432 protein-coding genes, 4 tRNA genes, 2 other RNA genes, 6 pseudogenes and 2 other annotated features (1 of these 446 only partly in view) are annotated in these 461373 nt (G+C 51.4%); of the genes and pseudogenes, 244 read left to right on the top strand and 200 right to left on the bottom strand.

Annotated elements, in window-relative coordinates; all coding sequences use genetic code 11:
• Together GW591_RS09650 and GW591_RS09645 are read left to right on the top strand one after the other, a co-directional pair.
• A protein-coding gene (locus GW591_RS09650; protein ID WP_166860502.1) for an efflux RND transporter permease subunit crosses the window boundary here: on the top strand, positions 1-3019 show its 3' portion. Its footprint begins 77 nt before the window's first position; 3019 of the gene's 3096 nt are visible here — the last part of the coding sequence; its start codon lies beyond the left edge, outside the window; it ends in the stop codon at positions 3017-3019.
• Positions 3020-3048: 29 nt separating this feature from the next.
• A complete protein-coding gene (locus GW591_RS09645) occupies positions 3049-4092 on the top strand; it encodes an AI-2E family transporter (protein ID WP_037037317.1) in 1044 nt (347 codons plus the stop codon).
• A gap of 292 nt (positions 4093-4384) precedes the next feature.
• Here GW591_RS09645 and GW591_RS09640 read toward each other — a convergent pair whose 3' ends face one another.
• The 5 genes from GW591_RS09640 to pyrC form a co-directional block, all read right to left on the bottom strand.
• Entirely contained in the window at positions 4385-5053 is a 669-nt protein-coding gene (locus tag GW591_RS09640; protein ID WP_166860499.1) for a LuxR C-terminal-related transcriptional regulator, read from the bottom strand.
• Positions 5054-5252: 199 nt separating this feature from the next.
• Positions 5253-6368, bottom strand: coding sequence for an N-methyl-L-tryptophan oxidase (gene solA / locus GW591_RS09635; protein WP_166860497.1), 1116 nt, complete (start codon positions 6366-6368; stop codon positions 5253-5255).
• Between the two features lie 144 nt (positions 6369-6512).
• On the bottom strand, positions 6513-6767 hold the full coding sequence (gene bssS, locus GW591_RS09630; RefSeq protein ID WP_013576258.1) for a biofilm formation regulator BssS: 255 nt from the start codon (positions 6765-6767) through the stop codon (positions 6513-6515).
• Positions 6768-7113: 346 nt separating this feature from the next.
• Positions 7114-7368, bottom strand: coding sequence for a DNA damage-inducible protein I (dinI, locus tag GW591_RS09625; protein WP_013576257.1), 255 nt, complete (start codon positions 7366-7368; stop codon positions 7114-7116).
• An 81-nt stretch (positions 7369-7449) separates the two neighbouring features.
• Complete coding sequence (gene pyrC / locus GW591_RS09620; RefSeq protein WP_037037326.1) at positions 7450-8499, bottom strand: dihydroorotase; 1050 nt, start codon at positions 8497-8499, stop codon at positions 7450-7452.
• Between the two features lie 223 nt (positions 8500-8722).
• Between pyrC and GW591_RS09615 the strand changes: the two genes are divergently transcribed.
• Positions 8723-9010 carry a putative quinol monooxygenase gene (locus GW591_RS09615; protein ID WP_013576254.1) on the top strand — a complete coding sequence of 96 codons (288 nt, stop codon included), beginning with the start codon at positions 8723-8725 and terminating at the stop codon, positions 9008-9010.
• Between the two features lie 73 nt (positions 9011-9083).
• Here the strand turns inward: GW591_RS09615 and rne are convergent, their stop codons facing one another.
• Entirely contained in the window at positions 9084-12368 is a 3285-nt protein-coding gene (gene rne / locus GW591_RS09610; RefSeq protein WP_166860495.1) for a ribonuclease E, read from the bottom strand.
• Positions 12369-12968: 600 nt separating this feature from the next.
• Between rne and rluC the strand changes: the two genes are divergently transcribed.
• Complete coding sequence (gene rluC / locus GW591_RS09605; protein WP_013576252.1) at positions 12969-13931, top strand: 23S rRNA pseudouridine(955/2504/2580) synthase RluC; 963 nt, start codon at positions 12969-12971, stop codon at positions 13929-13931.
• A 49-nt stretch (positions 13932-13980) separates the two neighbouring features.
• On the opposite strand, the gene GW591_RS09600 is transcribed toward rluC, so the two are convergent.
• Positions 13981-14574, bottom strand: coding sequence for a Maf family protein (locus GW591_RS09600; protein WP_013576251.1), 594 nt, complete (start codon positions 14572-14574; stop codon positions 13981-13983).
• A gap of 142 nt (positions 14575-14716) precedes the next feature.
• Between GW591_RS09600 and yceD the strand changes: the two genes are divergently transcribed.
• The 22 genes from yceD to GW591_RS09490 all read left to right on the top strand — a co-directional run bounded on the left by yceD (position 14717) and on the right by GW591_RS09490 (position 33799).
• Positions 14717-15241: a 23S rRNA accumulation protein YceD gene (gene yceD, locus GW591_RS09595; RefSeq protein ID WP_013576250.1), complete on the top strand. Its 525-nt coding sequence runs from the start codon at positions 14717-14719 to the stop codon at positions 15239-15241.
• A 12-nt stretch (positions 15242-15253) separates the two neighbouring features.
• Positions 15254-15421 carry a 50S ribosomal protein L32 gene (gene rpmF, locus GW591_RS09590; RefSeq protein WP_013576249.1) on the top strand — a complete coding sequence of 56 codons (168 nt, stop codon included), beginning with the start codon at positions 15254-15256 and terminating at the stop codon, positions 15419-15421.
• Between the two features lie 48 nt (positions 15422-15469).
• Entirely contained in the window at positions 15470-16504 is a 1035-nt protein-coding gene (plsX, locus tag GW591_RS09585) for a phosphate acyltransferase PlsX (RefSeq protein WP_013576248.1), read from the top strand.
• Between the two features lie 6 nt (positions 16505-16510).
• Complete coding sequence (locus GW591_RS09580) at positions 16511-17464, top strand: beta-ketoacyl-ACP synthase III (protein WP_013576247.1); 954 nt, start codon at positions 16511-16513, stop codon at positions 17462-17464.
• An 18-nt stretch (positions 17465-17482) separates the two neighbouring features.
• Positions 17483-18412: an ACP S-malonyltransferase gene (gene fabD / locus GW591_RS09575; protein WP_037037332.1), complete on the top strand. Its 930-nt coding sequence runs from the start codon at positions 17483-17485 to the stop codon at positions 18410-18412.
• A gap of 13 nt (positions 18413-18425) precedes the next feature.
• Positions 18426-19160 carry a 3-oxoacyl-ACP reductase FabG gene (gene fabG / locus GW591_RS09570; protein WP_013576245.1) on the top strand — a complete coding sequence of 245 codons (735 nt, stop codon included), beginning with the start codon at positions 18426-18428 and terminating at the stop codon, positions 19158-19160.
• 153 nt (positions 19161-19313) lie between these two features.
• Positions 19314-19550, top strand: a complete 237-nt coding sequence (gene acpP, locus GW591_RS09565) for an acyl carrier protein (RefSeq protein WP_015690190.1) — start codon at positions 19314-19316, stop codon at positions 19548-19550.
• A 101-nt stretch (positions 19551-19651) separates the two neighbouring features.
• Entirely contained in the window at positions 19652-20893 is a 1242-nt protein-coding gene (gene fabF / locus GW591_RS09560; protein WP_013576244.1) for a beta-ketoacyl-ACP synthase II, read from the top strand.
• Positions 20894-21119: 226 nt separating this feature from the next.
• Entirely contained in the window at positions 21120-21917 is a 798-nt protein-coding gene (pabC, locus tag GW591_RS09555; RefSeq protein ID WP_112151609.1) for an aminodeoxychorismate lyase, read from the top strand.
• A gap of 17 nt (positions 21918-21934) precedes the next feature.
• Complete coding sequence (mltG, locus tag GW591_RS09550) at positions 21935-22960, top strand: endolytic transglycosylase MltG (protein ID WP_013576242.1); 1026 nt, start codon at positions 21935-21937, stop codon at positions 22958-22960.
• A complete protein-coding gene (gene tmk / locus GW591_RS09545; RefSeq protein ID WP_013576241.1) occupies positions 22950-23600 on the top strand; it encodes a dTMP kinase in 651 nt (216 codons plus the stop codon). The genes mltG and tmk overlap by 11 nt, the downstream gene beginning before the upstream one ends.
• On the top strand, positions 23597-24616 hold the full coding sequence (holB, locus tag GW591_RS09540; protein ID WP_112198440.1) for a DNA polymerase III subunit delta': 1020 nt from the start codon (positions 23597-23599) through the stop codon (positions 24614-24616). Before tmk ends, holB begins: the two co-directional genes overlap by 4 nt.
• 41 nt (positions 24617-24657) lie before the next feature.
• Entirely contained in the window at positions 24658-25458 is an 801-nt protein-coding gene (locus GW591_RS09535; protein ID WP_015690189.1) for a metal-dependent hydrolase, read from the top strand.
• 332 nt (positions 25459-25790) lie between these two features.
• A complete protein-coding gene (gene ptsG, locus GW591_RS09530) occupies positions 25791-27224 on the top strand; it encodes a PTS glucose transporter subunit IIBC (protein WP_013576238.1) in 1434 nt (477 codons plus the stop codon).
• A 187-nt stretch (positions 27225-27411) separates the two neighbouring features.
• Entirely contained in the window at positions 27412-27765 is a 354-nt protein-coding gene (gene hinT / locus GW591_RS09525) for a purine nucleoside phosphoramidase (protein ID WP_013576236.1), read from the top strand.
• 8 nt (positions 27766-27773) lie between these two features.
• Complete coding sequence (locus GW591_RS09520; protein WP_013576235.1) at positions 27774-28142, top strand: YcfL family protein; 369 nt, start codon at positions 27774-27776, stop codon at positions 28140-28142.
• Positions 28143-28163: 21 nt separating this feature from the next.
• Positions 28164-28766, top strand: a complete 603-nt coding sequence (gene lpoB / locus GW591_RS09515; protein ID WP_013576234.1) for a penicillin-binding protein activator LpoB — start codon at positions 28164-28166, stop codon at positions 28764-28766.
• On the top strand, positions 28750-29607 hold the full coding sequence (locus tag GW591_RS09510) for a phosphotransferase (RefSeq protein ID WP_013576233.1): 858 nt from the start codon (positions 28750-28752) through the stop codon (positions 29605-29607). The genes lpoB and GW591_RS09510 overlap by 17 nt, the downstream gene beginning before the upstream one ends.
• 48 nt (positions 29608-29655) lie before the next feature.
• The gene (gene nagZ, locus GW591_RS09505; protein ID WP_013576232.1) at positions 29656-30684 is read left to right on the top strand and encodes a beta-N-acetylhexosaminidase; all 1029 of its coding nucleotides are present in this window, start codon (positions 29656-29658) and stop codon (positions 30682-30684) included.
• A 52-nt stretch (positions 30685-30736) separates the two neighbouring features.
• Complete coding sequence (gene ycfP / locus GW591_RS09500) at positions 30737-31279, top strand: alpha/beta hydrolase YcfP (protein ID WP_013576231.1); 543 nt, start codon at positions 30737-30739, stop codon at positions 31277-31279.
• A 322-nt stretch (positions 31280-31601) separates the two neighbouring features.
• Positions 31602-32906: an NAD(P)/FAD-dependent oxidoreductase gene (locus GW591_RS09495; RefSeq protein WP_112151606.1), complete on the top strand. Its 1305-nt coding sequence runs from the start codon at positions 31602-31604 to the stop codon at positions 32904-32906.
• A gap of 356 nt (positions 32907-33262) precedes the next feature.
• On the top strand, positions 33263-33799 hold the full coding sequence (locus tag GW591_RS09490) for a glycine zipper 2TM domain-containing protein (protein ID WP_013576229.1): 537 nt from the start codon (positions 33263-33265) through the stop codon (positions 33797-33799).
• Between the two features lie 74 nt (positions 33800-33873).
• On the opposite strand, the gene mfd is transcribed toward GW591_RS09490, so the two are convergent.
• On the bottom strand, positions 33874-37317 hold the full coding sequence (gene mfd, locus GW591_RS09485) for a transcription-repair coupling factor (protein WP_013576228.1): 3444 nt from the start codon (positions 37315-37317) through the stop codon (positions 33874-33876).
• A gap of 238 nt (positions 37318-37555) precedes the next feature.
• On the opposite strand from mfd, the gene lolC reads away from it, so the two are divergent.
• The 6 genes from lolC (at position 37556) to GW591_RS09455 (ending at position 43786) form a co-directional block, all read left to right on the top strand.
• Positions 37556-38758, top strand: a complete 1203-nt coding sequence (lolC, locus tag GW591_RS09480) for a lipoprotein-releasing ABC transporter permease subunit LolC (protein WP_013576227.1) — start codon at positions 37556-37558, stop codon at positions 38756-38758.
• Positions 38751-39455, top strand: coding sequence for a lipoprotein-releasing ABC transporter ATP-binding protein LolD (lolD, locus tag GW591_RS09475; RefSeq protein WP_013576226.1), 705 nt, complete (start codon positions 38751-38753; stop codon positions 39453-39455). The genes lolC and lolD overlap by 8 nt, the downstream gene beginning before the upstream one ends.
• On the top strand, positions 39455-40705 hold the full coding sequence (lolE, locus tag GW591_RS09470) for a lipoprotein-releasing ABC transporter permease subunit LolE (RefSeq protein WP_153376802.1): 1251 nt from the start codon (positions 39455-39457) through the stop codon (positions 40703-40705). Before lolD ends, lolE begins: the two co-directional genes overlap by 1 nt.
• A gap of 50 nt (positions 40706-40755) precedes the next feature.
• Positions 40756-41583, top strand: coding sequence for a Sir2 family NAD+-dependent deacetylase (gene cobB, locus GW591_RS09465; RefSeq protein WP_013576224.1), 828 nt, complete (start codon positions 40756-40758; stop codon positions 41581-41583).
• A gap of 146 nt (positions 41584-41729) precedes the next feature.
• Positions 41730-42959, top strand: a complete 1230-nt coding sequence (gene pepT / locus GW591_RS09460) for a peptidase T (protein ID WP_013576223.1) — start codon at positions 41730-41732, stop codon at positions 42957-42959.
• 200 nt (positions 42960-43159) lie between these two features.
• Positions 43160-43786 carry a hypothetical protein gene (locus GW591_RS09455; protein WP_166860492.1) on the top strand — a complete coding sequence of 209 codons (627 nt, stop codon included), beginning with the start codon at positions 43160-43162 and terminating at the stop codon, positions 43784-43786.
• Between the two features lie 939 nt (positions 43787-44725).
• Here GW591_RS09455 and GW591_RS09450 read toward each other — a convergent pair.
• The 8 genes from GW591_RS09450 to rluE all read right to left on the bottom strand — a co-directional run bounded on the left by GW591_RS09450 (position 44726) and on the right by rluE (position 53148).
• Positions 44726-45847, bottom strand: a complete 1122-nt coding sequence (locus GW591_RS09450) for a ribosomal protein uL16 3-hydroxylase (protein WP_119261809.1) — start codon at positions 45845-45847, stop codon at positions 44726-44728.
• 160 nt (positions 45848-46007) lie between these two features.
• Positions 46008-47465: a two-component system sensor histidine kinase PhoQ gene (phoQ, locus tag GW591_RS09445; RefSeq protein ID WP_013576219.1), complete on the bottom strand. Its 1458-nt coding sequence runs from the start codon at positions 47463-47465 to the stop codon at positions 46008-46010.
• A gap of 26 nt (positions 47466-47491) precedes the next feature.
• Positions 47492-48166, bottom strand: coding sequence for a two-component system response regulator PhoP (gene phoP, locus GW591_RS09440; protein ID WP_013576218.1), 675 nt, complete (start codon positions 48164-48166; stop codon positions 47492-47494).
• Between the two features lie 359 nt (positions 48167-48525).
• Positions 48526-49896 carry an adenylosuccinate lyase gene (gene purB / locus GW591_RS09435; RefSeq protein WP_013576215.1) on the bottom strand — a complete coding sequence of 457 codons (1371 nt, stop codon included), beginning with the start codon at positions 49894-49896 and terminating at the stop codon, positions 48526-48528.
• A 23-nt stretch (positions 49897-49919) separates the two neighbouring features.
• Positions 49920-50546 carry a high frequency lysogenization protein HflD gene (gene hflD / locus GW591_RS09430; RefSeq protein ID WP_013576214.1) on the bottom strand — a complete coding sequence of 209 codons (627 nt, stop codon included), beginning with the start codon at positions 50544-50546 and terminating at the stop codon, positions 49920-49922.
• A 190-nt stretch (positions 50547-50736) separates the two neighbouring features.
• On the bottom strand, positions 50737-51846 hold the full coding sequence (gene mnmA, locus GW591_RS09425; RefSeq protein ID WP_013576213.1) for a tRNA 2-thiouridine(34) synthase MnmA: 1110 nt from the start codon (positions 51844-51846) through the stop codon (positions 50737-50739).
• A 236-nt stretch (positions 51847-52082) separates the two neighbouring features.
• Positions 52083-52529, bottom strand: coding sequence for an NUDIX hydrolase (locus GW591_RS09420; protein ID WP_013576212.1), 447 nt, complete (start codon positions 52527-52529; stop codon positions 52083-52085).
• A complete protein-coding gene (rluE, locus tag GW591_RS09415; RefSeq protein WP_121020071.1) occupies positions 52522-53148 on the bottom strand; it encodes a 23S rRNA pseudouridine(2457) synthase RluE in 627 nt (208 codons plus the stop codon). Before rluE ends, GW591_RS09420 begins: the two co-directional genes overlap by 8 nt.
• 132 nt (positions 53149-53280) lie before the next feature.
• Between rluE and icd the strand changes: the two genes are divergently transcribed.
• Both icd and GW591_RS09405 read left to right on the top strand, forming a co-directional pair.
• Complete coding sequence (icd, locus tag GW591_RS09410) at positions 53281-54534, top strand: NADP-dependent isocitrate dehydrogenase (protein WP_013576210.1); 1254 nt, start codon at positions 53281-53283, stop codon at positions 54532-54534.
• A 341-nt stretch (positions 54535-54875) separates the two neighbouring features.
• Positions 54876-55385, top strand: coding sequence for an anti-virulence regulator CigR family protein (locus GW591_RS09405; protein WP_013576209.1), 510 nt, complete (start codon positions 54876-54878; stop codon positions 55383-55385).
• Between the two features lie 152 nt (positions 55386-55537).
• Here GW591_RS09405 and GW591_RS09400 read toward each other — a convergent pair whose 3' ends face one another.
• Positions 55538-55735: a hypothetical protein gene (locus GW591_RS09400; protein WP_225444919.1), complete on the bottom strand. Its 198-nt coding sequence runs from the start codon at positions 55733-55735 to the stop codon at positions 55538-55540.
• Positions 55736-56068: 333 nt separating this feature from the next.
• On the opposite strand from GW591_RS09400, the gene GW591_RS09395 reads away from it, so the two are divergent.
• Entirely contained in the window at positions 56069-56356 is a 288-nt protein-coding gene (locus GW591_RS09395; RefSeq protein ID WP_013576208.1) for a hypothetical protein, read from the top strand.
• 68 nt (positions 56357-56424) lie between these two features.
• Here the strand turns inward: GW591_RS09395 and GW591_RS09390 are convergent, their stop codons facing one another.
• The 3 genes from GW591_RS09390 to GW591_RS09380 all read right to left on the bottom strand — a co-directional run bounded on the left by GW591_RS09390 (position 56425) and on the right by GW591_RS09380 (position 58739).
• A complete protein-coding gene (locus GW591_RS09390; RefSeq protein ID WP_013576207.1) occupies positions 56425-56640 on the bottom strand; it encodes a hypothetical protein in 216 nt (71 codons plus the stop codon).
• A 139-nt stretch (positions 56641-56779) separates the two neighbouring features.
• Positions 56780-58420, bottom strand: coding sequence for an ABC transporter substrate-binding protein (locus GW591_RS09385; protein ID WP_013576206.1), 1641 nt, complete (start codon positions 58418-58420; stop codon positions 56780-56782).
• Positions 58421-58547: 127 nt separating this feature from the next.
• Positions 58548-58739 carry a YdfD/YebW family protein gene (locus tag GW591_RS09380; RefSeq protein WP_013576205.1) on the bottom strand — a complete coding sequence of 64 codons (192 nt, stop codon included), beginning with the start codon at positions 58737-58739 and terminating at the stop codon, positions 58548-58550.
• Between the two features lie 201 nt (positions 58740-58940).
• Between GW591_RS09380 and GW591_RS09375 the strand changes: the two genes are divergently transcribed.
• Positions 58941-59186 (top strand): DUF2766 family protein, encoded by a 246-nt coding sequence (locus GW591_RS09375; RefSeq protein WP_013576204.1) that lies wholly within the window; start codon positions 58941-58943, stop codon positions 59184-59186.
• A gap of 63 nt (positions 59187-59249) precedes the next feature.
• Here the strand turns inward: GW591_RS09375 and GW591_RS09370 are convergent, their stop codons facing one another.
• Both GW591_RS09370 and GW591_RS09365 read right to left on the bottom strand, forming a co-directional pair.
• Positions 59250-59486 carry a YobH family protein gene (locus GW591_RS09370; protein ID WP_013576203.1) on the bottom strand — a complete coding sequence of 79 codons (237 nt, stop codon included), beginning with the start codon at positions 59484-59486 and terminating at the stop codon, positions 59250-59252.
• A 183-nt stretch (positions 59487-59669) separates the two neighbouring features.
• On the bottom strand, positions 59670-62363 hold the full coding sequence (locus tag GW591_RS09365; RefSeq protein WP_013576202.1) for an autotransporter outer membrane beta-barrel domain-containing protein: 2694 nt from the start codon (positions 62361-62363) through the stop codon (positions 59670-59672).
• Positions 62364-63068: 705 nt separating this feature from the next.
• On the opposite strand from GW591_RS09365, the gene mgrB reads away from it, so the two are divergent.
• From mgrB to GW591_RS09345, 4 genes are all read left to right on the top strand, one after another.
• Positions 63069-63197, top strand: a complete 129-nt coding sequence (gene mgrB / locus GW591_RS24280; protein WP_437127735.1) for a PhoP/PhoQ regulator MgrB — start codon at positions 63069-63071, stop codon at positions 63195-63197.
• 144 nt (positions 63198-63341) lie between these two features.
• Positions 63342-63614 carry a YebO family protein gene (locus GW591_RS09355; protein WP_013576201.1) on the top strand — a complete coding sequence of 91 codons (273 nt, stop codon included), beginning with the start codon at positions 63342-63344 and terminating at the stop codon, positions 63612-63614.
• Between the two features lie 149 nt (positions 63615-63763).
• The gene (locus GW591_RS09350) at positions 63764-64066 is read left to right on the top strand and encodes a phage protein NinX family protein (RefSeq protein WP_013576200.1); all 303 of its coding nucleotides are present in this window, start codon (positions 63764-63766) and stop codon (positions 64064-64066) included.
• Between the two features lie 135 nt (positions 64067-64201).
• Positions 64202-64438 carry a DUF4060 family protein gene (locus tag GW591_RS09345; protein WP_013576199.1) on the top strand — a complete coding sequence of 79 codons (237 nt, stop codon included), beginning with the start codon at positions 64202-64204 and terminating at the stop codon, positions 64436-64438.
• Positions 64439-64498: 60 nt separating this feature from the next.
• Here the strand turns inward: GW591_RS09345 and GW591_RS09340 are convergent, their stop codons facing one another.
• Positions 64499-64789, bottom strand: coding sequence for a hypothetical protein (locus GW591_RS09340; protein WP_013576198.1), 291 nt, complete (start codon positions 64787-64789; stop codon positions 64499-64501).
• 187 nt (positions 64790-64976) lie between these two features.
• On the opposite strand from GW591_RS09340, the gene GW591_RS09335 reads away from it, so the two are divergent.
• The 3 genes from GW591_RS09335 to cspE all read left to right on the top strand — a co-directional run bounded on the left by GW591_RS09335 (position 64977) and on the right by cspE (position 67457).
• The gene (locus tag GW591_RS09335; protein ID WP_013576197.1) at positions 64977-65966 is read left to right on the top strand and encodes an MBL fold metallo-hydrolase; all 990 of its coding nucleotides are present in this window, start codon (positions 64977-64979) and stop codon (positions 65964-65966) included.
• A 1123-nt stretch (positions 65967-67089) separates the two neighbouring features.
• A complete protein-coding gene (locus GW591_RS09330; protein ID WP_071823629.1) occupies positions 67090-67206 on the top strand; it encodes a DUF2627 domain-containing protein in 117 nt (38 codons plus the stop codon).
• A 41-nt stretch (positions 67207-67247) separates the two neighbouring features.
• Positions 67248-67457 (top strand): transcription antiterminator/RNA stability regulator CspE, encoded by a 210-nt coding sequence (gene cspE, locus GW591_RS09325; protein ID WP_002221949.1) that lies wholly within the window; start codon positions 67248-67250, stop codon positions 67455-67457.
• A 59-nt stretch (positions 67458-67516) separates the two neighbouring features.
• On the opposite strand, the gene pgeF is transcribed toward cspE, so the two are convergent.
• Positions 67517-68218: a peptidoglycan editing factor PgeF gene (gene pgeF, locus GW591_RS09320; RefSeq protein ID WP_013576196.1), complete on the bottom strand. Its 702-nt coding sequence runs from the start codon at positions 68216-68218 to the stop codon at positions 67517-67519.
• Positions 68219-68365: 147 nt separating this feature from the next.
• On the opposite strand from pgeF, the gene rlmA reads away from it, so the two are divergent.
• Positions 68366-69187, top strand: a complete 822-nt coding sequence (gene rlmA / locus GW591_RS09315) for a 23S rRNA (guanine(745)-N(1))-methyltransferase (RefSeq protein ID WP_112152148.1) — start codon at positions 68366-68368, stop codon at positions 69185-69187.
• On the opposite strand, the gene mntP is transcribed toward rlmA, so the two are convergent.
• From mntP to manX, 5 genes are all read right to left on the bottom strand, one after another.
• On the bottom strand, positions 69179-69751 hold the full coding sequence (mntP, locus tag GW591_RS09310) for a manganese efflux pump MntP (protein WP_119261805.1): 573 nt from the start codon (positions 69749-69751) through the stop codon (positions 69179-69181). The genes rlmA and mntP overlap by 9 nt on opposite strands.
• Positions 69752-69961: 210 nt before the next feature.
• Positions 69962-70420: a DUF986 family protein gene (locus GW591_RS09305; RefSeq protein WP_013576193.1), complete on the bottom strand. Its 459-nt coding sequence runs from the start codon at positions 70418-70420 to the stop codon at positions 69962-69964.
• Between the two features lie 106 nt (positions 70421-70526).
• The gene (locus tag GW591_RS09300) at positions 70527-71369 is read right to left on the bottom strand and encodes a PTS mannose transporter subunit IID (RefSeq protein ID WP_013576192.1); all 843 of its coding nucleotides are present in this window, start codon (positions 71367-71369) and stop codon (positions 70527-70529) included.
• 11 nt (positions 71370-71380) lie between these two features.
• Positions 71381-72178, bottom strand: coding sequence for a PTS mannose/fructose/sorbose transporter subunit IIC (locus GW591_RS09295; RefSeq protein WP_013576191.1), 798 nt, complete (start codon positions 72176-72178; stop codon positions 71381-71383).
• A 90-nt stretch (positions 72179-72268) separates the two neighbouring features.
• A complete protein-coding gene (manX, locus tag GW591_RS09290) occupies positions 72269-73231 on the bottom strand; it encodes a PTS mannose transporter subunit IIAB (protein WP_112152149.1) in 963 nt (320 codons plus the stop codon).
• A gap of 591 nt (positions 73232-73822) precedes the next feature.
• On the opposite strand from manX, the gene GW591_RS09285 reads away from it, so the two are divergent.
• A complete protein-coding gene (locus GW591_RS09285; protein ID WP_013576189.1) occupies positions 73823-75382 on the top strand; it encodes a TerC family protein in 1560 nt (519 codons plus the stop codon).
• 76 nt (positions 75383-75458) lie between these two features.
• On the opposite strand, the gene GW591_RS09280 is transcribed toward GW591_RS09285, so the two are convergent.
• From GW591_RS09280 to pabB, 4 genes are all read right to left on the bottom strand, one after another.
• The gene (locus GW591_RS09280; RefSeq protein WP_013576188.1) at positions 75459-77051 is read right to left on the bottom strand and encodes an EAL domain-containing protein; all 1593 of its coding nucleotides are present in this window, start codon (positions 77049-77051) and stop codon (positions 75459-75461) included.
• Between the two features lie 456 nt (positions 77052-77507).
• The gene (locus tag GW591_RS09275; protein WP_013576187.1) at positions 77508-78872 is read right to left on the bottom strand and encodes an L-serine ammonia-lyase; all 1365 of its coding nucleotides are present in this window, start codon (positions 78870-78872) and stop codon (positions 77508-77510) included.
• A 207-nt stretch (positions 78873-79079) separates the two neighbouring features.
• Complete coding sequence (locus GW591_RS09270) at positions 79080-79682, bottom strand: CoA pyrophosphatase (RefSeq protein WP_013576186.1); 603 nt, start codon at positions 79680-79682, stop codon at positions 79080-79082.
• Positions 79679-81055 (bottom strand): aminodeoxychorismate synthase component 1, encoded by a 1377-nt coding sequence (gene pabB / locus GW591_RS09265; protein WP_166860490.1) that lies wholly within the window; start codon positions 81053-81055, stop codon positions 79679-79681. Before pabB ends, GW591_RS09270 begins: the two co-directional genes overlap by 4 nt.
• 161 nt (positions 81056-81216) lie before the next feature.
• Between pabB and GW591_RS09260 the strand changes: the two genes are divergently transcribed.
• The gene (locus tag GW591_RS09260) at positions 81217-81399 is read left to right on the top strand and encodes a YoaH family protein (RefSeq protein ID WP_013576184.1); all 183 of its coding nucleotides are present in this window, start codon (positions 81217-81219) and stop codon (positions 81397-81399) included.
• 90 nt (positions 81400-81489) lie between these two features.
• Here the strand turns inward: GW591_RS09260 and purT are convergent, their stop codons facing one another.
• Positions 81490-82668, bottom strand: a complete 1179-nt coding sequence (gene purT, locus GW591_RS09255) for a formate-dependent phosphoribosylglycinamide formyltransferase (protein ID WP_121020075.1) — start codon at positions 82666-82668, stop codon at positions 81490-81492.
• 250 nt (positions 82669-82918) lie between these two features.
• On the opposite strand from purT, the gene dbpA reads away from it, so the two are divergent.
• From dbpA to pip, 4 genes are all read left to right on the top strand, one after another.
• Complete coding sequence (gene dbpA / locus GW591_RS09250; RefSeq protein ID WP_013576182.1) at positions 82919-84301, top strand: ATP-dependent RNA helicase DbpA; 1383 nt, start codon at positions 82919-82921, stop codon at positions 84299-84301.
• A 161-nt stretch (positions 84302-84462) separates the two neighbouring features.
• Positions 84463-84828 (top strand): protein YebF, encoded by a 366-nt coding sequence (yebF, locus tag GW591_RS09245; protein ID WP_013576181.1) that lies wholly within the window; start codon positions 84463-84465, stop codon positions 84826-84828.
• Between the two features lie 131 nt (positions 84829-84959).
• Positions 84960-86999: a S9 family peptidase gene (locus tag GW591_RS09240; RefSeq protein WP_121020076.1), complete on the top strand. Its 2040-nt coding sequence runs from the start codon at positions 84960-84962 to the stop codon at positions 86997-86999.
• 495 nt (positions 87000-87494) lie between these two features.
• On the top strand, positions 87495-88451 hold the full coding sequence (gene pip, locus GW591_RS09235) for a prolyl aminopeptidase (protein WP_013576178.1): 957 nt from the start codon (positions 87495-87497) through the stop codon (positions 88449-88451).
• A 19-nt stretch (positions 88452-88470) separates the two neighbouring features.
• On the opposite strand, the gene GW591_RS09230 is transcribed toward pip, so the two are convergent.
• Positions 88471-88701: a DNA polymerase III subunit theta gene (locus GW591_RS09230; protein ID WP_013576177.1), complete on the bottom strand. Its 231-nt coding sequence runs from the start codon at positions 88699-88701 to the stop codon at positions 88471-88473.
• Positions 88702-89107: 406 nt separating this feature from the next.
• On the opposite strand from GW591_RS09230, the gene ftnA reads away from it, so the two are divergent.
• The 4 genes from ftnA to GW591_RS09210 all read left to right on the top strand — a co-directional run bounded on the left by ftnA (position 89108) and on the right by GW591_RS09210 (position 91414).
• On the top strand, positions 89108-89614 hold the full coding sequence (gene ftnA, locus GW591_RS09225; protein WP_013576176.1) for a non-heme ferritin: 507 nt from the start codon (positions 89108-89110) through the stop codon (positions 89612-89614).
• A 138-nt stretch (positions 89615-89752) separates the two neighbouring features.
• Positions 89753-90139, top strand: a complete 387-nt coding sequence (copC, locus tag GW591_RS09220) for a copper homeostasis periplasmic binding protein CopC (RefSeq protein ID WP_369794827.1) — start codon at positions 89753-89755, stop codon at positions 90137-90139.
• Between the two features lie 3 nt (positions 90140-90142).
• Positions 90143-91027, top strand: a complete 885-nt coding sequence (gene copD, locus GW591_RS09215; protein ID WP_037037430.1) for a copper homeostasis membrane protein CopD — start codon at positions 90143-90145, stop codon at positions 91025-91027.
• Positions 91028-91078: 51 nt separating this feature from the next.
• A complete protein-coding gene (locus tag GW591_RS09210; RefSeq protein ID WP_013576173.1) occupies positions 91079-91414 on the top strand; it encodes a YebY family protein in 336 nt (111 codons plus the stop codon).
• 313 nt (positions 91415-91727) lie between these two features.
• On the opposite strand, the gene GW591_RS09205 is transcribed toward GW591_RS09210, so the two are convergent.
• Positions 91728-91880 (bottom strand): tyrosine-type recombinase/integrase, encoded by a 153-nt coding sequence (locus GW591_RS09205; protein ID WP_072012305.1) that lies wholly within the window; start codon positions 91878-91880, stop codon positions 91728-91730.
• Between the two features lie 665 nt (positions 91881-92545).
• Here GW591_RS09205 and GW591_RS09195 point away from each other — a divergent pair.
• Positions 92546-93457: a cation diffusion facilitator family transporter gene (locus GW591_RS09195; RefSeq protein WP_119261801.1), complete on the top strand. Its 912-nt coding sequence runs from the start codon at positions 92546-92548 to the stop codon at positions 93455-93457.
• Between the two features lie 200 nt (positions 93458-93657).
• Here GW591_RS09195 and GW591_RS09190 read toward each other — a convergent pair whose 3' ends face one another.
• From GW591_RS09190 to GW591_RS09180, 3 genes are all read right to left on the bottom strand, one after another.
• Positions 93658-94446 carry a hypothetical protein gene (locus tag GW591_RS09190; RefSeq protein ID WP_112152161.1) on the bottom strand — a complete coding sequence of 263 codons (789 nt, stop codon included), beginning with the start codon at positions 94444-94446 and terminating at the stop codon, positions 93658-93660.
• Between the two features lie 58 nt (positions 94447-94504).
• Complete coding sequence (locus GW591_RS09185; RefSeq protein WP_121020110.1) at positions 94505-96484, bottom strand: alkyl/aryl-sulfatase; 1980 nt, start codon at positions 96482-96484, stop codon at positions 94505-94507.
• 379 nt (positions 96485-96863) lie between these two features.
• Positions 96864-98519 carry a methyl-accepting chemotaxis protein gene (locus tag GW591_RS09180; RefSeq protein ID WP_013576166.1) on the bottom strand — a complete coding sequence of 552 codons (1656 nt, stop codon included), beginning with the start codon at positions 98517-98519 and terminating at the stop codon, positions 96864-96866.
• A gap of 599 nt (positions 98520-99118) precedes the next feature.
• Between GW591_RS09180 and GW591_RS09175 the strand changes: the two genes are divergently transcribed.
• Together GW591_RS09175 and GW591_RS09170 are read left to right on the top strand one after the other, a co-directional pair.
• Positions 99119-99745 (top strand): zinc-binding dehydrogenase, encoded by a 627-nt coding sequence (locus GW591_RS09175; RefSeq protein ID WP_013576165.1) that lies wholly within the window; start codon positions 99119-99121, stop codon positions 99743-99745.
• A 342-nt stretch (positions 99746-100087) separates the two neighbouring features.
• Positions 100088-100786, top strand: a complete 699-nt coding sequence (locus tag GW591_RS09170) for an extensin-like domain-containing protein (protein ID WP_013576164.1) — start codon at positions 100088-100090, stop codon at positions 100784-100786.
• Here GW591_RS09170 and GW591_RS09165 read toward each other — a convergent pair.
• Together GW591_RS09165 and GW591_RS09160 are read right to left on the bottom strand one after the other, a co-directional pair.
• Entirely contained in the window at positions 100783-101961 is a 1179-nt protein-coding gene (locus GW591_RS09165) for a M20 aminoacylase family protein (protein ID WP_119262245.1), read from the bottom strand. The two genes, GW591_RS09170 and GW591_RS09165, sit on opposite strands and share 4 nt — an antisense overlap.
• Positions 101962-102325: 364 nt before the next feature.
• Positions 102326-102583 (bottom strand): DUF1883 domain-containing protein, encoded by a 258-nt coding sequence (locus tag GW591_RS09160; protein WP_013576162.1) that lies wholly within the window; start codon positions 102581-102583, stop codon positions 102326-102328.
• 516 nt (positions 102584-103099) lie between these two features.
• Here GW591_RS09160 and GW591_RS09155 point away from each other — a divergent pair.
• The 4 genes from GW591_RS09155 to GW591_RS09140 all read left to right on the top strand — a co-directional run bounded on the left by GW591_RS09155 (position 103100) and on the right by GW591_RS09140 (position 109941).
• Positions 103100-105862 (top strand): WG repeat-containing protein, encoded by a 2763-nt coding sequence (locus tag GW591_RS09155; protein ID WP_119261798.1) that lies wholly within the window; start codon positions 103100-103102, stop codon positions 105860-105862.
• Positions 105862-108702: a WG repeat-containing protein gene (locus GW591_RS09150; RefSeq protein ID WP_121020112.1), complete on the top strand. Its 2841-nt coding sequence runs from the start codon at positions 105862-105864 to the stop codon at positions 108700-108702. Before GW591_RS09155 ends, GW591_RS09150 begins: the two co-directional genes overlap by 1 nt.
• Positions 108703-108799: 97 nt before the next feature.
• Positions 108800-109192: an ASCH domain-containing protein gene (locus tag GW591_RS09145; protein WP_013576159.1), complete on the top strand. Its 393-nt coding sequence runs from the start codon at positions 108800-108802 to the stop codon at positions 109190-109192.
• Between the two features lie 98 nt (positions 109193-109290).
• Positions 109291-109941, top strand: a complete 651-nt coding sequence (locus tag GW591_RS09140) for a hypothetical protein (protein WP_112152166.1) — start codon at positions 109291-109293, stop codon at positions 109939-109941.
• 43 nt (positions 109942-109984) lie between these two features.
• On the opposite strand, the gene GW591_RS09135 is transcribed toward GW591_RS09140, so the two are convergent.
• The 5 genes from GW591_RS09135 to yebS form a co-directional block, all read right to left on the bottom strand.
• Entirely contained in the window at positions 109985-110227 is a 243-nt protein-coding gene (locus GW591_RS09135) for a YebV family protein (RefSeq protein WP_013576157.1), read from the bottom strand.
• 197 nt (positions 110228-110424) lie between these two features.
• The gene (locus GW591_RS09130; RefSeq protein WP_013576156.1) at positions 110425-112146 is read right to left on the bottom strand and encodes a sensor domain-containing diguanylate cyclase; all 1722 of its coding nucleotides are present in this window, start codon (positions 112144-112146) and stop codon (positions 110425-110427) included.
• 371 nt (positions 112147-112517) lie between these two features.
• Positions 112518-114035, bottom strand: coding sequence for a 16S rRNA (cytosine(1407)-C(5))-methyltransferase RsmF (gene rsmF / locus GW591_RS09125; RefSeq protein ID WP_037037450.1), 1518 nt, complete (start codon positions 114033-114035; stop codon positions 112518-112520).
• 84 nt (positions 114036-114119) lie between these two features.
• Complete coding sequence (locus tag GW591_RS09120; RefSeq protein WP_013576154.1) at positions 114120-116750, bottom strand: PqiB family protein; 2631 nt, start codon at positions 116748-116750, stop codon at positions 114120-114122.
• Positions 116719-117966, bottom strand: coding sequence for a membrane integrity lipid transport subunit YebS (yebS, locus tag GW591_RS09115; RefSeq protein ID WP_112197718.1), 1248 nt, complete (start codon positions 117964-117966; stop codon positions 116719-116721). Before yebS ends, GW591_RS09120 begins: the two co-directional genes overlap by 32 nt.
• A 257-nt stretch (positions 117967-118223) precedes the next feature.
• On the opposite strand from yebS, the gene GW591_RS09110 reads away from it, so the two are divergent.
• From GW591_RS09110 to htpX, 4 genes are all read left to right on the top strand, one after another.
• The gene (locus tag GW591_RS09110; RefSeq protein WP_013576152.1) at positions 118224-118721 is read left to right on the top strand and encodes a GAF domain-containing protein; all 498 of its coding nucleotides are present in this window, start codon (positions 118224-118226) and stop codon (positions 118719-118721) included.
• Between the two features lie 95 nt (positions 118722-118816).
• Entirely contained in the window at positions 118817-119506 is a 690-nt protein-coding gene (proQ, locus tag GW591_RS09105) for an RNA chaperone ProQ (protein ID WP_013576151.1), read from the top strand.
• 19 nt (positions 119507-119525) lie between these two features.
• On the top strand, positions 119526-121598 hold the full coding sequence (gene prc, locus GW591_RS09100; RefSeq protein ID WP_013576150.1) for a carboxy terminal-processing peptidase: 2073 nt from the start codon (positions 119526-119528) through the stop codon (positions 121596-121598).
• A gap of 258 nt (positions 121599-121856) precedes the next feature.
• On the top strand, positions 121857-122738 hold the full coding sequence (gene htpX, locus GW591_RS09095; protein ID WP_013576149.1) for a protease HtpX: 882 nt from the start codon (positions 121857-121859) through the stop codon (positions 122736-122738).
• A gap of 56 nt (positions 122739-122794) precedes the next feature.
• Here the strand turns inward: htpX and GW591_RS09090 are convergent, their stop codons facing one another.
• The gene (locus GW591_RS09090) at positions 122795-124192 is read right to left on the bottom strand and encodes an MFS transporter (RefSeq protein WP_037037455.1); all 1398 of its coding nucleotides are present in this window, start codon (positions 124190-124192) and stop codon (positions 122795-122797) included.
• A 239-nt stretch (positions 124193-124431) separates the two neighbouring features.
• Here GW591_RS09090 and kdgR point away from each other — a divergent pair, with 239 nt between their 5' ends.
• Entirely contained in the window at positions 124432-125223 is a 792-nt protein-coding gene (gene kdgR / locus GW591_RS09085) for a DNA-binding transcriptional regulator KdgR (protein ID WP_013576147.1), read from the top strand.
• A 319-nt stretch (positions 125224-125542) separates the two neighbouring features.
• Here kdgR and GW591_RS09080 read toward each other — a convergent pair whose 3' ends face one another.
• From GW591_RS09080 to sapA, 8 genes are all read right to left on the bottom strand, one after another.
• Positions 125543-126547 carry an IS110 family RNA-guided transposase gene (locus GW591_RS09080; RefSeq protein ID WP_119261795.1) on the bottom strand — a complete coding sequence of 335 codons (1005 nt, stop codon included), beginning with the start codon at positions 126545-126547 and terminating at the stop codon, positions 125543-125545.
• A gap of 121 nt (positions 126548-126668) precedes the next feature.
• Entirely contained in the window at positions 126669-128180 is a 1512-nt protein-coding gene (gene dtpA / locus GW591_RS09075) for a dipeptide/tripeptide permease DtpA (RefSeq protein ID WP_013576060.1), read from the bottom strand.
• A 582-nt stretch (positions 128181-128762) separates the two neighbouring features.
• Positions 128763-129965, bottom strand: coding sequence for a CMD domain-containing protein (locus tag GW591_RS09070; RefSeq protein WP_013576059.1), 1203 nt, complete (start codon positions 129963-129965; stop codon positions 128763-128765).
• Between the two features lie 207 nt (positions 129966-130172).
• Positions 130173-130982, bottom strand: coding sequence for a putrescine export ABC transporter ATP-binding protein SapF (gene sapF / locus GW591_RS09065; protein WP_013576058.1), 810 nt, complete (start codon positions 130980-130982; stop codon positions 130173-130175).
• Positions 130982-131974: a putrescine export ABC transporter ATP-binding protein SapD gene (gene sapD, locus GW591_RS09060; RefSeq protein ID WP_013576057.1), complete on the bottom strand. Its 993-nt coding sequence runs from the start codon at positions 131972-131974 to the stop codon at positions 130982-130984. The genes sapF and sapD overlap by 1 nt, the downstream gene beginning before the upstream one ends.
• Positions 131974-132864, bottom strand: coding sequence for a putrescine export ABC transporter permease SapC (gene sapC / locus GW591_RS09055; protein WP_013576056.1), 891 nt, complete (start codon positions 132862-132864; stop codon positions 131974-131976). Before sapC ends, sapD begins: the two co-directional genes overlap by 1 nt.
• Positions 132851-133816 carry a putrescine export ABC transporter permease SapB gene (gene sapB, locus GW591_RS09050; protein ID WP_013576055.1) on the bottom strand — a complete coding sequence of 322 codons (966 nt, stop codon included), beginning with the start codon at positions 133814-133816 and terminating at the stop codon, positions 132851-132853. The genes sapC and sapB overlap by 14 nt, the downstream gene beginning before the upstream one ends.
• Positions 133813-135495 (bottom strand): ABC transporter substrate-binding protein SapA, encoded by a 1683-nt coding sequence (sapA, locus tag GW591_RS09045; RefSeq protein WP_037035550.1) that lies wholly within the window; start codon positions 135493-135495, stop codon positions 133813-133815. The genes sapB and sapA overlap by 4 nt, the downstream gene beginning before the upstream one ends.
• 239 nt (positions 135496-135734) lie before the next feature.
• Between sapA and zigA the strand changes: the two genes are divergently transcribed.
• Positions 135735-136922 carry a zinc metallochaperone GTPase ZigA gene (gene zigA, locus GW591_RS09040; protein ID WP_037035554.1) on the top strand — a complete coding sequence of 396 codons (1188 nt, stop codon included), beginning with the start codon at positions 135735-135737 and terminating at the stop codon, positions 136920-136922.
• Positions 136923-137143: 221 nt separating this feature from the next.
• On the opposite strand, the gene pspF is transcribed toward zigA, so the two are convergent.
• Positions 137144-138151: a phage shock protein operon transcriptional activator gene (gene pspF, locus GW591_RS09035; RefSeq protein ID WP_013576052.1), complete on the bottom strand. Its 1008-nt coding sequence runs from the start codon at positions 138149-138151 to the stop codon at positions 137144-137146.
• 232 nt (positions 138152-138383) lie between these two features.
• On the opposite strand from pspF, the gene pspA reads away from it, so the two are divergent.
• The 6 genes from pspA to GW591_RS09005 all read left to right on the top strand — a co-directional run bounded on the left by pspA (position 138384) and on the right by GW591_RS09005 (position 142503).
• Positions 138384-139055, top strand: a complete 672-nt coding sequence (pspA, locus tag GW591_RS09030; RefSeq protein ID WP_013576051.1) for a phage shock protein PspA — start codon at positions 138384-138386, stop codon at positions 139053-139055.
• Between the two features lie 89 nt (positions 139056-139144).
• Positions 139145-139372 carry an envelope stress response membrane protein PspB gene (gene pspB, locus GW591_RS09025; protein WP_112152186.1) on the top strand — a complete coding sequence of 76 codons (228 nt, stop codon included), beginning with the start codon at positions 139145-139147 and terminating at the stop codon, positions 139370-139372.
• Positions 139372-139731 carry an envelope stress response membrane protein PspC gene (gene pspC / locus GW591_RS09020; protein WP_037035549.1) on the top strand — a complete coding sequence of 120 codons (360 nt, stop codon included), beginning with the start codon at positions 139372-139374 and terminating at the stop codon, positions 139729-139731. Before pspB ends, pspC begins: the two co-directional genes overlap by 1 nt.
• An 84-nt stretch (positions 139732-139815) precedes the next feature.
• Positions 139816-140061 (top strand): phage shock protein PspD, encoded by a 246-nt coding sequence (locus GW591_RS09015; RefSeq protein WP_037035548.1) that lies wholly within the window; start codon positions 139816-139818, stop codon positions 140059-140061.
• Positions 140042-141439: a YcjX family GTP-binding protein gene (locus tag GW591_RS09010; RefSeq protein WP_121020116.1), complete on the top strand. Its 1398-nt coding sequence runs from the start codon at positions 140042-140044 to the stop codon at positions 141437-141439. The genes GW591_RS09015 and GW591_RS09010 overlap by 20 nt, the downstream gene beginning before the upstream one ends.
• Positions 141436-142503, top strand: a complete 1068-nt coding sequence (locus tag GW591_RS09005) for a YcjF family protein (protein ID WP_112152188.1) — start codon at positions 141436-141438, stop codon at positions 142501-142503. The genes GW591_RS09010 and GW591_RS09005 overlap by 4 nt, the downstream gene beginning before the upstream one ends.
• A gap of 115 nt (positions 142504-142618) precedes the next feature.
• Here the strand turns inward: GW591_RS09005 and GW591_RS09000 are convergent, their stop codons facing one another.
• Positions 142619-142810, bottom strand: coding sequence for a hypothetical protein (locus GW591_RS09000; protein WP_013576041.1), 192 nt, complete (start codon positions 142808-142810; stop codon positions 142619-142621).
• 426 nt (positions 142811-143236) lie between these two features.
• Here GW591_RS09000 and GW591_RS08995 point away from each other — a divergent pair, with 426 nt between their 5' ends.
• The 4 genes from GW591_RS08995 (at position 143237) to GW591_RS08980 (ending at position 149971) form a co-directional block, all read left to right on the top strand.
• Positions 143237-144523, top strand: coding sequence for an HlyD family secretion protein (locus GW591_RS08995; protein WP_225444889.1), 1287 nt, complete (start codon positions 143237-143239; stop codon positions 144521-144523).
• On the top strand, positions 144510-146609 hold the full coding sequence (locus tag GW591_RS08990) for a peptidase domain-containing ABC transporter (RefSeq protein ID WP_013576039.1): 2100 nt from the start codon (positions 144510-144512) through the stop codon (positions 146607-146609). Before GW591_RS08995 ends, GW591_RS08990 begins: the two co-directional genes overlap by 14 nt.
• A 215-nt stretch (positions 146610-146824) precedes the next feature.
• Positions 146825-147799, top strand: coding sequence for a porphobilinogen synthase (hemB, locus tag GW591_RS08985; protein WP_013576038.1), 975 nt, complete (start codon positions 146825-146827; stop codon positions 147797-147799).
• 342 nt (positions 147800-148141) lie between these two features.
• Positions 148142-149971: a methyl-accepting chemotaxis protein gene (locus GW591_RS08980; protein WP_037035541.1), complete on the top strand. Its 1830-nt coding sequence runs from the start codon at positions 148142-148144 to the stop codon at positions 149969-149971.
• A gap of 126 nt (positions 149972-150097) precedes the next feature.
• Here GW591_RS08980 and GW591_RS08975 read toward each other — a convergent pair whose 3' ends face one another.
• Positions 150098-150313 carry a YgdI/YgdR family lipoprotein gene (locus GW591_RS08975; RefSeq protein WP_013576036.1) on the bottom strand — a complete coding sequence of 72 codons (216 nt, stop codon included), beginning with the start codon at positions 150311-150313 and terminating at the stop codon, positions 150098-150100.
• 415 nt (positions 150314-150728) lie between these two features.
• On the opposite strand from GW591_RS08975, the gene GW591_RS08970 reads away from it, so the two are divergent.
• The 9 genes from GW591_RS08970 to GW591_RS08930 all read left to right on the top strand — a co-directional run bounded on the left by GW591_RS08970 (position 150729) and on the right by GW591_RS08930 (position 161482).
• On the top strand, positions 150729-151853 hold the full coding sequence (locus tag GW591_RS08970; RefSeq protein ID WP_112152190.1) for a branched-chain amino acid ABC transporter substrate-binding protein: 1125 nt from the start codon (positions 150729-150731) through the stop codon (positions 151851-151853).
• A 189-nt stretch (positions 151854-152042) separates the two neighbouring features.
• A complete protein-coding gene (locus GW591_RS08965) occupies positions 152043-152957 on the top strand; it encodes an ABC transporter permease subunit (protein WP_013576034.1) in 915 nt (304 codons plus the stop codon).
• 13 nt (positions 152958-152970) lie between these two features.
• Positions 152971-154257, top strand: coding sequence for a high-affinity branched-chain amino acid ABC transporter permease LivM (gene livM, locus GW591_RS08960; RefSeq protein ID WP_173362108.1), 1287 nt, complete (start codon positions 152971-152973; stop codon positions 154255-154257).
• Positions 154254-155147 carry an ABC transporter ATP-binding protein gene (locus GW591_RS08955; protein ID WP_013576032.1) on the top strand — a complete coding sequence of 298 codons (894 nt, stop codon included), beginning with the start codon at positions 154254-154256 and terminating at the stop codon, positions 155145-155147. The genes livM and GW591_RS08955 overlap by 4 nt, the downstream gene beginning before the upstream one ends.
• Complete coding sequence (locus GW591_RS08950; RefSeq protein ID WP_015690111.1) at positions 155144-155860, top strand: ABC transporter ATP-binding protein; 717 nt, start codon at positions 155144-155146, stop codon at positions 155858-155860. The genes GW591_RS08955 and GW591_RS08950 overlap by 4 nt, the downstream gene beginning before the upstream one ends.
• Positions 155861-156279: 419 nt before the next feature.
• Positions 156280-158586 (top strand): phosphatidylglycerol--membrane-oligosaccharide glycerophosphotransferase, encoded by a 2307-nt coding sequence (gene opgB / locus GW591_RS08945; protein ID WP_013576030.1) that lies wholly within the window; start codon positions 156280-156282, stop codon positions 158584-158586.
• A 250-nt stretch (positions 158587-158836) separates the two neighbouring features.
• Positions 158837-159679, top strand: coding sequence for a MetQ/NlpA family ABC transporter substrate-binding protein (locus tag GW591_RS08940; protein ID WP_112198551.1), 843 nt, complete (start codon positions 158837-158839; stop codon positions 159677-159679).
• 11 nt (positions 159680-159690) lie between these two features.
• Positions 159691-160845, top strand: coding sequence for a methionine ABC transporter ATP-binding protein (locus tag GW591_RS08935; RefSeq protein WP_112198550.1), 1155 nt, complete (start codon positions 159691-159693; stop codon positions 160843-160845).
• Complete coding sequence (locus GW591_RS08930) at positions 160826-161482, top strand: methionine ABC transporter permease (protein WP_112152193.1); 657 nt, start codon at positions 160826-160828, stop codon at positions 161480-161482. Before GW591_RS08935 ends, GW591_RS08930 begins: the two co-directional genes overlap by 20 nt.
• 36 nt (positions 161483-161518) lie before the next feature.
• On the opposite strand, the gene GW591_RS08925 is transcribed toward GW591_RS08930, so the two are convergent.
• Both GW591_RS08925 and GW591_RS08920 read right to left on the bottom strand, forming a co-directional pair.
• Positions 161519-162832: an NAD(P)/FAD-dependent oxidoreductase gene (locus GW591_RS08925; protein ID WP_121020118.1), complete on the bottom strand. Its 1314-nt coding sequence runs from the start codon at positions 162830-162832 to the stop codon at positions 161519-161521.
• A gap of 223 nt (positions 162833-163055) precedes the next feature.
• Positions 163056-163931: a LysR family transcriptional regulator gene (locus GW591_RS08920; RefSeq protein ID WP_166860487.1), complete on the bottom strand. Its 876-nt coding sequence runs from the start codon at positions 163929-163931 to the stop codon at positions 163056-163058.
• Between the two features lie 146 nt (positions 163932-164077).
• Between GW591_RS08920 and GW591_RS08915 the strand changes: the two genes are divergently transcribed.
• From GW591_RS08915 to GW591_RS08905, 3 genes are all read left to right on the top strand, one after another.
• Entirely contained in the window at positions 164078-164248 is a 171-nt protein-coding gene (locus GW591_RS08915; protein WP_015690107.1) for an NADPH:quinone reductase, read from the top strand.
• A gap of 29 nt (positions 164249-164277) precedes the next feature.
• Positions 164278-165147, top strand: a complete 870-nt coding sequence (locus tag GW591_RS08910; protein WP_013576024.1) for an NmrA/HSCARG family protein — start codon at positions 164278-164280, stop codon at positions 165145-165147.
• A 237-nt stretch (positions 165148-165384) separates the two neighbouring features.
• Positions 165385-165738, top strand: a complete 354-nt coding sequence (locus tag GW591_RS08905; RefSeq protein ID WP_112152197.1) for an MmcQ/YjbR family DNA-binding protein — start codon at positions 165385-165387, stop codon at positions 165736-165738.
• A 109-nt stretch (positions 165739-165847) separates the two neighbouring features.
• Here the strand turns inward: GW591_RS08905 and GW591_RS08900 are convergent, their stop codons facing one another.
• The 7 genes from GW591_RS08900 to nac all read right to left on the bottom strand — a co-directional run bounded on the left by GW591_RS08900 (position 165848) and on the right by nac (position 171263).
• Positions 165848-166585, bottom strand: coding sequence for an amino acid ABC transporter ATP-binding protein (locus tag GW591_RS08900; RefSeq protein WP_013576021.1), 738 nt, complete (start codon positions 166583-166585; stop codon positions 165848-165850).
• A 12-nt stretch (positions 166586-166597) separates the two neighbouring features.
• On the bottom strand, positions 166598-167347 hold the full coding sequence (locus GW591_RS08895) for an amino acid ABC transporter permease (protein ID WP_013576020.1): 750 nt from the start codon (positions 167345-167347) through the stop codon (positions 166598-166600).
• Positions 167348-167351: 4 nt separating this feature from the next.
• The gene (locus GW591_RS08890) at positions 167352-168047 is read right to left on the bottom strand and encodes an amino acid ABC transporter permease (protein ID WP_166860485.1); all 696 of its coding nucleotides are present in this window, start codon (positions 168045-168047) and stop codon (positions 167352-167354) included.
• Positions 168048-168097: 50 nt separating this feature from the next.
• Entirely contained in the window at positions 168098-168847 is a 750-nt protein-coding gene (locus GW591_RS08885) for an SDR family oxidoreductase (RefSeq protein WP_013576018.1), read from the bottom strand.
• A gap of 133 nt (positions 168848-168980) precedes the next feature.
• Positions 168981-169763 carry a LamB/YcsF family protein gene (locus GW591_RS08880; RefSeq protein ID WP_112152198.1) on the bottom strand — a complete coding sequence of 261 codons (783 nt, stop codon included), beginning with the start codon at positions 169761-169763 and terminating at the stop codon, positions 168981-168983.
• Positions 169760-170200, bottom strand: a complete 441-nt coding sequence (locus GW591_RS08875; protein ID WP_166860483.1) for an acetyl-CoA carboxylase biotin carboxyl carrier protein — start codon at positions 170198-170200, stop codon at positions 169760-169762. Before GW591_RS08875 ends, GW591_RS08880 begins: the two co-directional genes overlap by 4 nt.
• Positions 170201-170339: 139 nt before the next feature.
• Complete coding sequence (nac, locus tag GW591_RS08870; protein ID WP_013576015.1) at positions 170340-171263, bottom strand: nitrogen assimilation transcriptional regulator NAC; 924 nt, start codon at positions 171261-171263, stop codon at positions 170340-170342.
• A gap of 369 nt (positions 171264-171632) precedes the next feature.
• On the opposite strand from nac, the gene GW591_RS08865 reads away from it, so the two are divergent.
• Entirely contained in the window at positions 171633-172838 is a 1206-nt protein-coding gene (locus tag GW591_RS08865) for a pyridoxal phosphate-dependent aminotransferase (RefSeq protein ID WP_037035530.1), read from the top strand.
• A gap of 466 nt (positions 172839-173304) precedes the next feature.
• On the opposite strand, the pseudogene GW591_RS08860 reads toward GW591_RS08865, so the two are convergent.
• The 6 genes and pseudogenes from GW591_RS08860 to hxpB form a co-directional block, all read right to left on the bottom strand.
• Positions 173305-173625, bottom strand: a pseudogene (locus tag GW591_RS08860) (IS110 family transposase); the annotation flags it as partial.
• Positions 173626-173741: 116 nt separating this feature from the next.
• Positions 173742-175133 carry an L-cystine transporter gene (locus GW591_RS08855; RefSeq protein ID WP_037035298.1) on the bottom strand — a complete coding sequence of 464 codons (1392 nt, stop codon included), beginning with the start codon at positions 175131-175133 and terminating at the stop codon, positions 173742-173744.
• 189 nt (positions 175134-175322) lie between these two features.
• Complete coding sequence (locus tag GW591_RS08850; RefSeq protein ID WP_013576145.1) at positions 175323-175880, bottom strand: metal-dependent hydrolase; 558 nt, start codon at positions 175878-175880, stop codon at positions 175323-175325.
• 152 nt (positions 175881-176032) lie between these two features.
• The gene (gene kduD / locus GW591_RS08845) at positions 176033-176794 is read right to left on the bottom strand and encodes a 2-dehydro-3-deoxy-D-gluconate 5-dehydrogenase KduD (protein WP_013576144.1); all 762 of its coding nucleotides are present in this window, start codon (positions 176792-176794) and stop codon (positions 176033-176035) included.
• Positions 176795-176871: 77 nt separating this feature from the next.
• On the bottom strand, positions 176872-177708 hold the full coding sequence (gene kduI / locus GW591_RS08840; RefSeq protein WP_013576143.1) for a 5-dehydro-4-deoxy-D-glucuronate isomerase: 837 nt from the start codon (positions 177706-177708) through the stop codon (positions 176872-176874).
• A 308-nt stretch (positions 177709-178016) separates the two neighbouring features.
• Positions 178017-178682, bottom strand: a complete 666-nt coding sequence (gene hxpB / locus GW591_RS08835; RefSeq protein WP_013576142.1) for a hexitol phosphatase HxpB — start codon at positions 178680-178682, stop codon at positions 178017-178019.
• A 193-nt stretch (positions 178683-178875) separates the two neighbouring features.
• Here hxpB and GW591_RS08830 point away from each other — a divergent pair, with 193 nt between their 5' ends.
• Positions 178876-179424, top strand: coding sequence for a YniB family protein (locus GW591_RS08830; RefSeq protein WP_013576141.1), 549 nt, complete (start codon positions 178876-178878; stop codon positions 179422-179424).
• A gap of 105 nt (positions 179425-179529) precedes the next feature.
• Here the strand turns inward: GW591_RS08830 and GW591_RS08825 are convergent, their stop codons facing one another.
• Positions 179530-180399 carry a fructosamine kinase family protein gene (locus GW591_RS08825; RefSeq protein WP_037035297.1) on the bottom strand — a complete coding sequence of 290 codons (870 nt, stop codon included), beginning with the start codon at positions 180397-180399 and terminating at the stop codon, positions 179530-179532.
• 322 nt (positions 180400-180721) lie between these two features.
• Here GW591_RS08825 and GW591_RS08820 point away from each other — a divergent pair, with 322 nt between their 5' ends.
• On the top strand, positions 180722-181357 hold the full coding sequence (locus GW591_RS08820; protein ID WP_013576139.1) for a transglycosylase SLT domain-containing protein: 636 nt from the start codon (positions 180722-180724) through the stop codon (positions 181355-181357).
• A 23-nt stretch (positions 181358-181380) separates the two neighbouring features.
• Here the strand turns inward: GW591_RS08820 and GW591_RS08815 are convergent, their stop codons facing one another.
• Positions 181381-182061 (bottom strand): MarC family NAAT transporter, encoded by a 681-nt coding sequence (locus GW591_RS08815; protein WP_013576138.1) that lies wholly within the window; start codon positions 182059-182061, stop codon positions 181381-181383.
• A gap of 289 nt (positions 182062-182350) precedes the next feature.
• On the opposite strand from GW591_RS08815, the gene thrS reads away from it, so the two are divergent.
• The 23 genes from thrS to GW591_RS08700 all read left to right on the top strand — a co-directional run bounded on the left by thrS (position 182351) and on the right by GW591_RS08700 (position 205631).
• The gene (gene thrS, locus GW591_RS08810) at positions 182351-184279 is read left to right on the top strand and encodes a threonine--tRNA ligase (protein ID WP_013576137.1); all 1929 of its coding nucleotides are present in this window, start codon (positions 182351-182353) and stop codon (positions 184277-184279) included.
• A 3-nt stretch (positions 184280-184282) separates the two neighbouring features.
• Positions 184283-184834 carry a translation initiation factor IF-3 gene (infC, locus tag GW591_RS08805; RefSeq protein WP_013576136.1) on the top strand — a complete coding sequence of 184 codons (552 nt, stop codon included), beginning with the start codon at positions 184283-184285 and terminating at the stop codon, positions 184832-184834.
• 95 nt (positions 184835-184929) lie between these two features.
• Positions 184930-185127, top strand: coding sequence for a 50S ribosomal protein L35 (rpmI, locus tag GW591_RS08800; protein WP_013576135.1), 198 nt, complete (start codon positions 184930-184932; stop codon positions 185125-185127).
• A gap of 42 nt (positions 185128-185169) precedes the next feature.
• Complete coding sequence (gene rplT / locus GW591_RS08795) at positions 185170-185526, top strand: 50S ribosomal protein L20 (protein ID WP_013576134.1); 357 nt, start codon at positions 185170-185172, stop codon at positions 185524-185526.
• A gap of 125 nt (positions 185527-185651) precedes the next feature.
• Positions 185652-185776: a sequence feature (Phe leader region), on the top strand.
• The gene (pheM, locus tag GW591_RS24095; protein WP_121626058.1) at positions 185657-185701 is read left to right on the top strand and encodes a pheST operon leader peptide PheM; all 45 of its coding nucleotides are present in this window, start codon (positions 185657-185659) and stop codon (positions 185699-185701) included. (Overlaps the previous feature by 45 nt.)
• 99 nt (positions 185777-185875) lie before the next feature.
• Complete coding sequence (pheS, locus tag GW591_RS08785) at positions 185876-186859, top strand: phenylalanine--tRNA ligase subunit alpha (protein ID WP_013576133.1); 984 nt, start codon at positions 185876-185878, stop codon at positions 186857-186859.
• Positions 186860-186873: 14 nt separating this feature from the next.
• On the top strand, positions 186874-189261 hold the full coding sequence (gene pheT / locus GW591_RS08780) for a phenylalanine--tRNA ligase subunit beta (RefSeq protein WP_013576132.1): 2388 nt from the start codon (positions 186874-186876) through the stop codon (positions 189259-189261).
• 4 nt (positions 189262-189265) lie between these two features.
• Positions 189266-189562, top strand: a complete 297-nt coding sequence (ihfA, locus tag GW591_RS08775) for an integration host factor subunit alpha (protein WP_004089944.1) — start codon at positions 189266-189268, stop codon at positions 189560-189562.
• A gap of 779 nt (positions 189563-190341) precedes the next feature.
• Complete coding sequence (locus tag GW591_RS08770; RefSeq protein ID WP_013576130.1) at positions 190342-190740, top strand: DUF2502 domain-containing protein; 399 nt, start codon at positions 190342-190344, stop codon at positions 190738-190740.
• A gap of 153 nt (positions 190741-190893) precedes the next feature.
• Positions 190894-191901, top strand: a complete 1008-nt coding sequence (btuC, locus tag GW591_RS08765; protein WP_037035293.1) for a vitamin B12 ABC transporter permease BtuC — start codon at positions 190894-190896, stop codon at positions 191899-191901.
• A gap of 72 nt (positions 191902-191973) precedes the next feature.
• Entirely contained in the window at positions 191974-192525 is a 552-nt protein-coding gene (locus tag GW591_RS08760; protein ID WP_112197121.1) for a glutathione peroxidase, read from the top strand.
• A gap of 19 nt (positions 192526-192544) precedes the next feature.
• On the top strand, positions 192545-193294 hold the full coding sequence (btuD, locus tag GW591_RS08755) for a vitamin B12 ABC transporter ATP-binding protein BtuD (RefSeq protein ID WP_013576127.1): 750 nt from the start codon (positions 192545-192547) through the stop codon (positions 193292-193294).
• 348 nt (positions 193295-193642) lie between these two features.
• Positions 193643-194785, top strand: a complete 1143-nt coding sequence (gene arnB / locus GW591_RS08750) for a UDP-4-amino-4-deoxy-L-arabinose aminotransferase (protein WP_013576125.1) — start codon at positions 193643-193645, stop codon at positions 194783-194785.
• Positions 194785-195765 carry an undecaprenyl-phosphate 4-deoxy-4-formamido-L-arabinose transferase gene (arnC, locus tag GW591_RS08745; RefSeq protein ID WP_112197122.1) on the top strand — a complete coding sequence of 327 codons (981 nt, stop codon included), beginning with the start codon at positions 194785-194787 and terminating at the stop codon, positions 195763-195765. The genes arnB and arnC overlap by 1 nt, the downstream gene beginning before the upstream one ends.
• Positions 195765-197747 (top strand): bifunctional UDP-4-amino-4-deoxy-L-arabinose formyltransferase/UDP-glucuronic acid oxidase ArnA, encoded by a 1983-nt coding sequence (arnA, locus tag GW591_RS08740; protein WP_112197123.1) that lies wholly within the window; start codon positions 195765-195767, stop codon positions 197745-197747. The genes arnC and arnA overlap by 1 nt, the downstream gene beginning before the upstream one ends.
• Positions 197748-197760: 13 nt before the next feature.
• A complete protein-coding gene (gene arnD, locus GW591_RS08735) occupies positions 197761-198660 on the top strand; it encodes a 4-deoxy-4-formamido-L-arabinose-phosphoundecaprenol deformylase (RefSeq protein WP_013576122.1) in 900 nt (299 codons plus the stop codon).
• Complete coding sequence (gene arnT, locus GW591_RS08730; protein ID WP_166860481.1) at positions 198660-200330, top strand: lipid IV(A) 4-amino-4-deoxy-L-arabinosyltransferase; 1671 nt, start codon at positions 198660-198662, stop codon at positions 200328-200330. The genes arnD and arnT overlap by 1 nt, the downstream gene beginning before the upstream one ends.
• Positions 200327-200659, top strand: a complete 333-nt coding sequence (arnE, locus tag GW591_RS08725; RefSeq protein WP_013576120.1) for a 4-amino-4-deoxy-L-arabinose-phosphoundecaprenol flippase subunit ArnE — start codon at positions 200327-200329, stop codon at positions 200657-200659. The genes arnT and arnE overlap by 4 nt, the downstream gene beginning before the upstream one ends.
• Entirely contained in the window at positions 200656-201045 is a 390-nt protein-coding gene (arnF, locus tag GW591_RS08720) for a 4-amino-4-deoxy-L-arabinose-phosphoundecaprenol flippase subunit ArnF (RefSeq protein WP_013576119.1), read from the top strand. The genes arnE and arnF overlap by 4 nt, the downstream gene beginning before the upstream one ends.
• A gap of 154 nt (positions 201046-201199) precedes the next feature.
• Positions 201200-201679, top strand: coding sequence for an NlpC/P60 family protein (locus GW591_RS08715; RefSeq protein WP_013576118.1), 480 nt, complete (start codon positions 201200-201202; stop codon positions 201677-201679).
• A gap of 96 nt (positions 201680-201775) precedes the next feature.
• Positions 201776-202789 (top strand): lipoate--protein ligase A, encoded by a 1014-nt coding sequence (locus GW591_RS08710; RefSeq protein WP_013576117.1) that lies wholly within the window; start codon positions 201776-201778, stop codon positions 202787-202789.
• Between the two features lie 516 nt (positions 202790-203305).
• Positions 203306-204034, top strand: coding sequence for an EAL domain-containing protein (locus GW591_RS08705; protein ID WP_013576115.1), 729 nt, complete (start codon positions 203306-203308; stop codon positions 204032-204034).
• A gap of 142 nt (positions 204035-204176) precedes the next feature.
• A complete protein-coding gene (locus GW591_RS08700) occupies positions 204177-205631 on the top strand; it encodes a protein adenylyltransferase SelO (RefSeq protein ID WP_013576114.1) in 1455 nt (484 codons plus the stop codon).
• A gap of 46 nt (positions 205632-205677) precedes the next feature.
• Here GW591_RS08700 and GW591_RS08695 read toward each other — a convergent pair whose 3' ends face one another.
• The 6 genes from GW591_RS08695 to ppsR all read right to left on the bottom strand — a co-directional run bounded on the left by GW591_RS08695 (position 205678) and on the right by ppsR (position 211695).
• Positions 205678-206466: a heme ABC transporter ATP-binding protein gene (locus GW591_RS08695; RefSeq protein ID WP_013576113.1), complete on the bottom strand. Its 789-nt coding sequence runs from the start codon at positions 206464-206466 to the stop codon at positions 205678-205680.
• Positions 206459-207487, bottom strand: a complete 1029-nt coding sequence (locus GW591_RS08690) for a FecCD family ABC transporter permease (protein WP_013576112.1) — start codon at positions 207485-207487, stop codon at positions 206459-206461. The genes GW591_RS08695 and GW591_RS08690 overlap by 8 nt, the downstream gene beginning before the upstream one ends.
• A complete protein-coding gene (locus GW591_RS08685; RefSeq protein ID WP_013576111.1) occupies positions 207484-208314 on the bottom strand; it encodes a heme/hemin ABC transporter substrate-binding protein in 831 nt (276 codons plus the stop codon). The genes GW591_RS08690 and GW591_RS08685 overlap by 4 nt, the downstream gene beginning before the upstream one ends.
• On the bottom strand, positions 208311-209348 hold the full coding sequence (locus GW591_RS08680; RefSeq protein WP_013576110.1) for a hemin-degrading factor: 1038 nt from the start codon (positions 209346-209348) through the stop codon (positions 208311-208313). The genes GW591_RS08685 and GW591_RS08680 overlap by 4 nt, the downstream gene beginning before the upstream one ends.
• Before the next feature lie 349 nt (positions 209349-209697).
• Positions 209698-210744: a 3-deoxy-7-phosphoheptulonate synthase gene (locus GW591_RS08675; RefSeq protein ID WP_013576109.1), complete on the bottom strand. Its 1047-nt coding sequence runs from the start codon at positions 210742-210744 to the stop codon at positions 209698-209700.
• A 129-nt stretch (positions 210745-210873) separates the two neighbouring features.
• Positions 210874-211695, bottom strand: coding sequence for a posphoenolpyruvate synthetase regulatory kinase/phosphorylase PpsR (gene ppsR, locus GW591_RS08670; RefSeq protein WP_013576108.1), 822 nt, complete (start codon positions 211693-211695; stop codon positions 210874-210876).
• A gap of 508 nt (positions 211696-212203) precedes the next feature.
• On the opposite strand from ppsR, the gene ppsA reads away from it, so the two are divergent.
• Positions 212204-214579 (top strand): phosphoenolpyruvate synthase, encoded by a 2376-nt coding sequence (gene ppsA, locus GW591_RS08665; RefSeq protein ID WP_121019050.1) that lies wholly within the window; start codon positions 212204-212206, stop codon positions 214577-214579.
• A 136-nt stretch (positions 214580-214715) separates the two neighbouring features.
• On the opposite strand, the gene rprA is transcribed toward ppsA, so the two are convergent.
• Positions 214716-214826, bottom strand: an RNA gene (gene rprA, locus GW591_RS08660) — antisense sRNA RprA.
• A 188-nt stretch (positions 214827-215014) separates the two neighbouring features.
• A complete protein-coding gene (gene ydiK / locus GW591_RS08655) occupies positions 215015-216112 on the bottom strand; it encodes an AI-2E family transporter YdiK (RefSeq protein ID WP_013576106.1) in 1098 nt (365 codons plus the stop codon).
• Positions 216113-216439: 327 nt separating this feature from the next.
• Between ydiK and ydiJ the strand changes: the two genes are divergently transcribed.
• Positions 216440-219496 (top strand): D-2-hydroxyglutarate dehydrogenase YdiJ, encoded by a 3057-nt coding sequence (gene ydiJ / locus GW591_RS08650; protein WP_013576104.1) that lies wholly within the window; start codon positions 216440-216442, stop codon positions 219494-219496.
• 15 nt (positions 219497-219511) lie between these two features.
• Complete coding sequence (locus GW591_RS08645) at positions 219512-219931, top strand: hotdog fold thioesterase (RefSeq protein WP_013576103.1); 420 nt, start codon at positions 219512-219514, stop codon at positions 219929-219931.
• 116 nt (positions 219932-220047) lie between these two features.
• Here GW591_RS08645 and GW591_RS08640 read toward each other — a convergent pair whose 3' ends face one another.
• Positions 220048-220452: a hypothetical protein gene (locus GW591_RS08640; protein ID WP_013576102.1), complete on the bottom strand. Its 405-nt coding sequence runs from the start codon at positions 220450-220452 to the stop codon at positions 220048-220050.
• A gap of 456 nt (positions 220453-220908) precedes the next feature.
• Here GW591_RS08640 and sufA point away from each other — a divergent pair, with 456 nt between their 5' ends.
• The 7 genes from sufA (at position 220909) to GW591_RS08605 (ending at position 227933) form a co-directional block, all read left to right on the top strand.
• A complete protein-coding gene (sufA, locus tag GW591_RS08635) occupies positions 220909-221280 on the top strand; it encodes a Fe-S cluster assembly scaffold SufA (RefSeq protein ID WP_013576101.1) in 372 nt (123 codons plus the stop codon).
• Positions 221281-221326: 46 nt separating this feature from the next.
• Positions 221327-222850 (top strand): Fe-S cluster assembly protein SufB, encoded by a 1524-nt coding sequence (sufB, locus tag GW591_RS08630; protein WP_013576100.1) that lies wholly within the window; start codon positions 221327-221329, stop codon positions 222848-222850.
• A 123-nt stretch (positions 222851-222973) separates the two neighbouring features.
• Complete coding sequence (sufC, locus tag GW591_RS08625; RefSeq protein WP_013576099.1) at positions 222974-223720, top strand: Fe-S cluster assembly ATPase SufC; 747 nt, start codon at positions 222974-222976, stop codon at positions 223718-223720.
• Positions 223695-224996 (top strand): Fe-S cluster assembly protein SufD, encoded by a 1302-nt coding sequence (gene sufD, locus GW591_RS08620; protein ID WP_013576098.1) that lies wholly within the window; start codon positions 223695-223697, stop codon positions 224994-224996. The genes sufC and sufD overlap by 26 nt, the downstream gene beginning before the upstream one ends.
• Positions 224996-226216, top strand: coding sequence for a cysteine desulfurase SufS (gene sufS / locus GW591_RS08615; RefSeq protein ID WP_013576097.1), 1221 nt, complete (start codon positions 224996-224998; stop codon positions 226214-226216). The genes sufD and sufS overlap by 1 nt, the downstream gene beginning before the upstream one ends.
• Before the next feature lie 28 nt (positions 226217-226244).
• The gene (gene sufE / locus GW591_RS08610; RefSeq protein ID WP_013576096.1) at positions 226245-226658 is read left to right on the top strand and encodes a cysteine desulfuration protein SufE; all 414 of its coding nucleotides are present in this window, start codon (positions 226245-226247) and stop codon (positions 226656-226658) included.
• 261 nt (positions 226659-226919) lie between these two features.
• The gene (locus GW591_RS08605; protein ID WP_013576095.1) at positions 226920-227933 is read left to right on the top strand and encodes a L,D-transpeptidase family protein; all 1014 of its coding nucleotides are present in this window, start codon (positions 226920-226922) and stop codon (positions 227931-227933) included.
• 214 nt (positions 227934-228147) lie between these two features.
• Here GW591_RS08605 and GW591_RS08600 read toward each other — a convergent pair whose 3' ends face one another.
• The 5 genes from GW591_RS08600 to GW591_RS08580 all read right to left on the bottom strand — a co-directional run bounded on the left by GW591_RS08600 (position 228148) and on the right by GW591_RS08580 (position 232415).
• Positions 228148-228384 (bottom strand): major outer membrane lipoprotein, encoded by a 237-nt coding sequence (locus GW591_RS08600; RefSeq protein ID WP_013576093.1) that lies wholly within the window; start codon positions 228382-228384, stop codon positions 228148-228150.
• 293 nt (positions 228385-228677) lie between these two features.
• Positions 228678-230090 (bottom strand): pyruvate kinase PykF, encoded by a 1413-nt coding sequence (pykF, locus tag GW591_RS08595; protein WP_037035301.1) that lies wholly within the window; start codon positions 230088-230090, stop codon positions 228678-228680.
• 547 nt (positions 230091-230637) lie between these two features.
• A tRNA-Val gene (locus GW591_RS08590) sits at positions 230638-230714 on the bottom strand.
• 29 nt (positions 230715-230743) lie between these two features.
• Positions 230744-230820: transfer RNA gene (locus tag GW591_RS08585), tRNA-Val, on the bottom strand.
• Between the two features lie 221 nt (positions 230821-231041).
• Complete coding sequence (locus GW591_RS08580) at positions 231042-232415, bottom strand: MATE family efflux transporter (protein ID WP_013576091.1); 1374 nt, start codon at positions 232413-232415, stop codon at positions 231042-231044.
• A 254-nt stretch (positions 232416-232669) separates the two neighbouring features.
• On the opposite strand from GW591_RS08580, the gene GW591_RS08575 reads away from it, so the two are divergent.
• Positions 232670-233323: a riboflavin synthase gene (locus tag GW591_RS08575; RefSeq protein WP_013576090.1), complete on the top strand. Its 654-nt coding sequence runs from the start codon at positions 232670-232672 to the stop codon at positions 233321-233323.
• Between the two features lie 78 nt (positions 233324-233401).
• Here GW591_RS08575 and cfa read toward each other — a convergent pair whose 3' ends face one another.
• A complete protein-coding gene (gene cfa / locus GW591_RS08570; protein ID WP_013576089.1) occupies positions 233402-234553 on the bottom strand; it encodes a cyclopropane fatty acyl phospholipid synthase in 1152 nt (383 codons plus the stop codon).
• A 360-nt stretch (positions 234554-234913) separates the two neighbouring features.
• Positions 234914-236125, bottom strand: a complete 1212-nt coding sequence (gene punC / locus GW591_RS08565; RefSeq protein WP_013576088.1) for a purine nucleoside transporter PunC — start codon at positions 236123-236125, stop codon at positions 234914-234916.
• 136 nt (positions 236126-236261) lie between these two features.
• On the opposite strand from punC, the gene punR reads away from it, so the two are divergent.
• Positions 236262-237167 (top strand): DNA-binding transcriptional activator PunR, encoded by a 906-nt coding sequence (gene punR / locus GW591_RS08560; RefSeq protein ID WP_013576087.1) that lies wholly within the window; start codon positions 236262-236264, stop codon positions 237165-237167.
• Between the two features lie 36 nt (positions 237168-237203).
• Here the strand turns inward: punR and purR are convergent, their stop codons facing one another.
• Positions 237204-238229, bottom strand: coding sequence for an HTH-type transcriptional repressor PurR (gene purR, locus GW591_RS08555; protein WP_013576086.1), 1026 nt, complete (start codon positions 238227-238229; stop codon positions 237204-237206).
• A 253-nt stretch (positions 238230-238482) separates the two neighbouring features.
• Between purR and cydH the strand changes: the two genes are divergently transcribed.
• On the top strand, positions 238483-238653 hold the full coding sequence (gene cydH, locus GW591_RS08550; protein WP_112152178.1) for a cytochrome bd-I oxidase subunit CydH: 171 nt from the start codon (positions 238483-238485) through the stop codon (positions 238651-238653).
• 165 nt (positions 238654-238818) lie between these two features.
• On the opposite strand, the gene GW591_RS08545 is transcribed toward cydH, so the two are convergent.
• Positions 238819-239718: a C40 family peptidase gene (locus GW591_RS08545; RefSeq protein WP_013576084.1), complete on the bottom strand. Its 900-nt coding sequence runs from the start codon at positions 239716-239718 to the stop codon at positions 238819-238821.
• A gap of 353 nt (positions 239719-240071) precedes the next feature.
• On the opposite strand from GW591_RS08545, the gene GW591_RS24190 reads away from it, so the two are divergent.
• Both GW591_RS24190 and GW591_RS08540 read left to right on the top strand, forming a co-directional pair.
• On the top strand, positions 240072-240200 hold the full coding sequence (locus GW591_RS24190; protein WP_255347866.1) for a hypothetical protein: 129 nt from the start codon (positions 240072-240074) through the stop codon (positions 240198-240200).
• Positions 240181-240540 carry a Grx4 family monothiol glutaredoxin gene (locus GW591_RS08540; RefSeq protein ID WP_013576083.1) on the top strand — a complete coding sequence of 120 codons (360 nt, stop codon included), beginning with the start codon at positions 240181-240183 and terminating at the stop codon, positions 240538-240540. The genes GW591_RS24190 and GW591_RS08540 overlap by 20 nt, the downstream gene beginning before the upstream one ends.
• 75 nt (positions 240541-240615) lie before the next feature.
• On the opposite strand, the gene rnt is transcribed toward GW591_RS08540, so the two are convergent.
• The 3 genes from rnt to nemA all read right to left on the bottom strand — a co-directional run bounded on the left by rnt (position 240616) and on the right by nemA (position 243091).
• Entirely contained in the window at positions 240616-241332 is a 717-nt protein-coding gene (rnt, locus tag GW591_RS08535; protein ID WP_013576082.1) for a ribonuclease T, read from the bottom strand.
• Between the two features lie 92 nt (positions 241333-241424).
• Positions 241425-241832, bottom strand: a complete 408-nt coding sequence (gloA, locus tag GW591_RS08530) for a lactoylglutathione lyase (RefSeq protein WP_013576081.1) — start codon at positions 241830-241832, stop codon at positions 241425-241427.
• A gap of 161 nt (positions 241833-241993) precedes the next feature.
• Positions 241994-243091, bottom strand: coding sequence for an alkene reductase (gene nemA / locus GW591_RS08525; RefSeq protein ID WP_121019056.1), 1098 nt, complete (start codon positions 243089-243091; stop codon positions 241994-241996).
• Positions 243092-243497: 406 nt separating this feature from the next.
• On the opposite strand from nemA, the gene GW591_RS08520 reads away from it, so the two are divergent.
• Both GW591_RS08520 and GW591_RS08515 read left to right on the top strand, forming a co-directional pair.
• Entirely contained in the window at positions 243498-243737 is a 240-nt protein-coding gene (locus GW591_RS08520; protein ID WP_121019057.1) for a DUF1289 domain-containing protein, read from the top strand.
• Positions 243738-243866: 129 nt separating this feature from the next.
• Positions 243867-244763 (top strand): aldo/keto reductase, encoded by an 897-nt coding sequence (locus GW591_RS08515; protein WP_112152180.1) that lies wholly within the window; start codon positions 243867-243869, stop codon positions 244761-244763.
• 5 nt (positions 244764-244768) lie between these two features.
• On the opposite strand, the gene GW591_RS08510 is transcribed toward GW591_RS08515, so the two are convergent.
• From GW591_RS08510 to GW591_RS08500, 3 genes are read right to left on the bottom strand one after another with little or no spacing between them, the layout of a single operon-like run.
• The gene (locus GW591_RS08510; RefSeq protein ID WP_166860480.1) at positions 244769-246820 is read right to left on the bottom strand and encodes an FUSC family protein; all 2052 of its coding nucleotides are present in this window, start codon (positions 246818-246820) and stop codon (positions 244769-244771) included.
• Positions 246821-246829: 9 nt separating this feature from the next.
• Positions 246830-247687 carry an efflux RND transporter periplasmic adaptor subunit gene (locus GW591_RS08505; protein WP_013576076.1) on the bottom strand — a complete coding sequence of 286 codons (858 nt, stop codon included), beginning with the start codon at positions 247685-247687 and terminating at the stop codon, positions 246830-246832.
• Between the two features lies 1 nt (position 247688).
• Positions 247689-247913, bottom strand: coding sequence for a DUF1656 domain-containing protein (locus tag GW591_RS08500; RefSeq protein ID WP_015690122.1), 225 nt, complete (start codon positions 247911-247913; stop codon positions 247689-247691).
• A gap of 194 nt (positions 247914-248107) precedes the next feature.
• Between GW591_RS08500 and slyA the strand changes: the two genes are divergently transcribed.
• Positions 248108-248542: a transcriptional regulator SlyA gene (slyA, locus tag GW591_RS08495; protein WP_013576074.1), complete on the top strand. Its 435-nt coding sequence runs from the start codon at positions 248108-248110 to the stop codon at positions 248540-248542.
• Between the two features lie 111 nt (positions 248543-248653).
• Here the strand turns inward: slyA and GW591_RS08490 are convergent, their stop codons facing one another.
• A complete protein-coding gene (locus tag GW591_RS08490) occupies positions 248654-249124 on the bottom strand; it encodes an outer membrane lipoprotein (protein ID WP_013576073.1) in 471 nt (156 codons plus the stop codon).
• Positions 249125-249521: 397 nt separating this feature from the next.
• Between GW591_RS08490 and anmK the strand changes: the two genes are divergently transcribed.
• From anmK to pdxY, 5 genes are all read left to right on the top strand, one after another.
• Positions 249522-250640: an anhydro-N-acetylmuramic acid kinase gene (anmK, locus tag GW591_RS08485; RefSeq protein WP_015690121.1), complete on the top strand. Its 1119-nt coding sequence runs from the start codon at positions 249522-249524 to the stop codon at positions 250638-250640.
• Between the two features lie 84 nt (positions 250641-250724).
• A complete protein-coding gene (locus GW591_RS08480) occupies positions 250725-251036 on the top strand; it encodes an MliC family protein (RefSeq protein ID WP_013576071.1) in 312 nt (103 codons plus the stop codon).
• A gap of 127 nt (positions 251037-251163) precedes the next feature.
• Positions 251164-251829 (top strand): pyridoxamine 5'-phosphate oxidase, encoded by a 666-nt coding sequence (gene pdxH / locus GW591_RS08475; RefSeq protein ID WP_013576070.1) that lies wholly within the window; start codon positions 251164-251166, stop codon positions 251827-251829.
• A gap of 162 nt (positions 251830-251991) precedes the next feature.
• Complete coding sequence (gene tyrS, locus GW591_RS08470) at positions 251992-253266, top strand: tyrosine--tRNA ligase (RefSeq protein WP_013576069.1); 1275 nt, start codon at positions 251992-251994, stop codon at positions 253264-253266.
• A gap of 103 nt (positions 253267-253369) precedes the next feature.
• On the top strand, positions 253370-254230 hold the full coding sequence (gene pdxY, locus GW591_RS08465; RefSeq protein ID WP_013576068.1) for a pyridoxal kinase PdxY: 861 nt from the start codon (positions 253370-253372) through the stop codon (positions 254228-254230).
• A gap of 92 nt (positions 254231-254322) precedes the next feature.
• Here pdxY and gstA read toward each other — a convergent pair whose 3' ends face one another.
• The 4 genes from gstA to GW591_RS08445 form a co-directional block, all read right to left on the bottom strand.
• Entirely contained in the window at positions 254323-254928 is a 606-nt protein-coding gene (gstA, locus tag GW591_RS08460) for a glutathione transferase GstA (RefSeq protein WP_013576067.1), read from the bottom strand.
• 173 nt (positions 254929-255101) lie between these two features.
• On the bottom strand, positions 255102-255968 hold the full coding sequence (gene dapA / locus GW591_RS08455) for a 4-hydroxy-tetrahydrodipicolinate synthase (protein WP_013576066.1): 867 nt from the start codon (positions 255966-255968) through the stop codon (positions 255102-255104).
• Between the two features lie 124 nt (positions 255969-256092).
• Positions 256093-257766, bottom strand: a complete 1674-nt coding sequence (locus GW591_RS08450) for a putative bifunctional diguanylate cyclase/phosphodiesterase (RefSeq protein WP_013576065.1) — start codon at positions 257764-257766, stop codon at positions 256093-256095.
• A 558-nt stretch (positions 257767-258324) separates the two neighbouring features.
• Positions 258325-258594 carry a hypothetical protein gene (locus GW591_RS08445; protein ID WP_013576064.1) on the bottom strand — a complete coding sequence of 90 codons (270 nt, stop codon included), beginning with the start codon at positions 258592-258594 and terminating at the stop codon, positions 258325-258327.
• 307 nt (positions 258595-258901) lie between these two features.
• Here GW591_RS08445 and GW591_RS08440 point away from each other — a divergent pair, with 307 nt between their 5' ends.
• Complete coding sequence (locus tag GW591_RS08440; protein WP_013576063.1) at positions 258902-259933, top strand: helix-turn-helix domain-containing protein; 1032 nt, start codon at positions 258902-258904, stop codon at positions 259931-259933.
• A 164-nt stretch (positions 259934-260097) separates the two neighbouring features.
• A complete protein-coding gene (locus GW591_RS08435; protein WP_013576062.1) occupies positions 260098-261993 on the top strand; it encodes a diguanylate cyclase domain-containing protein in 1896 nt (631 codons plus the stop codon).
• Between the two features lie 93 nt (positions 261994-262086).
• On the opposite strand, the gene GW591_RS08430 is transcribed toward GW591_RS08435, so the two are convergent.
• From GW591_RS08430 to GW591_RS08410, 5 genes and pseudogenes are all read right to left on the bottom strand, one after another.
• Positions 262087-262641, bottom strand: a complete 555-nt coding sequence (locus tag GW591_RS08430; RefSeq protein ID WP_037035265.1) for a serine acetyltransferase — start codon at positions 262639-262641, stop codon at positions 262087-262089.
• 357 nt (positions 262642-262998) lie between these two features.
• A pseudogene (locus GW591_RS08425) lies at positions 262999-264003 on the bottom strand (IS110 family RNA-guided transposase).
• 116 nt (positions 264004-264119) lie between these two features.
• On the bottom strand, positions 264120-265106 hold the full coding sequence (locus GW591_RS08420) for a 5-oxoprolinase subunit C family protein (RefSeq protein ID WP_217243672.1): 987 nt from the start codon (positions 265104-265106) through the stop codon (positions 264120-264122).
• Between the two features lie 11 nt (positions 265107-265117).
• Complete coding sequence (gene pxpB, locus GW591_RS08415) at positions 265118-265828, bottom strand: 5-oxoprolinase subunit PxpB (protein ID WP_166860478.1); 711 nt, start codon at positions 265826-265828, stop codon at positions 265118-265120.
• Between the two features lie 3 nt (positions 265829-265831).
• Positions 265832-266671 carry a transporter substrate-binding domain-containing protein gene (locus GW591_RS08410; protein ID WP_041689107.1) on the bottom strand — a complete coding sequence of 280 codons (840 nt, stop codon included), beginning with the start codon at positions 266669-266671 and terminating at the stop codon, positions 265832-265834.
• 239 nt (positions 266672-266910) lie between these two features.
• Here GW591_RS08410 and GW591_RS08405 point away from each other — a divergent pair, with 239 nt between their 5' ends.
• Positions 266911-267831 carry a DMT family transporter gene (locus tag GW591_RS08405; protein ID WP_166860477.1) on the top strand — a complete coding sequence of 307 codons (921 nt, stop codon included), beginning with the start codon at positions 266911-266913 and terminating at the stop codon, positions 267829-267831.
• 103 nt (positions 267832-267934) lie between these two features.
• On the opposite strand, the gene GW591_RS08400 is transcribed toward GW591_RS08405, so the two are convergent.
• Positions 267935-269371, bottom strand: a complete 1437-nt coding sequence (locus tag GW591_RS08400) for an aminotransferase-like domain-containing protein (protein WP_112152202.1) — start codon at positions 269369-269371, stop codon at positions 267935-267937.
• 98 nt (positions 269372-269469) lie between these two features.
• On the opposite strand from GW591_RS08400, the gene GW591_RS08395 reads away from it, so the two are divergent.
• A complete protein-coding gene (locus tag GW591_RS08395; protein ID WP_015690096.1) occupies positions 269470-270258 on the top strand; it encodes an arylamine N-acetyltransferase family protein in 789 nt (262 codons plus the stop codon).
• 298 nt (positions 270259-270556) lie between these two features.
• Positions 270557-270913, top strand: coding sequence for a nuclear transport factor 2 family protein (locus GW591_RS08390; RefSeq protein WP_037034580.1), 357 nt, complete (start codon positions 270557-270559; stop codon positions 270911-270913).
• A gap of 93 nt (positions 270914-271006) precedes the next feature.
• On the opposite strand, the gene GW591_RS08385 is transcribed toward GW591_RS08390, so the two are convergent.
• From GW591_RS08385 to GW591_RS08370, 4 genes are all read right to left on the bottom strand, one after another.
• Positions 271007-271249 (bottom strand): hypothetical protein, encoded by a 243-nt coding sequence (locus GW591_RS08385; protein ID WP_225444888.1) that lies wholly within the window; start codon positions 271247-271249, stop codon positions 271007-271009.
• 502 nt (positions 271250-271751) lie between these two features.
• Complete coding sequence (locus GW591_RS08380; RefSeq protein ID WP_013575645.1) at positions 271752-271970, bottom strand: DUF7661 family protein; 219 nt, start codon at positions 271968-271970, stop codon at positions 271752-271754.
• A gap of 55 nt (positions 271971-272025) precedes the next feature.
• Entirely contained in the window at positions 272026-272580 is a 555-nt protein-coding gene (locus tag GW591_RS08375; protein ID WP_166860476.1) for a ClbS/DfsB family four-helix bundle protein, read from the bottom strand.
• Positions 272581-272815: 235 nt separating this feature from the next.
• Positions 272816-273256 (bottom strand): NUDIX hydrolase, encoded by a 441-nt coding sequence (locus GW591_RS08370; protein WP_119261772.1) that lies wholly within the window; start codon positions 273254-273256, stop codon positions 272816-272818.
• A 1256-nt stretch (positions 273257-274512) separates the two neighbouring features.
• Between GW591_RS08370 and GW591_RS08365 the strand changes: the two genes are divergently transcribed.
• On the top strand, positions 274513-275028 hold the full coding sequence (locus tag GW591_RS08365; RefSeq protein ID WP_166860475.1) for a GNAT family N-acetyltransferase: 516 nt from the start codon (positions 274513-274515) through the stop codon (positions 275026-275028).
• A 194-nt stretch (positions 275029-275222) separates the two neighbouring features.
• Here GW591_RS08365 and GW591_RS08360 read toward each other — a convergent pair.
• The 3 genes and pseudogenes from GW591_RS08360 to GW591_RS08350 form a co-directional block, all read right to left on the bottom strand.
• Positions 275223-275440, bottom strand: a pseudogene (locus GW591_RS08360) (DUF7661 family protein).
• Positions 275440-275970 carry a GNAT family N-acetyltransferase gene (locus GW591_RS08355; RefSeq protein ID WP_013578392.1) on the bottom strand — a complete coding sequence of 177 codons (531 nt, stop codon included), beginning with the start codon at positions 275968-275970 and terminating at the stop codon, positions 275440-275442. The pseudogene GW591_RS08360 and the gene GW591_RS08355 overlap by 1 nt, the downstream one beginning before the upstream one ends.
• Positions 275971-276242: 272 nt before the next feature.
• Entirely contained in the window at positions 276243-276680 is a 438-nt protein-coding gene (locus tag GW591_RS08350; RefSeq protein ID WP_112198480.1) for a GNAT family N-acetyltransferase, read from the bottom strand.
• Positions 276681-276811: 131 nt separating this feature from the next.
• On the opposite strand from GW591_RS08350, the pseudogene GW591_RS24085 reads away from it, so the two are divergent.
• The 8 genes and pseudogenes from GW591_RS24085 to GW591_RS08315 form a co-directional block, all read left to right on the top strand.
• Positions 276812-277021 (top strand): annotated as a pseudogene (locus GW591_RS24085) (GNAT family N-acetyltransferase); the annotation flags it as partial.
• A gap of 322 nt (positions 277022-277343) precedes the next feature.
• Entirely contained in the window at positions 277344-278042 is a 699-nt protein-coding gene (gene dgoR, locus GW591_RS08345; RefSeq protein WP_013575998.1) for a D-galactonate utilization transcriptional regulator DgoR, read from the top strand.
• Complete coding sequence (locus GW591_RS08340; protein WP_013575997.1) at positions 278039-278935, top strand: 2-dehydro-3-deoxygalactonokinase; 897 nt, start codon at positions 278039-278041, stop codon at positions 278933-278935. Before dgoR ends, GW591_RS08340 begins: the two co-directional genes overlap by 4 nt.
• On the top strand, positions 278919-279536 hold the full coding sequence (locus tag GW591_RS08335; protein WP_166860474.1) for a 2-dehydro-3-deoxy-6-phosphogalactonate aldolase: 618 nt from the start codon (positions 278919-278921) through the stop codon (positions 279534-279536). Before GW591_RS08340 ends, GW591_RS08335 begins: the two co-directional genes overlap by 17 nt.
• Positions 279533-280681 carry a galactonate dehydratase gene (dgoD, locus tag GW591_RS08330; RefSeq protein WP_013575995.1) on the top strand — a complete coding sequence of 383 codons (1149 nt, stop codon included), beginning with the start codon at positions 279533-279535 and terminating at the stop codon, positions 280679-280681. The genes GW591_RS08335 and dgoD overlap by 4 nt, the downstream gene beginning before the upstream one ends.
• Positions 280682-280843: 162 nt before the next feature.
• Positions 280844-282160 (top strand): MFS transporter, encoded by a 1317-nt coding sequence (locus GW591_RS08325; RefSeq protein ID WP_013575994.1) that lies wholly within the window; start codon positions 280844-280846, stop codon positions 282158-282160.
• Between the two features lie 9 nt (positions 282161-282169).
• Positions 282170-283120 (top strand): 2-hydroxyacid dehydrogenase, encoded by a 951-nt coding sequence (locus tag GW591_RS08320; protein WP_013575993.1) that lies wholly within the window; start codon positions 282170-282172, stop codon positions 283118-283120.
• Between the two features lie 262 nt (positions 283121-283382).
• Positions 283383-283649: a PTS transporter subunit EIIB gene (locus tag GW591_RS08315; RefSeq protein ID WP_013575992.1), complete on the top strand. Its 267-nt coding sequence runs from the start codon at positions 283383-283385 to the stop codon at positions 283647-283649.
• Here GW591_RS08315 and GW591_RS08310 read toward each other — a convergent pair whose 3' ends face one another.
• Positions 283650-284585, bottom strand: coding sequence for a LysR family transcriptional regulator (locus tag GW591_RS08310; protein WP_013575991.1), 936 nt, complete (start codon positions 284583-284585; stop codon positions 283650-283652). It lies immediately after the preceding gene.
• Positions 284586-284707: 122 nt separating this feature from the next.
• Here GW591_RS08310 and GW591_RS08305 point away from each other — a divergent pair, with 122 nt between their 5' ends.
• The 7 genes from GW591_RS08305 (at position 284708) to GW591_RS08275 (ending at position 293743) form a co-directional block, all read left to right on the top strand.
• Entirely contained in the window at positions 284708-285973 is a 1266-nt protein-coding gene (locus tag GW591_RS08305; protein ID WP_119261760.1) for an ABC transporter substrate-binding protein, read from the top strand.
• Between the two features lie 36 nt (positions 285974-286009).
• A complete protein-coding gene (locus tag GW591_RS08300; RefSeq protein ID WP_013575989.1) occupies positions 286010-286990 on the top strand; it encodes a carbohydrate ABC transporter permease in 981 nt (326 codons plus the stop codon).
• 2 nt (positions 286991-286992) lie between these two features.
• The gene (locus tag GW591_RS08295; protein WP_166860473.1) at positions 286993-287838 is read left to right on the top strand and encodes a carbohydrate ABC transporter permease; all 846 of its coding nucleotides are present in this window, start codon (positions 286993-286995) and stop codon (positions 287836-287838) included.
• A 35-nt stretch (positions 287839-287873) separates the two neighbouring features.
• Positions 287874-289235, top strand: a complete 1362-nt coding sequence (locus GW591_RS08290) for a family 4 glycosyl hydrolase (RefSeq protein WP_166860472.1) — start codon at positions 287874-287876, stop codon at positions 289233-289235.
• 62 nt (positions 289236-289297) lie between these two features.
• Positions 289298-290407: an ABC transporter ATP-binding protein gene (locus tag GW591_RS08285; RefSeq protein WP_037034544.1), complete on the top strand. Its 1110-nt coding sequence runs from the start codon at positions 289298-289300 to the stop codon at positions 290405-290407.
• A gap of 22 nt (positions 290408-290429) precedes the next feature.
• The gene (locus GW591_RS08280) at positions 290430-292085 is read left to right on the top strand and encodes a glycoside hydrolase family 13 protein (protein ID WP_166860471.1); all 1656 of its coding nucleotides are present in this window, start codon (positions 290430-290432) and stop codon (positions 292083-292085) included.
• On the top strand, positions 292085-293743 hold the full coding sequence (locus GW591_RS08275; RefSeq protein WP_166860469.1) for a glycoside hydrolase family 13 protein: 1659 nt from the start codon (positions 292085-292087) through the stop codon (positions 293741-293743). Before GW591_RS08280 ends, GW591_RS08275 begins: the two co-directional genes overlap by 1 nt.
• Positions 293744-294006: 263 nt before the next feature.
• On the opposite strand, the gene GW591_RS08270 is transcribed toward GW591_RS08275, so the two are convergent.
• Positions 294007-294082: transfer RNA gene (locus GW591_RS08270), tRNA-Asn, on the bottom strand.
• A 394-nt stretch (positions 294083-294476) separates the two neighbouring features.
• Here GW591_RS08270 and GW591_RS08265 point away from each other — a divergent pair.
• The 7 genes from GW591_RS08265 (at position 294477) to GW591_RS08235 (ending at position 301567) form a co-directional block, all read left to right on the top strand.
• Positions 294477-295349, top strand: coding sequence for a MurR/RpiR family transcriptional regulator (locus GW591_RS08265; protein WP_013575983.1), 873 nt, complete (start codon positions 294477-294479; stop codon positions 295347-295349).
• Between the two features lie 28 nt (positions 295350-295377).
• On the top strand, positions 295378-295959 hold the full coding sequence (gene ddpX / locus GW591_RS08260) for a D-alanyl-D-alanine dipeptidase (protein ID WP_013575982.1): 582 nt from the start codon (positions 295378-295380) through the stop codon (positions 295957-295959).
• A 47-nt stretch (positions 295960-296006) separates the two neighbouring features.
• The gene (locus GW591_RS08255) at positions 296007-297587 is read left to right on the top strand and encodes an ABC transporter substrate-binding protein (protein ID WP_131637888.1); all 1581 of its coding nucleotides are present in this window, start codon (positions 296007-296009) and stop codon (positions 297585-297587) included.
• Between the two features lie 61 nt (positions 297588-297648).
• On the top strand, positions 297649-298665 hold the full coding sequence (locus tag GW591_RS08250) for an ABC transporter permease (protein WP_015690085.1): 1017 nt from the start codon (positions 297649-297651) through the stop codon (positions 298663-298665).
• Between the two features lie 4 nt (positions 298666-298669).
• On the top strand, positions 298670-299581 hold the full coding sequence (ddpC, locus tag GW591_RS08245; RefSeq protein WP_013575979.1) for a D,D-dipeptide ABC transporter permease: 912 nt from the start codon (positions 298670-298672) through the stop codon (positions 299579-299581).
• A gap of 1 nt (position 299582) precedes the next feature.
• A complete protein-coding gene (locus GW591_RS08240) occupies positions 299583-300611 on the top strand; it encodes an ABC transporter ATP-binding protein (RefSeq protein ID WP_013575978.1) in 1029 nt (342 codons plus the stop codon).
• On the top strand, positions 300611-301567 hold the full coding sequence (locus tag GW591_RS08235) for an oligopeptide/dipeptide ABC transporter ATP-binding protein (protein WP_166860467.1): 957 nt from the start codon (positions 300611-300613) through the stop codon (positions 301565-301567). The genes GW591_RS08240 and GW591_RS08235 overlap by 1 nt, the downstream gene beginning before the upstream one ends.
• A gap of 268 nt (positions 301568-301835) precedes the next feature.
• Here GW591_RS08235 and GW591_RS08230 read toward each other — a convergent pair whose 3' ends face one another.
• The 4 genes from GW591_RS08230 to galB are packed head-to-tail and all read right to left on the bottom strand — an operon-like array spanning position 301836 to position 305315.
• Entirely contained in the window at positions 301836-302720 is an 885-nt protein-coding gene (locus tag GW591_RS08230) for an NAD(P)-dependent oxidoreductase (RefSeq protein WP_166860466.1), read from the bottom strand.
• Positions 302713-303837, bottom strand: coding sequence for a 4-oxalomesaconate tautomerase (locus GW591_RS08225; RefSeq protein ID WP_166860464.1), 1125 nt, complete (start codon positions 303835-303837; stop codon positions 302713-302715). The genes GW591_RS08230 and GW591_RS08225 overlap by 8 nt, the downstream gene beginning before the upstream one ends.
• A 9-nt stretch (positions 303838-303846) precedes the next feature.
• Positions 303847-304572, bottom strand: coding sequence for a 4-carboxy-4-hydroxy-2-oxoadipate aldolase/oxaloacetate decarboxylase (locus GW591_RS08220; RefSeq protein WP_013575974.1), 726 nt, complete (start codon positions 304570-304572; stop codon positions 303847-303849).
• Positions 304569-305315, bottom strand: a complete 747-nt coding sequence (galB, locus tag GW591_RS08215) for a 4-oxalmesaconate hydratase (protein ID WP_134706695.1) — start codon at positions 305313-305315, stop codon at positions 304569-304571. The genes GW591_RS08220 and galB overlap by 4 nt, the downstream gene beginning before the upstream one ends.
• Before the next feature lie 151 nt (positions 305316-305466).
• Here galB and GW591_RS08210 point away from each other — a divergent pair, with 151 nt between their 5' ends.
• From GW591_RS08210 to GW591_RS08200, 3 genes are all read left to right on the top strand, one after another.
• A complete protein-coding gene (locus GW591_RS08210; protein ID WP_166860462.1) occupies positions 305467-306696 on the top strand; it encodes a LysR family transcriptional regulator in 1230 nt (409 codons plus the stop codon).
• A 361-nt stretch (positions 306697-307057) separates the two neighbouring features.
• Positions 307058-308170 carry a glycosyltransferase gene (locus GW591_RS08205; RefSeq protein WP_166860460.1) on the top strand — a complete coding sequence of 371 codons (1113 nt, stop codon included), beginning with the start codon at positions 307058-307060 and terminating at the stop codon, positions 308168-308170.
• Complete coding sequence (locus GW591_RS08200) at positions 308163-309416, top strand: O-antigen ligase family protein (protein WP_166860458.1); 1254 nt, start codon at positions 308163-308165, stop codon at positions 309414-309416. Before GW591_RS08205 ends, GW591_RS08200 begins: the two co-directional genes overlap by 8 nt.
• Positions 309417-309487: 71 nt before the next feature.
• On the opposite strand, the gene aroQ is transcribed toward GW591_RS08200, so the two are convergent.
• The 5 genes from aroQ to dapF form a co-directional block, all read right to left on the bottom strand.
• Positions 309488-309928, bottom strand: a complete 441-nt coding sequence (gene aroQ / locus GW591_RS08195; RefSeq protein ID WP_015690079.1) for a type II 3-dehydroquinate dehydratase — start codon at positions 309926-309928, stop codon at positions 309488-309490.
• 16 nt (positions 309929-309944) lie between these two features.
• The gene (locus GW591_RS08190) at positions 309945-310778 is read right to left on the bottom strand and encodes an amidohydrolase family protein (protein ID WP_166860456.1); all 834 of its coding nucleotides are present in this window, start codon (positions 310776-310778) and stop codon (positions 309945-309947) included.
• Positions 310775-312037, bottom strand: coding sequence for a gallate dioxygenase (locus tag GW591_RS08185; protein ID WP_153376532.1), 1263 nt, complete (start codon positions 312035-312037; stop codon positions 310775-310777). Before GW591_RS08185 ends, GW591_RS08190 begins: the two co-directional genes overlap by 4 nt.
• Before the next feature lie 105 nt (positions 312038-312142).
• Positions 312143-313522: an MFS transporter gene (locus tag GW591_RS08180; RefSeq protein WP_166860454.1), complete on the bottom strand. Its 1380-nt coding sequence runs from the start codon at positions 313520-313522 to the stop codon at positions 312143-312145.
• Between the two features lie 323 nt (positions 313523-313845).
• Positions 313846-314685, bottom strand: coding sequence for a diaminopimelate epimerase (dapF, locus tag GW591_RS08175; RefSeq protein WP_166860453.1), 840 nt, complete (start codon positions 314683-314685; stop codon positions 313846-313848).
• A 101-nt stretch (positions 314686-314786) separates the two neighbouring features.
• Here dapF and GW591_RS08170 point away from each other — a divergent pair, with 101 nt between their 5' ends.
• Complete coding sequence (locus tag GW591_RS08170) at positions 314787-315356, top strand: GNAT family N-acetyltransferase (RefSeq protein ID WP_013575964.1); 570 nt, start codon at positions 314787-314789, stop codon at positions 315354-315356.
• 174 nt (positions 315357-315530) lie between these two features.
• Here the strand turns inward: GW591_RS08170 and GW591_RS08165 are convergent, their stop codons facing one another.
• From GW591_RS08165 to GW591_RS08150, 4 genes are read right to left on the bottom strand one after another with little or no spacing between them, the layout of a single operon-like run.
• Positions 315531-316460 carry an ROK family protein gene (locus GW591_RS08165; protein ID WP_166860450.1) on the bottom strand — a complete coding sequence of 310 codons (930 nt, stop codon included), beginning with the start codon at positions 316458-316460 and terminating at the stop codon, positions 315531-315533.
• On the bottom strand, positions 316457-317323 hold the full coding sequence (locus GW591_RS08160; protein WP_121019210.1) for an ABC transporter permease: 867 nt from the start codon (positions 317321-317323) through the stop codon (positions 316457-316459). The genes GW591_RS08165 and GW591_RS08160 overlap by 4 nt, the downstream gene beginning before the upstream one ends.
• Positions 317323-318243 (bottom strand): ABC transporter permease, encoded by a 921-nt coding sequence (locus GW591_RS08155; protein ID WP_013575961.1) that lies wholly within the window; start codon positions 318241-318243, stop codon positions 317323-317325. The genes GW591_RS08160 and GW591_RS08155 overlap by 1 nt, the downstream gene beginning before the upstream one ends.
• 27 nt (positions 318244-318270) lie before the next feature.
• The gene (locus tag GW591_RS08150; RefSeq protein ID WP_013575960.1) at positions 318271-319815 is read right to left on the bottom strand and encodes an ABC transporter substrate-binding protein; all 1545 of its coding nucleotides are present in this window, start codon (positions 319813-319815) and stop codon (positions 318271-318273) included.
• A 235-nt stretch (positions 319816-320050) separates the two neighbouring features.
• Here GW591_RS08150 and GW591_RS08145 point away from each other — a divergent pair, with 235 nt between their 5' ends.
• From GW591_RS08145 to GW591_RS08135, 3 genes are read left to right on the top strand one after another with little or no spacing between them, the layout of a single operon-like run.
• Positions 320051-321190: an ROK family transcriptional regulator gene (locus GW591_RS08145; protein WP_013575959.1), complete on the top strand. Its 1140-nt coding sequence runs from the start codon at positions 320051-320053 to the stop codon at positions 321188-321190.
• A 12-nt stretch (positions 321191-321202) separates the two neighbouring features.
• Positions 321203-322636, top strand: coding sequence for a M81 family metallopeptidase (locus GW591_RS08140; RefSeq protein WP_121019211.1), 1434 nt, complete (start codon positions 321203-321205; stop codon positions 322634-322636).
• A gap of 1 nt (position 322637) precedes the next feature.
• The gene (locus GW591_RS08135; RefSeq protein ID WP_015690072.1) at positions 322638-324470 is read left to right on the top strand and encodes an ABC transporter ATP-binding protein; all 1833 of its coding nucleotides are present in this window, start codon (positions 322638-322640) and stop codon (positions 324468-324470) included.
• Positions 324471-324526: 56 nt separating this feature from the next.
• Here GW591_RS08135 and GW591_RS08130 read toward each other — a convergent pair.
• From GW591_RS08130 to GW591_RS08115, 4 genes are all read right to left on the bottom strand, one after another.
• A non-coding RNA gene (locus tag GW591_RS08130) (RtT sRNA) lies at positions 324527-324656 on the bottom strand.
• 43 nt (positions 324657-324699) lie between these two features.
• A tRNA-Tyr gene (locus GW591_RS08125) sits at positions 324700-324784 on the bottom strand.
• A gap of 213 nt (positions 324785-324997) precedes the next feature.
• Positions 324998-325846, bottom strand: coding sequence for a formyltetrahydrofolate deformylase (purU, locus tag GW591_RS08120; protein ID WP_013575956.1), 849 nt, complete (start codon positions 325844-325846; stop codon positions 324998-325000).
• Between the two features lie 43 nt (positions 325847-325889).
• Positions 325890-326354, bottom strand: a complete 465-nt coding sequence (locus tag GW591_RS08115) for a YchJ family protein (RefSeq protein ID WP_119261744.1) — start codon at positions 326352-326354, stop codon at positions 325890-325892.
• A gap of 148 nt (positions 326355-326502) precedes the next feature.
• On the opposite strand from GW591_RS08115, the gene rssA reads away from it, so the two are divergent.
• From rssA to GW591_RS08095, 4 genes are all read left to right on the top strand, one after another.
• Positions 326503-327414 (top strand): patatin-like phospholipase RssA, encoded by a 912-nt coding sequence (rssA, locus tag GW591_RS08110; RefSeq protein ID WP_013575954.1) that lies wholly within the window; start codon positions 326503-326505, stop codon positions 327412-327414.
• Between the two features lie 96 nt (positions 327415-327510).
• Complete coding sequence (rssB, locus tag GW591_RS08105) at positions 327511-328524, top strand: two-component system response regulator RssB (RefSeq protein WP_134707140.1); 1014 nt, start codon at positions 327511-327513, stop codon at positions 328522-328524.
• Positions 328525-328739: 215 nt separating this feature from the next.
• Positions 328740-330083, top strand: coding sequence for a UDP-glucose dehydrogenase family protein (locus tag GW591_RS08100; RefSeq protein ID WP_013575952.1), 1344 nt, complete (start codon positions 328740-328742; stop codon positions 330081-330083).
• A gap of 9 nt (positions 330084-330092) precedes the next feature.
• On the top strand, positions 330093-331100 hold the full coding sequence (locus GW591_RS08095) for an NAD-dependent epimerase (RefSeq protein ID WP_013575951.1): 1008 nt from the start codon (positions 330093-330095) through the stop codon (positions 331098-331100).
• A gap of 201 nt (positions 331101-331301) precedes the next feature.
• Here the strand turns inward: GW591_RS08095 and hns are convergent, their stop codons facing one another.
• On the bottom strand, positions 331302-331709 hold the full coding sequence (hns, locus tag GW591_RS08090) for a histone-like nucleoid-structuring protein H-NS (RefSeq protein WP_013575950.1): 408 nt from the start codon (positions 331707-331709) through the stop codon (positions 331302-331304).
• A gap of 623 nt (positions 331710-332332) precedes the next feature.
• On the opposite strand from hns, the gene GW591_RS08085 reads away from it, so the two are divergent.
• Positions 332333-332941 (top strand): thymidine kinase, encoded by a 609-nt coding sequence (locus GW591_RS08085; RefSeq protein WP_013575949.1) that lies wholly within the window; start codon positions 332333-332335, stop codon positions 332939-332941.
• Positions 332942-333053: 112 nt separating this feature from the next.
• On the opposite strand, the gene adhE is transcribed toward GW591_RS08085, so the two are convergent.
• Positions 333054-335723 (bottom strand): bifunctional acetaldehyde-CoA/alcohol dehydrogenase, encoded by a 2670-nt coding sequence (adhE, locus tag GW591_RS08080; RefSeq protein WP_013575948.1) that lies wholly within the window; start codon positions 335721-335723, stop codon positions 333054-333056.
• 535 nt (positions 335724-336258) lie between these two features.
• On the opposite strand from adhE, the gene GW591_RS08075 reads away from it, so the two are divergent.
• The 6 genes from GW591_RS08075 to oppF all read left to right on the top strand — a co-directional run bounded on the left by GW591_RS08075 (position 336259) and on the right by oppF (position 343821).
• Complete coding sequence (locus GW591_RS08075) at positions 336259-336903, top strand: YchE family NAAT transporter (RefSeq protein ID WP_013575947.1); 645 nt, start codon at positions 336259-336261, stop codon at positions 336901-336903.
• Between the two features lie 1174 nt (positions 336904-338077).
• Positions 338078-339718: an oligopeptide ABC transporter substrate-binding protein OppA gene (oppA, locus tag GW591_RS08070; RefSeq protein ID WP_013575946.1), complete on the top strand. Its 1641-nt coding sequence runs from the start codon at positions 338078-338080 to the stop codon at positions 339716-339718.
• Between the two features lie 187 nt (positions 339719-339905).
• On the top strand, positions 339906-340826 hold the full coding sequence (oppB, locus tag GW591_RS08065) for an oligopeptide ABC transporter permease OppB (RefSeq protein WP_013575945.1): 921 nt from the start codon (positions 339906-339908) through the stop codon (positions 340824-340826).
• 15 nt (positions 340827-340841) lie between these two features.
• Positions 340842-341750, top strand: a complete 909-nt coding sequence (oppC, locus tag GW591_RS08060; RefSeq protein WP_013575944.1) for an oligopeptide ABC transporter permease OppC — start codon at positions 340842-340844, stop codon at positions 341748-341750.
• A gap of 11 nt (positions 341751-341761) precedes the next feature.
• Positions 341762-342787 (top strand): ABC transporter ATP-binding protein, encoded by a 1026-nt coding sequence (gene oppD, locus GW591_RS08055; RefSeq protein ID WP_153376529.1) that lies wholly within the window; start codon positions 341762-341764, stop codon positions 342785-342787.
• Between the two features lie 29 nt (positions 342788-342816).
• Positions 342817-343821, top strand: coding sequence for a murein tripeptide/oligopeptide ABC transporter ATP binding protein OppF (oppF, locus tag GW591_RS08050; RefSeq protein WP_015690069.1), 1005 nt, complete (start codon positions 342817-342819; stop codon positions 343819-343821).
• A gap of 135 nt (positions 343822-343956) precedes the next feature.
• Here the strand turns inward: oppF and GW591_RS08045 are convergent, their stop codons facing one another.
• Both GW591_RS08045 and cls read right to left on the bottom strand, forming a co-directional pair.
• Positions 343957-344280: an HI1450 family dsDNA-mimic protein gene (locus GW591_RS08045; RefSeq protein WP_013575941.1), complete on the bottom strand. Its 324-nt coding sequence runs from the start codon at positions 344278-344280 to the stop codon at positions 343957-343959.
• An 80-nt stretch (positions 344281-344360) separates the two neighbouring features.
• The gene (gene cls / locus GW591_RS08040) at positions 344361-345821 is read right to left on the bottom strand and encodes a cardiolipin synthase (RefSeq protein ID WP_013575940.1); all 1461 of its coding nucleotides are present in this window, start codon (positions 345819-345821) and stop codon (positions 344361-344363) included.
• Between the two features lie 297 nt (positions 345822-346118).
• Between cls and GW591_RS08035 the strand changes: the two genes are divergently transcribed.
• Positions 346119-346301: a YciY family protein gene (locus GW591_RS08035; RefSeq protein WP_037034487.1), complete on the top strand. Its 183-nt coding sequence runs from the start codon at positions 346119-346121 to the stop codon at positions 346299-346301.
• On the opposite strand, the gene GW591_RS08030 is transcribed toward GW591_RS08035, so the two are convergent.
• From GW591_RS08030 to GW591_RS08020, 3 genes are all read right to left on the bottom strand, one after another.
• The gene (locus GW591_RS08030; RefSeq protein WP_013575939.1) at positions 346302-346463 is read right to left on the bottom strand and encodes a YnfU family zinc-binding protein; all 162 of its coding nucleotides are present in this window, start codon (positions 346461-346463) and stop codon (positions 346302-346304) included.
• Between the two features lie 116 nt (positions 346464-346579).
• Positions 346580-346870 (bottom strand): TFIIB-type zinc ribbon-containing protein, encoded by a 291-nt coding sequence (locus GW591_RS08025; protein ID WP_013575938.1) that lies wholly within the window; start codon positions 346868-346870, stop codon positions 346580-346582.
• Positions 346871-347033: 163 nt separating this feature from the next.
• Complete coding sequence (locus GW591_RS08020; protein WP_037034485.1) at positions 347034-347330, bottom strand: YciI family protein; 297 nt, start codon at positions 347328-347330, stop codon at positions 347034-347036.
• Positions 347331-347543: 213 nt separating this feature from the next.
• Here GW591_RS08020 and GW591_RS08015 point away from each other — a divergent pair, with 213 nt between their 5' ends.
• Positions 347544-348269, top strand: a complete 726-nt coding sequence (locus GW591_RS08015) for an energy transducer TonB (protein WP_112198629.1) — start codon at positions 347544-347546, stop codon at positions 348267-348269.
• 101 nt (positions 348270-348370) lie between these two features.
• Here the strand turns inward: GW591_RS08015 and yciA are convergent, their stop codons facing one another.
• The 4 genes from yciA to GW591_RS07995 all read right to left on the bottom strand — a co-directional run bounded on the left by yciA (position 348371) and on the right by GW591_RS07995 (position 350770).
• Positions 348371-348811: an acyl-CoA thioester hydrolase YciA gene (yciA, locus tag GW591_RS08010; protein ID WP_013575935.1), complete on the bottom strand. Its 441-nt coding sequence runs from the start codon at positions 348809-348811 to the stop codon at positions 348371-348373.
• 73 nt (positions 348812-348884) lie between these two features.
• Positions 348885-349424, bottom strand: coding sequence for a septation protein A (locus GW591_RS08005; RefSeq protein ID WP_013575934.1), 540 nt, complete (start codon positions 349422-349424; stop codon positions 348885-348887).
• 99 nt (positions 349425-349523) lie between these two features.
• The gene (locus tag GW591_RS08000; protein ID WP_013575933.1) at positions 349524-350279 is read right to left on the bottom strand and encodes a YciC family protein; all 756 of its coding nucleotides are present in this window, start codon (positions 350277-350279) and stop codon (positions 349524-349526) included.
• Positions 350280-350392: 113 nt separating this feature from the next.
• Positions 350393-350770: a YkgJ family cysteine cluster protein gene (locus GW591_RS07995; RefSeq protein ID WP_126124961.1), complete on the bottom strand. Its 378-nt coding sequence runs from the start codon at positions 350768-350770 to the stop codon at positions 350393-350395.
• A gap of 291 nt (positions 350771-351061) precedes the next feature.
• Between GW591_RS07995 and ompW the strand changes: the two genes are divergently transcribed.
• Positions 351062-351694 (top strand): outer membrane protein OmpW, encoded by a 633-nt coding sequence (gene ompW / locus GW591_RS07990; RefSeq protein WP_013575931.1) that lies wholly within the window; start codon positions 351062-351064, stop codon positions 351692-351694.
• A gap of 70 nt (positions 351695-351764) precedes the next feature.
• Here the strand turns inward: ompW and GW591_RS07985 are convergent, their stop codons facing one another.
• The 6 genes and pseudogenes from GW591_RS07985 to GW591_RS07955 all read right to left on the bottom strand — a co-directional run bounded on the left by GW591_RS07985 (position 351765) and on the right by GW591_RS07955 (position 358871).
• Positions 351765-352079, bottom strand: a complete 315-nt coding sequence (locus GW591_RS07985) for a BON domain-containing protein (protein WP_013575930.1) — start codon at positions 352077-352079, stop codon at positions 351765-351767.
• A 215-nt stretch (positions 352080-352294) separates the two neighbouring features.
• The gene (gene trpA, locus GW591_RS07980) at positions 352295-353101 is read right to left on the bottom strand and encodes a tryptophan synthase subunit alpha (RefSeq protein ID WP_121019216.1); all 807 of its coding nucleotides are present in this window, start codon (positions 353099-353101) and stop codon (positions 352295-352297) included.
• On the bottom strand, positions 353101-354291 hold the full coding sequence (gene trpB, locus GW591_RS07975) for a tryptophan synthase subunit beta (RefSeq protein WP_121019217.1): 1191 nt from the start codon (positions 354289-354291) through the stop codon (positions 353101-353103). Before trpB ends, trpA begins: the two co-directional genes overlap by 1 nt.
• A 44-nt stretch (positions 354292-354335) precedes the next feature.
• Positions 354336-355700: a bifunctional indole-3-glycerol-phosphate synthase TrpC/phosphoribosylanthranilate isomerase TrpF gene (gene trpCF, locus GW591_RS07970; RefSeq protein ID WP_121019218.1), complete on the bottom strand. Its 1365-nt coding sequence runs from the start codon at positions 355698-355700 to the stop codon at positions 354336-354338.
• A gap of 3 nt (positions 355701-355703) precedes the next feature.
• Positions 355704-357307 (bottom strand): annotated as a pseudogene (gene trpD, locus GW591_RS24080) (bifunctional anthranilate synthase glutamate amidotransferase component TrpG/anthranilate phosphoribosyltransferase TrpD).
• Between the two features lies 1 nt (position 357308).
• Complete coding sequence (locus GW591_RS07955; RefSeq protein ID WP_112197966.1) at positions 357309-358871, bottom strand: anthranilate synthase component 1; 1563 nt, start codon at positions 358869-358871, stop codon at positions 357309-357311.
• Positions 358872-358928: 57 nt separating this feature from the next.
• Positions 358929-359031: a sequence feature (Trp leader region), on the bottom strand.
• Positions 359032-359361: 330 nt separating this feature from the next.
• On the opposite strand from GW591_RS07955, the gene rnm reads away from it, so the two are divergent.
• From rnm to cobT, 7 genes are all read left to right on the top strand, one after another.
• Entirely contained in the window at positions 359362-360285 is a 924-nt protein-coding gene (gene rnm, locus GW591_RS07950; protein WP_013575923.1) for an RNase RNM, read from the top strand.
• A 34-nt stretch (positions 360286-360319) separates the two neighbouring features.
• The gene (locus GW591_RS07945; protein ID WP_013575922.1) at positions 360320-360940 is read left to right on the top strand and encodes an L-threonylcarbamoyladenylate synthase; all 621 of its coding nucleotides are present in this window, start codon (positions 360320-360322) and stop codon (positions 360938-360940) included.
• A 597-nt stretch (positions 360941-361537) separates the two neighbouring features.
• Positions 361538-362458, top strand: a complete 921-nt coding sequence (gene rluB, locus GW591_RS07940) for a 23S rRNA pseudouridine(2605) synthase RluB (protein ID WP_223509797.1) — start codon at positions 361538-361540, stop codon at positions 362456-362458.
• A gap of 148 nt (positions 362459-362606) precedes the next feature.
• Positions 362607-363161 (top strand): bifunctional adenosylcobinamide kinase/adenosylcobinamide-phosphate guanylyltransferase, encoded by a 555-nt coding sequence (gene cobU, locus GW591_RS07935; RefSeq protein ID WP_013575920.1) that lies wholly within the window; start codon positions 362607-362609, stop codon positions 363159-363161.
• A gap of 25 nt (positions 363162-363186) precedes the next feature.
• Positions 363187-363939, top strand: coding sequence for an adenosylcobinamide-GDP ribazoletransferase (gene cobS, locus GW591_RS07930; protein WP_121019221.1), 753 nt, complete (start codon positions 363187-363189; stop codon positions 363937-363939).
• A 16-nt stretch (positions 363940-363955) separates the two neighbouring features.
• On the top strand, positions 363956-364552 hold the full coding sequence (cobC, locus tag GW591_RS07925) for an alpha-ribazole phosphatase (RefSeq protein ID WP_013575918.1): 597 nt from the start codon (positions 363956-363958) through the stop codon (positions 364550-364552).
• Positions 364553-364577: 25 nt separating this feature from the next.
• Complete coding sequence (gene cobT / locus GW591_RS07920) at positions 364578-365621, top strand: nicotinate-nucleotide--dimethylbenzimidazole phosphoribosyltransferase (protein ID WP_037034471.1); 1044 nt, start codon at positions 364578-364580, stop codon at positions 365619-365621.
• 16 nt (positions 365622-365637) lie between these two features.
• Here the strand turns inward: cobT and cobO are convergent, their stop codons facing one another.
• Both cobO and GW591_RS07910 read right to left on the bottom strand, forming a co-directional pair.
• Complete coding sequence (gene cobO / locus GW591_RS07915; RefSeq protein WP_013575916.1) at positions 365638-366228, bottom strand: cob(I)yrinic acid a,c-diamide adenosyltransferase; 591 nt, start codon at positions 366226-366228, stop codon at positions 365638-365640.
• 18 nt (positions 366229-366246) lie between these two features.
• On the bottom strand, positions 366247-367008 hold the full coding sequence (locus tag GW591_RS07910) for a YciK family oxidoreductase (RefSeq protein ID WP_015690068.1): 762 nt from the start codon (positions 367006-367008) through the stop codon (positions 366247-366249).
• 28 nt (positions 367009-367036) lie between these two features.
• Here GW591_RS07910 and GW591_RS07905 point away from each other — a divergent pair, with 28 nt between their 5' ends.
• Together GW591_RS07905 and sohB are read left to right on the top strand one after the other, a co-directional pair.
• On the top strand, positions 367037-367201 hold the full coding sequence (locus GW591_RS07905) for a hypothetical protein (RefSeq protein WP_157962111.1): 165 nt from the start codon (positions 367037-367039) through the stop codon (positions 367199-367201).
• A gap of 167 nt (positions 367202-367368) precedes the next feature.
• The gene (gene sohB / locus GW591_RS07900) at positions 367369-368412 is read left to right on the top strand and encodes a protease SohB (protein ID WP_126124959.1); all 1044 of its coding nucleotides are present in this window, start codon (positions 367369-367371) and stop codon (positions 368410-368412) included.
• Between the two features lie 114 nt (positions 368413-368526).
• Here sohB and GW591_RS07895 read toward each other — a convergent pair whose 3' ends face one another.
• Positions 368527-368778 carry a YciN family protein gene (locus GW591_RS07895; protein ID WP_013575913.1) on the bottom strand — a complete coding sequence of 84 codons (252 nt, stop codon included), beginning with the start codon at positions 368776-368778 and terminating at the stop codon, positions 368527-368529.
• 463 nt (positions 368779-369241) lie between these two features.
• Between GW591_RS07895 and topA the strand changes: the two genes are divergently transcribed.
• The 3 genes from topA to acnA all read left to right on the top strand — a co-directional run bounded on the left by topA (position 369242) and on the right by acnA (position 376027).
• Positions 369242-371839 (top strand): type I DNA topoisomerase, encoded by a 2598-nt coding sequence (gene topA, locus GW591_RS07890; RefSeq protein ID WP_013575912.1) that lies wholly within the window; start codon positions 369242-369244, stop codon positions 371837-371839.
• Between the two features lie 350 nt (positions 371840-372189).
• Positions 372190-373164 carry an HTH-type transcriptional regulator CysB gene (gene cysB, locus GW591_RS07885; RefSeq protein ID WP_013575911.1) on the top strand — a complete coding sequence of 325 codons (975 nt, stop codon included), beginning with the start codon at positions 372190-372192 and terminating at the stop codon, positions 373162-373164.
• 190 nt (positions 373165-373354) lie between these two features.
• Complete coding sequence (gene acnA, locus GW591_RS07880; protein ID WP_166860447.1) at positions 373355-376027, top strand: aconitate hydratase AcnA; 2673 nt, start codon at positions 373355-373357, stop codon at positions 376025-376027.
• 73 nt (positions 376028-376100) lie between these two features.
• Here the strand turns inward: acnA and ribA are convergent, their stop codons facing one another.
• Positions 376101-376691 (bottom strand): GTP cyclohydrolase II, encoded by a 591-nt coding sequence (gene ribA / locus GW591_RS07875; RefSeq protein ID WP_015690066.1) that lies wholly within the window; start codon positions 376689-376691, stop codon positions 376101-376103.
• Positions 376692-376981: 290 nt separating this feature from the next.
• On the opposite strand from ribA, the gene pgpB reads away from it, so the two are divergent.
• The 3 genes from pgpB to lapB all read left to right on the top strand — a co-directional run bounded on the left by pgpB (position 376982) and on the right by lapB (position 379492).
• Entirely contained in the window at positions 376982-377737 is a 756-nt protein-coding gene (gene pgpB, locus GW591_RS07870; protein WP_126124958.1) for a phosphatidylglycerophosphatase B, read from the top strand.
• 267 nt (positions 377738-378004) lie between these two features.
• Positions 378005-378316 carry a LapA family protein gene (locus GW591_RS07865; RefSeq protein WP_013575907.1) on the top strand — a complete coding sequence of 104 codons (312 nt, stop codon included), beginning with the start codon at positions 378005-378007 and terminating at the stop codon, positions 378314-378316.
• Positions 378317-378322: 6 nt separating this feature from the next.
• The gene (gene lapB / locus GW591_RS07860; protein WP_013575906.1) at positions 378323-379492 is read left to right on the top strand and encodes a lipopolysaccharide assembly protein LapB; all 1170 of its coding nucleotides are present in this window, start codon (positions 378323-378325) and stop codon (positions 379490-379492) included.
• A gap of 94 nt (positions 379493-379586) precedes the next feature.
• Here the strand turns inward: lapB and GW591_RS07855 are convergent, their stop codons facing one another.
• Positions 379587-379874: an Arc family DNA-binding protein gene (locus GW591_RS07855; protein WP_015690064.1), complete on the bottom strand. Its 288-nt coding sequence runs from the start codon at positions 379872-379874 to the stop codon at positions 379587-379589.
• Between the two features lie 191 nt (positions 379875-380065).
• Here GW591_RS07855 and pyrF point away from each other — a divergent pair, with 191 nt between their 5' ends.
• Both pyrF and yciH read left to right on the top strand, forming a co-directional pair.
• A complete protein-coding gene (pyrF, locus tag GW591_RS07850; protein ID WP_126124957.1) occupies positions 380066-380794 on the top strand; it encodes an orotidine-5'-phosphate decarboxylase in 729 nt (242 codons plus the stop codon).
• Positions 380795-380806: 12 nt separating this feature from the next.
• Positions 380807-381136: a stress response translation initiation inhibitor YciH gene (yciH, locus tag GW591_RS07845; protein ID WP_013575903.1), complete on the top strand. Its 330-nt coding sequence runs from the start codon at positions 380807-380809 to the stop codon at positions 381134-381136.
• A gap of 230 nt (positions 381137-381366) precedes the next feature.
• Here yciH and osmB read toward each other — a convergent pair whose 3' ends face one another.
• Positions 381367-381585: an osmotically-inducible lipoprotein OsmB gene (gene osmB / locus GW591_RS07840; RefSeq protein ID WP_013575902.1), complete on the bottom strand. Its 219-nt coding sequence runs from the start codon at positions 381583-381585 to the stop codon at positions 381367-381369.
• Positions 381586-381857: 272 nt separating this feature from the next.
• On the opposite strand from osmB, the gene araD reads away from it, so the two are divergent.
• Positions 381858-382553 (top strand): L-ribulose-5-phosphate 4-epimerase, encoded by a 696-nt coding sequence (gene araD, locus GW591_RS07835; RefSeq protein ID WP_013575901.1) that lies wholly within the window; start codon positions 381858-381860, stop codon positions 382551-382553.
• Positions 382554-382596: 43 nt separating this feature from the next.
• On the opposite strand, the gene GW591_RS07830 is transcribed toward araD, so the two are convergent.
• From GW591_RS07830 to GW591_RS07820, 3 genes are read right to left on the bottom strand one after another with little or no spacing between them, the layout of a single operon-like run.
• Positions 382597-383340: a DeoR/GlpR family DNA-binding transcription regulator gene (locus GW591_RS07830; protein WP_013575900.1), complete on the bottom strand. Its 744-nt coding sequence runs from the start codon at positions 383338-383340 to the stop codon at positions 382597-382599.
• Between the two features lie 60 nt (positions 383341-383400).
• Entirely contained in the window at positions 383401-385833 is a 2433-nt protein-coding gene (locus tag GW591_RS07825; protein ID WP_013575899.1) for a formate C-acetyltransferase/glycerol dehydratase family glycyl radical enzyme, read from the bottom strand.
• Between the two features lie 5 nt (positions 385834-385838).
• Entirely contained in the window at positions 385839-386738 is a 900-nt protein-coding gene (locus GW591_RS07820) for a glycyl-radical enzyme activating protein (RefSeq protein WP_121019239.1), read from the bottom strand.
• Between the two features lie 147 nt (positions 386739-386885).
• Here GW591_RS07820 and fsa point away from each other — a divergent pair, with 147 nt between their 5' ends.
• Positions 386886-387551 (top strand): fructose-6-phosphate aldolase, encoded by a 666-nt coding sequence (gene fsa, locus GW591_RS07815; RefSeq protein ID WP_037034458.1) that lies wholly within the window; start codon positions 386886-386888, stop codon positions 387549-387551.
• Between the two features lie 259 nt (positions 387552-387810).
• Entirely contained in the window at positions 387811-388809 is a 999-nt protein-coding gene (gene kdgT, locus GW591_RS07810) for a 2-keto-3-deoxygluconate transporter (protein ID WP_013575896.1), read from the top strand.
• A gap of 57 nt (positions 388810-388866) precedes the next feature.
• On the opposite strand, the gene lsrK is transcribed toward kdgT, so the two are convergent.
• Entirely contained in the window at positions 388867-390459 is a 1593-nt protein-coding gene (lsrK, locus tag GW591_RS07805; protein WP_166860703.1) for an autoinducer-2 kinase, read from the bottom strand.
• A 70-nt stretch (positions 390460-390529) separates the two neighbouring features.
• On the bottom strand, positions 390530-391504 hold the full coding sequence (gene lsrR / locus GW591_RS07800; RefSeq protein WP_013575894.1) for a transcriptional regulator LsrR: 975 nt from the start codon (positions 391502-391504) through the stop codon (positions 390530-390532).
• Positions 391505-391735: 231 nt separating this feature from the next.
• Between lsrR and lsrA the strand changes: the two genes are divergently transcribed.
• From lsrA to lsrG, 6 genes are read left to right on the top strand one after another with little or no spacing between them, the layout of a single operon-like run.
• Positions 391736-393298, top strand: coding sequence for an autoinducer 2 ABC transporter ATP-binding protein LsrA (lsrA, locus tag GW591_RS07795; RefSeq protein ID WP_126124955.1), 1563 nt, complete (start codon positions 391736-391738; stop codon positions 393296-393298).
• A complete protein-coding gene (gene lsrC, locus GW591_RS07790; protein WP_126124954.1) occupies positions 393292-394368 on the top strand; it encodes an autoinducer 2 ABC transporter permease LsrC in 1077 nt (358 codons plus the stop codon). The genes lsrA and lsrC overlap by 7 nt, the downstream gene beginning before the upstream one ends.
• Positions 394368-395393 carry an autoinducer 2 ABC transporter permease LsrD gene (lsrD, locus tag GW591_RS07785; RefSeq protein WP_126124953.1) on the top strand — a complete coding sequence of 342 codons (1026 nt, stop codon included), beginning with the start codon at positions 394368-394370 and terminating at the stop codon, positions 395391-395393. The genes lsrC and lsrD overlap by 1 nt, the downstream gene beginning before the upstream one ends.
• A 28-nt stretch (positions 395394-395421) precedes the next feature.
• Positions 395422-396423: an autoinducer 2 ABC transporter substrate-binding protein LsrB gene (lsrB, locus tag GW591_RS07780; RefSeq protein ID WP_369794782.1), complete on the top strand. Its 1002-nt coding sequence runs from the start codon at positions 395422-395424 to the stop codon at positions 396421-396423.
• Between the two features lie 19 nt (positions 396424-396442).
• On the top strand, positions 396443-397318 hold the full coding sequence (gene lsrF / locus GW591_RS07775) for a 3-hydroxy-5-phosphonooxypentane-2,4-dione thiolase (protein WP_013575889.1): 876 nt from the start codon (positions 396443-396445) through the stop codon (positions 397316-397318).
• Between the two features lie 3 nt (positions 397319-397321).
• Positions 397322-397612, top strand: a complete 291-nt coding sequence (lsrG, locus tag GW591_RS07770; RefSeq protein ID WP_037034453.1) for a (4S)-4-hydroxy-5-phosphonooxypentane-2,3-dione isomerase — start codon at positions 397322-397324, stop codon at positions 397610-397612.
• 197 nt (positions 397613-397809) lie between these two features.
• Here lsrG and xylB read toward each other — a convergent pair whose 3' ends face one another.
• Together xylB and xylA are read right to left on the bottom strand one after the other, a co-directional pair.
• Entirely contained in the window at positions 397810-399261 is a 1452-nt protein-coding gene (gene xylB / locus GW591_RS07765) for a xylulokinase (RefSeq protein ID WP_126124952.1), read from the bottom strand.
• 91 nt (positions 399262-399352) lie between these two features.
• Entirely contained in the window at positions 399353-400672 is a 1320-nt protein-coding gene (gene xylA, locus GW591_RS07760; protein ID WP_126124951.1) for a xylose isomerase, read from the bottom strand.
• Between the two features lie 381 nt (positions 400673-401053).
• On the opposite strand from xylA, the gene xylF reads away from it, so the two are divergent.
• The 4 genes from xylF to xylR all read left to right on the top strand — a co-directional run bounded on the left by xylF (position 401054) and on the right by xylR (position 406214).
• Positions 401054-402046 (top strand): D-xylose ABC transporter substrate-binding protein, encoded by a 993-nt coding sequence (gene xylF, locus GW591_RS07755; RefSeq protein ID WP_015690054.1) that lies wholly within the window; start codon positions 401054-401056, stop codon positions 402044-402046.
• Between the two features lie 101 nt (positions 402047-402147).
• The gene (locus GW591_RS07750; protein ID WP_119262242.1) at positions 402148-403653 is read left to right on the top strand and encodes a xylose ABC transporter ATP-binding protein; all 1506 of its coding nucleotides are present in this window, start codon (positions 402148-402150) and stop codon (positions 403651-403653) included.
• Positions 403646-404845, top strand: a complete 1200-nt coding sequence (gene xylH / locus GW591_RS07745) for a xylose ABC transporter permease XylH (RefSeq protein ID WP_013575883.1) — start codon at positions 403646-403648, stop codon at positions 404843-404845. Before GW591_RS07750 ends, xylH begins: the two co-directional genes overlap by 8 nt.
• A 181-nt stretch (positions 404846-405026) precedes the next feature.
• A complete protein-coding gene (gene xylR, locus GW591_RS07740) occupies positions 405027-406214 on the top strand; it encodes a D-xylose utilization transcriptional activator XylR (RefSeq protein ID WP_013575882.1) in 1188 nt (395 codons plus the stop codon).
• 68 nt (positions 406215-406282) lie between these two features.
• On the opposite strand, the gene yicI is transcribed toward xylR, so the two are convergent.
• From yicI to GW591_RS07725, 3 genes are all read right to left on the bottom strand, one after another.
• A complete protein-coding gene (gene yicI / locus GW591_RS07735) occupies positions 406283-408607 on the bottom strand; it encodes an alpha-xylosidase (RefSeq protein WP_126124950.1) in 2325 nt (774 codons plus the stop codon).
• Positions 408608-408637: 30 nt separating this feature from the next.
• Positions 408638-410005 (bottom strand): glycoside-pentoside-hexuronide family transporter, encoded by a 1368-nt coding sequence (locus tag GW591_RS07730; RefSeq protein ID WP_013575880.1) that lies wholly within the window; start codon positions 410003-410005, stop codon positions 408638-408640.
• A 215-nt stretch (positions 410006-410220) separates the two neighbouring features.
• Positions 410221-411294 carry a sugar ABC transporter substrate-binding protein gene (locus tag GW591_RS07725; protein WP_166860446.1) on the bottom strand — a complete coding sequence of 358 codons (1074 nt, stop codon included), beginning with the start codon at positions 411292-411294 and terminating at the stop codon, positions 410221-410223.
• Between the two features lie 318 nt (positions 411295-411612).
• Here GW591_RS07725 and GW591_RS07720 point away from each other — a divergent pair, with 318 nt between their 5' ends.
• Complete coding sequence (locus tag GW591_RS07720; RefSeq protein ID WP_166860443.1) at positions 411613-412764, top strand: PQQ-dependent sugar dehydrogenase; 1152 nt, start codon at positions 411613-411615, stop codon at positions 412762-412764.
• Positions 412765-412830: 66 nt separating this feature from the next.
• On the opposite strand, the gene GW591_RS07715 is transcribed toward GW591_RS07720, so the two are convergent.
• Positions 412831-414114 carry an MFS transporter gene (locus GW591_RS07715; RefSeq protein WP_037034447.1) on the bottom strand — a complete coding sequence of 428 codons (1284 nt, stop codon included), beginning with the start codon at positions 414112-414114 and terminating at the stop codon, positions 412831-412833.
• The gene (locus GW591_RS07710) at positions 414111-415532 is read right to left on the bottom strand and encodes a M20 family metallopeptidase (RefSeq protein ID WP_166860440.1); all 1422 of its coding nucleotides are present in this window, start codon (positions 415530-415532) and stop codon (positions 414111-414113) included. Before GW591_RS07710 ends, GW591_RS07715 begins: the two co-directional genes overlap by 4 nt.
• Positions 415533-415688: 156 nt before the next feature.
• Here GW591_RS07710 and GW591_RS07705 point away from each other — a divergent pair, with 156 nt between their 5' ends.
• Entirely contained in the window at positions 415689-416612 is a 924-nt protein-coding gene (locus GW591_RS07705) for a LysR family transcriptional regulator (protein ID WP_013575875.1), read from the top strand.
• Positions 416613-416615: 3 nt separating this feature from the next.
• On the opposite strand, the gene GW591_RS07700 is transcribed toward GW591_RS07705, so the two are convergent.
• Together GW591_RS07700 and GW591_RS07695 are read right to left on the bottom strand one after the other, a co-directional pair.
• Positions 416616-417329, bottom strand: a complete 714-nt coding sequence (locus GW591_RS07700) for an HAD family hydrolase (protein WP_112152301.1) — start codon at positions 417327-417329, stop codon at positions 416616-416618.
• 92 nt (positions 417330-417421) lie between these two features.
• The gene (locus GW591_RS07695) at positions 417422-417763 is read right to left on the bottom strand and encodes a GlpM family protein (RefSeq protein WP_013575873.1); all 342 of its coding nucleotides are present in this window, start codon (positions 417761-417763) and stop codon (positions 417422-417424) included.
• A 308-nt stretch (positions 417764-418071) separates the two neighbouring features.
• Between GW591_RS07695 and GW591_RS07690 the strand changes: the two genes are divergently transcribed.
• Positions 418072-419283 carry a serine hydrolase gene (locus GW591_RS07690; RefSeq protein WP_013575872.1) on the top strand — a complete coding sequence of 404 codons (1212 nt, stop codon included), beginning with the start codon at positions 418072-418074 and terminating at the stop codon, positions 419281-419283.
• 71 nt (positions 419284-419354) lie between these two features.
• Here the strand turns inward: GW591_RS07690 and ybjG are convergent, their stop codons facing one another.
• Positions 419355-419960, bottom strand: a complete 606-nt coding sequence (gene ybjG / locus GW591_RS07685; RefSeq protein WP_166860438.1) for an undecaprenyl-diphosphate phosphatase — start codon at positions 419958-419960, stop codon at positions 419355-419357.
• Between the two features lie 269 nt (positions 419961-420229).
• Between ybjG and GW591_RS07680 the strand changes: the two genes are divergently transcribed.
• From GW591_RS07680 to GW591_RS07650, 7 genes and pseudogenes are all read left to right on the top strand, one after another.
• Positions 420230-420745 carry a GNAT family N-acetyltransferase gene (locus GW591_RS07680; protein WP_013575870.1) on the top strand — a complete coding sequence of 172 codons (516 nt, stop codon included), beginning with the start codon at positions 420230-420232 and terminating at the stop codon, positions 420743-420745.
• On the top strand, positions 420738-421025 hold the full coding sequence (locus GW591_RS07675; protein ID WP_121019244.1) for a hypothetical protein: 288 nt from the start codon (positions 420738-420740) through the stop codon (positions 421023-421025). Before GW591_RS07680 ends, GW591_RS07675 begins: the two co-directional genes overlap by 8 nt.
• Before the next feature lie 446 nt (positions 421026-421471).
• The gene (ompC, locus tag GW591_RS07670) at positions 421472-422581 is read left to right on the top strand and encodes a porin OmpC (protein ID WP_015690049.1); all 1110 of its coding nucleotides are present in this window, start codon (positions 421472-421474) and stop codon (positions 422579-422581) included.
• 161 nt (positions 422582-422742) lie between these two features.
• Complete coding sequence (locus tag GW591_RS07665; RefSeq protein ID WP_013575867.1) at positions 422743-423108, top strand: bleomycin resistance protein; 366 nt, start codon at positions 422743-422745, stop codon at positions 423106-423108.
• 85 nt (positions 423109-423193) lie between these two features.
• On the top strand, positions 423194-423514 hold the full coding sequence (locus tag GW591_RS07660) for a hypothetical protein (RefSeq protein WP_121019246.1): 321 nt from the start codon (positions 423194-423196) through the stop codon (positions 423512-423514).
• Complete coding sequence (locus tag GW591_RS07655) at positions 423505-424308, top strand: FRG domain-containing protein (RefSeq protein WP_121019247.1); 804 nt, start codon at positions 423505-423507, stop codon at positions 424306-424308. The genes GW591_RS07660 and GW591_RS07655 overlap by 10 nt, the downstream gene beginning before the upstream one ends.
• A gap of 785 nt (positions 424309-425093) precedes the next feature.
• A pseudogene (locus GW591_RS07650) lies at positions 425094-425381 on the top strand (ISL3 family transposase); the annotation flags it as partial.
• A 22-nt stretch (positions 425382-425403) separates the two neighbouring features.
• On the opposite strand, the gene GW591_RS07645 reads toward GW591_RS07650, so the two are convergent.
• Positions 425404-427101 carry a DUF4041 domain-containing protein gene (locus tag GW591_RS07645; RefSeq protein ID WP_121019248.1) on the bottom strand — a complete coding sequence of 566 codons (1698 nt, stop codon included), beginning with the start codon at positions 427099-427101 and terminating at the stop codon, positions 425404-425406.
• An 875-nt stretch (positions 427102-427976) separates the two neighbouring features.
• Positions 427977-429659 carry an aspartate:alanine antiporter gene (locus tag GW591_RS07640; RefSeq protein WP_013575820.1) on the bottom strand — a complete coding sequence of 561 codons (1683 nt, stop codon included), beginning with the start codon at positions 429657-429659 and terminating at the stop codon, positions 427977-427979.
• Between the two features lie 323 nt (positions 429660-429982).
• Here GW591_RS07640 and ybjM point away from each other — a divergent pair, with 323 nt between their 5' ends.
• Positions 429983-430354 (top strand): inner membrane protein YbjM, encoded by a 372-nt coding sequence (gene ybjM, locus GW591_RS07635; RefSeq protein WP_013575819.1) that lies wholly within the window; start codon positions 429983-429985, stop codon positions 430352-430354.
• 78 nt (positions 430355-430432) lie between these two features.
• On the opposite strand, the gene GW591_RS07630 is transcribed toward ybjM, so the two are convergent.
• Positions 430433-430699, bottom strand: coding sequence for a GrxA family glutaredoxin (locus GW591_RS07630; RefSeq protein ID WP_013575818.1), 267 nt, complete (start codon positions 430697-430699; stop codon positions 430433-430435).
• A 285-nt stretch (positions 430700-430984) separates the two neighbouring features.
• On the opposite strand from GW591_RS07630, the gene nfsA reads away from it, so the two are divergent.
• From nfsA to rlmC, 9 genes are all read left to right on the top strand, one after another.
• Positions 430985-431707 carry an oxygen-insensitive NADPH nitroreductase gene (gene nfsA / locus GW591_RS07625; protein WP_013575817.1) on the top strand — a complete coding sequence of 241 codons (723 nt, stop codon included), beginning with the start codon at positions 430985-430987 and terminating at the stop codon, positions 431705-431707.
• Positions 431708-431725: 18 nt separating this feature from the next.
• Positions 431726-432628, top strand: coding sequence for a 30S ribosomal protein S6--L-glutamate ligase (gene rimK, locus GW591_RS07620; protein ID WP_013575816.1), 903 nt, complete (start codon positions 431726-431728; stop codon positions 432626-432628).
• A gap of 148 nt (positions 432629-432776) precedes the next feature.
• Positions 432777-433259 (top strand): type III secretion system chaperone family protein, encoded by a 483-nt coding sequence (locus GW591_RS07615; RefSeq protein WP_013575815.1) that lies wholly within the window; start codon positions 432777-432779, stop codon positions 433257-433259.
• Positions 433260-433690: 431 nt separating this feature from the next.
• A complete protein-coding gene (gene potF, locus GW591_RS07610) occupies positions 433691-434800 on the top strand; it encodes a spermidine/putrescine ABC transporter substrate-binding protein PotF (RefSeq protein ID WP_013575814.1) in 1110 nt (369 codons plus the stop codon).
• Positions 434801-435067: 267 nt separating this feature from the next.
• Complete coding sequence (potG, locus tag GW591_RS07605) at positions 435068-436201, top strand: putrescine ABC transporter ATP-binding subunit PotG (RefSeq protein WP_013575813.1); 1134 nt, start codon at positions 435068-435070, stop codon at positions 436199-436201.
• 12 nt (positions 436202-436213) lie between these two features.
• The gene (potH, locus tag GW591_RS07600; protein WP_013575812.1) at positions 436214-437167 is read left to right on the top strand and encodes a putrescine ABC transporter permease PotH; all 954 of its coding nucleotides are present in this window, start codon (positions 436214-436216) and stop codon (positions 437165-437167) included.
• A complete protein-coding gene (potI, locus tag GW591_RS07595) occupies positions 437164-438009 on the top strand; it encodes a putrescine ABC transporter permease PotI (RefSeq protein WP_013575811.1) in 846 nt (281 codons plus the stop codon). Before potH ends, potI begins: the two co-directional genes overlap by 4 nt.
• Before the next feature lie 67 nt (positions 438010-438076).
• Positions 438077-438523 carry a YbjO family protein gene (locus tag GW591_RS07590; RefSeq protein ID WP_013575810.1) on the top strand — a complete coding sequence of 149 codons (447 nt, stop codon included), beginning with the start codon at positions 438077-438079 and terminating at the stop codon, positions 438521-438523.
• A gap of 84 nt (positions 438524-438607) precedes the next feature.
• Positions 438608-439738, top strand: coding sequence for a 23S rRNA (uracil(747)-C(5))-methyltransferase RlmC (gene rlmC, locus GW591_RS07585; RefSeq protein WP_119261721.1), 1131 nt, complete (start codon positions 438608-438610; stop codon positions 439736-439738).
• 5 nt (positions 439739-439743) lie between these two features.
• On the opposite strand, the gene fliR is transcribed toward rlmC, so the two are convergent.
• From fliR to fliF, 13 genes are all read right to left on the bottom strand, one after another.
• Positions 439744-440529, bottom strand: coding sequence for a flagellar biosynthetic protein FliR (gene fliR / locus GW591_RS07580; RefSeq protein ID WP_013575808.1), 786 nt, complete (start codon positions 440527-440529; stop codon positions 439744-439746).
• 3 nt (positions 440530-440532) lie between these two features.
• A complete protein-coding gene (gene fliQ / locus GW591_RS07575; protein WP_013575807.1) occupies positions 440533-440802 on the bottom strand; it encodes a flagellar biosynthesis protein FliQ in 270 nt (89 codons plus the stop codon).
• A 167-nt stretch (positions 440803-440969) separates the two neighbouring features.
• The gene (gene fliP / locus GW591_RS07570) at positions 440970-441752 is read right to left on the bottom strand and encodes a flagellar type III secretion system pore protein FliP (protein WP_013575806.1); all 783 of its coding nucleotides are present in this window, start codon (positions 441750-441752) and stop codon (positions 440970-440972) included.
• The gene (gene fliO / locus GW591_RS07565) at positions 441749-442186 is read right to left on the bottom strand and encodes a flagellar biosynthetic protein FliO (protein WP_013575805.1); all 438 of its coding nucleotides are present in this window, start codon (positions 442184-442186) and stop codon (positions 441749-441751) included. The genes fliP and fliO overlap by 4 nt, the downstream gene beginning before the upstream one ends.
• On the bottom strand, positions 442186-442602 hold the full coding sequence (gene fliN, locus GW591_RS07560; RefSeq protein ID WP_013575804.1) for a flagellar motor switch protein FliN: 417 nt from the start codon (positions 442600-442602) through the stop codon (positions 442186-442188). The genes fliO and fliN overlap by 1 nt, the downstream gene beginning before the upstream one ends.
• Positions 442595-443617 (bottom strand): flagellar motor switch protein FliM, encoded by a 1023-nt coding sequence (fliM, locus tag GW591_RS07555; RefSeq protein WP_013575803.1) that lies wholly within the window; start codon positions 443615-443617, stop codon positions 442595-442597. The genes fliN and fliM overlap by 8 nt, the downstream gene beginning before the upstream one ends.
• Before the next feature lie 7 nt (positions 443618-443624).
• Positions 443625-444125, bottom strand: coding sequence for a flagellar basal body-associated protein FliL (gene fliL, locus GW591_RS07550; protein WP_013575802.1), 501 nt, complete (start codon positions 444123-444125; stop codon positions 443625-443627).
• A 208-nt stretch (positions 444126-444333) separates the two neighbouring features.
• Complete coding sequence (locus GW591_RS07545) at positions 444334-445722, bottom strand: flagellar hook-length control protein FliK (protein ID WP_015690045.1); 1389 nt, start codon at positions 445720-445722, stop codon at positions 444334-444336.
• The gene (fliJ, locus tag GW591_RS07540; protein WP_013575800.1) at positions 445719-446165 is read right to left on the bottom strand and encodes a flagellar export protein FliJ; all 447 of its coding nucleotides are present in this window, start codon (positions 446163-446165) and stop codon (positions 445719-445721) included. The genes GW591_RS07545 and fliJ overlap by 4 nt, the downstream gene beginning before the upstream one ends.
• Positions 446166-446186: 21 nt before the next feature.
• Positions 446187-447551, bottom strand: coding sequence for a flagellar protein export ATPase FliI (gene fliI / locus GW591_RS07535; RefSeq protein ID WP_013575799.1), 1365 nt, complete (start codon positions 447549-447551; stop codon positions 446187-446189).
• Entirely contained in the window at positions 447551-448204 is a 654-nt protein-coding gene (gene fliH, locus GW591_RS07530; RefSeq protein ID WP_370447467.1) for a flagellar assembly protein FliH, read from the bottom strand. The genes fliI and fliH overlap by 1 nt, the downstream gene beginning before the upstream one ends.
• 124 nt (positions 448205-448328) lie before the next feature.
• A complete protein-coding gene (fliG, locus tag GW591_RS07525; protein ID WP_013575797.1) occupies positions 448329-449321 on the bottom strand; it encodes a flagellar motor switch protein FliG in 993 nt (330 codons plus the stop codon).
• Positions 449318-451027, bottom strand: a complete 1710-nt coding sequence (gene fliF / locus GW591_RS07520) for a flagellar basal-body MS-ring/collar protein FliF (RefSeq protein WP_015690044.1) — start codon at positions 451025-451027, stop codon at positions 449318-449320. Before fliF ends, fliG begins: the two co-directional genes overlap by 4 nt.
• Positions 451028-451309: 282 nt before the next feature.
• Between fliF and fliE the strand changes: the two genes are divergently transcribed.
• A complete protein-coding gene (gene fliE / locus GW591_RS07515) occupies positions 451310-451624 on the top strand; it encodes a flagellar hook-basal body complex protein FliE (RefSeq protein WP_013575795.1) in 315 nt (104 codons plus the stop codon).
• An 855-nt stretch (positions 451625-452479) separates the two neighbouring features.
• Here the strand turns inward: fliE and GW591_RS07510 are convergent.
• A complete protein-coding gene (locus GW591_RS07510; protein WP_191996173.1) occupies positions 452480-452779 on the bottom strand; it encodes a hypothetical protein in 300 nt (99 codons plus the stop codon).
• On the opposite strand from GW591_RS07510, the gene GW591_RS07505 reads away from it, so the two are divergent.
• Both GW591_RS07505 and GW591_RS07500 read left to right on the top strand, forming a co-directional pair.
• Positions 452729-453634 carry a bestrophin family protein gene (locus tag GW591_RS07505; RefSeq protein WP_037034430.1) on the top strand — a complete coding sequence of 302 codons (906 nt, stop codon included), beginning with the start codon at positions 452729-452731 and terminating at the stop codon, positions 453632-453634. The two genes, GW591_RS07510 and GW591_RS07505, sit on opposite strands and share 51 nt — an antisense overlap.
• A gap of 144 nt (positions 453635-453778) precedes the next feature.
• Positions 453779-454018 carry a hypothetical protein gene (locus GW591_RS07500; RefSeq protein WP_013575792.1) on the top strand — a complete coding sequence of 80 codons (240 nt, stop codon included), beginning with the start codon at positions 453779-453781 and terminating at the stop codon, positions 454016-454018.
• Between the two features lie 80 nt (positions 454019-454098).
• On the opposite strand, the gene GW591_RS07495 is transcribed toward GW591_RS07500, so the two are convergent.
• Entirely contained in the window at positions 454099-454563 is a 465-nt protein-coding gene (locus GW591_RS07495) for a GNAT family N-acetyltransferase (RefSeq protein ID WP_013575791.1), read from the bottom strand.
• 330 nt (positions 454564-454893) lie between these two features.
• On the opposite strand from GW591_RS07495, the gene GW591_RS07490 reads away from it, so the two are divergent.
• Positions 454894-455067 (top strand): hypothetical protein, encoded by a 174-nt coding sequence (locus GW591_RS07490; RefSeq protein WP_013575790.1) that lies wholly within the window; start codon positions 454894-454896, stop codon positions 455065-455067.
• Between the two features lie 63 nt (positions 455068-455130).
• On the opposite strand, the gene GW591_RS07485 is transcribed toward GW591_RS07490, so the two are convergent.
• Positions 455131-455331 carry a DUF7736 domain-containing protein gene (locus GW591_RS07485; RefSeq protein WP_013575789.1) on the bottom strand — a complete coding sequence of 67 codons (201 nt, stop codon included), beginning with the start codon at positions 455329-455331 and terminating at the stop codon, positions 455131-455133.
• A gap of 158 nt (positions 455332-455489) precedes the next feature.
• Here GW591_RS07485 and GW591_RS07480 point away from each other — a divergent pair, with 158 nt between their 5' ends.
• A complete protein-coding gene (locus GW591_RS07480) occupies positions 455490-455759 on the top strand; it encodes a hypothetical protein (RefSeq protein WP_013575788.1) in 270 nt (89 codons plus the stop codon).
• Between the two features lie 69 nt (positions 455760-455828).
• On the opposite strand, the gene GW591_RS07475 is transcribed toward GW591_RS07480, so the two are convergent.
• Together GW591_RS07475 and GW591_RS07470 are read right to left on the bottom strand one after the other, a co-directional pair.
• A complete protein-coding gene (locus GW591_RS07475) occupies positions 455829-456104 on the bottom strand; it encodes a hypothetical protein (RefSeq protein ID WP_013575787.1) in 276 nt (91 codons plus the stop codon).
• A 233-nt stretch (positions 456105-456337) separates the two neighbouring features.
• Positions 456338-456859, bottom strand: coding sequence for a DUF4186 domain-containing protein (locus GW591_RS07470; protein WP_166860435.1), 522 nt, complete (start codon positions 456857-456859; stop codon positions 456338-456340).
• Between the two features lie 41 nt (positions 456860-456900).
• Here GW591_RS07470 and GW591_RS07465 point away from each other — a divergent pair, with 41 nt between their 5' ends.
• Entirely contained in the window at positions 456901-457155 is a 255-nt protein-coding gene (locus tag GW591_RS07465; RefSeq protein WP_037034427.1) for a hypothetical protein, read from the top strand.
• 70 nt (positions 457156-457225) lie between these two features.
• Positions 457226-457384, top strand: coding sequence for a YqaE/Pmp3 family membrane protein (locus GW591_RS07460; protein ID WP_015690040.1), 159 nt, complete (start codon positions 457226-457228; stop codon positions 457382-457384).
• Positions 457385-457478: 94 nt separating this feature from the next.
• Here the strand turns inward: GW591_RS07460 and GW591_RS07455 are convergent, their stop codons facing one another.
• The 5 genes from GW591_RS07455 to fliD all read right to left on the bottom strand — a co-directional run bounded on the left by GW591_RS07455 (position 457479) and on the right by fliD (position 461066).
• Positions 457479-457655: a GhoT/OrtT family toxin gene (locus tag GW591_RS07455; protein ID WP_013575783.1), complete on the bottom strand. Its 177-nt coding sequence runs from the start codon at positions 457653-457655 to the stop codon at positions 457479-457481.
• A gap of 118 nt (positions 457656-457773) precedes the next feature.
• Entirely contained in the window at positions 457774-458421 is a 648-nt protein-coding gene (locus tag GW591_RS07450; protein WP_225444887.1) for a helix-turn-helix transcriptional regulator, read from the bottom strand.
• 419 nt (positions 458422-458840) lie between these two features.
• Positions 458841-459203: a flagella biosynthesis regulatory protein FliT gene (gene fliT, locus GW591_RS07445; RefSeq protein WP_013575781.1), complete on the bottom strand. Its 363-nt coding sequence runs from the start codon at positions 459201-459203 to the stop codon at positions 458841-458843.
• On the bottom strand, positions 459178-459615 hold the full coding sequence (fliS, locus tag GW591_RS07440; protein WP_013575780.1) for a flagellar export chaperone FliS: 438 nt from the start codon (positions 459613-459615) through the stop codon (positions 459178-459180). The genes fliT and fliS overlap by 26 nt, the downstream gene beginning before the upstream one ends.
• A 14-nt stretch (positions 459616-459629) precedes the next feature.
• Complete coding sequence (gene fliD, locus GW591_RS07435) at positions 459630-461066, bottom strand: flagellar filament capping protein FliD (RefSeq protein WP_013575779.1); 1437 nt, start codon at positions 461064-461066, stop codon at positions 459630-459632.
• Between the last annotated feature and the right edge of the window lie 307 nt (positions 461067-461373).

Raw genomic sequence — 461373 nt, 5'->3', positions numbered from 1 at the left:
CCTGAAGGTCATTCCGGTTGAGCAATATCCGGATATCACGCCACCCGTGGTGTCAGTCAGTGCTATTTATCCCGGTGCGAGTGCACGGGACGTAGCGGAATCCGTTGCCGCGCCGATTGAGGCGCAGGTTAACGGTGTCAGTAACATGCTGTATATGTCGTCGAATAGCGGCAATAACGGCAGCTACACCCTGACTATTACGTTCGCCAGCGGTACGGATCCGGATACGGCGGCTGTTGAAGTACAAAACCGTATTTCACAGGTCAGCTCACGTCTTCCGCCGGAAGTGCTGAACACGGGCGTGTCGGTGCGCAAACAGGCTTCTAATATTCTGATGGGCATCAGCCTCCTTTCACCGGAAAATACCCATGACATGCTGTTTATCAGCAACTTTGCCAGCATTCAGTTGCGTGATGCGCTGGCACGTGTGGATGGTGTGGGTGATGTCCGGGTTTTCGGTTCCCGTGATTACAGCATGCGTATCTGGCTGGACCCGCGCAAAATGGAAGCGCTGGATGTCAGCAGTATGGAAATCAGCGCCGCTATTCAGAATCAGAATGTGCAGGCGGCGGCCGGGCAGATTGGCGCGTCACCGAGTCCGTCAATGCAGCAGCAAACCCTGACCATCAGCGGCGCGGGGCGTCTGAGTTCGCCGGAAGCGTTCGGCAATATTATTGTGCGTAAAAATGCTCATGGCGGTACGGTGCGTTTGCGCGATGTCGCGCGTATTGAACTGGGTGCGCAGGATTATCAGGTGAATGCGACACTGAATCAGACGCCGTCTGCCTTCCTGTCAGTCTATCCCGCACCGGGGGCAAATGCGCTGAATGTGGCGAATGCTGTGCGCGAAGAAATGTCGCGTCAGGCACGCAATTTCCCGGATGATCTTACCTATGAAATCAAATTCGACTCGACTCGTTTTGTCAGTGCTACTCTTGATGAGATTGCCGTTTCACTGGTACTGACCTTCGTCGTCGTCCTGTCGATTGTTTATCTGTTCCTGCAAAGTATGCGGGCGACATTCATCGTCGCACTGACCATTCCGGTGTCTTTACTGGGGACGTTTGCCGTGCTTTATGCCTTTGGCTATTCCGCCAATACCCTCAGCTTATTTGCCATTATTTTGGCGCTGACGGTAGTGGTCGATGACGCCATCGTGGTGGTGGAAAACGTTGAGCGCCTGATGATGGAGGATCCGTCGCTCGGGCGTGTGGCCGCAACCCGCAAAGCTCTGAAGCAAATTGCCGGGCCGGTCATCGCCACTACTGTGGTTCTGCTGGCGGTATTTGTGCCCATTGCGGTTCTGCCGGGTATTACCGGTGCGCTGTATCGTCAGTTTGCTGTCACTCTGTCGGCGGCCGTTGTTCTTTCAAGTATCAACGCGCTGACCCTGACCTCTGCGCTGTGCGCAACCCTTCTCAAGCCGCGACCTGCGAAGCCGGCCCGTGTTTTCCACTGGTTTAATCAGGGGCTGGACGCTGTTCGCGATGTCTATGTGAAAGCCGCACGGGGCATCAGTAAAAATGTGTTCACCAGCGTTGTAACGGTTCTGGTGATCGGCGGAGCCTGTGTATGGGGCTACAGCAGTTTGCCAAAATCCTTCCTGCCGGATGAAGATCAGGGCTACTTCTTCGTGAATGTGCAGTTACCCGACGGGGCGTCATTAAACCGCACCGATGCCGTGCTCGGGCAGATGCAGCAGATTATGCAAAAAGACCCGGCGGTCGAGGATGTGATCGCCATCAGTGGCTTCAGCCTGCTGAGTGGCGGGAGTTCGCCAAACGCCGCCTTTGGTATCGTGTTGCTCAAGCCGTGGGGGGATCGCGACAGTGTGGATCAGGTGATTGGTCGCCTGCAACCGGCGATGGCGGGCATTCCCTCTGCAATGATTAGGGCAATAAATCCGCCCGCGATTTCCGGATTAGGTACGGCCTCAGGGCTGGATTTACGTTTGCAGGCGTTACAGGGGCAATCGCCACAGGAACTGGCTGTCACCGGACAGGCGCTGATCCAGGCCGCTAACCAGGATCCTCATCTGAGCCGTGTGTTTACTACCTTCAGTGCATCCGTGCCGGAAATCGCCCTGAGTGTGGATCGTGACCGTGCGGCGCTGTTACAGGTACCGGTCAGCCGTATTTTCGGTACGTTGCAGACATCACTTGGTGGCGTGAACGTCAGCGATTTCATCATCAATAACCGTCTGTTCAATGTGCAGATGCAAAACGAAATGGAAGATCGTCAGCGCGCAGACCAGATATCCACACTCACGGTACGCAGCGACAACGGCTCACTGGTTAGCCTGGCGAAGATGGTTGAACTGACACCGTCGCTGGGTGCACCGTTTATCACGCAATATAATCAGTTCCCTTCACTGGCTATCAGCGGCTCGGCGGCACCCGGCATCAGTTCCGGTGAGGCGATGGCGCAGATGGAACATATCCTGAGCGAGAAGCTGCCTGCGGGTTACGGCTATGAATGGACCGGCATGTCATTGCAGGAAATTCAGGCTGGTGGCCAGGCCATCCTTATCTATGCCGCGGCACTGCTGTTTGCGTATCTGTTTCTGGTGGCGCAATACGAGAGCTGGAGCATTCCTCTTGCTGTGATGATTTCTGTGATTTTCGCGGTGTTTGGTGCAATCGGCGGCCTGCACATGGCGGGGCTGAGCAACGACGTATATGCTCAGATTGGTATGGTCTTGTTAATCGGCCTCGCGGCGAAAAATGCCATTCTGATTGTTGAATTCTCAAAAGCCAGAAGAGAAGAGGGGGCATCCGTTAGCGAAGCGGCACAGGACGGCGCGAAACAGCGTTTCCGCGCGGTAATGATGACGGCAATCTCGTTCATTCTCGGGGTGTTACCGCTGGTCATGGCATCCGGTGCAGGTGCCATGAGTCGGCATATCATCGGCGTTACGGTGTTCAGTGGTATGTTGCTATCCACGACGGTGGGGATCCTGTTTATTCCTGCGCTGTATCTGCATATCCAGCGTCTGCGTGAGTGGGTGAAATCTCGCTAAGGATCCGGCCAGCTTCAGGAGAGAAAGGCTTGCGTAAAACGATCGTGACAACTCAGGGTCTGAAAATTGTTGTAATGATGGCGATGCTGGTAGTGATCTTCGCGGGGATTAAATCTGCTGCAGATATCATTGTGCCCTTTATTCTGGCGCTGTTTCTGGCTTTCGTATTGAATCCGCTGATTGTCTTACTGGAAAAATGGCGGGTGCCCCGGGCACTCGCTGTTTTGCTGGTGGCAACGCTGGTGATTTGCATGATGGTTTTTCTGACCACCAAACTGCTGGTGACGCTCAATGAATTTGCCCGCACATTGCCACAATATCGCGGACTTATTGTCGACAAACTCAGTGATATTGAGGCCTGGTTTCCGCAAAGCGAACTGACGTTATCTCCCGAGCAACTGGCCAGTTACATCGATCCGGCGGCGACGCTGAATATGGTCAGTAAGTTAATCAGCTATTTGTCCAACGCCATGGCCGGTCTGTTCTTACTGCTGATGACCGTGGCATTCATGCTGCTTGAAGTCCCGCAACTGCCCTACAAAGTGGAGCAGATGTCTGAGGACCCGGGCAAAGGAATGGCTAATATTCAGCGTGCCCTGGACAGCGTGACACGCTATCTGGTGATCAAAACGCTGATAAGTGTGGTGACGGGGCTGGCAGTTTGGGCCTTGCTGGCAGTTACCGGCATCCGTTTTGCGTTCCTGTGGGGGATGCTGGCTTTCGCCCTGAATTACATTCCCAATATTGGTTCTTTTATCGCGGCTATTCCGCCGATCATTCAGGCATTTTTGTTTAACGGTTTCAGTGAAGGGTTGATCCTGGCAGGGGGCTATATCCTCATCAATCTGATTTTCGGCAGCATTATTGATCCGAAAATTCTGGGGCGCGGATTGGGGTTATCGACGCTTGTGGTCTTTATGTCGCTGATATTCTGGGGATGGCTGATGGGGCCGGTCGGCATGTTGCTTTCGGTGCCGCTGACGATTGTGCTCAAAATAGCCCTTGAACCTACGGCGGCAGGTCACAAAATTGCCGTGCTTCTGGGCGATGGTCCGCCAGAACATAAAAGTTAGCTTTTCTCTTCAAAATGATGAGCAAACATTTCAATTTTTTATGCATTAAGCGAATCACTGAAAGCAGGATGTTTGTGATCTTTGTGGGAGTCGCGTGACGAGAAATTATGCTTGTCATTGGTGAGGCTGCTCAAGATGAGTCTGCTAACATTAAGTCCATCGTCGGCTTCTGTCGTCATAGTGCAACCTGGCGAGAGAGAAGGGATACAAACAAGATATTTAAAAAGATGGGTGAAGAATATCACGATATAAAATGCCCTGAATTATCAGGGCATTTAGGGTTTTTGCAGGTTTAGCTATAAGTTTTGTAAATCATCTGCAAGTCGTCTTTAATTTGTCGGCTGATTGGCGTCGCAGAAATATCATCAATGGGCCAGAATAAATACTTAATCAGGTTGTAAATGAAACAAAACTCCAACCGGTTACGGACTTTGATTTTCTGCGCCAGATGTCGTTTATGGACATATACCGTACGGCTGCTGATGTTTAATTTTCTGGCAATACGGTAGTTCGGCATCTCAGACATCCAGTAGCTCATTACCAGAATTTCCTGATCGCTAAGTAACATTTTTGGCAAACCGAAGTTATTTATCGGCATAAATGCTTCGGGATCTGCTGCAATCTGCTGCAAGAGGGAGGTGAGTGCCTGCTTGTTGAGAATAGAGACTTCGCGGGTAACGGCAATCGGTGTTTCAGAATCCGGGTAACTGGCGTCAACGTAGCAGTATATTCGGGCGCTTTTACGAAATTCAAAAAACGCTTTTAATTCCTCAGATACTTCTGCGTTATGGCAATGGTTTGTCATATTCACAAGAATAATATCAGGTTGAAATTCAGGAATTAGATTGAGGGAGTGAGAAATATTCACAGTGTCGATAATATCGAGGCTGTTATTTTCAATAAGATAAGAGAAAATTCCTAAACGCGTAAAACCACAGGGTTCAATTATACAAATTTTCATACCACGTCCTTGTCATGCGTAACATTACGCGCCGAAACCACTCCTGTGATTTCTGTATCCAGCATAGATTCTTTTCTATAATGCTGTCAATTCGTAAATTCCAGTCTATTGATCTTGTTCAAACTGGAATTGAAAAATCGTATCGTAAATAAAATGATAACCCTCGATGAATATTCACGAGGGTTGAAATTATTTTACGTTAATTGAACCGCGTAAGAGAAAAGGGGGTGAGATCAAAAGGAATAGGATGATTGTTACCGAAGTGAGTAACTATTTCCCCTAATACGCTGGCGAATTTAAAACCGTGACCACTTAATCCCGAAATCACTAAGGTATTTTCTCTGTCCGGCAGGGTATCAATAATGAAATCTTCATCAGTCGTCATGTCATAAGTGCATGACGCACCACGCAAACTGACACCTACACCCGGCAGGAAATGGCGGAAGAAATTGAAGGACTCTGTGCCATCCTGACTGACGCTGCCATAAGGTTTACGCTGCTCGGGTTCCGTTATCCATTGACCACCGTTATGCTTACCTAACTTAAGTTCATCCTTCACTGAGGGGAATCCATAGTACTGATCGCCCTGCAGAGTTTCGAGCGTAAAGGCTGGAAAATGGTTTTCTTCACTGTAGCGGCCATCTGCATGGAACCAGGCAAACACCTTACGCAGAGGTTTCACGGGTAATTCCGGGAGGATTTTCGTGACCCAGGTTCCCGCCGTTACTACCAGTTTTGCCCCGCGGTAGACTCCGTCAATCGTTGAGACTTCAATGCCATCATCCAGCCAGTTAATACTTTCAACGGGACAGTTGAATAATTGCGCACAACCCGCTTCCCGTGCGAGACGAATGTATGCCGCAACCGCCATTTCACTTTGCAGAAAACCCGAGTTGGGTTCGTATACACCGCAATAGCCGTCGTGCAGCGTGAACAGAGGCCACTTTTCACGAATTTCAGCCGCACTGAGGGATTGTATGACGAGATTGTAGGTTTCTGCGCTGTTCTTAACGTTACCGATAAATTCAGAGTTTTCAGGACCAATATTCAGGACGCCGCTACGATGGAAAATCTTATCGCTGCTCAGTTCTGCCAGCTCATCCCAAAGCGTTTGAGCTCTCAGCAGCATTGGCACATAACGGGAACCTTCGCCGTAAGCGTGGCGGATAAGGCGTGTTTCGCCATGGTGACTGCCCGCCTGATGGGGTGGCATTGCGCTATCTATCATCAGCACTTTCAAGCCGGAACGGGTGGCGTAGTAGCCTGCGGCTGAACCGACCGAACCGCTGCCTACGATAATGAGATCGTAATCCATAATTCAAACGTTCCTGTGGTGAGAATTTTTAACAAACTGGCTACTGGCATGATAGAGAGTTTAAGGCGAAGAAGGCAAGCAGCGCGGAGGCAAAGAAAAAGGCACCAGGATAAATCGCTGGTGCCTCAGACTGGCAGGTAAAGATTAGTGTTTTCGGTGATCACTGTATTCGTACTCGTTAGATTCTATCTTTTCGATGCCGGCTTCAAGAATGTTAATGAGTTGCCGTGCAACGTCGGTAGTTAACCACAAGGTTCTGTCTACCTGAGCATCCTCGGGTGTCTGGTCTTTTGAAGACAGGTAATGAAGGCGTATCATCATGGCATCATAAGAGTCGACGGTACTGATATCCCAACCAACAAGCGGGTGTGTCTGAATAACTTCATCATTTCTGTCCATATAGACCCCTTATATTGTAGTGACTGACGTGAGTGACTATCTGAGGATCAAGGCGGCTCATTATCATGTGAGCAATTTCAGTATAAACAGATAAACCGATTTATGGAGTGATTTAAGCGTATTAAATTGTAAATAATTTGTGTTGATTATTTATTCAGCGGAATAATCTGAGATTAACTTAAATTTTATTTTTCAGAAGAGTCTGTTTTATGCAGTAAAAAAGAATAAAAAACCGGACTGCGACGCCCGGTGAAATACACCAATAGCCTTGCGGCGTGGTTTTAATAAACCTGATTATTATAGATAGGGAGTAAAAAGTGAATGGCTTTTCAGGGATTTCATCGGGTTACTCATCGTTCTGATTTGAGAACCAGTCATCAGCGCTTTCCCAGGTTTCCTGAAGAATTTCCTCGATAAGGTCACGGTCAGTTTTTGCGCCACCCAAAACGGACAGGCTATTTGCCCCCGCATAGCGGACCTGAATTTTATTTTCGCGGTCAGAAAACTGTTTGTTAATTCTTTTACTCAATTCACCTGATAACGCGTCCAGCGCGCCAGCAGGCAGAGGCTTGGTTTTATCGATTGTGACTTCAACACGCATAGGACCTCCTGAATAGGTTTGACTGTATATTTATACAGTCAAATCATGATCAGTGCAATACACGCTTGTGAGAATTTGTATTTAGTTCGACGTCACTTTCCAGTTCAGTGTCTGACCTGCGAGGAATGGCACAACAGATTCATTGCCCAATGCAATTTCTTCCGGCTGCGTCACCGGTATACGAGACATTTCGATGAAGTCTTCATTGAGCGGCAGGCCATAGAAACGCGGGCCGTTAAGGGAGCAAAACGCCTCAAAGTGTTGCAGTGCATTCATTTCTTCAAAGACGGTCGCATAAGCCGATAACGCCAGTGGGGCATTGAAGCAACCTGCACATCCGCAGCTCGATTCTTTACGGTCTTTGGTGTGCGGCGCAGAGTCGGTACCGAGGAAGAAGCGATCCGCGCCGCTGGCGATGACCTCACGCAATGCTTCCTGATGAACGTTGCGTTTGAGAATGGGGAGACAGAACAGGTGAGGGCGCACGCCGCCAACCAGCATGTGATTGCGGTTGAACATCAGATGCTGCGGCGTAATGGTTGCGCCCAGATACTGATTGCCGGAAAGAACATACTGCGCGGCTTCTTTGGTGGTGATGTGCTCGAAGACAATTTTCAATTCAGGGAACTGACGACGCACCGGATCCATAACTTCATCAATGAAGCGGGCTTCACGATCAAAAATATCAACATGGTTGTGAGTGACTTCACCGTGGATCAGCAAAGGCATACCGATTTTCTGCATACGTTCCAAAACAGGGTAAATCATTTTGGTATCAGAAACGCCATGCTGGGAATTTGTTGTCGCGTTGGCCGGATACAGTTTTGCTGCTGTGAACACGCCTTGCTCGAAACCGCGGGCAATTTCTTCCGGATCCAGAGAATCGGTCAGATAGCAGGTCATCAGAGGGGTAAAATTATGTCCGACAGGCAACGCGGCCATAATCCGTTCACGATATGCTATCGCAGCCGCCACGGTGGTTACGGGAGGGCTCAAGTTTGGCATGACAATCGCACGACCAAATACTTCACTGGTGAAAGGTAACACCGTGCTGAGCATTTGGTCGTCACGAAGGTGAATATGCCAGTCATCTGGACGGCGGATTTTCAAAACTTGCGGTGTTGCGGTCATCAGGCAAAACTCCGGCATTGAGAGACAAGATATTGGGATCAGGTGCGGTAATGGGAGCATTAACGGCGGGGAACAAGAATAAGCGTAAAAGCGATGTGTTGCATCTGTTAAATAAAGTTCGTATTGAAATCAATGTGTCGAAAGGTTCATAGTGGGGACAGATTTTAGTCAGAGTGCTTACCGGTTCGCCGCTAAGCATGACCAAAAAAACAGGAGAACCATTATGGAAATCAGAGTTGTTGCCACTATTGTCGCTAAAAAAGAGTTTACGGCAAAAGTGACAGAAGCGTTGCTTGACGTAATTGAACCAAGCCGACAGGAAGTAGGGTGCCTGCAATATGAGTTGCATCAGGATCTCGATACAGAAGGGACTTTTGTTTTCTACGAGCGATGGGCCTCTGAAGAAGCGCTGAATCAGCACAACAAAACTGAACATTTCCAGCATTTTGCAAAAAGCCTGGAAGGTAAACTGGAGGAACTCACGATTCGCCGGTTGAAAAGTCTGGCCTGATGAGATTGAATCTTCAACAGTTTCTATAAAAAAACCCGCCGAGGCGGGTTTTTTTAGACTGAGTGGTCAGCGATTACTCGGCTGGCATCTCAGGTTTGGTGGCCGGGGCTGTTGCAGTGGTGGCTGCCGCATGGCCGCCTGCAGAGCCCTTACCCTCAAAGTTGAACTCAGGACGAATCCAGTCACTGTGACGAGGTGGCTCTGGCACATAGGCAGGTGCTGGCGCCTTCGTCATTGGCGCGGTTGCGAGGTGCTTGAAGCGAGGTGCAACAACCGCAGCTTCAGTACCTGTCGGAGCGGCTGCGACTGGCGCAGTTTCCACAGCAGGTTTAACTTCAGCAACAGGTTCAGCTTTCACTTCGGGTTCGGCGACTGGCGCAGGTGCCTGAACTTCAGATGCAGCGAGAACATCTGTGGGTTCAACGATCGCAGGCTCGAGCGCTTCTGGCGCAACATCAACCACAGGTGTTTCTGCAACAGGTTCAGCTGTTGCCGGTTCGACCAGCACTGGCTCGTCGGCTACAGGTTGTGCAACGTCTGCTGCTGCGATTTCGGCCGGCACCTCTTGTGGTGCAGCGTCAACAACATCATTGACAGGCTCTGCGACTGGCTGTTGCGTAACTTCAGTGATGTCAGATATGACCGGTGTATTCGCCTGTGCAATCTCGACCTGCTCAGTCAGCACTTCAGGAGTTTCTGTTTCAGTAACCTGTTGTTCAGAGGACTGAGCAACCGGATAAGTGACCCAGACTTTACCCGAAGCCATTTCCGGAGAAACGAACGCACCTGCAAGTGGCATTGGTGACTGGGTCGGATAACGCTCATCACGATAACGACGACGACGTTGGCCGCTTACACGCAGATGGCGTGGAGAACGACGTGAACGACGTGGCATGCCATTTTCACGGGCGTTGTCATTCTGATTATCTTCGCTATCAGCAACGTTTGCGGTTTCAGCATCAGAAGGTTCCTGCTCAGCAATCGCTGGCGCCGCAGGGCGAGTGCCGGTGATCAATAACTGAGCTGCAGCTTCTTCTTCATGATCTACTTCTGCTTCAGATTCGAAACGGATTTTATGCGACAACTGACGACGCTGACGGCGCTGAGTTGGCTGACGATCTTCCTGCTCAGTGTCATCGGCAACCACCGGAGCAGCAACTTGTTCGACAACTGCGACATCCTGAACTTTCTCTTCAGTTTGTGGTTTACGCTTGTCTTCAGAACGGCGACGCGAACGTTCACGGCGAGGCTGTTGCTGCTGTTCTTCACGAGCGACAGTTTCAACTTCTTCGCTACGGGTTTCGGTAACAACCTGTTCCTGATTACGGCGGCCACGGCGCTGCTGATCATCACGCTGTTCGCGATTATTTTCGCGGGTATCACGGCTTTCACCACGATTATCACGATTGTTGTCACGACCTTCGCCACGTTCACCACGATTACCGCGGTCATTGCGCTCACCGCGTTCTCCGTTGCGATCACGACGTCCGCCCTGGCGGCGTTGATTACGGCGTTCGTTGTTACGACGGTTTTCCGTTTCAGTAGCTTCCGGCGTCTCTTGCGGTGCTTCAACAGGTTTAACTTCCTGCTGTGGCTCCGGTGCGAACAAGCTTTTCAACCCACTCAGAAGGCGGCTGACAAACCCTGATTTCTCAGCAACAGGTGTCGCAGGCGCATTAACTGTTGCCGTTCGGGTTTTAACCGGTTCTTCGGTCACTGTTGCCTGCTCAAAGCTGGATGGAGGCGCTTCGCTTTGAAGCGCAAACGCAGCCAGAGCCGGTTGCTCAGGACGACGACGTTCAGTCGGCAACTCTTCTGAAGGTTGCAGCATTTCCGCTTCATGAATCTGTGGCAGCAAATAGCTCAGTGCAGAAATTTCTTCGCCTTTACGAACGCGAAGAACATGGTAGTGCGGAGTTTGCATCTGATCGTTAGGCACGATCACTGCACGCACACCACCCTGACGTTTCTCGATGGCATTCACCGATTCACGTTTTTCGTTCAGCAAGTAAGAAGCGATTGGCACCGGAACGATGGCATGCACTTCTTTAGTATTTTCTTTCAGTGCTTCTTCTTCGATCAAGCGCAGAATCGACAGTGACAGAGATTCGTTGTCACGGACGGTACCAGTACCTGCACAACGCGGGCAGATATGGTGCGTTGATTCACCCAATGACGGGCTGAGGCGCTGACGGGACATTTCCAGCAAACCGAAACGGGAAATGCGGCCGATTTGAATACGGGCGCGGTCCTGACGAACGGCATCACGCAGACGATTTTCTACTTCGCGCTGGTGGCGAACAGGTGTCATGTCGATGAAGTCGATAACAATCAGACCACCGAGGTCACGCAGGCGTAACTGACGGGCAATTTCATCTGCAGCTTCAAGGTTGGTGTTGAATGCGGTTTCTTCGATATCGCCGCCGCGGGTTGCACGCGCGGAGTTGATGTCGATAGCGGTCAGCGCTTCGGTGCTGTCGATAACAATAGAGCCACCGGAAGGCAGACGGACTTCGCGCTGGAAAGCGGATTCAATCTGCGATTCGATCTGGTAATGACTGAACAGCGGAATTTCGCCAACATACGGCTTAATTTTGCTGCTGAAATCAGGACGACCCAGAGCAGCAATATGTTCTTTTGCCAGCTCGAGGACTTTCGGGTTATCGATGAGGATCTCACCGATGTCCGGGCGCAGGTAATCACGAAACGCACGAACGATAACGTTGCTTTCCTGATGGATCAGGAATGGCGCAGGGCGGCCTTCAGCGGCTTTCTTGATCGCATCCCAATGCTTAAGACGGAAAGTCAGGTCCCACTGCAGAGCTTCTGCGGATTTACCGACACCGGCAGTACGCACAATCAGTCCCATGCCATCAGGCAGTTGCAGGGAAGACAAGGCTTCTTTCAGTTCAGTACGGTCATCGCCTTCAATACGGCGGGAAATACCCCCTGCGCGTGGATTGTTTGGCATCAGAACCAGATAACTACCGGCCAGACTGATAAACGTCGTCAGTGCTGCGCCTTTATTTCCACGCTCTTCTTTATCTACCTGAACAATGACTTCCTGGCCTTCGCGCAACACATCTTTGATGTTCGGGCGGCCATGGGAAGAATAATTGTTTGGGAAATATTCGCGGGAAATTTCTTTCAGAGGGAGGAAACCATGTCGTTCCGCGCCGTAATCTACGAATGCTGCTTCCAGACTTGGCTCAATGCGGGTGATTTTACCTTTGTAAATATTCGCTTTTTTCTGCTCATGGCCCGGACTTTCAATATCCAAATCATACAGCCGCTGTCCATCTACGAGGGCAACGCGCAACTCTTCTTGCTGAGTTGCGTTAATCAACATTCTTTTCATCTTAACTTACTCATTATTATTCCATTATTGACAGAGCTGCGGGCAAAATGACCTCATGACCGGATAAACCGTTGGCCCCGAGTCTTCTCGCAAATCGTCAACCTCACGGCTGTCGCTTGCATAGGGGCGCATTATTTCGGTAAGTCTGCTTTTGCTGTATTAAAGACACCAGCGTTGTGAAAACAGCACTTTTATTAGGGGAATAGCTTCTGAATTTGCGTTAACAGATCTCATTCCATTCGCCGGCCAAGCTGCAACCCGCAGCCCGCTAATTGCTTGATTTCACATTACGTCTTACGCCATTGCTGCGTTTTTGTGCGATCAGGCAAATCTATAATTCCTGCGTTTTCCCTAACTTAAGAGAAACAACGCCGAAAGTGACTTCATTATTCCATTGCAGGCACTGTGATAGCAAGGTGACTTTTCCCAAGCAGGTAAGATATTTACCTCAATGAGAGATGCGCCGCATTGTCAGAACCTGAGCTTTCTTAAAAAACAGGGGGAGTGAGAAGGTTTTCCTGTGCTGTTACTGGTAAAGTAAAAGTTAAGCACATAAAAATCAGTGGCGCGAACCGTGCCGGATATTTAGAATCGCGAGCCATGAAAACTGAGAATCCAACTGTACAATTAATCCCCATTTCTGACGACGAAGCTGGTCAGCGTATCGACAACTTCTTACTTAAAATCCTTAAGGGCGTGCCGAAGAGCATGATCTATCGCATCGTGCGTAAGGGTGAAGTGCGGGTAAATAAGAAAAGAATTAAGCCGGAATATAAATTAATTGCCGGTGATGAAGTGCGTGTCCCGCCCGTTCGTGTTGCTGAACGTGATGAAGCGCCTGTTTCTGCAAAGCTGGATAAAGTCGCCGCGCTGGCGGATTGCATCTTATATGAAGACGATCATTTGCTGATCCTTAATAAACCTTCCGGCACTGCCGTACACGGCGGCAGTGGTTTAAGTTTCGGCGTGATTGAAGGCCTGCGTGCGCTGCGTCCGGATGCTCGTTTTCTGGAACTGGTTCACCGTCTGGACCGTGATACTTCCGGTGTTTTGCTGGTCGCCAAGAAACGCTCTGCACTGCGTTCCTTACATGAGCAACTGCGTGTGAAAAGCATGCAAAAGGATTATCTGGCGTTGGTCCGGGGTGAATGGCCGTCACACTGCAAAGTCGTGCAGGCCCCTTTACTGAAAAATATTCTGCAAAGCGGCGAACGTATTGTCAGGGTTAATGCCGAAGGCAAGCCTTCAGAAACGCGCTTCAAAATTGAAGAACGTTATGAGTTTGCAACTCTGGTTAAAGCCAGCCCGGTGACCGGCAGAACCCATCAGATCCGCGTACACGCATTGCATGCCGGACATCCGATTGCGTTTGATGACCGCTATGGTGAGCGTGATTTCGATGCAAAACTGTCCGGAACAGGCCTCAATCGTTTATTCCTGCATGCGGCGGCGTTGCGTTTTGAGCATCCGAACACGGGTGAGACGATGCGTATTGAAGCACCGATGGATGCCAAACTGCGTAACTGCCTGAAAGTTTTACGGGGTAAAACGACAGCACGTTAAAGTGCGAATAGTAAACAGAGGCGCACAGAGTGCGCCTTTTTTATTCCTTTTATAGCAACGGATTGATGCCTTCCTGACGCAACAAGGCGAGCAGGGCAATAAGAGGCAACCCAATCAGCGTGTTCGGGTCGCGTCCTGCCAGACTGTCGAAAAGTGTGATCCCCAGTCCTTCGCATTTAAAGCTCCCGGCACAGTCATAAGGTTGTTCGCGATGCAAATAACCGGTAATTTCTTCATCAGTTAATGACCGGAAGGTCACGTCAAATGTTTCACATAAAGTCTGCGCCGTTTGTGTTTCGCCGTTATACAGGCTCAGGCCGGTGTAAAACGTCACTGTCTTGCCACTGGCAGCACGCAACTGGTGGAATGCGTTATCAAACGTGTGCGGTTTGCCGGTTATTTTTCTGTCAATCACGCAGACCTGATCAGAACCGATTATCAGGTGTTCAGGATACAAAGCTGCAAGCACGCTGGCTTTGCTGTAAGCCAGACGCTGCACCAGTTCGGCGGGTTTTTCGTCCCGACCCGGCGTCTCATCAATGGCGGGTGAGGCGCAGGAAAATACCAGGCCGGCTTTATCGAGAAGGGCCTTGCGGTAAACCGATGTTGAAGCCAGAAGTAATTTTTTTTGATGTGCTGACATAATTTTTTTTCACAAAGCGTAGCGTTATTGAATCGCACATTTTAAACTGTCGGCCGCTGCGGAAGCGAATATTGGTGAAAGGTGCGGTTTTAAGGCCTTTTTCTTTGACTCTCTGTCGTTACAAAGTTAATATGCGCGCCCTATGCAAAAAGTAAAATTACCCCTGACCCTTGATGCGGTTCGCACTGCCCAGAAGCGTTTAGACTATACAGGTGTCTATACTGCTGATCAGGTTACGCGTGTTGCCCAATCAGTGGTCAGTGTGGATTCTGATATACAAACCTCTTTGTCGTTTAATATCGACAACCAGCGTCTGGCTGTGATTACCGGCCACTCCGATGTTGCTGTCACTCTGGAATGCCAGAGATGCGGTAAGACGTTTGAACATCAGGTTCACACAACATATTGTTTTAGTCCTGTCCAGAATGATGAACAGGCTGAGGCATTACCGGAAGCGTACGAGCCGATCGAAGTCGATGATTTTGGCGAAGTTGATTTGCTGGCAATGATTGAAGACGAAATTATTCTTTCACTGCCTGTCGTGCCGGTACATGAATCTGAACACTGTGAAGTGTCCGAAGCGGACATGGTATTCGGTAAACTGCCTGAAGAGGCGGAGAAACCAAATCCATTTGCCGTATTAGCGAGTTTAAAGAAAAGTACTTAAGGAGTAAGGTCCATGGCCGTACAACAGAATAAACCAACCCGTTCTAAACGTGGCATGCGTCGTTCACATGATGCTCTGACCACTTCCACTCTGTCTGTGGACAAGACTTCTGGTGAAACTCACCTGCGTCACCACATCACTGCCGACGGTTTCTACCGCGGTCGCAAGGTAATCGGCTGATATTTGTCTGCAACTTATTCACGTGATAAGTGCTGGCAAGGCGATACCTTGACTCGTCTAACCATCGCGTTAGATGTAATGGGCGGAGATTTCGGTCCTTCCGTCACAGTGCCTGCTTCATTGCAGGCACTGATCTCTAATTCTGAATTAGACCTCCTTCTGGTCGGCGATCCCGACGCAATCACACCTTTCTTAGCCAAAGCCGATCCTTCTTTAACAGAACGAATTCGGATAATTCCTGCTGAATCAGTTATAGCCAGCGATTTACGTGCGTCGCAAGCTATACGGGCCAGTAAAGGAAGCTCGATGCGTGTGGCGTTGGAACTGATCAAGAGTGGTGACGCACTGGCGTGTGTCAGTGCCGGGAATACCGGCGCACTGATGGGATTAGCCAAGCTGGTTGTCAAGCCGCTGGATGGCATTGAGCGCCCGGCGTTGATGAGCGTGCTACCTAACCAGCAACGTAGTAAAACTGTGGTGCTGGATCTGGGCGCCAACGTTGAGTGCGACAGCACGATGTTGGTCCAGTTTGCCGTGATGGGGGCTGTGATGGCCGAACAGGTGGTGGGGATCACGAATCCCCGCGTTGCCTTGCTCAATATCGGCGAAGAGGAAAGCAAAGGGCTGGATAATATCCGTGAAGCCGCCGCGATTTTAAAAAATACCGCACTAATCAACTATATCGGTTATCTTGAAGGTAACGACCTTCTGACCGGTAAAACAGATGTGATGGTGTGTGACGGCTTTGTGGGTAACGTTACGCTCAAGACCATGGAAGGTGTAATAAGGATGTTTTTGTCACTGTTAAAATCCTCGGGAGAGGGTGGCAAGAAGGCCTGGTGGTTGAAATGGTTAGGTCGGATTCTGCAGAAAAAATTGCTAAAGCGTTTTAGCCATCTCAATCCCGACCAGTATAATGGCGCATGTTTGTTAGGATTACGGGGCATCGTTATTAAAAGCCACGGCGGAGCAAACCAGCGTGCGTTTGCTGTTGCTATCGAACAGGCTGTGCAGGCGGTGCAGCGGCAAGTCCCTCAGCGGATTGCCGCGCGCCTTGAAGCTGTATTACCCAAGAGTGACTGATCGTACATGTATACAAAGATTCTCGGTACGGGGAGCTATTTGCCCGTGCAAGTTCGGACTAATGCCGACTTAGAAAAAATGGTGGATACCTCCGACGAGTGGATCGTCACACGTACGGGTATTCGTGAACGTCGTATCGCTGCACCGGATGAGACTGTGGCCACAATGGGCCTGCACGCTGCTGAAAAAGCACTTGAAATGGCCAGCGTCAGCGCAAGCGACGTAGGTTTGATCATTGTTGCAACAACCTCATCTTCACATGCATTCCCGAGTTCAGCCTGCCAGGTGCAGAATATGCTCGGCATCAGGGATTGCGCAGCGTTCGATCTGGCGGCGGCATGTGCAGGTTTCACCTATGCGCTGAGCGTTGCCGATCAATACATTAAAAACGGTGCTGTAAAATACGCGCTGGTGATTGGATCTGATGTGCTATCCCGTAAACTCGATCCTGAAGATCGTGGCACGGTGATCCTCTTTGGAGATGGCGCTGGCGCAGTATTGCTGGGAGCTTCCGAAGAGCAAGGCATCATCTCCACTCACATGCATGCCGATGGTCATTACGGTAATCTGTTGACGTTGGCGTACCCTAGCCAGTCAGAACCAGAAAAACCTGCTTATGTCACTATGGCGGGTAATGAAGTCTTCAAAGTCGCGGTGACTGAGTTGGCGCACATTGTTGATGAAACCCTGACGGCAAATAATCTCGACCGCTCTGCTCTTGACTGGCTGGTGCCACATCAGGCGAACCTGCGTATCATCAGCGCAACAGCGAAAAAGCTGGGCATGGGCATGGATAAAGTCGTTGTTACGCTCGATCGTCATGGCAATACGTCGGCGGCTTCTGTGCCTGCAGCACTTGACGAAGCGGTCCGTGACGGCAGAATTCAGCGCGGGCAATTAGTGTTGCTCGAAGCATTTGGCGGTGGCTTTACCTGGGGCTCGGCGCTGGTACGTTTTTGATTTAACAGGATGATAAAAATGACAAAAATAGCGGTGGTTTTCCCTGGTCAGGGTTCTCAGACACTCGGTATGCTGGCTGATTTAGCGGCTGCGCATCCGGTGGTTGAAGAAACATTTGCCGAGGCTTCTTCGGCACTGGGGTACGATTTATGGCAGTTGGTGCAGCAGGGGCCTGCTGAAGAACTGAATAAAACCTGGCAGACGCAACCGGCATTGCTGGCCGCTTCTGTCGCCATCTGGCGCGTATGGCAGCAACAGAATGGCACTCAGCCTGTTCTGATGGCTGGCCACAGTCTGGGTGAGTATTCCGCTTTGGTTTGTGCTGGTGTACTGGATTTTAAACAGGCGATTTCTCTGGTTGAACTGCGCGGTAAGCTGATGCAGGAAGCCGTTCCGGCCGGAACTGGCGCGATGTATGCGATCATTGGTCTGGATAATGATGCCATTGCTAAAGCTTGCGAAGAATCTGCACAGGGTCAGGTTGTTTCTCCGGTGAACTTTAACTCGCCTGGTCAGGTTGTGATCGCGGGTAACAAAGAAGCCGTAGAACGCGCTGGTGCAGCATGTAAAGAAGCCGGTGCAAAACGTGCTCTGCCTCTGCCTGTCAGCGTACCTTCACATTGTGCACTGATGAAGCCAGCCGCTGAAAAGATGGCGATTGCGCTCGAAAATGTCACTTTCAGTGCGCCACAGTACTCTGTCGTGAATAACGTTGACGTGAAAGTCGAAACGTCTCCTGAAGCGATCCGCAGTGCGCTGGTACGTCAGTTGTACAGCCCGGTTCGCTGGACTGAGTCTGTCGAATACATCGCTGCACAAGGCGTAGAACAGTTATTAGAAGTGGGACCAGGTAAAGTGCTGACCGGTCTGACCAAACGTATTGTTGACACCCTGACGGCTGCCGCTGTGAATGACACGGCAAGTCTGGCAGCGGCGCTTGAACAGTAATAAGAGGATGAGTATGAGCTTCGAAGGCAAAATTGCACTGGTTACCGGTGCCAGCCGTGGTATTGGCCGCGCAATCGCAGAAAAACTGGTTGCTGGTGGCGCAAAAGTGATCGGCACTGCGACCAGCGAGAAAGGCGCAGAAGCGATCGGCGAATATTTAGGCGAAAATGGCAAAGGTATCATGCTCAATGTGGTTGATTCTGCATCTATTGAGCAAGTATTGGCGACGATTCGAGCTGAATTTGGCGAAATTGATATTTTAGTTAATAATGCCGGCATTACCCGTGATAACCTTCTTATGCGTATGAAGGATGATGAGTGGCAGGATATCCTGGATACGAACCTGACTTCAGTGTTTCGGCTGTCAAAAGCTGTCATGCGGGCTATGATGAAGAAACGGTGTGGACGGATTATTACAATTGGTTCCGTTGTTGGCACCATGGGTAACGCAGGGCAGGCGAATTACGCGGCGGCTAAAGCTGGCTTGATTGGTTTTAGTAAGTCTTTGGCACGTGAGGTCGCTTCACGTGGCATTACTGTCAACGTCGTCGCTCCTGGCTTTATTGAGACGGATATGACAAGGGCGTTGACAGATGATCAACGCGCAGGCATTTTGTCATCAGTTCCAGCCAACCGGTTGGGCGATGCCAAAGAAATTGCCAGCGCCGTTGCTTTTTTAGCCTCTGACGAGGCCAGCTACATCACGGGTGAAACATTACATGTCAATGGCGGCATGTACATGATTTAAAAATTACGAAATTATTTGCGTTTTTTGCGGTAAAAACCGCAAAATAGAGCAAATTCGTGGTTTGAACAGCCTGGATTTAGTTGCATCTTTTTCAACATTTTATACACTACGAAAACCATCGCGAAAGCGAGTTTTGATAGGAAATTTAAGAGTATGAGCACTATCGAAGAACGCGTTAAGAAAATCATCGTTGAACAGCTGGGTGTTAAACAGGAAGAAGTAGTGAATGCTGCATCTTTCGTAGACGACCTTGGCGCTGATTCTCTCGACACCGTTGAGCTGGTTATGGCTCTGGAAGAAGAGTTTGATACCGAGATCCCTGACGAAGAAGCTGAAAAAATCACTACTGTTCAGGCAGCAATTGATTTTATCAACGCTAGCCAACAGTAAGCGTACATGCTTTAAGTTTAGATAGTTAGGCGGTCATTTGACCGCCTAAGTTTTTTTTATCCCACGGTATTACTACTTTTTTCCCTCCCTGGAGGACATACGTGTCTAAGCGTCGAGTTGTAGTGACTGGACTGGGCATGCTGTCTCCTGTCGGCAATACTGTAGAGTCCACTTGGAACGCTCTCCTTGCCGGTCAGAGTGGCATCAGCCTGATCGACCATTTTGATACTAGTGCCTACGCAACGCGTTTTGCTGGCTTAGTAAAAGATTTTAACTGTGAAGACTTCATCCCGCGCAAAGATGCCCGCAAGATGGATGCCTTTATTCAGTATGGTATTACTGCCGGTATTCAGGCGATGCAAGACTCCGGGCTTGAGGTAACTGCTGAGAACGCGCCACGCATTGGTGCGGCGATCGGTTCCGGTATCGGTGGGCTTGGTCTGATTGAAGAAAACCATTCCTCATTGGTTAACGGCGGACCCCGCAAAATTAGTCCTTTCTTCGTTCCATCCACTATCGTCAACATGATTGCAGGTCATTTGAGTATCATGTTCGGGTTGCGTGGGCCGAGTATTTCTATTGCAACAGCCTGTACTTCTGGGGTGCATAATATTGGTCATGCAGCACGTATCATCGCTTATAACGATGCCGACGTGATGCTGGCAGGCGGCGCGGAAAAAGCCAGTACCCCGTTGGGCGTCGGTGGATTCGGTGCAGCACGCGCGCTTTCAACGCGCAATGACAATCCTCAGGCGGCGAGTCGTCCGTGGGATAAAGATCGTGATGGTTTCGTACTGGGTGACGGCGCAGGTATTATGGTGCTGGAAGAGTACGAACATGCCCGTAAACGCGGTGCAAAAATTTATGCTGAAATTGTCGGTTTTGGCATGAGCAGCGATGCTTACCATATGACATCACCGCCGGAAGATGGCGCGGGTGCGGCATTGGCGATGGAGAACGCACTGCGTGACGCGGGTGTTTCTGCGGCTCAGATTGGTTACATCAACGCACACGGCACCTCGACTGCGGCGGGTGATAAAGCCGAAGCCCAGGCGGTTAAATCCGTCTTTGGTGCTGATGCGCATAAAGTTATGGTCAGCTCGACAAAGTCGATGACCGGCCATCTCTTAGGCGCAGCGGGTGCGGTGGAGTCCATTTTCACCTTGCTGGCATTACGCGACCAGGCGGTTCCGCCGACCATCAATCTGGATAATCCGGATGAAGGTTGTGATCTGGATTTCGTCCCTCACGAAGCGCGCCAGGTTAAAGATATGCAGTATTCCTTGTGCAACTCGTTCGGTTTCGGCGGTACCAATGGTTCGCTGGTATTCCGTAAGATCTGATCCCGCACAAGCTGTGTTTGTGAAGGCCCGTTAATCGGGCCTTTTTGTTGTCTGAATTAAAGCGAAGACTGAATACAACAATGCGTAAACGGGATGCGTGTTCCTGCTGGCAGCGCGTGTCAATACGATAAAGTAAGAATGCTCTCCTTGATGCGACAGACCGGCTCACGCAGGCTCTGCTGTCAGAGAATCGTGACCATAAGCTCCAGAACCGGAGGAAGTAACCATGTGGATTAATGGTGTGGCGGCCGCGATGTTGTCGGCAAGTGACCGTTCAGTGCAGTTTGGCGACGGTTGCTTTACCACAGCCAGGGTGTCAGACGGTGTGATTGTGTTTCTGGCCGGGCATATTCAGCGTCTGCAACGTGCTGCGTCGGTACTGCGGATTGAAGGTGTGGACTGGACGGCTCTGGAACAGGAAATGGTTCTGGCTGCCGGACAGCAGAAAGAGGCAGTGGTTAAAGCCGTCGTGACGCGCGGGCAGGGCGGCCGAGGTTACAGCGCCGCAGGTTGCTCTGCGCCGACGCGTATTGTTTCTGCGTCTGATTATCCGGTGCATTATCACGCGTGGCGGCAACAGGGCGTGAAACTCGCGCTGAGCCCGGTCACACTGAGTAAGAACCCGTTGCTGGCCGGAATAAAACATCTTAACCGGCTGGAACAGGTAATGATCCGCATGCATCTTGACCAGACAGATGCCAATGAAGCGCTGGTGGTTGACACCTCGGGCTGCCTGGTGGAATGCTGTGCGGCAAATTTATTCTGGCGTAAGGGAAATCAGGTGTTTACTCCGGATTTATCGCAGTCCGGCGTTGATGGTCTTATGCGTCAGCACGTCATCCGCGTACTTGAAGCGACATCCCCCTGGGTTGTGAACATCGTCAGTGAATCTGCGGAAACATTATCAGATGCTGACGAAATCCTGATTTGTAACGCCCTGATGCCCGTTCTGCCGGTGAATCAGGTCGATGACAAATATTACATTTCACGGCGTTTGTGCGATTTCCTGCTCCAGAGCTGTTAAGAAAAAGTGATTAAACAATGACAAACAAAAAGACCAAAATCTTCGCCCTCATTGCCCTGATTCTGTTAGGGCTGGCGACGTTTGCCTATCAAAAAGTAAAACAGTTTGCGGATCGCCCGATCAATGTCAGCAGCGAAACTATCTTTACCCTGCCCGCAGGCACGGGACGCGTGGTGCTGGAAACACTGCTAATTGACAAAAAACTGATGAAGCCCAATCCGTGGTTTCCGTGGTTATTACGTTTAGAACCTGAACTGAGCGAGTTTAAAGCTGGTACTTACCGTTTTGAAAAAGGCATGACAGTACGTCAGATGCTTGAGCTGCTGAAAAGCGGTAAAGAGGCCCAATTCAGCGTTCGTTTTGTAGAGGGCTTTAAGCTCAGCGACTGGATGAAAGTTCTGGATAAATCAGAGTATCTGAAGCATGAACTCAGTGGTAAAAGTGGCGAAGACATTGCCGCCGCGCTGGGCGCAACGGACACCAAAAATCTCGAAGGCTGGCTGTATCCGGATACTTACCATTACACTGCGGGCATGACCGATTTATCTCTGCTCAAACGTGCTCACGTAAGGATGGAAAAAACGGTGGCGGATATCTGGAAAGGCCGCATGGATTCTCTGCCGTATAAAACACCTGCTGATATGGTCACCATGGCGTCGATCATTGAAAAAGAAACTGCAGTTAAAGATGAGCGCCCTGAAGTCGCTTCAGTATTTATTAACCGCCTGCGTATTGGTATGCGATTGCAAACCGATCCGACGGTGATTTATGGGATGGGTGATAAATACACTGGCAACATCACCAAGAAAGATCTGGAAACGCCGACTCCGTACAATACCTACGTGATCACCGGCCTGCCGCCGTCGCCAATTGCGATGCCGAGCGAAGCCTCACTGCAGGCCGCCGCGCATCCGGCGAAAACCCCGTATCTATACTTTGTCGCAGACGGCAAAGGCGGGCATACTTTCAGCACTAACCTTGAGAACCATAACAAGGCGGTTCGTGTGTACATAGAGGCGCTTAAGAATAAGAATGAAAAGTAACTTCATTGTGATTGAAGGCCTTGAAGGGGCAGGGAAAACTACTGCTCATGACGTGGTCGTCAATGCTCTGCGTCAGCACGGCGTGGGCGAAATCGTCTTCACCCGTGAACCGGGTGGAACGCCGCTTGCTGAGAAATTACGCGATTTATTCAAACGCGGCGTCGATGGCGAAAAACCTACCGTGAAAGCAGAAGTACTGATGCTTTATGCCGCCCGTGTTCAGCTGGTCGAAACGGTAATTTTGCCTGCACTGGCGCGTGGCGCGTGGGTTGTCGGGGACCGGCATGATCTTTCTTCACAGGCCTACCAGGGCGGTGGTCGCGGGATTGATGCCAAACTGATGACCTCCTTGCGTGATACCGTCCTGGGTGATTTCCGTCCTGATTTGACGCTGTATCTTGATCTGCCTCCGGCTATCGGATTGCAACGTGCCCGTGCCCGTGGGGAACTGGATCGTATTGAGCAGGAAGCGTTGCCTTTCTTTGAGCGTACGCGTACGCGTTATCTCGAACTTGCTGCCGGAGACAGCCGCATCAAAACCATCGATGCCTCCCAATCCATTGAGCAGGTCACCGCTTCCATCGAGCTGACGTTGAAAAACTGGTTCGATGAGCAGGTTTTACAAGGCAACGCATCATGAACTGGTATCCGTGGCTCAGTGGCCCGTACAGACAACTGGTCGGGCAATATCTGACGGGGCGTGGCCACCACGCTTTGCTGATGCATGCGGCTGCGGGGATGGGTGATGAGGCGCTGGTGTATGGTCTGAGTCGATGGTTGCTGTGCCGGCATAAGGACGGGGAAAAAAGCTGCGGAACCTGCCACAGCTGCCAGCTGATGATTGCCGGAAACCATCCTGACTGGCATATTCTCCAGCCTGAAAAGGGCAAAAGCTCTCTGGGCATCGACCCGGTGCGTCAGCTTATTGAAACGCTGTACAACTATTCGCAACAGGGCGGCGCAAAAGTTGTATGGATCCCTCAGACGGAAATGCTGACCGAAGCGGCGGCCAATGCCTTGCTGAAAACGCTGGAAGAGCCGCCTGCTGGCACTTATTTCCTGCTCGGTTGCCGGGAGCCTTCGGCTTTACTGGCGACGATCCGCAGTCGCTGCTTCTACTGGCATCTGCCGGTGCCTGAAGAAACGCTGGCGGTGCACTGGATAAACCGCCAGCTCAGCGCGGATCCGTTCGCGATTAAAACCGCCCTGCGTTTGGCCAACGGCGGGCCATTATCGGCCATTGAACTGTTGCAGCCGGAGCGCTGGAAACAACGCGTGGCGCTTTGCCAGCAGCTTTACGTTCAGTGCCAGCAGCAGGATATGCTTTCTCTGTTGTCTCAGCTTAATCATGAGGATGCCGCTGAACGCCTGTACTGGCTGGCGACGTTACTGCTGGATGCTGTCAAATGGCAGCAACATGCCGGGCAGTTCATCATTAATCACGATCAGCAGCCGCTGATTGCTTTGCTGGCAGGCGCGCAGTCTAACGCATCTCTGCAACAGTCGGTTACGGCGTGGATGCACTGCCGTCAGCAATTGATTTCCATCGTGGGGGTAAACCGCGAACTGCTGCTGACAGAACAGCTGCTGGAATGGGAACAAATGCTTCAGGGGGCGGTTTCCTCGTCAGTTTTCAGTTCCGCGCTATCGCGCTGATATACTCTTTATCTTCAACATACCGCAACGAGTTAATTATTATGTTTTTAGTCGATTCCCACTGCCACCTCGACAGCCTGGATTACAACGAGCTGCATTCAGGCGTGGACAGTGTGCTGGAAAAAGCCCGCGAACGTGATGTGAAATTTATGCTGGCCGTCGCAACAACCCTGCCGGGCTATCGGGCAATGACGCAGCTGATTGGTGATCGCCCGGACGTGGCATTTTCCTGCGGTGTTCATCCGCTGAATATCGACGATGGTTACGATTTCAACGAGCTGCGTGAGCTTGCCGCCAGCCCGAAAGTGGTGGCGATGGGGGAAACCGGTCTGGATTATTTTTATCAGAAAGAAGCGCATCAGCTGAAACTGCAGCAGGACTCTTTCCGCGAGCACATCCGTATTGGCCGCGAGCTGAACAAACCGGTGATCGTCCATACCCGTGATGCCCGCCAGGATACACTGGATATTCTCAAAGAAGAGAAAGCAGGGGAGTGCGGTGGTGTACTCCATTGCTTTACCGAGGATTTGCCGACCGCAAAATTCCTGCTCGATCTGGGTTTTTATATCTCTTTCTCCGGAATTGTGACTTTCCGTAATGCCGATGCGCTGCGTGAAGTGGCACGTTACGTCCCGCTGGATCGTCTGCTGGTAGAAACTGATTCGCCATACCTGGCACCGGTTCCGCATCGCGGAAAGGAAAACCAGCCTGCTTATGTGCGTGACGTTGCCGACTACATGGCAGTGCTCAAAGGCGTGAGCGTGGAACAACTTGCCGAAGCCACGACAGCCAACTTTTCACGATTATTTCACATCGATTCTTCTTCCCTGATGTCACTTTAGGCCAGGTCATATTCTCTGTATTTATTTTTCACCTCGTAATTAATCCTCTGAATGAGGTATTTTGGCACCGTTTTAGGCGGTGTCAGGGGGCTTTTATTCGGATTTTATGTTGATAAATGGTGGCTTTTAAGACGCTCTTACTGCATTTTTCAGAAAAACGTGACTGCCATCAAACATTAACAAAGGGAATTATTTTACCCTGCGTAAAAATTAAAAGGGGTGCTCAGACACCCGACAGCAAAAGGTTCGCAACACTTTTGCAAAGCGGTTAGTTATCAGGCTAAACCGCAATAAGTATCAAAAAGAATCATTACTCAGGAGCACAATCAATTATGTTTAAGAACGCGTTTGCAAACCTTCAAAAGGTCGGTAAATCGCTAATGCTGCCAGTATCCGTACTGCCAATCGCAGGTATCCTGCTTGGTGTCGGTTCTGCAAACTTTAGCTGGCTGCCACTGATCGTTTCTCATGTTATGGCCGAAGCCGGTGGTTCAGTCTTCGCTAATATGCCTTTGATCTTTGCTATTGGTGTTGCCTTAGGCTTCACTAACAACGACGGTGTTTCTGCACTGGCGTCCGTTGTGGCATATGGCATCATGGTGAAAACCATGGCGGTTGTGGCTCCACTGGTTCTGCATTTGCCCGCTGAAGAAATTGCAGCCAAGCATCTGGCCGATACCGGCGTACTGGGCGGTATCATCTCCGGTGCGATTGCGGCTTACATGTTCAACCGTTTCTATCGTATCAAGTTGCCAGAATATCTGGGCTTCTTCGCCGGTAAACGTTTTGTTCCGATCATCTCTGGTCTGGCTGCGATTATCCTGGGTGTGGTTCTGTCCTTCATCTGGCCGCCAATCGGTACAGGTATCCAGACCTTCTCACAATGGGCGGCTTACCAGAACCCGGTCGTGGCATTCGGTATCTACGGTGTGGTAGAACGTGCACTTGTTCCGTTTGGTCTGCACCATATCTGGAACGTTCCATTCCAGATGCAAATCGGTGAGTACGTGAACTCTGCAGGTCAGGTGTTCCACGGCGATATCCCACGTTATATGGCCGGTGACCCAACTGCAGGTAAACTGTCAGGTGGCTTCCTGTTCAAAATGTACGGTCTGCCAGCCGCTGCGGTTGCTATCTGGCATTCAGCGAAACCTGAAAATCGTGCAAAAGTCGGCGGCATCATGATTTCCGCTGCCCTGACTGCGTTCCTGACCGGTATCACCGAGCCAATCGAATTCTCCTTCATGTTCGTTGCGCCGATCCTGTACGTGATCCACGCGATTCTGGCCGGTCTGGCATTCCCAATCTGTATCCTGTTGGGTATGCGTGACGGCACCAGCTTCTCGCACGGTCTGATTGACTTCATCGTTCTGAGTGGTAACAGCAGCAAAATCTGGCTGTTCCCAATCGTAGGTGCGGTGTATGCGGTTGTTTACTACAGCATCTTCCGTTTCCTGATTGCGAAGCTGGATCTGAAAACACCTGGTCGTGAAGACTCTACCAGCGAAACCACCGCGCAGGGCGGTTCTGAAATGTCCGCCTCTCTGGTTCAGGCTTTCGGCGGCAAAGACAACATCACTAACCTTGATGCCTGTATTACCCGTCTGCGTGTCAGCGTAGCGGACGTCTCCAAAGTCGATCAGGCTGGCCTGAAAAAACTGGGTGCGGCAGGTGTGGTAGTTGCAGGTTCTGGTGTTCAGGCGATTTTCGGTACTAAATCTGACAACCTGAAAACCGATATGGACGAGTACATGCGTAGCCATTAATGGTGAGCAATGTCTGGTTCTGAGAAAGGAGGCTTCGGCCTCCTTTTTTTATGTCTGCGATTCAGCGGAGCGCTGGCTGACGCTTTCTGCGTCAATTAAGCATCAAAAAGCGTAATCAGGTTGAAAGGAATGGAAATTCTAACCCATACTGCGTACAACGCTTTTTACTTTGTTAAGGACAGTTAAGATGGCCGAAGAGACAATTTTCAGCAAAATCATTCGCCGTGAAATCCCTGCCGACGTGGTTTATCAGGACGAACTTGTCACTGCGTTTCGCGACATTTCTCCTCAGGCACCCAGCCATATTTTGATTATCCCGAATGTTCTGATCCCGACAATGAATGACGTCGATGCGACGCATGAAGCAGCGCTGGGCAGAATGATGACGGTGGCCGCGAAAATTGCCGAACAGGAAGGCATCGCCGAAAGCGGTTACCGCCTGATCGTCAACTGCAACCGTGATGCTGGTCAGGAGGTTTATCACATCCATATGCATCTGGTCGGTGGCCGTGCACTGGGTCCATTGCTGTCACGTCAGTAAGGGTAAACATGCGTTTTTTGATGGCGTTATTGCCAGTGATTTTGTTGATAGGTTGTAGCAGCAAGCCCACTATTGCGCTGAATAATCAACAAAGAGTGGTAATGGAATCCCCCGTTCTGACGGCAGGCATAATCCCAGGTTCGCCATCCGTATCTGATTCCGGCGGGCAGAAAAAAGCCACAACCAGGTTGGATAACAACCAGCCACACTCAGTCACCCTGCATTATCGTTACTATTGGTATGATAAACAGGGGCTGGATTTATTCCCGGTCGCCGAGGCCAGGACCATTACTGTTCCGGCGAACAGCAGCGTGGACGTCAGTTCCCTGAACGGCAATCTTGATGCGTACAGTGTGCGTATTTACCTTTATCTCTAATTTTTTGCACGGAGAAGGTTGATGAAAAAGTATTTCCTCATTGTGGCAATTGCCGCATTGATCCTTGGCGGTTGTACGTTGCCAAACCAGCAGCAAAACCAGCCACAGCAGCCTGAGCAACCGCAGCAGCCACAGCAACCGTTGCCACCGGTTAACCCGCCGGTTCCGGAGCAACCGCAGGTCCAGCCAGTTCCGCAGCCGCCTAAATTTGCCAATATCGACTGGACCGCAACTGTTGAGCCAATGCTTGCGAAAATGCTGAAATCCGGTGGTGTGCAGCCGGGCAGCGTTCTGCTGGTGGATGGCGTGAAAAACAGCACCAACGGTTCCCTGCAAATGGCAAAAGCCACCGATGCATTGCGCAATGCACTGGCCAACAACACGACCTTCCAGGTGGTACCCGCCGAGCAACTGGCTTCGGCCAAACAGTCTCTGGGATTATCGCCGGATGACAGTCTGGCTTCGGTCAGTAAAGCCATCGGCCTGGCAAACATCGTAAAAGCGCAGTACGTGCTTTACAGTACCGTGAGTGGTGATGTGAAAGCGCCGACCATGTCGATGCGTCTGATTACCGCACCGAGTGGTGAAATCATCTGGTCAGGCCGCGGTGCAGTTCAGAATTAACGCTGAGCTTCTGCAGCACGAACTCCGGCAACTGATTGAGCAACATTATCCGGCGGTGAAAACCGCCGGTTTTCGTTTATTACCGGTTGCCGGGCTGACCGGCGAAAGCTGGAAAATCAGCTCGTCTGCCGGCGAGTTTCTGGCACGACATCAGTCTGTACAGCGGCAAGCTTTGGGCGCTGACCGGCAACGTGAATCTGTGATTTTGCGGCATATCGCGCGGCACAAATTAGGCCCTTGTGTCAGACTTTATTCGCCGCCGTGGCTGATAGTCGACTGGATAGACGGAACGCCTTTGCAAGATCAGGCACTCGCCGCCGTTTCAGGCCAGAAAGCCTTGTGCCAGCGTCTGGTGCAGTTACACCAGTTGCCACTATCAGGCTACCGGCTGGATTTACAGCAGCAATTTGCCCGCTACTGGCAACATATCGACCGGCGCAGGCTGACGCCGCACTGGCTGCGTTTGCACCGCAAAATGTTGTCGCAGTATCCGCCGTCACCGCTGAAACTGGCGCTGGTACATATGGATATTCACGCCGGTAATGTGCTTAGTACGCCAGACGGGCTGCGGCTGATTGACTGGGAATATGCGGCGAATGCGGACATTGCGCTGGAGCTGGCGGCGATTATTCGTGGCAACGACTGGAACGCGCAGCAGCAAAATGCGTTCATCGGCGAATACGTTGATGCTGGCGGCTATCAGGAAATATTTCTTTTGCAGCAGCGGGTTAAACGCTGGATCCCCTGGGTTGATTACCTGATGCTGATGTGGTTCGAAGTGCGCTGGCAGCAGACCGGCGAGAGTAAATATCTTGAATGGGTGCGCCCGTTGCACCCGTGATAATTGTCTGAAAAATGAAAAGGAGCGTCCATTTTGTTGGGACCTGTAATGCTGGATGTCGCTGGCTACGCGCTGGATGCCGAAGAACGTGAAATTTTGCAGCACCCGCTGGTGGGCGGGCTGATTTTATTCACCCGAAATTATCATGATGTCGATCAGTTACATGAACTGATCCGCCAGATCCGCGCCGCGTCGCACGACAGGCTGGTGCTGGCCGTGGATCAGGAAGGCGGGCGCGTACAGCGCTTCCGCGAAAGTTTTACCCGTCTGCCTGCCGCGCAATCTTTTGCGGCGCTCAATGAACCGCACGAAGCGGGGCGTCTGGCCCAGGAAAGCGGCTGGCTGATGGCGTCGGAAATGATTGTGATGGATATCGACATCAGCTTCGCGCCAGTGCTGGATATCGGACATATCAGCGCAGCTATCGGCGAACGTTCGTTCCATGCAGAACCCCGGAAAGCGCTTGAAATGGCTGAGCAGTATATTCTCGGTATGCATTCCGCTGGCATGAAAACCACCGGTAAGCATTTTCCGGGGCACGGTGCCGTCAGCGCGGATTCCCATAAAGAAACGCCACACGACGATCGCCCGCTGGAAGTTATCCGCCAGCACGACATGGCTATCTTCCGTCAGCTCAACGAACGTAAATTACTGGATGCCGTGATGCCGGCGCACGTGATTTATACTCAGGCCGATCCACGTCCGGCCAGCGGTTCGCCATACTGGTTGCAGGAAATTTTGCGCAAAGAGCTGAATTTCAACGGCGTGATCTTCTCCGATGATATCTCAATGGAAGGTGCGGCAATCATGGGGTCTTATCCCGAACGCGCGCAGGCCTCTCTGGATGCGGGTTGCGACATGATCCTGGCCTGTAATAACCGGCAGGGCGCTGTCAGCGTGCTGGATAACCTGTCTCCGGTCAACGCTGAGCGCGTTGCACAGTTGTATCATCGCGGACTGTATAGTGGAAAACAGGCCCGTCAGGACCTGCAAAATTCGAGACGCTGGAAAGAGGCAAACCGTGATCTGACCACACTCGACGCCCGCTGGCAGGAACATAAACAGGCTGCCCTGTAACGTTTTTCCGACCACGTGAAGGGTTCAACGCACATTCAGGATGAGGTAAACGATGATTATCTATTTGCATGGCTTCGATTCAACCAGTCCCGGTAATCACGAGAAAGTGTTGCAGTTACAGTTCATTGATCCGGACGTGCGCTTCATCAGTTACAGCACGCTGCACCCGCGTCATGACATGCAACATCTGCTAAAAGAAGTGGATAAAGTGCTGCAGGAAACGACGGACAAGAATGCGCTGATTTGCGGCGTCGGACTTGGCGGATTCTGGGCTGAACGCATCGGTTTCCTGTGCGGGATCCGCCAGGTGATGTTCAATCCGAATTTGTCACCGCAGGATAATATGACCGGGAAAATCGACCGCCCGGAAGAGTATGAAGATATCGCCACCAAGTGCATCAGCGATTTCCGCGAGAAAAACCGCGACCGCTGTCTGGTGATTTTATCCCGTGAAGATGGCGTGCTCGACAGCAGCAAAACCGCTGAGAAATTGCATCACTATTATCCGGTTGAATGGGACGAGCATCAGAGCCATAAATTCAAAGATATCTCGACGCATCTGCAACGCATTAAAGCGTTCAAAAATATCGTCTGATTTAACATTTCGTTTCTGAAATCGCTAAAACCACTGCCTTTGCGCAGTGGTTTTTTATTTGTGTCATTCCCGCTTCAGTATTCGTTTTCATGGCAGATCCGCGTCTAACTTGCTGATTTAAAGATGTCAAAATGCGTGCCATTTTCCTAAGTCAAATTAGCCAAATGAATTTAAATTGACCTATATCAATTTTGGTATGACCAAATCACCACGCGTGATATCCTCCGTCTCAGATACCGATTTAACTTAAGCAACCCTATGTTATATAAGGATTATATTTTTACTCTTATATAACAATTGGTTCACATTTGAGGGGGTCATTTTGACATCACCAATGAAGAAAATTGTGATTATCGGCGGCGGCGCCGGCGGTCTGGAACTGGCGACCAGCCTGGGCCATAAACTTGGCCGCAACAAAAAAGCGGAGATCATTCTGGTCGACCGTAACCACAGCCATTTATGGAAACCCCTGTTGCACGAAGTGGCGACCGGCAGTCTGGATGACGGCGTGGATGCGCTGAGCTATCTGGCTCATGCCCGCAACCACGGTTTCACCTTCCAGATTGGCTCACTGACCGATATCGACCGTGAAAATCAGACCATCAAACTGGCTGAAATCTGTGACGAGAACGGCGAAATGCTGGTGCCGGTACGGGATATTGCGTACGACACCCTGGTGATGGCGCTGGGCAGCACGTCTAACGATTTCGGTACACCGGGCGTCAAAGACCACTGCATCTTCCTGGATAACCCGCATCAGGCGCACCGTTTCCATAACGAAATGCTGAACCTGTTCCTCAAATTCTCTGCCAGTGCAGACAAGCAGAAGAAAGTGAACATTGCGATTGTTGGCGGCGGGGCGACGGGTGTCGAGCTGTCTGCCGAGCTGCATAATGCGGTAAAACAACTGCACAGCTACGGTTTCGAAGGGCTGGACAGCGAAGCGCTGAACGTCACGCTGGTGGAAGCCGGTGAACGTATTCTGCCTGCGCTGCCACCGCGTATTTCTGCTGCGGCGCACAACGAGCTGACTAAACTGGGCGTACGCGTTCTGACGCAAACCATGGTGACCAGCGCGGATAAGAACGGTCTGAACACCAGGTCCGGCGAATTCATTGACGCCGATCTGATGGTCTGGGCGGCGGGGATTAAAGCCCCTGATTTCATGAAAGACATCGCGGGTCTGGAAACCAACCGTATCAATCAGCTTGTGGTGGAACCGACGCTGCAGACCACGCGCGACCCGAACATCTATGCGATTGGCGACTGCGCTTCCTGCCCGCAGCCATCCGGTGGCTTTGTGCCGCCACGTGCGCAGTCAGCGCATCAGATGGCCTCCCGCTGCTTCGCCAATATCATGGCGCAGCGTAAGGGGCAAAGCCTGAAACCTTACGTCTATAAAGACCACGGTTCACTGGTTTCCCTTTCACGCTTCAGTACTGTCGGCAGCCTGATGGGTAACCTGATGCGCGGTTCTATGATGGTCGAAGGCCGTCTGGCGAGACTGGTTTATATCTCGCTGTACCGTATGCACCAGATTGCATTGCACGGTTACATCAAAACCGGTCTGATGATGCTGGTCGGCGGCATTAACCGGGTGATCCGCCCGCGTCTTAAACTGCACTGATACCTGTCAGCTGATATTTTTCAACGTCAGCTGAATCGTTTCATAGCCTAAAGCCTGTTTCTGACAGGCTTTTTCTTATCTGCATGAATACCCCTGTGAACAGCATAAGATCCCGCCACGATGAGGTTGTCTGCTAAGAATTCTCCGAAACAGGGGGATGCACCGGTTGTTTATCTCACTTACAGATTTCGTCTTATTGTTTGCTTACGTTTAGGTGTGCAGACTTAACAATAAGTTTACAAGAACAGATGGTCACAGACGGCGATTCACGCACGCCGAACCTCAGATGTGAAGCTGTCCGCTGAGGGACTCCGGTAACGGAGTCATTGCGTGGTAACATTTGCGGAGGAAGTCCTGTGAACAAGTCAATGTTAGCTGGGGTCGGTATCGGTGTGGCTGCGGCGTTGGGCATTGCTGGCGTTGCAAGCATGAATGTTTTTTCATCTGGCCCGGAGTACGCGCAGGTTGTCAGCGCGACGCCAATCAAAGAAACCACGAAAATCCCGCGTCAGGAATGTCGTAATGTGACGGTCACTCACCGACGTCCTGTACAGGATGAACATCAGATTGCTGGCTCCGTGCTCGGTGCAGTCGCCGGTGGCGTACTGGGGCACCAGTTTGGTGGCGGCCGCGGACGTGATGTTGCGACGGTAGCGGGTGCGTTGGGCGGTGGCTATGCGGGTAACCGCGTGCAGAGCAGCATGCAGGAAAACGACACCTACACCACGCAACAGCAGCGCTGTAAAACCGTGTATGACAAAGAAGATAAAACGCTCGGTTATGATGTGACCTATAAAATAGGCGATCAGCAAGGGAAAGTTCGTATGGACCACGATCCGGGCACACAAATTCCGCTGGATAAAAGCGGTCAGTTGCAACTTACCCGTTCATAATCAAGCGGGAAGTGTGGAAAATAAAAAGCCTGAGGTGAAAACCTCAGGCTTTTTTTAACGCATGAAGATCAGATTCAGATCAGATGCTCAGTAAACTCATTCAGCATGTCACCGACAAACTTCAGGCGTTTCGGGCGATCAGTCAGATCTAACACAAACTTCAGTTTTGTCGGGCCGTCCAGCCGGTAAACCTGGGGTTGTTTCTGTAACAGACCAATCAGGAAGCCCGGATCCACACGGTTCTTATCGCCAAACTCAATGAATCCGCCGCGCTCGTTGCCTTCAATACGCCGGATGCCGAGTTCTTTGGCTTTCAGGCGCAGCACGGCAATCAGCAACAGATTGCGCGCACCGTCCGGCAGTGTGCCAAAACGGTCGATCAGCTCAACGCGGAGTTCATCCAGTTCGCCTTCGGTTTTCGCACTGGCGATACGTTTATACAACGACAGGCGCGTATTCACATCAGGAATGAAATCCTCCGGCAGCAGCGCAGGCATGCGCATTTCAACTTCGGTCTGGCTGGTGGTTAAATCCTCCAGCGATGGCTCGCGGCCTTCTTTCAACGCTTCGACGGCGTTTTCCAGCAACTCCATATACAGCGAGAAACCGATACTGGTCATCTGGCCGCTCTGGCCTTCGCCGAGCAGTTCGCCAGCACCGCGGATTTCAAGGTCGTGCGTCGCCAGCGCAAAACCGGCACCCAGGTCTTCCAGCGAGGCAATGGCCTCCAGACGTTTATGTGCATCGGCCGACATGGCTTTCGGTGGCGGCGTCAGCAGATACGCATAGGCCTGATGGTGTGACCGCCCTACGCGGCCACGCAACTGATGCAACTGCGCCAGACCAAAGTGGTCGGCGCGCTCAATAATGATTGTGTTCGCCGTCGGGATATCGATACCGGTTTCGATAATGGTGGTACACACCAGCACGTTGAAACGCTGGTGATGGAAATCATTCATCACACGCTCGAGGTCGCGTTCACGCATCTGACCGTGGCCGATGGCAATGCGCGCTTCCGGCACGAGTTCGGCCAGCCGCTGCGAGGCTTTCTCGATATTCTCGACATCGTTGTAGAGATAATAAACCTGCCCGCCGCGCAGAATTTCACGCAGGATTGCCTCACGCACGACCAGACTGTCGTACTCGCGCACAAAGGTTTTCACCGCCATACGACGTGCAGGCGGTGTGGCAATAATCGACAGGTCGCGCATGCCGCTCATGGCCATGTTCAGCGTACGCGGGATAGGCGTTGCGGTCAGGGTAAGAATATCTACGTCTGCACGCATCGCCTTGATGCGCTCTTTATGACGTACGCCGAAACGGTGCTCTTCATCGACAATCAGCAGTCCCAGATCTTTCCAGCGTAGATCGGTTTGCAGCAGTTTGTGTGTGCCGATAATAATATCGACTTTGCCTTCAACCGCATCTTCCAGCACGACGTTTTGTTCTTTGGCGCTGCGGAAACGCGACATCATTTCGATGCGCACTGGCCAGCTGGCGAAGCGGTCGCGGAAGTTATCGAAGTGCTGTTGTGCCAGCAGGGTGGTCGGTACCAGAACGGCCACCTGCTTATTGTTGGAAACGGCGAGGAAGGCTGCGCGCATCGCCACTTCGGTTTTACCAAAACCGACGTCGCCACATACCAGCCGGTCCATCGCCAGCGGTTGGGTCATGTCAGTCAGTACCGCGTTAATGGCCTGTGCCTGATCCGGCGTGGTTTCAAACGGGAAAGCCTGACAGAACAGCTGATACTGTGCTTTGTCGTGCTTAAACGCGAAACCACTTTTGGCTTCGCGCTGGGCGTAGATATCCAGCAGTTCCGCAGCGACATCGCGCACTTTCTCGGCCGCTTTCTGCCGCGCTTTTGACCAGGCTTCACCGCCGAGTTTATGCAGCGGCGCGCTCTCATCCGCGCCACCGGCATAGCGGCTGATGAGATGCAGCGATGATACCGGCACATACAGTTTGTCTTCACCGGCGTAGGTCAGTATCAGGTATTCGGCAGTGATGCCGCCGGTTTCAAGCGTTGTCAGCCCGAGATAACGGCCCACACCGTGTTCGACATGCACTACCGGCTGGCCGGGACGCAGTTCGGCGAGATTACGGATCAGTGTATCGGTGTTGATCGACCGTCGGCTGTCCTGACGGCGACGCGCCACGCGTTCACCAAGCAGATCGCTTTCACAAATCAGCGCCAGCTGTTTATCCGCATCCAGAAAACCACGTTCGCACGCGCCGATCATGATGTAACGACCGGCGATATCGGCTTCTTCAATCCGGGTGATAAGCGTCGGCATCAGCTTGATGCGTGCCAGCAAATCCTGAAGCGTTTCGCGGCGGCCTTCACTTTCTACAGAGAATACCAGGCTGCCGGCAAAGGATTCATTAAAGCGACGCAGGTTATCCATCGGCGCTTTATTCTGCGGCTGAACGGATAAATCTGGCAGCTTTTCGTAACTCAGATTGGTATTGGCGGCTTTCTTCGGCAGCGAATCAGTACGCAGCTGAACACGTGGCCAGGCTTTCAGCTCGGTAAACAGCGACTCCACACGCAGCCAGAGATTTTCCGGCTCGAGCAGCGGACGCATCGGATCGACCCGGCGGCTTTCGTAACGCTGGCAGGCGTCCTGCCAGAAGCGCTCAGCGGCGGCTTCGAGATCGCCGGTATTCAGCACCAGCGTGTTTTCCGGCAGATAGCTGAACAGCGTGGTCAGCGGCTGACTGAAAAACAACGGCTGCCAGTATTCGATACCGGCGGGGAAGGTCCCTTTACTGACCTGCTGATAAACGTGTTCGGCATCGCGACGTACTTCGAACTTCTCGCGCCATTGGCTGCGGAACAGTTCAATGGCATTTTTATCGGTTGGAAATTCGTGCGCGGGTAGCAGATTGATATGTTCCACTTCACTCAGCGTGCGCTGGGTATCCACATCGAAAATGCGCAGGCTGTCGATTTCATCATCAAAGAAATCAATGCGATAAGGTTCTTCGCTGCCCATCGGATACAAATCCAGCAGAGCGCCACGGGTGGCAAACTCGCCGTGCTCCATCACCTGATCTACGCTGCGATAACCGGCCTGTTCCAGCTGTGCACGCAATTTATCGCGCGAAAGCTGCTGACCTTTCTTCATCACCAGCGCGTGACCGTGCAGGAATTCGTGCGGGCAGACGCGTTGCATCAGTGTATTCACCGGCAGAATAATGATGCCGCGTTCCATAGTAGGAAGCTGATACAAACTGGAAAGGCGTGAAGAAATAATTTCCTGATGTGGAGAAAAACTGTCGTAAGGTAGCGTTTCCCAGTCCGCAATACTCAGGACTTTGTTGTCAGTAAACTGTTGAATTTCATCGCGCAGGCGCAGGGCATTTTGCATATCAGGCGCAATCAGCAGGATCGGGCCTGTATGGCGTTCACTGATTTGGGCGCATTCCAGCGCGCAGGCGGAGCCTGTAAGCTGGCCTAACAGGCGGTTGTCGCCCGGGCGTTCAGGCAACGAATAACGATAATCTTGAGACATAGGCTGTGTTGAGTTCTCGTTTTGGCGGCTGTCGGAGGCCAATTAGCAGACCGTATCTTGCTTTGCAGGGGTAATCGGGGTCAACCCGTTGTCTGTATAAAAGGGTCAACGGCGTCACAAAGTTAAACCGATTACTTTGGGTTAATGGTTCCATAAAGCGGTGCTAGCCTTTATTATCCTTGATCACTTTAGTCTGCGCCACGCACTTATTTGCGGCCAAGCACTTAAAACGGATGTTATGTATCAACCTGTCGCGTTATTTATAGGTCTGCGCTACATGCGCGGGCGTGCTTCGGACCGCTTCGGGCGGTTTGTCTCCTGGTTATCCACCATTGGTATCACTCTCGGCGTGATGGCGCTGGTGACCGTGCTGTCAGTGATGAACGGTTTTGAGAAAGATCTGGAAGGTAACATCCTGGGTCTGATGCCTCAGGCGTTAATCACCACGCCGGGCGGATCCCTCGACCCTCAGAAAATCACCCATCAACAGGTGTCGGCGCTGAAAAGTGTTAACCGCGCTGTACCGCTGACCACCGGCGATGTCGTGCTGCAAAGCCCAGGCAGCGTCGCGGTGGGCGTGATGCTCGGTGTCGATCCTGACCAGAAAGACCCGCTGGCGAAATACTTAATTGGGGTTGCCCAGCAGGAACTTCAACCCGGTAAATACAACGTTATTCTTGGCGATCAGCTGGCGCAGCAGTTAAAAGTGCGCCGTGGCGATCAACTGCGTCTGATGGTCACCAGTGTCAGCCAGTTCACGCCAGTCGGCCGCGTCCCGAGCCAGCGTTTGTTCAACGTTATCGGCACTTTCTCCGCCAACAGCGAAGTGGATGGTTACCAGATGCTGGTGAACATTCAGGACGCCTCACGTCTGATGCTGTATCCGAAAGGCAATGTCACCGGCTGGCGTTTGTTCCTCGACAAACCGCTGGACGTCGACAGTCTGAGTACGCAAAAACTGCCTGACGGTGCAAGCTGGAAAGACTGGCGTGAACGCCGCGGCGAATTGTTCCAGGCGGTGCGCATGGAGAAAAATATGATGGGGCTGTTGCTGAGCCTGATCGTCGCCGTCGCCGCGTTTAACATTATTACGTCACTGGGTTTACTGGTGATGGAGAAGCAAGCCGAAGTGGCCATTTTGCAAACACAGGGCTTAAGCCGTCGCCAGATTATGGCGCTGTTCATGGTGCAGGGTGCCAGTGCCGGTGTGATCGGCGCGTTGCTCGGTGCCGTGCTCGGCGTGGTGCTGGCCACCCAACTGAATACAATTATGCCAGCTATCGGGCTGATGCTCGATGGCGCGTCGCTGCCGGTCGATATCGAACCGGTTCAGGTCGTGGTCATCGCGCTGGTTGCTATGGCTATTGCTTTATTATCTACGCTTTATCCTTCCTGGCGCGCTGCTGCCACCCATCCCGCAGAGGCTTTACGTTATGAGTAATTCTTTATTATTGCAGTGTGAAAACCTCTGTAAGACTTATCAGGAAGGTAAAATGCACACCGACGTGCTGCGTGACGTCAGTTTCGCTATGCAGCCGGGTGAGATGATGGCGATTGTCGGCACCTCCGGTTCCGGCAAAAGTACTTTGCTGCATTTGCTGGGCGGACTCGATTCCCCGACGTCCGGCGAAGTGATTTTCAAAGGTCAGTCTCTGAACGCGATGTCTTCATCGGCGAAATCTGAATTGCGTAACCGCGAGCTGGGCTTCATCTATCAGTTCCACCATTTGCTGCCGGATTTCACCGCGCTGGAAAACGTCGCGATGCCGCTGCTGATTGGCAAAAAGAAATCTGCCGAAGTGCAGGAACGCGCGCTGGCGATGCTTGAAGCGGTGGGACTGCAACATCGCAGCAATCACCGTCCTTCCGAGCTTTCCGGTGGTGAACGTCAGCGGGTGGCAATTGCCCGTGCGCTGGTGAATAATCCTTCGCTGGTGCTGGCCGATGAACCGACCGGTAATCTCGATCAGCGCAATGCCGACAGCATTTTCGAATTGCTCGGCGAACTGAATGTGCGCCAGGGCACGGCGTTTCTGGTGGTGACTCATGATCTGCAACTGGCGAACCGTCTGACGCGTCAGCTGGAAATGCGTGACGGCAAGTTGCAGCAGGAATCGATGTTGCTGGGAGCGAAGTAATGTCTGGCATTCCTTTTTCATTATTGATTGGCCTGCGGTTCAGTCGTGGACGCCGTCGCAGCGGCATGGTATCGCTGATTTCGGTGATTTCAACATTAGGCATTGCACTGGGTGTGGCGGTGCTGATCGTTGGCCTCAGCGCCATGAATGGTTTTGAACGTGAGCTGAAAGAACGCGTACTGGCGGTCGTACCGCACGGCGAAATCCGGCCGGTCAATCAGCCGTTCAACAACTGGCAGGGCGTGCTGGATCGGGTGGAAAAAGTGCCGGGTATTGTGGCGGCTGCACCCTATATCCAGTTCAACGGCCTGATTGAGCACGGCGCCAAACTGCGCGCCATCCAACTGAAAGGTGTTGATCCACAGAGTGAACCACGTGTCAGTGCCGCGCCGAAATTCGTGCAGAATAATGCCTGGCAAAATTTTAAAGCCGGTCAGCAACAGTTGATCCTCGGCAAAGGTGTCGCGGATTCGGTGGGCGTGAAGCAGGGCGACTGGGTGACCGTGATGATCCCGAACAGCGACCCGGAAATGAAGCTGTTGCAGCCAAAACGGATTCGCCTGCAGGTTGCCGGTATTTTGCAGCTCAGCGGACAACTTGATCACAGCCTTGGCATGGTGCCTCTGGCCGATGCCCAGCAATATCAGGATATGGGCAGCAGCGTGACCGGTATTGATATCAAAGTGAACGATGTCTTTGCCGCACAGAAACTGGTGCACGACGCCGGTGAAGTGACTCAGGCTTACGTTTATATCAGCAGCTGGATCGGAACTTATGGCTACATGTACCGTGATATCCAAATGGTGCGCGCTATCATGTATATGGCGATGGTGCTGGTGATTGGTGTGGCCTGCTTCAATATCGTTTCAACGCTGGTGATGGCGGTGAAAGATAAAAGCAGCGATATTGCGATTTTGCGCACACTGGGCGCGAAAGACGGACTTATCCGCGCAGTCTTCATCTGGTACGGTTTACTGGCGGGGCTGGTCGGCAGCGTTGCAGGTGTAGTGATCGGCGTGATTGCGGCCTTCCAGCTGACTAACATCGTCAATGCATTGCAAAAACTGACCGGTCACCAGTTCCTGTCGGGCGATATTTATTTCATCGACTTCCTGCCTTCTGAAGTTCACTGGCTGGATGTCGCAGGGGTGCTGGTAACCGCCCTGGTGCTGAGTTTGCTGGCAAGCTGGTATCCGGCGCGGCGTGCGAGCCGTATCGATCCTGCCCGCGTACTCAGTGGCGGTCAGTAATCCATTTTTAAATGAAGTCTTAATCAGACACAGAGAGTAAGGAGCACTTCATGCGCACACGTCATCGTCTGTGTCGGTTTCGCAAAAATAAGCGCATTCGCCATCAGCGGTTCCGGTCGAATATTTTCCACCGTGACTCGATGGCGGCTGCGTCGTTGAAGAAGCCGTTTGTCGTGGTGCTGACCGGCGCAGGGATTTCCGCCGAGTCTGGCATTCGTACTTTCCGCGCCGCTGACGGTTTGTGGGAAGAACATCATGTTGAGGATGTGGCGACGCCCGAAGGCTATCGCCGTGATCCTGAACTGGTACAGCGTTTTTATAATGAGCGCCGCCGTCAGTTGCAGGCAGAAGATCTCAAACCGAATGCTGCACATTACGCGCTGGCAACGCTTGAAGAGGCGCTCGGTGAGAACTTCCTGCTGGTTACGCAAAATATCGATAACCTGCACGAGCGCGCGGGCAGCTTACGCGTCATTCATATGCACGGCGAATTGCTAAAAGTGCGGTGTACGCAATCGGGGCAGGTATTGGACTGGCCGGGCGATCTGACTGTGGATGACCGCTGTCATTGCTGTCAGTTTCCGGCACCGTTGCGCCCGCACATAGTCTGGTTCGGTGAAATGCCTTTTGGCATGGACGAGATTTACGATGCGCTGGCTAAAGCCGATTTTTTTGTCGCTATCGGAACCTCAGGGCATGTTTATCCGGCCGCGGGATTTGTCCATGAAGCGCGCATCGGCGGCGCCTGTGCTGTTGAACTGAACCTTGAACCGAGTCAGGTTGAAAGCGAATTCGATATGAAGCACTACGGGCTGGCGAGCCAGGTCGTACCGGAATTTGTCCATAAGTTCCTGACCAAGAAAGACCAGGCCTGGTGATCACCAGGCTTTTTTTTATTGTTCCCGCCAAAAATTGCGCCTGCCCCATAGACATATCTCGTTAAACTTGGTGAAAAATGACCTGACGCAATATTCAGGGTTTTCATGCTGCGCATAATAAAACCCAGCCGCCAGAGGATACCCAAATGAATAAGTTGCTTGATCGTTTTCTTCATTATGTTTCTTTCGATACTCAATCTAAGCCCAATGTTAAACACACGCCCAGCACCGACGGACAACTCAGGCTGGCGCAGGCCCTGCGTAATGAACTGACCGAGCTAGGTTTTTCTCAGGTTACGCTCAGTGATAAAGGCTGCGTGATGGCCACCTTGCCTGGCAATGTGGCCTGGAAAGTGCCGGTGATTGGTTTTATTTCCCATCTGGATACCGCGCCTGATTTCACGGCTAAACACGTTAATCCACAAATTGTGGAAAATTACCGCGGCGGCGATATCGCACTGGGTAATGGCGATGAAATATTATCTCCGGTGATGTTCCCGGTATTACATCAGCTTCTCGGGCACACGATTATCACCACCGACGGCAAAACCTTGCTCGGGTCTGATGATAAATCTGGTATCGCAGAAATTATTACCGCGATGGTGCGACTGAAAAACAGCAATATTCCGCACGGACCGGTGCGTATTGCCTTCACGCCAGACGAGGAAATCGGCAAAGGCGCGCAGAGTTTTGATATTCCTGCATTCGGCGCGCAGTGGGCCTACACCGTCGACGGTGGCGGAGTGGGGGAGCTGGAGTTTGAGAACTTCAACGCTGCGTCGGCCACGATTAAAATTGTCGGTAATAATGTGCATCCGGGCAGTGCCAAAGGGGTGATGGTGAATGCGCTGTCACTGGCGACGCGTTTTCACAACGAGCTGCCTGCAGATGAAACGCCCGAACATACAGAAGGTTACGAAGGTTTCTACCATCTGACGACCATCAAGGGCAACGTTGAGCGTGCGGAAATGCATTACATCATCCGTGATTTCGACAAAACGCAGTTCGAAGCCCGTAAGCAAAAAATTATTGATGTCGCACACGTGGTCGGCAAAGGCCTGCACCGTGATTGTTATATCGAAGTGACGCTCGACGATCACTATTACAACATGCGCGACAAAGTGGCTCAGCACCCGCACATTATTGCACTGGCGCAGCAGGCGATGAAAGATTGTGATATTGAACCTATCATGAAGCCCATCCGTGGCGGCACTGATGGCGCACAGCTTTCGTTTCGCGGTTTGCCATGCCCGAATATCTTCACCGGCGGTTATAACTTCCATGGCAAACACGAATTCGTAACGCTCGAAGGAATGGAAAAAGCGGTTGCAGTGATTATGCGTATCGCGGAACTGACGGCGGAAAGATCTCAATAAATCCTGTTCAGCCTTTGAGTTATAACGTTTAACAATATAAGGCTGGTTAGATTGCCCTTTATTATCAGCGTGTTAACCACTTTATCTGGTTATGACAGATAACCTGCCTAAATATATCTTGATTTCGTATCTCTAATTTGTATTTTTTTCTCATTTCTCCTGTCTGTAAAATACATTTTTGCCTCTACGGATTTGAGAAAATGGAATTAAAGGATGTAGCATCACTGCGGGATTTTGTCAGAACTCGCACCCCGACTCGTGGTACCGGCACTTGTTATAGTGCATGGGTATTAATCTGGTATCCGGATGGTGGGAATGTAGGCCATGCGTCAATGTTTATTGGTGATATTTTAGAAACCAGTCCTTATGTCAGCTGGTGGCCACAAACAGAAGATAAAAAAATCATGTTCGGTAAATACCTTTCAAGAATCGCTTGCATGGGGAATACCAGTTCAACGACTTATCGTTCTGATGCACGTACCGAAGGTAACCCACCAGATGTTATTTATGGATTGATGAACCTGGACGAGAGTGCGATGAAAACAGCCTGGTATGATATTTGTCATAAAGCAGGAGGATCATCATTTCGTACCGTCGGGAAGAATTGCGCTAATATTGTTGGCCGGGTCATCAATGCAGGACTTATCGCTTCACCATTACGTGCCAGGGCCTTTGGCTATATGCAGGGTGGTTTTTTACCCTGTACGCCTAAGCGTGTAGGGGTGGCATGTAATTATCTGAGAGATAAAGACCTCGCCATAAAAATAAGTCTGCATACCAAATCTCTGAACCTTAATCCTTTCAAACGCCTGCTGCGGCTTCGATAACTTCGTCGGGCTGTGAAAGCCCGACAGCATTGCGTTTGTTATTTTAGACGCTCCATTCCGTGCAGCGCTATCCGGTAGCCGTCTGCGCCATTGCCTTGTGTAGTGATCAACCTTTGTCTGGCATGGCTACTGCCCGGCATGAGAGCTGTAAGTGAAACTGGCTACGTTTTTTATCCACCATTCTAATGTTGTTATTTCTGAGTAGAATGTTTGAAATATGTGCCTGAGTAACTAACTTAATCATGCCTGTGCTGGAGATATAAAAGCTGGTGGCGGTTCTATTTCTCTCCAGAGAACCATAGCGATTTCCTACTTGCGGTCATCACTGGCCTTCCAGTTATCCACAGCACAAAAAAATCAGGAAAAATACCCTGATGCAGGAAAGAAGACAGCGAGCCGATATATTCCTGAATCCATTGGATATTTGGGTTCAACGATCTGAGTGGAAAAGTTAGTTTTAGATTGAATGTCATTACCAGGAACGGATATTTTTTGTTATCAATAAAATAACTCATTCGGGAGAAATCGGCCAGCATACTCGGATTCATGGCGGACTTACCAAACCTGCGGATGTCTCGAACTATGTGCTTATTAATTGTATCGTATAATCTTCGAGTTATTTCAGGTGAGATATTTCGATTTATGTAGAGCTCGGATTTTCTTGCTTCAGGTTTCGGGAGGGGATAACAGGCAAAGGTATGGGTTTGAGTTAACTCATTTTTTTTCGTGAACAACTGTGTGAAGAATATGTCTGGCCTTTAATAACCGGGTGTTGGTAATGAAATATATTCCCTGATTATAAAGTTTAAAAGATGTTGACTAATGTGAATTAACTATTCTTTACCGGTTAGCCATTAATAACTAAAATATTAAATTTCTTAATTAATACAGAATGCCGAAGCATCCTGTATTAATAATAAGATTAAATAGCTCTTAATATCAGTCGTTAAAGTACCAGTAACCGCTGTTTACCAGCGCAGACAGCAGCGCAAGGAATGAAGGATCGTCCAGCGCATCGCCAAGCATGTCTTTGGTTACGGTTTTATGGCGGGCAATCGCATCCACCGCAGCGATATGTTCCGTGGTCATGGCTTCGCCGTTGACGTAACAGGTATCACCCACGCGCAGCACGCGAAGACCGCCCAGACGTTCCAGCGTTTCACCCGACTCCAGCAGTTCATAAATTTCACCCGGCTGATAAGGCGGTTCCGGCGGTGCCAGATCCAGCTCATGACGCGACTGGGAAATAAACTCGCCAAACCAGCTGTTGAAATGCGCCGGATTATCAATCAGATCCAGCATCATGCCGCGCAGTTTATCCAGCTCAGCCGGTTGTACTTCGGCCGGATGTTCACGTTCAACCAGTTCCGGATCGCTGTAACGGTGGCTGCCCAGCTCGCGGGAAAGCACGAAATCTGCAAAACCACTGACCATCTCACGGGCGTTTGGCGCACGGAAACCGACGGAATAGTTGAGGGAGTTTTCCAGCGAATAGCCGTCGTGCGGGAAGCCCGGCGGAATGTAGACGATGTCGCCCGGTTCCAGTTCTTCATCAATAATCGCCTCGAACGGCTCGACCTGCAGCAAATCAGGATGCGGGCAATGTTGTTTCATGGCGACTTTCTCGCCCACACGCCAGCGGCGGCGGCCAGTGCCCTGAATAATAAATACGTCGTACTGATCCAGATGCGGGCCAACACCACCGCCGGGCACCGAGAAGGAAATCATCAAATCGTCCATGCGCCAGTCAGGAATGTGGCGAAATGGCGTCATCAGATGGGAAGAGGGTTCATGCCAGTGGTCGACCGCCTGAACCAGAACTGACCAGCCCGTTTCACCCAGATGATCGTAACTTTCAAACGGCCCGTGGCTGACATTCCACTTGCCGTCCTCATTGCTCACCAGACGGCTGTCCACCTCATTTTCCATCGCCAGACCAGCCAGTTCGTCCGGAGAGATCGGATCGACGAAATTTTTAAAGCCGCGTTTTAACACCACAGGACGCTTTTGCCAGTAACGCTGCAGGAAATCATTCCAGTCTAGGTCGAGTTGGTAATCCATAGTATTTCCCTTGCATTAAATGGAGGGTGATAAGGAAGAGAAGAGTCTGTAAATGATTATAACGGAAGGTGTTGCGGCTGAGTTGGGCAATTGCCAGCAAATTTCGCACTATGCTTAAGATTGCGCCGAAATTTGCTGGCAAAATAATCGGGGGAGAACGTTATTCCAGTTCAATGCCTTGTTGCAGACCAAAACAAACGCGCATGCTGGCGCCGCCAAGCGGGCTGTCACCAATGATAATTTTGCCGTCGTACTGTTCAATGATGTCGTTGGCGAGCGATAACCCCAGCCCTTGTCCCGGACGCAAGGTATCTGCCCGCTGCCCGCGCTGGAAAATCACCTCGCGCTTACTTACCGGAATACCCGGGCCATCGTCTTCAATCAGGATCACCAACTGATTCTCGGTATGGACGGCACTGATTTCGACAAACTCCAGACAGTATTTGCAGGCGTTGTCTATCACATTACCCATCACTTCCATGAAGTCATTTTTTTCGCCCACAAAGGTGATTTCCGGTGAAATATCCACCGTGATCACCACGCCTTTACGCTGATAAACCTTATTCAACGCCGAACATAATCCGTCGAGGATCGCCGGGACGGAGTGAACTTCACGGATCAGCAGGTTTTGTTCGGAGCGCAATGTCGCGCGATGCAGGTAATAGCCAATCTGCTGTGAGATGCGGCTGATTTGCTCAAGCATCACCGGCTCGGCATCTTCAATGGTCATCTGTTTACCATTGCGCAGTGCACGCAGGGTGGACTGCAAGACAGCCAGCGGCGTTTTCAGGCTGTGCGTCAGGTCAGCCAGCGTGGTGCGGTAACGATCATAACGGCCACGCTCCCCGTGCAGCAAAATATTCAGGTTACGCACCAGACCGCGCAGTTCACGTGGCGGGTTTTCATCCAGTGATTCCCGCTCGTGGGTTTCCAGTTCGGCGACCTGATGGATCAGTTCTTTGATTGGCCTCAGGCTCCAGTAAGCTGCCAGCCATAACAAAGGCACCACCAGCAGCAGGTTCGCCAGTAAGACATAGCTGAACCATTCCCAGACAAGATCAGATCGCTGTAATTCCTGCGGAATGGTATCGACCACCACAATGTTCAGCGCCGGCAGGCGCGAGGTTGCATTATAGGTATTGACCGCAATGGAATGGGTCATCGCGTTGGCGTCGGTATCGTCGTAATCCTTCAACTTATCCTGCGCTTGCGGGTTGTTGCCCAGTACTTCGCTGCTGATTTGCGTGTCGGTATCCAGCTCATAGAAGCCGGGTTTGTTCATCCACGCTTTATCGATATGCGCTTCGAGCTCAGGGATGCGGCGCTCGGCCCATAACAGTTTTCCGTCTGCGTCGTAAATGAACACCAGCGTCGGCGTGTTGAGGTCGAGATCAGGTGGAACGTTGATAGTCAGCTTGCCGTCGCGCCATTGTGCAAGGCTGAAGAAGAGGTTACTTTCGCCGCGCAGGAGCCGGTAGGCGGTTTTGTCGAAACTCACCATGTAACCCACCACGGCCACCAGCCCGTAGGCCAGCGACAGGGTAAGTACCACCGCAGCGGTCGCCATCATAAAGCGGACGCGAAGGGAGAAGGGGTTCCGGGTACGACGTCCTTTCATGAAGCGTCCTTTGAACATGACGATGATTATGGCCTGATGTCGAAACGGTAACCCTGACCACGTACGGTCGTTATCACATCAACCGGGTGTTCTGCCTGCAGTTTTTTGCGCAGACGGCCCATCAGAACATCGACGGTGTGACTTTCACGCAGCTCGGCATCCGGATAGAGCTGAAGCATCAGAGAGTCCTTGCTGACCACCTTTCCCGCATTGCGGATCAGTGTCTCGATAATCGTGTATTCGAAAGCGGTCAGTTTAATCGGCTGCTCATTGACGGTCAGTTCACGACGTGACAGATCAATCTGGAAAGGTTGCAGCGTGATCACCTGTGAAGCGAGACCGCTGTTACGGCGCATCAGCGCCTGCATGCGCGCCAGCACTTCTTCCAGATGGAATGGCTTAGTGACGTAATCATCCGCACCGGCTTCCAGCACTGCGACTTTATCCTGCCAGCTTTCGCGGGCGGTCAGCACCAGAATCGGCAGATTGTTCTGATGACTTCGCCAGCGGCGGATCAGGCTCAGGCCATCTTCACCAGGCAAGCCGAGGTCAACAATGGCGATATCAGGCGCATGCTCATGCAGAAAATAGTCTGCTTCTTTGGCGTCTTCTGCCGCATCGACCTGATGGCCCATTTCCCGCAGCTGTACTGAGAGGTGATGACGTAACAGTGCGTTATCTTCAATGACTAAAATTCGCATGGTGATTCCTTATCCTGACAGCGCGAAAAATGGATTAAACATTCTGAGTGCGATTGTAAATGATTCAGAAACATTTTAATCAACCTCAGGTCAACGCAGGTGTGCCGAACATCAACAGAACCTAAACGAATTATAAGCGGCTTCCGCCAGGCGTGGCATAAAAAAGGCGACCCGAAGGTTAATGCCGGTCACTTAAGGAAATGAGGCCCGTGAATTTGGGCCTTCGATGAAGAAAAATAGCGCTATAAGCCTGATTCCTTCATTATCCTTTGAAGCACAAAAATGAATTTGTATTCATAAAAATGCTTAAGTGACCGGCATTAACCCGAAGGTCGCCTTTTGACGTGCAGAGCAAAAACTTACTTCAGTTCGTCAACCATGGTGGTGGCGCGGCCGATGTAGTTGCCCGGTGTCATGGCTTTCAGACGCACTTTCTCGTCTTCGGGTAATTCAAGCGAATCGATAAATGCCTGCATACCGGCAGCATCAACACGCTTGCCGCGTGTCAGCTCTTTCAGCTTCTCGTAAGGCTTTTCAATACCGTAACGACGCATCACGGTCTGGATAGGTTCAGCCAGTACTTCCCAGTTGTGATCCAGTTCGTTCGCCAGATTCGCTTCGTTCACTTCCAGCTTGCTGACGCCTTTCATGGTTGCCTGATAAGCAATCAGTGCGTAGCCCAGACCCACGCCGAGGTTGCGCAGTACAGTAGAATCCGTCAGGTCGCGCTGCCAGCGTGAAACCGGCAATTTGCTGGCCAGATGCTGCAATACCGCATTTGACAGACCGAGGTTGCCTTCGGAGTTTTCGAAGTCGATCGGGTTCACTTTGTGCGGCATGGTAGAAGAACCTATTTCGCCTGCAATAGTGCGCTGCTTGAAGTGGTTCAGGGCAATGTAACCCCAGATGTCGCGGTCGAAGTCGATCAGGATGGTATTGAAACGCGCCACGCAGTCAAACAGTTCGGCGATGTAGTCATGTGGCTCGATCTGGGTAGTGTACGGATTCCAGGTAATGCCCAGAGAGGTAACGAACTCTTCACTGAACTGGTGCCAGTTCACTTCCGGATACGCCACGATGTGAGCATTGTAGTTGCCGACAGCACCGTTGATTTTACCCAGGATTTCGACGTTTTGCAGTTGCTTAAACTGACGATCCATACGGTAAGCGACGTTAGCCAGTTCTTTACCGATGGTGGATGGCGTAGCAGGCTGGCCGTGGGTACGGGACAGCAGCGGAATGTCGCGGTATTTGTGTGCCAGGTCTTTCACGGCATCAATAATCTGTTTCCAGTACGGCAGCACGACATCCTGACGTGCAGTTTGCAGCATCAGTGCGTGAGACAGGTTATTGATGTCTTCAGAAGTACAGGCGAAGTGAATGAATTCAGACACCGCATGCAGGGCAGGGAGCGTAGCCACTTTTTCTTTCAGGAAATACTCAACGGCTTTGACATCATGATTGGTGGTTTTTTCGATATCTTTAATGCGCTGTGCGTCATTAACATCAAAATTTGCCACAATCTGGTCGAGGAAAGCGTTTGCGTCGGCATCAAAAGCAGGAACTTCCTTGATTTCTGCACAGGCTGCCAGTTTTTGCAGCCAACGTACTTCAACCTGCACACGGAATTTCAGCAGGCCAAATTCGCTGAAAATAGTACGCAGCGCGCTGACTTTATCACCGTAGCGTCCATCAACGGGGGAAACGGCGGTCAGTGAGGATAATTCCATCGGTAGCAACTCCTGGGATCTTATTAACAATGAGCGAGAATATTCTTCGCCTGTTCAAACAAGCGATTACGGGAAAACATCAGTTGCAGGCGGCCACCGCCGACCTGGTGCCACAGCACCGCGGAGCGGATCCCGGCCAGTAAAATGGCGCGGACCTTTGCCTGCACTTGCGAATTTTGCAAAATTGCCGGTGAACCGGTCACCTGAATACGCGGACCGGCCGGGCTGACTACGTCGACATAAATCGAGGCCAGAGAGCTGATCATCGTTTCAGATTCCAGTTCGAAATGCGCGAGTTGACGGTCGAGCTGGTCGATACGTTCACCGAGCTGATTCATGGCGGCTTTGTTGGCGTACAGCTTGCGCTCCAGCACCATCAGGCTTAACGCATAACGCGTTAACTCAGCGCCCGGTCCCTGGCGGTTAGCGTTCAGCACGCCCAGCAGCGTCTCAAGCCCCATCTTCAAATTGGCTTCATTATTACCGTAAACTGCCAGCGTCGAGGCCGGATTCATCTCCAGCAGGCTGCGCAGTGACACTGACATTTCTTGCTGTGAGCATTGGCCTTCATGTGCCAGTTGCTGAACCAGGCGTGCTGCCTGACAGATCCCCGCCAAAGCCAGCGTAATGTCGTAATAATTTTTAGCCACGTTTACTCCTGTAAGCGTTTTGAAACGATGAGACGCAGTGACAATGAAATAGCCCAAATTCATGGCGACAGATCATGCCATAAAACTGCCCCTAAACACAGTTCGGAATCAGTGCAGGGCGTCACAGTCGGGCAGAAATAAAGCGGGACGCCCGAAAGCGTCCCTTATTCAATCACATATTGACCCGATATCAGGCCTGAAGCGGCAGACGCTGTTCAATTACGCCCCCGCCGAGGCACACTTCCCCGAGATAAAACACCGCTGACTGACCCGGCGTGACGGCGGCAACGGGTGCATCGAAACGCACCTCGATGCGGTCGTCACCGAGCGGTGTCACTACGCACGGGATATCTTCCTGGCGGTAACGGGTTTTCACGGTACAGGTGAGCGGGCCGGTCAGCGTTTTGCGATCCACCCAGTGCAACTGTTGAGCAATCAGACCGACATTCATCAGGCGCGGATGCTCGTGGCCCTGTGCGACGTAAAGAATGTTGTTTTCCACATCCTTCTCGACGGTGTACCACGGTTCTTCGCTGCCGTCTTTCTGCCCGCCGATGCCCAGACCTTTACGCTGACCGAGTGTGTGATACATCAGACCCTGATGTTGTCCCATCACCTGACCGTCAACGCTTTTGATCACGCCCGGTTGCGCCGGTAAATAGCGGCCCAGGAAATCACGGAATTTACGCTCACCAATAAAGCAGATGCCGGTAGAGTCTTTTTTCTTCGCGGTGATCAAATCCAGTTCTTCGGCGATGCGGCGAACTTCCGGTTTTTCCAGCTCACCGACCGGGAACAGGCTTTGTGCGACCTGTTCGTGACCGAGCGTGTAGAGGAAATAGCTCTGGTCTTTATTGCCATCAATGCCCCGCAGCAAATGGCTGACGCCATTGATATCCTGGCGGCGAACGTAGTGACCGGTCGCGATATAATCCGCGCCCAGGTCTTCAGCCGCAAATTCCAGGAAGGCTTTGAATTTGATCTCTTTGTTGCACAGGATATCCGGGTTTGGCGTGCGTCCGGCTTTGTATTCCTCAAGGAATAATTCGAACACGTTGTCCCAATATTCCGCCGCGAAATTCACGGTGTGCAGTTCGATACCCAGCTTGTCACACACGGCTTGCGCATCCGCAAGGTCGGTGGCTGCTGTGCAATATTCTTCGTCATCATCCTCTTCCCAATTTTTCATGAAGAGGCCCTCGACCTGGTAACCCTGCTGTTGCAAAAGGTACGCAGAGACAGAGGAATCGACACCGCCGGACATCCCGACGATCACTTTTTTCTGGCTGTTGTCAGACATAATAGTCCCGAAACGCATGAATTAATTGCCCGGTACTGACGGTGTTTTTCTGAAGCTTGTCCCACGAGGATGAAGGCCGCGCGCAACTCATAGTTCACAGAAAACCCGAACACCACAGAAACCCGAACAGAGAGGTACTGCTTTACACGAGGTAAATCGTGAAGCGCAAAATTTTATCACGTCGGGCCGGTTGCTGCATCGCTGATTCACCGCGTGGCAACAACCGGGGGAGGGTGTTATTCCGGCAGGTTGAAATTATGCAGGATTTCCAGAGGATAGCGCGGCGATTGCTGATAACAGCGAATGCTTTCGGCCACCAGCGGCGAGCGCAATTGCGCAGAGCCGATAATTTCTTCGGCGCTGACCCAACGGCACTGGTCGATATCATCGTCCTGCGGCGCAGTTTCCAGCATTTCAGGCAAATCAATCACGAAAGCGAAACGCAGGAACGGCGTATCGTCCGGCGCCTGCCACTGATGTAAACCCAGGAAAAACTGCGGCTCGGCGTGGATGCCGGTTTCCTCATACAGCTCGCGTTTTGCGGCGCTGACTAAGGTCTCATTGGCTTCAAGATGTCCGGCAGGTTGATTCCAGGTGACTTTGCCGTGAATGGTTTCTTCGACAACCAGAAACTTTCCCTGTGCCTGAACGATGCAGGCGACAGTAACGTGCGGTTTAAACATGTGGAATTTCCTTCCATTGGCCGGGTTGTAAATCGCCGAGAGTAAACTCGCCCATGCTGTAACGGATCAGACGCAATGTCGGGAAACCGACATGAGCCGTCATGCGGCGCACCTGACGGTTTCTTCCCTCGTATAACGTGATTTTTAACCACGCTGTCGGGATAGATTTACGTTCGCGGATCGGCGGATTGCGCGACCATAGCCATTCCGGCTCTGGCACAATCTCTGCACCTGCGGGCAGCGTCGGGCCGTCTTTCAACGTGATGCCTTCACGCAATGATTTCACTGCGGCGTCATCCGGTTCGCCCTCGACCTGGACATAGTAAATCTTACCGGTGCGCTTGCCGGGTTGGGTCAGCGCAGCCTGCAGTTTGCCATCGTTGGTCAACACCAGTAAACCTTCGCTGTCCCGATCCAGACGGCCTGCGGCATAAATATCTGTTAATGGAATGTAATCTTTAAGTGTCGCACGACCCGCCTCATCAGTGAATTGTGGCAGCACATCAAACGGTTTATTGAAAAGAATCACCTTTACTGGCCCTTTTGGGGCAGATTGTGCTTTAGACGGCCTTTTGCTGAAACGTTTAACGTTGTGATTTTTAAAAGATAGCGGGTTCATAGGCATTGAAGTTAGAGAGAATTAGCGCATTATACTTGAAAAATGTTTCGGATTGGCTAGCGAGAAATATTCGAGTAATATCGACCGGCATCTTACAAATTTTTAACAAAAATGCGCTCGAAGGAGAGGTTAATGGAAAGCAAAGTAGTTGTTCCGGCTGAAGGTAAAAAGATTACAGTAGACGCTCAGGGTAAACTGGTCATTCCTAATAATCCTGTTATCCCATTTATCGAAGGTGATGGCATCGGTGTTGATGTGACGCCTGCCATGATCAAAGTCGTTGATGCGGCTGTTCAGAAAGCCTACAAAGGTGAGCGTAAAATCTCCTGGATGGAAATCTACACCGGCGAAAAATCCGTAGAACTGTACGGCAAAGATGTCTGGTTGCCAGAAGAAACCCTCGATCTGATCCGTGATTACCGTGTTGCTATCAAAGGCCCACTGACAACTCCAGTTGGCGGCGGCATTCGCTCCCTGAACGTGGCACTTCGCCAGCAACTCGACCTGTACATCTGTCTGCGTCCGGTACGTTATTACACCGGCACACCCAGCCCGGTGAAACGTCCTGAAGATACCGACATGGTGATCTTCCGCGAGAACTCTGAAGATATCTACGCAGGTATCGAGTGGAAAGCCGGTTCTGCTGAAGCTGATAAAGTGATCAAGTTCCTGCAAGAAGAAATGGGCGTGAAGAAAATCCGTTTCCCACAAGAATGCGGTATTGGTATCAAACCTTGCTCCGAAGAAGGCACCAAACGTCTGGTTCGTGCGGCGATTGAATACACCATCACCAATGACCGTGATTCACTGACGCTGGTTCATAAAGGCAACATCATGAAGTTCACCGAAGGTGCCTTCAAGGATTGGGGCTACCAACTGGCGCGCGAAGAGTTCGGCGGTGAGCTGATCGACGGTGGCCCGTGGGTGAAAATCAAGAACCCGAATAACGGCAAAGACATCATCATTAAAGACGTGATTGCGGATGCATTCCTGCAACAAATCCTGCTGCGTCCTGCTGAATACGACGTTATCGCCTGTATGAACCTCAACGGTGACTACATTTCTGACGCTCTGGCGGCGCAGGTTGGCGGCATTGGTATCGCACCGGGCGCAAACATCGGTTCTGATTGTGCACTGTTCGAGGCCACTCACGGCACTGCACCGAAATATGCCGGTCAGGACAAAGTGAACCCGGGTTCAATCATTCTGTCCGCAGAAATGATGCTGCGTCATATGGAATGGTTCGAAGCCGCAGACCTGATCGTGAAAGGCATGGAAGGCGCAATCGCTGCCAAAACTGTGACTTACGATTTCGAACGTCTGATGGAAGGCGCTAAGCTGCGCAAATGTAGCGAGTTTGCCGACGACATGATCGCAAATATGTAATTGCGAAATTGTTGAAATCGACATCGGGGGCATCGCGCCCCCTTTGTTTTTCATCCCTTCAAAAATTCTTCTGCAAAATCCCTGTAAAATCTTCTGCAAACCCAGACTGAAAACGCCTGATTTAAATAGTCAGAACCACAAACCTTTCCTGCAGTCTTTGTCCGTGAAAACATGAGAGCTATTTGATTAATAATTTGGGCGATGATCCTGATAAATAATGAGAACAGCGTTATTAAGCTTTACATCGTCTTAAAAATATAAAATAGGAATACATGAGATTGTGAAAGGGCGTTTTCTCACATAGATTTAAAAAGTGTCATTCACCTCAAGGAACAACCATCATGTTTAAGCGTCGCACACTCCAGATTGCTCTGGCGGCGGTTATTTCTCTGACAGTGCTGTCAGCGCCCGTTTTTGCTAATCCCGGGAATGGGAATAGTAATGGTAACGGCAATAGCAACGGTAATAGCAATGGCAATAGCAATGGCAACGGCAACGGCCACGCCAATAAAGGTCAGGGAAATGGTAAATCATCTGAGCACTCCGGGAATCGCAAAAATTATGGTAAGCCAGACCATGTCTCGTCAGATATAAGCTTCTCACGTGCCCGTTCACTCGCAGTTAACTATGGATTAACCGGATATCAGGCTCTACCACCAGGAATCGCAAAAAATTTAATGCGTGGCAAACCATTGCCTCCGGGCATTGCCAGGAAAGCTGTTCCGGCCTCAATGCTGAACGAGTTGCCGTATTATCCTGGTTATGAATGGCGAGCTGTGGGGGATGATTTAGTTCTCATTGCCCTGAGTACTGCAATTGTCACTACGATTATCAATGGCGTATTTGATTAAAAATGACATAGCATTCTTTTAAGCCTCGCATTAGCGAGGCTTTTTATTTGAACTAATATGAAGATGACGATTAATGGTATCCCGAAAAAGGTCGCTGCTCAGGAATAACCAGAAACTTATTTCATCAGGGGATTCTGCGGCCCTGATGCTGTTTATTTAGCGGTCGCGACCTGCTGTTTTTTAGCTTGTGCTGCGAGATGATGCCCAATAGCGCATCCTGCCACCGCGCCGAGAACAGCGTGATGTTTCAGATGACCGACTATACCCCCCGCCACAGCCCCTTTGAGACATCCTTCTGCCTGAGCAAATGAACTCACTAACATCATGCTGAAAATGGCTGCACTCAACATCGTTTTTTTCAACTGAATTCTCCCAAATGAACACATAGTGCTGTGGCAGAAAATGTCATAACAGCCCCGGTTTGTCATTTTGCTATCTGTAAGCAGGTACTGCTGCTGTTACTTCTCAGATAAGAGAAACTGGTTGCCGACGGCCATGAGTGGCTTATCCCGGTTACATCTGCCGAGGCAGTTAACGGCTCATTGACCAAAGGTTTACTTTATATATAGAAGGCGAGGGACTGCACTTTTTTTAAGTCTGCTAAACTTATATTCAGTAACCGGCGGAGGTCTGCTTTCTCCGCTGTCTCCGGTTATTTTCCACCCGTGAAGAAGGATGCTGCTATGACGCATCAAGAGCAATTGCAGGCCCTGATGGTTCGCATTGACGCGCTGGAACAACGTGAAAGACAACTGACTTATGCTTCAAATGCTTATCAGGCGATTTTAACAACATTACTGGGAATACTGGATAAACCAACCCGTGACCGGGTGATCAGCATGGTCGATCAGGCTCATGATGTGGCATATGCCAGAGCTAATCTGGAGCAGAAAGGGAATATTCTGGGCGCTGATGATATCACCCAGCGCATTTTCTTATTTGCGCAGGGACGTGCGGCACAATCTAAGTAGCGACTGACGGATCATTGATAAGTAACTCGTTGCCTGAAAAGGCTGCGAGGTTTTGTTGTGTCGCACAATCAGCAACGCCGGTCGGCTTTGAGCATATTAATCGCTGCACCCAGCATAATACGGCGCTGGACCCCCGTCGCGCAGGCCAGTTGCTCGTCGAGATAATTAATCAGCGCATCGGCACTCAGAGGTTCTCCTCTGTGGCGCATCTTAATGACACCATCACCGATAATACGCGCGACTTCATCCCAGAGCGGTTGGATCTCACTTTCCGAGAATTTCATAACGGCTCCCGTTTGTGTGATTTACGTACAATCTATCATCTGGGCGGCGCGTGGCAAGTGGGTTAGAGGAAGAAGGGCGGTGCGTAGCATTTGAAAAGCCTCTCCTCAGGCAGTCACGCCGCAAGGAGAGGAAGGCAGCTTAATGCTTAATTACATACAAATCTTTGGTATAAATGTAATTGAGCAGGCTGTCGTTGAAACCACCCACATACGGTTTGACCAGACGGGCGCTGACGTAGTGATACAAAGGAATGACCGGCGACTGCTCGGTTAACACCTGTTCCGCCTGCTGATAGGCTTTGCCCACATCCGCTTTGTCCGTGGCTTTTAACGCATCATCCAGTGCCTTATCGTAGGCGGCATTGCTGAATTTTGGCGTGTTCTCGCTGTTACCCGTGCGCAGGGTATTCAGAAAAGTGGACGGCTCGTTATAGTCTGCAATCCACGCATAACGCACCACTTCATATGTGCCCTGATGCATGGTATCCAGCATGGTTTTCCATTCCTGATTCTGTAAAACAGCATCGACGCCCAGATTCTTTTTCCACATTGATGCGGCGGCAATCGCAATGCGCTGATGCGCTTCAGAAGTGTTATACAGCAGGTTGAATTTCAGCGGATGGTTCGGACCGAAACCTGCTTCTGTCAGCAACTTTTTAGCTTCTTCGTTACGCTGTTCCTGTGTCAGGCTGGCCTCTTTAGGTTTGGCGAAAGTAAAACCGCCGGTGTTATCCGGAGAAAGATGCCAGGCTGGCGTTTGTCCCTGACCCATGACTCTATCGGCAATGATTGACTTATCAATCGCCAGATTCAGCGCTTTACGCACGCGAACATCGTTAAACGGTGGCTTCTGCGTGTTCATTGCATAGTAATAAACGGCCAGATAAGGGCTGACATGGACTTGCGAACCCAGCTCTTTTTTCAGCGATGCAAACAGCGGGGAAGGGACGGTATAAGTAATGTCGATTTCACCGGCTTTATAGCGGTTAACGTCCGCAGTCCCCGAAGCGATCGGTAAATAAGTGACTTTGTTGATGACAGTATGTGCGTTATCCCAGTAGTTCGGGTTACGGACAGCCGTGATGCGTTCGTTAACCGTCCATGTATCAAGCTTAAACGGACCGCTGCTGATCAGATTGCCTGGCTGAGTCCACTTATCGCCGTATTTCTCCACATCTGCCTGACTGATCGGGGAGAGAGAAGGGTGTGCCAGCATACCAAGGAAATAGGAAAGCGGTTGATCCAGGGTAATTTCCAGCGTCTGCTTATCCAGCGCTTTGATGCCCAGTTGCTCAGCAGGCTTTTTGCCGTTGATGATGTCGCCGGCGTTCATTACATGCATACTGCTAAGATAGGTTTCATAAGGTGAAGCCGTTTTCGGGTCTATAAGGCGTTGCCAGCTGAAAATGACATCCTGCGCGGTGATGGGCGAACCATCAGACCAGACGATTCCAGGGCGCAGATGGAAAACCCAGGTTTTGTTATCTTTAGTTTCCCAGCTCTCCGCCAGAGAAGGTTGCGCATTGCCTTTGTTATCTACCGTGACCAGTCCGGCAAAAAGATCGCTGAGGATATTGAATTCAACGTCGCTCTCCACTTTGTGCGGATCAAGTGACGCGGGTTCGCTACCGTTGTTGCGGACAATTTCCTGTTTGGCTGCCAGTTCAACACCTGCGGGAACGGTCGCAGCGTAGGTAGCAAAAGAAGCCATGAAAGAGCCGGAGAAAAGGAGTGCGAGAGGAAGTTTTTTGAAGCACCCATAAGTTTTACGTATCGTCATTGCCATTTCCTGCCCTGTCAATATGGTTAAATATCAATGAGTAACAGGGTATTCATACCGTTCTTCGAACACTTTGGCAATCGTTATGGCATTTTTTGTCGCGCTGTGTGAATGCTGACACAAATGTTCAGTAGTCAGCGTTCTCATGTGCAGGGATCCAGTAGCCGTCGATAAAATCTTCGATTGGGTAACAGCCAGCCTGGCGTAAACCTTGCTGATGCATCGCGACCATGCATTGTTTCTGAGTATTAAAGGCATCAACGACTAAGTCTTCACATCCTCCGCCCAGATAACAAATAGTCAAAACAAGTGCGAACATAGCGCATCTCCATTTTTGTCATCCTGTTAAGCATAGAACCATTATGCCCCTGGCAACATCCGACGCGGTGCGTTTGCTGCTTATTTGTCCGTCTTTATCGGACGAAAAAATGTGAAGTGGCAGAAAAGAGAATTTCAGGAAAGGGCGTGATATCCTCGCGGCCATAATTTTTATGAATGACCATTATGGAAGGAGCAGCTCATGTCTGAGTCTTTGAACAGAGAACAGGAAATCGAATCCGATCTGGTTGCATGCCAGCTGGTAATTAAACAAATTCTGGATGTGATTGAAATTATTGCGCCAGCAGAAGTGCGCGAGAAGATGTCTCATCAGTTGAAAAGCATTGATTTCAGCAAGCATCCTGCCGGTGCAGATCCTGTGACGAAGCGCGCTATCGAGAAAGCAATCTCACTGATCGAGCTGAAATTTACCAGGCACGACAGCTGATAAATAATTGTCATGCCTGCATCCGCGGGCATGACAATAATGTAGTGCGGTAAAATATTTGTTTTATTTGTTGTCGACCACTTCATCCACCCGCTTGAAAATCGGGCAGTTTGCAACACCGATGACGCCACTGTCAGAGTGAATATATTGCGAACTTACAATTCCTCTGGCGGTTAAGTACTGGCATTTCAGTCCCAGTCCTGCGGCATTCTCACTGCTGCCTACCGTCACGCCATAACCCGAAAAAAGAAAAATCGCGTAAATGACGGCCAGCAGGATAACGGTTTTAATTATTCCCATTCTGTAACTCCCTAAACATCTCGTCCTGAACGATTCAGGATATTGATAAGTATAGTAGAAGTTATTTTTCAGAAAATGTCACTGCAGCAGAATCCTAATCAGCAAAGTCGTGAAGATGCCAAAAAAATTGGCCCCTGAAAAGGGGCCAAAAAATTACTGAAGAGTGTTATTCAGACCGGCAAGTTACCAGCGGTATTTCATACCCAGGTTTGCTGCCCAAGGCTGGTCAACATCGCTGCCGCCAAGGTAGTTAGCCCCTGCGTAAACGGTGAAGTTTTTGCTCATGTCGAACTGACCGCCTAAACCAACGCGGACAGCAGAACCATCAACGCCGTTGTCGATACGGTCGCCATTGATGTTTGCATCGTTGTTAGCATCTTCATACACATACGCCAGTGTGCCGTACGGGCTAATTGCCTGATCTGCACCCAGGTCGAAGGTATAACCCAGATTACCACCCAGCTCATAACGCATGCTGTCATAAGCCTGATCGCTGACATGCATGTTGTTGCTCATGCTGTAATCGTCATCGCCGATAAACACGCCAGTAATGCTTGCGTATGGTGTCAAATAAGCCTGAGGAGCGAATTTCCAGTCATAACCCAGTTTCAGACCAAAGCCCCATGCATCAGTCGAGTTATCACCTGATACTTGCTGACCGTTGCTCATGGTGCTTTCTGTTGAGTTGCTGAAGTGGCTGTAGCTCAGAGAAGTATCGAAGAATGCGCCATTATTGAAGTCCAGGCTTGAGTAAACGCGTGCTGACTGGCTGTCAGTATCCGCATCGGCATCATCCATAGACAGGCTGGATTTTGCGAAACTTGCCGCCATACCGACCAGCCACTGGCGTTCACCGCCACCTTCGGTCACTTTATCCAAACCCACCATGATGCCATTAACGTCCTGATCGTAATCAATCACGCCGTTGTCACCGTTTTGCTGACCGCCGAAGTAGTTAACCCACACACCGCCTTTATCATTGCCCTGGGTGTGACGCGAACTATTCATGCGGTTTTCTAAGGTGTCTTGTTCCATATGCCATGTTGCCGCATTGGAAGAAGGCAGGCTCAGGGCCGCATTTGCAGTAGAGGTAATGCCTTGTTTTGCCAGCACGACAGTATCGCCGTACTGCTCAGCCTGATATTTATAAGCACCCAGATCAGCGGTGTTAGCATGGTTAAAGGTCGCATTGCCGCCGTAGATGCGGATCAGCTCTTTATTCTGATAATCAGCAACCTGGCCTTCACCTGTCGCGTTATCGATGCGTACCTGATAATTACCGTTGGTCACGCCATTAACGGCCAGATGACCGTCTGAGTTAATGCCGATAGTGCCCTGATCATAAACATAGTCAGCGGCAGTTTTGTCGCGTGCGTTGTTCAAATCAGAGTTGAGAACATATTCACGGCTACCGATATCGAAAGTACCGTTATCGGTCAGAACCATGTTATGTGTATCAACCTGACCTAAACCTAAGTTCAGCTCAGAACCGCTGCCCACAATGATGGTGTTGGCGTAGAGAGACGCAGTTTCTTCGGTCAATGATGCCTGGCTGCCTGAGTTCAGGTTCAACACATCGGTTTTAACGCCGCCGTGCGCGGCAATTTTCAGGGTTGATGCATTGGTGAGGGAGATGTGATCTGCCAGCAGGGCAGATTCAACAACATTCACCTGAGACCGGTTGTTAACAGTCAGATCGTCAATGTTGGATGATTTGGTGGTGTCCCACTCGGAACCGTTGTTTAGCGCGACATTAAACAATCCGCTTTGATAAACGTCATCGCCAACCAGATAGCCATTGGTACTGCTGAAGACAGAGTAAGGCCAGATGCTGTTGGTGCTGCGGTTATAGAGGGCTGAATCCATCTGAACATTTGAGATAGCTGCGCCAACCCATTTGCTGCCATTATCCAGCGTCAGATTCAGTTCGTCTGTATCATCCCAGCCATTGGTATCCAGCACGCCATCCGCATTGCTGTCATGACCGCCGACGTAATAGTTCTCGTCGAAGGTGCTGACAAAAGCGACGTCACCGGTAATGGTTGAATTATTGAATACGGCATGGGTTTTCATTGCGTTATCTGCGGTGGCACTGGCAACAACAGATAACGCGATATCGTCAGCCTGAGTACCGGCAGCGCTGATATTACCGTAATCGCTTGGCTTATCAGACTGGCCGTAGAAACCGCTGGTCTGCAATTCTGTATAAGAACCTGAAGTCAGCACGGAATCATTAACTGTCAGGGTATTATCAAAAGTATTGCCATTATTTACGTCAGTATCAACCCATTCGTAGCCTTGCGTCAGCGCAATGCCCGCGACGTGAGAGTTATTTTTAATAACGATGTCACTTTCCTGATCCAATGTCACCGCAACGCCCTTGTCAAAGGTGTTCAGGGTTTCATGATCCCGAACGTTGTTAGCATCAGTAACGTCGTAATCGAAGTGTTCGTAAGTATCGTTAATGGTGGAGTTATCAATAGTCAGCTGCAAAGGTGACTGATCATATTCATTACGGGTTGTACCGCAATCGCTCGTCATGCACTCAGAAGTGATCATGCCGTTGACAGTAGTATTGGTGATATTCAGCGTGTTGCTGTTATTGCTATCAAAACCGAGATAATGAGTGGAAATAACGCCGTTAACCACAGCGTTATTGATTGAAGAGTAGATGTCTCCGCCAACGTAACCGTTATCTGCGCCGTCGTTATCCACATATCCACGATAGCCGATATGACCCGCCAGAGTGGAGTCATGATAGAACGTATCGTATACGGTGCCAGAAATATCAGCTGATATTGCGGCAGGTGCTGTTACTGCAACAGCGCAGGCCAGCGCTATTTTAGAAACGAAGAACTTTTTATTCCATGCATGCATTTATTAATCCCTCAACAAAAAATAGTCAGCATGAATCAGCTGAAATTAATTCAGCCACTATGCTTTCATTTATATAACCGAAGAGACAGAAGAACTGTTCGACGGCGGGAGTAATATTATTGGATTTATTTGGCAACCATAATGAAAGTAATTTCTTTAACGGTTTCTGAATAATAATTATAAAGTCATTATATAATTTTACTGCTATTAGGCTTGTGTTCTTCCGGCCTTGTGGATATAACGCAAGGCGTAATCCCGCTTATCTTGTCAGCACCCGAAACAGGAGTCAGGTTTCTGTCATGAGCCTTGCGAGAATTAATGCATTATTTCACGTTCTGTTCCTTTCTTAATAAATAGGGTTATGGTTTTTATTAAAATGTCTATTTTATAGAAATTATTGTATGAGAGTTATCAGAAATGCAGCGGAGTAAACATTACTTTGCTTGACCAGGATCAAACAAGCGTTACCTGCTATTTATAGATAAAGTTTATACATTTTATTGTTTGATTTACGTAGGTGATTATTACACGTTGTATCACGTGTAAAAGCCGTACTTTCGTTATATCGTTGTTTAGGATATTCGTCGTACTATGTCCTTCTGTTCAGTCAAATGCCGGACGTCGCCTTTGAGCCCTGATAGACGCTTTTTAAACCAAAAGAGACCTGCCATTAAATTGAAAAAGCCTGTTTTCAATGTCCGAAGGATCATTACGTTCGTTCTTTTTCTGCTCATCTGCATCGGCCTGTATCTGCTGGCGTTAAACAGTTACTGTGATCAGGGGGGCAACTTTGATCTGGGCGTATGTGCCATCACCTCATTCATTCCTTTTTAGCGGATGCCTGCCTGAATGACTTTTTGCTCAATGCTTGCGCTGATTGCGGGGGAGTAAGAAAACCCTGTTTTTTTGCGAATAGCTTCCCTGGCCTGTCGGGGATGGTAAGATGAACGCTCTGAACATTCAGTGGTAGGGTAGTCAATGTTTGATTTCGCAATGGGCCAAAACAGCCTGGCCTCATTGGTGCTGTGTGCACTTTCAGCACTGTTATTTCTGTTGGTATGGTTTTTCGTTAGCCGTGCCAGTGTCAGGGCAAATGAACAGATTGCTCTGTTACAGGAGATCGCTGAGCAGCAACGCCAGCAGACCGAATTACTTAAAATTCTGGCTGCACAGGCAAAGGGCAATGTGTCTTCTGTTGAGGCAGACGATGACTCTGCGCTCAGCCTGCGTGGTTTTATTCCTGAAAGATAATGTTGTTTTGTTAACCCGCCTTCCGGCGGGTTTTTCGTTGATACGCGGCGTGCATATCTTTCCTTCTCTTCCTCTCTGATCTTCCTTCATAAAACTGTCTTATTCCTCCGGTAGTCTCCACGCATGTGCCCTGCAGGATGGAATAACTGATGATCAAATGGTCTGAAGAAAACGACAGTGAAGTGAACCACAACATAGCCTTACTGACCGGAGAGGAACCTGAGAAGTGGTATCCCTATGGCGGAATGAAAGGCAAAGATTATTGCAACAACCCCTCCGATGCGTGGCCGATCATTTGCGCCAACAAAATCAGCATTAATTTTAAAGAGTTGCAAAGCAATCCTCTCTGGCTTGCTGAAATCAGCAGTCCTCAAGGCCAATGGCAGGCGCAAAGCAAACGTCCCCTTCGTGCCGCTATGGTATGTTTCCTGCTTAGTAAGACTTGCGTATAAACAAAAGCGCAGAGATACTCAGATAGTGACAAAGTTTTGCAAAGAAGTGATTCGAATAAGCGTCGCATAAAGCGATGCGTATCAAGTGATTAATGTTTCCTCATTTTGACAGTTGTGTCTAAGGCGGAGTCCATTATGAAGCGCATCATTAAAGGTGATAAAACTCTCTCCCATCTGGTGGTTGCTCATGCAGCTATCGACAGTCATGAAAAAGCCTACGGCAAACGCCGGCAGGGCTGGCCTTCCACCTATCTCATCAAATATAAAGATGCGCGTGTTGCGGTCGAAGTTGTGACCCGCAGACAATCCTATGTTGCCACCCTCATGATCGGTGCCAGAAATCTCACCAAACTTTGTGGTATGCCTGCCTGATAATCGGGAAGTATTCCTGTAACTTCAAACCGTGCCGGAGATATCCGCCACGGTTTTTCGTTATACAGGCTTTCTCATCAGATAACGCTGCCGGAGGTTACCCCGCTGAAAAGGCCGTTTCATAACAGATAGCATCAGTGCGATGACATCGAGGATCAACAGCAATGTTCCGGTGATGGCTAACGCCGTCAGCCCCAGCAGGGCGAGAAGGAAAATCTTTACTGAGGTCGGAACGGTCATCCGGCGAAAGCGGGAACGCAGCCATAAACGTCCATATTGTGCCTGGATCTGCATAATATGGGTCAGCCTTGACGCAAAGGTTTTGCGGTCTTTTGTTGTGTTCCTGGTCATAAATAATCTCCTTTTTGAACATCATCAGTTAAACATGAAGTTATTAAGATTTTCTTAACCCCACGTAGTGGCTGAACTGCCACATAATTTTTCACTTTCGATCTGTAGTGCGCTCAATAAGTATGCTAATTAATCTGCCTCATGGTTTTACGCTGCCGCCGATAAAATAGTGATCTCATGGAGCCTTATGTCAGGTAAAAATCCCTTTTACGACCCGTCAAAAACACATCACACACCGGATGGTTTTACCAATGCCGAACCCCATGACCGGCAGGAGGGTGATCTCAAGCGCTGGAGGAAAGAGCGCAAGGAACTTCGCCTGCCTGCGCCTCCGGCGAAAGGTTACGAACATTTTGTCAGCCAGTGGTGGCAGGCTGCCGACTTCAGCGGGTCTGATGATCGTTTATGGTTTTTAGGACATGCCTGTTTATTGCTGCGTGTTGCCGGGCGCTATATCCTGATGGATCCTGCATTGTCTCATCGTGCTTCGCCATTCAGTTTCTACGGGCCTGAGCGAAAAACGCCGGTTGCTGTTACGGTAGAAGAACTTCCACCGATTGATGTTGTTCTGTTATCCCACAATCATTATGACCATCTCGACAGCGCGACGGTCCGCAAGCTATTGCGACGTTTCCCGGAAGTGCAATTTATGGTGCCTTTGGGCATAAAGCGTTGGCTGGAGCGGCGCGGGGCACGATACATCGAGGAACTCGACTGGTGGGATGAGCAGCAGTTTGGTGAGCTGAAGTTTTCAGCTGTGCCGGCGCGCCACTGGAGTATGCGGACATTATGGGATCGAAACCGGTCTCTCTGGTGTGGATGGGTGGTCAGCCATCCCGGTTTGCGGTTCTTTTTTTCCGGCGACAGCGGGTACAGCAATCAGTTTGAAATAATTGGACAACGTCTGGGACCTTTCGATTTAGCCGCAATTCCTGTCGGCGCCTATGCACCAAGATGGTTCATGCGTGCGCAACATATGGACCCGCAACAGGCAGTGGCTGTGTTTACTGAGCTGTGTTGTAAAAAGGCGGTTCCCATTCATTGGGGGGTTTTTGAATTAGCCGATGAATCACTGGATCAGCCACTGATTGAATTAGCGGAAGCCATAAGTCAAAGTGAATCGCCTGAAATGGAATTTAAACCATTAAAAATTGGCGCAAGCATTTCTAAAGATTGAATATCATTTCCACCGGTATTGGGAATATATAAGTAGCTACTTCACCTATGAAATGAGAAGTATTATCAGTTGGGTGACATTTTTTATAACACTTACACTTCGTGTGTGTTATGTGAATGTTAATTATTAGGTCAGATAGATTAATTACCTGCTCAATTCATCTTTATCAAAACAGAATGTTTTTTGTAAGCGCGGAGAGACTTCTTTTTGTCAGAAAAAATGGATTTTTTTGTTGCTAAACAGGGCATTGAACTGCGCTTCGCCTGCCTGCAACGCAGGCGGGTTGTCTGTCAGACTATCGTGGTTGGCTTCTGGCAGGTAATGAGACGATTTTAGCGTGATCTGAGTATGAATAGAAAGCTGATATGGGATTTTGATCACGGTAATTAATATTAGTTTTTCATATGGATATTTAGTATTTGAATAAGGCGGCCGGGAGTATAGGCAAACTGTTATGTTGTTTTAACCAACTCGCAAACTTTAATTCATTATATTGTCAAAATCACCACGATAAAAAATAGTCATTACCGGGTGTCGTAATTTGGAATTCATTTTGCCTGAAGCCGGTTGGGTTTGGGCTATTATCAGGCAGGAAGTACAGGCGCACAGTTAAGGTGCATTTATTGATTTTCACTGTTTGTTTTGCACCATTTTATCCGTCTATGGCGTAATTGATTATTGCATAACCAGTCATATTGGGAGGCACTGACGTTGTGCATATACCCGTTCTGTTGCACAAGTGCCGCAAACGCCGTGTGATGCGCTGTCACCGGACCTGATCTCACGCTGTAAGGCCTGTAAAGCGGTGCCGAATGGGCACAGAAGCGGAGAGTTTTAGCTGGCTCCCGCAATAAAAATTCAAATAAAGGTGTGTTTTACGCTTACGGTTCTGCATTAAATGATCAATAATCGAAACAGGTCGTTATTGTTTTGTTTGATATGCAGGTAAAACTGCAAAGCAGAAAAAAGCATGTCTATCAACATATTTCAGCTTAACTGAACACGAAGTGCCTTTAACCGGCTCAAATATGTGCGACATGTCCATCACTGATTAAAAATGGCTTGCCATCGAATTCAGAGTATGTGATAACGCATCTGGGTAAAACGAGGTACAGTTCTGTATATGTGTGGCATTTTCAGTATAGAAGTTCTGAGTAAAGACGTTCACGTTGAATACCGCTTCTCTGCCGATTCTAATCTTAGTGCCTCAAGCAGTAACGACTCTAGTTTGTCTATGTAACGCCGCTGGGCGGTTTAAACAATCCAAAGGAAATACTCAAGATGGCAAAGATCAAAGGTCAAGTTAAGTGGTTCAACGAGTCTAAAGGTTTCGGTTTCATTACTCCTGCTGACGGCAGCAAAGATGTGTTCGTACACTTCTCTGCAATCCAGGGTAACGGCTTCAAAACTCTGGCTGAAGGCCAGAACGTAGAGTTCGAAATCCAAGACGGCCAGAAAGGCCCGTCAGCAGTTAACGTAACTGCAATCTAAGCAGCGTTAGCTGTAAAAAAACCCGCCAAGGCGGGTTTTTTTGTGTCAGCCGTTCAGGCTCAGAGGATCATGATCCCTGATTGCTGGTTACGTCCGCTGATACCCGGGTGTGTCGGGTCCTGCGCCCGCTGATGGCTGTTACGGCGAAAACTCGTGTACCTGAATCCGGTTCCGGCTGCATCGGGCGAGCAAATCGTGCAACGGCCTGCGCGATCAACGCCTGCAAATCCTAACGCCCGCAATTTGGCTTCAGCAATGGCAACCAGATCAAGATGGCGGTGGCTTGGTGAGATGAGTGCAGGGGGTAAATCGAGACGTTGCAGAAAAGTATCAATCAGTTCCTGACTGACTTCATAACAGCAGGCTCCTGCGGACGGGCCGACAGACACAAACCAGTCAGAAGTATCACCCGACTGATTAATCCGCTGTGCCATTTGCTCCAGAATGCCGTCAATCAGCCCGCGCCAGCCTGCGTGCACTGCCGCAACTTCTCTGCCATCTTTGCGACAGAAAATTACCGGTAAGCAGTCTGCAGTGAAAACGGCAAGAAGAATGCCCGGCATAGCGGTGATGAAGCCATCCGCCTCACCGCATTCCTGGCCTGCGACTGTCACATCGACAATCCGTGTGCCGTGTACCTGTTTTTTTCCGGGACAGGTCGCTTCATAGCTTTGCAGATGTTCAGGCAGCAACGCCTGTTTATCGCCGAAGCCATGCACAATACCGGGGATTTGACTGAGTAAAGCTGAGTGGTCACTCATCTTGTGTCTCGTTAGAGAAATGTGATGCAACCAGTGTAGCCGCCTTTGAGCGGGATTTTCCAGCAGTTGCAACCCCTGAGCACCTTCTTTAGACTTAACACTATTGCGAATTTTCGCCCCCTCAGACTTTTCTTGCAGGTTTTCCGCATGACTTATCAGTGCCCGCTTTGTTTCCAGCCGCTTACGCTGGCCGGTCAGCAATGGTGTTGTCCCGCCAACCATCAGTTTGATAACGCGAAAGAGGGGTATGTCAATCTGATGCCCGTACAGCACAAACGCTCAAAGCAGCCGGGTGACAGCCCGGAAATGATGATATCGCGTCGTGCTTTTCTTGATGCAGGCCATTACCAGCCTTTGCGTGACCGTCTGACAGATATTCTGGACGACGTCATCGCGCAAACGGCGGACACATTGCTGGATATTGGCTGCGGGGAAGGGTACTACACCGCCGCATTCGCTGAGAGGCTCACACAAAAACGTGCGCTGAAAGTGTTTGGGCTGGATGTCTCGAAAGTGGCCATCCGTTATGCATCCAAACGTTATCGCGATGTGTCATTTTGTGTGGCTTCCAGCCATCGCTTACCTTTTGCTGAGGGTTCACTGGATGCGGTCATTCGTATTTATGCACCCTGTAAGGCGCAGGAATTGTACCGGGCGATAAAACCGGGCGGCCTGGTGGTTACGGTGGCACCGGGACCACGTCATTTATATCAGCTGAAAGGGTTGATATACCAGGATGTACAACTGCATGCTGATCTCGATGAGCAGCTGGAAGGTTTTGACCGGATAAGTACGGAAGCGCTCGCCTATGACATGATGCTTTCCGGAGAGCAGGCGTTTGATTTATTGCAGATGACGCCATTTGCATGGCGTGCGACAGAAGAAGTGATGGCCAACTTAAAGGCTCAGACAGCCTTTGAATGCGAGACAGACTTCCTCATCAGGATACATCAGCGTGCGTCAGCGTAAATAACCCAGATGCTCCAGCAGGATGCTCGACCCAATTCCTATCAGAACCGCACCTCCTAAAACTTCGGCCCATTTGCCTAACAGCGGGCCGATAAAACGCCCGACCATTATCCCGAGCGTTGACATCACCATGGTCGCCATACCGATGAGCAGCGCGGTAAGGATGATGTTCACTTCAAGAAAAGCTAAACCGACGCCGATCGCCAGAGCATCCAGACTGGTGCCGATAGCCGTTGCAGCCAGGATCCAGAACCCGTGACGGGTTGCCGTTGTCAGGTTATCTTCCGGCTTATTTTTTAGCCCTTCGATGATCATGCGTGTGCCCAGAATACACAGCAGGGTAAACGCGACCCACTGGCTCCACTGCATGATGTACTGGCTGGCAAATAAGCCCATATACCAGCCAATCAGTGGCGTTATGGCTTCTATGACACCGAAAATAAAACCCGTGCGGAAGGCCTCGCGAAAGCAAGGACGATGAAGGCTGGCGCCTTTGCCAATTGATGCGGCGAAGGCGTCCATGGACATGCCAAATGCAAGAATAAGCGTAGCGGATAAGTTCACGAGAATAGCCCCCAAATAACGGCGCAACCTTACCACACTATTTTTATTCGGGACAACACCAAATAAAATGGGGTTTTAAATAATGCCGTATGTTGGGGAATAACAATATTATTGACAAGGTATTTATCAACATTGTTATCTGTAAGGTTAACTTAAATCCTGGGAAATATGCACTATGCTATAACTGATAACTCATGGTCTAAATTCAAGCTATTGATTATTAACCATAATTTTATATATTCTTTCAAGATCATCCAGTTCGTTTACGCGAATTAATAACTTTTTCTGTTCTAATTCAAATACCAGGATACCGTCTTCAGAAAGATTCATACTGCGGATCCGATCGTAGGTGATGAAAGTGTTGGCGAAATAAAAACCCTCCTCTTTGAAGAGCATTTTTGGCCAGCGAATAAAAGAGAGATAAAAAGCAATCAGCCCCAGGCCGATCAGTAAATAATTGGTAATAACGGTGCCATTCGCATGGATATTATTATAAAGAAGAATAGCCAGAAGACCGATAAAGATAATCGAATCGAGTCTGTTACGGCGGCGCAGGTTGACCCGCAGGCGAGTTTTACCCTTGCGTGTACCCATGATGAATTCGTCATAGATGGCGTAGGCAAGCAACAGGAGAGTGAAAAGGGCGAGGACGATATCGGTTACAGACATGAAAACTCCAGCTAACAGCCATCAGGCAAAGCAAAGTAAAAATGACAAAGAGATCAATAGCAGAAACAAAAAAGCCGGGGAAAGATTTCCCCGGCTTTGAAGGTTATCAGAGACCTAGCAGGCCAATCCAGTAACCGAAGATACCGATGGCGAAGAAGCCAACGATGATCCACAACGCATTCACTTTCTTCCGCAATAGCCACATACAACCGAAGGTCAGCAGTAATGGCACCAGACCCGGCATCAGCTGGTCCAGAATAGTCTGGACAGTCGTGACGGTGGTATGGCCCGTCTGGTCGGTGATTTTCGACACGACTAGCGGAATGTTAACGTGTGTCCACTTGTTAACCAGGGCCCCCATGACAAAGAGGCCGAGAATTGACGCCCCCTCGGTCAGTTTTTGCAGGAAGCCGCCGCCCATATCGTTAACGATATCGACACCTTTTTTGTAGCCATAAGACACGCCGTAGTAGCGGGTCAGCAGGCGTACAAGGTTAAACAGAACAAAGAACAGCAACGGACCCAGCAAGCTGCCGGTCATCGCAATACCCGCACCCAATGCAGCAAACACCGGACGCACAGTACCCCAGAAGATCGGGTCACCCACACCGGCCAGAGGCCCCATCAGACCGACTTTCAGGCCGTTGATGGCTGCGTCGTCGATAGGTGCGCCATTGGCACGCTGTTCTTCCATCGCCAGCGTCACACCCAGAACCGGAGCCGCAACGTAAGGATGGGTATTAAAGAATTCCAGGTGGCGTTTGATAGCCGCTTTGCGATCGTCGTTATTTTCAGGGTAGAGACGACGGATTGCAGGCACCATACAGAAGCAGAAGCCCAGAGCCTGCATACGTTCGAAGTTCCATGACCCCTGGAAAAGGTTGGAGCGTATAAACACACCGCGAATATCGCTGGCCGTGAGTTTTTTAACTGCAGTTTGATCAACCATGTCCTTCACCCTTAATCCAATTCGTTGTCGAGATCGTTAACACCCGGTGCAGCCGCCGCTTGCGCAGACTTGTTGTATTTCGGGCTCAACTGGATGTAAAGAACAGCCATCACCACACCAATCACACCCAGTGCAACCAGGTTGAAGTTGGTGAATGCAGCAGTAACGAAACCGAGGTAGAAGAACGGCATCAGGTAGCCAGCACGCATCATGTTGATGACCATGGCGTAACCCACGACGACGATCATACCACCAGCGATGTTCAGACCGTTGGTAACCACTTCAGGGATTGAAGCCAGTAAGTCATGAACAATAGCAGTACCCACAGACACAGCAACAATCACAGCAGGGATGGCAATACGCATTGCCTGCAGGATCAACGCTGAAACGTGGATCCAGCTAATCGCGCTCAGATTCCCTTTTTCAGCCGCTTTATCCGCTGCGTGCTGGAAGGCGACGGTGATGGTACGAACGATGATGGTTAATACCTGACCTGCTGCTGCCAGCGGTATCGCCAGTGCGATACCGGCACCGACAGACTGACCGCCTGCGATAACCAGAATGGTAGAAATGATAGAGGCGAGGGCAGCATCTGGCGCAACAGCAGCACCGATGTTCATCCAGCCAAGCGCGATCATTTCCAGAGTACCCCCGATGATGATCCCGGTTTTTACATCACCAAGAACAAAACCGATCAAAGTACAGGCGACTAACGGACGGTGAAACTGAAATTCATCCAGGATCGAACCCATCCCGGCAATACATGCGACAATAAATATCAGCACAATTTGTAGTGTGGTGATCTCCATTGCACTTCTCCTATGACCAAAGGACGCTGAGTATAAACAGGCACACCAGACAGATAACGTTGAGGGAATCTGCCAACAACGGCGCGCTTATTAATTCATTTTATTAATGAGATCCATCATCTTGAGGCGTGAGTCAGTAGAGACTTTACGCACTTCAAGTTCGATACCTTTTTCATTCAGTTTCCTGAATGCTTCGATATCTTTTTCATCGACAGACACGGCGTTATTCACCTGAGTTTTACCCTGGCGGAAAGCCATACCACCAATGTTTACGGAGGTGATTTTCACGCCACCCTCAACCAGACGCAGAACATCTGTCGGGTTAGTGAACAGGAACATGACGCGATCGCCCGCGTATTTTGGGTTATCCCAGACACGAATGGCTTTCGCAACGTCAACAACGTGTGCGGTAACACCAGGAGGAGCAACCTGAGTCAGCAACGTTTTACGCACGGTATCGGCAGCCACTTCGTCGCTGACAACAATAATGCGTGTCACGTTGGTTTCTTTGGTCCAGCGGGTCGCTACCTGGCCATGGATCAAACGGTCATCGATTCGGGCAAGGCCGATCTTCATATGGTCGTTCGGACCGGCAGGTTTCGCCGGGGCGGCTGCTTTTGGCGCAGGGGCGGCGGCAGGGGCTTGAGCGGCAGGTTCAGGGGTTTTCAGCGCTTTTACGCCGATACGACCCGTCTCAACTGCAATGGCAACCAGTTCTGCGAAAGCAGGGTTGTCATCACGGGCCATGAAAGTCTCTGCCAGCATCGGGATGTTAACACCGGTGACAACTTCGTAATTTTCCTTATCGACAACAATACGGCTGGCGGCATTGAACGGGCTGCCACCCCAGGTGTCGACCAGGAAAAGGACGCCGCTGCTGGTGTCTAAACCACCCAACTTAGCCGTGTACTTTTCGATCAGGGTTTCGGCGTTTTCGCCGGGAACGAAATCAATAAAGGCGACATTATCCTGTTCACCTAAAATCATTTCCGCTGTTTTCAGCAATTGCTCAGCTGCTGACCCGTGCGTGCCGATGATAATAGCAATACTCACTCGCTACCTCCTCTGTTAACTCTGGGAAAGAGTTATGCACATAAGTAATGGTGCTGATGATATCCGCCCGTTTTTATTCCTGAGGCGGACGGGGCATTCCGTGCGTCCTGACTGTCCTTAATTTCTGATAAGACTGCAAAACTATAAATGGCAGAACCTCAACGGGTTGTGCGACGTGATTTATTTTAGTGTGCGAAAAAATAATTTTTGTGACGACTGTCCGTTATTGAACGACGTATTGTGAATACGGTTTCACATCGCACATTAAAACAGCATAGATGTTACAAACTGATGCTGAAGGTAAAAGATCACTCTTTCTTCAAATAATCATTCCTGATAAAGTGATTTTCCGAATAATTGAACAGGAGTACCGGGCCTCAGCCCTCCCTATGGACTGTCACCGACGTCACTATTCTTCGCTTTTTCACCTCATTCTTACCGGCAAATCTGCCCCAATGGGCCTGATTTCAGCCGCACTGAAACCGCTTTCATCTGCTATTTCTGCAGCCAATACTTCCGGACGGTCATCTGACAGCCTGGGGTGTGGTGTTTTTGTGCGTCTTTTTTCTTTAACTCATTGCGGAGTCTGACATGGAATTTTTGATGGACCCTTCAATTTGGGTCGGTTTGCTGACGCTTGTCGTGCTTGAAATTGTTCTGGGTATCGACAACCTTGTTTTTATTGCCATTCTTGCCGATAAACTGCCACCGAAGCAGCGTGATAAAGCCCGTATCATCGGCCTCTCGCTGGCGCTGATCATGCGTTTAGGTTTGCTGTCACTGATTTCGTGGATGGTGAAACTGACCACGCCGCTGTTCAGTATTGCGCAGTTCAGTTTCTCCGGCCGTGATCTGATTTTGTTAGTCGGGGGGATATTCCTGCTATTCAAAGCCACCACAGAGCTGCATGAGCGGCTGGAAGGGCATGACGAGCATGGAACAACGAATCGCGGCTATGCCAGCTTCTGGGCTGTGGTGGCGCAGATTGTTGTGCTGGACGCGGTCTTCTCGCTGGATGCGGTGATAACCGCCGTCGGTATGGTGAATAACCTGGCCGTCATGATGACTGCAGTGATTATTGCCATGGGCGTGATGCTGCTGGCATCGAAATCGCTGACCCGTTTCGTAAACAATCATCCAACCGTCGTGGTGCTATGCCTCAGCTTCCTGCTAATGATTGGTCTGAGTCTGATTGCTGAAGGCTTCGGGTTCCACATTCCGAAAGGTTACCTGTACGCCGCGATTGGTTTCTCTATCCTGATTGAATTGTTCAATCAGATTGCGCGCCGCAACTTCCTGAAAAGCCAGTCCAGCCGTCCGATGCGTGAACGTACAGCGGAAGCTATTCAGCGACTGATGGGCGGGAAACGCCAGAATGAGCATGAAGATGAGCCCGCTGGCGATGTATTGCCAGCCGGTGAAACCTTTGCGGAAGAAGAACGTCACATGATCACCGGCGTGCTGACGCTGGCGTCACGCTCCCTGCGCAGCATCATGACGCCACGCACCGAGATTTCCTGGGTAGACTGTGAAAAGTCACCGGATGAAATCCGCAGTCAGCTTCTCGATACGCCGCACAGCCTGTTCCCGATTTGCCGTTATTCACTGGATGATGTTATCGGTGTGGTGCGTGCGAAAGATCTGCTGGTGGCGCTGGAAAACGGTGAAAGCATTGTCGCGTTCGCGGAAAAAACGCCGCCGATTGTGGTGCCGGAAACCATGGACGTCATCAACTTGTTGGCCGTTCTGCGTAAAGCCAAAGGTCGTCTGGTGATGGTCAGCAATGAGTTTGGTGTGATTCAGGGGCTGGTGACGCCGCTGGATGTGCTGGAGGCCATCGCGGGTGAATTCCCGGACGAAGATGAAACGCCGGACGTCGTGACTGACGGTGATAGCTGGATTGCTAAAGGCGGAACCGATTTGCATCTGTTGCAGCAAATTCTGGACGTCAAAACGCTGGTGAATGCTGACGACGATTTTGCTTCTCTTGCCGGGCTGCTGCTGTCGAAATCAGGACAAATGCCGGTCGTGGGTGAAGTGATCGAAATGGCGTCGCTGCACTTTGAAATTCTTGACGTGTCGGAATACCGTATCGAACGCGTGCGTATTACGCGGCTGAAATCAGAAGACAAATGGGATGAAGACCAGTAACGGGGCTTTATTTCGGGATGTAAAACGGCGACTCAGGTCGCCGTTTTTTATGGTCGGGGAAAACGGGTTCTCACCTTCAGACCGGATCTGTATTATCCTGCAATTCCATGTTCTGCGTAGTTTTTTTATAACGTTCCAGCCAGATTGGGAATACTTCTATAGGCATCGGGCGGGCAAAGTAGTAGCCCTGCAATGAATCGACCCTGCGTTCGCGCAGATAATCTACCTGCTCACGGGTTTCCACCCCTTCAGCAATCAGCTTTAGATTGAGACGCTGCGCCAGTGTGATGATGGTATCCGTGACGGTGGCGTTAATCGCATCGGTGCCAATTGAGGCCGTAAACGCCTGATCGATTTTCAGCACATCGGGATTAAGGGTTTTGAGATAGCTCAGGGAACTGTGACCCGTCCCGAAATCATCAATGGCCAGCAGAATACCCATTTCTTTCAACTGTGAAATCTCAGCAGCACGTAACTCCTGTAACCGCGTCCGTTCCGTCAGCTCCAGCATGAGAGAAACTGACGGCTGCGCCGGAAGCCACAGCTTTCGGATGTCATCAACAATTTCCATATTATTAAAGTGTTGTGCTGCAACATTAATACTGACGTAAAAACCCGGCGTTGCCGGAAATACGGACAGATTTTCAGCGACTGTCTGAATGAGATAGCGTGTCAGCGCAATGATTAAGCCGTGCTGTTCAGCCAGAGGAATAAACACATCGGGCGAAACCCATTCCTGCCGGCGGTTTTTCCAGCGCATCAGTGTTTCCACGCCAATACAACGGCCATCCGTACTGTTAATAATGGGCTGACAATAAACTTTAAACTCGCGGTGGGAAATGCCGTGGCTGATCGGATAAGCCAGACTGATGCGACTGCCGGAGAACAGATATATGGCTGTTGCTGTCAGCAGGCTGATCAGAACCGACAGCGGCAGATGTGAAAACAGCTCCTCCCAGGCCAGTGTGCTGGCTTCTTCACCATAAATAGAGACCGCAAAATCATATTTTTCCGATCGGGCGCTCAGCAAAGGGGCGCGCGGCAGGGCACTGGTGTTGATGATTGAATTTTTGCCGTATTCGAGATTTTGTTGTCCGACGTTGAGAACGATGTGGCTGGCATAAGGCGGTTGGGGCTCGAGCAGGAAATTCGACAAGATCCCGATGTTATAGACAAACAGTTCACCGTTAAGATTATCCGGTGTGGTCGGATGCCATAAAACCAGCGTCGGTGTATTGACACGGCTCCATTTCGAGGCGCGCAACTCAAGTTGGGTTTTACCCTGTGCGAAGGAAGGCAAGGTTTGATTGAAATTCAGATCCAGCGTGCCTACCAGGCTTGAACAAACAATGGTGCCGTTGCTGACGAGACTGATTGAACGTAATGTTTGCATGCGGGCGACGGTTTGTTGCAACAGAGGTTGCTGTGCCTTACAGGCGAGTGTCTGGTCGAAAGGAATAATTTTGCCGGCCGGAGAAGCGGGTTCAAGCAATTTTTCCAGTTTTTCAACGGTGTGAACAGCCACCCGTTTTTGATCTTCGGCGATAACCTGGGCTTGTTCGTAGATACGAATGCCCAGCGTCAGAAGCAGCGTACATATCCCCATTGCACTGGCGAGGGCAATGCGATAGTAGCGATACTTCGCGAGTCCGGTCTGGGAGAACAGCATCGTTCTAATCCTTTTATCCCGAGTTAAAGGCAGGCTCAAAATTATTATTTTAAAGGGTTACCGATGCGTAACAGCCATTTCGTTTTTATAGAGAGTAGCTGTAAATCGTCGGGCGCTCAGTTTGAGTAGCGGCAAACTCCCTATATTTCTCTGTTCAAATCGAAAAAAAAACATACAGGTGACAGTGTCACTGAGGTTTTTCCTGTCCATTTCCGACATTTACGCAGACGTAATAAGGGGGACCCGGACAGGGGAAATCAGGCGGAAATCAGCATGCCGCACCTGCAGGGTATAATGCAAGTCTCACTACCATTATGTATTGATAATACAACAGGTTGTTGTTAGCGAAGGTTTTATTGCTGCCGGCTACCGGCCAGGTGGTATTTCCTGCGGTAAATTGGTTGAAATTAATACAACCTGAAAATACCGCAGGAAGAGGTCATCTTTTCGACCGGATCAGTCGCACTGAACCTTAATCGCCAGACCGCCACGCGAGGTTTCCCGATATTTGGAATTCATATCTTTACCGGTTTCGTACATTGTCTCAATGACTTTATCCAATGAAACTCTCGGCTCACTGGTGCGGCGTAATGCCATACGGGCGGCATTAATGGCTTTCACTGACGCGATGGCATTACGTTCGATGCACGGTACCTGAACCTGTCCGGCAACAGGGTCACAGGTTAATCCCAGATTGTGTTCCATGCCAATTTCGGCCGCAACGCACACCTGTTCCGGGCTGCCGCCAAGCAATTCCGTCAAGCCTGCCGCCGCCATTGAACAGGCTACGCCAACTTCACCCTGACAGCCCACTTCAGCGCCTGAAATCGACGCATTCATTTTATACAGAATACCGATAGCACCGGAACTCAGGAAATAACGCAGATAAATGTCCGGGCTGACCGACTGAATGAACTGGTCATAATACGCCAGCACCGCAGGCACAATGCCGCATGCGCCGTTGGTGGGGGCCGTCACGACACGTCCGCCTGCCGCGTTTTCTTCGTTAACCGCGAGGGCAAACATATTCACCCAGTCGATCACGTTCATCGGGTCACTGGAAAGTTTGTCGTTAGACACCAGCATCCGGCGCAGGGCAGAAGCACGACGCGGCACCCGCAACGGGCCAGGCAGAACGCCTTCGGTATTCAGGCCGCGATCGATACAGGCCTGCATGGTGTGCCAGATTTTCTCGAAATACTGCTCAATGTCCTGCTTACTGTGCTGCGCCAGCTCGTTTTTCATCACCAGGCCGGATAATGACAGCCCGGTTTCCTTACATTTTGCCAGCATTTCACTGGCCGAATTAAAGCTGTACGGCACCGCCACTTCATCCAGCACAGGCTGACCGAAATGCTCGTCATCAACGATAAAGCCGCCGCCGACCGAGTAATAGGTTTTGCTGTAAATCATCTTGTCGCCAGCAAAAGCGTGAATTTGCATGGCGTTTTCGTGACGCGGTAAATTCTCCCCGCGGAACACCATACCGGTATCACGTGGGAAATCGACTTCATGCTGGGTTCCGCCCAGCGGCAGACGCTCACGTTGCTCAACGTCGCGGATAAAATGTGGAATGCCGTCGATGTCGACGGTATCTGGCTGATTGCCCGCCAGACCTAAAATAATGGCGATATCTGTGTGGTGGCCTTTACCTGTCAGAGACAAAGAACCAAAAACGTCCACGGCGACACGCGTAACGGCAGGCATCATGCCCTTTTCCAGCAGGTCATCAGCGAACTGTTTGCCTGCTTTCATCGGGCCCAAAGTATGGGAACTGGAAGGGCCAATCCCGACCTTGAACATGTCGAAAACGCTAATCACGTCGAATACTCCTGTAATAGATTGCGGCAGGGAACGGGATCCCTGGCTTCCATAAATGAACCAACACCAGAGACAGCCCTTATGGACGGGTCTCTTGTTCTTATGGATAGACTTATAGTTTAAAAGGGCTGAGAGGCAAAAGTTTCATTTTTCGCATGAAATAAACTTATTTGATGCAAAAGTGTGATCGTAATGTAATCACTGAGCTCAGACTTCAACCTGCCGGGCCAACTGACGGATGATTCCCGCCGTCAGCCCCCAGACAAATTGTTGCTGATACCAGGACAGATAAACCCGGTGATGAGTGCCTCTGCGGTGAATATCCAGGGGGTGATAACGTGCGAGATCAAAGGCTTCCCGCAGCGGCATTTCAAACAACTCGGCGACTTCATCTTCCGCGGGATGCAGTGGTACATCAACAGGCAACAGCCCGATAACCGGCGTGACCTGAAAACCGCTGCTGCTGTCCTGCGGCGACAGTGTGCCTAATATATGAACCTGTTCAGGGGGGATCGCGACCTCTTCATGCGCTTCGCGTAATGCGGTGGCAATAATCGAGGCATCGGAAGCATCTGCTGCACCACCGGGAAAGGCGACCTGGCCGGCGTGTTTACGCAACTGATCGGAGCGGCGCGTCAGTAAAAGGGTCGGTTCCGGACGGCAGATAATCGGGATCAACACAGCGGCGTGGCGGGTTCCGCGCAACGCCGCAGCAGGCAGGCGCGGCTGCTGCAATTGAAAACGCAGGATGAAATCTTCCACGGCAGGTGAAAACGTCTGTAAGGGCGCGTGTTGTTCCAGCAGCGTCACGGCTGTATTTCTCCTAATTCAGGCAGAATACGGGCAATCTTATCAAAAGTTTCCTGATATTCCGCCTGTTCCTGACTGTCAGCGACGATCCCGCCACCCGCCCAGCAGTAAATTTTGCCCTGTGCGGTGAGCAATGTGCGGATGGTGATATTGCTGTCCATCGTGCCGCAGCAACTCAGATATGCAATGCTGCCGCAATAGCCGTTGCGCCGGTGCGGTTCAAGTTCTTCGATAATTTCCATGGCACGCACTTTGGGCGCACCGGTAATGGAGCCGCCGGGGAAACAGGCACGCAGTAAGGCGCTGGCGTGACAGGTTTCGGGTAACCGGGCGGTGATCGTGCTGACCAGATGATGGACGGCGGGGAAGGGCTCCACAACGAACAGCTCCGGCACCCGCACACTGCCGGGTGTCGCCACGCGGCCGATATCGTTACGCAGCAAATCGACAATCATCAGGTTTTCGGCGCGATCCTTTTCCGATGCCGCGAGCCGTTCTGCCTGCTGCATATCCTCAGTCGGATCTTCGCAGCGCGGCAGCGTTCCCTTAATCGGGCGGGTCTGTATCTCAGCGTCTTTCAGCCAGATGAAACGCTCGGGTGAAAGACAGACAACGGCATTTTCCGGCAGACGCAGAAACGCGGAGAAAGGGGCGCGGTTAGCCTGATTGAGGCGCAGGAAAGCCTGCCATTCATCGCCGCTGTATTCCGTCGAAAACCGCTGCGCCAGATTGATCTGATAGCAATCACCACTGTGAATATATTCCTGAATCTTACGGAATTTCTCACCGTATTCTTCGCGGCTCATATTTGCCCGCCACGGCGCATGTAAACAGAAAGGCGCAGGAGAAGGAACAGGTTGGTACTGGGCCAGCCAGCGTAAACGTTCAGAAACGTCACCATGGCAAATCAGCGTCAGGCGCTGTAAATGGTGATCGGCAATCAGCGCCCAGTCATAAATCCCTACCGCCATATCCGGCAGGTCAATATCCCGTTCTGCAGTTTCAGGCAATGTTTCTATCCTGCGCCCCAGGTCATAACCGAACAAACCCAGTGCGCCGCCCAGAAAAGGAAAATCCGCTGAACTTTCTGCCCGTAAACCGGCCACTGCCATTTGCTCTTCCAGTAAAGCAAACGGATCTTCAGTCCGGGTTTCGGCCATGCCGTTGTGCTCAATCTGCGTTAGCTTGCCACGTGTGGTCAGCGTGATCAGCGGATCGGCCACCAGAATATCGAAACGATTATGCTGGTGCTGTGCCGAACCTGAATGCAGTAACATCGCCCACGGCAAAGCAGAAAGCGGCGCGAACCGTTCAGTTATTGCATCGGGCTGATAAGGTAATGAATGGAAAACAACGGGTTGGGCGAATGGCATGACGGGTATGAGTTTCTCTGGCGCAGTGACTATTTTTCAGGATCCTAACACAGATCGGGCTGCCTGAAAGCAGCGCAGGCGATTTGCGTGAATAAGGCGTATACTGTGCAACCCCGCACTGCGCGGGCTTTTTATTATCACCCGTACAACAGGACACTCCCATGCTGACAGGTATGCCTTCATTATCACATCACGAACAAGAACAGGCCGCCGATCGTATCCGCCAGTTAATGGAAAACGGCATGAGCAGCGGCGAAGCCATTGCGACCGTTGCAGAAGAAATCCGCGAAACGCATAAAGGTGACCGTGTGACCGTCATTTTTGATGACGAAGACGACGAATAAAACGTTGCTCCGCAGTTTCCCTTTGCTGCAAAGAAAAACCGGACTCTTTTCAGGCGTCCGGTTTTTTTTCATCTCAGCGTCAGGAATGGATTAGCCTTTAACCACCACTGCAGCCGCTGCCTGTTTGGCCTGTTCCACGGCGTCTTCAACGTTGTCCGCCGTCGCCAGCGCTACGCCAAGGCGGCGCTTACCACTGATTTCCGGCTTACCGAACAGACGGATCTGGTTGTAACCGGTCAGTGCGTTTTCCAGGCCGGTAAACGTCACGTTGCTGCTGGTCAGTTCCGGCAGGATTACGGCAGAAGCGGAAGGGCCGAACTGGCGGATATTGCCCACCGGCAGACCGAGGAATGCGCGCACATGCAGGGCGAACTCTGATAAATCCTGAGAAATCAGCGTTACCATCCCGGTGTCGTGCGGGCGAGGTGACACTTCGCTGAAGATCACTTCATCACCACAAACAAACAGTTCAACGCCAAACAGACCTTTACCGCCCAACGCTTTCACCACTTTCTCTGCGATGTCTTTGGCGCGCTGCAATGCAAGGTCTGTCATCTGCTGTGGCTGCCAGGATTCGCGGTAATCACCGTCTTCCTGACGGTGTCCGATTGGCGCACAGAAATGAATGCCATCAACGGCGCTGATCGTCAGCAGGGTGATTTCAAAATCAAACTTCACCAGACCTTCAACGATGACACGTCCGCCGCCAGCACGGCCACCTTGCTGGGCATAATCCCATGCCGCCTGTAACTGATCGGCACTGCGGATCAGGCTCTGACCTTTACCGGAAGAGCTCATCACCGGTTTGATAATGCACGGATAGCCGATGGCGTCGATCGCCTCACGGAAAGCCGCTTCATCATCGGCAAACTGATAAGTGGAAGTTGGCAGCTTCAGCGTTTCGGCAGCCAGACGACGGATGCCTTCGCGGTTCATGGTCAGGCGTGTCGCTTCAGCACAAGGCACGACGTTGTGACCCTGTTTTTCCAGCTCGACCAGCATGCTGGTGGCAATCGCTTCGATTTCCGGCACGATAAAATCAGGGTGTTCGCTTTCGATAACCTGTTTCAGTGCATCGCCATCCAGCATGTTAATGACATGGCTGCGATGGGCGACCTGCATCGCGGGTGCATCGGCATAGCGATCAACGGCGATCACTTCCAGACCCAGTCGCTGGCATTCAATCGCCACTTCTTTGCCCAGTTCGCCGGAGCCTAATAACATGACGCGGGTGGCGCCAGTGCGCAGTGCAGTACCAATGGTTAACATAGCTTCGTACCCAGATCTGTGTGAAGGAAAATAGGAATTTCGGCGCGCAGTATATCTGAAATTATTGTCGACGAAAACGATTGCGCAGTGCTGTTGATAAATTTAAGCGGGAATAAAAGCAGGATTTTTTCAGCCTGTTTTCTGCCGTTTAAGGCAGTCTGCGGGCGTCTCTGTTATCATTTACTCAAACCATGGCGTCAGGCTTCCTGCCGCTGTCCCGATTTTTGCCTCACATAAAGAGTTATCGCCCTTGAGCACGCATTCCTTTTCTGCCCTGACATTACCCGTTGAGCAACTTTCTAACCTGAATGAACTGGGTTACACCGAAATGACCCCGATTCAGGAAGCGTCGTTGCCTGCCATCCTGCTGGGTCAGGACGTCCGCGCCAAAGCCAAAACCGGCAGCGGTAAAACAGCCGCTTTCGGTATCGGTTTACTGAACAGCATTACCGTTTCACAGTTCGTCGCTCAGGCGCTGGTATTGTGTCCGACCCGCGAACTGGCCGATCAGGTCAGCAAAGAATTACGCCGTCTGGCGCGTTTTACCCAAAACATCAAAATTCTGACCCTGTGCGGTGGCCAGGCAATCGGACCACAGCTTGAATCGCTGGTCCATCCGCCGCACATTGTGGTGGGTACGCCGGGCCGTATTCAGGAGCATTTGCGTAAAGGCACGCTGAAACTGGACGAACTGAAAGTACTGGTGCTGGATGAAGCGGACCGCATGCTGGATATGGGCTTTAGCGAAGATATCGAAGATGTCGTCAGTTATACGCCGCAGGATCGCCAGACGCTGCTGTTCTCCGCGACGTATCCGGACGGCATTGAGCGCATCAGTTCTAAATTTCAGCGTCAGCCGCTGAAGGTAGAAATCGAAGGCGAAGATGACATTGCTGATATCAGGCAGATTTTCATCGAAGCCGACAAACATCAGCGTTTATCGCTGCTGGCCGCGGTGCTGTATCAGTATCAGCCGACTTCCTGTGTGGTGTTCTGTAACACCAAACGTGACTGTCAGGATGTTTGTGATGACCTGAAGGCGAAAGGCATCAGTGCGCTGGCGCTGAACGGCGACCTCGAGCAGCGTGACCGCGACCGCGTACTGGTGCGTTTCTCCAACGGCAGTTGCCGCGTACTGGTGGCGACAGATGTTGCGGCACGCGGGCTGGACATTAAACAGCTCGGCCTGGTCATTAATTACGAGCTGTCTTTCGACCCGGAAGTTCACGTTCACCGCGTGGGCCGTACCGGTCGTGCGGGCACCAGTGGCCTGGCCGTCAGTCTCGTGACACCGCAGGAAATGCCGCGTGTAACGGCGCTGGAAGATTACACCCGCCAGCGGTTTACCTGGCAGCCCGCAGCGCAGGCACTGGCCGCCGCCCCGGTAGCGCTTGATCCTGAAATGGCAACGTTGTGCATCGATGGCGGCCGTAAAGCCAAAATCCGTCCCGGCGATATTCTGGGCGCGCTGACCGGTGACGCCGGGCTGACCGCAGCTGAAGTCGGTAAAATCGATATGTTCCCGGTTCATGCTTATGTGGCGATTCGTCAGAAGAGCGCTAAGAAAGCGCTGCAACGTTTGCAGGAAGGGAAAATTAAAGGCAAGAATTGCAAAGCCATTATCTTGCGTTAACCGGGTTTCTTATCGCTTTGCATTGGTCGTCTTGTTGTTAATGTTGTGTTATTGCCTTGTTGAGGATTATATTATCTAACGCAAGCGATGACCTTGCCTTATGTAGGGATATTGTCCGGCAAGGTCAACTGAATGAACGACAAAGACTGGGAAGACGAACGATGAAAAAGATAATCTTGGGCGTTGTGATGGCCGTTGCAGGAATGAGCGGTCTGAGCCAGGTTGCACAGGCCGATGAGCCTGAAGTGAGAACGGCAACGGTAACACCCTGTTCCACGGCCACAAAAGATGAAGTGGCAGCACTGGTTAAACGTGATTTCCTGCAAAACCGTATTCCGCGCTGGGATGCAGATAAAAAAGTGCTCGGCACTTCTACACCGGTGGCCTGGGTGGTGACTGACAGCATCAGCGGCAATAACGCCAGATGGAATATCCCGCTAAAAGTGCGCGGTGATCACACTGATAAAACCTATCAGGTGACCCTCAACTGCCAGATCGGCGAAATCAGCTACAGCACGCCGGTATAGCCTTTCTGCACTTCCGGTTGCGTCCGTTATTTCTTAGCGGACGCATTATTTCCCTGCATTGACGTCTCTTGGTTTCCCTGCCTAAACCTGTCACTCTTGTCACACCGCAAAGAGGACAAAGAGATCCCGAGATGATGACACCTCCAAAGGCTGAAAAACGCCCGCAAACCCTGAGCGTACACGGCGATGACCGCGTCGATAACTATTACTGGCTGCGTGATGATGACCGCGCCGATCCTCAGGTTCTGGCGTATCTGACCGCTGAAAACCAATATACCGAACAGGCCATGCAACCGCATCAGGCGCTGCGTGAAACCCTGTATGGCGAAATGGTTGCGCGTATTGCGCAACAGGATCATTCCGTTCCCTACGTGAAACATGGCTACCGTTATCAGACCCGCTATGAACCGGGCAACGAATACCCCCTTTATCTGCGTCAGCCCGCAGCGGAACATGAAAACTGGAGCACGCTGATTGATGGCAATGAACGTGCCAGAGACAGCGAATTTTACACGCTGGGCGGTCTGGATATCAGCCCTGATAACAAACTGATGGCCGTGGCGGAAGACTTTCTTTCGCGCCGTCAGTACGACATCCGCATCAAAAAACTTGATGACGAAACCTGGACTGACGATCTGCTGAAAAACACCTCCGGCAGCAGCGAATGGGCGAACGATTCTCAGACACTGTATTACGTGCGCAAACACAAGAAAACGTTGCTGCCGTATCAGGTTTATCGCCACGTGGTCGGCACTGATCCTAAGACCGACAAGCTGGTGTATGAAGAGAAAGACGACACGTTTTACGTCGGGCTGGATAAAACCACGTCTGAAAAATACATTCTGATCCACCTCGACAGCACCACGACTTCCGAGATCCTGCTGCTGGATGCCGATGATCCGCAGGCAAAACCGCAGGTGTTTCTCTCACGCCGTAAAGATCATGAATACGCTCTCGATCATTACCTCGGGCATTTCTACATCCGCTCCAATAAAGATGGCAAAAACTTCGGACTTTATAAGAGTGAAGATGGCGTGGAAGCAAACTGGCAGACGCTGATTGCGCCGCGTATTGAAGTGATGCTTGAAGGCTTCAGCCTGTTCCGTGACTGGCTGGTGGTGGAAGAACGTCATCAGGGGCTGACGCAATTGCGTCAGATCCACTGGAAAACTGGCGAGGAAAAATCGCTGGCGTTTGACGATCCGACCTATACCACCTGGCTGGCGTACAACCCGGAGCCGGACACCTCATTGCTGCGTTATGGTTATTCTTCCATGACCATGCCGAGCTCGCTGTTTGAACTCGATCTGGATACGCATGACCGTACGCTGCTCAAGCAGCAGGAAGTGAAAGACTTTGATGCGGCAAATTATCGCAGCGAACGTGTCTGGGTTACGGCACGTGACGGCGTGAAAGTCCCGGTGTCACTGGTGTATCGCCGCGAACTGTTTAAGCCGAATGAAAATCCGTTACTGGTTTACGGTTACGGTTCCTATGGCAGCAGTATGGATCCGGCGTTCAGTGGCAGCCGTCTGAGTTTACTCGACAGAGGATTTGTTTTCGTACTGGCGCACATCCGCGGTGGCGCTGAGTTGGGCCAGCAATGGTATGACGATGGCAAACTGTTCAACAAACTCAACACTTTCCATGACTTCATTGATGTGACCAAAGAACTGGTTGCTGAAGGCTACGGTGACGCCGGGCAGGTTTACGCCATGGGCGGCAGTGCAGGCGGTTTGCTGATGGGCGCGATTATTAATCAGGCGCCAGAATTGTATCGCGGCATTGTGGCACAGGTGCCGTTCGTTGACGTGGTGACCACCATGCTTGATGAATCCATTCCACTGACCACCGGTGAATATGACGAGTGGGGCAACCCGAACGACAAAGCGTATTATGACTATATGCTGCAATACAGCCCATATGATCAGGTTCGCGCGCAGGCGTATCCGCATATGCTGGTCACCACCGGACTGCATGATTCGCAGGTGCAATACTGGGAGCCGGCAAAATGGGTGGCGAAATTACGCGAGCTTAAAACCGATGATAACCAGTTGCTGATGCATACCGATATGGATTCCGGGCACGGCGGTAAATCCGGACGCTTCAAAGCCTACGAAGATATCGCGCTGGAATATGCCTTTGTGCTGGCGCTGGCAGCGAAGCACTAAATATCACACCTTTCCCCTAAATAATTCGGGTTGCAGCCAACGCCACTGCAGCGCGAAGTAGGACGGGGAGAATAAAAAAACCCGCTCTCGGCGGGTTTATTCTACGAAGTCCATTGTCAGGCAGAAGCTTTCTTGGCTTTTTTCTCAGCCTTTTTTTCGGCCGGGGTTTTCAGTGGTTTTTTCTTCGCATTCTTTTTGCTATCCATTCCTTTACTCATATTTGCCTCTCTTAAAGCTGGTGGATTGGGTTGCTCTGCTATTTACTGCTTAATTCGCTCCGGTTGCAAGTGTCTTCGCAGGTTTTTCTTCACTCTTTGCACGGCCGCTTTAAGGCGGGCCGGGCGTGCCTGAAAGTGAAATTGCGCGATAAGTATGCGAACGGTATGCAAAATAACGATTTTTGCTTATAACACCTTGTGGCGGGCTAGCCGATGCGCTGTTATGAAGATGTAAGCACATCAATCAATACACTGGCCGAATAGAACAGGAAATGTCATGCCAAAATTTAAAGGGTTATATCCGCCACGGGAAGCCTATGCCAGCGGCATGCTTGATACCGGCGATGGTCACCAAATTTACTGGGAACGCAGCGGAAACCCGGCAGGCAAGCCAGCAGTATTTCTCCACGGCGGACCCGGCGGCGGCTGCTCATCGGTACACCGTCAGTTGTTTGATCCCAATGATTATGACGTCATGCTGTTTGACCAGCGTGGCTGCGGACGCTCAAAACCTCACGCCAGTCTCGAAAACAATACAACCTGGCATCTGGTCGAGGATATCGAGCGTTTGCGCAAAATGGCCGGTGTCGACAAATGGCTGGTGTTCGGCGGCTCGTGGGGTTCAACACTGGCGCTGGCGTATGCCGAGACGCATCCTGAACATGTCAGCGAGATGGTGCTGCGCGGAATCTTCACGCTGCGTAAGCAGGAACTGTCCTGGTATTATCAGGACGGCGCGTCCCGCTTCTTCCCGGAAAAGTGGCAACGTATTTTGTCGATTCTGTCGGATGAAGAGCGTAAAGACGTGATTGCTTCTTACCGGGCCCGTCTGACTTCCGGCGATCGCGCTGTGCAGCTTGAGGCTGCTAAAATCTGGAGCCTGTGGGAAGGGGAGACCGTGACACTGTTGCCTGCGGAAGGTTCGGCATCCTTTGGTGAGGACAATTTTGCGCTGGCGTTTGCCCGTATAGAAAACCACTATTTTACACATCTGGGTTTTCTGGAAAGTGACGACCAGTTGTTGAAAAATGTCACACGTATTCGCCACATTCCGGCCGTCATTGTGCATGGCCGTTATGATATGGCCTGCCAGGTGCAAAATGCCTGGGATCTGGCGCAGGCATGGCCGGAAGCGGAGTTGCACATCATTGAAGGGGCAGGGCATTCGTTCGACGAGCCTGGCATTCTCGATCAACTGATCCGCACCAACCAGCGTTTCGCCGCCCGGCGCTAACGTTGCCTGCTACTCCCGTTTACTTTTGCTTCGGCTCATAAGGTAAGCGGGAGAACTTATGTGATTCCCCGCGATAGAACATCACCCGCTCACGAAAATAGGTGCGCAGATGCGCAGGCTGTTCGCGTTCCGCCATCTCAGCGACAACCGGCATGTTGTAGCGTTCTTTAAAGGCCACCGCTGAGGCCGCAAGATCGACATTGATACGATCCATTTCTTCTTTGCTGATTTCAGCCAGATTGATGCTCATAACTGCTTCCCGATGATCCGTTTTACCACATTGTACCCGAGGCAGGCGCCAGCGTGAATGTTGCGATTTGGCTTTTATGTTCCTGTGCCCGGCAAAGAATGCGGATAATTATCAGGAGTAAATAAGAACCATTCACAAATCAGAAGTGATAATTATATTCAACAAGGCGACGTTAATTAATATCGTAAATAAGAATGATTCCTTTTAATAGGGAATTACATGTTAATGATTATCATTGTTGAATATTTATTGGTTTATAAAATGATTTAAAATCAATATGTTAAAATTAATTGTTATTGCTGCGCATATTAATGTGAATGAGGTGTATTTATTTTGTGTTGATGCGGGCATAATGCAGATAAATAAATCAGCCCACCTGACTTAATTCAATTTATGGAGCCGTATCGTGCTTAAAAAAGAAATGATTGATCAGCTTAATGAACAGCTGAACCTCGAGTTTTATTCTGCCAATTTATATTTGCAGATGAGTGCATGGTGCAGCGACAAAGGCTACGAAGGTGCCGCCGCTTTCCTTAAACAGCATTCAATGGAAGAAATGGACCACATGCATCGCCTGTTCAAATACGTCAGCGATACGGGTGCTCTGCCTTTGCTGGGCGCAATTGCCGCTCCGCCGGTGGCTTTTGAATCCCTGACTGATCTGTTCAAACAGACTTACGAGCATGAACAGCTGATCACCCAGAAAATCAACGAACTGGCTGATCTGTCTATGACGCTGAAAGATTACTCTTCTTTCAACTTCCTGCAGTGGTACGTTTCTGAACAGCATGAAGAAGAGACGTTGTTCAAATCAGTCCTTGATAAACTGGCGCTGGTCAGCAACACCGGTAACGGCCTGTTCTTCGTGGATAAAGATCTCAAAAATATGGTGACGCAAACTCCGGCAGGCTAATTTCCCGCCAGAGGTGTTCACAAAAACGCAGAGTGCTTCCGCCTCTGCGTTTTTTTATGCCTTTTTGGCAAACGTTTTGTGGCGGTTTGCGCTAAAGTGACGGCGTTATAAATTCATCGTTAAGCAAGCCAAGGAATTATCGTGTTCAAAAAAACCACTTCTCTTTGCCGTGCCCTGGCAGTCTCAGCCGTTCTGCTGAGCGGATTTATCTCACAGCAGGCTTCTGCTCACGCCCATCTGAAAACAGAAACCCCGGCGGCGGATTCGGTGTTAACCGTCAGCCCGACTGAACTGTCTCTCGGCTTCAGTGAAGGGATCGAGCCTGATTTCAGTAAAATTACCCTGACGGACGCCAGCCAGAAAACAGTGAAAACCGGCAAAATGACGCTGGCAGCGAATGACAATACTCAGGCCGTTCTGCCACTTTCCGATGCGTTGAGCGCGGGGAAATACATTGTTTCGTGGAACGTTGTCTCCGTTGATGGTCACAAAACGCACGGTCAGTACAGTTTTACCGTTAAATAAACGATGAGTCTGACTGCACTGTTTGTTCTGTGCCGCTTCATGCATTTTGCTTCGCTGATGCAAATCTTCGGTCTGAGCGTTTTCTGCTCGCTGCTGACGCCTGCAGGTTTCTCGGCCGTGTTGTTGCGCAAAAACCAGACCCTGATGATTTGCTCCGCCCTGGTTGCGGCGGTCACTTCGGTCGGTATGCTGGCGATTCAGGCTGCGCTGATGGGCAACGGCTGGAGTGATGCGCTGAATCTGAATGTCTGGCTGCTGGTTTTAACCACTGCATTTGGTGAAGTCTGGCGCTGGCATTTATTACTGACGGCCGCGCTGTTGCTGGTGCTTTTGATGGACTGGCTGCCTGCGCGGAATATGCTGGTCTTCCTGTGCTCATGCGGTTTACTGATGAGTCAGGCGTTGGTCGGCCATGCTGCGATGCATGAAGGTCTGCCCGGGCTGGTACAGCGGACGAATCATGTGGTGCACCTGCTCAGCGCGGCCTACTGGTTCGGGTGTTTGCTGCCATTGCTGATCTGTATGGGGTATACCCGACAGCCTTCAGCAAGACCTTATGCTATTGCCACGCTTATCCGTTTTTCGCTCTGGGGACATGCCGCCGTCGCGCTGGTGATCCTCACCGGTATCATCAACACGGCCATTATTTTACAGCGCTGGCCAACGGATATGACGTCGCTTTACCAGTGTCTGCTGGTGGTCAAAGTGATCATGGTAGGAATGATGGTGGCTGTCGCTGTGTTTAACCGCTACCGGCTGGTGCCCTTAATGGGTAAAGAGCCAGACAGGGCACAACACTATTTTATCATGATGACCTGGCTCGAATGGGGGCTGGCGCTGGGTGTGTTACTGCTGGTGAGTGTGTTTGCCACACTGGCACCGCGCTGAACGGGTTATCTGAATAAGTACCAGGAAATTTAATATCACCGAGGAAAAATTATGAGGAAAACACTGCTAGCTTGTGTGCTGCTGACCTTATCTGCCAGCAGCTTTGCGGCACCCCAGTTGGAAACGATCAGCCGTCTGCAATACGGCAAAGCCTGGGCCTTTACCCGTGAAGAAGTCATGCTGCAATGCCGCCCCGGTAATGCGCTGTATGTGATTAACGACAGCACGCTGGCGCAATATCCTCTCAATGACGTGGCGAAAGAGCAGGTAAAAAACCATCAGGTTCAGGCTGTGCCACTGGAGAAAATCTGGCTGGACGATCCGCAGAACCCAGGGCAAAAAATGAGTCTGGCCCCTTTTATTGCCAAAGCTCAGTCGCTTTGCTGAACAGCCGTGCCGACGATAATTGACTGATGTAAATCCCATGTTTTGCGTATGTTGTCACACAATGAAAATAATACATCATTGTTATTATCACTATGTTTCAAACTGGGTGGAAAATAGTCATCTGTCGTCTACTCTTTAAGTTGTACGGCTTAACCGCCTGCATTAATGCCAACTTTTAGCGCACGGCTCTCTCCCAAGAGCCATTTCCCTAGACCGAATATAGGAATCGTATTCGGTCTTTTTTTTACTATTTGATTTATAAAGATAATTTCAGCATCTCCCTAAATCCTAAATCCTAAATCCTAAATCCTGTCTATATCTCCGTCCACTCGGTACCGCGGCTATCAGGATAAACGTTCGTCATTTTCATCGATTTATGCCCCAATAGTTTCTGAGCAAATTCCGCGCCGTATTCACGCTCGTAAAGCCGGGAAGCAAGACTGCGGGCTTTCGCTCCGTGATACACCGTTTTTTTACCGCGCGCCAGAATGCTTGGGTAATGCTATCCGCTCGAAGCGTGCCGGGCTGCCATCTGGTTTTTCTGCTGGCAGAACTGAGAATGAACTCAGTATTATTATTCTGCAAACTAAAATTATATATAGGGGATCTGCTGAGTAACAAGAAGAGAATAAATCATAATAATAGTTATCATTCCTATTTCATGGGTATCAGTATCATGAAGTGAGCTAATGTCTGCTGAAATTTTCAGAATTAAGGTTATGCTAATAATTCTTTTGTATGATTCAGACTATGGGTAAATATGCTAAGAGCTCATTAATGAAATTGCGAGTCTGGAGTCTGTTACCCCATGAATATGCTACTTTTTTTCGTATTCTTCACACCATGATGGCATTTTTAATACTGTCGGAAATTATTAACGCTAATCTGACAGAGACCGAAGCAATTGCTGAACATAGTCTTGAAGGGGTTATAACCTGGATGCACATTATTTAAGGATTTGGGCTTATTATATGTGGCTTTCTAATTTCATCGAGGTCTATTTTTATGCACATGGTGCGATGGGAGTTTTGCATCTTTTAATTGAAGCATATAAAAATGGTACACCTGACTTAAGTGATTAATTTTTGATGTGGCAATAATTTAGTTTGCCGTCCATTACAGGGTGAAATAATGAGTAAAAACAAAGCATTGACGCCATCCCTTACGCGCTACGCCTGGCTGTCCATTGCCACTGCGATTGCCACCATCGGACTAAAAGGTGTGGCGTGGAAAATGACCGGTTCGGTCGGTCTGCTGTCTGATGCCATCGAATCCGTGGTCAACCTCGCGGGAGCCCTGATGGCGCTCTGGATGCTGACCCTGGCTGCACTTCCGGCCGACGATAAGCACGCATATGGACACGGTAAAGCCGAATATTTTTCGAGCGCTTTTGAGGGGTTCTTGATCCTATTGGCGGCAGCCAGTATTGCCTATACCGCCGTTGATCGTATGTTGGCCCCGCAGCCACTCGACGCGGTTGGTGTCGGACTACTGGTTTCTGTGGTTGCATCCGTTCTTAATTTTGTGACGGCACGAATATTGTTAAGGGCTGGCAAGCAGCACAATTCAATCACGCTTGAGGCAGATGCTCACCACCTGCTGACCGATGTCTGGACGTCGGTCGGGGTCATTTTGGGCGTCGGACTGGTCTATCTGACCGGCTGGTTATGGGTCGATCCGGTTATTGCATTGCTGGTCGCGGCCAACATCGTGTGGACCGGTTATCAGCTCATGAGCCGTTCAGCTGCGGGTCTGATGGACGTCTCGCTACCCGTTGAAGAACTCGAAAAAATCGAGTCGCTGCTGGCGGGATACCGTGAGCAGGGGCTCGATTTCCATGCGCTGCGCACACGCCAGGCGGGCGGACGCGCGTTTATGACACTGCACATCCTCGTTCCTGGGATATGGACTGTTCAACATGGTCACGACTGGGCTGAGCGTATAGAGAATGATATCCGCACAGCACTGCCTTTTATCCATATCACCACTCACGTAGAACCCTTGGAAGATCCGGCGTCAATGAACGACCAGGCGCTCGACTGACGCACTCCCTGTTTATTAAACTTATTGATTTTAATAAATTGAATGAGTGTTTGGTTGTTTTTTTGATCATTCTTTAAATCAATAACCTATCTTTAGAACAACCCATTAAACCCCTTCCTGTTACCATAATAAGAAAGGGGAACGTTGCACCCGCGTAAGCATGGCAGCCATTCCCCTTATGTTTCAGCGAACGGAGTAAACTAGAGAAACTGCAGGTTCAGCCCGGCAAAAATCTGCCATCTGGGCTGACCAGGTCCGTGATCTGCCACTGAGCCTTGTGGCTCGATAAAGAAGTTGTAGACGGTTTTTTCCTGCCTGATGACCTGCCCAATCCCAAGCCCCATGGGGACGCTATAACTGTCATTCTGGAAGTTATAAACCCATATAGGTGCTGCGCGAAGATAAGTCCCGCCCCCTAACTGGTAAAAGAGAAATGGCTGGAATGTCCCGAGATGAACATCGTTGCGATCGTCTTTTCCGGCGAAACTGTGCTGCCATGACGCAAGGTAGCCGTATTGAAATTTTGGTGAACTCGCATCAAATAACACGTTGACCAAACCCGCTGACCATTTCTCTGTGCCCAATGAATCATCGCTTGCAGTAGGGGCAGTGATTTGCGGTCCAAAGCCAAAGCTGACAGCAGGATTGCCGGTATCAATCAGCCATGACGCGAAAAGATTAAGATCACCTGTGCCGGTTTTATGGCCGCCAGAGGGAGGTGAAGGGTATGTGTTTACAGGTAAAGAGCCGCGCAGTAGCCAGTGACTTTCACCCAGCGAAAATGGCTGGGCATAACGGAACCAGAACTGGTTGGCATCTTTATCGGTTCCGCTGGCGTCGCCGATATAATAATTCTGCATATTGAATGCAGTCATATTGGCCAGCGGGTTATTCGCCTGCGCAGCGTCCGGCGTATGTTCTTCGGCCGCCAGGACATAACCCGAAACGAAGGGGAAAAGTAAGGGTAATAGTGTGAATATCCGACGCATAAGATCACCTGAATTGAATTCCCCTGCGGCTGTGGTAGAAACACCGCAGGGGTTTTATTTATGGCGTGACGATATTGAACCAGAACTCAAATTTATCCATATAACCCAGCATTTCATCCAGCTTCGCACCGTTGCCGGTCACCTTCACATCGCCTTTATCTTCAGCTTGTTTCAGTGTGACTTCCTTGAGGATAATTTTGTTGAGGGTGTCACGGTTCAGGACAATAGTGGCATCGGCGTCTTTCGCTTCTGCATCGGCTGTATGATTGAGCACACCGTTTTCCAGTTCCAGCTTGTACTTGCCGCCGTCACTGCCCAGATCAACGTTAAACACCGCTTTCGCATTCGCCGCTTTCTCGCCATTGATATGCACACCCAGATAGTCGAAGAACATTTCAGGCGACATGGCTTTTACCGTATCCGCGCTTGCCGTATTCGGCGTTGGCAGTTTCTGCACGCCATTACGTAATTCCTGCGCGCCAGTGAGATAGAAATTACGCCATGGTCCTGATTCGGCCTGATAGCCCAGTTGTTCCAGTGCATCAGCTTCGAGGTTACGCGCAGCCTCATTTTTCGGGTCAGCAAAGACAACTTTACTCACCACCTGTGCTACCCACCGGTAATTCCCTTGATCGTAATCCTCTTTGGCCTTTTTCAGGATGTTATCGGCACCCCCCATATAATCGACAAACTTTTTCGCCGCCTCCTCAGGTGGTAGTTCATCTAATGTTGCCGGGTTGCCGTCAAACCAGCCGAGATAAAGCACATAGGTCGCTTTTACATCGTGGCTGACAGAACCGTAATAACCACGACTTGCCCAGGTTTTAGCCAGACCGTCCGGGAGTTTAAAGTTTGCGGCTATTTCATCACGTGTCAGGCCGGTATTCGCCAGGCGCAACGTCTGATCATTGATATAGCGATACATATCGCGCTGACTTTTCATCAGGCTGACAACGTTATCTTTACCCCACGTCGGCCAGTGGTGCTGTGCCATGATGATTTCTGCTTTATCACCCCAGCGGTTAATGGCATCGTTAATGTATTTTGACCAGGCTAGGGGGTCGCGAATTTTTGCGCCACGTAACGAGTATGTGTTGTGCAGGGTATGAGTAACATCTTCTGCTGCTTCGATGAGTTTTTTCTCTTCGATATACCACAGCATTTCAGACGGTGCTTCAGAGCCTGGCGCCATCATGAAATCGTAAGTCAGGCCATCAATCGTCTCTTTCTGTCCTGTCTTGGTGATGTAGTTGGTTGGAGCAATTAACGTTACTGTTCCCGCCGATGTCGTGGTACCCAGACCCGCACCCACCTGGCCTTTCGCATCTGGTTTCAGCAGGTTACCGTACATGTAACTGGCTCGGCGGCTCATGACATTACCCGCCATGATATTCTCGGAGACCGCTTCATCCATAAATCCGGCAGGCGCATAAATTTTTACCTTACCGGATTTCACATCAGCCTCGTCGACGACACCACGGACGCCGCCATAATGATCAACATGGCTATGGGTATATATCACCGCGACGACAGGTTTTTGCCCGCGATTTTTATAGTACAAATCCATACCCACTTTCGCGGTTTCTGCCGATACCAGCGGGTCAACCACCGTAATCCCTTCTTTACCCTCGATAATTGTCATGTTTGAAAGATCAATATTGCGGATCTGATAAACCCCGTCGGTAACTTCAAAGAGACCGCTGATATTAATTAATTGTGACTGTCGCCAAAGGCTTGGGTTGACGCTTTCAGGAGCCTTATCGCCTTCTTTGATGAAGGCATATTTCTGAGGATCCCAGACAATATTCCCCTGGGAACCTTTGATCACCTCTGCTGGTATTGCAGCAATGAATCCTTTATGTGCGTTGGTAAAGTCGGTGTTGTCGGAGAAAGGAAGCTGATTATAAAGTGCGTCATTGACCTGTTTGGTCGCCGCCGTAGCATCCTTTGGCGCTTCCTGGGCAAATAGCGGTGTGAGGCTGGTTGATGAAAGTAACCCTGCCAGAGCAAGGCTTTTGACTATCAATTTAAGCTTCATTGCTTATCCTTAAAAATAATCACCCCACCAGGTGGGCATATTCATTAATCCGCATGCGATATACCTCACCCGGGGTATAACGACTGTGGATTAATCTTTTCATGACTCATTTTAAGGATAATCGTGATGTTACATTACGCAATGTTTGAACATAGAAAAACACACAACTTATTGGATTCAAGTGCTTTTTTAAGTAAAATATAAGCTGTGACTATTTTTAATTTCATTTAATTCAGTTTTTATTTCTGTTTCCGGTCATCGCTCTCTGTCCTCCCGGGGGACAGGTCTGACAGTAAAACTTCCCGATTCAACGCCGTCACATTGCCCCACAAGAATGACGAACCAGCCCTTCCCATTCATGCCGCGAAGGGCTGGAATATCAGAACTTCGTCCAGCCGCCATCTTCTGTGGTTAAGACTCTGCTATTTTTTTGTGTTTTATTTTTGGGAAGAAGACTCGCTGAAGAAAGGGGAGCCCTGCCTTCGATTTTAAACACCGAGACAATTTCTGTGAGCTGACGTGCCTGCTCTTCAAGTGAGGCGGCGGCGGCGGCTGATTCCTGCACCAGTGCGGCATTTTGCTGCGTAACACTATCCATTTGCACGACTGCTATACCGATTTGGTTTATTCCTTTGCTTTGTTCAGTCGATGCAGCCGCTATCTCGCTCATGATGTCATTTACACGGCTGACAGAGCTGACGATTTTCTCCATGGCTCCCCCGGCCTGGGTCACTTGTTCTGACCCGGACTGAATGTTCTCAACCGATTCATTAATGAGCACACCAATCTCTTTTGCGGCTTGTCCACTGCGCTGCGCCAGATTTCTTACTTCGCTTGCAACGACGGCGAATCCCCGACCTTGCTCTCCGGCTCGTGCTGCTTCAACAGCGGCATTAAGAGCAAGAATGTTGGTCTGGAAGGCTATACCATTAATAACACTGATTATTTCTACGATTTTATGCGAGCTGGCGTTAATTTTTACCATGGTAGATATGACGTCGTTCACAATAACACCGCCTTGGTTTGCCTCCTGAGTTGCCTGTTCTGCCAGTGTGCTGGCCTGACTCGCATTATCTGCATTATGTCGAACGGTTGAACTCAGTTGTTCCATGCTTGCGGCTGTCTCTTCAAGTGCAGATGCCTGTTCTTCTGTCCTGGAGGAAAGATCGGTATTCCCGGTGGAGATTTCACTGGAGCCTTTATAAATTGAATCAGCGCTGTTTCGGATGTCGTATACTGTTTTTGCCCAGTTATCTTGCATCTTGTTGATATAAGGTATTAATTGTCCAACGCAGTTTTTACCCTGGAAAGCAATTTTGCTGTCAAGTATGCCGGTTGCCAATGATTCAAGGTGAGCTTTCACTTTGTTTAATGGTTTAACAAGAAAGTTTGCCAGATAACGATCGCTCAAAAGCATAATGACAACGCTGAGGGCCATAGCACCTATAAGTATATATTGGCACCATGCAACCCACTGGGTAATTCTGTGATTCGCTTCAGCGTTAAGAGAGGTAATTTTGTCATTATATTTTTCTATGGCTGCACTAAAGTTACGTCTAAGCGGAAGATATTTATCATTTTTTAAAGACGCGAACAGACTTGTATTTTTCACTGCTGCTGATTCATACATGGGGAATACAGCACTGTTGAAAAGAGTAAAGGAACTGTTATAGATATCGTCCACGGTGTTGGAGTCTAAATTCCCATGATCAATATTTTTAAATTGATCTAACCCTTTTTTAAGACTTTCTAATTCAATCAACGTGGCTTTTATTTCAATATCATAAATGCCGTTATTGTTTTTTTCTAACCCAGCTATAGCGCGTTCCAGTGCTGTTACTGCACGGTAATACTGTGCATTGGCACCATTGATGATGTCACCGTTTTGCTGTTGAACATTGGTGAAGTTCAGTTCACTTTTTAACTGATTAAGTGAGTATAAAGCGAAACCTGATACTCCGGCCCATAAAAGTGAAAAAGTGATGAGAATGGTTATTAATACTGTTCGTATTTTAATATCTCTTATAAATCTCACTTTAGAATCCTCATGTATTTAAACGATAAATTCGCCCTCAACAGGCTTCGGATTTTTTTTATAATTTATAAAACAGCTGAGCCAGCTTTTTTATATTTCATTGATCTCACTATCGGCATCAAAATTTATATCTTGAGCTGTTTTTTGATTTATAAAAGTGAAAAGTATGTGGAGAGTCTTTCGTGTTGAAAAGTATAGATATTACTTAATGATAGGGAAATACTAATATGCATCCTAATTACCAGTCCTTTAAGTGTTTCAGTCAGATTTAAATGGGTAGCAGAATTACCGACCGTTAATTGTGTGGATAAAATTAATACACATTAAATTATGACTGAACGTAGAGTACGTGAATCAGCGGGGGAATATGGCACCTTCGTTGTACTGCTGGATTTTTTAACCAATTGATTTTTCATGATTAAAGTAAAAACTCTGTCCCATATTGCCTGAGTATCTGCCGTCATATTCCTCATCAACAATGGAAATGAAACTTTCCGCCAACGTTTTGAACTTGATAGTTAAAGCGTTTCATTCTCATTTGCAGCCAGATAAATAGCGTTGTAACTTTGAGGTTCCGCCACAACGATAAGGAAAGGAAAATGAAAGCTGCTGTTGTGAATAAAGACCACTCTGTGGACGTCGTGGAGAAGACTCTGCGCGACCTGGAACATGGTGAGGCACTTTTGGAAATGGAGTGCTGTGGTGTATGTCATACGGATTTGCATGTCAAAAACGGTGATTTCGGTGACAAAACCGGCGTAATCCTCGGGCATGAAGGGATCGGTATTGATGTTAATGATCAGCAACTGGAGTTTGCCGCCGATATGGGGGCTGACCTGACCATTAATATGCGGAAAGACGATGCAGCAAAAATTATTCAGGAGAAAGTCGGTGGCGCTCATGCTGCGGTGGTAACAGCAACGGCGAAATCCGCTTTTAACTCCGCAGTGGATGCGATGCGCGCTGGCGGTCGTATTGTCGCCGTGGGTTTACCGCCGGAATCCATGAGCCTGAATATTCCTCGTCTTGTGCTTGACGGCATTCAGGTCGTCGGTTCACTGGTCGGTACCCGTGAAGATCTGGCTGAAGCTTTCCAGTTTGCCGCTGAAGGTAAAGTGGTGCCGAAAGTCACAAAGCGTCCGCTGGGCGATATCAATGCGATCTTCCAGGAAATGGAACAAGGCAAAATTAAAGGCAGAATGGTGATCGACTTTACGCATAAGTAAGGTTTTCAGGGTGTCGGGTGGCGCGACTTAGCATCTTTTGCTGCGTCACTCATGACTTACGCGCGAGATAGCCGATAAAAAAAAGCCCGCTCGGGGCGGGCTGAAAGGGGTAATGCGAGGGTCTTACACACTATGAAGGACAGTTCACAGTGGACACAGGAGAAGAAATATCGTCTTCGGATATAAAAGTAACAAACTCAATGTCTATTTATGTCAAAGCTAAGTAAGTTTATTTCCCGACTTGTAACCCCGTCAGATCACTATTTACTCAGGCGCTATACTCAAAATATTCCGCGTGAAAAACAATGTACTGCTAAACCTAAGTGGTGCTAAAGGAACACTATGCGATATTGGGTTAGCTTCATTGTGATTATTGGCATCGCCTGGTTCAGTGGCCCGTGGATAAGCCGTCATGTGCCTTCTGAATATAATCCTTTCACACCGATAACTATTAATGACCCGCCGAATCTGATCACCCGCTACAAATTAAGGAAGCTGGATAACAATCCTCAGGAATGTCTGGCTGTGCTTGAACGGGCTCAGCAAGAGGGGATGATTGAGTTTAACAGCGCCGGAAATATGGGCGGGAAATGTCCGCTGACTCATTCTGTGCGCGTTCGCGGATTTGGTGATGTTTCATTGAGTTCGAGTTATCTGGCGAGCTGTCGCCTTGCACTGAGCAGCGCAATGTTTGTCGCGCAGGTGGCGAAACCGCTGGCCACTCGGGAATTAGGTTCGCCGCTGGTGCGTATTGATCATCTGGGCAGTTATGCCTGCAGGAACGTCTATAACAAGCCCGACGCCCGGCTAAGCGAACACGCTACGGCGCAAGCGCTGGATATTGCCGGTTTCTCGCTGGCTGACGGGCGCCATCTTACGGTGCTGAAACAATGGCCTCAGCCCGGCGCAGAAGGGGAGTATGTGCGGACATTATTTTCAGAGAGCTGCCCGTATTTTGGCAATTCCATCGGGCCGGAATACAACGCAGCGCATGCCAATCACTTCCACCTCGGCATGCGCTGGTTCGGTTTTTGCCGTTAATCGACTAAATAGCGCTCCACCAGACGCGTCCAGTAGGCGGTGCCAAAGCTCAGGCTTTCATCATTAAAGTTGTAGGCCGGATTATGCAGCACCGCGCTGTCTCCGTTGCCCAGACGCAGGAAGCAGCCGGGCTTCTGCTGCAGGAAATACGCAAAGTCTTCACTGCCAGAAATAGGCGGAAGATTATCGACCACGTTTTCTTCACCCAGCAGTTCTTTTGCCACTTCCACAGCAAATGCCGTTTCCTGATCGTGATTCACCAGTACCGGATATCCGGGAACATATTCAATTTCAGCGCGGGCACCGTAACCGGCAGCGTGATTCTCTGCCAGAGTTCGGATACGTTGCTCAAGCGTTTTGCGGACTTCGGGATCGAAGGAGCGAACACTCATTTCAAGGCGTGCAGTTTCAGGGATGACATTCGCCGCATGCCCTGAATGTAATGAACCGATGGTGACAACCGCTGTGTCATTAGGGTCGATATTGCGCGAAATAACAGACTGCAGGGCGATGACCAGACTGCTGGCAACCAGTATAGGATCTACGGTCATATGCGGGCGGGCTGCATGTCCGCCTTTACCATGAATAGTGATGTTGACCGTGTCGCAGGCTGCCATAAACGGGCCAGAACGGAACATCATTTTGCCGACCGGATAGCCGGGATGATTATGCAGCCCGTAGACGGCATCACAGGGGAATCGTTCAAACAACTGTTCGGCCAGCATGCGCTCCGCACCGCTGTTAAACCCAATTTCTTCAGCGGGCTGGAAAATAAGATGCAAGGTGCCGGAAAAGTTTTTGCTGCGTGCAAGCTGTTCAGCGGCACCCAGCAACATCGTCGTATGGCCGTCGTGGCCGCAGGCATGCATTTTTCCAGGAAACTGGCTGGAGTAGCTCAAGTCTGTTCGTTCGGTGATGGGCAGGGCATCCATATCTGCGCGGATGCCAATGCTACGTGACCCGTTTCCATGCTTCATTGAGCCGACGACGCCGTATCCGCCCACGGCGGTGGTCACCTGATAGCCTAGAGATTCGAGTTTTTCAGCGACCAGTGCTGCGGTTGCAGATTCTTCATTGGAAAGTTCAGGGTGTTGGTGCAGGTGTTGGCGAACCTGGCGCAATTGCGGAACGAGATCCGCTACGTCAGCGATGGTGCAAAGTGATTTATTATTCATTATAAGGATCTGTTTTTTGCCTGAAAGAAATCCGGCCAATATGACCGGTGCCATGTCATTACCTTTGACAGAATGCAATGTGAAATCCGGACTGGCAATACATAAATCAGGCAAAAAAAGGACTTTTGAAAATTATGGAATGTTCAATTCAATAACGGTATGTAATTGATGTGACAGACTAAAGTTTTTTCCGCGACGTTACGCAATTCAACATTTTGCTGCTGGATGGTGTCAGCGGTTAACTGTAACGTTGTGATGCAGACCGGGCTGACTGGTAATTCATGAAATATCAGGCAAATGGTTTTCCATCCGCCTGATAAAGGTCTCAGATAAAGCAGCAGAATCGAGGAGGTAATGGCGGGTTTCAGGCGGGCATATAACTTATTGAGTGCTCCAGTGAGTCACACTGGGAATCGATAAGAACATTCCAGATACCTTTATAAGGGATCCCCACATAAGCCGTATTTTGATCATTAACCGTCAAAATATCGCCGAAACCTGAGTGACGTCCTTTTCGCTCAACATCATTTTCACACATCAGATGAATGTGACATTTTTCTGAACAACGTATGACGACGGTGTCGCCACCAAACAGACTCAATCTGGCTCGAACGATAGGCATGACTTCCCCCAATAAGATAAAACACCTGAAATACGCTGTAACCGAACACTGCCAGGTTTGACGCCACCCGGACCGGGAGTGATATTGGTCACACAACGCTCTGGAATCTATAAAACCAGACAAAAGAGGGGGAAATAATGACCTTAATCAAGAGTTGTAATAATCTTCCGAAGATTAATTGTTAGCCACTCAAACACATGTAAATGAAAATGATCTAATTTCTAGTAAGGAGGTTGGAATGTTGCTGTCAGGTTATCGGCGGGTGAGTAATGCAGGTGAGCGGTAACACACAAGGCGTCTCTTTCCGGGAATTGATAATATGTATTCATTCGTTACAGAGTAATAAAATAGCTGCTTTTTCTTTCACAAGCTGACACCCTATAGGCGTATGGCATGTGCGCTCGCTTTAAATTGATTATTATCGGTTTTTTTACCGTCTCACGCGCCCATTCTGCGGGTGATGAAAAAAATGCGGGCGCTACACTTTCTAATTTTATCCAGTTATAAGGGCATCGGATGAATTGCTCCGAAAAATTCAAATATGTCAGAAACTTCAGTGCGTTATCCCTGGTTCTGAATGCTTTTTTTAGCCTGCCGGTACATGCGGATGACGCACTGTTACGGGCGTGTAGCAATGCAAAAACGGCCAAGGATTGCCAGTTGCCTTTCCAGCAAGGGCTTTCCCCTGTGCAGGTCGGGTTATCCCGCGAACCGTTGTGGGGGTACGTGGATACCACCGGGCATATGGTGATCAAGCCTGATTTCAGTGAAGCCCGGGGTTTTGTGAACGACCTGGCTGCTGCGAAAAAAGGCGATAAATTCGGCTATATCGATAAGAAAGGCCACTGGGTTATTGAACCTAAATTTACGCGGGCAACCGATTTCAATGCACAAGGCACCGCGCTGGTCGTGACCGATAACCGTCTGGTACTGATTGATCGCAAAGGTGCAGTGATAAAAACGCTGCCGTTTGCCGTTTCTCTCGACAGCCAGGGATTTGTGCGCGGTCAGGCATTGGCAAGTGTGCAAACGCAAGTTTCGCCTGCCTTGTGGAATGCCTCCACAAATCGTTCCCTTTCTCTGCCTGATGATGTCATTGCACTGGATTTGCCTCAGTCCGGGCTGATTCCAGCTAAAAAGCGTGATTCTGCGCAAGACGGTTACTGGGGATATCTCGATGAAAATGGTGACTGGGCGATTGACCCGATGATCCTGAAAACCCGCGACGAGCCGCAATTTAGTGGTGATGTCGTTGCGGTGAAAACCAAAAACGTCTGGATGTTCGTTGACCGGCAGGGTGTTTCGTTAAATAAAGAGCAATATAAATCTGTACGTCCGCTGGCTTCAGGTAGCTGGCTGGTTACAGCTGCGGATAGCAGCAAACAGTTGCTCAACAATAAGCTGGAAAAAGTGCAGGATATTCCTGCAGATCAATCTGAAAACATCCTCGACTGGGGTAAAGCTACGCTGGGAACGGGCAGTAAAGGCATTGTGATTATCGGTGCTGATAATCAGGTTGCTTCGCTGAAAGTGAATAAGCCGCAAGTTCTGCAACAGGGCAACCGTCTTTGGGTGATGCAAACTGAGGGGAAAACGCCTCAGGTCGCGCAGATCTATGACAATAACGGCGTAGCGCTTCTTAATGACGCCACGCTGACAGCGCTGAAAGACTATCAGTTAAGACCATTGGCCACGACGCCGATGACCGATGACATCAATGCTTTGGCGCAAGCAACCACAGATACGGCACAAAGCCTGCCATGGGCAGTTCTGACGCCTGTTGATGCGACAAAACCTCCGGCAATCCTCACCTCCCAGGGGAATGTGCTTTCCGATCCTCAGTGGGCATCGATTGAAGGAGAGGCTTCTCAGGCTCCGTTGATCATCCATACTGAAAACAAAAAAGTTGGCGCGATCGATGCCGCAGGGAAATGGGTTATCCAGCCAGTCTTTACGCAAATCACCCCGTTTAACGGCGACTATACCTGGGCCACTGACAACAATGGCAATACAGACGTTAAGCACCTTATTGATCGCAGCGGTAACGCGATAGACGTTCCGGCAAATATTCAGCAAAGCGCTCAGCGTTTGTCATCCGGACTGCTGTTTTATACCGGGGGCGAAAAAGATGCCCAACGCTGGGGCTTATGGGACATTGCGAGTAAAAGCAATAAAGCTGCACCTCAGTTTATTCAGATTGATTCCTTCAATGACGGTTATGCCCTGGCGCAGACAGATACGGGCTGGGGCGTGATCAGAACCGACGGCAGTTGGGCGATTGAGCCTGATGCGGGCCGTAGCGGTAAATTCCAGTATATCGGGCAAGGTGCTTTTACGCTTTCTGATAACGATCAGCCCGGTGAGCGTGGTGCGCTTGCCAGCCATTACAGCCTCTACAGCGCTGAAAACGGTCAGGCTTTAGCCACAGATTTGCTCTCAAGGCCGCAGCCTGTGGGCCGCAACCACTGGCTGGTTCAACCTTCCGAAGGTGGTGTTGCATTGCTCGACAGCGCAGGGCGTTTCCCTGTCAGCAAGGCAATTACTGCATCTTCAAGTTCTGTTGATGGCGACTGGGTTATGCTCAGTTTTTCCCCTCATTTTGGGGCGATTAACAGTCAGGGCGACTGGCAAGTCCCACCACTTTATACCGCTGAATTCAATTTCATCCCGCCTCTTAATCTGAGCCGCGCGGTCAGTGATGGCCGCGTCACATTGATTAATGATCATGGCGCGGTTCCGTTAGACGGTTTTGAACAGGCCCAGGCATTGAACTCGATGGCGCGGTTGGTCATGAATGACGATCTTACAGGCGAAACTGTGTTGTATGACAACGACGGCAATGAGATTCAGCGCTTCGCCGGACTCGACAGCCTGCAGGCGGATAAAGCCAATTCTGGCGTCATCCCTCTGCGTGATAGCAAGGGCCTGTATGGTTTTGTTGATCAGCAAGGCAAGAAACTGATCGGTTCTTACTTTGATCAGGTTGGTGCAATGAGCAATAATTTTGCTACCGCCATGAAGAAATCGACCTATGGCAATTTGCTAGGTTACATCAATACCACAGGGCGTTTCGCTATTTTGCCTAAGTTCGATTGGGCAAATGATTTCAGCGAGAAACATGCCTGGGCAGGGGGTAAAGGTGTGGTCAGTTTGCTAAACGGTGATGGCGCTGTTCAGGCGAAAATTCAGGTGCGCTGTAATCAGCGTGTCATTGTGGATGCTAAGGGGGCTTATCTCTGGCCAGCCAAGGCTCCTGCATGCGGTACCGGAGGTAATTAATGATTGTCAGCAAACCTTCAAGGCTAAGAAATGCACTCCGTTGTGCTCTGAATACCAGCAGTACACTGGCCTTATTGACGCTGACATCCGCTGCAATCGCGGCAGAGCCCGACAGTTGCTTTGCGCCGTTATCTGCGGCGCGGGCGGATGCACAAAGGCATAATGCATTGCCTGTGGTTCAGAATTTATGTATCCGTGATGTCCATGAAGGCCGTGCAGCAGTGCTTTTGCCTGCTGCAGATGCAAATGGCGAGCGTTGGGGCTTTTTAGACAATCAGGGGCAACTGGTCATTAAACCTGTTTTTGAAAAAGTCGGTGACTATCATTTTGGTGCCGCCGCTGCCATGCAACAGGGCAAGTGGGGATTCATCGATCTGACAGGAAACTGGATGATTCCGCCGGCCTTTGATCGCGTCCAGCCCTTTACCGAATCCGGGTTGGCCGTGGTGACGGCGGGAGGTAAACCACAAATTATTGACCACAAAGGTGCCCAGGTCGGTAAAGCGCTGGATGAATTAGTGGATGACGCCACTCTGAGTGACGGCATTCCGGCCCGCCTGAGTCTGACGTTTAACAGCGTTCTGCTTTCCCCTGATGGTGTCCGTCATGTGGCTACCGACAAAATGGAAGTGGTTGAACCGTTTGGCCCGAAAGATCTCTTTATCGCTTTTGATGCCAGCAAAGGTTACGGCATCATTGATGGCAATCTTACCTGGCGCGTTCTGCCGCAATACACCGCAATCACCCTTGATCCGCAAAACTCTTCTGTTGCCCTGGCGAAAAATGCGGAAGGAATTACCTTAATTCGCACCGACGGTGTGCCGGACGAACAGAAGTACTTGTCGGTCAGTGAAGAAACTGGCGCTTTCTGGCTGGCAAAAACCCCTGAAGGGATCAAATTACTTGATAATTCCGCAGTGGTTATCGCCACCTTTAGCGAAGCCGAGGCCTCTTCGCTACGTGTCTCCGGTGATTACGTGTTGAATCCCGTCACCAAAGACGCTCTTACATTGTATGTACCGGGACGTAAACAACCTCTTTTGTTGCCTGCGGGCAGTGAGCCCTGGGAGCACAGTACGGGTGAATACCTGATCACTACCAAAGGTGACCCGAAAAAGGTCAACGCGATTGTTGCACCTTCTGGCGGCATCATCGGAGGCTCACAGAATGTGGGCTGGCTGGCGCAAATCAACAGCGCAGAAGTGATCAACCACCGTTTATGGCTGCGCAACGACCAGGGTGATGTCGTCAATATTGTTGATGCATCAGGAAAGGCGTTACTGAATCAGAAGAATAGCAGCGCCCTTGATGGCAGCCGGATTGAACCTCTCTATGTCAGAAATGATGTTACTTCTGCACAATCGCCACTCGCACTGATTCGTCCTGAATCCGGAAGCGGTAAAAACGGTGCCGGTTTCCTGCGCCCGGACGGTTCACTTCAGCTCGACAGCAAATGGCAGGATATTCAATCTGCTGACGCAGACGGTAATATCGAACAGTTTATTGTCAGAACGGCTGAGGGAACCGGTGTTGTCGATGCTCAGGGGAAAATTGTTATCCCGCTGACCGAAGACAATATTTCGCCCTTTGTTCATGGCTACGCGCTTGATTATCTGGACGGCAAGCTGACCGCACTGGATCACGCGGGTAAGCATTATGATTTGCCCAACGTATTCGAGATTGAGTCTGTGGGTAACGGCTGGTTCCGTTTTCGCGAAACCGCTGCCGAAGGCGCGCTGTGGGGCATCTTTGATGTCAACACACAGAAAACGGTTGTTCAGCCCTCTTATCAGGATTTGGGTGACTACGCCGATGGTCTGGCGGCGTTCAGAGCGCCGGGAGGCTTATGGGGCATTGTGGACGGTCAGGGTAAAATCATTGTTGAAGCGAAGTATGCTAAAGCAAAACGTATCAATTCTGCGCTCTGGCTGCTGACGCAACCGGCCGCTCCTGACCAAGCCGAATCCAGTGTGATTGCTGAAATCATTGGCAATGATGCGAAAGCGAGAGTCGCACCAACGGCGGGGTTATCAGTCACTCAGTTCAGTGATGGACGCATTCTTGCCACCTCTGCCGCAGGGCAGTCCTGGCTTTTGGATCCCCAAGGCAACATTGAACTGCACGAACAGCAAACCCGTATCAGCGCGCTGGGCGATTGGGTAAAATTATCCCGTAAGCCGCAGGAAGGTTATCTTTCTGCGCAAGGAGAATGGCAAATTCAGCCCGTAGCGGAAGCCCAAAGTTCTGCTTTTGTGCAGGGCCGTGCTTTGCGTTCGACGCCGGCAGGGTATGAGCTGATCGATGATAAAGGTGTGCGGGTTGCGGCTATGCCTGAGGGCAGGTGGACAATGCCGTCAGCCAGCACGTGGTCTGTCTCTAACGACCCGCAGGATGGTACGCCAGCGACCCGTTATGTCGACAACACCGGTAAATTAGTACTGACGGTACAGGGGAATGCCAGCCTGATGGTGAATGATCATGCTGTACTGACACGCGCAGACGGCATGAAAACCTGGATAAACGGCCAGGGTAAACAAGCTGAGGGCATTGCTTATGCCGACTTAGGTTTGCCTGTGGATGGCCTGGCATTCGCCAAAACGAACAATAATTACGGGTTTGTCGATGTACAGGGTAACTTTGCCATTGCACCGCTATTCAGTGCCGTCTCACCGTTTGACAGCGGCGTTGCCGTCGTTTCAACGCCTGCGATGTCAATGATGATTGATAAAACGGGTAAACCGCTTGCAAGGATCGATAAGGAATGCGGCATTGCCGTTTTATACGGCGCTGGCAGCGCAAGACAGTGGCCGGTAGCGATGCCGGATAACTGCAAACCGTAGAACGCATTTCTGGCTTTTAAAACCCGCTACGGCGGGTTTTTTTGTGCTAATGTTTAACTGTCATAGTAGTGAACTATCTCAATTGAAAGGATAAATTATGATTCCGCAGATCCCACTTAAATACAGGGATGCAGAGCGCTGGTCGTTTGGTGATACCGAGTCGTCAGCAGACGAACTGGCTAAACGTGTTATTGCAGGCACAAAAACCGCCACCTGTTCAAACCTGGATGATGACCCGGAACCAGAACCTGGCGAAATCTTTGTGGTGGTCGATGGTCGCAATAATCCGGTGTGTGCCGTACAACTGACCGAAGTGAAACAAGTTCCTTTTGATCAGGTGACAGAGCAACATGCCTGGGAAGAAGGTGAAGGTGACCGCACGCTGGCTTACTGGCGCGCTGAGCATCAGCGTTTCTTCGAAGAGTACGAGATGTTTGAACCCACTATGCCATTGTTACTGATGAAGTTCCGGATGATAGAAAAGTTCTAAATATCTGAGGGGCCTGATAAGGAAAATCAGGCCTTAAATCTCGCCAGCCAGCGATATGATCAACCTGATGTTGTCGATCTGCCGTTCAGGAATATGTCATGTCAGTGAATTCAGTAAATCAACGCGCTTTTGCAACCCTTTCAGGAATACCTTATTTCAGCCAGTGGGAAGACCCTGACTGTGCTGCCGGAATTATTGCCGGTGAACTCGAACTGAGTGATATCAAACTATGGGCCCAGTCTGGCGCATCAACCCAGCAGGAATTTATTGAGTGGGCAAACCATGTTTGTGGGATGTGTTGCCTGAAAATGGTGCTGGCGGCGGTTTCCGGAAAAGTGGTGCCTGTTCTTAATCTGACTCAGCGCAGTCTGCCATATGGCGCGTATGTTCGTGATGGCGACAACATTAAGGGGTTGATTTATGCACCTTTTGTTGAGTATGTTCGCCAGGAGTTGGGGATGACCGCAGTAGTTAAAGTGGGAATTGCTGCAGAGGATATTGCTGCACAAATGGTAGATCACCGGTTCTTCATTGCCTCGGTGCATCCGTCGGTTCGTATTCCGGAGACTGTTCCGCCGCGTAAAGGCGGGCATCTGGTGCTGGTGACGCGTGCCGACAGGGAGTTTGTGACCTTTCATAATCCTTCCGGTCATGATATTTCCACACAACAGGATGTCACGTTACCGGTGAAAGTCTTCGCCCGCTTTTTTGCCGGACGGGGTATTTCGTTGGTTGAAAACGCTGAGTGAACGCAAGCGGCATGGCGAACATCATCCCGTTCGCCATGCTGTATCACTCCAGTCGCATTATCCACTCATCTTTCTGTTCGTCATACTTCTCCTTGTACAACACAGAGTGACGACCATCGACCACTGCCGGGACACTGGTGTGATCATCCCAGGCATCAAGTTGCATACACAAATCAGGATCTGATTTGCACGGGATGTGCACTTTATCGCCGCCTTTTGCTTCAGGCGTTGAGAGATGCGCATCGTCAATTTCGTAGCTACCAATTCTTATGCTCGATTTTCCCATCAGGTACCCCTTGCCAGAGTGACGCGAGTAATTTCAACAACATCAGGTATGACCAGTTGGTCGCCCTTATATGAGGATAGACGACAGCACAAAAAGTGCCACCTGAATTTTACTGCTGCATAAAACAGGCAAAAAAAAGAGGAGGGGAAGGTGAACCAGCCGCGCGGCAGATAGCGCACGACTGACTGTACAGAGGATTAAAGTTTATTGAATCTTACCGAGACGGGCATGGCATTAATCTGATTGCGACCGTTGTTTTTTGAGAGGTACAGCGCTTCATCAGCGGCACTCACAATATCCGACTGATCCTCAATGTCCGGATCCTGATCTGGCATATAGGTCGCAATCCCCTGGCTGATGGTGACGCGATTAAATTCACTGAAGCTGTGTTTGATGCCCAGCACTTCAATGGATTCCATAATATGCTGCGCCACAATCCACGCCCCTTTCAAATCCGTATCCGGCAGAATCGCGGCAAATTCTTCGCCGCCAAAACGTGTCACGACATCGGTGCTGCGTTTGAGTGATTTTCGTAATGTACGGGCGACCAGACGCAGACAGGCGTCACCGGAAAGATGGCCGTAGTGATCGTTAAAATGTTTGAAGTAATCGATGTCGATCATCACCACGGTCAGCGGCGTGCGGTTACGCTTGGCACGCATGTATTCATGGCTGAGCACTTTTTTAAATTCACGGCGGTTCGGCAATTTGGTCAGCGAGTCCGTGCGCGCCTGAATTTCCAGACGGCGGTTAGCTTTGACCAGTTTCAGTTCCAGCAACTTACGTTCATGCACATCTTCGGCGGTGCCATACCAGCGCTGAATGGAGCCGTCAGCGGCATAGCTCGCTGCGGCACGAATGCGCATCCAGTTCCAGCCGCGGTCTACGTGGCAGAAACGAACTTCAATATCCAGGGGGGCGCCGGTCTTCAGGCAATGTTCCCAGGTTTGTACGGCAGCACGGCGGTCTTCCACATGCATACTCTGGATCCACTTATCTGCCAGAATATCCTGTCGCGTCATGCCGGTAATCCGCTGGAAGCGCGAGCTGACGTCGTTGAGCAGACCGCGCGGATCGGCTGTCCACGGGATTTGCGGGTTCAGCTCAACCATATTGCGGTAATGCTCCTGGCTTTCACGCAGTGCTCTTTCCATACGTTTGAGGCTGGTAATGTCGGTCATCGCGACGGAAAGGCCATTAAGCTGATTCTGCGTATCACAGGCGGCTTTGATACGTACAAAGAAAACCTGATTCTTACCGGGAACGGAAAATTCGCGGTCCGGCGTGGTTTCATTCCGCTTCGCAAGTTCAAGTGCATTATTGAGCAACGGAGAAAGACCGGGCAGAAACACGCCGACTTTACGACCAATCGCTTCGTAAGGTTGTAAACCGATAATATTCGCCATGGCATCGTTTACGGTGACGTAGCGCATTTGCAGGTCGATAAAACACAGGCCGACCGGCGCATTGGAATAAATGGTTTCAAGCTGGAAGAGGCGCTGACCCGGAGCCTGATCAAGGCTGGTCAGGTTACGATCGATCCCCCGATAACCCCGGAAATTACCTTCGTTGTCAAACAGCGGAACACCGCTGGTTTCAAGAATGACTTCCGTCCCGTCAGGGCGAATATTACGGTTCAGCAAACCGCCGAATGGCGCGCGTCGTTCGACGATAGCAGCAAACTGCTCGCCAACCCGTTTGGCTTCATCAGGTGGCATGAAGTCAAAAGGCGTTTTGCCTAATACTTTTTCAGGTGGAACACCGAGAAACTCGATGCATTTATTGGAAGAGAAAACATAACGCCCCTGCGTATCGACTTCCCAGATCCAGTCAGAATTGTTATCGATGATATCCCGCAGGCTGGCCATTTGCTGTAATAGCAGCCCATCTGCTGATTCGAGTTTCATTTCATCCGACATGACACTTCTCCGACTGGCAGGTCTTTACTCAACATCAGGCATTAAGATTTATATCTGAAAATGATATATCACTAGCAATGTTATCTTGATGGCAATAATACATGTCACGGTAGGATTATTCCTACTTATAATTCAATAAATCTTTCTTGATAATATAAATAATTATCTACTATATTCGGCATAAAATGTTGCCTAAGTAAGGGTTCCATACACTTTGTCACCCCTATTTCACCTAAACACGACGTTGTACAGAATTCGCCAAAATGCTTGTCAGGATGAGTTTTTAATCGTTAAAGATAATGATTAGGTAGAATATTCTGCGCCATCACGATGATCTTATGGCACAGAAGTTTGCAAAAAGTTTAAATTAATTAATCGTTCGATAAGGTCTGCGGACGAACCGCGCCATCCCTGACCAGCTCACGCGGCAAACTATTTTTAATCCGGCTTCCGATTCGTTTCGCTAATCCCAACGGCTGGCCGAGCCATGTCACCAGACATTCATCTGCCGGTGGGGCAGTTTGCGGATAAATATCGACGCCCCGGAACCAGCTTTGCGCCAGTTCGTCGTCAATTTCAAAACGGTTTTTAGTTTCAGTATCGCTGAATGCCACCACGGCTTCGTGTTGCCAGCGGAAGCCTTTCGGAAAGCGTTCAGCCAGCCTGATACCAATACGCGAAAAGCGTACTTTCCCAAACAGCGGTTCCAGAACTGCCGGGAATATCCAGATCTCTTTGTCGCGTTGCCACAACGTATATTGTTTTTCCTGCCATAACAGTCCGGACTGACCGGCAGCTTTGATAATTTCTGCGCTGTCCTGACGGGAAAGCGGAGAGAAAGGGAAACGACCGACTTTGTATCCCGGAACAGGCAAGCGCGGTACGGAGTCCGTTTTGCGAAAACGCGCGACGAAGAAACCTTCACTGTCATAAACCTGAGGGAATACGTGCAGATAGCCTTCCTGCGTCACCGCTTTCCTCGCACCCGGGAATAAGTCTGCCAGCGATTCACTTTCCACCGCATCAGCATAAGTCTCGAGCAGCCACTGGCAGACCTGCTGGTTTTCCTGCGCATTAAGGGTACAGGTTGAATAAACCAGTACACCGCCCGGTTTCAGCGCATGAAAAGCGCTGTCGATCAGTTCACGCTGCGTGGCAGCAATTTCCGACACGCTGTTTTCAGACCAGTTGCTCATGGCATCAGGATCTTTACGGATAACGCCTTCGCCCGAGCAGGGGGCATCCAGCAGAATGGCATCGAAAGTTTCCGGTAATGCGGCACCAAATACGCGCCCGTCAAAGTGGGTGAGTGCTGTATTGCTGACACCGCAGCGGCTGATATTGGCGTGCAGAACTTTTACCCGGCTTGCGGAATATTCATTGGCAACGATGCCGCCCTGATTTTCCATCAGCGCCGCAATCTGCGTGGTTTTTGAACCCGGTGCGGCGGCGACATCCATCACCAGCGTCGGCTGAGTGCCATCAGCAAATAACGCAGTGACCGGCAGCATTGAGCTGGCTTCCTGAATATAAAACAACCCCGCAAGATGAGACAACGCATTGCCTAAACGCGATTCATCCAGTGCATGGCGGTTGATCCAGAAACCTTCGGTGCACCACGGCACAGGCTCTAAATCCCACTGATAACTGCCGGCCAGTGTAAGGAAATCTTCCACGCTGATTTTGAGGGTGTTGACCCGCAGGCTGGGGCGAAGAGGGCGCTGACAGGCAGCGATAAAATCTTCCATGCTCAGGCTGGCAGGCATGATTGCACGAGTGGCTTCCAGAAAAGCGGCGGGTAATTTATCAGCAAAACTGCTGGCAGTGGTGAGCTTTGACAAGAGTGCGGTTCCAGAACTGAATAAGTTTTCAGCCGCGGAGTTTAGCATATTTACCTGCGCAGGGAGGGGCTTCAGTCGTAACCAGGAAACGAAAAGGCCACCCGAAGGTGGCCTTGATGAAAATCATATTGGTTAATTTTTGGGGATTGCCGTTCCCCATTTCTGCCAGTCTTTTGGCGCTTCCGGATTGAGCAGGAAATGGTTGCCATTGCTGGCTTTCGGCGCCAGCGGCGTTGTCGGTGGGGTCGCAAAAGCGATACCGCCACGGATAAACTGCTGGAATGTGCCGCTTTTGAACACGCCGCCGGTCAGACCGAATTGAAGGTCATAACCGGATGCCAGCCAGAACACCGAGTTTTCGCGCACCAGATACTGGTATTTCTTACTGATCCTCAACGTCACGTTTACCCGGTCGGCCATCGCACCAAGGTAGAAGCCCGAGACCGTACCTACTTCAATGCCACGGAACAACACTGGCGTGCCGATTTGCAATGAACCGACTTCTGCTGCGTCAACAACAATGCCAAGACCGTCGGTGTAGCGGGAATCGGTAATGGTAGATTCCTGCAGGTCGAAATTACGCGCCGGAACGCCTTTGCCTGCTTCAACGTTGATATAAGGCTGGAGCAGGGTTTCCAGATTACTGACACCACCGGCTGAAATTTCCGGAGAAACAATCGAGAAGCGCGAACCGCGACGGGCGAAGTCGTTCACAAATTCCGGATATAACACGGCTTTGGCCGAAACCTGATTGAGCTGCGGATCGAGCTTCAGTGATTCGACCTGACCAATTGTGATGCCCAGATAGCGTATTGGCATGCCAGCAGAAAGCTTACTGGCATCATAAGTGTTCAGCGTTATCTGGCTGCCGACAGCGCGGGCCGCGGTTTCTGAATCATACAGAACCCGTTTCACGCCTTTACTGGTGGAGACACCTTCAAGATTATCAAAGCTGATGGCGCCTTTCAGCGCACGATCCAGCGGCGAGGCCTGAACGGTCAGACCGCTGCCATTGAGCTGCACTTTGGCACCACCTTCAGCCCAGAAAATGCTTTTCTCAGACAGAAGATTGCGGTATTGCGGCTGAATATACACATCCACTTCAAACTCGTTCGCTTTCGGGCGAACATTCACAATCTGCCCGACCTGGAATTTACGGTAAAGCACCACTGATCCTGCCTGAATATCTGGCAGGGTTTTCGCCGTCAATGTCAGTGTGGCACCTGGCTGATCTCCCTGAATACCTTCAGCGGCTTTTTCCGCGTTGCTGTAAAGCGGGTATTTCTGAACGGGTTCACCTTTACTGCCAGGAATGAGGCGGATACCCCCATCGACCCATTCCTGTGCGCTGGCACCCAACACTTCCATGCCATCAATACCCAGCTTCACATCCACGCGGCTGTTGACCACAAACTTGCTGTCTTTGTGCAGCAGATTTTTATATTCCGGCTTGATCGCGGCATTAAACAGGATGCCTTCATCAGTCAGCGTGCGGTCAATCACCGAGCCGACGTTGATACCGTAAAGCTTGATCGGCTGCCCCGCATCAATTCCATAGCTTTGCGGCGCAATCAGCTGAATCTTGACGGTACCGGGGTTCTGAAGCAGGCGCTGGTTACTGTCAAGCACCACGAAATGCTTTTGCGCTTCCCCATCGCCCGGGATCAGTTCCAGCGTATTACCCGTCAGTAACTGACTGATGTTAGCGTTGTTCAAACTAATTTTCGGGCTGTTCATTTCGATACGCGTCCCGGTACGCATCATGTCGATTACCGAAGGGTCGACAGTGAGTTTACCCGTAACTTTATTGTCGGGTTGCAAAGTGACTTTGGTCAGGGTACCGACCTGCAACCCTTGATACATCAGCGGTGTCTGTCCTTCTGACAAGCCGTTGCCGTTCGGCAAATCGAGATTGATTTCAACCCCACGCTGGCTCTGCGCCAGATCCGGATACAGCACGTAAGACTGGTCTGCTTTGGCCGGATTACCATCATTTGGCGAATCCATTGAAATGGCTCCGTTAACCAGCGCGGCCAGACTTTCCATTTGCACTTTCGCGCCACTCAGGCTGAAGTCGCCTTTAAAACCGGATACGTTCCAGAAGCGCGTGTTGTCTTTCACCAGACCGGCAAAACGCTTGTCGATCAGCAAATCAATCGTGACGCCGTCATTACCACTTTCAATGTCGTAATCGTAAACTTTCCCGATAGGGATTTTGCGGTAATACACCAGGGAGCCGGTGCTCAGTGAGCCCAGATCTTTTGAATGCAGGTGAATCATCAGCTCACCGGTATTCAGGCGGAATTTAGGCTGGGTATCGAGCGCGACGAAATGATCTTTCTCTTTGCCGGGTCCGGGCATCATACCGATATAGTTACCGCCCACCAGCGCATCAAGGCCGGAAACCCCGGCCAGTGAGGCTTTTGGCGTCACCAGCCAGAACTGTGTGCCTTCGCGCAGGGCGTCAGACAAATCGCTTTTGATACTGACTTTTACCTGAATGGTACGCAGATCTTTGGTCAGACTGATGGACTCTACTGTCCCAACCTCAACCCCCTGATAACGCACAGGAGTACGGCCCGCAACGATACCCGCTGCTGACTGGAAATCGATCGTGACAGTATTTCCACGCTCCTGATAGTTGCTGTAAATCAGCCATCCGGCGATCAGTAAAGCAATAAACGGCAGAAGCCAGAAAGGCGAAATCCGGCGCCTGTGTTTTATCCGTGCTTCAGTCGGTGTATTCGGCGTTTCCTGTTGCATGTGCATCCCAAATCAAGCGGCTATCAAGCCATTCAACGGCAAGAATGGTCAGAATTACGGCAGAGCCAAAGTAAAAGGCGGCCGGACCCATAGTAAAAGACAAAAGCTGGTCACGGTTTACCAGCGACATCATTAATGAAATAACAAACAAATCCAGCATCGACCAGCGTCCTATCCAGGTGACCAGTCGCAGTAAACGGATGCGCGTTTTCAGTCCCTGAATCGCTTTAAAATGGATGCTGAGTAACAGTGTCAGCATCACAATCACTTTAGTAAAAGGCACCAGTACGCTGGCAATAAACACAATTGCGGCAATCGGGATATTCCCTGAAGTGGCAAGCGAAACGACACCGGAGAAAATAGTGTCCTTCAGTTGCTGCCCGTTGGCGTAAATGATGGAAATCGGCAGCAAATTGGCCGGGATTAAAAACATCATGGCCGCAATCAACGCCGCCCAGGTTTTTTGCAGACTGTGTTTGTAGCGTCGTTGCATGGGAACATGACAGCGTGGACAGCGCCCGTGTTCATCCGGTAATCCGGTAAATTTACAGGCAATGCACAAACGCAGTGAAGACGGTACGCCCTTTGGCCTGCGCTGCGGATAAAACTCCTCCCACAGCTGCTCAATATTAAGATTAATCATCGTCATTGTGACCATCACAGTCATCATCAGATACGCGGCCAGTGCAACTCCGGCATTGATATCCGCATATTCTTTGACCTTGATGCTGGCGACCGCCATGCCAATCAGATAAATATCCAACATCACCCAGTCTTTCAGGCGGTCAAGCATCAGCAATACAGGTTTGAGATTCATCCCCAGCTTGCTGCCAAAATGCAGATAAAGAATTGAAACAGCGAGTGTCAGCGGCGCACCGATGGTGCAAAACGCGACCATACTTGCCGTGACCGGATCGCCCTGACGCGACATCTGCCAGATGCCTTCAAGCAGGCTGGCGTCAATACGCGTGCCAAGCAGACGGATGCTGATCAGTGGTTCGGTATAAGCGAAAGGCATCAGCAGCAAAATGCTGATGGCCATAGTGATCAGCCGGGGAAGGGAGCAAACTTTGCCTTTTTCCACTTTGGCATTACAGCGCGGGCAATGTGCAGTTTGCGTCCGTTTCAGCGCCGGAAGCGAGAAAAGGTAATCGCATTCATGGCACCGCTGGTAGCGAACATGCGGTAACTGGACTGATATTGTGTTTATTTTCATAGTACCTGGAATAGTAAAGAATACCTGTTGTTACAATTACGCATCCCCGTTGGGGGGCAGACGAGGCCATCAGGCCAAGATCAGCCAGGTTTTTTTGACAAAATAACGTATTATGCGGTCGGCAAACAGTTATTGTAGGCGAGTCTTTTTGATGTCACACAGGATTAACCTTGTTCACATGGGCATTTAATGCTTATTTTATAGGGGTTAAGCACAACAGAACGGCTCAGTGCCCTTAGGTCATTATTGGTTACTACATGAATAAAGAAGCATTCTACACGGAATTAAAACGTGATTTGAACGCGTTGATCGCCGGAGAAAACAATTTTATTGCTACTCTGTCGAACGCAAGTGCCTTACTTTTTGAACGTCTTGATGGCGTCAACTGGGTAGGTTTTTATCTGCTGGACGGCACAACACTCGTGCTGGGGCCATTCCAGGGTAAAATTGCCTGCGTGCGTATTCCGGTAGGAAAAGGCGTCTGCGGTACCGCAGTAGCGGAAAATGCTGTACAGCGTGTGGGCGATGTTCATGCCTTCCCCGGGCATATCGCCTGTGATGCAGCAAGTAATGCCGAAATTGTTCTGCCAGTGGCCGTTAATGGCACAGTGATCGGCGTATTAGACATTGATAGCACCGTTTATCAACGCTTCGATGAAGCGGATGAACTGGGGCTGACAGAGTTAGTCAGCGGGCTTTGCCAGCATCTCGAAAGCTGCGATGCTGAAAAATATGTCAATCTGATCGTAAGTTGATCGTCGGATAACGTGGCATTTAATAATGGCGTCATTATAATGACGCCTGTTCATGCCTGCGCCGGTTGGCAAACCCGTTGTAATCAGGAAATTTCATGGAAAATCAACCTAAGTTGAACAGTAGTAAAGAAGTCATCGCCTTTTTGGCTGAGCGGTTCCCGCTCTGTTTTACCGCCGAAGGCGAAGCACGCCCATTAAAGATCGGTATCTTTGCGGATTTGGTCGCGCGCGTGCAAGGTGAAGAGAATCTGAGCAAAACTCAGTTACGCTCTGCTCTGCGCCTGTATACCTCAAGCTGGCGTTATCTGTACGGCGTTAAAGTCGGTGCAGAACGTGTTGATCTTGATGGTAATTCATGTGGCGTTCTTGAAGAACAGCACGTAGAACATGCCCGTAAACAGTTGGAAGAAGCGAAAGCCCGTGTTCAGGCACAACGTGCGGAACAACAGGCTAAACGTCGTGAAGCCGGTGAAACCGCTGAGCCACGTCGTCCACGTCCGGCCGCTAAAAAACCTGCGCCGCGTCGTGAAAATGCGCCCGCAGCTGTGGCTGGCCAGGAAAATCGCAAACCACGTACACCTCGCCCACCGCGTGAGGAAAAACGTGAACCGCGTCATGTGCCAGTAACAGACATTTCAAAACTGCAAATTGGCCAGGAAATCAAAGTCAGAGCAGGTCAGAGTGCGATGGATGCAACCGTATTGGAAATTGCCAAAGACGGTGTTCGCGTTCAACTCTCTTCGGGTCTGGCGATGATTGTACGCGCAGAACATTTGCAGTTCTGATACGGAGGCCAACTCAGGCATGAACAAATTTGTCAGATTAAGCGTTATTGCGGGTCTGTTAATGGCAGGAGCCGGGCTGGTGAACACCAGCTTTGCTGCGAACGAGAGTACACCGGTGACTCTCGCTCAACTTCCTAATTTAACGCAGGATCCGCAGGATGCAACGGTGAGCGAGCGTGTGACTGCTCGTTTTACCCGTTCACATTATCGTCAGTTCGACCTTAATGCAGATTTCTCAGCGAAAATCTTCGACCGTTACCTCAACATGCTCGATTATGGCCATAACGTATTAATGGCTTCCGATGTCGCACAATTTACTGATAAACGTGCCACCTTGGGTGAGGAACTGAAATCCGGTCAGTTAACTACCCCCTATGCCTTATTCAATCTGGCTCAGAAACGCCGCTTTGAACGTTATGACTATGCGTTAAAAGTGCTTGAGCGCCCGATGGATTTTACGGGCAACGACACCATTGAACTTGATCGCAGTAAATCACCGTGGCCGAAAGACCGCGCTGAGCTGGACAAATTGTGGGATGCGAAAGTCAAATATGACGAGCTGAACCTCAAACTGACCGGCAAGAACGATCAGGAAATTCGCGATGTATTGTCTAAGCGTTATCATTTTGCGATGAAGCGTCTGACGCAAAGCAACAGCGAAGATGTCTTCCAACTGGTCATGAATGCCTTCGCGCACGAAATTGATCCGCACACCAACTATTTATCGCCTCGCAGCACTGAACAATTTAATACTGAAATGAGCCTGTCTCTGGAAGGTATTGGTGCGGTCTTGCAAGGTGACGACGATTATACAGTCATCAATTCGATGGTTGCTGGCGGCCCGGCGGCCAAAAGTAAAGCCATTGCAGTGGGTGACCGTATTGTGGGTGTCGGTCAGGTTCAGGCAGGAAAACAGACTCCGATTGTTGATGTGATCGGATGGCGTCTCGACGATGTGGTTGCGTTAATCAAAGGGCCAAAAGGCAGCAAAGTCCGTTTGCAGATCTTGCCAGCGGGTAAAAATGCCAAGAACCATGTGATTACGCTGACCCGCGAGAAGATTCGTCTCGAAGATCGCGCCGTCAAAATGACCATCAAAAATGTTGGCGCTCAAAAAGTCGCTGTGATGGACATTCCTGGCTTCTATGTTGGCCTGACAGATGACGTCAAAGTGCAGTTGCAGAAAATGGCTAAGCAGAACGTTAACAGCCTGGTTATCGATCTGCGCACCAACGGAGGGGGGGCGCTGACGGAAGCTGTTTCGCTGTCCGGTCTGTTTATCCCAAGTGGTCCGGTGGTTCAGGTACGCGATAATAATGGTCGCATCCGTCAGGACAGTGATACTGATGGCGTCGTTTACTACAAAGGCCCGCTGGTGGTTCTGGTTGACCGCTTCAGTGCTTCGGCATCAGAAATCTTCGCCGCCGCTATGCAGGATTATGGCCGTGCGCTGATTGTCGGTGAGCCGACCTTCGGTAAAGGTACGGTTCAGCAGTATCGTTCACTGAACCGCATTTACGACCAGATGCTGCGCCCTGAATGGCCTGCGCTCGGTTCTGTGCAATACACTATCCAGAAGTTCTATCGCATCAATGGCGGCAGTACTCAGCGTAAAGGGGTTACCCCGGATATCCTGATGCCAACCGGTATTGAATCGATTGAAACCGGCGAGAAGTTCGAAGATAACGCACTTCCGTGGGATAGTATTAATGCGGCAACCTACACCAAATTAGGCGACATGAAACCGTTCCTGCCTGAATTGCTGAAAATGCATGAAGCCCGTATTGCGCAAAATCCTGAGTTCCAGTACATCCAGCAAGATATCGCGCGTTACAAGGCGCTGAAAGACAAACGTAACATTGCCTCTCTGAATTACGCCCAGCGTGATAAAGAAGATAAAGAGGATGATGCACTGCGTCTTAATCGCCTGAATGAACGCTTCAAGCGTGAAGGCAAGAAGCCGCTGAAATCTCTCGACGATCTGCCGAAAGATTATGTTGCTCCGGATCCTTACCTTGATGAAGCCGACCATATTGCTGTCGATCTCGGCAAGCTGGAAAAGTCTCAGGTTGATCAGGCCCCGGCAAAATAATTCTTGTGACAGACTGACTAAAAGCGCACTCCGGTGCGCTTTTTTTATGTCGTGTATTTCTCAATAACATCGGTATTTCAGCCCTGTCTGTAAAAGCAAACGCTTCAAAATGTAAAGTATTGTGAATTCAGGCCTTCAGAACGCATGGAGTCTTGAATCCTGATAAGAAGCCCATAGGATCAGTACAGCCCGGCATGCTATGTGCCGGTGGTATGACTCGCTAATAACAATGAAGTAACAATGAGGAAGTGAAATTTTATGATGCGTATAGCGTTGTTCCTGCTGACTAACCTGGCCGTTATGCTGGTATTCGGGCTGGTACTTAGCCTGACCGGCATTCAGCACAGCAGCGTGCCGGGGCTGATGATCATGGCCGGGCTGTTTGGCTTCGGTGGCGCAATTGTCTCATTACTGATGTCGAAATGGATGGCGTTACGCTCAGTGGGGGGGGAAGTCATTGAGCAGCCGCGTAACGAAACTGAGCGCTGGTTGATGGACACCGTGCGTCGCCAGTCTCAGCAGGCGGGCATTGCGATGCCACAGGTCGCGATTTATCACGCACCCGATATTAACGCCTTCGCCACGGGTGCACGTCGCGATGCCTCTCTGGTGGCGGTGAGCACCGGATTGCTGCAAAGCATGAGTCAGGACGAAGCCGAGGCGGTTATCGCCCATGAAATCAGCCACATTGCGAACGGCGATATGGTAACCATGACGCTGATTCAGGGGATCGTGAATACCTTCGTGATCTTCATTTCACGTATTATTGCGCAGGTGGCCTCGGGCTTCCTTTCCGGCAACCGTGATGGCGAAGAGAGCAGTAACGGCAATCCGCTGATTTATTTTGCCGTGGCGACCGTGCTTGAACTGGTCTTCGGTATTCTGGCCAGCATCATCACGATGTGGTTCTCGCGTCACCGTGAATTCCATGCGGATGCGGGTTCTGCAAAACTGGTGGGCCGTGAAAAAATGATTGCTGCGTTGCAGCGCCTTAAAACCAGTCACGAACCGCAGGAAGCGGGGAGCATGATGGCGTTTTGCATCAACGGTAAATCGAAGTCATTCAGCGAGCTGTTTATGTCCCACCCGCCACTCGACAAGCGTATCGAAGCGCTGCGCAGTGGTGCATACATCAAGTAGTTTGTTTCCAGCAATGCTGAACAAAAAGCCCGGCTACTCTGCCGGGCTTTTTCATATCAGGATTTCAGGTTTTCCGATTCCTTCTGGCTGCTGGTTTTCTGCGTCATCCTCAGTAAACTGACCAGCGCGCCGGTTCCGGCCAGCATTCCTGCAAGGATCAGTGATGCGTGAGTGCCATGCTGCGGGAACAGGTTAAACATCAGGGCAACCATCGCCGCGCCGGTTGTCTGACCCAAAAGACGCGCAGTGCCCAGCAGTCCGCTCGCACCGCCACTACGGTTTCGCGGGGCTGAACTGATGATTGTGTGATTATTCGGCGACTGGAATAACCCAAAGCCGGCACCACACAGCAACATGCGCCAGATAATGTTCAGATGCGAAGGCTCTGATGGCAGTAATGACAGGGAAAAGAGCCCGAATGAGAACACGATCAGACCAATCCCGCCCAGCATTCCCGGATGGAAGCGCTCAACCAGACGGCCGGCGATCGGCGCCATCACCATCGTCGCCAGCGGCCACGGCGTGAGCAGAAGGCCTGTTTCCACGGAATTCAGACCGAGAGTGTTTTGCAGGAAGAAGGGCAGTGAAACAAAAGCCAGCATCTGGGCGCTGAAAGAACACAGCGAAGTGCCCAGAGACATACTGAAAATAGGAATGCGCAATAAATCGATCGGCAGCAGCGGGAAAGGCTGGGAAAGCTGACGGCGTACGAAGAACCAGCCGATGATCAGGAGGGCAATGACTTCGCTCAGGATCAACATAGGGTTCTGACCTTGCGCAAATCCACTGATGGCGCTGATCAGCAGGCCAAAGGTCAGGGCATTCATCACGCTGCTGATGATATCAAAACGCTGACCCTGACTTCGCGTCGAGTTCGCCGGTAAAAACTTCAGACCGAGTATCAGAGCCACAATACCAATCGGAACGTTGATGGCAAACAGCCATTGCCAGGAGGCTACCGACAGAATACCAGCGGCAATGGTGGGTCCGGCCGCTGCCGAGACGGCAACGATAAGTGCATTAATACCGACGCCACGTCCTAAGAAACGCTGCGGATAAATAATACGTATCAGCGCGGTATTTACACTCATGATCGCTGCCGCACCAAAACCTTGTAACACACGGGCGACAGTCAGTGTCATCAGTGAATCCGACAAGGCGCAAAAGAGCGAGGTGATACTAAATACCAGCAAACCCGTCTGGTAAATACGGCGGTAGCCAAATATGTCGCCCAGTGAAGCCAGAGAAAGCAGAGAAATCGTGATCGCCAGCTGATAGGCGTTAACCACCCAGATAGAGGTTGCCGGGCTGGCATGGAAATCATTAGCGATGGTGGGCAGTGCGACATTAGCGATAGCGCCATCCAGTACAGAAACGGTAATACCCAGCGCAATGGCCAGAATGGCACCATATCGTTGTGGAATGGGTAATCCGTCAGCAGGTGTAGAAGTCATGAGTTCTGTCAGTGCGTAGTCATCAGAGAGGGGAATATTACTACGCTAATTAACGTAAAGTGACAATTGTCACATGATGTAATGAATTTTTTATCTCTCTGTCGGGAATGAAACTGGCTTAACAGTTCTTACATTCTTGATCAATGGGTTGATTGCTTCTCAGCGATGCTTGACAGTATAATAAAAACCACGTTCTATTTTTTTTGAAACAAACTCAACGCGAGCAGGTAATACACCCTATGGCTATCGCAGATCTTGATAAGCAACCCGATTCCGTCTCCTCAGTCCTGAAAGTTTTTGGCATTTTACAGGCGTTGGGGGAAGAGCGTGAGATTGGCATTACTGAACTTTCTCAGCGCGTAATGATGTCTAAAAGTACGGTCTACCGTTTTCTTCAGACCATGAAATCCCTGGGTTATGTCGCACAGGAAGGAGAATCAGAGAAATATTCCCTGACGCTCAAGTTGTTTGAACTGGGTGCCAAAGCGTTGCAAAACGTCGATCTGATCCGCAGCGCTGATATTCAGATGCGCGAATTGTCCCGTCTGACCCGCGAAACGATCCACCTCGGTGCACTGGATGAAGACGGGATTGTCTACATCCATAAAATTGATTCGATGTACAACCTGCGCATGCATTCGCGTATTGGTCGCCGCAATCCGCTGCACACCACCGCAATCGGTAAAGTGCTGCTGGCATGGGGCGATAAAGCAGAAGTCAGCGCGCTGTTGCAGGAAATTGAATTTACCCGCAGCACTGAAAATACCATCATGAATGCTGCCGATTTGCAGACTGCGCTGGATCAGGTTCGCGCGCAGGGTTTCGGCGAAGACAATGAAGAGCAGGAACAAGGGCTTCGTTGTATCGCAGTTCCGGTATTCGACCGCTTTGGCGTGGTGATTGCTGGTTTGAGTATTTCTTTCCCGACGATTCGTTTCTCCGAAGAAAGCAAAAGTCATTACGTAGAAATGCTGCATACTGCCGCGCGGAATATTTCAGAGCAAATCGGTTTTCACGACTATCCGTTCTGAATAATCGCGTTCTGAGTGATTGCGGAATTTCAGACATAAAAATCTATGGTCACCCCCGTTTTTGCAACGTTGATTTTGATTTATGATGGACTTGCTTAAATCTATACGGCGTCTGATGGGCAACCTTACGTTGCCTGCGCCACGATGAAGTCCGCGCCTGCAGAACCTTAAAAAACGGACGGCTTCAAAGAGCCATTTTTTATGTCAGGTTCATCCGCAGGTCGCTGTGCCGTTCATGTCATCAATAATCGGTCGTCGCAAAACCAGAAAGTCACTGCGTAATGCCTAAGAGCTAACAGTTCGTCCCTGTTGGCTCTTTTTATTGGATAAAAGCTGTACGATGGGTTGTCACCGACCAGGCTATTCGGGCCAGTTTGTTGGCTAACCCGCAGGCCACTACGTTCGAGTGATGCCGCGAGAGCTGGGCCTTCACCCAGTCAGCCAGCCGCCCCTGATTGTGTTCAAGTCGTTGCATAAAAGCGCGAGCGCATTGCACCAGAAGACGTCGCAGATTTTTATCCCCGCGCTTACTGATGCCCATTAGCGTACTTTTACCGCCAGTGCTGTACTGACGTGGGACTAACCCCGTCGATGCAGCAAAGTCCCTGCTGCTGGCATAACTTTTTCCATCGCCAAGCTTCGTGGCTAAAAGGCTTGCCGTGATAAGTCCAACGCCGGGGATAGTCAGCAAGCGCTGCGCGGTATCGTCATCCGCCATGTGGGTTTTTAACTCTTGTTCGAGTTCTTCAATCTGTTCAGTGAGGTAGGCATAATGCTGATGGAGACGCATAAGTAATCGCGCTAAATAAGGCGGCAGTTCGTGCTCTTCAAGCACCGCGGCAAGACGCCTGATAACCGCGATGCCGCGCGGCATGCTAATGCCAAACTCCAGCAGGAAAGCGTGCATCTGGTTGGTGGTTTTAACGCGGTCTCTGACGATTGCGTCACGGACGCGATGAAGCGCCGACATAGCCTGCTGGTCTTCGGTTCGCGGAGTCACGAAGCGCATAGAAGGTCGTGATGCGGCTTCGCAGATAGCCCCGGCATCAATGAAATCGTTCTTATTGCTTTTAACGAAGGGTCGGACAAACTGAGGAGATATGAGCTTCACCTGATGCCCGAACTGGCTGATGTGCCGGGCCATAAAATGGGCGCCCGCACAGGACTCCATAACAACGGTAGAAGCGGCACAAGTAGAGAGAAAGGCGGTTAACGGGTTGCGGGAAAACTTCTTACGTAGCAATGCATTACCGTTTTTATCCTGAGCGTGGACATGGAACGAATGCTTGCCGAGATCAATACCGATGAGCGTAACGTTTTGCATGATGATCCCCTTCAGAAAGAAAAACACCCTGTCAGCGTACCGCTCACAGGGTGGGGGTGACCATCTTATTAAGCGCCTCCCGGAGGAGGCGTTCGTCAGCCCTCATCAGACGCTTGCGCGTTTACTGAGCAGAAGCCAGTTCAGGTTGTTTCTCATCAGTTTCACGATCCAGCGTCATGCGGTGCAGTTTAGATGCAGTGACCAGCATCAGCACAGCAATCACAGCGGTTGCAATACCAATCTGCAGGAACACGTGGCTATAAATTGCCAGTGAAGCATGCGCGTCATCAATGTCAGCAGGCACGGCAGTCAGATTGGCCACGTAACCCGCGATAATTGCAGCGGCTGCGGTGGTCAGGAACCAGGCACCCATGATGAAGCCCATCAGACGCTGCGGAACCAGTTGAGCAACCATCGCCAGACCCAGACCGGAAATCATCAGTTCGCCGATACTCTGCAGCGCGTAGCTCAGTACCAGCCAGTTTACTGACACAATGCCTTGCTCATTCGCCAGGCTCGCACCCCACGGCAGCACCAGGAACGCACCGGAACACAGCACCATACCCATCGCAAACTTGTGCGGCATTGGCATACGGTCACCGACCTTGGTGTAGACAGCTGCCAGAACCGGGCTGGCAACCATGATCCAGAATGGATTCAGCGCCTGGAACTGCTCAGGCTGGAAGCTGATACCCAGCAAATCGTGGCCTACGTTGTGGATAGCGAAGAAGTTCAGCGACGTTGGCATCTGGCTGTACAGCACGAAGAACACCACCGCTTCCATCATCAGCAGGAACGCCACAATCATCTTCCGGCGGGCGATGCCTTTCATTGAGAACGTTTCTTTCGCAAACACAATAATGATACCGACGGAAACCACACCCAGAACCATACGTGCGATGGTTTGGTTATGCAGTAACCAGCTTGACAGGAACACCAGCGCGACAACACCGACCAGCACCATCAGCAGTTTTTTGAACTGCAGCGGCGCGAAGTCTGGTTTTGACCCCTGACGTTTGACCCATTTGCGGCAGAACAGGAAGTTCACGATGGTGATCAGCATACCCACAACGCTCAGGGAGAACGCGACACTCCAGCCGTACTTCGCGGCCAGCCATGGTGTTGCCAGCATGGAGAAGAACGAACCGATGTTCACCGACATGTAATACATGGTGAATGCGCCATCGAGACGCGGGTCATCTTTTTCGTAGCAGGTAGAAAGCAGTGAGGATGGATTTGCTTTAAACAAGCCGCTACCGACGGCGATAGTCGCCATACCCAGATAAACCCAGAAAATTTCATGGCCGGAATAGGCAACGAATGAATAACCCAGCGCCAGCACAATCGCGCCAAGCACGATCACGCGTTTTGAACCCAGCACTTTATCGCCCAGCCAGCCGCCGATAGCGACGAAGCCATAGACCAGCGCACTGAATGATGAGAACAGGGTGATGGAGTCGGCTTCACTCAGGCCAAGCATTTTGACCAGGTAAACCGCCATGATCCCTTGCAGGCCGTAGTAACCGAAACGTTCCCACAATTCGATGGAGAAGATCAGGTAAAACGCTTTTGGCTGTTTGAAGGCGTTAAGACTCACGCTTTCATTGTTTGGTGTTTTGTTTGCAGTTGACACTCGTACCTCTGTTTATTCCTTCCGGCCGTATGTGGCGGAAACGCATAAGTGGCGCGAAATAAGCACCCTTTGCATTGTTATAAGATGGGATGACGGCAAGTAATGTTCACTATCTTCGTAAATGTGGCAAGGAGTTTGACATATGCTGTTACATTTAACTTATCCGACGTGATTAAACTATGTTCGAAATGTTATGCAGAATTAATGTTTATGTTTTCTAAATAGACAATATGAATATGTTGCACGAATTGTAATCACTACTCTTATAGTGCCATTGTTTTACAGGGAAATACTTAAGTGGTTTATTTGTCTGATTTGGCGTGAATATGTAGTGAATATCTCTGGGGTGTTGTGCTTTATATGGTGGTTTATGAATGGCTTGTTTGCTGCTGAAGACGCAACCAGAACGGCGCACAGTGTAATGTGATCAGTTTCTCGTTTTAACACTAAATTTTCGATTGAAAATAAGATTAATACGACTTATGCCGGTTAGGTGGCGCAGGTATTTACAATTGGCATCACCGGCAGGGGAATATCCTGCCGGAATGAGGGGAGAAAGAATGAAGGTAAACAGGTGAAGAACTACTGATTCAGGGTATCGCCCAGCGTCTGAATCAGACGGTTTGACCAGCTGAACAGCGCCGCAGTCAGCAGAATATCCAGAGATTGTGTTGCCGTATAACCTGCATCAGACAAACTATGCAGCTGGCGTGCATCAAAACGTTCCGGGGTACGGGTCAGGGCGACCACCGTTTCCAGCAAGGCAATCTCTTTTTTGTCTTGCAGATTTTTCGACAGCGTATCAACGGCATCATCGCGATGATTTTCTGCGAATAATTCGTTAATCAGCATCTCATTCCCACCCGCTTCAAGATACAAACGTCCGTGGATCCCGGCGCAATACAGACAACCGTTTAGCTGCGACGTGGCTACGGCAGCCAGTTCACGCCACGCGGCCACCGGCTGCGCACCTGCCTGCATAATATTATTAAATACCGCAGAAAACTCGCTCAGCGCGTCGGCGTCATGCACCAGCAATGTATAGAAAGAGGAAGAACGCGCATCTGGCGCGATTAAATCCAGTACATCCTGCTGATGCTGGCTGGCATTTTCCGGTACCACTTCAGGTAAACGCGACGTCCATTGCAACATCGCCAGTGAAAACCCTTTCTGCCCGCAACCTTCCGGCGAAGGAAATCCTGGCAATACGGCGGCGGCGCGACCACGTAAACCATTCAGAACCGCCAGTACGCGTGCCTGATAGCTGACAAAGCCAATCACTTGCGTAAAGGTCACGATATCGCGTGTGCTGAAACCCACGTCATAAAGCTGATGCAGCATCGGCGCAGTAATCAGTGTTGGCTGGGTTGCGAGTAATCGTGCGAACTGGGTAATGTGGGTCTGGCGGATGTTACTTTCGCGGGAGGCGTCAGGGCTGGGAAGCGGGGCGAGACGGGCAGCGTAATGGCTACAAAGTGTCTGTACGCCGCTGACCTGTGCCACCGTCAGCGCACTACTGAGACGGTCATACAAGGATAATGTTTCGGTACGTGAAACCTGCAGATTGTCAGGAAACAGTACCTCATAACAGGCGCGGGAGGCCCTCAGTAGTCGCTGGCGGTCGTTAAGTAACTGGCGAAGTGTCGGGTCAAGTTGAGCATCAAGGCCCAGCAGAAAGCGATCCTGTACCAACGCAGCGTGCGGATCGAGCGGCAGATGACCATATTGGCTGGATTGTGTTTCATGATACCAGCCGCTGTGCGCGGCCTTGCGTTGTTGTTCCATGAACGGGTCCTTTCTTCAAGCCTGCTACTCAGGCAAATTATCAGACCCTATCGTTGCCGATACTGCTGCCGATATAAAATAATGTTAAGCGATAAATCATATCGAAAAGGAATAGAAGAGGGTGGATTTGCATAATAAAGAAAACGGCATCAGTTTCCTGACACCGTTCAGGGGGTGAATCTGCCCGTTTATTATGCAGAAGGGGCGTTAATTACCGTCACGACGCCAGGCATCAGCAGTCAGCGCTTCGCCAAAGTGACTGGAAATCAACCGTTTGGTGAGGTCATGCAGCGGTGCCGCCAGAACTTCGGCCGTATTTCCGCGTTCCACCACCTCGCCTTCGTGCATCACCAGTACCTGATCGCTGATGTGTTTCATCATGCCCAGATGCTGCGTCACGTAGATGTACGAGATGCCCTGTTTTTCCTGTAATTCGAGCATCATATTGATGATTTGTGAACGCATCGACATATCCAGAGACGCCAGCGCTTCATCAGCCACGATCACTTTGGGTTGCAGGATAAGTGCACGTGCCAGTGCCACGCGCTGCTTCTGACCCGACGCCAGCATATGCGGGTAATAATTGGCGTGATCGGGCAGCATGCCGACCAGCCGCAATGTCTGGTTGATGCGTTGTTCGCGCTGTTGTGCATCCATTTCGCTGTTCAGTCGCAGGGGCGCTTCGAGTAACTGCCCGATACGCTGACGTGGATTAAGTGAGGTGCTCGGGTCCTGAAAAATCATGCGGATTTGCTGGCTGCGGAAACGATAATCACGAAACGTCAGCGGATGATCATCAATCAGAATTTCGCCGTCGCTCGGCTCGACCATGCCGGAAAGCATTTTAGCCAGCGTCGATTTGCCCGAACCATTCTCGCCGATGATCGCCAGCGTTTGTTTTTCGCGCAGGGTAAAGCTGACCGGTTTCACGGCCTCGAGATTCATCTTGCGGAACAGTCCGGTGCGATAACGGAACGTTTTGCTCAGATTACGGACTTCGAGCAGGGTTTCGCCCATTATTGCTCCTCCATGTTCAGCGGGAAGTGGCAGGCATACGCATGGGTTTTCGCCAGACGCAGGCGCGGCGTTTCGATGCATTTTTTCTGCGCGTAAGGGCAGCGTGGCCCCAGACGGCAGCCAATCGGCAAATGTTCCAGCGAAGGAATGGCACCTGGCAGCGTATTCAGACGGCTTTTATGTGGCAGTGAGCGGCCGAAATCAGGCATCGCGCGGATGAGCGCCTGCGTATAAGGATGATGCGGCGTGGCCAGCAATTCTTCACACGCTGCGCTTTCAACCGTTTGTCCGCAATACAACACGTTGATACGGTTCGCCCATTTGCTCATCATTTGCAGGTCGTGGCTGATCAATAAAATGGTGGTGTTATTGTTCTGGTTGAGTCGCGCCAGCAGGCGGAAAATCTGCGCCTGCGTCGTCGGCTCCATGGCGTTAGTCGGTTCATCGGCAATCAGCAGACGCGGCTGATTCGCCAGCGCGATGGCGATCATCACTTTCTGGCACTCGCCTTCGGTCAGTTCATACGGATAACTGGCCATAACGTCTTTGTGATCTTTAATACCGACGCGGTGCAGCAGCTCGATGGCGCGTTTTTTGCGCCACTTCCAGCGCTGATACCAGCGGCCTTTGTAGGTCCAGCCGGGAATGGCCTGAATAAGCTGGCGGCCGATGCTTTCAGAAGGATCCAGACAGGACTGCGGCTCCTGAAAAATCATCGACACATTTTGCCCGACCAGTTTACGTCGTTCGCGTGGCGTCAGTTGCAACAGCTCGATGTTATCAAAGCGCATCCGGTCCGCCGTCACGCGCCAGTTGTCTTTGGTAACGCCACAAATCGCCTTGGCAATCAGGCTTTTACCCGAACCGGATTCGCCCACCAGCCCGCGAATTTCACCGGCGTTGAGCGTCATACTGACGCGATCCACAGCTTTGACCGGGCCATCGGCGGTCATAAATTCAATGGTCAGATTGCGGATATCGAGTAACGGCATTATTCCACTCCCGCATTAATCGCCCGACGCACACCGTCACCCAGCAGGTTGATCAGCAACACGCTGATAAGAATGGCGGCGCCCGGCAGCATGACTGTCCACGGCGCGACATACACCAGCTCCAGCGAATCGCCGAGCATGGCTCCCCATTCCGGTGACGGCAGTTGTGCGCCCAGATCCAGAAAGCCTAACGCGGCGATATCCAGAATCGCCATCGACAGTGCGCGGGTAAATTCCGTTGCCAGCACCGCAACGATATTTGGCAGAACGGCATAACGCAGAATCTGCCAGGTGGAGGCACCATCGAGTCGTACGGCGACCACATACTCTTTTTCCAGCTCATCATGCACGGCGCTGTAAATCGTGCGCGAAATGCGTGGCAACAGCGCCAGCCAGACGGCCAGCATCGCATGCTCAAGTTTCGGCCCGATAAACGCGACGACGACAATCGCCAGCAGCAGGGAAGGGATAGACAGCAGCGTATCGAAAATATGGTTCAGAATGGCCGATTTCAGGCCACGGCTGATCCCCGCCAGTACGCCGATGATCACACCACATAAAGACGCCGCGAGGGTTATCACCAGTGCGCCGCCAATCGTCGGCGCAGCGCCTGTAAGCATCCGGCTGAGTAAATCGCGGCCAAGATCGTCAGTGCCGAGGAAGAACGACACATTGCCGTAGCGCGACCAGGAGGGCGGCAACAACTGATAACCAAGGAATTGTTGATCGAGCGCGTAAGGCGCTAATAAATGGCCAAATATGCACAGCAATAACAAGCCGAGCACGCCGTAGAAACCGATCATCGACAGTGTGTCGCGATAGAAAATCCCCCACGTATGGCGCAGAGGACTCGGGACCTGTTTTTCGCGGTATACATTATCGAAGGGCATACCATTCCTTATGTTTCAATGGATTCATCAGTGCGCCCAGAATGTCTGAAAGCACGTTAACCACAATTACCAGCGAGCCAACGACCATCACCCCGGCTGAAATCGCCGCGTAATCCTGCTGGCGGATGGCGTTAATCAGCCATCGCCCGATGCCTGGCCAGTTAAAGACCACCTCAGTAATCATCGCCAGCGTCAGCATGGTCGAAAATTGCAGGCCGAGCTTGGGAATGATCGGCGGCAGCGCGTTGTGTAATACATGGCGACGGATAATCGTAAAGCGTGATAAACCGCGCGTTGCGGCGGCTTTCACATAGTTTTTCTCCAGCACATCGTCGGTGGAAATGCGCATCAGGCGGATCACTTCGGTCGTCGGCGCCACGGCCAGCGCGGCGATCGGTAAAATCATATGGCGGATAGCGCTCATGATCATCTCATGGCGGTATGGCGAATCAGAAAGCCACGCATCAACCAGCGTCAGGCCGGTGACACTTTTCAACTGATAGAGTAAATCCAGGCGACCGGAAACCGGCAGCCAGCCCAGTTGCAGCGAGAAGAACAGCATCAGCAGTACCGCCAGCCAGAACACCGGAATGGAAAAGCCGAGCAGGGCGATGCTGCTGATGGCGACATCCGGCCATTTTCCACGCATCACTCCCGCCAGAATGCCCAGCGGGATCCCGACGACTAATGCCAGCGCAAAGGCCAGCACGCACAATTCCATCGTGGCCGGGAAAACCGCTTTCAACTGATAAGAGATGCCTTCGCCGTTGATACTCGACACACCGAAATCAAACTGGCAAAGACCCGCAAAATAGAAGTGGTAGGCGTCCCACAAGGACGCGCCGCGCAGTGGCGCATTCGGCGTGAAATAGCTCAGGCTGAACGCCACAAGGCTCAGGAAGAACAGGGTCACCAGCAGCAGCAAAATGCGGCGTAACGTAAAGATAATCATGGAACTTTCCTTCCTTCATTATCACGACTTTTTTCATCATCACGGAAGACGCCGGCAAACGAGGAGTTGCCAAACGGGCTCAGTACCAGCCCTTTGATGTCGTAACGGTAAGCCTGAAGACGCAGGGAAGACGCCAGTGGCAACACCGGCAGTTCCTGCTCAAGGATTTTTTGCGCCCGCTGATAAAACTCAATACGCTGGGAAAGTTGCTGTGACAACAGCCCCTGACGCAGCAATTCATCAAATTCCGGGTTACACCAGTGAGCATAGTTGGTCTGCGAATGAATCGCTGCACAACTGAGCATGGGGCGGAAGAAACTGTCCGGGTCATTACTGTCCGTTGACCAGCCAGACAGCGTCAGGTCGTGATTCATCTCCATCAGCTTGGCTTCCTGGAAACGTCCCTCGACCGGGACAATGGTGACTTTAATCCCTACCTGTCCCAAATCGGCCTGGATCAGTTCGGCGGTTTTCAGCGGGCTGGGGTTAAAGGACTGCGACGCCGTCGGCACCCATAAATGCAGGTTGAGCTTTTCCTGCCCGAGGTCTTTCAGGATTTGCTTCGCTTTATCCGGATTGTATTCCGTTACCTGCGCGTTGCTGTCATAAGCCCAGGACGCACGCGGCAAAATAGACGCAGCGGTTTCAGCGGTGCCGTAATAAATCGACTGCATCAGGCGCTGATTGTTGATCGACAGCGCCACCGCCTGACGGATACGCGGATCATTGAGCGGGGCTTTGTTGGTATTGAAAGCCAGGTAGGCAACGTTCATCCCCGGGCGCAGGGAAAGACGCAAGCGCGGATCCTCACGTAGTATGGACAGCTGACTGGCCGCCGGATACGCCAGCACATCACATTCACCGGTCAGCAATTTCGACAAACGCCCGGTGCCGCCAACGCCCATATCAATCACCACCTGTGCCATACGCGGTGTGCCTTTCCAGTACTGTCCGTTGCGCGCCAGCCGCACATATTGCCCGGTACGGTATTCACCAAGCTGGAACGGGCCGGTGCCTACCGGCTGGCGATCAATCTCTTCTTCGTTGCCGGATTTGATGAGATTCGCGGCATATTCAGCCGAAAGCACCGGTGCGTAATGCGTGGCAAGATGCCAGAGAAAAGAAGCGTCAGGATTATTGAGGCGAAACTCAACGGTATAGTCGTCCAGTTTTTTGATGCTTTTCACCGCATGGGCAAACTGCAGGCTGTCGAAATACGGATATTCTTCACCGTTTACAGCATGGTAGTGATTATTCGGGTCGATGATGCGCTGGAAGCTGAACACCACATCGTCGGCGTTCATCTTGCGCGACGGTGAAAACCAGCCGGTTTTCTGGAAAGGCACATCTTTGCGCAGATGGAAACGGTAGGTTGCGCCATCATCCAGCACTTCCCAGCTTTGTGCCAGTTCGGGGATCAGGCGATAGGTATAAGGGTCGACATCCAGCAGGCGGTCATATAACTGTGCGGCCAGCGTATCAATGATCAGCCCGCTGCTGGCTTTCTGCGGGTTAAAGGTATTGACCATGCCGTTAACACAATAGACAAAGCCGCTCTGGCGAATATCTTTCACCGGCGCACTGACGACTGGCGGGCTGGCGTGTGTTGGAGCAGTCTCAGCAAAAACTGTCGTGGACAAGCCACTCAGTAAAATCATCCACAAAGTTAGACGACGCATAAAGGCTTCAAAGTTAAGGTGCAATAGCTTAAGTGTACCGTACTCTGCGAGGTACCCCAATCCATTGAGCAAATCAGCGTGCGGGACTGCGGCACTTCGCGCAAAAACCGTTCGTTTCCCGGCAAAAAAAGAGCATGTATCAATAAAACCCTTGAAATTGGATTGCTATTGTTATGTTATATTATAACAATAATCGCAGGCGAAGTATTCCTGCACTGTCCTGAGATATGAGGTTAATGATGTCCTTACTCCCTGTTACCGTGCTGTCCGGTTTTCTTGGCGCAGGTAAAACTACCGTTCTCAACCACATTCTGAACAACCGTCAGGGATTGCGCGTGGCGGTGATCGTCAATGATATGAGCGAGGTGAATATTGACGCCGCACTGGTCGCCAGTGAAATCACGCTCGACCGTCAGCAGGAAAAACTGGTGGAAATGAGCAACGGTTGCATCTGCTGTACCCTGCGGGAAGATTTGCTGATTTCAGTGCGTGAGCTGGCACAGGCCGGACGTTTTGATTATCTGCTGATTGAATCGAGTGGTATTTCAGAACCGCTGCCGGTGGCGGAAACCTTCACTTTCGAAGATGAAAACGGTGAAAGTCTGTCGCAGTTCGCACGACTGGATACGCTGGTGACCGTGGTCGATGGCGTCAACTTTATGCAGCAATATCAGGAAGCGCGCAGTGTGCAGGAGGCCGGTGAAAGTCTGGGCGAGGACGATGCGCGTAGCGTGACGGATTTGCTGATCGACCAGATAGAATTCTGCAACGTGCTGCTGGTGAGCAAAACCGATCTTCTCGACAGCCTGCAACAGCGGGAAGTGATTGCACTACTGAAAAGCCTCAATCCCGATGCGCACATTATACCGATTTCCCCCGGCAGCCTGCCGCTTGAAGCCGTGCTTAATACGTACCGGTTTGATTTCGCCAAAGCACAGCAGGCGCCGGGCTGGCTGAAAGAGTTACGCGGTGAACACACACCGGAAACCGAAGAGTACGGCATCAGCAGTTTTGTCTACACCGCCCGCAGGCCGTTTGATCCGGATAAGTTTTACCGCGTGGTGCACGGCGACTGGGGGGGCGGTACCTTACTGCGTTCCAAAGGCTTTTTCTGGCTGGCGTCGCGTCCGCGCTTTGCCGGGCAGTGGAGTCAGGCGGGCGGCATAGCGCGCTATGGCATGGCGGGTATTTTCTGGCGTTCGCTGCCGGAAAGCGACTGGCCGCAGGACGAGGAGACCCGTGAACACATTATGGAGAAATGGGTTGAGCCGTTTGGCGATATGCGCCAGGAACTGGTGTTTATCGGCCAGCACCTGAATAAAGAAGAGATTATCCGGCAGCTGGATGCGTGTCTCTTAAGCGAAGAGCAGATGGCAGAAGGCATCGAACACTGGGTCAACATGGCCGATCCGTTCCCCGAATGGTAGTCCTTAGTGACCTTAAGGTGTTCATAAAGTAGCCATAATATCAGTATGGTAATGAGAAATATTCTCAACAAAGTGCTTTACAGACGATACTGAGAACTATTATCATTCTTTTCACCGGACGAGAGGCGGCCCGCCAGGGACGTTAATCGCGAGGTACGACATTGCTCACATTGCTTCCAGTATTACTTAGCCAGCTCGGGTGCTGGCTTTTTTTTTGCCTGTTATTCAGCCCCTTCCTGCGAATTGACCTGAATTGCGTGTTTCTTCAACATTCCGCGCAACTGATGATAAGTCACGTTCAGCAACTCTGCGGCTTTACGCTGATTAAAGCGTGCCTGCCGTAAAGCCTGCTCAATCAGATTTTTTTCCTGTCCGGTCACCCATTGCTTAAGATCCAGCGGTAACGTCGGCAGCGTGTCGTGTGGACTGACGTCAGCCGTTTCGACGGTGGCAGTGCGCTGCGCAAACGGGTTCAGGATAATATTATCGAGCGGAAAATCGCTGGTACCATGGCGGTACATCGAGCGTTCGACGACGTTTTTCAGCTCGCGGATATTGCCCGGCCAGCGGTAGGCCATCAGCGTCTGACGCGCATAGTCGGTAAAGCCGGGGAATAACGGGAGAGACAGTTCGCGGCACATCTGAATGGCGAAATGTTCCGCCAGCAACATGATGTCCTGCTGGCGTTCACGCAACGGCGGCAGTTGCACCACATCAAACGCCAGCCGGTCCAGCAGGTCGGCGCGAAACTTTCCTTCAGCGGCCAGCACCGGTAAATCATCGTTGGTCGCACACACCAGCCGGACATCCACCTGTAACGGCTGGCTGCCGCCGACGCGCTCCAGATGACCGTACTCAATCACGCGCAGCAGTTTTTCCTGCACCAGCATGGGCGCTGTCGCCAGCTCATCGAGAAATAACGTGCCGCCATCCGCACGTTCAAAGCGTCCGAGATGACGTTTCTGTGCGCCGGTAAACGCGCCAGCTTCATGGCCGAACAACTCGGAATCCAGCAGGTTTTCATTGAGCGCCGCACAGTTGAGCGAAATGAACGGCCCCTGCCAGCGGGGCGACAGATAATGCAGACGATGCGCAATCAGTTCCTTTCCGCTGCCGCGTTCGCCGGTGACCAGAACCGGCTTATTCAGCTTCGCCAGTTGTGAGACCTGTTCCAGCACTTCGATGAAGGCGTTGGCTTCACCGAGTAAATTGTCTGTGTTATCCGTCATTTGGCTTTCCTTGTGTGGTGAAACACACTAACACTTAGTGAAAATAATCATCTCGAAAAATAAGCATAGCAGAGACAAAAGTAAAAAATTCAATTTATTCATGCAGATAATGATTTTAAAAAGTTGGCACGGATCCTGATATAGGTTTATCGCCGCAGTGAAAAATTTTCCTGCGGATTTAACCGGTAATCATTTGGCCGGAAACCAACAGAAACAAAGAGGAATTTCGATTATGGGTATTTTTTCTCGCTTCGCTGACATCATTAACGCCAACATCAACACCTTGCTGGATAAAGCAGAAGATCCGCAAAAACTGGTTCGTCTGATGATTCAGGAAATGGAAGACACGCTGGTGGAACTGCGTTCTACCTCCGCCCGTGCGCTGGCAGAAAAGAAACAACTGATCCGTCGTATCGATCAGGGTGAATCCCAGCAGAGTGAATGGCAGGACAAAGCCGAACTGGCGTTGCGTAAAGATAAAGACGATCTGGCGCGTGCGGCGCTGATCGAAAAGCAAAAGCTGTCTGAGCTGGTGACCACGCTGAAAAACGAAGTGAACGTGGTAGAAGAAACGCTGGATCGCATGAAGTCAGAAATTGGTGAGCTGGAAAGCAAACTGACCGAAACCCGTGCGCGTCAGCAGGCGCTGACCTTACGTCATCAGGCCGCAGCGTCCTCGCGTGACGTCCGCCGTCAGCTCGACAGCGGTAAAATTGATGAAGCGATGGCGCGTTTCGAGCAGTTCGAACGCCGCATCGATCATATGGAAGCGGAAGCAGAAAGCGTCAGCATTGGTAAAAAGAAATCGCTGGATCAGCAATTTGCCGAACTGAAAGCCGACGATGAAATCAGCGCACAAATTGCTGCGCTGAAAGCTAAAATGAACGGCAATCAGGACGCATAATGTTTGCCATTAAACCTGCCTGTTCGCAGGCAGGTTGTTGCAGGATTAACGCCGTAACCGGTAATAAATAAGACTCATAAGGAGAGACAATGAGCTTCCTGTTTTTAGCTATTCCGCTGACTATTTTCGTTTTATTCGTGGCGCCCGTCTGGTTGTGGCTTCACTACAGCAATCGCCAGCAAAATGGCAGTCAGCTTAGTCAGCATGAGATACAAAATCTCACCAGCCTGACTCATGAAGCGCAACGTATGCGCGAACGTATTCAGGCACTGGAAGAAATTCTTGATGCCGAACACCCGGGCTGGAGGCAATCATAATGGCGACCCGTCTGTCTGAGAAAAAACTCTACCGCGTGCCGGAAGAGGGCGTGATAAAAGGCGTTCTGGCCGGGCTGTCGCACTATCTGGGCGTGCCGGTAAAACTGTTGCGGATTATGGCCGTGCTGTCGATTTTCTTTGGTTTATTCATGTTCACCGTCCTGGCGTACATCATTCTCAGCTACGTGCTGGATCCGGTACCGGCCAGTGAATATGACGATGAAACTGCGCCATCGCCGCGTAACTTGCTGGAAGAAGCCGACCGCGAACTGAAAGCCAGCGAGCAGCGTTTACGCCAGGTCGAACGCTATGTCACCTCTGAAACCTTCGGGGTGCGTAGCCGGTTCCGCCAGCTTTAATTCTTTATTCACCGCTTTGCCTCTGGCCGCCGGACGTTGCTCCGGCTGCTGTTTTCCTTCTCCTCTCCCGCTTAAGGAATCTTTATGACCCGTTACCTGAATTCCTCGCTGCCGGGTAAGCGCAGCCTGTTTTCGAAAATTTTCAGCGTGATCATTACGCTGGCGCTGACCTTTGGCCCTGCCGGGCTGGCAGCGCGTGTGTTGGGCGTGGTGGGAAAAGGGCCAATGAGGTATGTTTTAGCACTATTATTAGAACCATTATTCAAACGTATTTTGACCGCGCTGTTTGGGCGCTACGCCAGGGAGAGCAATGAAAAGACTACAAAATGAGTTTAATTCACTGATCAATCGCGGCATGGACAGACATCTGCGGCTGGCTGTCACCGGTTTAAGCCGCAGCGGAAAAACCGCCTTTATCACCGCCTTCGTTAACCAGCTTTTACACATGCACAGCGGCGCACGTTTACCGCTGTTTTCGGCTGCCCGCGAGGAGCGTCTGCTTGGCGTGAAACGCGTCCCCCAGCGTGATCTGGGCGTGTCGCGCTTTGCCTATGACGAAGGTCTGGCGGCACTCTACGGCACGCCGCCCGCATGGCCAACGCCAACCCGTGGCGTCAGCGAAATCCGTCTGGCATTGCGTTATCGCTCTAATGATTCCCTGCTGCGTCACTTCAAAGACACCTCCACGTTATATCTGGAGATCGTCGATTATCCCGGCGAATGGCTGCTGGATTTGCCGATGCTGGAGCAAAACTATCTCGACTGGTCGCGCCAGATGGCGGGGCTGTTGCAGGGCGATCGCGCGCAATGGGCGAAGCCGTGGCTGACGCTGTGCGCACAATGTGATCCGCTGGCTCCGGCGGATGAAAATCTGCTGGGCACAATTTCACAGGCCTACACCGATTATCTGGTGTGCTGCAAGACCGAAGGTTTGCACTTTATCCAGCCGGGGCGTTTTGTTCTGCCGGGAGATATGGCCGGTGCACCTGCGCTGCAATTTTTCCCGTGGCCGGAGCTGAACCGCTATTCCGATGCGCAACTGGCGCAGGCGGATAAAAACAGCAATCTGGGTATGCTGCGTGCGCGTTTCGACTATTACTGCCAGCACATCGTGAAAGGTTTTTACAAAGATCACTTTGTGAAATTTGACCGCCAGATTGTGCTGGTCGATTGTCTGCAGCCGCTCAACAGCGGACCGCAGGCATTTAACGATATGCGCCTGGCGCTGACGCAGCTGATGCAAAGTTTCCATTACGGTAAACGCACGCTGTTCCGCCGTCTGTTTAATCCGTGCATCGATAAACTGATGTTCGCCGCCACTAAAGCCGACCATATTACCGGCGATCAGCACGCTAATCTGGTGTCGCTGTTGCAGCAACTGGTGCAGGAAGCCTGGCAGAACGCCGCTTTCGAAGGCATCAGTATGGATTGCGCCGGTCTGGCGTCGGTTCAGGCGACGGAAACCGGCATGGTGGAATATCAGGGGCAAAGTCTGCCCGCGCTGAAAGGCCACCGGTTGCAGGATGGCGCGCCGCTGACCGTGTTCCCCGGCGAGGTGCCTGCGCGTCTGCCGGGACATGCGTTCTGGCAAAAACAGGGATTCCATTTTGATGAGTTTCGTCCGCGTGAAATGAGCGTGGACACGCCGTTGCCGCACATCCGTCTGGATGCGGTGATGGAGTTTTTACTGGGAGATAAAATGCGATGAGCGAACCGATTAAACCGCGTATCGATTTTGAAACGGAATTAAAAGCCCCGGCTGAACCGGTGATCAAACCGGCGCTGGCGTTTGACGAACAAATTTCAGAGCGCTTTATTGCGGTATCCACCGAAGCAGACGAACAGCAGGAAGAGGGCGAGGCCGAAGCAGTGCTCAACCGTGCGCTGAAACCGCGTCGCAGTTTGTGGGGCAAAATTGTGCGCCTCGGCGTGGCGGTGCTGGGCATCAGCGTGGTAGCACAGGGCGTGCAATGGGTACACGAAGCGTGGATCCAGCAGGACTGGGTGGCGCTTGGTGCCTGCACCGCAGGCGGGCTGATTATTGTCGCCGGTGTCGGTTCCGTCGCGACCGAATGGCGACGCTTGTACCGCCTGCGTCAGCGCGCCGACGAGCGCGATACGGCACGCGAATTAATGCACAGTCATGGGTTAGGGCAGGGACGTGTATTCTGCGAAAAACTGGCGGCGCAGGCCGGGCTGGATAACAGCCATCCGGCGCTGCAACGCTGGCAGGCTTCACTGCATGAAACCCAGAATGACCGGGAAGTGGTTGAACTGTATGCCCGTCTGGTTCAGCCGGTTCTCGATGCGCAGGCCCGGCGTGAAATCAGTCATTCAGCAGCCGAATCCGCGCTGATGATCGCTGTCAGCCCGCTGGCGCTGGTGGATATGGCCTTCATCGCCTGGCGCAACCTGCGGCTGGTTAACCGTATCGCGGTGCTGTACGGCATCGAACTTGGCTATTACAGCCGTATTCGTTTGTTCCGTCTGGTGCTGCTGAACATGGCATTCGCCGGTGCATCCGAACTGGTGCGTGAAGTGGGCATGGACTGGATGTCACAGGATCTTGCTGCCCGCCTTTCAGCCCGTGCGGCACAAGGCATCGGTGCCGGCTTGCTGACTGCGCGTCTGGGCATCAAAACCATGGAACTCTGCCGTCCGCTGCCGTGGCTGGAAGGCGATAAACCTAAACTCGGTGATTTTCGCCGTGAGCTTGTCGGCAAGCTGAAAAACAGCATGGTGAAAAGCGATAAAACTAAATCAGGCGTCTGATATTTCTTCAGTTTTAAACTGCCAATAAAAAAGCCCCCAAATTAACGGGGGCTTGTATTACTCTGACTAAGTTGCTTATAAATTAACTTTCGGTACAACAAAAGCTGTTTATAAACTAGGTTGTCAGATAGTTCTGTGCTTTAGCAAGACCATCGGAAATTTGTGAATACGCCTTGTTCACCGCATTACTGGTGTCACTCACCGCGTCCTGACCAAAGTTTGATAGGCGATCGGCAACCTTATTAACATCTTCCGACCAACCCGCACCATTAACCATTTCAATATCATGTTCTGTTAATTGTTTCATCTTAGGCCTTCCTTTTAATCTGTTAAAGCAAGTCCCCTTAAATAACGGGGGCGATGAAAACATTGAGTAAGTCTATGGAGATAATTTCTACGCAATGTCTTCACAGGGATTAAGCCTAGAGTACTGCGGACGGAATTTGACTAGGAATAATCTCCTATGTGAATTTAGATATGTAACTCATTGTTTGAAATCATTATTAAGATATTTTTAAATCTGAATAATTAATGCAATGTGCAAAAAATAATCGAACCAGAGGTCAGGTGGTTATTTTTTATAAGACATTGAAATTAATATTACTGCGCAATTATCCCTGCGTGGTAATAACTTCATCCGGTGTTTCAGAGTAATCGCGGTGGCAGCGTGATTATGTGCTGCTATCTTTCAAAGATTCTGTTTTTACAGCCGGTTTTTCTGGAACACTTAAATATGCTCTTTCGTAAAGAGGTAAATGAACATCAGCAAAGTCACTGGGCGGGTAAGGCTTTATTGCTCGCCGGCTGGCCTTTATGGATCATCACGACACTCACGGCCCTCTTCCTGTTTGCTTTACTGGTATTCCTGATCTTCGCTAACTACACACGTCGCATCAACGTCAGCGGTGAAATCATTACTCAGCCGCACAGCATTAATTTATTCAGCCCTGAGCAGGGCGTGGTCACCAAATTGTATGTCGATACCGGTAAACCCGTAAAAAAAGGCCAGCCTTTATATGAAATCGACGTCAGCCGCGTGACGCAGGCGGGGAATGTCAGTACCACCACGCTCGCCGCTATTAAAAAGCAGCGCGAGCAAATCGATTCCATTATTGCCCAGCTGGAACACAATAAGCAGCAAACCCTGCAAAACCTGCAACAGCAACTCGATCAGTATCAGAAGGCGCATGAAGTCTCACAAAGCATGGTGGATTCGGCGCAGGAAGGGCTGGATGCCATGAAAAAGAGCATGCAGAACTACGGGGCATATCAGAAGAAGGGCCTGATCAATACTGACCAGCTGAATAATCAGCGCTACCTGTTTTACCAGCAGCAGACATCGTTCCAGAGCCTGAACACCCAGGCGATTCAGGAAGCATTACAAATCACCAATCTGCGCAGCGAACTGGTCACCCGCGCCGCCGAGTTTGATAACCAGATTTCACAGTACGGCTACCAGCGCAATGACCTCGAACGCCAGCTGGCGCAGGCCGATGCCAAAGGCTCATTGCTGATCACCGCGCCGACCTCCGGCAAAATCTCTTCGCTGAGCGTCACGCCCGGACAGATGGTCAACGCCGGTGATAGCCTCGCGCAACTGGTGCCAGCCAGTAATTCCCCGTTCTTTCTCGTTGCCTGGCTGCCGAATGAAAGCGTGCCTTACGTGAAAGCCGGCGAGCACATCAATATTCGGTACGAAGCCTATCCGTTTGAAAAATATGGCCAGTTCCCCGGCAAGGTGGAATCGATTTCCTCTGCGCCGGTTTCCGAACAGGAGCTGAATTCTTACGCCAGCGCGCCGAGAACGGCCAATGGCACGATCAGCGGGCCGTATTACAAAGTGATTGTTTCACTGGATAAAAAAGCCATGAACTGGCACGGCGAAACGCTGAATTTATCCAGCGGCATGAAAGCCGAGTCGACGTTATTCCTGGAGAAAAGGCCGCTGTATCAGTGGATGTTGTCTCCGTATTACAGCATGAAGAAAAGCGTGGTGGGGCCAATCAATGAATCTCGATAACGTACGGGAGCTGGCTGACCGCCTGCACTTTAGCTGGCGCCACCGGGTGCCGCAGATTATTCAAACCGAGGCCGCCGAGTGCGGACTGGCCAGTCTGGCAATGGTGTTTGGCTATCACGGCAAACACGTGGACTTGCAAAGCCTGCGTCAGCGCTATGGCATATCTTCACGGGGCGCGACACTGCGCACGCTGATGGATATCGCGGCAGCGAATGAGATGAAATCCCGCGCGTTAAAGCTGGATATCGATGAGCTGAACGCGCTGAAAACGCCGTGTATTTTGCACTGGGATCTCAATCATTTCGTGGTGCTGGTTGGCGTTAAACAGGGCAAAGTGATTATTCACGATCCGGCCTTTGGCCGCCGTTCGCTTGGCATGCGCGAGGTGTCCGAGCATTTCACCGGCGTGGCACTCGAGCTGTGGCCGGACAACGGTTTTACCTCGGAGAAACCGCGCGTACGGCTGGATCTGCGCAAAATGATGGGCAATGTCAGCGGCCTTATTCCGGCGCTGACCAAAATCTTCTGCCTCTCGCTGATGATCGAATCGGTCAACCTGCTGCTGCCGGTCGGGATGCAACTGGTAATGGACCATGTGATCCCGGCGAAAGACCCGGATTTACTGACCCTGATTTGCCTCGGGTTGCTGTTCTTCATCATTTTCCGCACCGGCGTCAGCATGTTACGCGCCTGGACATCGCTGGTGATGAGTACGCTGATTGATGTGCAATGGAAAGCGCGGCTGTTCGATCATCTGATGAAACTGCCGCTCGATTATTTTGAGAAACGCAAACTCGGGGATATTCAGTCGCGTTTTACTTCCCTCGATACGCTGCGTACCACGCTGACCACCAACGTGGTCAACAGTATTATCGACGGCATTATGTCGGTCGGGTTAATCGTGATGATGGTGCTGTATGGCGGCTGGCTGATTTGGGTGATTCTTGGCTTCACGGCGATTTATGTCATCTTCCGCCTGACGACGTATAACGCTTACCGCCAGGTTTCCGAGGAGCAAATCGTTAAAGGTGCGCGTGCCGGTTCGCACTTTATGGAAACGCTCTACGGCATCAGCACGCTGAAAGCACTGGGTTTATCGAAAGCCCGCGCCAATTTCTGGCTCAATCTGAACATTGATAACGCCAATGCGACGGTGCGCAAAACCAGGTTTGAGATGATGTTTACCGGCGGCAACACGCTGATCGCCACGCTCGATCAGGTCGCGCTGCTGTGGCTGGGGGCGACGCAGGTGATTGACGGCCATATGACGCTGGGGATGTTTGTGGCCTTCAACACCTACCGCGGGCAGTTCTCCGAACGTGCTGCCAGTCTGCTGAATATGGTGTTGCAACTGCGGATGCTTTCCCTGCACCGCGACCGTATCGCGGATATCGCGTTGACCGGCACCGAGAAATCACTGCCGGAACGTGAGTTGCTGCGGGCGGGCGAGGCAGCGTCGCTGGAGGTGCGGGATCTGGTGTTTCAGTACGACAGCCTTTCCGCACCGCTGATCAACGGGCTAAACCTGTCGGTGGCGGCGGGCGAAAGTGTGGCGATCACCGGGCCGTCGGGGCAGGGTAAAACCACGCTGATGAAGATCATGACCGGTTTGCTGACGCCCACCGAAGGCCGCATTCTGATTAACGGTATGGATATCACCACCGCCGGACTGAACAATTACCGCAGTTGCATCGCCTGTGTGTTACAGGATGACACGTTGTTCGCCGGATCTATCGCCGAGAACATTGCCAGCTTTGATGAGCAGAAAGATGAAGCGCGTATTATTGATTGCGCCCGCCGTTGTAACATCCACGACGATATCGAACGGATGCCGATGGGCTATGAAACGCTGATCAGCGAACTGGGCGGCAGTTTGTCCGGCGGGCAGAAACAGCGTTTGCTGATTGCCCGCGCACTGTACCGCCGTCCGGCGATACTGTTCCTCGACGAGGCCACCAGCCATTTAGATCTGGACAATGAAATGCGCATCAATCAGGCGATCAGCGAACTGGATATTACGCGAATATTTATCGCCCACCGTCCGTCTACGATTGCCTCAGCAGATCGCGAGATCAAGCTCGGTTAAATCATTCCTTCAGGCGATCCCTGTTCCGGGATCGCCTTTCCAAAATTGCGGCCTCTGTTACATCTCCTCACGGAAAGTTCATCATTTGTTTAAAAGTTATTATAAAATGCGGGCTTCATCGTCTGACGGCGCTGCATCGCCTCCTGCCGTCTGAACTGTCTGTGCTCCTGTTTCTAAAAAATATCAGCGCAACAGATTAATTTTTAGGAGTTTTCATGTCGAATCAGTTCCCGAGCTCACGCCTTCGCCGCCTGAGACAGTCCGAATCCCTGCGCACTCTTTTTCAGGAAACTGAATTTAGCGTCAACGATCTGGTACTGCCGATTTTCGTAGAAGAAGAGACCTCTGAATACGTACCCATCGAAGCTATGCCGGGTGTGTTGCGTATCCCTGAATCCCGCCTGGCATTTGAAATCGAACGTTACGCCCGCGCCGGTATCCGCTCTGTTATGACGTTCGGTATTTCGCATCACATGGATGCCACCGGCAGCGATACCTGGAACGAAAACGGTCTGGTCGCGCGTATGGCGCGTATCTGTAAAGACACCGTGCCTGAAATGATTGTCATGTCCGACACCTGTTTCTGCGAATACACCTCACACGGCCATTGCGGTGTGTTGCACGACCACGGCGTGGATAACGACGCAACCCTGGTCAACCTCGGTAAACAGGCTGTCGTGGCGGCGGCTGCTGGTGCAGATTTCATCGCGCCATCCGCCGCGCAGGACGGTCAGGTGCAGGCCATCCGCAGTGCGCTGGATGAAGCCGGATTTATCGATACCTCAATCATGGCGTATTCCACCAAGTTTGCATCTTCCCTGTACGGGCCTTTCCGCGAAGCGGGCGGCAGTGTACTGAAAGGCAACCGCAAGCAATATCAGATGAACCCGATGAACCGCCGCGAAGCCGTGCGTGAATCGTTGCTGGACGAGCAGGAAGGCGCCGATGCGCTGATGGTGAAACCGGCCGGTGCGTATCTGGACGTGATCCGCGATATCCGCGAAGCCTCCCGTCTGCCACTGGCGGCGTATCAGGTCAGCGGTGAATACGCGATGATCAAATTTGCTGCACAAGCAGGTGCTATTGATGAGCGTGCCGTCGTACGTGAAAGCCTTGGCGCGATTAAACGTGCGGGCGCAGATATTATCCTGACGTACTTTGCGATGGATATTGCCGAAAACGGGCTGTAATTTTTGTTCTCGCTGCAAACCAAAACCGGGCTTCCGCCCGGTTTTTTTATGTCCTCGCGTCGGAAGCTGATACTGCGCGATGTATGTTCAGATAACGTCTTTAATATTTAAGAATAGCAGAAAATTAAAATAATGCTTTTTTATAGAGAATTACCTCACCATTAATAGGGTGTAATTAATAAAAAAGTATTCATACAAAGAATAAGGTTTTATAGCGGTTAAATTACTGACTTTTGTAACTTAATAAACTGAGTTTTTTATTAACTAATTTTTATAGCCTGCCGATACCCCATGTGCTTCACATACAATTGTATTTATAAAAATAATGGAGAGCCATGCGCTATGAAAATATTTATGTCATATTTTGAAAATCTAAAAGTCGGGAAAAAATTAGCATTAGGTTTCGGACTTATCTTATTGCTGAGTATTGCAGTTGCTTTATGTGGTATTAAAAATCTGAATGATATTTCCATTCGAGCTGAGAAAATAAGCCAGCTTAAAGTGATAACTGACCAGTTTGCTATGGCGAAGTCTGAAAGACTGGAATATGTGAAAACGCACGATGAAAAATACATCACAATGAATGAGGTGAACTTACAGCAGGTTGATAAAAAAATTGAAAGTCTCAGGTTGCTTCGTTGGGATACAGAGCACCTGAAGATGCTTAATGAAATGTCAGAGGTCATGAAGACGTATCGTGACAAGCGTGCTCAAACGGTCCGCGAGACCCAACAACGTGATCTTGTTGTCAGTCGTTTTGTGCTGACACGCGAAGAATCTGAGATTAACAGTCTGGCTCAGTCCTATGCACGAGATCCCGCACGTGCTGTCACCGCGATCGCGTTAGGGGATATCGTCAGACACATTGATGGGGTGGCGACACGTGTAAAACTCCTCCAGTTTGAGAATACTGAGGAATCCCTTCAGGCTTTAACAGGTTTTATGGATGAATCGATTCAGCAAATGGATGCCGTCAAATCCCAGTTAAATCCGGCTGATGTCAGCATACTTGAAGAAATTGAACGCTCGGTCTCGGCCAAAAAGGCGAGTGCCGGAAACTACCTCCAATCCTATATTGCTGAGCAGGAAGCGACTCAGTTGCTTGCGAAAGCAGGCGGCAAGCTGACCACCCTGAGTGACAATATATTTGAATCGGAGCTGAGCGCGGCGCATGACGATATCAGAAATGCAGTTATATGGATGACTTCACTCCTGGTAGCAGCAGTCTTATTAAGTATTGGCATTGCACTGATTATTTCCCGCCAAATTGTGAAGCCTCTGGCTGACACGCTTGACGTCGCCAGACAGATAGCGCGCGGTGATTTAAGAGCCCATCTCAATACCACGCGTCGTGATGAGCTGGGAGAACTGATGCAAGCTGTAGATGAGATGAACACCGATCTCCGCCGTATCATCGGGGATATTCGTACCGGTGTGACGCAGGTGAGCCATGCCTCCGCAGAAATTGCGGCAGGTAATAATGATTTATCCGCACGCACTGAGGAACAGGCTGCTGCGCTTGAAGAAACGGCAGCCAGCATGGAGCAGTTAACTGCGACGGTTAAACAGAACGTGGACAATATTCATCATACCAGCCGCCTGGCGGGCAGTACTTCAGAAACGGCGAATAAAGGCGGGCAACTCGTCTCTCATGTGGTGAAAACTATGAATGAAATTACTGCAAGCTCAGCAAAAATTGCTGAGATTACGACGGTAATTAATAGCATCGCTTTTCAGACCAATATTCTGGCTCTCAATGCGGCTGTTGAAGCGGCGCGTGCTGGCGAACAGGGGCGGGGATTTGCTGTTGTGGCAAGCGAAGTGAGAAGCCTTGCGCAGAGAAGCGCTCAGGCTGCAAAAGAAATAGAAGGTTTAATTGGTGAATCGGTAGAGCGAATTAATGCAGGGTCAGATCTGGTAGAACAGGCGGGGACTACCATGCATGACATTGTGACCAAAGTGGCTAATGTTACCGAAATACTGAATGAAATTACTCAGGCATCGGATGAACAGAACAGGGGAATATCTCAGGTAGGGCAGGCAATAGTGGAAATGGACAGCGTGACTCAACAAAATGCGGCCCTGGTGGAAGAGTCTTCTGCTGCCGCCAATGCGCTGCGAGATCAGGCACAAAATCTTGCTGCGTCTGTTTCACGTTTTATTACTGAGTAATCTGATTCTCAAAACAGTCGTGATATTGCGTGCCGTTTGTGCACCACATAGCATGACTGTTTTGTTAAGCCGACCATGTGTGTCATCGGCCAGGTTTTGAGATAAATGCAATTCCCATCCGTAACCCTACTTCTTCACAATGCCCGCAATATCATTGGTGTTCATCAGATGATAATCGCCATTCATGTCGGTGTAGCTGGTCATGCCGGTATTGCGGTCACGATCCGGTTCGCCGTGGGCGAAAAACTGGTCACCGGATTTGGTGTTAATCACATAATCGCTGGCGCAGCCAGTTAACGACAGAGCCAGAACCACAGCCGTCAGGCAGGATAATTTCTTCATTGTTCAGTAGTTTCCCGTTGCAATCATCTGCCCATATTACAAAACAACCCGCCGCAAGAAGCAAAGAATAAAAATGTCACCCGGCGTAAGCGTGCGTGCAAAACCGTGCTTGTGCACCAGCGCGGTGCGATGTGATCCCGTCGTTGTTTCTGTCAGTTGCCCGTAACGCTCTCCCGTCGCTATCTATACTCACATAACCCGTCACATTCTCAGAGGTTGAGTAACAATGGCAGATATTTTGCTTATGTTTTTTTACCTTTGATGTTTTCACCCCCGGAGATAAGCGGGAAACCCTCAGTCTTAAGGCTTAAGCGTTAAATTTCAGATTTTCTGATTACGACTTCGTGTTGGTGTTTTTGCTACATGCGTTTTCCATAACCCGTTTTGCATAAACTCTGTCCTAAGGATCATGATGATGTCGATGAAATTTATTAAAAGTCCTCTTTCTTTGTTGCTGGCAGGCTGTCTGGTCACTGCGTTTACCGCGCGTGCGGATATCGTGATTGGCGTCGCTGGCCCGTTCACCGGCCCGAATGCCACCTATGGCGATCAGTACTGGCATGGTGCCACACAGGCCGCTGAAGACATTAATGCCGCTGGCGGAATCAACGGCGAGAAAATCAAACTGGTGCAGGGCGATGATGCCTGCGAACCGAAACAGGCCGTTGCGGTCGCTAACCGTCTTGTTGATCAGGATAAAGTGCAGGCGGTGGTCGGGCATTTTTGTTCATCTTCTACCATGCCCGCATCTGAGGTGTACAACGATGCCGGCATTATCGCCATCACGCCGGGATCCACTAACCCGCAAATCACCGAACGCGGCATGAGTGATATGTTCCGCATGTGCGGACGTGACGACCAGCAGGGGCAGGTTGCCAGTGATTACATCATCGACAAGCTGAAAGCCAAAAAAGTGGTCATTATCCACGACAAAGACACTTACGGGCAGGGGCTGGCGGATGCCACCAAAGCGGCGCTTAACAAGCGTGGCGTGAAAGAAGTGATGTATGAAGGGTTATCGCGCGGCGAAAAAGACTTCAACGCGCTGGTCACCAAAATCAGTGCGCAGAAACCGGACGTGGTGTTCTTCGGCGGTTGCCATCCTGAAGCCGGTCCGCTGGTACGCCAGATGCGTGAGCAGGGCGTGCAGGCCACGTTCTTCTCCGGCGACTGTATCGTCAACGAAGAAATGGTCACCGCCGCGGGTGGCCCGCAATATACCAACGGGATTCTGATGACCTTCGGCAAAGACCCGCGTCTGATCCCGGAAGGCAAAGTCGTTATCGATAAATTCCGCGCCAGCAAGTTCGAGCCGGAAGGCTACACCCTTTACTCCTATGCCTCCGTTCAGGCTATTGCCGCGGCATTCAAAGCCACCGGCGGCAGCGATTCCGCCAAAGCCAGCGCCTGGCTTAAAGCCAACAGCGTCGATACCGTCATGGGCAAAAAAGCCTGGGACAGTAAAGGCGACCTGAAAGTCTCTGATTACGTGGTTTATAAATGGGACGACAAAGGCAAATATCAGGAAGTTAAGGAATAAAGCACTCTTATTTGCCATTTTGAACCCGGGCAGTGCTCACTCTTTATGAAAGAACTGGCTCACGTACTTAATGTACGCTCCGGCTCTTGTGCGCTGGCCGGGTCCAAACTGGCTGCAACGATAACGCTTTATTAGCTTTAATGAATGCGCCCTTAGCCAGGCGCGGTCACAAAAAGAGACTGCGTATTTATGGATTCATTCTTCCTGCAACAACTGTTTAATGGCATTACGCTCGGTGCTGTCTACGGTCTCATTGCCATCGGCTACACCATGGTTTACGGCATTATCGGCATGATCAACTTTGCGCACGGCGAAGTGTATATGATTTCGGCTTACCTCTGTGCCATCGCGCTGGCGCTGCTTTCCTTCTTCGGGCTTCACTCTTTTCCGCTACTGATCCTGGGCACGCTGGTGTTCACCATCGTGGTCACCGGCGTGTATGGCTGGGCGATTGAACGCATTGCCTATAAGCCGCTGCGTAATTCGACCCGTCTTGCACCGCTGATTTCTGCTATCGGCATGTCACTTATCTTACAAAATTACGCGCAAATCAGTCAGGGGCCGCGACAGCAGGGCATTCCGACCATGCTGGATGGCGCATTCCGTTTTCATATCGGCGAAAGTTTTGTCCAGATGACCTACACCAAAATTTTCATTCTGGTGGCGTCGCTGGCTGGCATGCTGGTTTTATCGTGGATTATCAGTAATACCAAACTTGGTCGTATGTGTCGTGCGGTGCAGCAGGACAGAAAAATGGCTTCCATTCTGGGTATTAACACTGACCGCATTATCTCGCTGGTCTTCATGATTGGCGCAGCGATGGCCGGACTGGCCGGGGTTCTGGTGACCATGAACTACGGCACGTTTGATTTCTACGCCGGTTTCATCATCGGCATCAAAGCTTTTACTGCGGCGGTGCTCGGCGGCATTGGTTCATTACCCGGCGCGATGCTGGGCGGGCTGATCCTGGGGATTGCCGAAGCGCAGTTCTCGGGCATGGTGAATTCTGATTACAAAGATGTGTTCTCCTTTGGATTGCTGGTGGTGATCCTCATTTTCCGCCCTCAGGGCCTGCTGGGCCGTCCGGTCGTGACGAAAGTGTGAGGGAAATAAAATGATGTCACAAACTGCTGTGAACAGCGGATTTTCATTTAAACGCTGTCTGCTGGATGCCATTTTTGCCGGGCTGGTGGCGCTGATTATTTTCGGGCCGGTGGTCGGCGTGGTGCTCGATGGTTACAGTTTTAACTTTCATAGCCAGAGGCTGGTCTGGATCATTGCTGCGGTGATGACGGGCCGCTTCCTGCTCAGTGCATTTTTAGAAACCACAGCCGGGCAGAAAATGCGTGCGCGTTTCGAATCCGACAGCGCGGGCGTCTATGTCCGGTCGCCGGATTATAAAAGTCATCTGCGCTGGGTTATTCCGCTGCTGATTGTGCTGGCCATTTTCTTCCCGTTCGTCGCCACCAAATACATTCTGACGGTCGCCATTCTGGGACTGATTTATGTGCTGCTCGGCCTCGGGCTGAATATCGTGGTCGGACTGGCCGGTTTGCTCGATCTGGGGTATGTGGCGTTTTACGCCATCGGGGCTTACGGGCTGGCGCTGGGGTATCAGTATCTCGGCCTCGGCTTCTGGTCGATGCTGCCGCTGGCGGCGGTGATGGCCGCGCTGGCGGGTGCGTTGCTGGGTTTCCCGGTGCTGCGTATGCACGGCGACTATCTGGCGATCGTGACGTTAGGTTTCGGTGAAATCATCCGGCTGGTGCTGACCAACTGGTTGTCGTTTACCGGCGGCCCGAACGGTGTTTCCGCGCCTCCGCCCACCTTTTTCGGGCTGGAATTTGGCCGGCGGGCGAAAGAGGGCGGCGTGCCGTTCCACGAGTTTTTCCATCTGACCTACAACCCGAATATGAAATTTATCTTCATCTATGCCGTGCTGGTTCTGGTGGTGTTGCTGGTGTTGTTTATCAAACACCGGCTGACCCGCATGCCGATTGGCCGCGCGTGGGAAGCGCTGCGTGAGGATGAGATTGCCTGCCGCGCGATGGGGCTGAATCATGTGCTGGTCAAGCTGTCTGCCTTTACCCTCGGGGCTTCCACGGCCGGAATTGCTGGCGTGTTTTTCGCCACGTATCAGGGCTTCGTTAATCCGACGTCTTTCACCTTTTTCGAATCTGCACTGATTCTCGCTATTGTGGTTTTGGGCGGTATGGGCTCAACCATCGGCGTGGTGCTGGCGGCATTTGTGCTGACCGTCGCGCCGGAACTGTTGCGCAGCTTTGCCGAATATCGCGTATTGCTGTTCGGCGTTTTAATGGTGGTGATGATGATCTGGCGGCCACGCGGGTTGATCCGCATCAGCCGCAGCGGGTTTGCCGTGCGTAAAGGAGTCGCGCCATGAGCGAAGCGTTAGCGGATAACAACATCCTGAGTGTCGAGCATTTGCGCATGCATTTCGGCGGCATTAAGGCGCTGAACGATGTGAATCTTGCGGTGAAACGCGGATCGATTACCGCGCTGATCGGCCCGAACGGCGCAGGAAAAACCACGGTATTTAATTGCCTGACAGGTTTTTATAAAGCGTCCGGCGGCAATATTTTGCTCAATACGCGCCGCCGGACGACCAATGTAATCCAGGTGCTCGGGCAGAAATTTCAGCCTGATGACTGGATAAAACCAGCGCAACTGGGCAAACGTATTTTCTACAAAATGTTCGGCGGTACACACCTGGTTAACCGCGCCGGGCTGGCGCGTACCTTTCAGAATATCCGGCTGTTTCGTGAAATGTCGGTGGTTGAAAATCTGCTGGTCGCTCAGCACATGCAAACCAACCGCAACCTGATTGCCGGTGTGCTCAATACGCCGGGTTATCGCCGTGCGGAAAATCAGGCGCTGGACCGCGCATTTTACTGGCTGGAAGTGGTGGAACTGGTGGATTGTGCCAACCGGCTGGCAGGGGAAATGTCTTACGGTCAGCAGCGCCGGCTGGAAATCGCCCGTGCGATGTGTACCGCGCCGGAAATGATTTGCCTGGACGAACCGGCAGCCGGTCTGAATCCGGTTGAAACACGTACGCTGAGCAAAATTATCCGCTTCCTGCGCGATCATCACGACATCACCGTGCTGCTGATCGAACATGATATGGGCATGGTGATGGACATTTCCGACCACATTATCGTGCTCGACCACGGCGACGTGATTGCCGAAGGAATACCGCAGGCTATTCAGAACGATGAGAAAGTCATTGCCGCGTATCTGGGTGCTGATGAAGACGACGAGGTCAGCTTATGAGCGACGCGATGCTGGAATTTCGTGATGTGAATGTGTATTACGGGGCGATTCAGGCATTACAGCAGGTCTCTTTGCAGGTGCATGAGGGGGAAACGGTGGCGTTGATTGGTGCTAACGGTGCCGGGAAATCAACGCTGCTGATGTCGATATTCGGCCAGCCACGTATACAGAGCGGGCAGATCCTGTTTCGCGGGGAAGATATCAGCCGCAAATCGACACACTTTGTGGCTTCGGCTGGCATAGCGCAATCGCCGGAAGGGCGACGTGTTTTTCCGGATATGACCGTGGAAGAAAACCTGCTGATGGGCACCATTCCCGTCGGGAATAAACACGCGGCAGAAGATCTGCACACCATGTTTGAGTTATTCCCGCGCCTGAAGGAACGCCGTAAACAACGGGCGATGACCATGTCCGGTGGTGAACAGCAAATGCTGGCGATTGCCCGTGCGCTGATGAGTCGCCCGAAGCTGTTACTGCTCGATGAACCGAGTCTTGGGCTGGCGCCTATTATCGTTAAACAGATTTTCCAGACCTTGCGCGAACTGGCAAAAAACGGCATGACTATCTTTCTGGTGGAGCAAAATGCGCATCATGCGCTCAGGCTTTCTGACCGGGGTTATGTGATGGTCAACGGACAAATTCGGCTTAGCGGTTCAGGCGAGGAACTTTTACATAATCAGGAGGTGCGGAAAGCTTATCTCGGAGGAATCTGATTTTTCATCTTCAATGCCCGCGATACCCCGTATTGCGGGCCTTCCCGCCAACTTTTTTCCGCATTTTCAACCTGCCTCCACATTTCGCCCACAGTATTCCGCTATCATGCAATTCTTACAGAAAGGTGACCGGAAAGTTAATTTTCTGAGGTATCATGCGGAATTAGCTGTCATGAATTTGTAAAACGTCAGTTTTTTTGGGCACATCAGTGGCCTGAAGCCGTGTTAAGGCGTTGACCCACCAGGATCAACAGGCTATATAGCGCTATCCGTTTTTGGCATGAATTTTCCTGTCTCAGGGATGAAGTAAGTGAATGACAAACGGGTCATTCGCTCGATGAGTTGAACCGTCGGCGCTGCTCGCAAAACAGCAGAAATGGGTCGTAGAGTTTATTGTTTAAATCAGACAGGGTGCTGAAATGGCTTCTGAGATAATTTCCTTCGTATTATTTCTTTCTTCTATTTTTCTCTACGTCACGCGGGCGTCGGCCAGCCGTGTCTGGTTTTCACTGGTGCTGTTTTTCCTCGGGCTTTACGTCATTCTTAACGTCATCCTGATCGGCAGCAATTATTTCACCGGTGAAGGCATCACGGACGCAGTGTTATATACCGTCACCAGTAGCCTGAAAGGGGCGGGGCTCAATAAATATATCCTGCCGTTTATCGGTTTACTGGCAGGGCTTGTCAGCGTATTCGCTTTGCTGGCGTGGGGGCTGAAGCAGCGTCGTGCCAAAAACAGCAGCGCGGTCTACAGTGCGCTGGCCGTGGTGCTGGCGGTCTTTTCTGTCGGTTCCACACAGGCATTCCAGAACATCTCGCGTCTGGTCAAAACGCAAATCTCAGGCAGCGGTGCAGATTTTAGTACCTATTACAAAGTGCCCGAAAAAGCCATTAAAGGCGCGAAAAAGCCTAACCTGGTTTATATCTACGGCGAGAGTCTGGAACGCACGTATTTTGATGACAAAGTCTTCCCCGGCCTGACCACCGAATTAAACCGCCATAAAGCGCAGAGTACCGATTTCACCAACACCAAACAGTTGCCGGGCACTGGCTATACCATTGCAGGTATGGTGGCTTCTCAGTGTGGGATCCCGCTGTTTGCGCCGTTTGATGGTAATGCCTCCAGTGCACTGGCGACCTTCTACCCTGAAAACGTCTGTCTTGGCGATGTGCTCAAAGGTGCAGGTTATACCAACTATTTCTATCAGGGCGCTGAACTGGCTTTCGCAGGCAAAGGGACCTTCCTGAAATCCCATGGTTTCGACCATCTTTATGGTTACAACGAATTGCGTCCGACTGTGGCGGACCCGTCTTATAAAAATGACTGGGGCTGGTATGACGACACCTTGCTGGATGAGGTGTACAAAAAATTCGTGACGCTGAGTCAGGAAGGTAAGCCGTTCTCACTGTTCACGCTGACCGTTGATACGCATCATCCGGACGGCTTTATTTCCCGCGGCTGTACCCGCAAGGAATATAAAGTGAACGGTAAAGCCAACCAGTCTCTGAGCGCCGTGTCCTGCAGTCAGGAACTGATTGCCGCATTTATCGATAAGATTAAAAAGTCCGGTTATTTCGATAACACCATCATTGTGGTGTCTTCCGATCATCTGGCGATGAACAACACGGCTTACAACATTCTGACCAAACAGAACCGTAAAGACCTGTTCTTCGTACTCGACGGCCGTCATCCGGCGGGGGAGCTGAACGGTGCGAAACGCAGCACCCTGGATAATGGCGCGACCGTACTGGATATGATGGGCGGCGACAACTACATCGGTCTTGGACGCAGCGGTGTTTCTGCGACATCGATGACTGCGCAGTTCCTCAATATTGATGACAAAGTGAATGCCTGGAAACCGGCGGTCATCAAACAGTGGGGCTTCCCGAACAGCATCAAAGACTATGCGGTGAATACCAAAGACAGCACTTTCACCTTCTCCGGCATGACCATCAAAACGCCGTTTATTCTGAAGGTCACGGCAGACAAAATTGAGCCGATGTTTGATGTCTATCTGTCCACGCCGCTGAAAAAACAACTGGCCGGACTGGCGACCAGCGATAACTTTGTCTGGGTTGATAAATGCTACGAAATGGGACGCGTCTGGGCACCAGAGTTGTCGCTCAATACCGGCCTGTGCGTTGCATCGGGGAACCTCGGGGCGAAGCCGACGATCGTGCAGATCACCGGTGATACCTTCAAAGGTAAAGTGGACTTCGTGAAAGACACCTCGGGCAGCAATGCGATTTATCAGCAAACCCTGAAGACGCTGAACATTGATGATTCCGCCACCACTTATCAGTCGAAAGCCATCGCTTTTATGGTGCCGGGATTGCCGGAGCAGGTAAAAGCGATTACCGGTGTTTCAGCCGTTGAAAACTGGGGACGCTGGTCAGATGCCAATCTGGCACCGTCGGTGAAAATTGATTACGTTAAACCGCTGCCCGCCACCTTTGATGTGGTGATCCGCGCACGGGCTTACGGCAATAACATCGATAAGCCGGTTTCCGTCCGTGTCGGAGATCAGGAGCAGTTTGTCACCTTCGGCGATAAAGACGGTATCGTGAAAGTACAGTTCACCAATCCGGGAGCGGAGCAAAGTATCGTCATCACGCCGCCGGAACCGACCGAACCCACTGAAGGCACCAGCGGCGGCTTCCAGCCTCGTAAACTGGGCATCGGCATGGTTTCTCTTGAAGTTCAGCCGGTGGATCCGCAGTCTTAATCCGCTGTTTGCCCGAAATGTTAAAAACCCGCTCCGGCGGGTTTTTTATTGGAAGCAAATTGGGGAAATGGCAATTGAAATAACACTTAGCATTTTTATCGCTTTACTATCCCATTTCGGTTATTCATTTCAAGAATAACTATCATTAAAACAATATTATAAAGAAATAAGCCGATGGGTATACTCGCCAAATTCCTGCACGGAAACACAGCCCGGAGCAGGCATCTCATCACACTTTTGGGGATAGCGTATGCGCAAGACATTCAACAAAACAAAGACCCGTATTCACCGTGCTGTTTTACTGGCCGCAACCTCGGCAGTGATCATTTCCGGCAGCGTGCTGGCGCCGCTGAGTGCGGCACAGGCCGCCGATAAAACCACGGTTAAGGTCGGTATTATCAGCGGGGAAGACGAAGATGTCTGGCGTGAAGTGGTCAGACAGGCCGCAGCAAAAGGTCTGACGGTAAAACCGGTGATTTTCAACGATTACAACCAGCCAAACGAAGCCCTGCAAAACGGCGAAGTGGATGCCAATGCCTTCCAGCATCAGCCTTTCCTCGATAACCAGATCAAAGTGAATCACTACAACATCGTGCGCGTGGGTGATACCGCTGTGTGGCCAATCGGGTTGTACTCTAAAAAAGTAAAATCTGCCGACCAGCTGAAAGAAGGGGCGGTGATTGGCGTGCCGAATGACCCGGCGAACGAAGCGCGCGGGCTGATCCTGCTTCAGCAATCTGGCGTGATCAAACTCAAACCGGGCGCCGGTATTTTCGCCACTACGGCGGATATCATTGAGAACCCGCGCCACGTCACCATTAAAGAGCTGGATTCCGGCATTATCGGCCGCTCCGTGCCGGATCTGGATGCTGCGATTGTGAACACCGACTGGGCGCTGAAAAGTGGCCTGACGCCTGCGGATCGTATCGCGCAGGAACCGGTAAAGAATAATCCTTACAACAACTTCATCGCGGTGAAAACTGAAAATGTGAATGCGCCGTGGGTGAAAACGCTGGTCAGTTCTTACCAGAACGAGGCTGTCAAACAGGTGTTTGATAAGGTCTATAAAGGCACCGGCGTGACGGCCTGGTAAGGATGTAAAGCATGACGATCATCTCTGAAACCGGTGCGCAGTTCACGGCGACGTCTTCAGAAAAAGCCCCTCCACGCCCGGCTAACGCCGGGCAGTTTGCCGGTGGCACTCTGAAAACGCATCAGGATGAGGTGCATGACGTCGTGCGCCTTGACCATGTAAGCCGTCAGTTCGGCACAATTCAGGCGCTGAAAGATGTCTCGCTGACGGTCCGGCGGGGCGAAATCCTGGGCATTATTGGCCGTAGCGGTGCGGGGAAATCCACCCTGATCCGCTGCCTGAACGGACTGGAACAGCCGGACAGCGGCGTGATTGAAATCGAAGGCCATGCCATCACCGGCCTGAGCGAGAAAGCCTTGCAGTCAGTGCGCAGCCGCGTGGGGATGGTGTTCCAGCATTTCAATTTGCTGTCGGCCAAAACGGTTGAGCAGAATGTCGCGCTGCCATTGAAAATCGCCGGATACGACAAGGCACGGCGTCAGGCGCGTGTCGCCGAGCTGCTGGCGCTGGTCGGGCTGGAAGATAAGGCAAGGAACTATCCGGCGGCGTTGTCCGGCGGTCAGAAACAGCGCGTCGGTATTGCCCGTGCGCTGGCAGCCAGTCCGGCACTTTTACTTTGCGATGAAGCGACATCGGCGCTCGATCCTGAAACCACGCGTTCGATTCTGGCGCTGCTGCAATCCCTCAATCAGAAACTCGGCATCACCATTTTGCTGATCACCCATGAGATGGAGGTGATTAAAAAAATCGCGCATCGCGTGGCGGTGATTAATGGCGGTGAAATTATCGAAGAGGGGCCGGTGTGGCAGGTGTTTGCGCATCCGCAGTCCGCGCTGACCCGTACGCTGTTACAGGGATTATTGCCGCAACTGCCGGAAGCGCTGGCTGAACGGTTGTCGCCGGTACGTCAGGGCGAGGCCATTTACAGCGTCCAGTATGCGGAGCAGGGGCGGCAGGGCGAAATACTCACTCAAATGGCGACGGCATTACCGGGCAAATTCCGGCTGATCCAGGGCGGCGTGGATCATATTCAGCATTATGCCGTTGTACGTTTCTTCTTCTCAGTGCCGGTAAACGATACGGCATCTGAGCAGGTTGTTTTAGACTGGCTGCGACAGCACCAGGCCACCGTGGAGCTGACAGGCTATGTCTCCGGTAATGATTGATTTACTGATTAACGCCGTCGAAGAAACGTTGCTGATGACGGCAGTTTCCGGCCTGTTCTCGCTGATCGCGGGTTTGCCGCTGGGCCTGATTCTGGTGATGAGCAGTCCCGGCGGCATTGCCGAAAATCGCTGGGTTAACCGCTCGCTCGGACTGGTGATCAACGGTTTCCGTTCTCTGCCATTTATCATTTTGCTGGTGGCGCTGATCCCGGTAACCCGTTTTCTGGTGGGCACATCGCTCGGCACCTGGGCGGCGATTGTTCCGCTGTCGATTACCGCCACGCCGTATTTCGCCCGCGTGGCAGAAGTCTCGCTGCGCGACGTGGATCGCGGACTGACTGACGCCGTTCGCGCGATGGGTGCCAGTAAACTGCGTATTGTCTGGGACGTGCTGATCCCGGAGGCGCTGCCCGGTATTTTGTCCGGATTTGTGGTCACGCTGGTGGCGTTGATTGGCGCATCGGCGATGGCGGGCGCTATCGGCGCAGGCGGACTGGGTGATCTGGCAATCCGTTACGGTTATCAGCGTTTTGAAACAGTGGTGATGATAGAAGTGATCGTCGTGTTGATTGTGATGGTTTGCGGCATTCAGTGGCTGGGCGATCGTATCGTGGCGCGCGTCGATAAACGTCATTAAAAAGCCGGTTGTGCGGCGACCGGCTATGTTCAGTCTCTACAACTCGCTGCGTGAACGCCAGCGTTCACGGGCCATAAATCCTTTCACACCGACATCCAGGAACGGGCGCGGCGGCAGATAACTGGCGCGTCCGATGCCCTGCATATCGGCCAGCAACGGATTGTCCTCTCCCAGCGCATGTTCCGCCAGCAACCGCCCGAACGCACTCTGCTTGGAACTGCCGGAACCATTACATCCCGCTGACGAATACACGTTCGGCGCAATATTCCCCCATACCGGCGCGCCGTTGCGCGTAATGCTGATCAGCCCCGACCAGGTGTACGCCATATTGACGTCCTGTAACTGCGGATAAATACGGGCAAATAATGCCTGATGGCGGCGGGCATGACGGCCGGTTTCTACCGCACGGGTCACCAGACCTGGCGTAAAGTTGACGTGCTCACGGATCAGGAAGCGATGGTCAGAGGTATAGCGCAACGTCGCACCCGCCAGTGCATTCACCGGCGTCGAGCCCCACGGCGCAATATCACCGATCAGCTGACGTTGTGCGGGTGACAGCGGTTCAGTCAGTGTTGCAAACGTCGACATCGCGAAGACGTTGCCTTTGAACAGCGGTAACCCGCGTGCTGCACCATTGATCGCCAGCATCAGTTTACCGGCACGCACTTCGCCGTGCGGCGTTTCTGCATGAATAGTGCCCTGAGTGTCAATCTGCAACGCAGGTGAGTTGGCATAAACCGTGACGTTTGCCGGCAACGTGGCCACCAGCCCGCTGATCAGCGCCGCCGGATTCACCAGAATACAGTTGGGTGTATACACCGCGCTGCGGTAGAAACCGGTGCCCAAACGCTGACGGAGTGCGGCTCTGTCCAGCAGCTCAAAGCTTTCGCCGAGCGTGGTGAGTTCCTGCTGATAATGCGCGATTTCACCGTCAAACTGCGCACTCACGGCGCAATGGTATTTGCCTGAATTCAGCCAGTCACACGCAATATCATGCTGATCGACGGTCTCTTTCAGATGATGCAACCCGTACTGTAAAAGACGCCGGTACGCATTGGCGTGTTCCAGCTCAGCCGATGTGCTGCCGACGGTATGCGGTAAATCAATCACAAAACCCGAATTACGGGCCGAAGCGTTATCGGCCACGTCGAGCGCCTCGAGTACCACAACATGCTCATGCGGCCGAAGCTCGGCAATACGACGGGCAAATGCCAGCCCGGCAAAGCCTGCGCCAATCACCAGCCAGTCTGCCGTGACTTTTCCACGTAAAGCCGGATGGCGGGGAGTATCACCCCGCAGCGCCGCCCAGCCGTTAATATTTTGATCAAGAGGTAAATGTTTAATTTTCATTGTCTGTCAGGTGGTTATCCCGGGTGCAATGATCCTAAGGGATAGACGTATAGATGTCTAATGCGGATTAATGCTATCAAAAGAAGGTGAGCTGAATACTGCACAGATAGCGGCTGAATCTGGTCGTCTGCTACCCCCTGAGAATTTTGCCGGTGACCGGTCGCCTGTCTCCGGAAGTTGGCTATGAAATCCTCATGTTGCGCGAAAGAAAAAATTGAGAGCGCTATCCGTTGAGAACCAGAGACATGTCCGGGTATCGGGCGCACAGGAAATCGACGAATGCGCGAACTTTTGGCGCAGCAAGCCGCCTGGAAGTATGCAAAACCCAAAGTTCCCGCTCTGCCCCCGACACGATGCCCCACTGAACTAAATCGCCGCGGGCAAGCTGGTTCCATGCGATGGATTGCGGAATGAGGGCAGCCCCACCGCCGGCGATTGCCGCATCGCGGACCATCAGTAACGAAGAGAAGCGCAATTTTGGGATCGGCTCCAGGACCAGTTGCCCGCCATCGAGACTCCAGTGGGCAGGCTGGAAGCTCGACGTTACGATGCCGGGCACTGGCCTGATTGCGCCGGGTAGTGGCCTGATTATTTCAGGAGCGGCCACGACAACCAGCCTGTCTTTGGCGAAACACAGTCCGACTAAATTGCTGTCGGGGCTTGGGTTGATGCGGATTGCGACGTCAAATTGTTCCTCGACCAGATCTACCATGCGATCTTCCGCCACGATTTCAATTTCAATTTCCGGGTAGGCCGCACAGAATTCGGCACCAATGCGCCCCATCGCAAGCTGGGAAAACAGGACCGGAGCGGCGACACGCAAACGCCCGCGAGGCGTCGAAATACCATCACCGACCGCCGTCATGGCTTCGGTCACCTCACTCAGCAGGCCTTCAGTCCGGGAGATCAGCGTCGCCCCGGCTTCGGTGAGCTTCAAACCGCGAGCGCTTCGCTCGATCAGCCTCACACCCAGTTGCTCCTCAAGATCTGCGATGCGTCGCGATAGCGTGGCTTTGGAAATGCCGCTTGCGCGGCTTGCCTTCCCCAGCCCTTCATTTGTGGCGACGAGGATAAAATCAGACAGCGCGTTCAGGTTCATGGTGTTCCATTTATGAGACAAGGTGTCTAAGTTTTAGGATCTTTGTTTTTTAATTGCAACGGAATATTGTCTCGTTATCAGAACTTGCTACGAGGAACTGCAATGAACAACGTACAACGCGCCGTACTGATTGGGGTCTCTGGTTTATGAATAAGCCCGATCCGGTATTACTCGGGAAGCTGGCCAACGACGTCGCCAGCGGCACGCTACAGTCCAGAATTGGCGGCGTAGTGGGCTTCGCTGATATTCCCAACGCAATCGAACGTAATCGTACCGTTTCACGGACCGGTAAGGTCGTTGCGGATTTCTCACGTTAACCATTATCACTATCTTGCAGGAGTTAAATATGAGCATTCTCGTTACCGGTGCCACGGGCACCATTGGTTCACTTATCATTCAGGGTCTGGCTGACGCTGGCGCCGGGGTCAAAGCCCTGGTACGCCAGGCGGGTAAGCGCGAGTTTCCGGCAGGGGTTACGGAAGTCGTTGCAGACCTGACCGACGTCGCGTCGATGCGTGCCGCGCTGTCATCGGTACGAACGCTGTTTCTGCTGAATGCGGTTACGCCCGATGAGGTTACTCAGGCCCTGATCGCCCTGAACCTCGCCCGCGAGGCGGGCATTGAGCGTATCGTTTATTTGTCGGTGATCCATGCTGATAAATTCACCAACGTTCCGCACTTTACCGGCAAGCATACGGTTGAACGCATGATCAAAAGTCATGACATCCCCGCCACCATTCTGCGTCCGGCTTATTTCATGCAAAACGACCTGATGGTTCAACAGACGATTCAGAACTACGCGGTGTACCCGATGCCTGTCGGCTCGGCGGGCGTCTCAATGATTGATGCGCGCGATATCGCGGATGTCGCCGTGGCTGAGTTGCTGCGACGCGACAAGGCATCGTCTGCGCTGGATCCTGTCACGCTGGAGTTGATTGGGCCGCAACCGCTGACCGGTGCGTCCGTGGCGAAGATCTGGAGTTCAGCCCTGGGTCGCGAGATTACTTACGGGGGAGATGACGTCACCGCGTTTGAAGGGCAACTCGCCTCGTACGGTCCCAACTGGCTGGCTTATGACATGAGCCTGATGATGGCTGGTATTCAGACGTTCGGCATGCAAGCTGCTGAAGGAACCGCAGAACAGCTACAGGCTCTCATTGGACACCCGCTGCGCACTTATGAAGATTTCGTTCGCGAGTCTGTTGCCGGGAGCTAAACCGCGAGGCAAAGGGGCGGTTTACTGTCAGGCAGTACGCCGCCGAACAACCGGTAAACGTAACCCAGTCAGGCACTTGTTACCTTGCAGGCATCTTCTCAGGAGGATACGGTATGTACTGGGTTCGGCAGTTCCTCATCCGCACAGGCTTCACCCTGGATACGACTCTGTGCATACCCGCGCAGGCGCTGGAACGGGCTGGTCAGAACGGTATAAACCGACGATACGGGAGTGATTATGAAAAGAGAGTCGTTATTCAGGTACGCGCGGGAACACTATAATTCGGAGCCGGAATATCTCTGGCGTAACCTGCCGGATTATGCCGTGCTTCGTCATCACAATGGTGATAAATGGTTTGGTCTCGTGATGAATGTATCCGGTACCAAGCTGGGGCTGAAAACGGAAGATAAAGTCGACATACTTGAGGTTAAGGTCCGGCCGGAGCACATCGGCTCATTACGTCAGAAAGACGGCATTTTGCCTGCTTATCATATGAATAAAGAGCACTGGGTCAGTGTGATCCTTTCCGGACCGCTGTCGGCAGATGAAATACACGAGCTGCTTGCCGACAGTCATGAACTGACATGCTGATAATATATTCAAAGACAGAGATACCTATGCAGGCGTTATTTCTTAAGCCCCCTTTGATGGATAAGCTCTGAGCGGCAAGGCGCTGCAAAGGAATACGCCACGTGCATAATTAATGGTGCAATAAGTCACTTAAAAACTTCCTGGCACGCGGGTGTTGCGGATGATTGAAGAAGTTTTCCGGTTTGGATTTTTCCAGAATTTTCCCCTGATCCATAAACCAGATTGTGTCCGCTACGTCGCGGGCAAAATTCATTTCGTGTGTGACGCACATCATGGTCATACCTTCACGTGCCAGACTGCGCATCACATTCAGGACTTCACCGACCATTTCCGGATCAAGCGCCGACGTCGGTTCATCAAACAACATCACCGGCGGTTTCATGGCTAATGCCCGGGCGATGGCAACACGTTGCTGCTGCCCGCCGGAGAGCTGTGCCGGATAGGCATTGGCTTTGTGTGATAATCCGACACGTTCCAGCAGTTCACCCGCGTGCTTGCGCGCTTCCTGACGTTTCACGCCGAGCACCTTTACCGGCGACATCATGATGTTGTCCAGCACCGAAACGTGCGGAAAAAGATTAAAGTTCTGAAAGACAAAACCGATACGCGTGCGCAACTGATTCAGGCGGGTGCTGGTGCCATGAATATCCATGCCATCGAACAGGATCTGGCCCTCTTCAATAGGTTCCAGCCGGTTCACGGTGCGGATCAGCGTTGATTTGCCCGAGCCGGACGGTCCGCAAACCACCACGACTTCACCGCTTCTAATTTCAGCACTCAGGTCGGTCAGCGCCTGATATTCGCCATACCATTTATTAACCTGATTAAATAAGATCATTGGTCGCATCGTCGTTCCTTATTATGATTGAGTCTTCAGCAGTGGAGCCTTCGTCATTTTCTCCGCTTCCGGCATCCGGTTCTGCCGTTTGCGCGTGATACGGGCTTCAAGCTTATTGGCCAGCCACGTCAGGCTGAAACAGATGATGTAATAGCCAATCGCGACAATCGCGAAGACTTGAAAAGGTTTGGTCAGCAGTTGGTTATTCACCTGATTAGCGGCAAAGGTCAGCTCCGGCACGTTAATGACGTAACCCAGCGTGCTGTCTTTAATGATAGAAACCAGCTGGCTGACCAGACTTGGCAGCGTGTTGTATAACGCCTGCGGCAGAATAATCAGACGCAGCGTTTTGAAATAACTCATCCCTAAAGCGCGCGCCGCTTCGTACTGGCCGCCCGGCAGCGCCTGAATGCCGCCGCGCACGATCTCGGCGATATACGCACTTTCATAAATCACCAGCGTACACAGCATGGTGCTGAAGCCGCTGATGTTGTGACCGATTAACAGCGGAACGCAGAAATACGTCCAGAACACCACCATCAACAGCGGAATGCCGCGTAAGCCGTAGACCCAGCAGGCAGCGGGCCAGCTCAGCCAGCGGAAAGGCGATAAACGCGCCAGCCCGAGCAGAATACCCACCGGCAGTGCAAACAAAACGGCCAGCAGGGAAATCAGTAACGTACAAAGTATCCCGCCGAGCGGTCCCTGCGGATATTGCCCCATCAGGAACAGCATCCCGTTGTCGTGCAAAATCGTGAACATCTCGAGCATGTGATTACCTCGCGTAGGCCCGCTGGAACCGGCGGGCCAGCAACGCGCCAGCACCCATCAGCAGCAGAGAGAAGAACAGATAACCGGCAGAGGCCACCAGATACGATTCGAAAGTCCGGAACGTCTGGTTTTCAATATCACGGGTCACGTAAGTCAGTTCAGCTACGCCAATGACCATAGCCAGACTGGTGTTTTTGAACAGTAAAACGGTGTGGTTGAGCAGCGAAGGCAGCGCGTTGCGGATGCCCTGCGGTAAAATAACCGAACGCAGCGATCGGGTGTAACTCATGCCCAGCGCGCGTGATGCTTCGGTTTGCCCTTCAGGAATAGCGCGTAATCCGCTGCGGATGTCTTCAGAGAAATACGCCGCCTGACACAATCCGAGCGCAAACATCGAGAACAGAAACTCGGCGTTGAAATCGTTAATCCACATCTGCACAGATTCCGGCAGCAGCGTCGGAATGGCGAAATACCACATCATCAGCTGAATAAGCGTCGGCACATTGCGGTGATACGACACATAGGCGCGGACGAAATATTCAGCGGCGCGTTTGTGCGTCAGCCGGATGACGACCAGCAGCAGGGCAATACACATCGCGAGCAGCCAGGACCCCAGCGCCAGCTTGAGGGTGACAACCATGCCATCGACGATCATCTGCTCGAACTGACCGGTCAGGACTTTGCTGAAATCGAGCGTCATCGTATTTTCACCCTCCTGAATGGTTGAACTGTGGGTTTATAGGAAAAAGATCACAGACCTTCGCCGGGGCGCATGGTGGAAAGGCCACCGGGAACCTGCAACGTCGGGGTGATTTCGATGTTGCCGATGTTGACGGCAATCGGCGCAGAAACGGCAAACGCCACGCAATCGGCGATGTCTTTGGCTTCGGGCAGTTCAAAACCGTCAATGAAACGGCGGCGGGCTTCTTCGTGATCGCCGGAAACATTGCCGAAAATGTCAGTCGCCACGCGACCCGGGCAGATTTCAGTGATGCGCACACGCTTGCCGTAGCAGTCAACGCGTAGCTGGCGAGACAGGGCGTGAACCCCGGCTTTGGTGGCGTGATAAATCGAGTTGCCGCCGAAGTTATAAATCGCGGCAATCGAGGTGATGTTGATGACGTGGCCGCGATCGCGTTCCATCATGCCCGGCACCAGCAGGCGGCAAAGATGCAAAACGGCGCGCAGATTCACATCCACCTGCGTATCCACGGATTCTTCATCGGCGCTCAGGATAGAGCCGGGACGGGAAACCCCGGCGTTGTTCACCAGAATATCCACGCTGATCTCGCTGCACAGGCGCGTCACCGCGTCGAGGTCGCTGACGTCGAGCGCATGCGGAATACAACCGGTGCGGGCGGCGAGGGCGGCCAGCTGATCGGCGCGGCGTGCGACAGCATGAACGGTGATCCCTTCCTGACAAAGGCGTTCGACAATGGCTTCACCCATTCCGGCCGATGCGCCGGTCACCAGTGCGGTTTTGTAATCTGAAAATGGCATTGCGACTCTCCTGTTAAACCGCCGGCTCCATCATGTTCTGCCGGTGGGTGTTTTCTGACTGTATCCAGTAATTCTCAGACGGTATAAGACATAAACCGTGTGAGGCGATAAGAGGGGCTTATAACAGCGTGTTTTACCCTGCCATCAGGCGGCGTTGCCGGGCTGGCGGCATCAGCGCGATGTCCATTTCGGTAATAATTTCCCGCAGCGTATGCACCATTTCGAGGGATTCCGGCGTATCGCCGTGAACCAGAATCGATGTCGCATCCACCGGCAACGTCACGCCGTCGATGCTTTGCACCGTGCCTTCGCGCAGCAACTGGCGGATGCGCGCGCGTACCTGCTCTTTGTCATGAATAACCGCGCCCGGTTTCGTCCGGCTGACCAGCAGGCCGTTGCTTTCATAGGCGCGGTCGGCGAGAAACGTACAAATCACCGGCAAATCCAGCGCCCGCGCCATGCGTTCGACGGCGTTGCCGGGCATCGTGCTGATGATCATTTGTGCATCGAAATTCTTCACCGCCTGCAATAACACCCGCGCCAGCCGGGCGTCTTCGGACACCATATTGCCCAGCGCACCGTGGAAACTCATGTGCGTCAGCGGGTAATCCGCCGCTTTCGCAAAAGCAGAAAGCGCGCCAAGCTGATAGGTGACGTAATGCGCCATCACCTCCGGTTCGATGTGCATCCGGCGGCGGCCAAACCCGGACAAATCAGGGAATCCGACGTGCGCGCCGAGATCTACCTGATACTTTTTCGCCAGCGCGACGGTTTTCGCCATAATCACCGCATCCCCCGCGTGAAACCCGCAGGCCACGTTGGCGGAGGTGATCAGCGGCATCAGCGCGGCGTCGTCGGCGATGGTGTAATCGCCAAAGCCTTCGCCGATATCGGCGTTTAAATCGATGTATTTCATGCGGCCAGCTCCTCGCGGCGTAAAGTGAAAATCTCCGCGCCGTATTCCACGCAGTCACCGTCTTCCACGGACAGGGATGCCACCACGCCCTGCACCGGGCTGCGCAGCGGCAGATAAATCACGCCGACTTTCAGCAGCCCGAGCAGCGCATCTTTCCCGACTTTTTCACCCGGTTGTGTGAACGGAATTTTGTTGAGCGGATGCTGTAACAACACGATGCCGGGGAAAGGTGCACACACCGCGTCGGGGGCGGTCAGCGCGGGAAGCGCAGGCGTTTCGTCCGGCATGCGGCATGGCAAAATGGCGGGGGAGACTGGCGCGTATTTCATGCTGACCCGAAAGCCGTTTCCGCTGAGTTCAATCTGGCTCAGGCCGGACTTACGCATCTTTCGTGCGATATCTCGCAACTCGCTGAGTGCTGGTGCTTTTTTTTCCATATCCTTCCCGTCGAAGAGAGAGTGTCCCCGCGCAATAACGACGACAAACGACCCGCTTTGCGGGCGGTAAAAGCACTCTATCGTGTCACTGCCGACGTCAGGAAAGAGGATTTCGCTTTGCGGTAATAAGGTGCGCTTATTACCCCACCAGCGTCAGTGGCCGGTTATCCACCGTGCGGCTGGCCATCAGCGACAGCAAAATCGCTTTGACCGCTTCGGCGGGCTGGGACAGCGGCAGATGGTCGGACATACAAAATGACAGCGCCGCCTGAATATTCGGTTTATCAATTTTCGCCATCCACGAATCCGAGGCTTTGAGCATCGCGCGGGCGGCGGATTCCGGCATGATCGTGCAGCCTAAACCCGCCGCCAGCGCGGCATTGAGGGTGGTTTGCGATTCGATTTCGCACTTCACGCGGTACGTCACAGCTTCATGGATAAACGCGTCGTCGATGACTTTTCGCATGATGTTGTAAATGCGCGGCAGGAACAGGTCATACTTTGCCACCTGCGCCAGACTGACGGATTTCAGCGGTTTGCTCAGCGCGTGCGGGCAGACGAAATACAACTCTTCTTTCATCAGCGGCATAAACCGTAATCCGTGAATTTCCCGGTTGCCGTAAATCACCGCCATGTCCATCCGGCCATTCATGATCAGCTCGCTGAGCGTGGTGCCGAAGTTTTCATTGAAATACAATACGATGCCCGGATATTGCCGGTGGACTTCTTCCATCAGCGGCAATGCCAGTTGCTGTGCGGCGGTGCCCGGCGCAAGCCCGACAGAAACGCTGCCCGAAAGCGCCAGCGCCGAGCCGTCAATCGCGCTCTGGGCCTGATCGCACTGGCGCAAAATGGCCTGCGCGTGGATATACAAAATCTTGCCCGCTTCAGTCGGCGTCACGCCGCGTTTGGTGCGGATCAGCAGTTGCTGATTCACTTCGCCTTCCAGCGTCGCGAGTTGCTGGCTGAGCGCAGGCTGCGCAATGTGCAGGATATCTGCGGCCTGAGTGAGGCTACCCACATCGACAATCTTGATAAAATATTTAAGGCGGCGGAGATTCACGATGGCATCCTCATCACGGAAACAAGTGGTGTTATAAGTAATGTGTATGAAGCAAGATGAGTGCCAACACGCACTAACAGGCTGATTTATGTCCGATATCCGGTTTTCCTTCTGATTTATCCGCCGATTTATTCACTGTATAGCCGGATGTTTTCTGCCTTTGCGCAGCCTCCCGAATAATGAAAATCCCCGCCTGCACTGCGCCGGTGCAAATTGCCTGATTTGCGCGTTCAGCCATTGTTTTGTGTTATGTCACCACAACAAAGCGCTATTGGTCGGCGCGGTCCGTTCCTCATTACTCTTTCCCCTGAAGTGCCTCATCGCTGTCCGTCTTTTTACGTTCGATAAAAACAATGGAACCCCAGGACCATGCCTGATATCGCCGATCGCTTAAAAAATGTCTCTGTTTCTGCCTCCGTCGCCATGACGCAAAAGGCCCGTGACCTCGCAGCCGCAGGCGTGAACGTCATTGCGCTTTCTACCGGTGAACCGGATTTTCCGACGCCCCCTCATGCCACGGAAGCCGCCTACGCCGCCGCGCTCGGCGGTGATACCCGTTATCCGCCAACCGACGGAACCCCGGCGCTGCGGGCGGCCATTGCGCGTAAATTTCAGCGCGATAACAACCTGAATTACGACGTGAGCCAGATCCTCACCGCAGGCGGCGCGAAGCAAATTATTTTTAACGCGATGCTGGCGACGATTAATCCGGGCGATGAAGTGGTGATCCCGACGCCGTCGTGGATTAGCTATGCGGATATCGTCAAATTCGCGGGCGGTATTCCGGTGCCGGTGGCCTGCCCGGAGGAGAACAATTTCAAGCCGTATCCGCAGGACATCGACGCGGCGATTACGCCGAAAACCAAGTGGCTGCTGCTGAATTACCCGAGCAATCCGACCGGTTCCGTGGCAACCCGCCAGGAATTGCAGGCGATGGGTGAGGTAATGCTGCGCCATCCGGGCGTGTGGATCCTGACCGATGACATTTACGAACATCTGATTTATGACGACGTGACATTTTATACGCTGGCCGAAGTGGAACCGCGTTTGCTCGATCGCGTGCTGACGGTCAACGGCGTGTCGAAAGCCTATTCCATGACCGGCTGGCGTTTAGGTTTTTGCGGCGGTCCGCAAGATCTGATTAAAGCCATGAGTAACGTGAACACGCAAAACAGCGGTGGCGTCACCACGCTCACGCAGGCGGCGGCGGTCGCGGTGCTTAACGGCCCGCAGGATTTACTGAAAGAGCGCGCCGAAATCTACCGCCAGCGCCGCGATTACGTGCTGGAGCGGTTAACGTCCGTGCATGAACTGCGCTGTCATAAACCGCAGGGCGCGTTCTATCTGTTCGTGAACATTGAAGGCTGCATCGGGAAAACCACCGCAGGCGGGCGTCACATCAATAGCGATGCCGATTTCGTGATGGCGCTGATCGAAGAAAAACACGTCGTCACCGTGCAGGGCGCGGCCTACGGCATGAGTCCGTATTTCCGCATTTCGTATGCGACCAGCATGGAAGTTTTGCAAGACGGCTGCGACCGGATAGCAGCGTTTTGTGCGGAGCTGAAGTCATAACGTCTGAGTCAGAACCATAAAAATCTATGGTCACCCCCGTTTTTGCAACGTTGATTTTGATTTATGATGGGCTTGCTTAAATCTATACGGCGTCTGATGGGCAACCTTACGTTGCCCGCGCCATGATGAAGTCCGCGCCTGCAGAACCTTAAAAAGCGGACGGCTTCAAAGAGCCATTTTTTATGTCAGGTTCATCCGCAGGTCGCTGTGCCGTTCATGTCATCAATAATCGGTCGTCGCAAAACCAGAAAGTCACTGCGTAATGCCTAAGAGCTAACAGTTCGTCCCTGTTGGCTCTTTTTATTGGATAAAAGCTGTGCGATGGGTTGTCACCGACCAGGCTATTCGGGCCAGTTTGTTGGCTAACCCGCAGGCCACTACGTTCGAGTGATGCCGCGAGAGCTGGGCCTTCACCTAGTCAGCCAGCCGCCCCTGATTGTGTTCAGGTCGTTGCATAAAAGCGCGAGCGCATAGAAGGTCGTGATGCGGCTTCGCAGATAGCCCCGGCATCAATGAAATCGTTCTTATTGCTTTTAACGAAGGGTCGGACAAACTGAGGAGAGATGAGCTTCACCTGATGCCCGAACTGGCTGATGTGCCGGGCCATAAAATGGGCGCCCGCACAGGACTCCATAACAACGGTAGAAGCGGCACAAGTAGAGAGAAAGGCGGTTAACGGGTTGCGGGAAAACTTCTTACGTAGCAATGCATTACCGTTTTTATCCTGAGCGTGGACATGGAACGAATGCTTGCCGAGGTCAATACCGATGAGCGTAACGTTTTGCATGATGATCCCCTTCAGAAAGAAAAACACCCTGTCAGCGTACCGCTCACAGGGTGGGGGTGACCATCTTATTAAACCGAAGCCACTGGCTTCGGTTTTTTGTTTGCAGCAATCTGAAATTAACGGTGAGCCAGCTCAGCCGTTTCTTCAGCATCCATCACCGCTTTATCCGTCTGTTTCAGCAACTGACTTGTGATAGTGCCTGCCGTCATTGAACCGCTGACATTCAGCGCGGTACGGCCCATATCAATCAGCGGCTCAACAGAAATCAGCAGGGCAACCAGCGTAACCGGCAGGCCCATGGCTGGCAACACGATCAGGGCTGCAAATGTCGCACCACCACCCACACCGGCAACACCGGCAGAGCTCAGGGTAACAATACCCACTAATGTTGCAATCCATACCGGATCAAACGGGTCGATGCCGACGGTTGGCGCAACCATGACGGCCAACATGGTTGGATACAGACCTGCACAGCCGTTCTGACCAATCGTTGCCCCGAACGATGCCGCAAAGCTGGCGATAGATTCAGGAATACCCAGACGGCGTGTCTGCGCTTCAACGCTCAGCGGGATGGTCGCGGCACTTGAACGGCTGGTGAAGGCAAAAGTCAGCACCGGCCAGACTTTACGGAAGAATTTCGCCGGATTAACACCGGTGAACGACAGCAGTATCGCGTGAACAACAAACATAATGCCAAGACCCAGGTAAGACGCGACCACAAAGCTGCCGAGTTTAATGATGTCCTGAATGTTCGAGCCGGCGACCACTTTGGTCATCAGAGCCAGTACCCCGTACGGGGTCAGTTTCATGACCAGACGCACCAACTTCATCACCCATGCCTGCAGGGTATCGATAAAGGCCAGAATGCGCGGACCTTTTTCTGCATCATCTTTCACCAGTTGCAGGGCGGCTACACCAACGAAGGCTGCGAAGATCACGACGCTGATGATTGATGTCGGACTTGCGCCTGTCAGATCAGCAAACGGGTTCTTAGGTATAAAGGAAAGGATCAACTGAGGCACGCTCAGGTCAGCCACTTTGCCGACATAGTTAGACTGAATTGCCGTCAGTCGCGCCGTTTCCTGCGTACCCTGTACCAGGCCGTCAGCGGTGAGGCCGAACAGGCCCGTCACGAAGATACCCACCAGAGAAGCGATCAGTGTGGTGAACAGCAGGGTACCGATGGTCAGGAAGCTGATTTTCCCCAGCGATGACGCGTTATGCAGTTTCGCTACCGCGCTCAGAATAGAGACGAAAACCAGCGGCATGACGATCATTTGCAGCAACTGGACGTAGCCGTTACCGACAATATTGAACCAGGTAATTGAGGTTTTTAGTACCGGATCATCGGAACCGTAGATCAGCTGTAAAGCCAGGCCAAATACGACACCCATAGCCAGACCCAGTAAAACTTTTTTTGCCAGGCTCCATTGCTTGTGGCGGGTTTGTGCCAGCAGCAAAAGCAGGGCAACGAAAACCACTACGTTAAGAACGAGCGGAAGATTCATACCAGACTCCAAACTTATAATTTTGATAAATGAAACGGGTGTTTCCGGAAAAGGACTGCACCATCCCAAAGCATTGGGGGGCAGAATATCAGTTTGAGGGTCCGAGCATTTATATCCAAAAGGAATTCATTATAACTTTTTGTTGGTATTTGTATTAATTTTCATCATATCGGCAATATTTCATGCTATTCAGATGAATAATTTCAGGATGTGATTAAAAAAGTCAGGATTTATTGCACCAATGATGGGCGTCCAGTCTGGCCAGAAAAGCGTCAGGCCGACCAGCATAAGGCAGAGCGTGCGCTCGAGTTGATTACCTTTCTGGCTGTTAATCAGCGGTAGCCGGAAACGCCATCGACAAGGCCAGAGCAGCGGCACTCCTGCAGGCGTCAGCATATCTGCCAGGATATGGCTCAGGTAACCGATAATCATGGCGTGGAAAGCATCAGCGGGGATCACCCAGTCATGAGGGAAATGAGTGCGTAGCAGGAAAATCCCTCCAGCCACCGCCAGCAAACTGTGAGTGAATCCACGGTGACCAAAAGCCCGGGCGATGGGGGCCGACAACCATTTGAGACGCTGGCCCAGCACCGATTTGGGGTGATCAATATCGGGCAGCAGACAGGTAAGCAAAGACCCTGGAATGATGTGCCACCAGTCACCATGCGCCAGTTCGGGAGAAAGCTGGGCCTTCTTAGCAAATACTGCACAGGCAATTGAGAAAATGAGATGGCCTTCCGCCGTCATGACGCGTCCGAACTGGATAACTGTTATTTTATCCAGTATAAGTGAAACTGTCACAATCTTGGAAGAGATGCCCTGTAACTAATTGTCAACGGACTGATAAAAAACAAAAAAGCGTATAAGAATACGCCTTTCTGGTGTCACTTATTCTGCCCTTAACGCGCGAGCCAACCACCATCGACGGCAATGGTGTAACCATTAACGTAATCAGAGGCTTTCGATGCCAGAAAGACTACCGGCCCCATGACATCTTCCGGCAGACCCCAGCGTCCGGCGGGGATTCTGTCGAGGATTTCTTTGCTGCGTTCTTCATCGGCGCGCAACTGTTCCGTATTGTTAGTCGCCATATACCCCGGCGCAATCGCATTCACATTGACGTTATGCTTCGCCCATTCATTGGCCATCAGTCGGGTCAGACCCATTACTGCGCTTTTTGACGCGGTATAGGAAGGCACCCTGATCCCCCCCTGATACGAGAGCATAGAGGCAATATTTATAATTTTGCCACCGTTACCCTGTTTGATGAACTGCTTCGCCACGGCCTGAGACATAAAGAACAGCGTTTTGCTGTTCACATTCATCACATCATCCCAGTTTTTCTCGCTGAATTCGATGGCATCTTCACGGCGGATAATACCGGCGTTATTGATCAGAATATCGATATGACCAAATTCCCCGACTGCTTTCTCGATCAGCTCAGGAATGCCTGTGATGGTGCTCAGATCAGCCCTCAGATCGAGAAAACGGCGGCCTAACATGGTGACTTTTTTTTCAGTTTCTTCAGGGGCGGAAACGTTAATGCCCACAATATCGCATCCCGCCTGCGCGAGACCCAGCGCCATGCCTTGTCCCAGCCCGGTATTGCAACCGGTGACGATTGCGACTTTGCCGCTTAATTCAAATGAACGGAGGATCATATTCAGAGTCTCTTTTGCAACGGCGCGTTCGCCATAAAAAATGAGTTGCTCTGCCGGTAAGGCAGAGCAAGGGGGAGTTAGCGCAGTTCGCTGACTTTGACGTGATCCATGTCATCGAATACCTGGTTCTCACCGACCATCCCCCAGATGAAGGTATAGTTTTTGGTACCCACTCCGGCGTGAATTGACCAACTAGGAGAGATGACAGCCTGCTCGTTGTGCACTAATAAATGACGGGTTTCCTGTGGTTGCCCCATCATGTGGAACACGGCAGTTTCCGCTTCCATATTGAAGTAGAAATACACTTCCATACGACGTTCATGGGTGTGGCAAGGCATGGTATTCCACAGGCTCCCCTCTTCCAGTTTGGTCAGCCCCATGGTCAGCTGACAGGTTTCCAGAACGTCGGGCACGATGAATTTATTGATGGTGCGGCGGTTGCTGGTAGCTGCATCGCCGATGGTCTGCGGAGAGGCTTCCGCCAGTGTGATTTTTTTGTTCGGGAAAGTCGTGTGTGCCGGCGCACTGTTGTAGTAGAACTTGGCCGGTCTGGAGGCATCAACGCTGCTGAACTCGACCCGCTTTGCCCCTTTGCCGACATACAACGCTTCTTCATGACCAATTTCATAGGTTGTACCGTCAACCACGATCAGACCCGGGCCGCCGATATTAATCACGCCGAGTTCGCGACGTTCAAGAAAATAGCTCACACCAAGCTGTTTACCGACTTCATCACCCACGGATACCGTTTTTTCAGCGGGCATGACGCCGCCGACAATGATGCGGTCGATGTGGCTGTAAGTCATGGTATAGGCATTTTTCTCAAAGATTTTCTCAATGAGGAATTCACGGCGTAATTCAGCGGTATCAAGCGTTTTTGCGTGGTCGCTGTGGATACTTTGACGAACTTGCATGTCGGTGCCTCTCATGAATGACGGTATTAAGGAGGACTTACCGGGCTAGTCTGACCGTTGCGTGGCAGTGACAGCGTACAGAAGCAGGAGAGCTCCCGGCTCGTCCTTGTTGCAGGAATCATAGGTTCATTGGCATGCGAATTCAATAAAAATGAAATAACGTTTTATTTATTTTATGAGTCAGTTCAAGATTTACGAAATTAAACGAAGCTTCAAAAATTGTGGCAGGAGAAATGCGTAGATAAGGTATATGGAAAGGAGAGAAAGCAGAGAAGGTGCGCAGCGGCATGAGCGGCTGCGCATAAATTTTAGCTGATGTGTGCCACACGCAATTCTTCGAGGGAAGAAAGTTTGACATCGGCAAGCGCCCAGCGTGGATCCACACTGTATTCATGGTCCGGCACCACCACCGAGCGCATACGCGCGGCTTTGGTGGCGATCATGCCATTAAAGGAATCTTCCAGCGTCACACAGTTGAGCGGATCAACCTGTAATTCTCCGGCAGCCAGCAGATAGACCTCAGGATGCGGTTTGCTGTAAGGCAGCTTTTCCGCTGAAACACGAACCTTAAAGAAGGAGTGTAAATTAAACATTTCCAGCACGGTATCGAGCATAAACAGCGGTGATGCCGACGCGAGACCAATCTTCAGCCCCTGATCACGGCAAAGCTCAAGGGCATGATTTACGCCAGGCAGTAACGGCCGGGTTTGTTCTACCAGTTCAATCGTGCGGGCAATAATCATTGAGGACACTTCTTCCTGACCCGGACCCTGCCACGGAAGCGCCTGATACCACATCCTGACCACCTGATCGATACGCAAACCTAGCGTATCCGGCAGCAAATGGCGCTGGGAAATATCAACGCCCAGGCGACTGAAAACGTCCAGCTCAGCCTGAGTCCATAACCGTTCAGAATCAATTAACAGACCATCCATATCGAAAATTGCTGCATTAACAGGGCGGACATAAGCCATGAAAGCGGACTCCCTCACAATAAATAGAAACCCACTTTAACATCGGTGGGAATGCAGGTGAAATCTGATGTGAAAATGGACAGGATGGACGTTCCCGGTACAGCGTTACGCTAACTGATTAAAACATTGGGCGGAGCAGGCTTTCTGTGGGTAAACTTAGCCGTTGCTTTAGGTATCCTAACAAGGGGAATTCATGACGTACCAACAAGCCGGACGTGTGGCAGTAATTAAACGAATTGCGGGATGGATCATTTTTATCCCTGCGCTGCTTTCTACGCTGATTTCTTTGCTGAATTTTATCAACGAGCACACTAAGACGGAGCAGGGCATCAACGCGGTCATGCTGGATTTCATCCACGTGATGGTGGATATGGTGAAGTTCAATACCTCGTTTCTCAATGTCTTTTGGTACAACTCACCGGTGCCAGCTTTAGGGCAGGGTTTCACCAGCGCGAACATCATGTTCTTCATTATCTACTGGCTGATTTTTGTGGGGCTGGCACTTCAGGCTTCCGGCGCGAGAATGTCCCGTCAGGTAAAACACATTCGCGAAGGGATCCAGGATCAGCTTATTCTGGAACAGGCGAAAGGTGCTGAAGGCCGGACACGTCCGCAAATTGAAGAGCGTATCGTGATACCGCGACACACGATTTTGGTGCAGTATTTTCCATTGTATATTTTGCCAATTATCATCGCTGTCATCGGCTACTTCATTTTGAAATTATTAGGATTAATGGCCTGATAATTTGACGACATATTTATAACGGGTTTCTGTGAAAATGAAAAATAAGGCCTGAATATTAACGTTTTCAGGTCTTATTTGTTCAGAGCTGAAATATTTATCCCGCTAACTGATATCTTCGTGTAACAGCCTTTCTATGGCGCGTTGCGCCACCACAAGATGCTGACCACCGAATAAATTACTGCGGTTAAGCAGGTAATATAACTGGTAGATCGGTTGCCTCGAAATGAAGTCGTCAGGGAGTGGCGTTATACTCTGATAACCGTCATATAATTGCGGCGGAACATTCGGATATAACGGCAGCATCGCCAAATCGCATTCCCGATCTCCCCAGTAACAGGCCGGGTCAAAAATCACCGGACCATCATCAGATAAGCCACAGTTATGCGGCCATAAATCGCCGTGTAAAAGTGAAGGTTGCGGCTGATGATTCTGCAAGCGGGCATGAACCATAGCGGTGATATCTTCGATATTACCAAATATCATCCCTTTTTCAGCAGCCAGTTGCAGCTGCCAGCCAATGCGCTGCTCGGCAAAGAAGGTAGCCCAGCGCCGTTGCCAGCTGTTGGGTTGCGGAACTGTCGCCAGTTCATTATCGAAATCCAGACCGAATTGCAGTTGTTCACTCCACTGATGCAATGCGGCAAGTTGCTGGCCTAAAACATAGGCATTATGTGCATCCAGAGGTTTTTGCGGGATATATTCGAGCAAGAGGAAACTGTAATCACGGTCGCTACCTACACCATAAACTTCCGGCACCCTGACGGTCTGGCTGCGCGCAAGTAAGGCCAGCTGATCGGCTTCAGCGGCAAAGATAGGCAACATTTCGCGTGCATTGCATTTCACAAACACGTTTCTGTCGCCGTAGCTCAGCCGCCATGCCGGGTGGATTTCGCCTCCCGGAAGCTCAACACGTTCGCGGATTTCAGCATTGCCTAAGTGTTCACTCAACAAACGATTGACGGCTTGCCACATGGTATGACCCCTTCTGACTGGCCAGATAATTCATTAAGTTAGCGTTTTTTCAGCTTCGAAAACCCGATCCGGCGCACGGCTGAATCAGATGATGATGTCAATTTATGCAATTTCTCAGATGTCTAAATAGAACGTATCATCAGCGGACAGATTAATTTAGGAATATGTGACATGAAACGGGTTTTATAAACGGAATTGTCTTATCGACATCCCTCTAACCCCTTTGTTTAACAAAACAATAATAATAATAGACGAAAAATATATTCAGGTGTTGGAAGAAGATGTATATGCTACATCTCGTCCCAGTCGCGAGAGAGATAACGTGAAACCAAACATTCTTTATTTGATGGCCGCGCTATTGCTGGCGGGTTGCGCTAAAGAAACACCGGTTCAGACGACGCGTTTTTTGAATCCATCGCCGCCACCTCAGCGCGATACTTCATTAATGCATCCAGGGCCTTATGGTGATGTTATTCACCAGGCGGCAAATACCTATGGCGTCGACGAAACACTTGTTAAAGCAATCATTCAGGTCGAATCTGGATATAACCCAACCGTTGTCAGCAAATCGAATGCGATTGGGTTAATGCAGCTAAAGGCCTCAACGGCAGGACGCGATGCCTACCGGATGAAAGGACGTTACGGTCAGCCCACGCCGCGTGATTTAAAAGATCCGGCGGTGAACATTGACCTGGGTACGGCTTATTTAAGTATTTTACAACAGCAGCTTGCGGGTATTAATAACCCTGAAACTCGCCGTTACGCCACCACACTGGCATATGTGAACGGAGCAGGGGCGTTGTTGAGAACGTTCGACAAAGATAAGACGTATGCGATTGCGAAAATCAATCTGATGACGCCTGCTGAGTTTTCTGCTCATGTGCAGAAAAAACACCCGGCGCCACAAGCACCACGTTATCTGTGGAAAGTGAACAATGCCTACCTCGCGATGCGGTAAGCATTGATGTTCCCGCCAGCGGCTCAGGCTGCTGGCGGGAAGGTTTTAATAATCTCAAGAACCCCGTTGATAACGAACTGAACGCCCATACACACCAGCAAGAATCCCATCAGACGTGAAATAGCCTCAATCCCGCTTTTCCCGACCAGACGCATAATCGCCCCCGAACTGCGCAGAGATATCCACAAAATCAAACCCACTAAAAAGAAAATCATCACCGGAGCAACGGTAATAATCCAGTGCGGGAAATCAGATGATTTCACCGTTGAAGCACTGCTGATGATCATGGCAATGGTGCCCGGCCCGGCGGTACTTGGCATCGCCAGAGGAACAAAAGCGATATTTGGCGAATCCTGTTTCTTCATTTCCGCCGTTTTGTTCTCGATAAGGATCCTTTCTTCCACGTGTGGCTGTGGGAAAAGCATTCTGAAACCGATAAAGGTGACGATAAGTCCCCCCGCAATACGCAGGCCGGGAATGGAAATCCCGAACGTATTCATCACCAACTGTCCCGCGTAATACGCCACCATCATGATGATAAAGACATAGACCGAGGCCATCAGCGACTGCTGGTTTCTTTCCTGTGTGGTCATATTCCCGGAAAGACCGAGCATCAAAGCCACGGTCGTCAGTGGATTTGCCAGCGGAAGCAGTACCATCAGGCCCAATCCCAGTACTTCAAATAACTGCCTGACTTCTGTCATATCCTTCCCTTTTTTAAATGCTGCTCTGGTTACCTTAACGTGTCAGGGGGGATTACACGAAAAATATCCGCGTTTAGCAACACAGGTTGCTGGAAATTCGCACTTTACGAATGCTAAACTTATGGACTGTTTTCGCGTCGCATCCCGATACAATTACGTGATGTATTCAGGGTGCCTATATTTGGCAAGGTAAAGCTAAATAGCGTGAATAACTACGTGAATTTAAACTCAAATATTTTTCTAGATGTGCTCTGTCGTGTGGGGCACCACTGTAGATTAAGGAATTAGCATGCCTGTCATTACTCTTCCTGATGGAAGCCAGCGCGTTTTTGATCGCCCCGTTTCTCCCCTTGATGTTGCCCTTGATATCGGCCCTGGCCTGGCGAAAGCCTGTATCGCTGGTCGTGTTAACGGCGAACTGGTTGATGCAACCGACCTGATTGAGGTTGACGCGCAACTGGCGATCATCACCGCTAAAGACGAAGCCGGTCTTGAAATTTTGCGCCACTCCTGTGCGCACCTTTTGGGTCATGCCATTAAACAACTGTGGCCAGACACCAAAATGGCAATCGGCCCGGTTATCGATAATGGCTTCTATTACGACGTCGATTTAGATCGTACGCTGACTCAGGAAGATATCGAACTGCTTGAAAAGCGCATGCACGAACTGGCTGAAAAGAATTACGACGTCATTAAAAAGAAAGTCAGCTGGCAGGAAGCGCGCGATACCTTTGCAAGCCGTGGCGAAGAATACAAAGTGGCGATTCTGGATGAAAACATCAGTCATGATGACCATCCGGGTCTGTATCACCACGAAGAATATGTGGATATGTGCCGTGGTCCACACGTACCGAACATGCGTTTCTGCCATCATTTCAAACTGCAGAAAACCTCCGGTGCTTACTGGCGTGGTAACAGCGATAACAAAATGTTGCAACGTATCTACGGCACTGCGTGGGCGGATAAAAAGCAACTGAATGCTTACATTCAGCGTCTGGAAGAAGCCGGTAAACGTGATCACCGTAAAATTGGTAAGCAACTTGACCTGTACCATATGCAGGAAGAAGCACCAGGTATGGTGTTCTGGCACAACGACGGCTGGACCATTTTCCGTGAGCTGGAAGCCTTTGTACGCATGAAACTGAAGTCTTATGACTATCAGGAAGTAAAAGGTCCGTTCATGATGGACCGCGTGCTGTGGGAAAAAACCGGTCACTGGGAAAACTACAAAGAAGCGATGTTCACGACCTCTTCTGAAAACCGTGAATATTGCATCAAGCCAATGAACTGTCCGGGACACGTTCAGATCTTCAATCAGGGTCTGAAATCTTACCGTGATCTGCCATTGCGTATGGCTGAGTTTGGCAGTTGCCACCGTAATGAGCCATCTGGTGCATTACACGGTCTGATGCGCGTTCGTGGCTTCACTCAGGACGATGCTCACATCTTCTGTACAGAAGAGCAGGTGCGTGATGAAGTGAACAGCTGTATCCGCATGGTGTATGACATGTACAGCACGTTTGGCTTCGAAAAAATCGTGGTGAAACTGTCCACCCGTCCTGAGAAGCGCATTGGTACTGACGAAATGTGGACTCGTGCTGAGGATGACCTGGCGGCTGCGCTGACGGAAAACGACATTCCGTTCGAATATCAGCCGGGTGAAGGGGCGTTCTACGGTCCAAAAATTGAATTTACCTTGCATGATTGTTTGGATCGTGCGTGGCAGTGTGGTACCGTGCAGCTCGACTTTTCATTACCTGGTCGTTTGAACGCCTCTTATATTGGCGAAAGTAACGACCGTCAGGTTCCGGTAATGATTCACCGTGCTATCCTGGGTTCAATGGAACGCTTCATTGGTATTCTGACTGAAGAATACGCGGGCTTCTTCCCAACCTGGATGGCTCCGGTTCAGGTAGTGATTATGAATATCACTGATTCACAAGCTACCTATGTCGAAGAATTAACTAAAAAACTGCAAGATGCAGGCATTCGCGTTAAAGCCGACTTGAGAAATGAGAAGATTGGCTTTAAAATCCGCGAACACACGCTACGCCGTGTTCCTTATATGTTAGTTTGTGGCGATAAAGAGGTCGAAGCAGGCAAAGTTGCTGTTCGTACCCGCCGCGGCAAAGACTTAGGAAGCATGGATGTTAGCGAAGTCGTTGACAAACTGCTGGCGGAAATCCGCAGCAGAAGTCTTCATCAACTGGAGGAATAAAGTATTAAAGGCGGAAAACGAGTTCAACCGGCGCGTCCTAATCGCATTAACAAAGAGATTCGCGCGCAAGAAGTTCGCCTCACCGGCGTCGATGGCGAGCAGATTGGTATTGTCAGTCTGAATGAAGCTCTTGAAAAAGCTGAGGAAGCGGGCGTCGATTTAGTAGAAATCAGTCCGAATGCCGAGCCGCCAGTTTGTCGAATCATGGATTACGGCAAATTCCTCTACGAGAAGAGCAAGTCGACCAAAGAGCAGAAAAAGAAACAAAAAGTTATTCAGGTTAAGGAAATCAAATTCCGACCTGGTACCGATGATGGCGACTATCAGGTCAAACTACGCAACCTGATTCGCTTTCTGGAAGATGGCGATAAAGCCAAAATCACCCTGCGTTTCCGTGGGCGTGAAATGGCGCACCAACAGATCGGTATGGAAGTGCTTAACCGCGTCCGTAAAGACCTGTGTGAAGATTCTGAACTGGCCGTTGTCGAATCCTTCCCTACGAAGATCGAAGGTCGTCAGATGATCATGGTGCTCGCACCTAAGAAGAAACAGTAAGGCTTCCAAGTAATCCTGCTACGCGGTGTTCGCACCGCGTATTCTGGATTCGCCTTTCTGATTCATGTTAATAACAATGCGAAGTGGAATTTAAAATGCCAAAGATCAAAACAGTACGCGGCGCCGCTAAACGCTTCAAAAAAACCGCCAATGGTGGTTTTAAGCGTAAGCACGCAAACCTGCGTCATATTCTGACCAAAAAAGCTACTAAGCGTAAACGTCACTTGCGTCCAAAAGGCCTGGTATCCAAGAACGATTTGGGTCTGGTCTCTGCATGTCTGCCGTACGCATAAATACACTTTTTTTCATCTAGAATATAAAACTCAGGAGAGCATATGGCTCGCGTAAAACGTGGTGTGATTGCACGTGCACGTCACAAGAAAATCTTAAAACAGGCGAAAGGCTACTACGGTGCCCGTTCTCGCGTATATCGTGTTGCATTTCAGGCTGTTATCAAAGCTGGTCAATACGCTTACCGTGACCGTCGTCAAAAGAAACGTCAGTTCCGTCAGCTGTGGATCGCGCGTATCAACGCAGCAGCTCGTCAGAACGACATGTCTTACAGCAAATTCATTAACGGCTTGAAAAAAGCTTCTATTGAAATTGACCGTAAGATCTTGGCTGACATCGCAGTATTCGACAAAGTGGCATTCTCTGCACTGGTCGAAAAAGCGAAAGCAGCTCTGGCGTAAGTCAGGTGAAAGAGGGAGCTTGCTCCCTCTTTTATATTTTGTGTTTAAAAACATTCTGTTTCGTTGTTTAATACCCACAGTTTCGTTTCAATTACGGCACAAGATTTACAACCGACAAGGTAACGCAAGCATGCATGCTGCTATTTTCCGTTTCTTTTTTTACTTTAGCGCCTGACTTTGGAAGGCTTTCGCGCGTAAGAGAAGAAACGAAAAGTAGCGCCTAAGCCTCCCTCGTGGAGGCTTTTTTGTATCTGTGCTTTATACGCTAAGGTTCAGGGTCAAAATCGCGCCCCTGATTAATCACGGTTATTTTACATCGGGCCATATTGGCCAGAAGAAGAGGAAAGCAATGCCACATCTCGCAGAGCTGGTTGCCAATGCCAAGGCAGCCGTAGAGAGTGCTCAGGATATCGCCGCGCTGGATAATGTGCGTGTCGAATATCTGGGTAAGAAAGGCCACCTGACACTCCAGATGACAACCCTCCGTGAATTACCTGCGGAAGAACGCCCGGCTGCGGGCGCGGTCATCAATGAAGCGAAAGCGCAGGTTCAGGAAGCCCTGAACGCGCGTAAAAATATGCTGGAGTCCGCTGAACTGAATGCCCGCCTGGCAGAGGAAACGATTGACGTTTCCCTGCCTGGCCGTCGCATCGAAAACGGTGGTCTGCACCCGGTGACCCGTACTATCGACCGCATTGAAACCTTCTTTGGTGAATTAGGCTTTACCGTGGAAACCGGCCCTGAAATCGAAGATGACTATCACAACTTTGATGCCCTGAACATTCCGGGTCATCACCCGGCACGTGCCGATCACGATACTTTCTGGTTTGATGCCAAGCGCCTGCTGCGTACGCAAACTTCCGGTGTTCAGATCCGCACCATGAAAGACCAGCAGCCGCCAATTCGTATTATCGCGCCGGGCCGCGTCTATCGTAACGATTACGATCAGACTCACACCCCGATGTTCCATCAGATGGAAGGCCTGATCGTTGATAAAGACATCAGCTTCTCCAACCTGAAAGGCACACTGCACGATTTCCTGAACAACTTCTTTGAAGCTGATTTGCAGATCCGTTTCCGTCCTTCCTATTTCCCGTTCACAGAACCTTCCGCAGAAGTGGATGTAATGGGCAAAAATGGCAAATGGCTGGAAGTGCTGGGTTGCGGCATGGTGCATCCGAATGTCCTGCGCAATGTGGGCATCGACCCTGAAGTGTATTCCGGTTTTGCCTTCGGAATGGGGATGGAACGTCTGACTATGTTGCGTTATGGCGTGACTGATCTGCGTGCATTCTTCGAAAACGATCTGCGTTTCCTCAAACAGTTTAAGTAAGGCGGGAATATCACATGAAATTCAGTGAACTCTGGTTGCGTGAGTGGGTAAACCCAGCCATTAGCAGCGAAGCATTATCAGACCAAATTACTATGGCCGGCCTGGAGGTTGATGGCGTTGAGCCGGTTGCAGGCGCATTTAATGGCGTGGTTGTCGGTGAAGTTGTCGAATGCGGTCAGCATCCAAACGCAGACAAACTGCGTGTGACTAAAGTCAATGTGGGCGGCGATCGTCTGCTGGACATCGTTTGTGGCGCGCCAAACTGTCGTCAGGGCCTGAAAGTTGCAGTTGCAACGGTGGGCGCCGTATTGCCGGGTGATTTCAAAATCAAAGCTGCCAAATTGCGTGGCGAGCCTTCAGAAGGCATGCTGTGTTCGTTCTCTGAGCTGGGTATTTCAGAGGATCACGACGGTATTATTGAACTGCCACTTGATGCGCCAGTCGGTACAGATATCCGTGAATTCCTGAAACTCGATGACACCACGATTGAAATCAGCGTAACGCCAAACCGTGCTGATTGCCTGGGTATCCTCGGCGTGGCGCGTGATGTTGCTGTCATCAACCAGTTGCCACTGGTTGAGCCGGAAATGAACCCGGTGAAAGCAACGATTGATGCCACCATCCCCATTGATGTGCAGGCGCCACAAGCGTGTCCGCGCTATCTGGGCCGTGTCGTTAAAGGCATCAACGTTAAAGCACCTACACCATTGTGGATGCGTGAAAAACTGCGTCGCTGTGGCACCCGTTCTATCGACGCCGTGGTCGATATCACGAACTACGTGTTACTCGAACTCGGTCAGCCAATGCATGCGTTTGATCTGAATCGCATCAGTGGTGGCATCGTCGTGCGCATGGCGCAGAAAAACGAAGCATTAACGTTGCTCGATGGCACAGAGGCGAAACTGGCGGAAGATACGCTGGTCATCGCAGACCATGAGAAAGCCCTGGCAATGGCCGGTATCTTTGGTGGCGAACATTCCGGTGTGAACGACGAGACGCAGGACGTCCTGCTGGAATCTGCATTCTTTGCTCCGCTCTCAATTACTGGCCGTGCACGCCGTCAGGGTCTGCACACGGATGCTTCTCATCGCTATGAACGTGGTGTGGATCCTGAGCTGCAGTTCAAAGCTATCGAACGGGCTACTGCGTTGTTGCTGAGCATTTGTGGTGGTGAAGCCGGTCCGGTCATTGAAGCGACCTCCGACGTTGATTTGCCGAAAGCGGCAACCATCACCTTGCGTCGTGAAAAACTGGATCGCCTGATCGGGCATCATGTTGAAGATGCTCAGGTGACTGACATCCTGACCCGTCTGGGGTGTAAGGTTCAGCATAATGGCGACCACTGGGTAGCTGTGGCGCCAAGCTGGCGTTTCGATATGCAAATCGAAGAAGACCTGGTGGAAGAAGTCGCGCGTGTCTACGGCTACAACAACATTCCTGATGTGCCGGTTAAAGCCAGTCTGGTGATGACCAAACACCGTGAAGCGAACCTTTCACTGAAACGTGTGAAAAATCTGCTGGTTGATCGTGGTTTCCAGGAAGCGATCACTTACAGTTTTGTCGATCCAAAAGTGCAGGCTCTGCTGCATCCCGGCGAAGAAGCGCTGATTTTACCCAGCCCGATCTCGGTTGAAATGTCTGCAATGCGTCTTTCCCTGTGGTCTGGCCTGCTGACTGCTGTAGTAAATAACCAGAATCGTCAGCAAAGTCGCGTACGTTTATTTGAAAGCGGCCTGCGCTTTGTACCTGATACGCAAGCCGATTTGGGTATCCGTCAGGATGTCATGCTGTCTGGTGTGATCTCCGGCACTAAAAATGAAGAGCATTGGGATCTGGCGCGTCAGGCAGTTGACTACTACGATTTGAAAGGTGATCTTGAGGCTATTCTTGAGCTTACCGGCAAAATGAACGATGTACAGTTCAAGGTGGAAGCGAATCCTGCGTTGCATCCTGGGCAGAGCGCAGCAATTTATTTACGCGGCGAACGTATTGGTTTCATTGGTGTAGTACACCCTGAGCTGGAACGTAAACTCGATCTTAATGGTCGTACCGTGGTCTTCGAAATGTTGTGGAATAAGGTCGCAGACCGCGTGCTGCCTGATGCGAAAGAGATTTCTCGCTTCCCGGCGAACCGTCGTGACATCGCTGTGGTAGTGGCCGAAAACGTGCCCGCAGACGATATTTTGGCAGAGTGCAAGAAAGTTGGCGCAAATCAGGTAGTTGGCGTAAACTTGTTTGATGTGTACCGTGGCAAGGGCGTAGCTGAAGGTTACAAGAGCCTGGCTATCAGTCTGGTGTTGCAGGATACCGGCCGTACACTGGAAGAAGAGGAGATCGCCGCTACCGTTGCAAAATGTGTAGAGGCTCTAAAACAGCGATTCCAAGCATCCTTGAGGGATTGAACCTATGGCGCTTACTAAAGCTGAAATGTCAGAACACCTGTTTGAAAAGCTCGGGCTGAGCAAACGGGATGCCAAAGACCTTGTTGAAATATTTTTCGAAGAAGTACGTCGTGCTTTGGAAAATGGCGAGCAAGTTAAACTGTCTGGCTTTGGCAATTTTGATTTGCGTGACAAAAACCAACGTCCGGGACGTAACCCGAAAACCGGCGAAGATATTCCGATCACGGCGCGTCGTGTGGTGACTTTCCGTCCGGGACAGAAATTGAAAAGTCGTGTAGAGAATGCCACGCCGAAAGAATAAGTGAAAACATCAAAAAGGCCGCGAAAGCGGCCTTTTTTTTATCTGATTTTTAAGAGTGCAGTGTCATCGGAAACAATAGGTTTTAACGCTTTTAAGTAATTAGCACAGAAAGTGAAAAGATAGCGTTAAAGGGGTAGGCGGTTCAGGATTAGTCTGATAGATTAAATTTCAAGGCCTGAAAAGAACTTTTGTTTATTATTTATCCGGATGCCATTCAAATAAAACGGGGCCGAAGCCCCTATGGTAAGTCACTCATTATGTTCAGTTAATAATATGTACATATTAATATCTGAATAAAAGGCACCGGACAAATTAACCGGGAACGGGAGAATGGAATTATAAAAGGTGACTAGTGGTTATAGAACATACGAGGTCCACCCGGACCGCCGCCACCGTGCCCACCGCCGCCATGACCGCCACCACCAGGACCCCAAAATGGTGGGAATAAACAGCCACTGAGGCTGACGACAACCAGAGCAATGCTCAGCAGAGCGAAAATACGACGCATAAAATACATCCTTCGTTTGAATAAACAGGTCGATTATAAATAGAATGCAGACAGGTTGTTGTCAGGCTTGCGTTAAGATTTGTTAGTGTCTTAATAGGAATTGAATAGATAACACACACCGTCTTGTTGAATTATTTCAACCAGGACATGTTTGTGTTTTTATTGTAAGGTCAGAGCAAGTTATCCGAAAATACGCTTATTTCTTATATTTTCTTCAATACCTGACTGATATAAAAATCACGTCATAAAAAATAAAGAAGGCGTAACTAACGTGAAAAAATCTCTCTTATTGCTTTGTTGTGCACTGGCTTTGCCTGTGATCGCGCAGGCAAATGTTTCTATTGACCTCAACGTACCTGGCGTATCACTTCACCTCGGGGATCAGGATCAGCGCGGTTACTATTGGGATGGCTATGACTGGCGTCCACCGCAGTGGTGGCATGATCATCAGGGCCATCATTACGGTGAGCGTAATGAACATGGCATGTACTGGCACGGTAATCGCTGGGACGCTAAACCACCGCAACGTAACCATGATAAGCCGGGGCGTAATCAGCCAGGACCGCAGCCCCATAACCCGGGCCGTCCAAACGGTAATGATCATCATGATAATAATGGTCATCAGGGGAACGGCCAGCCGATCCCGCCGAATGGTTATCAGGGACACTGATTTTCCCTGTAAATGCCCAACGTGTCCGAAGCCGGTGCTCAGTCACCGGCTTTTTCAATTTCTATTTATGGTATTCAGCCGTTCTTCGCTAGAGCTAACTGCCTAATATCGGTAGGATAGTCACTTCCCGTGAGCCCCAGGAATTAGCCATTCATGCCTATCCCGCAGACCTTTTCTGCCTTTGAACAGCAACAGAAATACCGTGACCGCCGCTGGTTATACGGGCTGGGTATGTTCTTGTTGTTGATATGGGTGTTCAGTCTGAGTGCGGGTGAACGCTGGCTGTGGCCGGATCAATGGCTCAGCACTGAGGCGCGTCTGTTCGTGTGGCAATTACGGTTTCCGCGCGCTGTCGCTGTCATTTTGGTGGGCGCAAGTCTCGCTGTCTCCGGGGCAGTGATGCAGTCGTTGTTCGAAAATCCTCTTGCCGAGCCCGGTTTACTCGGTGTTGCCAATGGTGCCTGCGTCGCGCTGGTTTTATGTGTCATGTTAAGCCACGGCCTGTTGCCTGTTTGGATCATGAGTCTGGCAGCCATCGCGGGCGCTCTGATTGTCACTTTCTTTCTGCTATATATTGCCCGTAAACGCCTTTTGACGAATGCCCGTATGCTTCTTGTCGGGATTGCTATTGGGATTGTCTGCAGTGCTTTAATGACCTGGGCGATTTATTTCAGCAACAATCTCGATTTACGGCAGTTGATGTACTGGATGATGGGCGGATTTGGCGGTGTTGACTGGAATCAGCTCTGGCTGGGATTAATGTTGCTGCCTGTTTTACTGTGGCTGGTCTTACAGGGGAATGCACTCAATCTATTGTCTCTCGGGACGCAGCAGGCGAGGCAACTCGGCATATCGCTGAACACCTGGCGTTATATTCTGGTGCTTGCCGTCGGCTGGATGGTCGGGTTGAGCGTCGCCTTATCGGGCGTCATCGGTTTTATCGGGCTGATCATCCCGCATATTCTCAGGCTTTGCGGGATCACCGATCAGCGCCGTTTGCTGCCCGCCTGTGCGCTTTGCGGCGCTTCAGTTTTACTGTTAGCGGATGTGCTGGCGCGAATTGGTTTATCTGCGGCGGAATTACCGATTGGTGTGGTGACTGCCACGCTGGGTGCACCGGTATTCATCTGGTTGCTGACCAGAACCGGACAAATCCGCTGATGCTTTTCGGTGTGTCGGCTATGCTGTTCACTGAAACCCTTCCCCTAACCTACAAATATCAGGACGAAAACGATGAGTAATGAAATTTATAATATCTCCCTGAAAACTATCGATGGCGAAACCACGACGCTCGGTGCTTATAAAGGTTCTGTATTGCTGGTCGTGAATGTGGCATCACAATGTGGCCTGACCAAGCAATATGAGGGGCTGGAAAATATCTACCAGGCCTGGCACGATCGTGGTTTTGAAGTGCTGGGCTTCCCGTGCAATGAATTCGGCGCACAGGAACCGGGCACTGAAGATGAGATCAAAACCTTCTGCACCACCCATTTTGGCGTGAAATTCCCGATGTTTAGCAAAATTAACGTCAACGGAGACAACCGTCATCCGCTGTATTCAGCGCTGATTGCAGCCTGCCCGACAGCCGTCAAACCGGAAGACAGCGCGTTCTACGAACGTCTGGCCAGCAAAGGTCGTCAACCTCTTAAGCCCGATGATATCTTGTGGAATTTTGAGAAATTCCTGATTGGTCGTGACGGCACCGTGGTTCAGCGTTTTGCACCCGATATGACACCGGAAGATCCGATCCTTATGGAAACCATCAAAGCCGCACTGGCGAAATAATTTGCGTGTGAATACACCAATGCTGGAATGTCGTGAGATAACCGTTGCGGGGCGGCTTAGCGCATTTAGCGCGCAGATTGTGCCGGGCTGTCGGATCCATATTATCGGCCCGAATGGCGCCGGGAAAAGCACTTTACTGACCCGTCTGGCGGGTATGTCGGCAGGGGGAGGCGAGGTTATTCTCGACGGACAACCGCTTGCCGACGTTCCCGGACCCAGGCTGGCACGTCTTCGCGCCTGGTTATGCCAGCAACTGACCCCGGCATCCCTGATGCCGGTATTTCAATATTTGTCTCTTCATCAGCCGCGAGAAGTGGATCCTGCTGTTCTTGAGCGCACGGTTTCATGTTTATGTGATGCTTTACATCTCAGCGATAAACTTGGCCGGCCGGTCACGCATTTATCCGGCGGGGAATGGCAGCGGGTGAGGCTGGCGGCTGCTTTATTGCAAGTGTGGCCGACGGTGAATCCTGATAGTCAGCTTTTATTCCTTGATGAGCCGATGAACAGCCTGGATGTTGCCCAGCAGCAGGCGCTGGATCAGTTACTTGCGGAGTTTTGCGCGGCAGGACGTTCCGTGGTGTTAAGCGATCATGATCTCAACCATACCCTCCATTACGCACATCAGATCTGGCTTATGTCGCAGGGTCAGGTGATGGCGGCGGGAAAATGTGCTGATGTCATGCAGCCTGAAATACTTTCAGACGTGTACAAAGTGGCATTTCAGATACACGAACTGGCAGGCAGGCAATGGATAATGGCGACCTGAGCTTAATGCATAGCGGTTTAATTATATTATTATTGGGGTTTACGCTTTACCCCAATTCTTATTTGTTCATAAAAAACGCAGAAGATGCATTGTTTTAATAAAGTTCATTTTTTTCATAAAAACATAATTTAATGTAATTGATTGTTATTAAATGATTTTTATTTTTTCCTGCTATTTAATTTTTGTTTATTTACTTTCTGTTTAGCTTCGCGTGACTGGTAAATCCTTAAGGTTAAATTAAGATTAAACCGACATCATAAGATCCATAATTTCATGACGGCGTTTACTTACTGTTAAATAAATGCGGTCTACAGTCGGTATCGGTAATTACCTTTTTGGGATAGCGTAATGGAAAACTTTTTGCCTTTTTCCCGTCCGTCTATGGGCGAAGAAGAAATAGCTGCAGTGGGGCAGGTTTTACGTTCTGGCTGGATCACCACAGGGCCACAGACTCATCAGCTTGAACAGGATTTTTCTGCCACTTTCGGTTGTAAGCATGCTATCGCAGTCAGTTCTGCGACCGGCGGCATGCATGTCACCCTGATGGCGCTCGGCATCGGACCGGGCGATGAAGTGATCACGCCTTCACAGACCTGGGTTTCAACCATCAACATGATTGTCCTGCTCGGCGCAGAACCGGTGATGATTGATGTTGATCCTGACACGTTGATGGTCAGTGCCGACGCGGTTGCTGCGGCTATCACGCCAAAAACCAAAGCGATTATCCCGGTGCATTACGCCGGCGCGCCTTTAGACCTTGACCCGATTTATGCTGTTGCTAATGAACACGGTATTCCGGTCGTGGAGGATGCTGCGCACGCGGCAGGCACAAAATACCGTGAACGCTGGATTGGCGCACAGGGGACAGCAATTTTCTCGTTCCACGCGATCAAAAATATGACCTGCGCAGAAGGCGGTCTGATTGCCACCGACGATGATGCTCTGGCTGAAAAAGTACGTGCATTGAAATTCCATGGTCTGGCGGTTGATGCATTTGATCGTCAGGTGCTGGGGCGTAAACCGCAGGCTGAAGTGGTTGAGCCAGGCTTTAAATACAATCTCTCCGACATTCATGCTTCTGTGGCTGTCGTGCAGCTTAAACGTCTTGCACAAATGAATGCCCGCCGTGCGGAGCTGGCACAGCGTTATCTGGATAAATTACAGGGCTCACCTTATCTGCCAATGGCTGTACCGGCTTACCCGCACCTTCATGCGTGGCACTTATTCATGATCCGTGTGGATGAAGCGCGTTGTGGTATCAGCCGTGACGCACTGATGGAACGTCTGAAAGAGCAGGGGATCGGAACGGGTTTACATTTCCGTGCAGCTCACACCCAAAAATATTACCGCGAACGTTATCCGCATCTGAGCCTGCCAAACAGTGAATGGAATTCGGCTCGTTTATGCAGTTTGCCGCTGTTCCCTGATATGCAGGACAGCGATGTGGACCGCGTTGTCGCGGCTCTTTTTTCCCTTCTGGAGGCGCAGTAGTGGCGCAATACGAACCAATCCGTAAAGTCTCGGTGGTTATCCCGGTCTACAACGAAGAAGAAAGCCTGCCTGCGTTGCTTTCCCGCACGCAGGCCGCTTGTCAGCAATTAACCCAGCAATACGAAATCATTCTGGTGGATGACGGCAGTTCTGACAGCTCCGGCGACATGCTCGCTGCCGCTGCAGAACAACCGAACAGCCATGTTATTGCCGTTTTGCTCAACCGCAATTACGGCCAGCATTCCGCCATTATGGCCGGTTTTAGCCATGTGACCGGTGATCTGGTCATTACGCTTGATGCTGACCTGCAAAATCCACCGGAAGAAATCCCGCGCCTGGTCGCCACTGCTGATGAAGGCTATGACGTTGTCGGCACCGTACGTGCAAATCGTCGCGATTCCTGGTTCCGTAAAACGGCATCAAAGATGATCAACATGATGATCCAACGTGCCACCGGTAAATCGATGGGTGACTACGGCTGTATGCTACGGGCTTATCGCCGTCACATTATCGAAGCTATGCTGCATTGCCATGAGCGCAGTACCTTTATTCCTATTCTGGCCAACACATTCGCGCGCAGAACCATAGAAATTCCGGTTCAGCATTCTGAGCGTGAGTTTGGTGATTCCAAATACAGTCTGATGAAACTGATTAACCTGATGTATGACCTGATCACTTGTCTGACGACAACACCGCTGAGAATGCTCAGTGTTGTTGGCAGTGTGATTGCCATCTTCGGTTTCCTGCTGGCGGTATTCCTCATTTTAATGCGCCTGATCAACGGCCCTGAGTGGTCTGCGGAAGGCGTATTCACGCTATTTGCATTGTTATTTATGTTTATCGGTGCGCAGTTTGTCGGTATGGGATTACTCGGTGAATACATCGGGCGGATCTACAACGATGTTCGTGCGCGTCCCCGTTATTTTGTTCAAAAAGTCGTCGGCGTTCGTTCCGAAGACCACAGTCAGGAAGAAGAGTAATGAAAGCGATTGTATTTGCCTATCATGATATTGGTTGTGTTGGTTTACAGGCTCTGGTTGACGCGGGTTATGATGTTCAGGCAGTTTTCACCCACACTGATTCCCCGAATGAAAACCAGTTCTTTTCTTCCGTTGCCCGTCAGGGCGCTGAGCTGAACCTGCCCGTTTATGCACCGGAAGATGTTAACCATCCATTGTGGGTTGACCGCATCCGTGCTTTACAGCCCGATATCATCTTCTCTTTCTACTACCGTAATATGCTGAGCGAAGAGATTTTATCTCTGGCGCCGCAGGGTGGCTTCAATCTGCACGGTTCATTGCTGCCGCGTTACCGTGGTCGTGCACCGGTTAACTGGGCGCTGCTCAATGGTGAAACCGAAACGGGTGTCACTTTGCATAAAATGGTCAAACGACCGGATGCAGGTGATATCGTCGGTCAGCGCAAAGTGGCGATCACTGGCGATGACACGGCGCTGAAACTTCATGCCAAAGTGCGTGAGGCAGCGAAAGCATTACTGACAGATCTGTTGCCGGAAATGAAAGCGGGTAACATCACACTGACGGCGCAAGACGAATCTCAGGCCAGTTACTTTGGTCGCCGTACCGCCGCTGACGGTGAAATTCACTGGCACAAATCGGCCACTGAAATTAATAACCTGATCCGCGCGGTGACTGAACCCTATCCCGGCGCATTCTCTTATCTCGGCCAACGTAAGCTGACTATCTGGCGCGCACGTCCGCTGGCAACTCAGCACGACAAACAACCGGGCACCGTGCTTTCTTCTGATCCGCTGACCATCGCCTGTGGCGAAGGCGCGCTGGAAATTCTGGCAGGGCAGAGTGAAAACGGCCTGTATGTACAGGGTTCCCGTCTGGCACTGGAACTGGGCATTATGCCGGATATGCGTGTCGCAACGTTGCCCACGGCGGTGATGAAACGCCGTACCCGTGTTTTAATCCTCGGCGTGAATGGTTTTATCGGTAACCACCTGAGTGAGCGTTTGCTTCGCGAAGACCGCTATGAAATTTATGGCCTGGATATCAGCTCTGACGCGATCAGCCGCTTTATGGGTAATCCGCATTTCCACTTCGTGGAAGGCGATATCAGCATCCATTCAGAGTGGATCGAATATCACATCAAAAAATGCGACGTCGTTCTGCCGCTGGTGGCGATTGCAACGCCAATCGAATACACCCGTAATCCGCTGCGCGTATTCGAACTGGATTTCGAAGAAAACCTGAAAATTGTCCGCGATTGCGTTAAATACAAAAAACGCATTATCTTCCCGTCAACGTCTGAAGTTTACGGCATGTGTGATGATAAGGAATTCGACGAAGATCATTCCCGTCTGATTGTCGGCCCGATCAACAAACAGCGCTGGATTTACTCTGTTTCCAAGCAACTGCTGGACCGCGTGATCTGGGCTTATGGCGCGAAAGAAGGCCTGAAGTTCACCCTGTTCCGTCCGTTCAACTGGATGGGACCACGTCTGGATAACCTGGATGCTGCGCGTATCGGCAGTTCCCGTGCGATCACCCAACTGATTCTTAATCTGGTTGAAGGATCACCGATCAAACTGGTGGATGGCGGCGAGCAAAAGCGTTGCTTCACTGATATCAACGACGGTATTGAAGCGTTGTTCCGGATCATCGAGAACCGCGACAACTTATGTGATGGCCAGATTATTAACATCGGTAACCCGACTAACGAAGCGAGCATTCGTGAACTGGCAGAAATGCTGCTGAGCAGTTTTGAATCACATCCGTTGCGCGCGCAGTTCCCGCCGTTCGCTGGTTTCAATCTGGTGGAAAGCAGCACGTATTACGGAAAAGGCTATCAGGACGTGGAGCACCGTACGCCGAGCATCAAAAATGCCCGTCGTCTGCTTAACTGGAAACCGGAAATCGGCATGGATAAAACCGTTGCTGAAACCCTGGATTTCTTCCTGCGTTCAGTAAATCCTGACGCTGGCAAAGCCTGAAACGGTGCCCGTCATGAAGAAAGTGGGTCTGCGCATTGATGTGGATACCTGGAGTGGCACCCGCGAGGGTGTCCCTCAGCTTCTGCAAACTCTTGCAAATCATAAAATTACTGCCAGTTTCTTCTTCAGCGTTGGCCCGGATAATATGGGGCGTCATTTATGGCGCCTGCTTAAACCGCGCTTCCTGTGGAAAATGCTGCGCTCTAATGCGGCGTCTCTTTACGGCTGGGATATCTTACTGGCAGGCACCGCGTGGCCGGGTAAACTTATCGCGCGTGATCTCGGTTATCTGATGAAAGAAACTGCAAAACGCGGGCATGAAGTCGGGCTGCACGCCTGGGATCATCAGGGCTGGCAGGCAAAAGTCGGGAAATGGTCCGAGAAACAGCTGGAAGCACAAATCCGCCTGGGGCTGGATGCGCTCGAAAAAAGTTTGGGCCATGATGTCGAATGTTCGGCTGTCGCAGGCTGGCGTGCCGATGAGCGGGTTATCGAAGTCAAAGAACGTTTCCACTTTTACTACAACAGTGATTGCCGCGGAACGCGACCTTTCCTGCCGGTACTGGAAAACGGAACACTGGGCACTGTGCAGATTCCCGTGACGTTACCCACTTATGACGAAGTGGCTGGCGGCGAGATTAACGCCGATAACTTCAACGACTTTATTCTTGATGCTATTGCGAAAGATCATGGTGTACCGGTTTATACCATTCATGCCGAAGTGGAAGGCATGTCACTGGCTAAACAGTTCGATGAATTGTTAACCCGTGCGTCTGCGCAGGGGATCCAGTTTTGCGCGCTGGGTGAGTTGCTGCCGCAAGATCTCAGTACATTGCCAAGAGGCAAAGTGGTTCGCGCCAGTTTCCCGGGTCGGGAAGGCTGGTTAGGCTGTCAGCAAGAAGGTTTTTCCTGATGTCGAAAACAATTAAAGGCTTGTGGGGCACGCTGATTTTGGTGTTCTTTGCCCTGGTTTACCTTGTTCCTCTTAACACCCGTCTCTTATGGCAACCCGATGAAACCCGTTATGCAGAAATCAGCCGCGAAATGCTTCAGCGCGGCGACTGGGTTGTGCCACATCTTCTCGGGTTACGCTATTTTGAGAAACCCGTCGCGGGTTACTGGTTTAACAATATCAGCCAGATGATTTTTGGCGACAGCAACTTTGCCGTGCGTTTTGGATCGGTATTCAGCACGGCGCTTAGCGCGATTTTAGTATTCTGGCTGGCGCATCTTATGTGGCGCAACCGCCAGACGGCTTACACTGCGGCATTGATTTATCTGTCCATGACGTTGGTTTTCGGCATCGGGACTTACAGTGTGATGGATCCGATGATCACGCTGTGGATGACGGCCGCAATGGTCGCAAGCTATTTCTGCCTGCGGGTATCGCGTACACCGCAAAAAGCCCTGAGCTGGATTGCACTCGGGCTGGCCTGTGGTATGGGTTTTATGACCAAAGGCTTTCTGGCGCTGGCGTTACCGGTTATTGCGGTTCTGCCGATTATCTGGCGCGAAAAGCGTTTCAAAACCCTGCTTGGCTGGGGGCCCCTGGCGATTGTGAGTGCGGCGGTACTGAGCCTGCCGTGGGTGCTGGCGATAGCACACCGGGAGCCGGACTTCTGGAACTACTTCTTCTGGGTTGAGCATATTCAGCGTTTTGCTGAGGCTGATGCTCAGCACAAGGCACCTTTCTGGTATTACCTGCCGGTGCTGTTTCTGGGGGCGCTGCCATGGCTCGGGTTGTTACCGGGTGCTCTGCGGGCGGGCTGGACACAACGCGTCGTGCGTCCGGAATTGTTCTTCCTGCTGAGCTGGGCAATCATGCCGCTGATTTTCTTTAGCATTGCTAAAGGTAAATTGCCGACTTACATTTTGCCGTGCTTTGCGCCGCTTGCCCTGCTGATGGTGGATTATTTAGATAAGATCCTTGAGTCAGGAAAATTACGTGCACTGAAAGCCAATGGGACCCTCAACATCGTGTTTGGTGTGTTGCTGGCCGTGGCAGTTCTGTTGATCTCCGGCATATTACCTTTCCACATCAAAGCCGTGTTCAGTCGTTCTGAGTTGCCGCATGCCCTGATCGGTATTCTGTGTTTTGCCGTGTGGGCGCTGGCTGGCGCAGTGTCGCTGACGGATTTGAAAAAGCGCTGGTATTGGTCTGCCCTTTGCCCGCTGGTGCTGGCATTGCTGGCCGGACAGGCTATTCCGAAAAAAGTGATGGATTCCAAACAGCCACAGCCCTTTTTGACGCAAAATATGGCGTTGCTGAAAGACAGTCGTTATGTGCTGACAGATAACGTCGGTGTGGCAACCGCAGTTGCGTGGACACTCAAGCGCAGCGATATTCTGATGTTTGATGAAAAGGGTGAGCTGCAATACGGTTTGAGCTATCCGGATGCCAAAGACAATTTTGTCGATGCGGCACATTTCTCACAGTGGCTGCAACAAGCGCGTCAGGCAGGAAATGTCTCTCTGATCCTCAGACTTGACCGTAATGCTGCGGTGAAATCCTCTCTGCCTCCTGCGGATCAAACGGTGCGGATCGACCGTCAGGCACTGTTATTCTACAAAAAACTGCCATGACCGGTTTCCTTCTGGTTCTTGTCGTCAGCGTTGTCACCTGTGCCGGTCAGCTTTGTCAGAAGCAGGCCGCACAGGTTGCTGCGCATGGCATGGCGAGGGTTTTACGCTGGCTCGGGCTGGCGATATTGTTGCTCGGTATCGCCATGCTGTTATGGTTACGTGTATTGCAATTATTGCCGCTGAGCCTGGCTTATCCGATGCTCAGCCTGAATTTCGTCTTGATCACGCTGTGTGCCCGCTGGTTCTTCGGTGAAGTTGTCGATGGCCGCCACTGGTGCGGCGTCGCACTGATCATGTGTGGTATTGCACTAATGAGTGTCAGCTTATGAAAGGATACCTGTGGAGTGCGGGAAGTGTTTTGCTGGTAACGGCGGCACAATTACTGATGAAATGGGGCATAGTGCAGATCCCGTTGTTTTCACTGGCCGCTATAGATACTCCCTTTATTGTTAGCCATTTACATGCCCTGATTGCCGTTTTTATGGGGCTGTGTGGCTATATATTATCGATGGGATGCTGGTTCTTTGCCTTGCGTTACCTGCCACTCAACCGGGCGTATACCTTACTGAGTCTGAGTTATGCGCTGGTGTATATTGCCGCAGTAACGCTGCCCTGGTTCAATGAAAGCATCAGCTTAAGTAAAACAATTGGCGGGTTGCTTATCCTGTCAGGTGTCTGGCTTATCCACAGTAAACCGGTAAAAAAATCCCATTGAATGATTTTTATGACGATAAAAAACATCATTAAACATTGGATGACGGATAAAATAGCGCTAAATTCTATTAGTTCTTAGATAACGGCGACTTATCCGGCGCGCGTAAACCTTCGCGTCTGGTCAGGCCGTGATGCTATTCGAGAAGGAATGCACTATGCGCTGCTCATCCGTATCCATGTATTCCCTGCTGGCCGTTGCCGCATTAATTCTTAACGGTTGCAGCAGCCACGCTCCGCCGCCAAGCGGCAGGTTTGCCGATTCTATTACTGTCGTGGCCGAGCTTAACGACCAGCTCAGCCAATGGCACGGTGCCCCGTATCGTTACGGCGGATTACAACCGAGCGGCGTTGACTGTTCTGGTTTTGTCTTCCGCACTTACCGCGATCGGTTTGGCGTCGTGCTGCCGAGAACGACCGCCGACCAGACCAAAATTGGCACCAAAGTGCCACGTGATGAATTGTTGCCCGGCGACTTAGTCTTCTTCAAAACCGGCAGCGGTGAAAATGGTTTGCATGTCGGTATTTATGATACTGCCGATCAGTTTATTCATGCCTCGACCAGCCAGGGCGTGACCCGTTCTTCACTCGACAACGTTTACTGGCGAAAAGTGTACTGGCAGGCGCGCCGTATCTGACACGGTGCCCAATCGCATTCCCCCTGATTTCACTGCGTATTTCATCCTGTTTTTTGCTGTTATTATCAAAGCAGACTCATTCAGGATGAATATGCAATGAAACCTCTCAGACTATTACTTTCCGATTCTTACGATCCCTGGTTCAATCTGGCCGTAGAAGATTGTATTTTCCGCGAGATGACCACGCAGCGTGTGTTATTCCTCTGGCGAAATTCCGAAACCGTGGTTATCGGGCAGGCGCAGAATCCGTGGAAAGAATGCAATACCCGCAGAATGGAAGAAGACGGCATTCGTCTGGCGCGGCGCAGCAGTGGCGGCGGGGCGGTTTTTCACGATCTCGGGAATACCTGTTTCACCTTCATGGCGGGCAAACCGGAATACGATAAAAGCGTTTCAACCGGCATTATTCTCAACGCACTAAAAACGCTGGGTATCGATGCTATTGCCTCGGGTCGTAACGATCTGGTGGTACAGACGCCGGAAGGCGAGCGGAAAATTTCCGGTTCCGCCTATCGTGAAACAGCCGACCGCGGCTTCCATCACGGCACGTTACTGCTTAATGCCGATCTCAGCCGTCTCGCCAACTATCTCAATCCGGACGTCAAAAAGTTGCAGGCAAAAGGGATCACTTCGGTGCGTTCGAGGGTCGCGAATCTCAATGAGTTTGTGCCGGATATCAATCATGAGCAAATTTGCCAGGCCGTGATTGCGGCATTTTTCGACTGGTATGGTGGGAATGTAAAACCTGAAATCATCTCTCCGGAGGTGTTTCCTGACATTCCGGGATTCCCCGAAAGATTTGCTAAACAAAGCAGCTGGGAATGGAATTTCGGCAAAGCACCGGCCTTCAGCCATTTACTGAACGAACGGTTTATCTGGGGCGGGGTGGATATTCACTTTGATGTGGAGAAGGGCAACATCAGCCGTGCGCAGATTTTCACCGACAGCCTTAATCCCGCACCGTTACAGAGATTAGCCGCGGAGCTGGCAGGCACGCGCTATCACGCGCAGGACGTCGGGGAAGCCTGCCAGCGCATCATTATCCGATATCCGGCGATGCAGGCTGAACTCACTGAACTGCAAAACTGGCTGGTGCGTTGTATCCAGTAAAGTTGAGAATGCCGGAGGTCGGTGATGATGACGAATAACCTCCGGTTTATTATTACCTTAGCAAAATTACTCATCATTCTTAAAAGCCCGGTTGTGAATCCCGTCACTTGCGCAATATTCCATAAGACACTATAACCATTAGCTAAAATATTTAGTAACATGCTTTTTGGGCATTAGCACAAAACAAAGCAGGAATTCTTGTTGAAAAAGGATTGATAGCGCTCACAAGGCAAGTTGCGTGTTTTCACCTCTGGCGATAAGATTAGTCTGAAATCCCTGTGTTGACTGTTATAACCCCTAAAAAGAAGGCAATAAGGGAAAGGCGTTTTTAAAAAACTTTGAATCGCAGCCGCTCGTGTGGTCGTCTCTGTACACTTACAACCGGACAGGCTCTTTATTGATATCAATTTCTCTAATATTTCGGTTTCGCCTCGGGGCTCCGGTATCTTTATGATCTGATTGATAGTCAAAAAAGTTATTAATCAATTAGTCGTGCCGTTGATGTTTTGGACAAAAATGAAAATACAATTCGATACGGCCTTTAACAGCAGCTACCTGTGCCAGCCGGTCTATACCATTGACGGGAAATTACTCGCCATAGAATTAATTTGCCGTTTTTCCAGCGCAGACAGCAAGTTAGTCATGCCCACAGAACTGGTACTGAACCTGTTAACACCGCAGCAGTTATTACGGTTTCTTAATGAGCAACAGATATGGGCGGGTGAGCATGCCCGATGGTTTAGCGATAATCAGGTTATTTTGAATATCAGTGTTGAGGAAAAACAGGTGGCCTTATTGCTGGAAGATGAAAATCTCCGCAATGCGTTCAGCATGCATACTTTCATTCATCTTAATCTGAGCGAGTCGTTTCCGCGTCTTTCCGAAGGCAAAAATAACCAGCAACTGGTTGCATTAAAACAATATTTTCCACTTTGTCTGGAAAACTTCGGCTCAGGCACTATTAACATGGTGCCCGTTTTTGACCATCTTTTTCAGTGGGTGAAGCTCGACAAAAATCTTTTCTGGCAGCTCTGTGAGGGGGAACATTTCACTATCGTGATGCCCTCGCTGATAAGAAATGTTAACCGGTTTTGCCGTAATATCGTGGTCGACGGGCTCGACTCTCAGGACTATTTTGATGCGTTACGCAAAGTAGAAATACAAGGGGTGAAGGGTTTGCTATGGCCTGGTGTTGAGCCCGCTGAACTGGACAGCCTGCTTGTGCGGCCCACCCAATTTCACTGATCGTCGCAGGTTGTTTCACTCTCAGGATCCCGGCCAGCGCCTGCTGTGCCGGGATTTTTTATCACTCAAGGTCATAATCTCCCTGCATTCGCTCCGTGTTAATTAACGTCCCGCAGTCCTACACTATTAAAAAGGGGGATTTATGCCGCGATTTGAACATCATTATGCTGACCAGTTGCCTGACTTTTACACGCAACTGCAACCGACGCCGCTAAAAGGCGCACGGCTTCTTTATCACAGCGAACCACTGGCGCGTGAACTGGGGCTGGATGACTCGCTTTTCGATGCTCAGCATCGCGAATACTGGTGCGGTGAAAAACTCTTCCCCGGTATGCAGCCTCTGGCTCAGGTTTATAGCGGACATCAGTTCGGCCAGTGGGCCGGACAACTGGGCGACGGGCGGGGTATTTTACTGGGTGAACAGGTTTTACCTTCCGGAAAACGGTTCGACTGGCATCTGAAAGGGGCCGGGCTGACACCTTATTCACGAATGGGAGATGGTCGTGCGGTTTTGCGTTCTGTCGTGCGTGAGTTTCTCGCCTCGGAAGCGCTGCATCATTTATCGGTGCCGACAACGCGGGCGTTGACGATTGCCACCAGTGATGAGCCGGTTTTCCGCGAGCAGCCTGAGCGCGGTGCGATGCTGATCCGCGTGGCGGAAAGCCATGTTCGCTTTGGTCATTTCGAGCACTTCTACTACCGCAAACAGCCTGAACATGTCAGGCAACTGGCAGATTATGTCATCGCACATCACTGGCCCCGGTTGCTGGAAAGTGAGCCGGTTGACGCATCACGCTACCAGCAATGGTTTACCAGTGTGGTGGAACGAACCGCTGCGCTGATTGCACAATGGCAAAGTATCGGGTTTGCACACGGCGTAATGAATACCGACAATATGTCGATTCTCGGACTGACTATCGATTACGGCCCTTACGGTTTCCTCGACGATTATAAGCCGGGTTATATCTGCAACCATTCCGATCATCAGGGGCGTTACAGCTACGATAATCAGCCGGCGGTGGCTTACTGGAACCTGCATCGTCTGGCACAAACGCTATCCGGCCTGATGTCCACGGAACAGCTCCAGACCGCGCTTGGCGAGTATGAACCGGCGCTGATGAGGGCCTATGGCACGCTGATGCGCGGCAAACTGGGTTTCTTTACCGAGAATAAACAGGATAACGATCTGCTCACCGGGCTGCTAAGTCTGATGGCGAAAGAGGGGCGGGATTTCACGCAGACTTTCAGGTTGCTCAGCCAGACAGAACAACAGCAGGCCGCGTCGCCTTTACGGGATGAATTCATCGACCGTGACGCTTTTGACAGCTGGTATCAGGCTTATCGTCATCGTTTACAAACGGAAGATATTGATGATGCCACGCGGCAGGACGCCATGAAACAAAGTAATCCACGCATTATTTTGAGAAATTATCTGGCGCAGAAAGCCATCGAAAGGGCTGAAGTGGATGATATCAGTGCGCTGGAGCAACTTCACCAGGCATTGCGTGACCCTTACAGCGATGCGCCTCAGTATGATGAAATGGCGAAATTGCCACCCGACTGGGGAAAACACCTCGAAATATCTTGTTCGAGCTGAGATAAAAAATGCCACATCTGAATGTGGCATTTTTATTGAACCGTCTCTACTGGCGTAAGAAAACTTGCGGCAATGCGGTTTCCGGATGCGGGCAGACGTTCAAATCGGCCTGATACCAGCGGCTCAGTATGGCTTCGCTCAGTACGTCAACGGGCGTCCCGCTGGCGACCACTTTTCCGCCGTGCAATAAAATAATCCGGTCGGCATACAACGCCGCAAGATTGAGATCATGCAGCACGCAACATACCGCCAGCGGCGTTTGCCTGGTTAGCTGTCGCAGCAAACGCAACGCGTGTTGCTGATGATATAAATCCAGCGCCGATGTAGGTTCATCGAGAAACAACCAGCGTGAGGAAGGGGCGGGTTGCCAGAGCTGGATCAGTACCCGCGCCAGTTGAACCCGCTGCTGTTCGCCCCCCGATAAATGGCGATAATCTCTTTCTGCCAGATTCAGACAATCGGTTTGCGTCATGACTTCAGTCAGTGCCCGTTGCATATTTTGCTGACCGTGCGGTGAACGCCCGAGTGTCAGTACTTCCCGCACGCTAAAGCCAAACGCCAATGTACTGTTCTGACGCATAACTGCCCGGGTGCGCGCCAGTTCCTGTGCTGGCCAGTCATTGAGTTGTCTTCCCTGAAGCGAAATCTGCCCCGATTGTGGCATCAGGTAGCCGGTCAGCATACGCATCAGTGTTGATTTTCCGGCACCGTTTGGCCCAATCAACGCCACCATCTCTCCGCTTTGCAAGCTGAGTGAAACATCGTCAATTAACCGGCGGCTATTGACGGAATACGTCAGATTTTCTGCAACCATTGATGAAGTAAAGTCAGACATTACGCGGAACTCCCGGGCGCAGGATCAGCCATAAGAAATACGGCCCGCCAATCAGGCTGGTGAGCAATCCCACCGGCATTTCTGCCGGAGCAACCAGTGTGCGGGCCAGCGTGTCTGCGAGCAAAAGCAGGCAGGCACCGGCCATGGCCGATCCCGGTAATAGCCAGCGGTGGTCTGCGCCAATACGCATCCGCAACAGGTGCGGGATCACCAGACCGATAAAACCGATCACACCAGAAACCGCGACAGCAGCCCCGACCAGCAGGGCGCTAAGCAGCAATAATTGCAACTGCGTGCGGCGGACATTCACACCGAGATAGTGCGCGTCTTCTTCACCTAATTGCAGGATATTCAGGCGCCGCGCCATGAACAGGGCCGCAACACAGGCTGGCAGGATCAACGAAGAGGCCACAGCCAGTGTCGGCCATTGCGCCTGCCCGAGACTGCCCATGCTCCACAAAGAGAACTGGCGTAACTGCTGGTCATCACTGACGTAGGTCAGCACGCCGACAGCGGCACCGCACAGTGCATTGATGGCAATACCGGCAAGCAGTAAGCGCGATAACCCACCATGGCCGAAACGACTCAGTGTAAAGACGATGGCTGAAATGGCCAGACTGCCAGCAAATGCGCTGATCATATGGCTGTACAGGGCCAGCAAGGGTGGCAATGCCAGTGGCATCACTATAGTCAGGGCAACCGCAAGCGCCGCGCCGCTGCTGATCCCAAGCAGGCCGGGGTCCGCCAGCGGGTTGCGAAACAATCCCTGCATAACCGCACCGGAACTGGCCAGCGCGCAACCGACTACCACAGCCAGCAGCACGCGGGGAAGGCGGATTGTCAGCCAGACCTGCCATAAACTATCGCCAAATGGACGTGCGAGTAACGTCCTTAACGACAGTGACATCGCGCCGGTATTCGCGGCCATCACGGCCAGCACCAGCAGAGCGCCGCCAAGGCCAATCATCGCCCAAACTGGCGAACGGCGACCTGACGGCACCGGAGGGCTCATGCTACTCATTTTGCTTGTTCCGCAGCCTGACGAAGTTGTGCCATCACCGCAGGTGTTTGCAAACCAAAGCCCAGCAGGGACATATCATCGATGACCAGCACACGCTTATTTTTGCCCGCAGGCGTCATAGCAACACCCGGCAGTTTCCACACCTGATCCATTCCACCCAGGGTTTTAACTCCGTCAGCGGTCAGTAGCAGGATATCCGGCGCACCGGCAATCACCCCTTCCTGTGACAGCGGACGGTAACGACTGAATCCCTGCATGGCATTTTTCGCCCCGACAGACGTAATCATCGCATCTGCCGCAGTATTCTGACCTGCTGCCATAGATGACATGCCACCGTGGCTCATCACAAACAACATTTTTACCGGCAGGGCATCGTGTTGAATAGCAGAAATCTGCGAACGATAGGTCGCGATCAGTTTTTCACCTTCCGCCTGACGGTTCAGCGCTGCGGCAATTACTTCGATTTTATCCGGGACGATGTCCGCAGAAGGTGTCCCCGGCACACGCACCACTTTTACGCCGTTCTGCTCAAGCTGTTTTAACACCAGTGAGGGTTCTGCCAGTTCGCTGCTCAGCACCAGCGACGGGTGCATAGACAAAATCCCTTCAGTATTGAGCTGGCGCATATAGCCGACGTCCGGCAGAGCCAGTACTGCCTGCGGACGCAAACTGGTACTGTCGCGGGCAACCATTTCGTTGCCCGCACCGAGTGCGTAAACAATTTCGGTAACGTCACCGCCAATACTGACAAGCTTTTCAGCGGCATACAGCATCGGGGTCGCCAGCAATGCTGTAATAGCGGCCACCATTTTCAAGGTTTTGTTCATGCTGCAACACCTTCATTGCTAAGTTGCGCCAGTTGTTCCCGCCACTGAGTTTGTTCAGGATTGCCTTCGTTACGCTGACCGTAAAGTTGCGCGATCTGCGTACCATCAGCGGCAAATAACTCCAGGCTGGTCACGAAACCGTCTTTGGTCGGCTTACGGGTGATCCAGCTTTCCGCGATAGCACTTTCCACCAGATGCAGGGTGAACTGTTTGTTGAAGACGTTAATCCATTCACCGTGCGGCATGACCTTTTCAATCGGACCGGTGAAAATTTGCACGCAACCCCGGTTGCCTACAAAAATCATGATTTCGTTTTGGTCATCTTTGGCGATATTCAGTAAACGCGTCAGCGAGCCGTTATCGACGCGCCATGCCAGATCATCCCCGACAGCTTTAAACGCTTGCTGGCGGGTGACATCGTGACGTTTCAGCAACTGGAAGAACTGGTGAACGTCGGTCATTGCACGCCATTCAGCATCGAGAGTGCTGGTGTCGGCGGCTGTCGTCGGAGCCGGAACTTCAGGGGCGACTTCAATTTGCAGCGGAGGATTGACGTCACTTTTGTACTGCGCAATCAGCGCGTCCCATGCTGCCATGTCAGTTTCATCGGTGTTATACACTTTATGAACGGCATCACCGTGCGCATCGAAGAACTGAATGCTGTGGCGAACGCCGCGGGCCGTGGTTTCTGACAGGCTGAAAATGTGCAGCCAGTGTTGCAGGAACAAACGCAGGTCCAGCGCGCGTGGATTAAGGATCAGACCGGCGTGACCGCTGAGATGCTGATTCTCATAGCGACCTTCCTGCTCGTGTACGGCAAAGTTGTTACGGGTGATTGACTTGGTGCCACCGACATTCTCCAGAGCAGCCAGCAAGCTACGGGCATCAACATCCAGACGCGCAGCATCATGGGAAACACGTAAAGCCGTTAACTCAGCTTCGCTTATCCGTAAAATTCCCGCCAGATCGCGGGCATATTTACCGGGATTAGCTTCTTTTGCCTGTAAATAGTCCTGATAGTGAACTGAATGCATTGCTGTTTCCTCGTTGTCTAAAGTCACCCGCTCTTTGGCGGATAAAGCTTGCGATGTTATGTGAATGATTTGTAAAAATATTTATGGCAAGAGTACGTTTAATACACGTGTGGTAATGGGAATTAATATCAATTTGATAATCATTATCAAATCATTACCTAAACACATCAAGAAGATTTTTGTCGCTGGAATGTAATTCTGTGGCGTTAACCCCTTAATTTAAGAGGGGAAGCAGGAGGGGATGCGCGGAGAAGTATCAGAACAGACAGAGGGTTACACGCCCCCAGGCCTGCTACTGACACAAAAAAGGGCAACCAAAGTTGCCCTTAAGAAGGTTACAGCAAAGTGATCAGAACCGGCTGTTTGTTGCCTGCGCAAGCATTGAGAGTAATGTCTCGGTGTCTTCCCAACTCAGACATGGGTCGGTAATCGATTTGCCGTAAATCAGAGGTTTGCCGTGAACGATGGGCTGTGTGCCTTCAACCAGGAAACTTTCCGCCATGATGCCCGCAATGGCAGTTGAACCGCTGATGATTTGCTGGCAAATATCTTCTGCTACCTCAAGCTGACGACGGTGCTGTTTCTGGCAGTTGCCATGACTGAAATCGACCACCAGTCGCTGCGGCAAATCGAATTCCGCCAGATTCAGGCAGGCTTGTTCGAGGTCATCCGCATGATAATTCGGTTTTTTACCTCCACGCATAATCACATGGCCGTAAGGGTTGCCGGCGGTACGGTAAATGGTCATCTGACCCTTTTTGTCCGGTGACAGGAACATATGACTGGTGCGCGACGAACGGATAGCATCGATGGCGATGCGGGTATTTCCGTCAGTGCCATTTTTAAAACCAACAGGGCAGGAAAGTGCCGAGGCCATTTCGCGGTGGATCTGACTTTCGGTGGTGCGAGCGCCGATGGCACCCCAGCTGATCAAGTCGGCAATATATTGTCCGATCACCATATCAAGGAATTCGGTCGCTGTCGGGATGCCTAGTTGGTTGACGGTCAGTAATACTTTACGTGCCAGCTCAATACCGTCATTCACACGGCAGGAACCGTTCAGTTCAGGGTCTGAAATCAGGCCTTTCCAGCCGACAACGGTGCGTGGCTTTTCAAAGTACGTACGCATGACGATTTCCAGGCGATCCTGATACTTTTCACGCAATACGCTGAGCTTGCCCGCGTAATCAATAGCCGCTTCTATATCGTGGATTGAGCAGGGGCCGACAACGACCAGCAACCGCTGATCTTCACCGCTGATAATCTTTTCAATTCGTTTACGTGATTCCATCACGTGTTGTGCGACCGACGGGGAAATTGGCAGTTTGTCTGCCAGTGCCTGAGGCGTAATCAGGCTGTCGATGCGCGTCGTACGCAGTTCATCTGTTTGTGACATCGTGTTCTCGAAAAATTTGTTTCTTCGCTGCGGCAGGAATACCGGGAAGTGATGCCGATCACAATAACGCAAAACCCGATGAATTCAACCATTGGCGGCAGGATATGCCATCTACATCAGTAAAAGGATTCAGAACATCCGGCGACTCATGCCGAAGCTGTCCATGATCTTCGCCGAAATCTCCTCAACAGAATAATTTGTACTGTTGAGGTAACGGATCTGATTTTTGCGGAATAAGGCTTCTACCTCAGAGACTTCCATCCGGCACTGGCGCAAAGATGCATAGCGGCTGTTTTCAACGCGTTCCTGGCGAATTGCCGTCAGTCGTTCAGGGTCAATCGTCAGGCCAAATAGCTTATGCATATGCGGTTTTAACGCGGCAGGTAACTGGATATTGTCCATATCGTCGGCGGTAAATGGGTAGTTAGCCGCGCGGATACCAAACTGTAATGCCAGATAAAGGCTGGTCGGCGTTTTACCGCAACGCGAGACCCCCAGTAAAATCACCTGCGCCTGATCGAGGTTGCGCAAGGAAATCCCGTCGTCGTGGGCCAGCGTGTAATCAATCGCGGCAATGCGCGCATCGTATTTGCTGATGTTGCTGGCTGTCAGGCCATGCGTCCGGTTGGCAATTGGGGTAGGATCTACGCCCAGCTCATTCTGTAAGGGGGCGACCAGTGACTGAACAATATCCTGACAGAAACCTTCACTGTTTTTAATGATGTCGCGGATGTTGGGTGAAATGATGGAATAAAACACCAGTGGGCGGGCACCGGTTTTCTCAAAAATTTCATTAATTTGCCGGCAGACAGCTTTGGCGCGCTCTTCACTTTCAACAAAGGGGAGTGAATAGGTTGTGGCATTTACCGGAAATTGTGAAAGCACAGCATGGCCTAAAACTTCTGCTGTAATCGCGGTACCGTCCGAAATGTAAAACACGCATCTGTCCACAAACTGCTCCTGAGTTATCGCACTTCATTTATCTTCAACTTATCGCTTATTTAGTAATAACCATAATTTCAGGAAATAAAAAGCGTATTCGTTCCAGCCAGCAATGTTCTGCTTATTGCTGCGAGACAGTGCGCAAAATGACTGTAATAAATGAAATGGTATTTTAAATTTTCCACGATTTCTCGCAGCTTTTTGATTTGCTTCAGCAGAGCTTCAGCAGCTCTGTTAGCATTAATTTAGTTTCGAAACTAAAGGCAACTTCTCCATGATTCATAAGGAATATTGTTGATTTCCATCGCGTGAGTAATTTTGCTGCTGTGGAATTTTCCTAAACAAAAATAGTTTGATTTGCTGGATCGATTCACCTGTCCATCTCTTATGGATCATTATGCTAATCTCAAAATGACAGCGTTGTTAAATGACAGAAAAAGCGTCGCTGACAATGACTAGACAACCGGTTTGCACGCCTACTGACTTTTACTGTAAATAAATAAGAAAGGATTGTTTCATGGCTCATCTCGATCCCGATTTACGCAATGTTATCTGGTACAACCAACTGGGTATGAAGGACGTTGATAAAGTCGGGGGCAAGAACGCATCCCTCGGGGAAATGATCACCAATTTGTCTGATCTGGGTGTTTCAGTTCCAAATGGTTTTGCAACGACTTCTCAGGCATTCAATGATTTTCTCGATCAGAGCGGTGTCAACCACCGTATTCATGAGTTGCTGGATAAAACGGATGTTGACGATATCGGGCAATTAACTCAGGCGGGCATGCAAATCCGCCAGTGGATCATTGAGACGCCATTCCAGCCTGAACTTGAGAAATCCATCCGCGAGGCCTATCAGCAGCTTTCCGACGGTGAGCCTGATGCGTCATTCGCTGTGCGTTCTTCCGCAACTGCCGAAGACATGCCGGACGCATCATTTGCCGGACAGCAGGAAACCTTCCTGAATGTTCAGGGATTTGATGCTGTACTGACCGCCGTGAAACATGTTTACGCTTCCTTATTTAATGACCGTGCCATTTCTTATCGTGTGCATCAGGGCTACGACCATCGTGGCGTGGCGCTGTCTGCTGGTGTGCAGCGCATGGTGCGTTCTGATCTCGCTTCTGCAGGCGTGATGTTCACCATTGATACCGAGTCGGGTTTTGATCAGGTGGTCTTTATCACCTCGGCTTATGGTCTGGGTGAAATGGTCGTTCAGGGTGCGGTTAACCCTGATGAGTTTTACGTACATAAACCTACGCTGGAAAAGAATAAGCCTTCTATTGTCCGCCGTACGATGGGCTCGAAGAAAATTCGCATGGTATATGCTCCGAGCCAGGAACATGGCAAACAGGTTCAGATTGAAGATGTGCCGGCTGAACAGAGCACCCGTTTCTCCCTGACGGACGACGAAGTGCAGGCACTGGCACGTCAGGCATTATTGATTGAAAAACACTATGGTCGTCCGATGGATATCGAATGGGCGAAAGATGGCCATAACGGCAACCTTTATATCGTGCAGGCACGTCCGGAGACAGTTCGTTCAAACGGTCAGGTGATGGAACGCTATCAGCTAAATGGCAGCAGTAAAGTGTTGGTTGAAGGCCGCGCTATCGGCCATCGCATTGGGGCCGGGCCGGTAAAAATCATTCATAGTATCAGCGAAATGCACCACGTTAAGGCAGGTGATATTCTGGTAACTGACATGACGGACCCTGACTGGGAGCCGATCATGAAAAAGGCATCGGCGATTGTCACCAACCGCGGCGGGCGTACCTGTCACGCAGCCATCATTGCGCGTGAATTGGGTATTCCTGCGGTAGTCGGTTGTGGTGATGCCACTGAAAAACTGACAGAAAACCAGAAAGTGACGGTTTCCTGTTCTGAAGGCGATACCGGTTACGTCTATCAGGATGAGCTGGACTTCACCGTGCAGAGCTCTGAAATTGATGAGCTGCCAAAATTACCGCTGAAGATCATGATGAATATCGGTAACCCTGACCGCGCATTCGACTTTGCCTGTCTGCCGAATGAAGGTGTCGGGCTGGCGCGTTTAGAATTCATTATTAACCGTATGATTGGTGTTCATCCCAAAGCATTACTGGAGTTTGATCAGCAGCCGGCGGAGTTGCAGGAAACCATCAATAAGATGATCCAGGGCTATGACAGCCCGCGTGAATATTATGTGGCTCGTCTGACGGAAGGGATCGCGACGCTCGGCGCTGCATTCTGGCCGAAACGGGTGATTGTGCGTTTGTCCGATTTTAAATCGAATGAATACGCCAATCTGGTCGGCGGCGAAAAATACGAGCCTCACGAAGAAAACCCGATGCTGGGCTTCCGTGGTGCGGGTCGTTATGTCTCTGACAGCTTCCGGGATTGTTTCGCGCTGGAATGTGAGGCCATGAAGCGCGTGCGCAATGATATGGGGCTGACTAACGTTGAAGTGATGATCCCGTTTGTTCGTACCGTGGCACAGGCTGAAGCTGTCGTTAAAGAGCTGGCGAGTCAGGGGCTGAAACGGGGCGAAAATGGCCTGAAAGTGATTATGATGTGTGAAATACCGTCAAATGCATTGCTTGCAGATCAGTTCCTTGAGCACTTCGACGGATTCTCTATTGGGTCTAATGACATGACGCAGCTTGCGCTGGGGCTGGATCGTGATTCCGGCGTGGTTTCTGAACTCTTTGATGAACGAAACGAAGCCGTTAAAGCCCTTTTGTCGATGGCAATCAAAGCCGCTAAGAAGCAGGGGAAATATGTCGGTATTTGCGGGCAGGGGCCATCAGATCATCAGGACTTCGCGCAATGGCTGATGGAAGAAGGAATCGACAGTTTGTCACTCAACCCGGATACCGTTGTCCAGACCTGGTTAGCGTTAGCTGAAAAGTAAATAAATGACTAATGACTGACGCTAAGGCTGTCACTTTCGGGTGGCGGCCTTTTTCTTTTTTACCGGGATGGAAGTTACGGGAATAAAAATAACGGTTAGCGGGTTACGGGATAAATAGAACGGTGAGGAAAAGAAATAAAAAAAAAGCCCGTCATAGCAGACAGGCAAAGACTACACACAGCAATTTGGGATATACCAGCTCAGGGGGAAGCTTGTATATAAATCAGTGGGTTGAAATCCGAACTGTTAATAATACTAAGTTTCTCAAGGTATTTAGTCTGTAAGAATTCTCCTAATAGATATTATTCTCATGCTAATTGATGAGAAGAAGTGTTTTTAGTGTGAGTCATTCAGGAAGGAAGCAGGAATAAAAAAAAGCGCTGCCCGGTTGAATTATCAGGGGCAGCGCCGGTGGTCAGTTAAAACGCAACGAAATTATTCATCCAGCGCTTTTAGTGCTTCTTCAGGTTCCATGTCAGGCTCAGGAGCCTCATTGACCCAAAGCGAAATCAGGCGATATGAGACGGCCAGCACGACCGGTCCGATAAACAGGCCAATCATGCCAAAAGCAAATAAACCACCAATAACACCGGACAAGATAAGCAGCATCGGTAAATCCGCACCCATGCGGATCAGAACCGGGCGAAGCACGTTATCCAGGGAACCAACCACGCAACTCCATACCAGCAGAACGGTGCCCCAGGTATTGTCGCCGGACCAGTACAGCCAGATGATGGCCGGTATCAGAACCAGTAACGGACCGATTTGCGCGACGCAGCATACGAACATCACGACGGTCAGCACGGTGGCATAAGGAATGCCAGCGATGGCCAGTCCGATCCCACCCAGTACTGACTGAACAATGGCGGTAACAACGACACCTAACGCCACGGCACGGATTGCCTGACCGGCAAGAATAACGGCTGCATCACCACGTTCTGCTGCCAGTCGCACCGCGAAATGGCGGATACCCATGGCAACATTTTCTCCACGGCTATAAAGCAGGGCACTGAACAATAACATCAGCGCACAGTGGACAATGAAACGGCCCAGATGACCTGCCTGTGTCACAAACCAGGCTGCTGTTTGTCCGACGTAGGGCTGCACTTTGCTCATCAGCGCGTTCCCGCCGCCATTGATCAGGGCATGCCAGCCGTTGTAAAGCTTATTACCCACCAGCGGGATCGCGTTCAGCCACTGAAAATCAGGCATATGTAACGATGAAGGATGGCTCGCAATTTCGACCAGCGGCGCACCATTTTCCACGGCGCTGCTGACCAGCAAGGCGATAGGCAAGACGAATAATAAGATCAACAACAGCGTCATGATAATGACGGCCAGAAAACGGCGTCCCCAGAGAAGGCGCTGGAGCTTGATCATTAATGGCCATGTGGCAATGACTACCATCCCGGCCCAGACAAACCCGAGAATAAAGGGCTGTACAATCCAGATGCTGGCAACGGTCATCAGGGCAATAAATAGCACCCCAAACATAATCTGGGGCAAGTCATAACGTTTAATTGGGAGATTCATTCATGTTTCTCAATGTGATAAACGAAGTAAGGCACAAACCCTGTGCCTCCAAACACTATATTCATAAACAGGGGGCTAAAAATAAGCATGGAACATACGACGGCTTTTGGATAGCCCGCCACATAATTAGTTGCAAGGCGTTGTTGCCGTACGTGCTTTTTGCGGTACGTCATGAAACATCTGCAACAAAGGTGAACCAGACGGAGCGCTTAAAAACGAAGTATGTTAGTTTTTATTCTGGATAAAGAACAGGGTGGATCTGCCCGGCAGATCCGGCAGGTCGCCTCGGGCCCGCCAGGCATACAACAAAGACAGAGTCATAATTCAATGATCCCACAGATTTCTCAGGCACCGGGTGTCATCCAGCTGGTGCTCGATTTTTTGGAAGCATTAAAAAGCAACGGTTTCACGGGTGATGTCACAACAACTTATGCCGACAGGCTGACGATGGCGACGGACAACAGCGTCTATCAGTTGCTGCCGGATGCGGTCTTATTCCCCATCGCGACGTCAGACGTTGCATTGATTGCCCGCCTTGCGGGGCAGGAACGTTTTAAAACACTCGTGTTTACTCCGCGCGGTGGCGGTACCGGTACCAACGGTCAGTCACTGAACCGCGGCATTGTGGTTGATATGTCCCGTCATATGAACCGCATTCTGGATATCAACGTGGAACAAGGGTGGGTCAAGGTCGAAGCCGGGGTGATCAAAGATCAGCTCAATGATTATCTGCGCCCGTTTGGCTTTTTCTTCTCTCCCGAGTTATCAACCAGTAACCGTGCGACGCTGGGGGGCATGATTAACACCGATGCCTCCGGTCAGGGCTCGCTGGTTTACGGCAAAACGTCTGACCACGTTCTCGGTGTCCGTGCGATTGTTCTCGGTGGCGACATGCTGGATACCACCGCTATTCCGACGGCGCTGGCCGATAAGCTGGGTGAAGAGGATTCGGTCATTGGACGGATTTACCGCACCGTGCTGGACAGTTGTCGTGATAACCGCGCGCTGGTGATTGAAAAATTCCCGAAACTTAATCGTTTCCTCACAGGTTACGACCTGCGCCATGTGCTGAGTGACGATCTGCAAACCTTCAACCTGACACGCATTCTGACCGGTTCAGAAGGCTCGCTGGCCTTTATCACCGAGGCGCGTCTGAATATCACGCCGATCCCCAAAGTGCGTCGTCTGGTCAATATCAAATACGACTCCTTTAATTCAGCGTTACGTAATGCGCCTTTTATGGTGGAGGCGAAGGCGCTATCGGTTGAAACCGTCGATTCCAAAGTACTGAATCTGGCGCGAGAAGACATTGTCTGGCACAGCGTTCGTGATTACATCACCGACGTTGAAGGCAAAGACATGCAGGGACTGAACATTGTTGAGTTCGCCGGAGATGATGCAGACCTGATTGAAACTCAGGTCAGTGCGTTGTGCGAACGCCTTGATAGCCTGATAAGTGATAAAGAAGGCGGTGTGATTGGCTACCAGATTTGCGCTGATCTGGCTGGTATCGAGCGTATTTATAATATGCGCAAGAAAGCCGTCGGTCTGCTGGGTAATGCCAAAGGGCAGGCTAAACCGTTGCCGTTTGCGGAGGACACCTGTGTGCCTCCCCAGCATCTGGCGGATTATATTGTCGAATTCCGTGCGCTGCTCGACAGTCATCATCTCAGTTATGGCATGTTCGGGCATGTCGATGCGGGTGTATTGCATGTGCGTCCCGCACTGGACATGTGTGACCCACAACAGGAGATATTGCTCAAACAAATCTCCGATGAAGTCGTAGCCCTGACCGCTAAATATGGTGGTTTGCTATGGGGAGAGCACGGAAAGGGTTTCCGTGCAGAATACAGTCCGGCATTCTTTGGCGAAGCACTGTTCCATGAACTGCGCCGGATCAAAACCGTATTCGATCCGGATAACCGCCTGAATCCCGGTAAGATCTGCGCGCCGCTTGAGTGCGATGAACCGATGATGAAAGTCGATGCGCCAAAACGCGGAACCTTGGATCGCCGTATTCCGCTGGAAGTCCGTCAGTCATTCCGCGGTGCGATGGAATGTAACGGTAACGGCCTGTGCTTTAACTTTGATGTGAAAAGCCCGATGTGTCCGTCAATGAAAATTACCGGCAGCCGTATCCACTCGCCAAAAGGTCGCGCGGGTCTGGTTCGCGAATGGTTGCGTTTATTGTCAGAACAAGGTGTAGATCCGCTGGCGCTTGAGAATGCGCTGCCGGAGAAAGGCATGAGTTTCCGCAGCCTGATCGAACGTACGCGTAACACCTGGCATGCCAATAAAGGCGAATATGATTTCTCCCATGAAGTGAAAGAGGCAATGTCCGGCTGTCTGGCCTGCAAAGCCTGCTCGACGCAGTGCCCGATAAAAATTGATGTGCCGGGGTTCCGCTCACGTTTCCTGCAGCTTTATCACACGCGTTATCTGCGCCCGGCACGCGACCATTTTGTTGCGAGTGTTGAAAGCTATGCCCCCCTGATGGCCAAAGCCCCCAAGGTGTTCAACTTCTTCCTCAGGCAACCCTGGTTGCGCGAGATGAGCCGGAAAAATATCGGCATGGTTGATTTGCCTTTGCTGTCTTCTCCGACACTGCGCGAGCAGTTATCAGGGCATCGCGCCAGTAAGATGACGCTTGAACAACTGGAAGCCATTCCGCCTGCCCGGCGTGGTGAATACGTGCTGGTCGTGCAGGATCCGTTTACCAGTTTTTATGACGCGCAGGTCGTTGCTGATTTTATCCGTCTGATTGAAAAACTGGGCCTTAAACCTGTTCTGTTGCCTTTCTCACCTAATGGCAAAGCGCAGCACATAAAAGGTTTCCTGACCCGCTTTGCCAAAACAGCGAAGAAAACGTCGCTGTTCCTTAACCGTGTATCGCAATTGGGAATGCCGATGGTGGGGGTCGATCCTGCGCTGGTACTGTGTTATCGCGATGAATATAAAGAAATTCTCGGTGACACACGCGGATCGTTCCAGGTCCAGCTTGTGCATGAATGGCTTGACAGCTGGCTGGCTGAGCGTCCGGCACAACAACAAAGTGGCGAGTCCTGGTATCTGTTCGGACATTGTACGGAAAGCACCGCCTTGCCCAACAGCGGCAAACAGTGGGGCGACATCTTTGCCCGCTACGGTGCGAAGCTGGAAAACGTCAGTGTCGGGTGTTGCGGAATGGCAGGGACGTACGGTCATGAAACCAAGAATCTCGAAAACTCACTGGGAATTTATGAGCTTTCCTGGCATACCTCTTTGCAACGGTTGCCACGCCAGCGCTGTCTGGCAACCGGTTATTCCTGCCGCAGCCAGGTAAAACGAATCGAAGGAAACGGTGTTCGCCATCCGTTACAGGCACTGCTGGAAATCATCCCCTAACAATAAGGAAGTATTATGTCATTCTGGAAACGGAGTACCACGCTTGAAGCCCTGAATCAGCGCAGTCAAGGATGTATGGTGGGCCATGTGGGGATTGAGTTCACGCAGTTGGGTGAGGATTTCCTCGAAGCGACCATGCCGGTAGATGTACGCACAACACAGCCTTTTGGTTTACTGCACGGCGGCGCATCTGTTGTTCTGGCCGAAACGATGGGATCAATGGCGGGTTATTTATGCTGCGAAGGAAATCAAACTGTAGTGGGCGTGGAAATTAATGCCAGCCATATGCAGTCTGCACGGGAAGGGCATGTGCGCGGTGTTTGCCGCGCATTGCGCACCGGCCGCCGCAGTCAGGTGTGGCAGATTGAGATTTTTGATCAGAAAGGGAATCTGTGCTGCGTATCGCGGTTGACGACCATGGTAATCGAACATTAATACAGGCTGTTAATCAACACTGATCATACAGTCAGAAAGTGGACAGGCGGATGCATGATGAATGTGTCCGCTTTTTTATTTGACTTAGTAAAGGGAAGTAACCTGTTGAAAGCACATCAAAGCTGGAACGGAACGCGTTTGGCAAAGTCAGTTTGAAATGCCGTTGCTTTTTCCCAGATGCCCATCATGGCATAATACTGACAAATGAGTTTTAACGTGTGCCGTGCGAAATGGTAACTCTGAACACGGAAGAGTTCACACCGAACCACGCTGTTGATTTCCAGGATCAGGCGGTTATGTAATTTGCATAACGCATGAAGATAACTGTGATCATCCCCGTTTTGCAGGCACAGATTGGCCATATCCAGACAGATGCTGTTGAAGCGTTTGAGCTGGCAAAGATGCGCATCCGGGCGTCGTAAGGCGGCATCCGCCATATAAAAATCCACGGTGGCATCGCGGACACTCGATTTATATTCGTCGATCTTGCCTTGCAACCACGCATTTACCGATTGAGTCATTCTCAGTATTCCGGGTTATCTGAATGATAATCATTATCAAATAATGAACATCATATTGGCAAAAAATCGCCGGATCAACGTTTTCATCCGGTTTTTTTATTTTTGTGTAGTTAAGCCAGTAAGCAAAAAGAGCTTTAATTCTTCAGATATGGCGAATTCATAAATAGGCATTTCCGATGAATGTTTTATAATAGACACAATGAAAGCTATTAAACCTTACCTTTTATAAGGTTTATTTCAATTTTTAACAAAAAATTGACAATTTATTCAATCAGTTGATGGTCGCGGTGTTCAAGACCCGCCAGTGGCCAGATGTAAAGACGGTGCACATTGAGTGTCTTTCCTCGTGTGTAATCGCTATACCCTCTTAAAACAAGAGGTTGAAGTGATTAATGTTATCACTAGAATAGAGACAATAGGTCTTGTCTATGACCGTAAAATTATGAGGTAAGACAGATGCAAACTGAAACTGTCGGCTCTTTCTCTTTAGACGACAACGTATGGCAAGGCGTTAGCCTGACAGATTCTGCAGCGAAACAGATTAATACTCTGGTGGCTCAGGATCCCGAAGTCAAAGGTCTCCAGCTTTCCGTGAAACAATCGGGCTGTGCTGGCTTTGGCTACGTTTTGGATTTAACCAAACAACCGGCCAGCGATGACCTGGTGTTTGAACATGACGGCGCTTTGCTGTTTGTTCCGCTGAAAGCCATGCCTTTCATCGACGGAACCGAGGTAGATTTTGTCCGCGAAGGACTGAATCAGATATTTAAATTCAATAATCCTAAAGCTCAGCATGCCTGCGGGTGTGGCGAAAGTTTCGGTGTTTAAAACTTTCTGTTTCTAAGATTATTGTAAACAAAGCGATGTAACCAACATGTCACGAAGCAACGTAGAAATTCCAGATGATGTGCAGTCTTGGGTCGGCGAGGGGACGAATTACAAGGAAGGGTTCTTTACCCAGCTGGCAACCGATGAATTAGCATCAGGCATCAACGAAGATGTGGTGCGTGCGATTTCCGCTAAGCGCAACGAGCCTGAGTGGATGCTGGAGTTCCGTCTGCAGGCTTATCATGCCTGGTTGAAAATGGAAGAGCCACACTGGCTGAAGGCGTATTACACGCCTCTGGATTACCAGGATTACAGCTATTATTCCGCGCCATCTTGTGGCAGCTGCGATGATAGCTGTGGCTCACAACCGGGGGCGACGCAGCAATCGGGCGGCGAGTCCCTCGGTGTTCCTGCGGGCGAAGCGAATAATTATCTGACCAGCGAAGTTGAAAAGGCTTTCGAACAGCTGGGCGTTCCGGTTCGTGAAGGCAAAGAAGTCGCCGTTGATGCGATTTTTGACTCCGTATCTGTCTCCACAACGTATCGCGATAAGCTGGCTGAATCGGGCGTCATTTTCTGCTCATTTGGTGAGGCAATTCATGAATACCCTGAGCTGGTGCGCAAATACCTGGGTACCGTCGTGCCTGCGCAGGATAACTTCTTTGCGGCGCTGAATGCGGCAGTGGCCTCGGATGGTACTTTTGTTTACGTGCCTAAAGGCGTGCGTTGTCCGATGGAACTGTCGACTTACTTCCGTATCAATGCAGCGAAAACCGGTCAATTCGAACGTACGATCCTGATTGCTGACGAAGGCAGTTATGTCAGTTACATCGAAGGCTGCTCCGCGCCGGTACGTGATACCTACCAGCTGCACGCAGCGGTGGTTGAAGTCATCCTGCACAAAGACGCGGAAGTGAAATATTCCACCGTGCAGAACTGGTTCTCCGGCAGCAAAGACAGCAGCGGCGGTATTCTGAACTTCGTGACTAAACGTGCATTGTGCGAAGGCGCTGGCTCGAAGATGTCCTGGACGCAGTCTGAAACCGGCTCAGCTATCACCTGGAAATACCCAAGCGTTATTCTTAAAGGTGATAACTCAATCGGTGAATTCTTCTCGGTTGCGCTGACCAGTGGTAAACAGCAGGCGGATACCGGTACCAAGATGATCCACATTGGTAAAAATACCAAGTCGACCATTATTTCCAAAGGGATTTCCGCCGGTCACAGCCAGAACAGCTATCGCGGTCTGGTGAAGATCCTGCCAAGTGCAGAAAATGCCCGTAACTTTACGCAGTGTGACTCCATGCTGATTGGCGCCGACAGTGCCGCGCATACGTTCCCGTATGTTGAAGTGCGCAATAATACGGCTCAGCTGGAACATGAAGCCACGACGTCAAAAATCGGCGATGACCAGCTGTTCTACTGTCTGCAACGTGGTATCAGCGAAGATGACGCTATTTCCATGATTGTGAATGGTTTCTGTAAAGATGTCTTTTCCGAGCTGCCGCTGGAGTTTGCTGTCGAAGCACAGAAACTGCTGGCGATCAGCCTTGAACACAGCGTCGGTTAATTCGCCGTACGTTTTCCCTGCCGTCGCAGCATGGTGTGATGTGTGCGACGTGCAGGTGTGAGTTCTCAAAGTCACAGCATAAAACAGAATTATGAGCGCCCAGGCGCAAACTCAAGGATACGTATGTTAAGCATTAAGAATTTGAAGGTCCGTGTCGAAGAAAAGGAAATTCTGAAAGGACTTGATCTGGAGATCAAACCGGGTGAAGTACACGCCATTATGGGCCCGAACGGCTCAGGTAAAAGTACGCTCTCCGCGACACTGGCTGGCCGTGAAGATTACGAAGTCACTGACGGTTCCGTCATCTTCAACGGTAAAGATTTGCTGGAACTCGCGCCGGAAGATCGTGCTGGCGAAGGCGTATTCATGGCTTTCCAGTACCCGGTAGAAATCCCTGGTGTGACCAACCATTTCTTCCTGCAAACAGCAGTGAATGCGGTGCGTAAATACCGCGGGCAGGAGCCGATGGATCGTTTTGACTTCGCAGATTTCATCGAAGAGAAAATCGCGATGCTCAAGATGCCTGCCGATTTGCTCACCCGTTCAGTGAATGTAGGTTTCTCCGGTGGCGAGAAAAAGCGTAACGACATTCTGCAAATGGCAGCGCTTGAACCAAACCTGTGCATCCTTGATGAAACCGACTCCGGTCTGGACATCGATGCGCTGAAGATTGTTTCTGATGGTGTCAACACACTGCGTGACGGCAAACGTTCATTCGTTATTGTCACCCACTACCAGCGTATCCTCGACTACATCAAGCCTGACTACGTGCATGTTCTGTATCAGGGCCGCATCGTTAAATCCGGCGATTTCACCTTGGTTAAACAGTTAGAGGAGCAAGGTTATGGCTGGCTTACCGACGAAGAGTAATGTCCCTGCGGCGGGCAGTTCGCACGCCATGCAGCAACTTTACCGTCTTTTTGAAAGCCGTGGCGGTGAGCAATCCCCCCATGCGCATGCTCACTGGCAACAGGTGCTGCGCCTCGGTTTTCCGCATGCCAAACTGGAAGACTGGAAATACACGCCGGTTTCTTCACTGCTGGGCAATCAGTTCTTTGCTCCTCAGCAGCAGGCGCTGACGGTTGAGAAAATCAAATCCCTTGCGCTGCCACTGGAGTGCTACCGTCTGGTTTTCGTGGATGGTCGTTTTGATGCGAGCCTGAGCGACAGCGATACCGGTGCGTTTGAAATCGAAAAACTGAGCCCTTCCGCGCAACAAACGTTACCGGATCCGATTCAGTCAGAGGTGTTTTTACATCTGACTGAAAGTCTGGCGCAGGATTCTTTCTCTGTGCGTTTGCCTGTAGGCAAGCACGCTGAGAAACCGCTGTATCTGCTCCATCTGAGCAGTGGTCGTGACCAGTCGCGCGAAATGAATACCGTTCATCATCGTTATCACCTGGCGATTGAGAATGGTGCGAATGCAGAAGTTATCGAGCATTACCTGAGTCTGAACGACCAGGGACATTTCACCGGTGCACGTATGACGATAAATGTGGGCGATAATGCAGATTTCACGCATTACAAACTGGCCTTTGAAAGCCAGGCCAGTTTCCACTTCTCGCATAATGATCTGGTCATCGGGCGCGATGCACGTGTTTCCAGCCACAGTTTCCTGCTGGGTGCGGGCCTGACCCGAAATAACACCAGCGCGCAGCTTAACGGCGAAAACAGCAATCTGGATATCAACAGTCTGGTTCTGCCGGTTGATTCTGAGATTGCCGATACCCGGACGTATCTGGAACATAATAAAGGCTATTGCAACAGCAAACAGTTGCACAAAGTGATCGTGAACGATCGCGCTAAAGCGATTTTCAACGGCATGATTAAAGTGGCCCAGCACGCACTGAAAACTGATGGCAAAATGACCAACAACAACTTGTTGCTGGGCAAACACACTGAGGTTGATACCAAACCTCAGCTGGAAATTTATGCCGATGACGTGAAGTGCAGCCACGGTGCGACAGTGGGTCGTATCGACGACGAACAGCTTTTCTATCTGCGTACCCGTGGGATCAGCGGGCAGGATGCTCAGCAAATGATCATCTTCGCTTTTGCTGCCGAACTGACGGAAGCCATTAAGAATGAAACCCTGCGTGAAGTCGTCATTGCCCGTATTGCAGGCAGACTAAATCGAGGTAAGTAATGAGTTTTCCACTGGAAAGAGTACGTAGCGATTTCCCTGTGCTGAGCCGTGAAGTTAACGGCCAGCCGCTGGCCTACCTTGACAGCGCGGCCAGCGCGCAGAAACCGCATCAGGTTATTCAACGAGAAATGTCTTTCTTCGAACAAGGTTATGCTGCGGTTCACCGTGGTATTCACACCATGAGCGCGGAAGCGACTGAGCAGATGGAAAACGTCCGCACTCAGGCCGCCCATTTCATGAATGCCGCATCGGCGGAAGAAATCGTCTTCGTCAAAGGTTCCACGGAAGCCATTAACCTGGTCGCCAATACCTGGGGACGTGAGTTTTTACACGCCGGCGACCACATTATTCTGACTGAAATGGAACACCACGCGAACATCGTGCCATGGCAGATGCTGGCGAAAGAACGTGATCTTCATATCGATGTCTGGCACCTGACACCCGAAGGTGAGCTGGATTTGTCACAGCTTGAATCGCTGATCACGCCACGCACAAAATTACTGACGCTGGCGCATGTTTCCAATGTATTGGGCACTGTTAACCCGATCGAAAAAATCATCCCTCAGGCGAAGGCTGCTGGTCTGACCGTTCTGGTTGATGGTGCGCAGGCGGTCATGCATCATGCGGTTGACGTGCAGGCGCTGGGCTGTGATTTCTATGTCTGGTCCGGACATAAACTTTACGGGCCGACCGGTATTGGTATTCTGTACGGCCGCAAGGCGTTGCTGGATCAGATGCCTCCGTGGGAAGGTGGCGGCTCAATGATCAAACATGTCAGTCTGACCGAAGGCACGACATTCGCGGCGGCGCCGTGGCGGTTTGAAGCGGGCACACCCAACACCGGCGGAATTATGGGGCTGGGTGCGGCAATGGAATACGTGACTGAGCTGGGTCTGGAAAATATCCATGCTTATGAACAGGAACTGATGAACTATGCGCTCAACGCGATGGCGCAGGTGCCTGATATTCAGATCTACGGCCCGGCCACCCGAGCTGGGGTTATTGCGTTCAATCTCGGCAAACACCATGCGTACGACGTAGGCAGTTTCCTTGACCAATACGGTATTGCCATCCGCACCGGTCACCACTGTGCGATGCCATTAATGTCCTTCTACGGTGTTCCGGCTATGTGCCGTGCGTCGCTTGCGATGTACAATACACGTGAAGAAGTCGACCGTTTGGTCGCTGGACTGCAACGTATTCACCGGTTGTTGGGTTAATCCTGACAGCCCAGATCAGGATGTCTTTATGGCTTTGCCAGATAGAAACAAGTTAGTCAGAAACTTTTCCCGATGCCCGAATTGGGAAGAAAAATATCTGTACGTGATTGAGCTGGGTGGCCAGTTACCGGTTTTACCGGAAGAATACCGTCAGGATCAAAACCTGATTTCCGGCTGCCAGAGTCAGGTATGGATTGTGATGCGCACTGATGAAAATGGTGCACTGACCTTCGAAGGTGACAGTGATGCAGCCATTGTTAAAGGTCTGGTCGCGATTGTCTTCAGCCTGTATCAGGGTTTAACGCCTCGTGATGTGGTTGAACTGGATGTGCGTCCGTTTTTCACTGAACTTGAACTGAGCCAGCATCTGACACCTTCACGCTCGCAAGGGCTGGAAGCGATGATTCGCTCTATTCGCGCTAAAGCCGCAGAGTTGTCTTAATACCGCTAGCTGCTGTACTGCCTTGCTCATTAGGAATTATCTGCTAATGAGCAAGGCAGATGACTTCTTTCTCTGCACATATCTCCTTTTACTCCTGATTTTTCAACCCACTATCCTCCTGCTTTTTATTCTGACTTCTGTAAGGTAACTTTCTGATTTACAGTGGTTTGATTGCCATGAAATTCTGTGCTGCTAATATTACCGGACAAGATAATTGTCTTGCCTCAGATTCGCTGAGCGCAGGCCGAAAAAGGACTGAGTATGAGACGCGCATTACCCCTTCTGGCAATGTTAGTTGGCACAATAATGGCAACGCATTCCATGACCGCAAGTGCAGCAGAATACCCTTTGCCGCCGGATAATAGCCGCCTGATTGGCGAAAATACAACGTATGTTGTGCCCAACGACGGTAAGCCGCTGGAAGACGTGGCAGCCAAATACCAGATTGGCCTGATTGCGATGCTGGAAGCGAATCCGGGAACTGACCCTTATTTGCCAAAAGCCGGAACTGTGCTGACCATTCCTTCGCAGATGCTGTTACCGGATACCAAACGTGAAGGTATCGTAGTCAATCTGGCTGAAATGCGTCTTTACTACTATCCGAAAGGCGAGGACAAAGTCATTGTCTATCCGATTGGTATCGGCCAGTTAGGGCGTAACACACCGGAGATGGTGACATCAGTCAGCCAGAAGATCCCCAATCCTACCTGGACGCCCACTGCCAATATCCGTAAAGCCTATCTGAAAGAGGGGATCACATTGCCGGGCATGGTCCCAGCCGGGCCGGATAATCCGATGGGCTTGTTTGCGATGCGTCTGTCTGCAGGAACAGGACAGTATCTGATCCACGGCACCAATGCGAACTTCGGCATTGGTATGCGCGTGAGTTCCGGTTGTATCCGTCTGCGTCCTGACGATATCGAAGCGCTGTTTAACTCGGTGCCTAAAGGGACACGCGTACAAATCGTGAATCAGCCAATCAAGTTTGATATCGAACCGGACGGTAAACGCTATATCGAGGTGCATCAGCCGTTGTCCCACACGGAGAAAGATGACCCGCAAACCAAACCAATTCCTCTGACTGCAGCAATGAAGAAATTTATTAAGCATGATGAGACTAACGCTGAGATGGTAAAAGAAGCGATTAAACGTCGTGCGGGTATGCCGGTTGTTGTCAGCGTTGGCGATAAAGCGGGGGATACACCACCGGCTATCAATCAGCCGCAAACAGCGACTTCGGGCGAACCGGCAGTCAATACAGCCAGTACGCAGTAAACGTCGCAGAAACACATCAGAAACGATTTAAACTTCAGGGGCCATCATGGTCCCTTTTTTATGTCTGACATTCACGTGAGTGATTGAGGGCGTTTTAAATGGGGGATTTAGTGATGATTCAAAGACCTGAATGCGAGGGAGAAAAAAAACATAATGAAATTGCAGGTAAAAAAAATGGCGCACTGAGTGCGCCATTGAACTAGAGAAGTAAATATTACTTCTTGTAAGCGTGAGCTTGGTTATCCAGACGTTGGTTAGCGCGAGCTGCATCGTCTTTAGCTGCTTGAACGTCAGAACGGATTGCGTTCACGTCGTTGCTCAGTTGGTCAACTTTAGAGTTCAGAGTAGAAACGTCTGAAGACAGTTGGTCGATTTTAGCATTGCTTGAACAACCAGCCAGCATAGTTGAAGCCAGGATTACAGCGCCCAGTACCAGTTTAGTGCGATTCATTATAAAACCCTCTAGATTAAGTTAATCTCCATGTAGCGTTACAAGTATTACACAAACTATTTTCTAATGAGAATAATTTTTTGCCGGTAGACGCTATATTTTGATCGTTCGCTCAAAGAAACATCTTTTTTTACGAAAAAGTTAAAAATTGCAGCGAAAACAGCCGTATTCCATGGGACTTATCCCAATTTTGCAGCTACTGCATTTAGCACTTTTTATGAAAGAAGATACTTTTTGAATAAATAAACGCCACATTTCGCGGCGTTCATTAATGCTCTTGGTCACGTTTTTAATTAAACAACATGCACCGATGAAGTATTGGTTGTACCGCTCTGTACCAGTGCGCCAGAAACCATCACTACGATATCACCTTTCTGTGCCAGACCGCTTTCAATCGCCGCTTCTTTACCGATACGGTAGAAGTCGTCAGTAGAAGCAATCTCTTTCACCAGTTGAGTCACCACACCTTTGGTCAGGATCAACTGACGTGCGGTGATTTCATTAGTGGTCAGGGCAAGGATAGTCGCATGCGGGAAGTATTTACGCACGGCTTTTGCTGATTTACCGCCGCTGGTGGCAACGACGATCAGTGGCGCGTCCAGTTTCTCTGCAGTTTCAACAGCACCACGGCAAACCGCTTCTGTGATACGCAGCTTGCGGTTTTCGTTCTGGCCATCAATGCGGCTTTGCATTACGCGGTCAGTACGGTCACAGATGGTAGCCATGATAGTTACAGCTTCCAGCGGGTATTTACCTTTCGCACTTTCGCCAGACAGCATCACTGCGTCGGTACCGTCGATGATGGCGTTAGCTACGTCGCCAGCTTCTGCACGGGTAGGGCGTGGGTTTTTGATCATGGAATCGAGCATTTGCGTAGCGGTAATAACCACTTTGCGTGCACGGTTACATTTCTCAATCATCATCTTCTGCGCGAAGATAACTTCTTCAACCGGAATTTCAACACCCAGGTCACCACGGGCAACCATGATGCCGTCTGACGCTTCGAGGATTTCGTCGAAGTTATTCAGGCCTTCCTGGTTTTCGATTTTGGAGATGATCTGGATGTGTTCGCCACCGTGTGCTTTCAGGTGTTCACGGATTTCCAGAACGTCAGAACGTTTACGGATGAAAGAAGCCGCGACGAAGTCAACGCCTTGCTCGCAACCGAAGATCAGGTCACGTTTGTCTTTTTCAGCCAGCGCTGGCAGTGCGATAGAAACACCTGGCAGGTTAACGCCTTTGTTTTCGCCCAGGTCGCCGTTGTTCAGCACTTTACAGGTCACGTCGGTTTCGGTGACGTTGGTCACTTCCATACCAATCAGGCCGTCATCGACCAGAATGGTGTTGCCGATTTTCAAGTCAGCAGCAAAACCCTGATAGGTAACCGCAACACGTTCGGTGTTACCGATAACGCTTTGATCCGTGGTGAAAGTGTAAGTCTGACCCGCAACCAGAGAAGCGTCTTTGCCGCCTTCCAGTTTCATGGTGCGGATTTCAGGACCTTTGGTGTCCAGCAGAATTGCCGCTTTGTGACCGGTCTTCGCCATCACGTTGCGGATATTTTGAATGCGCTGACCGTGCTCTTCATAATCACCGTGAGAGAAGTTCAGACGCATAACGTTCATGCCTGCATCAAGCAGCTTGGTCAGCATTTCTTCGGATTCAGTTTTCGGTCCGATGGTACAAACAATTTTGGTCTTTTTCATGACGATTTTATCTACAAGTTGTGATGGATAGGAAAAGTGTTTGCCTGACAGCATCGCTGCCCGCGCGGAATTGAGGTGGTGCCTGATTGAAGCAAATCATTACTAAGCGTAGAAGACTGTGAAAGGAATGGTGTAGTAAGTTCAGCCAAAGCATAGCGATTTGTGCGATTTATCATCGCTACTGGAGTGGTGATGCTTTTGTAAGTGCGATATCGACAGATCAAGGGGCTGAAACCATTCAATCGAAGAGACGATGCGTATTATAGAGGGGAACAGGTTGGGAAACCAAATAAAAAACGTGATGCGGCGCAAGCTTAGGGCAGATTTCGGAACGTTGTTTTGAAATTATCCAATGCGGGCAGGGGTGAAAGCAGAAGTGATAACGGTTTGTTCACGCAAGTGTCAAAAATGATACATACGGGAAATAATCTTAAAAAATACAAACGGATGACTTAACGTAAATTTATCAGGGAAAATAAAAGCCAACAGAGAGGTTCAGGTCGTTCCAGGGAGTTTGATGCACAAGGGAGAGTTCAGGAAGTTGCTTTGGTGCGTCCGAGTGGACTCGAACCACCGACCCCCACCATGTCAAGGTGGTGCTCTAACCAACTGAGCTACGGACGCACAATATGCAACGGTACTGCTAAGAAAGATGGTGCGTCCGAGTGGACTCGAACCACCGACCCCCACCATGTCAAGGTGGTGCTCTAACCAACTGAGCTACGGACGCATCGTTTTTCTTTTTCATCAGCCAGTGTTGGCGACGGGGACGAATATTAACGACCTCTCTGAATACTGGCAAGGGAAAAAAGACATTTTCCTGTCATATTGTGCGTGACTGCCGAGCTTATGTGCATTGCGTTGTTTTTTTAGACATAAAAGCCAGCGCAATAGCTGAAAAATCCGCGCGCCGGAACAGATATTCACAGCACGCGGATGAAGCCGGGGGGATTAACGGCCCGCTTTTTGCAAAATGGTGTAAGACGGTTGCTTCTGTAACCAGCGCATCCGCAATGTCATCATCAGCGCTGCGAAGGTCAGCCCCAGAATAAATCCGCACCAGAAACCGCTGGGGCCCATCTGCGGAACCAGAATATCGGTCAGTCCGAGAGCGTACCCTACCGGCAGGCCCAGCACCCAGTAAGCGACAAACGTAATATAGAAGATGGAACGTGTGTCTTTATAGCCCCGCAAAATGCCGCTACCGATAACCTGAATCGCATCTGAAATCTGAAACAGCGCAGCAAAGATCAGAAGATGGGAAGCCAGAGTGACGACTTCCGGGCTGTCATTATAAAGGGAGGCAATGTGCTCGCGGAAAATGATGGCCGTCAGACTGGTGCAACAGGCCATCATAATTCCCGTTCCTATACTGGTATAAGCCGCAATCTTCGCGCCTTCAACCGACGATTCCCCCAGCCGCGAACCCACTCGAATCGTGGCGGCGACACCTAAAGACAGCGGAATGACGAACATCAGGGAACCGACGTTGAGCGCAATCTGGTGACTGGCGACAGCCACGATCCCAAGTGGGGAGACGAGCAGGGCAACGATCGCAAACAGTGTCACTTCGAAAAATAATGCCAGTGCGATTGGCATACCGAGCTGGATCAGACGGCGCAATGTCGGCCAGTCGGGTTTCGCAAACCGCGAATGCGGCTGAGTATCGCGCAGGGCACGATTGCGACGTACGTAAATCCGCATGATGAAGAACATGACCCAATATACGGTCCCCGTGGCGACACCACAGCCGACGCCACCGAGCGCGGGCGCACCGAACTTGCCGTAAATAAAAATGTAATTCACGGGAATGTTCACCAGCAGACCGATAAAGCCGAACACCATGCCTGGCTTGGTTTTTGACAAACCTTCACATTGGTCACGCAGCACCTGGAAGAATAAATAGCCCGGAGCGCCCCACATAATGGCATGCAGATAGCCGACGGCTTTTGCTTTCAGTTCGGGATCAATATTATGCATCAGGCTAAGAATATGGTCGCACTGTGACAGCACCGCGATGATCAGCACCGAAACCCCCGACGCCAGCCAGAATCCTTGCTGAACCTGATGACCAATTTTATCGCGACGCCCGGCTCCATTTAAATGCGCGATGGTTGGTGTCAGTGACAAGAGTAAACCGTGTCCGAATAAAATCGCCGGCAACCAGATTGAGGTGCCGACAGCGACGGCAGCCATGTCCGTGGCACTGACCGACCCCGCCATTATTGTGTCCACAACGCCCATGGATGTCTGGGCTATTTGCGCAAGGATGACCGGGATGGCAAGCGCTAACAAAACCCGCGCTTCTGCAAGGTACTTCTGCACAGATACACCTTTTTTCTTGATTATATTGAATAAAAAACGCCACAACAGATGGCATTAAACAGAGAGAAATAGTCCGAAGATTGTACATTGTCGGTATTTTTAAGCAAACAAAGCTGTTAATAGCTGGTTAAATAATGGAATTGAAGCAGACGGTGCTATTTCTTCTTGCAGAGATTTGGCTTTCAATTAATTCTGCGGCAAACTGAACGGAGTGACGTTTTAATACAACAGATTCAAACATTGAGGAAAAGGCTATGTTTACCGGAATTGTACAGGGAACCGGCACGGTCGTATCGATCGACGAGAAACCCAATTTCCGTACCCATGTTGTTCGTTTACCTGAAGATATGCTGGATAACCTGCAACTCGGCGCATCGGTATCACACAACGGTTGCTGCCTGACGGTGACTGAAGTGAACGGTGACCTGGTGAGTTTTGATCTGATGAAAGAAACCCTGCGCCTGACAAATCTGGGCGAACTGAAAGAGGGCGACTCAGTTAATCTGGAACGTGCAGCGCGTTTTAATGATGAAATTGGCGGACATTTAATGTCTGGTCATATTATTTGTACGGCGGAAGTGGCAAAAATCCTGACGTCAGAAAATAACCGTCAGATCTGGTTCCGTATGCCGCATGAAGATTTGATGAAATATGTATTACATAAAGGTTATATCGGGATCGACGGTATTAGTCTCACCATCGGTGAAGTGACCCGCACCCGTTTCTGTGTACATTTAATTCCGGAAACCTTGCAACGCACAACGCTGGGCACGAAACGTCTGGGCGACAAAATTAATATCGAAATCGATCCGCAAACTCAGGCGATTGTCGATACGGTCGAACGCGTATTAGCCAGTCGTGAAGCGGCGATCGCTACGGCACAGGCGATGATCGATAAAGCCGAATAAGTTATCTCAGACCCTTTATTGACATAAAAAAACCGGACATTCAGTGTCCGGTTTTTTATTAGCTAACGCATACAACCATCAGCGTGGTACGCGCATTCCGCCATCAACGCCTTGCGGGCTAAAGACGACTTGCCACAACTGAATGTCCCGGGCGCGGAAAGCACCGGCGCAGGCATTCAGGTAGTAGGTGAACATGCGGTGGAAACGTTCACCGTATTTTTCCGCCAGTTCCGGCCAGTGTTTCTGGAAGCGTTCATTCCACGCCATCAGCGTGCGGTCATAATCAGCGCCGATATTGTGCCAGTCTTCCATTACAAATAATGACTCACTGGTTTGTGCAATTTGTTGAACCGACGGCAGGCAACCGTTGGGGAAGATGTATTTATCAATCCACGGATCGACATTAAGGTCTGTTTTATTAGAACCGATGGTGTGCAGCAGGAAAATGCCGTCAGGTTTGATATTGCGTTTGGCGACATTAAAATAGGTCTGATAATTTTTCGGACCCACATGCTCAAACATTCCGACAGAAACAATGCGGTCAAACTGATCATTAAGGTCACGGTAATCCTGCAGCAGGATTGTGACATCCAGCCCTTCACAGCGTTTTTGAGCCAGTTTTTGTTGTTCAGCAGAAATCGTGACACCCACAACGCTCACGCCATAATTTCTTGCCGCAAACTCTGATAATCCACCCCAGCCGCAACCGATATCCAGCAAGCGCTGTCCCGGTTTTAATTGCAGCTTGTCACAGATCATTTTGAGTTTTGCTTCCTGTGCTTCTTCAAGCGTAGTGGCCTCTTTCCAGTAGCCGCAGGAATATTGCATGTACGGGTCGAGCATCAGAGTAAATAAATCATTCCCCAGATCATAATGCTCTTTGCCAACAATCCACGCCCGTTTGCGGGATTGCAGATTGGTCAGGCGTGCTGCGGCGACACGTAAAGTATCTTTAAAATGGTGGGGGAGTTTACTTTCCAAACCGGCACGAATAACGCGCTGGAAAAAGATATCCAGACGGTCGCATTCCCACCAACCGTCCATATAACTTTCACCGAGGCCCAGAGAACCTTCCTGTAAAACACGCTTAAAGAAGTCAGTGTTTTTTACTTTAAGGTCGAAAGGACGATTACCGTTTACCTGAATATCTGCCATCGCCAGCATTTCACTGGCGATCCGGTACCACTGATTGTCCTGAATGCTTTGATCTTCTATACACGATGAACTCATAGCTTCTCCATCACTTTCTCTTCTGACTTATTAACCTGCCGGGAAAAGCAAAGGCTATTTTTGCAGGTCTTTATGAGAACAGACGACTAGCGCCTCGCCCGATATTCGACACCAACAGAGGAAATTAAGAAGAACGCCTGCGCGCCGTAAGACGTGCAGGAAAATCATCCTTGAAAAAGTACAAAAAAATAAGTGTGACACTGTCCGCGCGTCTGGCTTAAGTATGTGATAAAAGTTTTGTAAAAGTGCTATTTTATTTGGTTTTGTTGAGTATAGGCTCGCTGGCAGGCATTCTCAATAGTTAATCGTGATGAATGAAAATGCCCGTTAAGTGACTGTTACATCAGGGTATTATCACTATTAATTAGCATGCCTTGTCTGAGCTTCCTGCTCTGATTCCTGTCCATTGTCTTGCGGGCTTTCATGCTGCAAAGAGAGCCAGCGGCCCAAAACTACCAACAATAGTGTAGACAGCATGATCGTGACTGTCGCCATGAGCGGATGCACAATAAATGCGGAAACCAGCAAGCTGGCAAGGAAGCACAGCCCGAGCTGCAGCGTATTTTGCAATGCTGCCGCCTTGCCTGTATTAGCAGGAAACGGCATTAATGCATTTGCGACAACAATTGGGTAGGTTGCACCATTCACCAAAGCCATCAGACAGAAAGGGATCAGCAGGCTAATCAGCCCGGCATCCGTGAACATGGCAACACAGAACAAAGTCACCATACTGACGCCGTAACCCGCCAGTAACCATGGCAGAATTTTATTACCGTCCAGCTTGCTGATCACAACACGGCAACCAAAACCACCAAGCAGGAAAGCAATAGTCTGCGGGACATAGCTCAGCCCGATGGCACCGGGTGAATAACCCATGTCGCTCAGGATAAACGGTGAACCCGTTAACCACGCAAAGAATCCGGCTGAACAGGCGGCATAAATCATGACATTCCCGCTGTAAACAGGCGATTTCAGTAACGTCGCAAACCCTGTTTTATCAGCCTTCGCTTGTTTTGCCGGTTTATTCTCACGCAGAGTCAGCGTCGTCAGCACCAGGACGACGGCGACTGCGGTCAGCAGAGCAAAAATGGCTTCCCAGTCAAAATGATTGAGTACCCACGCACCAAGTAATGGTGCCAGTGCCGGAGAAAGAGCCACTAACGGCATAATGCTGGCGAAGGTTTTTTTCGCCACATCGGCAGAGAAACGGTCAACAACGATTGCCTGCCAGGTGACTGCGGCGGCACAAACGCCCATCGCCTGTAAGAAGCGCAGGGCCAGAAGGGCGCGTACATTCTCAACCCAGATAACGCCCAGACAACCGACCGCAAACAGTGTCAGACCAAGAAGCAATACCGGTTTACGGCCGATCCTGTCTGACAACGGCCCCCATAACAACTGACCGAGAGCAAATCCGCCGAGAAAAATGCTCAGACTTGCGCTGATCATCCCGGGGCTGGTCATCAGACTGGTTTGCATGGCGCTGAACGCAGGCAGATACATATCAGTGGCTAAAAAGCCCAGCATGCTCAGTCCCGCGAGATAGAGCATAAATCCAAAGGAGGGTTTCATTATCGTCTCATTAATTTATTTATTGCAGATGATGTGATGCAGATTACATACCGGAGGCGGAGTTTAACGCTTTGATAACAGGCTTGTGAAACGCTAATATTTGCACTCTGCTATCAAAAATATTGAAGGCTGAATTATGTGGTCAGAATACGCCCTTGAAGTGGTAGATGCCGTGGCAAGAACAGGTAGTTTTAGTGCGGCAGCGCAAGATTTGCACCGCGTACCTTCTGCTATCAGCTATACCGTCCGTCAGCTTGAGCAGTGGCTGGCCGTGCCGTTGTTTGAACGTCGCCATCGTGACGTGGTACTGACGCCTGCGGGAAAGGTTTTTGTCGATGAAGCGCGGATTCTGACAAAAAAAATGATAGCCACGCGCCGGCAGTGTCAGCAGGTGGCGAACGGCTGGCGCGGCGAATTACGTGTGGCGGTTGACCGGATTGTAAAACCCGCACGGACACGGCGTCTGGTGCTCGATTTCTACCGCCATTTTGCGGACACCGAACTCATTATTCACTCAGAAGTGTTTAATGGTGTCTGGGATGCGCTGGTTGACGGGCGGGCAGACGTGGCGATCGGTGCTACACGCGCGATACCGGTTGGCGGGGGCTTCAGTTTTCGTGACATGGGATTTATGGACTGGCATTGCGTCGTCAGCCCGCAACATCCGCTGGCTCAGTTATCCGGCGCGCTGAATGATGATGAGTTGCGGCCTTATCCTGCACTCTGTCTGGAAGACACCTCCCGGACATTGCCTAAGCGGGATACATGGACGCTTGATAACCAGCGGCGGCTGGTCGTGCCAGACTGGACCTGTGCGCTGGAATGCCTGACCGAAGGCTTATGCGTGGGTATGATGCCGGTTCATCGCGTCACGCCGTGGATAGAACAGAAAAAGTTGCAGGTGCTGACGCTGGAAAATACGTTTCCCGACAGCCCGTGTTGCCTGACGTGGGATCAAAGCAATCCGTCACCCTCGCTGGCCTGGTTGCTGGAATATATGGGCGATACAGAAACCATGAATCAGGAATGGCTGCGTGATTAGAAAAAAACGCCTGCATCTGCAGGCGTTCGATATCTGTTAACGGCGGTAATCGCGGTACGGACCATCGGCTACGGAACGGCGTTCGACCAGTTTCGGATGCACCTCAATGGTCTGAGACTCTTCACGCTTACTGACAATTCTGTCCAGCAACATGGTAAAGGCCATTTCACCCAGACGTTCTTTCGGCTGATGCACGGTTGTCAGCGCGGGGGAGAAGTAACGGGCGTTACGCACATTGTCGTAACCGATCACGGAAATATCCTGAGGAACGCGCAGGCCCAGTTCGTCTGCGGCACAGATTGCGCCCATTGCCATCACATCGCCACCACAGAATACGGCAGTCGGGCGGTGCTTCTGCATCAGAATTTTATGCATCGCCTGATAGCCCGATTCCGGCTCGAAATCGCCCTGAACCACCCATTCGTCACGCAGCGGAATATTGGCTTCAGTCAGTGCTTTCACAAAACCCTGGAAGCGGCCACCGCCGGTATTACGTGCCAGTTGGCCCGGGATCACCCCAATATCACGATGACCGCGTTCAATCAGATAACGCCCGGCCATGTAACCCCCTTCGAAAGCATTATCAATAATGCTGTCGGTGAAGTTCTTACGCGCTTCGCCCCAGTCCATGACCACCATTGGGATCGAACGGTGCTCCTCGAGCATATTGAGCAACTCATCAGGATATTCCGCGCACATCACCAGCAAGCCATCGACGCGTTTTTGCGCCAGCATTTGCAGGTAGGCTTGTTGTTTTTCCAGATTATTATGCGAGTTACACAAAATCAGCGTATAGCCTTTGGAGAAGCAGCTGTTTTCTACGGCTTCAATCACTTCGGCAAAATAGGGCGCTTCGCTGGAGGTGGCAAGCAGACCGATCGTTTTGGTGTTATTGACCTTCAGACTGCGGGCTACAGCACTCGGCGAGTAATGTAACTCTTTGATTGCAAGGAGAACCGCTTCTTTGGTTTCTTCGGCGACGAAACGTGTTTTATTGATGACGTGCGACACGGTTGTAGTGGAAACGCCAGCGCGCTTTGCGACATCTTTAATCGTTGCCATGTAAACAATGACTCCTGAACTCACGTGTTTCAGCACGTTAGCATTATGTTAATCGTTTGCTTGCGTGGATCTCACTGCTGGCTTCTAAAAGGGCAGTGAAATCGTTGGGTGGATTCTTCAGAATGAGGCGTGAAATGCTCTCGGGTGAAATCAACCGGCACACAGGCGTGTTAACCGACAATTTTCTCTTATAATGCAGGAAAGTGGAAGTAAAATTCTCAGGGATACATTGTCATTCAGCACAAGATTTTAAATGTTAATTATGCGAAAATGCGTTGGCACACAATTAGTGTGGCTTAAAAAATGCCACAATTTGATCCGAAAGGGGGGTTTGATGGACAGCAACCTGAAATTATCGTTGATCACCACGGTATGCGCTTTGCTTATGATTATCGCTTTCAGTTTCACTGCGGTGATGAACTGATTCAGTAAGTGATCCGCCATAAAAAAGGGCGATTCCTGTTACAGGAATCGCCCTTTTCAATTTTACGCAGTGGCCGTTACCGCCGATACTCTTCCCTGCAGAAACTCTTCGTTAAATGCTATTCAATGGCTGATTAGCGAAACTTCAGACTTAACGAATTGTTTATTATCGGATCGTTTTCGGCGTCATTACCCGGCGTGCACCCACATAATGATCTTGCCAGTAATCGTCGCCGAGAGAGGTGATTTTAATGTCTTCGCCCGTTCTTGGAGACTGAATAAACTTGCCGTTCCCCACGTAAACACCAACATGGTCTGCTGCGCCGCGGTTATTGATTCTGAAGAACACCAGATCACCGCTTTCAAGTTCGCCGCGTTTAACCGGAGCCGCATCGCGCAGGTGATACATTTCATTCGCTGTGCGTGGCATTTTAATACGGATCAAATCTTTGTAGGCGTAATAGACTAAGCCGCTGCAATCAAAACCGGTATTCGGCGAGGTTCCGCCCCAGCGATACGGTTTTCCTACCTGATGCATCAGTTTGGTCATCGCCGTTTGCTGGGCATGCTGATAGCGTTTTTTATGCGTTGCACTTAGCGTAATCGGTTTGCTGTCTTCTTCGGGCTTTTTACCTTTACGGTGCCGGCCATACGCTTCTTTTTTACTGACCCTTTCCGTGCTGTTTTTCGCGAGTGAACGGGTTTTGGCGTGTTTCACTGTTTTGCTTTCGGCCCGCGTGGTCTTCAGTGTCTTTTCTTTTTTACTTTCGGCCCGGGTCGTTTTGACACTTTTCTCCGTCGTGGTCTTTCGTTTAGCCAGTTCGGTACTTTTAACTTTCTTCTTCGAATTCTTGTCCTGAATTTTTTGTTCTGTCACTGGCGCGATTTTAGTTTTTTTACTGGTTTTCGCGGCCACCGTTTTTCGCTTTCGCCGTTCTTCAGGTGCAGCCTGATTAACATGGCTTTTACGCTGATCGGCAGAAACACGTGTCTGCGGCGATGCATGTGCCATATTCAGAAATAGCTGGGTAAAGAGCAGCACAAAAAGCGTGAACAGTAAGCGCATAGCTTCGTTACCATGAGTGGTAGGTTAAACATCAGGGATGTCAGAGTATTGCCTAAAAGAACCTGACAAAAAAGCACGAATTGACTCGATTCTAGATCATATTGTGAGAAAAAGTTAATGGCTTTTTTTATGTCGAAATAACCGCCATTTTTAGTCAAAAAAATAACCACTTTTCATGGTGTTAATATTTGAGTTAAAGAATGGAATTTTGCAAATCTGGCGTTATCGGTGAACGCCAAAAATGTTATTCTCAATGAATGTTTAAAGATGTGAGCCTGAGCGCACACATTAAAGATTGTTAAACAAAATGCCAGTATTGAGAAAGACCCCACAAAAAATGGCGTTTTTATCTGATGGCTGCCATCGTTACAATAGAAGGTATTGTGATTGCGCACCGTCTCTTTATGCTGCGCGTGAAGAGTAATGATCGTGACAGCCTGTACCGGCTTGAGGAAGCAAGAAATGACCACTCCAACAATTGAAAAAATTCAGAAGCAAGTTTCTGAAAACCCGATTCTGCTGTACATGAAAGGTTCGCCGAAACTGCCAAGCTGTGGTTTCTCCGCTCAGGCTGTTCAGGCGCTTTCAGCCTGTGGCGAGCGTTTCGCTTACGTGGATATCCTGCAGAACCCGGACATCCGTGCTGAGATGCCAAAATTTGCTAACTGGCCAACGTTCCCGCAACTGTGGGTTGACGGTGAACTGGTTGGCGGCTGCGACATCGTGGTTGAGATGTTCCAGCGCGGCGAACTGCAGCAGTTGATCAAAGAAACCGCTGAGAAATACAAATCTTCTGAAGAGAGTAATACGACAGAAGACTAACGGTTTTTCGGCCGGAAAGTAAAAAGAGCGACATGATGTCGCTCTTTTTTTGTCTTCAGTTCGGTGCAAAAGTTGTTATTGCTGATTTTCTTCCGATGCTGTTTCGTCTTCGACTTCTTCGTCTGAAAGCGCCAGAGGCCAGCCGCCTAAGCGTTTCCAGCGGTTGACCAGCTCGCAGAACAACTCGGCTGTGCGCTCGGTGTCATACAACGCAGAATGTGCCTGGCTGCTGTCAAAGACGATGCCCGCGCTGATACAGGCTTTTGCCAGCACCGTTTGCCCAAGCACCAGCCCGCTTAATGCGGCGGTATCAAACGTGGCAAAAGGGTGGAACGGATTACGTTTCAGTCCGGCACGTTCAGCCGCTGCCATCAGGAAGCTGTGATCAAAATTGGCGTTGTGCGCCACGATGATCGCGCGGTTACAGTTTTGCTCTTTCATCCCTTTACGGATGACTTTGAAAATCTCATGCAGGGCTTCATATTCACTGACTGCACCGCGTAACGGATTGGTCGGATCGATACCGTTAAACGCCAGGGCTTCCGGCACCAGTATCGCGCCTTCAAAGGGCTCGACGTGGAAATGCACGGTCTCATCGCTTTGCAGCCAGCCGTCTTCATCCATCTTCAGGGTGATGGCTGCAATTTCCAGCAGCGCATCGGTTTTGGCATTAAATCCGGCGGTTTCTACGTCGATAACCACGGGATAAAAACCACGAAAACGGCCTCTCAGGGCGTTAATGTCACTATTCTCGGCCATTAGTTTCTTATCTTCATCGAATTCAGCACGCATTATGGCAAATTTTGCCGCCACTTGCAGGGTTGTGGCAAAAATGGGTCAATAAAAAAGGGCGCGATTGCGCCCCTGTCAGTGTCCGGGAAAGATTAATTCCCCAGCCCCTGACCTGCGTGTTTGGATTCGATCAGCTCGATTTTATAGCCGTCCGGATCTTCTACAAACGCGATAATGGTAGATCCACCTTTGACAGGGCCGGCTTCACGGGTCACTTTCCCGCCTGCATTACGGATGTCATCACAGGTTTGCGCGACGTTATCAACGCCCAAGGCGATATGACCGTAAGCCGTGCCGATGTCATAGCTGTCGACGCCCCAGTTATAGGTCAGTTCGATCACTGCACCTTCACTTTCTTCGGTATAACCGACGAAAGCCAGAGAGTATTTATATTCAGTGTTTTCGCTGGTACGCAGCAAACGCATACCTAAAACATCGGTATAGAAGCTGATAGCACGTTGCAGATCGCCAACGCGAAGCATGGTGTGGAGTAAACGCATAGGTTCCTCTTTATTTGCAGGATGAGAGTTAACGGGTCAAGCCTAACTGATAGCCGCCGTTTTGTCTGTATTACGGCGACGGCTTGTTGAATGACTGACCAAAAAAAACAGCAGAAGGAGGGCCTCTTCTGCTGCAAGAAGTGAATCACTCTTTTTAATTATTACAGTGTCGGATAATCGGTATAGCCTTGCGCACCGCCGCCGTAGAAAGTTTCCGGTTTGGGTTCGTTGAGAGGCGCATGAGATTTCAGGCGCTCAACCAGATCAGGGTTCGCGATATAGCTGCGGCCAAATGCCACGGCATCGATATAACCTTTTTCGATCAGTTCTTCGCCTTTTTCTGCGGTGTAAGCACCGGCCCCCACAATCACACCCTGATAATGCGCACGGATCACTGCCCGGAATTCTGTGGAGTAAGGTTTGCCGCCAGCCCAGTCCGGTTCGGAGATATGCAGGTAAGCGAGTTTGCGCTTGTTCAGTTCATCGAGCAGGTAGATAGCCGCCTGTTCCTGATCTTCGCCGTTATCCAGCCCGTTGAAGGGACCCATTGGCGAAATGCGGATGCCCACACGTTCAGCGCCAATAGCCCCGATGGCAGCATCAACCACTTCCAGCGTCAGACGGGTACGGTTTTCAATGCTGCCGCCGTATTCATCTTCACGCAGGTTGGACGCCGGAGACATAAACTGATGCAGCAGATAGCCGTGCGCGGCATGCAGTTCGATGTAATCGAAACCAGCTTCGGCGGAGCAGGCGGCAGCATGACGGAAATCATTCACGATCCCCGGAATTTCGCTGAACGCTAAGGCGCGCGGTGTCGGGCAATCGACACGAATGGCGTGACCTTGCTCATCACGCAAGCTGGTCCGCGTGTTCGGGTTGACGGCCGAAGGCGCGACCGGTGTCTGGTTGTCAGGCTGAACGCTGTTATGCGAGATACGTCCGGTGTGCCACAGCTGAACCGCAATGCGCCCGTCTTTCTGATGTACGCCGTCCACGATTTTTTTCCATGCAGCGACTTGTTCCGGCGTATGCAGGCCAGGTGCGCCGGCATACCCTTTCGCCTGGAATGAAACCTGAGTGGCTTCAGTAATGATCAGGCCAGAACTGTGGCGCTGTGCGTAATATTCGCCCATGAGCGGTGTAGGGATGTCACCCGGTTCGATGCTGCGCAGACGGGTAAGCGGTGCCATAAAGACACGGTTAGACAACGTGTTTTTACCGACAACAATGGGGGTGAAAAGCTTGGTCATTTCAATAACTCCGACGTTAATGGACTGATCGGTAAGACGTTCATGGATAACTTTCACGTCAAACGACCCTTTCTTAATGCCACCTTTCTATCGCATCTGACCTGTTTGTGACTACGCGCACGGTGCTTTTTCACCAAACGCATCCTGATTTCAGGTTTGCATCCATACTTTAAGGGCAAAAAAGATTGAAAAAGAGCCGGCGGGTGCCGGCTGAGGTGAGGGCAAACCTCTGTTTTCTTGGTGAGGGCTTGCGAAACAGTAGGGCCATTTTCCGACAGGTGAAAACGGCTAAACGGACGGTAGCAGATCTGTGTTGCAGATATTTGAAGAATGAAACACAAGACGTAAATTACCTTGCGGGATAGCAGGAAAGCGTCTTGAATAAATGTTCACCGTTATTTGCGGAGGGTGTGTGGCTCAGCAGCTCGAATTTTTTGACATCCCCAGTCCATGCCGTGGCATTTGTCAGACTGATGAACGCGGTTATTGTCGTGGCTGCCTGCGCAGTCGCGAGGAGCGTTTCGGCTGGATAAAAATGACTGACACAGAAAAACGCCATGTGCTGCGGTTATGTCAGCAACGCCTGCTGCGCCAGCAACGTGCAGGAAAACAGCCGGACGAACCCTTGCCGCAGCAACCGGAGTTGTTCTGATTTCACCTGTCATTTATCGCCATCGTGACGGCGGTCCGCTTCCTGACAATTCTTGCTCGTCGCATCAATACAGCACCACGGGCGTTGTGTATTCTGTGGGTCGAAAATCGAAAATATAAGGGATTCACAATGGAAGCACACACCCCGATTTCTCCGCAAGGGCCGGTATTTTCAACGCTGATTTGTGGTTACTGGCGGCTGATGGAATGGAACATGACGCCGCAACAGGTTCTGGCGTTCATGGAACAGCACATTGAAATGGGCATTACGACAGTCGATCATGCAGATATTTATGGCGGCTATCAGTGCGAAGCGGCATTTGGTGAGGCGTTGCGTCTTAACCCCTCTTTGCGCGAAAAAATGCAACTGGTCAGTAAATGCGGCATCGCCACCACGGCAGATCCCGACAACAAAATCGGTCATTACATTACGGATATGCAGTACATAGTGGATCGTGCGGAGCAATCACTGCGCAATCTGCGTACCGATTATCTGGATTTATTGCTGATCCACCGCCCGGATCCGCTGATGGATGCCGATGAAGTCGCTGAGGCGTTCACGCGGTTGCATAAAAGCGGCAAAGTAAAACATTTCGGTGTGTCCAACTTCACCCCGGCACAGTTCAGCTTGTTGCAATCGCGTCTGCCGTTTTCGCTGGTGACCAATCAGCTAGAAATTTCCCCCATTCATCAGCCCGCCATTCTTGACGGCACGTTGGATCTTTGCCAGCAACTGCGTATCAAACCGATGGCGTGGTCCTGTCTGGGGGGCGGTCGTCTGTTCAGCGATACAGAATTCCAGCCGCTGCGTGATGAACTTCAGACTGTGGCGAATGAAATTGGCGCAGACACTATTGAACAGGTGGTCTACGCCTGGGTCATGCGGCTGCCGTCTCAGCCGTTGCCGATTATCGGCTCGGGCAAAATCGGGCGCGTGCAGTCAGCGCTGAAGTCATTGTCTCTGGAAATGACCCGTCAGCAATGGTTCCGCATTCGTAAAGCCGCATTAGGATTTGATGTACCTTAATGTTTTCACGCGGGTTTTGTGGCGCTGACAGCGGGATCCGCCGGGCCATCTTCTGTTGAGATGGCCTGCTGCAATTGTGACAGCGAGCAGTATAAACGCCAGATCACGCCTGCCAGTTCACGCGCTGCAGGTTCCGGATGGTGAGCCAGTGAATTGCTCATCCGCATTAACTCAATCAACGTGGCGTCCAGATTTTCATGGCTGACGCCGCGCTCCGTCATTACCCCTTTCAGACAATGAATACACACATCCCGCACCGCAGACAGCGGATCCGAGCGGGTTTCCCATTCGCGTAACTGCCAGACAATATGGCTGCAATTAAGCAGCACCACACCCCAGCGTAATAACCAGGTTCGGGAGAGGTGATCTTTACTTTGATTGAGCTGATTCATCCGGTGATAAATCAGGGATTCAAACTGGAAATGGCTCAGCGAGGGGTTACGGCTAAGCTGATCCATAAAATCACGACGCAGGGCGCGGATAATGCGACGGCTTTTGCGCTTATCAGAGCTGGGCCTTAACACCTGAAAGGCAATTCCGGCCAACATCACACCGGCAATTTTCGCTACGCCGTCATTCATAAAAGACTGATAGTCGTAATCCGGCGGATTCGTGACGGCTAAAAAAGATCCCATAAACACAATCATTTGCCCCCATAAACCGGCGTAACTTTTGTATTGTAGTTTCATCATCTGCATCGTTACTAACATCGGCAGGAAGAAAGCGCAGAACACCCAGAAATTGTCGATTTGGACCATCAGCCCAAATTTCAGCAGGAAACAGCCGACAAACAGTAACCCCAATGATTTTATTAACAGCGTGATACTGCTGATCGGCGAGGCCGTGGAAGAATAAAGCACGCAACTGACAGCCGTCAGTGCCACCGCACCGGCACCTGAATCCCACTGCGTCGTCATCCAGAAGGCGCAACCGATCACAATACACAAAAATGTCCGCAGCCCGTTGTACGCGGCCTCAAGGGTATCGGTGTGCTGGGCAAGATGGCTGATTTTCGGTGGCTGGAGAGTGTCGGCTTTGGCTGCGTTGGCATTTTCCACCCGCTGCAACCAACGTTCACTGCGAAGATATAGCCAGCAAAAATCGCGTAAACGGTGCCAGAAAGCCTGATGGCGGAAATCAGACGTATCCTGTGGCTGAATATGCAGCAGAATTCTGGACAGCTTGAATTTATCCGTGTCCGGCTTACGCAGTTCATCAAGCAAAACGACCAGTACCTCTTGTAAGTTTTCCGGGGGATTGGGCCAGTTCAGCAGCATCCGGCGCAGGCTGGAAATGTAGCTGGTCATGCGTAATTGCTGATGCAGTAAATAATTAACGACATTATTTTGGCGACGCAGGCGGTAATGGCTCCAGAATGCCTGGATACGCAGAAGATTCATGGTCAGGATCTGGCCGATCAATCCTTCGTGCGACGTTCTGATCTGATCTGAAATTTCCGTACGCCACAACAATTGCGCATGTTCCAGCAACCGGGTATGCATTTTGCGCAGCGAGGTGAGCAGGGCATCACCGTCGGACGTACTGGGCAGTACCATCATCATAAAACCACCGCACAAAATACCGGTGATGACTTCGCCGACACGCGCCTGTGCGATATCAAAAATCTGTGTCGCATCGGTGACGTCTACGGTGGAGAACGCGATGATTGCCGCCGTGTAACCTGCCAGGGCAAACGCATAAGATACGTTGTTCTGATAATGGTTGGAGACGTAGGTACAAATCCCCAGCCATGCGGCAATGGCAAAAGTGAAGAGCCAGGGCTCATTCAGACAATGTCCGGCAATAAACACCGCGCCCACGGCACCCAGCAGGCTGCCCATAATTCGCCCGATACTTTTACTGATAACGCCGCCGACGGTGGGGAAACTCACCACCGCTGCCGAGGTCAGGGCCCAGTAAGGCTCGTCCATCTGAAATTCAAAAGCGATATAAAGCGCCAGTATCATCGCGATGGAATTGCGCAGGGCGTAGCGCCATTGACCCCACGTGGCTTTTCCCCACGGAGTATTTTTCCATTCGAGCCAGGAAAGATTCACTGCGCGGCCTTAATTACGGATTGCGATTGTGCAGGTGGTTCCGGCAACCAGCACCACGTGTTCCGGCACATTCTCAAGCTGAATACGCACCGGCACACGCTGGGCCAGACGTACCCACGGCACATTGGGTTTCACATTCATCAGCAAATCTTCCGGGGCATCGAGGCTCTGGTCATAAATAGCCCGGCCAATACTTTCGACCCGACCCTGCAACGGAATATTGCCGTTAAATAGTGTGATATCCGCCATGTTACCTTCGCGAATATTTTTGAGTTTGGTTTCTTCGAAATATCCCAGAATGTAGAAAGAATGAATATCCACCAGCCCGACCAGCGGTGTCCCGGACGTGGCATAGTTTCCACGGCGGGTTTGCAGATTGGTGATATAACCATCAGTCGGCGCAACAATTGTGGTTTTACTCAGATTCCATTTGGCCTGTTCTAATGATGCCTGTGCCGCCTGATAGGCCGCCTGCATAGCTTTGGCGCTGATATTGGATTCATCGAGGGATTCGGCGGAAATAACATTGGTACCCAGCCCTCTGCGGCGCCGGGCTTCGTGACTGGCTTTGGCCAAATCAGCTGCGGCTTTCGCTACTGCAGCTTCAGCATTATCAACAGCGATTTTAAAAGGCACCGGATCCAGACTGAAAAGCGGGTCTCCGCTTTTAACAAACTGGTTATCATGGATATTTATTTCAATAATGCGCCCCGAAACTTCCGGCGTGATATTGACAATCTCGGCGCGCACTTTGCCGTCCCGGGTCCAGGGCGATTGCATATAATAATTCCACATCCACCAGCCTGCACAAATTGCGACCGCGAAAACCAGCACGGTAGAGAAATATTTGAGTGTCTTAAATTTCATTTCAGAGGTTCACCATAAGCATCAGTGCGGCACAAATAGAGATCACAAAAAGAGATAAATCCATCAGGGTGGGATGCCAGACTTCACCGGAATAAATCCAATCACGCAGCACGCGATGTATCAAAAGCCAGAATACGAATCCCAGTAAAAATGCTTTGAACATCGGGGGGAAATAAAGTGAGGCACCCAGGACCAGATCCGGTAGCGGGAAGCCTGAGTGAAACATTTGCGCATTCACAATATTAATCTCTGCCAGTGATTGTGTTATAAACAAGCTTAACTTTGGAAGCAGAGACTCTGCTTCCGGATGCAATCGTACCTACTATTATATATAGAATTGTAATTTCTCGATTAATGTTCCTAAAACTAAGCTAAACTCTGGGGAGTTATCTTAGCATGCTAATTATAAGGAGGGGATAATTGGAATCGAATCTGGGGTCAGATCTAGCACGATTAGTTCGTGCCTGGCGTGCGTTGATTGACGATCGGTTAAAACCGTTGGAACTCACGCAAACACATTGGGTAACACTTCATAATATCAATATGTTACCTCCGGAGCAGTCTCAGATTCAGCTGGCGAAAGCCATCGGGATTGAGCAACCGTCTCTGGTTCGTACGCTTGATCAACTGGAAGAAAAGAAGCTGATCACCCGTCAGACTTGTGCGAGCGATCGCCGTGCTAAGCGCATCAAGCTGACTGAAGAAGCCGCGCCGATCATTAATGAAATGGAATCAGTTATTGATTGCACGCGTAAAGAAATTTTGTCCGGCATGTCTTCTTCTGAAATCGAACAACTGGGCGGGATGTTGTCCCGGCTGGAAAAAAATATTGCTTCCCTGCAAAGCAAATCATAAAAATCGACTTTTATTACGTCACACAGCGTTGCTTTTGATCCGACAGAAAAGAATTACCCATAAAAAAACCGAAGCCACTGGCTTCGGTTTTTTGCGTTGAGATCGGGAAAATCAGGCGCCAGGGGACACAGTAATTGTGCTACCGCTGCTGGCCATGCTCACACGCTGGCCGACGCTGAATTTGGTTGCTCCGACTTTCTGAACCACCTGAATGGTTGTACCGTCATCACGACGAATTTGCAGTTCTACGCCGTTTGAACGGTTAAGCGAACTTTGCACACCCTGACCTGCAACGCCACCTGCGACTGCACCTGCAGCGGTTGCCAGACTACGTCCGGTACCCCCACCGACGGTATTCCCCAGGAAACCACCCAATACCGCACCACCAAGTGCGCCGACGATGTTTGCATCATCTCCGCCCTGGATTTGTACTGCACGGGTAGACACGATGGTGCCGTAGGTCACTTGCTGAATTTGCTTCGCCTGGGATGCGGAGTAAACATCGCCAGACAGAGAGTTATCGCTGACGCAGCCAGCAAGGGAAACACCGGCAAGGGCGACGACGAGTAAACGCTTAATCATAAATAGCTCCTTTATTATGCTGCTGCATACGTTTGAGAGTAGCGGCACCAACAGAGAAAAAACAGTGCACAAGTTCAACATCAGTGTCGAAGGTGTCATATAACATACTTGTTTCACTTCCACCTAGTATACAGAAGGCGTGCTCAACTAATAATAAACGCAGGTTTACGTTTTAGACAGCAAAGTGCGCAATCAAAAATACGGGTATCCGATGTTGTTATTGGTGGTTTTTACAACACGGCTATTTTCAGGAATAAAAAACGTAACAAGAAAAACACGAAGTCATCACACCATGTAATAAAAAATCAGTAACTCATGGCGTTGCCCTTCAAATACCGATTACTCTGTGGTGATTACTTTTTCTGACGAGTTTCCTGGAGAGTTAAGGATGTTATCTATGAAGTCAGGTCGCTATATCGGTGTGATGTCCGGCACCAGTCTCGACGGTGTTGATGTCGTACTGGCCGCCATTGATGAGCACATGGTCGCGCAGCAAGCCAGCTATTCACATCCTATTCCTCTGGCTTTGAAAAATGCGATCCTCGGGATGTGTCAGGGCCAGCAGGTGACGCTTGAACAGGTCGGGACGCTTGATACTCAGCTGGGTATTTTGTTCGGTGAGGCCGTATTAGGTTTGTTGAAAAATGCCAATATCTCCCCTGACGAAGTGACCGCCATTGGCTGCCACGGGCAAACTGTCTGGCATCAGCCGAAAGGTGACACGACATTTTCTATGCAACTGGGTGATAACAACCGCATTGCGGCCATGACCGGCATTACCACCGTGGGCGATTTTCGTCGCCGGGATATGGCATGGGGCGGGCAGGGCGCGCCGCTGGTGCCTGCTTTCCATCAGGCATTGCTGGCTGATCCGGCCGAGCGCCGTATGATCCTCAATATTGGCGGCATCGCGAATCTTTCAATGCTGCTGCCGGGCCAGCCGGTGCGTGGTTACGATACCGGTCCGGGAAATATGTTGATGGATGCGTGGGTCTGGCGTCATCTGGCACAGCCATATGATAAAGGGGCTGAATGGGCAAATCAGGGGCGGGTGAACTTACGTTTGCTCCAGCAGATGCTGTCTGATCCTTACTTTGCCGAACCGGCACCGAAAAGTACCGGGCGTGAATATTTCAATATGGCGTGGCTGGAAAAGCAACTGGCGCGTGCTCCTGAAATCTCCCCGCCGGATGTGCAGGCGACGCTGGCTGAACTGACCGCAGTAAGCATCGCCGAGCAAGTGCAACTGGCTGGCGGATGCGACCGGCTGATGGTGTGTGGCGGCGGGGCGCGCAATCCGTTACTGATGGCGCGACTCTCAGCCATGTTGCCGGGCACGGAAGTTTGCACCACGGATGCCTGCGGTATCAGCGGTGATGACATGGAAGCACTGGCGTTTGCCTGGCTGGCATTCCGCACGTTATCCGGTCAGCCGGGCAATTTGCCGTCGGTTACCGGTGCAAGTCGTGAAACTCTGCTCGGCGCAATTTATCCGGTTGTTTCAACCCGTTCCTGATGCGTTCTCGGTTTTATCTCAATGTGCTGCGCCTGCGGGCGTGGTACATAAAAGAGATAATTGAAGACCATCAGGGAGCACCGAATGAAAAAGGCGATTATCGCTACGTTAGCAGGATTCACACTGGCAGGATGCAGCCAGTTCAGCCACCAGACCGAAAGTCCGACAGAAGAATTACACTACCAGTGCGGGACCTTACCGCTGACGATCACGCTGGATAAACCGGCGCAGCAGGTCAGTATGGTTCTCGATGGTGAACAGCTGAAACTGAAACAGATTGAGTCCGCTTCTGGCACCCAATACAGCGATGGCCATTACACGTTCTGGTCTAAAGGTAATCAGGCCTTTGTGCAGCGTGGTGAGAACGTCATTATCGACGACTGCGTCCAAAAATAACCCCTTTCATACTTCGAGTTGCAGATGCGCTGGCTGCGTTTACTCCGCGCCGCGTCAGGAACATTGAGATCCTGACGCGGCGGGTGCACAATGCGCTTACCTTCCTTAGATACGCAACTTAATCCATATGTCTGATAACAAAGAGTTTGATATTGCGGACTCGCGCCGCGAATACACCCGTGGCGGGCTGCGTCGTGCTGATTTAACCCCTGAGCCGCTGCCTTTGTTTGAACACTGGCTGAAACAGGCCTGTGACGCCCGTCTGGCTGACCCGACGGCGATGGTGGTGGCGACGGTTGATGAGCGCGGACAGCCTTTCCAGCGCATTGTGCTGCTTAAGCACTACGACGAAAAGGGGCTGGTGTTTTACACCAATCTGGGGAGTCGCAAGGCGCAGCAACTGGCAAACAACTCACGCATCAGCCTGTTGTTTCCGTGGCACATGCTGGACCGGCAGGTGATTGTGCTCGGTCAGGCAGAACGTCTCTCTACGCTGGAAGTCATGAAATACTTCACCAGCCGCCCGAAAGATAGCCAGATCGGCGCATGGGTTTCGCAGCAGTCCAGCCGAATTTCGGCACGCGGCGTGCTCGAAAGCAAATTCCTCGAACTGAAACAGAAATTCAGCAATGGCGAAGTGCCGCTGCCAAGTTTCTGGGGCGGTTTCCGCGTCAAAGTGGATTCGATGGAGTTCTGGCAGGGCGGTGAACATCGTCTGCACGATCGGTTCATTTACCAGCGTGACGAAGCAGAGCCTCAAACTGGCTGGAAAATAGACCGCCTCGCCCCCTGACCACGAAAAAATACGCGATTTCCTAGCGCTCGGACGACGGGCGCTTTATTCTATGTCGTTCCCCGTAAAGGTGAGAGAAAAGGCACATGCACGGCATGATGTCAGACATGAATCTGCACACATTCAGTACATATTTCTGAGTACAAACAAACGGAGTCTTTGATGGCGAGCAGCAACCTGATTAAACAATTGCAAGAGCGGGGCCTCATTGCCCAGGTGACGGATGAAGAAGCGTTAGCAGAGCGACTGGCGCAAGGGCCAATTGCACTCTATTGCGGTTTCGATCCTACCGCAGACAGCTTGCATTTGGGACATCTGGTGCCTTTGCTTTGCCTGAAACGCTTTCAGCTGAACGGGCACAAGCCAGTGGCTCTGGTGGGTGGCGCAACCGGTCTGATCGGCGATCCGAGCTTTAAAGCCACGGAGCGTAAGCTGAACACCAATGAAACCGTGAATGAATGGGTTGAGAAAATCCGCCAGCAGGTTTCGCCGTTCCTGGATTTCAGCTGTGGCGAAAACAGCGCTATCACCGCCAATAACTATGACTGGTTCGGCAGCATGAACGTGCTGACTTTCCTGCGTGATATCGGTAAGCACTTCTCTGTTAACCAGATGATCAATAAAGAAGCGGTGAAACAGCGTCTGAACCGTGATGACAGTGGTATCTCCTTCACTGAATTCTCTTACAACCTGTTGCAGGGTTACGATTTTGCCTCCCTCTACGATCTGCACAAAGTTGAGCTGCAAATCGGCGGTTCGGACCAGTGGGGTAACATTACGTCAGGTATCGATCTGACCCGTCGTCTGCATCAGAAACAGGTGTTTGGCCTGACCGTTCCGTTGATCACCAAATCTGACGGCACTAAATTTGGTAAAACTGAAGGTGGCGCAGTCTGGCTGGATCCGAAGAAAACCAGCCCGTACAAATTCTACCAGTTCTGGATCAACACGGCGGATGCTGACGTTTACCGCTTCCTGAAATTCTTCACCTTCATGAGCATTGAAGACATCAATGCGCTGGAAGAAGAAGACAAAACCAGCGGTAAAGCGCCACGCGCACAGTACGTTCTGGCTGAGGAAGTCACCGGTATGGTTCATGGTGCAGAAGGTCTGGCGGCCGCAAAACGCATTACGCAGAGCCTGTTCTCCGGTTCCCTGAGCGAGATGACAGAGGTCGATTTCGGCCAGCTTGCGCAGGATGGCCTGGAACTGTTTGAAGTGCCTCGTGATACGGATCTGCAACAGGCGCTGGTTATCGCCGGTATGGCACCGTCGAAAGGCCAGGCGCGTACCATGATTTCCTCTAACGCGGTTTCTGTAAATGGCGAAAAACAGACGGATACAGAATACAGCTTCGCTGACAGTGATCGTCTGTTTGGCCGTTATACCTTGCTGCGTCGCGGTAAAAAGAACTATACGCTGTTGCTCTGGGCATAAGTTTTAGGCCGGTAGGACGGGGGGCTGCAAGGTCTCCCGTTTTTGTTCCCTGATATCAGTAATCCCGCCATCTCCCCGATGACGTTGCAATCGGAAATTCTTCATGAAAAGCATTCTTTCTATCCAGTCACACACAGTTTTTGGACACGCGGGTAACAGCGCGGCGGAATTCCCTATGCGTCGTATGGGCGCAAACGTTTGGCCGCTGAATACTGTTCAGTTTTCCAATCACACTCAGTACGGACACTGGACCGGCTGCGTGATGCCTGCAGCACATCTGACTGAAATTGCGCAGGGAATTGCGGAAATTGATCGTCTGAAGGATTGCGACGCGGTGCTGAGTGGCTATATCGGTTCGCCGGAGCAAGGGCAAAGTATTCTGGAGATTGTTCGTCGGGTGAAAGCTGCGAATCCCGATGCCTGGTATTTTTGCGATCCGGTCATGGGACATCCTGAAAAAGGCTGTATCGTGGCGCCGGGCGTTGCTGAGTTCCATTGCAACCAGGCGCTGGTTAACTGTGACATTATCGCGCCGAATCTGCTGGAGCTTGAACTGCTGAGCGGTCACGCCGTGGCAAGCGTTGAAGAAGCCGTCGTCACTGCGCGGGAGCTGATCAGCAAAGGCCCGAAAATTGTGCTGGTGAAGCACCTGAGCCGCGCTGGTTATCACAGTGACCGTTTTGAAATGCTGTTGGTTACTGCGAGTGAAGCGTGGCACATCGACCGTCCGCTGGTTGATTTCGGTGTCCGTCAGCCGGTTGGCGTGGGTGACCTGACCAGCGGTTTATTGCTGGTGAATTTGCTCAAGGGTGAAGCACTGGATAAAGCGCTTGAGCACGTGACCGCTGCAGTTTATGAAGTCATGCTGGCGACGCATGCGATGGGTGAATACGAGCTGCAAATCGTGGCAGCGCAGGACAAAATGGTCAAACCTGAGCATCATTTCCCGGCGGTAAAACTGTAATCACTGCCTGAATACCTCTTTTCCTGAATAAAAAAACGCCCCGCGCTGTAGCTGCCGGGGCGTTTTTGTTGGCGATCACACCACGAAAGCGGTTATTTCAGACCTTCAGCCGACAGAGCCGCATCAACAGCCGGGCGTGCGGCAACGCGGTCAAGGTAGGCGTTCAGTTCCGTCAGTGCGCTCAGATCAAATTTCAGTGCCTTCGCCCAACCCATCACGGTAAACAGGTAAGCATCTGCCACGCTGAAACGCGTACCCAGCAGGAAATGATTGTCTTTGAGGGCGGTATTCACGTAAGCAAATTTTTTGCTCAGTGCTTCGCGGGTTAATGTCTTGAACTCTTCGGGGGCTTTCGGATTAAACAATGGCGAGAAACCTTTATGCAGCTCAGTTGCAATGTAGTTCAGCCATTCCAGCGCGTGATAACGGGCCAGCGTGCCTTGTTCCGGCATCAGCTGACGGTCTGGTTTCTGGTCTGCCAGATACTGCACGATAGCCACGCCTTCGGTCAGAATACTGCCATCATTGAGTAACAGCGTGGGGATCTGCCCCTTGGGGTTCACTGCGAGGAAGTCATCACCGGTTTCTGTTTTCTTGGTCGCCAGATCAACCTTCTCAATGCTGAAGTCCAGACCCGCTTCACGCAGGATGATATGAGGGGAAAGGGAACAGGCTCCGGGTTTATAATACAGTTTCATAAACACTCCATTGGATGAGCAACCCGCCGGACCCCGCGAGACATTACCGTTTCACAGGGTGGCGATAGGGCTATATAAAAACTGCTTCTATCCTAGAACTGGCGGGAGCAAAAGTCAGTGTTTTAATTGTGACAGTGCGTCCGGTTACTCATATTCTGATCAAACATACGCCCTCAGCGCGAGTGCTGGTTCAGGAGGCCACGCACGGCCAGTTCAACGTTTTCAGGCGCGGGCAGCATAGGAGAACGCAGCTCGTTATCCATCAAGCCGTCCAGCGATAACGCGAACTTAATGGCCGCCGGATTCGGGGCAGAAAACATCAGACGAATCATTGGCAGTAAGCCAAAGAAGGTTTTACGTGCGGCAACGATATCCTGCTCTTTGAACTGTTTAATCAGTTGAACAAACTCTTCCGTGAAAATATGCGACGAGGCAGCAATCGCCCCTTTACCGCCCAGGCTCAGGGTTGAAAATATCTGCACGTCTTCGCCACACAGTACGTCGAGTTCGCCGTCAGCAATCAGTGAAAGCGTCAGGTCTATGCTGCCTCCGCAATCTTTTACGGCGGTAATGCGCGGATGTTTTGCCAGCTGACGGAATGTGTCCAGCTCCATCTGTACGCCAGTACGATAAGGAATATTGTAAAGCACCACCGGCACTGTGGCGTGATCTGCAATTTCCGTAAACCAGGCGACCAGTGCGGCCTGAGAAGGGCGGATGTAGTAAGGCGCGGGGATCAGCAAACCAGCAACAGGACGGTGTAAAATCGCATCCTGCATTTCACGGATAACTGGCATATGCGTGCCTGACAGCCCCATGATCACCTGATGACCCGGTACCACTTCCAGCACAGCATCCAGAACCTGCAGTTGTTCTTCTTTGGTGAGCATCGGGGCTTCACCGGTCGTACCACAGACGACGACGCCGTCAATGCCCCGTTTGAGCAGCCGGGTGCACAATGATTTCAGTGCAGTAAAGTCGATCTCACCCTGATGAAAAGGCGTGACCAGCGGGACCCAGATACCTGAAAACGATGACATGATGTAGTTCCTTAAACGGCGTGATTTATCAGCCTCGGATCATGTCAGTAAAACAGGGACGAGCGCCAATTGAATGAATTAATAAGGTGTTTTGAGTTATCTATGGTGCTTATAAATAGATGGTTTACGTACTGGATAACATGTTCATTTCATTGCTCAGTAACGTGCTTAACACTTCTACCGGTACGGGACGCGAGAACAGATAGCCCTGGAGGTGCGAGCAACCTGCTGATACTAAGAAAGTTTTTTGCAACTGATTTTCAACGCCTTCTGCAATGACGTTGAGATGCATTTTATTGCCAAGCTGAGACACGGCAGAAACAATCGCGGCGGTATCATTCACTTCTGTGACGTACTGCACAAACGAACGGTCAATTTTCACGCTGTCTACCGAGATATCTTTTAGCAAACTGAGGCTGGAATAACCGGTACCAAAATCGTCGAGCGAAATTTTAACCCCGACCTGACGTAATTTAGCGAGATGGCTGAGGCTGATCCCGTTGGCGTTCATCACTGAGGTTTCGGTCAGTTCAAGTTCGAGCCGTGAAGGCGGGAAATCTTCCTCTGCCAGAACCGCCAGAATACGCGGTCCGAAATCCGGTTCACCGAGTTGAACAGCAGAAACGTTGATCGCCAGATTGAGCCGTTCAAAATTCCTGATATCCCGACACGCCTGCCGCAGAACAATTTCACCGAGCTGAATAACCAGTCCGGTCTCTTCGGCCAGGGCGATAAATTGTACCGGCGAGACTTGTCCGAGCACGCCGTGGTTCCAGCGTGCCAGCGCTTCAACGCAAACGACTTTCTCATCGTGGCTGCGTAAAATAGGCTGATAAACACAGGTCAGGTCACCTTCTTTGGCCAGTGATTCCGCCAGCGCTTTCACCATAATGCGTTTACTGACGCTGCTGGCATCGAGCAATTCAGAATAAAACGAGAACATATTTTTGCCGCGCTGCTTGGCTTCCAGCAGCGCCGTATTCCCGCGGCGCATGATCTCGCCGGCGGTAATATTCTCTGCACCAAACATCACGATGCCGAATGAAATCGTAATCATCGGATTAGCCCGCGTCAGCGTAAACGGCTGGCGCATCATCACCAGTATTTCCAGCGCCAGATTATTGGCCATTTCACTGGTCGGATTATTGCGCAGGATAATCGAGAATTCATCGCCGCCGATGCGCGAAACTGTTCCGCTGTTGCCGACTTCATTACGCAGACGCTGGCCGAATTCGCAGAGAATGGCATCGCCCGCCTGATAGCCGTATGTGTCGTTGATGTAATTGAAATCGTTGAGATTCAACAAGAAGAGGGCGCAGGGGTCAGGGCGATACATGCGCCGGGCGGCAATCTGGCTAAGTTCTTCACTCAATGCCGTCCGGTTCGGCAAGCCGGTTAATACGTCATGACGGGCAAGGTAGCGGATCTGCGCTTCTGAACTGCGCAAAAGCGAAATATCCATAATAGAGGTCAGAATGAAATGCCGTGTCTCCAGCGTGACGCGGGATTTACGTACCAGCACATTGCGTCGCTTACCTGACGGGTCAACCAGCGTTTCTTCGTTGACCGTTTTCTCTCCGGTTTCCAGAACTTCAATATCGCGCTCACGCTGCCGGGCAGATTGTTCAGGATCTGTGAAAAAAGAAACATCCTGACCAATCAATTCTTCCCGTGGACGTCCATAAAATTCGCTGGCTTTCTGATTAAGGAATACCAGTTTACGCTCATTATCTTTAAGGACTGTCGCTTCGGGAAGAGCATCAAGAACTGCCTGGCATATCGCAATATCTGTAAGCATGAGTTAAATACCCCGAGCAGAAAATGAGTGTGATGTGGCACAGTTTGTTAGCCAGTAAACTCATCAGATTGTTTTTGCAATTATTACTCACAATCGGATGAGAATATTACCGTTGTTTTTAAATTTTAAAATTCAATCGGTTATCACGCCCTAAGTAAGGTATTCGATATATTATTCGGGTGAATAACGATCAACTCAGTTCAATGCGGTTTTTACCGGCGAATTTTGCCCGATACAAAGCATGATCTGCCTGGATTAATAAGGGCGAGACCGAATCCTGATTGGGCATCACGGAATGCCATACCGATATCGTTCGTCATCGGAATATTATTCTGCGAATTCAGAGCTAACCGAAGCAGGAGATAACCTGCCGACAGATACGGTCCTGGGGAAATTAGCTTAACAGGACTGTGATAACAAATCGGTGAAAGAGTGTGGCGGGTATGCGAACTGTTATTGTGACTGATGATCCGTGCAGGACAGAAACACTTTTATCATATTTAGGAATTTCTTTATAAACGCTAAGGCGACGGAAGAAGAACAGCCTGACATGAAGTCTCAGGGATGCTTTTTAGTCCCAAATTTTTCATCCCATTCGCGGCGGTAACGGCGGGATTGTTTACGGCCTTTCAGCCAGAGGTAGGTGCACACCGCGCAGACACCCGCTGAGAAAACGATATTGCGCATATCCTGATCATAAAAAATGACCAGCACACAGTCGAGAGCAGCCACAATCGCGAACCACTTATGCATGTGCGACTGCCTGCGGGTTTCGGCATTCATTCTTTTAAGCTGACGTCCCTCTTCCAGAACCTTTCTTTTTACCATCGCACGCTCCCGGGATGAGTGGAGTCAATCATTTGACGTAGATTTTTTTGAAGGAGAGTAAACCGAAAAAAGCGGGTTATTATTCGCGATATTAACTGATCCTGAAATTATTATCGCGAACAACCTGCCAGCGCTATTCGTTGAATAGCGCGATTTACTGACTGATTTTACAGTCTTTTAAACGTTATAGGCTGACTAAAAAATAGTTTTTTATGATGAAAAAGTATTACCAATTACTGCTGAGGATTGATTTATCAGGCCGTGGTGGATTATCTTTTTAGGAATTATCTTAATTCTCGGTGAGTAAATGAGCGATTCATCATCACGAAAGATCGTTGATAGTGCGAACATTTATCAGGATTTCGACACCCGTTTTTACGAATGGGAAGACGGAATGTCCAGCGCAGGTTTCAAACTTGAACTGCCGGATCGCAACAGGGAAGAATTTGACTGGAGCGTCACCGGCTACAACTTCGGCCGCGTGATTGGCGGTGTGCTGACTGTCAGTGAGCACGATATCAATCGCCAGTACGGCAACCTGTTTTCGATGCCCGATCATATCGTCATTTTCATTGTGATTATCGGGGGGATGGACTGCCAGTGTTTCGGCGAGCGGTTCATGCTGAGCCAGGGGGATATCCTGATCCAGGATATGTCGCAGCCGATTAAAATCCATGTGTATCCGGGCGAGCAGAAACCGCGTCTCGGTTCTTATCAGTACATTATTATGCCCAAGCACAGCCTGCATTTTAATGTCGATATTGCCTCGTTACACGGAAAGCGTATTCCGGCAGCCTCACCGGTGAACATCATTCTGCGCAATCATTTTGCGACGATGGTGCAGGTGTTTGATCAGATGACCGAACAGGAAGTACTGAGCACTGGCGAGGGGGCGGCGTCGGTATTCCTGCAAACACTGCATCTGGTGGCGGGGAAGAAGGTGGAACATCCGTTTGAGCAAAGTGCACGTCTTGAGCGCATTTGCCTGTATATCGAAAAGCATCTCGGCAGGCCGATCAGTATTGATATTCTGTGCAAAGATTTTGCTATTTCGCGCTCAGGGTTGTATCGCCTGTTTGAACCGCTTGGCGGCATCGCGCAATTCATTCGCAGCCGGCGCTTACTGCTGGCGAAGCGCCTCCTGCGAACCTCTTCGATGTCGGATCAAAGTCTGGCCGCCATTGCGAGACAGTGTGGCCTGGAACCCAGCGCTTTACGTCGCTATTTCCATGAATTCTATGGCACAACGCCTTCTGAGATGCGGGAGAAATTCCGCCGTGATGCTGAGCAATCGGGGCAGGCGGATGCCACTCATGTGAATTGGGTGACTTCGCTTTAATGCATTGATTGCCCCATTTTTGTACGAAAAGTGTTAACCATTCACGCATTTCCTGATCTGTCATTATTCTGATTTTGCCTCTGCGAGGCGGAATCAGAGCCGTTTTCCCGGCCAAACACAGTAGACTTGGTGAAATAGTCATCAGTAATCATTGAGAGCGCATTATGTTAGTCCCTCAACCGGCAGTTGATGAACAGGCTCGTCTTGCCATACTGGCTTCTCTGGGGATCCTGGATTCCCCCGGAATTGAGGAGATCGACCGTATTACCCGGATGGTCGCCCGGCAGTTTCAGGCTAAGGCTGTCGTTGTTTCATTGATTGACGCGGACCGCCAGTGGTTCCTTTCTCACACCGGCATTGATATTCATCAGTCTTGCCGTGATACCTCCTTTTGCGGTCATACTATTCTCGAGCCCGGTCCGCTGATTGTCAGGGATGCCCGGCTCGATTTGCGCTTCCACGATAATCCGCTGGTGACCGGCGCGCCTCACATCGTGTTTTATGCCGGCTGTGCCTTGCATTCAAAAGAGGGTGTGGCGCTGGGCGCGTTATGCCTGATTGATGATCGCCCGAGGGACTGGTGTGAGGAGGAACAGCAGACTTTGCTGGATATGACGGCGCTGGTACAAAGTTATATTTTTCACCTTGAAAACCGGCAGTACACGGCGCGGGTAGAAGATAATCTGGCGAAAACTGAGGCTTTATTTGAACAGACATTTGCTCACGCTGCCGTCGGCTTCTCCTTAGTCGGACTCGACTGGCGCTGGCTGCGCATCAATCCGCAGGTGTGCAATATGCTGGGTTATGCCGAATATCAGCTGCGCGCCTGTTTGCTGCATGACGTGACCCATTCCGATGATCTTTATGCCGAAAATGTGCTGATTCCCCGTTTGCTCTCCGGTGAAATAAACAGTTTCTGCATAGAGAAACTTTTACAGCGGGCGAACGGCAGCACGCTGTGGGTGACTCTGACGGCCTCACTCGTGCGTAATGTGGCTGGTGAAGCCCATCACTACATTGTTGTCATCAGCGATATTACTGAGCGTAAACATATCGAACAGGCATTGTATTCACTGCAGGGGGATCTGGAACGCCGTGTGGCCGACCGGACTTATGAGTTGCAGGTGGCGATGGATCAGCTTCATCAGGAAATCGCCCAGCGTCTGACCCGGGAACGGGAACTGACGGAAAGCAAAAACCGCCTCAGAGCCATCACCGATAACATTCCCGCGCTGATTTGCCATGTTGATGCGAATGAACAATACACTTTTGTGAATCATTTTCACGCCAACTGGTATGGCGTCGAAGAGACACAGGTCAGCGGGAAGCAGGTCAGGGATGTGGTTGGAGATGACAGCTATCAGAAAATTAAGCCCTATATTCGCCAGGCTTTGCAGGGAATGACAGTAAGTTACGAAATCGAATTGTCGGATCACTCCCATCATGCCAAAGGCGGTGTTTTGCATACCACGCTTATCCCCTGCGACGATATTCGCAATGGTTATTACGGCCTTTCAACCGATATCAGTGAAATTAAAGCGTTACAGGCTCAGCTGGAATTTGAAGCAAATCATGACGCACTGACCGGATTACCAAACCGGCGCGCGTTCCAGCAGTCACTGATTCATGCCGCCGGAAAACAAGAAAAAGCAGATAGAGACATCGCATTGCTCTTTTTGGATATTGATAATTTTAAAGCGTACAACGACACCTACGGGCACGAATTCGGCGATTTAATCCTGAAGTTTTTTGGTTATACCTTACGTGAAAATCTGCGTTCACAAGATATTGTGGCGCGTCTGGCGGGAGATGAGTTTACCGTTTTGTTGAGCGGGCTGATGAATACTGAGAGTGACGTCAGCCGTATTTGCATCAGCCTGATGAGTGCTCTGCATTCCATCGAGTGTATCGCAGGTGTCCCGGTGGCGCTGTCTGCCAGCATCGGCGTGGCGATTGGTCGCGCGCGCCAGTCATTGCTGCCGGATGCGCTGCTGGCGCGGGCTGATGCCGCGATGTACCGCGCGAAACAAAGTGGAAAAGGCCGGTATTATTTAGGATGAAAAATTTAGGATAAAAAACCGATACAGACCGGACACCGAGTAAATGAAACATTCCTGAGGCGATAAACGCTGTTCGCTGACGGCAGGCGTTTCTTACGTTTTGATGATTATCTTGCTGCTTTTTTCGTTATAACACACGGCATTGTCCGGGATGTTCTTATTGATGAACGACATCGCACCAATGGTGACATTGTGGCCGATAGTAATGTCATTGCCGATAATGCAGCAATTGGCACCAATATCCACATTATCGCCAATGATTATACGTCTTTTCCCCTCATCCACTTTAATGCCGATGGTGGTGTTTTGCCGGATCCGGACATTCTTCCCAATCATGCAATGAGGATTGATGACGATACCGGTGAGATGAGGAAGCCTGATGCCTTCTCCGATCTGCGTTCCCAGCATGATCTCGATGCCATACTTTCTTATTAACGAGTAGTTAATCTTACGGGCGCGGGCTTTGCAGAAATGGCTGTCCGTAGCGTATAAATAGCTCGCAATACGCCACCAGAAAATGTACCGGTGCTGGGGTTGTTTTATGCATCTGATGATTATCCGCCGCCAGGAGAAATCCTTTTTGTTCTTAAGAATATCAGCGGATAAATAGCGGGTTAATTGCTTATATTGACTGTGATTTTCGTGCATCAGGATGGTTCCGTTTTCGTAAGTCTCGCTTACGCAATCCTAACACAATGAATACTTATCCCAAATTCCAGCCATAAAAATCTATGGTCACCCCCGTTTTTGCAACGTTGATTTTGATTTATGATGGGCTTGCTTAAATCTATACGGCGTCTGATGGGCAACCTTACGTTGCCCGCGCCACGATGAAGTCCGCGCCTGCAGAACCTTAAAAAGCGGACGGCTTCAAAGAGCCATTTTTTATGTCAGGTTCATCCGCAGGTCGCTGTGCCGTTCATGTCATCAATAATCGGTCGTCGCAAAACCAGAAAGTCACTGCGTAATGCCTAAGAGCTAACAGTTCGTCCCTGTTGGCTCTTTTTATTGGATAAAAGCTGTGCGATGGGTTGTCACCGACCAGGCTATTCGGGCCAGTTTGTTGGCTAACCCGCAGGCCACTACGTTCGGGTGATGCCGCGAGAGCTGGGCCTTCACCTAGTCAGCCAGCCGCCCCTGATTGTGTTCAGGTCGTTGCATAAAAGCGCGAGCGCATTGCACCAGAAGACGTCGCAGATTTTTATCCCCGCGCTTACTGATGCCCATTAGCGTACTTTTTCCGCCAGTGCTGTACTGACGTGGGACTAACCCCGTCGATGCAGCAAAGTCCCTGCTGCTGGCATAACTTTTTCCATCACCAGGCTTCGTGGCTAAAAGGCTTGCCGTGATAAGTCCAACGCCGGGGATAGTCAGCAAGCGCTGCGCGGTATCGTCATCCGCCATGTGGGTTTTTAACTCTTGTTCGAGTTCTTCAATCTGTTCAGTGAGGTAGGCGTAATGCTGATGGAGACGCATAAGTAATCGCGCTAAATAAGGCGGCAGTTCGTGCTCTTCAAGCACCGCGGCAAGACGCCTGATAACCGCGATGCCGCGCGGCATGCTAATGCCAAACTCCAGCAGGAAAGCGTGCATCTGGTTGGTGGTTTTAACGCGGTCTCTGACGATTGCGTCACGGACGCGATGAAGCGCCGACATAGCCTGCTGGTCTTCGGTTCGCGGAGTCACGAAGCGCATAGAAGGTCGTGATGCGGCTTCGCAGATAGCCCCGGCATCAATGAAATCGTTCTTATTGCTTTTAACGAAGGGTCGGACAAACTGAGGAGATATGAGCTTCACCTGATGCCCGAACTGGCTGATGTGCCGGGCCATAAAATGGGCGCCCGCACAGGACTCCATAACAACGGTAGAAGCGGCACAAGTAGAGAGAAAGGCGGTTAACGGGTTGCGGGAAAACTTCTTACGTAGCAATGCATTACCGTTTTTATCCTGAGCGTGGACATGGAACGAATGCTTGCCGAGGTCAATACCGATGAGCGTAACGTTTTGCATGATGATCCCCTTCAGAAAGAAAAACACCCTGTCAGCGTACCGCTCACAGGGTGGGGGTGACCATCTTATTAAACGGGCCTTTTCTGGCCCGTTTTCTGTTTCATCCATAGGGCATTTTAAACCCCCATGATTTTCTTCACCGGCATAATGCTATCGCGCAGGCGGGTGAGCCACTGGCTGATCTGCGCCGCAACAGCAATGGCTTCGCGTGCATCGCTTTTGATCAACTGAATGCTCTGACCGGGCTGAACCTGCGCCAGACGCCATAAATCTTCTTCAATAATTCCGGCAATTTTCGGATAGCCTCCGGCGGTATTGGCGTCAGCCAGCTGAATGATCGGCTCGCCGGCAGGCGGAACCTGAACGATGCCGGGGACTAAACCGTATGAACGCATTTCGATGACTTTCGAGGGCGTGACTGGCGCGCCGGATAAGCGGTAACCGGTGCGGTTGCTGTGCAGGGACACTTTCCACGGCTGCGACCAGAAGCGGGGAAGATCGGCTTCAAACAGCGAATATTCTCCGGCGGGAATAGCCCGCAGTTGCACGCATCCCTCAGTGCTGGTCGGGAATACGTTTGCCAGCGCGATCTCCGGCGGCTCGATGCCCATACCTTGCGCAGGCAGGGGAGATGCGGTGGTTTTACCCGCCGCGAGGCGATCGTTTTTCTCCAGCGGTCGTCCGTCTAAACCACCAAAGCCACCACGCAGCGCGGTGCTGCGCGAGCCCATAACGACCGGCACGTCAATGCCTCCGGCGACGCACAAATAGCTGCGGGCACCGTAACGCGGGAACTGCATTTCCAGCTCCTGCCCTGCGCGGACGGAACACGCCCACCAGGGCGGAAGATCTGTACCGTCGAGCTTCGTGCGGCAATCTGCGCCGGTGATGGCGATGCTGGTATCGGCGAGAAACCGGACCTTAAACGGAAACATCTGCACTTCAATGCAGGCGGCGTTTTCGTCATTGCCCAGCATGATGTTGCCCGCGTGAAACGCCAGCGGATCCATCACGCCGCTGACAGACACGCCGATATCCCGGAATCCGCTGCGGCCCGCGTCCTGAACAGTATTCAGCGGGCCAGTTTTCACTATTTCAATCACGGCTGGTTCAGTCACAATTCAATCCTTTCTGGCAGAAAGCGCACTCTGTCCCCCGGTGCCATCAGCGCAGGATTCTCCGCCTGCGGGTCAAACAGCGTCAGTTCGGCGAATCCGATGGCGTTCCAGCCGTTTGGCCCGGTCAGCGCGGAAATCCCGGTCTGTGCGCCGCCGATAGTCACGGTGCCTTTGAGCATATTCAGCGAGGGGACTTTTTTACGCGGCGTGGCCAGAGACGGATCCAGCCCGTGGAGATAGCCAAAACCCGGCGCGCTGCCCAGTGAAAACACCGTGTAGCAACCCTCAGAATGGCGGCGGATGACCTCGCGCGGCGAAAGCCCGGTATGCTGGCAAACCGCGTCCAGATCGGTGGCATGTTCACCGCCGTAAATCACCGGAATTTCAATCAGTTTGCCTTGCGGATGTACGGCCTGTGCCTGTTCCCAGGCGGCCACCAGCAGGGCAAAGGTGGCGTCGTAATCTGCCGGTGTCTGGCGAAACAGCACCAGCAAATTGGTCACGCCGGGGATCAGTGATTCGATATCATCACGCGCGCGCAATGCGACCGCCAGTGACCAGATGCGGCGCTGGGCGGGCAGGTCGAAATCTCCCGGCGCTTCAATCAGCCATGCACGGCTGCCGATGGTGGAGATTTTGATGTTGTCGCCCTGACTGGCAAGAATAAAAGAGGCGCGGGAAGGCGCCTCGTGCGACGCAGTGATCATCGGTTATTCCAGAGGTTCGAATTTAAGGCTGGAGAGCGGCTGTACTTTGTCTTCGCGCACCATTTTGTATTCGGTATTTGGCCCGATCCAGGTATCCCAGATTTTATCGATGGTGCCGTCGTCATCCATCGCTTTCAGGCTGCTGTTAACCTTCGCCAGCAATGCCGGTTCGTCCTTTTTCATGCCGACGCCAATCGGCTCCAGCGCCATCGGCTCTTTGATCATCCCCAGTTCAATGCCGTCTTTTCCGGCCTGAGAAATCATTTTGATGGCGGTCATGGTGTTGGTCACAAAGCCCACCGCTTTATTCTGTTCCAGCGCCAGAAAGGCCGACGCAGCATCCTGGAAGGTCACGGCTTTTGCGCCTGCCAGATATATCGATTGTTCAGACGTTGTGCCTTTGGTGGCGCTGATGCGTTTGCCTTTAAAATCCGCACGAGTTTTATCGACGTTGGGCTTTTTCACCACCAGCACTTCTTTCGCCACGTAATACGGATCGCTGAACTGAATCTGTTGGCCGCGCGTTTTGGTATACGCCAGATTGGCAATCAGCACGTCGGCGCGGCCAGTGGCGATCACCGCAATACGCGCTTCAATAGACGTCGGCATCAGATTGAGTTTTACGCCCATCTGTTTGGCTAACGCCGTACATAAATCGACGTCCATTCCCGCCAACTGGCGCGTTTTCGGATCCGGCGACGAGAACGGCGGCACATCGGAATACACGGCACAATTGAGTGAACCGCGTGCCTGAATATCAGAAAGAACATCCGCTTTCGCAGAGGAAAAGGCCGCCATCAGTGGCAACGCCAGCAAGGAACAAGACAGTAACTTCAGTTTCATCATTCATTCTCCGGGATTTTTTAATTAGCAGTGTGTGACGACAACTTCCCCTGGCTCACTGTGAGCAAAACTGGCTGCGGTTTCTTTATGAGTCAGCCCGACTATATAAGCTCACCCTGGCGTTGTATAAGAAGTAAACCCTGTATGGCGATACGCTTTTTGTATGACCGGGAAAAAGGCGGCTCTGCCAGAATAGCGGACAGATTCATCCCGCTGCTCACCAGGAACGAAGGTTAATAATGAACGCCAGAATGGGTATTTCGCTAAAAATATTATCAGCCCTGTGTGCCACATTAATGCTGGCCTGCGTGAAAGGGCTGGGCGGAAATATACCTACCGGAGAAGTGATATTTTTTCGCTCTTTCGTCGCCTTATTCCCGCTGCTGATCTGGCTCAAATTTCAGGGCCCTGTTTTCCCCCAAATTAAAACGAAGAATATATCCGGCCATTTAATTCGCGGCTTTTCCGGCACGGGGGGAATGTATTTTAACTATCTGGCGTTAGTGTATATCTCGCTGGCGGATGCCACGGCGATAAGCTACGCCGCGCCGTTATTTACGGTGGTCATGGCCGCGGTTTTACTGCGTGAAAATGTTCACGCAGCCCGCTGGCTGGCGGTGGGTATCGGTTTCACCGGCATTATCGTCATGCTGTGGGCGCATCTGACAGACAGCGGTTCGCTGCTCTCGGGCAGTTTTAAGCAGGTTTCGGCGGGGCTGGGCGTGATTCTGGCGCTGCTGGCGGCGATGTGTACGGCGGTATCTTCGGTGCAAATCCGTTTTTTAAATGGCATCGAAAGACCGGGCGCGATCGTTTTCTACTTCTCGCTGATGACCATGCTGATTGGTCTGGCGACGATTTTCTTCGGCTGGAAAATCCCGACCACCTTGCAGCTTTTACTGCTCATCGGTTGCGGCTTTTTTGGCGGAATGGCACAGATCCTGATTACGCTGAGCCTGCGTTACGCCGATGCGTCGCTGCTGGCGCCTTTTGATTACACCACGATGGTCTGGTCGATGATGCTTGGTTTTCTGTTCCTCGACAGTTTTCCGTCATCTTCCACGCTGGCCGGTGCGTCAATCGTGGCCGCAGCCGGGATTTTCGCCTTATTGAGTGAGAGGCGTATAAACAGAACGGCTATTATCAAATCAGCAAAGTAGGGGAGTAAGGGGGGCGGTAAGCATCCTGATCTCCTCCCGGATATCTCAAACATGCGTGCTTACCTTTAGCAGAGGGATTAGTGTGGACTTAGGCATGTATGAGTCATTCGCGCTGACCAGCCAGTTCATGACAAAGCGCACCGATCTGTTCCACTGCATTGAGCAAGGTGGGCGAGGGTTCATTCGCACAATTTAACCGCAGGAAGTTCTGAAATTCCGCCCCCGGGGAAAACAGGAGGCCAGGACTGACACCAATGCCCAGCGCCAGCGCGCGACGATGTACCACCAATGCATTCAGCGGATGCGGAAGTTCTATCCACAACAAGAAACCGGCTGTCGGCACGGCAACACGAGTGCCCGGAGGGAAGCTTGCGTTGACCCGGGCGATAACGGCGTGTACTCCCTCCGTGACCCGGAGCTTCAGGCGCCGCAGATGACGTTCGTAGTCTCCACTTGCCAGTATATCGCTCGCGGCTGCTTCAAGCAGCGGTGCGCCTGCCCAATCCCCGGCCATGCGGGCCTGCAATACCTGCGTGTGGTAGCGTCCTGCCGCAATCCAACCGATTCTCCAGCCCGGGGCAAGGGTTTTGGATAATGAACTGCAGTAAATCACACTCCCACTCTGGTCGAAGGCCTTGCAGGCCGGAGGGCGCTGCCCCTCACCGGCCAGGTCACCATATACATCGTCCTCAATTAAAGGGATGCCTGCACGTTCAATCAGCGCAACAAGTTCCTGCTTGCGGGTGACGGGCATACTGGCACCAAGTGGGTTTTGCACCGTGGGCGAAGCCAGCACGGCTGCGGGACGGTGGCGCTGAATAGCTTCACCCAGAGGTGCCAGCAACAAGCCTTCAGCGGGATCCGTGGGGATTTGCAATGCCTTGAGGCCTAGGTCCTCCAGCAGCAGGAGCGTACCGAAGTAGGCGGGTTGCTCAATGGCCACTACATCACCTGGCTGACATACAGCCCGCAGAGCCAGACGCAGTGCCTGCGTCGCGCCAGCCGTAATGACGAGATCATCCGGACCAAAACGGGCACCCCACTGTGCAGCGCGTACGGCTATATTTCTGCGCAGGTCTGCCCTTCCCGGCGGCAGGCTGTAGCTCTGACCGTGTGCGTCCAGGCGACGGCTTGCAGTCTGCAACGCCCGCTGTAGCGTATCTGTTGGCAGCCATAGGGGATCGGGCAGCGCTGCGCCAAGCGGCACCAGACGGGCTTCTGCGCTGCTGAATAGCGAACGGGCTACTGCTGACATTGTCACGGGGACCGGGCCAGGTAAATGATGGGAAGACTGCATGTTCTGAGGTGTGTTTATCTGGCAAACGAAGTAGCCAGAACGCGGACGCGCAACAATCAGGCCTTCGGCCTCCAGACAACGGAGTGCTTCCAGTGCCGTTGGAAGGCTAACTTGCTCGCGTTCGGCCAGTTTACGTGCGGAGATCATCCTGTCGCCGGCTCGCAATACACCTGATGCAAGGGTAAGGCGCAGCATTTCAGCAATCCGGCGGTAATGTGGGGACAACAGACGTGGGACGGACATTGCGAACTGTACAGTCTGATTTTCGATAAATCTGACTATACAGACAATGATGCGGCCCTTCTATAGTAGTGCCGAACCCGAGCAATCAAGGAGGCATTATGCATAGCGACAACTTTGACCTTTCTACTTATTTCCGTCGTATAAACTACACCGGGCATGCAGCCGCCGATACCGCCACGCTGCACGCGCTCATGCGTCATCAACTCTTTTCTGTGCCCTTCGAGAATCTGGATGTACAGGCTGGCAAAGTCGTCTCCCTGGTACCCGAAGACATTGCAGACAAGCTGCTACAACGAGGTCGTGGTGGATACTGCTATGAGGTCAATGGGCTATTTGCAATGGCGTTGGGCGCTTTAGGTATTACCTACCGTTTCGTTGCAGCTCGTCCGATGTTCTACCCGGCACGCCGACCGAAAACGCATATGGCATTAATTGCTGAAGTCGATGACCGCCTGTGGCTTTGCGATCTAGGGTTCGGCAGCTATGGTATTCGCGCACCGATCGCCATAGACATGCCAGATACCGACATCGAACAGGATTTCGACACTTTCCGACTTATCCGTGACGTTAATAGCGAGTACCTGCTACAAGCGAAGGTGGAGGGTGAATGGGCCAATCAATACAGTTTTGATCTGTCACCCCAGGAGTGGATTGATTTCGTCCCGGCCAACTACCTCAACTCCACCCATCCTGATGCCATCTTTGTGCAGAAGTTACTGATCGTGCAGCACGTCCCCGAGGGTCGGCTGATTTTGCTAGGGAATGTGCTGAAGACGATCACCGCAGAGGGCGTAGAAAAGCAGCAACTGACGGAAGACGATATTGCCCATGTCCTGAAAAACCGCTTTGCTCTGCCTGCACCGCAATACATCGGGAAGACAGTGTAATCCTGAGCACAGCCTTCCCTCTATTTATCCTCATGAAATATACAGAGGGCTGGCTGGTATACCTGTCGCAGACGACTCATTCAACACAGGATGGTCTGGAGGTGTTTTTAATTCAATTGCAACACTGATGCTAATAGACCCTTCATTGAGCAGGTAATTAATGTCTGCTCTTTGCTTGTAGCTGCCCTTTGGTACTCCTGTGCCAAAAGCGGAAGTTACCTCTCGGGGGCATTAAAGATTAGCCTTGGTTATTATGATAAATTCATTCAACTGTCAGGGTTCAATTAGGGGGAGAAAAATGCTCTTGGAAAAGCTGAAAGCACTTGAATGCAGTCTTCACGGTGTCCGGCGGAATGATCGGAAATGGCTTGAACAGATATTGCATCCCGAATTTCGGGAAATCACACGGTCAGGTGTAATAGTTGACCGCGCGGAGACGATAGCATCTTTGACTGGCGAATTAAGTCCAACGATCATTCTTAGCAGTGATTTCCGGCTGATCAGCATGGGAGAGTACTGCGCCATTCTGCACTACAAGACGTTTAATTCGGACGGCAGCCGAGCATCCCTACGTTCTTCTTGCTGGGTGTATTCTGACAAGGGGCAATGGGAGTTGGCTTTCCATCAGGGAACACCAGAGGCGGGTGCGGTATAATTTTGGCAATGACACGCTAAAAAACCATCAGCCCGGTGGGTATCTCTTACAGGCATGAAAAGCCAATGTCAGCTCCCCGCTCAAAGCTGAAACTCACCAAAGCCAACGTCGCTTGGGTTCTTGCCAGGCCCCCTGCCAAAGGTCAAAACGCTTGAGTTGTTCAAGTTTCTGTAGAACAACATCTTCACCCACGGATGAGAGAATTCGCTCTGGAATTGAAATGCCGAAAAGGTCTTCAGCGACCGGGAATATTTCACATTCTGATGTAAGTGACCCCAACGATTTTTCTATCTTCTTACGCTCTGCTTTTACAATTAACTGAAGTCCCATCAGCATTTAAACTCCACAATGGCTGCCTGCTCAAACGCTTGTCTGACCTGGGCCAGGACCTGGTCAGGGATTGATTGTCCTCTAATATCATAGACGACCCGGCAAGTTCGAATGTGCGATGGAAGCTGTGATAGTCCGTAAGATATTCTGGCAATATTGTACGCAATACTGAGTTTTATAGATTCCGGGGATGCGAGGCTGTGGCTGGCTACAAGTAGAAACTCTCCATGTTCATCATTAATAAACTCTGGGGTAAACATCACACCTCCCTTTTATTACCTTCGCCGATTTCTATCAATTGAATGCCTTTTCATCAAAAATTTATCATAGCAGGTATCCTGACCGAAAAACGATGTCCGCTTCTCACTGTGCCGGAGGCGGACATGACAAGCAGCACAGCGTATTAGTTGTCAATGGTGAGGAGGCGGTGTCCGGATGGCGTGACAAAATATCTCTATTAGTGAATGCTCCGGTTAAGCGGGATACTTACGTATGCAAGCCAGATTTCTTATTCGACACGCTTCACCTCCGGATGACGCTCTGTTGCAGCCTCATGTAAAATGTCATCAAGCCAACCTGGAATTTCTGCCTCTGTCAGATCGTTCGGAATTGCGATGTCGTAAAGCCGGGAAAATTTTCGTTCTGTCAGGTCTGCGCGGAATACCAGCCAGCGCTCCCCCTCACGTTTGATCCCAAGGTGTCGTCCAAAAACGTTGTAGATTAGCATTATTAATCTCCTGGCATTTTCATCAAAGTAAAGGTGACAAATTCACAGAGTTTTTTTATTTTAAGCTGATACTATTATTTTTCGCCCATTTCCTTAATCTGCCATTAGCATTAGCATTAGCATTAGCATTAGCATTAGCATTAGCATTGGCATAGGGAGATGATGTGTTAAATGAGATCTTTCGCCCCATAGTCCATTTTGTGTACCATGGTTTAGCATACAAAGCGTCATCAGTGAGCCCATCAATAAGTTTCACTATTTCATCTTTTACTTCCTCGAGCTCAGTAATTAACGCGTTATAATCCAATTCGCTATAATCAGAGTAAAATTTTTGCGCCAGAAGCCCAAGTTGATTCCACTTAAAACCGGTTTCTGGAAAATTAACAGGCAATCCTTTCCCGTCGGAAGTGATCCACTTTACAACCAGAGTGTTCCACCCGAGCAGATAGGAAACCAGATCGCGAACACTCATTTCCGTGCCCTTGCAGTGTCCATCCATTGAGTTATCTAAGGTGAGTTCGGGGGGGATGGCATTAAGATAACTAATTAATTTATTGAAATTTTTATCGATTGCTAAAAGCAATTCAGATTTTGTTTGCGGTACATTCATACAGAGTTACCCCGCACTTCAGAAGAGATCCATAAAGACGCCATGTGGTGTTTAAATATCAATCAATTATGTACTTCCTGGCACGAAAGGGGAAGTCCCTGTAAACAGCTCTCTCTTTGTTCAAGGCACATGAATCACTCGAGGTTTGAGGCTATCAGGGGCTGCGACAGCAGCCCTGTGCCAGAGGCGGAAATCAAGGTATTTTCGATACATTAAATACTAGGGAGTCGGTTAACTAGCTTTCAAGTATGTTAATGATCAAATCGAGTGGGAAGATTATTTCATCGGTATGTCTGAGCTCTTCTATTGTCCACCAGTAATGATCGCGAATAACATTTTTTTCGTTGCTACTCCACCTTGAGCGATCAATATCTGATTTATTTGTATTAATAATAAAGAAATGCTCTTCAGCAAGAACAGTCTCTCCACCTGGTAGCATCATTGTGAAGGTTCTGGATGCTATCTGCGGTCCTGCATCTGTTCTTATCAGCCCCGTTTCTTCAAGTAATTCGCGTAAAGCAGCCTGCTCGAAAGATTCATTGTGTTCAAGTCCTCCACCTGGAGTTGCCCAGTATTTCTTGCCGCTCAAAGCATCATCTTTATGGCAGAAGTTAAAGAGCAAGACGTGATTTTCAGGCGAAAGAACTATTAACCGAGATGATGGACGAGTTCGCACAAATCCCCCTTAAATAAAGTATTAACCCTGACTTTTGAATTTATATATAACCATAATTTTCAGCCTTCATGGCCTAATAGAGCGGTATTTTCTTGCTGCTATAACCGCATTCAAAGTCTGCTCTTCGCCCATAGCTGCCGGTGGTCTTTCTAGGGCTGCAGAGCGATTTTACTAAAGCTGATAATATATCAATGGGTTGGAAAAGGTGTGCTCGACTCTTTTTCAGAAGCGGACAGAGTAAATCAAAAGTTATCAGCCATAGGATTAAGTCTATGATGAAAAATAGTTTAGGATTTATGTTAAAAGGTAGTGAATGACTGACCATAAAATATACAGAGTGAATGCAATCTGTAGCACCTTAAATGGATATCTTATATAGCGCCATTCGTGGCGTTCTCTGGCGTTGGCTTTTGAGATTGAAGCTTCTAAATTTGGTTTTTTTTTCCTTCTTTTCCGCAGCTCAGCACAACCCCAAACTAAAAGAAGTACTACCACCACAATTTTAAGAAGTACTGAGCTGTCTATATTGAAATGTGTTTCCCAAGTCCAATTAGTATTGTTCATCCTTTCTGACCTTTTACATTTTAGCCTGATCTCAAAGAGTTATAACAAGTAATGACTTGCATATCCACTCAAACAAAATGGTTAATCAAAATTCTTAGCAATGATCATGTCCTTAACAAGTTGCATAGTGAAGTCAGATTCGTGTTGGGTAAATGACTTTCCTACCTTTTTGGGCACGATATCAGGCCCCCGCTCATAGCAGACCTTCAGCGTCACGTGTTTGTCTGCTGCGTGCCAACAGCGGACATTATTTACATCACGATATTTTAATTGATGAGAGCAGATTCAACGGATATTTTAGAAAATTCATGTGGTCAGCATGAGTCTATTCAATAATGGAGATGCATATATGGATAAACACTTTTTTGTGTGTATTTTCGCGTTTGTCGCTTTTTCTGTGGGTGCTGCGGATGGTGGAAACGGTGGGTCTATGTCACAACCTGGTAAACCAGGTGCAGACGGAGGGAGGGGCTCTGACGGCGGCAGTTCAGATAATTCACCAGGTAGGGCAGGATGCCCAGGAGGAACGGATCCTGCTGAGAATGGCACTTTTTATCTCCCAGGAACAAAAGAACAATGCAATCCAGGTCCACAGGACTCAACGAAAAGTGCAAATTTTCTGTAATGCATCCTCGTCGTAACTGATTTTATAATTAATCCGACTGGCTGACAGGCTCGGTCGAGGATCCTCATTGGAGATAAAAAATTTGGATATGGAACTCAGTATCCGAGAAGCAATACGTTCTGATCTTGCGATCATTAGTGATTTGGCTCGCGAGCTCAATATCATCTATCATAAAGCGCGCCCAGATATTTATGCTGATGTGACTTTGAATGAGGGAGCAGATGAACCCCATTGGATGGAATTTATTGAAACTGATGATCATGTTGCGTTTATAGCCCGGCATAACTCTCTTCCCATCGGGTTTATTGCAGCGAACATATCAATACCAACAAGTCCACTTCTGAAGCCAGTCCCTGGTTGTAGGATTTGCTCAATATGTGTTCTTGAAATATACAGAGGGCAAGGAGTGGGTAAAGTATTGATGAACAGAGTGCGTGAATGGGCTCTGGCACGTAACGCGCAGGAACTCCGACTGGCTGTTTGGCATTTCAACAAGGCAGCAATCCGCTTGTATGAGGAGTTTGGTTTTGAGGTGCGTGCGCTTGAAATGGGCATGCCGATATCTTCTAAGGGGAAGGCTTGAGCGCCGGCCTCGCTCTCTGTCGGTTAACACACGGGAAGGTGAGTAGAGCATTATCAATGGCGATGACTATTCTGAACTTCCGCTCCTCGCTCATAGCAGTCTGTCCGCACCTTCGGGCGGCTTTGTTACATGAGCGGAAGTTGAAGGACTTATGGTAAAACGGTTGTATTAGGGAGGGTGAGCCTGACAGATTGCTATTCAACACGTATCACATCAGGATGACGCTCTGTTGCTGCTTCATGGAAAATATCGCCCAGACAGCCAATGATCTCGTCTTCTGCCATACTGTCCGGAATAGTAATATTGTAAAGTCGGGAAAGTTTTCGCTCTGTCAGGTCTGCGCGAAATATCAGCAGCGATCATCTTCGCGCTTGATCCCAATGTGTCGTCCCAATACGTTGTAAATCAACATTATTGTTTGTGCCATTCGGCATAGGTCAGTGTAAACAGCATGCTGGCTGGAGCATTTTCCACATCATGAATGTCACGTACATACCTTAGTCCGGCATTCGTTAGGACTTTCTGTGACGCCAGGTGATTTGCTCTTACTGTGGCAGATATATCAGGCAGTTTGAGTTCATTAAACCCATAGCTGACCGCATAGTTAGCAAACTCTGTCGCCAGGCCTTTTCCCCATGACTCAGTGGAGAAACGATATCCCAAGTTATTGATAGAAATATCGGCATAACTGCGGATGTTTAGCCCGCCAAAACCGATAATCCTTTCAGGATTATCTTTTAACGAGATAGCCCAGTTTCCGAAACCGTAATCTTCCCAGTGTTTAAGCCATCGAGCCAAGACATCACGAGCATAATCAATATCAGGATACGGTCCTACAGGATTAAACGTATTTGTGGCAGGGTCGCCATAAATTCTGAAAAGGTCATCTCCGTCTGAGTTGATTACAGGGCGAAGATGCAGTCGAGAGGTAGTTATCGGCAAAATGTCTCCTGAGTTTTTGATTCATTCAATGAGTTATCTTGCTGTTTTTATAACCAAAATCCTTCAGATTCACAACAGGGATGTTATGTTTAAAATGATGAAAATATTTAGTAGTCCTCAGTAAACGTCCGCTCCCCGCTCACAGCGGACAGTCCGTCTGCGTGGAGGCTGCTATGTGACAGAAATGGGCAGAGCGCGAGTAAATACTCATCAACAAGATGATATTGGGGAACTCACTACCCCTGGTTATATTTGCCAAAATTTAAGATGTCCTATAATGATTTTTTCATAAAAATACGGCTTGTTCCTTCCGGTTGACAGTCAATACGCCCGAACTCTTCCCAGCCATACTTTTTATAAAAATCAGGAGCCTGAAAGCTTATTGTATAGAGAAACGCAGCAGAGCAGCCTCTTTTTCGCCCTTCATCTTCAAAGCGATGAAGGATGTCTGAACCTATCCCCATTTTTCGCAACTCGGGTGGAAGATAAAAAAGATCTATAAACAGGAGTCCCAGCGATGACCGCCCTTGCATTCCGCCAAGTACCTTACCCGTGCGGGTTGATCTGACCAATACAGACAGTGGCTTACGATCGTTTATACCCGTCATAAGATCGTTAAATTCATTGAGCCCTTCTTCAATTAGCAGCAATTGCGCTGCATCTGAATCTTCACATACCTCAAGACTGATTTCTTCCGCTAAGCTGACCATTCCCTATGCCCTTTCAAAAGTGACAGACCCAATGCCTGAGTAGCCAGTGAGGTTAGCTCGGACAACCTGGATTTACCAGTTGCCCGCCTTTTCAGAATGCATAAACACCTGCCAGATAATATGTGGTCTTAATGATTTTAACTACCACACCGCGACTCATTATTCGCGCATTCAAACAGAAAGACGCATCGGCACTTTTCGATTACCTGTCTTCACCCCGCACACCTTGTTTTCAGGACGAGAAACTCAATTCACTGGAAGATGCAATAGGAGGGGTTGACAGGAGAGCCCGTGATACCGGCCAGTTCGCTGTATGCCTAAAAGAGACTGATGGCATCATCCAGCCTGTTTAATTCAATTCGACGCATTTCTCTCAGCCCATCTGGCCAGCGAACTCAGGCCAGAAAGCGATAAAAGATTCTCATCTTGTTGGATTTTCGCCAAACGAAAACGATCTTCGTGCTAACCCCTGCTGTTCAGCAAAATCGCAAGGTATCGACCGTTTTGTGATCTACATTGCAGTACATGATTAATGCTTTGTACTACAATTTTCATCAAGGTTAAGAACAATAATTGTGAATTGTGCGGTGATCTTGCGACGCATAGGCTCGATACAGGTAAAGTACCCGGCAACTTTTCCTTTTAGTCTTTTGTGGAGCATCTATGAGTAGCCAGGAGTTGAGCAAAACCGATCGCATTATTCTCGAGATAGGGCAGCAAATCGTCAGTGGCAAATATGCCCCGGGGTCTGCGCTGCCAGCGGAAACGGAGTTGTGCGAAGAGTTCCAGACGTCACGGAACATCATTCGTGAAGTGCTTCGCTCGTTGATGTCGAAGCGGCTGGTGGAGATAAAGCGTTATCGCGGTGCTTTTGTGGCTTTACGCAACCAGTGGAATTATCTGGATACCGATGTTTTGCAGTGGTCGTTGGCGAATGATTATGACCCGCGGCTGATCCCGGCGATGAGCGAGGTGCGTAATCTGGTTGAACCGGTCATTGCCCGCTGGGCTGCGGAAAGGGCGACCTCCAGCGAATTAGCGGTTATTGAAAAAGCGCTTAACGATATGATCGCCGATCACCAAAATCGTGACGCCTTCAATGAGGCTGATATCCGTTTTCACGAAGCGGTACTGGCGTCGGTGCATAACCCGGTGCTGCAACAACTCAGTGTGGCGATAAGTTCCTTACAGCGTGCCGTATTTGAACGGACCTATATGGCCGATGAAGCCAACATGCCGCGCACATTGAAGGAGCATCAGGATCTGTACGATGCGATACGGCATCAGAACGCAGATGCAGCAGAACAGGCGGCACTGACAATGATCGCCAGCTCGACCAAAAGGCTGAAGGATATTACATGAGAGAAAGTTATATCGCCATTGACTGGGGTTCGACCAACTTGCGCGCCTGGCTCTACCTGAACGGTGAATGTACCGATCACCTGGAGTCAGAAGCGGGGGTTACCCGGCTCAATGGCCGTACTCCTGAACAGGTTTTCCGCGACACACTTTTACCATGGCAAGCTCATCAGGTACCGGTTCTGATGGCGGGAATGGTTGGCAGCAACGCAGGATGGATGACGGTACCGTATCTGCCTTGCCCGACGCGGCTGACTGATTTCTCCAGACAGTTAACGCGGGTGGAGCAGGCCACACCGTTCAACGCGTGGATTATTCCCGGTCTGAGTGTGGTCAGCGAGGGTAATTGCAATGTCATTCGCGGTGAAGAAACACAGTTAATCGGTGCTTATACAGAATGTCCGGCTTCGCTTTATCTGATGCCGGGAACGCACAGTAAATGGGTACAGATGGACGGTAGCGAGATTGTTGATTTCCGTACCGTCATGACCGGCGAACTCCACCATTTGCTGATACACCATTCGCTGATTGGTATCGGGCTGACCGGGCAACAGGCAAATCCGGCGGTATTCCAGCAGGGGCTGGAGAGTGGTTTCAAAGAAACCAACATTATTCGCAGTCTTTTTGAGACCCGCGCGGCGCATGTGTTAGGGCAATTAGATAAAAGCGCCGTCAGTGAATGGCTGTCGGGGTTGTTGATCGGCAATGAAGTGTCGCAAATGCAGCGGCAATACGGCATCACTGGCGATCAGCCCATTACCTTAATTGGGAGTCCCAAACTGACCGCACGTTACCAGCAGGCATTGAAGTTTGCCGGACTGACCTGGCAAACGCTGGAAGGCGACCGCGCTTTCCAGGCAGGTATAAGGAGTATTATCAATGAGTTGGAATACTGAACTTCCGTTAATCGCCATTCTGCGCGGTATCACGCCACAAGACGTTCAGGCGCATGTGACAGCATTGCTGGAGGCAGGTTTTGATGCCGTGGAGATCCCACTCAACTCGCCTGACTGGCAGCGCAGCATCTGTGAAACGGTGAAAGAGTTCGGGCATCGGGCGCTGATTGGTGCCGGGACGGTTTTACAACCTGCGCAAGTTGATGAACTGAATGCGATGGGCAGCCGTCTGGTGGTCACCCCTAATATTCAGGCGGAAGTGATTCGCCGGGCTGTGGGGTATGGCATGACCGTCTGCTCTGGTTGCGCGACCGCGACGGAAGCCTTCAATGCGCTGGATGCGGGCGCTCAGGCGCTGAAAATCTTCCCTTCCAACGCCTTTGGACCGGATTACATCAAAGCGTTGAAAGCGGTGCTACCGCCAGAAATTCCGGTCTTTGCCGTGGGGGGTATCACTCCTGAAAATTTACATCTCTATCTTAATGCCGGTTGTATCGGTGCAGGGCTGGGAAGTGATCTCTACCGTGCCGGACAGTCTGTTGAACGTACGACACAACAAGCTAACGCCTTTGTTAAAGCTTATAAGGAATCAACCCGATGAAAGTGACCAAACTAACCACCTACCGGCTGCCGCCGCGCTGGATGTTCCTGAAAATAGAAACTGATGAAGGCATTGTCGGTTGGGGAGAGCCGGTTGTTGAAGGCCGTGCCCGCAGTGTGGAGGCTGCTGTGCATGAGCTGTCTGAATATGTGATCGGACAGGATCCGGCGCGCATCAATGACATTTGGCAGACCCTCTATCGCGGTGGATTTTATCGCGGTGGTCCGATTCTGATGAGCGCGATTTCCGGCATCGATCAGGCACTGTGGGACATTAAGGGCAAAGCCCTGGGCGTTCCTGTCTATCAACTGCTCGGTGGTCTGGTTCGCGATAAGATCAAAGCCTACAGTTGGGTTGGCGGCGACCGCCCGGCGGATGTGATTGAAGGCATTAAAAAGTTGAAAGGTATTGGTTTTGATACCTTTAAACTCAATGGCTGCGAAGAAATGGGCATGATAGACAATTCACGTAAAGTTGACGATGCCGTCGCCGTCGTGGCGCAAATACGTGAAGCATTCGGTAACAGCATTGAGTTCGGACTCGACTTCCATGGCCGCGTCAATGCACCTATGGCGAAGATTCTGATCAAAGAGCTCGAACCTTACCGTCCGCTATTTATCGAAGAACCGGTACTGGCCGAACAGGCAGAATACTATCCTCGTCTGGCTGCTCAGACACATATTCCCATTGCTGCCGGTGAACGCATGTTCTCGCGCTTTGAGTTCAAACGTGTATTGGCCGACGGTGGTTTAGCCATTATCCAGCCGGATTTGTCGCACGCAGGTGGGATCACGGAATGCTTCAAAATTGCGGCGATGGCAGAGTCTTACGATATTTCGCTGGCACCGCATTGTCCGTTGGGGCCGATCGCACTGGCTTCTTGCCTGCATCTGGATTTTGTGGCGCGTAATGCGGTATTCCAGGAGCAGAGTATGGGTATCCATTATAATAAGGGAGCCGAATTATTGGATTATGTCATTAATAAAGAAGATTTTACCATGACGGATGGTTATTTCTACCCGCTGAATAAACCCGGGCTGGGCGTTGAAATTAATGAGGAGTTGGTGATTGGGCGCAGTAAGAATGCCCCTGACTGGCGCAATCCAATTTGGCGTTATGAAGATGGCGCTGTCGCCGAATGGTAACCTGCTCTATATATTTTAAGTCACAGAAGTATCAGGTAAAACTATATCAATAAAGCAATTAATAATAATATCGATATATCCGTATTTGTTTTTTAATCCACATTACGTGGAATGGACATCTTATGCCCTGACACCAGGGACAGACTCATTAAGGTGATAATAATGAACATCGATCTGTGCTCTACAACACTAAAAAAATTAAACGCAAAAATAATACCTTTTATTATTATTTGCTACTTTGTTGCCAATCTGGATAAAACCAATATATCCGTTGCGGCACTGCAAATGAATGCCGATTTAGGCCTGTCTGCCAGTATGTATGGCTTGGGTGTCGGTATGTTCTATATCTCCTACATTATTTTTGAAATACCCAGTAACGTCATTATGACGCGGGTTGGTGCACGCATCTGGATTGCGCGCATCATGATTACCTGGGGGGTTGTCAGCGCCGGGATGTCACTGGTCCATACGCCGACACAACTGTACGTGATGCGCTTTTTGCTGGGTATGGCAGAAGCCGGGTTTACACCGGGGATTATCTACTATATCTCCTGCTGGTTTCCCAAGAGCAACCGCGCCCGTGCCATGTCGTTCTTCTATATGGGATCGGTGCTGGCGTCAGTGATTGGATTACCGATTTCCGGCAGTATTCTCAATATGCACGGCATTGCTGATATCGCGGGCTGGCGCTGGCTGTTTGCGATGGAAGGCATCCCGGCCATCATTCTCGGCTGTCTGGTACTGTTACGTCTGCCGGATACGCCAAATCATGCCACCTGGTTGAGTGCGGACGAGAAAAAATGGCTGAACACCCGGTTACAACAAGAGAATGGTGACGTAGAAGTAGGGAAACATCATTCATGGGCCAGTGCGCTCAGGAATAAAGTGGTATTGATGTTGAGTCTGGTGTGGTTCCTGCAAGCATTTTGCTCAATTGGTATTACACTCTTCCTGCCGCTCATTATTAAAAGTGTGGCTACAGAACAGAGTAATTTCGTTATTAGCGTTTTGTCGGCCATTCCTTTTGCCTTTGCCGCGATATTTATGTACGTGAATGGACGTCATTCGGATCTCACCAAAGAGCGTTCGCTGCATCTGGGGGTGCCGTTAATTATTTCCGGCTTACTGCTGGCTGCTTCGATATATACCAGTAACCTCTTTATTGCCTATATTATGCTGGTATTGACTGTAGGCTTTAACTTCGCGCTTACCCCGATATTCTGGGCGGTAACGACCGAAAAATTAGCGGGTGTTGCTGCGGCGGCTTCTATTGCTTTCATTAATGCCATTGCCAACTTTGCCGGTCTGGGATTGCCGCCATTGCTGGGAAAAATAAAGGATGTCACCGGCAGTTTCCATTATGGCTTATTGATCATTGCTACGGCACTGGTTATCGGCGGCATCGTCGGTATCTATGTCGGCCGTCCGGCTAAAGTAATAGCGACAAAATCGTCAGCCTCATCATTATCGCAACACTAAGGTCTCGTTATGAAGAATATCGCGGTTAAACAGAAAATATTGAAGCAGGCATCGCTGCCAGATCAGTTGAATGCACAACTGAACGCGCTATACGATGTGTATGAATACAACGACATGGCCGCCGGGGAGTTTGACCGGTTAGCCGCCGAGTTTCGTGTAGTACTCACTAACGGCGAAGCCGTGGTCAGTCGCGAATTTATGGGACGGCTACCTAACCTTGAACTCATCAGCGACTTTGGTGTTGGCTATGACGGTATTGATGTTGCCGCAGCAAGAGAACGTGAGATCGCTGTGACCCATACCCCCGGCGTATTGACGGATGACGTCGCCGACCTGGCCATGGGGTTGATACTGGCAACGTCACGCCAGATCCCCGCAGCACAACGCTTTATCGAACAGGGAGCATGGCAGAAGGGCGGTTATCCCTGGACCCGTAAAGTCTCAGGGGCGCGGTTAGGCATTATTGGCATGGGGCGTATTGGGCGTGCTATCGCCAAACGCGCTGCGGCATTTAATATGTCGATCGCCTATACGGATCGCGCTGCACTTGCCGACACGGATTACACCTTCCATGCAACATTGCTATCGCTGGCCGGGGCGAGTGATTTTCTGGTGGTCTGTACCAACGGAGGTGCCGAAACCCGCGGCCTCGTTAACCGCGATGTATTGAATGCTCTGGGCGCGGAAGGCATTCTGATCAATATTTCCCGTGGTTCGGTAGTCGATGAGCGGGCGCTGACTGAAGCCATCGAAGAGGGGACACTCGGGGGAGCCGGTCTTGATGTTTTCACCGACGAACCGCACGTTCCGCACGCATTGTTACACCGGGCAAATGTGGTGGTCACACCGCATATGGCCAGTGCTACCTGGGCGACGCGCAAAGAGATGTCGCGTCTGGTGCTGGAAAATGTCAACGCCTATTTTGCTGGCGAGCCGTTGGTGACACCTGTTCCGCAGTAAGCGAGTGAAAACGTATTCTGCATGTAAATCAAAGCGCGGCGTTACGTCGCGCTTATTGATTGTCAGCGTTAAACCCCCATCCGGGAGGGGATGATTGTCCCGGAGCGGAGGGAAAACTGGAAATGCCTGAGGTATTCAATGGCAGAGACCCTGCCGTAAAGATATAGACAACGTCTATATCGCTTGCGAATAAATCGATTTCACTTTGTTGAACGTCAGACTTATGCTGCTGCGGAAACATTAAGGGCTATCAGGAGAGAATATGGAAACCCAACAACTGGCAGCGTTAGTTGTTCACTCAATTGGCGGCGCGGATAACCTCACTAAAATGACCTACTGTGCCAGTAGGATCCGGATGCAGGTACGCGATGCCTCCCTGCTCGACAGGCAGGCATTAGAAGCACCGGAGGCCATTCGGGCTGTACTTGAAGTAGAAACACCACAATGCGACACGGAGTATCATCTGGTGGTCGGACCGGGCAATACCCGGTCGCTGTATCAGGCGCTGACGGCGTTAACTCAAAAATAGTCAGACCAGCAGGTGGCTGACCCGCGCCAGATGCTCTTGCATCAATGCCTGCATCTGCACCACGTGCGCCGCATCCATCTTCTCCCGCATCATATAAAAGCCCACGTTATAGCGCGGGCTTTGTTGCGTGGTTTGCAGCGGTATAATGCCGTAACGCGCAAAGTAGTCCGCCATGCACGTCGGATAACTCAGCATGATGGCGTCGGAATCATTGACCATGTCTATCGCCGCCATCATCGAGTTAGTTGACCAGATCACCCTATCTTCAAGATGCATCTGGTTGCGCGCCAGCCTTTTGGGTTGCATGTCCTCGACCATGTGTTGAAAACGCCCTTCATCCGGCGTCAGTTCAACGCAAGGATAGTCTTGCAGCTGGAAGGGGTCGATGACGTTGTTGCCTAACGGATGCCCGCGTCGGACAAACAGGCTGTCGGTGACGCTGAACAGCGGCACAAAGGTGATGCCTGCCCTGGAATTCAGCCCCTGAATCTCATGCCCGATAAAGAGATCGATATCACCGCCAAGCAGTAAGTCCATCAGTCGCAGGTGATTTCCCTGATCGATATGGATATTTACCGTGGGATGCAGCGTGCGGTAAGTGTTGAAACTGTCGCGTACAAACATGTGCCACCAGGCATGCCCGGTGCCCATCCGCAAACTCTGCACCTGACGCGCTTTGATAAGCGCCAGTTTACTCAGCGTATTTTCATAAATACGCTGCATCATCTGCGCCTGCTCCAGCAAAAGATCGCCGTACTCGGTCGTTTTCACGCCCGTTGAGGTGCGCACAAGCAGTTGCACGCCCAGATTCTCCTCCAGCTTCTTCATATTATGCGTAAGTGTCGGCTGACTAAGGCAAAGTTTGTTTGCTGCATGACTCACATTTTTGAACATCGCCACTTCGATAAACTGCCGCAGAATTTTATCCAAGATCACACATTTCCCAGGTGGTATAGATAATTTGTATACCTTAGCAGTGAAAATCAATTTCCACCAATGTCTCCGCTTCGCTATTTTCCTCCTATGACGGTATTCCCGCCACGACCTGAGAGTAAGCCATGAGACGAGTAATCCCGGGACTGGTTGCAGCCACGCTGACCCTGACATCGAGTCTGGTTCATGCCGACACCCTGCGTATGGAATGTCCGCCTGGCAAGGAAAGTCGTCAGTTCTGTAACGACATTAAACAGCAGTTTGAAGCGCAGACCGGCCACACGCTGGAATTTATCGATCTTCCACCTGCCTCGAATGAAAAATTGTCGTTGTTTCAACAGATATTTGCCGCCAAAGATTCGGGCGCGATCGATCTCTTCCTGGCCGACACCGTCTGGATCGGTGTGCTGGATAAACATCTGCTGGATTTAACAGATAGCGTCAGTGATATCCGCAATGATTTTTTTCCGAACGCGTTCCAAAACGACATCGTTAACGGTCGTGTCAAAGCTATTCCCGCTTACATGGATGCAGGCGCGCTGTTTTATCGCAAAGATTTATTGGCGAAATACGGCCAAAAGCCGCCTGTGACCTGGAGCGAGCTGACGCGTATTGCCACGCTGGTTCAACAAGGTGAGCGTGAAGCGGGACATCAAAACTTCTGGGGGCTGGTGTTTCAGGGCAAAGCCTATGAGGGGCTGACCTGCAATGCGCTGGAGTGGGTGGAGTCGCAGAAGGGCGGCAGTTTTATTGATACTAACGGCAATATCACCATCAACAATCAACGCGCCGCACAGGCGCTGGATATGGCCGCGGCATGGATCGGGAAAATCGTTCCACCGGGAGCATTAGGTTACATGGAAGAGGAGTCCCGTCCGGTCTTCCAGAACGGTGATGCCCTGTTTATGCGCAACTGGCCTTATGCCTACACGCTGGCGCAAGACCGCAGCAGCCCGATCCGTGGCAAAGTCGGCGTCATTCCGTTACCCCGGAGCGAGGACGGCACCTCTGTTAGCACCATGGGCGGCTGGCACTGGGCGATCAGCGCTTACACCAAAAATCCGAAAGCCGCGCTGGCGCTGTTAAAAATTGTCAGCAGTGCCGAATCACAGAAGAAAGGGCTGACGCTGATGGGCAGGGCGCCGTCGCGCACCGCGCTGTATGACGATCCTGACGTCCTGGCGCAGGCACCCTATCTCGCCGAGTTTAAAGAGATCTTCCTGCTGGCCAGGCCTCGCCCTGCATCGCAGACCAAACGCCAGTACGCGCAGGTCTCCAAAGCGATTTATAACGCAACTTACAACGTGCTGCGTGGCGACAGCGACGGGGCGACCGCAGTGGCAGAGTTGCAGCAGCGGCTGGAGAGAATTAAAGCCAGAGGATGGCGCTGAGTTCAGCGTCCCCATTAACGGTCCGGAGTTTGACGCATGAAGCCAGAAACACCCTCACTATCACTTCCTGACGATAACGTTGGCAGCCGCGCGGTGAAGCGCAGTAAGCCCGGTTATCAGCTACGCCGCAGCCGTATCGCCTGGCTGCTGGTGGCGCCATCTCTTCTGTTACTGGCCGCCGTTGCAGGCTGGCCGCTGTTCCGCACACTGTTTTACAGCTTCACCGATGCCATGCTGGATTCGCCCGATGATTACCGTTTTGTCGGCCTCACCAACTACATTGACCTGGCCGACGGTGCCCATTATTACGGCGTCCTGGCCGATCCGCTGTGGTGGAAGGCCGTTGGTAACACGCTGCGTTTCAGTGTGATGTCGGTGTCGCTTGAACTGGTGTTCGGCATGCTGCTTGCCTTGCTGATGAACCAGAAGTTTCGCGGTCAGGGGCTGGTGCGAACCGCCATTCTGGTGCCGTGGGCGATCCCGACGATTGTGTCCGCCAGAATGTGGAGCTGGATGTTCCATGACCAGTATGGGGTGGTGAACAATCTGTTGCTCAGGCTTGGGGTTATTCACTCCCCGCTGGCATGGGTAGCAGACCCGGGGTTATCCATGTGGGCGGTGGTCATCGTCGATGTCTGGAAAACCACACCGTTTATGGCGCTGATGCTGCTGGCCGCGTTGCAGCTGATTCCGCGCGATCTGTATGAAGCGGCGCGGATTGACGGGGCCAATACCTGGCAGCGTTTTCGTCGAATCACACTGCCGTTGATTATGCCGGCAATGATCGTCGCGCTGATTTTCCGCGTCATGGATGCGCTACGGGTGTTTGATCTGATTTATATCCTGACCTCCAACAGTGAAGCCACCGTGTCGGTGTCGGGTTATGCACGAGATTTGCTGGTGAGTTATCAGGAGATGGGATCCGGTTCCGCCGCGTCGGTACTGGTATTCATGATGGTGGCAGGGATTGCAGCCTGCTTCCTGATGCTGGGTCGCCGCCGCAATGGAGAGGAATAATCATGAAACTGAATCGTCAGCAGCAAAAACTCGCACAGCGTTCACTGATTTTTGCAGGATCTGCATTTGCCTGTTTGATCTGCCTGTTCCCGTTCTACTACGCGGTTATCACCTCGCTACGTTCGGGGGCAAATCTGTTCACCGTGATCTGGTTGCCCGATGAAATGAACTGGGGGAATTACGTGACCGCGCTGATGGATAACGGCATTGCCCGCAGCCTCTTTAACTCGGCGGTGGTGGCAACGCTCACTGTTGGTCTGTGTCTGCTGGTGTCAATCACGGCTGCTTTTGCGCTGTCGCGCATTCGTTTTACAGGGCGAAAGTATCTGCTGTTCACCATTCTCTGTGTGTCCATGTTCCCGCAGGTGGCTGTGCTGTCAGGTATGTTTGAGCTGGTGCGGTTTATGGGATTGTATGACTCGCTTGGCGCGCTGGTCCTGTCCTACACCACCTTTTCATTACCCTTCACAATCTGGGTGCTGACCACCTTTATGAAGGCGATTCCCGTCGAGCTGGAAGAAGCGGCAATCGTCGATGGTGCCAGCACCTGGACCATTATCAGCCGTATCTTTGTGCCCATCATGGGGCCGTCGCTGGTGACGACCGGACTGCTGGCGTTCATCGGCGCCTGGAATGAATTTATGTTTGCTCTGACGTTTGTGATTTCCGGCGACAAGCGAACCGTTCCCGTGGCGATCAGTATGTTGCAAGGATCTTCCCAATTCGAACTTCCATGGGGCGCCATCATGGCTTCCTCAGTCATCGTCACGCTTCCCATTGTGGTGCTGGTGCTTATTTTCCAGCGACGCATTGTCAGTGGATTAACCAACGGCGCAGTCAAAGGCTGATGCCTCAATCAGTATCGTCAGGAGACCCGAATAATATGGCTACAAAAATTGTTCTAGTGGGCGCAGGCAGTGCGCAGTTTGGTTACGATACGCTGGGTGACATTTTCCAGAGCACCGCGCTGTACGGCAGTGAAATCGTACTCCATGACATCAATCCGGCCTCGCTGGCGGTAACGGAAAAGACGGCCCGTGATTTCCTGGCAAAAGAAGATCTCCCCTTTATCGTCAGTGCGACCACTGACCGTGCCACGGCGTTGCGCGGTGCCGGGTTTGTGATTATCTCGATTGAGGTGGGCGATCGTTTTGCCCTGTGGGATCTTGACTGGCAGATCCCGCAGCAGTATGGCATTCAGCAGGTCTATGGCGAGAACGGCGGCCCGGGGGGATTGTTCCATGCGCTGCGTATTATTCCGCCTATTTTGGACATCTGCGCCGACGTGGCCAACATTTGCCCTGACGCCTGGATATTTAATTATTCCAATCCGATGAGCCGCATTTGTACCACCGTGCATCGTGCCTTCCCTGAGCTGAATTTTGTCGGCATGTGTCACGAAATAGCGTCCCTTGAGCGCTATCTGCCTGAAATGCTGGGAACCTCCTTCGATAATCTGAATCTGCGTTCGGGTGGCCTCAACCACTTCAGCGTGCTGTTAGAAGCCCGGTATAAAGACAGTGGTAAAGACGCGTATGCCGACGTCAGGACCAAAGCCCCGGACTATTTCGCGACTTTGCCGGGTTACAGCGACATCCTGGCGTATACCCGCTCCCACGGTAAGTGGGTGGAAACCGAAGGCAGCACCGAACGTCATGCGCTCGGCGGCAAAGACAGCTCGTATCCCTGGGCAGACCGTACGTTATTCAAAGAAATCCTTGAGAAGTTTCACCACCTGCCTATCACCGGCGACAGCCATTTTGGCGAATACATCAGCTGGGCGGGCGAGGTCAGCGATCATCGCGGCATTCTCGACTTTTATACTTTCTATCGTAACTACCTCGGTGAGGTGCAGCCGAAGATTGAGCTTAAGTTGAAGGAGCGCGTGGTGCCCGTCATCGAGGGAATTCTGACCGACTCAGGCTATGAGGAGGCCGCCGTCAACATTCCGAACCGCGGATTTATCAAACAACTGCCAGCGTTTATCGCCGTGGAAGTGCCTGCGATTATTGACCGGAAAGGTGTACATGGGATCAAGATCGATGTCCCGGCCGGTATCGGCGGGTTACTCAGTAATCAGGTTGCCATCCACGACCTGACGGCGGAGGCCATCCTTGAAGGGGCCCGCGATCTGGTGATTCAGGCACTGCTGGTTGACCCGGTGAACAACAAATGCCGTGCTATTCCAGAACTGGTGGATGTGATGATTTCTCGTCAGAGCCCATGGCTTAACTATCTGAAATAAAGACAGACTCTATTGATGCCGGGAGCTTCCGGCATAACAACATCATGGATTCGGAGGGGAATATGGCGCAACTGACCTTGGACAAGATTCAAAAACGCTATGGTGCAAAGACAGAGGTCATCAAATCGCTGGATCTGCACATTAAAAGCGGAGAGTTTGTGGTGATCGTCGGGCCTTCCGGCTGCGGCAAGTCAACACTACTGCGGATGATTGCCGGGCTTGAGGAGATAAGTGGCGGGGGCATGTATATCGACGGGAACTATGTGAACGATGACACGCCAGCAGAACGCGGCATTGGCATGGTATTTCAGTCATATGCCCTCTATCCGCACATGAGCGTCTATCAGAATATGGCGTTTGGGCTGGAGCTTGCGCGCCATCCGGCATCCGAAATCGACCAGCGCGTGCGTGAGTGCGCACGTATTTTACAGCTCGAACCCCTGCTGGCGCGACGGCCAAAAGACTTGTCCGGCGGCCAGCGCCAGCGTGTAGCGATTGGCCGTGCCATCGTCCGTGAACCCCGCCTGTTCCTGTTCGACGAACCGCTTTCAAACCTTGACGCTTCCCTGCGCGTGCAGATGCGCATGGAGGTGTCGGCCCTGCACAAACGTCTGGGCGTCACCATTATTTATGTCACCCACGATCAGGTCGAGGCGATGACGCTTGCCGACCGTATTGTGGTGCTCAATCAGGGCAACATCGAGCAAGTGGGCACGCCGCTGGAGCTGTACGACCAACCTGCCAATGAGTTTGTGGCGCAGTTTATCGGTTCGCCGAAGATGAATCTGCTTCCTGCCACGCTGCGCCAGGCGGGTGAACAACAAAGCGTGGTCGAGCTGGATAACGGCAAGGCGCTGGTTCTGCCTGTTGCCACGCCGGCAGCGGCACAGGGCCGCAGCGTGAACTTGGGTATTCGCCCGGAACATATTCGCAGCGGCAATCGGGAAGAGTGTGAATATCAGGGAGAGGTGATGTTTGTTGAGCAGATGGGCAACGAAACCCTGTTGTATCTGGATAACGGCAATGCCAGTGAACCCTGGGTGGTCCGTCACGCAGAACGTTCAGCCATTCAGGTTGGCGAGATCGTTGGCGTGCGGCTGCCGGTGGAGCGCTGTTACCTGTTCGACAGTCACGGTCGGGCGTTCCATCGCCATCTGACCATGAATCATTAATCCGTTTAGGGAAGAGAAAGTCATGAGTGATATGCACAGCGCACAGCAGTGGAAGGATGCCGTGGTTTATCAGGTCTATCCGCGCAGCTTTATGGACAGTAACGGTGACGGTACCGGTGATCTCAACGGCATCATCAGTAAACTCGACTATTTGCAGCAGCTCGGCATCAATATGCTGTGGCTGTCGCCGGTTTATCGTTCGCCGATGGACGATAACGGCTATGACATCTCCGATTACGAGAATATTGCCGATATTTTTGGCTCGATGGCTGAAATGGAGCATCTGATCGCGGAAGCAAAAGCACGGGATATCGGCATTCTGATGGATCTGGTTGTCAATCACACCTCCGATGAGCATCCGTGGTTTATTGATGCGCTGACATCAAAAAACAGTGCTTACCGTGATTTCTACATCTGGCGCAAACCGGCTGCTGACGGCGGACCGCCCAATGATCAACGTTCCCATTTTGGCGGCAGCGCCTGGACACTGGATAAGGCCAGTGGGGAATATTATCTGCACCAGTTTTCAACGCGCCAGCCCGATCTCAACTGGGAAAATCCCGACGTACGTGCCGCCATCCACGCGATGATGAACCGGTGGCTGGCGCGTGGTATCGGCGGGTTCAGAATGGATGTTATTGACCTGATCGGCAAAGATGTCGATCAACAGATCATGGCAAACGGTAAAAATCTGCATCTTTATCTTCATCAGATGAACCGCGCCACCTTTGGCCCGTACGGCAGCATAACCGTTGGTGAGACGTGGAGTGCAACGCCGGAAGATGCACTGCTTTACAGCGCCGAAGCGCGGCAGGAACTGACGATGGTCTTTCAGTTTGAGCACGTCAGGCTTTTCTGGGATGAACATCATGGAAAGTGGCGCAACAAGCCCTTTGATCTGCTGCATTTCAAGGCTGTTATCGACAAATGGCAGACAGCGTTAGCCCACCGCGGCTGGAACTCGCTGTTTTGGAGCAATCACGATTTGCCACGCGCCGTTTCCAAATTTGGCGATGAAGGTCAGTATCGCGTCGAGTCGGCAAAAATGCTGGCCACAGCGCTCCACTGCCTTAAAGGCACGCCTTACATTTATCAGGGCGAAGAGATTGGCATGACCAACGTGCGTTTTCCGCGTATTGACGACTATCGGGATATTGAAAGTCTGAATTTGTATCAGGAACGGGTGGCCGAAGGCGTCAGTCACGAAGAGATGATGAGGGGGATCCACGCCAACGGTCGCGATAACGCCCGAACGCCGATGCAGTGGGACAGCAGTCAGCATGCTGGTTTTACAACATCACAGCCCTGGATTGACGTGAATCCCAATTATAAACAGATAAACGTGGCGGCGGCGCTTGACGATCCCAACTCTGTTTTTTACCACTACCAGAAACTTGTGGCGCTGCGTAAGCAACAACCGCTGCTGGTTCACGGCGACTTCAGGCAGATTTTCAACAGCCATCCGCAGGTTTTTGCCTGGTTACGCACGTCGGGCGACCAGACGCTGGTGGTGATCAATAATTTCACCCGTGAACCCCTGACGCTTGACGTGCCGGACAACCTGCAGTCGTTGCAGGGCCAGTGCCTGATCAGTAACTATGCGCCACGTGAGCAACTGGGTGCGCGTTTACAACTGCAACCCTATGAATCTTTTGCTTTATTAATCGGGAGTCTCTGATGGCAAACTGGTGGAAAGAGGCCGTGGCGTATCAGATCTATCCACGCAGCTTCAAAGACAGCAACCGCGATGGTATTGGCGATATTAACGGCATAACTGAAAAACTCGATTATCTTAAGGATCTGGGGATCGATCTGATCTGGATCTGTCCGATATATCAGTCACCCAACGACGACAACGGCTACGACATCAGCGATTACCAGCAAATCATGGCAGAATTCGGCACGATGGCCGATTTTGACCACCTGCTGAAGCAGGTTCATCTGCGCGGGATGCGGTTGATTATTGATTTGGTTGTTAATCATACTTCTGATGAACATCTCTGGTTTGTGGAGTCGGGTTCCTCCCTCGATAATCCGAAACGCGACTGGTACATCTGGCGCGACGGTAAACAGGGTGGGGAGCCGAATAACTGGGAGAGCATTTTTAACGGGTCCGCCTGGAAATATAGCGCGGCCACCGGGCAGTACTTTTTACATCTGTTTTCTGAAAGGCAGCCGGATCTCAACTGGGAGAACCCCGGCGTGCGCTCGGCCATTTACACCATGATGCGCTGGTGGCTTGATAAAGGCGTGGACGGCTTCCGAATTGATGCTATCTGCCATATGAAAAAAGAGCCAGCATTCAGTGACATGCCTAATCCGCAGGGACTCCCTTATGTGCCTTCGTTCGAACGCCATCTGAATTATGACGGATTGCTCGATTACGTCGATGACATGTGTGAACAGGTACTCAGCCGCTACGACATTGTTACCGTCGGTGAGATGAACGGCGTCACCGCTGAACAGGGCGAAGAATGGGTTGGTGAGCAGCGCGGCAGACTGAACATGATCTTTCAGTTTGAGCACGTAAAGCTGTGGCAGGACGGTCAACACACTAAAGCGCAGTCTGGCCTCGATCTGATGGGCTTAAAAGATATTTTCACGCGCTGGCAGACGCTGCTGGAAAATAAAGGCTGGAATGCGTTATACGTCGAGAACCATGATCTTCCCCGCGTGGTGTCAGGATGGGGCGACGCGGAAAACTATCATCGTGAGAGTGCGACTGCCATTGCGGCTATGTACTTCCTGATGAAAGGAACGCCGTTTATCTATCAGGGACAGGAGCTCGGCATGACCAATACGCATTTCGCCAGCCTGGATGATTTTGACGATGTTGCCGCAAGAAAACGTGCGAGTGAAATGCGCAGACAGGGCATGGAGGAGTCAGACATTCTGGCAATTCTTAGCCGTACCGGGCGCGATAACTCACGTACACCGATGCAGTGGGATCACAGCATTCATGGCGGTTTCAGCTCCGTGACGCCCTGGTTTCCTGCAAACAGCAATTACCGCGAAATCAACGTCGCGCAGCAGCGCGAAGATAACCATTCCGTTCTGAATTTTTATCGTGCGCTGATCCGCCTGCGGCGGCAGATGCCAGCGCTGATTGAGGGGAACTATCAACTCCTGTTGCCTTCCGACCCCCATATTTACGCCTATCTGCGTACGCTGGAAAATCAGCAGATCCTGGTGATCGGTAATTTCAGCGCCTGTCCACAAGAGGTTGATTCACAACAGTTGGTGCTGGAAGGTGCGCAATTGCTACTGGGTAACTATCAGGAGGAGGGAGCGCTGCACATTTTACGGCCCTATGAGACACGGATTTATCAACGTTAAGCTCTGTCTGCGGGAATATTCTGCGCACAAATAGCCAGAATGCAGGGTTTACCTCCGGTAAGCCCTGGTTCCGTATCAACCCGAATCGAACTCACCTGACCCCAAATCTGACCACCAAATTTTCCCGGTGCGGAGGGGAAACTGAAAATGCATCGGGAAGGTTTTTCATGCTCACTGATTGCCTCAACGCCATACAGGCAGGGGCTCCGGCGCATAAAAAGCAAAAGGCCCGCTTAAGTTTCCTTAAGCGGGCCTTTCTAATTTGGCTCCTCTGACTGGACTCGAACCAGTGACATACGGATTAACAGTCCGCCGTTCTACCGACTGAACTACAGAGGAATCGTTGGAACGGGGCGAATAATAGCGACTGCCTGTGGGCATGTCAAAGGGTTAACGAAAAAAGTTGTCTGACTGCTTTCTTAATATTCAACTTGTTGACTATTAAGGCAAAGTGATTAAAACCTCTGCCATTTTTCTGTACGTCACGCCTTTTCACGTCTGTATTGCACTAAAAGTATTCACAAGTTGCCTGATTGTTGTGCAGGGGTTATCGGTAAGTTTTATTCTGGCCGTTATTCTGCAAGTTTTTTGCCAGCCACCGGCCATAAAATCGTCATAAATTCAGATCTGCTGCACAAATTTCACTCATATTTCGAAACTGGCACACCCCGTGCATTGTTATTTTACTAACAACGGCTAGCTTTTTGACAATGAAGCAACAGGGGATTAACTGATGCAGCCAGCGCAGGATGTGATTGAACAAATCGAAGCCTCGTTTGCCGGGCAGACACCCACGGGCAAACGCATTGCCAGCTATCTGCTGGCAAATCTTGCACAGATCCCGTTTGAAACGGCGGACAGCATTGCGCGCAGCGCGGCGACCAGTGGCATTTCTGTCGGGCGATATCTGCGCAGTCTCGGCTATCGCAATCTCGATCACTTCAAGCAAACGCTGCGCCTGCAAAGCGGCACATCATATCAGCCGTGGGTGGTTACCGACCGTCTGGGCGCTTATCGCGAACGCAGCAAACAGCCGCAGCAGGAAAAGTTGCAACAGTCGCTGACGCTCGAACTCGAAGCCATTAATCACGTGTATCAGCTGGCGCAAACTGACAGTTTTGCACAGGTCAGCCGCCGTCTGGCCGATGCGGAGGCGGTGTTTATTCTCGGTATCCAGTCGGTACGCGGCATTGCCAACAACTTCTCCAGTTATCTCGAGTACTTACGGCCAAAAGTCTATTTCGCCGACGGGCTTTCCGGCACCTATGTCGAATCCCTGAATTCGGAATTCGCGCAGCCTTATCTGGTGGTGACCGACACCCGTGCCTATTCGAAGATGGCGCAAACTTATTGCGAAGCTGCCTGTGAACGCGGCCTGAACGTGGCACTGATCACCGACATTTACTGTCCGTGGGCGCGCGATTATCCGGTGGATTTATTGCAGGTGAAAACCGACACCGGCCAGTTCTGGGACTCGATGGCGCCGCTAAGCTGCCTGTTCAATCTGTTGTGCTCGGCGGTGCTCGAACTGCGCGGTCACGATGTAGAACAGCGCCTGGCGAATAACCGCATCCTGCAAAAACAGCTTGGACAATTTGAATCCTGAATTTCTAAACCAGCGGACAGATTTATTGATGAATACGAAAACACCTGATGTTGCCCTGATCGATCTGGCTGAAATTCTGCCCGATGCGGTGATCGACCTGAAATATGCCACCGCCGATAACCTGACCGGTCAGCCGATTTATCGCGAATCCCTCTGCCTGCTGCATCCCGATGCCGCGTCGGCGTTGGTTCGTTGTAACGAAGTCGCGAAACTGGCCGGATTCACGTTGAAAATCTATGACGCTTACCGGCCGCAGGCGGCGCAGGCCTGTTTGTGGGCGGCGTTTCCGAATCCGGATTATGTGGTGGATATCAGACTCGGTTCGCACCATAGCCGCGGTGTGGCGGTGGATCTGACCTTGCTGGATGAGCAGGGTGAGGCGGTGGATATGGGCGCGGGCTTCGATGAAATGACCGAAGTATCGCATCCGTTTTACCCTGATTTACCGCCACATATTCAGCGTAACCGCTTGCTGCTTAACGCCGTGATGGCGGCGGGTGGCTTTAAGGGTATCACCAGCGAGTGGTGGCACTTTGAATTACCGGATGCCAAAACGTATCCGTTGTTGGAAGAGCGGTTCGGCTGCTATCCGCCGGTTAATGCCGCGTAATTATTGCACGTCTCTTATCACTTTTTGACAGAGCCAGGAGTTCTCAGATGAGCAACACAGCAATCAACACGTTCCGCAAAAATACGAAAACACAGGTCGCCGGTGCCATTTTTCTCGCCTTGTCAGGCTTAAGTTTTGCCACGCAGGCCGCCGTGCCGAAAGACATGCTGGTGATTGGTAAAGCAGCCGATCCGCAAACGTTGGATCCTGCGGTGACTATCGACAACAACGACTGGACGGTCACGTATCCGGCGTATCAGCGTCTGGTGCAGTATAAAACCGAAGACGGCAAAGGCTCGACGCAGGTTGAAGGGGATCTGGCGGCAAGCTGGACGGCATCACCGGATCAACGGGTCTGGACCTTCAAACTCAAGCCGGGCGCTAAATTTGATGACGGTTCCGACGTCAATGCCGATGCGGTGAAATGGTCGTTCGAACGACTGATGAAAATCGGTCAGGGGCCGTCGGAAGCCTTCCCGAAAGACATGACGGTGACCGTTGTCGATCCGATGACGGTGACCTTTACGCTCAAAACGCCGTTCGCGCCATTCCTGTACACGCTGGCGAATGACGGCGCGGGTATCGTCAATCCGGCGATTGCCAAAGCCAATCCGGCCGATGAAGGTAAGGCGTGGCTGGCGGGACATACTGCCGGTTCCGGCCCTTATAAACTCGATCGCTGGCAAAAAGGTCAGCAACTGGTGCTGGTGCCCAATCCGCATTACAGCGGCGCAAAACCAGCCTTTAAACGTGTGACCGTGAAAATTATCGGTGAAAGCGCCACCCGCCGCCTGCAACTGTCGCGCGGGGATCTGGACATTGCCGATTCCCTGCCGATGGACCAGCTGGCTGCCCTGAAAAAAGAAAATAAAGTCGCCGTGGAAGAATTCCCGTCGTTGCGCGTGACCTATCTGTATCTCAATAACGGCAAAACGCCGCTGAATCAGGTGGATTTACGCCGCGCAATTTCTTCTGCCGTGGATTATCAGGGCATGGTGAAAGGCATTCTCGGCGGTAACGCCAAACAAATGCGCGGGCCAATTCCTGATGGCATGTGGGGTTTCGACCCGACGGCGAAGCAATACACCTTAGATCTGACGCAGGCCAAAGCTGACCTGGAGAAAGTCAAAGACAAGCCGCAGACGCTGGACTTCCTGTATTCCGATAACGATCCGAACTGGGAATCCATCGCGCTTTCCGTGCAGGCCAGCCTCGGCCAGGCCGGGATTAACGTGAAGCTGGAAAAACTGGCTAACGCCACCATGCGTGACCGCATCGGGCAGGGTGATTACGACATCTCAATTGGTAACTGGAGCCCGGACTTCGCCGACCCGTACATGTTTATGAACTACTGGTTTGAGTCCGACAAAAAAGGCCTGCCCGGTAACCGTTCCTTCTACTCAAATCCTGACGTGGATGCGTTGCTGAAAAAAGCCGTGTCAGTGACCGATCAGAAACAGCGCACCGACTATTACCAGCAGGCGCAGAAAATCGTTATCGACGAAGCGGCATACGTGTATTTGTTCCAGAAAAACTATCAGGTGGCGATGAACAAAGACGTTAAAGGCTTTGTTTTCAACCCGATGCTTGAGCAAGTCTTCAATGTTGGTCAGATGCATAAGCAATAACCGCAATATCATTCACGAAAACCCCTTTCACGACCTGAAAGGGGTTTTACGGGGAAAAACTATGACTTTTTGGACTCTGATTCGCCAGCGCTGCTGGGGTCTGATACTGGTGATGGCGGGCGTGTGCGTCATTACTTTTATCATCTCGCATATGATCCCGGGTGATCCGGCGCGGCTGCTGGCGGGCGATCGGGCAAGTAATGAAATGGTCGAACATATCCGTGAGCAACTGGGGCTGAATCAGCCGCTTTACGTGCAGTTTTTCCGTTACGTCAGCGATTTGTTGCACGGCGATTTGGGCACGTCGATCCGTACCGGTCGTCCGGTACTCGAAGACCTGAAAGCGTTCTTCCCGGCGACCCTGGAACTGGCGGTCAGCGCACTGTTTCTGGCGATTGTGCTCGGCATTCCGCTGGGCGTGTTGTCGGCGGTGTACCGCAATAAATTTCCGGATCATCTGGTGCGTCTGCTTTCCGTGCTCGGCATTTCCACGCCTGCGTTCTGGCTGGGACTGGGCGTCATCATCCTGTTCTACGGGCATCTGAACCTGCTGCCGGGCGGCGGAAGGCTGGATGACTGGATGGATCCGCCCGCCAATATCACCGGCTTTTATGTGCTCGATTCCCTGCTGACCGGTAACCGGGACGCCTTCTGGAACAGCCTGCAACATCTGGCGATGCCTGCGCTGACGCTGGCGTTTGTACACATGGGGATCGTGGCGCGGCAAATTCGCTCGGCGATGCTTGAGCAACTGAGTGAAGACTACATTCGGACGGCGCGGGCTAACGGGTTGTCACGCTGGCGGGTGATCCTGAGCCACGCCTTGCCGAACGCGCTGATCCCGTCGGTCACCGTGCTTGGGCTGGCGATGGGCGATTTGTTGTATGGCGCGGTGCTGACCGAAACGGTGTTTGCCTGGCCGGGTATGGGCGCGTACGTGGTGAATTCGATTCAGGCGCTGGATTTCCCGGCGGTGATGGGTTTTGCGGTGGTGGTGTCGTTTGCCTACGTCATCGTCAATTTATGCGTCGATTTACTGTATGTGTGGATCGATCCGCGCATCGGCCGTGAGGGGTGAGCCAATGTCTGTGATTGAACCGGGTGTCAATAATCATCGGGCCGACATCGTTGCGCCAGATGTCAAACCGCGCTTTGCCAACTGGCGGCGCACATTCTATTTGCTGAGCCGCAGTCCGCTGACGATGTTAGGGCTGGCGATCATGCTGATTGTGCTTTTCATCATGATCTTTTCGCCGTGGCTGGTGCCGCATGATCCTAACGCCATCAGCCTGACCGACCGCTTGCAGGCACCTTCCGCGCTGCACTGGTTTGGGACTGATGAAGTCGGGCGGGATCTGTTCAGTCGTGTGCTGATAGGTAGCCAGCAATCCGTAGCCGCCGGGCTGGCGGTGGTGATCATCGCGGGCACGACAGGCTCGTTGCTTGGCTGTTTTTCCGGCGTGGTCGGCGGTGTGGTGGATGCGCTGATTATGCGCTGTATGGACATCATGCTGTCGGTGCCGTCGCTGGTATTAACCATGGCGCTGGCCGCCGCGCTCGGGCCGAGTTTGTTTAACGCCATGCTGGCGATTGCGGTGGTGCGCATTCCGTTTTATGTGCGGCTGGCGCGCGGTCAGACGCTGATGCTGCGTCATCAGGCTTATATGCAGGCTACGCGGACGTTCGGCGCGTCACGCTGGCATCTCATTACCTGGCACGTGCTGCGCAATGTGATGCCGCCGCTGGTGGTGCAGGCTTCTCTGGATATCGGTACCTCGATTCTGATGGCGGCAACGTTAGGGTTCATCGGCCTGGGCGCGCAACAACCGACCGCAGAGTGGGGCGCGATGGTCTCCAACGGACGCAATTATATTCTCGATCAATGGTGGTATTCAGCCTTTCCAGGTGTGGCAATTCTGATTACCGCCACCGGTTTTAACCTGTTCGGCGACGGTCTGCGCGACCTGCTGGATCCGAAAAGCAGAGGGCGCTGAAATGACTGAACAATCCCAGGCGCCGGTACTGGAAATCGACAATCTGCAACTGGTCTTTCCGGTTTACGGCGGAGAAGTGAAAGCGCTGAATCAGGTGTCGCTTTCAGTGAACGCTGGCGAAATCGTCGGCGTGGTCGGTGAATCCGGCTCAGGCAAATCGGTCACGGCGATGATGGCGATGCGCCTGCTGCCACCTGACGGTTTTACCGTGACCGGCGGTGCGTTACGCATGCTCGGCACCGACGTGATTCACGCCAGTGAGGAGCAGATGCGCACATTGCGCGGCGCGCGCGTGGCGATGATTTTCCAGGAGCCGATGAACGCCCTGAATCCGACGCGTAAAATTGGCCGTCAGATGTGCGAAGTCATTTGTCTGCACCAAAAACTCAGCAAGGCACAGGCGTGGCAAAAAGCCATCGGCCTGCTGCAGGACATGCAGATTGCCGATGCGGAGCAGGTGATGTCACGTTATCCGTTCGAACTCTCCGGCGGTATGCGTCAGCGTGTGCTGATCGCCATGGCATTTTCCTGCGAGCCGGAGCTGATTATCGCCGATGAACCGACCACGGCGCTGGATGTTACGGTGCAGCGTCAGGTTTTGCGTTTGCTCCAGCGCAAAGCCCGTGCCAGCGGAACCGCCGTGTTATTTATCACTCACGATATGGCCGTGGTGTCCCAGCTTTGCGACCGGGTTTATGTGATGTATGCCGGACATGTGATTGAAAGCGGCAATACGACGGATGTGATCGACACGCCGTCGCATCCGTATTCCATCGGATTATTACAGGCCGCGCCGGAAAACGGCGAGCCGCGCAGCCTGCTGAAAGCCATTCCGGGCACGGTGCCGAATCTGGCCAAACTGCCGCAGGGCTGTGCGTTTCGTGGCCGCTGCAATCATGCCGATGACCGCTGCATCGCGACACCGGCGCTGGCCTCGTTGCCGTATTTTCCGCAGCAATCTGTTGCCTGCTGGCATCCGCAGCGTTATGCCGGCGAAATCCACATTCAACGCATTGAGGAGCATTCCTGATGATGGCTGAGGCACTGGTAGAGTTGCAGGATGTGCGCGTGCGGTTCCCCGCCAGTTATAACTGGCGCGGCAAACCCACCAGTTATGTGCACGCGCTGAACGGGCTGGATCTGAATATTATTCGCGGCGAAACGTTAGGCATTGTCGGGGAATCCGGCTGCGGGAAAAGTACGCTGGCGCAGTTGCTGATGGGCTTACAGAAGCCGAGCAGCGGAGAAGTGCACCGCGCACGCCATGACAATTCCTGGTTCGGCTCCGGTATGCAAATGGTGTTTCAGGACCCGCAATCGTCGCTGGATCCGCGTCTGCCGGTCTGGCGGATCATCACCGAACCGGTGTTCGTGCAAAAACACAACAGCAGCCGCGAGCGTCGTGAACTGGCTGCGACGCTGGCAGAGCAGGTGGGGATCCGCAGGGAATACCTCGACCGTCTGCCGCATGAGTTTTCCGGCGGTCAGCGTCAGCGTATTTCTATCGCCCGTGCGCTGTCTTCAGAGCCAGACATCATCGTGCTGGATGAGCCGACCTCGGCGCTGGATATATCAGTGCAGGCGCAAATCCTTAATTTGCTGGTGGAACTGCAACGCCAGCGCAACCTGACTTATGTGCTGATTTCTCACAATGTGTCGGTTGTTCGCCACATGAGTGACCGCGTGGCGGTGATGTATCTCGGGCAAATTGTCGAGCTGGGCACTGCGGAAAAAGTATTGTCCGAACCGCAACATCCTTACACCCGTCTGCTGCTGGATTCGGTTCCGCGCGCCGGTCGTCAGCTTGATGAAGGGATAGTCGATAAGAAAGGTGAATTACCCAGCAACCGTAACCTGCCGATGGGATGTTACTTCCGCGAACGTTGTCCGCTGGCCGGGGATGGTTGTCAGATGCCGCAGGATCTTGTGCATGGGGCGGGCGGCGTGGTGGCGAGGTGTCATCGGGTTATGCCGGAGCGGGTGTAGTTTTTAGCTCCTCCCCCTGCGAAGGGAAGGAAGCACGCCAGTTAAATCTGACCAGAGTTTGGTTTTAGCTCCTCCCCCTGCGAAGGGGGAGGCGGGGAGGGGGTATTAATGGCGAAACGATTGTTGAAGTATCCGCCGGGTAAAAACGTGCCAAAGCAAACTTCAACGCTATGATTTCTCTGTAATACCCCACCCCACCCCAACCCTCCCCTTCGCAGGGGAGGGAGTTGACCGGTTTTCTCCTCCGGTCAGGTGAGAAAGGGACAACTTATTTTCGTAAAAGATCTACTGTCCTCCCCCAGTCAAACGGCTCCAGATCCGAATACCTGATCCCCTTCGCGGCCAGCGCATCCACCAGCCCCTGCTGGGCAAGTACGGTTCCCCGGCTCAGGTTGGGCGCGACGCCGACGTCTTCCAGTGTTTTCACCACTTCACGCATTTCCTCGGCGCGGCGTTTGCCATGTTCCGCAATCCGGCTGATGAGATAGTGCGGAAACGGTCCGTCCCAGCCCAGTGACGGAAAGCTGGCGTGCAACGAGGCGAGCACTTCTTGCTCAACGCCGTACTGGCGCGCGGCACTCAGGCATTCGGCGGTCAGGGCTTCCAGGCCTTTGATCATCACGCTGCGGCACATTTTAATGGCGGAGGCTTCTCCGACGGTGTTGCTGTGAACTTTGCTGTTAAATCCGGTTTCATTCAGCCATTCATTGATCGCGTAAACATGTGTGCCGCCCAGCAGTAACGGGGTTTTCAGCCTTGCAGGCGGATAGGGGGCCATGACGGCGACATCAATGTAATTGCCACCCGCCTGCTCAATCAGCGCCATCGCTTCGCGTTTGGTGTGCGGCGAAACTGAATTCAGATCGAGAAAGAACTGACCGGGTGCGAGATGCCGGGCGACGGCACCGGCCACATTCAACGCTTCGGCGGCGGTCACAGCGGAGAAAATGATCTGACTGCCTTTCACGGCGTCTTCCAGTGACGGCGCAAAATGCACTCCGGCGTCACGGGCGCGCTGCCGGATAACCGCTGAATCTGTCAGCTTATCAAACGCCACGATATCCGGTGCCGGATTTTGCTTTTTCAGATCCGTTGCCAGAATGGTGCCCACTTCGCCGAGGCCGATGAGGGTAATGCGGGTCACGTTATTCATGATGAGATCCCTGTTGATCGTCCTGATGACCGTCCCAGATGCTGGCGGGGATGGCGACACGGCCTTCAAAAATCAGCCTTGCGGTACGTAACAGGGCACAGCCAGCCAGCCGTTCTGCCCCTGTTTTTGTCGGATCGAGTTGTAATTCCACGCTGAATTCCCCGGCCGGATGTTCCACGCTGATTAAAGGCGTGTTGCCGGACGGCGTATGTGCCAGCCCTTCGGTGATGCTGCCGGGGATCAGGCAGGCGCTGGCGACGCTGACCGCGCCGAGTACGCCAATCGAGGCGTGGCAGCGATGCGGAATAAACGTCCGGCTGGAGATGGCACCGCCATTTCGCGGTTCGGCAATTAATGTCATTTTTGGCACGGTGCGCTGCGTGACATCGCCGAGTTTCATTTTCGGGCCCGCCTGTAAGCGGATGGATTCGAGGCGTTTTTTCAGTTCCGTGTCTGCATCCAGCTGTTCACGGCTTTCATAACCACTGCACCCGAAATCGGCGGCGCGCAGCAGAATAACGGGCATGCCATTGTCGATGCAGGTGACGTCGATACCGTCAAACGTGTCACGGGCGTTACCGGTTGGCAGCAACGCGCCACAACTGGAACCGGCGATATCGGCAAATTCCACGCTGATTTTGGCCGCGGTGCCCGGTACGCCGTCGATGCGCAACTCCCCCTGATAGCACACCTGACCCTCTTTTACCGGCACATGCGCGGTCGCAATCTGGCCGGTGTTTTCCATGAAGATCCGCACCGGGGTAATCCCTTCAACCGCGCTCAGCAGTTGCCTTTCAATGGCGAACGGGCCAACGGCAGCCAGGATATTGCCGCAGTTTTGTCCGTAATCCACCACGGCTTTATCGACATTAACCTGCGCAAAAAGATAATCGACGTCGGCGTCAGGGCGTGCCGAAGGGCGGATAATCGCCACTTTGCTGGTCAGCGGATCGGCGCCGCCAAGGCCATCAATCTGGCGCGGATCGGGGGAACCCATCGCCGCCAGCAGCACATTGTCGCGTAAGGCCTGCTCGTGCGGTAAATCGTCCGCCAGAAAAAATGCGCCTTTTGACGTCCCGCCGCGCATCAGCAGGCAGGGGATTCGGGTCTGCGGCATATCGGCTCCTCAGCGCCTTGCGGCATTTTCCAGTTCTTCCAGCGAATCGAAATACTTCAGGCCTTTTTCTGCCAGACGCGGGCGCATATTGTAGATATCCAATCCGAGTTCACCGTCTGCCATCCTGGCACGTTTACTTTCTTCCAGCGCTTCACGCTCACGGCTGGCCTGTGCCACTTGTGCGACCTCTTGGCGGGGGATGACCACAACGCCGTCATCATCGGCCACAATGGCATCGCCCGGATTCACTAGCTGTCCGGCGCAGACAACCGGCACGTTCACGGAGCCGAGCGTTTCTTTGATCGTACCCTGCGCGTGAACGGCCCGTGACCAGACGCGGAAACCCATATCGCGCAGCGTTTTGGTATCACGCACGCCGAGATCGGCAATCAGCCCGACCACGCCGCGCGCTTTCAGTGACGTTGCCAGCAAATCGCCGAAGAAGCCGTCGGAACAGGGCGAGGTTGGCGCAACCACCAGAATATCGCCCGGCTGACATTGTTCGACGGCGACGTGGAACATCCAGTTATCGCCCGGTGCGGTGAGCACGGTGACGGCGCTGCCGGAAATCGCACAATCCTGCTGTATCGGACGGATGCCCGCATCCAGCAAGCCTTTGCGACCCTGCGCTTCATGTACCGTCGCCACGCCAAAAGCCGCCAGTGCCGACACATCTGCTTTATTTGCCCGTGGAATATGGCGAACCACGACGCCTTTTTTGCCGACCAGACTCATGCTAAATCCTCCGTCACTCGCGGGAAGAGGCTCTGATAGCCTTCGCCGTAAACGATGTTTTTGGCGCTGGTGATCCCGACGTTACGTTTGGCCTGCACGCCGCGCTGTTGGGCGACGCGGGTATAGTATTCCCACAGATGTTCCTGACCGGCCATGCATTGAATGGCCTGATATTTCTTGTCCCAGACATCAGTGATATCGAGCAGAACATCGGGTTTCCAGTCGCACTGTTCCGGCTGATGTGGTTCAAAACAGTAAACCGGGGGTGCACCGACAATGGTTTCACCCGGCTTATAGCCTTCTGCCTGCGCGATAATCCGCGCTTCCTGTGCCAGATGCGTCGCCATCGGGTGATCGTAGTTGTACGGGTCTTTCAGCGAATGGGTCAGCACAAAATGCGGCTGTACGCGGCGGTAAACATCGGCCAGACGGAACAACGATTCCTTGTCGGCGCGCAGCGGATAATCGCCCATATCGAAAAACTCGACACTGGCCCCGAGGATTTCGGCGGCGGCCATGGCTTCTTCGCGGCGTGATGCTTTCACGACTTCTTCGGTCATATTGCCTTTGCGCCACAGTTTGGCAGACTCACCGCGTTCACCAAACGACAGGCAAACGATGTGCACGGCGTAACCGGCCTGAGTATGTCTGGCGATGGCGCCACCCGCACGCCAGACGAAATCGGCAGAGTGGGCACTGACGACTAATGCACTTTTAGTGTTCTCTTTTTTTGGCTGAGTCATGGAGATGTCCTTGGTTTTTTGTTCTCAAAAAGTCTGAGTTCCATGCTGTCAGTCTGAGTCTGCGACGGGTAATTCATTTGATTGCAGGGGGTATGCGTTTTATTTATATTGCAGGGAAAGGTCACGCAAAAAAAGCTGAAGGGAGAAGGGGATGGCAGAGTCTGAGATGCTGAGTAACCTGATGCAAATACGGGCATTTTGTCAGGTGGTCGACCAGGGAAGTGTATCCCGCGCGGCTGATGAGCTGTACCGCACGCAATCTGCGGTAACACGGGCGATACGGGATCTGGAACAGTCCCTCGATGTTCCGCTGTTTGAACGTCATGCCAACGGCATGCTACTGACGGATTTCGGTAAATGCGTGCTGCCGCGTGCGCGACGGGCGATTGCCGAATTGCGGCAGATCCCCTCACAGCTGGCGAAATTACAGGGCAAAAGCGGGCAAAGGCGCGGGGATACCGAACCGCTGTATCTGTTTAACGTCCGGCGTCTGCAAATTTTTATCTCTCTGTGTAAAACCCGGCATATGCAGACGGTCGCCACGCTGCTCGGCCTCAGCCAGCCCGCGGTCAGTGCTGCGCTGAAAGTACTGGAAAACGGTGCCGGTGTTGCGCTGCTGGAACGCACCCCGCACGGCATGATGCCTTCACTTGCGGGGCAGGATATCGTGCCGAACCTGCGTCGTGCGCTTAATGAATTGCGTCATATTCCCGCCGACATTGCCGCCCGTCGCGGTGTGCTGGAAGGCACTGTGCAGGTTGGCGCTTTGCCACTCGGGCGCACGCGCTTACTGCCGCAGGCGATTATCGGCCTGACGCAGCGCTACAGCGGCGTGAAAGTGGTGACCAACGAAAGTGCCTTCAGCGCACTGGCGTCCGAGCTGCGGTCCGGGGAAGTGGACTTTATTTTTGGCGCGCTGAGATCCCGTGATTATGCGGCTGATATGGCAACAGAAACATTGTTTACCGAAAGCATGGTGATTCTGGCGAGAAAAGGACATCCGTTGCTGGCAGAAAATGTCACGCAGGAAACTCTGCGCGAGGCGCGCTGGGTGTTGCCGCGTGCTGAAACCCCGGCAAGACACCTGCTGGATAACAGTTTTGCTGCCATGGGGATGCCGCCGCCGGACCCGGTGGTGGAAAGCGGTGATCTGGGGATTGTGCGTGGGCTGCTGCTCGGTTCGGACATGCTGGCAGCAGTATCAGCCCGCCAGCTTGAGCATGAGCTTGAATCCGGCGAACTGGTTAAACTGCCGCTGGATCTGGCCGATACGCACCGCGCCATTGGCCTGACCTTCCGCGCCGGAAGTCTGCTTTCACCTGCCGCAGAGGCGCTGGTGATGGAGATCAGAAAAGTGTGTGGCAACCCCATTTTCATATGAAAATTTTGATTACGGGTAATTATCGTGTGTGAAATATGAACGATGTTGTTATGTGCTTTGGGTTTTGGGTCATTATTATCCTTAATACAAACAGGATGAATTCCGGTTCGTTGTATAAACAAAATACCTGTATCAGATCGCCCTCGTTTTACAGGCTCTGTCAGTATTGGGAATTCTCTAATTTTTAAGACAAGGTTACGTTTGTGTCTGTTTTGTACATGAATGGCCTGTCATTTTAAGGTAAGATGGCCGCCCTTGTGAAGGGAATGCCTGTTTTTTGATAAACCTTGTATAAATATGTGTTGAGAAATAAAGGTTGAATATTGCTCTCGCGGTTTGAGGGCTGTGAAGAGACTGGACTATGATAACTAAAGAAAAAGAAGTTATTAATAAAAAGAAAATAGTGCTTGTGACAGATTTACTTATCGGGCGTGGCGGCATGGAAAACGTGACCAGCCAGGTAATATCAGCACTCAAAAAGAGTGAAGAGTTTGAGGCGGGTTTTTTCGTCATCAATAGTGGTGAAAAGACGTACTCAAAATCCTGGCTCGATAATGCCGTGCTATTTGAAAGTGTCTGCACACTACGAAATAAAAAAGTAAAAAACTTCATACATACTCTGCGGCTTCTCTTTTTTATCAGAAAATATAAACCAGAACATGTCATTACACTTAATACAATACCCAGCTTAATGGCACGTCGTGCAATTACCTTTTCTGCGCATAAGACTGTTTTATCGACATGGATGCATCTTCCACCCCGGGAGCGGTATCGCCCGCATTATCTGTTATCAGCAGAACATCATTTTGCGATCAGCGATGAAATAAAAAATCAACTGACAGAGTTGGGTGTCGACAAAAATAACGTCGATGTGATTTTTAACCCCGTGAAAAAAACGGATACGGTTATTTTAAGACCCGAGTCGCTCAGAATCCTCTACATCGGCAGAATACATTTTGAAAGACAAAAGCAGTTAAAAGATCTCTTTGATTCGCTTGCCCGGGTCAATGTCCGCTGGTCATTAGATATCGTGGGAGATGGTGAAGATTTGGCCATATGTCAATCTTATACGCAACAGTCGGGGATTTCTGATCAGATTACCTGGCATGGATGGCAAAGTGACCCCTGGGAATATGTCGAAAATAATATCAAAGAAGTCACTTGCCTGGTCATGACGTCTAATTTCGAAGGCTTCCCGCTTGTGCTGCTGGAAGCGATATCCCGGGGAATATATTGCGTCTCCTCTGATTGTATCAGCGGTCCGTCAGAAATAATTGAAAACAATATTAATGGGCAACTTTATCCGCAAAATGACATTATTACGCTTTCTCAAATCATTAATAAAATAGGCAGTGATCGGGTATTGCCAGAGCAGGCCGTGATAAAGGAAAGTATCGGGAAGTTTTACGAAGATGCGTATATGAATAATTTTAAGAATATTCTTAATAAGATTGCTGAGGGAAAAGATGAATAGCAAATCTGCTACAGCTCCTTTGAAAATAATTGTTAATGCATCAGTTATTGCTCTTTGCATTTCACTTTCATTGAGCATGTTTATTACCGGATGGCCACAAAAAATATTCTATGTTGTTTCTTACGTCAGTTTTTTTACCACTTTATATGCTATTTACAAAAAGGATATCTCATTTAAGAATGAACATTTTTATCTGGTGATGTTCTTTTCATTGTTTTTTTTAGCCGCAGTCCGTTTTGTCTGGGCAATGATGCTAAAGCATAATGGCATAGATCCCTCGCCGACGAGCGCAGGCATCATTAACAATTATTTAGTAGGGAGCAAAAGGATCCTGCTGGGTGCTTTTGTCATCTTATGTCTTTCTGTGTATGGTTCGCTGACAACTCAAAAAACTATATTCTTAAGTAAAGTAATAATCGTGCTGGGGTTGATTGTTACGCTGGGCTTCGGGTTACATGAACATTTTTATACCGTGAATGACCGGATAAAACTGACGACTGATGCATCGTCAATGTCCTCCTATATGATTATTTTCATATACGCGGCTTATCTGGGGTTAAGCCGGTTAGAAAATCATCGTTATTCAAAATGTGTGGATCTAGGGGCTTTTATACTGACCTTTATCCTCCTGTATTTATGTGGGACAAGAATTACCATTCTCGCTCTCATATTCCTTAAACTTACCTTTATATTTTTAGAGTATAAAATAGACTTAAGAAAAAATTGGCAGATGGCGGGGTTGGTCGTGCTCGCTATTGTGACGATTTTAGGCATCACCGGGCATCGCTGGGCTCAGGGTATTAATGATATCCAGAAATATGATGTACAAAGTTCAACATCACTGGGGGCCAGGGTGGCGATCTGGGAAAGTGGCATATACCTGTTACATCACCATATTGGTTTTACTACGCCTGATGAGAGAACCACGTTGGCCAGAGCGTTTATCAAAACGCATCATCCGGAAAACACGGAAGGCTATACCAATGTTCAATATAATATGCACAACGAATTTCTTGAGGTCACTACACTTCAGGGATTATTAGGAACGTTTTCCTTATTGCTGCCTTATCTGGTTTTAATCTATGGGTGGGTGAGGAAAGTTAATATTAAAGGCATGGTGCTTCCATTTATTGCTTTATTCGTTACCGGACTGACGGATTCAGTGATTCTTTATGATCAGACAGCAACATTGTTTGTCATATCGCTGGCGGTCTGCTGTATTGGTACGCGAAAATCTGCTGAATAACATGCCTGAAATATAAGGATTCACACTCTGAATCCTTATGTTATTTAAGTTTTACTTTCCAAAAATCTGCTTTATTTATTCAGATTCACCACAGCCTGTCTGATCGCATATTCATAGCCCTGAATGCCAAAACCGCAGATTACGCCGACGGCAACGTCGGAAAGGAATGAATGGTGGCGGAAGGCGTCGCGTTTATGCACGTTGGTGATATGCACTTCGTACAGCGGCAGGCTGACGGCGGTCACGGCGTCGCGGATGGCGACGGACGTGTGCGTCCACGCAGCGGCGTTGAGCACAATCGCGTCCACTTTGCCACGGCATGCCTGAATGCGGTCAATCAGATCTCCTTCGTGATTGGTCTGGAAGAATTCGATTTTTGCGCCGCAGTTTTCGCCAGTCTGATGACAAAGCTTTTCGATGGTCGCCAGCGTGTCGTGACCGTAGGTTTCCGGTTCACGGGTGCCCAGTAAATTGAGATTCGGGCCGTTGAATACGGCAATGTTGTAGTTCATCAGTGTCTGCCTTTTTTCAGTAATCCGTAAATCCAAACAAATCTTTCGGGGTCTGCCACAAAATCTGCTGGCGGATCTTTTCATCAGGAAATAATTGTCCGACCAGCATCAGTAACGTACCGAGATCCATCCGGTGCTCCGCCCGCAGGAACGGCCAGTCGGAACCCCACATGCAATGCTCCGCGCCGAAGGCATCCAGCAGGGCGTGCTGGTAGGCGTGCCCGTCCTGATACGGGAAAGGCTGACGGCTGAATTTCGCTAAGCCTGAGAGTTTTACCCAGGCTCTTTGCTGGTCAGCGAGGCTGAGCAGTGCCTGAAAAGCCGGTTGTTGCAACCCCTGCGTAACGTCTGGTCGTCCTGAGTGATCAATCAGCAGCCGCGTGCGGGTACGGTTAATCAGCGGCAACAACGCCAGAAGCTGATCGTTTTGCACCTGAATGGCGGCGAACATATCCAGTTCGGCAAGACGCCCCATCAGGCCGTCGAGATGCAAAAACGACTCCGTGCCGAGCATCGCGACGTTCATGGCAATTCCGACCACACCGGCATTTTTCAGGTTTGCAAGCCGCTCAATGCCGATGTCAAACGGCACCACGGCAATGCCTTTGAAGCGCCCGTTGCCTTTTGCCAGCGCATCCAGCAGACACGCACTGTCGGTGTTATATCCCGAGGTCGGGCCGACAATCAGCGAGTGGCGGATGTTGTACGCCTGCATCACGGCACGGTAATACTCGGTGGTGCCAATCTCGTGACCTTCCGGACGATACGGCGTGTCCGGAAGGTACGGAAAGCGCGCCGGATCAAACACGTGGTGATGGGTGTCGATCTTGGGTTGCTCAAAAATTGTCATGCTTTCGCTTTACCTGCTACTGAATAGAGAACTTGCTGATTGCGGGTTTTCTGGAATTCTTCCAGCGATTCGCCCCGCATCGCGGAATAAATATGTAAGTTGGACACACCGACTACCGCGCCGAGTTTTTCCAGCAGAAAGAAACTGACGCCGTAATGGATCATGCCGCGCCAGTCGAGTTCGCGCAGCAGTTGCTGTTCCTCGTCCGTCAGCTTGTTTTCGGTAAACAGCGCATGTTGATCGATAAGAAAACGTTCACGCCATGCAGGCTGGATCAGACGGTGCAGGAAACGGTTGATGCGCAACGCTTTCAGACTGCGTGCCTGGGTGAACGGATAGGTGCCCGGCAGCTTTTCAACGCCCGCCATTTGTTGCGCGATTTTGTCACGCTGGCGCTGTTGCACATCATACGGTGCTTCACGCGACTGATTTTCGAGGATCAGCGTGGCGATACCGGTCATCGACGGCAGGTAATAAGCCTGATGCAGTTTCTTCACATTGGCTGACAGCGCACCACGCATCACCAGCCACATGATCACTTCCGCGCCTTCCATGCCGCCCAGCGTGGCGAATTCGGCCAGCGTCATTTCGGTCAGACGTTCCGGGTCGTTGACGATCATATCGACAAACTGCTCATCCCAGTCCGGGTTGTTAAACCCGCAGCGTTCGCCGTGAACCTGATGCGACACGCCGCCGGTGGCGACAATCGCCACGTTTAAATCTTCCGGGAAACTTTCAATTGCACGGCGCAGCGCCTGACCGAGTTTGTAGCAGCGGCGGGCGGTGGGAATAGGGAACTGTAATACGCCGATTTGCAGCGGAACGATTTGTGTCGGCCAGCCGCCTTCATGCGGGAGCAGGGCCGAAAGCGGCGAGAACAAACCGTGATCCAACGGCTTATCCTGGAAGAACGACATATCGAATTCGTCCGCCATCAGGCTGGCACCGATATGCTGCGACAGCGCCGCATGGCCTTTGACCGCAGGCAGATCACGCGGGCCGCCGCCTTCATCGGCCACTTCATATTGCTCGTCGATACCTAACGTAAAGGCGGAATAGTGATCGAAGAAGAACGAGGTCACATGGTCGTTGAAAATGTAGACCAGCACGTCCGGTTTTTTCTCATCCAGCCATTTTTGCATTGGCGCAAAACTCTCGAAAATCGGCACCCAGGCGCTTTCTTCCTGCTTGTTATGGTCAACCGCAAAACCGATGGTCGGGGTATGTGAAACTGCTAAACCGCCTATGATTTTCGCCATCTTAAATCCTCAATACTTTTTGTAGGGTAACTGCGACACGCACGTCGCGCCGCATTATTTATGGTGATGAATATGTTTCTAATTATCAGGTGGCTAATCCGGAGACTAGCGGATATTCATGGTGCGCGACAACTCCGGGATGTCAGTAATATCAACGCCTTTGATCATCTCGGCCGGGTGCGCCGCGCGGTGTAAAAGAATGCTCAGCCCCGCCAGCAACGCAGGCAGCGCCAGAATAATAAAGATCATGTTTTGGCCGGAGAAAACGCCCAGCAGAACGCCGCCCATCGATGAACTGATAATCGCGCCGCTGCGGCCGATACCGTGCATCCAGCAGACGCCGGTGGCACGCATTTCGGTCGGATAGAAGGCCGGAGAAAACGCCTGCAAACCGGTCTGTGCGCCGTTAATACACACACCGCTGATGAACACCAGCAGGGCGAGAATATCCGGGCCAAAGTTGCCAATACCTTGCGACAGCAGGCTGACCACGCCCATCATGTAGAAACCCGCAATGACACGTTTGGCGGTGAATCTGTCCATCAGCCCGCCGACCATCAGGCCACCGAAGGTTCCGCCTAACTGGAACAAACCGGCGACGATAGCCGCGCGTTCCAGCGAGAAACCGCCGTTACGCATAATGGTTGGCAACCAGCCGTTGAGCAGATAAATCACGAACAGGCCCATGAAGTAAGTGACCCACAACACCATCGTGCCTTTGGCGTAGCCGTTGGTGAAAAGCTGGAATACTTTGGCTTTTTTCTGAATAACCGGCGCCTTGAGCACAAATTTGGTTCCTTCGCTGAAAACACCCCCGGCGCGGGTCAGCACTTTGGCAATTTTTTCTTTCGCGACGTCACGCACCACCATGTACATGGCGGATTCCGGCAGGATCCACAGCAGTAACGGCAGCATCAGCAGCGGCAAAATCCCACCGGCAAAAATTACTGCTTTCCAGCCAAAGTGCGGCAACAGACCGGCCGCGACAAATCCCCCCGCGCCGGAACCGACGTTAAAGCCGCTGTACATCACAGTGATCATCAGGCTGCGGCGGCGTTCGGGCATGTATTCCGACACCAGCGTCACGGTATTGGGCATGACCGCGCCTAAGCCGAGACCGGTGAGAAAACGCAGGATCGCCATTTCCATCGGCGTGCGGGCAAAGGTACTCAGCAGACTGAACAGGGCGAAACACAGAATCGACCACATCAGCACCCGCTTGCGGCCGAAGCGATCCGCGTTCGGTCCGGCAATCAGCGCGCCGATCGCCACGCCAAACATGGCGGCACCCAGGATCGGCCCCATTTCCGCGCGGCTGATGCCCCAGTCTTCGATCAGCGCCGGGGCGATAAAGCCCATCACCGCGGCGTCATAACCGTCGAACATGATGATGATGAAACACAGCGATAAAACCACCCATTGATATTTCGATATCGGGCGTTCATCTATCCACGTTTTCACATCCACGATGGTGTTGTTGCTCATAGGGTACGCTCTCTGTTTTTTTTATTAATATGTGATCGGATTAAAACTTTGAACAAAATTTCACTGACCGGTTAAGCACGGAGAACGGCCGTGAGAGGTTTTTATAAGTATTATTTTATTTATTAAACAGTAAGTTGGTTATTCATTGTTGTGTTTCCTGATAACCAACTTAGGGGCTGCAAAGCATGCTGTCTGCCATAAAATCATTATGCAGGTATGAGTTTTGTTTATAGGGGGTCGTACAGAATGAGCGGCAGACAGGCTGCCGTCAGGAGAGTTTCATGCAAGGGAGGTGAGCCGGGAACGTTCAGCAGGCCAGAATGCTATGCCGGCATATCCCGGAAGCAGTCGTTATCGAGGGTAATTATGGCGATTTTCTGCACCGGGCCACGCATGTTGACCTGAAAGTCGCCGCTGAAACTGATGGCGAGTTTTCCGCCCGGCATATGTACCGTGACATGGTCATCCACCAGCCCGAGTTTGCGCATCGCGCTGGCTGCCGCGCAACTGCTGCTGCCGGAAGCCAGCGTATAACCCGCGCCGCGCTCCCAGATGCCGATGCTGATATTGTTGCGATCAAGGACTTGCGCGAACTGCACGTTGGTACGTTTCGGGAAAATCGCCAGCGTTTCAATCTCTGAGCCGAGTTGCTTTACTAAATCCAGATCCAGTTTGTCCACCCGGATCACGCAGTGCGGATTGCCCATGGATACCAGCGTCGCACTGAGATTATGCCCGCCCGCGACGATGGGTAGCGCGAGAGCTTCATCGCCTTCTACACTGGCGGGTAGAGCGGCTGGCGAGAATTTTGCCTGCCCCATATCCACGATCACCTGATGGGCGCCGTCGGTGACTTCGCAACGTACTTGCCCGCCCGGTGTATTCACCAGAAACGGCTCATGCGCGACGCGGCCAATATCAAACAAATAACGCGCATAAATACGCAGACCGTTGCCGCTTTTCTCAGCTTCTGAACCGTCAGGATTGATAATACGCAGGGAGGGGATATCTGCATCGTCATTGTCGATCAGCAAACCGTCGGAACCGATGCCGTAATGACGATCGCAGATGCGCCGGATTTGCTGGTTACTGAGCAGGGCGGCGACGCGGTGATGGCAGACCAGATAATCGTTACCCAGTCCGTGATAGCGGTGAAAAATCATAATGGCAGCTCCGGAATTATTTATTATTGTTATAAATATCATTAACAGGAAATACCAGAATTTACTTTTAACCCATGTCTGCCATAAAAAAGGAGTTGTTTATGCAGTCTTTTACCGTCCCCGTTGCATCGCCGCCGCTGGCTATCACCACATCGCGACTGATTTTGCGCCAGTGGCAGGATAAAGATTTTGAACCTTTTGCCGCCATGAACGCGGATCCGCAGGTGATGGAATTTTTCCCGTCAGTGCTGGCCCGTGAAAAAAGTGATGAAATGGCGATCCGCTGTCGGGATTTGATCACTGAACGTGGGTGGGGGATCTGGGTGGTTGAGTTACGTGAAACCGGCGAGTTTATGGGCTTCGTCGGGTTGCATACACCGGGATATAACCTGCCGTTCAACCCGTGCGTTGAAGTCGGCTGGCGTTTACGGGCGGATGCGTGGGGACAGGGTTTTTGCACCGAAGCTGCCCGCGCTGCGCTGGATGCCGGGTTTATTCAGCTAGGGCTCAACGAAATTGTGGCATTTACAGCGCTGCCGAATGTCCGCTCACAGGCAGTGATGAAAAAGCTGGGAATGGTGTGCGATCCCGAAGAGAACTTCATGCATCCGGTGATTGAGGAAGGGCACTGGTTGCGGGAACATTGTTTGTATCGGCTAAAACGGGTCTGACTCCCTCCCCTGCGAAGGGGAGGGTTGGGTTGGGGTATTAAAGATAAATCAGTGGGATACGTGACCACGCAGGCCTTTGTTTCAATACTTAAAACCCCCTCCCTGCCTCCCCCTTCGCAGGGGGAGGAGTTGAAACCAAAACTGTACGGCCATTGCAGGGAAAGGATCAAACAACTAACTCTGCATTCTCCCCAGTACCGATGCCCCCACTAATCCGCCGTCGGTCAAAAATTTCCCCGGTATCAGCAACGGTTCTGCATAAGTGTGCAGCACACCGCCGCGTACTTTCACATCCAGCGCCGCGATAAGTTCTTTTGCCGAGGCCAGCCCGCCGCCCGCGACGATACGGGAAGGGCCGAGGATGTTGACCAGCAGCGCCAGCGGTTCGGCGACCAGTTCCAGCCAGGCGCTTACGGTCAGCGAACAACCGGGATGCCCGTTCAGCCAGCCGGTGACAATCTCCAGACTGGTATTTTGCTGGCTGTGAAAATGCTGATGCAAACGTTCCATGCCACGCGCACCGCCGAGCATATCGAGGCAGCCAGTCTGGCCGCAGCCACATTTCAGGCGCGGAACGGCGTATTTTTTGTTGTCAATCGTCAGTTCTGTGCGGGTAATCGCACCGTGTCCCCATTCGCCGGTGACGCCGCCGTGACCGCGGACGAGCTGGCTGTTGATCACCAGTCCTCCGCCGACGCCGGTACCTAAAATAATCGCCGCCACGACGGACTGATGTTGTGCGTTACCGGCATGGGCTTCAGCGAGGGCAAAACAATCTGCATCGTTGGCGGCGGTGACCGGACGGTCCAGCGCAGCACTGAGATCTTGCGCCAGAGAATGTCCGGTGAACGCGGGAATGTTGGTGGCCAGCATTTCGCCGGTTTGGGGGGAGACCAGCCCGGCGGTGGAAATCGCCAGTGGTGTGCCAGCCGGTAAATCAGCACCATACGTGTCGATCAGATTTTGCATGGCGTTAACGAAATCATTCCATGAGGCAACGGGTGTCGGCACTTTGCCGCATTCTTCCACTTCGCCGGAATAACGTGAAACACCAAATTTAATAAATGAACCGCCGATATCGGCGCAAAAAACTGCAGAACTCATGAGCGTGTGTCCAGTAAATCTCGCAGTCCGTCGCCCAGTACGTTAAAACCAAGCACGGTCAGCATAATGGCCAGACCGGGGAACAGCGAAAGGTAAATATTAATGCCGAGGAAGTTCCGGCCATCGCTCATCATGGTACCCCATTCCGGCATCGGCGGCTGCACGCCAAGCCCCAGAAATGACAGACTGGCGGCGGCGAGAATCACCGTGCCGGCAGTCAGCGTCGATTGCACGATAATCGGCCCGATGGCATTGCGCAAAATGTAATGCACGATAATACGGTAATTTGATAAACCCAGCGCCTGCGCGGCTTCCACGTATTCCATCTGCTTTAAACCGAGCGTCAGGTTACGGCTGAGGCGTGCATATACCGGAATGGCAAATAATGAAATCGCGATCAGCAAGTTCACCAGCCCGCCGCCGAGAATACTGACCACCAGAATGGCCAGCACGATGCCCGGAAAAGCAAACAGCATGTCCATAAACCACATGATGATCATGTCGGTATAACGGCCCGCCATGCCGGCGATAATTCCCAGCGGAATGCCGATAATCATTGCCAGCCCGACGCTCAGTACCACTTCGATAATCGAAATCCGCGCACCATAAATCACTCTGGCGAAGATATCGCGGCCATAATCATCCGTACCGAACCAGTGACTTGCATTCGGAGAAAGCAGGGTATCAATCAGGTCTTGTGCGTAAGGATCGTGACGGGTGATCAATGGCGCAAACAAGCCCATCAGCACGATCAGGCTGACAATAAATCCCCCGAGAGCCACGGCCGGATGACGCCATAACCAGCGGAACAACCGCAACGTGCGCGGTTTGCGACGGGGTAATTGCGTGATAATGGCAGACATTAATCGAACCTTATTTTTGGATTCAGGAAAGCAATCAGTAATTCACCGAGCAGGTTCATTACCACCACGCCGCAGACGGCGACCAGCGCCACGCCCTGAATGACCGGATAATCGCGATAACGCACGGAATCCACCAGCAGGCGACCAATGCCCGGCCAGTTAAAGACGGATTCGGTGACGACTGCGCCGCCAATCAGGCTGCCGAAATTGAGCGCCACAATAGTGACAATCGGGATCAGCGCATTGCGAAACGCATGGCTGCAATACACGGTAGTGGCGGACAAACCTTTGGCGCGCGCGGTGCGGATATAATCTTCCGACAAGACATCCAGCATGCTGGAACGCGTCATGCGCGCCATCACCGCCATGGGTAAAACCGCCAGCGTCACGGAAGGCAGAATGTAGCTTTTCCATGATGTCGCGCCGAGCAGCGGCAGCCAGCCGAGATTGACCGAAAAAGTATTCATTGCCATCAGCCCCAGCCAGAAGTTGGCGATGGACGCGCCGGCAATCGCCAGTAACATCACGCCAAAATCCGGCCAGCGGTTGCGGTAAACCGCGCCTATCATGCCCGCCGGAACGCCAACCGCTACAGCCAGAAAGTACGCCAGCACCGCCAGCATCAGGGTATACGGCATTCGTTCCCCGATTTCCTGCGTGACCGGCTGCTGCGACTGTAGCGAGATGCCGAGATTGCCATGCAACACATCACCGGCAAAATGCAGATATTGCGTCACCAGCGGCTGATCCAGCCCGAGACGAACGCGCATGGCATCGACCGCTTCCTGTGTCGCTTCAGGCCCGGCCATCAGACGCGCCGGATCGCCCGGCAGCGCGCGGATGGACACAAAAATCAGCATCGACACCCCGATCAGGATGACCGGGAAGGCGATGAGCTTTTTGGCAAGATAGGCTTTCATGGCTATTTTCCACTGTAGATACTGCGGTTATTTTTTCTGTGCATCTTTCACCACAATTTGTCCACCCGGGATCATCGTGACACCTGAAATATTCGTGCCGGTGGCGTACAAATCATTCTGGTAATACAACAGCACCTGCGGTGCCTGCTGGTTAATTTCTTTCTGGGCGTCAACGTAAATCGCGTTGCGGGTGTTTTCATCCAGCGTTGAGGCGGCTTTGTCTAACATGTCGTCCAGTTTCGGGTCACTGAAGAAGCCCAGATTTGCGCCGCCGGGTGCGAAGCTTTTGCTGTAATACAGCGGACGGAGTTGCAGATCTGCGCCGTTGGCGCCGGAAGACCAGGAAGCCAGCACCGCACCGGTGTTATCGGCTTTTTTACCGGCCTGATCGGCAAACGCGGCTTTAGTCCACACGCCGCTTTCCATGATCCGCACGTCAAGTTTCACGCCGATTTTCGCCCACATGCTTTGCAGCACCTGACCGATACGGGCATCCTGGCCCTGTACGGCAATCGACATCGTGAAACCGTCAGCCACACCGGCTTCTTTGAGCAGGGCTTTGGCTTTTGCCAGATCCAGCGGATACGGGTTCAGTGTTTTGTCATAACCGGCGGTCACCGGTGCCAGCGGGGAATTCGCCGGTTGTGCGAAACCGGACATGATGGCGCGCACCAGTCCGTCGCGGTCGGTGGCATAGTTCAGTGCCTGACGGACGCGGACGTCACTCAGGGGTTTAAGGTCGGTATTCAGCGCAACCCAGAACACGGCGGCACCCGGGCTTTCATGCAAACTGAATTTAGGATTATTTTTCAGTACGCGGGCAAATTGTGGCGGCACAGGGTTGATGACGTCGGTTTCACCCGCCTGCAACGCCATGTTCATGACCGAAGGCTCAGCGCTCCAGGTCCATTTAATGTCGTCCGGCCCGGCGGCTTTATCACCCCAGTAACCCGGATATTTTTCTTCCAGCACGAATTCGCCGGTTTTGTACTGCACCATTTTGTACGGTCCGGTGCCGACCGCTTTGCTGTCCAGCGTACCGGTTTTATCCGCTGCAGGGCTGACCATCAGACAGGCGCCGGTAGTCAGTAAATTCAGGAAGGCGGGATAGGGTTTTTTCAGTTTGAAGACAACGGTGGAATCGTCGGTTTTGGTGACGCTGTCAAGGAAAGTACGCAGACGTCCGCTGGCGGCCAGCCCGCGTTTGGTATCGAGATGGCGGGCAAAGTTGGCGACAACGGCGTCAGCGTTAAACGGTGTACCGTCGTGGAAAGTGACGCCACTGCGCAGTTTGAAGGTCCACACCAGCCCGCTTTCATCGCTGCTCCACGAGGTCGCCAGCGCCGCTTCCGGTTTGAGTTGCGGCGACATACGCAGCAGACCTTCATACATTGGATCCAGTACCGTGCCGGTAAAGGTCGCGGTCTGGTTGCCCGGATCCATACTGCGCGGCGCTTCGTTTTGCATCACGTTCAGCGTGGCGGCAAACACCGGCAGCGAAAACGCGGCGAGAAGGGCGCTGCTCAGCAGCGTTAACGGTAAGGGACGCCGGATATAACGGGTAATCTTCATGTTCTGCCCTCTGCGTGAAAAATCGGATTAAGTGGCTCTGGCTCAGTCTGCCGGTTGAGTAAAACGCCGGTTTTAATGACAGTTTGTTTTAACAAAGAGATTTAACAAATAGTTCATATGAAATACTTATATCGGAACATTTAGTTTAATTTGTGAACTAATTGGCATTGATATATCCATTTCTACCGTTTAATGTCAATGCAGATGAGCGAAAACTGAGAGCGCCAAAACGAATATGCTAACAACTTTGCAACGTCAGATTTTGGGCGCAGTGAATGCCGCAGGCGGTTTAAGCCGTACCGAACTGGCGCAGTCCTCAGGAATGAGTAAAGCGGCTATCGGCGGCGTGGTACGCGAGATGATCGAGGCCGGTTTTCTGCATGAGGCAGAAACGGTGCCGGGCAGCGGACAGGGGAGACCGTCGGTACGTCTGGTCGTGCATCCTGACGGCGCGTGGTTTGCCGGTGTTTCTTTGCTGCAAAATCCGGCGCAAATGGCCCTGATCAATCTGCATGGCGAAATACTTTCGCGGGTGTCTTTTGCTGCTGATGCGGATCCGCAACAACTGGCAGCCAATATCGCCAGCGCCTTACCGGCGTTACTCGAGCCTCATCCCGAGGCGGCAAAAAAGCTGGTCGGGCTGGGCGTGACGCTATCGGGTCTTATTGATGAGCATCAGTCGACCTGCGTGCAGTCGGCGTTGCTGGGCTGGCGGGATGTGCCGCTGGCCAGGCTGATTTCGCAGGCGACAGGCATGGACGTGGCTATTGAAAATGACGCCAAAGCGCTGGCGGTAAGCGAGAAAAGTTTTGGTCAGGCGCGGGATCTGAGCAGCTTTACGCTGGTCAGCCACGGGGCGGGGATTGGCAGCGCGCATTTCATCGCCGGGCAATTGCATCGTGGTTTACACGGCGGTGCAGGGGAGATCGCGCACTGCACGCTGGAGCTGAACGGTTCACCATGCCGCTGCGGCAAGCGCGGTTGTCTCGACACGCTGGCCTCCCTCAATGCTATTGCGGAAATGGCCAAAGCTGAAGGGCTGGATGCTTCCACGATCGGCGGGCTGGAACAACTGGCGATGCAGGGCCAGACGGCGGCAATCCGTATTTTGCACCGTGCCGGTTCTGCGCTGGGCCTGGCGATATCGCATCTGATTCAAATCAATGACCCGGACCTGATCCTGATTGCCCATCAGGATGCCGATTTTTCCGGGCTGTTCGGCACGGTTGTACATCAGTCTGTTGAAGCCAATGTGTTGCCGGGCAACGCCGGTAAAACACCGGTTCGTACTTTTACCCTAAACGACGACACCTGGGCGCGCGCGGCGGCGAGTATAGCCGCACATCGCTTTCTGGTTGGTCTGAAGCCTGTCTGAGGAATGAGCAACATGCGTATAGCGGTCAGCGGTATCCATATTGAATGCAGCACTTACAATCCGGTGCTTAACGAGGAAAAGGATTTCACCGTCGTGCGTGATGCGCAGTTACTGGCATCACCGCGCTTTCGTTTTTTGCAGGACTATCCTGCGACGTTTTTACCGACCATTCACGCCCGTGCTATTGCCGGTGGTCCGGTAGCGCGTGCGACGTACGATAAATTCAAAGCGGAAATGCTGGCGGGTCTGGAGGCGCGAAAACCGTTCGACGGTTTGTATCTGGCGATGCACGGCGCGATGTATGTTGAAGGGCTGGAGGATGCCGAAGGTGACTGGATTGCCGCGGCGCGTAAAGCCGTCGGGCCGGATTGCCCGATCAGCGTCAGTTATGATCTGCATGGCAACGTGTCACAACGCATTATTGACGCCATTGATATGTTTTCGACTTACCGCACTGCGCCGCATATTGATGTGGAGGAAACCATGCGCCGTTCTGTCGCCATGCTGGTAAAGCATCTGCAAACCGGCGTAAAACCGACGCTGCTGTGGGTGCCGGTACCGGTGGTGTTACCCGGCGAGCGCACCAGTACGGAAGATGAACCGGCGAAAAGTTTGTACGCCCGTTTGCCGGAAATGGATGAAGTTGACGGCGTATGGGACAGCTCACTGATGGTGGGTTATGTGTGGGCGGATGAGCCGCGTGCGACGGCGGCGGTGATCATGACCGGCACCGACCGTACTGGGCTGGAGCAGCAGGCCACTCAACTGGCACAGGCTTACTGGGACGCACGGGAAGATTTTGTGTTCGGCTGCGAAACCGACACCGTTGAGGCCTGTGTGAAAAAAGCGATTGCCAGTGAAACGCGGCCGGTGGTGCTGGCGGATTCCGGCGATAATCCGACAGGTGGCGGTGTCGGTGACCGCGCGGATGTGTTGCAGGAACTGATCAAACAGTATGCGCAGAATACCATTGTGGCCGGGATTGCTGATGCACCGGCAACCGATGCGGCATTCAATGCCGGTGTCGGGTCAATACTGACGCTGACACTTGGCGCGTCGCTCGATCATTCCAGCCCGCAGGTGAAAGGTGAATTTGAAGTCGTCTTTCTGCTTGACGCACTGGCACCGGCTGACCGTCAGGCCGTGCTGCGCATTGGCGGAATTGATGTGGTGGTGTCGGCGCGCCGCCGCCCGTATCACAACATCAGCGACTTTACCGTGCTGGAACTGGATCCGCATACCGCGGACATTGTTGTCGTGAAATCCGGCTATCTGTCACCGGAACTGGCACCGATTGCCAGCCCGAACCTGATGGCGCTGTCGAATGGCGTGGTCGATCAGTTTGTCGAACGCCTGCCACGCCATCGCAAACCGCGTAAAACTTTCCCGTTTGACCGTGACTTCAGCTACGTGCCGCAGGTGCAGCTTTCCTCCAGGAGCAAATGAAATGACCCCGACCACCGGACAACCGGAAAACCGTCAGCCCGTGCTGAGCGTGAAACATCTCACTACCTCGTTTCGCGGCGAAGACGACTGGCTGCCGGTGGTACGCGATTTGTCGTTTGATGTCTATCCCGGCGAAACGCTGGCGATCGTCGGCGAATCCGGTTCGGGAAAAAGCGTGACGTCGTTGTCGGTGATGCGCTTGCTGAAAGCACAAAGCAGCCGGATTGAGGGTGACGTCTGGCTGAATCAGCGCAGTTTGCTGGCGCTTTCGGATAAGCAGATGCGTGATATTCGCGGCAATGACATGGCGATGATTTTCCAGGAGCCAATGACGTCGCTCAATCCTACATTCAGTATCGGCAGGCAAATCGCCGAAAGTCTCAAACGGCACCGGGGCATGTCATCTTCCGAAGCGCGGGCAGAAACTCTGCGGTTGCTGGAAAAAGTCCGTATTCCCAATGCAACCAAAAGGTTTGATGAATATCCCCATCAGTTTTCCGGCGGCATGCGCCAGCGCGTGATGATCGCCATGGCGCTGGCGCTGAAACCGAAATTACTGATTGCCGACGAACCCACGACCGCGCTGGATGTGACCATTCAGGGACAGATTCTGGACCTGATTAAAACGTTGCAGGAAGAAGAAGGGATGGCGGTGTTGTTTATCACGCACGATATGGGCGTGGTGGCGGAAATCGCTGACCGCACGCTGGTGATGTATCGTGGTGAAGCGGTGGAAAGCGGGGTGACGGAGGATATTTTCCATCGCCCGCAACATCCTTATACCCGTGCTTTGCTGGCCGCCGTGCCGAAACTCGGGTCGATGCAGGGGCGTGACTGGCCGTTGCGTTTTCCGCAAATCAATCTGCAAACCGGTGAGGCAAGCGTGCCGGGGGAAGTGGCAGGAACGGTCGCTTCGGGGCTGACGCCATTGCTCTCGGTGAAAAATCTCAGCGCACGTTTCCCGGTGTATGGCGGCATCTTCAACCGTCAGGTCGGTGCGGTACATGCGGTAGAAAACATCAGCTTTGATTTATTCCAGGGTGAAACGCTGTCGCTGGTGGGGGAATCCGGTTGCGGAAAATCCACTACCGGCCGCGCGGTAACACGGCTGCTGAAACCACACAGCGGCGCGATTGATTTCGACGGTTTTGATGTGATGAATCTGGGCAAGCGCGATATTTTACAGATGCGGCAGCGGATTCAGATGATATTCCAGGATCCGTTTGCCAGCCTGAATCCGCGTATGCGTATTGGTGACGCGCTGATTGAACCGATGCTGCAACATAAACTGCATAACCGCAGCGATGCAAAAGAGAAAGCCGCGTCGTTACTGCAAAAAGTCGGACTGTCGCCGGACATGCTGCGCCGCTTTCCGCACGAGTTTTCCGGTGGTCAGCGCCAGCGGATTTGTATTGCACGCGCGCTGACGCTCGATCCGAAAGTGATTGTCGCGGATGAATCAGTCTCCGCGCTGGATGTGTCGGTGAAAGCGCAGGTGGTGAATTTGCTGCTCGATTTGCAGGAAAGCATGAATCTGTCGTACCTGTTTATTTCGCATGATATGGCGGTGGTCGAGCGGGTGAGTCATCGCGTGGCGGTGATGTATCTCGGTGAGATTGTGGAGATTGGCCCGCGTGCGGCGATATTCGATAATCCCCAGCATGCCTATACGCGAAAACTGATGGCGTCAGTGCCGGTGCCGGATCCGTCGCGCAGAATGCTTAAGCGGCAAATGCAGGTCGATGAGCTGAAAAGCCCGGTGCGCGATAACGGCTATATTCCGCCGCAAAGGCAATATCAGGAAGTCTCAGCAGGGCATTTTGTTCAGGTTTGATAGTTAACTGTAAAGGGACTTTGTACAGAAGAGACTGAGTGGACAACTCGGGAAGATGGTGGTGGGGGAAGGATTACTCGGCCACTGGCCTCGCCCTGCGGGTCGTTGCTGCGCAACGCTGTCTCGCTTCGCTCGGCCCGAACCTTCGTGTCGAAGATTCTTCATCCTTCCCGATTTGAGTTTTTATTTAGTTTGGGATTTTTCGGAAGGTGCGGTTGCACATAGAAGATGGTGGTGGGGGAAGGATTCGAACCTTCGAAGTCGATGACGGCAGATTTACAGTCTGCTCCCTTTGGCCGCTCGGGAACCCCACCACAACTTTTGTGGCATTTACTACATACTTCTTGGCCAAAACCATCATGTGCTACATGGATGATTTTTGTCGCTGCAGCGGTTAGCTGCGAACGGGGCGCATAATACCAAATGATTCGAAGGTGTAAAGCGCTGAAAGCGATAATAAAGTTCGTTTGCGGATTTTTTGCGCTTAACGGTGCTTCTCTGAGCGAAAAGCACCGTCAGAAGGCGGATTACAGAATGACAGTGCGGTTGCCGTAAACAAAGACACGCTGCGCCAGCACGCGATATAAGGCACGGCTGAGCACGTTTTTCTCAACGTCCCGACCGGCGCGCATCATATCTTCCGCCGTATAAGTATGATCGACGTTAATCACGTCCTGCATGATGATCGGACCTTCATCCAGGTTGTCATTCACGTAGTGCGCGGTAGCACCAATCAGTTTCACGCCGCGCTCATACGCCTGATGATACGGGCGGGCGCCAATAAATGCCGGCAGGAATGAGTGGTGAATGTTGATCACCTGATGCGGATAATGCTGCACAAAGCCCGGCGTCAGCACGCGCATGTATTTAGCCAGCACCACATAATCAGGCTGATACTGGTCGATTTGCGCAATCATTGCGCTGTCGTGCTGTTCGCGGGTCAGGCCGTCATGACTGACCAGATGGAACGGAATATCAAAACGCTCGACCAGCGTTTGCAGAGTGTCGTGATTACCGATCACCGCAGCGATTTCGACATCTAAACCGCCGTAAGCCGCTTTCATCAGCAGATCGCCCAGACAATGGGCTTCTTTGGTGACCAGGATAACAATGCGGCGGCGTCCGGTGCTGTTGAGTTCGCGCACGGAACCCGCAGGCAGCGCGCTGTCAAGATCGGCCAGCAGCGTGGTGTCGTTGAAAATCCCTTCCAGCTCGGTACGCATAAAGAAGCGTCCGGTGCGGTGATCGACGAATTCGTTGTTTTGCACGATATTAAGTTCGTGCTTGTAGCAAATATTGGTAATTTTGGCGATCAGACCTTTTGCGTCAGGGCAAATGGTGCGTAATACCTTGGTTTGTACGTTCTGTTGCGGCATGAGGTTGTGGATCCTGTCCAAGACTTAAAATAGTACGGTTGAATTATTTACCGCAGCACTTCTTATATTTTTTACCCGATCCGCACGGGCAGGCGTCATTGCGTCCTGTCTGCGGTTTAATTCCGTCGATATAGTACCAGCGTTCGTTCAAACGAAGAAATCGTGAACGCTCATGGATCAGATGAATATGTTCGTCGCCGGTTTCGGTAAATCGTGCAGCAAACTCAACGAAACCTTCATCAGCATTGCGTCCCTCTGACTGAGCGATCACCTGTAAACCTTGCCAGTGCGTACTGGTAAAGCCTTCCTGTAAACTTTCACGCCAGCGCCCGGGTTGACAATCCGGATGCCAGGTGGCGATCAGATAACTCGCATTTTTCAGGACGTAAGCAGTGTAGCGTGATCGCATCAGCGCAGACGGTGTCGGCGCCACTTTACACTCAGCGATGTATGGCTGGCAGCATTCTTCGTAAGGAAGATGGCTGCAACATGGGCAAAGTTCTGACACGGAAACTCCTGATTCGCAGGGCTTACACATTCAATAGCGCAGGTTGCGCTATTGAATGCACCAAAGCGATATGTTACCTAACAACCTCGCCGGGTGACAACGCGCTTCCCCGCTGATTCTAATGCTATGCGCAATATAAGGTCATCAGATGAGCAGAAAAGTCACCATTGGTCTTGCCCTTGGCTCGGGAGCCGCGAAAGGGTGGGCACACATTGGCGTGATTAATGCCCTGAAGGAAATGGATATCGACGTTGATGTCGTCGCTGGTTGTTCAGTTGGCGCACTGGTCGGCGCGGCCTACGCCAGTAACAGATTGCCTGCAATAGAAAGCTGGGTTCGCTCGTTCAGTTACTGGGATGTGCTGCGACTGATGGACTTTTCGTGGAAGCGCGGAGGATTGCTGCGTGGAGAGCGTGTGTTCAATGCCGTGGGGCAGTTGATCCGCATTGATGAGTTTGAAAAGTGCTCGAAGAAGTTTGGCGCAGTCGCCACCAATCTGAGTACCGGTCGCGAATTGTGGCTGACAAAAGGGGACTTGCATGAGGCTATCCGCGCCTCGTGCAGTATGCCCGGCCTGCTGGCACCGGTCTGGCACAACGGTTACTGGCTGGTTGATGGGGCGGTGGTGAATCCGGTGCCCATTTCGCTGACTCGCGCACTTGGCGCTGATATCGTTATCGCCGTTGATCTCCAGCACGACGCGCATCTGATGCAGCAGGATTTGCTGACGGTACAACCGACCGGCGAAGCACTGGATACTGAGAAAGAAGTGAGCTGGCGTGACAGAATACGTCAGCGTTTAACCCGTCCAAATGCCAGAAAACCCAACGTCAGCCCCTCGGCGATGGAAATTATGTCAACGTCCATTCAGGTGCTGGAAAACCGCCTCAAACGTAATCGCATGGCAGGCGACCCGCCGGATGTGTTGATCCAGCCTTATTGCCCGCAAATTTCGACGCTGGACTTCCATCGGGCAGAAGAAGCGATCGAGGCAGGCCGTCTTGCCGTTGAAAAACAGAGAGAGCAATTGCTACCCCTGATTAAAAATAGACAGTTCTGAATGGCTTAAAATGTGTTTGGCCTAATCTGACAATTCTGCCAAGCAAAAACAGGCTTTATGAGCCACTATTAGAATAAGAAATTCTGGGGGACCCTGATGGACAAGCCACTTACAAGCAAGCATATTCTCATCGTTGAAGACGAAGCCGTCTTCCGATCCATACTTGCTGGCTATGTAAGTTCCCTCGGTGCGACATTTACGGAAGCCGAAAATGGCCTTGAGGCTTTGTCTCTGGTCGAAGATTACCCGCCTGACCTGATTCTCTGCGATTTGGCGATGCCTGAGATGGGCGGGATGGAGTTCGTCGAAAACCTGCGATTACAGGGAAATAAAATCCCTGTTCTGGTGATTTCCGCCACGGATAAAATGACCGACGTTGCATCAATGCTGCGACTCGGCGTGGAAGACGTTCTTCTCAAACCGATCAGCGATCTCAACCGGTTACGCGAAGCGCTGCTTTCGTCTTTATACCCGAAGCTTTTTTCATCACAGGCGATGGAGGAAAGTTCGCTGGTTCAGGACTGGGAGGCGCTGTGCCGTAATCCTAATGAAGCACAGCGTTTGTTGCAGGAATTACAGCCACCGGTTCAGCAGAGGCTGGCGCATTGCCGCATCAACTACCGGCAACTGACATCAGCGGAAAGTCCGGGACTGGTGCTGGATATCGCCGCGCTTTCCTCCAAAGATCTCGGTTTCTATTGTCTGGACGTGACCCGTGCCAACGAAAATGGCGTACTGGCGGCGTTATTGTTGCGGGCTATTTTTAACAGCTTATTACGTGAGCACTTAAGTAATCAGCATCAGCGGTTGCCACAAATGTCGACGCTGCTTAAACAGGTCAACCATTTATTCAAGCAGGCAAATCTCGAAGGACAATTCCCGTTGCTGCTTGGTTATTATCATGCCGAGTATAAGAATCTCATTCTGGTTTCTGCGGGATTACATGCCAACGTGAATACCGGCACCAATATGATTCAGCTCAGCAATGGTGTGCCGCTCGGCACCACTGGCGCAACATACTCCAATCAAATCAGTCAGAAATGTGATGCCTGGCAATGTCAGGTCTGGGGTTCGGGTGGTCGTCTGAGATTAATGCTGTCTGTTGATTGAGCAAATTTATTACTATTGATAATAATTTATTAATAATCCTGAGCATTTTTCCCACACGTTTTTTTGTCTTCCCACTTTATTTCAATCTTCTAAGATGTATCTCAATGCAAAATATGCCTTTGCAGGCGCACTTGCGGCTGAAACTGGTATAATCCGTTCCGGTAAATTTGGCTGTCTATTTTACATTGTTTAAAATAACAAATAGGAATTCGCTGATGAAAGTAACAGTTTTTGGTATCGGTTACGTCGGACTTGTTCAGGCGGCGGTTCTTGCTGAAGTTGGGCATGAAGTTTTGTGTATCGATGTAGATGCAAAGAAAGTAGAAAACCTGAAAAACGGGCAGATCCCAATTTTTGAACCGGGCCTGACACCGCTGGTTCAGAGCAACTATGAAGCAGGGCGCTTGCTTTTCAGCACCAATGCGGCTGACGGTGTAGCGCATGCAACGGTACAATTTATCGCGGTGGGTACGCCACCGGATGAAGACGGTTCCGCTGATCTGAAATATGTGACTGCCGTGGCGCGTACGATTGCTGAGTACATGACCGAACCTAAAGTGGTCATCGATAAATCCACCGTTCCGGTCGGTACTGCGGACAAGGTCCGTGCAGTAATGACCGAGAAACTCAAAGAACGTGGTGCAGATATCAACTTTGATGTGGTATCAAACCCTGAATTCCTCAAAGAAGGTGCAGCAGTCGCAGACTGTATGCGACCTGAACGTATTGTCATCGGTACTGATAACCCGGATGCTATTGATCCGATCCGTGAACTTTACGAACCTTTCAATCGTAATCACGATCGTATGATCCTGATGGATATCCGCAGTGCAGAGCTGACCAAATATGCCGCTAACTGTATGCTGGCGACCAAAATCAGTTTCATGAATGAAATGTCTAATCTGGCAGAAATGCTCGGTGCGGATATCGAGAAAGTCCGCCAGGGCATCGGTTCTGATTCACGCATTGGCTACCACTTTATCTACCCTGGCTGCGGCTACGGCGGTTCGTGTTTCCCTAAAGACGTCCAGGCGTTGATCCGTACTGCTGAGCATATTGGCTATCAGCCTAAATTGTTGCAGGCGGTAGAACAGGTCAATTACCAGCAAAAATATAAATTGCCTGCTTTCATTCAGCGCCATTTTGGCGATGACCTGAAAGGGAAAACCTTTGCACTGTGGGGGCTGTCATTTAAGCCTAATACCGATGATATGCGTGAAGCATCGAGTCGCGTATTAATGGAACAACTCTGGGCTGCAGGCGCGAAAATCAAAGCCTATGATCCTGAAGCGATGAATGAAACGCAGCGGATCTATGGTCACCGTGATGATCTGGAATTGATGGGCACCAAAGAAGCGGCATTGCACAATGCTGATGCGTTGATTATTTGTACGGAGTGGCAGAATTTCCGTGCCCCTGATTTTGATGTGATCAAAAAAGCATTAAAAGAGCCGGTTATCTTTGATGGTCGTAATTTATTCGATCCTGAACGTTTGGAGAAACGCGGATTTACTTACTACGGCATAGGTCGTGGCGCATCAATCAATCCGGTTCTGTAAGGAGTTTTCATGAAATATCTGGTCACTGGCGCAGCGGGCTTTATTGGGTTCTATGTGTCACAACGTTTGTTGGCTGCGGGTCATTCCGTTATCGGCATTGATAATCTGAATGACTACTATGACGTCAATCTGAAACTTGCCCGCCTTGCTCAGCTGGAAAATAAAGTCGGCTTTGAATTTATTAAGCTGGATTTAGCTGATCGTGAGGGTATGGCCGCATTGTTTGCGGAACAGCGTTTTGAACGGGTTATCCATTTAGCCGCGCAGGCGGGTGTCCGATATTCAATCGAAAATCCTCTGGCTTATGCGGATGCCAACCTCATAGGATTTGTTAATGTTCTGGAAGGTTGTCGTCATAATAAAGTCGGACATTTGCTTTATGCCTCTTCCAGTTCAGTTTATGGACTGAACAAAAAACAGCCTTTTTCAACGGATGATTCTGTGGATCATCCTGTTTCGCTGTATGCCGCAACGAAAAAGGCTAATGAATTAATGGCTCACACTTATTCACATCTTTATAAGATCCCTACGACCGGATTACGTTTCTTCACCGTATATGGCCCGTGGGGACGCCCGGACATGGCATTGTTTAAGTTCACCAAAGCAATACTTGCCGGGCAGAATATCGATGTTTATAACCATGGCGAAATGCGTCGTGATTTTACTTATATCGATGATATCGCCGAAGCCATTGTTCGTTTACAGGATGTTATTCCACAATCTGATCCGGACTGGACTGTAGAAGGTGGCTCTCCTGCCAGCAGTTCTGCACCTTATAGTGTTTATAATATTGGCAACAGCAACCCCGTGAAACTGATGACGTATATCAGTGCGCTGGAGAAGGCGTTGGGAATGGTTGCGGGTAAGAATATGCTGCCAATGCAGCCAGGCGATGTACACGAGACCAGCGCAGACACATCACCGCTGGCTAAGGCGATTGACTTCAAGCCTGAGACACCTGTAGAGCAAGGCGTACAGCGCTTTGTGGACTGGTATCGCGACTTTTATCAGGTTTGATTTTGTATTTCTTGCTAAAGGCTGCTGACGCAGCCTTTTTTTATGGAATCAGTTAAATCTTATAGATGTTTATTGAACAGGTTGTATCAATCTGTTTTATCAGTTTTGTATTTGCGGTACGCCTGTTACAGCGTAATAAAAACAAAAAGCCCATCAGAGTGATGGGCTTTTTAGCATTAACAGTAACGTTAATCAGGGCAATTACAGCAGGAAATCGTCCAGTGATTTACCTTGCTCTTCGATTGCTTTCTTGATTACAGCTGGAGTACGACCCTGGCCAGTCCAGGTTTTGTTTTCGCCGTTCTCATCAACGTATTTGTATTTAGCCGGGCGTGCTGCACGTTTTGCTTTACCGGTCGCTTTAGTCGCAGCCATTGTCTGCAGCAATTCATTAGGATCAATACCGTCCGCAATCAGCATTTCGCGGTATTGTTGCAGTTTACGGGTGCGCTCTTCAATCTCAGCAGCTGCCTGAGAATCTTCTTCGCGACGCTCGTTCACAACAACTTCTAATTTTTCCAGCATCTCTTCCAGAGTTTCCAGAGTGCATTCTCTTGCTTGCGCACGCAGAGTACGGATGTTGTTCAGAATCTTTAATGCTTCGCTCATTATACTAGTCTCAAATTATATTGGTGGGGGGCGTTTGGCTAATAATAGAATGCTCTTCTGTATTCTGCAATAGCGAATTTGTTTGCTTGACCTTAATTTACGCATTTAAAGCAAATAATGTTTATCCGCAGAGAAATATAGCCAGGCCGCTTAGCGCTATTAATCTGGGGATGATAACCCTATTTTCAATCCTCTGTTGAGGATTGTTGATGCTTTGTGTAAGTGTTTTTTTAAGTCAGCGAGAGTTCACAAAATTAAAGGATCCGTGAAGTCATGTAATGTAAGGATATGGAAAGGCTTGAGAGATGAAGCACAAGATCAGAAAAATGATTCTTTGCCGGTAGCATTTCAATTGTCTTTTTTAATGTATAGACAAACTCTTACTCTGCAATGCAGACATATAAACTGCGCTTTCATTGCGGGTATTCTGCCGTGTCAGCAGGCCATAATTATCTCATGTCGTATAATTTTTATTGTAAGCCTCTGTGATTTCTTTACCGGGAATGAATGCCCGCCCGTGCCAGATATCAGTGCCACTCTCCGGTTGTTATAGTCTGCCAGGCATGTGATACAATACATGCCGAAAATTTATGCCATCCATTACTTTATGGGATCACTTCTTTATGGCTCAGCTTTATTTCTATTACTCGGCGATGAATGCCGGTAAGTCCACCTCGTTGCTGCAATCTTCATATAATTATCAAGAACGTGGTATGCGCACGCTGGTGTTAACAGCAGAACTCGATAACCGGTATGGTCAGGGTAAAGTCAGTTCGCGAATCGGCTTGTCGTCTCCTGCAGAGCTTTACAACACAGAGACAGAACTCTTCAATCTGGTGGCTCAGGAGAACCGCACACAGCGTTTGAGTTGCGTTCTGATTGATGAGTGCCAGTTTCTCACCAAAGCTCAGGTATCGCAGCTGACGGACGTTGTGGACGATCTGGATGTGCCTGTACTTTGCTATGGTCTGAGAACGGATTTTCGCGGAGAGCTTTTTGAGGGCAGTGAATATCTGCTGGCCTGGGCGGATAAACTGGTTGAGCTTAAAACCATCTGCCATTGTGGTCGCAAAGCCAACCGCAACCTGAGACTGGATGAGAACGGTAACGCCTTACATGATGGCGCACAGGTCGTTATTGGCGGTGATGAAAGTTATGTTTCGGTCTGCCGTAAGCATTACAAAGAAGCGATGGCTGCGTTTGATGGCAGGGATGAAAGTAAGACTCTCTAAGTCATGAGCGCTGACTAAGTTCGATGAGCCAGAGTTGAATGATAAATCGCGAATTCGGACCATAAAAAAACCCGCCTTTCAGCGGGTTTTTTACTATCAGTATCTCAGCAGATTATTTTTTGCTGGTTTTCTTTTCAGCTTTTGGCGCAGGAGCAGCAACTTCTTCTGCTACGTCTTCACTGTATTCACGGCCGTAGTAAGTATCCATCAGAATCTGTTTCAATTCGGCGATCAGCGGGTAACGTGGGTTAGCACCGGTACACTGGTCATCAAACGCATCTTCAGACAGTTTATCTACTTTAGCCAGGAAGTCAGCTTCCTGAACGCCAGCTTCACGAATAGAGGTTGGGATACCTAGTTCAGCTTTGATTTCATCCAACCAGGTCAGCAGTTTCTGGATTTTCTGTGCAGTACGGTCACCAGGAGCGCCCAGACCTAAATGGTCTGCAATTTCTGCGTAACGACGACGCGCTTGCGGACGGTCATACTGACTGAAAGCCGTCTGTTTCGTTGGGTTATCGTTGGCGTTATAACGGATAACGTTTGAAATCAGCATGGCGTTAGCCAGACCGTGCGGAATGTGGAACTCTGAACCCAGTTTGTGGGCCATTGAGTGACAAACCCCAAGGAAGGCGTTAGCAAACGCGATACCCGCGATAGTCGCCGCATTGTGAACACGTTCACGGGCAACCGGGTTTTTAGCGCCATCTTTGTAGCTGGCTGGCAGGTTTTCTTTCAGCAGTTTCAGTGCCTGCAGAGCCTGACCGTCGGAGTATTCGTTCGCCAGTACAGAAACATAAGCTTCCAGTGCGTGAGTGACGGCATCCAGACCACCGAAGGCACACAGTGATTTCGGCATGTTCATGACAAGATTGGCGTCAACGATAGCCATGTCAGGTGTCAGAGCATAGTCAGCCAGTGGGTATTTCTGGCCAGTCGCATCGTCAGTAACAACGGCAAATGGTGTAACTTCTGAACCAGTACCGGAAGTGGTCGTGACGGCGATCATTTTCGCTTTTACGCCCATTTTCGGGAATTTGTAGATACGTTTACGGATATCCATAAAACGCAGCGCCAAATCTTCGAACTGAGTATTCGGGTGTTCATACAGAACCCACATAATCTTCGCAGCATCCATTGGTGAACCACCACCCAGCGCGATGATAACGTCTGGTTTGAAGGAGTTCATCTGCTCAGCACCTTTACGAACAATGCTCAGCGTCGGGTCAGCTTCAACTTCGAAGAATACTTCAGTTTCAATACCATGACCTTTCAGAACGCTGGTGATCTGATCGGCATAGCCGTTATTGAACAGGAAGCGGTCAGTTACGATGAAGGCGCGTTTTGCTCCATCAGTCGCCACTTCTTCCAGTGCGATTGGCAGTGAGCCACGACGGAAGTAGATAGATTTAGGAAGTTTATGCCACAACATGTTTTCTGCTCGCTTCGCTACAGTTTTCTTGTTGATCAAGTGTTTAGGACCGACGTTTTCAGAGATGGAGTTACCACCCCAGGAACCGCAACCCAGCGTCAGAGACGGAGCAAGTTTGAAGTTGTACAGGTCACCGATACCACCCTGTGAAGCCGGGGTGTTGATCAGAATACGTGCGGTTTTCATTTTGTTGCCAAAATAATTCACACGTTCTGGTTGGTTGTCCTGGTCTGTATACAGGCAAGAGGTATGGCCGATACCGCCCATTTCTACCAGTTTCTCTGCTTTAGCGACGGCGTCTTCGAAATTCTTAGCGCGGTACATAGCGAGGGTAGGGGACAGTTTTTCATGCGCAAACGGTTCAGATTCGTCAACAATGGTGACTTCACCGATGAGCACTTTAGTATTCGCAGGCACTTTAATGCCAGCCATTTCAGCAATTTTCACTGCTGGCTGACCTACGATAGCGGCGTTGAGGCCGCCATTTTTCAGAATGATATCTGAAACGGCTTTGAGTTCTTTACCCTGCAGCATGTAGCCGCCGTGAGAAGCGAAACGTTCACGGACTGCATTATAAGCTGAATCAACCACGATGATGGACTGCTCAGAGGCACAGATGACACCGTTATCGAAGGTTTTAGACATCAGGACGGAAGCAACAACACGTTTGATATCTGCGGTTTCATCAACAACGACTGGTGTATTACCTGCACCCACGCCGATTGCTGGTTTACCGGAGCTATAAGCTGCTTTAACCATGCCCGGACCACCTGTTGCCAGAATCAGGTTCAGATCCGGGTGGTGCATCAGTTGGTTGGAAAGCTCTACGCTTGGTTCATCAATCCAGCCAATGATATCTTTTGGCGCGCCGGCAGCGATGGCCGCTTGCAGAACGATATCCGCAGCTTTGTTCGTTGCATTCTTGGCACGTGGATGTGGAGAGAAGATAATACCGTTACGGGTTTTCAGGCTGATAAGCGCCTTGAAAATTGCAGTAGAAGTTGGGTTGGTAGTCGGGACGATACCGCAAATCAGACCAATTGGCTCAGCGATAGTGATGGTACCGAAGGTGTCATCCTGGCCCAGGATGCCACAAGTTTTTTCATCTTTGTAAGCATTGTAAATGTATTCAGAAGCGAAGTGGTTTTTGATCACTTTGTCTTCAACAATACCCATTCCGGATTCTTCAACAGCCAGTTTTGCCAGCAGAATTCGAGAATCGGCAGCAGCCAGGGCGGCGGCAGCGAAAATCTTATCGACTTGTTCTTGACTGAAGTTGGCATATTCGCGCTGTGCCTTCTTGACCCGAGCAACGAGTGCGTTTAGTTCAGCGACATTTGTTACAGCCATAATGCTCTCCTGATAAAGTTAAACTCTTTTAGTAAATAATCCGCCAAAGACTAGTATAGACCTGCTATCAGTCACCGTGAGAAACTAATTAAATCTAAGATTCTCAATGTGTTGTCTTTGTCTCTTTATTTGCTCAAAGAGCTTTCAGTTGTGAAGCACCGGGTAAAGCAGATGACGTTAAATAAATCACCTTCATCACTGGACGTTTTATCTTTCATGTAACGCTGAGTGACTATGTACTGAGATTACCTATTTGTAGGCAGCGTCAATTTGATCTGGATCACTAAATACTGATGCTGACACCTTTCAGCAACTTGATATTGAGAATGGTTATCAAATTCTCCCTTGGATAATACAGTTTTGTATCTAAAGTTATCAATAAAAAATCTGTTTTTTAACAAAAGTTGTATTCACTGCCTTTGTTCGGAAATCTGGTGATAAAAACTATGAAACGACGTGGCGCCTTTACGGGGATTCCAGTACATTAGCGCCCATCAAAACCTTCATCTACTGGCATAGTTATGCGGAGTTCTGCGTGAGCCAATCTTTATTAGATTTTTCAGGGTATATCAAGTTTTTCGTCGGGCTGTTTGCGCTGGTCAACCCTGTGGGGATCTTGCCAGTCTTCATCAGCATGACAAGCTATCAGGCGGCAGCGGGGCGTAATAAAACCAATATGACGGCAAACCTGTCGGTTGCCATTATATTGTCGACTGCACTTTTCCTGGGCGATGCCATTTTACATCTGTTTGGTATATCGATTGATTCATTCCGAATTGCGGGTGGGATCCTGGTGGTCACCATTGCGATGTCTATGATCAGCGGGAAACTGGGCGAGGACAAACAGAACAAGCAGGAAAAATCAGAAACAGCGATACGTGAAAATGTCGGGGTGGTTCCGCTTGCGCTACCTCTGATGGCCGGACCGGGCGCAATCAGTTCAACGATTGTATGGAGTTCACGCTATCACAGTTGGCCGAATCTGCTGGGACTGACACTTGCGATTATCTTCTTTGCATTTTGTTGCTGGTTACTGTTCAGAGCGGCACCATTGCTGGTGCGATTACTGGGGCAAACCGGGATTAACGTGATTACGCGTATCATGGGGCTTTTGCTGATGTCTCTGGGTATCGAATTTATTGTGACAGGGATTAAAGCTATTTTCCCTGGCCTGCTCTAACCTGCTGGTCACTGAATTATCACGGAAACACGGGTGGGTTTTCGTGATAATTATTACCTTTCCTTATAATGCGATGCATTAATATAGTGCAGCTAATGACTTAATTAAGCGCGTTTGCACCTAAATGTGGCGTAAAGCCACGTCTCATTCTTCTTTTCGAACCAAGTCTTCATTTCTTCTAATAAACTTAGCGAATTTTTAGCTAAATACGCATCTTTACTGCCCGTTTTGACGCTAATTTATCCACATCATTCTGTAAGGCTTGTGCATGCTGTATCGAGATGTTATTAGTGTTAACACCGCAGTTAACAGGTGTTTATCCTTGAAAACATCTTAATGTTAACGGATTGTGTCAGGCGAGTTCTTATGCAATCAGTGACGTTAATTTTGCGCTAAAAATTATCGTAAAAATGCCAATAAACAATGAGTTAACCAAGGTTTCCAAATGTTTCCTTGTGGGTGGCTCATCGGGCTTGTAACCAGTAAAAGAGAATTGCGTAACAAATTTGCAAAATTTATTGGCGCCTGTATCAGGCTTCTGATAATTTTCAAATCGCCTTCAAAAATGGAATTTTGTTAAGCGGGATGCTCTGAGTGAGAACGAATCTTGCTAGAGACAGAAAGATTGAAGCCATTTTATTTGTTTTTGGAGAGTATCGTGTCGCAATGCGTACCACAAAATTATCCTCATCCGCTTTCTGCGAAAAGAAAGCCGGGCATTGTGCTGGCGACATTACATAGTCTTTTGTTGAGTCTGCCGGTTCAGCAAAACAAACCTTCATCTCTTCTTCTCATTAATTGAATTCAGGCGCTTAACTGCGAAGGGCTTTCTATCGCCGTGAGGCGAATAAGAAAATAATATTGTTAAGGTTAGGAATAACAGTATGTGATTACCTGGTGTGACGCAGAACCTTGTTTTGTTGTGCACGGGGTAAATCAAATGGGGTGGGATCATCCTTAACGATCCCGGAAACAACATGGCGAACAACAGCCTGACGTTTCCAACGTTATTGAGTAATACATGCAGTAATAGGGGACAGCCATCTGCGGGTGGTAACTACATGGGGGCCTTTCTTGAGCAATTCGTTCCTGCTTTTGAAACCCATTGACCCAGCAAGGGTTTATCTTGCACCCGGGCGTGCAAGTTCATAATAAAAACTGGAGTTGAATAAAAATGACCAACATCACAAAAAAAAATCTGCTCGCTGCCTGCATTCTGGCTGCAGTAGGATCTGTTTCAATCAATAATGCATTCGCAGCCAACGTGCCAGCAGGCGTGACTCTGGCCGCCAAACAAGAGCTGGTGCGCAACAACGGTTCTGAAGTTCAGTCTCTCGACCCGCATAAAGTCGAAGGCGTGCCGGAATCTAACGTTATCCGTGATTTGCTGGAAGGTCTGGTAAATACCGATAGCAAAGACGGCAGCGTCATTCCTGGTGTAGCCACCAGTTGGGAAAACAAAGATTTTAAAGTCTGGACCTTCCACCTGCGCCCGGAAGCTAAATGGTCTAACGGCGACCCTGTAACAGCCGAAGATTTTGTCTACAGCTGGCAGCGTCTGGCGGATCCGAAAACTGCGTCTCCGTATGAAAGCTATCTGCAATACGGTCATATCGAAAACATTGACGACATCATCAGCGGTAAGAAAAGCCCTGATACTCTGGGTGTGAAAGCGCTTGACGACCATACCCTGCAAGTCACTCTGACCGAACCTGTTCCCTATTTCGTCAAAATGCTGTCTCACACCGCGATGAAGCCGGTAAACAAAAGTGTTGTTGAGAAATTTGGCGACAAATGGACTCAACCAGAAAACTACGTGAGCAACGGTGCATACAAACTGAAAACCTGGACCGTTAACGAACGCATTGTTCTGGAGCGTAGCCCGACTTACTGGGATAACGCGAAAACCGTTATTAATCAGGTCACTTACCTGCCAATCTCCTCTGAAGTGACTGACGTTAACCGCTACCGTAGCGGCGAAATCGACATGACTTATAACAACATGCCGATCGAACTGTTCCAGAAACTGAAAAAAGAAATCCCGACCGAAGTCCACGTTGACCCGTACCTGTGCACTTATTACTACGAAATCAATAACCAGAAAGCACCATTCACTGATTCACGCGTTCGTGAAGCGCTGAAACTGGGCCTGGATCGCGACATCATCGTGAACAAAGTAAAAGCGCAGGGCGATTTGCCAGCTTATGGCTATACCCCTCCTTACACTGATGGTGCAAAACTGACGCCTCCGGCCTGGTTTAAAGAGACTCAGGAACAGCGTAACGAGCAGGCTAAAAAACTGCTGGCTGAAGCGGGTTATACCCCAGCTAAACCACTGACTTTCGACCTGCTGTACAACACGTCTGATCTGCACAAAAAACTGGCTATCGCCGCTGCCGCTATCTGGAAGAAAAACCTGGGTGTTGACGTGAAACTCGTTAACCAGGAGTGGAAAACCTTCCTGGACAGCCGTCATCAGGGCAACTTCGATATCGCCCGTGCTGGCTGGTGCTCCGATTACAACGAACCTTCTTCCTTCCTGAACACTATGCTGTCTGACAGCAGCAACAACACGGCTCACTATAAGAGCCCTGCGTTTGATAAAGACATCGCGGACACGCTGACCGCGAAAACTGACGAAGAACGCGCAGCGCTGTATCAGAAAGCTGAAACCCAGCTCGATAAAGATTCTGCGATTGTGCCTGTCTATTACTACGTGAACGCGCGTCTGGTGAAACCATACGTTGGTGGTTACACCGGTAAAGATCCACAGGACAACGTCTACGTTAAAGACTTATACATCATCAAACACTAATTAATCAGTGTCAGAGCAAGGCATCCCCGAGCTGCCTTGCTCCTTCTTTATTGATGAAGGTAATGTTTTTAGTGCCGGTTTTCGGTGCTGAAGCAAAGAGCCACCACGGCGGCTATCACCCGATAGTCGTCGTGACCAAGCCAAAACTATCAAGCTGTAGTGACAGGCTTAGAAACAGGTACGGGCAATGTTAAAGTTTATTTTACGCCGCTGTCTGGAAGCGATTCCGACGCTATTCATTCTGATCACCATTTCGTTTTTTATGATGCGTCTTGCACCTGGCAGCCCTTTTACGGGTGAGCGTAATCTTCCGCCAGAAGTGATGGCGAACATTGAGGCGAAATATCACCTCAATGACCCAATGTATAAGCAATATTTCCATTATTTAGAACAACTGGCGAAAGGCGATTTTGGCCCGTCGTTCAAATATAAGGACTACACCGTTAATGATCTGGTTGCGGCTTCTTTCCCGGTTTCAGCGAAACTGGGTCTGGCGGCATTTATCATGGCGATTGTGTTTGGAGTCAGTGCGGGCGTTATCGCAGCACTCAACCAGAACACGAAATGGGATTACACGGTGATGGGCGTTGCGATGACGGGGGTGGTCATACCCAGTTTCGTGGTTGCGCCGTTACTGGTGCTGATATTTGCCATCACGCTTAAATGGTTGCCTGGCGGCGGCTGGAATGGCGGTGGTGCCAAATATATGATCCTGCCGATGGTGGCACTGTCACTGGCTTATATCGCCAGTATTGCGCGTATCACCCGCGGTTCAATGATCGAAATTCTGCATTCCAACTTCATCCGTACAGCTCGCGCCAAAGGGTTGCCGCTGCGTCGCATCATTTTGCGCCACGCGCTTAAACCTGCACTGCTGCCGGTATTGTCATACATGGGACCGGCCTTCGTTGGGATCATCACCGGTTCGATGGTCATCGAGAGCATTTTCGGATTGCCGGGCATTGGCCAGCTGTTTGTTAACGGTGCATTAAACCGTGACTACTCACTGGTCTTGAGCCTGACCATTTTAGTGGGCGCATTGACCATATTATTCAATGCGATCGTCGACGTGCTTTATGCCGTCATCGACCCGAAAATCCGTTATTAATGCCGGAGTACGTCAATGATGTTAAGTAAGAAAAATAGCGACGTCGTGGAAAACTTCAGCGAAAAACTCGAAGTTGAAGGCCGCAGTCTGTGGCAGGATGCACGACGTCGTTTTATGCACAACCGTGCGGCGGTCACCAGCCTGATCGTGCTGGCATTTATCGCGCTATTCGTGGCGTTTGCGCCGATGTTATCCCAGTTTTCCTACGATGATACCGACTGGAATATGATGTCAGCGGCACCTGATTTTGCTTCTCACCACTATTTCGGCACTGACTCTTCAGGCCGTGATTTGCTGGTACGTGTGGCGATCGGCGGACGTATTTCCCTGATGGTCGGTGTAGCGGCAGCGTTAGTGGCCGTTATTCTCGGTACGCTTTACGGGTCGTTGTCCGGTTATCTGGGCGGTAAAATTGACTCCGCAATGATGCGTCTGCTGGAAATTCTCAACTCCTTCCCGTTCATGTTCTTCGTTATTCTGCTGGTGACCTTCTTCGGGCAAAACATCCTGCTGATATTCGTGGCGATCGGGATGGTGTCCTGGCTGGACATGGCGCGTATCGTGCGTGGACAGACTCTCAGCCTCAAGCGTAAAGAATTCATCGAAGCGGCGCTGGTGAGTGGTGTGAGCACGCGCAATATTGTCCTGCGTCACATTGTTCCCAATGTGCTGGGCGTTGTCGTGGTCTACGCATCGCTGCTGGTGCCGAGCATGATTTTGTTTGAATCCTTCCTGAGCTTCCTGGGATTGGGTACACAGGAACCACTGAGCAGTTGGGGCGCGTTGTTAAGCGATGGCGCCAACTCGATGGAAGTTTCACCTTGGTTACTGCTGTTCCCGGCAGGCTTCCTGGTTGTAACTCTGTTTTGTTTCAATTTTATCGGCGATGGCTTGCGTGATGCCCTCGACCCGAAAGATCGTTAAGGAGTGCAATCATGAGCACCATTGAACATTCCACATTTGCAGCCCCCGCCGCGGTTGACGGCAAAGTTCCGCCAATCTTACTTGATGTTCAGGATTTGCGCGTCACGTTCGAGACTCCGGACGGTGACGTTACCGCAGTGAACGATCTGAATTTCGATCTGCGTGCTGGCGAAACGCTGGGCATTGTGGGCGAATCCGGTTCTGGCAAATCACAAACCGCCTTTGCTCTGATGGGATTACTGGCCAGTAATGGCCGCATCGGCGGTTCGGCGAAATTTAATGGCCGCGAAATCCTCAATCTGCCACAACAACAGCTCAATAAGCTGCGCGCAGAACAGATTTCGATGATCTTCCAGGATCCGATGACCTCTCTCAACCCGTACATGCGCGTGGGTGAACAGTTGATGGAAGTCCTGATCCTGCATAAAAAAATGAGTAAGCGCGAAGCGTTTGAAGAATCCGTACGCATGCTGGACGCGGTGAAAATGCCGGAAGCCCGCAAGCGTATGAAAATGTTCCCACATGAATTCTCCGGTGGTATGCGCCAGCGTGTGATGATTGCAATGGCGTTGCTGTGCCGCCCTAAATTGCTGATTGCCGATGAGCCGACCACGGCGCTGGACGTGACCGTTCAGGCGCAAATCATGACATTACTGAATGAACTGAAATCAGAGTTCAACACAGCAATCATTATGATTACGCATGACCTTGGCGTGGTGGCCGGTATCTGCGACAAAGTGCTGGTGATGTACGCCGGGCGAACCATGGAATATGGCCGTGCACGCGATGTGTTTTATGAACCTTGTCATCCTTATTCCATCGGCCTGCTCAATGCGGTTCCTCGTCTTGATGCCGAAGGTGGCGCGATGATGACTATTCCGGGCAACCCGCCAAACTTGCTGCGCCTGCCAAAAGGTTGTCCGTTCCAGCCGCGCTGTCCGCATGCGATGGATATCTGCTCCTCGGCACCGCCGCTGGAGCGTTTCGGGGATGGCCGTTTGCGTGCATGCTTTAAGCCGCTGGAGGAGCTGGTATGACAGACAACACAATCATGAACAGTGCGGCAATGAACACCCACGCGCCAGAGAAAAAAGTTCTGCTCGAAGTGGCTGATCTGAAAGTCCATTTCGACATCAAAGACGGTAAACAATGGTTCTGGCAGCCCTCGAAAACCCTGAAAGCCGTCGACGGCGTGACCCTGCGTCTTTATGAAGGGGAAACGCTGGGCGTAGTGGGGGAATCTGGTTGTGGTAAATCGACCTTTGCCCGTGCGCTGATCGGGTTGGTGAAAGCCACTGACGGTCGTGTCGCATGGCTGGGCAAAGATCTGCTGAATATGTCGGACAGCGAGTGGCGCCACACGCGCAGTGATATCCAGATGATTTTCCAGGATCCGCTGGCGTCCCTGAACCCGCGTATGACCATTGGTGAAATCATTGCCGAGCCGCTGAAAACCTATAATCCGAAGATGCCTCGTCTTGAGGTGAAGGAAAAAGTGAAGGCAATGATGTTAAAGGTCGGGCTGCTGCCTAACCTGATTAACCGTTACCCGCACGAATTCTCCGGTGGTCAGTGTCAGCGTATTGGCATCGCGCGCGCACTCATCCTGGAACCGAAACTGATTATCTGTGATGAGCCAGTCTCTGCACTGGATGTGTCCATCCAGGCGCAGGTGGTTAACCTGCTTCAGCAGTTGCAGCGTGAAATGGGCTTGTCGCTGATTTTCATCGCGCACGATCTGGCGGTGGTAAAGCACATCTCTGACCGTGTTCTGGTGATGTATCTTGGTCATGCCGTCGAGCTGGGGACTTATGATGAGGTGTACAACAATCCTCAGCATCCGTATACCCGTGCCCTGATGTCTGCGGTGCCGGTTCCTGATCCGGACAAAGAGCGCAACAAAGTCATTCAGTTGCTGGAAGGGGAGTTACCTTCGCCAATTAATCCGCCGTCAGGTTGCGTGTTCCGTACCCGCTGCCCGATCGCCGGACCAGAATGTGCGATAACCCGTCCGTTGCTGGAAGGCAGCTTCCGCCACGCGGTATCCTGTCTGAAAGTCGATCCGCTCTGATAAATATTCTCAGACGGAAAGCATAAAAAAACCTGCCAATGGCAGGTTTTTCTTTTCTGTTAACCGCCCCCCTAAATCATTCGAGTTGCATGAAAGCAGCCAACACAGAGCCAGTCTGAAGGACGACGGAGAAGATTATTCTTTCCAGAGGATATGGCACAGCTTGTGATCTTTCTCGCGACACAGCAGAACACGGGCGAAAATATCATTGATAGGCTGGTCTTCAGCGTCAGCCAGGCCAATCACCACTTCAGCAAAGAAGTCCGGATTTAAGTCGAAATCCACGTGCTCAACCCAGTCTTCAGCCGGGTCATATAATTCAGCGCCGCCACGTTCTTCAAATTGCAGATTGAAGATCAGGATGTCCGCCGGATCAAGGTTATCTCCGGCCAGTTCCAGAAAGATGTCGTAGGCTTGTTCAAGCGTTTCGTCTTCGGTCAGGCGATTATTCAGGTCCATATCATTCTCGTTTACAGATGAGTGTATTCAGGCTGGTTCAGGCCGGTACTGTGTGTATTACATCATGCCCGACGTGGCTTTTACAGCAGCGGACTGAAAAAGTAGAACAATCGTTCGACGATGCGGTGCCAGAAAGGACGTTTAAGCCAGGCTTCGACATCCAGCAAATGCGAGCGGGCAATATAATCTTCCTGCACGCGGCCCAAATCATCGCCAAATCCGGCGTCATCAATGACCAGTGTTATCTCAAAATTGAGCCACAGACTGCGCATATCCAGATTCACCGTGCCGACCAGACTGAGCTGGCCGTCGACCAGAATACTTTTGGTATGCAGCAGGCCGTCTTCGAACTGGTAAATTTTGACACCGGCTTCCAGCAATTCGCCAAAGAACGCCTTACTTGCCCAGTTCACCATCATCGAATCGTTCTTCATCGGCAGAATGATACTGACATCCACTCCGCGCTGCGCCGCTGTGCAAATGGCATGCAGCAGATCGTCGCTTGGCACGAGATACGGTGTCGTCATCACCAGTTGTTCGCGTGCAGAATAGGTCGCGGTCAGCAGAGCCTGATGAATCATATCTTCAGGGAAGCCAGGGCCGGAAGCGATCACCTGAATGGTATGGCCGCTTTCCTGCTCGAACGGCATCTGGTTGAGATCCGGTTCCGGCGGTAAAATCCGTTTGCCGGTTTCAATCTCCCAGTCGCAGGAATACACGATACCCATTGTGGTGGCGACAGGGCCTTCCATGCGCGCCATCAAGTCCACCCACTGACCGACGCCAGCATCCTGTTTGAAGAAACGCGGATCGACCATATTCATGCTGCCGGTATAGGCGACATAGTTGTCGATCAGTACGACTTTACGGTGCTGACGCAGGTCCATCCGGCGCAGGAACACACGGAACAGATTCACCTGCAACGCTTCAACGACTTCGATACCCGCGTTGCGCATCATGGCCGGGTAAGGGCTGCGGAAAAAGGCCACGCTGCCAGCGGAATCCAGCATCAGACGGCAATGAATGCCACGGCGAGAGGCCGCCATCAGGGATTCTGCAACCTGATCAACCAGACCGCCCGGTTGCCAGATATAAAACACCATTTCGATGTTACTGCGTGCCAGTCCGATATCACGCATCATCGCGTGCAGCACGTCATCGCTGGTGGTCAGCAGTTGCAACTGATTACCTTTTACACCGGCAATGCCCTGACGGCGCTCGCAAAGCTGGAAAAGTGAGGCGGCAATTTCACTGTTCTCAGTGGCAAAAATACGCTTACAGTCTTTGAGATCATTGAGCCAGCGGGCGGTGGAGGGCCACATGGCTTTTGCCCGTTCCGCACGGCGTTTGCCTAAGTGCAGTTCCCCAAACGACAGATAGGCAATAATACCGACCAGCGGAATGATGTAGATGATCAGCAGCCATGCCATTGCGGACGGAACTGCCCGGCGCTTCATCAGAATGCGCAGGGTGACACCGGCAATCAGTAACCAGTAACCGAAAACCAGAAGACCGCTGATTACCGTATAAAATGTTGTCATAAAGGCGAAAAGTCCTGTTCGCAAGCCATCGGCATGAGTGTACGTGAAAGGGGAAACCTTTTAACTAACTTTATCCTGCTAATCAATCAGCTACCTCTGTAATCTGTATCAGATTAATAAAAGAGTCATCGCCCTGACATCAAGGTTAGCTGATAACGTGGAGGAAGGGGGAAAACAAGACTTGGATCACAACGTCATCGGCCTATAATGTCCCGCAGTTTTTCCGCTCAAGACACTTTCTGTAAAAGAAGCGCTTTCGTTAAAGAAGCAGCCACGGGCATTACGGGACACAAGTGAATGAAACACAGTAGAAATGAAGTCGGCCGGTGGCGGATGTTACGCCAGACCCAGCGCCGGAGAAGCCGCTGGCTGGAAGGGCAGTCAAGACGCTACCGCCATATTTACCGTATTCGTCAAATCCATCATCAGCAGCACCAGCGCCTTTCATTGTATGCCGTGAACTACGAATGGAATTCCTGATTAACGGGATTTAGGCTGAAAAAGCGCGCCACATTTTTTGCAGACCAGCGTGGCGTTTTTGCGCACTTTCGAGCTCATCTGTTCTGAAACATAACCGCATTCCGGGCAGGTGACCTTCGTGGTCGTGCTGGTTAGAAACTTCAGTCCGTCGAAGAATGACATAATGCTTACCTCATGGGTAGGGGTAAGCATTCTAACACAGAAGCGATGAATGCAATGTGACGGCATTCGGGGAATCACGCCATGAGGTGTGATGTCATGGCGCGTGAGGGGTGAAATCAGTCGAAAAGCTCTGAAAGGAAGCTCTTCTTTTTATAGGGCTTTTGGGACGGGTAATGGCCGCGGTTGTCATAATTGCCTTGCGGCCGGTGATCGTCTCGACGGTCACGTTCCTCATAGCGTGCAGTTGCAGGGCGTTCTGCGGCCTGTAATGTGGCAGATTTCTCGATGATTTTATCCAGCTCACCGCGATCCAGCCATACTCCGCGACAGTCAGGACAATAATCGATTTCAATGCCCTGACGTTCGGACATCACTAACTGACTTTCTTTGCATACCGGACATTGCATATCAGGTTCTCCGCTCGACTGTTAAAGAAAAAAGGCGCAGGTAACTGTTTGAGTAACCGGATATTTAGACAATCAACTGACGTAAGCAAAAGTAAAGTTGATTAAAGAGAAGGCGGGAAGGCACAGGGAATAGCGGGCAGCCCGAAAAACTGCCCATAAAACATCAGAATACGCGTTTGAACGGTTTGACAGTCACGGCTTTATACACGCCAGCTTTAACGTACGGATCGGCATCTGCCCACACTCTGGCGTCTTCCAGTGTTTCGAATTCGACAATCAGCACGGATCCGGTCATGCCGGCGGCGCCCGGATCTTCGCTGTCAATGGACGGGGTCGGACCTGCAATCAGTACGCGGCCTTGTTCATGCAATTTTTTCAGGCGTTCGATGTGAGCAGGGCGGGCAGCAGCACGTTTCTCCAGCGAGTCGGAAACATCTTCAGAATAAATAACGTAAAGCATGAGTCACCTTTAATGGGGTTTTAGTGAGCGTTTTTTGGCAGCCAGAGGCTGCCTGACTATTTTACAGAATTAACATAGCTAAACCTGAAGTCCGGGGAAAGCGCTTTGCGTAGGATCAAAACAAGGGTTATTTGAGAATAGTTGTCATCTCGGTGTTGAATATGATTGCTATTTACATTTAAACTTGCGGCTTCACGGGGAAAATGAATCATTATGCCGCTAAAAAAGTTTAGATTTATCCGCAAGGTGACGGTGCCGGTTTTGCTTGCTGTTAGTTTACATGTCGCAGTCATTGCGGGCGTGTTGTATATGACGGTGGGCGAGTCAATCAAATTGCCAAGTCAGGATCAGAAGGTGATGAGTGTAACGATGGTCAATCCGGCCGACTTTGCACCCCCGCCGCCACAACCTGAACCGACACCGCCAGCACCTGAGCCGGAACCGGAAGTCGTGCCGGAGCCACCGCCGCCGCCTGAAGCCGTTGTGATTCCGGAGCCCCCAAAACCTAAGCCAAAACCGGTGAAAAAGCCGGTCGTTAAACCGAAGGTGAAACCCGTTGAACGTCCCGTCGAAAAACCGGCGCAAACGGTACAAACTGCCCCGGTAACCAGCAACCAGCCGGTCACTAAACCCGTGAGTCAGCCTCCGGCGTCTACCAATGCGCAGAGCAATACCGGTCCGCGGCCGCTGCAGCGTGGCGAACCTGCTTATCCGGCGCGAGCACTGGCCTTACGTATCGAAGGGCGGGTTCGTGTACAGTTTGATGTGGACAGCGATGGTCGTGTGCAAAACGTACGTGTTCTGTCAGCTGAGCCGCGCAATATGTTTGAGCGGGAAGTGAAACAGGCGATGAGCAAATGGCGCTATGAACCGAAGGCTGCCAGCAATCTCGTGGTGAACCTGGTGTTCAGGATTAAAGGCGGTTCTGCTGTCGAATAAGCCAGGACAGGTCATCACCAGTGATTTCAACGCAAAAAAAGGTCGCCATGAAGGCGACCTTTTTACTTTCAGTCTTTTACTTCCCATCATACAGAACCGGCTTAGTCCTGAGAGACACCGTCGGAATCGACGCTGAAATTACTGCGACCGTCAGGCAGCTGGCGCGATTTCCCTTCATCATCCACAGCAACATACGTAAACACCGCTTCAGTGGCTCTGTAACGCTGTCCGATGGGCTCAGAAGAGACTTTCTTCACCCACACTTCCACGTTGATGGTGATCGAGCTGTTACCGGTACGAATACAGCGTGCGTAGCAGCACACCACATCCCCGACAGCCACGGGTTTAAGAAACGTCATGCCGTCAACGCGTACGGTCACTACGCGACCTTTGGCGATTTCTTTCGCCTGAATCGCCCCGCCCATATCCATCTGCGACATCAGCCATCCGCCAAAGATGTCGCCATTCGCATTGGTGTCAGCTGGCATCGCCAGCGTACGCAACACCATTTCGCCATTGGGTAAGCTATGTTTTTCGTTCATACGATAGGCTTCACACAGTTCAACAATTTGAAAAAGTAAGGCCTTTCAAAGAAAGGCCCGTGCAGAAGAATGCTTATTTTTTTTCGTCATCCGGCATATGCCGGTAAATATAGACGCCACTCAGCAGGGTGAATACCAGCGTCAGTGCGGTCAGGCCAAATACCTTGAAGTTAACCCAGATATTCTGCGGTAACCAAAAGGCCACATAGATATTGGCCAGTCCGCACAGCAGGAAAAAGATGGCCCAGCTGACGTTCAGTTTATTCCATACGTGATCCGGCAATGTCAGCTCTTTACCCAACATACGCTGGATTAACGGCTTTTTCAGAACCAGCTGGCTGATCAGTAATGCACCGGAGAACAGCATATAAATAACTGTCACTTTCCATTTAATGAATTCGTCGTTATGGAAAACCAGTGTCAGGGTGCCGAAAACAGCGACCATCGCGAAGGTGATTAACGTCATCTTCTCGATTTTGCGATACAGAATCCAGGTAATCACTAACGCTAACGCGGTGGCCGCAATTAACGCGCCTGATGCGACAAAAATATCGTAAAGCTTATAAACCACAAAAAAGACAATCAGGGGAAGAAAATCGAGGAGCTGCTTCATACTTCATTCCATGTTTTATGTATGGGATGACTATACCGGAATCATTTCGCGGACAAAAGAAAAGGGCGCCGGAGCGCCCCTGAAAAAGTTATGTCTATATTATGCATGTAATTTCATGTAAAGACGGAACAGATAAATCAGCATAAAGGCGCTGATCAGGTTGCTCACTGCGCCGAGGATCACTGCACCAATCATCGGATTCAGCGCACTCAGTACGCCAACAAACAGCATCAGCACCACCTGCGCCACAATCCACAGCATCACGGCCGGGGCGACCAGACGCACATTGCTGAAGGCCAGGCGGGTGCTCAGGCGCATTGCTTTGAACACGCCGGCATTCTCTTTACAGGAAATAACCGGTGACATTGACCAGGCAATCGCAATCAGGAATGCCGGAACAAACAGCAGCGCCAGACCGATACGGAACATGATGCTGTAAATAAACAGCAAAATGGCCAGACGTGGCAACACCGGCAATGACGCACTCAAAATTTGCGTAATACTGGCGCGAACGCCCTGAGAAATCAGTTGGATCAACGTCAGAACGCCGCCGACCAGAATAACGTTTCCGGCGAGCGTTGACAGCAGAGCGGCCAGGCTGTAACGGAAAATCGCGCTTTGCTGCTCCGGAGTAATCTGCTGCTCAATATATCCCATCATATCGCCGACGCTCATGCCGGTCATGTTACTCATCAGTTGCCCGATGGCCTCGACCTGCTCAGATGAAGGACTTAAAACCCAGCTTAATATGACGGTGATTAATGCGGCCAGAACCGAGAGCGCCAAAACGCTACTCATCTGATTACGCATAAAATTATAACTGTCACGGTACAACGTACTGGCCGTGATAGACATGGACGCTCCTTGGCAAAAAGCAAAAATCAATAAGGCGGGGATTGTACCCTTTAAATACCCTCCGCCGATAGTTTTGCGCTGATTTCCTGTCAGACCCGTCGATCAATCTCTGCTTAAACGCAACTGAGGTGGCTGAGATCAATCGTCGGTAAATTTACATCCAGAGGGGGCAGGCCATACTTCGCACGGGCACGATCGCAGGCGACATTGCCGATGCCATTCAACCCTGACTGATCGAATTCGCGGCACGGTGTCGGACGGTTGAGATAAACAGAACAGGAAACCGCATGTCCCACTTCACCCTCCAGGGCAACACAGCGCGGCGTTTTACTGTTCGTGCCTTGCATGCAACTCAGAAAAGGGGTGACTTGCTCTGTCAGTGCCTGCGGAACACAGCCGCCAGCCTCTTCAGATTCAGCCCAATAAAATGAAACGCGGAAATAAGCGCAGCATGCGCCACAGGTCATACAAGGATTGTTAATTTCGCCCATCTTGGAAGTTACCGACTCCTTACGGCACCAAACCAAAACTAACTATGAGTATGCAAATTACGCAGCACCATTTTTTTTAGCAACTGAAATATCACCTGTTAACAAAACAACAAAATCTCCTCATTTTTGATGCAGATCAATTCCTTTGTTTTTATAGATTTAGATCGCTTTGCGGAAGATGCATTTTCTTACTTTTTGTTTTAAAGATGTGATCCCGCATTGATCAAACCATACCAAAGAGTAGGTATCATTCGCGCGGTTGATAACTAATCCACACAAAGGGAAGGGACAATGAAAGCAGCATATTGGGCATTAGTGGCAGCAGCGGCATTTCCGGCAGTCTCGAGCGCACATCAGGCAGGGGATGTGATTTTTCGCGTAGGGACAGCCACGGTTCGTCCGACAGAAGGCTCGGACAACGTGCTGGGTCTGGGTTCATTTAATATCAATAACAACACGCAGATGGGATTAACCCTCGGTTACATGTTCACTGACAATATCGGGATGGAGTTGCTGGCAGCCACACCGTTCCAGCACAAAGTCGGTCTGCAAAGTACCGGGACTATCGCAGAAGTGAAACAATTACCGCCGTCTCTGATGGCGCAGTATTACTTTGGTGACCGTCAGGACAAATTGCGTCCGTACCTCGGAGTGGGTATCAACTACACCACATTTTATGACGCGGATTTCAACCAGACCGGGCGTGATGCCGGGCTGTCTGATTTAAGCGTCAAAGATTCCTGGGGTGTGGCAACGCAGGCTGGTCTGGATTACAACCTGGACGATAACTGGTTAATTAACATGTCTGTCTGGTGGATGGATATTGATACGGAAGTCAAATTCAAAGCTGGTGGTGAGCAGCAAAACATCAACACCCGGATCGACCCATGGGTCTTTATGTTTGGCGCCGGCTATCGTTTCTGATTTCCGGAAAGACGGTCCAAAAAAGAGGCGCTTCGGCGCCTCTTAGATTTTCAGTTTGCTACATTCCTGATTATTTCAGTCGCATATCATTCTCAATTGAACGCACACCGGCTACGCCGCGAGTCACTTCAACTGCACGGTTTGCATCTGCTGTTGACGTCACAAAACCACTCAACTGTACGCGGCCTTTAAAGGTCTCGACACTGATCTCAGTGGATTTAATACTCTTATCTGCCAGCAGGGCAGATTTTACTTTTGTGGTGACGACGGTGTCATCGATGTAACCACCGGTTCCTTCTGATTTTTTGGTCGGCGCACAAGCGGCAACAGCCAGGACCACAACCGCTGCCATGCAGAATGCGGACAATGTTTTGAATAGCTTCATAAAATAACTCTCCATGATTTGTTATAAAACCAAAAGAAACAACATGTTAGCTGAGCAGATGATATCTCTCTCATACAGTATCATTGATCTGCAGAGTAATTTTAGTTTGGATTATTGAAATGGGTAATACAAATTAAGCGGGGTAAAAAAAAGTAAGAAATTAAAAGAAACAGAACCTTAGTCACTGTATGACTGAGGTTCTGTCTGAGAGAGGGTTAAGCGCGGGTCGCGGCCTTCATTTCACTGACAAAGCGGGAAAGCTGAGCCAGCATTTCAGAAGGCTGATGCTGATTGTTTTCGATGATACGCACCGTCGCTGAACCGGAAATAGCACCGGCTGCGCCTGCGGCCAGCGTTTCTTTCACCTGTGACGGTTCGGAAATACCAAAGCCCTGCAAGGGTGGCGCGGCATTGTATTCACGTAACTTATCAACCAAGTGATTCAGCGGCGTCAGCGCGCGTTTTTCAGTGCCTGTCACGCCTGCACGTGACAGCAAGTAAGTGTATCCGCGGCCATGAGACGAAATCTCACGCAGCAAATCGTCAGAGGCATTTGGCGGACAGATGAAGATAGGAGCGATGCCGTGGCGTAACGCGGCCGCACGGAATGGCGCAGATTCTTCAAACGGCACATCGGCAACCAGCACCGAATCGACGCCCACTTCAGCGCAACGCTGATAGAAGGTTTCAATACCATTGTGGAACACCAGGTTGGCATACATCAGCAGGCCAATCGGAATATCCGGATGCTTTTCGCGAATACGGGCCAGCATGTTGAAGCATTGCGTTGGCGTCACACCCGCAGCAAAAGCACGCAGGTTTGCATTCTGAATGGTCGGGCCATCGGCCAGAGGATCGGAGAACGGTACACCCAGTTCCAGTGCGTCGGCACCGGCTTCAATCAGCGTATCGATGATTGACAGTGACATCTCAACGCCCGGATCGCCCAGCGTGACGAAAGGAACAAATGCGCCTTCTTTTTTGCTTTCCAGACGCTTGAATAATTGCTGATAACGTTCCATTAAATCTCTCCCCGGGCAGTCAGGATGTCGTGTACGGTGAAAATGTCTTTGTCGCCGCGACCTGACAAATTCACGACCAGGATTTGTTCTTTCTCTGGCGTTTCCTTGATCAGTTTCAACGCATAAGCCAGCGCATGTGAGGATTCCAGCGCCGGAATAATCCCTTCATGGCGGGACAATTCTTTAAAGGCATCCAGCGCTTCATCATCGGTAATCGACACATATTCTGCACGGCCAATGCTGTTGAGAAAGGCGTGTTGCGGGCCGACGGACGGGAAATCCAGACCGGCTGAAATCGAGTAGGATTCTTCAATCTGACCCTCAGACGTCTGCATCATTGGCGCTTTCATGCCGAAATAAATGCCGACGTGACCGTGTTTAAGCGGCGCGCCGTGTTGTCCGGTTTCGATACCCAGACCACCCGGTTCAACCCCAATCAGTTTCACGCTGGTGTCGTCGATGAAATCTGCAAACATGCCAATGGCATTGGAACCGCCACCGACGCAGGCAATCACCGCATCCGGCAGACAGCCTTCGCGTTCCTGCATCTGGGATTTGGTTTCTTCGCCGATCATGCGCTGGAATTCGCGCACGATAGTCGGATACGGATGCGGGCCTGCTGCGGTGCCCAGCATGTAGTGTGCTGTTTCATAGCTGCCTGACCAGTCACGCAGTGCCTCATTACAGGCATCTTTCAGCGTGGATGAACCGCTGTGTACCGGGATCACTTCCGCACCCATCAGGCGCATACGGAACACGTTTGGCGACTGACGCTCAATGTCTTTGGCACCCATATAAATGCGGCATTTCAGACCGAGCAGGGCGCAGGCCAGAGCCGATGCCACACCGTGCTGGCCGGCACCGGTTTCAGCAATGATTTCTGTTTTGCCCATGCGTTTTGCCAGCAATGCCTGACCCAACACCTGGTTAGTCTTATGTGCGCCGCCGTGCAGCAAATCTTCACGCTTAAGATACAGCTTGGTTTTAGTACCGGCGGTGAGGTTTTTGCACAGTGTCAGCGCCGTCGGGCGACCTGCGTAGTTTTTCAGCAAATCAATGAATTCGGCCTGAAACTCAGGGTCGCGCTGTGCGCTGACAAAAGCTTCTTCCAGCTGAGCCAGCGCAGGCATCAGAATTTGCGGGACATACTGGCCGCCAAATTCGCCAAAGTAGGGATTAAGTAAAGTCATGTTATCGCGTCCTGTCTGTCAATTTTTGCGTCATTGCGTGCGGCTTAATACGCCCGCAATGTCTGGAATACGGCATTAATTTTCCCGGCATCTTTGATGCCCGGCTCGCTTTCAACACCTGAGTTGAAATCCAGGCCTGCGCAACCGAGTTGTGCGGCTTCGACGCAGTTATCTGCGCTCAGTCCACCGGCGAGCAAGGTATTGCTCAAATCCTGACCGGCCAGTTTGCTCCAGTCGAACCGGTGACCCGTGCCCCCTTTGCCGTTGTCCAGGACGTAACGATCCACGTGATTCAGGTCGCGCGCTGGCAATGTTTCTTTGACGCTCAGCGCTTTCCAGATCTGAACCGTTTGCGGCAAGGCTGTGCGCAGGGCATCGATATAAACCTGATCTTCGTCGCCATGAAGCTGCACGGCGGTCAGGTTTAATGTCTGAGCCGTCTGGGCCACTGTGGTGATTTCTTCATCGCGGAACACGCCGACATACTTCAGCGGTGCGCCGTTCTGCACTTCTTTCGCCTGCGTCTGTGTCACGAAACGCGGTGAGGCTTCAACAAAAATCAGCCCGCCATAAATAGCACCAGCTTCGTGCGCGGCTTTGGCATCCTGAGCGCGGGTCAGGCCACAGACCTTGTTTTCACCGAGCAGCACGCGACGAACGGCACTGCTCAGGTCTTGTTCCGACATCAGCGCACTGCCGATCAGGAAGCCATTGGCGAAGCGGCTCAGTTCACGGATTTGTCCGTAAGTATTAATACCTGATTCACTGATGACCGTGACGCCATGCGGTACGCGCGGTGCCAGCTCACGGGTGCGGTTCAGGTCGATAGACAAATCGCGCAAATCGCGGTTATTGATACCGACGACTTTGGCTTTCAGTTTAACGGCGCGATCCAGTTCTTCTTCATTACTGGCCTCCGTCAGCACCCCCATGTTAAGGCTGTGAGCAACCGCGGCGAGCTGAACGTACTGATCGTCATCGAGCACTGACAGCATCAGCAAAATCGCATCAGCCTGATAGAAACGGGCCAGATGGATCTGATACGGGTCGATAATAAAATCTTTGCACAGCACAGGCTGTGTGACGGTTTTGCTCACCAGCGGCAGAAAATCAAAACTGCCCTGGAAGTATTTTTCGTCGGTTAATACTGAAATGGCGGAAGCATGGTCTTTATAAACACTGGCGATTTCTACCGGATCGAAGTTTTCGCGGATCTTCCCTTTCGACGGAGAGGCTTGTTTACACTCCAGAATAAAAGCCGTTCTTGCCCCTTGCAGGGCATGGTAGAAACTGCGCTGGCTCTGAGTTATGTCGTTCTGAAAGCTGGCCAGCGGTTGCTGATCTTTACGTGCCGCGACCCAAATTTCTTTATCGCGAACAATTTTGTGGAGCACGGTTTCCTGCTGCATCACTTATCCTCTTGCTGCCAATGCCACCACGCGCTGGTAGGGTTCACCGCTGCGCATGACGTCCAAAGCCTGTTGTGCATTTTGCTTTAAATCTTCCTGACCGAACAGACGCAGTAACATCGCTACATTAACGGCCACCGCGGCTTCATGGGCCGGATCTCCTTTACCTTGTAATAAGCGTGCCAGAATGTCACGGTTTTCTTCCGGCTCGCCACCCAGCAGGGATTCTATCGGATAATTATCCATACCGAAGTCCTGTGGCGTCAGTTCGTAAGTGGTTATTTGACCGTCTTTCAGCTCCGCAACCTGCGTTGCCGCGTGGATCGCCACTTCATCCATGCCGCCGCCGTGAACCACCGCAGCACGCTCATAACCCAGTGCCCGCAATGTTTCTGCAATCGGCTGCACCAGTTCGGGGCTGTACACGCCAATCAGTGCCAGCGGAGGACGTGCCGGGTTGATCAGCGGCCCCAGCACGTTAAACAGCGTGCGGGTTTTGAGCGATTTACGCACCGGCATCGCATGGCGGAAACCGGTGTGGTATTGCGGCGCGAACAGGAAACACACACCCAGATCATCCAGCGCGGCCCGGGATTCTTCCGCAGGCATATCCAGACGGATGCCAAAAGCAGCCAGTAAATCCGATGAGCCCGAACGGCTGGACACGCTGCGGTTGCCGTGTTTAGCCACCCGTGCACCACACGCTGCCGCTACAAAGGCGCTGGCGGTGGAAATATTGATGCTGTTGGTGCCGTCGCCGCCGGTGCCGACAATGTCCGCAAACGGATAGTCAGGACGCGGGAACGGCTCGGCGTGTGCCAGCAATGCTTTGGCGGCGCCGGCGATTTCAGCCGGTTGCTCACCGCGCACTTTCATGCTGATTAATGCACCGGCCAGTTGCGCCGGTTCCAGTTCGCCATTCACGATGGCGGTAAATAGCTGCTGGCTTTCTTCCTGCGTCATTGTCTGAGCGCGGAACAGATTGTCGAGAATGCCGGGAATAGTTTGCGTTTGCATGACAGTTCTCCTTACGCCAAAGCCCAGGCCAGTGTCTGCTCAAGCAGACGGGCGCCCTGTGAAGTTAGAATGGATTCCGGATGGAACTGGAAACCACAGACGCGATCTTCTTCGTGACGTACTGCCATCACCATATCGCCGTAGCGGGCGTTGACGGTCAGTCCCTCAGGGATCTGGCTGCCGACCAGCGAGTGATAACGCGCCACCGGCAGCGGATTGTGCATACCGGCGAACATCGCTTCGTTGTCATGCGTAATAGAAGAGGCTTTGCCGTGCAGGATTTCACCGGCCTGGCCGACGAAACCGCCGTAGGTTTCCACAATTGCCTGATGACCGAGGCAGATACCGATAATCGGCAACTGACCGCGCAGACGTTTGAGCAGCTCAGGCATGCAACCGGCTTCGGACGGCGTACCCGGTCCCGGAGAAAGCACCAGCACCGGTTTTTCCAGCTGGCTGAGTTTTTCAATAATGACGTCAGCCGGGATCTGATTGCGATAAATCACCACGTTATGTCCGCTCGAGCGCAACTGATCGACGAGGTTGTATGTAAAGGAATCGACGTTATCGATGAGTAAGATATCGGCCATCTTAAAATACCTCTTTCGCATTATGGGCGGTGGCGATGGCACGCAGCACTGCACGGGCTTTATTACGGGTTTCGTCGGCTTCGGCTTGCGGAACGGAATCGAGCACCACACCGCCGCCAGCCTGTACGGTGGCGATGCCGTCTTCGACATAGGCGGAGCGGATCACGATGCAGGTATCTAAATCACCGTGAGCGGTGAAGTAACCCACTGCGCCGCCGTAGCTTCCGCGACGGGTTTGCTCGGAGGCAGAAATCAGCTGCATGGCGCGCACTTTCGGTGCGCCGGTCAGTGTGCCCATGTTCATCACGGCCTGATAAGCGTGCAGTACGTCGAGGTCATGACGCAGCGTGCCAACCACGCGGGACACCAGATGCATCACGAAGGAATAACGGTCAACTTTGGTCAGGTCGGCGACGTAACGGCTGCCCGGTTCGCAGATCCGTGCCAGATCGTTACGCGCCAAATCCACCAGCATCAGATGTTCGGCCAGCTCTTTATGGTCAGTCCGCATTTCCAGTTCGATGCGGCTGTCGAGATCCAAATCCAGTGAACCGTCAGCGCGGCGACCACGAGGGCGTGTACCGGCAATCGGATAGATTTCAATCTGACGGTTTGTCGCGTCGTATTTCAGCGCACTTTCCGGCGACGCGCCGAACAACGTGAAATCGTTATCCTGCATGAAGAACATATACGGGCTCGGGTTGTTGTTTTTCAGCGTTTCATAAGCGGCCAGCGGAGCAGGGCACGGCAGTGAGAAACGACGTGAAGGCACCACCTGGAAAATTTCACCGGCGCGGATCGCCACTTTCATCTTCTCTACCACGGCACCAAACTCTTCATCGCTCTGATTTACGCTCAGTTGCATTTCCGGCACGCTCTGGTGCGGAATGGCGTGCGGCGGTAGCTGTAACTGGTGCTGCAGTTGTTCAAGGCGGGCTTGCAGACGCTGTTTCTCTTCCGGCGACGGCGTAAACAGGCTGGCCTGCAAACGACATGAACGGTTCTGATGGTCGAGTACCAGCAGAGTTTCTGCCAGATAGAAGCAGAAATCCGGGCAACGCTGGTCAGACTCTAATGCCGGTAAATCTTCAAAACCGGCGACCAGATCGTAGGCAAACAGACCGCCGAGGAACATCGCTTCGCGCTCATCGGCAGGCGCTTCAACTGAGGTCAGAATGCTGCGTAACGCATCAAACACGGAGCGCGAACGCAGGCGGGCGTCTTCATCCTGCATCTGGTCGATGGACGGGAAACTCAGCTCGCGGCCATTCGGACGCACGTCGTTACGCATTTCAGCCGGTAACGCGGCGTCAATCAGTGAGAGTAATGACGCGCCGTTTGGCGTGAGTGCCTGAATCGAAACCCGGGAACCCAGCGCCGTGATGCGCAGGGCGCTGTCGACAATCAACAGGCTCTTCAGGTTTTCTTTGCTGGTCACTTCGGAGGACTCCAGCAGCAGGGTCGCCGGACGGGCGCCGCACAATTGATGGAAAATGGCCGTCGGGTCGCCGCGGTAACATCCTTCTGCGGTCAGCAATTCTAAACGTGGTTTCTGAATAGTCATTTTGCTTCCTGAAATTTTCTCAACGTTTGTATTAAACGGATTTCAAATTAGACGGCCACAAAAAAGCCCGCATTATGCGGGCTTCGGAAATCTTGCAGCGTCTGATGACAGCTATGCGTGATTACTCCGCCCGACAAGGGGAAGTACGCCACCAGCTGAGAACCGCCATCATGTAAGTTTTCATCATCAGACACTCTTGTTTGTTTATGAAGCTATCGTTTTTAAAACGTAAGCTTTCTGAATCGGTTTGTCACGGTGTTCATTACTGAGTTATTCCGTGAACTTGCGTACTAGTAAACTAGTTCAGAGATGTAAAGTCAACCCTCTTTTAGCGCAATTTCCCCCTTTAGTGCGGCGACGTTGTGCAAACAGTGTTGTTATAGCACTGTAACAGTGCGTAACGGCCGGGTGAAATCATCCCTAACGTGCAACGCACTAACGCGTTATGATATGTGCTGCATTCAGAAACAGGTTAATTCCCCACGTGACGATGACTTTACCAACAAACACTTCGCCTTCAGCAGACGACCAGATAACCCGCAACGCATTTACCCTTTACGATCTCCACAGCCATACCACGGCATCTGACGGCTATTTAACACCGGAAGCGCTGGTGGCGCGTGCAGTAGAAATGCGTGTCGGCGTGCTGGCGATCACCGATCACGACAGCACGGAAGGGCTGGCGCGGGCGGCGCGGGCGATTGCTGACAATCAGCTGCCACTGCAACTGGTAAACGGTGTCGAGATTTCTACGCTGTGGGAAAATCATGAGATCCATATTGTCGGGCTGGGTATCGACCCGGGGCATCCGGCGATGGTGGAATTACTGAAAGTGCAGGCCGATTTGCGTCAGCAGCGTGCGCAGGAAATGGGCCGTCGTCTGGCGAAAGCGCGCATCGAAGGCGCGTGGGAAGGTGCGTTACGTCTGGCCGATGGCGGAGCCGTCACCCGTGCACATTTTGCCCGTTATCTGGTGGAATTCGGCGCGGCTGACAACATTGCGCAGGTATTCAAAAAATACCTCGCCAAGGGCAAGACCGGCTACGTTCCGCCACAGTGGTGTACAATAGAACAAGCGATTGATGCAATTCATCAGTCTGGCGGACAGGCGGTTGTCGCCCATCCGGGACGTTATGAACTGTCCACAAAATGGCTGAAACGCTTACTGGCGTTCTTTGCTGAACAGGGTGGCGACGCGATGGAAGTCGCGCAATGTCAGCAGGCACCCAATGAGCGTGCACAACTGGCGGCTTACGCCCGTGATTATCAGTTGCTCGCCTCACAGGGATCTGATTTCCATCAGCCTTGTTCGTGGATTGAGCTGGGGCGCAAACTTTGGCTTCCCGCAGGCGTAGAACCGGTATGGCAACACTGGCCGGTCGCCGGGAAACAGCCTGAAATTGAACCGGTCTGAAGCCCGACCGTAGAAGAAGAATTAAGAGGGAAAAATGAGTCAATATTTTTATATTCATCCGGAAAACCCGCAACCCCGCCTGATTAATCAGGCCGTAGAATTGCTGCGCAAAGGCCAGGTTATCGTGTATCCGACAGATTCCGGTTATGCACTGGGTTGCCGTCTGGAAGAGAAAAACGCCATGGAGCGTATTTGCCGGATTCGTCAGCTGGACAGCAACCATAACTTCACCCTGGTGTGCCGTGATTTGTCTGAGCTGTCGACTTACGCCTATGTGGATAACGCGGCTTTCCGCCTGATGAAAAACAACACGCCGGGCAATTACACGTTCATCCTGAAAGCGACCAAAGAAGTGCCGCGCCGTCTGATGAGCGAGAAACGTAAAACGATCGGCCTGCGCGTGCCGTCCAATCCGATTGCGATTGCCTTGCTGGAGGCGCTGGGCGAGCCGCTGATGTCGACCACGCTGATGCTGCCGGGCAATGACTTTGCAGAATCCGATCCGGAAGATATCAAAGATCATTTGGGCAAGGTGGTGGATCTGGTGATTGACGGCGGGTCTATTGGTCAGCAGCCTACCACGGTGGTTGATCTGACAGAGGCTGCGCCCGAAGTGGTGCGTGAAGGCGCGGGCGATCCGACACCGTTCCTCTGAGGCTTGTTTGAAAAATAACCGGACTGCAACGTTTTTTGCAGGATACAAATTGCATATAAATGTGTATAATGGCAGGCTGACTTTTTTCTAAGTCATTGTAATGATACGCAATAACTGAATTTTTGCGGGCAGATGACAAATCAGGTCATGCTGCCGGCTCCCCCCGACGCCTGTGAAGGCGACAAATGAGGCTGCTCAATGAGCGAGAAGTATAATTCCCAGAAGCACACCAGCGACAAATCCAAAGCATCACGTCCATCTGGTGACAAGCCAAAAAGTGGCAGGAATTCCGGCGCAGCAAAAAGCCGTCCGGAACCGTCGCGGGCTGAAAAGCGCGGCGAAAAGCCACGTACTGACAAACCACGCAGCGACAAACCGCGCAGCGACAAGCCACGTTCAGACAAACCACGTTCTGACGCAGGCCGCAGCGATTCGCGTTCTGAATCCCGTATCGACAATTCACGTATAGAAAAAGCACGCAGCGGCAAACCGGGTCGTCCGGAACATGCACGCGGTGAAAAACCACGTACGTTGAAACCTCGCGGAACCAAACCTAAAGCTGAAGCACTGTTTGATGAAAACGGTGACGAAGAAGAAGTGAAATACCAGAAGCCGAAGAACGCACTGGACAGCACCGAAGGTCAAAGCGAAAAACTGCAAAAAGTCCTCGCCCGCGCAGGTCATGGTTCACGTCGTGAAGTTGAAGCGATGATCCAGGCTGGCCGCGTCAGCGTTGACGGTAAAATTTCTACGCTGGGCGACCGCGTGGAAGTCACCGGCGGTACCAAAATTCGTCTTGATGGACACGTTCTGTCAGTGATGGAATCTCAGGACACCGTTTGCCGCGTACTGGCGTACTACAAGCCTGAAGGCGAGTTGTGTACACGCAATGATCCGGAAGGCCGTCCGACCGTCTTTGACCGTCTGCCAAAAATGCGCGGTTCCCGCTGGATCGCCGTAGGTCGTCTGGACGTTAACACGTCAGGCCTGCTGTTATTCACCACCGACGGTGAACTGGCTAATCGCCTGATGCACCCGAGTCGTGAAGTTGAGCGTGAATATGCCGTACGTGTTTTCGGTCAGGTTGATGATGAAAAAATTAAACAACTGAGCCGTGGCGTGCAGCTGGAAGACGGTCCTGCGGCGTTCCGCTCGATCAAATTCCAGGGCGGTGAAGGTTTGAACCAGTGGTACAACGTGACCCTGACAGAAGGACGTAACCGCGAAGTTCGTCGTCTGTGGGAAGCTGTTGGCGTACAGGTAAGCCGTCTGATCCGCGTGCGTTACGGTGATCTGAATCTGCCTAAAGGCCTGCCTCGCGGTGGCTATAAAGAGCTGGATCTGCCAGACATCAACTATCTGCGCACACTGGTCGACATGACGGAAGAAACTGTCAGCAAACTGCCGGTTGAGCGTGATCGTCGTCGCGTAAAAGCCAACCAGATCCGTCGTGCTGTGAAGCGCCATACTCAGGTTGCACCGACGCGCCGCACTACCGGCCCGGCAAAACGGGGTTAATCGCTGACAAGCGAGGCACTTGCGTCTATGCTCATAAACCGCAGTCAGTGACTGCGGTTTTTTTTTGCTCAAAATTCAGGGCATAACATTATTCTGCATCCACCCTGTTCATGAATACTCTTCAGTAATACAACGCAAGGAGCTGATTATGATGCTAATCACCGGAGGTGCCCGCAGTGGTAAAAGCCATTTTGCTGAGCAGATAGCAGAGAAACGTGGCGGCGAGGTGCTGTATATCGCCACCTCGGTCGTTACTGATGCCGAAATGGCGGATCGCATCCGTTATCACCAGCAACAACGTCCGGCTCACTGGCATACGTTTGAAAGCTATCGTGATCTGGGGGATGTCGTACTCGCGCATCAGGCGCAGTTTCCGACCATTATTATCGAGTGCATCACGACGTTGATTACCAATCTTCTGTTTGATCTGGCCGGTGAAACACCGCCGGAACACATGGATTTTGACGCAATAGAACAGCATATTTTTGCGCAAACCACGAAACTGATGGAAGCTGCGCAACATCCTGAATCTGAAGTGATTATTGTCACTAATGAAGTGGGGATGGGCATTGTGCCGGATAACCTGCTGGCGCGGCGTTTTCGTGATATTGCGGGGCGGGTGAATCAGCAACTGGCTGCCGCGGCGGATGATGTCTACCTGATCGTATCCGGCATTCCGGTACCGGTGAAAACATCGGAATAAAACGACTCAGAACAGGGTGTTTATTATGGCTTTATGGCGGCTGTTTCTCGCGACATTGCAGTTTCTCACCCGCATCCCGGTCAGGGATCGCTGGTGCGATGGCTTTGAACTGAAAGAGTATGCACGCGGCATTGTCTGTTTTCCGCTGGTCGGGCTGGTTATCGGTTTACTGACCGCGCTGGTGTGGCAGATTTTAATGCCGCATATCGGTGTGCTTCCGGCGGCGATTGCCGTTGTCATTGCACATATTATGCTGACCGGCGGTTTACATCTCGACGGGCTGGCCGACAGTTGCGACGGTTTATTTTCGGTGCGCAGCCGGGAGCGTATTCTCGAGATTATGCGCGACAGCCGGATCGGCACCAACGGCGCGCTGGCGCTGATTGTGGCTGTTCTGTTGCGAACCGCACTGGTTTATCAGATGAACGCCGACGGATTGCCGGTGCTGGCGTTTCTTATCGTCACGCCGGTTGTCGGGCGGAGCATGATGGCGGTGATGATGTACCGTCAGGCTTATGCCCGCGAGTCAGGAATGGGCAATTTGTTTATTGGTAAGATCAGCGAAGGGCGCTTTGGTATCACATTACTGTTGATGGCAACGCTGGTGCTGCTCATCGGCGGGTTATTCTCCCTGTTTGCATTACTGGTGACGTTGCTGTTTGTTCTCGGTTTCCGGCGTTTTGTCGCCACGCGCATTGGCGGCCAGACCGGCGATACGCTGGGCGCGGCATGCGAATTGAGTGAACTGGTCTTTCTGTTTTTCCTGTTATGGCACTGAGACAAGGGACAAAATTATGAAACTGTATCTGATACGGCACGGACAAACTCAGGCTAACGTTAACGGCGTTTTTTGCGGCAGCAGCGACATTGCGCTGACCGCCGAGGGTGAGCGACAGGCGCAGCATGTGGCGCGTCAGCTGGCTTCTACTTCGCTTGATGCACTGATTCACACGGATATGCGCCGCAGCCGCGATACGGCGGGCATTATTGCTTACGGGCGCGAACTGGCAATGGAAACTCAGCCGCTGTTGCAGGAAATGGGGTTTGGCGAGTGGGAAATGCGTCATCACAAAGAACTCGAAGCCTCGCAGGCAGAAGGCTATCAGGCCTGGTGTCAGGACTGGCAAAAGGCCGACGTACCGCAAGGTGAGTCATTTACAGATTTCACTCAGCGTATCCGGCAGGCGTTGCAGCAGTTGCATTTGCGTCCGCAGGAAAGCAGGCTGGCAATAGTCGCACATCAGGGTTCACTCAGCCTGCTGCTGGCGATGATGCTGAAACTGGCACCGGCTGACATGTGGCGTTTTCCATTTAAGCAAGGCTGCCTGTGTGAAATTGATCTCAGCCCCGGCGCTTGTGTCATTCAGCGTTTTAATGACAGCGGTATTTAACTTTTAAACTGGTAAGGACAACCCGATGGCTTCTCTGGCCAATATTATCCGTCAGATTGCTGAACCCGATGCGCAGGCCGCACAAACGGCTGCTGCGCGGCTCGACAGTCTGGTAAAACCTTTAGGCAGTCTTGGCCGCCTGGAACAACTGGCGATTCAGCTGTCATCCATCCGGGGTGATCAGCCTTTGCATTTTCCGAGCAAAGAAGTGCTGGTGATGGCGGCCGATCATGGCGTGTGGCAGGAAGGCGTCACACCCTCCCCGCAGGAGGTAACGGCGATTCAGGCGGTGAACATCGTGCAGGGCAAAGCCGGGGTTTCTGTGCTGGCTCGGGTAGCCGGGGCGCAGGTGACGCTGATTGACTGCGGAATCATTGGGCCGGATATTCCCGGCACGCTGAATCACAAAGTTGCGCAGGGAACCGGCAATATTGCCACCGGCCCGGCGATGACGCGCGAACAGGCGGAATCTTTACTGATCTGGTGTGCGGAACGGGTGATCGCGAAAGCTGAAAACGGTTTATCCCTGCTGGCTGTCGGTGAGCTCGGGATGGCAAACACCACGCCGGCGGCGGCGATGGTGGCGGTGCTGACCGGCGCTGCGCCAGCGCAAACCGTCGGGCTGGGTGCGAATCTTCCGCCGGACAGACTGGCGCATAAAATCAGCGTGGTCGAAAAAGCCATTGCGGTAAATCAGCCGGATCCGTCAGATGCACTGGATGTGATGGCGAAAGTCGGGGGATTCGAACTGGTAGCCATGGCGGGTGCGATGATTGGCGCGGCGGCGGCGGGGATTCCGCTGGTGCTGGATGGCTTCCTTTCTTACGCGTCGGCGCTGGCAGCGTGTCAGTTAGCACCTGCGCTGAAACCCTATCTTATCCCTTCGCATATTTCAGCAGAGCAGGGCGCAACGCTGGCGCTTGAAGCGCTGGGCCTGCAACCGTATTTCGATCTGAATTTACGACTGGGCGAGGGCAGCGGCGCGGCGCTGGCGTTACCGCTGATTGATGCTGCCTGTGCTGTCCATAACGAAATGGCGACGCTGGCAGAGTGTCAGATAGCGCTTTAAAAGTTAAAGCAGGGCGTTACCAGTCAATGCCCTGCTGCGCCATAATTCCGGCGTCAAACGCATGTTTCACCGGACGGAGTTCGCTGACGGTATCGGCCATTTCCAGCAGATCACGATGGCAGCCGCGCCCGGTGATAATCACGGTCTGGTGCGCGGGACGGGCTTTCAGCGCATCCACCACGTCCTGCAAATCCAGATAGCCAAAACTGACCATATACGTCAGTTCATCAAGCACCACGAGATCTAATGATGCATCAGCCAGCATCCGTTTACCGTGCTGCCAGACAGCCTGGCAGGCTTCGGTATCCGTTTCTTTATTCTGCGTTTCCCAGGTAAAACCGGTCGCCATCACCTGAAATTCCACGCCATGAGGCTCGAGCAGATTTTTCTCGCCGTTAGGCCATTCACCTTTAATAAACTGGATCACTGCCGCGCGCATGCCATGGCCGACAGCGCGGGTCACCGTGCCAAATGCCGCCGTGGTTTTGCCCTTACCGTTACCGGTAAATACAATCAGTATTCCGCGCTGTTCTTTGGCGGCGTCAATGCGCGCATCAACCTGTTCTTTCAGCTTTTGCTGGCGCTGTTTATGGCGATCTTCAGTCATCAGAGACTCCGTGATTATTTATTCTGCCGGACCGGCTTTGCGCCCTGGCTGGGCATCAAAACTGATACCTGTTTTACGGCGGCTGTCATCGCCCATCAGATACAGATACAGCGGCATAATATCAGCCGGTGTCTTGAGTTTATCTTTGTTTTCATCGGGGAACGCGGAGGCGCGCATGCTGGTGCGTGTGCCGCCAGGATTGATGCAGTTGACGCGCAGGCCGGTATGCTTATGTTCTTCGGCCAGCACCTGCATCATACCTTCGGTGGCGAATTTTGACACGGCGTAAGCACCCCAGCCGCTGCGGCCTTCGCGTCCGACGCTGGACGTGGTGAACACCAGCGAAGAACTGGCAGATTTCAGCATCAGCGGCAGTAACGACTGAGTCAGCATAAACGTGGCGTTCACATTGACCTGCATGACGTTCATCCAGTCCTGCAACTTAATCTCAGCCATTGGCGTGATGTCAGTCAGCAATCCGGCGTTGTGCAAAACGCCGTCCAGATGCGGCACCCATGCAGCGATTTGATCTGCGACGCGCTGGCAGTCCTGCTGACTGGCGGTCTGTAAATCCAGTGCATAAATGAAAGCCGGTCGCAGATTACGTGCGGCAATTTCCTGCTGCACACTGGCCAGTTTACTCTCAGTACGGCCCAGTAAAATCACCTGCGCGCCGAAACGGGCATACGTCAGTGCGGCTTCACGGCCGATGCCGTCGCCGGCGCCAGTGACCAGAATGATACGGTTATTGAGCAAATCGGATTTAGGATGATAATGCACGGTCAGTCCTCTTAAGGGGGGCGGCGATGTGGCGGTAAATGACGTCATCACATCAGGCGCTCTTCATATCAAAAATGGCGGAAACGGGAGATATTGCGCTCAACCAGAGTCCGGCATTTTGGTGAAAATTTTAGCTTTTTCGGGTGCAATCACCGCTTATATGCCTCAAATGGGCATGAGTTTCAATGATTAACCGAAAAGCGGGCAGCTCTTTTGTAACAAAATTGGAACACAGACGCACTCTGTTTTACGTCTGAGTCATGATGTCATCTTCGAACAAGACGTCAGTGCGGCGATTGTTTAGAATGTTTAACATCTTTCTTACCACGGTTTTATTACCACGTTGAAAAGGCGGTATGTGTGGATTTACTTTCTCTTTATGGGCTATTTTTGGCCAAAGTCGTGACCGTTGTGATCGCCATCGGGGCGCTGGTCGTGTTGTTTGTCGGCCTCCGTCAGCGTAAATCTCACGGCAAAGGTGAGTTACACCTGGTCGATTTAGGTGAACAGTATCGCGAAATGCAACGTGAAATGCGCAGTGCGCGCATGAGCCCTGCCGAACTTAAAATTCGCAGCAAGGAACTGAAGAAAAAGGATAAAGCGGAAGCAAAACAGAAAAAACTGCAAGCCAAAACCGGCAGTTCGAAAAGCAAACCTTGCCTGTATGTACTCGATTTCAAAGGCAGTATGGATGCCCACGAAGTCACCTCACTGCGGGAAGAAATCTCGGCGGTGCTGGCCGTTGCAACCCCGGAAGACGAAGTGTTGTTGCGCCTCGAAAGCCCGGGCGGTGTGGTGCACGGTTACGGCCTGGCGGCATCACAACTGGTGCGTCTGCGTCAGAGTGGTATTCGTCTGACGGTTGCGGTAGATAAAGTCGCAGCCAGTGGCGGTTACATGATGGCCTGTGTGGCGGACAGGATTGTCGCCGCGCCGTTTGCCATCATCGGTTCGATCGGCGTGGTGGCGCAGATCCCAAACTTTAACCGTTTGCTCAAACGAAATGACATTGATATTGAGTTGCACACGGCGGGCGAGTTTAAACGTACCCTGACGTTGCTGGGTGAAAATACCGAAGAAGGTCGTGAAAAGTTCCGTGAAGATCTGAATGAAACGCATGTGCTGTTTAAAGAGTTTGTTCATCAGAACCGGCCGTCGCTGGACATTGATGCGGTAGCCACCGGTGAGCACTGGTTTGGTACCCAGGCGCGTGAAAATGGCCTGATTGATGCTATTGGTACCAGTGATGATTTACTGATTGCAGAAATGAAAAATCATGAAGTGATTGCGGTGCGTTACAGCCGTCGTAAACGCATGATGGACCGTTTCACCGGCAGCGCGGCAGAGAGTGCTGATCGCCTGTTCCTGCGCTGGTTACAACGCAGTCAGAAACCGCTGCTGTAATCTATTTTTTTCGCAAGGCATACAATAAAAAGGGACGAATGTCCCTTTTTAATCCTGCGGATTAAGCCCCGCCGTTTACCGGTGGTGTATACCTTTATTAGCGATTGTTTTATCTCAATCTTCGAGATGGTATTTTTCTGAAAAAAGATGAGCCAGGTGTTTAAACATATTAAATACCGCAGTGGTTTTTCTGGTCGGTAAACCGTCTTCATCCATGAAAAACTCCCCGCGGAAAACCAGCACATTGCCTTTCTGCTCAACCTCTGTCGCCAGCATTCCATGCATGTAATCTTCGTGCTCACGGATAACCTTATTCGCTTCGACCAGTAAAGCTTCGCGACTAATTGCCGATGTATTTTCGTGCATGATATTTACTCCCCACTATAATTGCTGACGTTATTGTAATCCTGACGCAGATAAAACCGCAAATCTGCTGGGGGTAATCTGCTTAATCGCTCTGGTTATAATTTGAGCGTCTCTATAAAAAACGGGCGCGTATTGGCGAAAAGGGCCTTTCCGTGTTAATTAGTTTGCGTGACGATTTTTATCAGGTAGAGTGTGGGATTTTGTGGCTTCAGGTGGAATGTTTTGTTTACGCTTGGTCATTATTTGACTTAAAAATGGGCGCATTCTGCTGAGCCCTGTCTGGTTAATCCCTCGCAGAATCAGTGTTTTGAACCTCTGGAAGTCAGTTCGCTCCTTCTTTTAAAGAAATCAGTTGACGTTCTGACTCACTGCCGCAATATAAAAAAAGACGTGATATTGTGCCGCGGCATAACTAGACAAAATCTTCTTCATATGATGAAGAATCATTCAGGTAAAGGTAATTATGGGCAAAGCTCTCGTAATAGTTGAGTCCCCGGCAAAAGCCAAAACGATTAATAAATATTTAGGAAATGACTACGTTGTTAAGTCCAGCGTTGGTCATATCCGTGATTTACCGACCAGTGGATCCGCTGCTAAAAAGACCGCCGACTCAACCGAAGAAAAAACAAAGAAAAAAGTAAAAAAGGATGAGAAAACCGCGCTGGTTAATCGCATGGGCGTCGATCCGTATCACGGTTGGGAAGCACAATACGAAATACTTCCGGGTAAAGAAAAAGTTGTTGCTGAGTTAAAAGCGTTAGCGGAAAAAGCTGACCACATCTATCTCGCAACCGACCTTGACCGCGAAGGAGAGGCGATTGCCTGGCATTTGCGGGAAGTGATTGGTGGTGATGACAAACGTTTCAGCCGTGTCGTTTTTAACGAAATTACCAAGAACGCGATTCAAAACGCCTTTAAAGAACCGGGCGAACTGAATATTGATCGTGTGAATGCTCAGCAGGCGCGTCGTTTCATGGACCGCGTGGTGGGTTACATGGTTTCTCCGCTGCTGTGGAAGAAAATTGCCCGTGGTTTATCCGCAGGTCGTGTTCAGTCCGTTGCGGTGCGTCTGGTCGTCGAGCGTGAGAAAGAAATCAAAGCGTTCGTGCCGGAAGAATACTGGGAATTGCATGCGGATTTGCTGGCGAAGAAAGAAACCGCGCTGCAAATGGAAGTCACGCATCATCTCGAAAAACCGTTCAAACCGGTCAATAAAGAACAAACTCACGCGGCCGTTTCGCTGCTTGAAAAAGCGCGTTACACCGTGGTGGATCGTGAAGACAAACCGACCAGCAGCAAGCCGGGTGCGCCTTTCATTACTTCCACACTGCAACAGGCGGCCAGTACGCGTCTGAGCTTCGGTGTGAAGAAAACCATGATGATGGCCCAGCGTCTTTACGAAGCCGGTCATATTACCTATATGCGTACGGACTCCACTAACCTGAGTCAGGACGCCGTGGAAATGGTGCGCGGCTATATTGGCGAGAATTTTGGTGATAAATACCTGCCGAAAGCGCCGCTGCAATACAGCAATAAAGAGAATTCTCAGGAAGCGCACGAAGCGATTCGTCCTTCTGACGTGGCCGTGATTTCAGAACAACTGAAAGATATGGAAGCGGATGCTCAACGTCTGTATCAGCTGATCTGGCGTCAGTTTGTGGCCTGTCAGATGACACCGGCTCAGTACGACTCCACTACGCTGACGGTGAAAGCGGGCGATTACTCTCTGCGCGCCAAAGGTCGTACGCTGCGTTTTGATGGCTGGACCAAAGTCATGCCGGCGTTGCGTAAAGGCGACGAAGACAGAACCTTGCCGGCGATCGAAGTGGGTACGGATCTGGAGCTGCAACAACTGCTGCCCACCCAGCATTTCACCAAGCCGCCTGCGCGTTTCAGCGAAGCGTCTCTGGTTAAAGAACTGGAAAAACGTGGCATTGGCCGTCCGTCTACCTATGCGTCGATCATTTCGACCATTCAGGACAGGGGTTACGTTCACGTTGAAAACCGTCGCTTCTACGCAGAAAAAATGGGGGAAATCGTTACCGATCGTCTGGAAGATAACTTCCGTGAATTGATGAACTACGATTTCACCGCACGTATGGAAGACGGGCTGGATCAGGTCGCCAACAACAAGGCGGAATGGAAAGCCGTTCTGGATGAATTCTTCACTGAATTCAGTAAGCAGCTGGAAACTGCTGAGAAAGACCCGGAAGAAGGCGGTATGCGCCCGAATCAGATGGTGTTGACCAGCATTGAATGCCCGACCTGCGGACGTCCGATGGGGATCCGTACCGCCAGCACTGGCGTGTTCCTCGGTTGTTCCGGCTACGCCTTGCCGCCGAAAGAGCGCTGCAAAACCACCATCAACCTGATTGCTGATGCCGAAGTGCTGAACATTCTGGAAGGTGATGAAGCCGAAGCCAACGCGCTGCGTGCGAAGCGTCGTTGCGTCAAATGCGGCACGGCGATGGACAGCTATCTCATCGATAATCAGCGCAAATTGCATGTTTGTGGTAACAACCCGGAATGTGATGGCTATGAAATCGAAGAGGGTGAGTTCCGCATCAAGGGTTATGACGGCCCGATTGTTGAGTGCGAAAAATGTGGCTCTGAAATGCACCTGAAAATGGGACGTTTCGGTAAGTACATGGGCTGTACCAACGACGAATGCAAAAACACCCGTAAGATTTTGCGAAACGGTGACGTTGCGCCGCCGAAAGAAGATCCGGTTCCGCTGCCGGAATTGCCGTGTGAGAAATCAGACGCCTATTTCGTGCTGCGTGACGGTGCGGCAGGGGTATTCCTGGCTGCCAACACGTTCCCTAAATCGCGCGAAACCCGTGCGCCGCTGGTGGAGGAACTGAAGCGCTTCAAAGACCGCTTGCCGGAAAAACTCAGCTATCTGGCCGATGCGCCGGTGGCCGATCCGGAAGGCAATAAATCAATGGTGCGTTTCAGCCGTAAAACCAAGCAGCAGTATGTATCTTCAGAAAAAGACGGCAAAGCCACTGGCTGGACCGCTTTCTTTGTCGACGGTAAGTGGGTCGAAGGCAAAAAATAATTATCGCCGTCATACCTTAAGCTGTTAAGCAGTTGTAAAAAACCAGTCTTCCGGACTGGTTTTTTTATTGCATTAAGATCTATCATCGCGGAGTTATGCGTGTTTTTATTATCAGTCTGCGACAGTCCTCGATTATCGTTATGTTCTTCGGGTATACATGACGCTAATAATGGATATAATTGTTATATAAAATTTATTCTTATGCACTTAAGTAATAAGTTAATGCGTCTGGGGCATAAAAACGGTGCGTTCACAGACTTCCGGTAGTCGATAAAAAATCATTTCCAGACTGTTCAGCCAACGGATGAACAGGGATGGCGACAGGGTTTGAAACCAGGGTGGTATGAGATATGAAATTGCAGCAACTGCGCTACATCGTAGAGGTTGTTAATCACAATCTGAACGTCAGTTCGACGGCAGAAGGCCTGTACACGTCGCAGCCTGGGATCAGCAAACAAGTGCGGATGCTGGAAGATGAACTCGGGATCCAGATTTTTTCCCGCAGCGGTAAACATCTGACACAGGTCACGCCGGCAGGGCAGGAAATCATCCGTATTGCCCGTGAAGTATTGTCTAAAGTGGATGCGATCAAAGCTGTTGCTGGTGAGCATACCTATCCGGACAAAGGTTCGCTGTATGTCGCGACGACGCATACGCAGGCGCGTTATGCCTTACCGAATGTGATTAAAGGCTTTATCGAGCGTTATCCGCGCGTTTCATTGCATATGCATCAGGGGTCGCCGACGCAGATTGCTGAAGCAGTTTCAAAGGGCAATGCGGATTTTGCTATCGCCACCGAAGCGCTCCATCTGTATGACGATCTGATCATGCTGCCTTGCTACCACTGGAACCGTGCCGTGGTGGTTCAGCCTGATCATCCGCTGGCAGGTAAAGAGAAAGTCACCATTGAGGAACTGGCAGCTTATCCGATTGTGACCTATACCTTCGGCTTCACTGGCCGTTCAGAACTGGATACCGCGTTTAACCGCGCCGGTCTGACGCCACGCATTGTATTCACCGCCACCGATGCTGACGTCATCAAAACCTATGTCCGCCTGGGGCTGGGCGTCGGTGTCATCGCCAGCATGGCAGTGGATCCGGTTCAGGATCCGGATCTGGTGACCGTGGATGCGAGTGATATTTTCACCTACAGCACCACCAAAATCGGTTTCCGTCGCAGTACATTCCTGCGCAGCTATATGTACGATTTTATCCAGCGCTTTGCGCCGCACCTGACACGTGATGTGGTTGATACCGCTATTTCCCTGCGCTCCAACGAAGACATTGAAGAAATGTTCAAAGACATTAAGCTGCCGACAAAATAAGTCGTCATCCTCTATTTTTATCTCCCTGAGATCCCGCCGCATCCTCACCGAAGCGGCGGGATTTTTTTTGCCTGATGATCAGTTTGAGCTGTTATAAAAATGTTAACGATAATTTGTGTTATCTTTAACTATGCACTTATAAGCCAGCGGGTTATTACTCATGGCCACGCTGAGCGCTAAAGGAGAAGCTATGTCGTCTATTCGCAAGAACAGTCTGGATAAGCTGGCAGTCCGGGAGAAAGAATTTTACTACTACAGCCTGCCACTCGCTGCCAAAACATTGGGTGATGTTCAGCGCCTGCCAAAATCCCTCAAAGTTTTACTCGAAAACTTACTGCGCCACGTTGATGGTGACACTGTCACAGAAAGCGATCTACAGGAACTGGTCGAATGGCAGAAAACCGGTCATGCCGACCGCGAAATTGCTTATCGTCCGGCGCGCGTACTGATGCAGGATTTTACGGGTGTACCTGCCGTGGTGGATCTGGCCGCGATGCGCCAGGCGGTAAAACGCCTCGGCGGGAATGTCGAACAGGTAAACCCGTTGTCGCCTGTTGATCTGGTCATCGACCACTCCGTCACAGTGGATGAATTCGGTGATGATGAGGCGTTTGGTGAGAACGTTCGTCTCGAAATGGAGCGTAACAACGAGCGCTATCAGTTCCTGCGCTGGGGGCAAAAAGCCTTCAATCGTTTCCGCGTAGTGCCGCCTGGCACGGGTATTTGTCATCAGGTCAACCTGGAATATCTTGGACAAACCGTCTGGTACGAAGAGCAGGATGGCAAAACGATGGCCTATCCCGACACGCTGGTCGGAACGGATTCACATACCACGATGATTAACGGTCTGGGGATTCTGGGGTGGGGTTGCGGCGGTATCGAAGCCGAAGCCGCAATGCTCGGACAGCCGGTTTCCATGCTGATCCCGGACGTTGTGGGTTTCAAACTGACCGGTAAATTACGCGAAGGCATTACCGCGACGGACCTGGTGTTAACGGTCACCCAGATGCTGCGCAAACACGGCGTGGTAGGAAAATTTGTCGAGTTCTATGGTGATGGCCTTGCCGATTTGCCGCTGGCTGACCGCGCAACCATCGCTAATATGTCGCCGGAATTCGGCGCGACCTGCGGCTTCTTCCCGGTGGATGATGTGACACTGAGTTACATGAAGCTCAGTGGCCGCAGCGACGAACAAATCGATCTGGTAAAAGCCTATTCGCAGGCCCAGGGTTTATGGCGTAACGCCGGTGACGAGCCGGTCTTCACCAGTACGCTTGCGCTGGACATGGGAGAGGTTGAGCCGAGCCTCGCGGGGCCGAAACGTCCTCAGGATCGCGTAGCGCTGCCTGATGTGCCGAAAGCGTTCAAAGCGGCGACTGAACTGGAGTTGGGTAACAGCAAGCCGGGGCGCAGCGATAAAGAAAGTTTCACGCTGGAAGGGCAGCATTATGCGCTGACCACCGGCGCGGTAGTGATTGCGGCAATCACCTCTTGTACCAACACGTCAAACCCAAGCGTGCTGATGGCCGCTGGTCTGCTGGCGAAGAATGCCGCCGAAAAAGGTCTGGCCAGTAAGCCGTGGGTGAAAACCTCACTGGCGCCAGGTTCCAAAGTGGTGACCGACTATCTTAATGCCGCCGGTCTCATGCCGCATCTGGAGAAGCTGGGCTTTAATCTGGTGGGCTATGGCTGTACGACCTGTATCGGTAACTCCGGGCCGTTGCCGGAACCGATTGAGTCGGCGATCAAGGCCGGTGATTTAACCGTCGGGGCCGTGCTTTCCGGCAACCGTAACTTCGAAGGGCGTATTCATCCGCTGATTAAAACCAACTGGCTAGCCTCACCACCGCTGGTGGTGGCCTATGCGCTGGCGGGTAATATGAACGTTGATCTGACGACGGATCCGTTGGGTGAAGGTGCTGATGGCAAACCGGTTTACCTGAGAGATATCTGGCCGTCGGCTAACGATATCGCCAATGCGGTTGCGCAGGTGACCACGGAAATGTTCCATAAAGAGTACGCCGAGGTGTTTAACGGCGATGCCAGCTGGCAGGCGATTCAGGTTGAAGGCACGCCGACCTATACCTGGCAGGAAGACTCCACCTATATCCGCCACCCGCCGTTCTTCAGTGATATGAAGGCGGAACCTGATGCGCTGGAAGACATCAAAGATGCGCGAATTCTGGCGATTCTGGCGGATTCAGTGACCACCGACCACATTTCACCTGCCGGGAATATCAAGGCCGAAAGTCCGGCTGGTTTGTATCTGACCCAGCACGGCGTCGAGCCCAAAGCGTTCAACTCCTACGGCTCGCGGCGCGGTAACCATGAAGTGATGATGCGCGGGACGTTCGCCAATATTCGCATCAAAAATGAAATGGTGCCGGGCGTGGAGGGCGGATATACGCGTCATATTCCGTCGCAGGACCAACTGGCGATTTACGATGCGGCGATGCGCTATCAGCATGAAAGTGTGCCGACCGCGGTGATTGCCGGTAAAGAATACGGTTCAGGTTCAAGCCGTGACTGGGCGGCGAAAGGGCCGCGTCTGCTTGGGGTACGTGTGGTTATCGCAGAATCATTCGAACGTATTCACCGCTCGAATCTGATCGGGATGGGGATTTTACCGCTCGAGTTCCCGCAGGGTGTGACGCGCAAAACGCTGAAACTCACGGGCGATGAACAGATCAGCATCAGCGGGTTACAAACCCTGACGCCGGGGCAGGATGTTGCAGTGCATATCACGTTTGCTGATGGTCATACTGAAACAATTGATGCACATTGCCGTATCGATACCGGCAACGAACTGACCTATTTCCAGAACGGCGGCATTCTGCATTATGTGATCCGCAAAATGCTGTAAAACCGCTTCTCCGGCCAATAAAAAAGGGCGCCTTCTTAAGGTGCCCTTAATATTTGGATCGGACTATAAATCCTTACTTGTCGAGCAGATGGCCCATTTTGGCGGCTTTGGTCGACAGGTAGCGTTCGTTTTCCGGATTACGGCCGACGATCAGCGGGACGCGTTCTGTAATGTTAATACCGGCTTCAGTCAGAATTTCGACTTTCTTCGGATTGTTGGTCAGCAGGCGTACGGAATCGACACCCAGCAATTTGAACATGTCGGCGCACAGCGTGAAGTCGCGTTCGTCTGCGGCGAACCCAAGCTGATGGTTGGCTTCGACGGTGTCGTAACCTTTGTCTTGTAAGGCATATGCGCGGATCTTATTCAGCAAACCGATGTTACGGCCTTCCTGACGGTGATACATCAGGATGCCACGACCTTCTTCGGCGATATGATTCAGTGCGGCTTCGAGCTGGAAACCGCAGTCACAGCGCAGGCTGAATAAGGCATCACCGGTCAGACATTCGGAGTGAACGCGCGCAAGAACCGGCGTTTCACCGGTGATGTCGCCAAAAACTAACGCCAGGTGGTCGTGCCCGGTGGCCAATTCTTCAAAACCCACCATCAGGAAATCGCCCCAAGGTGTTGGCAGATTGGCTTCTGCCACCCGTTTCAGCTGCATTTTATGCTCCAAAAAAACCACAAATAGTCTTTATTTACAGTAAGTATTTTACTTGTTGATGCGCATCCTACTTTCTGATGCGGCCTCTGGATAGGGAATCGGTGCCTTTCCATCACGACAGGGCATCATTTTGCCACAGTTTGGGTCACATTTTAGCGGGAATATTTGAACGATTAGTTCATAACTTATGAATTATAACCGCTTCTTCAACAACTCACGCTAAAGGAATGTTAAGCAATCACAACGTTGATACACTCCAACTCTTTTTACGCATGACTGAAGGGACGACTATGTTTGATATCGCCAGGCGCACAGCTCTCGGGGCTGTTCTTTTGTTACTGATGCCCGCAGCGGTGTGGATAAGCGGCTGGACGTGGACACCGGGTGGTAATCCCGCCGTGCTGCGTCCGCTTTATTGGGTCACGGAAACGGTGAGTGAACCATGGGGAATCATGACGACTGTTATCCTCTGTGGCTGGTTTCTGTGGTGCCTGCGATTTCGGCTTAAACCAGCCATCGGGCTGGTGGTGATCATCACCTTGTCAGTGCTGGCCGGTCAGTATGTTAAAGACTTTATCAAAGCCGAAGTCCGCGAACCCAGGCCGTATGTCGCATGGCTGGGGACGGATCATCAGATGAACGTCGATGAATTTTATGCCCGGAAAAGTAAAGCGCGTGCCCGGCAGGTGAAAGAGGTGCTGGGCGACAACGTGCAAATCCCGCACTGGCTGAATAAAAGCTGGCAGAACGACACGGGATACGCATTCCCTTCTGGCCACACGATGTTTGCCGCAACCTGGGTTTTACTCGGTGTCGGGTTATTGTGGCGGCGTAAACACTATAAAACGGTCACCGTGCTGATGGTGTGGGCGGTGGTGGTGATGGGCAGCAGACTGATGCTCGGCATGCACTGGCCACGCGACCTGATGGCATCTGTGGGCATCAGCTGGATCCTGGTAATGCTGGCCTGCTGGCTGACGGAGCGCTATGTCGGGCCGCTAACGCCACCACCAGCAGAAAACCAGGAAATCAGCGAGCGTGAATAATCCCGGTTTTTTGATTTCTTACCGTCTGAAATCTCAGGGGGTTCCTGGTGAACCCTTTAATTCATGGTTTTCATCCCCATATACATTCCATAGCCTTAATTGTCGTGGTGGTCACGACACCACACTAAAGTCGAATGAAGTTGCTACAGACGGCATTTAAACCCTCCGCAATGTTTCCCTGCTTTGTTCGGAAATGCTAACTTATTAGGTCGGGACGCGAGTTTTTGGCATAATTCATCCGGTACACCCGGCATTACAGGAATGAATGTGAAATATCTGCTGATTTTTTTATTTTTGCTGGTCATCGTTGTGATTTCTATCACTCTGGGTGCCCATAACGATCAGACTGTGACCTTCAATTATTTGCTGGCACAGGGTGACTATCGTGTTTCGACACTGCTTGCTGTGCTGTTCGCTACCGGTTTTATTCTTGGCTGGATAATCTGTGGTTTGTTCTACCTGCGTGTACGTCTGTCTCTGGGGCGCGCCCAGCGTAAAATCAAACGCCTGGAGCAGCAAATTGAACCCGCGGCTGTCGTTACGCCGCCAGCAGCATCTTACGATGTCAGCAAGGAATAACCCTCTATGTTAGAACTGCTGTTTCTGTTGTTGCCCGTTGCGGCCGCCTATGGCTGGTACATGGGGCGCAGAAGTTCTCAGCAGGACAAACAGGAAAATGCTAACCGCCTGTCGCGTGAATACGTCGCGGGGGTTAACTTCCTGCTTTCCAATCAGCAGGATAAAGCGGTCGATCTGTTCCTCGAAATGTTGAAAGAGGACAGCAGTACAGTCGAAGCGCACCTGACTCTGGGCAACCTGTTCCGCTCCCGTGGTGAAGTCGATCGTGCGATCCGTATCCACCAGTCGCTGATGGAAAGTGCTTCGCTGACTTTCGAACAGCGCCTGCTCGCCGTACAGCAACTGGGTCGTGATTACATGGCTGCCGGTTTCTATGATCGTGCGGAAGACATGTTCAACCAGCTGGTGAAAGAGCAGGATTTCCAGTTGTTTGCGCTGGAACAGTTGTTGATTATTCATCAGGCCACCAGCGACTGGCAGAACGCCATTGATGTGGCGGAACGTCTGGTCAAGCTCGGCAAAGAAAACCGCCGTAAAGAAATTGCGCATTTCTGGTGTGAACTGGCATTGCAGGCAATGGTGTCTGAAGATTTCGATAAGGCGACCGGCTTGCTGAAAAAGGCGGCGGCAGCGGACAAACTCTGTGCCCGTGTCTCCATTATGCAGGGGCGGATTTTACTGGCGCAGGGCGATTACCGCAAAGCGACAGAGGCCTTACAGCGGGTGCTGGAGCAGGATAAAGAGCTGGTCAGCGAAGCGTTGCCGATGCTGCAGGAGTGTTACCAGAATCTTGACGATACGCTGGCATGGGCCGAGTTTCTCAGGCGTTGTGTGGATGAAAATACCGGCGCCACAGCAGAACTGATGCTGGCCGAAATCATCCAGGATGAAGAAGGGCGTGAGACCGCGCAAAACTATATCAACCGTCAGTTGCAACGCCATCCGACCATGCGCGTGTTTCATCACCTGATGGATTACCATCTGGCGGATGCGGAAGAAGGGCGTGCGAAAGAGAGCCTGGTGTTGCTGCGGGATATGGTGGGTGAACAGATCCGGACGAAGCCACGCTATCGCTGTCATAAATGCGGCTTTACCGCGCATTCACTTTACTGGCATTGCCCGTCATGCCGTGGCTGGGCGACGATAAAGCCAATCCGGGGCCTGGATGGCCAATAAGTTTCCCCGTCATACTTCGGGTTGCAGATACGTTTGTCGCCTTACTGCAACGTGAATTATTTAGGGGAAACCGCAGGATATTTTAAATCGACTCTTACTTCTTCTTGCTGCTCGCCTTGCGGGCATTAAGCAACGTCCGCAATTTCTTGATTTCTTTGGTGGTCAGCGCGGGTTCAGTCTCTTCTGCAAGATGCTGATTATCAATTTCGTGTTCTGTGGCTTTAGCGGCTTTTTTACCTTTGGGCGCAGCAGGGTTAAAACTCTCTTCCAGGCGTGCCGCAACTTCTGCACTTAATGAATGTTCTGCTTCCGCAGCGGCGTTTTTGATCAGTTCTTTCAATTCAACCGGAATTTTAACGGTCAGGGTTGTTATCTCACTCATTTTTCTGCCTTTCCTTAGAGTAAAAGTAACAAGCTAAGCCAGCCTTGTTGCATCGTCTAGTGCATCACAAAAATTTAATAAAACTGTCACATTAGGTGTAGCTGTGAATTCAGTGGTTTGCCATGTAAAATATCGGCGGCAAAAATTATATTATTTCTTCCTGACGTAAAAACTGACAAGAGGCTGACGAGATGAAGTCCGAAAGTAACACTAACAACAAAGACTTAAATACTTCACCGATTGTTGTCGCTCTCGATTATGCCGATAAATCCTCCGCACTGGCGTTTGCTGACAAAATCGATCCGCGTGATTGCCGTCTGAAAATTGGCAAAGAGATGTTCACTCATTTTGGTCCGCAGATGGTCAAAGATCTGCAGACCCGCGGTTTCGACGTCTTTCTGGATCTGAAATTCCACGACATCCCTAACACTACTGCGCGCGCTGTGGCTGCTGCGGCAGATTTGGGTGTCTGGATGGTGAATGTGCATGCCAGCGGCGGTGCGCGCATGATGACGGCGGCCCGGGAAGCGCTGGCACCGTTTGGAAAAGATGCCCCCTTACTGATTGCCGTCACGGTGCTGACCAGCCTGGAAGACAATGACCTGGCGGATTTAGGTATTGAACTTTCTCCGGCTGATTATGCTGAACGTCTGGCGCGCCTGACACGCGACTGCGGCCTCGATGGCGTAGTGTGTTCCGCGCAGGAAGCGACCCGTTTTAAATCTGCTCTCGGGCAGGCGTTCAAACTGGTGACGCCGGGTATCCGCCCGGCTGGTAGCCAAGCCGATGATCAGCGTCGCATCATGACGCCACAGGAAGCGCTGGCGGCGGGCGTGGATTACATGGTGATTGGCCGGCCGATCACGCAATCTGCCGATCCGGCGCAGACCCTGCGTGAAATTCTGGCATCACTGCGCTAAGAAGGAAAAACCATGAGCAATGACAGCAACAGCCGTTTAGTGTATTCGACCGACAGCGGCAGAATCGATGAGCCCAAAGTCGTGGCTGAGCGTCCGAAAGGTGACGGCATTGTGCGTATTCAGCGCCAGACCAGCGGGCGCAAAGGGAAGGGCGTGTGCCTGATCACCGGTGTCAGTCTTGATGATATTGAACTGGAAAAACTCGCTGCCGAACTGAAAAAGAAATGCGGTTGTGGCGGTGCGGTGAAAGACGGCGTGATTGAGATCCAGGGTGACAAACGCGATCTGCTTAAACAACTGCTGGAAGCGAAAGGCATGAAAGTGAAACTGGCGGGGGGCTGACCTGTCTGTAAACGATCACTGACCGTTTATAATAAGATGCTGCATCCGCAAAGGTGCAGCATCTTGCTTTAGCTTTTAGAGATATCACAACGCGAAAGCACGTTGTTTGTCATCCATCTGATGACAATAAAGTTGACCTGAAAAACAACCCAATCCTATTTTTAGCTTTATTCGTTGCTTAACGCTTACGTTTTTGATGCCAGTTAAATAGAACTTATCTCCCGGTTGTTTTACTTACTGACCTGATGTCCGATGATACCACCCACTGCAGCGCCACCCAATGTCCCTAAGGTACTGCCGTCAGTCAGAACTGCACCACCCAGCGCACCTGCACCCGCACCGATTGCGGTGTTACGGTCACGCTTAGACCAGTTACCACAAGCGCTGACAGACATTGCCAGAGTCAGAACCAGTGCAATACTGGCAACACGTTTATTCACGAGCATCATAATTTTTCTCCTATCCAGACGCAGTTGTGCATCCGTTAATTAAAAATAGTGAAATTGATATACATTCACTAGGTGAATAATCTTAATTCACCAAGGATGCTCTTTCTCACCACACAAAAGACTAAAAAGCTGGACAAACATTCAACGGTTTGTGGAACAAATGGGCACTTTTACGTTTGCAGCAGATCTGTACGCACTCTTTAGCGATTTCCCCCATACCTGCACACACCCGTCACCCAGACAATAAAGCCTCGTAATAAGAGGAAACCAAGATGCTAAAGCAACTGAAAGAGCAGGTATTAGAGGCCAATCTGGCACTGCCTCGCCATAATCTGGTGACCTTTACCTGGGGAAATGTCAGCGCCGTTGACCGTAAACTTGGGCTGGTCGTGATTAAACCGTCGGGAGTGGAATACGACCACATGGGCGTGGACGACATGGTGGTGGTGGAACTGGAGACCGGCAAAATCGTCGAGGGCAGCAAAAAGCCTTCTTCCGATACCGATACCCACCGGGTACTGTACCTGAATTTCCCGGAAGCAGGGGGTATTGTTCATACGCATTCGCGCCACGCAACCATCTGGGCGCAGGCCGGTTTGGATATTCCCGCCTGGGGCACCACCCACGCGGATTATTTCTACGGCAACATTCCCTGCACGCGGCTGATGACCGAAGAGGAAATCGCCGGACGTTATGAATGGGAGACCGGTGAAGTCATCGTTAAAACCTTCACGGAAAGACATCTGTCGCCGGCAGACATTCCGGCTGTACTGGTGCATTCGCACGGGCCGTTCGCCTGGGGGAAAGATGCCGATAATGCCGTGCATAACGCCGTCGTGCTGGAAGAGGTCGCCTACATGGGCATTTTCTCCCGCCAGTTAACGCCGCAGTTGCCGGATATGCAGCCGCAATTACTGGATAAGCATTACCTGCGTAAACATGGCAAGAATGCCTACTACGGCCAATAATCCCCTGAAACCCGAATTATCGGGGGGCACAGATAAGGATAGGTCAGCCGACCAGGCTGACCTTAATCCCGGCAGCGGAAAGTTGCTGCTGATATTCAGGGGATAATTTGTCGTCAGTGATGACCCGGCTGAAGGCACTGACCGGCCCCAACGGGTTAAGATTTATTTGACCGAATTTCGATGAATCCGTTAGCACGATATTTTCCGCACCTTTAGCCACGACCGCATTCACCACATCAGCACGTAACATGTCCCGGCCGGTAAAGCCGGTGGTATCGGTGAAGCCGTCGATGCCCATGAACGCTTTACTGAAATTCATTTGTTGCAGACACATTCTGGTCAGCGGGCCGACCACCGTCTGACTGGTTTTCTGATACATCCCGCCGAGCAGAACCACGTCACAGGGCATACTTTTCAGCAAAGAGGCGACATAACCGCTGACGGTAATCACCGTCAGGTTCTTCTTATCGGCAAGATATTGCGCCAGCAAGGCGATGCTGCTGCCACTTTCGAAAAATACCGTTTCGCCGTCCTGGATCAGGGATGCCGCAAACTTCGCCAGTTTCTGCTTCTGGGCAAAATTCGACATCATGCGGGTATCCACGTCATCGGTCTGGATAGCGACGGCAAAACCGTGCGCACGGCGCAGATAATGTCGCTGTTCCAGTAGCGTAAGATCGTGGCGGATCGTCACTTCTGACACCTGACAAATCTGTGACAACTCACTGACGCTGATGCGCTGCTTATCGTTTACCCATTGCAGAATAACTTGTTGTCTGTCGTTCATAACCGCCCAAAATACGGGCAGCCTGCGCCGCCCGTTGAAAGTTAAATTCAGATGCGAATTTTAAAGTGAATGTTCTGTACGGGCGATAATATCATCCTGAGCCTCAGGCGATAAGGCCGTAAAGAATGCGGAGTAACCGGCGACACGGACAACCAGGTCGCGATAGTTCTGCGGTTCCTCACGCGCTTTAAGTAATGTCTCGCGGGAAACAATATTGTACTGAACATGCCAGCCGCGATGTTCCTCAAAGAATGTCCGCAGCATTAGCATTAACGTCTCGCGTTCGCTTTCATTTTCCAGCGATGCCGGATTCAGTTTCTGATTGAGCAGTACGCCGCCGAGAATCGCTTCTGTCGGTAATTTGCTCAGCGAATTAAAGACCGCTGTCGGCCCGAGATGATCGGTACCGGATGCCGGGCTGGCCCCTTCCGCCAGCGGCGTAAAGGCTTTACGTCCATCCGGCGTGGCGGTAGTTGCGGCACCAAACGGCACGTTGGCCGAAATAGACGATGTACCCGCGTAATACGTGCCACCGACCGGGCCGCGTCCGAAGCGGGTATTGTGATAATTCGACAGTTCATCGATATAGCACTGATACGCACGCACCAGCAAATTATCGACCTCGTCTTGATCATTGCCGTATTTCTCTGCGCCGTTAATCAGCCGCTGACGCAGTCGTTCGCCGTCCAGTCCCTCATAATCTGAAGCCAGCGCGTTGGCCAGCTCCTGCTGGCCAATCACGCCCTGATCGAATACCAGCTTTTTCACTGCCGCCAGGCTGTTACCCAGATTGGCGATCCCGACTTGCAATCCTGAAACCCAGTCGTATTTCGCACCGCCTTGCTTGATGGTTTTCCCGCGTTCTATACAGTCATCGACCAGCGCCGAACACAAAATATCCTGCGCATTCTCTTCCAGAACCGTATCGACCACGCATTCGATTTCGATGGATTTGCGGGTGTAATAACGGATTTGTTCATCCCACTGCGCAAAGACCTGATCGAAATTATCGAAATTCCCCTGCGACAAACCGCGTTCCTGCGGCAGGAAGCGGGTATGACTTTTCGCGTCGTGCCCCTGTTCAAGCGCGGCGAGCATCACGCGGGCAAAGTTGATGAAACTCATGCCGGTACAACGATAGCCCCACTTGCCGCCGACTGCCGTTTCGATGCAGCCAATGGCGGCATAATCATAAGCATCCTGTTTTTCGACGCCCAGTTTGATGAATTCTGGAATAACAATTTCATCGTTATTAAAGGCGGGCATGCCAAAACCACAGCGGATCACCTGTACGCAGGCATCAAGGAAGTCACGGCTCATTCCGGCGTGATAGCGCACGCTCAGATTCGGCTGGGTGGATCGCAATTGTCCGCAGGATTCCAGAATGGCGTATGACAGCGGATTGACCGCATCGGATGCCACGTCATTATGCAAATTCTGACCGCCGATGGTGACGTTCTGGTACAACGGGCTGCCCGCCGACGCTTTGGAATGCGTACCGGAGCGGATCTTGTTCACTTCCAGCAATTTCAGCCAGCAGCTTTGCAGCAGTTCGATGGCCTGATCACGCTCCAGCGTTTGTTCCAGCTCAACGTCACGACGATAAAACGGATACAAATACTGATCCATGCGGCCAAACGACACGGAGTGGCCGTTGGATTCAATCTGCAAAATAAGCTGAATGAAGTAACACAGTTGCAGCGCCTGCCAGAAGTTTTGCGGTGGCTGATGAGCAATGACGTCGCAGTTGGCGGCGATGGTCAGTAACTCGCTACGGCGCTGCTCGCGGGTTTCCGTGGCGGCCATTTCCCGTGCCAGTTGTGCGAAACGCACGACGTGGTCGCTGACCGCTGCCAGCGTGATATCAATGGCTTTCAGCAATTGCTCTTTATGCAAATCTTCCCAGTCAGTCAGCCGAATGCGGCTGCGACGCTCGCCCACTTTACTGCGTAATCCGTCCAGACCCAGTTCCAGCAGCAGCGGGAAATTCACCGCCAGATGGGCATCGCCGGAAGTCATATTGCCTTCGGCTTTTACGATACCGCTGTCGAGCAACGCTTTCTGCTCATCGGTAAACATACCGTAGCAGCGGTCCTGCACGGTCTGCCCGCGCCACCACGGGCAGAGTTCATGCAGGATTTTTTTGTTGGCTTCGCTGACGGCAAAACCTGCGCCCGGCCGGTCAGCAAGCGCGTCAATTTCACTTTCGATCCAGCCCACGGTGTATTCCGGGAAAATCGGTGCAGCGCGCACTTCGCTGGCCTGATTACCGACGATCAGCTCGTCATGTTTGATCCAGATAGTGCGTTTGCTCAGATGTTCAGCCAGCGCCAGCGCGCGGCGTACCGCCAGCGGTTTGTCAGCATGTTGCTGATAAACCTGCGTGTAATGCTGTGCGCGCTCGGTACATACCGGTGGCTTGACGATGTGGATCAGGGCTTCTTTATGAGACCGGATACGGGCGGAAAGGGTGTTCAGATTCAGTTGGGTCATTTTTCTTATCCTCTTAACTGTGCACAAAGTCCTTTTTCTGCGGCGTATTGTTCAGCGAACGTCAGCAGGTCAGGGTCATTTAACGGCTGGCGTGGCGCCAGATAAGGTTGCCCCAGCAGGACATACTTATTGATGCCCAGCGTGTGGTACGGCAAAAAGTGAATGGCTTCGCAGCCGGTTTCATCCGCCGCAAAATCAACGATCTGGCGGATGGATGCCCGGTCAGCATTAAAATCAGGAATTAACGGCACACGGACGATGAGCTTTTGTCCGGCCGCAGCCAGACGACGGAAATTATCCTTCACTCTTTTGGCGGAACCGCCGGTCAATCGGCGGAAAGGTTCATCGGCCACATGCTTGAGATCCGCCAGCAATAAATCCAGCGCCCCCAGCGAAGGCTCAATGTATTTCCACGGCACATGCAGACAACTTTCCACGGCGGTGTGCAGCCCTTCGTGACGGCAACGTTGCAGCAGTGTCAGCGCAATTTGTGGCTGCAGGAAAGGTTCGCCGCCGGAAAGCGTCACACCGCCGCCGGTACGGGTATAAAAAGGTTTATCCCGCAGGATTTGCTGCATCAGGGCGTCAATATCCGCGTCATTTCCACACACACTCAGTGCGCCGGAGGGGCAAACCTGTTCGATCAGACAGCGATCTTCTGCCTGAAATTGTTCATGCCGAATCCCGATGCGGTCATGTTCTATGCTGACTGCATGTGGAAAAGTCTTTGCGCAGTGCTGACATCCTGCGCTGCATAAACGTGAATCGAACAGCACGTCAGGCGCCGCCGAACGACTTTCCGGATTCTGGCACCAGGTACAGCTCAGGGAACAGCCTTTCAGAAAAACCACCGTCCGGATCCCCGGGCCATCATGTGTGGAATAACGCTGCACATTGAAAATCATCTCGACGCTCCCTGGTGCTAAAAATCTTCTTTCGCAATTTAATAACTTTCATTCGAAAGTGATTTTGATGATGATCAACAAACCTTCTGCTTGCTGACGTACACTCTCTGAACTTTGCATTCACTCACAAGTTTCAGGGAGAAAGTTATGGAGCTGTATCTCGATACTGCCGATGTCACTGCGGTAAAACGTTTGTCGCGCATCCTGCCGTTGCAGGGGGTCACCACGAATCCGAGCATCGTGGCGAAAGAAGGTAAATCGCTGTGGGAAGTGCTGCCTGCCTTGCGCGATGCGCTGGGGGGTAACGGTAAATTGTTCGCACAGGTGATTGCTGCCGACGCCGAACAAATGGTTGCAGAAGCGTTGTTGTTGACGCAGCGGGTGTCCGGTTTGGTCGTGAAAGTGCCGGTAACCCGTGAAGGTCTGGCGGCCATTAAAAAGCTGAAGGGCATGAATATCCCGACGCTGGGCACGGCGGTGTATGGCGCAGGTCAGGGATTACTGGCGGCACTGGCGGGGGCGGAATACGTTGCGCCTTATGTGAACCGTCTGGATGCACAGGGCGGTGACGGCATCGCGATGGTCAAAGAGTTGCAGACCTTGCTCAGCCTGCACGCGCCGCAATCGAAGGTGCTGGCCGCCAGTTTCCGAACCCCACGTCAGGCGATGGATTGCCTGCTGGCGGGATGTCAGTCAATCACCTTACCGGTGGATGTGGCCGAACAGTTACTCAATACACCTGCCGTCGAAGCGGCGATTGAAAAGTTTGATACTGACTGGCGTCAGGCGTTCGGCACTTTATCGCTGAGCTGACATTTTTGTGTGATACCCGGCCCGCACAGGCAACTGTTGCGGGCTTTTTTGTTTTTGTGTGTTAAGTATTTTCGTACAAATAATTCGAAAATGTGATTTCTCTCCGAAATTAAATATTGACGGAGTAAATTATTAAAACTACCGATCTAAAAAATAGAAACATCGTTTCAATTTATGAGTTGAATCACTTTTATCACCCTGAGAAATGGATAACGTAGCGGCATCAGGTAGTCCGTGACTTTTAAATCAGGTGAAAATTATGCACATTAAACGAGCGATAGAAAAAATCCCCGGCGGGATGATGTTGGTGCCTCTCTTCATTGGTGCGCTGTGCCATACCTTCGCGCCTGATTCGGGCAAATATTTTGGTTCCTTCACCAACGGGCTGATGACCGGCACTGTACCTATTCTGGCGGTGTGGTTCTTCTGCATGGGAGCCTCCATCAAACTCAGCGCGACCGGCACGGTGTTGCGTAAATCCGGCACGTTGGTGGTCACCAAAATCGCGGTGGCGTGGATTGTGGCGGCGATAGCATCACGGTTCATGCCGGAAAATGGTGTGGAATTCGGCTTCTTCGCCGGACTTTCCGTGCTGGCACTGGTGGCTGCAATGGACATGACCAACGGCGGCCTGTATGCCTCGGTAATGCAGCAATACGGCACGAAAGAAGAAGCGGGCGCATTTGTGCTGATGTCTCTGGAATCCGGCCCGCTGATGACTATGGTGATCCTCGGCACGGCAGGCATCGCGTCTTTTGAACCGCACGTCTTCGTTGGCGCCGTGTTGCCGTTCCTGGTCGGTTTCAGCCTGGGCAATCTCGACCCGGAACTGCGCGAATTCTTCAGCAAAGCGGTACAAACCCTGATCCCGTTCTTCGCCTTCGCACTCGGTAACACCATCAACCTGAACGTCATCGCACAAACCGGTCTGTTAGGTGTGTTGCTGGGGATGTCGGTTATCGTCATCACCGGTATTCCGCTGATCCTCGCCGACAAATTCATCGGAGGCGGCGATGGTACCGCTGGTCTCGCTGCCTCCAGTTCTGCGGGGGCCGCGGTGGCAACGCCGGTCCTGATTGCTGAAATGGTGCCGCAGTTCAAACCGATTGCCCCGGCTGCAACCGCGCTGGTTGCTACCTCGGTTATCGTCACCTCAATTCTGGTGCCGATCCTGACCGCAATGTGGTCGAGAAGAGTGAAGAACAAAGCAGTGAAAGGCAAAGTGGCGATGGATCCGCCGATGGCGAGTATCAAATAACGCCAGATTTGGATTACTCCTCCCCTTCGCAGGGGAGGAGGCAGTCCGGAATTATCCTCACAGTCCTGGCGCTTTCCACATCGACGTCGTTAGCTGCCGGTCCACCAGCCCCAGTTGATCCGCATACACTTCCTGCCAGTTGGCTTTCTGCACCAGATATTTTGCGTGGTTCGCCACATCCGGCTGATATTCCCGTTCCCAGCGCACCAGCGCTTCACCGGTGTCTGCAAGCGACGAATACACGCCTGCTGCGACACCCGCTGCAATCGCACAGCCCAGCGCGGTGGCTTCTTTGACCACCGGCACATTGACCGGAACACCCGTCACATCACTTAAAATCTGACACCATAATTTGCCCTTCGAACCGCCGCCGGAGAACACCAGCGACCTGGCGCGTACACCGGAAAATCGGGCGATCATATCCAGATTACACGCCGATACGATGGCGGCGTTTTCTTCTAACGCGCGGAACAGCACCGGTTTGTTGCATTTTTCCGGGTCGATGGACAGATTGATGAACGACGGGGCGGCGTGATACCAGTTCTTGAAATGCATCGCATCCGAGAATACCGGCGTGACGCCCCAGGCCCCCACAGGCACGCGGGCGGCCATGTCTTCCAGCAAGCTGTAAGCATCCACGCCAAGACGCTGCGCCATGGTTTTCTCTTCGGTACAGAATGCGTCACGGAACCAGCGCATGGTCAGTCCGGTAAAGAAACTGATGGATTCGGCCTGTGCCATACCGGGGATGACGTGCGGATTGACGCGGATATTCATTTCGGGGTCGGTGACCGCTTCCGGCAGGTTGACGATTTGCTGCCAGAATGTGCCGCCAAGGACGGCGGTCTGGCCGGGACGCACCAGACCCAGGCCGAGCGTGCCAAGTTGCGCGTCGCCGCCACCCATGCCGACCGGCGTTCCGGCTTTCAGTCCACAGGCATCGGCCGCGCTGGCCGTGACATAACCGAGGCGTGTACCCGTTTCAGCCACCGGAGAAAGTATATCGGCGCGCAGCCCTGCCATATCCAGCAACTCAGGTCGCCAGTTGCGGGTGGCTAAATCCAGCATGCCGGTGGTACCGGCGTTGGACGGATCCACCGCCAGTTCGCCGCTGAGCATGTAGGCCAGCCAGTCGCTGATCATGGTAATAGTGGCAGCCTGACGGTAAATATCGGGGCGGTGATGGGCCAGCCATAACAGGCGCGGCATGGCGCTGAGGGCCAGTGTCTGACCGGAGCATTCATAGACTTCGCGTTCAAATTCGAAATCGTGGATCTCTTTTAATTCGGAAACTTCACGGCTGGCGCGGGCATCGACGTTGGCGCAGGCCCAGACAGGTTCGCCGGATTTGTCGTACAGCACGATCCCTTCGCGCATGGAACAGGCCGCCACTGCGCGGATCGCAGAAGCGGGGAGATGTGCTTCCTGCAATGCCTGACGAATACACTGACAGGCCAGTTGCCAGTTTTTTTGCAGATCAAATTCCATTGAACCGGGCACATCCGGCACCGCCAGATGGATCCATTCGGCCTGTCCGGCGGCTATCTGCTCGCCTTCGAGATTGAAAATCACCGCGCGGATACTGCCGGTACCAGCATCCAGCGCCATCAGATAGTTGCGATCGTGGTCAGAGTTCAGGGTAGAGGTCATCACAATGTTCTCTCGTGCCAGTTTATCGGGCACCGTATACCTGACCGCCACGCCCCTTACACCCTGCGGGTCAGTCGAGCAGCGCCAGCATGGCTCTTGCTGTGCTCTCTTCAGTTACCAGTGCATTAATTCGTCTGCCTTTCAGCGCCGCGACGATGGCTTCAGCTTTCTCGACCCCACCTGCGACGCCTAACACGGTCGGAATGCTGGCCAGTTCGTCCGGCGCGACGGCAATCAGTTCATCGTGGATTGCCATGTTTTCTGCCAGCTCGCCGTTGCGCTGCATAAAGAAACCGAGAATGTCGCCGACTGCGCCTTTGCGGCCAAACAACAACTGCTCACCTTCGCTGATATAACCGGAACGCAAAATAGTCGCGTCCTGTTTCTGGTTCAGCGAGCCAATGCCGACGACCGCAATATCTGCCGCGCAGGCGGCCAGCATGACATCGTGTACATTACGTTCCTGACGGAAAATAGCCGCTACGCTGGCTGATGACGCCCGCAGCGGAGCCGGAATAATGCTCACTCCGCAGGCTGCATCAAGCTGACCAATCCCGGTCATATAGGGCCCGACGCCGCCGGAAAGCGTGACCATGCGGATTTGTTGTGAGGAGATGAATCCGCTCAGATGTTGCAACGTACTCATCGCCGTTTCGCCAAAACCCACAGCCAGCAGTTGTTCCGGCCTGAGCAATGTCATCAGCATGTGTGCTGCGCCGACCCCCAGCCGTGTGCTCAGCGAGCCGTCGGCCAGTTGTGGCAGCACGCGGATCTGCTGTAAACCAAAGCGTTCGAGCAGGGTATTTTCCAGCGTCAAACAGCCCTCAAAACGCGAGTTAATTTGTACGCGGATCACTCCTGACTGCCGGCCTTTTTCCAGCAGGCGTGACACTTTCAGCCGCGTCAAACCAAGCCGTTCACCAATTTCATTCTGGGTCAGGCCGTCGTGGTAATAGAACCACGCGGTGCGCGCCAGCAGTTCCTCTTCGCCCATGCTGAATTCCGGATGGTTAGTCAAATCGGAAAGCGTTGTCTTCTCATTCATAGTGAACACTTATCAAAATGTAGATCAATTGTTCGTTAACAAAATGTTGTTAACTGTGATGTGTTTTGCAAATTTCAAATGATTACTGCCTGAATCATAACGCAGAGTATATGAGTTGAACAAACTGTGATCAGCACAAAAGTTTTCCCTGCCACCTCGGTCTAGTTTTATGAACAATGTTAAATGATAAATACATTTGTTCAATTAATGTATCAAGCCAGAGGCCGGTGTATGCAGAGCAGCAAACAGTTATCAGCAGACCTGCAAACCATGGATCTGCTGTTGCAGGTCAGCGGTGTCAGTAAAAGCTTTTCCGGCGTGGCGGTGCTGAAAGACATCGATTTCAGCCTGCAATGCGGAGAAGTCCACGCGCTGCTTGGCGGCAATGGAGCGGGTAAATCGACACTGATGAAAATCATTGCCGGTGTCGAAATAGCCGACAGTGGCACGTTACTGCTCGGCGGCGAGCCTTTACTGGCGCTGTCACCAGCAAAAGCGCATCAGGCGGGGATTTATCTGGTACCGCAGGAGCCGATGCTGTTTCCCAGCCTGACCGTGCGCGAAAACATCCTGTTCCGCCTGCCTGCACATCAGGCCGGCGAAAAAAAATTGCAGCAAACGCTGGCTGATCTGGGGTGCAATTTACCGCTGGGTGCCCTGGCCGGAACCCTGGAAGTGGCCGATCAGCAACTGGTGGAAATCCTGCGCGGGCTGATGCGCGATGCGCGGCTGCTGATCCTTGATGAACCAACCGCCTCGCTGACACCGGCGGAATCCGCCCGCCTGTTTACACAAGTCCGTCATCTCACCGGGCAGGGCGTCGGGGTGGTATTCATCTCGCACAAACTGCCGGAAATACGTGCGATTGCCGACCGGGTCAGTGTGATGCGTGATGGCAAAATTGCGCTCAGCGGCAGGCTCGCCGAACTGGATAACGATGCGCTGATCCGCGCTATCACCCCGCATTCCCAGGACACCGCGCTGCCCGCAGAGCAAAAGTTGTGGCTGGATTTACCCGGCACACGACGCAACCCGGCAGGCAGCGAACCGGTCTTGCAGGTGCAAAACCTGACCGGTGAGGGCTTTATTAATATTTCATTCAGCGCCCGCGCCGGGGAAATCGTCGGGCTGGCAGGCGTGGTGGGGGCAGGGCGCACCGAACTGGCAGAAACCCTGTATGGCCTGCGCGACGCCCGACGTGGTCAGGTGCTTTTGCAGCAACAAGACATCAGCGGCCTGACGACCTTACAGCGGCTGAAAAAAGGGCTGGTGTATTTGCCGGAAGACCGGCAGGCATCCGGCCTGTATCTCGACGCGCCGCTGAGCTGGAACACCACCTCACTCACCTTCAACCGTCAGGGCTGGTGGCTGAACATCAAACGCGAAGCGGCGGTGCTCGAACGCTATCACCGTGCGCTCGGCATTAAATACCGCGACGGGTCACAAACTGCCCGCACACTTTCCGGCGGTAATCAGCAAAAACTGTTGATCGCCAAATGCCTTGAGGCACAGCCCGCGGTGCTGATTGTCGATGAACCTACGCGCGGCGTGGATGTGTCCGCGCGCGCTGACATTTACCAGTTGCTGCGCGAAGTGGTGCAACAGAACGTGGCGGTGATCCTGATTTCATCTGATCTGGATGAAATTGAAGGACTGGCGGATCGGGTATTCGTTATGCATCAGGGGGAAATGAGCGGCGAATTGCAGGGCAGCGACATCAACGTCAGCAACATTATGCATATCGCGTTTGGTAATCATGCCAAAACCCCCGCCACCGGAGGAACCTCATGCTAAAGCGGATACAAAACAATCGTGAACTGACCGCGCTGATGGCGATTATTGCGCTGTTTGCCTTGCTCGGTGCGATGGACCGGCAGTCGTTCAGCTTTCAGACACTGAGCATGATTTTTGGCAGCGCGCAGATCCTGATGTTGCTGGCGATGGGGGCCACCGTGGTGATGCTGACCCGCAACATCGACGTGTCGGTCGGTTCCGTTACCGGCCTGTGCGCCGTGACGCTGGGGGTTTTGCTCAACGGCGGCATGAACCTGCCGCTGGCCTGTCTGCTGACTCTCGGCACCGGTTTACTGGCCGGAATATTTAACGGTGTACTGGTCGCCTGGCTGCGTATTCCGGCGATTGTCGCCACGCTCGGTACGCTGGGGTTATACCGCGGGCTGATGCTGCTGATGACTGGCGGCAAATGGATTGAAGGCTTACCGGCCGGGCTGAAATCTCTGTCAGAACCGGTTTTCCTCAATGTCTCCCCGCTCGGCTGGCTGGTGATTGTCTTGCTGGCTGCGATGTTCTGGATGCTGGGTCGCACGGCGTTTGGCCGCAGTTTCTACGCTGTCGGCGACAACTTACAGGGTGCCAGACAACTTGGCGTGGCCGTCAACCGGGTACGCATTCTGGCATTTGGCATTAACGGCATGATGGCCGCCATTGCCGGAATTGTCTTCGCTTCACAAATCGGCTTCGTGCCCAATCAGACCGGCAGCGGGCTGGAGATGAAAGCCATCGCCGCCTGCGTGCTGGGCGGCATCAGCCTGCTCGGCGGCACCGGCTCCATTCTCGGTGCGGTGCTCGGCGCGTATTTCCTGACCCAAATTGACAGCGTGCTGGTGCTGTTACGCCTTCCGGCGTGGTGGAACGATTTTATCGCCGGGCTGGTGCTGCTGGCGGTGCTGGTATTTGACGGCAGATTGCGGCAGGCGCTGGAGAAAAACTTGCGGCGGCAGAAGTATTCACGCTTTCTGGCGGCCACGCCACCGCCTCAGAAGAAACCCGTTGAACGCAAATCTCAGCAACCGAAAAATACAAGCCGCCGGCTAAGTACCGGCAAAAAGAGCGGGGTAGTGTGATGAACAAACTCCAACAATATGGCTGGGAAATCGCGCTGCTGGCGTTGCTGGTCATCGAAATCTTACTGTTCGGTTTCGCCAATCCGCGCATGCTGGACGCCAGTACGCTGCTGTTCAGCACCAGTGATTTCATCACCATCGGGATTGTGGCGTTACCACTGACACTGGTGATTGTCAGCGGCGGTATCGACATTTCCTTTGGTTCCACCATCGGACTGTGCGCCATCGCGCTCGGTGTACTGTGTCAGGCCGGTGTGCCGCTGGCACTGGCCATTATGCTTACGCTGGCACTGGGCGCGGCCTGTGGTTTGCTCAATGCGGCGCTGATTCTTTATACCGGCGTGAATCCGCTGGTCATCACACTGGGGACGCTCTACCTGTTCGGCGGCAGCGCCTTACTGCTTTCCGGGCTGGCGGGCGCGACGGGTTTTGAGGGTATCGGTAATTTCCCCGATGCGTTCACCAACTTTGCCAATCAGATTGTGCTGGGCCTGCCCATGCCGCTGGTGATCTTCCTGCTGGCGACACTGTTTTTCTGGCTGCTGATGCACCGCAGTCGCACCGGTCGCAACGTCTTCCTCATCGGTCAGAATGCCCGAGTGGCGCGTTATGGCGCATTGCCGGTCAGCCGCACGGTGTTTGCTCTCTACGGCATGACCGGGCTGGCGTCGGCCGTGGCCGCCATTCTGATGACTTCGTATTTCGGCTCGGCGCGTTCTGATCTCGGTAATGCGCTGCTGATGCCCGCTATCACCGCGGTCGTGCTGGGCGGTGCCAATATCTACGGCGGTTCAGGTTCCATTCTCGGCACAGCGCTGGCGACACTGCTGATCGGGTATCTCCAGCAGGGTTTGCAGATGGTTGGCGTCTCCAGTCAGGTTTCCAGTGCGCTGTCCGGCGCGCTGCTGATCCTGGTGGTGATTGGCCGCTCTGCCAGCCTCAACCGTGGTCTTATCCGCAGTGTTTTCCAGCGCTATTGCCGGCGCGGGTCTGCGCCTTCTCCTTCCTTGACGTCTTCTCAATAAGCCGGGGTTAATGATGAAAGCCAACACAATGAAAATCTTGTTAATTGCCAGTGCCGTGAGCCTCGCGTGTCTGAGCGCACAGGCGGCTGAACGTATCGCCTTTATCCCAAAACTGGTGGGCGTCGGTTATTTCACCAGCGGCGGCAACGGCGCAATGGCCGCCGGTAAAGCGCTGGGCGCGGACGTGACCTACGACGGTCCGACCGAGCCGAGCGTTTCCGGTCAGGTGCAGATGATCAACAACTTCGTCAATCAGGGATACAACGCGATTGTGGTGGCGGCGGTATCACCCGACGGCCTGTGTCCGGCGCTTAAACGCGCGATGCAACGCGGCGTGAAAGTGCTGACCTGGGATTCCGATACCAAACCGGAATGCCGCTCGATTTACATCAATCAGGGCACACCACAACAACTGGGTTCGATGCTGGTTGAGATGACCTCCAGCCAGGTGAAAAAAGAGAAAGCGAAAGTGGCGTTCTTCTATTCCAGCCCGACAGTGACGGATCAGAATCAGTGGGTGAAAGAGGCGAAAGCCAAAATCGCCAAAGAGCATCCGGGCTGGGAAATCGTGACCACGCAATACGGTTATAACGATGCCACTAAATCCCTGCAAACCGCCGAAGGGATCCTGAAATCTTATGGCGATCTGGATGCGATTATTGCGCCTGATGCCAACGCATTACCGGCAGCGGCTCAGGCGGCGGAAAACCTCAAACGTACCAACGTGACCATCGTCGGTTTCAGTACGCCAAACGTCATGCGCCCGTATGTCGAACGCGGCACGGTGAAACAGTTCGGTCTGTGGGACGTGGTCAGCCAGGGCAAAATTTCGGTTTATGTCGCCGATCAGTTATTGAAAAAAGGCGCGCTTAACGTGGGTGACAAACTGGATGTGCCGGACGTCGGAACGGTGGAAGTGGTGCCGAACAGCGTGCAGGGCTACCAGTATGAGGCCAAAGGTAACGGCATCGTTTTACTGCCGGAACGCGTGGTCTTCACCAAAGACAACATCGGCAAATACGACTTCTGATCAGTAAGGAGAAAAGAAAATGGCAGATCTGGACGATATCAGAGACGGCAAAAATTTCGGCATCGGCACGCCGCAGGATAATCACGCGTTCTTCCTCAAGGGCAGCGGTCAGCTTGACTGGGGAATGCAGTCGCGGCTGGCGCGGATTTTCAATCCGCAGTCTGGCCGGACGGTGATGCTGGCGTTTGACCACGGTTATTTTCAGGGGCCGACGACCGGCCTTGAACGCATCGACATCAACATTGCGCCTTTGTTTTCGCATACCGACGTGCTGATGTGTACCCGTGGCGTACTGCGCAGCGTGGTGCCTGCGGCGGTGAACAAACCGGTGGTGATGCGGGCTTCCGGTGGTAACTCGATCCTGACTGAACTCTCTAACGAAACGGTGGCGGTGGCGATTGAAGATGCGCTGCGCCTGAATGTCGCCGCGATGGCAGCGCAGGTGTATATCGGCAGTGAATACGAACATCAGTCGATCAAAAACATTATTCAACTGGTCGATCAGGGGATGCGTTACGGCATGCCGACCATGGCGGTGACCGGCGTCGGCAAAGACATGGCGCGGGATCAGCGTTACTTCTCGCTGGCAACCCGCATTGCCGCTGAAATGGGCGCGAACATTATCAAAACCTACTATGTCGATGAAGGTTTCGAACGCGTCGCAGCGGGATGTCCGGTGCCGATAGTGATTGCTGGCGGCAAAAAATTGCCGGAACGCGAGGCGCTGGAAATGTGCTTCAAAGCCATCGATCAGGGCGCATCCGGTGTGGACATGGGGCGCAACATCTTCCAGTCCGAATCGCCGGTTGCCATGCTGAAAGCGGTGAAAGCGGTGGTGCATGAAAACGCCAGCGTGGCGCATGCTTATGAACTGTTCCTGAGTGAAAAGGGGTGAATCATGGAAGTGACACTGGTCGAAATTAATGTTCAGCCGGAAAAGGTGGATGAGTTCCTGGCGGTATTTCACGCTAACCATTTGGGCGCGGTGAAGGAACCGGGAAATCTCAGATTTGATGTGTTGCAGGACGAGGCGGTACCGACGCGCTTCTTTATCTACGAAGCCTATCAGGATAACGACGCTGTGCTGGCACACAAGAAAACACCGCACTATTTGAAATGCGTCGAGGCGCTGGAGGGGATTATGTCGGAGCCGAGGAAGAAGACGGTGTTTAAAGGGGTATATCCGTAAGGTAAAAACGGGTTTGCTCCACCTTTAGTGAGGACCATAGCGGAGCATTATTAGTTTTGGCTCCTCCCCCTGCGAAGGGGGAGGCTGGGAGGGGGTTTTAGGGGCTAACACTTAGTCAAAGCTGACTTTAACTGTCTGATTTTTCTTTAATACCCCACCCCAACCCTCCCCTTCGCAGGGGAGGGAGCAGTCTTGTATTACATCAACCCCTCAAGCCTCACATATAACTCCCTGAACACTTCACGCCGCTCTGCATACGCAGTATGCCGTTCTGCGTCCGGCTGATGCACTTGCTCAAGTGGCAGTTCCGGCAGGAACCGCTCCAGCGGTTGCCCCGGATTCATGGCGATTTGTGCTAAACGTGCAGCACCGAGCGCCGGGCCGACATCGCCGCCGGTGCGGTATTCCAGCGTTTTACCGCTGATGTCGGCCAGCATTTGCCGCCAGTAAGGGCTGCGGGCGCCGCCGCCAATCAGCGTGATGCTGTGCGGTTTCAGACCGGTTGCGTGCAGCACGTCCATTCCGTCTGCCAGAGCAAACCCCACACCTTCAAGTACGGCGCGGGCGATATCAGCCGGGCCATGCTGATGGGTCAGGCCGAACAATACACCTTTGGCATTCGGGTTATTATGCGGGGTGCGTTCGCCGGAGAGATACGGCAGGAACCAGACCGGTGAATCTGCAGGCGGGGTCTTTTCTGCCAGACTGATCAGTTCGCCAACCGATGCGGTGCCGGTCAGTTTTGCAGCCCAGTCCAGACAAGAGGCGGCGCTGAGCATGACGGACATCAGATGCCAGGTGTCAGGCAGGGCATGGCAGAAGCTATGTACCGCCTGTTGCGGATTACTCAGAAAACCGTCGCTTACCGCGAAATACACGCCGGACGTACCCAGAGATAGCATCGCTTGTCCGGTTTTATACAACCCGACACCGACGGCCCCGGCGGCATTATCACCGCCACCGGCAATCACCGGCACGGAATCCATGTTCCAGCGTGAGGCGAGTTCCGGCAACAGGTGTCCGGTAATCTGATTACCTTCGAAAAGCGCGGGCATCTGCTGGCGTGTCAGGCCGGTGGCATGCAGTAATTCGTCATTCCAGTCGCGCTTAGCGACATCCAGCCACAGGGTGCCAGCGGCATCAGACATATCGCTGGCGAACACGCCGGTCATCAGCCAGCGAAGATAATCTTTAGGCAGCAGGACTTTGTCGATTTTGGCAAACAGATCCGGCTCGTTTTTACGTAACCAGAGTAATTTGGGCGCGGTAAAACCGGGCATCATCAGATTACCGGTGATCTGGCGGGAATTCGGGACTTCCGCTTCCAGTTGCTGACACTGACTGAAGCTGCGGCCATCGTTCCATAAAATGGCCGGACGTAACACGTTCTGTTGTGCATCCATTACCGTCGCGCCATGCATCTGACCGGTCAGACCGATGGCTTTGACGTCTTTGAGTGAACGCTGATGCGAAAGCGCCGTGACCGCCTTGTCCGTGGCTTTCCACCAGTCAGCGGGAAGTTGTTCAGACCACAGCGGATGCGGGCGGGAAAGGGTTAACGCCTCACTGTGGCTGGCGACCACCCGACCTTCTTCGCTGAGTAAAATGGCTTTCACGCCAGAGGTGCCAAGATCTATTCCGAGATACATAGTTTTCCCTTATCTGTTAACCCGAATCTGTAACGATTAACGCCCTGCAATTCCGCGCGCAGCGGGCAGGGCGTCAACTTATTTTAGCCGGTTAACCAAACAGATAGCGGTTAACCAGATTCTCCAGACGCTCCTGCTGACCGCTCTGGTGCTGAGGGGACAGCGCGTTGTGTTGCGCATAGTTGCTCAGGGATTCCAGTGACATTTTGCCTTGCAGGATCTGCTGGCCCAATTCTGTGTTCCAGCCAGCGTAACGTTGGGCAACATGCTTATCCAGTTCACGGCTTTCAATCATACGGGCTGCCACTTTCAGCGCCAGCGCCATGGTGTCCATTCCACCGATATGGCCGTAGAACAGGTCATATTTATCGGTGCTCTGGCGACGAACTTTTGAGTCAAAGTTCAGGCCTCCGGTGGTGAAACCGCCCGCTTTGATGATTTCATACATCACCAACGCATTTTCTTCCACGCTGTTCGGGAACTGATCGGTGTCCCAGCCACACTGCGGGTCGCCACGGTTTGCATCGACGGAACCGAAGATACCCAGAGCAATTGCGTTAGCAATTTCATGGTGGAATGAGTGACCCGCCAGTGTGGCGTGGTTGGCCTCGATATTCACTTTGATCTCTTTTTCCAGGCCAAACTGTTTCAGGAAGCCATAGACGGAAGCAACATCATAATCATATTGATGCTTGGTCGGTTCCTGCGGTTTAGGTTCGATCAGCAGGGTGCCCTGGAAGCCAATTTTGTGTTTGTGCTCAACGACCATCTGCATGAAGCGACCCAGTTGTTCGCGTTCCTGACGAAGATCAGTATTGAGCAGGGTTTCGTAGCCTTCACGGCCGCCCCACAGCACGTAATTTTCTCCCCCCAGTTGTTTGGTGGCATTCATGGCGTGCACAACCTGCGTTGCGGCCCAGGTATAAATTTCTGGATTAGGATTGGTCGCAGCGCCTGCGCCGTAACGTGGATTGGTGAAGCAGTTAGCTGTACCCCACAACAATTTTACACCGCTGGCTTCCTGCTTTTGCGCCAGTACATCAGTCATGATGGCAAAATTATTGACGTATTCTTTAATTGATGTCCCTTCCGGCGATACGTCGACGTCATGGAAGCAATAGTAAGGCACGTTCAGCTTCTGGAAGAATTCGAAAGCGACATCCGCTTTACTTTTAGCCAGCTCCAGCGCGTCACCGGGATGCTGCCACGGGCGGTCAAAGGCGCCCACACCGAACATGTCATTACCATTCCAGCAGAAGGTGTGCCAGTAACAAGCCGCGAAACGCAGATGCTCAGCCATCGTTTTGCCGAGGATCACTTCTTCAGGGTTGTAATGACGGAATGCCAGCGGATTAGTGCTGTTAGCACCTTCGTAGCGAACTGCGTCGAGCTTGTCGAAATATGCGTGCATTGATAACTCCTTGAAAACGGGCCCAGCGGGACTGGGAGGCTGAGGCTCTATCTTCGGAGTTGACGTGACATCCCACAATTACGTTATTTCACACTCAATTTAATAGAATTATTAAGTGTGCGGCAGATCGCATAAATAACCTTTTTCCTTGTCATTTTTATTCGTCTTCCACGATATCTCGATAATAAAAGTATCTGGCTTGTGCGTATTACAATCAAACCATGATCCCCATCATAATTCCTAAAATAAACAAAAAATCGTAATGCAGTGATTAAAATCTGCAATTGCCGATTAATTACCCAGCGACAACAATCCTTGTGTCATTGCTGTACGCACTTCTCTGTATCTGCCTCTACTTATTCTTATAAAAGGTCTGACATGATGAAAATGAATAAAGTAATTCTTTCTGCCTGTGCCGCATTAGTGCTTTTTAGCCAGTCAGGGTTAGCGAAAGAAATTAAAATTGGTATGGCTATTGATGACTTACGTTTAGAGCGCTGGCAAAAAGACCGTGATATTTTTGTGGCTAAAGCCAAAACGCTGGGTGCGGATGTTTTTGTGCAATCCGCAAACGGCAATGAAGAAACACAAATGGCGCAGATTGAAAATATGATCAACCGTGGCGTCGATGTGCTGGTCATCATCCCGTATAACGGCGAAGTGCTCAGCAACGTGATCGCCGAAGCGAAGCAGGAAGGCATCAAGGTGCTGGCCTATGACCGCATGATTAACAACGCGGACATTGATTTTTATATCTCTTTCGACAATGAAAAGGTCGGGGAGCTGCAGGCACAAAGCCTGGTTGAGCGTGTGCCGCAGGGGAATTATTTCCTGATGGGCGGCTCGCCGGTGGATAACAACGCCAAGCTGTTCCGCGCAGGACAAATGAAAGTGCTGAACCCGCTGATCAAAGACGGGAAGATTAAAGTTGTGGGAGATCAGTGGGCCGATGGCTGGTTGCCGGAAAACGCCCTGAAAATTATGGAAAATGCCCTGACGGCCAACAACAATAAAATTGATGCCGTGGTGGCGTCTAACGATGCGACGGCCGGTGGTGCAGTACAGGCTCTGTCAGCGCAAGGGCTGGCAGGGAAAGTGGCGATCTCGGGTCAGGATGCCGATCTTGCGGCGATCAAACGTATCGAAGCCGGTACTCAAACCATGACCGTTTATAAACCGATTACCAAACTGGCCAATGACGCTGCCGAAATCGCGGTGCAGTTAGGCAAAGGGGAAACCCCGAAATCCAATGCCACATTAAATAATGGCAAAAAAGACGTGCCGTCTTATTTATTAACACCGATCCCGGTGGATAAAAATAATATTGAAAGCACCGTGGTGGCCGACGGATTCCACAAAAAATCAGACCTTTAATTTTTCAATATTTTCTATAGAAACAACACTTCCCCCCGGAAGTGTTGTTTCTGCTGGAGGTGAAAGTGCCAGAACAATATGAAAAATTACCGTTGCTGGATATGCGCAATATCACCAAGCGGTTTGGTGCAGTAAAAGCCGTTGATAATATTAGTCTGACGTTATCTGCGGGTGAAGTGCTATCGCTGTGTGGCGAAAATGGATCGGGTAAATCCACGTTAATGAAAGTGTTGTGCGGTATTTATCCGCAAGGAACGTTTGAAGGTGAAATTTATTTTTCAGGAGAACGTCTTACTGCGAAAGGTATCCGTGATACCGAGCAAAAAGGGATCGCCATTATTCATCAGGAACTTGCGCTGGTTAAGCAACTGAGTGTGCTGGAAAACATGTTTCTGGGTAATGAATGGGGCAGTTATGGGCTGCTGGATACCGACAAAATGTATCTGCGTTGTCAGCGCATGCTGGCGCAGGTCAAACTCAATATTGATCCGCATACGCTGGTCGGGGAACTGGGGCTCGGGCAGCGGCAACTGGTTGAAATTGCCAAAGCGCTGAACAAGCAGGTCCGTTTGCTGGTGCTGGACGAACCGACGGCATCATTGACCGAAAGTGAAACCGCGATTTTGCTCGATATCATTCGTGACCTGCGCCATCACGACATCGCCTGTATTTATATTTCCCACAAACTCAATGAAGTCAAAGCCATATCTGACAAACTGTGCGTGATCCGCGATGGTCGTCATATCGCCACCTGCAATGCCGCCGGGACGTCGGAGAAAGAAATTATCGCCATGATGGTGGGGCGTGAACTGACTGAACTCTTTCCGCCGCGTGAACGCCAGATCGGTAAGGAAATATTAAGGGTGGAAAATCTTACTGCCTGGCATCCGGTTAACCGGCATATCAAACGGGTGGATAACGGCGGTTTTACGTTACGTGAGGGCGAGGTGCTGGGTGTCGCCGGACTGGTGGGTGCCGGAAGAACCGAAATGATGGAGTGTTTATTTGGTGTTTATCCGGGACGCTGGTCTGGCGATATCTGGCTGCAAGGCGAGAAAGTGCAGATCACCGATTGCCGCGATGCCATGCGGCGCGGGCTGGCGATGGTGCCTGAAGACCGTAAACGTGACGGCATCGTGCCGGTTATGGCCGTTGGCAGCAACATTACACTGGCGGCGTTAAGCCAGTTCAGCGCTGGCGGTGTTCTGCGCGAAGCCGAAGAACAGCACAGCATCAGTGAGTCAGTGAAACAACTCAAAATCAAAACCTCTTCTCCCGAACTGGCAATCGGGCGACTCAGCGGTGGCAATCAGCAAAAAGCCATTCTGGCACGGTGCCTGCTGCTAAAACCTAAAATCCTCATTCTTGATGAACCGACGCGCGGGATCGACGTCGGGGCAAAACATGAAATCTACAAACTGATCGGCCAGCTGGCGGCGCAGGGCATGGCAATTATCGTCATCTCATCAGAGTTACCCGAAGTGCTGGGACTCAGCGACCGCGTGGTAGTCATGCATCTCGGACAGGTCAAAGCCTGTCTGGATAACAATAATTTAAGTCAGGAACAGGTCATGGAAGCCGCATTGAGGAGTGAATCTTATGTCTAAATTTCCCCAACCAGGAACCCCGTCTGCGCCTGCAACTCAGGGTGGGGCCGACGCGTTATTTTCGATGCAGAAACTGAAGAGTATTAACCTGCAGGTGTTCGTCATGCTGGCGGCCATTGCGGTGATTATTGTCTTCTTTAGCGTCACCACTGACGGCGCGTATATCAGCGCACGTAACGTGTCCAACCTGCTGCGTCAGACCGCCATCACCGGCATTCTGGCTGTAGGCATGGTCTTTGTGATCATCTCAGCGGAGATCGACTTGTCCGTCGGTTCCATGATGGGGTTACTGGGTGGTGCGGCGGCGATTTTCGATGTCTGGCTCGGCTGGCCTTTGCCGCTCACCATTGTGGTGACCCTGGCATTAGGGCTGCTGTTGGGCGCATGGAATGGCTGGTGGGTAGCATATCGTAAAGTCCCGTCATTCATTGTCACACTGGCCGGAATGCTGGCGTTTCGCGGCATCCTGATTGGTATCACCAGCGGCACCACGGTATCACCGACGACACCTGCAATGTCGTTAATAGGTCAGAGTTATCTGCCGGATTCTTTCGGTTTTGGTATTGGTGCGATTGCGCTGGCCCTGTTTATTGGCTGGCAGTGGCGCAGGCGCAAACAGCGGGCGGTGCTGGGTTTGCCGCTGACCGCAGCAAAAAGTGATGTGACCCGCCAGGCACTCACTGCGGTTATCGCGCTGGGCGCTATTTACCTGCTCAATGATTATCGCGGTGTGCCAACGCCGGTGTTGATTCTGGTGGCGCTGATGTTGGGTGGCATGTTTATGGCCTCCCGCACCGCATTTGGCCGTCGTATTTACGCTATTGGCGGCAACATTGAAGCGGCGCGGTTATCCGGTGTTAATGTCGAGCGCAGCAAGCTGGCGGTGTTTGCGATAAACGGTCTGATGGTAGCGATTGCCGGTCTGATCCTCAGTTCGCGGTTGGGGGCAGGTTCGCCTTCGGCGGGGAATATCGCGGAACTGGATGCCATTGCAGCCTGCGTTATTGGCGGAACGAGCCTGGCGGGTGGCGTCGGCAGCGTGGCCGGTGCGGTTATGGGGGCTTTCATTATGGCTTCGCTGGATAACGGCATGAGCATGCTGGATGTACCAACGTTCTGGCAGTACATCGTTAAAGGCGGAATTTTACTGCTGGCGGTCTGGATGGATTCGGCGACCAAACGACGTGCATAAAGTCAGCAGAGATGGCAGTGATGACGGGCGGTCACTTAGGAAAGTCTGAGCAACCTCACAAATTCACTAAGCTAAATCTACGTAAGCCATGGTGTTGTGCTATTGACCAACCCAATCAGCCTCATTCATGGGTACAAATGAATGAGGCTTTAGTCTATGAGAAAACCGGTGAGAGACAGGCATGTTTGAAAAACGTTATCGGATCACGTTGTTATTTAACGCCAACAAAGTCTATGACCGTCAGGTCGTCGAAGGCGTGGGTGAATACCTTCAGGCCTCACAAAGCGACTGGGATATCTTCATTGAGGAGGATTTCCGCTGTCGCATAGACAACATTAAAGACTGGCTTGGTGATGGTGTGATCGCCGATTTTGATGACCGTGAAATTGAAACGTTGCTTGAAGGCCTCAATGTGCCGATTGTCGGGGTGGGCGGGTCTTATCATCAGGAAGAAGATTATCCGCCGGTGCATTATATCGCTACCGACAACTACGCACTGGTTGAAGCGGCCTTTATGCACCTGAAAGAGAAGGGGATTAACCGCTTCGCGTTTTACGGTTTGCCTGATGCAGGGGGAAAGCGCTGGGCGCAGGAACGCGAGCACGCGTTCAGAAAACTGGTGTCTGCTGAACAGTATCAGGGTGTGGTCTATCAGGGGATGGAGACCGCACCGGAAAACTGGCAACACGCTCAGAACCGGCTGGCGGACTGGATCCAGACACTGCCGCAGCAAACTGGCATTATTGCGGTTACCGACGCCCGCGCACGTCATCTGTTGCAGGTGTGCGAGCATCTGAATATTCCTGTACCAGAAAAGCTTAGCGTCATTGGTATCGATAATGAGGAACTGACGCGCTACCTGTCGCGTGTTGCCTTGTCATCCGTGGTACAGGGCACGCGCCAGATGGGCTATCGCGCCGCGAAACTTCTGCATCAGTTGCTGGATCAGCGTGATTTACCGTTACAGCGTATTCTGGTACCGCCGGTAAAAGTGGTAGAACGCCGCTCAACGGATTTCCGATCACTGCGTGATCCGGCCGTCATTCAGGCGATGCATTACATCCGTTACCATGCCTGCAAAGGGATTAAGGTTGAACAGGTTCTCGATGCCATCGGCATGTCGCGTTCTAATCTTGAGAAACGGTTTAAGGATGAAACCGGACAGACGATTCACGGCGTGATCCACGAAGAAAAACTCGACCGCGCCCGCAACCTGCTGGCTGCTACCTCGATTTCCATCAATGAGATCTCGCAGATGTGCGGATATCCGTCGCTGCAATATTTCTATTCGGTATTCAAAAAAGGCTATGAAATGACCCCTAAAGAGTACCGCAGCATTCATGGCGATAGCGTGTATCAGGATGTCTGAAAGCCGCATAAAAAAATGCCCCGTTCAGTGACGAACGGGGCATGAATACATTGATACCAGAGAATAAATTACAGTGTTATCACCACCGGACCTGCACCGGCAGCCGGGGTCAGCAATATCCCCAGCGCCTCTTCTTTCTGCGCAGCACCGCTCACTTCCCTGACCGATTTCTGATTGCGCAGGCACAGTGTCCAGCCTGATGCCTGGCCTTCCCGGATTACTGTAATTACGCCATCCCGCCGTTCGGCTTTCAGGGTGAAGACGGTTCTCCCGCTCAGATCGGTGATCACGCTTTCTGCCACCGCGCCGTCTTCCAGCTCGAACAGATGGAATTCAGGCTGCTGGCTGTAATCATAATCCGGCTTCTGATTATTACTGCCAAGCGCCAGCAAGGTATTCGGACGAACATATAACGGCAGGCTGTCGAAGCCATGCTGCTGACGATGCCAGCGCGAACCTTCGGCCACGTCGTTGCTCAGAAGGTGCGTCCAGCGGCCTTCTGGCAGATAGAAATTGACATCGCCTTCTTCGCTGAAAACGGGGGCGACCAGCAGATCATCACCAAGCATATATTGACGGTCAAGATAATCGCATGCCGGATCGTCAGGGAACTCCAGCATCATGGCGCGCATCACCGGTGTTCCGTGGCTGGCAGCCTGGGCTGAAGCGGGGTAGAGATACGGCATCAGGCGGCATTTTAGCTGCGTGAACTGGCGCACCACATCGCAGGCTTCATCGTCATACACCCACGGCACCCGATAGGATTTGCTGCCATGCAGGCGGCTGTGGCTTGAGAGCAGGCCGAATGCGCACCAGCGTTTGTAGATGTGCGCCGGTGCAGTATTTTCGAAACCGCCAATGTCGTGGCTCCAGAAACCAAAGCCGGATAATCCGATGGATAACCCGCCACGCAGGCTTTCAGCCATCGACTCGTAAGTGGCGTAGCAGTCACCGCCCCAGTGAACCGGGAATTGCTGCGCCCCCACCGAGGCGGAACGGGCGAACAGCACGGCTTCGTCTGCGCCGAGTTTATCCTGCAACGTTTCGTATACCAGTTTGTTGTACACAAACGCGTAATGATTATGCATTTTTTGCGGGTCACTGCCGTCGTGCCAGACGACGTCGGTTGGGATACGTTCGCCGAAGTCGGTTTTGAAGCAATCGACGCCCATATCCACCAGACGTTTCAGATGGCCCGCGTACCATTCAGCGGCCTGCGGATGAGTGAAATCCACGATGCCCATACCAGCCTGCCATTTATCCCACTGCCAGACACGGCCGTCAGGGCGTTTGAGCAGATAACCTTTTTCTTTACCTTCACGGAAAAGCGGTGATTTCTGGCCGATGTACGGGTTGATCCACACACAAATTTTCAGGCCGCGCGCTTTCAGGCGCTGCAACATACCCTGAGGATCAGGGAAAGTTTGCGGATCCCATTCAAAATCACACCACTGGAAAGCCTTCATCCAAAAGCAGTCAAAGTGGAAAACATGCAGTGGCAATTCACGTTCCGCCATGCCGTCAATAAAGCTGTTGACGGTCGCTTCATCATAGTTGGTGGTAAACGAGGTGGTCAGCCACAGGCCAAACGACCAGGCGGGTGGCAGTGCAGGGCGGCCGGTCAGACGGGTATAACGGTCGAGCACTTTTTTCGGCGTCGGGCCATCGATAACGAAATACTCGAGATATTCGCCTTCCACGCTGAACTGCACTTTGGAGACTTTTTCTGAGCCGACTTCAAAAGACACACATTCCGGATGATTCACCAGCACGCCGTAGCCGCGGTTCGTCAGGTAGAACGGAATGTTTTTGTAAGACTGCTCAGTGCTGGTGCCGCCATCGCGGTTCCAGGTCTCGACAGTCTGGCCATTTTTGACCAGCGCGGTGAAACGCTCACCCAGACCATAAACCGTTTCGCCAACGCCCAGATCCAGGCGTTCCATCATGTAGGTTTTATGCGAGTTCGCGTCCTGAACATAGCCGTTAGATTTCGCGACACTGCCGGTGATCCGTCGGCCATGGCGCAGGAAGTCCAGCGTCCAGTTATTACCTTTGGTGACGCGAACACTCAGATCACCGCTGTGCAGCGCGGCGAATTCATCGTTGTCTTCAAAGCGCAGTTCGGGGGTGTCGGTTTGCATTAACGGATAATGCGGGCCTTTATCCATTTCGCCATCAAAATGAGTAATACGTACACCCATCACGCCGGTCTGCGGCGAGAAGAAACGCAGCGTAAACAGTGGCGAGTCCAGTTGGCTGGCGCGTTCCGAGGCATCTTTCGGCGCAGCATAAATCACCATCTCATTACCGGAGCGTTGTACTTCAAACACCTGAAGCGGGTGCGTGAGTGACAATCCTTCCTGGATCAACCAGTTACCATCACTGATCTTCATAATGTCTCTTCCTTTTAAACTTCATCCAATTTATTTCATAAATTCTTGCTGATTGCGGCGGATGCCTTGTGCGACTTCATCAAGAATGCGGCGTAGCAGCGGGGTACGAAGAATGTAATAGCGTTTACAGATGATGGCGCTCAACAGGTAGCAAACTGCCGGAACCAGAGTGAACAGCGCGATAATGCTGGTCATGGTGGCTGCATTTTGGGTGGCGGCACCGGACTGATAACCAGCACCGGCCAGCATCCAGCCGATCATCGCGCCGGCCAGAGCCAGACCGAGCTTCAGAACAAACAGGGTACCGGCGAAGCTGATACCGGTCAGGCGTTTGCCATCGTTCCATTCACCGTAATCTACGGTGTCGGACATCATTACCCACTGAATTGGCGTGACCAACTGATGCAGAACGCCGATAACGAAGATGAAGATAAACATCAGCACGCTGCCGTTCACCGGCAGGAAGAACATGCCGAGGCTCAGAACCGCCAGAATGGCGTTGGTCCACCAGAAAACACTGACCTTACATTTCCAGTCGGTCAGCGGTTTTGCCAGCGCACTGCCTAACAGGTTACCGACGGAATAGACGCCAAGGAACCAGGCGAACAGCACCGGATTGCCGAGAATGTACGTCACGTAATACATCATGGCGCCGCCGCGAACCGCGACCGCAATGATGTTGAGGATGGTCAGCAGGCCGACAATACGCCACTGGTCGTTGTGCCAGATATCACGCAAATCTTCGCGCATGGTGCCGGTCGGTTTGCCCGGATCGATACGTTCTTTGGTGGTGGCAAAACAAATCGCCAGCATCACGGCCGCAACAATCGCCAGCACCGCAATCCCGCCCTGATAACCGAGCGCCTGATTTTCTCCGCCGATCAGTTTAACCAGCGGCATCATCAGCACGGTACTTAACATGCCGCCAGCAGTGGCCAGCACGAAGCGATAGGATTGCAGTGAAATACGTTGCGTCGGGTTAGAGGTAATCACACCGCCAAGGGCGCAGTAAGGAATGTTGACCACGGTATACATCAGCGTCAGCAGGGTATAAGTGATAGCGGCGTAAATCATTTTGCCGGTCATGCTCAGCTCTGGCGTGGTGTAAGTGAATACGCAGACGATGCCGAAAGGAATGGCGCCAAACAGCACATAAGGGCGGAATTTCCCCCAGCGCGTTCGGGTGCGGTCTGCCAGTAATCCCATGCAGGGGTCTGAGATCGCGTCCAGTGCGCGGGCCAGCAGGAACATCGTACCGACATAACCCGCAGGAATGCCGAAAATATCGGTATAGAAAAACATCATGTAGAGCATGACGTTATCGAAAATGATATGACTGGCGGCGTCGCCTAATCCGTATCCAATCTTTTCCTTGACCGAAAGGATTTCTGTACTCATTGCTTCAATGTCCATATGAAAAGGGTGAGTACGTTTTTAACGGTTGGCGGGGGCCTGAGGCTATTGAGATTTTTGTTTCTGAAATTATGTTTCTTTATTTCTGTGATCGCACAGCGCAAACGGAGGAAAGTTGAGCGGGAAAAGTGTGGAGGAAGAGCCTGATACGGGGCGGATACATGCGGAAAAAACCTCCCGTTTCCGGGAGGCTCCGATGTTTATTTTTTATATTTTGCTTCCAGCGTCGCAAACCACGGTGTGGTGAAATCTTCAGATTTACCCCAGCCAGGAATGATTTTGCTCAGACCGGTCACGTTGATGCCGTCCGGTTGGCTGAGAAGCAGAGATTGCGGAATGGTCTGTGCCGGGAATTCATAGGTTGCAGGAGTTTTCTCACCGGCAATTTTAAGCGCCACAATTCGCAGGTTAACCGCGCCAATCAGCTGTGTATCCACTGCAGCGGTCATCTGCCACGGGCTGCCTTTTTCGCGCATCAGTTGTAGATCCTGATTCGATACATCAATGCTGTAGAGTTTGATCTCGGTACGGCCATTTTCTTTCAGTGCTTTATACGCGCCCTGACTGAAGGCGTCCCATGCGCCCCAGATGGCATCAATCTGACCTTTCGGGTACTTCGCGAGGATTGCACCGACTTTGTTCGCTGTATCGCCCTGCACGTCAGAAGACACTGCGCCGATAGATTCCAGCTGATGAATGCCCGGATTCTCTTTCAAAATAGCTTCGTAGGTTTTCTGGCGGCGTTCCATTGGCGGGAAACCGGCTACCCACAGTTTGACGATATTAGCCTTACCGTTGAAGTCTTTCACCAGCTGGCCGACAGACGCTTTCGCCAGTGAGGCATCGTCCTGACGGGTGACGGTCACGCCTGGAATGTTTTCCGGCACTTCGGTATCAAATGCGGAAACCGCAATACCTGCTGCCGCAATGCGTTTTGCCAGCGCTTCGGAATACGGGCCGCGTCCCTGGGACAGGATAATGCCGTCGTATTTCTGGCTGATGGCCTGATTCACGAAATCCTGAAATTTGGCGTCATCGCCATTACTCAGAAAGGTATCCACTTTAAAGCCAAGTGCGCGGCCTTGTTTAATGGCACCGGCCAGGAACTGCGTGGTGTTATCGTCGGAGCCAAGATTACGGATAACTGCGATGCGCACGGGACCGTTGTGCTGGGCGATAGCCGCCGGAACGGGCGCAGGTGTTTCACCGGCAGCGAAGGCCGGTACAGTGGAAAACAGGCTTAATGCCAGCAGGGATGCGGATATTTTTTTCATTATTGAACAGCTCCGTCGGACGCGATGTTTTTTCTGGTGTTTTTTTTGGTAAATCCGGGAAGGCAATGCGGCTTTCCAGATTGAGGATGTACAGAAGTCTGTCTGTCTGGACGTCTATTCTGTCGGAGCAGTTTACCGGTATGTTACGAAAGAAGGAATGCTTTGTTGTTATTATATTTAACAGTGTTGTTATTCCTGTGGGTTATAGCGGATGCGCAGCCTCTGAGCAAAATCAGGCACATGGCCTAAACTGAATTTTTGTCTGCGATTTTTACATTGATTGTTCATTCCTCTAATACAGCCTCCGGGAGAAGCCTTATGCCATTTTCTTTCCGCGACACCTTATTGCCTGCTTTTGCGCTGGTGATGTTAACCACCAACGTCTCTGCTGCGCCGAAATCCCCCGTCCCGCCGCCACTTGTCAGCGCGCAGGTCACTGAACTGGCAAAAGGGCTGGATCACCCGTGGTCACTGGCTTTTTTGCCTGATAATCAAGGGGCGCTGATTACCGAACGCAGCGGGCAACTGCGACTTTGGAAGCAGGACGTTGGATTATCCGCACCGCTGAAAGGTGTACCGGCCGTGTGGGTCGCCGGGCAGGCCGGTTTGTGGGATATCCGTTTGTCGCCAGATTTTGCCAGTAACCGCCGGGTGTATCTCACCTTTGCGCAGCCGGGTGAAAAAGGTGAACCGCATGCTGCGCTGGGCTATGGCACGTTGACGGCGGACAATAAAACCCTGGCGAATTTTAAGGTCATTTTCGTACAGCAACCGGCGTTGCAAAGCGGCATTAATCTCGGCGGGCGCATCGCCTTCGATCAGAAGGGAAATATTTTCCTGACGACCGGTGACAATAATCAGCGCATCAACGCCCAGCATCTGAATCAGTTGCAGGGCAAGATTTTGCGTCTGACACCGGAAGGCGGCGTGCCGCAGGATAATCCGTTTGTTCAGGACAAAAGTGCGAAGCCGGAAATCTGGACTTTCGGCAACCGTAATCCGCAGGGACTGGCAGTTAATCCGTGGAGCGGGGTGTTGTGGGAAACCGAACACGGTCCGCGTGGCGGCGATGAAGTGAATCTGCTGAAAGCGGGTAAAAACTACGGCTGGCCGCTGGCAACCTTCGGGATTAACTATTCCGGGCAGCCGATCCCCGAAGCCAAAGGCACCACATTAGCGGGGGCGGAAGATCCGATTTATTACTGGGAAGTTTCACCGGCATTAAGCGGTATGGCGTTCTATAACGTGCAAAAATTCCCGCAATGGAAAAACTCGCTGTTTATCGGTGCGCTGGCAGGAGAATCGCTGATCCGCCTGACGCTCGACGGCGAAAAAGTCACGCATGAAGAGCGTTTACTCAGTGACCGTAAGGAACGGATCCGCGAAGTGCAGGTGGGTGCAGACGGATTTGTGTATGTGCTGACCGACGATCGCGATGGCAAGTTGCTGAAGGTGGCACCGCAGGGTTAAGTCCTGAAGGGTTAACTCAATAAAAAGGCGGGCTATTTCAGCCCGCCTCAGTTTCAGTCAGCGCAATCAGCGTTGCGTTCTTTGCGCCTTGAACAGGGCCCAGACGCTGAGCAACCCGACCATCATCAGGTAGTAGCCCGGTGCCAGACTGCTGCCGGTGGCGGAAATCAGCAATGTACAGATGAATGGCGCGAAGCCACCAAACACGGTTACGGCGACGTTGTAGCTGATCGCCATCCCGCTGGCGCGGGTGGTGATCGGGAACAGGTCAGCCATCATCGACGGCACGGTGGAGAAATACACCGATTTCAGTAGTGCCAGCCAGCTTATCAGCAACAGCAAGGACATCGCTGATGTGTGTTGCAGCATCAGCCAGAACGCCGGATACACGGTCAGCAACAGCAGAATAAGCGATCCCCACATCAGCGGCAGACGGCCAATTTTCTCCGCCCACAGGCCCATAACGGGCGTTACTACCGTCAGGATAATCCCGGCTGCCAGTGTGGCGCTGAACCCCGCCGAAGCAGGCAGATGCAGTGTTTTGGTGGCATATGTCGGTACGTAGTTCAGCATATAGTTGATGGCAGTAGACACCACCATCAGGCCAATCGCGGTAAAGAACAGGCCTTTTTGCGCACGCACGATTTCTTTCAGTGGAGACGCGGTTTTCTCGGCCTTGCTGAAACTTTCCGATTCCCGGATATGACGGCGGATGTATAAACCGACCGGCCCGATCAGCAGCCCGAAGATAAACGGAATACGCCATCCCCAGTCCTGCAGTTGTGTTTCACTCAGCACTGCCGATAAGCCCAGCCCGAATGCCGATGCCAGCAGCGTACTCGCACCCTGTGTCGCGAACTGCCAACTGGCGATAAACGCTTTGCGTTCCGGGAAGTGCTCGACCAGAAAGGCCGTCGAACTGCCGAATTCACCGCCTGCCGAGAAGCCCTGAATCAGACGAGCTGCCAGGATTAACAACGGAGCCGCCATGCCGATGGTTCCGTAAGACGGCGTGATAACGATAATCAGGCCGCCGATCATCATCAGGCTGATGGACAGCAACAGTGAGGCTTTGCGTCCGTGTTTGTCGGCATACGCACCCAGCACAACCGCGCCGAGCGGGCGGATCAGGAATGACACGCCGAAACTGCCAAACGTCAGTAACAGGGAAACGGTCGGATCGGATGTCGGAAAATAGGCGTGAGCAATGTAGCTGGCGAAAAAACCGTAAATCGCGATATCAAACCATTCCAGCGCGTTACCGATACAGGTCGCAAAGAGGGTTTTCATCAGGCTTGGCTTTTCTGTCGCGTTGCCGGTTGTATGGGATGACGCCGTTAACTGGCTCATTTGGCACCTCCGGCGTGATCAATATGCTGAGCGAGCAGGGCGGTACCATGCTCGCCGAAATCCCATAACAGACGGGTCATGATCGCCAGCCCCTCGCGGGCGACGGAAATCAACATGTGCTCGTTGACGCCATGCTGACCGCAGGCCGGATACGAATGCGGAACCCACAACGTCGGCAGGCCGAGAATATCGGCAAAAACGTCGTTGGGCAGTGAACCGCCGAGGTTCGGTAGCAGCGCCGGTTTTTTGCCGGTAGTTTGCTGCATGATGCTCAGCGCCCAGCCGACCAGCGGGTCGGTCGGGTCGAAACGGGTGGCCGGTGAACCGCGCATAAATTCCACTTCAACCTGTGGGAAACCCTGTGCATCAAGATGGTCACGCACGTGTTTCGCCAGGTTTTGCCAGTCAGTGCCGACCACAAACCGTAGCTGACACACTGCCGTGGCGTTGCCGGGAATCGCGTTCATCGGGCGCTGCGGATTACCGGTCAGGAATGACAGCACTTCCAGCGTATTCCAGGCATACAAACGCTCGGCTGGCGTCAGACCGGCTTCTCCCCAGTCCGGGTCGATCTGCGGATCACTTTCGCCGCCACCGACGTCAACATCACGGAGAATTTCTCGCACTGCCTCACTGACTGCAGGCGGTTTAAGCGCTTCCACCTGCAGCTGCCCCTGCTGACTGACCAGCGAGGCCAGCGCATTGGCCAGCTGAATGCCGGGATTGGTCAGCAGACCGCCCCAGTTGCCGGAGTGATAGGCGTTGTCGCGGGCATTGATGGTCAGACGGAAATTGACCGCACCCCGCGAGCCGAGGAACAGCGTCGGGCGCACAGCACTCAGGCGCGGGCCGTCGGAGGCCAGGAAAATGTCGGCGCTGAGTTGGTCGTGATAATCGCGGCACAGTTCGGCCAGCCCCGGCGAGCTGATTTCTTCACCCATTTCGAACAACAGTTTGCAGTTAAAGCCGAGACGGCCACCACGTGCTTTGAAGATTTGTTCCAGCGCCGCAATATTAACGCTGTGCTGGCCTTTGTTGTCGGCGCTGCCGCGTCCGTACCAGCGGTCACCTTCTTCTTTCAGCGTCCATGGCGACAAATCACTGCGCCAGTTTTCATCGTCGCCGAACACCACGTCGCCGTGGCCATAGCTCAGTATGGTGGGCAATTCGCTGTCTTCAATGCGCGTAGCAATCAGGAAAGGACGGTTGGCGGCATGAGGATTTTCCACGCTGAGCAGGCTGAAACCCATCGCCGAAAGTGCCGGTTTAATCTCTTCATCGAGATAACGTGCCAGTTCAGCGTCTCGCTGATTGCTCTGGCTTTCGGTGGCAATAGCCACCCTGCGTGCCAGTGTTCTTTTGTATTCACCCTGATCGAACCAGGCTAATGCCTGTTCAACGATATTTTCCGCTGTCATGAATAACCTGCTTTTTAATGTTTTGAGGATTTATTGTTGGTTTTTTTAGCAGTTTCACTCTACGCGCGGCGCAAGCGTTGCCACAATAATAATAATTGCAACTTAGCGTTGCTTTTATTGTAATGCTTGTCTGCACAGTTATGAGGCAATACGGCCATGCAAAGTACGGAAATTCGCTACTTCCTGGTAGTGGCAAACACCGGTTCGCTGAGTGCGGCGAGTAAGCAATTATTTGTCGCAGTGTCTGCCATCAGTCGCCAGATCCAGCGCCTCGAAGAACGTATCGGTGCGCCGCTTTTTGAGCGTCATGCCCGCGGCATGGTGCTGAATGATGCCGGACAAATTCTGGAAAACCATGTGCGCAAAAGCATGATGGACATGGAACACGCCATGGCAGAAATCCAGGGGCTGAACGCGGTACGCCGCACGGTGATCCGCATGGCCTGCACCGACGGGCTGGCGTTTGATTTGCTGCCGCAGCTGTTTTCACAGTTCCGGCTGAACAATCCGGGTGTGATGTTTTATCTCAACGTCGGCACGGCGGTTGAAGTGTCGGAGATGATCCACAACGGCGAAGTGGAACTGGCGTTGCAGTTCAGTCTGGCGGCGGAGCGCGGTGTGGATATTCTGGCGTCTTTTCCCGCGCCGGTGCGCATGGTGATGCGTCCGGATCATCCGCTGGCGGAATCTGAGGTGCTGCTGACGGATTTGCACCCGTACCCGCTGGCGATGAACGAGCAGGGCAGCACCATCCGCCAGTTGTTTGATTTGTCCTGCCGGATGAGCGGCATTTTTCTTGAGCCTGCGGTGAGTTGTAACCGTTTCTCGACGTTGTACGATTTTATGGTGCAGACACCGGGCGCGATTGCGGCATGCAGCCATTTTTCCATTATGTACAAAGCGCGCCGCGACAATTTGCGGGTGAAACCGGTGAATATTGAACAACTGAGTCAGCGTACGTTGCAGTTGCAGTCACCGGCAGGCAAGCGGCGTCCGGCGGCACTGAGTCAGTTCATCGATTTTATTCGTGATGAACTGACGCGTGAAAACGAGAATTTTATTCGTGATTTCCGGCTGTAGCCGTCAGCATGCGTCTTGTTGCCGATGCGCGTAGCGTGACCAGTGCAGGTTGTGCCAGCCTTTTGCAGCAGCGAGCTTTTGCAGGGGCTCGCTGGCATTAATGACCGTAGCGACATCGGCAAACTCCAGCAAAGGCTGATCATAAAGCGTATGGCTGTAGGCGAAAATTTGCTGATAGAACGTCGGCTCGCGATTCTCCAGCCACAGTTTTAAGCGCTCAAGACGCCCCTCATGAAAGGTCAGTTTACCTTCGACCCTACCGCTGAAACGCTGGTTAACGATACCGGCTTGCAGCCCGAGTCCGGCATTCGCACCCAGACGTCGGGCGACCGGCATGACCAGATGGTCGCCCGATGCGGAGATAATCAGGATTTCATCCCCGCGCATACGGTGCCAGTCGAGCCGTTCACGCGCCTGCGGATAAACCCGTGGCATGATATCCCGATGGATAAACCGCTGAACCCAGTTCGCCACGGTGGCACAGTTCAGGCCGCTCATGGGCTGTAACGTCTGAGAAAGATAGCGGCGGTAACGCTCGGTGGTTTGCGGGCAAATAACACCGCTGGCCGGAGTATTGTGCTGATGAACGGCATTCAGCCGGTAATGACTGAGTTCATCGCGGGGGACGTAGCCCTGCGAAACCAGCCAGTGCAACCACAGATTGTGACTGTCATCGCAAATCAGCGTGTGGTCGAGTTCAAATATTGCGAGATCCATGGGGCGGATTCCCTCATCTGAAAGCCTTCATTCAGCGTAGCGCAATTTCAAATATTGAGTGTTTTGTGAACAACATTGTCACGCGATCTTCATCAGGCGTGAAAGCGAGTCCACAGGCTTATCAGCAACCATGCTGCCAGTGACCAGCAGACCACGGCGCCAAACAGGGCGTAGGGGAGTTTCATCGAGCCGATGAAGAAATACAGAGAAATCAGATACACCATGTAAGGGATAACGGCCCACAGTCCGAAAATAATGGTGGTGCGCAGGGCTTCAATGCTGCGTTCGGTGCCGACGATATAATGGGCAATCAGTGCAAAAGTGGGGAACAGCGGAACCAGTCCGGCAATGTAATAATTGCGGGTTTTAGACAACACGCCGATCAGAATCACAACCAGTGCGCCAATCAGCGCTTTTACCACCAGACCTGTCATTGATGCCCCTGCGCCTGTTCACTCGCATTGATTTCTGGAGTGAATAAGCCCTTTATTGTTATAGGTATTTTGTATGTGATTTACAGACAAACTGCCCCAGCCGGATGGAATGGTCAAGTGCTTACTGCTGTTTTTATCATCAGTTGAATCTGCGCAAGCAGCGGAAAACTCTACTATTCTTAAGATCTTTACACTATTTAGGTTTATTCCCGACCCGGAAAGCAGTAGGTTTTACCTCTGACAGAGTTGCACAATCTGATTGAAAGATAAGATAAATTTCAGTTACCCGGACAAAAGCGCTGATACCTATGACAATTTCTTCCCAATTCAAACGGACTTTCATTTACGCGCTGGGCGGTGGAGTATTGCTGCTGGCGCTGCCTGCCGCTCAGGCGGATAACGCCCCGGTCGCGCCGCAGATTAACGCGAAATCCTGGGTACTTATGGATTACAACAGCGGGAAGATCCTGACGGAATCTAATCCCGATGCGCGTCTTGACCCTGCCAGCCTGAGTAAAATCATGGTCAGCTATGTGGTAGGGCAGGCGATCAAATCCGGCAAAATCAAATCAGATGATCTGGTTTCCGTCGGTAATGACGCCTGGGCAACCGGCAATCCGGTGCTGCGCGGCTCCTCCCTGATGTTCCTCAAACCGGGCGACCGCGTGCCGGTTTCTGAGCTTAACAAAGGTATTGTGATCCAGTCAGGTAACGACGCCAGTATTGCGCTGGCGGATTTTGTGGCGGGCAGCCAGGATTCATTCGTCAATCTGATGAATCGCTATGCCGAACAGCTGAAACTGCAAAACACCCATTTCAAAACCGTTCACGGGCTGGATGCGGACGGGCAATATACCTCAGCTACTGACATGGCCCTGTTGTCGCAGGCGCTGATCCGCGATACGCCGGATGAATATGCGCTGCACAAAGAAAAAGAATTCACCTTCAATCACATCAAGCAGATTAACCGCAACCGCCTGTTGTGGAGCTCTAACCTGAACGTTGACGGCATCAAAACCGGTTACACGTCGGGCGCGGGCTACAATCTGGTTTCTTCCGCCAGCGATTCCACCGGCATGCGTTTAATCGCTGTGGTGATGGGTGCGCCAAGCGACAGGATCCGTTTTAATGAAAGCGAAAGCCTGTTGACCTGGGGTTTCCGTTTCTATGAAACGCTCACGCCAATCAAGGCGGGTGATGCCTTTACCAGCCAGCGCGTCTGGTTTGGTGAGGAGAAAATGGTGCCACTCGGCGTGGCTGAAAATGCCTCGCTGACCATGCCTAAGGGCCAGCTGAAGAATCTCAAGGCCAGTTTCAATCTGACCAGTCCGCAGCTTGAAGCTCCGCTGGCGAAAAATCAGGTAGTGGGTACAGTAGATTTCAGTCTGGACGGCAAGGTCATCGAACAGCGTCCTCTGGTGGCGTTGCAGGAAGTGAAAGAAACCGGTTTTATTGGCCGTATCTGGGACTTCGTGATGATGAAGATCAGTGGATTGTGGGGCAGTATTTTCGGCAAATGATAATCTGCTGACATAAAAAACGAGGCTCAGGTGGCCTCGTTTTTTTATGCTTTGAATAACGGAGCAGGGGATCAGTGCTGAACCCAACCTTTCTTGATCGGGAAAGCAAAACCGAAACGGTAAACCTTGCACATCAGGGCATTAATCGGTTCGCCGAACAAGTTCCACACCAGTTGCGCGAACAGGCACCCCAGCATACCTACCAGGAAGCCGCCCAGCATATCCAGCGGCCAGTGCACGCCAAGGTAAACGCGTGACCAGGCGATCGACAAGGCGGTTACCATCAGTAAAGCGCCTGACCAGATACGGTGCCAGAACAGGAAGGCCAGCGCGAAGGTGAAACTGACTGTACCGTGATCACTCGGGAAGGAATCATCCGGTGAATGATGCAGGAAGTTATAACCAAAACCTTCCACAAAAGGACGGGCATGAGGGAACAACATGGAAAACGTTTTAGCCGTCGTCATCGCAAAAAGAAGCGCAATGGCTGTCTTACTGATCATTTCGCGTTGCTTATCGATACGCTCCTGATGGCCCCACAGCCACAGGCCGATAATCAGCAGCGGGACAATCATAATCAGGTCATTAGCCAGAAAAGTGGCCAACTGAATCAGCGCTTTCGGCGAATCCGGTGTGGCGTTAATCCATAGAAAAATCAAATAATTTAGTTGCTCCATAATACTACCCTCATTTATACAGGCCAAAATAGCCATCAAAAGAATCCGGTAACTTGCTGACAGGACGAAAAAATTTCAGATACGTTAATTTGTGCTGCCCTGCAGGTAAAGGGGTCTCGTCTGAATATCCGCATTCATTGAATAACGGTATAGTTTCACGATGAAATAGAGTGTAAAGAGAAGAACTTAAGGAAGCCTTAAGCGGATGGTCATACCGCCTGAGCGGGGGACAGACAAAGTCTGAATACGGTAACGAGGAGAGTGTCAGAATGGAGATTCGTGAGGCTGACATCGGCGATTTAAGCCTGTTGCAGCGCCTGGGGCGGGAGACCTATCGCCATTATTTTGGTAGTTTATGGCAAAGCGGGGACGAACTGAATGCTTTCCTGGAGGAGGATTTTGGTGATGAGGCGCTAGCCCTGAGCCTGGAAAGTCCGGATTGCTGCTGGCTGGTTGCGCAGGATAACGGTGAGGCGGTCGGTTTCGCCAGACTGAATTTTAATACGCCGCTGGACGTTGCAGAAGGTCAGGGGGCGAAGTTATGCAAACTGTACTTCACCCCGCTGAACCGTTCGCGTGGTCTGGGATCTGAAGTTTTTGCCTTCGCCGAACGTGTGGCAAGAGCGCGTAACCAGCCCGTTCTCTGGCTTGATGTGTTGCAAAGTAATTTGCCAGCCATCGGATTTTATCAGCGTCAGGGGATGCATCTGGCGGCTGAGACGACATATGTCACCGCCACCCAAACCACCCGGTTGTGGATCATGAAAAAGGATATCAATGATTAAATTACGCCTCGGCGGTCTGTTTATCACACTGGAAGCAGGGGAGGATATTCCTTATGCGCCGGAATTTTGTGAACATTATACCTACCTTCTCCACCCGGTTGACGGTGGCTATGAGATTTTGCGCTACGATGCTTATTCCGGCTGGCATAGACGTCCTGACCAGCTATTTGAAGATGGCCATCAGGCATTTGTATTTGCCTATCAGGCGTACGAAAATGAATGGAATCAGACCGACGGGCGTTTAGGCGGTAAAGGCCAGCGCCTCGAACGGATTATGTAATAACCTGTTCTTGCGAATAGTCATCTACAGCCCCTATTTTAGGGGCTTTTTGTTGTCCTTAATGCAACCTTATTTTTAGAAAAATACAAAACATGACAGAGAACAGGCTCAATTCTGTGAATTATGTTTTCATGCCATAATATCGCGATGAAATTATTATAGGATTTAAATATCACTGTGAGAATGATATGAAATCACTCCTGGTCAAATAATTCCATAACTGTATGTTTTTAATTGCATTGTTATTGTACTGCGGGCTGTTTTAAACCTAAACAAACACCAAACGAAAGGTATTTCAAAATTTTTCTGGTTGCAACGAAACTTACCCTCGTTTATTTTTACGCCCATCTGTCCGGCCCGAAGGAGAAATATAACTTCATGGTGGCGGATAATAAAATCGCCGGACGGAAATTTAAACAGTTTATAAATAATCAAGGATATTGATGATGAAATTACGCGCGCTTTCTCTGGTAATTCCCGCACTGATGATGGCCGGCACTGCTGGCGCTGCCGAAATTTATAATAAAGACGGTAATAAACTCGATCTGTTCGGTAAAGTCGACGGCCTGCATTATTTCTCCAACGATGACAGCGCTGACGGTGACCAGTCATATATGCGTTTAGGTTTCCGTGGTGAGACTCAAATCAATAATGAACTGACCGGTTACGGTGAGTGGGAATATCAGGCTTCCCTGAATACTGCAGAAAGTGAAGATGCAAACAATTTCACCCGCGTAGGTTTTGCCGGTCTGAAATTCGGTCAGTGGGGCTCACTGGATTACGGTCGTAACTACGGCGTGATGTATGACGTGGCAGCATGGACGGATGTTTTGCCTGAGTTCGGTGGCGATACCTACGGCGCGGACAACTTCATGTTCCAGCGTGCGAACGGTGTACTGACATACCGTAACAAAGATTTCTTCGGCGTGGTCGATGGACTGGATGTGGCGGTGCAGTATCAGGGCAAAAATGGCAGTGCGACTGAATCTAACAATGGCCGCGATGTCCTGGCGCAGAATGGTGACGGCTACGGCATGTCCCTGACATATGATCTGGGCGAAGGTTTCAGCGCAGCAGCAGCGATGATGGCGTCTGACCGTACCAGCGAACAAAATGGCCGTAACAATCCGGCAATCATTGGTAACGGTGATAAGGCAACGGCTTACAGCGGCGGCCTGAAATACGACGCAAACAATATCTATCTGGCAGCGATGTACACCCAGAGCTACAACGCCAACCGTTTCGGTAAAGCGGGCAGCACGGCTTACGGTTACGCGGATAAAGCACAAAACTTTGAAGCCGTTGCACAGTACCAGTTCGATTTTGGTCTGCGTCCTTCGATTGCGTATGTGCAATCCCATGCCCGAAATGTTCCGGGTTACAGCAACCAGAACCTGACTAAATATGTTGATGTAGGCGCGTCATACTTCTTCAACAAAAACATGCTCACCTACGTTGATTATAAAATCAATCTGATGGATGACACCCGCCTGACCCGCGACGCCGGCATCAATACCGATGACATTGTAGCCGTCGGTCTGGTTTATCAGTTCTGATAAGCCGGCGCGCCCCTGTTAGTTTCAGGAACCGCGAGCCATGTGTCTGATTCCCCTGCCAGTTGGCAGGGGATGACTCACTGATTTTTCCTTCTTTCCTCATCCTTCCCACTCAGGCATCATGGCGTAACATTCAATGCATTACTGCTGATGAGGCCAGGATGACCGACTACGCCACCCCTAATCTTCCTTCCCGTAATTTCGAAGAAACCCAGTGCTTTTATGGCAGCTTTGGATTCATTACCACTTACGTTGATGACGGCTGGCTGATCATGACCCGCGGAACTCTTACGCTGGAATTCTTCCTGCACACGGATCTCGACCCGCTCACCAGCTGGTTCAGCTGCTGCCTGCGCGTCGATGACGCCGATGCACTTTTTGATGCGTTTATGGCGGCAGGAATCGGGCAGGATAAAAAATCCCATCCGTGCATTCATCTGCCAAAAATGCAGCCATTCGGGCTGAGAATGGGCGCAATGATCGATATCGACGGCACGCTGGTGCGGGTGATTGAGAATGAGAAATAAGCGCTGAAACACGTTCAGATGCTCTTCAACTCACGTTAAATTTTCGCTATGTTATTGAAGTGAATATGATTGAGGAGATGAAAACGTGATAGTTAGAACATGGCACGGATGCGTACCCGTAAAACATGCAGCAGGATTTGCTGAACATCTGCAACTGACGGGCGTCCAGCATTCTCAGGGTATCGAAGGCAATTTAGGCGCTTTGGTCAAAAGCGTTTCGCAAGGGGACTGGGAGCATTTTTTCCTGGCAACCTACTGGCGGGATATCGAAGCAGTAAAAGCCTTTGCCGGTGATGACTATCATGTTGCCGTGACCTATCAGGACGATGAACAGTTTGAATTGCTGTCTGATCCTTATGTGTTTCAGCATGAGGTTGAGGGTGTGGTGGGTAAACTATGGAATTAATCGAAACGGAGTTATTCGGCCCATTGATAGCACCTGATGAATTTTGGCAGATTATTGAGTTTGCTTCTGTGGACAAAGACGGCGCACGAAATATCTATCTTTGGAGAGGTCAAGGCAACATTGAGTGGCCTATTCATAGCGGGGCATATAGACGGCTCGCGAAAGATAAAAGTTATCTTCCTTCGGAAATGAGTATGCGTGACTATGAAAGGGAGCTTCTAAGTAGTGCGAAACACCAAGGATATCATTACGAAAATGGGCGAGTGCTTTGTGATTTTGAATTACTGGCAAAGCTTCAACACCATGGTGCAGCAACACGTTTGGTAGACGTTTCAAGAAATATGCTTGTTGCCCTCTGGTTTGCCTGTAATTCTGAAAGAGATAAAATCGGACTATTATTCGGTCTGCATTGGGCAAGCGTTCGTGGCTTTGAGGGAAGGCCTGAACTACGAACTTACAATGAAATATTTGGTTCAGGCGATCCGAAACCAGATGATGTCTTGGAGGTGTGCCCAAGATTATGGCAACCACCTGTTGTGACGAAAAGGATTGCCGCTCAGAATGCACAATTCTTATATAGCCGAGTTAGCGATGAACTAGAGGGAAGCTTATTATTCCAAAAAAATTCGCAATGGGTAAAACTAATTGCTCTTACACCGGACATGAAGAGGGAGTGCTTAGTCATGCTCGAAAAGGTTTTCGACATCAGGCAATTTACTCTTTTCCCCGACATTGATGGGTTTTGTTATGCCAACAGCACCAGTTTTGAAAGTCATAGTAATGAGCGCTGGTAGTGATAAGTTTTATCTGGCACTCAGTATCTCAATGAGATTATACAATTAAAGTACGCTAAAATATTATTCCACAAGCAATGAAAGCATTGTGACCGGTGGGTTATATTAAACCTAATAGGCAGATGTATCACTTACCCGTTAAGGTTATATCAAAGTTAGTTGTGTCATCCTGGCTAGACTCAGACCTATTCTCGTTTTCATCTATGGTATACCTTTTCCTTTAGTTGCAAACATCTTCGACACCCTGCAGCCAGAACGGCTGGCAGGGTAGCGTTCACACATTTATTGACCAGTTGTCACTTTGCGGACTGCCATGCGTGATTCCCTCCAAAGAAGGGGATATTTAACTGTATACAAAAGGGTCTTCCCCCGTTGTGGTGGCTATTGTAGGATTTGGTTGTTCACCGAACAATGGGAGGTACCACTTGAGTAATGCTGCTGTTGTCATCAGAAATTACAGTTCTACTTTTCCTGACCCTATTTTGATAACGAAAAATGATACTGCCGTTATTAGCCATTGTGACCTTGAATATCCGGGGTGGGTATTGATAACACTCACCTCAGGGAAAGCCGGATGTGCTCCCCAACAAATATTTTCTCCCCCTCAGTTCTAAAGAAGTTATCTGTCTTGAAGACTATATGGCCCATGAACTCTCAGTCAGGTCCAGCGAGAAAATTCTGTCATCTAGTCTCTAAACTGCTGGTGCTGGGCGCTCAAACATTCTGGAGAGTATGGTTTGGTGCCAGAAAAATGTATAAGTACCTAACCAACCCAGAGCACTTTCATGGACAAAAATCCCTCTATCCTTATCCTGTCTTTACCGTGGCAGGTTCAGTTTCTTTCTCTTGTTGAAAAATCCTGTTCTGTGACGGACATTGTCGGCATTGCTGGGCACACACAACTGCCCCCCAACCTGCGGTAAATCCTGCTCCATACATGTTCACCGGCGTCGCAAGTGGCATCACCTCGATACCTGTCAGTTCAACCCGCTGGTTGAGCTGATGTCCCCTGCGTGGTCTTCACCGAGCACGGTTACCAGACACTTCCGGTTCCGTGGAAGGGCCAGGCAGCCGCTTTATGAAAAAGCATAAATATTAAGCAACCACAAGCTCCTCATTTGCAGTGATTGCTGCTGAACGCTCATTTTCAATAGCTAAGGACTCTCTATATTCTTTGGCGTCCGCAAACATTGTCCAGTGCGCACTGATGCTCATATCTTCAATAGTTGATTTGATATCCTTTATCCTGACATTGAAGAACTCTTTACGAGCATTAATCTTGTTCACTTGCCTGTCATTGAATACTTTATGCAAATGGTTTTCTAGTGAAGGCGCATCGTCACTGTAAATCATGGCATGTACATCAAATGAGAATGGAACGCTGGCGTCACCAAGTTCACGAACGCGGTCTAATGGTTCTAGACGACGTGTCATCCCAATTTTGTATACGTGTTCACCGAAAGAGCCAATATTGCTGATAACATATACGTGGCCTGCACGTGTTTGCTGGGCCATTGAAATTGCTCTTTGGTTCTTGGCCTCGGCTTCTTCATATTTGGTTTGAAGCTCAGCTAATTTTTTCTCAAGAGCTAAGCGTTGTTCTTCACTTGCAAGCATTAACTCTTGTGTCGCTTTATCGATGGCTTGCTGTATGGTTTTCTCTTCTTTCTCGGCTTCTTTTATCGCTTTCTCGTAATCACGGCGGGCTTTTTCTTCTTCACGCAGTTGTTCTTTAATTCGTCTTTGCTCCTCTTTTTCTTCAAGCATGATTTCATTTACTGCAACACCCCACTTAAGTTCGTTAAGTCGGGCCTGAAGGTAGATGTCGGTGATCTGAGCAGACCGAAATGCTGAGCCATTAAAATTCACCAACTGGAATGCATCTTTAATTTCTTGTGAAAGTTTACCGTAGTTGTTGTGCTTGATTTTAGAAAGAGTACTGTCAACTTTCCCATTAAATGCATCTAATACAAATTTAATTGCAGTGTTGCGCCTATTGGTTTCAACATACTCGCAGCTTGCGGCTTTACTTGTATTAATAAGAGACTTAGTTAACTCTCGCGCTTTTTGAAGTTCTCTTCCTGCATCCGTAAACTCATAATTGTCTGCAATTTCATCTAAAACGCTGCGGTTGGGAACTATCCATTCATCGCCATATCCTTCAATTTTATTTTTCATGGATTTGGCTACAGCCTGGTATGTTTCAGCAAACTCTTTCGCTTCATAGGCAGAACCAGCAATCTCTTTTGCTCGGATCTCTGCATCAGCGATTATTTTCATCGCATTATCATTTGCATTAGATATCAGCTCATCGGTTTTACTGTTGGCATTATCAAGCCGTTCTTTGGCTTTCAAACGAGCATCTCGCGCGTCTTTAGTGATTGCTACTGCTTCACTGTTTGCATTGTTTATTGTGAGCCGAGCTTGATTATGAGCTTCACTTATAGCTCTGGCGGCCTTTATTTGGGCTTCATCAATTTTTTCTTTGGCTATTGACTCAGCAGTCTTTATCTTTTTCTCAGCATTTTGGACTGCATCATGTAGTCTTTGATACTGCCATAAGGGAGCTGCTTTTCCTTCAAGTTCAGAATGCTCTCGAACAGCTTGAGCAAAATTTTCTTCAATCAGGCTCAGCTTCTCTTGGCTATCATATAATTCATTTGCGAGGGAAGTATTACTTGCGATAAGGTTATCGACCTCCACCTTATGCTTTTTGCTTTTCTTGACTAGGGTAACAGTCAGGATTGGAGAAAGTAGGGCTAACAAGAGTACTAATGTGACAAATAAATCCATTTCATAATCCTTTATTCTGTCAATTCAAAACTGGTGTGATTCTTACATATGTAATCTCTTCAATATCTGAAAAAACACACTCAAAACTGTTGCCTGCGGTGGGAATTTAAATCATGTCCTTGGGCAATCAGATGATTAGTTTAACTGAATAAGTTCCATTGATATTGATCAACCAGTGCCCATCACATACACCTATGAATTTGGTTCACAGATGAATGAGGTTATATCACACTGATATGAAGATATCTTTATCAAGTCTGGATGCCGACATTCATTAATTCAATTCAATTCAATTCAATTCAATTCAATTCGATTATCGGATATGGGATAACTATGAGCCTAAAAATTAGTACGCAAAAAGTTGATACATGGAAGAAGCGCATACAACGAGAAGGCCTGAAGGGGTCTACTTATTTTGCACAGCAGAGTGGGGTTGTATGGGTCTCTGCATCACAAGACCATCAAGCAATCTGTCTTAGAGTACTGGGAAGAGATTCAGGATCCAGTTCGTTGGATAGCTATCTTCGCTGGGATAATGTTAGCGCGATATCGCTCGTGGAATTGCTATATCAGATTGAAGTTGCCTAGCTGGCGGGACATTACACTTGCATTTCTTCCCGCTGCTTTGTCTCGCAACGGATCTAAATGAAGTACTCAATATGCCTTATGCACAAGGTATGAATTTCGGGCAAGAAAAAACCCGGCAATCTTGAACCTAATAAGGCGGGATTGACGGGCTCTCCAAATTTGGGGACTTCAAAGAAAAGCAGTGGCACTAATTAAGACTCTGGCTAACTTTAAAAGTTCGTGCGAGGGGGCAAAAATTTAAAAAAATATTGATTTCTTTTTGCCCCATTACACTTCAATGAGTTACGTCATGCACCGGGCCAGATGATGACGATTAGCGTACCGGCGAGCGTCAGTAATACGTTAGCAATGGCATAGGTTCCTGCATAACCGAGTGCCGGAATGTTACTGCGTGCCGTGTCGCTGATGATTTCCATCGCCGGGGCGCAGGTTCGTGCACCCATGATGGCTCCGAACAGCAAAGCGCGGTTCATGCGTAAAACATATGCCCCGAAGATGAAGCAAATCACCACCGGCACCAGGCTGACAATCAGGCCGGAAAGCAGCATCTGGCCGCCTATTGCGCCGAGACCATTATTGATACCCGCACCGGCACTGAGGCCGACACCCGCCATAAACACCATCAGGCCAAACTCTTTCACCATATTTAGCGCGCCCTGCGGGATATAACCGAAAGTAGGGTGGTTGGCTCGCAGGAAGCCGAGCATGATCCCGGCGAACAGCAGTCCGGCGGCGTTACCGATGCCAAAACTAAAGTTTTTGAACTGGAAAGTGATGAGGCCGATCATCAGGCCGACAATAAAGAAGGCGCAGAAGGCCAGCAAATCCGTGAGCTGACTGTGTACGGAGATAAACCCGATACGCTCCGCCACGCTTTTCACCCGTTTTGCGTCGCCGCTGACCTGCAACACATCGCCTTTATTCAGCACGATACTGTCATCGATAGGCATTTCAATCTGACTGCGGATCACGCGGTTGAGGAAACAGCCCTGATCGGTGAGATTCAGTTGACTCAGACGCTTGCCGACCGCGTGGTTATTCTTGACCACCACTTCTTCGGTCACGATACGCATGTCGAGCAGGTCGCGGTCAAACACTTCCTTACCGTTACGGAAACTCGGGTCGAGGCGTGAATGTGCGTCCGGATAACCGACCAGTGAGATCTCATCGCCCACCTGCAATACGGCGTCGCCGTCCGGTGTCGCCAGGATGCCATTACGGCGGATTCGCTCTATATAGCAGCCAGTCTGACGATAGATCCCCAGTTCACGCAGGTTTTTACCATCAGCCCAGGCCACCAGCTCCTGCCCCACGCGATAGGCGCGGATCACCGGCAGATACACTTTTCGTTTACTGTCGGTATCCAGGCCACGCTCGCGCGCGATCTGCTGGGCGCTGGTAGGCAAATCCTGATGTTGCAGCTTCGGCAGATAACGTGCGCCGAAAATCAGGCTCACCAGACCGATGAGATAGGTCAGGGCGTAGCCCAGGCTCAGGTTATCCAGTTCAGGCCCGAGCATCTTGTTACCGCCCATGGTATTACGCAACGTGTCTCCGGCGCCGACCAGAACCGGGGTTGAGGTCATTGAACCCGCGAGCATCCCGGCGGTGAGGCCGATGTCCCAGCCGAACAAACGTCCGAGTCCGAGTGCCAGTAACATGGCGCTGCCGACCATCACCAGTGCCAGCATGAAATAATTTTTGCCGTCACGGAAGAAAATGGAAAAAAAGTTTGGCCCTGCTTCGACGCCTACGCAGAAAATAAACAACATAAAGCCGAGGTTGAGCGCTTCAGTATTAATACTGAAATGCTGCTGACCCAAAAGCAGCGAAACCACTAATACGCCGATAGAATTTCCGAGCTGAACGGAACCCAGGCGAATTTTCCCCAGGCACAGACCGAGTGCCAAAACCACAAATAATAACAGGATGTAATTCCCGTTTAACAAACTAGCGACGTTTATATTCACAAGGATAACTTATTGTTTACCAACAAATTCTTGATATAGGAGAATGTAAAGGATAAATTCAGAAACAGAAAATTCCTACTCAGGATCGCACGGTCTGTTTCAGCCCCGGCGGGGTGGAAAATTGGGTTTCGGGCGTCATTTTAGTCACAGAACGCCAGTTCAGCCAGAGAAATGCCCGTATAAATCTTCTGAAAGCTTTTTTTGTGTTTCGCGGGAGTGCGGAACGCTCTGGGGAAATGAGCCAGAAGGCTCTGACAGGTAACAAAGAACGCATTTTATGCAGAGAACCTGTGAAATCTCGCCAACTTTAAGGAGGAAGTAAAATGGCAATTTGGCGAAAAGTGGTAGCCCCATTAATTTGTTGCACAATGTTCTTAATTATTTTTCTTATGTTAAAGAATGGCTGGATTATTGTTAGAAATATCGCGCCAGGCCCGGAATATGGCCTGTTATTATTTTTAATTCCCGGCGTGGTGACGTCGCTGATTTCCCGCGATTCGGCGATATTTTCGTCCTTTGTCGGCGGGCTGGTTTCCATCCCTGTGTGCTTTTTATTGCGCATGGCCTTTTATCCACGCGTTCGTCCGCTGATGCAGGAACTGGCCTATGCCACCAGTGCGATATTTTGGTGTGTTCTGGGCGCTATGCTGGTTCATTTGCTGGTCATTGCTTACCGGCAGTTCAGGCAACACTGACATGTCATGATGTAGAAGCCATAAAAAAGGCGCTCACTGAGCGCCTTTTGGCTGTGTATATCTTTATTTTATCGCGGATCAGTTGCTGAACAGCGCCAGATGCTCTTTGGCATAGGCTTCGAAGTCAGTACAGCCACCGATGTGTTTCTGATCGAGGAAAATCTGCGGAACGGTTTCTACCGGTTTACCCACGGTTTTTTCCAGGTCGGCTTTAGTGATGCCTTCCGCGTGAATATCGATGTAGCGGAAGTTGAAATCATCACGTTCTTCAGTCAGTTTTTCAGCCAACTCTTTAGCGCGTACGCAATAAGGACAGCCAGGACGCCCAAAAATTACTGCAAACATGGAGACTCCTTTGTTAATGCCAACAAGATAAATGAAAGGGGAATGTCTGTTTTTGTTAACCACATCACCTTTTTGATGTCGCTACTATGCCTGTTACAAACCATAAAAAAAAGCAGGAATTACCTGTCAGTCCGATACCTTTGACCTATCTGAATGAACCGGCACTCTTTTTCAGACACAGTACATTGTTACAGCTACAGGTGCCGGAATCCTTGCAAACGGTGCTCACAGCATGAATGATTGGGGCAACTTTTTTATTTATCCTTACCGCTCAGGAATTTTTTAATGACGCCGACCATCGATCTTCTGCGCTCACACCGCTCCATCCGTGCTTTTACCGATCAACCGGTCCCGGACGAGCAACGTGAAGCCATTATTGCCGCCGCTCAGGCTGCTTCGACTTCGAGCTTTCTGCAATGTTATTCGATTATCCGCGTGACCGATCCTGTGCTGCGGGAGACGCTGGTGCAGTACACCGGTGGTCAGAAATATGTCGCCAGCGCCGCTGAATTTTGGGTTTTCTGTGCTGATTTCAATCGTAATTTACAGATCAACCCTCAAGCCGAGCTGGGTCTGGCCGAGCAGTTGTTACTCGGTTGTGTGGACACCGCGCTGATGGCGCAAAATGCCATGACGGCGGCGGAGTCACTGGGGCTGGGCGGTGTGTTTATCGGCGGTATCCGTAATCAGGTGGAAGACGTAGTGAATCTGCTGAAACTGCCTAAATTTGTGATGCCTTTGTTTGGTTTATGTATCGGAACCCCCGCGCAGGATCATCAGGTCAAGCCGCGTATGCCGCAGTCTCTGCTGGTGCATGAAAACAGCTATCAGCCGGTAGATAAAGAGCAACTGGCAGAATATGACGACGCACTATCGGCGTATTATCTGCAACGCGACAGCAATGCGCGACGCGATACCTGGAGTGATTTGATTATTCGTACCCTTAAAAAGGAACAACGTCCGTTTATGCTGGACGCATTGCACAAGCAAGGTTGGGCAACACGCTAAACGGCGACGGAGTGTTGGATGAAAATTGCAATTCTTTCCCGTGACGGGTCGTTGTATTCGTGTAAACGCCTGAAGGAAGCGGCTGAAGCACGCGGACATGAGATCGACATTATCGATCCACTGTCCTGCTACATGAATATCAATCCTGCTGCGCCCAGCGTGCACTATCGCGGGCATCAGCTGGATAAGTACCATGCGGTGATCCCACGAATTGGCTCCGCGATTACCTTCTATGGCACAGCGGTGCTGCGTCAGTTTGAAATGCTGGGCAGTTTCCCGCTGAATGAATCGGTGGCGATCACCCGGGCGCGCGATAAATTGCGTTCCATGCAGATTCTGGCGCGTGAAGGCATTGATCTGCCGACGACCGGTTTTGCTAATGCGCCGGATGACACCGCCGATTTGATTGCGCTGGTCGGTGGTGCGCCGCTGGTGGTGAAGCTGGTTGAAGGAACACAGGGGATTGGTGTGGTGCTGGCAGAAACCCGTCAGGCGGCAGAAAGTGTCATTGACGCATTTCGCGGCCTGAACGCGCATATTCTGGTGCAGGAATATATCCGCGAAGCAGAAGGGCGCGACATTCGTTGTCTGGTGGTGGGGAAAAAAGTGGTCGGAGCGATTGAGCGTCAGGCCAAACCGGGTGATTTCCGCTCGAACCTGCATCGCGGCGGGACGGCCACCAATGTCAAAATTACGCCGCAGGAGAAAGACATTGCGGTTAAAGCCGCGCAGACTCTGGGGCTGGACGTCGCCGGGGTTGATATTTTACGTTCAAACCGCGGGCCGCTGGTGATGGAAGTCAATGCCTCGCCGGGGCTCGAAGGGATCGAAGCCACCACCGGTCTGGATATCGCCGGTATGATGATTGACTATATCGAACAAAGAGCGCGGCCGGGATTCCGTCTGAAATCCGGTGGCTAATTCTTATTCCCGTGCGTTAAATGTCCATCAATCCGGTAATGATCGTAGCGCTGACCGGCAATATTCCGTAAGCTATGACCCCTTCGTAATGCCGCTGGCGTTACGAAGGGTTTGTTTTTTTCGTTGTGTTGAACTCGTGAGGCATTCTATGGATTCGCTCATCGTCCCTGATTTAGCGCTGCTGCGGCGCTGGCTGGATCAGCTGGGCATCTCTTTTTTCGAGTGTGATTCCTGTCAGGCTCTCCATTTGCCGCATATGCAGAATTTTGACGGCATTTTTGATGCCAAACTCGATATTGTAGATAATGTGATTTTGTTTTCTGCACTGGCCGAAGTCAAACCGACGGCGTTGATCCCGCTGGTGGCCGATCTGAGCTCGATTAATGCCAGTTCACTGACCATTAAAGCGTTCGTGGATATTCAGGACGACAATTTGCCGAAACTGATTGTTTGCCAGTCACTGACGATTGCAGTGGGTGTGACGGAAGAGCAGTTTGCTTTCTTCCTGCAACAGGCTGAGGAGCAGATGTCGATGATTATTCTCGAAGCGCACGCCAATGACCTGCTTTTCCTTGGCGAGGAAGAAGAAGGCATGCCGGTCACTTCTGTGAATCTGCCTTTACTGCATTAATTTTCCATTTCCGGACATTCATTTCCCCCCTCTGAAGATCCTTTCCTGCGAGCCGTGCTTATTGCGGCTCCGCTGCCTTTATCCGCTTTCGCCATAAGTTATGCTGCATTGGTGTGGTTGTTGCCAGATATTTCACTTTGTTAAAAGGCAAAATGCCAGACGGTATAGACTAAATCTGCATAATTAATCGATAAACGCCGGTTTTGTCTCAGGAGGCTGGTACACAAGGGTTGCAGGCGCTATGCTTCTGACTCTGCATCAAGCGTGATTACGTCGTAAAACCAAACGGTTAATTCGCAGGCAGCGTATGCGTCAACGTTGAATGCCTATGCATATTCCATGGGTGTCGGTTGGCAGTTGTGTGAAAGGTTTTGTATCCGTCTCAATGATACAAATTCGATTTATATTCCCTGTCTTGGAGGTAGTAACGGATGTTCACCCTGCGTAAAAAGTGGTTATCGGGTGTTGTCGCCGGCCTGGTTATGGCTGCGTCCGTCACAGCGTCTGCGGATGAAAAAACGCTGCATATCTATAACTGGTCCGATTATATCGCACCAAATACCGTGCCTGATTTCCAGAAGGAAACCGGCATTAAAGTGGTTTACGACGTGTTTGATTCCAATGAAGTGCTGGAAGGCAAACTCATGGCAGGCAGCACCGGCTTCGATCTGGTGGTACCGTCGGCCAGCTTCCTCGAACGTCAGCTGGCGGCTGGTGTGTTCCAGCCTCTGGATAAGAGCAAACTGCCAAACTACAAAAATATGGATCCTGAGCTGCTGAAGATGGTGGCGCAACATGATCCGGGCAACAAATACGCGATCCCTTATCTGTGGGCGACCACCGGTATCGGCTATAACGTCGATAAAGTGAAAGCCGTACTGGGTAAAGATGCCCCGGTAGACAGTTGGGATCTGGTGCTCAAGCCTGAAAACCTCGAGAAACTGAAAAGCTGCGGCGTTTCATTCCTCGATGCCCCTGCGGAAATCTACGCAACAGTCCTGAATTATCTGCATCTGGATCCGAACAGCACCAAAGCATCAGATTACACCGGTGCAGCCAACGATCTGCTGCTGAAACTGCGTCCGAACATCCGTTATTTCCACTCTTCTCAGTACATTAACGACCTGGCGAACGGCGACATTTGTGTGGCAATTGGCTGGGCTGGTGATGTGATGCAGGCGGGTAACCGCGCGAAAGAAGCGAAAAACGGTGTGAACGTGGCGTACAGCATTCCCAAAGAAGGGGCGCTGGCCTTCTTCGACGTGTTTGCTATCCCGGCAGATGCTAAAAATCTCGATGAAGCCTATCAGTTCCTCAATTACCTGATGGAACCAAAAGTTATCGCGCAAATCAGTAACACCGTTTACTACGCCAGCGGAAACAAAGCCGCGACACCACTGGTTAACGAAGATGTGCGTAACAACCCGGGCATTTATCCACCGGCCGATGTTCAGGCGAAACTCTTCACCCTGAAAGTTCAGGATCCGAAGATTGACCGCGTGATCACCCGTTCGTGGACCAAGGTTAAAACCGGCAAATAATACTCTTCATCCTTCAGGCTGCCTCTGCGTTGGCTGCGCGAACGCGCCCCGGTCACTGACGTGTGTCAGCTCCCGGGGACTTGCTCACTTGCCGCCTTGATGCAACCAGAATGATTTTGAGTATCGTTAATGCGGCTCCGCTTATTGATGGCGGGGCCGCTGACGTTTTGCTTCCGGCTGTATTTTGGGTATACCGATCAGGCACTTTCCCCCCTGACTGTTATGCTTATTTGAACTGCTTTATTCTGATACCGGAGATTTCTCTGAGTGAACGACGCTATCCCCCGCCCGCAGCCTAAGACCCAGAAAGGTTTCACGCCTTTGCTGGAAATCCGCAATCTGACCAAATCTTTTGATGGCCAGGCCGCCGTCGATGATGTGAGCCTGACCATTTATAAAGGCGAGATTTTCGCACTGCTCGGCGCGTCCGGCTGTGGGAAATCAACCCTGTTGCGTATGCTGGCCGGTTTTGAGCCGCCCACGCAGGGCCAAATCGTACTGGATGGCGTAGATCTTTCGCAGGTGCCGCCGTATCAGCGTCCCATCAACATGATGTTCCAGTCTTACGCCTTGTTCCCGCACATGACGGTCGAACAAAACATCGCGTTCGGCCTCAAGCAGGACAAACTGCCGTCAGCGGAAATCAAAAGCCGCGTGGCGGAAATGCTGACGCTGGTGCATATGCAGGAATTCGCCAAACGTAAGCCGCACCAGCTTTCCGGCGGTCAGCGTCAGCGTGTGGCATTAGCGCGCAGCCTGGCGAAAAGACCAAAACTGCTGCTGCTCGATGAGCCGATGGGGGCGCTGGATAAAAAGCTGCGCGACCGTATGCAACTGGAAGTGGTGGATATTCTTGAGCGCGTCGGCGCGACCTGTGTGATGGTGACACACGATCAGGAAGAGGCGATGACCATGGCGGGGCGTATCGCCATCATGAACCGCGGTAAATTCGTGCAAATCGGCGAGCCGGAAGAAATTTATGAACACCCGACCAGCCGTTTCAGCGCCGAATTTATCGGCTCCGTGAATATATTTGAAGGTGTGCTGAAAGAGCGTCTGGACGATGCGCTGCTGCTGACCTCGCCGGGGCTGAGGCATCCGCTGAAAGTCGATCCGGATGTGTCTGTGGTTGACGGCGTGCCGGTGTATGTTGCGCTGCGTCCGGAAAAAATCATGTTGTGTGAAGACGTGCCGCAGGATGGCTGCAACTTCGCGGTCGGAGAGGTGGTCAATATCGCCTATCTTGGCGACCTGTCGATTTATCACGTCAGGCTGCACAGCGGGCAGATGATTACGGCGCAGTTGCAGAACGGTCACCGTTTCCGCAAAGGTATGCCAACCTGGGGCGACGAAGTGCGCCTGTGCTGGGAAGCCGACAGCTGTGTCGTGCTGACTGTTTAAAGGGGGATGAAAATGTCTGTAATCTCCGAAACCCCGGCCAGCAAACCTCCGGGCGGATTTAAAGCCTTCACCGGTCGTCTGCAACAGCGGCATGGCCGCAAGCTGGTGATCCTGCTGCCGCTGGTCTGGTTCCTGCTGCTGTTTTTACTGCCATTTCTGATTGTTTTCAAAATCAGTTTTGCTGAAATGGCGCGGGCCATTCCGCCGTATACCGATCTGGTTACCTGGTCAGACGGCATGCTGGATATTGCACTCAACATCGCCAACTACATCGGCCTGACCCAGGATCCGCTGTATATCGATGCGTATTTGCAATCGCTGCAAGTGGCAGCGATTTCCACGCTGCTTTGCCTGCTGATTGGGTATCCGCTGGCGTGGGCGGTGGCACACAGCCGCACCTCGACGCGCAACATCCTGCTGTTGCTGGTGATCCTGCCATCATGGACGTCATTCCTGATCCGCGTTTATGCCTGGATGGGCATTCTTAAAGACAACGGTGTACTGAATAACGTACTGATCTGGCTGCATGTTATCGACCAGCCTCTGGTGATTTTGCACACCAATCTGGCCGTGTATATCGGCATCGTGTATTCGTATCTGCCGTTTATGGTGTTGCCGATTTACACCGCGCTGACCCGCATGGATTACTCACTGGTGGAAGCGGCGCAGGATCTCGGTGCGCGTCCGATGAAAACCTTTTTCAAAGTGATTATGCCGCTGACCAAAGGCGGGATTATTGCCGGTTCAATGCTGGTCTTTATCCCGGCGGTGGGGGAGTACGTGATACCGGAACTGCTCGGCGGGCCGGACAGTAATATGATCGGCCGTGTCCTGTGGCAGGAATTCTTCAATAACCGCGACTGGCCGGTAGCCTCGGCGGTGGCAGTGGTCATGTTGTTGCTGCTGATCATGCCTATCCTGTGGTTCCAGAAATACCAAAACAAAGAGCTGGGAGATAAAGAATGAATCAGTTACCGGTTGTCCGTTCGCCGTGGCGAATTCTTATTCTGGTGCTCGGCTTTACGTTTTTGTACGCCCCGATGCTGATGCTGGTTATTTACTCATTCAACAGCTCGAAGCTGGTAACGGTCTGGGCTGGCTGGTCTACCCGCTGGTATACTCAGCTTTTCCATGATTCGGCGATGATCAACGCCGTCGGCATGAGCCTGTCGATCGCTACCGCTGCTGCCACCATGGCCGTGGTGGTCGGTACACTGGCCGCCGTGGTGATGGTGCGTTTCAGGCGTTTTCGCGGTTCAACCGGTTTTGCGTTTATGCTGACTGCGCCGCTGGTCATGCCTGATGTCATCACCGGTCTGGCGTTACTGCTGCTGTTTGTGGCGATGGGGCACACTTTTGGCTGGCCGGCTGAACGTGGCATGTTCACTATCTGGCTGGCGCACGTGACGTTTTGTAGTGCGTATGTCGCGGTCGTGGTCTCGGCGCGTTTGCGTGAACTGGACCGTTCCATCGAAGAAGCGGCAATGGATTTAGGCGCACCGCCACTGAAAGTGTTCTTTATTATTACGCTGCCGATGATCTTGCCAGCGCTGATTTCGGGCTGGTTGCTGGCGTTTACGCTGTCGCTCGACGATCTGGTGATCGCCAGTTTCGTCGCCGGGCCGGGCGCGACCACGTTACCGATGCTGGTTTTTGCCAGCGTGCGTATGGGTGTCAACCCTGAAATCAACGCACTGGCGACGCTGATCCTGCTGGTGGTGGGCATCATCGGCATGATTGCCTGGTGGTTTATGTCGCGTGCCGAGAAACAACGGCGCAAAGAAATTCAGCGCGCTCAACGTGCTTAAATTTTAAGATAATTTTCAGGGCGGATGTATTCCGCCCTGAACGTAAATGGAGAGCCCAAACGGATTTATGAAACTGGCATTTATCCCTGTTCCCGTCATGATCGGTGCGTCGGCGATTGTCGCGACGCGCTTGCTCGAATTCATATTATTGTTTGATGCTATGGGCTTTTCAGGGCTGATGAGCTTTATTGAAGTCAGTGCCGAGTCCTGGCTGAACTGTTTCATCATGCTGGCCAGTTTGCTGATTGTGTTGACCGAATGCCGTGCTGCGTACGCTATGATGCGTGGCCGCCGCTGGGGGCGCCGGGCATTCATCGGTTGTCAGGTGATCGTGGTCGGTTACATGCTGCTGGCGTCATTTGACTGGTTCGGCCCGCGTATCTTTCGCTTTAACGTCGAAACACAGGGCGAATTTCTCTATGCGCTGCTGATGCAAAAAATTCCCGATATGCTGGTGCTGCTACTGTTGTATGTGCCTGCCAGCAGCCGCAGATACTTTTCCCGTCGCAAATAGCCTCGATGTAAGTGAGTCTTTCCCGCCGCGCAGTGATAAACTGCGCGCCAGTTTTTTACTGCATCTGATGACCGGAAATTTTTCATGCATTGCGCACTTTACACCGCCGGAACCTGCCGTTCCTGCCAGTGGCTCGACAAACCTTATTTACAACAGTTAGCCGACAAGCAGCGGGATCTCAGCGATTTGCTGTCAGATTTGCCGGTGGCTGAATGGTGTGAACCGGTCACCGGCCCGGAAAGTGCGTTTCGTAATAAAGCCAAAATGGTGGTCAGCGGCAGCGTGGAACGCCCTTTACTTGGGATGTTGCACCGCGACGGCACGCCGGTCGATTTGTGTGAGTGCCCGTTGTATCCGACCAGTTTCCCGGCGGTATTTTCAGTTCTCAAAATCTTTATTGCCCGCGCGGGCCTGACCCCTTACAACGTTGCGCGCAAACGCGGCGAGCTGAAATTCCTGTTACTGACTGAAAGCCAGAAAGATGGCGGCATGATGCTGCGCTTTGTGTTGCGTTCAGACGCCAAACTGGCGCAACTGCGTGCGGCACTGCCGTGGTTGCAACAGCAGTTGCCACAGTTGAAAGTGATTTCCGCCAACATACAGCCGGTGCATATGGCGATCCTCGAAGGTGACACTGAAATTCCACTGACGGATGTTCAGCGGCTGGAAGAAGATTTTAACCATGTCCCCCTGTTTATCCGCCCGCAAAGCTTCTTCCAGACCAATCCGGTGGTGGCTGAAAAGCTTTACGCCACGGCGCGTGACTGGGTGAGGGCGCGAGGGGATATCCGAAGTATGTGGGATCTGTTCTGTGGCGTGGGCGGCTTTGGTCTGCATTGTGCAACGCCGCAGATGAAACTGACCGGTATCGAAATCAGCGCGGAAGCCATTGCCTGTGCGAAAGAATCGGCGGTGCGTCTGGGGCTGCAAAACGTTGAGTTTCAGGCGCTCGATTCTACCGGTTTTGCGACCGGCAAAGGCGAGGTGCCGGATCTGGTGCTGGTGAATCCGCCGCGTCGCGGCATCGGCAAAGCATTGTGCGAATATCTCAGCCACATGGCGCCGGACACGATTCTCTATTCAAGCTGTAACGCCCAAACTATGGCGCAGGATCTGGCGTTACTGCCGGACTATCACATTCTGCGTGTCCGGCTTTTCGACATGTTCCCGCATACCGCGCATTACGAAGTGATGGCGCTGCTGGTGCGGCGTTAAGCCATTCAGTCAGCCGCCAGCTGATTCATGATCAACACAATCTTATCCAGAATTTCACTGAACAGATGCTCGCTGAACGGGGCGAGCATCGGCATCATCAGGCTGATCGCCAGAATCCCAATGCTGAGGGTCAGCGGAAAACCGATGACGAAAACGGAAAGCTGTGGCGTCACGCGGTTTAACAGGCCCAGCGCCATGTTGAGCGTCAGCAGCAATGTCACGATTGGCAGAGCCAGCATCATCCCGCCGCTGAATACAATGCTGCCCGCTTTGGCGACGGCCATAAAACCTTCGGCATTCACCGGATTATGGCTGATGGGCAGGGTATGAAAACTGTCGGCCAGCAGGGAAATCAGCCACAGATGCGCGTTGAAACTCAGGAACAACAACACCGCCAGCAGGTTTAAAAACTGTGCCAGCAGCGGGGTATTGAGACGGTTGCTTGGATCATAAAACGTCGCAAAGGAAATCCCCATCTGCAAACCCATAATTTCACCGGCCATACGGATGGCGGCAAAGGCCAGTTGCATGGTGATACCCAGCGCGGTGCCAATCATAATCTGCTGCATTGCCAGCCACAGTGCAGGCGTGGAGAAGATCGGCGTGTCCACCGGCGGCAGGGAAGGCGCAATCAGGAAGGTAATCATCATCCCAAGACCGAGTTTCACGCGGTTTGGCACTGACTTTTCACTGGTGATCGGCGCGGTGCTGATCAGCGCCAGAATTCGCAGCAGGGGCCAGAAATACATGCTCAGCCATCCGGCTAACTGGGTGCTGTCGAAGGAAACCATAGATTACCCGATGATGTACGGCAGGTTGGTAAACAACGTGCGCATGTAATCGAGCAGCAGATTCAGCATCCACGGCCCGGCGATCACGATAGTCGCCACAACGGCCAGAATTTTAGGAATGAAGGACAGCGTTTGTTCGTTGATTTGTGTCGCCGCCTGCAACAGGCTGACGATAAGCCCGGTCACCAGCGCGGCCAGCAACAAAGGCGCAGCAACGGCCAGCGCCACTTTCATTGCCTCGTTACCCAGTGCCATTACCGATTCAGGAGTCATAAGATTCTCGTAAAAGAAGACGGGCGACTCCCTCCCCTGCGAAGGGGAGGGTTGGGGTGGGGTATGAATAGCAGCTCAGAATTTCAAGTTGCCTGTAAAACCCCCTCCCGGCCTCCCCCTTCGCAGGGGGAGGAGCAAAAAACGCCCAACAATTTTAGCGTTTTGAATTAACTGTAAAAACTCTGCGCCAGCGATCCGAGCAGCAGTTGCCAGCCATCGACCAGCACGAACAACATCAGCTTGAACGGCAGTGAGATGGTGGCGGGTGGCACCATCATCATCCCCAGCGCCATCAGTACGCTGGCGACCACCAGGTCGATAATCATGAACGGTATGAATACGGTGAAGCCAATCTGGAAAGCGGTTTTCAGTTCGCTGGTGACGTAAGCCGGTAACAAAATACGCATCGGCACGGCTTCCGGGCCTGCAAGAGGCGGGATGTTAGCCAGACGCGCATACAAAGCCAGATCGCTTTCGCGGGTCTGGCGCAGCATAAACTGGCGTAACGGCTGAGCGCCTTTGTCCATTGCTTCCTGCATGGTGATCTTGTTTTCGCTGAAGGGCTGATAAGCATCGCTGTAAATTTTGTCGAATACCGGTGCCATCACGAAGAAGGTCAGAAACAGGCCAAGGCCGAGCAGCACCTGGTTTGGCGGCGCGGAAGGTGTACCCAGTGCATTTCGCAGTAAACCCAGCACGATAATGATGCGGGTAAAACTGGTACACATCAGCAGCATCGCAGGTAACAGGGTCAGTGTGGTGATAAACACCAGCGTCTGGATCGGCAGCGACCAGTTTTGTGTCCCGTTAGACATCTGCTGGCTGATGATCCCCGGTAACTGTGCAAAAGCTGCCGGGCTGGCAAGCAATAGCAGCGGCAGACACAGGTGAGTGACCAGGCGAACAGGGCGCTGACGGGCAGCGGTAAGGGCGGATTTCAACAAGGTCATGCCTGCTTTCCCGGACGTTTCAACATTTTCTGCATCAGCTGACGGAAATCAGCGGGTGGGTGATTGGGATTGCCTGAGTCTGGCGTCTGTTCAACCGGAGGCGCGCTCAGCGTATGCAGCGGGGTGATGTTTTGCGCCGTCACGCCCAGCACCAGCCAGGTATTGTCGACCTCTACGATCACTACTTTTTCACTGCGACCGACCTGTACACTGGCGGTCACTTTCAGCAGTTTGTTATTTTTAGACTGTGGCGCGAAACCGGCACGCTTAACCACCCAGCCGATAAACAGGATCAGTAGCAGGATGCCGCCGAGTACAGTACTGACTTGTGTCAGTACAGAACTGGCAGGCATCGCCTGAGGTGATGCCTGGGTGGTAGCGTGATTGACCGGGCCGGAAATGTACGGAGAATCCGTCGCGGCATTCTGGCTCATCAGCGGCTCAGGCGACGCATACGTTCGGACGGGGTGATGATGTCAGTGATACGCACGCCGTATTTATCGGCGACCACCACTACTTCACCCTGAGCAATCAGATAACCGTTGATCAGGATATCCAGCGGTTCACCGGCCAGACCGTCGAGCGACACCACGGAACCCTGCGACAGACGCAGCAGTTCTTTGATGGTCATTTTAGTGCGACCTAATTCCACGGTCAGTTTCACCGGAATATCGAGGATCATGTCGATATCTTGCAAACTGCCTGTTCCGTCCTGGGCACCCAGCGCGGCGAAAACACCGTCAGTTGACGCTTTCGCGCCGCCCGCAGACTGTTGTTCGTTAAACGCATCAGCCCATAAATCGTCAACGTTATCCGATCCGGCGTCAGACGGCTTATTGGTGTCACTCATGGGGCTGTTCCTCATCTAGAGAATTTAAAATTGGGTTGATCAAATGTTCAACGCGCAGGGCGTATTGTTCGTTTAAGGTGCCATATTGGCTGGTCAGCACAGGCACGCCATCGACGTGAGCGATCAGGCGGTCCGGCTTCTCAATCGGCAGTACATCGCCCGGTTTCAGTTTCAGGATCTGCGACAGGCGCAGCGGGATTTCGACGAAATTCGCCACCAGTTCGAGCTCAGACTGCTGAACCTGATGCACCAGGTTTTCACGCCACTGACTTTCTTCATTACGTGAGTTTTCGACCGGCGGATTGGTCAGTAACTCGCGTAAAGGTTCGATCATGCTGAACGGAATACAGATGTTGAAATCACCGCTCAGCGCACCGATTTCCACATGGAACGGCGTGGTCACCACGATGTCGTTCGGGGAAGAGGTGATGTTAGTGAATTTGATCTGCAATTCGGCACGCACATATTCAACGCTGAGCTTGTAAACGCCGCTCCAGGCATCTTCGTAGGCATCCAGTGCCAGCCTGAGCATGCGCTTAATCACGCGCTGTTCGGTGTGGGTAAATTCGCGGCCCTCCACTTTGGTCGGGAAACGACCATCGCCCCCGAACAGGTTATCCACTGCGATAAACACCAGGCTCGGTGCGAACACAAACAGCGCCGTGCCGCGCAGAGGTTTCAGGTGGATAAGGTTCAGGTTGGTGGGCACCGGTAAGTTGCGTGCGAAATCGTGGTAGGGCTGGATTTTGATCGCCCCTACGGTGATGTCCGGGCTACGGCGCAAGAGGTTGAACAGCCCCATACGGAAATGACGGGCAAAACGCTCGTTAATGATTTCCAGAGCCTGCAACCGCTCACGCACAACGCGACGCTGCGTCGTAGGGTCAAAAGGTTTTACACCGTCATCAGACGCGGCAGTCTTTGCTGCAGCCGCAGTGTTGCTTGCATTATCACTGTCACTGTCACCATTGAGCAGCGCGTCGATCTCGGCCTGTGAAAGTATGCTGTCGCCCATAATTTGTTTATCGCAGTATGAAAGCAGTGAAAAGCACGTCGTTGATCACCTGAGGAGGCTGACCTTTGACCAGTGGCGCGTCCAGAACCTGTTTGATGTCCTGAACCAGCTGTTGTTTACCCGCTTCGCTGGCTAACTCCGTCGACTTCTGACGGGAGAGCAGCAACAGCAGGCGGCTGCGAACTTCAGGCAGGTATTCATTAAGCGTAGCGCGATTTTTTTCGTCCGGCAGACGCAGGGTCAGCCCGACATACAGCACGCGGTCAGGATCGTTATCCGCCGTTTGCAGGTTAACGGTGAAGGTATCCAGTGCCAGGAAAATCGGTGCCGCAGGCGGTTCGTTCTTTTTCACTTCAGTCGTCTGTGTTCCATTTCCGGATTGTTGCTTGTGCAACATCCACCAGGCGTAACCGGCCGCACCACAGGCTCCGATGGCAATCAGTAACAGCAGAATCATCATTAACGGCCGCTTTTTTTTACGCGACGCCGAGAGAGCAGAGTCAGACATGGATGAGGCGATTTCCTGTAAGTATGAGCCGTCTGGCGCGAGAAGCACCACACTGCTGAGTCAATTCTGAAAACGATTATCCCGCTTATCCCGTTGTTCAATAGTCAGAATAGGCGGGGTAAATAAGGTCAGCTCTGCCGTTTGAATTAAGGACGAACTGACCGTCAGCAATTATCTGAAACAATTCTGCGAACTTTTACGCAAATTCCTACGCAAAAATGTCCACGCTGTTGTTGCCGCTGACCCGTGAAGCGAGGGAGGCCGGAACCGGCAAGGCATCGCTGGCAGAGGGAGTGCTGCCGGAGCTGAACGCCGCCCAACTGGCGGCATTACCTTGCTGCGAACCGGACTGACTTTGCTGCTGGGCTTGCTGCCACTGCGAACTGTCACTGCCGACGCTGCTCTGACCCAGGCTGATGCCGTTGTCTGCCAGCGCGGTTTTAAGCTCCGGCATGGCGGCTTCAATTGCCGAGCGCACGCCGCTGTGACCGGACACAAAGTGGAGCTGTGCCTGATTGTTTTCAATCTTCATGCTGATCTGGATAGAGCCCAGATCAGCCGGATGCAGACGAAGTTCCGCGGTCTGTTGCCCCTGACGGTTGAACATCATCACCTGCTGACCCAGCTGTTGCTGCCATTCCGGCGTACCGAGTTGTGCATTAAGCAACGGCGTTGTTGGCGCGGTCACGGCGCTGGTCATGGTTGGCGTGCTGGAAACCGGCGCGGAAGAGACGGCAACGGCGGCGGTGTTGAGCTGATTCAGTGCCTGCGTGCCGTTATCGGCAGCGCGGCTGTCATTTTGCTGCAGAGCCGCGGCATTGCCGGCTGCTGCGCTCATTGACGCCAGCGCGCTGCTAAAATCAGGTGTGTTGCTGGTGGCCGCTTTACTGCTGGCGGCATGTTGTGCGGAGCCCGACGCGGTATTGCCTGAGGCGGCGGCCGCTGCTTTCGGATCGGTGTCCGTTACTGCAGCGGTTTTGCCATCAGCCGTCAGTAAGGAAGAGGCGGTCAGACCGGCGAGCAGTGAACTCTGCTTATCGGTTGTGGTGGGTTCGCTGCTGACGGTTTGCGTGGCGACGGTGGTGGCGGTTTGAATCTGCTGAGCCGGTTGCTGCTGCGCCGCAAGTTGCGCGAGCAATGACTGAACAGAAAGGTCAGCACCGGCGTCAGTGCTGTCTTTATCTTTATCGCTCAGGGCGGCATCTTTGACCGGGACGGAGCCCGTGCCTTTCAGATTGCCGGTCGGCAATATCTGAATCGCGGCGATCATTTTGCTCAGATCACTTTCATCCAGCATCAGGCTGCCGTCTTCTTCACCAGAAGTCACTGCCTGCGTCAGGGTTGTTTTATCGACGACCACCCCTTTGGCAGAGATTTGCTGGCCGAGTTTGGCTAACGTACTGGTGATTTTCGGATCCACTTTTTCGCCGAGCTGGGCTTCAAGCTGGCTGGCGAAATCCGCCGGGCTGGTAGCGCCCGGCTCGGTGATCGCACTGACGTCCGTTGCCGGTGACGTACTGACAGAGGCACTGCCGGTCGCCGCGCTCGCGGTGGTCTTCGCCGTGGTAACGGCTGCAGGCAAAATATTCAGATTCATGGTTGTTTCTTCCTGTGTGCGCTGCGCTGGGCGAACTCATCGTTCTGCTTTTGATCAATCTTATTTTCCAGAGAACGTTGCTGCTCACTGGCGCGGGTTTGCAACGTCTGGTACGCATTGAGCCGTTGCTGCTTGTCCTGCCACTGGTTAACCGCCATATTCAGCCGCTGATCCCATTGTTGTAGCTGTTTGCGGTGCTGCTCAATCGCCACTTCCAGTGTGCCGATAAACTGTTGGTAGTTTTGCCAGGTATTCGCGGCAATCCCGTCGGTCATGGTGGAATTGAGTTTTTCCCGGTATTCACGCTGATAATTGAGCAGCATGGTGAGCTGCTCGTCAGCCTGACGTTGCGATTGTCGGATTTGGCCCAAATGACTGGTCGCCTGATCCAGCGCTTTTTGCGCCAGCGAGCAAAGTGTGATTAACGGCGATGAACTTTCCATTTATGCCTCGCTTATCTTGGTTTAGCCCGGGAACAACATGTTCAGTTCCAGACAGGCGTCTTCATATGTGCTGCGTTCCATGATGTCCTGTTGCAGGAAGTTCTCCATCTGCGGATACAGCTTGATAGCGCGATCGAGCATCGGATCGCTGCCTGCGGCGTATGCACCGACGCTGATCAGGTCACGGTTGCGCTGGTAGCTGGACAACAATTGTTTGAAATTACGAACGCGCCCGTACTGGGCGTCGTCAATAAGCGAGGTCATGGCACGGCTGATCGACGCTTCAATATCGATTGCCGGATAATGGCCGGATTCCGCCAGACGGCGCGACAGCACCACATGGCCGTCAAGAATGGCGCGGGCGGAGTCAGCAATCGGATCCTGCTGGTCATCCCCTTCGGTCAGTACGGTATAAAACGCGGTAATCGAGCCGCCGCCGCTGATGCCGTTACCCGCGCGTTCAACCAGCGCAGGCAGTTTTGCAAACACGGAAGGCGGATAGCCTTTGGTGGCCGGTGGTTCGCCGATCGCCAGGGCGATTTCACGCTGCGCCATGGCATAACGGGTCAGGGAATCCATAATCAGCAATACGTGCTGACCGCGGTCGCGGAAGTCTTCGGCGATACGCGTGGCGTAAGCGGCACCCTGCATACGTAAAAGAGGAGAGACGTCAGCCGGTGCTGCGATAACCACAGAACGGGCACGACCTTCGTCGCCCAAAATGTTCTCGATAAAGTCTTTGACTTCACGGCCACGTTCACCAATCAGTCCGACCACGATCACGTCGGCTTTGGTGTAGCGCGCCATCATGCCGAGCAGGACGGATTTCCCGACACCTGAACCGGCGAAAAGCCCCATACGCTGTCCGCGACCCACGGTCAGCAGGGCGTTAATGGCGCGGACGCCGACATCCAGCACATCGGTGATCGGTGTACGTTGCAGCGGGTTAAACGGCGGCGTGATAAGCGCCGCGCGATAGCCGGTGTCCGGCGGCGGTAATCCATCCAGTGGCTTGGCGCTGCCATCTAGCACACGGCCGAGCAATTGCGTACCGAGCGGCAGTTGTTTACCTGCGGTCTGGCCGTCGGCGGCAATACGGGCATACACCCGCGCGCCCGGCAAAATACCTTCCACTTCTTCCAGTGGCATCAGGAACAGGCTCTGACCGTTAAAGCCGACCACTTCGCTTTCGACTTCCTGTACGACCGGCCCGTCATGGCGCTCAATCAGGCAGGTCGCACCCAGCGGTAACTGCAAACCGGTGGCTTCCAGTACCAGACCTGTTGCCCGCGTCAGACGGCCATAACGACGGACTGACGGCGTACGCGCCATGCGTTTTTCCGCGTCATCCAGCGTTTTCAGCAAACGGCTCAGTCGGGCGGTCATCAGAGATCTCCCGGTGCGGCGAGACGGCACAGTTCATGCCAGCGGGTGGCCAGCGAAGCGTCCATATCGCCATCTTCGGCACTGACTTTACAGCCGCCGCTGTGGATCTGGCTGTCGGCCAGCAGTCGCCAGCCGTTCATGCTCAGGCTGGCTCCCAGTTGCAGTTCCACACGCTCGAAATCTGCCGGGTTAACGCGCAGTTGCGGTTTGCCCTTGAACATCGGTTCCTGCTGGATAAGTTGTTGGATCTGATTAAGCAGGGCGGAACCGTCACAAATCGGCGCCTGACCAATAATCTGTTTGGCGGCAGTCAGCGCCATTTGCATCAGACGGGAAGCAATGACGCTGTCCAGCGCATCCAGTGTTTGCTGGAAGTCAGAAACCATATGCTGCCAGTGTTCAGTCAGAACCGCCTGCTGTTGCTGACCTTCCTGCAAACCCTGCTGCTGCCCGGCTTCCAGACCTTGCTGGAAACCGGCGGCGTAACCTTGTTTCTGTCCGGCTTCGAGACCCTGCTGGAAACCCTGTTGTTCGGCGTGACGCTGAAGATTGAGCAATTCATTCTGGTCTACCTGAACTTTTGGCAGACCGTCGTCTTGCTCTGGTTCGCCGCCGGCCAGCAAAGGTTCATCGGGCGTGGTAAAGACGGGCATTCTGAGGTCGCCCGGTCTCCACCGCTGCCATGGCAAAGCATTGATGCGCTCAGCATGACGTTCTTCCGCCGTTTTCTTTTCCGGTGCCGGTTTGTCAGACTCTGGTGAGTCAGTATTAGGAGCATCAGACATAAGAATCCTCGCCGCCGCCAACCATCATTTCGCCGGACTCTGCCAGGCGGCGAACCGTCTGCAGAATTGCTTTTTGTTCGTTCTCGACCAGAGACATACGCATCGGTCCGCGGTTTGCCAGATCGTCGCGCAGGATATCTGCTGCACGTTGCGACATGTTGCGCAGGAATTTGTCGCGCAATGGCTGTTCCGCCCCTTTCAGTGCAACCAGTAACGATTCGCCTTCGACTTCCTGCAACAGGCGCTGGATACTGCGGTCGTCCACATCCACCAGGTTTTCGAACAGGAACATCTCGTCGATAATTTTCTGCGCCAGTTCGCCGTCGTAACCGCGAACGGCTTCGATAACCGCCTCTTCCTGCTGAGTTTTCATCAGGTTGATAATTTCTGCCGCAGTACGAACACCGCCCATCTTCGAACGTTTGAGGTTCTGGCCGTCGAGCAGGTTGTTCAGCACTTCGGTCAGTTCCGCCAGCGCCGCTGGCTGGACACCGCCGAAGGTCGCGATACGCAGCATGACGTCGTTGCGCAAACGCTCGTCGAACAGCGCCAGAATATCGGCAGCCTGACCACGTTTGAGGTGAACGAGGATGGTGGCGATAATCTGCGGATGTTCGTCGCGGATAAGATCGGCTGCCATCAGCGGTTCCATGAAGTTCAGTGTTTCCATGCCGCTGGTGGTTTCGCGCGATTCCAGAATGTCTTCCAGCAGGCTTGACGCACGCTCCTCGCCCAGCGCTTTGGTCAGTACCGCACGCAGATATTCGCTGGTATTGACGCTCAGTGCGGCGTACTGCTCGGATTCGTCCTCGAACTCGTTCAGCACTTCCGCCAGCTGCTTGTTAGAAATTTGATGGATATTCGCCATCGCGCCACTGATTTGCTGCACTTCGCGAGGGGAGAGGTGTTTGAACACCTCCACCGCGCGGTCTTCACCCAGCGTGATCATCAAAATGGCGCTTTTTTCGGTTCCGGTCATAGTCATGGTTGTTCGGTACTCATCCATTGGCGGATAACCAGGGCGACGATACGAGGATCCTTATCGGCCAGCTCCTGCACACGTTGGGTCTGAACTTCAACACTGACACGCTGTTGTGAACGTTTACGTTTTTCCAGCTCGTCATTGCTGAGTTTGACCGGTTTACTGCCTTCAGGCTGTGGCATGGTGGCGGCAAGCGCGGCTGCGGCTGCGGCATCTTTCTCTGCCTGCTGTTTGCGCAGCATCGGACGAACCATCTTGCGCCACAACAGCCAGGCCACAATCAGCACCAGTAACCAGCGACCTGCATTGAGTAACTGATCGAAGAACGCCTGTTGTTTCCAGAACGGCAGCTCGCCGGAATCGTCAGCCGCTTCGTTGAACGGTGTATTCACCACGTTCAGCGTATCGCCACGTTCCTGAGAGAAGCCCATCGCTTCGCGTACCAGATCATCAATTTTCTTCAACTGATCGTCAGTCAGCGGCTTCGCTTTGCCATCCGGTCCGACCTGGTAGTTAACGACAACCGCCGCAGACAGACGCTGAACGGCACCGGCGCTGTGCTGGGTATGCGTGATGGTGCGGTCAACTTCATAGTTGGTGGTTTCATCACGACGACGGTTGGACGGCACATTGGCATTCGCGGTGGTGGCTGCATTTTGCGCATTATTGCCGGTCTGATTTTGTGTGCCATTTGCATTGTTTGCCGCTGGCGGGGTCGTCACCGGTGCCGTTGCTGCCGGAGCAGGCTGGTTGCTCAGTGCACCCGGCACGCCGCCGACCGATGACGCGCCAATCTGGTCGCTGGTGCTTAGCTGACGCGACCGCACAGCCGCTTTATCGGCTGAACCATTTGGCTGATAGTTTTCATCTGTCTGTTCACGGCTGGCGTAATCAATCTGCGCGGTGATTTGCGCATGCACGTTACCGTTGCCGACCACAGGTTGCAGGATGGACTCGATACGACGTTGCAGACGACCTTCCACTTCATTGGCATATTTCAGCTGGGAAGCATTCAGGTCACGCCCGTTGTTATCAGATTGCGTCAGCAGATGACCGCTCTGATCCACCACGGTAACGTTCGCAGGCGGTAAGCCGGAAACACTGCTCGACACCATATAAACGATGGCGTTGATCTGGCCGTCATCCAGCGCACGCCCCGGCTGTAAATTCAGGGTCACAGAGGCGGAAGGATTTTTTTGTTCGCGGACAAATAAGGAAGGCTTAGGAATGGCTAAATGGACACGGGCGCTGCTGACCGGGCCCAGCGTTTCGATGGTACGTGAGAGCTCACCTTCCAGCGCGCGCTGATAGTTGATCTGCTCGCTAAACTGGCTGATGCCGAATTTTTCCTGATCCATTAATTCAAAACCAACCGCGCCGCCTTTAGGTAAACCGGCAGCCGCCAGTTTCAGACGCGTTTCATACACTTTGTCGGCAGGGATCAGCAACGCACCGCCGTTATCAGAAAACTGATAAGGAATGTTCATTTGGGTCAGCTGAGTGACGATGGCGCCGCCATCCTGGTCACCGAGATTACTGAAGAGCACCTTATAAGTAGGCTGCTTAGCCCACAGCATCATGACAACAACAATAGCCACGGCTGCCGCAGCAGCGATGGCGATAGGAACTTTTGGGTTGGCGCGCAGGCGATTAAGCAACGCAGTAAAACCGCTTGGAGGGGTTTCTGCGCCGGCTATTGCGGAACTCATACAAGATCCCTATTTAGCTGTTGAATGGTGGTGTTCATGTTGTCTCTTAACAAAACAGACTCCCAAGTGCGCAATCGTTGAAGCGTGACATTTTTCAGTCCTCCATACAGGCAGGCCTATTTTCTAGGTGAGCCATTATTTGCCGCTTAACGCAAAGTTAATGGCCCGATAAGCCATGGTTTTTAGGTTCAATTACCGCGTTTAGGAAAAAACTGATGTGATAGGGTGTCATTCCATGAAAGAAGCCATTTGTTCACCGACACCCCGATAACCGGAGAAAGCATGTCAATTCAAGGCATTGAGAGCGTTTTACAGCAGATGCAGGCCACGGCTATCCAGGCCGGTGCCGCACCAAAGACCGATACCGCATCAGAGGCCGGTTTTGCCAGCGAATTAAAAGCGGCATTAGGTAAGATCAGCGAGACCCAGAACAACGCAAAACTGGAATCTGAAAAGCTGGAGATGGGTGTTCCCGGTGTCAGTCTGAACGACGTGATGGTCGATCTGCAAAAATCCTCGATTTCATTGCAGCTTGGGGTCCAGGTAAGAAATAAACTGGTAGCAGCGTATCAGGATGTGATGAACATGTCGGTGTAGGGGAGAATCTGGCGGATAAAGCGGGTGCAGGGGGTGAGCAAAAAGTTTGCCCTGTTATCACCTCCATTGAACACAATGAAAATATTATTTTCTAACTGATTAATTTGTATTAATAACTGCTAATTATTTCTTCTTCCTATTTCACTTAATAAATAACATCAGAAACACATCCGTTTTTTACGTTTAAGGCGTACTTTTACCGTTGTTATTCGCATGAAAGCTTTTAATTAGCTTGTTAATCATCATGCGAGTTATTTCACCCGGGTTTTTACAATCTGACACCATTGTTTTTAATTTGTATTAAGTTTGGCGTTCGGATATTTATTGTCCGGTAATTCTTATGAAGCCTGTAGATCCATGCGCAGGCAGGGGAAAATGATTAATAATCATTATCAGCATCCTTCGCGGCTGACCGGAGTATCAGCCAGATCAACAACCCGATGACCGCCAGAACGATGAGTACAATAAAAAGAATTTTCATCAGTACACCATGCTTAAATTTTCCGCCATGCTCTCTCAGATTGACATAAATTGACAATCTATTTCGGCGTGAAGTAAGCGTAATTATTGCTTCAAAACGTTACGTTATAAAAAGTTTAATTTAAGAGATGAAAAAGACAATGAAATTAACCCCGCCATGATTGAAAATGACCGGACGGGATGCCGCCCGGCGGGGTTGTGAATCATTCAATAATCGTTTCGGATATCATTTATTGATGAGCTGATAAAGAACCATGCGGCAATACCTGTGATCATCGCAATACTTAACATTATGTTCATGGCTCCAGTCCTTCACGTCAGTAGGGTGAGTTGCATCTTTACGGAGCATCTGATCGAATTGTTACAGGAAGTCAGTTATGGGGGAATTTTGGCCACTTTATTTACTTTCCTCCTGTTACTATTATCGACCTTAACGGGCAGTAACTTGAGGTTGCAGAGGGAATAAATCAGCGTTGTGAATGGGATAACCGGCGAGTTGTAACGGAGAACTGTAAGTTTCAGAAAAAATGTTACCGGTGTCACAAAATTGTCCTTTGCATGGGCAGGTTTATTTGCCAGAATCGCAAAAAAAAACGCTTCACCTGCATAAAGCACCTGCACAAAATGATAATCCGTCCCCCTCGTCACTGGTTCTTGCGTTTGTTCGCCTGGCATGGTTCTGTCCTGCCCAGTATTCTGTTCCGTCTGAGTCTCAATTTACTGATGTCACTTGCCGCCATTCTCACTCTTCCCTGGTATGAGACCCTTGGCGTGAAACTCACACTCGCGCCTTTCAGCCTGCTCGGTGTCTCTATTGCGATCTTCCTCGGCTTTCGTAACAGCGTCGCGTACGCACGTTATATTGAGGCGCGGCAATTATGGGGTGGTTTGCTGATTGCCTGCCGGACATTACAAAGTCAGGTGATGGCTGTGTGTCCGGGAGAGGCGCAGCGCGTGACTGCGTTGCTGCTGGCGTTCTGTTTCAGCCTCAAGCACCAGTTGCGTCACAGTGATCCGCGTCCGGATCTTCAGCGTTTGCTGGGTGACGATGCGGAAGATATTCTGTCGCGCCGTGCGCCGACAAATATGGTTCAGCTGCGGTTGTCACAATGGCTGGCTGAACGACGCCGCAGCGGTGAACTGTCGGATATTGTCTATACCCATATGGATTCCACGCTGTTACAGCTTTCACAAGTGGTCGGTGGGTGTGAACGCATCGTTAGCATGCCGATTCCGTTTGCGTACGGTCTGTTGCTGCACAGGACGGTATATCTGTTCTGTAGTTTGTTGCCGTTTGCACTGGTGGTGGATTTGCACTACATGACGTTGCTGGTGTCAGGTTTTATTTCTTATAGTTTTTTGTCGCTTGATACGCTGGCGGAAGAGCTGGAAATGCCTTTTGGTCTGGCCAATAACCATCTACCGCTGGATGCTATGTGCACCAACGTAGAGATTAACCTGCGTGAGATGAACAACCAGACGCAACTGCCGGATACCCCGATGCCGGATCCGCGCTTCCGTCTGACGTAGAGGTGATCGTGCGCACGAATTGGCTAATTATTAATCAGTGCAATGGCAAAATTCTTAATGTTCATGAAGCTGTCATAATTTAGAAACAAAAGTGAAATAGGATGTAGGAGCTAAAACAATCCCTTCCGATATCACGAGGTCGTTATGTCAGTTATTCAGGCCAAATCATTGCACGAAGCTGAAGATCTGCTTAATTCCGGTATGGTGAAAAAAGTCGAGCTGGCTTTTAATATTAACAGTGATGAGTTTTTCAAACTTGCGCTGGAATGTGGTGACCGTGGTGCGAAAATTACCAAGGGTAAAAATTTCTTTATCATCACACTTAAAAAATGGGTTATTCCGTCGAATGACCAGACTGCAACAAAAAGCAACGTTCTGATGTAATTGCTTTTTGCATCTCCATAACCCTGTCATAAGACAGCGTTATGGAGGTATTTATTGCCACTTCTGCCGTTTCCCGTGCGTTACCTCATCGCTTTCATCATATAAACACTCAGCGGATCCGGGGACAACGCATAGTCGCCAAACGCTTCTGTCCGGCAATAACCCAGTTTTTCATACAGCGTGATGGCTTTTTCCTGAAACACACCCGTTTCCAGAAACAGGTCTTTGTACCCCAACGCTTTCAGTTTCTTTTCCATTGCGGCAATCAGTAATGAGGCAATGCCCTGACCGCGATACAGCGGGCTCACGTAAACACGTTTCATTTCCGCGAGGCCGTGTTTTGTGATAAACAGACAGGCGCAACCGGCCCAGTCATCATCAACCCTCGCCATAAAACACGTGATCTCACCTTCATCAAGTTCAGTGATGTTAATTCCCTGAAACGATTCCGGCGGGTAGAGCGGATATTGATAGGCATCCAGCTCAGCAATCAGTCGTGTCAGATGCGGATGAGTCGCATCGGTTTCAAAAATCTGGGCACTCACAGCGCAGGCTCTCAATGTAACAAAGTGGATTTATATTTTTAACTTAAATCACCCCGAAAACAAGGGGCTGGCAGGCAGAAGTGTGGCGGAAAACCGCCTTTGCGTAAGAAGAGTGTAAAATTTAATTATGTTCCTGATACGTCTGTCAGAGTTATCCGATTTTAAGTGCCTCCGCTTCATTTTATACATGTTCTTTATTTCTTTTATGTAACATTCATCCCGAGTGATTAATGTATGCGATGAAATAACCTGGAGTGATTAATGATTTGCGTGTTATCGCGCTGGGGGAAAGGAAGTATATTATAAGAGGTTGATTGAAAGGATAAAATTATGGCTGTCTATCCTGTTGGCGTTTTTGTCACGCTTACTTTTACACCAGGTTTATTTGAAATTGTCGCTGTTCTGGATGAGGTTAAACCAGTGCAATATCAGGTCATTAACGTTGAAACGGGCAATGTGATCAGGGTGAATGAACACTTTATCCGCGGCATCGTGAAGCCTTAGATTTGTATTAAATGACGATGAACTCAGGAGGCCGGGCAATACTGTTTGCCCGGCCTTTCGTTTTTAGTCCGGCATCAGGTTGTTAAAATCCTCTTCATACAGGCTGCGGCATTCTTCCATAAACTCCGGGTATCCCAGTTCTGAGGTCTGAACTTCACGGCCAAGTCGCTTTTCCAAATCTTCGTGAAACCACTCAAATTCGCCATGCAGGATGCCGGTAAATCCGGTCAGTATGATGCATTGCTGTGGCGTCAGTTTTTTCACAGGGGTTCCTCATGATTTTCGGGTGGCAAAAGACGGTTACGCCAGCTCTTGCGCAATATAAATGTTGAAAGAGAGAAGTGCTTCACGCCGGTATCCGGCAGGACGCGGCAATATATTCTATCCTCTAATTAATTCCACTGGAAAACAAGGAGTCACATATGGATCAGGATCTGTTTGAACAGGCACCGCTGCCGCTGCTTACCCGGTTTGAGATCGGTGACAGGGTCAAGTTGCTGACGTTTCCGGTAGGCGTACATCCGGCCAGCTATCAGCTTGATGTGGCGATCACCAGAATTCATGATGGTGAATTTGAAGGTGAAATTGTGCGCATTGCGCCACTTGGCCGTCTGGGGCATCACGAGGCGCATTTTACGGTGGGCGGGCATGTTGAATTTTTCGCCCGCAACATTCAGGGGATGGCGGCCTGAAAGTCAGGTGGCTCCTGAAAACAAAACCCCGCGTTAATGGCGGGGTTTATGGCTTTCAAAAAACAATTTTTACATCAGGGGTTTCACGTGCTTGGTGAGCGCCTGGGTGGTTAATTCGTCGGCTTTAATTTTCGAACAATTTCCACAATAGCCCACAAGATACCAGTTCCCGTCTGCGCCTTTTTCCGGATTAACTTTGTAGCGTTCGTTACGTTTACCGTAAAACTCGCGTTCCGCGTTCTGTGCTGCGTCTTCCCAAAAGCACAACGAAAACTGATGTTGTTTATCAACATGCCGTTGTCCGTTGCGGCTTCCGCCAACCAGTAAATAATGATATTCAGACATGCATCCTCCTTTTCCCAATACGGGCAATTATCCTGACAACAAGTGTAAAACTCGTTTCACCTGGAAAAGCTCATCCGAAAGACTGCAAAAACTTCAAAGGGCGTGCTGAAGACAACCCGTCGCACAATTCTTATTCCTCTAAAATTATAGAGCACGATCTTACTTGGGGATGGGAAAGCGGGAAAAATGTGACCATTATCACTTTTTATTTTTTACCGAGTGTGATGCGCCTCTTACAACAAATTCAGCTGTTGTGCGTTGTCCGGTGTGTCTGAGATTTTTTTGTTAGATTTTCGTTCTTTAGCGACCGGAGCAGGACGCTGCATTTCCTGATGAAGCCAGTGCAAAATCACCGTCACGGCATAGTGCTGCTGTGCGGGTGTCATAGCCGTATGTGCGGGGATGTGATGCCACTTTTCCAGACAGCCGCGACAGCAGGTGGCCGTTGCGTGCTGGGCAATGAATACCGGGTGACCGCGCATCGGCGTCTGTTTTCCATCCTGCTCTGGCTCTGTCGGGGCAAGGCGCTTAGCAATGAAATCCGCCGCGTGCTGGCTGACCGTCTCCGGCCCTTTATCCTGGCAATACCGGTACTCTTTGGCACCGAGATGGAAACGCTGACGGAAAGGTGAAGCGGCCAGGCGCTTAAAAACATGATCGATGGAAAACATAATCTGGATGTCCGGATCAATTCTAGGCGCAGAAATAGCGGCGTTAATCACATCATCAGTCGCCATCAGCGGCTGCCAGACCATGTTAGTCTGGCCTGACTATTCCACTCCCGCAGGAACCTGCAATGGCAGAAAAACATGTTATAGATTTGGTCATGTCGGTCAACAAGCAAGCTGAAGAAACTGCCATGCAACAGATGATGCTGCGAAACTTTATCATTGTGATGTGTCGCAGTATGACCGACGAACAAAAGAATCAGGTGAGATGGCAGATGCGCCAGATCCACCAGGTGTCGGATGCTGAACACCGCAACGGCGATACCGACATGCTGGAAAAAACACGGCGGGATGTTGAAATTATGCTGGAGCTGATCAATTAGGTTTCATCTGATGCCCGTTTCATTTCTCATGCGCTATCGTTAACACAATGATAACCAAAGGGAGAGTAAGATGGGATTCTGGAGAGTATTGATCACAATTCTTGTGCCGCCATTGGGCGTATTGATTGGCAACGGTTTCGGCGGTGCGTTTCTGCTGAACATTATCCTGACACTTTGCGGTTACCTGCCGGGTCTAATCCACGGATTTTGGGTGCAGACTCGCAAATAACACATTGTCTCGCAATAACACTGTCTTGCAGTTATCTGATCCCGGTCAGCAGGCCGGGTTCAAGATATTAAGAGGACATTCAGTGCAGGCAAACTCAGAACAGAGAGAAGAGAAGGACGACCGGCAGACTCATCGGCCAGGTAAATCCGATAATACCGGAAGTTAACAGTCTTATTTTTATCGTATCGCGGCTCACCAGCAAAGTGAACAGCACCGCAATGCCCAATCCGCCCCAGTAAATTGTTTTAATCACTTCCCACCAAACGTGCACAACTCACTCCTGCCCATGAATAAAATAACGGCGTGTATGATATTCCGTTAACATCTGGTAATCAAATATTGTGTGATGTTACTCAAGGTTTTGTATTGTATCTGTTTGGCGCGAGTTGTTATATGTTGTCGATTGTGAGCGGCGCAGGGGTAGAAAGGGGGCGTAAATGACCACGGATGGCGGTAGGGGCGAATCCAAAACGTTTCCGGAAACGCTCGGCAAAACGCGAGCCGCTTTCATAACCTACCTGATGTGCAATATGTGAAATGGCCAGATCGGTGCATTGCAACAACCGCAGTGCGTGGGTCATGCGTACATCGATCATCAGATTTCGCAGCACACAATTTTCGCCCGCAAGACGTCTGCGCAACATCACTTCATTCATCATCAGCTTTTCTGCCACTTCGGCGGCGGTAAATGATTTATGCAGATTATTGACTAATAATTCACGTACGTTATCTGTCACGCTTTCACTGTGCTGTACGGAATACCGCACACCCAGTTGCGAAAGCCAGAGTAACTGTTCGAGCATGCGGTGGCGGGTTATCGGTGCGGGCAGACCATGGTGCCAGAGAATGGCTGAGTGAGTGTCGGTAAAACTTTGTTTGAACGCACCGGGGATGTGCGGAATGACTTGCAGGGTATTAACAGCAAGAAGTGGCGGGCTGAAGCCGGTTGCGTGCAGGCCTGCATCACTGAGTAACTGATGATCCCATGCCATGATGGCGCAGCTGAAAGGGCCATTTCCGGATAAATGGTGAGTCATGCTCAACGTTTGTCCACTGTTAAGCACCAGCATTTCGCCAGCCTGCAGTGTGACTTGCTGTGCCTGATCCGTAATTGAGAGGCTTCCGTTCTGAATGAGAACCAATTGTGGCTTATCAATATAAACATCATGAATAAAAAGTTCACTATGCTGAATAAGCAGAGAAATGGTTCCTATCCCTGGAGTCACTTTTATTTTACGAACCATGATGATGATGCCCGAAAATGACGACGGCAACCTGTAGTGTGCTGCCTGATAAATAATTCCCGCTTTGCTAATACAAACAGGCTGCCGGTTAATATGTGTAAGTTATGGGAGCAGACAGAGAGAACTAGCCCTGGCAGCCAGGCGCTCTCTGCCTCTGAAACCTTATTTTTGCACAAGAAATATTGGAAAGAAAACAAACAAATATTTAATAATTATTGGCGATCGCCGAAGGCAATCGAACGGAGGTCAATTTTTCCGTAAGTCGTATTCACTTGTTGTTGTCGGGACGACTGACCAATCAGCTCGGTGAGTTTATTCATCCGGGCTTGTAACAATGTTTTAATCGTATTTTCGTTATCAAGAATAATGCGCAAATAGCGGCGGACATCATTCTGAATCATTACCGATGTCTGTTCTGACATCGGTAACCGGGTCGTGGCTTCGACTGCTTTGACGTAACTGACTTCGAGCTCAACCAGCTCATCCCATTTCTCTTCTCTCGCCAGCCGCAACATCTGCTCGCTTAAAGACAGGATCAGTTGATATTCATTAACCAGATACTGATGTTGATCCATTATATTGGTCCTGCGACGGGTGGTAGTTTGGGCCGATTTGCCGCCAGGCATCGGCGATATTTTCAAGCAAGGTCAGCACCTCAGCGATGGCCTCTTGATCGTTGTGTAAATTTGCATGCAATAAACGACGGACCATATAGGAATAAAGCGCTTCGAGGTTATCCACTAATTCAGGATCGCCTTTTTCACGACTTAATCCGGCTTTCAGTCCGCTGTCGATAATGTTAATTGCCATAGACAGTGATTTGCCTTTTTCGGCAATGCTGCCCTGCTGGATAAAAATACGAGCACGGATCAGGGCGCTGCGCGCCCCGTCGAATAACATCGTCACCAGCTGATACGGAGTGGCGCTCATGACGCCACTTTCAAGGCCTACCTGTGCGTAGGCCTGAGTTCCTTTTGCATTATACATATTCAGTTTCCTTACTAGCTTGAACTTGATGAGGACATAGCTTCGAACTGCTGCGTCAGATAATCCGCTGTGCTGTTGAGCTTCTGGATCGAGACATCAAGTGCCGTGAATTGCGTTTTATAACGGGCGATGGTGTCGTTAATGCTGGTGTTCACCTTGTTGTACTGCTCGGTGAGGCTTTTCAGCGTGGTGTTCACGGCTGTTTGGGCATTAGCAATCGTACCGGTGCTGGTGTTCAGGAACCCGCTGTTCAGGTTGCTGATGTTGGTCATCACGCCGGTGGTTTTGCCGTCACCTACCATCATGGTCTGCACAGCATTCGGGTTACTGGTTAACGCTGCACTCAGCTTGGTGCTGTCAACTTCCAGCTTACCGGTGTCCGGGTCAGTGGTAATACCGATACTCTGCAATGAACTTACTGAACCAGAACCCGAGACGCCGGTGATCGCTGACTTCAGACGTGTCTGGATGGTACGCAGTGCGCTGTCACCCAGTAATGCGCCGTTGGTACTGTCAGCCGTATCGGTGTTCGTCGCGGTGGCTGTGAACTTGGTCAGGCTGGAGAACGTATCCTGCAACTTGTTATACGCATCAACAAAAGTCTGGATAGCGGTGGAGGCTGTGGAGGTATCTTTCGCCACTGTCAGCGTTGCTGCGGTTGTGGTCGTGCCGGTCAGATTTAACGTAATCCCGTCCTGCGCGTCACTGATGGTGTTGCTTTGACGTTCCAGATCGATGCCATTAAAGGTCAGCTTGGCATTGCCTGCTGTGGCATTTTCGGTCATCGCACCGGTGCCGGTGGATGAGTTATATCCGATAATATTATTCAGCTGGTCATCACCGGTGACGCTGACGGTCATTTCTGAATTGGTACCGGTATTGTTCGCGCTCAGTACCAGCTTGTAGCTGCTGTCATCCACTTTGACGATACTGGCCGTGACACCGCCACCGGCTTTATTGATCGCATCACGAACACCGGTCAGTGAAGTCTGATCATCGGTCAGTTTGATGCTCAGTGGTTTACTGCCGTCGCCCTGGCTGATGGTCAGGGTACGGGTATTATCAGTGGTCGTGGCGCCCAGTGCGGTTTTATTGCTCGACTGCGTGGCAGAAACCAAAGACTGCGCAGAGGCCAGCTGTGTCACGGAAACGGAATATTTACCCGCCGCGGCGCCGGTGCCGGTTGTCACACTGAACGCAGACGTGTTGCTCGACGAAGCCGTGGTCGCCCCGTAAGTATTGGTCGATGACAATGCGGTCGCAGCGTCAGAAAAAGTTTGTAATGCGCTTTGGAGCGTGCCATAGGCCGTCAGTTTGGCGCTATAGCTGGTTTGTGCCGCGGTGATCGGGGTTAAACGTTTTTTTTCTGCAGTCGTCAGGTTATCCAGCAGGTCTGAAAGTTGTAAACCTGAACCGATACCTAATGAAGAGATAGTGCCTGAAGTGGCCATAATTATCCTTTACAGTTTGATTGCCCTGAGTACGTGAATTTACAGTCGCCTTCGCTTCGTTCGTTCACCGGTTTTCCTGACGGATGTCAGGTAACGGGTTCACTCCCTCGCCGCTTACTGCAACTCCAATGACTTTAGGTATAAAAGAGTCTTTAAGCCCTATCGGCACGACGGAGAAAAAGTTTAATAGATCACAACAAAAAGTAATGGCGTGAATAGGCGGTATAAGGAAGGGTAATTCTCAAAGTAAGAAAACCGGATTTTTTGAGAAATAATTCTAAAGGTTACCGCAGTACCGCCGATACAA

The sequence above is a fragment of the Rahnella aceris genome (assembly GCF_011684115.1).
Lineage (GTDB): Bacteria > Pseudomonadota > Gammaproteobacteria > Enterobacterales > Enterobacteriaceae > Rahnella > Rahnella aceris.
The sequence above is the reverse complement of the archived record's forward strand: the minus strand, read 5'-3'. Positions and strand labels throughout refer to the sequence as shown.

Bases quoted from the DNA above. Each gene is read 5' to 3' on its own strand.
- GW591_RS09640 (WP_166860499.1), bottom strand. From the start codon at position 5,053: ATGAAAATTTGTATAATTGAACCCTGTGGTTTTACGCGTTTAGGAATT.
- solA (WP_166860497.1), bottom strand. From the start codon at position 6,368: ATGGATTACGATCTCATTATCGTAGGCAGCGGTTCGGTCGGTTCAGCC.
- bssS (WP_013576258.1), bottom strand. From the start codon at position 6,767: ATGGACAGAAATGATGAAGTTATTCAGACACACCCGCTTGTTGGTTGG.
- dinI (WP_013576257.1), bottom strand. From the start codon at position 7,368: ATGCGTGTTGAAGTCACAATCGATAAAACCAAGCCTCTGCCTGCTGGC.
- pyrC (WP_037037326.1), bottom strand. From the start codon at position 8,499: ATGACCGCAACACCGCAAGTTTTGAAAATCCGCCGTCCAGATGACTGG.
- GW591_RS09615 (WP_013576254.1), top strand. From the start codon at position 8,723: ATGGAAATCAGAGTTGTTGCCACTATTGTCGCTAAAAAAGAGTTTACG.
- rne (WP_166860495.1), bottom strand. From the start codon at position 12,368: ATGAAAAGAATGTTGATTAACGCAACTCAGCAAGAAGAGTTGCGCGTT.
- rluC (WP_013576252.1), top strand. From the start codon at position 12,969: ATGAAAACTGAGAATCCAACTGTACAATTAATCCCCATTTCTGACGAC.
- GW591_RS09600 (WP_013576251.1), bottom strand. From the start codon at position 14,574: ATGTCAGCACATCAAAAAAAATTACTTCTGGCTTCAACATCGGTTTAC.
- yceD (WP_013576250.1), top strand. From the start codon at position 14,717: ATGCAAAAAGTAAAATTACCCCTGACCCTTGATGCGGTTCGCACTGCC.
- rpmF (WP_013576249.1), top strand. From the start codon at position 15,254: ATGGCCGTACAACAGAATAAACCAACCCGTTCTAAACGTGGCATGCGT.
- GW591_RS09580 (WP_013576247.1), top strand. From the start codon at position 16,511: ATGTATACAAAGATTCTCGGTACGGGGAGCTATTTGCCCGTGCAAGTT.
- fabD (WP_037037332.1), top strand. From the start codon at position 17,483: ATGACAAAAATAGCGGTGGTTTTCCCTGGTCAGGGTTCTCAGACACTC.
- fabG (WP_013576245.1), top strand. From the start codon at position 18,426: ATGAGCTTCGAAGGCAAAATTGCACTGGTTACCGGTGCCAGCCGTGGT.
- acpP (WP_015690190.1), top strand. From the start codon at position 19,314: ATGAGCACTATCGAAGAACGCGTTAAGAAAATCATCGTTGAACAGCTG.
- pabC (WP_112151609.1), top strand. From the start codon at position 21,120: ATGTGGATTAATGGTGTGGCGGCCGCGATGTTGTCGGCAAGTGACCGT.
- mltG (WP_013576242.1), top strand. From the start codon at position 21,935: ATGACAAACAAAAAGACCAAAATCTTCGCCCTCATTGCCCTGATTCTG.
- tmk (WP_013576241.1), top strand. From the start codon at position 22,950: ATGAAAAGTAACTTCATTGTGATTGAAGGCCTTGAAGGGGCAGGGAAA.
- holB (WP_112198440.1), top strand. From the start codon at position 23,597: ATGAACTGGTATCCGTGGCTCAGTGGCCCGTACAGACAACTGGTCGGG.
- GW591_RS09535 (WP_015690189.1), top strand. From the start codon at position 24,658: ATGTTTTTAGTCGATTCCCACTGCCACCTCGACAGCCTGGATTACAAC.
- ptsG (WP_013576238.1), top strand. From the start codon at position 25,791: ATGTTTAAGAACGCGTTTGCAAACCTTCAAAAGGTCGGTAAATCGCTA.
- hinT (WP_013576236.1), top strand. From the start codon at position 27,412: ATGGCCGAAGAGACAATTTTCAGCAAAATCATTCGCCGTGAAATCCCT.
- GW591_RS09520 (WP_013576235.1), top strand. From the start codon at position 27,774: ATGCGTTTTTTGATGGCGTTATTGCCAGTGATTTTGTTGATAGGTTGT.
- lpoB (WP_013576234.1), top strand. From the start codon at position 28,164: ATGAAAAAGTATTTCCTCATTGTGGCAATTGCCGCATTGATCCTTGGC.
- nagZ (WP_013576232.1), top strand. From the start codon at position 29,656: ATGCTGGATGTCGCTGGCTACGCGCTGGATGCCGAAGAACGTGAAATT.
- ycfP (WP_013576231.1), top strand. From the start codon at position 30,737: ATGATTATCTATTTGCATGGCTTCGATTCAACCAGTCCCGGTAATCAC.
- mfd (WP_013576228.1), bottom strand. From the start codon at position 37,317: ATGTCTCAAGATTATCGTTATTCGTTGCCTGAACGCCCGGGCGACAAC.
- lolC (WP_013576227.1), top strand. From the start codon at position 37,556: ATGTATCAACCTGTCGCGTTATTTATAGGTCTGCGCTACATGCGCGGG.
- lolD (WP_013576226.1), top strand. From the start codon at position 38,751: ATGAGTAATTCTTTATTATTGCAGTGTGAAAACCTCTGTAAGACTTAT.
- lolE (WP_153376802.1), top strand. From the start codon at position 39,455: ATGTCTGGCATTCCTTTTTCATTATTGATTGGCCTGCGGTTCAGTCGT.
- cobB (WP_013576224.1), top strand. From the start codon at position 40,756: ATGCGCACACGTCATCGTCTGTGTCGGTTTCGCAAAAATAAGCGCATT.
- pepT (WP_013576223.1), top strand. From the start codon at position 41,730: ATGAATAAGTTGCTTGATCGTTTTCTTCATTATGTTTCTTTCGATACT.
- GW591_RS09455 (WP_166860492.1), top strand. From the start codon at position 43,160: ATGGAATTAAAGGATGTAGCATCACTGCGGGATTTTGTCAGAACTCGC.
- GW591_RS09450 (WP_119261809.1), bottom strand. From the start codon at position 45,847: ATGGATTACCAACTCGACCTAGACTGGAATGATTTCCTGCAGCGTTAC.
- phoQ (WP_013576219.1), bottom strand. From the start codon at position 47,465: ATGAAAGGACGTCGTACCCGGAACCCCTTCTCCCTTCGCGTCCGCTTT.
- phoP (WP_013576218.1), bottom strand. From the start codon at position 48,166: ATGCGAATTTTAGTCATTGAAGATAACGCACTGTTACGTCATCACCTC.
- purB (WP_013576215.1), bottom strand. From the start codon at position 49,896: ATGGAATTATCCTCACTGACCGCCGTTTCCCCCGTTGATGGACGCTAC.
- mnmA (WP_013576213.1), bottom strand. From the start codon at position 51,846: ATGTCTGACAACAGCCAGAAAAAAGTGATCGTCGGGATGTCCGGCGGT.
- GW591_RS09420 (WP_013576212.1), bottom strand. From the start codon at position 52,529: ATGTTTAAACCGCACGTTACTGTCGCCTGCATCGTTCAGGCACAGGGA.
- rluE (WP_121020071.1), bottom strand. From the start codon at position 53,148: ATGAACCCGCTATCTTTTAAAAATCACAACGTTAAACGTTTCAGCAAA.
- icd (WP_013576210.1), top strand. From the start codon at position 53,281: ATGGAAAGCAAAGTAGTTGTTCCGGCTGAAGGTAAAAAGATTACAGTA.
- GW591_RS09405 (WP_013576209.1), top strand. From the start codon at position 54,876: ATGTTTAAGCGTCGCACACTCCAGATTGCTCTGGCGGCGGTTATTTCT.
- GW591_RS09400 (WP_225444919.1), bottom strand. From the start codon at position 55,735: ATGTTGAGTGCAGCCATTTTCAGCATGATGTTAGTGAGTTCATTTGCT.
- GW591_RS09395 (WP_013576208.1), top strand. From the start codon at position 56,069: ATGACGCATCAAGAGCAATTGCAGGCCCTGATGGTTCGCATTGACGCG.
- GW591_RS09390 (WP_013576207.1), bottom strand. From the start codon at position 56,640: ATGAAATTCTCGGAAAGTGAGATCCAACCGCTCTGGGATGAAGTCGCG.
- GW591_RS09385 (WP_013576206.1), bottom strand. From the start codon at position 58,420: ATGACGATACGTAAAACTTATGGGTGCTTCAAAAAACTTCCTCTCGCA.
- GW591_RS09380 (WP_013576205.1), bottom strand. From the start codon at position 58,739: ATGTTCGCACTTGTTTTGACTATTTGTTATCTGGGCGGAGGATGTGAA.
- GW591_RS09375 (WP_013576204.1), top strand. From the start codon at position 58,941: ATGTCTGAGTCTTTGAACAGAGAACAGGAAATCGAATCCGATCTGGTT.
- GW591_RS09370 (WP_013576203.1), bottom strand. From the start codon at position 59,486: ATGGGAATAATTAAAACCGTTATCCTGCTGGCCGTCATTTACGCGATT.
- GW591_RS09365 (WP_013576202.1), bottom strand. From the start codon at position 62,363: ATGCATGCATGGAATAAAAAGTTCTTCGTTTCTAAAATAGCGCTGGCC.
- GW591_RS09355 (WP_013576201.1), top strand. From the start codon at position 63,342: ATGTTTGATTTCGCAATGGGCCAAAACAGCCTGGCCTCATTGGTGCTG.
- GW591_RS09350 (WP_013576200.1), top strand. From the start codon at position 63,764: ATGATCAAATGGTCTGAAGAAAACGACAGTGAAGTGAACCACAACATA.
- GW591_RS09345 (WP_013576199.1), top strand. From the start codon at position 64,202: ATGAAGCGCATCATTAAAGGTGATAAAACTCTCTCCCATCTGGTGGTT.
- GW591_RS09340 (WP_013576198.1), bottom strand. From the start codon at position 64,789: ATGACCAGGAACACAACAAAAGACCGCAAAACCTTTGCGTCAAGGCTG.
- GW591_RS09335 (WP_013576197.1), top strand. From the start codon at position 64,977: ATGTCAGGTAAAAATCCCTTTTACGACCCGTCAAAAACACATCACACA.
- GW591_RS09330 (WP_071823629.1), top strand. From the start codon at position 67,090: ATGTGTGGCATTTTCAGTATAGAAGTTCTGAGTAAAGACGTTCACGTT.
- cspE (WP_002221949.1), top strand. From the start codon at position 67,248: ATGGCAAAGATCAAAGGTCAAGTTAAGTGGTTCAACGAGTCTAAAGGT.
- pgeF (WP_013576196.1), bottom strand. From the start codon at position 68,218: ATGAGTGACCACTCAGCTTTACTCAGTCAAATCCCCGGTATTGTGCAT.
- rlmA (WP_112152148.1), top strand. From the start codon at position 68,366: ATGACTTATCAGTGCCCGCTTTGTTTCCAGCCGCTTACGCTGGCCGGT.
- GW591_RS09305 (WP_013576193.1), bottom strand. From the start codon at position 70,420: ATGTCTGTAACCGATATCGTCCTCGCCCTTTTCACTCTCCTGTTGCTT.
- GW591_RS09300 (WP_013576192.1), bottom strand. From the start codon at position 71,369: ATGGTTGATCAAACTGCAGTTAAAAAACTCACGGCCAGCGATATTCGC.
- GW591_RS09295 (WP_013576191.1), bottom strand. From the start codon at position 72,178: ATGGAGATCACCACACTACAAATTGTGCTGATATTTATTGTCGCATGT.
- GW591_RS09285 (WP_013576189.1), top strand. From the start codon at position 73,823: ATGGAATTTTTGATGGACCCTTCAATTTGGGTCGGTTTGCTGACGCTT.
- GW591_RS09280 (WP_013576188.1), bottom strand. From the start codon at position 77,051: ATGCTGTTCTCCCAGACCGGACTCGCGAAGTATCGCTACTATCGCATT.
- pabB (WP_166860490.1), bottom strand. From the start codon at position 81,055: ATGCCATTCGCCCAACCCGTTGTTTTCCATTCATTACCTTATCAGCCC.
- GW591_RS09260 (WP_013576184.1), top strand. From the start codon at position 81,217: ATGCTGACAGGTATGCCTTCATTATCACATCACGAACAAGAACAGGCC.
- purT (WP_121020075.1), bottom strand. From the start codon at position 82,668: ATGTTAACCATTGGTACTGCACTGCGCACTGGCGCCACCCGCGTCATG.
- yebF (WP_013576181.1), top strand. From the start codon at position 84,463: ATGAAAAAGATAATCTTGGGCGTTGTGATGGCCGTTGCAGGAATGAGC.
- GW591_RS09240 (WP_121020076.1), top strand. From the start codon at position 84,960: ATGATGACACCTCCAAAGGCTGAAAAACGCCCGCAAACCCTGAGCGTA.
- pip (WP_013576178.1), top strand. From the start codon at position 87,495: ATGCCAAAATTTAAAGGGTTATATCCGCCACGGGAAGCCTATGCCAGC.
- GW591_RS09230 (WP_013576177.1), bottom strand. From the start codon at position 88,701: ATGAGCATCAATCTGGCTGAAATCAGCAAAGAAGAAATGGATCGTATC.
- copD (WP_037037430.1), top strand. From the start codon at position 90,143: ATGAGTCTGACTGCACTGTTTGTTCTGTGCCGCTTCATGCATTTTGCT.
- GW591_RS09210 (WP_013576173.1), top strand. From the start codon at position 91,079: ATGAGGAAAACACTGCTAGCTTGTGTGCTGCTGACCTTATCTGCCAGC.
- GW591_RS09195 (WP_119261801.1), top strand. From the start codon at position 92,546: ATGAGTAAAAACAAAGCATTGACGCCATCCCTTACGCGCTACGCCTGG.
- GW591_RS09190 (WP_112152161.1), bottom strand. From the start codon at position 94,446: ATGCGTCGGATATTCACACTATTACCCTTACTTTTCCCCTTCGTTTCG.
- GW591_RS09185 (WP_121020110.1), bottom strand. From the start codon at position 96,484: ATGAAGCTTAAATTGATAGTCAAAAGCCTTGCTCTGGCAGGGTTACTT.
- GW591_RS09175 (WP_013576165.1), top strand. From the start codon at position 99,119: ATGAAAGCTGCTGTTGTGAATAAAGACCACTCTGTGGACGTCGTGGAG.
- GW591_RS09170 (WP_013576164.1), top strand. From the start codon at position 100,088: ATGCGATATTGGGTTAGCTTCATTGTGATTATTGGCATCGCCTGGTTC.
- GW591_RS09165 (WP_119262245.1), bottom strand. From the start codon at position 101,961: ATGAATAATAAATCACTTTGCACCATCGCTGACGTAGCGGATCTCGTT.
- GW591_RS09160 (WP_013576162.1), bottom strand. From the start codon at position 102,583: ATGCCTATCGTTCGAGCCAGATTGAGTCTGTTTGGTGGCGACACCGTC.
- GW591_RS09155 (WP_119261798.1), top strand. From the start codon at position 103,100: ATGAATTGCTCCGAAAAATTCAAATATGTCAGAAACTTCAGTGCGTTA.
- GW591_RS09150 (WP_121020112.1), top strand. From the start codon at position 105,862: ATGATTGTCAGCAAACCTTCAAGGCTAAGAAATGCACTCCGTTGTGCT.
- GW591_RS09145 (WP_013576159.1), top strand. From the start codon at position 108,800: ATGATTCCGCAGATCCCACTTAAATACAGGGATGCAGAGCGCTGGTCG.
- GW591_RS09140 (WP_112152166.1), top strand. From the start codon at position 109,291: ATGTCAGTGAATTCAGTAAATCAACGCGCTTTTGCAACCCTTTCAGGA.
- GW591_RS09135 (WP_013576157.1), bottom strand. From the start codon at position 110,227: ATGGGAAAATCGAGCATAAGAATTGGTAGCTACGAAATTGACGATGCG.
- GW591_RS09130 (WP_013576156.1), bottom strand. From the start codon at position 112,146: ATGTCGGATGAAATGAAACTCGAATCAGCAGATGGGCTGCTATTACAG.
- rsmF (WP_037037450.1), bottom strand. From the start codon at position 114,035: ATGCTAAACTCCGCGGCTGAAAACTTATTCAGTTCTGGAACCGCACTC.
- GW591_RS09120 (WP_013576154.1), bottom strand. From the start codon at position 116,750: ATGCAACAGGAAACGCCGAATACACCGACTGAAGCACGGATAAAACAC.
- yebS (WP_112197718.1), bottom strand. From the start codon at position 117,966: ATGAAAATAAACACAATATCAGTCCAGTTACCGCATGTTCGCTACCAG.
- GW591_RS09110 (WP_013576152.1), top strand. From the start codon at position 118,224: ATGAATAAAGAAGCATTCTACACGGAATTAAAACGTGATTTGAACGCG.
- proQ (WP_013576151.1), top strand. From the start codon at position 118,817: ATGGAAAATCAACCTAAGTTGAACAGTAGTAAAGAAGTCATCGCCTTT.
- prc (WP_013576150.1), top strand. From the start codon at position 119,526: ATGAACAAATTTGTCAGATTAAGCGTTATTGCGGGTCTGTTAATGGCA.
- htpX (WP_013576149.1), top strand. From the start codon at position 121,857: ATGATGCGTATAGCGTTGTTCCTGCTGACTAACCTGGCCGTTATGCTG.
- GW591_RS09090 (WP_037037455.1), bottom strand. From the start codon at position 124,192: ATGACTTCTACACCTGCTGACGGATTACCCATTCCACAACGATATGGT.
- kdgR (WP_013576147.1), top strand. From the start codon at position 124,432: ATGGCTATCGCAGATCTTGATAAGCAACCCGATTCCGTCTCCTCAGTC.
- GW591_RS09080 (WP_119261795.1), bottom strand. From the start codon at position 126,547: ATGCAAAACGTTACGCTCATCGGTATTGATCTCGGCAAGCATTCGTTC.
- GW591_RS09070 (WP_013576059.1), bottom strand. From the start codon at position 129,965: ATGGAACAACAACGCAAGGCCGCGCACAGCGGCTGGTATCATGAAACA.
- sapF (WP_013576058.1), bottom strand. From the start codon at position 130,982: ATGGGCGAAACCCTGCTCGAAGTCCGTAATCTGAGCAAAACGTTCCGT.
- sapD (WP_013576057.1), bottom strand. From the start codon at position 131,974: ATGCCGTTACTCGATATCCGCAATCTGACCATTGAATTTATGACCGCC.
- sapC (WP_013576056.1), bottom strand. From the start codon at position 132,864: ATGCCCTTCGATAATGTATACCGCGAAAAACAGGTCCCGAGTCCTCTG.
- sapB (WP_013576055.1), bottom strand. From the start codon at position 133,816: ATGATTATCTTTACGTTACGCCGCATTTTGCTGCTGCTGGTGACCCTG.
- sapA (WP_037035550.1), bottom strand. From the start codon at position 135,495: ATGCGTCGTCTAACTTTGTGGATGATTTTACTGAGTGGCTTGTCCACG.
- zigA (WP_037035554.1), top strand. From the start codon at position 135,735: ATGTCCTTACTCCCTGTTACCGTGCTGTCCGGTTTTCTTGGCGCAGGT.
- pspF (WP_013576052.1), bottom strand. From the start codon at position 138,151: ATGACGGATAACACAGACAATTTACTCGGTGAAGCCAACGCCTTCATC.
- pspA (WP_013576051.1), top strand. From the start codon at position 138,384: ATGGGTATTTTTTCTCGCTTCGCTGACATCATTAACGCCAACATCAAC.
- pspB (WP_112152186.1), top strand. From the start codon at position 139,145: ATGAGCTTCCTGTTTTTAGCTATTCCGCTGACTATTTTCGTTTTATTC.
- pspC (WP_037035549.1), top strand. From the start codon at position 139,372: ATGGCGACCCGTCTGTCTGAGAAAAAACTCTACCGCGTGCCGGAAGAG.
- GW591_RS09015 (WP_037035548.1), top strand. From the start codon at position 139,816: ATGACCCGTTACCTGAATTCCTCGCTGCCGGGTAAGCGCAGCCTGTTT.
- GW591_RS09010 (WP_121020116.1), top strand. From the start codon at position 140,042: ATGAAAAGACTACAAAATGAGTTTAATTCACTGATCAATCGCGGCATG.
- GW591_RS09005 (WP_112152188.1), top strand. From the start codon at position 141,436: ATGAGCGAACCGATTAAACCGCGTATCGATTTTGAAACGGAATTAAAA.
- GW591_RS09000 (WP_013576041.1), bottom strand. From the start codon at position 142,810: ATGAAACAATTAACAGAACATGATATTGAAATGGTTAATGGTGCGGGT.
- GW591_RS08995 (WP_225444889.1), top strand. From the start codon at position 143,237: ATGCTCTTTCGTAAAGAGGTAAATGAACATCAGCAAAGTCACTGGGCG.
- GW591_RS08990 (WP_013576039.1), top strand. From the start codon at position 144,510: ATGAATCTCGATAACGTACGGGAGCTGGCTGACCGCCTGCACTTTAGC.
- hemB (WP_013576038.1), top strand. From the start codon at position 146,825: ATGTCGAATCAGTTCCCGAGCTCACGCCTTCGCCGCCTGAGACAGTCC.
- GW591_RS08980 (WP_037035541.1), top strand. From the start codon at position 148,142: ATGAAAATATTTATGTCATATTTTGAAAATCTAAAAGTCGGGAAAAAA.
- GW591_RS08975 (WP_013576036.1), bottom strand. From the start codon at position 150,313: ATGAAGAAATTATCCTGCCTGACGGCTGTGGTTCTGGCTCTGTCGTTA.
- GW591_RS08970 (WP_112152190.1), top strand. From the start codon at position 150,729: ATGTCGATGAAATTTATTAAAAGTCCTCTTTCTTTGTTGCTGGCAGGC.
- GW591_RS08965 (WP_013576034.1), top strand. From the start codon at position 152,043: ATGGATTCATTCTTCCTGCAACAACTGTTTAATGGCATTACGCTCGGT.
- livM (WP_173362108.1), top strand. From the start codon at position 152,971: ATGTCACAAACTGCTGTGAACAGCGGATTTTCATTTAAACGCTGTCTG.
- GW591_RS08955 (WP_013576032.1), top strand. From the start codon at position 154,254: ATGAGCGAAGCGTTAGCGGATAACAACATCCTGAGTGTCGAGCATTTG.
- GW591_RS08950 (WP_015690111.1), top strand. From the start codon at position 155,144: ATGAGCGACGCGATGCTGGAATTTCGTGATGTGAATGTGTATTACGGG.
- opgB (WP_013576030.1), top strand. From the start codon at position 156,280: ATGGCTTCTGAGATAATTTCCTTCGTATTATTTCTTTCTTCTATTTTT.
- GW591_RS08940 (WP_112198551.1), top strand. From the start codon at position 158,837: ATGCGCAAGACATTCAACAAAACAAAGACCCGTATTCACCGTGCTGTT.
- GW591_RS08935 (WP_112198550.1), top strand. From the start codon at position 159,691: ATGACGATCATCTCTGAAACCGGTGCGCAGTTCACGGCGACGTCTTCA.
- GW591_RS08930 (WP_112152193.1), top strand. From the start codon at position 160,826: ATGTCTCCGGTAATGATTGATTTACTGATTAACGCCGTCGAAGAAACG.
- GW591_RS08925 (WP_121020118.1), bottom strand. From the start codon at position 162,832: ATGAAAATTAAACATTTACCTCTTGATCAAAATATTAACGGCTGGGCG.
- GW591_RS08920 (WP_166860487.1), bottom strand. From the start codon at position 163,931: ATGAACCTGAACGCGCTGTCTGATTTTATCCTCGTCGCCACAAATGAA.
- GW591_RS08915 (WP_015690107.1), top strand. From the start codon at position 164,078: ATGAATAAGCCCGATCCGGTATTACTCGGGAAGCTGGCCAACGACGTC.
- GW591_RS08910 (WP_013576024.1), top strand. From the start codon at position 164,278: ATGAGCATTCTCGTTACCGGTGCCACGGGCACCATTGGTTCACTTATC.
- GW591_RS08905 (WP_112152197.1), top strand. From the start codon at position 165,385: ATGAAAAGAGAGTCGTTATTCAGGTACGCGCGGGAACACTATAATTCG.
- GW591_RS08900 (WP_013576021.1), bottom strand. From the start codon at position 166,585: ATGCGACCAATGATCTTATTTAATCAGGTTAATAAATGGTATGGCGAA.
- GW591_RS08895 (WP_013576020.1), bottom strand. From the start codon at position 167,347: ATGCTCGAGATGTTCACGATTTTGCACGACAACGGGATGCTGTTCCTG.
- GW591_RS08890 (WP_166860485.1), bottom strand. From the start codon at position 168,047: ATGACGCTCGATTTCAGCAAAGTCCTGACCGGTCAGTTCGAGCAGATG.
- GW591_RS08885 (WP_013576018.1), bottom strand. From the start codon at position 168,847: ATGCCATTTTCAGATTACAAAACCGCACTGGTGACCGGCGCATCGGCC.
- GW591_RS08880 (WP_112152198.1), bottom strand. From the start codon at position 169,763: ATGAAATACATCGATTTAAACGCCGATATCGGCGAAGGCTTTGGCGAT.
- GW591_RS08875 (WP_166860483.1), bottom strand. From the start codon at position 170,200: ATGGAAAAAAAAGCACCAGCACTCAGCGAGTTGCGAGATATCGCACGA.
- GW591_RS08865 (WP_037035530.1), top strand. From the start codon at position 171,633: ATGCCTGATATCGCCGATCGCTTAAAAAATGTCTCTGTTTCTGCCTCC.
- GW591_RS08855 (WP_037035298.1), bottom strand. From the start codon at position 175,133: ATGAATCTTCCGCTCGTTCTTAACGTAGTGGTTTTCGTTGCCCTGCTT.
- GW591_RS08850 (WP_013576145.1), bottom strand. From the start codon at position 175,880: ATGACGGCGGAAGGCCATCTCATTTTCTCAATTGCCTGTGCAGTATTT.
- kduD (WP_013576144.1), bottom strand. From the start codon at position 176,794: ATGATCCTCCGTTCATTTGAATTAAGCGGCAAAGTCGCAATCGTCACC.
- kduI (WP_013576143.1), bottom strand. From the start codon at position 177,708: ATGCAAGTTCGTCAAAGTATCCACAGCGACCACGCAAAAACGCTTGAT.
- hxpB (WP_013576142.1), bottom strand. From the start codon at position 178,682: ATGGCTTATGTCCGCCCTGTTAATGCAGCAATTTTCGATATGGATGGT.
- GW591_RS08830 (WP_013576141.1), top strand. From the start codon at position 178,876: ATGACGTACCAACAAGCCGGACGTGTGGCAGTAATTAAACGAATTGCG.
- GW591_RS08825 (WP_037035297.1), bottom strand. From the start codon at position 180,399: ATGTGGCAAGCCGTCAATCGTTTGTTGAGTGAACACTTAGGCAATGCT.
- GW591_RS08815 (WP_013576138.1), bottom strand. From the start codon at position 182,061: ATGACAGAAGTCAGGCAGTTATTTGAAGTACTGGGATTGGGCCTGATG.
- thrS (WP_013576137.1), top strand. From the start codon at position 182,351: ATGCCTGTCATTACTCTTCCTGATGGAAGCCAGCGCGTTTTTGATCGC.
- rpmI (WP_013576135.1), top strand. From the start codon at position 184,930: ATGCCAAAGATCAAAACAGTACGCGGCGCCGCTAAACGCTTCAAAAAA.
- rplT (WP_013576134.1), top strand. From the start codon at position 185,170: ATGGCTCGCGTAAAACGTGGTGTGATTGCACGTGCACGTCACAAGAAA.
- pheS (WP_013576133.1), top strand. From the start codon at position 185,876: ATGCCACATCTCGCAGAGCTGGTTGCCAATGCCAAGGCAGCCGTAGAG.
- pheT (WP_013576132.1), top strand. From the start codon at position 186,874: ATGAAATTCAGTGAACTCTGGTTGCGTGAGTGGGTAAACCCAGCCATT.
- ihfA (WP_004089944.1), top strand. From the start codon at position 189,266: ATGGCGCTTACTAAAGCTGAAATGTCAGAACACCTGTTTGAAAAGCTC.
- btuC (WP_037035293.1), top strand. From the start codon at position 190,894: ATGCCTATCCCGCAGACCTTTTCTGCCTTTGAACAGCAACAGAAATAC.
- GW591_RS08760 (WP_112197121.1), top strand. From the start codon at position 191,974: ATGAGTAATGAAATTTATAATATCTCCCTGAAAACTATCGATGGCGAA.
- btuD (WP_013576127.1), top strand. From the start codon at position 192,545: ATGCTGGAATGTCGTGAGATAACCGTTGCGGGGCGGCTTAGCGCATTT.
- arnB (WP_013576125.1), top strand. From the start codon at position 193,643: ATGGAAAACTTTTTGCCTTTTTCCCGTCCGTCTATGGGCGAAGAAGAA.
- arnA (WP_112197123.1), top strand. From the start codon at position 195,765: ATGAAAGCGATTGTATTTGCCTATCATGATATTGGTTGTGTTGGTTTA.
- arnD (WP_013576122.1), top strand. From the start codon at position 197,761: ATGAAGAAAGTGGGTCTGCGCATTGATGTGGATACCTGGAGTGGCACC.
- arnT (WP_166860481.1), top strand. From the start codon at position 198,660: ATGTCGAAAACAATTAAAGGCTTGTGGGGCACGCTGATTTTGGTGTTC.
- arnE (WP_013576120.1), top strand. From the start codon at position 200,327: ATGACCGGTTTCCTTCTGGTTCTTGTCGTCAGCGTTGTCACCTGTGCC.
- arnF (WP_013576119.1), top strand. From the start codon at position 200,656: ATGAAAGGATACCTGTGGAGTGCGGGAAGTGTTTTGCTGGTAACGGCG.
- GW591_RS08715 (WP_013576118.1), top strand. From the start codon at position 201,200: ATGCGCTGCTCATCCGTATCCATGTATTCCCTGCTGGCCGTTGCCGCA.
- GW591_RS08710 (WP_013576117.1), top strand. From the start codon at position 201,776: ATGAAACCTCTCAGACTATTACTTTCCGATTCTTACGATCCCTGGTTC.
- GW591_RS08705 (WP_013576115.1), top strand. From the start codon at position 203,306: ATGAAAATACAATTCGATACGGCCTTTAACAGCAGCTACCTGTGCCAG.
- GW591_RS08700 (WP_013576114.1), top strand. From the start codon at position 204,177: ATGCCGCGATTTGAACATCATTATGCTGACCAGTTGCCTGACTTTTAC.
- GW591_RS08695 (WP_013576113.1), bottom strand. From the start codon at position 206,466: ATGTCTGACTTTACTTCATCAATGGTTGCAGAAAATCTGACGTATTCC.
- GW591_RS08690 (WP_013576112.1), bottom strand. From the start codon at position 207,487: ATGAGTAGCATGAGCCCTCCGGTGCCGTCAGGTCGCCGTTCGCCAGTT.
- GW591_RS08685 (WP_013576111.1), bottom strand. From the start codon at position 208,314: ATGAACAAAACCTTGAAAATGGTGGCCGCTATTACAGCATTGCTGGCG.
- GW591_RS08680 (WP_013576110.1), bottom strand. From the start codon at position 209,348: ATGCATTCAGTTCACTATCAGGACTATTTACAGGCAAAAGAAGCTAAT.
- GW591_RS08675 (WP_013576109.1), bottom strand. From the start codon at position 210,744: ATGTCACAAACAGATGAACTGCGTACGACGCGCATCGACAGCCTGATT.
- ppsA (WP_121019050.1), top strand. From the start codon at position 212,204: ATGGCTCATCTCGATCCCGATTTACGCAATGTTATCTGGTACAACCAA.
- ydiK (WP_013576106.1), bottom strand. From the start codon at position 216,112: ATGAATCTCCCAATTAAACGTTATGACTTGCCCCAGATTATGTTTGGG.
- ydiJ (WP_013576104.1), top strand. From the start codon at position 216,440: ATGATCCCACAGATTTCTCAGGCACCGGGTGTCATCCAGCTGGTGCTC.
- GW591_RS08645 (WP_013576103.1), top strand. From the start codon at position 219,512: ATGTCATTCTGGAAACGGAGTACCACGCTTGAAGCCCTGAATCAGCGC.
- GW591_RS08640 (WP_013576102.1), bottom strand. From the start codon at position 220,452: ATGACTCAATCGGTAAATGCGTGGTTGCAAGGCAAGATCGACGAATAT.
- sufA (WP_013576101.1), top strand. From the start codon at position 220,909: ATGCAAACTGAAACTGTCGGCTCTTTCTCTTTAGACGACAACGTATGG.
- sufB (WP_013576100.1), top strand. From the start codon at position 221,327: ATGTCACGAAGCAACGTAGAAATTCCAGATGATGTGCAGTCTTGGGTC.
- sufC (WP_013576099.1), top strand. From the start codon at position 222,974: ATGTTAAGCATTAAGAATTTGAAGGTCCGTGTCGAAGAAAAGGAAATT.
- sufD (WP_013576098.1), top strand. From the start codon at position 223,695: ATGGCTGGCTTACCGACGAAGAGTAATGTCCCTGCGGCGGGCAGTTCG.
- sufS (WP_013576097.1), top strand. From the start codon at position 224,996: ATGAGTTTTCCACTGGAAAGAGTACGTAGCGATTTCCCTGTGCTGAGC.
- sufE (WP_013576096.1), top strand. From the start codon at position 226,245: ATGGCTTTGCCAGATAGAAACAAGTTAGTCAGAAACTTTTCCCGATGC.
- GW591_RS08605 (WP_013576095.1), top strand. From the start codon at position 226,920: ATGAGACGCGCATTACCCCTTCTGGCAATGTTAGTTGGCACAATAATG.
- GW591_RS08600 (WP_013576093.1), bottom strand. From the start codon at position 228,384: ATGAATCGCACTAAACTGGTACTGGGCGCTGTAATCCTGGCTTCAACT.
- pykF (WP_037035301.1), bottom strand. From the start codon at position 230,090: ATGAAAAAGACCAAAATTGTTTGTACCATCGGACCGAAAACTGAATCC.
- GW591_RS08575 (WP_013576090.1), top strand. From the start codon at position 232,670: ATGTTTACCGGAATTGTACAGGGAACCGGCACGGTCGTATCGATCGAC.
- cfa (WP_013576089.1), bottom strand. From the start codon at position 234,553: ATGAGTTCATCGTGTATAGAAGATCAAAGCATTCAGGACAATCAGTGG.
- punC (WP_013576088.1), bottom strand. From the start codon at position 236,125: ATGAAACCCTCCTTTGGATTTATGCTCTATCTCGCGGGACTGAGCATG.
- punR (WP_013576087.1), top strand. From the start codon at position 236,262: ATGTGGTCAGAATACGCCCTTGAAGTGGTAGATGCCGTGGCAAGAACA.
- purR (WP_013576086.1), bottom strand. From the start codon at position 238,229: ATGGCAACGATTAAAGATGTCGCAAAGCGCGCTGGCGTTTCCACTACA.
- cydH (WP_112152178.1), top strand. From the start codon at position 238,483: ATGTTAATTATGCGAAAATGCGTTGGCACACAATTAGTGTGGCTTAAA.
- GW591_RS08545 (WP_013576084.1), bottom strand. From the start codon at position 239,718: ATGCGCTTACTGTTCACGCTTTTTGTGCTGCTCTTTACCCAGCTATTT.
- GW591_RS24190 (WP_255347866.1), top strand. From the start codon at position 240,072: ATGGCTGCCATCGTTACAATAGAAGGTATTGTGATTGCGCACCGTCTC.
- GW591_RS08540 (WP_013576083.1), top strand. From the start codon at position 240,181: ATGACCACTCCAACAATTGAAAAAATTCAGAAGCAAGTTTCTGAAAAC.
- rnt (WP_013576082.1), bottom strand. From the start codon at position 241,332: ATGCGTGCTGAATTCGATGAAGATAAGAAACTAATGGCCGAGAATAGT.
- gloA (WP_013576081.1), bottom strand. From the start codon at position 241,832: ATGCGTTTACTCCACACCATGCTTCGCGTTGGCGATCTGCAACGTGCT.
- GW591_RS08515 (WP_112152180.1), top strand. From the start codon at position 243,867: ATGGAAGCACACACCCCGATTTCTCCGCAAGGGCCGGTATTTTCAACG.
- GW591_RS08505 (WP_013576076.1), bottom strand. From the start codon at position 247,687: ATGAAATTTAAGACACTCAAATATTTCTCTACCGTGCTGGTTTTCGCG.
- GW591_RS08500 (WP_015690122.1), bottom strand. From the start codon at position 247,913: ATGTTTCACTCAGGCTTCCCGCTACCGGATCTGGTCCTGGGTGCCTCA.
- GW591_RS08490 (WP_013576073.1), bottom strand. From the start codon at position 249,124: ATGATTAAGCGTTTACTCGTCGTCGCCCTTGCCGGTGTTTCCCTTGCT.
- anmK (WP_015690121.1), top strand. From the start codon at position 249,522: ATGAAGTCAGGTCGCTATATCGGTGTGATGTCCGGCACCAGTCTCGAC.
- GW591_RS08480 (WP_013576071.1), top strand. From the start codon at position 250,725: ATGAAAAAGGCGATTATCGCTACGTTAGCAGGATTCACACTGGCAGGA.
- pdxH (WP_013576070.1), top strand. From the start codon at position 251,164: ATGTCTGATAACAAAGAGTTTGATATTGCGGACTCGCGCCGCGAATAC.
- tyrS (WP_013576069.1), top strand. From the start codon at position 251,992: ATGGCGAGCAGCAACCTGATTAAACAATTGCAAGAGCGGGGCCTCATT.
- pdxY (WP_013576068.1), top strand. From the start codon at position 253,370: ATGAAAAGCATTCTTTCTATCCAGTCACACACAGTTTTTGGACACGCG.
- gstA (WP_013576067.1), bottom strand. From the start codon at position 254,928: ATGAAACTGTATTATAAACCCGGAGCCTGTTCCCTTTCCCCTCATATC.
- dapA (WP_013576066.1), bottom strand. From the start codon at position 255,968: ATGTCATCGTTTTCAGGTATCTGGGTCCCGCTGGTCACGCCTTTTCAT.
- GW591_RS08450 (WP_013576065.1), bottom strand. From the start codon at position 257,766: ATGCTTACAGATATTGCGATATGCCAGGCAGTTCTTGATGCTCTTCCC.
- GW591_RS08445 (WP_013576064.1), bottom strand. From the start codon at position 258,594: ATGGTAAAAAGAAAGGTTCTGGAAGAGGGACGTCAGCTTAAAAGAATG.
- GW591_RS08440 (WP_013576063.1), top strand. From the start codon at position 258,902: ATGAGCGATTCATCATCACGAAAGATCGTTGATAGTGCGAACATTTAT.
- GW591_RS08435 (WP_013576062.1), top strand. From the start codon at position 260,098: ATGTTAGTCCCTCAACCGGCAGTTGATGAACAGGCTCGTCTTGCCATA.
- GW591_RS08430 (WP_037035265.1), bottom strand. From the start codon at position 262,641: ATGCACGAAAATCACAGTCAATATAAGCAATTAACCCGCTATTTATCC.
- pxpB (WP_166860478.1), bottom strand. From the start codon at position 265,828: ATGATCACTGCGTCGCACGAGGCGCCTTCCCGCGCCTCTTTTATTCTT.
- GW591_RS08410 (WP_041689107.1), bottom strand. From the start codon at position 266,671: ATGAAACTGAAGTTACTGTCTTGTTCCTTGCTGGCGTTGCCACTGATG.
- GW591_RS08405 (WP_166860477.1), top strand. From the start codon at position 266,911: ATGAACGCCAGAATGGGTATTTCGCTAAAAATATTATCAGCCCTGTGT.
- GW591_RS08400 (WP_112152202.1), bottom strand. From the start codon at position 269,371: ATGTCCGTCCCACGTCTGTTGTCCCCACATTACCGCCGGATTGCTGAA.
- GW591_RS08395 (WP_015690096.1), top strand. From the start codon at position 269,470: ATGCATAGCGACAACTTTGACCTTTCTACTTATTTCCGTCGTATAAAC.
- GW591_RS08390 (WP_037034580.1), top strand. From the start codon at position 270,557: ATGCTCTTGGAAAAGCTGAAAGCACTTGAATGCAGTCTTCACGGTGTC.
- GW591_RS08385 (WP_225444888.1), bottom strand. From the start codon at position 271,249: ATGCTGATGGGACTTCAGTTAATTGTAAAAGCAGAGCGTAAGAAGATA.
- GW591_RS08380 (WP_013575645.1), bottom strand. From the start codon at position 271,970: ATGCTAATCTACAACGTTTTTGGACGACACCTTGGGATCAAACGTGAG.
- GW591_RS08375 (WP_166860476.1), bottom strand. From the start codon at position 272,580: ATGAATGTACCGCAAACAAAATCTGAATTGCTTTTAGCAATCGATAAA.
- GW591_RS08350 (WP_112198480.1), bottom strand. From the start codon at position 276,680: ATGGTCAGCTTAGCGGAAGAAATCAGTCTTGAGGTATGTGAAGATTCA.
- dgoR (WP_013575998.1), top strand. From the start codon at position 277,344: ATGAGTAGCCAGGAGTTGAGCAAAACCGATCGCATTATTCTCGAGATA.
- GW591_RS08340 (WP_013575997.1), top strand. From the start codon at position 278,039: ATGAGAGAAAGTTATATCGCCATTGACTGGGGTTCGACCAACTTGCGC.
- GW591_RS08335 (WP_166860474.1), top strand. From the start codon at position 278,919: ATGAGTTGGAATACTGAACTTCCGTTAATCGCCATTCTGCGCGGTATC.
- dgoD (WP_013575995.1), top strand. From the start codon at position 279,533: ATGAAAGTGACCAAACTAACCACCTACCGGCTGCCGCCGCGCTGGATG.
- GW591_RS08325 (WP_013575994.1), top strand. From the start codon at position 280,844: ATGAACATCGATCTGTGCTCTACAACACTAAAAAAATTAAACGCAAAA.
- GW591_RS08320 (WP_013575993.1), top strand. From the start codon at position 282,170: ATGAAGAATATCGCGGTTAAACAGAAAATATTGAAGCAGGCATCGCTG.
- GW591_RS08315 (WP_013575992.1), top strand. From the start codon at position 283,383: ATGGAAACCCAACAACTGGCAGCGTTAGTTGTTCACTCAATTGGCGGC.
- GW591_RS08305 (WP_119261760.1), top strand. From the start codon at position 284,708: ATGAGACGAGTAATCCCGGGACTGGTTGCAGCCACGCTGACCCTGACA.
- GW591_RS08300 (WP_013575989.1), top strand. From the start codon at position 286,010: ATGAAGCCAGAAACACCCTCACTATCACTTCCTGACGATAACGTTGGC.
- GW591_RS08295 (WP_166860473.1), top strand. From the start codon at position 286,993: ATGAAACTGAATCGTCAGCAGCAAAAACTCGCACAGCGTTCACTGATT.
- GW591_RS08290 (WP_166860472.1), top strand. From the start codon at position 287,874: ATGGCTACAAAAATTGTTCTAGTGGGCGCAGGCAGTGCGCAGTTTGGT.
- GW591_RS08285 (WP_037034544.1), top strand. From the start codon at position 289,298: ATGGCGCAACTGACCTTGGACAAGATTCAAAAACGCTATGGTGCAAAG.
- GW591_RS08280 (WP_166860471.1), top strand. From the start codon at position 290,430: ATGAGTGATATGCACAGCGCACAGCAGTGGAAGGATGCCGTGGTTTAT.
- GW591_RS08275 (WP_166860469.1), top strand. From the start codon at position 292,085: ATGGCAAACTGGTGGAAAGAGGCCGTGGCGTATCAGATCTATCCACGC.
- GW591_RS08265 (WP_013575983.1), top strand. From the start codon at position 294,477: ATGCAGCCAGCGCAGGATGTGATTGAACAAATCGAAGCCTCGTTTGCC.
- ddpX (WP_013575982.1), top strand. From the start codon at position 295,378: ATGAATACGAAAACACCTGATGTTGCCCTGATCGATCTGGCTGAAATT.
- GW591_RS08255 (WP_131637888.1), top strand. From the start codon at position 296,007: ATGAGCAACACAGCAATCAACACGTTCCGCAAAAATACGAAAACACAG.
- GW591_RS08250 (WP_015690085.1), top strand. From the start codon at position 297,649: ATGACTTTTTGGACTCTGATTCGCCAGCGCTGCTGGGGTCTGATACTG.
- ddpC (WP_013575979.1), top strand. From the start codon at position 298,670: ATGTCTGTGATTGAACCGGGTGTCAATAATCATCGGGCCGACATCGTT.
- GW591_RS08240 (WP_013575978.1), top strand. From the start codon at position 299,583: ATGACTGAACAATCCCAGGCGCCGGTACTGGAAATCGACAATCTGCAA.
- GW591_RS08235 (WP_166860467.1), top strand. From the start codon at position 300,611: ATGATGGCTGAGGCACTGGTAGAGTTGCAGGATGTGCGCGTGCGGTTC.
- GW591_RS08230 (WP_166860466.1), bottom strand. From the start codon at position 302,720: ATGAATAACGTGACCCGCATTACCCTCATCGGCCTCGGCGAAGTGGGC.
- GW591_RS08225 (WP_166860464.1), bottom strand. From the start codon at position 303,837: ATGCCGCAGACCCGAATCCCCTGCCTGCTGATGCGCGGCGGGACGTCA.
- GW591_RS08220 (WP_013575974.1), bottom strand. From the start codon at position 304,572: ATGAGTCTGGTCGGCAAAAAAGGCGTCGTGGTTCGCCATATTCCACGG.
- galB (WP_134706695.1), bottom strand. From the start codon at position 305,315: ATGACTCAGCCAAAAAAAGAGAACACTAAAAGTGCATTAGTCGTCAGT.
- GW591_RS08210 (WP_166860462.1), top strand. From the start codon at position 305,467: ATGGCAGAGTCTGAGATGCTGAGTAACCTGATGCAAATACGGGCATTT.
- GW591_RS08205 (WP_166860460.1), top strand. From the start codon at position 307,058: ATGATAACTAAAGAAAAAGAAGTTATTAATAAAAAGAAAATAGTGCTT.
- GW591_RS08200 (WP_166860458.1), top strand. From the start codon at position 308,163: ATGAATAGCAAATCTGCTACAGCTCCTTTGAAAATAATTGTTAATGCA.
- aroQ (WP_015690079.1), bottom strand. From the start codon at position 309,928: ATGAACTACAACATTGCCGTATTCAACGGCCCGAATCTCAATTTACTG.
- GW591_RS08190 (WP_166860456.1), bottom strand. From the start codon at position 310,778: ATGACAATTTTTGAGCAACCCAAGATCGACACCCATCACCACGTGTTT.
- GW591_RS08185 (WP_153376532.1), bottom strand. From the start codon at position 312,037: ATGGCGAAAATCATAGGCGGTTTAGCAGTTTCACATACCCCGACCATC.
- GW591_RS08180 (WP_166860454.1), bottom strand. From the start codon at position 313,522: ATGAGCAACAACACCATCGTGGATGTGAAAACGTGGATAGATGAACGC.
- dapF (WP_166860453.1), bottom strand. From the start codon at position 314,685: ATGATTTTTCACCGCTATCACGGACTGGGTAACGATTATCTGGTCTGC.
- GW591_RS08170 (WP_013575964.1), top strand. From the start codon at position 314,787: ATGCAGTCTTTTACCGTCCCCGTTGCATCGCCGCCGCTGGCTATCACC.
- GW591_RS08165 (WP_166860450.1), bottom strand. From the start codon at position 316,460: ATGAGTTCTGCAGTTTTTTGCGCCGATATCGGCGGTTCATTTATTAAA.
- GW591_RS08160 (WP_121019210.1), bottom strand. From the start codon at position 317,323: ATGTCTGCCATTATCACGCAATTACCCCGTCGCAAACCGCGCACGTTG.
- GW591_RS08155 (WP_013575961.1), bottom strand. From the start codon at position 318,243: ATGAAAGCCTATCTTGCCAAAAAGCTCATCGCCTTCCCGGTCATCCTG.
- GW591_RS08150 (WP_013575960.1), bottom strand. From the start codon at position 319,815: ATGAAGATTACCCGTTATATCCGGCGTCCCTTACCGTTAACGCTGCTG.
- GW591_RS08145 (WP_013575959.1), top strand. From the start codon at position 320,051: ATGCTAACAACTTTGCAACGTCAGATTTTGGGCGCAGTGAATGCCGCA.
- GW591_RS08140 (WP_121019211.1), top strand. From the start codon at position 321,203: ATGCGTATAGCGGTCAGCGGTATCCATATTGAATGCAGCACTTACAAT.
- GW591_RS08135 (WP_015690072.1), top strand. From the start codon at position 322,638: ATGACCCCGACCACCGGACAACCGGAAAACCGTCAGCCCGTGCTGAGC.
- purU (WP_013575956.1), bottom strand. From the start codon at position 325,846: ATGCCGCAACAGAACGTACAAACCAAGGTATTACGCACCATTTGCCCT.
- rssA (WP_013575954.1), top strand. From the start codon at position 326,503: ATGAGCAGAAAAGTCACCATTGGTCTTGCCCTTGGCTCGGGAGCCGCG.
- rssB (WP_134707140.1), top strand. From the start codon at position 327,511: ATGGACAAGCCACTTACAAGCAAGCATATTCTCATCGTTGAAGACGAA.
- GW591_RS08100 (WP_013575952.1), top strand. From the start codon at position 328,740: ATGAAAGTAACAGTTTTTGGTATCGGTTACGTCGGACTTGTTCAGGCG.
- GW591_RS08095 (WP_013575951.1), top strand. From the start codon at position 330,093: ATGAAATATCTGGTCACTGGCGCAGCGGGCTTTATTGGGTTCTATGTG.
- hns (WP_013575950.1), bottom strand. From the start codon at position 331,709: ATGAGCGAAGCATTAAAGATTCTGAACAACATCCGTACTCTGCGTGCG.
- GW591_RS08085 (WP_013575949.1), top strand. From the start codon at position 332,333: ATGGCTCAGCTTTATTTCTATTACTCGGCGATGAATGCCGGTAAGTCC.
- adhE (WP_013575948.1), bottom strand. From the start codon at position 335,723: ATGGCTGTAACAAATGTCGCTGAACTAAACGCACTCGTTGCTCGGGTC.
- oppA (WP_013575946.1), top strand. From the start codon at position 338,078: ATGACCAACATCACAAAAAAAAATCTGCTCGCTGCCTGCATTCTGGCT.
- oppB (WP_013575945.1), top strand. From the start codon at position 339,906: ATGTTAAAGTTTATTTTACGCCGCTGTCTGGAAGCGATTCCGACGCTA.
- oppC (WP_013575944.1), top strand. From the start codon at position 340,842: ATGATGTTAAGTAAGAAAAATAGCGACGTCGTGGAAAACTTCAGCGAA.
- oppD (WP_153376529.1), top strand. From the start codon at position 341,762: ATGAGCACCATTGAACATTCCACATTTGCAGCCCCCGCCGCGGTTGAC.
- oppF (WP_015690069.1), top strand. From the start codon at position 342,817: ATGAACACCCACGCGCCAGAGAAAAAAGTTCTGCTCGAAGTGGCTGAT.
- GW591_RS08045 (WP_013575941.1), bottom strand. From the start codon at position 344,280: ATGGACCTGAATAATCGCCTGACCGAAGACGAAACGCTTGAACAAGCC.
- cls (WP_013575940.1), bottom strand. From the start codon at position 345,821: ATGACAACATTTTATACGGTAATCAGCGGTCTTCTGGTTTTCGGTTAC.
- GW591_RS08035 (WP_037034487.1), top strand. From the start codon at position 346,119: ATGAAACACAGTAGAAATGAAGTCGGCCGGTGGCGGATGTTACGCCAG.
- GW591_RS08030 (WP_013575939.1), bottom strand. From the start codon at position 346,463: ATGTCATTCTTCGACGGACTGAAGTTTCTAACCAGCACGACCACGAAG.
- GW591_RS08025 (WP_013575938.1), bottom strand. From the start codon at position 346,870: ATGCAATGTCCGGTATGCAAAGAAAGTCAGTTAGTGATGTCCGAACGT.
- GW591_RS08020 (WP_037034485.1), bottom strand. From the start codon at position 347,330: ATGCTTTACGTTATTTATTCTGAAGATGTTTCCGACTCGCTGGAGAAA.
- GW591_RS08015 (WP_112198629.1), top strand. From the start codon at position 347,544: ATGCCGCTAAAAAAGTTTAGATTTATCCGCAAGGTGACGGTGCCGGTT.
- yciA (WP_013575935.1), bottom strand. From the start codon at position 348,811: ATGAACGAAAAACATAGCTTACCCAATGGCGAAATGGTGTTGCGTACG.
- GW591_RS08005 (WP_013575934.1), bottom strand. From the start codon at position 349,424: ATGAAGCAGCTCCTCGATTTTCTTCCCCTGATTGTCTTTTTTGTGGTT.
- GW591_RS08000 (WP_013575933.1), bottom strand. From the start codon at position 350,279: ATGTCTATCACGGCCAGTACGTTGTACCGTGACAGTTATAATTTTATG.
- GW591_RS07995 (WP_126124961.1), bottom strand. From the start codon at position 350,770: ATGGGCGAAATTAACAATCCTTGTATGACCTGTGGCGCATGCTGCGCT.
- ompW (WP_013575931.1), top strand. From the start codon at position 351,062: ATGAAAGCAGCATATTGGGCATTAGTGGCAGCAGCGGCATTTCCGGCA.
- GW591_RS07985 (WP_013575930.1), bottom strand. From the start codon at position 352,079: ATGAAGCTATTCAAAACATTGTCCGCATTCTGCATGGCAGCGGTTGTG.
- trpA (WP_121019216.1), bottom strand. From the start codon at position 353,101: ATGGAACGTTATCAGCAATTATTCAAGCGTCTGGAAAGCAAAAAAGAA.
- trpB (WP_121019217.1), bottom strand. From the start codon at position 354,291: ATGACTTTACTTAATCCCTACTTTGGCGAATTTGGCGGCCAGTATGTC.
- trpCF (WP_121019218.1), bottom strand. From the start codon at position 355,700: ATGCAGCAGGAAACCGTGCTCCACAAAATTGTTCGCGATAAAGAAATT.
- GW591_RS07955 (WP_112197966.1), bottom strand. From the start codon at position 358,871: ATGACTATTCAGAAACCACGTTTAGAATTGCTGACCGCAGAAGGATGT.
- rnm (WP_013575923.1), top strand. From the start codon at position 359,362: ATGACTTTACCAACAAACACTTCGCCTTCAGCAGACGACCAGATAACC.
- GW591_RS07945 (WP_013575922.1), top strand. From the start codon at position 360,320: ATGAGTCAATATTTTTATATTCATCCGGAAAACCCGCAACCCCGCCTG.
- cobU (WP_013575920.1), top strand. From the start codon at position 362,607: ATGATGCTAATCACCGGAGGTGCCCGCAGTGGTAAAAGCCATTTTGCT.
- cobS (WP_121019221.1), top strand. From the start codon at position 363,187: ATGGCTTTATGGCGGCTGTTTCTCGCGACATTGCAGTTTCTCACCCGC.
- cobC (WP_013575918.1), top strand. From the start codon at position 363,956: ATGAAACTGTATCTGATACGGCACGGACAAACTCAGGCTAACGTTAAC.
- cobT (WP_037034471.1), top strand. From the start codon at position 364,578: ATGGCTTCTCTGGCCAATATTATCCGTCAGATTGCTGAACCCGATGCG.
- cobO (WP_013575916.1), bottom strand. From the start codon at position 366,228: ATGACTGAAGATCGCCATAAACAGCGCCAGCAAAAGCTGAAAGAACAG.
- GW591_RS07895 (WP_013575913.1), bottom strand. From the start codon at position 368,778: ATGCACGAAAATACATCGGCAATTAGTCGCGAAGCTTTACTGGTCGAA.
- topA (WP_013575912.1), top strand. From the start codon at position 369,242: ATGGGCAAAGCTCTCGTAATAGTTGAGTCCCCGGCAAAAGCCAAAACG.
- cysB (WP_013575911.1), top strand. From the start codon at position 372,190: ATGAAATTGCAGCAACTGCGCTACATCGTAGAGGTTGTTAATCACAAT.
- acnA (WP_166860447.1), top strand. From the start codon at position 373,355: ATGTCGTCTATTCGCAAGAACAGTCTGGATAAGCTGGCAGTCCGGGAG.
- ribA (WP_015690066.1), bottom strand. From the start codon at position 376,691: ATGCAGCTGAAACGGGTGGCAGAAGCCAATCTGCCAACACCTTGGGGC.
- pgpB (WP_126124958.1), top strand. From the start codon at position 376,982: ATGTTTGATATCGCCAGGCGCACAGCTCTCGGGGCTGTTCTTTTGTTA.
- lapB (WP_013575906.1), top strand. From the start codon at position 378,323: ATGTTAGAACTGCTGTTTCTGTTGTTGCCCGTTGCGGCCGCCTATGGC.
- GW591_RS07855 (WP_015690064.1), bottom strand. From the start codon at position 379,874: ATGAGTGAGATAACAACCCTGACCGTTAAAATTCCGGTTGAATTGAAA.
- pyrF (WP_126124957.1), top strand. From the start codon at position 380,066: ATGAAGTCCGAAAGTAACACTAACAACAAAGACTTAAATACTTCACCG.
- yciH (WP_013575903.1), top strand. From the start codon at position 380,807: ATGAGCAATGACAGCAACAGCCGTTTAGTGTATTCGACCGACAGCGGC.
- osmB (WP_013575902.1), bottom strand. From the start codon at position 381,585: ATGATGCTCGTGAATAAACGTGTTGCCAGTATTGCACTGGTTCTGACT.
- araD (WP_013575901.1), top strand. From the start codon at position 381,858: ATGCTAAAGCAACTGAAAGAGCAGGTATTAGAGGCCAATCTGGCACTG.
- GW591_RS07830 (WP_013575900.1), bottom strand. From the start codon at position 383,340: ATGAACGACAGACAACAAGTTATTCTGCAATGGGTAAACGATAAGCAG.
- GW591_RS07825 (WP_013575899.1), bottom strand. From the start codon at position 385,833: ATGACCCAACTGAATCTGAACACCCTTTCCGCCCGTATCCGGTCTCAT.
- GW591_RS07820 (WP_121019239.1), bottom strand. From the start codon at position 386,738: ATGATTTTCAATGTGCAGCGTTATTCCACACATGATGGCCCGGGGATC.
- fsa (WP_037034458.1), top strand. From the start codon at position 386,886: ATGGAGCTGTATCTCGATACTGCCGATGTCACTGCGGTAAAACGTTTG.
- kdgT (WP_013575896.1), top strand. From the start codon at position 387,811: ATGCACATTAAACGAGCGATAGAAAAAATCCCCGGCGGGATGATGTTG.
- lsrK (WP_166860703.1), bottom strand. From the start codon at position 390,459: ATGACCTCTACCCTGAACTCTGACCACGATCGCAACTATCTGATGGCG.
- lsrR (WP_013575894.1), bottom strand. From the start codon at position 391,504: ATGAATGAGAAGACAACGCTTTCCGATTTGACTAACCATCCGGAATTC.
- lsrA (WP_126124955.1), top strand. From the start codon at position 391,736: ATGCAGAGCAGCAAACAGTTATCAGCAGACCTGCAAACCATGGATCTG.
- lsrC (WP_126124954.1), top strand. From the start codon at position 393,292: ATGCTAAAGCGGATACAAAACAATCGTGAACTGACCGCGCTGATGGCG.
- lsrD (WP_126124953.1), top strand. From the start codon at position 394,368: ATGAACAAACTCCAACAATATGGCTGGGAAATCGCGCTGCTGGCGTTG.
- lsrB (WP_369794782.1), top strand. From the start codon at position 395,422: ATGAAAATCTTGTTAATTGCCAGTGCCGTGAGCCTCGCGTGTCTGAGC.
- lsrF (WP_013575889.1), top strand. From the start codon at position 396,443: ATGGCAGATCTGGACGATATCAGAGACGGCAAAAATTTCGGCATCGGC.
- lsrG (WP_037034453.1), top strand. From the start codon at position 397,322: ATGGAAGTGACACTGGTCGAAATTAATGTTCAGCCGGAAAAGGTGGAT.
- xylB (WP_126124952.1), bottom strand. From the start codon at position 399,261: ATGTATCTCGGAATAGATCTTGGCACCTCTGGCGTGAAAGCCATTTTA.
- xylA (WP_126124951.1), bottom strand. From the start codon at position 400,672: ATGCACGCATATTTCGACAAGCTCGACGCAGTTCGCTACGAAGGTGCT.
- xylF (WP_015690054.1), top strand. From the start codon at position 401,054: ATGAAAATGAATAAAGTAATTCTTTCTGCCTGTGCCGCATTAGTGCTT.
- GW591_RS07750 (WP_119262242.1), top strand. From the start codon at position 402,148: ATGCGCAATATCACCAAGCGGTTTGGTGCAGTAAAAGCCGTTGATAAT.
- xylH (WP_013575883.1), top strand. From the start codon at position 403,646: ATGTCTAAATTTCCCCAACCAGGAACCCCGTCTGCGCCTGCAACTCAG.
- xylR (WP_013575882.1), top strand. From the start codon at position 405,027: ATGTTTGAAAAACGTTATCGGATCACGTTGTTATTTAACGCCAACAAA.
- yicI (WP_126124950.1), bottom strand. From the start codon at position 408,607: ATGAAGATCAGTGATGGTAACTGGTTGATCCAGGAAGGATTGTCACTC.
- GW591_RS07730 (WP_013575880.1), bottom strand. From the start codon at position 410,005: ATGAGTACAGAAATCCTTTCGGTCAAGGAAAAGATTGGATACGGATTA.
- GW591_RS07725 (WP_166860446.1), bottom strand. From the start codon at position 411,294: ATGAAAAAAATATCCGCATCCCTGCTGGCATTAAGCCTGTTTTCCACT.
- GW591_RS07720 (WP_166860443.1), top strand. From the start codon at position 411,613: ATGCCATTTTCTTTCCGCGACACCTTATTGCCTGCTTTTGCGCTGGTG.
- GW591_RS07715 (WP_037034447.1), bottom strand. From the start codon at position 414,114: ATGAGCCAGTTAACGGCGTCATCCCATACAACCGGCAACGCGACAGAA.
- GW591_RS07710 (WP_166860440.1), bottom strand. From the start codon at position 415,532: ATGACAGCGGAAAATATCGTTGAACAGGCATTAGCCTGGTTCGATCAG.
- GW591_RS07705 (WP_013575875.1), top strand. From the start codon at position 415,689: ATGCAAAGTACGGAAATTCGCTACTTCCTGGTAGTGGCAAACACCGGT.
- GW591_RS07700 (WP_112152301.1), bottom strand. From the start codon at position 417,329: ATGGATCTCGCAATATTTGAACTCGACCACACGCTGATTTGCGATGAC.
- GW591_RS07695 (WP_013575873.1), bottom strand. From the start codon at position 417,763: ATGACAGGTCTGGTGGTAAAAGCGCTGATTGGCGCACTGGTTGTGATT.
- GW591_RS07690 (WP_013575872.1), top strand. From the start codon at position 418,072: ATGACAATTTCTTCCCAATTCAAACGGACTTTCATTTACGCGCTGGGC.
- ybjG (WP_166860438.1), bottom strand. From the start codon at position 419,960: ATGGAGCAACTAAATTATTTGATTTTTCTATGGATTAACGCCACACCG.
- GW591_RS07680 (WP_013575870.1), top strand. From the start codon at position 420,230: ATGGAGATTCGTGAGGCTGACATCGGCGATTTAAGCCTGTTGCAGCGC.
- GW591_RS07675 (WP_121019244.1), top strand. From the start codon at position 420,738: ATGATTAAATTACGCCTCGGCGGTCTGTTTATCACACTGGAAGCAGGG.
- ompC (WP_015690049.1), top strand. From the start codon at position 421,472: ATGAAATTACGCGCGCTTTCTCTGGTAATTCCCGCACTGATGATGGCC.
- GW591_RS07665 (WP_013575867.1), top strand. From the start codon at position 422,743: ATGACCGACTACGCCACCCCTAATCTTCCTTCCCGTAATTTCGAAGAA.
- GW591_RS07655 (WP_121019247.1), top strand. From the start codon at position 423,505: ATGGAATTAATCGAAACGGAGTTATTCGGCCCATTGATAGCACCTGAT.
- GW591_RS07645 (WP_121019248.1), bottom strand. From the start codon at position 427,101: ATGGATTTATTTGTCACATTAGTACTCTTGTTAGCCCTACTTTCTCCA.
- ybjM (WP_013575819.1), top strand. From the start codon at position 429,983: ATGGCAATTTGGCGAAAAGTGGTAGCCCCATTAATTTGTTGCACAATG.
- GW591_RS07630 (WP_013575818.1), bottom strand. From the start codon at position 430,699: ATGTTTGCAGTAATTTTTGGGCGTCCTGGCTGTCCTTATTGCGTACGC.
- nfsA (WP_013575817.1), top strand. From the start codon at position 430,985: ATGACGCCGACCATCGATCTTCTGCGCTCACACCGCTCCATCCGTGCT.
- rimK (WP_013575816.1), top strand. From the start codon at position 431,726: ATGAAAATTGCAATTCTTTCCCGTGACGGGTCGTTGTATTCGTGTAAA.
- GW591_RS07615 (WP_013575815.1), top strand. From the start codon at position 432,777: ATGGATTCGCTCATCGTCCCTGATTTAGCGCTGCTGCGGCGCTGGCTG.
- potF (WP_013575814.1), top strand. From the start codon at position 433,691: ATGTTCACCCTGCGTAAAAAGTGGTTATCGGGTGTTGTCGCCGGCCTG.
- potH (WP_013575812.1), top strand. From the start codon at position 436,214: ATGTCTGTAATCTCCGAAACCCCGGCCAGCAAACCTCCGGGCGGATTT.
- potI (WP_013575811.1), top strand. From the start codon at position 437,164: ATGAATCAGTTACCGGTTGTCCGTTCGCCGTGGCGAATTCTTATTCTG.
- GW591_RS07590 (WP_013575810.1), top strand. From the start codon at position 438,077: ATGAAACTGGCATTTATCCCTGTTCCCGTCATGATCGGTGCGTCGGCG.
- rlmC (WP_119261721.1), top strand. From the start codon at position 438,608: ATGCATTGCGCACTTTACACCGCCGGAACCTGCCGTTCCTGCCAGTGG.
- fliR (WP_013575808.1), bottom strand. From the start codon at position 440,529: ATGGTTTCCTTCGACAGCACCCAGTTAGCCGGATGGCTGAGCATGTAT.
- fliQ (WP_013575807.1), bottom strand. From the start codon at position 440,802: ATGACTCCTGAATCGGTAATGGCACTGGGTAACGAGGCAATGAAAGTG.
- fliP (WP_013575806.1), bottom strand. From the start codon at position 441,752: ATGACCTTGTTGAAATCCGCCCTTACCGCTGCCCGTCAGCGCCCTGTT.
- fliO (WP_013575805.1), bottom strand. From the start codon at position 442,186: ATGAGCCAGAATGCCGCGACGGATTCTCCGTACATTTCCGGCCCGGTC.
- fliN (WP_013575804.1), bottom strand. From the start codon at position 442,602: ATGAGTGACACCAATAAGCCGTCTGACGCCGGATCGGATAACGTTGAC.
- fliM (WP_013575803.1), bottom strand. From the start codon at position 443,617: ATGGGCGACAGCATACTTTCACAGGCCGAGATCGACGCGCTGCTCAAT.
- fliL (WP_013575802.1), bottom strand. From the start codon at position 444,125: ATGTCTGACTCTGCTCTCTCGGCGTCGCGTAAAAAAAAGCGGCCGTTA.
- GW591_RS07545 (WP_015690045.1), bottom strand. From the start codon at position 445,722: ATGAATCTGAATATTTTGCCTGCAGCCGTTACCACGGCGAAGACCACC.
- fliJ (WP_013575800.1), bottom strand. From the start codon at position 446,165: ATGGAAAGTTCATCGCCGTTAATCACACTTTGCTCGCTGGCGCAAAAA.
- fliI (WP_013575799.1), bottom strand. From the start codon at position 447,551: ATGACCGCCCGACTGAGCCGTTTGCTGAAAACGCTGGATGACGCGGAA.
- fliH (WP_370447467.1), bottom strand. From the start codon at position 448,204: ATGCCCGTCTTTACCACGCCCGATGAACCTTTGCTGGCCGGCGGCGAA.
- fliG (WP_013575797.1), bottom strand. From the start codon at position 449,321: ATGACTATGACCGGAACCGAAAAAAGCGCCATTTTGATGATCACGCTG.
- fliF (WP_015690044.1), bottom strand. From the start codon at position 451,027: ATGAGTTCCGCAATAGCCGGCGCAGAAACCCCTCCAAGCGGTTTTACT.
- fliE (WP_013575795.1), top strand. From the start codon at position 451,310: ATGTCAATTCAAGGCATTGAGAGCGTTTTACAGCAGATGCAGGCCACG.
- GW591_RS07505 (WP_037034430.1), top strand. From the start codon at position 452,729: ATGATAATCCGTCCCCCTCGTCACTGGTTCTTGCGTTTGTTCGCCTGG.
- GW591_RS07510 (WP_191996173.1), bottom strand. From the start codon at position 452,779: ATGCCAGGCGAACAAACGCAAGAACCAGTGACGAGGGGGACGGATTAT.
- GW591_RS07500 (WP_013575792.1), top strand. From the start codon at position 453,779: ATGTCAGTTATTCAGGCCAAATCATTGCACGAAGCTGAAGATCTGCTT.
- GW591_RS07490 (WP_013575790.1), top strand. From the start codon at position 454,894: ATGGCTGTCTATCCTGTTGGCGTTTTTGTCACGCTTACTTTTACACCA.
- GW591_RS07480 (WP_013575788.1), top strand. From the start codon at position 455,490: ATGGATCAGGATCTGTTTGAACAGGCACCGCTGCCGCTGCTTACCCGG.
- GW591_RS07475 (WP_013575787.1), bottom strand. From the start codon at position 456,104: ATGTCTGAATATCATTATTTACTGGTTGGCGGAAGCCGCAACGGACAA.
- GW591_RS07470 (WP_166860435.1), bottom strand. From the start codon at position 456,859: ATGGTCTGGCAGCCGCTGATGGCGACTGATGATGTGATTAACGCCGCT.
- GW591_RS07465 (WP_037034427.1), top strand. From the start codon at position 456,901: ATGGCAGAAAAACATGTTATAGATTTGGTCATGTCGGTCAACAAGCAA.
- GW591_RS07460 (WP_015690040.1), top strand. From the start codon at position 457,226: ATGGGATTCTGGAGAGTATTGATCACAATTCTTGTGCCGCCATTGGGC.
- GW591_RS07450 (WP_225444887.1), bottom strand. From the start codon at position 458,421: ATGACTCACCATTTATCCGGAAATGGCCCTTTCAGCTGCGCCATCATG.
- fliT (WP_013575781.1), bottom strand. From the start codon at position 459,203: ATGGATCAACATCAGTATCTGGTTAATGAATATCAACTGATCCTGTCT.
- fliS (WP_013575780.1), bottom strand. From the start codon at position 459,615: ATGTATAATGCAAAAGGAACTCAGGCCTACGCACAGGTAGGCCTTGAA.
- fliD (WP_013575779.1), bottom strand. From the start codon at position 461,066: ATGGCCACTTCAGGCACTATCTCTTCATTAGGTATCGGTTCAGGTTTA.